This window comes from Dyadobacter sp. CY343, from assembly GCF_021390335.1.
In the GTDB taxonomy this organism is placed as follows: domain Bacteria; phylum Bacteroidota; class Bacteroidia; order Cytophagales; family Spirosomataceae; genus Dyadobacter.
This window is the reverse complement of the sequence record NZ_JAJUXK010000003.1, coordinates 403,700-847,273: the sequence shown is the minus strand read 5'-3', so window position 1 is coordinate 847,273 and position 443,574 is coordinate 403,700. Positions and strand designations below refer to the sequence as shown.

Annotated in this window: 370 protein-coding genes and 1 tRNA gene; 198 read left to right on the top strand and 173 right to left on the bottom strand. The window is 47.2% G+C overall.

Features of this window, described 5'->3' with window-relative positions; translation table 11 throughout:
* The first annotated feature begins 1,031 nt into the window (after positions 1-1,031).
* Entirely contained in the window at positions 1,032-1,415 is a 384-nt protein-coding gene (locus LZG94_RS11820) for a hypothetical protein (protein WP_233792089.1), read from the top strand.
* 69 nt (positions 1,416-1,484) lie between these two features.
* Here the strand turns inward: LZG94_RS11820 and LZG94_RS11815 are convergent, their stop codons facing one another.
* Complete coding sequence (locus LZG94_RS11815) at positions 1,485-2,507, bottom strand: S41 family peptidase (protein WP_233792088.1); 1,023 nt, start codon at positions 2,505-2,507, stop codon at positions 1,485-1,487.
* Positions 2,508-2,539: 32 nt separating this feature from the next.
* The gene (locus LZG94_RS11810; RefSeq protein WP_233792087.1) at positions 2,540-2,737 is read right to left on the bottom strand and encodes a hypothetical protein; all 198 of its coding nucleotides are present in this window, start codon (positions 2,735-2,737) and stop codon (positions 2,540-2,542) included.
* 254 nt (positions 2,738-2,991) lie between these two features.
* Between LZG94_RS11810 and LZG94_RS11805 the strand changes: the two genes are divergently transcribed.
* Entirely contained in the window at positions 2,992-3,210 is a 219-nt protein-coding gene (locus LZG94_RS11805) for a hypothetical protein (protein ID WP_233792086.1), read from the top strand.
* A 94-nt stretch (positions 3,211-3,304) separates the two neighbouring features.
* Here LZG94_RS11805 and LZG94_RS11800 read toward each other — a convergent pair.
* From LZG94_RS11800 to LZG94_RS11780, 5 genes are all read right to left on the bottom strand, one after another.
* Positions 3,305-3,376, bottom strand: a tRNA-Arg gene (locus LZG94_RS11800).
* Positions 3,377-3,458: 82 nt separating this feature from the next.
* Positions 3,459-4,130, bottom strand: a complete 672-nt coding sequence (locus LZG94_RS11795; protein WP_233792085.1) for an NUDIX hydrolase — start codon at positions 4,128-4,130, stop codon at positions 3,459-3,461.
* Positions 4,131-4,143: 13 nt separating this feature from the next.
* A complete protein-coding gene (locus LZG94_RS11790; RefSeq protein WP_233792084.1) occupies positions 4,144-4,797 on the bottom strand; it encodes a hypothetical protein in 654 nt (217 codons plus the stop codon).
* Positions 4,798-4,938: 141 nt separating this feature from the next.
* Complete coding sequence (glgB, locus tag LZG94_RS11785; RefSeq protein WP_233792083.1) at positions 4,939-6,945, bottom strand: 1,4-alpha-glucan branching protein GlgB; 2,007 nt, start codon at positions 6,943-6,945, stop codon at positions 4,939-4,941.
* Between the two features lie 123 nt (positions 6,946-7,068).
* Complete coding sequence (locus LZG94_RS11780; protein WP_233792082.1) at positions 7,069-8,277, bottom strand: dipeptidase; 1,209 nt, start codon at positions 8,275-8,277, stop codon at positions 7,069-7,071.
* Between the two features lie 164 nt (positions 8,278-8,441).
* Here LZG94_RS11780 and budA point away from each other — a divergent pair, with 164 nt between their 5' ends.
* The 4 genes from budA (at position 8,442) to LZG94_RS11760 (ending at position 12,175) form a co-directional block, all read left to right on the top strand.
* Positions 8,442-9,266 carry an acetolactate decarboxylase gene (gene budA, locus LZG94_RS11775; RefSeq protein ID WP_233792081.1) on the top strand — a complete coding sequence of 275 codons (825 nt, stop codon included), beginning with the start codon at positions 8,442-8,444 and terminating at the stop codon, positions 9,264-9,266.
* A gap of 94 nt (positions 9,267-9,360) precedes the next feature.
* Complete coding sequence (locus LZG94_RS11770) at positions 9,361-10,371, top strand: alpha/beta hydrolase (protein ID WP_233792080.1); 1,011 nt, start codon at positions 9,361-9,363, stop codon at positions 10,369-10,371.
* A gap of 102 nt (positions 10,372-10,473) precedes the next feature.
* The gene (locus LZG94_RS11765; RefSeq protein WP_233792079.1) at positions 10,474-11,961 is read left to right on the top strand and encodes an alpha-amylase; all 1,488 of its coding nucleotides are present in this window, start codon (positions 10,474-10,476) and stop codon (positions 11,959-11,961) included.
* 28 nt (positions 11,962-11,989) lie between these two features.
* On the top strand, positions 11,990-12,175 hold the full coding sequence (locus LZG94_RS11760; RefSeq protein ID WP_233792078.1) for a hypothetical protein: 186 nt from the start codon (positions 11,990-11,992) through the stop codon (positions 12,173-12,175).
* Between the two features lie 21 nt (positions 12,176-12,196).
* On the opposite strand, the gene LZG94_RS11755 is transcribed toward LZG94_RS11760, so the two are convergent.
* On the bottom strand, positions 12,197-13,474 hold the full coding sequence (locus LZG94_RS11755) for a HAMP domain-containing sensor histidine kinase (RefSeq protein WP_233792077.1): 1,278 nt from the start codon (positions 13,472-13,474) through the stop codon (positions 12,197-12,199).
* Between the two features lie 165 nt (positions 13,475-13,639).
* On the opposite strand from LZG94_RS11755, the gene LZG94_RS11750 reads away from it, so the two are divergent.
* The 5 genes from LZG94_RS11750 to LZG94_RS11730 all read left to right on the top strand — a co-directional run bounded on the left by LZG94_RS11750 (position 13,640) and on the right by LZG94_RS11730 (position 22,009).
* The gene (locus tag LZG94_RS11750; RefSeq protein WP_233792076.1) at positions 13,640-14,878 is read left to right on the top strand and encodes a sorbosone dehydrogenase family protein; all 1,239 of its coding nucleotides are present in this window, start codon (positions 13,640-13,642) and stop codon (positions 14,876-14,878) included.
* A gap of 152 nt (positions 14,879-15,030) precedes the next feature.
* Complete coding sequence (locus LZG94_RS11745; protein ID WP_233792075.1) at positions 15,031-15,720, top strand: hypothetical protein; 690 nt, start codon at positions 15,031-15,033, stop codon at positions 15,718-15,720.
* A 494-nt stretch (positions 15,721-16,214) separates the two neighbouring features.
* Positions 16,215-19,448, top strand: a complete 3,234-nt coding sequence (locus LZG94_RS11740; RefSeq protein ID WP_233792074.1) for a TonB-dependent receptor — start codon at positions 16,215-16,217, stop codon at positions 19,446-19,448.
* Between the two features lie 12 nt (positions 19,449-19,460).
* On the top strand, positions 19,461-21,308 hold the full coding sequence (locus tag LZG94_RS11735; protein ID WP_233792073.1) for a RagB/SusD family nutrient uptake outer membrane protein: 1,848 nt from the start codon (positions 19,461-19,463) through the stop codon (positions 21,306-21,308).
* Positions 21,309-21,316: 8 nt separating this feature from the next.
* Positions 21,317-22,009: a DUF3823 domain-containing protein gene (locus LZG94_RS11730; RefSeq protein ID WP_233792072.1), complete on the top strand. Its 693-nt coding sequence runs from the start codon at positions 21,317-21,319 to the stop codon at positions 22,007-22,009.
* Between the two features lie 87 nt (positions 22,010-22,096).
* Here the strand turns inward: LZG94_RS11730 and LZG94_RS11725 are convergent, their stop codons facing one another.
* The 7 genes from LZG94_RS11725 to LZG94_RS11695 all read right to left on the bottom strand — a co-directional run bounded on the left by LZG94_RS11725 (position 22,097) and on the right by LZG94_RS11695 (position 30,512).
* Positions 22,097-23,518 (bottom strand): efflux transporter outer membrane subunit, encoded by a 1,422-nt coding sequence (locus LZG94_RS11725; RefSeq protein ID WP_233792071.1) that lies wholly within the window; start codon positions 23,516-23,518, stop codon positions 22,097-22,099.
* Between the two features lie 45 nt (positions 23,519-23,563).
* Positions 23,564-26,719, bottom strand: a complete 3,156-nt coding sequence (locus LZG94_RS11720; protein WP_233792070.1) for an efflux RND transporter permease subunit — start codon at positions 26,717-26,719, stop codon at positions 23,564-23,566.
* A gap of 279 nt (positions 26,720-26,998) precedes the next feature.
* Complete coding sequence (locus LZG94_RS11715; protein ID WP_233792069.1) at positions 26,999-28,180, bottom strand: efflux RND transporter periplasmic adaptor subunit; 1,182 nt, start codon at positions 28,178-28,180, stop codon at positions 26,999-27,001.
* 91 nt (positions 28,181-28,271) lie between these two features.
* On the bottom strand, positions 28,272-28,871 hold the full coding sequence (locus LZG94_RS11710) for a TetR/AcrR family transcriptional regulator (protein WP_233792068.1): 600 nt from the start codon (positions 28,869-28,871) through the stop codon (positions 28,272-28,274).
* A 72-nt stretch (positions 28,872-28,943) separates the two neighbouring features.
* A complete protein-coding gene (locus tag LZG94_RS11705; protein ID WP_233792067.1) occupies positions 28,944-29,258 on the bottom strand; it encodes a helix-turn-helix transcriptional regulator in 315 nt (104 codons plus the stop codon).
* Positions 29,255-29,593 carry a type II toxin-antitoxin system RelE/ParE family toxin gene (locus tag LZG94_RS11700; RefSeq protein ID WP_233792066.1) on the bottom strand — a complete coding sequence of 113 codons (339 nt, stop codon included), beginning with the start codon at positions 29,591-29,593 and terminating at the stop codon, positions 29,255-29,257. The genes LZG94_RS11705 and LZG94_RS11700 overlap by 4 nt, the downstream gene beginning before the upstream one ends.
* 193 nt (positions 29,594-29,786) lie before the next feature.
* Positions 29,787-30,512: an NrtR DNA-binding winged helix domain-containing protein gene (locus tag LZG94_RS11695; RefSeq protein ID WP_233792065.1), complete on the bottom strand. Its 726-nt coding sequence runs from the start codon at positions 30,510-30,512 to the stop codon at positions 29,787-29,789.
* Positions 30,513-30,641: 129 nt separating this feature from the next.
* On the opposite strand from LZG94_RS11695, the gene LZG94_RS11690 reads away from it, so the two are divergent.
* From LZG94_RS11690 to LZG94_RS11675, 4 genes are all read left to right on the top strand, one after another.
* The gene (locus LZG94_RS11690; RefSeq protein ID WP_233792064.1) at positions 30,642-31,499 is read left to right on the top strand and encodes a sugar phosphate isomerase/epimerase; all 858 of its coding nucleotides are present in this window, start codon (positions 30,642-30,644) and stop codon (positions 31,497-31,499) included.
* 108 nt (positions 31,500-31,607) lie between these two features.
* Positions 31,608-32,291, top strand: a complete 684-nt coding sequence (locus LZG94_RS11685) for a GNAT family N-acetyltransferase (protein WP_233792063.1) — start codon at positions 31,608-31,610, stop codon at positions 32,289-32,291.
* 132 nt (positions 32,292-32,423) lie between these two features.
* Positions 32,424-35,699 carry a DUF1553 domain-containing protein gene (locus tag LZG94_RS11680; protein ID WP_409013266.1) on the top strand — a complete coding sequence of 1,092 codons (3,276 nt, stop codon included), beginning with the start codon at positions 32,424-32,426 and terminating at the stop codon, positions 35,697-35,699.
* 7 nt (positions 35,700-35,706) lie between these two features.
* A complete protein-coding gene (locus tag LZG94_RS11675) occupies positions 35,707-37,176 on the top strand; it encodes a DUF1501 domain-containing protein (protein ID WP_233792061.1) in 1,470 nt (489 codons plus the stop codon).
* A 26-nt stretch (positions 37,177-37,202) separates the two neighbouring features.
* On the opposite strand, the gene selD is transcribed toward LZG94_RS11675, so the two are convergent.
* From selD to LZG94_RS11660, 3 genes are read right to left on the bottom strand one after another with little or no spacing between them, the layout of a single operon-like run.
* Positions 37,203-38,240, bottom strand: coding sequence for a selenide, water dikinase SelD (selD, locus tag LZG94_RS11670; RefSeq protein ID WP_233792060.1), 1,038 nt, complete (start codon positions 38,238-38,240; stop codon positions 37,203-37,205).
* 4 nt (positions 38,241-38,244) lie between these two features.
* The gene (gene mnmH, locus LZG94_RS11665) at positions 38,245-39,285 is read right to left on the bottom strand and encodes a tRNA 2-selenouridine(34) synthase MnmH (RefSeq protein ID WP_233792059.1); all 1,041 of its coding nucleotides are present in this window, start codon (positions 39,283-39,285) and stop codon (positions 38,245-38,247) included.
* A gap of 7 nt (positions 39,286-39,292) precedes the next feature.
* The gene (locus LZG94_RS11660) at positions 39,293-39,730 is read right to left on the bottom strand and encodes a rhodanese-like domain-containing protein (protein WP_233792058.1); all 438 of its coding nucleotides are present in this window, start codon (positions 39,728-39,730) and stop codon (positions 39,293-39,295) included.
* A 244-nt stretch (positions 39,731-39,974) separates the two neighbouring features.
* Between LZG94_RS11660 and LZG94_RS11655 the strand changes: the two genes are divergently transcribed.
* The 13 genes from LZG94_RS11655 to LZG94_RS11595 all read left to right on the top strand — a co-directional run bounded on the left by LZG94_RS11655 (position 39,975) and on the right by LZG94_RS11595 (position 63,114).
* The gene (locus LZG94_RS11655; RefSeq protein ID WP_233792057.1) at positions 39,975-40,583 is read left to right on the top strand and encodes an RNA polymerase sigma factor; all 609 of its coding nucleotides are present in this window, start codon (positions 39,975-39,977) and stop codon (positions 40,581-40,583) included.
* A gap of 118 nt (positions 40,584-40,701) precedes the next feature.
* Positions 40,702-41,829 carry a FecR family protein gene (locus LZG94_RS11650; RefSeq protein WP_233792056.1) on the top strand — a complete coding sequence of 376 codons (1,128 nt, stop codon included), beginning with the start codon at positions 40,702-40,704 and terminating at the stop codon, positions 41,827-41,829.
* A gap of 193 nt (positions 41,830-42,022) precedes the next feature.
* Positions 42,023-45,352: a TonB-dependent receptor gene (locus tag LZG94_RS11645; protein ID WP_233792055.1), complete on the top strand. Its 3,330-nt coding sequence runs from the start codon at positions 42,023-42,025 to the stop codon at positions 45,350-45,352.
* A gap of 20 nt (positions 45,353-45,372) precedes the next feature.
* Entirely contained in the window at positions 45,373-47,046 is a 1,674-nt protein-coding gene (locus tag LZG94_RS11640) for a RagB/SusD family nutrient uptake outer membrane protein (protein WP_233792054.1), read from the top strand.
* A 67-nt stretch (positions 47,047-47,113) separates the two neighbouring features.
* Positions 47,114-49,144: an FAD-dependent oxidoreductase gene (locus LZG94_RS11635; protein WP_409013262.1), complete on the top strand. Its 2,031-nt coding sequence runs from the start codon at positions 47,114-47,116 to the stop codon at positions 49,142-49,144.
* A gap of 24 nt (positions 49,145-49,168) precedes the next feature.
* The gene (locus LZG94_RS11630; protein ID WP_233792053.1) at positions 49,169-50,830 is read left to right on the top strand and encodes an FAD-dependent oxidoreductase; all 1,662 of its coding nucleotides are present in this window, start codon (positions 49,169-49,171) and stop codon (positions 50,828-50,830) included.
* Between the two features lie 111 nt (positions 50,831-50,941).
* On the top strand, positions 50,942-52,651 hold the full coding sequence (locus LZG94_RS11625; RefSeq protein WP_233792052.1) for a PQQ-dependent sugar dehydrogenase: 1,710 nt from the start codon (positions 50,942-50,944) through the stop codon (positions 52,649-52,651).
* Between the two features lie 38 nt (positions 52,652-52,689).
* Complete coding sequence (gene dgoD, locus LZG94_RS11620) at positions 52,690-53,838, top strand: galactonate dehydratase (protein WP_233792051.1); 1,149 nt, start codon at positions 52,690-52,692, stop codon at positions 53,836-53,838.
* A gap of 310 nt (positions 53,839-54,148) precedes the next feature.
* Entirely contained in the window at positions 54,149-57,292 is a 3,144-nt protein-coding gene (locus LZG94_RS11615; protein WP_233792050.1) for a TonB-dependent receptor, read from the top strand.
* Between the two features lie 11 nt (positions 57,293-57,303).
* A complete protein-coding gene (locus LZG94_RS11610; RefSeq protein ID WP_233792049.1) occupies positions 57,304-59,199 on the top strand; it encodes a RagB/SusD family nutrient uptake outer membrane protein in 1,896 nt (631 codons plus the stop codon).
* A gap of 277 nt (positions 59,200-59,476) precedes the next feature.
* On the top strand, positions 59,477-60,160 hold the full coding sequence (locus LZG94_RS11605) for a DUF3823 domain-containing protein (RefSeq protein ID WP_233792048.1): 684 nt from the start codon (positions 59,477-59,479) through the stop codon (positions 60,158-60,160).
* Positions 60,161-60,170: 10 nt separating this feature from the next.
* The gene (locus LZG94_RS11600) at positions 60,171-61,481 is read left to right on the top strand and encodes a glycoside hydrolase family 71/99-like protein (protein WP_233792047.1); all 1,311 of its coding nucleotides are present in this window, start codon (positions 60,171-60,173) and stop codon (positions 61,479-61,481) included.
* A 58-nt stretch (positions 61,482-61,539) separates the two neighbouring features.
* Positions 61,540-63,114 carry a glycoside hydrolase family 43 protein gene (locus LZG94_RS11595; protein ID WP_233792046.1) on the top strand — a complete coding sequence of 525 codons (1,575 nt, stop codon included), beginning with the start codon at positions 61,540-61,542 and terminating at the stop codon, positions 63,112-63,114.
* Here the strand turns inward: LZG94_RS11595 and LZG94_RS11590 are convergent, their stop codons facing one another.
* Together LZG94_RS11590 and LZG94_RS11585 are read right to left on the bottom strand one after the other, a co-directional pair.
* On the bottom strand, positions 63,115-65,664 hold the full coding sequence (locus LZG94_RS11590; protein ID WP_233792045.1) for a galactose oxidase: 2,550 nt from the start codon (positions 65,662-65,664) through the stop codon (positions 63,115-63,117).
* 227 nt (positions 65,665-65,891) lie between these two features.
* On the bottom strand, positions 65,892-66,212 hold the full coding sequence (locus LZG94_RS11585; protein ID WP_233792044.1) for a hypothetical protein: 321 nt from the start codon (positions 66,210-66,212) through the stop codon (positions 65,892-65,894).
* Between the two features lie 243 nt (positions 66,213-66,455).
* Between LZG94_RS11585 and LZG94_RS11580 the strand changes: the two genes are divergently transcribed.
* From LZG94_RS11580 to LZG94_RS11565, 4 genes are read left to right on the top strand one after another with little or no spacing between them, the layout of a single operon-like run.
* The gene (locus LZG94_RS11580; protein ID WP_233792043.1) at positions 66,456-67,145 is read left to right on the top strand and encodes an RNA polymerase sigma-70 factor; all 690 of its coding nucleotides are present in this window, start codon (positions 66,456-66,458) and stop codon (positions 67,143-67,145) included.
* Positions 67,146-67,161: 16 nt separating this feature from the next.
* A complete protein-coding gene (locus LZG94_RS11575; protein ID WP_233792042.1) occupies positions 67,162-68,160 on the top strand; it encodes a FecR family protein in 999 nt (332 codons plus the stop codon).
* Between the two features lie 35 nt (positions 68,161-68,195).
* Positions 68,196-71,525: a TonB-dependent receptor gene (locus tag LZG94_RS11570; RefSeq protein WP_233792041.1), complete on the top strand. Its 3,330-nt coding sequence runs from the start codon at positions 68,196-68,198 to the stop codon at positions 71,523-71,525.
* Between the two features lie 11 nt (positions 71,526-71,536).
* Positions 71,537-73,156: a RagB/SusD family nutrient uptake outer membrane protein gene (locus LZG94_RS11565; RefSeq protein ID WP_233792040.1), complete on the top strand. Its 1,620-nt coding sequence runs from the start codon at positions 71,537-71,539 to the stop codon at positions 73,154-73,156.
* Positions 73,157-73,213: 57 nt separating this feature from the next.
* Here LZG94_RS11565 and LZG94_RS11560 read toward each other — a convergent pair whose 3' ends face one another.
* The gene (locus LZG94_RS11560; RefSeq protein WP_233792039.1) at positions 73,214-73,684 is read right to left on the bottom strand and encodes a hypothetical protein; all 471 of its coding nucleotides are present in this window, start codon (positions 73,682-73,684) and stop codon (positions 73,214-73,216) included.
* Between the two features lie 189 nt (positions 73,685-73,873).
* Here LZG94_RS11560 and LZG94_RS11555 point away from each other — a divergent pair, with 189 nt between their 5' ends.
* Complete coding sequence (locus tag LZG94_RS11555; protein WP_233792038.1) at positions 73,874-74,983, top strand: acyl-CoA desaturase; 1,110 nt, start codon at positions 73,874-73,876, stop codon at positions 74,981-74,983.
* Between the two features lie 21 nt (positions 74,984-75,004).
* Here LZG94_RS11555 and LZG94_RS11550 read toward each other — a convergent pair whose 3' ends face one another.
* Entirely contained in the window at positions 75,005-77,740 is a 2,736-nt protein-coding gene (locus LZG94_RS11550; RefSeq protein WP_233792037.1) for a VWA domain-containing protein, read from the bottom strand.
* Between the two features lie 214 nt (positions 77,741-77,954).
* Here LZG94_RS11550 and LZG94_RS11545 point away from each other — a divergent pair, with 214 nt between their 5' ends.
* From LZG94_RS11545 to LZG94_RS11530, 4 genes are all read left to right on the top strand, one after another.
* Positions 77,955-78,677, top strand: coding sequence for a DUF1080 domain-containing protein (locus LZG94_RS11545; protein ID WP_233792036.1), 723 nt, complete (start codon positions 77,955-77,957; stop codon positions 78,675-78,677).
* Between the two features lie 322 nt (positions 78,678-78,999).
* A complete protein-coding gene (locus LZG94_RS11540; RefSeq protein WP_233792035.1) occupies positions 79,000-79,794 on the top strand; it encodes a hypothetical protein in 795 nt (264 codons plus the stop codon).
* A 44-nt stretch (positions 79,795-79,838) separates the two neighbouring features.
* On the top strand, positions 79,839-80,423 hold the full coding sequence (locus LZG94_RS11535; protein WP_233792034.1) for an RNA polymerase sigma factor: 585 nt from the start codon (positions 79,839-79,841) through the stop codon (positions 80,421-80,423).
* Entirely contained in the window at positions 80,410-81,690 is a 1,281-nt protein-coding gene (locus LZG94_RS11530; RefSeq protein ID WP_233792033.1) for a hypothetical protein, read from the top strand. Before LZG94_RS11535 ends, LZG94_RS11530 begins: the two co-directional genes overlap by 14 nt.
* Positions 81,691-81,709: 19 nt before the next feature.
* Here the strand turns inward: LZG94_RS11530 and LZG94_RS11525 are convergent, their stop codons facing one another.
* From LZG94_RS11525 to LZG94_RS11515, 3 genes are read right to left on the bottom strand one after another with little or no spacing between them, the layout of a single operon-like run.
* Positions 81,710-83,278 (bottom strand): RagB/SusD family nutrient uptake outer membrane protein, encoded by a 1,569-nt coding sequence (locus tag LZG94_RS11525; protein ID WP_233792032.1) that lies wholly within the window; start codon positions 83,276-83,278, stop codon positions 81,710-81,712.
* 34 nt (positions 83,279-83,312) lie between these two features.
* Positions 83,313-86,372 (bottom strand): TonB-dependent receptor, encoded by a 3,060-nt coding sequence (locus tag LZG94_RS11520; protein ID WP_233792031.1) that lies wholly within the window; start codon positions 86,370-86,372, stop codon positions 83,313-83,315.
* Positions 86,373-86,414: 42 nt separating this feature from the next.
* Positions 86,415-87,482, bottom strand: a complete 1,068-nt coding sequence (locus LZG94_RS11515) for a sterol desaturase family protein (RefSeq protein WP_233792030.1) — start codon at positions 87,480-87,482, stop codon at positions 86,415-86,417.
* 701 nt (positions 87,483-88,183) lie between these two features.
* Between LZG94_RS11515 and LZG94_RS11510 the strand changes: the two genes are divergently transcribed.
* A complete protein-coding gene (locus LZG94_RS11510; RefSeq protein WP_233792029.1) occupies positions 88,184-88,894 on the top strand; it encodes a hypothetical protein in 711 nt (236 codons plus the stop codon).
* Between the two features lie 63 nt (positions 88,895-88,957).
* On the opposite strand, the gene LZG94_RS11505 is transcribed toward LZG94_RS11510, so the two are convergent.
* The 5 genes from LZG94_RS11505 to LZG94_RS11485 all read right to left on the bottom strand — a co-directional run bounded on the left by LZG94_RS11505 (position 88,958) and on the right by LZG94_RS11485 (position 96,886).
* Positions 88,958-89,380 (bottom strand): SRPBCC family protein, encoded by a 423-nt coding sequence (locus tag LZG94_RS11505; RefSeq protein WP_233792028.1) that lies wholly within the window; start codon positions 89,378-89,380, stop codon positions 88,958-88,960.
* A 134-nt stretch (positions 89,381-89,514) separates the two neighbouring features.
* Positions 89,515-91,965, bottom strand: a complete 2,451-nt coding sequence (locus tag LZG94_RS11500) for an outer membrane beta-barrel family protein (RefSeq protein ID WP_233792027.1) — start codon at positions 91,963-91,965, stop codon at positions 89,515-89,517.
* A 39-nt stretch (positions 91,966-92,004) separates the two neighbouring features.
* A complete protein-coding gene (locus tag LZG94_RS11495) occupies positions 92,005-93,135 on the bottom strand; it encodes a PepSY domain-containing protein (protein ID WP_233792026.1) in 1,131 nt (376 codons plus the stop codon).
* Between the two features lie 115 nt (positions 93,136-93,250).
* Complete coding sequence (locus LZG94_RS11490; protein WP_233792025.1) at positions 93,251-94,453, bottom strand: DUF4374 domain-containing protein; 1,203 nt, start codon at positions 94,451-94,453, stop codon at positions 93,251-93,253.
* Positions 94,454-94,492: 39 nt separating this feature from the next.
* A complete protein-coding gene (locus LZG94_RS11485; RefSeq protein ID WP_233792024.1) occupies positions 94,493-96,886 on the bottom strand; it encodes a TonB-dependent receptor in 2,394 nt (797 codons plus the stop codon).
* A 148-nt stretch (positions 96,887-97,034) separates the two neighbouring features.
* On the opposite strand from LZG94_RS11485, the gene LZG94_RS11480 reads away from it, so the two are divergent.
* Both LZG94_RS11480 and LZG94_RS11475 read left to right on the top strand, forming a co-directional pair.
* Positions 97,035-97,715, top strand: coding sequence for an Rpn family recombination-promoting nuclease/putative transposase (locus LZG94_RS11480; protein WP_233792023.1), 681 nt, complete (start codon positions 97,035-97,037; stop codon positions 97,713-97,715).
* Positions 97,694-97,924 (top strand): hypothetical protein, encoded by a 231-nt coding sequence (locus LZG94_RS11475; protein ID WP_233792022.1) that lies wholly within the window; start codon positions 97,694-97,696, stop codon positions 97,922-97,924. Before LZG94_RS11480 ends, LZG94_RS11475 begins: the two co-directional genes overlap by 22 nt.
* Here the strand turns inward: LZG94_RS11475 and LZG94_RS11470 are convergent, their stop codons facing one another.
* The 4 genes from LZG94_RS11470 to LZG94_RS11455 all read right to left on the bottom strand — a co-directional run bounded on the left by LZG94_RS11470 (position 97,925) and on the right by LZG94_RS11455 (position 101,250).
* Entirely contained in the window at positions 97,925-99,145 is a 1,221-nt protein-coding gene (locus LZG94_RS11470; protein WP_233792021.1) for a DUF4374 domain-containing protein, read from the bottom strand.
* A 14-nt stretch (positions 99,146-99,159) separates the two neighbouring features.
* Complete coding sequence (locus tag LZG94_RS11465; RefSeq protein WP_233792020.1) at positions 99,160-99,846, bottom strand: hypothetical protein; 687 nt, start codon at positions 99,844-99,846, stop codon at positions 99,160-99,162.
* Positions 99,847-99,903: 57 nt separating this feature from the next.
* Positions 99,904-100,443 (bottom strand): RNA polymerase sigma-70 factor, encoded by a 540-nt coding sequence (locus tag LZG94_RS11460; protein ID WP_233792019.1) that lies wholly within the window; start codon positions 100,441-100,443, stop codon positions 99,904-99,906.
* A 102-nt stretch (positions 100,444-100,545) separates the two neighbouring features.
* Positions 100,546-101,250 (bottom strand): SGNH/GDSL hydrolase family protein, encoded by a 705-nt coding sequence (locus tag LZG94_RS11455; RefSeq protein WP_233792018.1) that lies wholly within the window; start codon positions 101,248-101,250, stop codon positions 100,546-100,548.
* 373 nt (positions 101,251-101,623) lie between these two features.
* Between LZG94_RS11455 and LZG94_RS11450 the strand changes: the two genes are divergently transcribed.
* The 10 genes from LZG94_RS11450 (at position 101,624) to LZG94_RS11405 (ending at position 112,407) form a co-directional block, all read left to right on the top strand.
* Positions 101,624-102,352 carry a porin family protein gene (locus tag LZG94_RS11450; RefSeq protein WP_233792017.1) on the top strand — a complete coding sequence of 243 codons (729 nt, stop codon included), beginning with the start codon at positions 101,624-101,626 and terminating at the stop codon, positions 102,350-102,352.
* A 20-nt stretch (positions 102,353-102,372) separates the two neighbouring features.
* Positions 102,373-102,651: a hypothetical protein gene (locus tag LZG94_RS11445; RefSeq protein ID WP_233792016.1), complete on the top strand. Its 279-nt coding sequence runs from the start codon at positions 102,373-102,375 to the stop codon at positions 102,649-102,651.
* 27 nt (positions 102,652-102,678) lie between these two features.
* Entirely contained in the window at positions 102,679-103,542 is an 864-nt protein-coding gene (locus LZG94_RS11440) for a hypothetical protein (protein ID WP_233792015.1), read from the top strand.
* A 66-nt stretch (positions 103,543-103,608) separates the two neighbouring features.
* Complete coding sequence (locus LZG94_RS11435) at positions 103,609-104,367, top strand: MotA/TolQ/ExbB proton channel family protein (RefSeq protein ID WP_233792014.1); 759 nt, start codon at positions 103,609-103,611, stop codon at positions 104,365-104,367.
* A 33-nt stretch (positions 104,368-104,400) separates the two neighbouring features.
* Entirely contained in the window at positions 104,401-105,816 is a 1,416-nt protein-coding gene (locus LZG94_RS11430; RefSeq protein WP_233792013.1) for a S41 family peptidase, read from the top strand.
* 12 nt (positions 105,817-105,828) lie between these two features.
* Positions 105,829-107,805 carry a sensor histidine kinase gene (locus LZG94_RS11425; protein WP_233792012.1) on the top strand — a complete coding sequence of 659 codons (1,977 nt, stop codon included), beginning with the start codon at positions 105,829-105,831 and terminating at the stop codon, positions 107,803-107,805.
* A 2-nt stretch (positions 107,806-107,807) separates the two neighbouring features.
* Positions 107,808-108,434 carry a response regulator transcription factor gene (locus tag LZG94_RS11420; RefSeq protein WP_233792011.1) on the top strand — a complete coding sequence of 209 codons (627 nt, stop codon included), beginning with the start codon at positions 107,808-107,810 and terminating at the stop codon, positions 108,432-108,434.
* A gap of 248 nt (positions 108,435-108,682) precedes the next feature.
* Positions 108,683-111,241, top strand: a complete 2,559-nt coding sequence (locus LZG94_RS11415; protein WP_233792010.1) for a T9SS type A sorting domain-containing protein — start codon at positions 108,683-108,685, stop codon at positions 111,239-111,241.
* Between the two features lie 84 nt (positions 111,242-111,325).
* Positions 111,326-111,829: an RNA polymerase sigma factor gene (locus LZG94_RS11410; protein ID WP_215231503.1), complete on the top strand. Its 504-nt coding sequence runs from the start codon at positions 111,326-111,328 to the stop codon at positions 111,827-111,829.
* A gap of 2 nt (positions 111,830-111,831) precedes the next feature.
* The gene (locus tag LZG94_RS11405; protein WP_233792009.1) at positions 111,832-112,407 is read left to right on the top strand and encodes a hypothetical protein; all 576 of its coding nucleotides are present in this window, start codon (positions 111,832-111,834) and stop codon (positions 112,405-112,407) included.
* A 25-nt stretch (positions 112,408-112,432) separates the two neighbouring features.
* Here the strand turns inward: LZG94_RS11405 and LZG94_RS11400 are convergent, their stop codons facing one another.
* The gene (locus LZG94_RS11400) at positions 112,433-113,128 is read right to left on the bottom strand and encodes a DUF2461 domain-containing protein (protein WP_233792008.1); all 696 of its coding nucleotides are present in this window, start codon (positions 113,126-113,128) and stop codon (positions 112,433-112,435) included.
* A gap of 187 nt (positions 113,129-113,315) precedes the next feature.
* Here LZG94_RS11400 and LZG94_RS11395 point away from each other — a divergent pair, with 187 nt between their 5' ends.
* The 12 genes from LZG94_RS11395 (at position 113,316) to LZG94_RS11340 (ending at position 124,923) form a co-directional block, all read left to right on the top strand.
* Complete coding sequence (locus LZG94_RS11395) at positions 113,316-116,480, top strand: hypothetical protein (protein ID WP_233792007.1); 3,165 nt, start codon at positions 113,316-113,318, stop codon at positions 116,478-116,480.
* 19 nt (positions 116,481-116,499) lie between these two features.
* The gene (locus LZG94_RS11390; RefSeq protein ID WP_233792006.1) at positions 116,500-117,018 is read left to right on the top strand and encodes a T9SS type A sorting domain-containing protein; all 519 of its coding nucleotides are present in this window, start codon (positions 116,500-116,502) and stop codon (positions 117,016-117,018) included.
* Between the two features lie 49 nt (positions 117,019-117,067).
* Positions 117,068-120,298 carry a DUF6443 domain-containing protein gene (locus LZG94_RS11385; protein WP_233792005.1) on the top strand — a complete coding sequence of 1,077 codons (3,231 nt, stop codon included), beginning with the start codon at positions 117,068-117,070 and terminating at the stop codon, positions 120,296-120,298.
* Positions 120,299-120,308: 10 nt separating this feature from the next.
* Positions 120,309-120,740, top strand: a complete 432-nt coding sequence (locus LZG94_RS11380) for a DUF5958 family protein (protein ID WP_233792004.1) — start codon at positions 120,309-120,311, stop codon at positions 120,738-120,740.
* Between the two features lie 16 nt (positions 120,741-120,756).
* Positions 120,757-121,476 (top strand): polymorphic toxin type 44 domain-containing protein, encoded by a 720-nt coding sequence (locus LZG94_RS11375; RefSeq protein WP_233792003.1) that lies wholly within the window; start codon positions 120,757-120,759, stop codon positions 121,474-121,476.
* A 6-nt stretch (positions 121,477-121,482) separates the two neighbouring features.
* A complete protein-coding gene (locus LZG94_RS11370; protein WP_233792002.1) occupies positions 121,483-121,851 on the top strand; it encodes a hypothetical protein in 369 nt (122 codons plus the stop codon).
* Between the two features lie 94 nt (positions 121,852-121,945).
* Positions 121,946-122,497, top strand: a complete 552-nt coding sequence (locus LZG94_RS11365) for a hypothetical protein (protein ID WP_233792001.1) — start codon at positions 121,946-121,948, stop codon at positions 122,495-122,497.
* An 8-nt stretch (positions 122,498-122,505) separates the two neighbouring features.
* Positions 122,506-122,934 carry a hypothetical protein gene (locus tag LZG94_RS11360; protein ID WP_233792000.1) on the top strand — a complete coding sequence of 143 codons (429 nt, stop codon included), beginning with the start codon at positions 122,506-122,508 and terminating at the stop codon, positions 122,932-122,934.
* An 81-nt stretch (positions 122,935-123,015) separates the two neighbouring features.
* Positions 123,016-123,483 (top strand): hypothetical protein, encoded by a 468-nt coding sequence (locus tag LZG94_RS11355; protein WP_233791999.1) that lies wholly within the window; start codon positions 123,016-123,018, stop codon positions 123,481-123,483.
* Positions 123,484-123,600: 117 nt separating this feature from the next.
* Positions 123,601-123,915 carry a hypothetical protein gene (locus LZG94_RS11350; RefSeq protein ID WP_233791998.1) on the top strand — a complete coding sequence of 105 codons (315 nt, stop codon included), beginning with the start codon at positions 123,601-123,603 and terminating at the stop codon, positions 123,913-123,915.
* Positions 123,916-124,182: 267 nt separating this feature from the next.
* On the top strand, positions 124,183-124,515 hold the full coding sequence (locus LZG94_RS11345) for a hypothetical protein (protein ID WP_233791997.1): 333 nt from the start codon (positions 124,183-124,185) through the stop codon (positions 124,513-124,515).
* Positions 124,516-124,674: 159 nt separating this feature from the next.
* Positions 124,675-124,923: a hypothetical protein gene (locus LZG94_RS11340; RefSeq protein ID WP_233791996.1), complete on the top strand. Its 249-nt coding sequence runs from the start codon at positions 124,675-124,677 to the stop codon at positions 124,921-124,923.
* Between the two features lie 1,031 nt (positions 124,924-125,954).
* Here the strand turns inward: LZG94_RS11340 and LZG94_RS11335 are convergent.
* The gene (locus LZG94_RS11335; RefSeq protein ID WP_233791995.1) at positions 125,955-126,470 is read right to left on the bottom strand and encodes an O-acetyl-ADP-ribose deacetylase; all 516 of its coding nucleotides are present in this window, start codon (positions 126,468-126,470) and stop codon (positions 125,955-125,957) included.
* 145 nt (positions 126,471-126,615) lie between these two features.
* Between LZG94_RS11335 and LZG94_RS11330 the strand changes: the two genes are divergently transcribed.
* Complete coding sequence (locus LZG94_RS11330; protein ID WP_233791994.1) at positions 126,616-128,079, top strand: Gfo/Idh/MocA family protein; 1,464 nt, start codon at positions 126,616-126,618, stop codon at positions 128,077-128,079.
* A gap of 96 nt (positions 128,080-128,175) precedes the next feature.
* On the opposite strand, the gene LZG94_RS11325 is transcribed toward LZG94_RS11330, so the two are convergent.
* Both LZG94_RS11325 and LZG94_RS11320 read right to left on the bottom strand, forming a co-directional pair.
* Entirely contained in the window at positions 128,176-128,580 is a 405-nt protein-coding gene (locus LZG94_RS11325) for a type II toxin-antitoxin system VapC family toxin (protein ID WP_233791993.1), read from the bottom strand.
* Positions 128,577-128,813: a hypothetical protein gene (locus tag LZG94_RS11320; RefSeq protein WP_233791992.1), complete on the bottom strand. Its 237-nt coding sequence runs from the start codon at positions 128,811-128,813 to the stop codon at positions 128,577-128,579. The genes LZG94_RS11325 and LZG94_RS11320 overlap by 4 nt, the downstream gene beginning before the upstream one ends.
* 191 nt (positions 128,814-129,004) lie before the next feature.
* Here LZG94_RS11320 and LZG94_RS11315 point away from each other — a divergent pair, with 191 nt between their 5' ends.
* Complete coding sequence (locus LZG94_RS11315) at positions 129,005-129,484, top strand: hypothetical protein (protein ID WP_233791991.1); 480 nt, start codon at positions 129,005-129,007, stop codon at positions 129,482-129,484.
* Positions 129,485-129,555: 71 nt separating this feature from the next.
* On the opposite strand, the gene LZG94_RS11310 is transcribed toward LZG94_RS11315, so the two are convergent.
* On the bottom strand, positions 129,556-133,482 hold the full coding sequence (locus LZG94_RS11310) for a PVC-type heme-binding CxxCH protein (protein ID WP_233791990.1): 3,927 nt from the start codon (positions 133,480-133,482) through the stop codon (positions 129,556-129,558).
* Between the two features lie 190 nt (positions 133,483-133,672).
* Here LZG94_RS11310 and LZG94_RS11305 point away from each other — a divergent pair, with 190 nt between their 5' ends.
* The 3 genes from LZG94_RS11305 to LZG94_RS11295 all read left to right on the top strand — a co-directional run bounded on the left by LZG94_RS11305 (position 133,673) and on the right by LZG94_RS11295 (position 139,800).
* Complete coding sequence (locus LZG94_RS11305) at positions 133,673-134,956, top strand: MFS transporter (RefSeq protein ID WP_233791989.1); 1,284 nt, start codon at positions 133,673-133,675, stop codon at positions 134,954-134,956.
* A 91-nt stretch (positions 134,957-135,047) separates the two neighbouring features.
* Positions 135,048-136,286, top strand: a complete 1,239-nt coding sequence (locus LZG94_RS11300; RefSeq protein ID WP_233791988.1) for a GDSL-type esterase/lipase family protein — start codon at positions 135,048-135,050, stop codon at positions 136,284-136,286.
* 76 nt (positions 136,287-136,362) lie between these two features.
* Complete coding sequence (locus LZG94_RS11295; protein WP_233791987.1) at positions 136,363-139,800, top strand: PVC-type heme-binding CxxCH protein; 3,438 nt, start codon at positions 136,363-136,365, stop codon at positions 139,798-139,800.
* A 1-nt stretch (position 139,801) separates the two neighbouring features.
* Here the strand turns inward: LZG94_RS11295 and LZG94_RS11290 are convergent, their stop codons facing one another.
* The 3 genes from LZG94_RS11290 to LZG94_RS11280 all read right to left on the bottom strand — a co-directional run bounded on the left by LZG94_RS11290 (position 139,802) and on the right by LZG94_RS11280 (position 142,410).
* Positions 139,802-140,308 carry a hypothetical protein gene (locus LZG94_RS11290; RefSeq protein WP_233791986.1) on the bottom strand — a complete coding sequence of 169 codons (507 nt, stop codon included), beginning with the start codon at positions 140,306-140,308 and terminating at the stop codon, positions 139,802-139,804.
* The gene (locus LZG94_RS11285; RefSeq protein WP_233791985.1) at positions 140,305-141,363 is read right to left on the bottom strand and encodes a helix-turn-helix domain-containing protein; all 1,059 of its coding nucleotides are present in this window, start codon (positions 141,361-141,363) and stop codon (positions 140,305-140,307) included. The genes LZG94_RS11290 and LZG94_RS11285 overlap by 4 nt, the downstream gene beginning before the upstream one ends.
* A gap of 156 nt (positions 141,364-141,519) precedes the next feature.
* On the bottom strand, positions 141,520-142,410 hold the full coding sequence (locus LZG94_RS11280) for an NmrA family NAD(P)-binding protein (protein ID WP_233791984.1): 891 nt from the start codon (positions 142,408-142,410) through the stop codon (positions 141,520-141,522).
* Positions 142,411-142,489: 79 nt separating this feature from the next.
* On the opposite strand from LZG94_RS11280, the gene LZG94_RS11275 reads away from it, so the two are divergent.
* From LZG94_RS11275 to LZG94_RS11245, 7 genes are all read left to right on the top strand, one after another.
* Positions 142,490-142,867, top strand: a complete 378-nt coding sequence (locus tag LZG94_RS11275; protein ID WP_233791983.1) for a helix-turn-helix domain-containing protein — start codon at positions 142,490-142,492, stop codon at positions 142,865-142,867.
* A gap of 30 nt (positions 142,868-142,897) precedes the next feature.
* On the top strand, positions 142,898-144,202 hold the full coding sequence (locus LZG94_RS11270; protein WP_233791982.1) for a BNR-4 repeat-containing protein: 1,305 nt from the start codon (positions 142,898-142,900) through the stop codon (positions 144,200-144,202).
* Positions 144,203-144,264: 62 nt separating this feature from the next.
* Positions 144,265-144,474 (top strand): hypothetical protein, encoded by a 210-nt coding sequence (locus tag LZG94_RS11265; protein ID WP_233791981.1) that lies wholly within the window; start codon positions 144,265-144,267, stop codon positions 144,472-144,474.
* Between the two features lie 253 nt (positions 144,475-144,727).
* Complete coding sequence (locus LZG94_RS11260) at positions 144,728-145,474, top strand: ThuA domain-containing protein (protein ID WP_233791980.1); 747 nt, start codon at positions 144,728-144,730, stop codon at positions 145,472-145,474.
* A 171-nt stretch (positions 145,475-145,645) separates the two neighbouring features.
* Complete coding sequence (locus tag LZG94_RS11255; protein ID WP_233791979.1) at positions 145,646-146,011, top strand: DUF1304 domain-containing protein; 366 nt, start codon at positions 145,646-145,648, stop codon at positions 146,009-146,011.
* 48 nt (positions 146,012-146,059) lie between these two features.
* Positions 146,060-146,482, top strand: a complete 423-nt coding sequence (locus tag LZG94_RS11250) for a nucleotidyltransferase substrate binding protein (protein WP_233791978.1) — start codon at positions 146,060-146,062, stop codon at positions 146,480-146,482.
* Between the two features lies 1 nt (position 146,483).
* The gene (locus LZG94_RS11245) at positions 146,484-146,810 is read left to right on the top strand and encodes a nucleotidyltransferase family protein (protein ID WP_233791977.1); all 327 of its coding nucleotides are present in this window, start codon (positions 146,484-146,486) and stop codon (positions 146,808-146,810) included.
* Between the two features lie 212 nt (positions 146,811-147,022).
* On the opposite strand, the gene LZG94_RS11240 is transcribed toward LZG94_RS11245, so the two are convergent.
* A complete protein-coding gene (locus tag LZG94_RS11240) occupies positions 147,023-147,394 on the bottom strand; it encodes a hypothetical protein (protein ID WP_233791976.1) in 372 nt (123 codons plus the stop codon).
* A 438-nt stretch (positions 147,395-147,832) separates the two neighbouring features.
* On the opposite strand from LZG94_RS11240, the gene LZG94_RS11235 reads away from it, so the two are divergent.
* The 3 genes from LZG94_RS11235 to LZG94_RS11225 are packed head-to-tail and all read left to right on the top strand — an operon-like array spanning position 147,833 to position 151,089.
* Positions 147,833-149,059 carry a DUF262 domain-containing protein gene (locus LZG94_RS11235; RefSeq protein WP_233791975.1) on the top strand — a complete coding sequence of 409 codons (1,227 nt, stop codon included), beginning with the start codon at positions 147,833-147,835 and terminating at the stop codon, positions 149,057-149,059.
* A complete protein-coding gene (locus tag LZG94_RS11230; protein WP_233791974.1) occupies positions 149,043-150,164 on the top strand; it encodes a DUF3696 domain-containing protein in 1,122 nt (373 codons plus the stop codon). Before LZG94_RS11235 ends, LZG94_RS11230 begins: the two co-directional genes overlap by 17 nt.
* A 13-nt stretch (positions 150,165-150,177) precedes the next feature.
* Positions 150,178-151,089 carry a hypothetical protein gene (locus LZG94_RS11225; RefSeq protein ID WP_233791973.1) on the top strand — a complete coding sequence of 304 codons (912 nt, stop codon included), beginning with the start codon at positions 150,178-150,180 and terminating at the stop codon, positions 151,087-151,089.
* A 435-nt stretch (positions 151,090-151,524) separates the two neighbouring features.
* Here LZG94_RS11225 and LZG94_RS26370 read toward each other — a convergent pair whose 3' ends face one another.
* Positions 151,525-151,647 (bottom strand): hypothetical protein, encoded by a 123-nt coding sequence (locus LZG94_RS26370; protein ID WP_255700631.1) that lies wholly within the window; start codon positions 151,645-151,647, stop codon positions 151,525-151,527.
* 202 nt (positions 151,648-151,849) lie between these two features.
* Between LZG94_RS26370 and LZG94_RS11220 the strand changes: the two genes are divergently transcribed.
* The 4 genes from LZG94_RS11220 (at position 151,850) to LZG94_RS11205 (ending at position 154,266) form a co-directional block, all read left to right on the top strand.
* Positions 151,850-152,194, top strand: a complete 345-nt coding sequence (locus tag LZG94_RS11220; RefSeq protein ID WP_233791972.1) for a DUF6970 domain-containing protein — start codon at positions 151,850-151,852, stop codon at positions 152,192-152,194.
* Between the two features lie 301 nt (positions 152,195-152,495).
* Complete coding sequence (locus LZG94_RS11215) at positions 152,496-152,762, top strand: SymE family type I addiction module toxin (protein ID WP_233791971.1); 267 nt, start codon at positions 152,496-152,498, stop codon at positions 152,760-152,762.
* Positions 152,763-153,180: 418 nt separating this feature from the next.
* Positions 153,181-153,537 carry a SnoaL-like domain-containing protein gene (locus LZG94_RS11210; protein WP_233791970.1) on the top strand — a complete coding sequence of 119 codons (357 nt, stop codon included), beginning with the start codon at positions 153,181-153,183 and terminating at the stop codon, positions 153,535-153,537.
* Between the two features lie 126 nt (positions 153,538-153,663).
* The gene (locus tag LZG94_RS11205; RefSeq protein WP_233791969.1) at positions 153,664-154,266 is read left to right on the top strand and encodes a dihydrofolate reductase family protein; all 603 of its coding nucleotides are present in this window, start codon (positions 153,664-153,666) and stop codon (positions 154,264-154,266) included.
* A gap of 76 nt (positions 154,267-154,342) precedes the next feature.
* Here the strand turns inward: LZG94_RS11205 and LZG94_RS11200 are convergent, their stop codons facing one another.
* The gene (locus tag LZG94_RS11200) at positions 154,343-154,942 is read right to left on the bottom strand and encodes a helix-turn-helix domain-containing protein (RefSeq protein ID WP_233791968.1); all 600 of its coding nucleotides are present in this window, start codon (positions 154,940-154,942) and stop codon (positions 154,343-154,345) included.
* 169 nt (positions 154,943-155,111) lie between these two features.
* On the opposite strand from LZG94_RS11200, the gene LZG94_RS11195 reads away from it, so the two are divergent.
* Positions 155,112-156,344 carry an alpha/beta hydrolase gene (locus LZG94_RS11195; protein WP_233791967.1) on the top strand — a complete coding sequence of 411 codons (1,233 nt, stop codon included), beginning with the start codon at positions 155,112-155,114 and terminating at the stop codon, positions 156,342-156,344.
* Positions 156,345-156,455: 111 nt separating this feature from the next.
* On the top strand, positions 156,456-157,883 hold the full coding sequence (locus LZG94_RS11190; protein WP_233791966.1) for an ATP-binding protein: 1,428 nt from the start codon (positions 156,456-156,458) through the stop codon (positions 157,881-157,883).
* A gap of 11 nt (positions 157,884-157,894) precedes the next feature.
* On the opposite strand, the gene LZG94_RS11185 is transcribed toward LZG94_RS11190, so the two are convergent.
* Positions 157,895-158,629 carry a hypothetical protein gene (locus LZG94_RS11185; protein WP_233791965.1) on the bottom strand — a complete coding sequence of 245 codons (735 nt, stop codon included), beginning with the start codon at positions 158,627-158,629 and terminating at the stop codon, positions 157,895-157,897.
* Positions 158,630-158,904: 275 nt separating this feature from the next.
* On the opposite strand from LZG94_RS11185, the gene LZG94_RS11180 reads away from it, so the two are divergent.
* From LZG94_RS11180 to LZG94_RS11140, 9 genes are all read left to right on the top strand, one after another.
* A complete protein-coding gene (locus LZG94_RS11180; RefSeq protein WP_233791964.1) occupies positions 158,905-159,342 on the top strand; it encodes a YMGG-like glycine zipper-containing protein in 438 nt (145 codons plus the stop codon).
* 3 nt (positions 159,343-159,345) lie between these two features.
* A complete protein-coding gene (locus tag LZG94_RS11175; protein WP_233791963.1) occupies positions 159,346-160,110 on the top strand; it encodes a methyltransferase domain-containing protein in 765 nt (254 codons plus the stop codon).
* Between the two features lie 70 nt (positions 160,111-160,180).
* A complete protein-coding gene (locus LZG94_RS11170; RefSeq protein WP_233791962.1) occupies positions 160,181-160,687 on the top strand; it encodes a hypothetical protein in 507 nt (168 codons plus the stop codon).
* A 54-nt stretch (positions 160,688-160,741) separates the two neighbouring features.
* The gene (locus tag LZG94_RS11165) at positions 160,742-161,170 is read left to right on the top strand and encodes a DUF1801 domain-containing protein (protein WP_233791961.1); all 429 of its coding nucleotides are present in this window, start codon (positions 160,742-160,744) and stop codon (positions 161,168-161,170) included.
* 35 nt (positions 161,171-161,205) lie between these two features.
* Positions 161,206-162,525 (top strand): serine hydrolase, encoded by a 1,320-nt coding sequence (locus tag LZG94_RS11160; protein ID WP_233791960.1) that lies wholly within the window; start codon positions 161,206-161,208, stop codon positions 162,523-162,525.
* 92 nt (positions 162,526-162,617) lie between these two features.
* Complete coding sequence (locus tag LZG94_RS11155) at positions 162,618-163,031, top strand: DUF6157 family protein (protein WP_233791959.1); 414 nt, start codon at positions 162,618-162,620, stop codon at positions 163,029-163,031.
* A gap of 91 nt (positions 163,032-163,122) precedes the next feature.
* The gene (locus LZG94_RS11150; protein ID WP_233791958.1) at positions 163,123-163,701 is read left to right on the top strand and encodes a hypothetical protein; all 579 of its coding nucleotides are present in this window, start codon (positions 163,123-163,125) and stop codon (positions 163,699-163,701) included.
* A 119-nt stretch (positions 163,702-163,820) separates the two neighbouring features.
* Positions 163,821-165,095 (top strand): S8 family serine peptidase, encoded by a 1,275-nt coding sequence (locus tag LZG94_RS11145; protein ID WP_233791957.1) that lies wholly within the window; start codon positions 163,821-163,823, stop codon positions 165,093-165,095.
* Positions 165,092-165,322, top strand: coding sequence for a hypothetical protein (locus LZG94_RS11140; protein ID WP_233791956.1), 231 nt, complete (start codon positions 165,092-165,094; stop codon positions 165,320-165,322). The genes LZG94_RS11145 and LZG94_RS11140 overlap by 4 nt, the downstream gene beginning before the upstream one ends.
* Before the next feature lie 5 nt (positions 165,323-165,327).
* Here the strand turns inward: LZG94_RS11140 and LZG94_RS11135 are convergent, their stop codons facing one another.
* Positions 165,328-166,932, bottom strand: a complete 1,605-nt coding sequence (locus LZG94_RS11135; protein ID WP_233791955.1) for a M81 family metallopeptidase — start codon at positions 166,930-166,932, stop codon at positions 165,328-165,330.
* A 122-nt stretch (positions 166,933-167,054) separates the two neighbouring features.
* Between LZG94_RS11135 and LZG94_RS11130 the strand changes: the two genes are divergently transcribed.
* The 8 genes from LZG94_RS11130 (at position 167,055) to LZG94_RS11095 (ending at position 181,202) form a co-directional block, all read left to right on the top strand.
* Positions 167,055-167,489, top strand: a complete 435-nt coding sequence (locus LZG94_RS11130) for a hypothetical protein (RefSeq protein ID WP_233791954.1) — start codon at positions 167,055-167,057, stop codon at positions 167,487-167,489.
* A 79-nt stretch (positions 167,490-167,568) separates the two neighbouring features.
* A complete protein-coding gene (locus tag LZG94_RS11125; RefSeq protein WP_233791953.1) occupies positions 167,569-168,936 on the top strand; it encodes a glycoside hydrolase family 140 protein in 1,368 nt (455 codons plus the stop codon).
* A gap of 98 nt (positions 168,937-169,034) precedes the next feature.
* A complete protein-coding gene (locus LZG94_RS11120) occupies positions 169,035-169,625 on the top strand; it encodes an RNA polymerase sigma factor (RefSeq protein WP_233791952.1) in 591 nt (196 codons plus the stop codon).
* A 119-nt stretch (positions 169,626-169,744) separates the two neighbouring features.
* Entirely contained in the window at positions 169,745-170,830 is a 1,086-nt protein-coding gene (locus LZG94_RS11115) for a FecR family protein (RefSeq protein ID WP_233791951.1), read from the top strand.
* A 133-nt stretch (positions 170,831-170,963) separates the two neighbouring features.
* On the top strand, positions 170,964-174,578 hold the full coding sequence (locus LZG94_RS11110; RefSeq protein WP_233791950.1) for a TonB-dependent receptor: 3,615 nt from the start codon (positions 170,964-170,966) through the stop codon (positions 174,576-174,578).
* A 12-nt stretch (positions 174,579-174,590) separates the two neighbouring features.
* Complete coding sequence (locus tag LZG94_RS11105; protein WP_233791949.1) at positions 174,591-176,309, top strand: RagB/SusD family nutrient uptake outer membrane protein; 1,719 nt, start codon at positions 174,591-174,593, stop codon at positions 176,307-176,309.
* 139 nt (positions 176,310-176,448) lie between these two features.
* Positions 176,449-179,712, top strand: coding sequence for a DUF1553 domain-containing protein (locus LZG94_RS11100; protein WP_233791948.1), 3,264 nt, complete (start codon positions 176,449-176,451; stop codon positions 179,710-179,712).
* A gap of 11 nt (positions 179,713-179,723) precedes the next feature.
* Positions 179,724-181,202 (top strand): DUF1501 domain-containing protein, encoded by a 1,479-nt coding sequence (locus tag LZG94_RS11095; RefSeq protein WP_215233454.1) that lies wholly within the window; start codon positions 179,724-179,726, stop codon positions 181,200-181,202.
* A 54-nt stretch (positions 181,203-181,256) separates the two neighbouring features.
* On the opposite strand, the gene LZG94_RS11090 is transcribed toward LZG94_RS11095, so the two are convergent.
* Positions 181,257-181,760 carry a DUF4468 domain-containing protein gene (locus LZG94_RS11090; protein ID WP_215233453.1) on the bottom strand — a complete coding sequence of 168 codons (504 nt, stop codon included), beginning with the start codon at positions 181,758-181,760 and terminating at the stop codon, positions 181,257-181,259.
* Between the two features lie 195 nt (positions 181,761-181,955).
* Between LZG94_RS11090 and LZG94_RS11085 the strand changes: the two genes are divergently transcribed.
* Positions 181,956-182,744, top strand: a complete 789-nt coding sequence (locus LZG94_RS11085; protein WP_233791947.1) for an alpha/beta fold hydrolase — start codon at positions 181,956-181,958, stop codon at positions 182,742-182,744.
* Positions 182,745-182,841: 97 nt separating this feature from the next.
* Entirely contained in the window at positions 182,842-184,644 is a 1,803-nt protein-coding gene (locus LZG94_RS11080; RefSeq protein ID WP_233791946.1) for a hypothetical protein, read from the top strand.
* On the opposite strand, the gene LZG94_RS11075 is transcribed toward LZG94_RS11080, so the two are convergent.
* From LZG94_RS11075 to LZG94_RS11030, 10 genes are all read right to left on the bottom strand, one after another.
* Positions 184,601-185,665, bottom strand: a complete 1,065-nt coding sequence (locus LZG94_RS11075) for a response regulator (RefSeq protein ID WP_215233450.1) — start codon at positions 185,663-185,665, stop codon at positions 184,601-184,603. The genes LZG94_RS11080 and LZG94_RS11075 overlap by 44 nt on opposite strands.
* An 11-nt stretch (positions 185,666-185,676) precedes the next feature.
* On the bottom strand, positions 185,677-186,921 hold the full coding sequence (locus tag LZG94_RS11070; RefSeq protein WP_233791945.1) for a PAS domain-containing sensor histidine kinase: 1,245 nt from the start codon (positions 186,919-186,921) through the stop codon (positions 185,677-185,679).
* A gap of 76 nt (positions 186,922-186,997) precedes the next feature.
* Positions 186,998-188,362, bottom strand: coding sequence for an oxygen-independent coproporphyrinogen III oxidase (gene hemN, locus LZG94_RS11065; RefSeq protein WP_233792097.1), 1,365 nt, complete (start codon positions 188,360-188,362; stop codon positions 186,998-187,000).
* A 107-nt stretch (positions 188,363-188,469) separates the two neighbouring features.
* On the bottom strand, positions 188,470-189,171 hold the full coding sequence (locus LZG94_RS11060; RefSeq protein WP_233791944.1) for a sulfite exporter TauE/SafE family protein: 702 nt from the start codon (positions 189,169-189,171) through the stop codon (positions 188,470-188,472).
* Positions 189,168-189,641 (bottom strand): FixH family protein, encoded by a 474-nt coding sequence (locus LZG94_RS11055; RefSeq protein ID WP_233791943.1) that lies wholly within the window; start codon positions 189,639-189,641, stop codon positions 189,168-189,170. The genes LZG94_RS11060 and LZG94_RS11055 overlap by 4 nt, the downstream gene beginning before the upstream one ends.
* A 12-nt stretch (positions 189,642-189,653) precedes the next feature.
* Positions 189,654-191,072 (bottom strand): cytochrome c oxidase accessory protein CcoG, encoded by a 1,419-nt coding sequence (gene ccoG / locus LZG94_RS11050; RefSeq protein WP_233791942.1) that lies wholly within the window; start codon positions 191,070-191,072, stop codon positions 189,654-189,656.
* A 73-nt stretch (positions 191,073-191,145) separates the two neighbouring features.
* Positions 191,146-192,159 (bottom strand): cbb3-type cytochrome c oxidase N-terminal domain-containing protein, encoded by a 1,014-nt coding sequence (locus LZG94_RS11045; protein WP_233791941.1) that lies wholly within the window; start codon positions 192,157-192,159, stop codon positions 191,146-191,148.
* Positions 192,160-192,381: 222 nt separating this feature from the next.
* Positions 192,382-194,529: a cytochrome-c oxidase, cbb3-type subunit I gene (ccoN, locus tag LZG94_RS11040; protein WP_233791940.1), complete on the bottom strand. Its 2,148-nt coding sequence runs from the start codon at positions 194,527-194,529 to the stop codon at positions 192,382-192,384.
* 47 nt (positions 194,530-194,576) lie between these two features.
* Complete coding sequence (gene ccoS / locus LZG94_RS11035; RefSeq protein WP_233791939.1) at positions 194,577-194,732, bottom strand: cbb3-type cytochrome oxidase assembly protein CcoS; 156 nt, start codon at positions 194,730-194,732, stop codon at positions 194,577-194,579.
* A gap of 65 nt (positions 194,733-194,797) precedes the next feature.
* A complete protein-coding gene (locus LZG94_RS11030) occupies positions 194,798-197,269 on the bottom strand; it encodes a heavy metal translocating P-type ATPase metal-binding domain-containing protein (protein WP_233791938.1) in 2,472 nt (823 codons plus the stop codon).
* Between the two features lie 176 nt (positions 197,270-197,445).
* Between LZG94_RS11030 and LZG94_RS11025 the strand changes: the two genes are divergently transcribed.
* Positions 197,446-198,201, top strand: coding sequence for an MBL fold metallo-hydrolase (locus LZG94_RS11025; RefSeq protein ID WP_233791937.1), 756 nt, complete (start codon positions 197,446-197,448; stop codon positions 198,199-198,201).
* Positions 198,202-198,267: 66 nt separating this feature from the next.
* Positions 198,268-199,596 carry a Gfo/Idh/MocA family protein gene (locus LZG94_RS11020; protein WP_233791936.1) on the top strand — a complete coding sequence of 443 codons (1,329 nt, stop codon included), beginning with the start codon at positions 198,268-198,270 and terminating at the stop codon, positions 199,594-199,596.
* Positions 199,597-199,613: 17 nt separating this feature from the next.
* On the opposite strand, the gene LZG94_RS26550 is transcribed toward LZG94_RS11020, so the two are convergent.
* From LZG94_RS26550 to LZG94_RS11010, 3 genes are all read right to left on the bottom strand, one after another.
* Entirely contained in the window at positions 199,614-200,009 is a 396-nt protein-coding gene (locus LZG94_RS26550; RefSeq protein WP_409013258.1) for a type II toxin-antitoxin system VapC family toxin, read from the bottom strand.
* Positions 200,000-200,227 (bottom strand): hypothetical protein, encoded by a 228-nt coding sequence (locus LZG94_RS11015; RefSeq protein WP_233791935.1) that lies wholly within the window; start codon positions 200,225-200,227, stop codon positions 200,000-200,002. The genes LZG94_RS26550 and LZG94_RS11015 overlap by 10 nt, the downstream gene beginning before the upstream one ends.
* Before the next feature lie 148 nt (positions 200,228-200,375).
* Positions 200,376-200,972 (bottom strand): OmpH family outer membrane protein, encoded by a 597-nt coding sequence (locus LZG94_RS11010; RefSeq protein WP_233791934.1) that lies wholly within the window; start codon positions 200,970-200,972, stop codon positions 200,376-200,378.
* Positions 200,973-201,082: 110 nt separating this feature from the next.
* On the opposite strand from LZG94_RS11010, the gene LZG94_RS11005 reads away from it, so the two are divergent.
* Both LZG94_RS11005 and LZG94_RS11000 read left to right on the top strand, forming a co-directional pair.
* Entirely contained in the window at positions 201,083-203,824 is a 2,742-nt protein-coding gene (locus tag LZG94_RS11005; protein WP_233791933.1) for a PQQ-dependent sugar dehydrogenase, read from the top strand.
* A 65-nt stretch (positions 203,825-203,889) separates the two neighbouring features.
* Positions 203,890-205,020: a metallophosphoesterase gene (locus tag LZG94_RS11000; protein WP_233791932.1), complete on the top strand. Its 1,131-nt coding sequence runs from the start codon at positions 203,890-203,892 to the stop codon at positions 205,018-205,020.
* 9 nt (positions 205,021-205,029) lie between these two features.
* Here LZG94_RS11000 and LZG94_RS10995 read toward each other — a convergent pair whose 3' ends face one another.
* From LZG94_RS10995 to LZG94_RS10980, 4 genes are all read right to left on the bottom strand, one after another.
* Positions 205,030-207,864 (bottom strand): PQQ-dependent sugar dehydrogenase, encoded by a 2,835-nt coding sequence (locus tag LZG94_RS10995; protein WP_233791931.1) that lies wholly within the window; start codon positions 207,862-207,864, stop codon positions 205,030-205,032.
* A 61-nt stretch (positions 207,865-207,925) separates the two neighbouring features.
* Positions 207,926-208,708 (bottom strand): LytTR family DNA-binding domain-containing protein, encoded by a 783-nt coding sequence (locus LZG94_RS10990; protein ID WP_233791930.1) that lies wholly within the window; start codon positions 208,706-208,708, stop codon positions 207,926-207,928.
* 9 nt (positions 208,709-208,717) lie between these two features.
* Positions 208,718-209,824, bottom strand: coding sequence for a sensor histidine kinase (locus LZG94_RS10985; RefSeq protein ID WP_233791929.1), 1,107 nt, complete (start codon positions 209,822-209,824; stop codon positions 208,718-208,720).
* A 132-nt stretch (positions 209,825-209,956) separates the two neighbouring features.
* Complete coding sequence (locus LZG94_RS10980; RefSeq protein ID WP_233791928.1) at positions 209,957-211,003, bottom strand: sensor histidine kinase; 1,047 nt, start codon at positions 211,001-211,003, stop codon at positions 209,957-209,959.
* A 97-nt stretch (positions 211,004-211,100) separates the two neighbouring features.
* On the opposite strand from LZG94_RS10980, the gene LZG94_RS10975 reads away from it, so the two are divergent.
* From LZG94_RS10975 to LZG94_RS10950, 6 genes are all read left to right on the top strand, one after another.
* On the top strand, positions 211,101-211,565 hold the full coding sequence (locus tag LZG94_RS10975; protein WP_233791927.1) for an NUDIX domain-containing protein: 465 nt from the start codon (positions 211,101-211,103) through the stop codon (positions 211,563-211,565).
* A gap of 206 nt (positions 211,566-211,771) precedes the next feature.
* Positions 211,772-212,242, top strand: coding sequence for a hypothetical protein (locus tag LZG94_RS10970; RefSeq protein ID WP_215233436.1), 471 nt, complete (start codon positions 211,772-211,774; stop codon positions 212,240-212,242).
* A gap of 91 nt (positions 212,243-212,333) precedes the next feature.
* Positions 212,334-212,843: a (2Fe-2S)-binding protein gene (locus LZG94_RS10965; protein WP_233791926.1), complete on the top strand. Its 510-nt coding sequence runs from the start codon at positions 212,334-212,336 to the stop codon at positions 212,841-212,843.
* Positions 212,836-213,855, top strand: a complete 1,020-nt coding sequence (locus LZG94_RS10960) for a xanthine dehydrogenase family protein subunit M (protein WP_233791925.1) — start codon at positions 212,836-212,838, stop codon at positions 213,853-213,855. Before LZG94_RS10965 ends, LZG94_RS10960 begins: the two co-directional genes overlap by 8 nt.
* 15 nt (positions 213,856-213,870) lie before the next feature.
* Positions 213,871-216,111, top strand: coding sequence for a xanthine dehydrogenase family protein molybdopterin-binding subunit (locus LZG94_RS10955; RefSeq protein WP_233791924.1), 2,241 nt, complete (start codon positions 213,871-213,873; stop codon positions 216,109-216,111).
* A gap of 179 nt (positions 216,112-216,290) precedes the next feature.
* Positions 216,291-217,331, top strand: a complete 1,041-nt coding sequence (locus LZG94_RS10950; RefSeq protein ID WP_215233432.1) for an AI-2E family transporter — start codon at positions 216,291-216,293, stop codon at positions 217,329-217,331.
* 29 nt (positions 217,332-217,360) lie between these two features.
* Here LZG94_RS10950 and LZG94_RS10945 read toward each other — a convergent pair whose 3' ends face one another.
* On the bottom strand, positions 217,361-217,966 hold the full coding sequence (locus tag LZG94_RS10945; RefSeq protein WP_233791923.1) for a hypothetical protein: 606 nt from the start codon (positions 217,964-217,966) through the stop codon (positions 217,361-217,363).
* Positions 217,967-218,206: 240 nt separating this feature from the next.
* Between LZG94_RS10945 and LZG94_RS10940 the strand changes: the two genes are divergently transcribed.
* Positions 218,207-218,995 carry a mechanosensitive ion channel family protein gene (locus tag LZG94_RS10940; protein WP_215233430.1) on the top strand — a complete coding sequence of 263 codons (789 nt, stop codon included), beginning with the start codon at positions 218,207-218,209 and terminating at the stop codon, positions 218,993-218,995.
* 52 nt (positions 218,996-219,047) lie between these two features.
* Here LZG94_RS10940 and LZG94_RS10935 read toward each other — a convergent pair whose 3' ends face one another.
* The 5 genes from LZG94_RS10935 to LZG94_RS10915 form a co-directional block, all read right to left on the bottom strand.
* On the bottom strand, positions 219,048-221,006 hold the full coding sequence (locus LZG94_RS10935) for a M56 family metallopeptidase (RefSeq protein ID WP_233791922.1): 1,959 nt from the start codon (positions 221,004-221,006) through the stop codon (positions 219,048-219,050).
* A gap of 20 nt (positions 221,007-221,026) precedes the next feature.
* Positions 221,027-221,386 (bottom strand): BlaI/MecI/CopY family transcriptional regulator, encoded by a 360-nt coding sequence (locus tag LZG94_RS10930; RefSeq protein ID WP_215233428.1) that lies wholly within the window; start codon positions 221,384-221,386, stop codon positions 221,027-221,029.
* A gap of 75 nt (positions 221,387-221,461) precedes the next feature.
* Positions 221,462-222,106 (bottom strand): response regulator transcription factor, encoded by a 645-nt coding sequence (locus tag LZG94_RS10925; RefSeq protein ID WP_233791921.1) that lies wholly within the window; start codon positions 222,104-222,106, stop codon positions 221,462-221,464.
* Positions 222,107-222,291: 185 nt separating this feature from the next.
* Positions 222,292-223,008, bottom strand: a complete 717-nt coding sequence (locus tag LZG94_RS10920) for an outer membrane lipoprotein-sorting protein (RefSeq protein ID WP_215233426.1) — start codon at positions 223,006-223,008, stop codon at positions 222,292-222,294.
* A gap of 48 nt (positions 223,009-223,056) precedes the next feature.
* Positions 223,057-225,624: a TonB-dependent receptor domain-containing protein gene (locus LZG94_RS10915; RefSeq protein WP_233791920.1), complete on the bottom strand. Its 2,568-nt coding sequence runs from the start codon at positions 225,622-225,624 to the stop codon at positions 223,057-223,059.
* Positions 225,625-225,928: 304 nt separating this feature from the next.
* Here LZG94_RS10915 and LZG94_RS10910 point away from each other — a divergent pair, with 304 nt between their 5' ends.
* Together LZG94_RS10910 and LZG94_RS10905 are read left to right on the top strand one after the other, a co-directional pair.
* Positions 225,929-226,621 (top strand): DUF3800 domain-containing protein, encoded by a 693-nt coding sequence (locus LZG94_RS10910; RefSeq protein ID WP_233791919.1) that lies wholly within the window; start codon positions 225,929-225,931, stop codon positions 226,619-226,621.
* A 65-nt stretch (positions 226,622-226,686) separates the two neighbouring features.
* Positions 226,687-228,096 (top strand): enolase C-terminal domain-like protein, encoded by a 1,410-nt coding sequence (locus tag LZG94_RS10905; protein WP_233791918.1) that lies wholly within the window; start codon positions 226,687-226,689, stop codon positions 228,094-228,096.
* Positions 228,097-228,120: 24 nt separating this feature from the next.
* Here LZG94_RS10905 and LZG94_RS10900 read toward each other — a convergent pair whose 3' ends face one another.
* From LZG94_RS10900 to LZG94_RS10890, 3 genes are read right to left on the bottom strand one after another with little or no spacing between them, the layout of a single operon-like run.
* Positions 228,121-228,603: a thioredoxin fold domain-containing protein gene (locus tag LZG94_RS10900; RefSeq protein ID WP_233791917.1), complete on the bottom strand. Its 483-nt coding sequence runs from the start codon at positions 228,601-228,603 to the stop codon at positions 228,121-228,123.
* 50 nt (positions 228,604-228,653) lie between these two features.
* On the bottom strand, positions 228,654-229,175 hold the full coding sequence (locus tag LZG94_RS10895) for a DinB family protein (protein WP_233791916.1): 522 nt from the start codon (positions 229,173-229,175) through the stop codon (positions 228,654-228,656).
* Between the two features lie 19 nt (positions 229,176-229,194).
* Positions 229,195-229,638, bottom strand: coding sequence for an SRPBCC domain-containing protein (locus LZG94_RS10890; protein ID WP_233791915.1), 444 nt, complete (start codon positions 229,636-229,638; stop codon positions 229,195-229,197).
* A gap of 120 nt (positions 229,639-229,758) precedes the next feature.
* Here LZG94_RS10890 and LZG94_RS10885 point away from each other — a divergent pair, with 120 nt between their 5' ends.
* Entirely contained in the window at positions 229,759-230,742 is a 984-nt protein-coding gene (locus tag LZG94_RS10885; RefSeq protein WP_233791914.1) for a GlxA family transcriptional regulator, read from the top strand.
* A 38-nt stretch (positions 230,743-230,780) separates the two neighbouring features.
* Here the strand turns inward: LZG94_RS10885 and LZG94_RS10880 are convergent, their stop codons facing one another.
* From LZG94_RS10880 to LZG94_RS10860, 5 genes are all read right to left on the bottom strand, one after another.
* Positions 230,781-231,062, bottom strand: a complete 282-nt coding sequence (locus LZG94_RS10880) for a hypothetical protein (protein ID WP_233791913.1) — start codon at positions 231,060-231,062, stop codon at positions 230,781-230,783.
* Between the two features lie 16 nt (positions 231,063-231,078).
* Complete coding sequence (locus tag LZG94_RS10875) at positions 231,079-231,561, bottom strand: DUF1579 family protein (RefSeq protein WP_233791912.1); 483 nt, start codon at positions 231,559-231,561, stop codon at positions 231,079-231,081.
* 113 nt (positions 231,562-231,674) lie between these two features.
* On the bottom strand, positions 231,675-232,097 hold the full coding sequence (locus tag LZG94_RS10870) for a secondary thiamine-phosphate synthase enzyme YjbQ (RefSeq protein ID WP_233791911.1): 423 nt from the start codon (positions 232,095-232,097) through the stop codon (positions 231,675-231,677).
* Positions 232,098-232,147: 50 nt separating this feature from the next.
* Complete coding sequence (locus tag LZG94_RS10865; protein WP_233791910.1) at positions 232,148-232,528, bottom strand: VOC family protein; 381 nt, start codon at positions 232,526-232,528, stop codon at positions 232,148-232,150.
* 38 nt (positions 232,529-232,566) lie between these two features.
* A complete protein-coding gene (locus LZG94_RS10860) occupies positions 232,567-233,895 on the bottom strand; it encodes an MFS transporter (RefSeq protein WP_233791909.1) in 1,329 nt (442 codons plus the stop codon).
* A gap of 198 nt (positions 233,896-234,093) precedes the next feature.
* Here LZG94_RS10860 and LZG94_RS10855 point away from each other — a divergent pair, with 198 nt between their 5' ends.
* Complete coding sequence (locus LZG94_RS10855) at positions 234,094-235,461, top strand: peroxiredoxin (protein WP_233791908.1); 1,368 nt, start codon at positions 234,094-234,096, stop codon at positions 235,459-235,461.
* A gap of 16 nt (positions 235,462-235,477) precedes the next feature.
* Here LZG94_RS10855 and LZG94_RS10850 read toward each other — a convergent pair whose 3' ends face one another.
* The 15 genes from LZG94_RS10850 to LZG94_RS10780 all read right to left on the bottom strand — a co-directional run bounded on the left by LZG94_RS10850 (position 235,478) and on the right by LZG94_RS10780 (position 249,388).
* Positions 235,478-236,137 carry a hypothetical protein gene (locus LZG94_RS10850; protein ID WP_233791907.1) on the bottom strand — a complete coding sequence of 220 codons (660 nt, stop codon included), beginning with the start codon at positions 236,135-236,137 and terminating at the stop codon, positions 235,478-235,480.
* A gap of 165 nt (positions 236,138-236,302) precedes the next feature.
* Positions 236,303-236,824, bottom strand: a complete 522-nt coding sequence (locus tag LZG94_RS10845) for a DinB family protein (protein ID WP_233791906.1) — start codon at positions 236,822-236,824, stop codon at positions 236,303-236,305.
* Positions 236,825-236,951: 127 nt separating this feature from the next.
* Positions 236,952-237,893, bottom strand: a complete 942-nt coding sequence (locus LZG94_RS10840; protein WP_233791905.1) for an L-histidine N(alpha)-methyltransferase — start codon at positions 237,891-237,893, stop codon at positions 236,952-236,954.
* Between the two features lie 17 nt (positions 237,894-237,910).
* A complete protein-coding gene (gene egtB / locus LZG94_RS10835; RefSeq protein ID WP_233791904.1) occupies positions 237,911-239,068 on the bottom strand; it encodes an ergothioneine biosynthesis protein EgtB in 1,158 nt (385 codons plus the stop codon).
* The gene (locus LZG94_RS10830; RefSeq protein ID WP_233791903.1) at positions 239,049-240,626 is read right to left on the bottom strand and encodes an ABC transporter permease/substrate-binding protein; all 1,578 of its coding nucleotides are present in this window, start codon (positions 240,624-240,626) and stop codon (positions 239,049-239,051) included. Before LZG94_RS10830 ends, egtB begins: the two co-directional genes overlap by 20 nt.
* Positions 240,623-241,570 carry an ATP-binding cassette domain-containing protein gene (locus LZG94_RS10825; RefSeq protein ID WP_310589861.1) on the bottom strand — a complete coding sequence of 316 codons (948 nt, stop codon included), beginning with the start codon at positions 241,568-241,570 and terminating at the stop codon, positions 240,623-240,625. Before LZG94_RS10825 ends, LZG94_RS10830 begins: the two co-directional genes overlap by 4 nt.
* An 89-nt stretch (positions 241,571-241,659) precedes the next feature.
* Entirely contained in the window at positions 241,660-243,042 is a 1,383-nt protein-coding gene (locus LZG94_RS10820) for a mercuric reductase (protein ID WP_233791902.1), read from the bottom strand.
* Between the two features lie 82 nt (positions 243,043-243,124).
* Positions 243,125-244,054, bottom strand: a complete 930-nt coding sequence (locus LZG94_RS10815) for a bifunctional riboflavin kinase/FAD synthetase (protein ID WP_233791901.1) — start codon at positions 244,052-244,054, stop codon at positions 243,125-243,127.
* Positions 244,051-244,752: a tRNA pseudouridine(55) synthase TruB gene (truB, locus tag LZG94_RS10810; protein ID WP_233791900.1), complete on the bottom strand. Its 702-nt coding sequence runs from the start codon at positions 244,750-244,752 to the stop codon at positions 244,051-244,053. Before truB ends, LZG94_RS10815 begins: the two co-directional genes overlap by 4 nt.
* Positions 244,753-244,787: 35 nt before the next feature.
* Positions 244,788-245,564, bottom strand: a complete 777-nt coding sequence (locus tag LZG94_RS10805) for an undecaprenyl-diphosphate phosphatase (RefSeq protein WP_233791899.1) — start codon at positions 245,562-245,564, stop codon at positions 244,788-244,790.
* A complete protein-coding gene (locus LZG94_RS10800) occupies positions 245,561-245,776 on the bottom strand; it encodes a DUF3098 domain-containing protein (protein WP_215233401.1) in 216 nt (71 codons plus the stop codon). The genes LZG94_RS10805 and LZG94_RS10800 overlap by 4 nt, the downstream gene beginning before the upstream one ends.
* 27 nt (positions 245,777-245,803) lie before the next feature.
* The gene (locus LZG94_RS10795; RefSeq protein WP_233791898.1) at positions 245,804-246,682 is read right to left on the bottom strand and encodes an ABC transporter permease; all 879 of its coding nucleotides are present in this window, start codon (positions 246,680-246,682) and stop codon (positions 245,804-245,806) included.
* A gap of 133 nt (positions 246,683-246,815) precedes the next feature.
* Positions 246,816-247,409, bottom strand: coding sequence for a bifunctional nuclease family protein (locus tag LZG94_RS10790; RefSeq protein WP_233791897.1), 594 nt, complete (start codon positions 247,407-247,409; stop codon positions 246,816-246,818).
* A 228-nt stretch (positions 247,410-247,637) separates the two neighbouring features.
* Positions 247,638-248,612 carry an electron transfer flavoprotein subunit alpha/FixB family protein gene (locus LZG94_RS10785; RefSeq protein ID WP_233791896.1) on the bottom strand — a complete coding sequence of 325 codons (975 nt, stop codon included), beginning with the start codon at positions 248,610-248,612 and terminating at the stop codon, positions 247,638-247,640.
* 38 nt (positions 248,613-248,650) lie between these two features.
* On the bottom strand, positions 248,651-249,388 hold the full coding sequence (locus LZG94_RS10780) for an electron transfer flavoprotein subunit beta/FixA family protein (protein WP_233791895.1): 738 nt from the start codon (positions 249,386-249,388) through the stop codon (positions 248,651-248,653).
* 92 nt (positions 249,389-249,480) lie between these two features.
* Here LZG94_RS10780 and LZG94_RS10775 point away from each other — a divergent pair, with 92 nt between their 5' ends.
* The gene (locus LZG94_RS10775) at positions 249,481-249,807 is read left to right on the top strand and encodes a tetratricopeptide repeat protein (protein ID WP_233791894.1); all 327 of its coding nucleotides are present in this window, start codon (positions 249,481-249,483) and stop codon (positions 249,805-249,807) included.
* Positions 249,808-249,985: 178 nt separating this feature from the next.
* The gene (locus LZG94_RS10770; protein ID WP_215233395.1) at positions 249,986-250,342 is read left to right on the top strand and encodes a hypothetical protein; all 357 of its coding nucleotides are present in this window, start codon (positions 249,986-249,988) and stop codon (positions 250,340-250,342) included.
* 211 nt (positions 250,343-250,553) lie between these two features.
* Here the strand turns inward: LZG94_RS10770 and LZG94_RS10765 are convergent, their stop codons facing one another.
* A complete protein-coding gene (locus tag LZG94_RS10765) occupies positions 250,554-251,855 on the bottom strand; it encodes a Gfo/Idh/MocA family protein (RefSeq protein ID WP_233791893.1) in 1,302 nt (433 codons plus the stop codon).
* A gap of 115 nt (positions 251,856-251,970) precedes the next feature.
* Positions 251,971-253,269 carry an acetylxylan esterase gene (locus LZG94_RS10760; protein WP_233791892.1) on the bottom strand — a complete coding sequence of 433 codons (1,299 nt, stop codon included), beginning with the start codon at positions 253,267-253,269 and terminating at the stop codon, positions 251,971-251,973.
* A 160-nt stretch (positions 253,270-253,429) separates the two neighbouring features.
* Between LZG94_RS10760 and rluF the strand changes: the two genes are divergently transcribed.
* Together rluF and LZG94_RS10750 are read left to right on the top strand one after the other, a co-directional pair.
* Positions 253,430-254,176 (top strand): 23S rRNA pseudouridine(2604) synthase RluF, encoded by a 747-nt coding sequence (gene rluF, locus LZG94_RS10755; RefSeq protein ID WP_233791891.1) that lies wholly within the window; start codon positions 253,430-253,432, stop codon positions 254,174-254,176.
* A gap of 109 nt (positions 254,177-254,285) precedes the next feature.
* Positions 254,286-254,999, top strand: coding sequence for a hypothetical protein (locus LZG94_RS10750; protein WP_233791890.1), 714 nt, complete (start codon positions 254,286-254,288; stop codon positions 254,997-254,999).
* A 43-nt stretch (positions 255,000-255,042) separates the two neighbouring features.
* Here the strand turns inward: LZG94_RS10750 and LZG94_RS10745 are convergent, their stop codons facing one another.
* The 4 genes from LZG94_RS10745 to LZG94_RS10730 all read right to left on the bottom strand — a co-directional run bounded on the left by LZG94_RS10745 (position 255,043) and on the right by LZG94_RS10730 (position 258,933).
* Positions 255,043-256,032: a bestrophin family protein gene (locus LZG94_RS10745; protein WP_233791889.1), complete on the bottom strand. Its 990-nt coding sequence runs from the start codon at positions 256,030-256,032 to the stop codon at positions 255,043-255,045.
* Between the two features lie 122 nt (positions 256,033-256,154).
* The gene (locus LZG94_RS10740) at positions 256,155-256,928 is read right to left on the bottom strand and encodes a LytTR family DNA-binding domain-containing protein (RefSeq protein ID WP_215233389.1); all 774 of its coding nucleotides are present in this window, start codon (positions 256,926-256,928) and stop codon (positions 256,155-256,157) included.
* Entirely contained in the window at positions 256,925-257,971 is a 1,047-nt protein-coding gene (locus tag LZG94_RS10735) for a sensor histidine kinase (RefSeq protein ID WP_233791888.1), read from the bottom strand. The genes LZG94_RS10740 and LZG94_RS10735 overlap by 4 nt, the downstream gene beginning before the upstream one ends.
* Entirely contained in the window at positions 257,968-258,933 is a 966-nt protein-coding gene (locus tag LZG94_RS10730; protein ID WP_233791887.1) for a GAF domain-containing protein, read from the bottom strand. Before LZG94_RS10730 ends, LZG94_RS10735 begins: the two co-directional genes overlap by 4 nt.
* 538 nt (positions 258,934-259,471) lie before the next feature.
* Between LZG94_RS10730 and LZG94_RS10725 the strand changes: the two genes are divergently transcribed.
* The 21 genes from LZG94_RS10725 (at position 259,472) to LZG94_RS10625 (ending at position 287,084) form a co-directional block, all read left to right on the top strand.
* Complete coding sequence (locus LZG94_RS10725; protein ID WP_233791886.1) at positions 259,472-260,299, top strand: type 1 glutamine amidotransferase domain-containing protein; 828 nt, start codon at positions 259,472-259,474, stop codon at positions 260,297-260,299.
* Complete coding sequence (locus LZG94_RS10720) at positions 260,289-261,998, top strand: thiamine pyrophosphate-binding protein (RefSeq protein ID WP_233791885.1); 1,710 nt, start codon at positions 260,289-260,291, stop codon at positions 261,996-261,998. The genes LZG94_RS10725 and LZG94_RS10720 overlap by 11 nt, the downstream gene beginning before the upstream one ends.
* Positions 261,999-262,022: 24 nt before the next feature.
* On the top strand, positions 262,023-263,579 hold the full coding sequence (locus LZG94_RS10715) for a GMC family oxidoreductase (protein WP_233791884.1): 1,557 nt from the start codon (positions 262,023-262,025) through the stop codon (positions 263,577-263,579).
* Positions 263,580-263,608: 29 nt separating this feature from the next.
* The gene (locus LZG94_RS10710) at positions 263,609-264,034 is read left to right on the top strand and encodes a hypothetical protein (RefSeq protein WP_233791883.1); all 426 of its coding nucleotides are present in this window, start codon (positions 263,609-263,611) and stop codon (positions 264,032-264,034) included.
* A 38-nt stretch (positions 264,035-264,072) separates the two neighbouring features.
* Positions 264,073-264,465: a nuclear transport factor 2 family protein gene (locus LZG94_RS10705; protein WP_233791882.1), complete on the top strand. Its 393-nt coding sequence runs from the start codon at positions 264,073-264,075 to the stop codon at positions 264,463-264,465.
* A 45-nt stretch (positions 264,466-264,510) separates the two neighbouring features.
* Positions 264,511-264,843, top strand: a complete 333-nt coding sequence (locus LZG94_RS10700) for a nuclear transport factor 2 family protein (protein WP_233791881.1) — start codon at positions 264,511-264,513, stop codon at positions 264,841-264,843.
* A 36-nt stretch (positions 264,844-264,879) separates the two neighbouring features.
* On the top strand, positions 264,880-265,449 hold the full coding sequence (locus LZG94_RS10695) for a DJ-1/PfpI family protein (protein ID WP_233791880.1): 570 nt from the start codon (positions 264,880-264,882) through the stop codon (positions 265,447-265,449).
* A gap of 8 nt (positions 265,450-265,457) precedes the next feature.
* Positions 265,458-265,889: a VOC family protein gene (locus LZG94_RS10690; protein ID WP_233791879.1), complete on the top strand. Its 432-nt coding sequence runs from the start codon at positions 265,458-265,460 to the stop codon at positions 265,887-265,889.
* Between the two features lie 116 nt (positions 265,890-266,005).
* On the top strand, positions 266,006-267,829 hold the full coding sequence (locus LZG94_RS10685) for an AGE family epimerase/isomerase (RefSeq protein ID WP_233791878.1): 1,824 nt from the start codon (positions 266,006-266,008) through the stop codon (positions 267,827-267,829).
* A gap of 27 nt (positions 267,830-267,856) precedes the next feature.
* Positions 267,857-268,195, top strand: a complete 339-nt coding sequence (locus tag LZG94_RS10680; protein ID WP_215233377.1) for an STAS domain-containing protein — start codon at positions 267,857-267,859, stop codon at positions 268,193-268,195.
* 3 nt (positions 268,196-268,198) lie between these two features.
* Entirely contained in the window at positions 268,199-270,319 is a 2,121-nt protein-coding gene (glgX, locus tag LZG94_RS10675) for a glycogen debranching protein GlgX (protein ID WP_233791877.1), read from the top strand.
* Between the two features lie 163 nt (positions 270,320-270,482).
* Complete coding sequence (locus tag LZG94_RS10670; RefSeq protein ID WP_215233375.1) at positions 270,483-270,803, top strand: anti-sigma factor antagonist; 321 nt, start codon at positions 270,483-270,485, stop codon at positions 270,801-270,803.
* A gap of 8 nt (positions 270,804-270,811) precedes the next feature.
* The gene (locus LZG94_RS10665; protein ID WP_233791876.1) at positions 270,812-271,240 is read left to right on the top strand and encodes an ATP-binding protein; all 429 of its coding nucleotides are present in this window, start codon (positions 270,812-270,814) and stop codon (positions 271,238-271,240) included.
* Between the two features lie 2 nt (positions 271,241-271,242).
* Positions 271,243-274,407, top strand: a complete 3,165-nt coding sequence (locus tag LZG94_RS10660; RefSeq protein WP_233791875.1) for a WD40 repeat domain-containing protein — start codon at positions 271,243-271,245, stop codon at positions 274,405-274,407.
* 6 nt (positions 274,408-274,413) lie between these two features.
* A complete protein-coding gene (locus LZG94_RS10655) occupies positions 274,414-277,038 on the top strand; it encodes a TonB-dependent siderophore receptor (RefSeq protein ID WP_233791874.1) in 2,625 nt (874 codons plus the stop codon).
* Between the two features lie 37 nt (positions 277,039-277,075).
* Entirely contained in the window at positions 277,076-277,627 is a 552-nt protein-coding gene (locus LZG94_RS10650) for a GNAT family N-acetyltransferase (protein ID WP_233791873.1), read from the top strand.
* A 30-nt stretch (positions 277,628-277,657) separates the two neighbouring features.
* The gene (locus tag LZG94_RS10645) at positions 277,658-280,486 is read left to right on the top strand and encodes an MFS transporter (RefSeq protein ID WP_233791872.1); all 2,829 of its coding nucleotides are present in this window, start codon (positions 277,658-277,660) and stop codon (positions 280,484-280,486) included.
* A 4-nt stretch (positions 280,487-280,490) separates the two neighbouring features.
* Positions 280,491-284,186 (top strand): ATP-binding protein, encoded by a 3,696-nt coding sequence (locus tag LZG94_RS10640; RefSeq protein WP_233791871.1) that lies wholly within the window; start codon positions 280,491-280,493, stop codon positions 284,184-284,186.
* 34 nt (positions 284,187-284,220) lie between these two features.
* A complete protein-coding gene (locus LZG94_RS10635) occupies positions 284,221-285,051 on the top strand; it encodes a sensor histidine kinase (protein WP_233791870.1) in 831 nt (276 codons plus the stop codon).
* A 30-nt stretch (positions 285,052-285,081) separates the two neighbouring features.
* A complete protein-coding gene (locus LZG94_RS10630) occupies positions 285,082-286,263 on the top strand; it encodes a PP2C family protein-serine/threonine phosphatase (RefSeq protein ID WP_233791869.1) in 1,182 nt (393 codons plus the stop codon).
* Positions 286,264-286,355: 92 nt separating this feature from the next.
* Positions 286,356-287,084, top strand: a complete 729-nt coding sequence (locus LZG94_RS10625; protein ID WP_233791868.1) for a DUF3800 domain-containing protein — start codon at positions 286,356-286,358, stop codon at positions 287,082-287,084.
* A 115-nt stretch (positions 287,085-287,199) separates the two neighbouring features.
* On the opposite strand, the gene LZG94_RS10620 is transcribed toward LZG94_RS10625, so the two are convergent.
* Positions 287,200-289,014 carry a glycosyltransferase gene (locus tag LZG94_RS10620; protein WP_233791867.1) on the bottom strand — a complete coding sequence of 605 codons (1,815 nt, stop codon included), beginning with the start codon at positions 289,012-289,014 and terminating at the stop codon, positions 287,200-287,202.
* A gap of 223 nt (positions 289,015-289,237) precedes the next feature.
* Here LZG94_RS10620 and LZG94_RS10615 point away from each other — a divergent pair, with 223 nt between their 5' ends.
* The 3 genes from LZG94_RS10615 (at position 289,238) to pgi (ending at position 293,065) form a co-directional block, all read left to right on the top strand.
* A complete protein-coding gene (locus tag LZG94_RS10615) occupies positions 289,238-290,431 on the top strand; it encodes a DUF5009 domain-containing protein (RefSeq protein WP_233791866.1) in 1,194 nt (397 codons plus the stop codon).
* Between the two features lie 65 nt (positions 290,432-290,496).
* On the top strand, positions 290,497-291,333 hold the full coding sequence (locus LZG94_RS10610) for a sugar phosphate isomerase/epimerase (RefSeq protein ID WP_233791865.1): 837 nt from the start codon (positions 290,497-290,499) through the stop codon (positions 291,331-291,333).
* Positions 291,334-291,415: 82 nt separating this feature from the next.
* Complete coding sequence (pgi, locus tag LZG94_RS10605; RefSeq protein ID WP_233791864.1) at positions 291,416-293,065, top strand: glucose-6-phosphate isomerase; 1,650 nt, start codon at positions 291,416-291,418, stop codon at positions 293,063-293,065.
* On the opposite strand, the gene LZG94_RS10600 is transcribed toward pgi, so the two are convergent.
* The 17 genes from LZG94_RS10600 to menB all read right to left on the bottom strand — a co-directional run bounded on the left by LZG94_RS10600 (position 293,044) and on the right by menB (position 310,936).
* Positions 293,044-293,412 carry a VanZ family protein gene (locus tag LZG94_RS10600; protein ID WP_233791863.1) on the bottom strand — a complete coding sequence of 123 codons (369 nt, stop codon included), beginning with the start codon at positions 293,410-293,412 and terminating at the stop codon, positions 293,044-293,046. The genes pgi and LZG94_RS10600 overlap by 22 nt on opposite strands.
* 61 nt (positions 293,413-293,473) lie before the next feature.
* Entirely contained in the window at positions 293,474-293,995 is a 522-nt protein-coding gene (locus LZG94_RS10595) for a hypothetical protein (protein ID WP_233791862.1), read from the bottom strand.
* Positions 293,996-294,041: 46 nt separating this feature from the next.
* On the bottom strand, positions 294,042-294,566 hold the full coding sequence (locus LZG94_RS10590) for a hypothetical protein (protein ID WP_233791861.1): 525 nt from the start codon (positions 294,564-294,566) through the stop codon (positions 294,042-294,044).
* 11 nt (positions 294,567-294,577) lie between these two features.
* Positions 294,578-295,918, bottom strand: coding sequence for a C10 family peptidase (locus LZG94_RS10585; RefSeq protein ID WP_233791860.1), 1,341 nt, complete (start codon positions 295,916-295,918; stop codon positions 294,578-294,580).
* A gap of 256 nt (positions 295,919-296,174) precedes the next feature.
* The gene (locus LZG94_RS10580; protein ID WP_233791859.1) at positions 296,175-296,999 is read right to left on the bottom strand and encodes an SDR family oxidoreductase; all 825 of its coding nucleotides are present in this window, start codon (positions 296,997-296,999) and stop codon (positions 296,175-296,177) included.
* On the bottom strand, positions 296,996-297,211 hold the full coding sequence (locus tag LZG94_RS10575) for a hypothetical protein (RefSeq protein ID WP_215233356.1): 216 nt from the start codon (positions 297,209-297,211) through the stop codon (positions 296,996-296,998). Before LZG94_RS10575 ends, LZG94_RS10580 begins: the two co-directional genes overlap by 4 nt.
* 183 nt (positions 297,212-297,394) lie before the next feature.
* On the bottom strand, positions 297,395-299,329 hold the full coding sequence (dnaK, locus tag LZG94_RS10570) for a molecular chaperone DnaK (protein ID WP_233791858.1): 1,935 nt from the start codon (positions 299,327-299,329) through the stop codon (positions 297,395-297,397).
* A 162-nt stretch (positions 299,330-299,491) separates the two neighbouring features.
* On the bottom strand, positions 299,492-302,032 hold the full coding sequence (locus LZG94_RS10565) for a phosphocholine-specific phospholipase C (RefSeq protein WP_233791857.1): 2,541 nt from the start codon (positions 302,030-302,032) through the stop codon (positions 299,492-299,494).
* A 148-nt stretch (positions 302,033-302,180) separates the two neighbouring features.
* Positions 302,181-302,525 carry a 50S ribosomal protein L20 gene (rplT, locus tag LZG94_RS10560; protein WP_215233353.1) on the bottom strand — a complete coding sequence of 115 codons (345 nt, stop codon included), beginning with the start codon at positions 302,523-302,525 and terminating at the stop codon, positions 302,181-302,183.
* A gap of 104 nt (positions 302,526-302,629) precedes the next feature.
* Entirely contained in the window at positions 302,630-302,821 is a 192-nt protein-coding gene (gene rpmI / locus LZG94_RS10555) for a 50S ribosomal protein L35 (protein ID WP_215233352.1), read from the bottom strand.
* A gap of 118 nt (positions 302,822-302,939) precedes the next feature.
* Positions 302,940-303,491: a translation initiation factor IF-3 gene (infC, locus tag LZG94_RS10550; protein WP_215233351.1), complete on the bottom strand. Its 552-nt coding sequence runs from the start codon at positions 303,489-303,491 to the stop codon at positions 302,940-302,942.
* 111 nt (positions 303,492-303,602) lie between these two features.
* Positions 303,603-305,546, bottom strand: a complete 1,944-nt coding sequence (gene thrS / locus LZG94_RS10545) for a threonine--tRNA ligase (protein ID WP_233791856.1) — start codon at positions 305,544-305,546, stop codon at positions 303,603-303,605.
* A gap of 61 nt (positions 305,547-305,607) precedes the next feature.
* A complete protein-coding gene (locus LZG94_RS10540; protein WP_233791855.1) occupies positions 305,608-306,810 on the bottom strand; it encodes a lipopolysaccharide assembly protein LapB in 1,203 nt (400 codons plus the stop codon).
* Between the two features lie 23 nt (positions 306,811-306,833).
* Positions 306,834-307,721 carry a class I SAM-dependent methyltransferase gene (locus LZG94_RS10535; protein WP_233791854.1) on the bottom strand — a complete coding sequence of 296 codons (888 nt, stop codon included), beginning with the start codon at positions 307,719-307,721 and terminating at the stop codon, positions 306,834-306,836.
* 371 nt (positions 307,722-308,092) lie between these two features.
* Positions 308,093-309,670: a hypothetical protein gene (locus LZG94_RS10530; RefSeq protein WP_233791853.1), complete on the bottom strand. Its 1,578-nt coding sequence runs from the start codon at positions 309,668-309,670 to the stop codon at positions 308,093-308,095.
* On the bottom strand, positions 309,663-310,070 hold the full coding sequence (locus LZG94_RS10525) for an EVE domain-containing protein (protein WP_233791852.1): 408 nt from the start codon (positions 310,068-310,070) through the stop codon (positions 309,663-309,665). Before LZG94_RS10525 ends, LZG94_RS10530 begins: the two co-directional genes overlap by 8 nt.
* Before the next feature lie 41 nt (positions 310,071-310,111).
* Positions 310,112-310,936, bottom strand: a complete 825-nt coding sequence (gene menB, locus LZG94_RS10520; RefSeq protein ID WP_233791851.1) for a 1,4-dihydroxy-2-naphthoyl-CoA synthase — start codon at positions 310,934-310,936, stop codon at positions 310,112-310,114.
* Between the two features lie 105 nt (positions 310,937-311,041).
* Here menB and LZG94_RS10515 point away from each other — a divergent pair, with 105 nt between their 5' ends.
* Together LZG94_RS10515 and LZG94_RS10510 are read left to right on the top strand one after the other, a co-directional pair.
* The gene (locus LZG94_RS10515) at positions 311,042-312,103 is read left to right on the top strand and encodes an AMP-binding protein (RefSeq protein WP_233791850.1); all 1,062 of its coding nucleotides are present in this window, start codon (positions 311,042-311,044) and stop codon (positions 312,101-312,103) included.
* Positions 312,104-312,883: a hypothetical protein gene (locus LZG94_RS10510; RefSeq protein WP_233791849.1), complete on the top strand. Its 780-nt coding sequence runs from the start codon at positions 312,104-312,106 to the stop codon at positions 312,881-312,883.
* A gap of 7 nt (positions 312,884-312,890) precedes the next feature.
* On the opposite strand, the gene LZG94_RS10505 is transcribed toward LZG94_RS10510, so the two are convergent.
* From LZG94_RS10505 to topA, 4 genes are all read right to left on the bottom strand, one after another.
* Positions 312,891-313,952 carry a helix-turn-helix transcriptional regulator gene (locus tag LZG94_RS10505; RefSeq protein WP_233791848.1) on the bottom strand — a complete coding sequence of 354 codons (1,062 nt, stop codon included), beginning with the start codon at positions 313,950-313,952 and terminating at the stop codon, positions 312,891-312,893.
* A 147-nt stretch (positions 313,953-314,099) separates the two neighbouring features.
* Positions 314,100-314,981 (bottom strand): bifunctional 5,10-methylenetetrahydrofolate dehydrogenase/5,10-methenyltetrahydrofolate cyclohydrolase, encoded by an 882-nt coding sequence (locus tag LZG94_RS10500; RefSeq protein WP_233791847.1) that lies wholly within the window; start codon positions 314,979-314,981, stop codon positions 314,100-314,102.
* Between the two features lie 3 nt (positions 314,982-314,984).
* The gene (locus LZG94_RS10495; protein WP_233791846.1) at positions 314,985-315,677 is read right to left on the bottom strand and encodes an NAD-dependent deacylase; all 693 of its coding nucleotides are present in this window, start codon (positions 315,675-315,677) and stop codon (positions 314,985-314,987) included.
* A 72-nt stretch (positions 315,678-315,749) separates the two neighbouring features.
* Complete coding sequence (gene topA, locus LZG94_RS10490) at positions 315,750-318,194, bottom strand: type I DNA topoisomerase (RefSeq protein WP_233791845.1); 2,445 nt, start codon at positions 318,192-318,194, stop codon at positions 315,750-315,752.
* Positions 318,195-318,532: 338 nt separating this feature from the next.
* Here topA and LZG94_RS10485 point away from each other — a divergent pair, with 338 nt between their 5' ends.
* Both LZG94_RS10485 and LZG94_RS10480 read left to right on the top strand, forming a co-directional pair.
* Positions 318,533-321,304 (top strand): bifunctional aconitate hydratase 2/2-methylisocitrate dehydratase, encoded by a 2,772-nt coding sequence (locus tag LZG94_RS10485; RefSeq protein WP_233791844.1) that lies wholly within the window; start codon positions 318,533-318,535, stop codon positions 321,302-321,304.
* 54 nt (positions 321,305-321,358) lie between these two features.
* On the top strand, positions 321,359-323,626 hold the full coding sequence (locus LZG94_RS10480; protein WP_233791843.1) for an aconitate hydratase: 2,268 nt from the start codon (positions 321,359-321,361) through the stop codon (positions 323,624-323,626).
* Between the two features lie 82 nt (positions 323,627-323,708).
* Here LZG94_RS10480 and lspA read toward each other — a convergent pair whose 3' ends face one another.
* Both lspA and LZG94_RS10470 read right to left on the bottom strand, forming a co-directional pair.
* Positions 323,709-324,221: a signal peptidase II gene (gene lspA / locus LZG94_RS10475; protein ID WP_233791842.1), complete on the bottom strand. Its 513-nt coding sequence runs from the start codon at positions 324,219-324,221 to the stop codon at positions 323,709-323,711.
* Entirely contained in the window at positions 324,221-324,907 is a 687-nt protein-coding gene (locus LZG94_RS10470) for a DUF1080 domain-containing protein (RefSeq protein ID WP_233791841.1), read from the bottom strand. Before LZG94_RS10470 ends, lspA begins: the two co-directional genes overlap by 1 nt.
* Positions 324,908-324,983: 76 nt before the next feature.
* Between LZG94_RS10470 and LZG94_RS10465 the strand changes: the two genes are divergently transcribed.
* A complete protein-coding gene (locus LZG94_RS10465; RefSeq protein ID WP_233791840.1) occupies positions 324,984-326,804 on the top strand; it encodes a M61 family metallopeptidase in 1,821 nt (606 codons plus the stop codon).
* A gap of 2 nt (positions 326,805-326,806) precedes the next feature.
* Here the strand turns inward: LZG94_RS10465 and LZG94_RS10460 are convergent, their stop codons facing one another.
* Positions 326,807-327,577 (bottom strand): TIGR03915 family putative DNA repair protein, encoded by a 771-nt coding sequence (locus tag LZG94_RS10460; protein ID WP_233791839.1) that lies wholly within the window; start codon positions 327,575-327,577, stop codon positions 326,807-326,809.
* Positions 327,577-328,833 (bottom strand): putative DNA modification/repair radical SAM protein, encoded by a 1,257-nt coding sequence (locus tag LZG94_RS10455; protein ID WP_233791838.1) that lies wholly within the window; start codon positions 328,831-328,833, stop codon positions 327,577-327,579. The genes LZG94_RS10460 and LZG94_RS10455 overlap by 1 nt, the downstream gene beginning before the upstream one ends.
* A gap of 136 nt (positions 328,834-328,969) precedes the next feature.
* Here LZG94_RS10455 and LZG94_RS10450 point away from each other — a divergent pair, with 136 nt between their 5' ends.
* A complete protein-coding gene (locus tag LZG94_RS10450) occupies positions 328,970-329,716 on the top strand; it encodes a thioredoxin family protein (RefSeq protein WP_233791837.1) in 747 nt (248 codons plus the stop codon).
* Here the strand turns inward: LZG94_RS10450 and LZG94_RS10445 are convergent, their stop codons facing one another.
* Positions 329,717-330,517: a GNAT family N-acetyltransferase gene (locus LZG94_RS10445; RefSeq protein WP_233791836.1), complete on the bottom strand. Its 801-nt coding sequence runs from the start codon at positions 330,515-330,517 to the stop codon at positions 329,717-329,719.
* A 161-nt stretch (positions 330,518-330,678) separates the two neighbouring features.
* On the opposite strand from LZG94_RS10445, the gene LZG94_RS10440 reads away from it, so the two are divergent.
* The 3 genes from LZG94_RS10440 (at position 330,679) to LZG94_RS10430 (ending at position 332,463) form a co-directional block, all read left to right on the top strand.
* Positions 330,679-331,518, top strand: a complete 840-nt coding sequence (locus tag LZG94_RS10440; RefSeq protein ID WP_233791835.1) for a sulfurtransferase — start codon at positions 330,679-330,681, stop codon at positions 331,516-331,518.
* A gap of 92 nt (positions 331,519-331,610) precedes the next feature.
* Positions 331,611-332,132 (top strand): YceI family protein, encoded by a 522-nt coding sequence (locus LZG94_RS10435; RefSeq protein WP_233791834.1) that lies wholly within the window; start codon positions 331,611-331,613, stop codon positions 332,130-332,132.
* Between the two features lie 55 nt (positions 332,133-332,187).
* The gene (locus LZG94_RS10430) at positions 332,188-332,463 is read left to right on the top strand and encodes a hypothetical protein (RefSeq protein ID WP_233791833.1); all 276 of its coding nucleotides are present in this window, start codon (positions 332,188-332,190) and stop codon (positions 332,461-332,463) included.
* Here the strand turns inward: LZG94_RS10430 and LZG94_RS10425 are convergent.
* The gene (locus LZG94_RS10425) at positions 332,460-332,726 is read right to left on the bottom strand and encodes a hypothetical protein (protein WP_233791832.1); all 267 of its coding nucleotides are present in this window, start codon (positions 332,724-332,726) and stop codon (positions 332,460-332,462) included. The two genes, LZG94_RS10430 and LZG94_RS10425, sit on opposite strands and share 4 nt — an antisense overlap.
* Positions 332,727-332,924: 198 nt before the next feature.
* Here LZG94_RS10425 and LZG94_RS10420 point away from each other — a divergent pair, with 198 nt between their 5' ends.
* Positions 332,925-336,959 carry an FG-GAP-like repeat-containing protein gene (locus LZG94_RS10420; RefSeq protein WP_233791831.1) on the top strand — a complete coding sequence of 1,345 codons (4,035 nt, stop codon included), beginning with the start codon at positions 332,925-332,927 and terminating at the stop codon, positions 336,957-336,959.
* A 55-nt stretch (positions 336,960-337,014) separates the two neighbouring features.
* Here LZG94_RS10420 and LZG94_RS10415 read toward each other — a convergent pair whose 3' ends face one another.
* Both LZG94_RS10415 and LZG94_RS10410 read right to left on the bottom strand, forming a co-directional pair.
* Positions 337,015-337,248, bottom strand: coding sequence for a hypothetical protein (locus LZG94_RS10415; RefSeq protein ID WP_233791830.1), 234 nt, complete (start codon positions 337,246-337,248; stop codon positions 337,015-337,017).
* Between the two features lie 78 nt (positions 337,249-337,326).
* Complete coding sequence (locus LZG94_RS10410) at positions 337,327-337,956, bottom strand: pyridoxamine 5'-phosphate oxidase family protein (protein ID WP_233791829.1); 630 nt, start codon at positions 337,954-337,956, stop codon at positions 337,327-337,329.
* Positions 337,957-338,120: 164 nt separating this feature from the next.
* Here LZG94_RS10410 and LZG94_RS10405 point away from each other — a divergent pair, with 164 nt between their 5' ends.
* Together LZG94_RS10405 and LZG94_RS10400 are read left to right on the top strand one after the other, a co-directional pair.
* Complete coding sequence (locus LZG94_RS10405; protein ID WP_310589863.1) at positions 338,121-339,494, top strand: PLP-dependent aminotransferase family protein; 1,374 nt, start codon at positions 338,121-338,123, stop codon at positions 339,492-339,494.
* A gap of 25 nt (positions 339,495-339,519) precedes the next feature.
* A complete protein-coding gene (locus LZG94_RS10400) occupies positions 339,520-340,734 on the top strand; it encodes an MFS transporter (protein ID WP_233791828.1) in 1,215 nt (404 codons plus the stop codon).
* Here the strand turns inward: LZG94_RS10400 and LZG94_RS10395 are convergent.
* Complete coding sequence (locus tag LZG94_RS10395) at positions 340,705-341,088, bottom strand: helix-turn-helix transcriptional regulator (RefSeq protein ID WP_255700630.1); 384 nt, start codon at positions 341,086-341,088, stop codon at positions 340,705-340,707. The two genes, LZG94_RS10400 and LZG94_RS10395, sit on opposite strands and share 30 nt — an antisense overlap.
* A gap of 115 nt (positions 341,089-341,203) precedes the next feature.
* Here LZG94_RS10395 and LZG94_RS10390 point away from each other — a divergent pair, with 115 nt between their 5' ends.
* Entirely contained in the window at positions 341,204-341,482 is a 279-nt protein-coding gene (locus tag LZG94_RS10390) for a hypothetical protein (protein WP_233791826.1), read from the top strand.
* A 22-nt stretch (positions 341,483-341,504) separates the two neighbouring features.
* On the opposite strand, the gene LZG94_RS10385 is transcribed toward LZG94_RS10390, so the two are convergent.
* A complete protein-coding gene (locus tag LZG94_RS10385; protein WP_233791825.1) occupies positions 341,505-343,493 on the bottom strand; it encodes a heavy metal translocating P-type ATPase in 1,989 nt (662 codons plus the stop codon).
* A 248-nt stretch (positions 343,494-343,741) separates the two neighbouring features.
* Between LZG94_RS10385 and LZG94_RS10380 the strand changes: the two genes are divergently transcribed.
* Both LZG94_RS10380 and LZG94_RS10375 read left to right on the top strand, forming a co-directional pair.
* Positions 343,742-344,245 carry a hypothetical protein gene (locus tag LZG94_RS10380; RefSeq protein WP_233791824.1) on the top strand — a complete coding sequence of 168 codons (504 nt, stop codon included), beginning with the start codon at positions 343,742-343,744 and terminating at the stop codon, positions 344,243-344,245.
* Positions 344,242-346,041: a M64 family metallopeptidase gene (locus tag LZG94_RS10375; RefSeq protein ID WP_233791823.1), complete on the top strand. Its 1,800-nt coding sequence runs from the start codon at positions 344,242-344,244 to the stop codon at positions 346,039-346,041. The genes LZG94_RS10380 and LZG94_RS10375 overlap by 4 nt, the downstream gene beginning before the upstream one ends.
* A gap of 59 nt (positions 346,042-346,100) precedes the next feature.
* On the opposite strand, the gene LZG94_RS10370 is transcribed toward LZG94_RS10375, so the two are convergent.
* The 10 genes from LZG94_RS10370 to LZG94_RS10325 form a co-directional block, all read right to left on the bottom strand.
* A complete protein-coding gene (locus LZG94_RS10370) occupies positions 346,101-346,397 on the bottom strand; it encodes a hypothetical protein (protein ID WP_215233317.1) in 297 nt (98 codons plus the stop codon).
* Positions 346,398-346,402: 5 nt separating this feature from the next.
* On the bottom strand, positions 346,403-347,167 hold the full coding sequence (locus tag LZG94_RS10365) for a ParA family protein (protein WP_233791822.1): 765 nt from the start codon (positions 347,165-347,167) through the stop codon (positions 346,403-346,405).
* Between the two features lie 322 nt (positions 347,168-347,489).
* On the bottom strand, positions 347,490-348,743 hold the full coding sequence (locus LZG94_RS10360; RefSeq protein ID WP_233791821.1) for an MFS transporter: 1,254 nt from the start codon (positions 348,741-348,743) through the stop codon (positions 347,490-347,492).
* A 10-nt stretch (positions 348,744-348,753) separates the two neighbouring features.
* Complete coding sequence (locus tag LZG94_RS10355; protein WP_233791820.1) at positions 348,754-348,993, bottom strand: hypothetical protein; 240 nt, start codon at positions 348,991-348,993, stop codon at positions 348,754-348,756.
* A gap of 35 nt (positions 348,994-349,028) precedes the next feature.
* Positions 349,029-350,543, bottom strand: coding sequence for a class I SAM-dependent DNA methyltransferase (locus LZG94_RS10350; RefSeq protein WP_233791819.1), 1,515 nt, complete (start codon positions 350,541-350,543; stop codon positions 349,029-349,031).
* A 62-nt stretch (positions 350,544-350,605) separates the two neighbouring features.
* A complete protein-coding gene (locus LZG94_RS10345) occupies positions 350,606-351,298 on the bottom strand; it encodes a hypothetical protein (protein ID WP_233791818.1) in 693 nt (230 codons plus the stop codon).
* On the bottom strand, positions 351,280-351,576 hold the full coding sequence (locus LZG94_RS10340) for a hypothetical protein (protein WP_233791817.1): 297 nt from the start codon (positions 351,574-351,576) through the stop codon (positions 351,280-351,282). The genes LZG94_RS10345 and LZG94_RS10340 overlap by 19 nt, the downstream gene beginning before the upstream one ends.
* Before the next feature lie 338 nt (positions 351,577-351,914).
* Complete coding sequence (locus LZG94_RS10335) at positions 351,915-352,937, bottom strand: hypothetical protein (RefSeq protein WP_233791816.1); 1,023 nt, start codon at positions 352,935-352,937, stop codon at positions 351,915-351,917.
* A gap of 49 nt (positions 352,938-352,986) precedes the next feature.
* Complete coding sequence (locus LZG94_RS10330) at positions 352,987-354,000, bottom strand: hypothetical protein (RefSeq protein ID WP_233791815.1); 1,014 nt, start codon at positions 353,998-354,000, stop codon at positions 352,987-352,989.
* A 17-nt stretch (positions 354,001-354,017) separates the two neighbouring features.
* Positions 354,018-354,695 (bottom strand): hypothetical protein, encoded by a 678-nt coding sequence (locus LZG94_RS10325; RefSeq protein ID WP_233791814.1) that lies wholly within the window; start codon positions 354,693-354,695, stop codon positions 354,018-354,020.
* Between the two features lie 192 nt (positions 354,696-354,887).
* Here LZG94_RS10325 and LZG94_RS10320 point away from each other — a divergent pair, with 192 nt between their 5' ends.
* Positions 354,888-355,808: a sugar phosphate isomerase/epimerase gene (locus LZG94_RS10320; protein WP_233791813.1), complete on the top strand. Its 921-nt coding sequence runs from the start codon at positions 354,888-354,890 to the stop codon at positions 355,806-355,808.
* 30 nt (positions 355,809-355,838) lie between these two features.
* Here the strand turns inward: LZG94_RS10320 and LZG94_RS10315 are convergent, their stop codons facing one another.
* Together LZG94_RS10315 and LZG94_RS10310 are read right to left on the bottom strand one after the other, a co-directional pair.
* Entirely contained in the window at positions 355,839-356,846 is a 1,008-nt protein-coding gene (locus tag LZG94_RS10315) for an alpha/beta fold hydrolase (RefSeq protein WP_233791812.1), read from the bottom strand.
* Between the two features lie 73 nt (positions 356,847-356,919).
* Positions 356,920-358,083: an MFS transporter gene (locus LZG94_RS10310; protein ID WP_233791811.1), complete on the bottom strand. Its 1,164-nt coding sequence runs from the start codon at positions 358,081-358,083 to the stop codon at positions 356,920-356,922.
* Positions 358,084-358,388: 305 nt separating this feature from the next.
* Between LZG94_RS10310 and LZG94_RS10305 the strand changes: the two genes are divergently transcribed.
* From LZG94_RS10305 to LZG94_RS10295, 3 genes are all read left to right on the top strand, one after another.
* Positions 358,389-359,894, top strand: a complete 1,506-nt coding sequence (locus tag LZG94_RS10305) for a serine hydrolase (protein WP_233791810.1) — start codon at positions 358,389-358,391, stop codon at positions 359,892-359,894.
* A 75-nt stretch (positions 359,895-359,969) separates the two neighbouring features.
* Positions 359,970-360,614 carry a hypothetical protein gene (locus LZG94_RS10300; RefSeq protein WP_233791809.1) on the top strand — a complete coding sequence of 215 codons (645 nt, stop codon included), beginning with the start codon at positions 359,970-359,972 and terminating at the stop codon, positions 360,612-360,614.
* Between the two features lie 111 nt (positions 360,615-360,725).
* On the top strand, positions 360,726-361,334 hold the full coding sequence (locus LZG94_RS10295; protein WP_215233302.1) for a DUF6134 family protein: 609 nt from the start codon (positions 360,726-360,728) through the stop codon (positions 361,332-361,334).
* Between the two features lie 141 nt (positions 361,335-361,475).
* Here LZG94_RS10295 and LZG94_RS10290 read toward each other — a convergent pair whose 3' ends face one another.
* The 3 genes from LZG94_RS10290 to LZG94_RS10280 all read right to left on the bottom strand — a co-directional run bounded on the left by LZG94_RS10290 (position 361,476) and on the right by LZG94_RS10280 (position 363,689).
* A complete protein-coding gene (locus tag LZG94_RS10290) occupies positions 361,476-361,895 on the bottom strand; it encodes a hypothetical protein (protein WP_233791808.1) in 420 nt (139 codons plus the stop codon).
* A gap of 328 nt (positions 361,896-362,223) precedes the next feature.
* Positions 362,224-363,105 (bottom strand): bestrophin family protein, encoded by an 882-nt coding sequence (locus LZG94_RS10285; RefSeq protein WP_233791807.1) that lies wholly within the window; start codon positions 363,103-363,105, stop codon positions 362,224-362,226.
* Positions 363,102-363,689: a 3'-5' exonuclease gene (locus tag LZG94_RS10280; RefSeq protein WP_215233299.1), complete on the bottom strand. Its 588-nt coding sequence runs from the start codon at positions 363,687-363,689 to the stop codon at positions 363,102-363,104. The genes LZG94_RS10285 and LZG94_RS10280 overlap by 4 nt, the downstream gene beginning before the upstream one ends.
* A 122-nt stretch (positions 363,690-363,811) precedes the next feature.
* Between LZG94_RS10280 and nspC the strand changes: the two genes are divergently transcribed.
* A complete protein-coding gene (gene nspC / locus LZG94_RS10275) occupies positions 363,812-364,969 on the top strand; it encodes a carboxynorspermidine decarboxylase (protein ID WP_233791806.1) in 1,158 nt (385 codons plus the stop codon).
* Between the two features lie 115 nt (positions 364,970-365,084).
* Here the strand turns inward: nspC and LZG94_RS10270 are convergent, their stop codons facing one another.
* Positions 365,085-365,978: a PIG-L deacetylase family protein gene (locus LZG94_RS10270; protein WP_233791805.1), complete on the bottom strand. Its 894-nt coding sequence runs from the start codon at positions 365,976-365,978 to the stop codon at positions 365,085-365,087.
* A 287-nt stretch (positions 365,979-366,265) separates the two neighbouring features.
* Between LZG94_RS10270 and LZG94_RS10265 the strand changes: the two genes are divergently transcribed.
* The 5 genes from LZG94_RS10265 (at position 366,266) to LZG94_RS10245 (ending at position 374,015) form a co-directional block, all read left to right on the top strand.
* Positions 366,266-367,930, top strand: coding sequence for a CTP synthase (locus tag LZG94_RS10265; RefSeq protein ID WP_233791804.1), 1,665 nt, complete (start codon positions 366,266-366,268; stop codon positions 367,928-367,930).
* Between the two features lie 78 nt (positions 367,931-368,008).
* A complete protein-coding gene (gene yidC, locus LZG94_RS10260; protein WP_233791803.1) occupies positions 368,009-369,832 on the top strand; it encodes a membrane protein insertase YidC in 1,824 nt (607 codons plus the stop codon).
* A gap of 120 nt (positions 369,833-369,952) precedes the next feature.
* Complete coding sequence (locus LZG94_RS10255) at positions 369,953-371,671, top strand: ABC transporter substrate-binding protein (protein ID WP_233791802.1); 1,719 nt, start codon at positions 369,953-369,955, stop codon at positions 371,669-371,671.
* Between the two features lie 15 nt (positions 371,672-371,686).
* Entirely contained in the window at positions 371,687-372,985 is a 1,299-nt protein-coding gene (gene hemL, locus LZG94_RS10250; protein WP_233791801.1) for a glutamate-1-semialdehyde 2,1-aminomutase, read from the top strand.
* Between the two features lie 19 nt (positions 372,986-373,004).
* Entirely contained in the window at positions 373,005-374,015 is a 1,011-nt protein-coding gene (locus tag LZG94_RS10245) for a glycosyltransferase family 2 protein (RefSeq protein WP_233791800.1), read from the top strand.
* 11 nt (positions 374,016-374,026) lie between these two features.
* Here the strand turns inward: LZG94_RS10245 and LZG94_RS10240 are convergent, their stop codons facing one another.
* A complete protein-coding gene (locus LZG94_RS10240) occupies positions 374,027-374,803 on the bottom strand; it encodes a class I SAM-dependent methyltransferase (RefSeq protein ID WP_233791799.1) in 777 nt (258 codons plus the stop codon).
* Between the two features lie 58 nt (positions 374,804-374,861).
* Here LZG94_RS10240 and LZG94_RS10235 point away from each other — a divergent pair, with 58 nt between their 5' ends.
* Positions 374,862-375,236: a hypothetical protein gene (locus LZG94_RS10235; RefSeq protein ID WP_233791798.1), complete on the top strand. Its 375-nt coding sequence runs from the start codon at positions 374,862-374,864 to the stop codon at positions 375,234-375,236.
* 35 nt (positions 375,237-375,271) lie between these two features.
* Here the strand turns inward: LZG94_RS10235 and LZG94_RS10230 are convergent, their stop codons facing one another.
* A complete protein-coding gene (locus tag LZG94_RS10230; RefSeq protein WP_166444435.1) occupies positions 375,272-375,424 on the bottom strand; it encodes a hypothetical protein in 153 nt (50 codons plus the stop codon).
* Positions 375,425-375,570: 146 nt separating this feature from the next.
* Here LZG94_RS10230 and hisS point away from each other — a divergent pair, with 146 nt between their 5' ends.
* From hisS to LZG94_RS10165, 13 genes are all read left to right on the top strand, one after another.
* Positions 375,571-376,938, top strand: coding sequence for a histidine--tRNA ligase (hisS, locus tag LZG94_RS10225; RefSeq protein WP_233791797.1), 1,368 nt, complete (start codon positions 375,571-375,573; stop codon positions 376,936-376,938).
* A gap of 12 nt (positions 376,939-376,950) precedes the next feature.
* Entirely contained in the window at positions 376,951-377,814 is an 864-nt protein-coding gene (hisG, locus tag LZG94_RS10220) for an ATP phosphoribosyltransferase (RefSeq protein ID WP_233791796.1), read from the top strand.
* 34 nt (positions 377,815-377,848) lie between these two features.
* Positions 377,849-379,117 carry a histidinol dehydrogenase gene (hisD, locus tag LZG94_RS10215; protein ID WP_233791795.1) on the top strand — a complete coding sequence of 423 codons (1,269 nt, stop codon included), beginning with the start codon at positions 377,849-377,851 and terminating at the stop codon, positions 379,115-379,117.
* Positions 379,118-379,171: 54 nt separating this feature from the next.
* The gene (gene hisC / locus LZG94_RS10210; protein WP_233791794.1) at positions 379,172-380,245 is read left to right on the top strand and encodes a histidinol-phosphate transaminase; all 1,074 of its coding nucleotides are present in this window, start codon (positions 379,172-379,174) and stop codon (positions 380,243-380,245) included.
* Positions 380,246-380,285: 40 nt separating this feature from the next.
* Positions 380,286-380,807: a hypothetical protein gene (locus LZG94_RS10205; protein ID WP_233791793.1), complete on the top strand. Its 522-nt coding sequence runs from the start codon at positions 380,286-380,288 to the stop codon at positions 380,805-380,807.
* A 99-nt stretch (positions 380,808-380,906) separates the two neighbouring features.
* Entirely contained in the window at positions 380,907-384,236 is a 3,330-nt protein-coding gene (locus tag LZG94_RS10200; protein WP_233791792.1) for a UvrD-helicase domain-containing protein, read from the top strand.
* A 187-nt stretch (positions 384,237-384,423) separates the two neighbouring features.
* On the top strand, positions 384,424-387,831 hold the full coding sequence (locus LZG94_RS10195) for a response regulator (protein ID WP_233791791.1): 3,408 nt from the start codon (positions 384,424-384,426) through the stop codon (positions 387,829-387,831).
* Positions 387,832-387,833: 2 nt separating this feature from the next.
* Positions 387,834-388,649, top strand: a complete 816-nt coding sequence (locus LZG94_RS10190) for a protein-glutamate O-methyltransferase CheR (RefSeq protein ID WP_233791790.1) — start codon at positions 387,834-387,836, stop codon at positions 388,647-388,649.
* Positions 388,646-389,242: a chemotaxis protein CheB gene (locus tag LZG94_RS10185; RefSeq protein WP_233791789.1), complete on the top strand. Its 597-nt coding sequence runs from the start codon at positions 388,646-388,648 to the stop codon at positions 389,240-389,242. The genes LZG94_RS10190 and LZG94_RS10185 overlap by 4 nt, the downstream gene beginning before the upstream one ends.
* Positions 389,243-389,244: 2 nt before the next feature.
* Entirely contained in the window at positions 389,245-391,167 is a 1,923-nt protein-coding gene (locus LZG94_RS10180; RefSeq protein WP_233791788.1) for a response regulator, read from the top strand.
* A gap of 94 nt (positions 391,168-391,261) precedes the next feature.
* Complete coding sequence (locus LZG94_RS10175; RefSeq protein ID WP_233791787.1) at positions 391,262-392,026, top strand: hypothetical protein; 765 nt, start codon at positions 391,262-391,264, stop codon at positions 392,024-392,026.
* Between the two features lie 276 nt (positions 392,027-392,302).
* Positions 392,303-394,150, top strand: coding sequence for a chloride channel protein (locus tag LZG94_RS10170; protein WP_233791786.1), 1,848 nt, complete (start codon positions 392,303-392,305; stop codon positions 394,148-394,150).
* Positions 394,151-394,288: 138 nt separating this feature from the next.
* Complete coding sequence (locus LZG94_RS10165; RefSeq protein ID WP_233791785.1) at positions 394,289-394,723, top strand: MarR family winged helix-turn-helix transcriptional regulator; 435 nt, start codon at positions 394,289-394,291, stop codon at positions 394,721-394,723.
* Between the two features lie 49 nt (positions 394,724-394,772).
* Here the strand turns inward: LZG94_RS10165 and LZG94_RS10160 are convergent, their stop codons facing one another.
* The 4 genes from LZG94_RS10160 to LZG94_RS10145 are packed head-to-tail and all read right to left on the bottom strand — an operon-like array spanning position 394,773 to position 397,847.
* Positions 394,773-395,606, bottom strand: a complete 834-nt coding sequence (locus tag LZG94_RS10160) for a hypothetical protein (RefSeq protein WP_233791784.1) — start codon at positions 395,604-395,606, stop codon at positions 394,773-394,775.
* Positions 395,607-395,611: 5 nt separating this feature from the next.
* Positions 395,612-396,472, bottom strand: a complete 861-nt coding sequence (locus LZG94_RS10155; protein WP_233791783.1) for a DUF4097 family beta strand repeat-containing protein — start codon at positions 396,470-396,472, stop codon at positions 395,612-395,614.
* 24 nt (positions 396,473-396,496) lie between these two features.
* Complete coding sequence (locus LZG94_RS10150; RefSeq protein WP_233791782.1) at positions 396,497-397,336, bottom strand: HEAT repeat domain-containing protein; 840 nt, start codon at positions 397,334-397,336, stop codon at positions 396,497-396,499.
* Positions 397,323-397,847, bottom strand: a complete 525-nt coding sequence (locus LZG94_RS10145) for an RNA polymerase sigma factor (protein ID WP_233792096.1) — start codon at positions 397,845-397,847, stop codon at positions 397,323-397,325. The genes LZG94_RS10150 and LZG94_RS10145 overlap by 14 nt, the downstream gene beginning before the upstream one ends.
* 154 nt (positions 397,848-398,001) lie before the next feature.
* On the opposite strand from LZG94_RS10145, the gene LZG94_RS10140 reads away from it, so the two are divergent.
* Together LZG94_RS10140 and LZG94_RS10135 are read left to right on the top strand one after the other, a co-directional pair.
* On the top strand, positions 398,002-398,280 hold the full coding sequence (locus LZG94_RS10140) for a type II toxin-antitoxin system RelE/ParE family toxin (protein ID WP_233791781.1): 279 nt from the start codon (positions 398,002-398,004) through the stop codon (positions 398,278-398,280).
* 9 nt (positions 398,281-398,289) lie between these two features.
* Positions 398,290-398,622 carry a HigA family addiction module antitoxin gene (locus LZG94_RS10135; protein WP_215233270.1) on the top strand — a complete coding sequence of 111 codons (333 nt, stop codon included), beginning with the start codon at positions 398,290-398,292 and terminating at the stop codon, positions 398,620-398,622.
* Between the two features lie 26 nt (positions 398,623-398,648).
* Here LZG94_RS10135 and LZG94_RS10130 read toward each other — a convergent pair whose 3' ends face one another.
* Complete coding sequence (locus LZG94_RS10130) at positions 398,649-399,131, bottom strand: PA2169 family four-helix-bundle protein (RefSeq protein WP_233791780.1); 483 nt, start codon at positions 399,129-399,131, stop codon at positions 398,649-398,651.
* Between the two features lie 80 nt (positions 399,132-399,211).
* On the bottom strand, positions 399,212-401,644 hold the full coding sequence (locus tag LZG94_RS10125) for an ABC transporter permease (protein ID WP_233791779.1): 2,433 nt from the start codon (positions 401,642-401,644) through the stop codon (positions 399,212-399,214).
* Positions 401,645-401,918: 274 nt separating this feature from the next.
* On the opposite strand from LZG94_RS10125, the gene LZG94_RS10120 reads away from it, so the two are divergent.
* The 6 genes from LZG94_RS10120 to LZG94_RS10095 all read left to right on the top strand — a co-directional run bounded on the left by LZG94_RS10120 (position 401,919) and on the right by LZG94_RS10095 (position 406,109).
* On the top strand, positions 401,919-402,095 hold the full coding sequence (locus LZG94_RS10120; protein WP_233791778.1) for a hypothetical protein: 177 nt from the start codon (positions 401,919-401,921) through the stop codon (positions 402,093-402,095).
* Between the two features lie 6 nt (positions 402,096-402,101).
* Positions 402,102-402,530 carry a hypothetical protein gene (locus tag LZG94_RS10115; RefSeq protein WP_233791777.1) on the top strand — a complete coding sequence of 143 codons (429 nt, stop codon included), beginning with the start codon at positions 402,102-402,104 and terminating at the stop codon, positions 402,528-402,530.
* 166 nt (positions 402,531-402,696) lie between these two features.
* Entirely contained in the window at positions 402,697-404,076 is a 1,380-nt protein-coding gene (locus LZG94_RS10110; RefSeq protein ID WP_233791776.1) for a sensor histidine kinase, read from the top strand.
* Between the two features lie 29 nt (positions 404,077-404,105).
* Positions 404,106-404,480, top strand: coding sequence for a response regulator (locus LZG94_RS10105; RefSeq protein WP_215233264.1), 375 nt, complete (start codon positions 404,106-404,108; stop codon positions 404,478-404,480).
* Positions 404,477-405,523: an adenylate/guanylate cyclase domain-containing response regulator gene (locus tag LZG94_RS10100; RefSeq protein WP_215233263.1), complete on the top strand. Its 1,047-nt coding sequence runs from the start codon at positions 404,477-404,479 to the stop codon at positions 405,521-405,523. Before LZG94_RS10105 ends, LZG94_RS10100 begins: the two co-directional genes overlap by 4 nt.
* A 1-nt stretch (position 405,524) precedes the next feature.
* On the top strand, positions 405,525-406,109 hold the full coding sequence (locus LZG94_RS10095; RefSeq protein WP_233791775.1) for an HD domain-containing protein: 585 nt from the start codon (positions 405,525-405,527) through the stop codon (positions 406,107-406,109).
* 10 nt (positions 406,110-406,119) lie between these two features.
* On the opposite strand, the gene LZG94_RS26545 is transcribed toward LZG94_RS10095, so the two are convergent.
* From LZG94_RS26545 to LZG94_RS10040, 11 genes are all read right to left on the bottom strand, one after another.
* Positions 406,120-406,458 (bottom strand): cyclic nucleotide-binding domain-containing protein, encoded by a 339-nt coding sequence (locus tag LZG94_RS26545; RefSeq protein ID WP_409013265.1) that lies wholly within the window; start codon positions 406,456-406,458, stop codon positions 406,120-406,122.
* A 3,054-nt stretch (positions 406,459-409,512) separates the two neighbouring features.
* Complete coding sequence (locus LZG94_RS10085) at positions 409,513-410,997, bottom strand: mandelate racemase/muconate lactonizing enzyme family protein (RefSeq protein ID WP_233791773.1); 1,485 nt, start codon at positions 410,995-410,997, stop codon at positions 409,513-409,515.
* A 351-nt stretch (positions 410,998-411,348) separates the two neighbouring features.
* A complete protein-coding gene (locus tag LZG94_RS10080) occupies positions 411,349-412,281 on the bottom strand; it encodes an RraA family protein (protein WP_233791772.1) in 933 nt (310 codons plus the stop codon).
* Between the two features lie 27 nt (positions 412,282-412,308).
* Positions 412,309-413,841, bottom strand: a complete 1,533-nt coding sequence (locus LZG94_RS10075) for a SusD/RagB family nutrient-binding outer membrane lipoprotein (protein WP_233791771.1) — start codon at positions 413,839-413,841, stop codon at positions 412,309-412,311.
* A gap of 180 nt (positions 413,842-414,021) precedes the next feature.
* On the bottom strand, positions 414,022-417,477 hold the full coding sequence (locus tag LZG94_RS10070) for a SusC/RagA family TonB-linked outer membrane protein (protein WP_233791770.1): 3,456 nt from the start codon (positions 417,475-417,477) through the stop codon (positions 414,022-414,024).
* 128 nt (positions 417,478-417,605) lie between these two features.
* The gene (locus LZG94_RS10065; RefSeq protein ID WP_233791769.1) at positions 417,606-418,694 is read right to left on the bottom strand and encodes a FecR family protein; all 1,089 of its coding nucleotides are present in this window, start codon (positions 418,692-418,694) and stop codon (positions 417,606-417,608) included.
* Positions 418,695-418,825: 131 nt separating this feature from the next.
* On the bottom strand, positions 418,826-419,452 hold the full coding sequence (locus tag LZG94_RS10060; protein WP_233791768.1) for an RNA polymerase sigma factor: 627 nt from the start codon (positions 419,450-419,452) through the stop codon (positions 418,826-418,828).
* Between the two features lie 169 nt (positions 419,453-419,621).
* Positions 419,622-421,622 (bottom strand): plastocyanin/azurin family copper-binding protein, encoded by a 2,001-nt coding sequence (locus tag LZG94_RS10055; protein WP_233791767.1) that lies wholly within the window; start codon positions 421,620-421,622, stop codon positions 419,622-419,624.
* 26 nt (positions 421,623-421,648) lie between these two features.
* Positions 421,649-423,376: a family 16 glycoside hydrolase gene (locus LZG94_RS10050; protein ID WP_233791766.1), complete on the bottom strand. Its 1,728-nt coding sequence runs from the start codon at positions 423,374-423,376 to the stop codon at positions 421,649-421,651.
* A 159-nt stretch (positions 423,377-423,535) separates the two neighbouring features.
* On the bottom strand, positions 423,536-424,183 hold the full coding sequence (locus tag LZG94_RS10045) for a hypothetical protein (protein WP_233791765.1): 648 nt from the start codon (positions 424,181-424,183) through the stop codon (positions 423,536-423,538).
* An 82-nt stretch (positions 424,184-424,265) separates the two neighbouring features.
* Entirely contained in the window at positions 424,266-424,475 is a 210-nt protein-coding gene (locus LZG94_RS10040) for a response regulator transcription factor (protein WP_233791764.1), read from the bottom strand.
* A 351-nt stretch (positions 424,476-424,826) separates the two neighbouring features.
* On the opposite strand from LZG94_RS10040, the gene LZG94_RS10035 reads away from it, so the two are divergent.
* Both LZG94_RS10035 and LZG94_RS10030 read left to right on the top strand, forming a co-directional pair.
* Positions 424,827-428,084: a SusC/RagA family TonB-linked outer membrane protein gene (locus LZG94_RS10035; RefSeq protein WP_233791763.1), complete on the top strand. Its 3,258-nt coding sequence runs from the start codon at positions 424,827-424,829 to the stop codon at positions 428,082-428,084.
* 42 nt (positions 428,085-428,126) lie between these two features.
* Complete coding sequence (locus LZG94_RS10030) at positions 428,127-429,722, top strand: SusD/RagB family nutrient-binding outer membrane lipoprotein (RefSeq protein ID WP_233791762.1); 1,596 nt, start codon at positions 428,127-428,129, stop codon at positions 429,720-429,722.
* 67 nt (positions 429,723-429,789) lie between these two features.
* Here LZG94_RS10030 and polA read toward each other — a convergent pair whose 3' ends face one another.
* On the bottom strand, positions 429,790-432,663 hold the full coding sequence (gene polA, locus LZG94_RS10025) for a DNA polymerase I (RefSeq protein ID WP_233791761.1): 2,874 nt from the start codon (positions 432,661-432,663) through the stop codon (positions 429,790-429,792).
* Between the two features lie 399 nt (positions 432,664-433,062).
* Here polA and LZG94_RS10020 point away from each other — a divergent pair, with 399 nt between their 5' ends.
* Entirely contained in the window at positions 433,063-435,210 is a 2,148-nt protein-coding gene (locus LZG94_RS10020) for a S9 family peptidase (protein WP_255700628.1), read from the top strand.
* Positions 435,211-435,268: 58 nt separating this feature from the next.
* On the opposite strand, the gene LZG94_RS10015 is transcribed toward LZG94_RS10020, so the two are convergent.
* From LZG94_RS10015 to LZG94_RS09995, 5 genes are all read right to left on the bottom strand, one after another.
* Positions 435,269-436,555 carry an O-acetylhomoserine aminocarboxypropyltransferase/cysteine synthase family protein gene (locus LZG94_RS10015; RefSeq protein WP_233791760.1) on the bottom strand — a complete coding sequence of 429 codons (1,287 nt, stop codon included), beginning with the start codon at positions 436,553-436,555 and terminating at the stop codon, positions 435,269-435,271.
* 117 nt (positions 436,556-436,672) lie between these two features.
* Positions 436,673-437,209: an NADPH-dependent FMN reductase gene (locus LZG94_RS10010; RefSeq protein WP_233791759.1), complete on the bottom strand. Its 537-nt coding sequence runs from the start codon at positions 437,207-437,209 to the stop codon at positions 436,673-436,675.
* A 174-nt stretch (positions 437,210-437,383) separates the two neighbouring features.
* Positions 437,384-438,343, bottom strand: coding sequence for a YafY family protein (locus LZG94_RS10005; protein ID WP_233791758.1), 960 nt, complete (start codon positions 438,341-438,343; stop codon positions 437,384-437,386).
* A gap of 33 nt (positions 438,344-438,376) precedes the next feature.
* The gene (locus LZG94_RS10000; protein WP_233791757.1) at positions 438,377-439,390 is read right to left on the bottom strand and encodes an LLM class flavin-dependent oxidoreductase; all 1,014 of its coding nucleotides are present in this window, start codon (positions 439,388-439,390) and stop codon (positions 438,377-438,379) included.
* 93 nt (positions 439,391-439,483) lie between these two features.
* On the bottom strand, positions 439,484-439,930 hold the full coding sequence (locus tag LZG94_RS09995; RefSeq protein ID WP_233791756.1) for a DUF2147 domain-containing protein: 447 nt from the start codon (positions 439,928-439,930) through the stop codon (positions 439,484-439,486).
* A 398-nt stretch (positions 439,931-440,328) separates the two neighbouring features.
* Here LZG94_RS09995 and LZG94_RS09990 point away from each other — a divergent pair, with 398 nt between their 5' ends.
* The 3 genes from LZG94_RS09990 (at position 440,329) to LZG94_RS09980 (ending at position 443,526) form a co-directional block, all read left to right on the top strand.
* Positions 440,329-441,576 carry a GAF domain-containing sensor histidine kinase gene (locus LZG94_RS09990; protein ID WP_233791755.1) on the top strand — a complete coding sequence of 416 codons (1,248 nt, stop codon included), beginning with the start codon at positions 440,329-440,331 and terminating at the stop codon, positions 441,574-441,576.
* Between the two features lie 139 nt (positions 441,577-441,715).
* Complete coding sequence (locus tag LZG94_RS09985) at positions 441,716-442,942, top strand: RsmB/NOP family class I SAM-dependent RNA methyltransferase (protein ID WP_233791754.1); 1,227 nt, start codon at positions 441,716-441,718, stop codon at positions 442,940-442,942.
* Positions 442,943-443,292: 350 nt separating this feature from the next.
* Positions 443,293-443,526: a hypothetical protein gene (locus tag LZG94_RS09980; protein WP_233791753.1), complete on the top strand. Its 234-nt coding sequence runs from the start codon at positions 443,293-443,295 to the stop codon at positions 443,524-443,526.
* The last annotated feature ends 48 nt before the right edge of the window (positions 443,527-443,574 follow it).

The following is a 443,574-nucleotide window of genomic DNA, read 5'->3' as shown; positions in this document are numbered from 1 at the left end:
CGGTTATTACTCAGCTCAATGCTCATCAGTTTGAACTCCTTATCAAATACTCTTCTTTCTCCTGACATATGTATTAAGTTATAAAAGTTTCACTTAACTCAATGTCCGCTTAAAGGTAGCAGGTCCAGGACACGGCGTGTTGAGCCATCACACCCGCAATCTTCATCATCATCCTTCGAGCACGATAAAAAGAACAGAGACAGTGATAAGATGTAGAATGGAGCCTTGACGATGAAACGCATATAAATCTCTGCTTGGATACTACAGCAAAGACTCCACTAACAAAAATATGGTTGGAAGTACTTAACAAGAGTGCGCTCTCCTTGTGCTATCCCAAAAACTTTCACAGATCGGCCGCCAAGCCCTTGTTCTGTATTTTCTCACTTAACATAAATTGGTAATTCAAACTCCTTGTTAGTCAGTCTCACAAATCCCTCGAACCCGAGACACTCGCTCCCTAATTATCTGGGTTAAAGCAGTCGCACGGATAGGACGTTATTGGCAACAGCAGAGCTTTGACTATCCCAAAATTTCCATTTGATTGTACCTAATGTATAACTTCTTACATTATACTGAAATTGAATGTCTGATCTAATTGTCTCCATGTTTTCCAGCAGTCTTATAAAGCACTTGTTAACCAACGTCCTATCCGGGGCAATCATAACATTATTATTCTGTTGCGACTCAAAAACAGTATCCCCGGATCCTATAGACTGCACACCATATAAAGCTCCATCAGATGCATGGACATATCCTATACAGCCTGGAAGCAAGGAATGGATAGATCTTCCAGATACTGAGGCAAGATTTAATTCATGTCAGATTCCTTCCGAAAGGCTGAAAGCGATGTCAACTGAAGCTTTATTAGATGCATGGTTGAGTTTTCCCTTTAATTACGATATCTACTTGGTTAACAATCTGTTAAAACATATGAATAACTTAGTACCCAGATTTTCCGGTTTAGCGGAATTATCTACGAGAGAGGACAGGTTATCTACGGTATTGCGGGAGTATGCCAGTCGAAATCCATTATGCATTCAACAAATACCGGATTCATTAAAAAAAGGTCAGTATTCCTTAGATTTGGCCTGTTCGAAGCATTGTTGGCGACAGATGGTTTCCTTAGTCAGTCTTCGCTTGGTGATAAAAAGGAACTCGTTCGAGAATCAATCAAAAACTATGATCGCAAATGTGAAGCTGGAACAGAGAATTATACTGACAAGAGTCTTCCCTTGCTAGTTTGTATGAAGGCAATGTATCAAGCCAATTATAAGCCATTTATTAATGAGTTAAAAGATTCAAAGCAAACTTTACTCATAGGTTTCTTCCAAACAGGTATTTTATATTCAAGTTCGGAACCTGACCAACCAATTGTACAGACGATTTTGCGGCATTCGAAGAAATTTTCTGCTTAAATCCGTAACGAAATCGGCAAACTACATCTTCCTTACACAACCAAGAACGTTTCGCATTTAAGATAAAGCTTATAGTTTTCCTAAATCCGTCTTAATGTAATCAATCCATTTGTGCCGTGGAATATGTGTTAGGTCATGCTCGGGCACAAAACCTGTCTTATTGGTAGGCTTATTATCTGTCCAGGCGGCCTTACGGTCAGGAATCAAAAGATAATAATCTTCGAACGGCAATTTGGTTTGCTGCGATACCCCCATATAATCCATCATACCCAAAGTCCGCTCTCCATATCTTCTTATTTTCTTGCTTTGCATTGAAATATAAAAAAAGTACTCAGTCGAGCTTCCTCCCAGGTCATCAAAGACCAAAGCTATTTTTTCAGGGGTTTTCAGGATAGAATCTGAATACAAAGTAAGGGACGGCAACGAATAGAATTGGTCCTTTGAAAGGGGAATCTCTTCATAAGCCTTTTTGTACTGGTCAAGAACTTCGGGTGTATAAGATCGAACCCATCTCGGATCTTTTGTGGGCTTTTCATAGGTCGATTTAATGTCGGCTAAATTTGATTTTATATTTTCAGGGGATAACCTTAAATAGGTGTTACCCTGCACAATCGGCTCCGTGTAAAAGTATGGAAGCAGATAGGTCCAGCCTGAATTTCCACCGCCATTCCCTCTCAAATCAACAATCAGGTTTTTTGTAGACCTGATGAGTGAGTCATTCTTTTGAATCATCGCTTTGATCTTATCATCACGATTAAATGAGCCAATTGACAGCAGAACATGATTGTTATCCAGCTTTTTGCAATCGAGCCCATAATTATAGTTGCGCCAAGTCGAGAATTCAGATCTTTCATAATCAGTGATTGTCGATGGATAGGTTTTTGCCCATACCTCAAAGTTCCAGACAAATAAAAGACCACCACGCTGCCTAACAGGAAAATCGGGAGTCATCCAATCATAGCGGTTGAAAACAAACCCATTTTTATCTCTGGTAAAAGTATAATATACAAGACCAGGTTTTGTCTTTGGATCTTTACTCTGCAAAACGACAGCTTGATAAGTTATAGGGCTAATCTTTTGGACTGCCAGCATCAGAGTTGAGTCGGGGTTAATCCAAATACCCTCTATCGAATCCCTTTTTTGAGTGGTGAAATTCTAAAAGCATCCTCATTCAGGTTACTGTATTGAAATCTGGTGGTATCAGTAATGCTGTATTCAATGTCGAAATGCTTATCATTAAAAAACGAAACGTAAGCGTTCAGAATGGGAAAGCATTTGACGGGATCAGATTCTTTTGCCGCCTCTTTTCTGAGTTTTGCCACCTGCCTTGTATATTGAGGCAACAATTTCCTGGCGATCATGTCAGGGTACCCTACATAATTCAGTTCCGTTTTTTTTATCGTCGTATCCAGATTTGCAAGACAATTGCACTGTTGCTGGGCAGAAACAGCGTGGCATGTGTACAGTAAAAGGGAAACGCAAAAATATATAGATAGTGCTTTAACTTTCATGTATGTTAGACATTCATTGAGGTCTCTAATATAAATGAAAACGATAATAAATAGTGAAGCCTGTGATGAATAGGATGTTCGTATATAACTGGCCCGTTGGGCTCGGAATCAATGGAAGTTCGTTTAAAGCGTGGCATATTGCATGGCACTCCCCCGTACAACGAATGAAGGTTTTCTATCCGTTTATGGTTGATGCAGTTTCTAGAAAACTGCTGGAAAAGAAGGATCTCCGTATTTATGAAAAGGAAATGTACAAATATGATCGCAAACAGACGTTGAAATGAATATTATCGCCATCTTTCGGCAGTAATTTCTGAAACAAAAACCCCGCAAACACTTGGTTTGCAGGGTTTTGATGAAGTTAAGTATGTCTGCTTGTGCACCCGAAGGGATTCGAACCCCTATCGGTGGTACCGGAAACCACAATTCTATCCATTGAACTACGGGTGCTTCTCTCGGTAATGGGGTGCAAATATAGCCCCTATTTTGATTTTTGGCCATTTTGAACGAGAAATTTTCTGGCCGGCAGTATTTATAATTGTTTCAGCAAATCCCAGTCACCTACATCTTTCAGGTACAAATAGTCCAGCAGTACGCCGTTTACGTTGGTAATCAGCTTGTGACCTTCGGCAAACTGTACGACGTAAGTGCTGATAAACTCGTGTTCCGAGATAATTCCCTGCGTCTTGTTATGGTACGATTGTATTTCGTCGGTGCTCAGTTCCAGCTCGCAATAGAACATGTACATCGCTTCGTCGCTCGTGCCGGTAGAGGGGTAAAACGGCTCTTTGTTAACGCTGATCAGCTTGTCTGCGCTCACAGGTATGCCCGTTTCTTCAAACACTTCCCTGGCTGCCACAGCCGCCGCGTCGCTTTCACTATCCAGCATTCCTGCGGGATGCTCAAAAGTCATGGAACCATCGCAGATCCTCCTTTGCTGGACCAGCAGGAGGTATTTTTCGCGGGAAACAGAATCAATAAAACAGATCAGCACACTTACCACTTCACCTTTCAAAAAGCAGAGTGGCGGTATCTTGTTTCCTTCCGGCGTCGTTGCATCGGTATATAGTAGCGAGAAAAGTACCTCACCGTGCCCGTTCCGGCGGGTGTAGAGTTCATCTACCCGGTGAATGTTCAGTCCGTTCTTTTCAAGCTTATTTTTCCAGAGATTGTATTTGTGCGATTCTACCAGCAGCTCAGCCATTCCAGTTCAAAAATCAATTATATAATGGGAAAGAAATCGCTACGGAAGGAACTCCGAAAGATTTAGAGAACCGTTTCTGCCCATTGTCAAGCTTTTCGGCCGTCGCATAGGTCAGTCTGCCATGCACGTAAGCCAGCTTCACACCGATCCTGTCAGTGATCCAGTAACGGACGTAAACTTCCGACTGGCCATTTTGCTTGTCCAAAAGGAGCGGGAATGCATTCAGTGTAGCCGGGTTGCTGTCGATATAAGCATTGTAATAGTCGCGGCCTTCGCCTTCATAGAATGTGGATTTGCTGTAAAGTCCGCTTCTCCTTGTTCCGAATGCGATACCGATAACATCCGTATTCACGCCGATATCCAGTCTCCATAACCGCACATTAAGACCAAACAAAACGCTTGCTCCATTGGCGGTAACCCGACCAAATTTGAGCGTATCGTCGGAAAATGCATTGCTTTTTGGTACAAGATTCGTTTTGCCCGCATAATAACCCCACGTCCGCACGCCCCAGCCGATCCTGAACCACGAGAAATTACTAAGACTTAATTCCTGATGGTAGGTGATAGCAGGTACCCAGGCTTCGTCCTTGTAACCGAGTCCCATATCAATACCAGAAGTAACGCGCGACAGACTTTGACCAAACCCGGACACTGTTCCCAAAAACACAAAAAGTACTATTAACCGAAAACGCTTCATCTGTTTCTTAATGATGTGATGGGCAAAGGTAAAAAAATGTGCAAAAAAATAAGGCAGAGATCAGAATCTCTGCCCTGAGAAAAATAACCCGGTCGGTTACAGGCAATACAACTACTTTAAGGCTTTGGAAACCTTTTTCAAAACAATTGCGCCCATCGGCGGCAGGTCAAGAATAAGCGATTGTGCCCGGCCGTGCCACCGGTGCTCCTCAGACGGAACCGGATGGTAATTAATGATTCCGCTGCCTCCGAATGCCTCCGCATCAGAATTGAATATCTCCTGCCAGTCGCCTCCTGTCAGCACACCTACCCGGTAACCTTTGCGGGGAACCGGCGTGAGATTCAATATAATGATCAGGTTCTGCGACGGGTCAAATGCTTTCCGGGCATATATCAGTACCGAATTCTCGCGGTCTTGCGTATCAATCCACTCGAAACCTTCGGCCGAGAATGAGAAATCAAATAATGCAGATTCTTCTTTATAAAGCGCGTTCAGGCTTTTAAAACATTCCTTCGCTCCGTGATGCGGCGCCAGTTCCAGTAAATGCCAGTCCAGGCTCTGCTGGAAATTCCATTCGGAAGTCTGGCCGAATTCGCCACCCATAAATACCAGCTTGGTGCCCGGGTGCGTGAACATGTAGCTGAACATCAGCCTCAGATTCGCAAATTTCTGCCACTCGTCGCCGGGCATTTTATTGATCAGCGACTTTTTACCATAAACCACTTCATCGTGCGAAAGCGGCAGCATGAAGTTTTCAGAAAATGAATATACCAGACTGAATGTCAGCTGGTCCTGATGCCACTTCCTGAAATTCGGGTCTTTTTGAAAGTACTTTAAAGTATCGTTCATCCAGCCCATCATCCATTTCATTCCAAAACCCAAACCGCCTACAAATACCGGGCGGGAAACGCCGGGGAATGCGGTGGATTCTTCGGCTATCGTCTGAATGTCAGGGAATGCAGTATATGCGGCGACGTTCATATCGCGCAGCAGCGAAATCGCTTCCAGGTTTTCCCTTCCGCCAAATTCATTCGGGATCCATTCTCCGTGCTTTCTGGAATAATCAAGGTAAAGCATCGAAGCAACTGCATCCACCCGTAACCCGTCGGTATGATATCTGTCAAGCCAGAACAGCGCATTGCTGATCAGGAACGAGCGTACTTCGTTTCTTCCGTAATTGAATATGTAGCTTTTCCAATCGGGGTGGTAGCCTTTTCTCGGATCCTCGTGCTCGTAAAGCGCAGTACCGTCGAAACGGAAAAGTCCGTGCTGGTCGCCTGGAAAGTGGGAGGGGACCCAGTCTATGTAAACGCCGATACCCGCCTGGTGCAGCTGGTCGATCAGGTACATCAGCTCCTGCGGGGTACCCATTCGCGACGCGCACGAAAAGTAGCCGGTGATCTGATAACCCCACGAAGGCGCATAAGGATGCTCCATAACCGGCATCAGCTCCACGTGCGTAAAGCCCATTTCCTTTACATAAGGTACCAGTCCCGCAGCTATTTCCTTGTAGGTCATGTAGCGTTCCGGGTCGGAAGGATCGCGCTGCCACGAGCCCAGGTGAACTTCGTACACCGAAATAGGCGCATTCAGCTTGTTTTTGTCCTTGCGGACTTTCATCCATTCCGAGTCTTCCCATTCGTACCAGGTATCCCAGACAATAGAAGCCGTTTTAGGCGCCAGCTCGCACCACAATGCAAACGGATCCGACTTTTCAAGGTGATCACCGTTTTGGGAAATAATAAAGTATTTGTAAACTTCTCCGACACCAATATTGGGGATCCAGCCTTCCCAGATGCCCGAGCTGTCCCAGCGGGCGGCAAGCGGATGCGACGAGTGGTTCCAGCCATTGAAGTTCCCTGTAACGGAAACCGCAGTTGCATTGGGGGCCCAAACGGCGAAGTACGTACCAGTAACGCCTTTGAACTCCATCACGTGGGAACCCAGCTTATCGTACAGTTTAAAGTGTTTTCCCTGCCGAAAAAGATGAATATCAAAATCTGTAAAACGGCTAATGGTTTCGACCGCATTCAGCTCCTGCACTTCGCCCTTCTGAATTCCGTTGTCGGGGAGATCGCTCGCTGATTCTGTTTTTTTCTTATCCGCTGACTTAGCCATTTGTTTGAACGCAATTAATGATAATCCTTATGTGGATGTAAGATTTGCAATTTTATTAAACTATTTCTTAAAATGTATATATTTTTTGCTGGTTTTCCTGCAAATAACCTCATTCTGTTTGGTTTACAATTTGCCCGCTGCTCTCTCCGCCTGATCCAAAACACGCATGATATTTCCTCCCCAGATCTTCTCAATATCTTCCGCTGAATAGGCCCTTTTCACTAGTTCCTCCGTGATCGCGCCGATCTGGCTTACATCTCTCACTCCGATCACCTCGCCGCCGCCGTCCAGGTCCATTCCTATCCCTACATGGTCGGCGCTGGTGAGCTTGATCACGTGCTCAATGTGATTCACAGCGTCTTGCACCGTCGGTTTGTCCGCTTTGTATTTCTCATCCACCGCTTTCATTTCGTCCCTCAACGCTTTCTTGTCAGCGTCGGAAAGGTCGGTCTGCCGGATTTTCAAGCGCAATGCTTTGAGCGACATTTCATGCGGCTGGGAAGGTTTTTTTACAAAATTTGGTACAAAATTGATCTGTATAACCCCGCCGTTTTTGGCCAGCGCCCTGATCATATCGTCGGTCATATTCCGGGGCACGTCGCACAATGCGCGGCACGATGAATGCGATGCGATTACCGGCGCTTTGGTCAATCGGATCACATCATAAAAAGTCGAATCTGACACGTGGGAAACGTCGACCATCATGCCGAGGCGGTTCATTTCTTTCACCACATCTTCACCAAATTTGCTCAAACCGTTGTGCTCGGGCCCGTCGCCGTCGGTCGAAGAGTCGCAGATATCGTTGTTCAGCGAATGCGAGAGCGTAATATAGCGCAGCCCCAGGTCATAGAACATTTTCAGATTGGCAATGTCTTTCCCGATCGGCCAACCGTTTTCCATGCCAATGAACATCGCGCGTTTTCCCTCTTTCTGTAATCTGTACGCATCTTTCGAGGTGGTCGCGATAGCCGCAATATCTGGATGCAGGCGGGCGGCTTCGTGGATTTTGTCGAATATCGCGAGTGCTTTCTTCTTGGCCTCTGCATTGGCTTCCTCCGTCCGCTTTCCCTGGCCGAGGTATACCGCAAAAAACATCCCGTCCATACCGCCTCTGATCATCCTCGGAAAATCGATCTGCGATCCGTCTTTATCGTAATCGTATTCTTTCGAAATGTCGAAACCCTCCTTCATCATATTGATAGGCACATCGGCGTGGGTATCGATGGTCAGTGCATTCGCGTGAATCTTTGCAGCTTTGGGCGAAAGTGTAACTTGTTGTGCCTGTGCGAATGTGAGTACAGGAAACGTGGCCAGAAATAAAAATTTTCTCATTGAAGATCGGTATTGGGTGACTTCGGGATGGTCAATGTTTCTTTAAGATGTCTTCTTTTTACTTAAAAACCAATTTTTAAAGTGTTGCAAGTGAAATATGGAAATCGTGGAAGAGTAGAGAAATCTAAAAACTGCATTAGTAATTATCACCTCAACCTCCAATTATGTCCAGTGTATTTTCACGTTATGTAAAAAATCTTCTACTTATCATTATAGTAACCGGCCTTCTAACCAACTGTAAATCCAGCCAGAACCCACAAAAACATATCGGTACTTCCCTTGTAGACCAGGATTTCATGTACCAGTATTCTATTATCGACGCATTAATGGCGGGCGTATTTGACGGTGACCTGAACATAGCCAGCCTGAAAACCAAAGGCGATTTTGGAGTCGGTACATTCAATAAGGTCGACGGCGAACTCATCATCAATAACGGGAAGGTGTATAAAGTTTCACACGATGGTTCGGTTAAAGTGGCGCGCGACATGGACAGTACCTCCGCCGCGTTTGTGAAATTTTTTAAAGCTGACACGGTCATCACGATCGCTGGCGAAAACCTGAGCTATGAAAAAGTCCAGGAGCATTTAGTAAGTATTCTGAATCCAAACGGCATTTATGCATTGCGGATCACCGGAAAGTTTTCGGAAATGACCACCCGTGCAGCCAGTCCTGCAAAGCCTCCCTACAAAACGCTGAGTGAGCATTTAAAAACAAACCAGGCCGTTTTTGAGCTGAAAAATACGCAAGGTATCTGCAACGGATTCCTGCTTCCCCCGTACCTCGCACGGACCAATGTGCCCGGCTTCCATTTGCATTACGTGGCCGACGATCTCAAATCCGGCGGACATATTTTTAAATTCAAAACCAATTCTATCCGTGTCGAAATTGATCTGGCAAAAGGTTTTATCATCGAAAACAACACAAATCCCGAGTTCAAAGCTGTCAACCTGAAACCCGATAGAGGCGAGGAGTTGAAGAAGATAGAGTAGGGTTTATCTGCCGGCGGCTAAAAATTTGACGGCCCGGAATTGTAAATGAGGAAGTGAAGCTATATTTATACCTTCATTTCCAATTTACCCTGCATTGAAAACAATAGTCAGTCACCTGCTCCTGGTTTGGATCACCGCCTGTTCCGCCTTTGCCCAGGCCACTTACTTCACCGATATCCTTGGGAAGGAATTCAAACAGGCTACTATTGTGCAGCCCGGCGATTATGAGGGGAGTGTTACTTGTACTGTAATCAGAAAAACAACGGCTGAAAAGAGTACGAAGGCGGTGTTATATGTGCACGGCTTCAACGATTACTTTTTTCAGGAAGAAATGGGCGAGCGGTTTTTGAAGGAAGGGTATAACTTCTACGCTGTCGACCTGCGCAAGTATGGCCGCTCGTGGCTGGCTCATCAGAAATTCAACAATGTCCGTGACCTTTCCGAATATTTCGCCGACATCGATACCGCATTAAGTATCATTCACAACGAAGGAAATACGAAGGTACTGCTGATGGGGCACTCGCTCGGTGGGCTGGTCGTTTCCATGTACGCGGATGCAAATAGCGGGAAAGAGCGTTTTGACGCAGTGTTGCTGAACAGTCCGTTGTTCGCGCTCGAATTCAAGTCCGGCCTGAAAAAAACGGCATTGCCTTTGATGATCAAGCGCGCCGAAAAACGCCCGGAAACGCTTATCGATCTGGGTTTGAACCCGCTTTATGGCGAAAGTTTGCATAAAGATTTTCGTGGGGAATGGTCTTATAGTCTTGGTTTCAAGCCACTTATAGCGCCTCCTGTCAACTTCGGCTGGCTCCGTGCTGTGAATATCGGGCAGGAAAAACTCGCCCAGGGTTTGCAGATCAATAAACCCGTTCTGGTCCTGCACGCAGCCAAATCTATCGATGAGAAGAAATGGAGCGACGTGATGTTTAGCGGCGATGCAATTCTGAATGTGAGTGAAGTAGCTCGGCAGGCACAGAATATCGTAGGTCAATACAGCATTCAGTCGGTTCCCGGCGGGATGCACGATCTGGTACTTTCCAGAAAACCGGTGCGGGAAGAAGTGTATTCCACGATCTTCAACTGGGCAAAACGCGCGATCAAGTAAGCGGTTTGATTCAGGATAACTTGCAGCCCGGATTTTGGGTCGGTATGGTTATTTAATGTAGTTAATCTGCTGCATTCAACCCCGCAGCCCTTTGTCATTTTTATGGAAAATTTTACAATGCTGCAATTCTTCGAATGGTACTATCCGGCCGATGGCAGTCTTTGGCAACACTTCAAAAACGAATCTCAACGTCTCAAAAGTATCGGTATCGACTCGGTTTGGATACCGCCCGCACACAAAGGCATGGAAGGCGCCGATTCTTCCGGCTATGATTCCTACGATCTTTACGATTTGGGGGAATTCGATCAAAAAGGCTCGGTCAGAACCAAATACGGTACCAAAGAAGAGCTGATCGACGCTATTGCTACCGCGAAAGGAGCCGGTTTGCAGGTTTACTGCGACGTAGTGCTCAACCACATGGGCGGCGCGGATGAAACCGAAATGGTGCCGGTAAAGGAAGTTACGCCGGAAAACCGGAACGAGTTCGTGAGTGATACCTTTGAAATCGAAGCGTATACTAAGTTCACGTTCCCCGGCAGAGGTGGCAAATATTCCCAGTTTGTCTGGGATTTTCAGTGCTTTTCGGGTGTGGATTATAATGCTTCAAGTGAGCAAAATGCAATTTACAGTATCCAAAATCAGTACGGCGGCGGCTGGCAGGATGTGCTCGACCTGGAAAATGGCAACTATGATTACCTTATGTTGTCGGACATCGACTTCCGTAACCCGCACGTGCGGCAGGAGCTGAAAAACTGGGGGGAATGGTTTATAGAAACCGTGAATTGCGACGGTTTCAGGCTGGACGCGATCAAGCACATGGACCCCGCGTTCTTCAACGAGTGGCTGGACCATTTACGCGGCAAGTTCCAGAAAGAATTTTACACGGTAGGAGAGTACTGGGCGCCTTACGACCTGGGTTCTATGCTGGCTTATATTGAAGCGACCGAAAAACGCGTTTCGCTTTTCGACGCGCCTTTGCAGGCTAATTTTTTCCGGGCTTCGAAAGAAAATGAACACTATGATCTCCGGACCATTCTGGACGATACGCTCGTACAGACAATGCCCGAGCTGGCGGTTACATTGGTTGAAAATCACGATACCCAGCCGCTGCAATCGCTCGAACAAACCGTAGAAGGCTGGTTCAGGCCGATCGCTTATGCGGTCATTTTGCTGCGCGAAGCAGGTTATCCGTGCATTTTCTACACCGATTTGTATGGATCAAAATACAAAGATATCGGCCCCGACGAACAGGAGCACGAGATCACACTCGAAAAGCTCGACCGTCTGGAAACCCTGCTGTACGTGAGAAAAAACATCGCCTACGGGGCGCAACACGAATATTTTGACGAGATCAATTGTATCGGATGGACGCTCGAAGGCGACGAAAGCCGCGACATTTCAGGTTGTGCGGTGCTGATATCGAACCATGAAAATGCATCGAAAAAGATGTATGTCGGCCAGCAGCATGCGGGTAAAACTTTTGTTGATTATATGGGAAATATCGGCGAGGCGGTGGTGATAGGGGAGGATGGAAATGCTGAGTTCAGCGTGAACGGTCGCTCGGTCAGTGTGTGGGCGGTGCAACAGTAACAGATTCAATTTTAGTCAATAGCAGTATATGGAACCTGTAATATTTAAAGCCAAAGATGATGGTAGCGACGTCTTAATATCCGCCGCTGAGGTCGCTGAAATAATCCCCGATGCTGATATGCGATTTTGCCTGGTAATACTTAAAAATGAGGAGAAGCTTTTCATTCAGGGTACCAGGGCGGATATTCGTGAGCAGTTGAATATTGAAAATTAGAAAACCCAGGCGTAGCATTTGCTACGCCTGTCTGTTTTGCTCCTGGTTACATTGAAACTTGATCCTGACGAGCGTACCGAATCCAGGCTTGCTTTCAATGTCCATACTGGCCTTCATCAATTCGCAGATTTTCTTTACAATGAACAACCCGAGTCCCTCACTCTCTTTCAGATCCACCTTTTCTTTCTTATTAGATACCGTCGGCGCCGGTTTTTGCAGCATTTCCTGATAGATAGCTGGCGAATGTATCGGTGGTCTCAGTTGATCGGCGAGTAAGCTCACCGGGGAGTTTTCCGCAAATCCGGGTCCTGTGTCCTGAACGCTCAAAATCCATCTTGCTTCGCTTTCAGGTGCCCAGGTGACATTGATGCTACCCGTTTGTGTGTACTTGATCGCGTTGTAAAGCAGGTTCTGGAGTACACGCTGAATCTGTACGCGGTCGCTGTCGATCATCAGCTTTTCGGGTCCTTCTGCCATGAGCGTCAATTTTTTGGCTTCTGCCGCCGGCCTGATCAGATCGGTTGTTTCGCGGATCATCGCAGCTACATCAAATTTTTTGGTCACAAGTGTCTCTTGCCCCGCCTCGATCCGGGCGAAGTCGGTCAGTTGCAGCAACATATCCCGGATAGAATTCAGGTTTCTGTTCAACATGCCGATAAGCTCCGTTTTGTCAAGGTCGCTCGTGTCAAGCTGCCAGAGGTGGGACGACATCAGCAGCACGCTGAAACTCGATCGCAAATCGTGTGAACTATGGCGCAAATGCTCGCTCCGCATTTTCGCAAGTTCCTGAAGCTGGTCCAATGCCTGTTGTAAACGGGCTGCCTGTTCAGCCGCAGTGGTCTGCCTGAGCTCGTGGTAGTAAACAATGCTGCCCCGGCAGGATTCGGAGTATATCTGGTATATTTCCCGGTATATCTTCGAAAGTGCGGTTGGGCTCATATGCTCCTGTGCCTGCTCAAAGGAATGGACTTCTTCATGCAGGATAGCGAACAAATGTTCCATCTCGATAATCAGATCGGGAAGCTCGTAACCGGATTGCCACCGGTGGAGGCCATGTTCATTGGCTGCCAGCAGCGGATCATAAACGGGCGGCTCGTCATTTAATCTTTGGTGTAAAATATCGAGCAGTACCGGCATCTGGTCATTGAATTCTTCCCTCGAAAAGGTGCTTTTACTGGTAAGGTGCTGATCCAGGGCGCATCGCTGGCGCCAGTTGTTGAGCATAGTTTCCCTGCGAATAAGCAGGAAGTTGCTACATGCCGCAACCTGCGTTTTATCAATTGTTTTTTTTGCTGCCATTATTGATTGTGGATTATCCCCGTTGGCAAAGAATCGTTCCAAGATGCGTCCAGGAAGGGATTACTGCTTTGGGAATGCTTTGGTACATCTTTTTTAACAGGTTGTCAATTCTAATTCAGACTTGCATTTTAATCAATTTCATCATCATCAAATTATAAAAACCAAATGAAAAGAAAATATCCTTTAATATCTTTTTTGCGGCTGGGTTTCGCTGCCGCAACCATCCTGCCGCTTGCACTGACAAGTTGCAAAGAAGCCAGCGATCTGTGGGAAACTGTTATTCCTGAAACCGATAAGGAGCCTACTTCGAGTGAAATAAAGGGGTATGTTTTCTATCCCGCCTTGCAGCAGGCTACCGACGCCAATATTGCTCAGCTGAAAGTACCGGCTGGGTTCAAGATCAGCAAATTTGCTGAAAAACTGGGTAAGCCGAGGATACTGGTGACCGGTACGGACGGGCAGATTTACGCGTCGGACAGGGAAGCAGGCATTGTGCTGATGTTGCAGGATACTAATAATGACGGCGCAGCCGAGGTGATCAAAACAGTGGCAAATATTAAGCAGGTGCATGGTTTGAGCATTCATAACAACAAAATGTACATGGTGGCCGTGAATGAAGTGTACGTGGCCGATATGAATGCAGACGGTACGCTAGGCCAGCCGCGTATGTTGATCAGCGACCTGCCCGACGGTGGACAGCATCCCAACCGGACCATCGGATTTGGCCCGGATGGAAAAATGTACCTAACGGTGGGAAGTACCTGCAACTCCTGCCCGGAGCCTAATCCCGAAAATGCGACGATCCTGCGCGCGGAAGAAGACGGGTCGAACAGAAAGATATTTGCGAAAGGTTTGAGGAATACGATCGGCTTTGGCTGGCATCCTGAAACGAAAGAATTGTGGGGAATGGATCACGGGATAGACTGGCTCGGCGACGATGAGCAGAAAGAGGAGGTTAATATGATCAAGCAAGGCGCGGACTACGGCTGGCCTTACATTTACGGAGAGGGGAAATATAACCCCGGCGACAGGCCCAAAGGCGACACTAGTTACAGTCAATACCTTCAAAAAACGACTTTGCCGACGCTTACCTACCAAGCGCACTCAGCCCCGATGGGAATGGCGTTTTACAATGGCGCAATGTTCCCGGCTGAATATATAAACGACGCATTTGTAGCTATGCGTGGTTCCTGGAACAGAAGCACGCCTGTGGGTTACAAGATCGTGCGCATGCATTTCGAGAGCGGAAAACCAGTCCGCTTTGAAGATTTTGTGACCGGGTTCGTAGTCAACGATAACCGGGCGCATTTTGGCAGGCTGGTGGGCGTAACGGTACACACAGACGGTTCGCTGCTGTTTTCCGACGATACCAACGGCGTTATTTACAGGGTTTCGCGTCAATAAATAAGGCAGTCGGCCAGTCAGTAAAGATTGGCCGACTGAACTGATTTCGGCCAATCGGCAATGCAAGCGGCTTAATAAAAGTCGCTTTACGGTTACAACCAAAATCGAGGACGGTGCGTCTGTTGAGTATTGATTTACCGAAACTCTTACTGATGAAAAAATTCCTGCTACCCTCGTTTTTCGCCTTTGCATTTCTGCTAGGTGGTTGTATGAATACAGAAATTGCTGAACCTAAGCCCATTGTAGAGCCGCGATGGCCGATTCTGATCAGCCGCGACAGTATTTCCTCGGGCGGACATCTCGGACTAGCAATCGATGAGGAAGCGGCGAGCGCCTACACAAAATTGCAGCAGCTGAGGCCGAAAGGAATCGAATACGCCAACATCGTTGGAAATATATTTTCGGACCTGAGTCAGCTCAACGGCCGGCTGAAACTGTACACTTACCTATTGCTTGACGAGCAGATCGGCACCGACACAGGTGTGCAGATCACGTTACAATCAGGATCAGTCAGCAGCATTTACCTGAATAGCGGAAGGTATCTCGACCAGTGGCCTCTGAAAAAGAATGCCTCTTCGTCTGTCCGGCTGGGCGACAATGCCGATGTGGTTTACCAGAAGCTCACAAAGATCAGCGGCGACAAGTCTTACGCTAATAAGTTTGAGCGGATCAGCCTATTGACAAAAGACCTCGCGACAGGTTTTGATCCGGTAATGGCCGCCTCGCCTCAGTGGTATTTCCGCTACCAGTTAGAACCCGGTATTTCGGAAGATGTTCAGATCAATCTGGAAAAAGGAAAAGTTAAATACCTGATCATTTCGCGGTATAAAGATTTAATGTAACCAGCCTCTATTGCAATAGTCTGAACGGGTGGGAAGCTGAGCTTCGTGCCCGTTTTTTTTGTGTCCGGTGTTCATTTTCATAATAAGCGTTAACGAAGCGTTCTAGCCGTATTTTTCAGCAATCTTATGCATTGTATGTAAAAATGGATCAAAATACAGTCAGTACTAATCAAAACAAGAAATGTTTTTAGCATTATTTTGCTTTAAAATTGTATTGTGAAAATCGAATAAGTTTGAGCCGCAGCTGTACACTAAGTACTATGGCGGAGGGTTTGATCTTGCGTTTAGTGCTGTGGGTTAGGATATGTGCTGAGTGAATTCCGCGATCCGGCAGCAGAATCAGGTGCTTTTTTAACAGGGTCGGCAGATGACCGTAATCTGCCGGACGCTACACTTATGTCGGATTTTTCATGGCATTTTATCAATAAATTATATAAATAAACAATCCAGTATGCAAATCTTTATTTCTCACCTGTAATCCAAAACTAAAATTTATGAACCTAATCAGACGAAATTCCCGCCCGGGATTTTGCAGGATCCTTTGTGCCTTGTCGGTAACAGGAATATTGCAATTCCAGGCTGTGGCCGGAACAGCGCCAGCGGCCGGCGTCCCAGCGACCGGCGTTCCAGCGACCGGCGCACGTGCTGCGCTTGTATATCAGCGTTTTGACAAAACCCTGACAGGCAAGGTAGTAGACGAAAAGAACAGCCCGTTGCCGGGCGTGAGTGTGATCGTAAAAGGAACGAGCAAAGGAACCACTACCGGTACCGACGGTCAGTTTAGTTTATTGGTTGAGGACGCGGCGCAAACGCTTACTTTTTCATTCATCGGCTATACTTCCCAGGACGTGACGATCGGCAGTCAATCTGCATTTACGATCACTTTGTTGCCTAGCAGTGAGGAGCTTACGGAAGTGGTAGTAGTTGGTTATGGTACGCAGTCTTCAGCCGCAGTGACGGGCGCGGTAAGCAATATCCAGGCGCGCGACCTGATCCGCACACCATCGATCGGTACTTCCGATGCGCTGGTGGGCCGGGTGCAGGGGATCACCGCACGGAAAGCCGACGCTCGTCCAGGTGCGGCCACTACGATCCAGATCCGTAACCTGGGCGCTCCGTTGTATGTGATCGACGGCGTTCCTTCCGACGCGGCCAACTTCAATAACCTCGGCCAGAATGACATTGAAAGTATCTCCATTCTGAAAGATGCTTCCGCCGCTATTTATGGTTTAAGAGCTGCAAATGGTGTTGTATTGGTCACCACTAAAAGAGGTAAGGCGGGTGACGGGCCGGCTAAGATCAATATCAATGCCTACTACGGTTTACAGAATTTTACCCGGTATCCAAAACCGGCGAGCGCCTACCAGCACATGCGCGGATTGGTGGAATCGGATGTAAATCAGGGACGTACACCTTCTATCACGCGAGAGGAACTGGAAAAATGGCGGGTAGGGACCGAAAAGGGTTACCAGAGTTTTGATTATTACAAAATGGTCATGCGGCCGAACGTACCCCAGTACTCGCTGAATGCGAACGTTTCCGGCGGCACCGAAAAGGTCAGCTATTTCCTTTCCGTTGGTCACCTGAACCAGGATGCATTGATCCGCGATTTCAATTTCAAGCGTACCAATGTGCAGGCCAACATAGAATCTTATGTGACCAAAAAACTGAAAGTAGGCGCGCAGATCAGTGGCCGCATTGAAAACCGTTCTCAGGCGGGAGTCCCGGGGCTGGACGATTATTTCAACCCATTCCTCAGCATTTTCACGATGTGGCCGACAGAGCGCCCCTATGCAAACGATAACCCGAAATATATCAATCAGACGCACAATGTGAACGTAAATCCTGCTACCTATAAGAAAGAAATAACAGGTTATGTCGACGAGCTGACGCGGGTTGTGAAGGGTAACTTTTATGCTGAATACGATTTTGCATTTGGCCTGAAAGCAAAAGGTACCTATTCCTATCAGTACCACAATTTCGATTTCGACGGTTTTGAATACACGTACGATGCCTACAATTACGATGCAGCGACTGATACCTACAATATAGCAGCCGGCGGCGGGAACCAGAATCCCTGGCGCGAGCGCCGCAAACGCAATATCGTCGACCGTTTTGCGCAGTTTCAATTGAATTACAACAAAACTTTCGGCGACCATGAACTGTCGGCGGTTGCAGCTTACGAGCAGTCGGATAATGTGAATACTTACCTGGTGGTGCACACCGTGCCGCCTAATAATTACATTCCGCTCATGTCGTTTGCAAATCAGGATCTGCTGATCGACGAGTGGAGCACCGAAGCGCGGGCGGGTTACATCGGCCGGATCAACTACAACTATAAACAAAAATACCTCGTGGAAGCGGTAGGACGTTACGACGGATCGTTCCTGTACGCGCCGGGCAAACGTTTCGGTTTCTTCCCGGGCGTTTCCGCGGGCTGGCGGATTTCGGAGGAGGAGTTTTTCAAAGGAAAGCTTGAAAATGTATTCAGCAGCCTCAAAATCAGGGCTTCTTACGGTCGCACCGGTAGCGACAGGAATGCGACGGTTGCGAATGAGCCTTTCATTGTAGCGCCTTTCAGCTACTTGCCGGGCTACAACTTCTTGCAGGGCAGCGCCATTTTCAACGGGCAATATAATATCGGTGTAAGACCGCGCGGACTTCCAATTACCACGCTGTCCTGGATCACGAATATATCTTCCAATGTTGGTATTGATTTCGGTTTGCTGGGTGGAAAGCTGAGCGGACAGTTTGATATTTTTGAGCGGAAAAGAGAAGGTTTACCAGCGGCGCGCTACGACGTTCTGCTGCCTTCGGAAGTAGGTTACAGCCTGCCCAACGAAAACCTGAACAGCGATACGCACAGAGGTATGGAAGGGGTATTGACCTATAAAAGTTCAGTCGGGCAGGTGGATTATACTTTGAGTGCGAACGCGACATTATCACGCCGCCGGGACCTCGATTTCTACAAGCCGCGTTTTGGTAATTCCTACAATGAATACCGCGACTCGTACGTAGACCGCTGGGGCAATATCAACTGGGGTTATCAGGTAGAAGGTCAGTTTCAGTCGCAGGAACAAATTGAAAGTCACCCTATTAATAATGACGAACAGGGTAACCGCACGCAGCTTCCGGGTGATTTTATTTACAAAGACATCAACGGGGACGGAATCATCAATACCCTTGACGAGCGCCCGATCGGGTATGCCGAGGGAGCGAATCCGTATGTGAGTTTTGCATTGAACGGAAGCGTGGCTTACAAAGGATTTTCACTGTTTTTCGATTTCGCGGGTGCTTCGCTGCAAAGCTTCCAGCGCGCGTGGGAATTGAAAATACCGTATCAGAACAATGGTACCTCGCCGCACTTCATGCTCGAAGACCGCTGGCACCGCGCTGATCCGTTTGATGCGACAAGTGAATGGATTCCAGGTACTTATCCTGCAATCCGTAAAGACAATTCAAGTCATGTGAATTTCCGTAAAAGCGATTTCTGGATCACGAATGTGCGCTACATCCGCCTGCGGAACATAGAGCTGGGTTACAGTTTTGACCAGAAGATATTCAAAAAACTGGGCAGCAACGGATTCCGGGTTTACGTCAATGCGAGCAATTTGTTCTCGATCGACAATGTGAAGAAATACGAGATTGACCCTGAAATATCGTCGGGGAATGCGCTTGTGTACCCGCAGCAGCGCCTGTTCAATGCTGGTTTCACCATTAATTTTTAATCTGATTTCCTTATGCAACGATTTACAAAATATATCCTGGCCTGCCTCATCCTGATCCTTTCGGGCTGTGCAGAGCAGTGGCTCGACAGGAAGCCGCAGAATATTATCCTCGAAGAACAGGTCTGGAACGACACCAAAATGATCACCGGCCTGCTCGCCAACTATTACGATCGCCTGCCCGCGCACACTTCACTCACCACCGGCTGGGCGGAATTTGCGGCTTACGACGAAGCAATGTGGTCCAATAATGACGACGGTCGCAACAATATCGTTTCCTATCCTTTCGACCGCTGGCGGCTTTGGGATTACGGTCTGATCCGGGATATTAACCTCGCGATCGAGAATATCGAGACCTTCGGTACCTCACTTTCAGCCGGACAAAAAGCACAGTTTTCTGCCGAATTCCGGTTCCTGCGTGCATTTGTCTATTTTGAGCTGGTTAAAAGAATGGGCGGCGTGCCGCTGGTAACGAAGCAATTGATCTACGACTTCAATGGCGATCCTTCGTATTTACAGCAGCCGCGGAACAAAGAGGAAGAAGTGTACGATTTCATCGCTTCCGAGCTCGACGCGATTAAAGAACAGTTGGGTAATGATGGAAGCAATACCCGCGCCAATAAGTTTACCGCAATGGCGCTGAAAAGCCGCGCGATGTTATACGCCGGTTCTATTGCCAAATACAATAACCTGATGGCTTCCCCGATCTCGACACCGGGCGGCGAGGTAGGTATTCCGGCGTCGCGGGCAGCGGATTATTATGCCAAATCACTCGCGGCTTCGGAGGAAATAATCAATAGCGGCAAATATTCGCTCTACAAAACCAACCCGAATTTGGGCGAGAATTTTTACGATGCGATCACTAAAAAGTCAGCAAATACAGAGGTGATACTTGCGCAGGATTATCTGGTAAGTAAGGATAAAAGGCACGGGTTTACCTACGATAATATCGCGAGAAATGTGCGGGAAGACAACCTTTCATCTTCATCGATCACGCCTTCGCTGAACCTGGTGGAAGATTACGAATACCTCAACGGTACGCCCGGCACGCTCAAAACCAGGAATGCGGCAAACACAGACTATGTGTATTACGATAAAATGGAGGATGTTTTTGCCAATAAAGATGCGCGCCTCTATGGTACTGTCATTTATCCGGGTACCTCGTTCCGCGGCACGCCCGTGCAGATCCAGGCAGGTGTGAAAGTATGGAACAATGCTTCCGGGAGTTTTCAGAATGTGGAGTCGAATACGCTGGGCGCAACCTACGATGACGGTGGCTTGCTGACCGGCTCCTCCGGCCCGCAACGATCGCAGACGGAGGTTACCAATTCGGGTTTTTACCTGAGAAAATACGTGGACCAGACTGCTATGTCGAGCACGCGCGGTATCCGCAGCGATATGTGGTGGGTACGTTTCAGGTTAGGGGAAATTTACCTGAATGCAGCCGAAGCCGCATTGGAAACTGGTAAAACAGCTAATGCATTGAAATACGTGAATGTGGTTCGTGAAAGAGCTGGTTTTGGAGAAAATAGTCTGAAAACGCTGACGATCGAGCGGCTGCAAAACGAGCGGCGCGTGGAGCTGGCTTTTGAAGATCACCGCGTCTGGGATTTGATCCGCTGGCGCACTGCGCACGAGGTTTGGAATGGGAATGCTTCCAATCCCGATGCTGTGATTTATGCATTGTATCCTTATCGCGTAGTTCGTCCCGGGCATCCTACCCACAACAAATACGTATTTGACAAGCTGGTAGCGCCCCGTTTCCGTGCGCCGCGGTTTTTCCAGATGGGCAACTACTATTCGTCCATTGACCAGGCTATCATCGATAACAATCCAAAAATTGTCCGTAACCCATTTCACTGATATTCACTATGAAAGCGAAAAAAAGATTTGTAAATCAGGTACTTGGGCTGCTCGCACTGGCGACTGTGCTCAGCGCCTGCGAAAAGGATAACCGTGCTGAACCGAAGTCGGTATTGAAGGGCCGCGTGGTTTTCAATGGCGAGCCGGTGGGTGTGCGCTCGAACGGGGTGCAGCTCGAAATCTGGCAGCGGGGGTATCAGTTGTTTACCAAAATCCCGGTTTATGTAAATCAGGACGGCACGTTTTCCGCTTCGCTTTTTGACGGAAACTACAAACTGGTGCGCCTCCGGGGAAACGGTCCGTGGGTGGATAATACCGACACGATCGACGTGCAGCTTCGCGGTACACAGGAGCTGGATGTACCGGTACAGCCCTTTTTTGTGTTTGAAAATGAAACCTATTCCAAAGGCGAAGGTAAAGTGAATGCGACTTTTAACCTCAAACAAATAAATACTTCCCGCAACCTGGAAAGGGTGAACCTGTACATTGGTACCACCACGATCGTCGATCCGAACAACAATGCGGGCAATGCGCAGGAAGTGGCGGCGAATATCACCGACCTGACGAAATCGATTACATTGACTGCAACTTTGCCTGCCGCCCTGGCCGGACGCGATTATGTGTACGCACGGATCGGCGTGAAAACATCCGGGGTAGGGGAAATGCTCTTTGGCGAGCCGCAAAAGATCATGCTGAAATAGCAGTTCTTTTTTGTTTTTACTAATAATACAAAGAATCCCGGGTGCAGCATTTCGCGCCCGGGATTTCTTATTTGCTGATGAAAATTCTTATTGCCAGCCGCCGCCTAGACTCCTGTAAAGTTCTACGCGCGCTACCATCGACTGGCTGCGGATAAATGCGAGGTTCAGTTCAGCCTGCAATGCATTGCCCTGCGCCGTGATCACTTCCAGATAATTGGCCATATCACTTTTATAAAGCAGCTGCGCATTCGTGATCGCCTGCTGCAAAATGGCAACCTGGTGGTTTGCAATCGAATCCTGTTCACTCAGTTTAGCCGTCTGCACGAGTGAGTTTGAAACTTCTCCCACCGCATTCAATATCGACTGTCTGAACTCGATCACAGACTGTTCCCGCTGCGTTCTGGCCACTTCTACGGCGGTTTTTAATTGTCTTCTCGCAAAAATCGGTCGGGCAATCGTACCAGCCGCAATACCAAACAAGGAGCCGGGAATATTAAACCAGTTACTCGCTTTGAAGGATTCGATCCCGCCGCTCGCCGTGATCGCCAGCGTGGGGTACATATTCGCCTGCGCCACGCCCAGCTGCGCATTCGCGATCAAAACAGACATTTCTGCACTCCTTACATCGGGCCTGCGACTCAGTAACGCGGCGGGTACCCCGGTAGCAAGGTTTTCATAGATCTTAATCTCCGATAATTTTACCTTCCGCGCGATCGCCGCCGGCATTTGTCCGGTCAATACCTGCAAAGAGTTTTCCTGAATACTAATATCCTGTTCCAATTGCGGGATCAATAGTGCGATAGACTCACGCTGCGCCTCGGCCTGTTGTACAGAAAGCGAAGTTACCTCGCCGGCATTTTTCAATAATGTGGTCAGCTTCAATGTATTATCACTTAATGCAAGATTGTTTTTAGCTATTTCCAGCTGTTTATCCAGCATTAATAAATTCAGAAAACCTTTTGCAACATCTGAAACAAGCCGGGTCTGTATTGCTTTTTTTGCTTCATAAGTCTGCAAATAAGCCCCCAGAGTTGCTTCCTGCTGTCTGCGGATCCGTCCCCAGATATCTGCTTCCCAGCTCAGATCGGCACTGATAATGTAGTTTTCAATGTGATTTGACTTCAAGAAACTGGTGGCGCTGAGTCCGTTCAAACTGTTGCTCGAAGGCCGGTTGTACTGGCCGGTAGCGCGGAGATCGAGTCTCGGCAATTGTAGAAAACGCGCCTGCTTCACCTGGCTTTGCGCAATCTCAATGCGCTTGACGGCCAGCTGCAAATCCATATTATAGGTAATACCCTGCTCGATCAGTCGCTGCAATGTGGTGTCGGGGAAAAATTCCTTCCAGCTCAAATCGGCAATGGTAGCCGTGTCTGCGAACGTCACTTCCCGGTACTGTTCGGGCAATGTAAGTTCGGGCCGCTGGTAATCTTTCGATACTTTGCAGGAAGCGATGAACGCCGCCAGCAGCAGGAAAACTGCGTACTTTTTATAACTCAATATATATATCATGCTCTTTTGTATTGAAATCGTGGTGTTATTAAGATGGCGGTTTGGTTAATCCTGCAATGCGACCGCTTCCTCTTCTTTCTTCATTGGAACAACCTTTTCCTGCAAATACTGGAAGATCACGTACAGCACGGGGATCACGAAAATCCCGAAAATAACGCCCGTCAACATCCCGCCCACTGCGCCGGTACCGATCGAACGGTTACCCAAAGCCGAGCCGCCGGTTGCGCGCATTAATGGGATTAACCCCACAATGAATGCAAATGAAGTCATCAAGATCGGTCTCAAACGCAGCTTCGAAGCTTCCAGTGCAGACTCGATAATGGTCATTCCGGCACGGCGGCGCTGTACCGCATATTCCATGATCAGGATCGCGTTCTTGGCCAGCAATCCGATCAGCATGATCAGCCCGACCTGTACGTAAATGTTGTTTTCAATACCAAACAGATTGATAAACAGCATTACTCCGAATACCCCCAGCGGGATTGTCAGGATCACAGCGAAAGGAAGAATATAGCTTTCATATTGCGCAGCCAGCAGGAAATACACGAATACCAGACTCAGTACGAAAACGATCAGTATCTGCGAACCCGCATTGATTTCCTCCCGCGTCATACCCGTCCATTCTGTTCTGTAATTATTGGGAAGTACCTCGTCGGCCGTTTCTTTCACCGCCCGGATCGCGTCACCGGTACTGTAACCCGGCTTCGGTGTCCCGTTGATCGCCACTGCATTGTACAGGTTATTCCGCGTCACAGTTTCAGGCCCGAAAACGCGTTTCAGCTTCACCAGCTGGTTGGCCGGTACCATTTCGCCCTGTGTATTTTTTACGTAAATATTATTGAGTGAAGAAGGATCCGTGCGGTACGAAGCGTCAGCCTGCGCCATCACCCTGTAATACTTGCCAAACCGGTTAAAATCCGAAACGAAACTGCTGCCGTAGTAAATCTGCAAAGTTTGAAGCAGCTCATTCACAGGTACATTCAGTTGTTTTGCTTTGGCATTGTCCACTTCCAGCATGTATTGGGGATTCGCTGTTGCGAAGGTGGTAAATGCGTAAGCGATCTCTTTTTTCTTCATCAAGGCAGCCAGAAACTGATTGGTTGTCGCGCTTAATTTTTCCAGAGAACCGTTTCCACGATCCTGTAACATGAATTCAAAACCACTCACATTACCAAAACCATCGACGGTAGGGAAGGTGAAAAAGAACGCATTCGCATCGTTTACAGCCCTCACTTTCTGCGACATCATCGCCACGATCTGGTCGAAATCCTGCACATCACCGCGTTCAGATTTGGGTTTCATCCGGATAAAACCAACCCCGTAAGGAGACGCATTGGAATTTGAAATGATATTCATACCCTCCACAATATACCGCTGGTCGGCGATAGGCGACTGTTTTACGATACTATCAACCTGCGCCATCGCTTTGTGTGTGCGATCCAGGGAGCTGCCCGGAGGGGTATTCAATGCATAAAGCAGGAAACCCTGGTCTTCGGTCGGTATAAATCCGGTAGGCGTTTTTTGGGTAAGCCAAAGTGTTGATCCTGTGATAATTACCAATCCGGCGATCGTTATCCATTTCTGGCGGATCAAAAATTGCAGACTTTTAACATAGCGCCCGGTCATCGTTTGAAAACCCGTATTGAACGCCGCGAAGAACCTGGCCGAAAATCCTTTTTTATGGTTTGGATCGTGCGGATCTGCATGCGGGTTTTTCAGGAATAAAGCGCAGAGGGCGGGGCTCAGCGTCAAGGCATTGAGCGCTGAAATCAGAATTGCGATGGCTAATGTAAATGCAAACTGCCTGTAAAATACCCCCGCCGGACCCTGCATAAATCCTACCGGAACAAACACCGCCGCCATTACCAGCGTGATAGAAATGATAGCGCCAGATATCTCATGCATCGATTCCGTAGTGGCCTTTTTGGCCGGCAAGCCCGTCAGTTCCATCTTGGAGTGCACCGCCTCGACGACCACAATCGCATCATCGACCACAATCCCAATCGCCAGTACCAATGCAAAAAGGGTAAGGAAATTGATCGTGAAGCCAAAAAGCTGCATGAAAAAGAACGTACCGACAATCGCCACCGGAACGGCGATCGCGGGAATCAGCGTAGAACGGAAATCCTGCAAAAAGATGAATACAACGATAAAAACGAGTATAAATGCTTCGAATAATGTAGTAGTTACCTGCCCGATGGATTCGTCCAGAAAGTCCTTGGAGTTGTACATAATGGTCGTTTTCATACCCTTCGGAAGGGTTTTTTCAAAATCGGCCAGCAGCGCCTCCGCCTGGATCAGGATTTCGTTCGCATTGGTACCGGCAGTCTGGAAAACCGCCACACCCGAAGAAGCATCTCCATTCAGTTTTCCATTGGAAGAATAGGTATAGGAACCGAACTCGACCCGCGCCAGATCTTTCAGTCGGATCACCGAACCATCGCTATTCGCTTTGATGATAATGTTCTCGTATTCTGCATTTTGCGTCAGCTTTCCTTTGTATTTCAATACATATTCAAATACCTGCTGACTGCTTTCGCCAAGTCGCCCCGGCGCCGCTTCCAGACTTTGCTCGCGGATCGCCGCAGTTACTTCCTGGGGAGACAGATTATAAGCTGCAAGCCGATCGGGTTTAAGCCAGATCCGCATCGAATAATCGCGCGTTCCAAACGGCTGCGCCTGACCGACCCCCGGTATACGTTGCAGCTGAGGTACCAAATTAATCTTGATATAATTCAGTAAAAACGTCTCATCATAAGTGCTATCCTCGCTCGAAAGCGCCACAAACATGATAATGCTGTTCTGTTGTTTCTGGGTGGAGATACCCGCCTGCACAACTTCCTGCGGGATCTGGCTTATTGCCTTCGAAACCCGGTTCTGCACGTTTACCGCGGCAATATCCGGGTCGGTACCCTGACTGAAATACACATTCAGCGCCATCGTACCGTCATTATTGGATGACGACGTCATGTAAGTCATATTTTCAACGCCATTCACAGCCTCCTCGATCGGGGTGGCCACGGCGCGCGCCACGACTTCAGCATTTGCACCCGGATAAACAGCGGTAACCTGTACGGTTGGCGGGGCAATATCGGGGAATTTGGTAATCGGTAAAGTTGTGAGTGAAATGATCCCAAGCAATAATATAAGGACAGAGATCACCGTCGAAAGGACAGGCCTTTCTATGAATTTCTGGAACATAAAATTTATGATGTGCCCTGTTTAAAGGGACTTGTGGTGTTAATGTTTTTTAAAAAGTAGCAGCCTGCCTGTCATACTGAGCGTAGCCGAAGTAACGTGCATAAAAGCGCCTGGCATGCTTAGTAGCGTCCTTCGGCCGCCGGCGGCCCCGTGCGCTCAGGATGACAATGTCGAGTCCTGTCACACTGAGCGTAGTCGAAGTGACATGCAACACAGCCTATTTAGTAGCGTCCTTCGACTTTGCTCAGGATGACAACAAATGTTGTTATCGTTAATACGTCAAATCGGATTTGCAAGCAGCAGACTATCCATTGACATTTTCTGTGGTGCGATCGCCATTCCGTCGCGGAGCCTGTCCAGTCCGTTGTAAACGATCTTTTCACCCGGTTTCAATCCCTTGGAAATTAGGTAATAATGGCCGCTTCTGTCGGAAACCGTAACTGGTCTGCCTTCTACTTTGTTGCTGTCGAGCACGGTGTAAACGAACACTTTATCCTGTAATTCAAAGGTCGCTTCCTGCGGGATAAGCACCGATTTGGTCAGTTCGCGCGGGATTTTGATCCTACCGGTATTCCCTGAACGTAACAGTCCGTTCACATTCGGGAAGGTCGCACGGAAATTGATCGCGCCCATCGTCTTGTCAAATTGCCCTTCGACCACCTCGACTTTACCTTTTTGCGGATACACACTATTATCGGCCAGCAGCAACTCCACAGCAGGAATATGCTTGATTTTCTGCTCGATCGTATTGCCCGGGAATTGTTGTTTGAATTCCAGAAAGTCCAGCTCGCTCATGGAAAAGTAAACGTGAATATCCTTAGTTTCAGACAAAACGGTCAACGCTTCAATAGTACCTTTCCCCACCAAACTGCCCGTTTTGAAAGGTATGGTACCAATATATCCGTCAGCCGGCGCCTTCACCGAAGTATACCCGACATTAATTTTCGCTGCGTCCACAGCAGCCTGCGCATAAGAAACGTTGGCCTTTGCAGCATCCTGAGCCGCTTTTGCCGATTTGAGCTGCACATCGGAGACTACATTATTGGCCACCAGCGGCGTGAGTTTTTCGACATTGATCGCCGCACTTTCCAGAGCCGCCTTCGCCGATTGCAGGCTTGCATTTGCCGTATTCAGTTGTTCCTGGTAAGGTCTGGCGTCGATGTGGAACAAAGTCTGGCCTTTTTTTACGTACGCGCCTTCGTCAACTGAAATGCGGTCGAGGTAACCTTCCACCTGTGGTCTGATCTCAATATCCCGGCTTCCTTCGATCGAGGCTGTAAATTCGCGGTAGGCTGTCACCTGGTGGTCGCTTACTGTCAAAACCGGTAGAGATTGCGCAGGTGGCTGAGTAGCAGGCGCATTGGCGGTTGTGGAGCCGCAACTGTAAAGAGCTCCGGTCGCAAAAGTGAGCACGAGGCCAACTATTGCTTGTTGCATGAAGTTTGCTTGATTGTTTTTCATGGATATGAAGATTGTGGTGATAAAAGTTTAACTATAAATGGATAGTGGGGTTATTATTGCTAACGGTGTTAGCTGGAAAAGAAAAAAAATTTTAGAGATTTTTAATGAATGCTTCTACGGTATCATCCATTACTTTTTTGTTCATCGTGGAATCGTCAATATCGGAGCAGCGCATCATCATAATAGAGATCAAACCGTGTAGTACCGACCAGAACGCATGAATTTTGAAGCAAGTTTCATCATCTGTCGATTTTTTATCAGTTACTATTTTTTCAATCGCTTCTCCGATGTGGTTTCGGAACACATTCAGTTCAGGTTTTACCTTCCCCGATCCGGAACAAGGCATGCCAAGACCGTACATCAATTGGTAATATTCCGGGTTTTTAAATGCGAAGTTCCAGTAAGACTCTGCGTGCGCTTTCAAGAGCTCCCGCGGGTCGCGGATATTGCGTTTGTTCTTCTCAAGTGTCCGTTCCAAAAGGCGGAAACCGTCGAGGGAGAGTTCGTAGAGGATATCTTCTTTATTGGCAAAATGGTCATAAATAACCGGAACGCTGTATTCAATTGCGTCTGCTATCTTCCTGATAGACAAGGACTGCCAGCCCTCATCCTTTACCAGCCGCAACGCAACTGCCAGGATATTGGTCCGCATATTTTCCTTCTGCCTGATCTTTCTTTCCGTGATGCCCATCAATCAAAATACCTAACGATGTTAGCAAAGGTAGGAGCGTTTGTAATAAATGTCAAGAATTTTGTTTCAAAATCATTTAATCATTTGCACCGAAAATGTAACCCGCGCTCCAAGTGCGGCAAAAACCTTCAAAATCGTCTCGAATCGCGCATTAGTAACGCTGTTTTCGAGTTTAGAAATCTGTGCTTTTTGAACGCCAACCAACTCGCCAAGCTGCTCCTGGGTAAGCTGACGTTCCATTCGCGCAGTTTTGATCGCATTTCCCAGCAGCTCAATCCGCAATTCATTCTCAAATGCATCCCTCCGCTCAGTGCCTACCTTGCCGATATGTTTGTCGATCAAAATTTCTAATGGCACTGTTTGTAGCATTTTGTCTGAAGTTTTCATTGTCTTTGTGTTAGATAGTGTTTCCTGATATTTTCTGCTTTCTCAATTTCTTTTGTGGGAGTTTTGTTTGATTTCTTCAAAATCCCGTGAGTGGCAATAACCATCGTATTCCGGGCGGCAGTTGGATCCCAGAATGCAAATAGCCTGTACGCTAGTCCCTGGTAAATCGTCCTGAATTCCCAAATGTGCCTGTTCAATTTTTTAAACACAGCAGCATCCGCGACGAATTGCGATTTTCGGATATAGTAATAGACTTTTTCCCGCGCCTTATCATCCATTCCATTTAAAAATTCTACCGCTTCCAGCAGTAACTGTACATCAAATTTCTTCTCCATCTCAAAGGTATTAGTTTCCTTATTGGGAAACAATGGTGTTTAAACATTTTCCTTTAGACGCGGGAAGTTTTGTTTGGTAACGGTGGGAGAGCAGAAATACCCTAAATCCCTGAAGGGACTTTACGCCGGTGATAATCCCCACAACAAAAAAAACCCCCCTCCCAGGGGGTTAGGGGGGGGCTGAGGGCCGGGTTCACCCCCTCAACCGATACAAAAACGGCGCTTTATTCGCTGCGCCGGTAAACTTCTTTTCCAGCCGGTCGAGCACGTTCAGGTCGAGGATTTTCTTTTGGAAGTTGTTGCGGGCGAAGGGTTTGTTGAAGACCGTTTCGTATAATTCCTGGATTTCTTTCATCGTGAAAGTTTCCGAAAGGAGCTTGAAAGCGATCAACTTGTCGTCTATATTTATTCTGAGGTGATCGAGGGCCTTGGCGACGATTTCATTGTGGTCCATGATCATCGGCGGGAGTTCGCGGACATCGTACCAGTCTATCGAAGCATCGATTGCAATCTTTTTCGGGATCACCTTATTAATGTCAACCAGCGCGTAGTAGCCTATTGAAACGAACCGTTTCGTGATCCAATCGTATTGTTTTTTATTCATCCCTTTTTCTCCCAATGTATCTTTATTGAGTTCGAGAAGCTTGTCGAGGAAAGTTTCATTGCTTCTTCCTGCTTTTCCAAATACGTGGAACTGATCAATATAAGTGTCCTGAATCCCGGTTCTTCCCCGCAATATCCTGTCCGCAGCGGCGTCAATATCTTCATCCTGGATCACAAATCCGCTCGGCAATGCATAAAAGTCACCGTTGAAATTCAACTTGGGGACGAGCACTTTCAGTTGTTTTTGATGGTATCCAAAAATGACACAATCAATGGAAAGCTGCTCAATATAATTCTGTTCACCGGGGAAATCCATCACGCAGGGTATAGGTTTAGTAGAATGCTAATATAGAGAATATTTAATGTCTGGATTTTAGATAATGTAGGTAAAAATGCAGATGTTACGTATCAGAAATTGATCAGGGAAAACTTAACCGAACCGAATATGAAGCTCAGAAACCTTTTACTAATCGCCCTCACGATCGCCGCAGCCGACCCGCTTTTCGCGCAAAGCGGCCAGCCGCTGTTTCCACAAATGCCTGGAATGGTGTCTTATACCTACCGCGCCAGCTTTGCAAAAGACGTCGCGGCGACGCTGGATACGCTGCAACAACTCGGCATCAAAGACATGGAATTTTCCAACCTTTTTGGCAAAACTGCCGCCGAGCTCAGGAAACTGCTCGACGAGCGTGATATGCAATGTTCCTCTTTCGGAGTGAGTTACGACGAAGCACTCAATAAAACCATGCAGGTAGGGGAGAATGCCAAAACGCTGGGTGCCAAGTTTGTACGGGTTGCCTGGATTCCTCACGTCGGTCCGTTTACACTCGAACTAGCCGATAAAACAATTGCCGATTTCAATACGATCGGGGCCACTTTGAAGGACGAGTTTGGAGTTTCGTTCTGTTACCATAACCACGGCTATGAGTTCGAAAAGTATAAAAGAGGCACTTTAATGGACTATATCATTCAGAAATCGGATCCTAATTATGTCAACTTCGAGCTCGACTTGCTGTGGGCGTTTTTTCCGGGCGGCGATCCGGCTAAATTACTGCGAAAATACCCCACCCGTTTCAAACTGATGCACATGAAAGACCTGCGCAAAGGTGTCGAGGGCAATTTGTCGGGCGGTACGCCGGTGACGAACGATGTGGCGCTGGGTACCGGACAGCTCAATATTCCGGAGATATTGAAAGCGGCCAAAAAGTCGGCGATCGAGCATTATTATATTGAAGATGAAAGTCCGAGCTATGCCACGCAGGTACCGCAAACGATCGCGTATCTGAAAAGTCTGACATACTGATTTGTTCGGCAATGGAATCAGGCCCGGTCAGTTTTGGCCGGGCCTTTTTTTGTTATTTAATGCGAATTCGTTTGTTTTAGCGACATTTAGAATTTAGCTGACACCACCATGAAACACATTCTCGACAATCCGGTCTGGCACGCACTGAATACCGAAAATGCGGATCTGGGACATATTTCAGGGCCGGCAGCCTGTTTTTCACCTGCCGTTTCGCCTTTCGTGGCATTGGTGGAGCCGACCCAGGAAAACCTGCTCGATCTGTATCTCACGGTGCCTTTCGACGATACGGTGATATTTGTTACAGATACAAAACTGGACATTGAGACGCCCTGGGCCAATGTTATCAGTATTCCCGGGTACCAGATGTTATACCACGGAGAAGTGCCGCCTGCGATCGAGGACGAAAAAACGGTTGTTTTGGAAGAGCAGCATATTCCGCAAATGCTCGCCCTCACGAAATTGACAAACCCCGGCCCGTTCCTGCCGGGAACCATCGATTTTGGGCATTACGAAGGTACTTTCAGCGGTAACGAGCTAATTTCAATGGCGGGGCAGCGGCTGCATGTGCCGGGTTTTGCGGAGATCAGCGCAGTGTGTACCGACCCCGGACATTTAGGAAAAGGCTACGCGCGGCAGCTTGTTCTGCGCCAGGTCCGCCGAATTTTGAGTGCGTCGGAAACTCCGTTTCTGCACGTAAAGGCTACGAACCAAAGAGCGATCAAAGTTTACGAATCCCTGGGTTTTAAAACCCGCACCGATATCTTCTTTTACGCACTGACCAAGAAATCATAGGAGTTTTGCCTCCCGGTTAAATCCAAAAAATTAGGGCTTTTGCAAACTTTTTCTCTCTAATTCGCCATTGTGACCATTATATACAATTGATCAGCACCTTAATAAGTAATACGCTCGGGTCCTGATCAAATGATGGCATTCTTTCAAATACATTCACTTCCAAAAACACTTTTTCAAGGCATTTTTACGGGTCTTACCGTAGGAATGCTGGCTTCATGCGGCGTTGAAAAACCTGCCGAAGTGGAGCTCGCTATGGAAGAGTTGCAGGGTGAGCTGGATTTCAATTATGACGTCAAGCCCATCCTTTCCGATAAATGCTTCGCCTGCCACGGGCCCGATCAGAAAAACCGAAAAGGTGGTTTGCGGCTTGATACGGAGGAAGGCGCTTTTGCTGCATTGAAAAAATCCGAGGGTCGCCACGCGATCGTGCCGGGCGACCTGGGAGAAAGTTCGGTGTATGCGAGGCTGATCTCGACGGATCCCGAACTCAAAATGCCGCCTCCAGAATCTAACCTGAAACTGTCGGTAAAAGAAGTCGCGATTTTGACGCGCTGGATTGAGCAGGGCGCAAAGTACAAGCCGCACTGGTCGCTGATCAAACCTGAAAAACCAGCATTACCGAAACCAGAATTAACTGCCTGGGCCAAATCGCCGATTGATCTTTTTGTGGTGGAGAGGCTGGAAAAAGAAGGACTGGAACCTTCGGCGGAGGCGAGTAAGGAAGATCTGATCCGCCGCGCCAGTTTTGACCTAACCGGCCTGCCGCCGACACTCGAAGAGATCGACCGGTTTGTTTCGGATAAATCCCCGGATGCTTACGCAAAGTTGCTGGACCGCCTGCTCCAATCTCCGGCTTACGGCGAAAGAATGGCCAGCGAGTGGATGGACGTTTCCCGTTATGCCGACAGCGACGGTTACCTCGACGATAAACACCGGGATTTTTCTCCGTGGCGTGACTGGGTGATCGGCGCATTTAACCGGAATATACCTTACAACAGGTTCGTAACCATGCAATTAGCCGGCGATTTGATTCCGGGCAAAACCAAGGAGAGTATCCTTGCCACCGCATTTAACCGGCTTCATAAGAAAAGCTCGGAAGCTGGGATCGTTTTTGAGGAATACCGCGTCGAATACAATGCCGATCGCGTGCAGACGGTGAGTCAGGGGATTTTGGGACTTTCGGTTCAATGTGCGCGGTGCCATGATCATAAATATGATCCGATCAGTCAGGAAGCTTACTATAAAATGTTTGGCCTTTTTAATAGTACCAACGAAATAGGCAGCCCGCAATACGGTCCGGATCAGACACCCGGCCCGGCGCTTTTATTGACTAATAACGAAAATGAAAAGCTGCTGAAATTTATCGCAAAGCAGACAGATAATATCCATTCCAGGATTTCGGCAAATGCTGTTTCAGTCGAGAATGATTTTGATACCTGGCTGAAAGTAAACAAACTGAATGCCATGAACATCGAAAAAGAGCTGAATGCAGGCCTGGTAGCCTACTATCCTTTTGATAAAACCACTACCTCCGGCAAAACGGTGACCACACCGAATGCGGTGAACAGCAACCAGCCGGCTCAATGCATTGAAGCGGTTTTTAAGCCGGGGTTAAAGGGAAATGCATATTTCGTGACGGACTATAATTCCATCAAACTCGGACATAAAATAGGCTGGCACGAGCGCACAGAGCCTTTTTCCGTCGATCTGTGGATCAATCCAAATACAGTTTATCCCGACGCAGGCATTTTTTACCATTGTGAAGATATTCGCCTGGGTTACAAGGGTTACTCGCTGCGACTGGCCAATAATAAGCTGCAATTTATCATCGCGCATTCCTACCCGCAGAACGCGATCCAGGTGAGTACTGTCGCGGCTGTTCCAATGAAAAAATGGACGCGGGTTACAGTTACTTACGATGGAACCAGCAGAGCTTCCGGGGCGAAGATTTACGTCGATGGAAAGAGGGCCGATTTTATCACGGATTACGATAACCTGTACAAAGGGATTTTATATGAAAAAGATGCACATACCTATGGGTTTCACGGGTTTATGGTCGGTCAACGCAACCTGTTGATCCCTTTTAAAGATGGTGGACTGGACGAATTGAAGATTTATAACAAAGAGCTGACCGCGCTGGAAGTGTTGTATGGCAGCCAGCCGGAAGAGGCTGTAAAATCCGTTCAAGAGCCTAAAAGTCAGACTGAAAAAGAATTAGCTAAGTCATTTTATCTGGCTCATTTTGACACAAAAAACGAGATTTTAAGAGATAGTTTGAAAACGATATTGGAACAGCAGAATGCATTGATCAATACAGTTCCAGAACTAATGGTAATGGGCGACCTGCCGAAGCCGCGACCAACTTACCTGCTGAACCGGGGCGTTTATAATGCGCCTGGAAAACAGGTCACGCCGGGAGCCCTGGAAAGTGTTTTACCATTTAAAGGAAAATTTCCGGAGAACAGACTCGGACTCGCGCAGTGGCTTTTTGACAAAAATAACCCACTTACTGCACGGGTTTTTGTGAACAGGATCTGGCAAATGCATTTCGGGAACGGGATCGTGAAATCGGCGGCGGACTTTGGTAACCAGGGAAACCTGCCGTCGCACCCGCAGCTGCTCGACTGGCTTGCGCTCGATTTTATGGATTCCGGTTGGAATATCAAGCGGCTGCACAAACAGATCATGCTTTCGGCGACTTACCGGCAAACTTCCAAAACCAATCCGAAACTCATCGCCCATGATCCGGAAAATACTTTGCTGGCAAGAGGCGCGCGGTTCCGGTTTACCGCAGAAATGATCCGGGATAATTCGCTTGCGATCAGTGGTTTACTGGTGAATAAATTGGGTGGGAAAAGTGTATATCCGTACCAGCCGGCCGGAATCTGGGATGAGCTGAGTGATAAGTCCTGGCGTTACAAATATTTGCAGGAACCCGGTGAAGGACTGTACCGCAGAAGCTTGTATACGATCTGGAAAAGGACTTCTCCGCCGCCGTCCATGCTGATCTTCGATGCGCCTGAACGAGGGGAATGTGTAGTGAAACGCCGCTCGACGAGTACGCCGCTGCAAGCGCTTGTTTTACTCAACGATCCGCAACATATTGAGTCGGCCAGGGTATTGGCACAGAAAGTGTTACGTGAAAAAGCGACCGATCCCGCTGAGCCCGTCGATAAAGTTTTCAGGCTGATTACCGGCCGCAAACCGGATGTTACTGAAAAGCGGATATTAGCGAGATTTTATACCGAAGAACTGCAACGTTTCCATGCAAAACCAGCCGACGCGCTGGCTTACCTGAGTACGGGAGAACTGGATTGGGACAAGAAATTAAAACCGGAAGAGATTGCCGCGCTGGCCACGGTATCCAATTCGATCATGAATACAGACGAAGGTTTTACGAGAAAATAGCGGCATTATGGAGGATATAAAAAAGGTATTGAAGCAATTGAACCGCCGGGATTTTCTGACAAAAGCGGGTCTGGGTTTTGGGTCGTTTGCACTTTCGAGCATTCTGCAAGCAGGAATGCCAGCTGGTGAAAAGCGCCGGGAAATGGCCGATGAAGGTATTGACCCGACAAACTTTATCAAAGGCTCCCATTTCGCGCCGAAGGCCAAACGCATTATTTACCTTTTCCAAAGTGGCGGCCCGTCGCAGCTGGAAACATTTGACTACAAGCCGGCGCTGGCCAAATGGCACGGTCAGGAAATACCCGATTCCATACGCGGTACCCAGCGAAATTCGGGCATGGTGGCCGGGCAATCGACATTTCCACTTGTTAAATCAATCTTTGATTTCAAACAATATGGTCAGTCCGGTGCGTGGGTGAGTGAGCTTTTGCCGCACACCGCAAAGATTGTGGATGAGCTTTGTATTGTTAAATCGGTTTATACAGAGGCGATTAACCACGAGCCGGCTGTAATGTTCGTGCAAACAGGCTCTCAGCAGAGCGGCCGCCCATCGATCGGATCGTGGCTGAGTTACGGGCTCGGATCTGATAATGAGAACCTGCCGCATTATATGGTATTGATCTCAAAAGGAGTGAGTGACCAGCCGCTGAGTACTGCGGCCTGGGCAAATGGATTTCTGGCTTCGCACCACCAGGGCGTGCAGTTGCGGGCGGGAAAAGACCCCGTTCTGTATTTGCAAAATCCCTACGGCGTGCATCAAAACGACCGCCGGCGTGCGCTGGACCATATTAAGGAGCTGAATGAGCATCAATATACGCTCTGGGGCGATCCCGAAATCCAGTCCAAGATCAGTCAGTATGAAATGGCTTACAAAATGCAGACTTCGGTTCCCGAGGCGGTGGATGTGACGAAAGAGCCGGACTATATCTACGAAATGTACGGAGAAGACGCGCGCAAGCCGGGTACATTTGCAGCCAACTGTTTGCTCGCCCGCCGCATGGCCGAAAAAGATGTGAAGTTTATCCAGCTCTACCACATGGGCTGGGACCAGCACGGCGATTTACCCAAAAACATTGCGAAACAGGCCAAAGACGTGGATCAGGCTTCGGCCGCATTGGTGAAAGATTTGAAACAGCGCGGTTTATTAGACGATACCCTGGTTGTTTGGGGAGGAGAATTTGGCCGGACGAGCTTTTCTCAGGGCAAACTGACAGCCGATAATTACGGGCGCGACCACCATCCCGGCTGCTTCACCATGTGGATGGCGGGCGGCGGTGTGAAAACGGGCCAGGTGTATGGTGAGACCGACGAGTTTAGTTATAATGTGGTTAAAAACGGTGTTCACGTGCACGATTTCCAGGCGACACTTTTGCACCTTTTTGGGCTGGATCATGAGAAGCTGATCTTTAAACACCAGGGTCGCCGCTATCGGCTGACCGACGTGCACGGCAAAGTGGTGCAGGCACTTATCGCCTGATTCTAATTCTGTCGCATTGGTAAGGATTACGACAAGCGGATCAATGGATCGCCGCTGCTCTTCGCTTTTAGCCAGCCGAAAGAAGTAAACTGGTGGCCCATTCTTGCTGTATTTGCTTCAAAATCAGCTGCTCCTTCTTCCGAAACAGCCACCAGCAAGCCGCCACTGGTTTGTGGGTCGGCCAAAATATATTTCTGTTCGTCCGTTACCGGCCCGATCTTGTGCTTGTAGCTTGCCCAGTTGCGCTGCGTGCCGCCGGGATAGCATTGCTGATCCAGGTATTTTGCTAAGCCTCCGATCACAGGAACATTTTGAAATTCAATCACAGCCGACAAGTTACTGCCTTCACACATTTCCGAAAGGTGGCCCAGCAAGCCGAAACCGGTCACGTCGGTCATCGCGTGCACGCTTTCCATCTGGCCAAAATTTTCACCTAGCTTGTTGAGCATTACCATGCTTTTTAATGCAACTGCCGCATCTTCCGGCGTAAGCAATCCGCGCTTTTGAGCAGTAGACAGGATACCTACGCCAAGTGGCTTGGTGAGGTACAGTCGACACCCCGCCGTCGCAGTGGAGTTTTGTTTCAATTGCGGAATATTGACTATTCCATTGACTGCAAGCCCAAAAACGGGTTCCGGGCAATCGATACTATGTCCGCCTGCCAGGGTGATACCTGCTTCCGCACACACGGCCCGCGAGCCTTCCAGTACTTTCTGTGCCACCTCGGGGGCCAGCTTGTCAATCGGCCAGCCGAGGATCGCGATCGCCAGCACCGGCTTCCCGCCCATTGCATACACATCGCTGATTGCATTGGCAGAGGCAATGCGGCCAAAATCAAAGGCATCGTCGACAATAGGCATAAAAAAATCCGTGGTAGAGATCAGCGCAGTTCCGTTGCCCAGGTCCAGCACCGCCGCGTCGTCGCGCTTGTCATTACCGACCAGCAGTCGCGCATCGGGCTGAAAGGTGATGGGACTATGTAAGATTTTGTCCAGAATAGCGGGGCTGATCTTGCAGCCGCAGCCAGCTCCGTGCGAATATTGCGTGAGTTTAATGTCTTCCATTTATCTATATCTTCGAAAACGGGATTGTTTTTGAAATAGCAAGAATAAGTTCGGTTAGGTGCGCAGCGTCCGCATCCCTGACGTCGAGGTGGAAAAGCTGGTCTTTTGCTTTTCTTGCAAGACTGTTCCAGTAGGTCTTGTCATAGTATACCAGCACCAGCCGGATAAATTCGTCCATCCGGTTTTCACGGATCGCCGCGATCGCATCTTTGGTCTGCACGGGGCCGAGGCGCTTGTGAATACGTTCGGTGCAGTTGATCAGGAAATCTTTGTCGAGTTGTCCATATTCGTCGACCAGCGAGGCAATGCGTGTTTTCAAATCTACTTCCAGGTCAATCACAGGCGCTGAGCTCATTTGTTGCCATAGCGGTGCAGGAATGGTCAGCTTACCAATATTACGGCTTTCGTCTTCGAGCCAAACGGTCTGCTGAGCGTCGATGTCTTTCAGCCGGAAAGCCAGCTCATTCTCAAATTGTTCCTGCGTTGGCTGCACCATTTTGTTCATGGATCCAAATGCAGATCCCTGGTGCCGGGCAAGGTCTTCCAGGTCGATCATTTGTTCGCCGCGCCCAGCGAGTTCATTCAGAATCCGGGTTTTTCCCGAGCCGGTCATTCCGCCGAGCAGGAGCGCCTGGTATTGTTTCTCGAACAAATTCAGGGCCCATCTGCGGTAACTTTTATAGCCGCCCTCGATCAGATAGACTTCAAATCCGTACAGGTCAAGCGCCCAGGCCATCGCCCCGCTCCGCATCCCGCCGCGCCAGCAATGCACACCAACCCGTTTTTCAGGTACCACTTCCAGCGCTTTTTTAATATAGCCCGACCATTTTGGCCCGGTGAGGTCAAAACCCAGCATGATCGCCGCCTCGCGTCCGACCTGCTTGTAGGTAGTGCCCACAACCACCCTCTCTTCCTTGCTGAAAAGCGGCAGGTTAAATGCACCGGGAATATGTCCGTGTGCAAATTCTGCCGGGGTACGTACATCGGCGATTGGTACCGGAATATCGAGTTTTATGAATTCGTCAAAAGTGATGTTCCTGATCATGCCGCTATCAGTTCATCGGGTAACCTTTGTCTATCCAATTCACTTTCAGGTTTGTGGGCAGATTCAGCAACTTGTGATTTTTGAAACCCATATCATTTAATAAACTGAAAGCAGGGCGGATATTAGGGCAGTCTTTAAATGGGCAGCAGCCGCAGTACAACACGATTTGCTTGTCTTTCGGCTCTTTTGACAGTCGCTCGCGGAGCTGGGTCAGGTTTTCCTTGTCCTTTGCAGGATTGGCCTCTATTGCGCCTTTGATCAATCCAGCCGGCCCTATACTGATTACTAATGGCTGTCTTTGAGTTGGATCTGTAATGATATCCACCAGCGCCTTTGGTTCCATCAGCTGGAACACGTTCCAGGGCTCTTCGTGGATTGCTATGAAGCTGGCGCAGCAGATCCCAAAGGCCACGAGAATAAATTGCAGGTTTTTTCTATTTTTCATAATCTCCGGTTTCTAAATTAATGGGTTAAACGATGGAATCGTTGGGCAATAGTCCTGTTTCCAATGGCAAGTTAATTCATTCGGCAGGAATATTCAGACCACGCCGACTAACTCATTCGTCAACCAACAAACGTGCTGCATTCGAAAAGCGCGGGAGTTGGCTTTTATTGAAATGATTTAATAAAAAATATTGTGATTTGCAGGCACGATGTGCTTATTTTGAGTACCTAACTCAGGAATTCCAATGAAATTGCCTTTCCACCGCACCGATGCATCTGACGACAACAGCACCTGGCAGCGATTTATTGCGGGGGATGTTGATGCATTCGAGCAGCTGATGTCCATGCATTTTCAGGGATTGTTCCATTACGGCAGCAAGTTTTCAAGGGATAAGGAATTTGTGAAAGATGCGATTCAGGATCTGTTTCTGATACTTTGGGAAAAGCGGCGGAAACTCAGTCACGAGGTCGTTGTCAGACCTTATTTAATGGCGTCGCTTCGCCGGCTTATGCACCGCAGCCAGCAATCGCGGTTTCCGATTCTGGATATTTCGAAGGATAACCAGGAGGCAAACTTCGAGATCGCTTTTTCGGTGGAACAGGATTACATTGAACACGAATCCACCATTGTACTGGCCAACAAACTGAAACATCTGCTCGACCAGCTGCCGACGCGCCAGAAGGAGGTGATTTACCTCAAATTTTTCCAGGAAATGGACCGGACGCAGATCTCCGAGATCATGGATATTTCCCCCCAAACCGTTTCCAACTTACTTCAGATTGCAATCAAGCAGCTGAAAAACTACTGGGGCGTGACGCTTCCAATCTTCTTTTTAATGCATATCCTTATATAAAATCGCTTCTTTCTTATATTGATTCTCAGCTTTTTATATTTTTCTCAGAAAAAATTTAAAAAAGTTTTGGTATCCCGCGCCTGTTCTTGTCTATAGCCATTCGGACGCAAGTACTGATATGGAACAATACAAAAATTTTGGGGTGGATGATCTTGTCTGGGACCCTTTTTTCAGGCAATGGATTTTGACACCCACCAGGGAATCGAATACGGAGTGGAACAACTGGCTGGCCGCCAATCCCGACTGTGAAGCGACAGTCGCGCAGGCCAGGCAGCTGGTTCTGGCGCTCCGTGTGAATGAAACCAATCTGCCCGAGCGTGAAGTCAGTGACACAATTGCGGCGGCAATGGGCCGCATTGCAAAACCCGCGCAGGAAGAGGAATATACTTTACCCAGCCGTTTTTATCAATCGTGGTGGTTCCGCATTGCGGCTTCGGTGATTCTTCTTATAGTAATAGGCTGGACGATCCGGATTTATCGTACACCCGCGCCCCAATTAGCTGTAACAGAAGTGGTTCCCGATACCGTCAAGCCGATGGAACCGGTGGTAGCGATGCTCGAAAAGGTCAATACCGGCTCTGCACCGATTACGATCAGGCTTTCTGACAAGAGTAAGATCACACTAAAAAAGGGCAGCAGTCTGCGTTATCCGTCCACCTTTGCAGCGTCACAAAGAGAAGTTTACCTGACCGGTGAGGCATTTTTTGATATTTCGAAAGATCCTGAAAGACCGTTTATCGTCTATGCCAACGAGTTGGTTACCAAAGTATTAGGAACAAGTTTTCTGATCAAAGCATACCCGACGAGCCGTGAGGTTACTGTGGAAGTGAAAACCGGCCGCGTGTCAGTATCAACGCGAACTGACCGGCTGAATGCTGCTACACGCCGGGAGACGGAAGGTGTGATCTTGTCGCCGAACCAGAAAGTGATTTTTGAGCGGAATGAGATCAGAATGGTCAAAACGCTGGTAGAGCGGCCCGCGATTATTGTTTCAAAAGCGAATATCCCCCAGTTCCAATTTGAAGATACGCCGGTGAGCGAGGCTTTCGGAGCGATTGCGAAAGCGTACGGAATTGCGATTCTGTTTGACGAAGAACTCCTGAGCGGGTGCCCGATCACCGCGACGCTGGACAACCAGCCGCTGCACGACAAGCTGACGATCATTTGTAAAGCCATTGAAGCTACTTACGAGATCGTTGATGGTCAGATCATTATCAATAGTAAAGGATGCAAAACCGATATTTAACCCAAATATTTAACCTAAAACAAAGCGCGTATACGAGACAGGAAATTTAACTAAATCCCCAAAAAGAAAGAGCCGGCAATGTTCCCGCATCACCGGCTCCGATACTCCCCTGAATGATTTGGCGTCATATCCTCCGCAATGGAGGCAGGGGTCTGTTTTGCCTAATTTCTATCATAACAAAACAATCAAATCTATGAAAAAAACCTTTATGTACCGAAAGGTACTGTTGTGGACGATGAGAATAACAGCTACCCAACTCATTTTTGCCCTGATGTTTATAGGGACCGGCTATGCGCGGGAGGGAAGTGCCCAGTCGCTGCTGGGGCAGAAGATATCTGTGAGCGCGACCGGCAGTGAAGTAAAAAAGGTGCTAAGCCAGATCGAAAAGCAGGCGGAAGTAAGGTTTGTATTTAGTTCAAAGCTGATCAAATCTGCCAGGAAAGTGTCGATCGATATAAAGCAAAAGCCTTTGTATGAAGTACTTGACAATGTTCTTACGCCGCTGAACCTGCAATACGAGGTTTCAGGTAAAATTATCATTTTAAAACGACTAGGAAATTTTCCCGACGAAAAAGCTCCCGACGGCGCACCAAAAAAGAACGTTTCTGGAAAAGTTTTAGATGAAGCCCAGCGCGGACTTCCAGGTGTGAGTGTGGTTTTAAAAGGCTCGCAGATCGGCGCAACGACGGATTCGGAAGGGTTTTTTCAGTTGAATATCCCAGACAATACGCCGTCGGATGCAATGCTGGTATTCAGCTTTGTGGGTTACACGAGCCAGGAGTTGGCGATCAATGGGCAGGCTGCATTTACCGTGAGCCTGGTACCTGAGGATAAAAGTCTGTCGGAAGTGGTGGTAGTGGGTTATGGAACACAGAAAAAGGTAAATCTCACCGGCTCGGTGTCCGTGGTAACGTCGGAGGAACTGACCAGAAGGCCGGTTGGGCAGACTTCGGCTGCCTTGCAGGGCGTCGTGCCAGGCCTTACCGTAACCCAGCGTTCGGGACAGCCGGGCCGCGACGGTGCCGGACTGCGGATCAGGGGAGTGGGTACGACCGGAAATTCGGACCCGCTCGTGATTGTCGACGGCGTTGAATCGGCTATCAACAACATTGACCCAAACGAAATTGAGAATATATCTATCCTGAAAGATGCTTCTTCTGCCGCTATTTACGGTTCGCGTGCTGCCAATGGCGTGATCCTGATCACCACCAAGCGCGGCAGTGAAAAAGGAATGAGCGTGAATTATAATATGTACGCTGGCTGGCAAACCCCGACCGACACGCCCGACAAAGTGAATGGGATCGACCATATTAACCTCATCAACGAAGCTTACACAAACACCGGCAGAAGCCCGTTATATACCGAGCAGTATATTCAGGATTACCTCACAAAGGGACCTGCCGACCGCGACCAGTTTCCGGATACCGACTGGCAGAAAATGACTTTGAAAAACAGCGGGTTTATGCAAAGTCACTACATCGGGGTCAATGGCGGGAATGACAAGGTGAAGGTACTGGGTTCATTCAGCTACCTGGATCAGGACGGAATTATCCCGAATACGAACTTCAAACGCTATAATTTGCGGATCAATACCGACGCCAAGATCGGGAAGAAGCTGAGTACGTCGATGGACATTTTCCTCCGTCGCACGGACCTTACCGAGCCTTCTTCGGGCGCTGGATATGTATTTCACTGGATGCGCCGTATTCCTGCAAACCAGGCCGGGATCCTTTCTTCGGGTAAATATGGAGAAGGCTGGAACGGAGATCACCCGCTTGCCAGAGCGAAGGACGGCGGGTTGACGCAGGAATCTTCGCTGAGCTCAATCCTGAACCTGAACCTGACTTATAAACCTACTTCCTGGCTGACAGCAAACCTGATCTACGCGCCGAAGTTCAACCTTCCTTTTAACAAAACATTCAATAATACGGTGCAGACCTACCGCTGGGACGGTTCGCCAAGTTATGCGGTACCTGCGAGAAATTCGCTTTCGCAGAGTTCGAGCCGGGAATGGTACAATAACCTGCGCGCATTGGTCACGTTCGACAAAACATTCGGCGATCACCACCTGACTGTATTAGGCGGTTTTCAGCGCGAGGACCAGCGCAATGCGTGGATCTCAGTTTATCGCGAAGTGTTTTTATTGCCTGATTATCAGGAGATCAACGCTGGTAACCGGGAAAACGAGCGTACCGGCGGGTCTGCGGAGCACTGGGCTTTGCAATCCTATTTTGGCCGGTTGAACTACAATTACAAAGAGAAATATCTGTTTGAGGCAAATGCGCGTTACGACGGTTCTTCACGCTTTGCGACGGGAAATAAATATGCGGTATTTCCTTCATTCTCTGCGGGTTGGAGAATTATCGAAGAGTCTTTCATGAGTGGTTTGTCAAATGTTGTGACAGACATGAAACTGAGAGCTTCGTGGGGAAAGCTGGGTAACCAGAACATCGGGCTTTATCCATTCGCCGCATTTATCGGTATTGGCAGCAGTAACTACATTTTTGACGGAAAAAACATCACCGGTGCCTCGCTGAACGAAATGGCAAATCCGGCGATTCGCTGGGAATCGACTACCGCGACGAACTTCGGTCTTGACCTGACTTTATGGTCAAAACTGAATGTCACTGCTGAATATTACATGCGCCGCACCGACGATATCCTGCTCCGGCTGGACATTCCGACGATGATCGGCCTCACTGCGCCTTACCAGAATGCGGGCGTGGTGAGTAACAAAGGCTGGGACGTTTCGCTGGGTTACCGCGACCGGATCGAAGACTTTACCTACAATGTTTCTGTCAACTTTTCCGACGTGAAAAACAAGGTCGTTGATATGCGCGGCGTGCAGCGGAGCGGCCTTCAGGTGAGCAACGAAGGCTACCCGATCGGCTCGTTTTACGGCTATGTAGCCGACGGTTTTTTCCAGACAGAAACCGAAGTGAAAGAGCACGCGAAACAGTTTGGCAACGTAGCGCCGGGTGATATCAAATACCGTGATCTGAATGACGATGGTATTATCAATAACCTCGACCAGCAGGTAATAGGCAGCAATATCCCTCGGTACAATTACAGCGCAAACTTCGATTTCGGCTACAAAGGCATCGACCTTTCGGTGTTCCTCCAAGGGGTAGGCAAAGTGGACGGTTACCTGAGCGGCCACGGAATTATGCCGTTTTTTGAGGGAAGTACCATCCAGGAATCGCAGCGCGACAGCTGGCGGCCGGATAATACCGACGCCGAGTTTCCGAGACTTGCTTTTAACGAAACCAACAACATTCAGAATTCTTCGTACTGGCTGAGAAATGCGGCATATCTGCGGATAAAAAACATTCAGCTCGCCTACACCATTCCGCAATCGCTCCTGAAAAACAAGGTGCAAAAGCTTCGGATCTATGCGAGCGGACAGAATATGTTCTCGTTTGACAAGTTCTGGCCAGGATTCGACGTGGAGGCTCCGGTAGGCAATGCAGGCTGGTACCCGCAGATGAAAGTGTATACCGTGGGATTAGATGTTAGGTTTTAGTATTTAAAATTTTTGATACGATGAAATTCACAAAATATATACTGCTCATTTTTTGCTGCATTGCCGGCACTTCCTGCGATGATTACCTCGAAAGGTTTCCGCTCGACAATCCTTCGGACGAGACGTTCCTACGCACCGAAGCCGAGCTCGACCTGGCCGTGACGGGTGTTTACAATACGCTTTGGTTTGGCGGGGCCGGGGATGTGAACGGGCCGTTTTTCCAGATGCTCGACGCTGCTACGGATATTGGCTGGGAGCGGAATACCAGTTCCCTTCAGAATCTTGGGATGGGGAATGCGAATGCGGATAATGCGATGATTTCCAGCTATTGGAGCGGTTTTTACCGCGGTATCGGTCGCTGTAACTACATTCTTTCCAAAGCCGAGCCGCTCGCCGCAATCGTGCCGGAAGCCAAATACAACCGTTTAATGGCGGAGGTGAGATTTTTGAGGGCGTACTTTTATTCTATCATCAATGAGCTTTACGGAGGCGTGCCCTTGCTGACCAAACCTGTGCTGCTCAACGAATCGCAGCTGCCGCGCAATACCAAAGATGAAGTGACCGATTTTATTATTGCTGAGCTCGATGCAATTGCGCCCTCGCTGCTCGCAGAAACCGGTACGGTGAACAAAGGTCGCGCGAATAAGGGTGCTGCGCTTGCATTGAAATCGCGCATTGCACTTTTCAACAAACGCTATGAGGCGGCGGCACAAGCGGCTTCGGAACTGATGAAATTGGGCACTTATAGCCTGCACGGTGACTTTACCCAGCTGTTTCAATACGCGGGCCAGGGTTCGAAAGAGATCATTTTTTCAGTTCAATATTTAAAAGGCACGAAAGTGCACAGCTTGCCAAGGTTCTTCTTTTCCCGCATTGCATTGGGGCATTCTAACAAGATCCCGGTGCAGGCGCTGGTCGATTCCTATGCTTGCATCGACGGACTTCCGATTGATAAATCGCCCCTTTTTGATCCCAAAAAACCATTTGCCAACCGCGATCCGCGACTTACCCAAACCGTCGTTCTGCCGCAAACGCGTTTTATTAATTACCTGTTTGAAACACATCCCGATAGTTTGATGACGCTGGATTACTCGACCACTCCCGCACGCCGCGTGCAGAATGTGGAGGCGACGCATGCCTACGCAACCTTCTCAGGTTATTTGTGGCGCAAATACACCGACGTGGCTGATTTTCCTGATATCGACAACAGCGAGTTGGGTGTGATTTTGTTCCGGTATGCCGAAGTTTTGCTCAATTATGCAGAAGCAAAAATCGAGTTGAACCAGCTGGATGCGTCTGTATATGAAGCTATTAATGCGGTGAGACAACGCCCGGGCGTAAATATGCCGCCGGTCACAGCTGGCAAAACGCAGGCCGAACTGCGATCGATCATCCGCATTGAGCGGAAGTCCGAATTTGCAGGCGAGGGGCTGCGATTGTTTGACATCCGTCGCTGGAATATTGGGGAGGATGTGATGAAAGGCCCGCTGAGAGGCCGGATCCGCAATGCATTTCTGTCGAGCGCGCCTAGGATCGATGAGAACGGAACGCCGCATTACGAGAACGTCGCCAATGCATCGCAAATGCGCGTGATCGAAACCCGGTCGTATAGCAACGAGCGTGACAATCTTTGGCCGATCCCGAGGCTAGAAAGGGAGGTGAATCCAACTTTAACGCAGAATCCAAACTATTAAACAAAAAGCACAGGCAGCGTGAACCCTGTCTGTGCTTTTGCATTTATTCTCATTTAAATTAAAAGAAATGTCAAAACTCAATTTCCGTAAAATCCTTATTCTGCCACTGGCATTGGTAATGCTCACTGTTTTGCCCGCGCAGAAGCAGCCGGTCCGGGAGGCTAAACAAACCGTTGATATCTGTATTTACGGCGGAACTGCTGCCGGCGTGATCGCTGCCTATGCTGCCAAAAAAATGGGTAAGTCGGTGATATTGATCGAACCGACCGCGCATTTAGGGGGAATGACTTCCGGCGGGCTTGGGCAAACGGATATCGGTAACAAGTATGCCATTTCAGGGCTGTCGCTTGATTTTTACCGAAGACTGGGAAAGCATTACGGGGAGTTTGAACAATGGATATTTGAACCGAGCGTGGCTAAAAAATACTTGCAGCAATACCTCGACGAGGCTGGAATTAAGGTAACGTACCAGCACAGGATTGTTTCGGCAAATAAAAATAAGGGTACTATTCAATCCATCATTCTTGAAAACAGCCTGAAACCCGAAGCCGCGACAAACCTGAACGTGGAAGCGAAAATGTTTATCGACTGTTCCTATGAAGGTGATTTAATTGCAAAAGCTGGCGTTTCCTATGCAGTTGGTCGCGAGGCAAATTCCGAATACAATGAGACAATTAATGGTGTACAGTTAATGGACGGCCACCAGCTTCCAAATGGTATTGATCCTTATAAAACGCCAGGTAAGCCGGAAAGCGGGTTACTATGGGGTATTTCAAATGAAAAGCTTGCTCCAACTGGCAGCGGCGACAAGAAAGTACAGGCGTACAATTACCGGATCTGCCTTACTTCCGACCCGGCGAATCAGGTACCTATTACCCGGCCGGCCGGTTACGATTCCACGCATTATGAGCTGCTGGTGCGGCTAATGCAAAAGAACCCGACCAAAAAAGCACTGAACGATTACTTTATATGGAGCCCGATGCCGAACAAAAAAACGGACATCAACAACCGCAACGGATTTTCAACCGATATGATCGGGATGAATTATGACTATCCCGATGGTAGCTACCAGGTGCGGGAACGCATTATCAAAGACCATGAAACCTACACAAAAGGGCTTCTATACTTCGTGGGCCACGATCCGCGCGTGCCCGAGGAGCTGCGTAAGTCGATGTTGAAATGGGGTTATCCCAAAGATGAATATACTGAAAACGGCAACTGGTCGCCGCAGCTTTACATTCGGGAAGCGAGGCGAATGGTCGGCAGTTACGTAATGACGCAGGCGAACTGCGAAGGAAAGGAAAAGGTGAACGATGGGGTAGGAATGGCCGCCTACACGATGGATTCGCACAATATCCAGCGCCTGGTTGTGGACGGAAATACCAAGAACGAGGGTAATGTGGAAGTGGGCGGCTTTGGGCCGTACCCGGTTTCTTACCGCGCTATTATTCCGAAGGAAAGTGAATGTAAAAACCTGTTCGTGCCAGTCTGTCTGTCGGCGACGCATATTGCCTATGGATCTATCCGGATGGAGCCGGTATTTATGGTATTGGCGCAATCATCCGCAGTAGCAGCCGCAATGGCGATCGACGCGAAGGTGAGCGTGCAGCAAGTGGACGCGCAAAAGCTGATTAAAAAACTGGCCGCAGATCCGTTAGCAAATGGTTCGGTGCAGCAGGTATTGGTGGATAATGAAAATGAAAATGCCGTGAAAGTAACGGGCGAATGGAAGAGCGGAAAACGAGGCAGTTACGGTCCTTCGTTGCTATCCTCCAACCCACAGAACAAGGCGCTGCAAACCGTAAGATTTACGCCCGAAGTGCCCAAAAGCGGTAAATACGCGGCCTATTACTACTTTCCTAAGTTAGCCGGCCTGTCGTCGCATTACCCGATCATCGTTTCTGACGGCAAAACGAGTAAGGATGTTACCCTTAAAACTGCTGATATTGAAGTGGTTGGGCAAACTTCCGGTGAGTGGGTTTCCCTGGGTACTTTTGATCTGCCTGCGGGGAAATCGGCATTTGTGGAAGTTTCGAATAAAGATGCAGACGGGCTGGTTTTGGCAGATGCCATTTTACTTGTTCCTGTTTCAAAATAGTTTTTTCTTTTATCCTCAATACCAATGAAACAATTCTTTTCGCTTCTGCTGGTCGGTTTTTTGGTCAGCTACCAGTCAAATGCTCAGAAGTCGGGCACTTATTCTGCTGATGTGATCGTGTACGGAGGCACTTCCGGCGCGGTGACGGCGGCTGTGCAGGTCGTGAAACAAGGTAAAACGGTACTCGTCGTCTCACCGGACAAGCACCTGGGCGGACTTAGTTCGGGAGGTTTGGGCTTCACAGATACCGGCAACAAGTCGGTGATCGGCGGCCTCGCGCGTGAATTTTACCACCGCCTTTATATGCACTACGAAAAGCCCGAAGCCTGGGAATGGCAGAAAAAAGAAGAATATGGCAACAAAGGTCAGGGTACACCCGCCATGGACGGCGCCGACCGTACGATGTGGATCTTCGAACCGAAGGTGGCAGAGAAGGTTTTTGAGGATTTTGTGAAAGAAAACAATGTAAAAATATACCGCGACGAGTGGCTCGACCGCAAGAAAGGCGTGGTTAAAAAAGATGGGAAGATAGTTTCTATCAAAACGCTGAGCGGGAAGACGTTTACAGGTAAAATGTTCATTGACGCTACCTACGAGGGCGATTTAATGGCAGCAGCGGGCGTCAAATATCACGTGGGAAGAGAAGCTAACAGTGTTTATAATGAACAATGGAACGGTATTCAGGCGGGTGTTTTTCAGCACGGACATTATTTCAAAAAGAATATCAGTCCGTACAAGATCGAAGGCGATCCGAAGAGTGGCCTGCTGCCTTACGTGACTGACGAAAAAATTGGCAAAAATGGAGAAGGCGACAACAAAATCCAGGCTTACTGCTTCCGGATGTGCCTTTCAATGAACCCCGACAACCGCATTCCTTTTGTGAAGCCGGCGGGTTATGATCCTGCTAAATACGAACTGCTGGCCCGCGTGTACAAAGCCGGCTGGACGGAAACTTTTGACAAATACGACCCTATTCCTAACAAAAAAACGGATACCAACAACCACGGGCCGTTCAGCACCGATTTTATCGGGCAAAATTACGACTACCCGGAGGCAACTTACGAGCGCAGAAAGGAAATCATCAAAGCGCACGAAATGTATCAAAAAGGTTTGATGTACTATCTCAGCAATGATTCGAACGTGCCCCAGGATGTGCGCACAGAAATGGCGAAATGGGGATTGCCGAAAGATGAATTCAAGGACAATGGCGGCTGGCCGCATCAGCTTTATATCCGCGAGGCGCGCCGCATGATCGGGAAGGAAGTGATGACGGAAAATGAGACGTTGGGTAAAAAAGCTGTAAATGAATCCGTAGGAATGGGATCCTATTCGCTTGATGCACATAATGCGCAACGGTACGTGACGGAAGACGGGTTTGTTCAGAATGAGGGGGATATTGGTGTGCATCCAAAAACGCCTTACGCGATTTCTTACGGTTCGCTGGTTCCGAAGAAGGAGGAATGCCAGAATCTGCTGGTACCTGTGTGCGTTTCCAGCTCGCATATTGCTTACGGATCCATCCGAATGGAGCCCGTGTTTATGATTTTGGGCCAGAGCGCGGCTTCTGCAGCGATATTGGCGATCGACAAGAATATCGCCGTCCAAGATGTAAGTTACGCTAGTCTGCGCGGACAGCTTTTGAAGGACAAGCAAAGACTCGAATACGTAGCGCCAGCCAAAAATTAAGCATTCAGTCAGGTTCGCCGGCACTACGGCGGACCTGATTTTAAAGGGACAGGATCGAAAATAATAGCTAATATAGCGGCACCAAATTCCTAAGGCCTGTTTTCGATCAATATGAAGATTCAGAAGTACCTTGTTGCCTTCGTTCTCGCCACAATTTTCACCAGTTCCTCTTTCAGTCAGGTCAGCCCGGCGACCTCCGTTTCTGCGACGGCCGGCAAGGAACTCTTCACTACCTACTGCGCTTCCTGCCATGCTTTGGAGGCCGAAGAAATGGGGCCGCGCCTAGGCGGCGTTACCCGCATTTTCTCGAATACAGAACTGATCAGTTTTATTAAAAACCCGCATGCGGTCATTGAAAAGGGCGACAAGCGCGCGGTAGCACTTGCGCGACGCTTCAAAATGGTGATGCCGCCTTTTGATTTCCTGAAAGACGAGGAGATCAAATCCATTATCTCTTACCTCGATGCCGAGACCAAATCGCTCGACCTGAAACCGCTCGTCGTGGACACGATCGGCACAGGCGCGAAACCTGCCAGGCTTGCTGCGCCCATTACGAAATCGGGCTTGAAGATTGAGCTGGAAGATTTTGTCACCATTCCTTTTTCAAGCAAAAAAATGCCGCGGACACGCATTGCATTTACCCGGCCGGGACCAGCGGGCGACAGCTCCCTCTTTGTAAGCGACCAGCGTGGGCTTATTTATAAAGTTCAAAACAGGCAGGTTGAAACCTTTCTCGATATTCGTGATCTCGTCGCCGATTTTATCAACGAACCCGGCTTGGGTACAGGTCTGGGCAGCTTTGCATTTCATCCCGATTACCAGCGCAACGGATTGATTTACATTACACATACCGAAGCTTATAAGGGTAAGTCTGCTGATTACGAATTACACGACAGCATTAAAGTCGCCATGCAGTGGGTGGTTTCAGAATGGAAAATGAAGGATGTGAAAAGTCCTGTTTTTGAGGGTTTCCGGCGAGAGTTGCTGCGGGTAAATGTACCGGGAGCAGTGCATGGAGTTCAGGAAATCGCATTTCAACCTGGAATAAGTAAGAAAAACAAAGATTACGGGCTACTGTACATCGGGATTGGCGACGGCTCTTCCACGATCAGCGGCTATCCCGGGCTTTGTCACACCTTGAAATCGCCCCTCGGTACCATTCTCCGCATCGATCCACTTGGGAAAAACAGCCGTAACGGAAATTATGGTATCCCCAAAGACAATCCGTTTTCAGCCAGAAAGGACAAGGATATTTATAAAGAAATTTACGCTTACGGTTTCCGGAATCCGCACAGAATGACGTGGTATGAAGGAAAACTGTTCAGCTCGGAAGTAAGTGAATCAAATTTCGAGGAGATTAATCTGGTTGTGAAAGGGGGAGATTACGGGTGGAACGTCCGGGAAGGCAACTACGGTATTTCAAGCAAAGACCTCAAAAATGTGTTCAAGATTACCGGCGCGGATTCACTGCAATTTATACGCCCTTTTGCATTGTACGACCATTACGACGGTACGGCGATCAGCGGCGGCCATGTGTATGAAGGGGATATTGCTGCGCTAAAAAACAAATACGTTTTCGGGGATATTGCCACGGGAAAGCTCTTCTATATCAATATGGATAAAAAACTGAGCGACCCGACGATTCATGAACTGGTGATTTCAGAAAATGGAAAAGATAGTAATCTGGTCGAGCTGACCGGGTCGAAAAGGGTAGATGTCCGGATCGAATATGACCGGGTTACGAAGGAAATGTATGTGATGACGAAACCCGACGGAAAGATCCGCCGCATTAAAAATGCATTTACAGAGGCAGTTAAGTGATTGATTGTCTTTTAATTACTTTAAAATAATTTATTGAAATGAAAATCAGGAGCTACGAGTTATTCCAGGTGCCGCCGCGGTGGCTATTTCTTAAAATTGAAACCGACGAAGGTATCATCGGCTGGGGCGAGCCGGTGATCGAAGGCAAGGCTGCGACGGTGAAAGCGGCTGTGATCGAACTAATGGACACGCTGATCGGCAAGGATCCGATGGATATTGAAGGCCACTGGAATACGATGTACCGGGGCGGATTTTACCGCGGCGGCCCGATCCTGATGAGCGCGATCGCGGGTATTGACCAGGCACTCTGGGATATTAAGGGTAAGTTTTACAATGCGCCTGTTTATCAGCTGCTTGGCGGTAAATGCCGGGACAAGATCAAGGTATATTCGTGGATCGGCGGCGACCGTCCGGCTGACGTGGCGAATGCGGCGAAGCTGGCGCTCGACAGCGGCTTTCGTGCGATCAAAATGAATGCGACGGACGAAATGCAGTACGTCGATTCCTACGAAAAGATCGATCTGGTTCTCCTGCGCGTGGCCTCGATAAGGGAGGCAGTTGGTTACGGGCTCGATATCGGCGTCGATTTTCACGGCAGGCTGCATAAACCGATGGCAAAAGTACTGGCGAAGGAGCTGGAACAATTCCGTCCGATGTTTATCGAGGAACCCGTTTTGCCCGAAAACAACGAGGCGCTGCGCGAAATTGCGAACCATACCTGCATTCCGATCGCGACGGGCGAGCGGATGTTCAGCCGCTGGGATTTTAAAAATCTGCTGACGCAGGGTTATGCGGATATCATTCAGCCCGATTTGTCGCACGCGGGCGGGATTACTGAATGCAAGAAGATCCTTTCTATGGCCGAGGCTTTCGACGTGGCTGCCGCGCCGCATTGTCCGCTCGGCCCGATCGCGCTGGCGGCCTGTTTGCAAGTCGACGCTACCTGTCACAATGCATTTATCCAGGAGCAAAGTCTGGGTATTCACTACAACCAGGGGAGTGATCTGATGGACTACCTGACGGACAAATCAGTGTTTTCTTATGACGCTGGTTTTGTCAAAATTCCTTCGGGGCCGGGGCTCGGCATTCAGGTGGATGAAGACCAGGTCCGCAAAATGGCCCAGGTGGGTCACAACTGGAAAAACCCGCTTTGGAAACACGAAGACGGCAGCGCCGCGGAATGGTGATCCGCTAGCTTTTATTATACTTTTTCAGCTCCCGCAGTCCGACGTTTTAGTTGGGGCTGCGGGAGTTTTTGCTTGTGCACAAATTTGCCGGCAAGCCTCCCCTTAGCCCGTATTCTTCCAATTTCTCTATTTTTTATCCAGATAATTAAAAAATTAATGCGTTTTCAGGCGCTGTTAATTTTTTATTAACGATTTCTTAATAGTGCCCGCCTTTATTTGGACCCATGGTTCGGCCAACCAAAGTACAGATCAGAAACCACGTGCTCACCTATGGATCAGTCAAAAATGAAACTGGATTTAAACGGATAATATGGAAAATCAACTTTTATTAAAACGGGAAGTTTTAAAGAATTTCCAAAAATTACTCAGGTACGCAGGCATTTGCTGCTGTCTGATTTTAACGATGAATAGTCGCTCGCTGGCGCAAAATGCAAGTGGCGACGTGACGATTTCAGGGGAGGTGAGGGATGAAAAGAACCTGAGCATTCCGGGTGCGAGCATCGTTTTGCAAGGCACTGCGAAAGGTACCACAAGCGACGCGGACGGTAAATTTTCGCTGTCTGTCCCTCGTTCAGGATCGGTATTGATCGTGAGCTTTCTGGGTTACCGGCGCCAGGAGATTACGGTGGGTAGCCAAACCGTTTTCGATATTAAAATGGAGTTGAGCACCGACGAGCTGAACGAGGTAGTAGTGGTGGGTTATGGTACCCAGCGAAAGCAAACTTTGACCGGCGCGATTTCCAATATCGTTACCGAGCAGATCAAAACCACAACCCATACCAGCCTTGCGCAGAGCTTGCAGGGCAAGATCGCCGGGGTTCAGATCCGCCAGAATTCGGGTGAACCAGGCTCTTTCAGTACCAATATCAATATCCGCGGTTTCGGTGAACCCCTGTATGTGGTAGACGGCGTGGCGCGCGACGGCGGGTATGAATTTCAAAAGATCAATCCGGACGATATTGAGAGCATTTCGGTACTGAAAGATGCTTCGGCTGCTATTTTCGGTATCCGTGCAGGAAACGGGGTTGTGATCGTGACTACGAAAAAAGGCAAGAAAGGAAAGCCGCAGTTTAGTTACAATGCAGTTTACGGAAGACAAAGTCCGACCGACGTGCCGACCATGACGAATGCATTGCAATGGGCTGAAATGCGGAATGATGCGGCGAAAAATCTGGGTGAAAATCCGGTGTATTCGCCCGAAGAGATCGAGAAGTTCAGGGCTGGCGCGCCGGGCTATGAAAGTACCGACTGGTACAAGCAAGTACTCAACAAATCATCGGCGCAGCAGCAGCATTTTATTTCAGCTTCGGGCGGTGAAGGTGCGGCGACCTATTTCGCGAGTTTTGGTTATCAGAACGAAGGCGGCCTGCTGAAAAGCAAGGATATGGGGTATCAGAAATACACTTTCCGGACTAATATCGGTATTGATCTGACCAAAAACCTGAAAGCCGATATCATCCTGTCAGGGTTGTTTGATAAGCGGGACCAGCCGGGAGATAACTTTTTCAACATTTACAAAGGTACCCGCATTGCACTTGCCACGGAGCGGCCTTTTGCAAACGATAATCCAAGATATCCTGCACTATTGAGCGGCGGCTATAATCCGGTAGCGCTTGCAAACGGCGACCTGACGGGGTACAGCGAGGATGTGAACAAATTTTTTCAATCCACTTTTGCATTGACCTATACAGTTCCTTTTGTGCCTGGGTTACGGGTGAAAGGGTTGGTCGCTTATGATAGCAATAACTACCGCAACAAGTCGGTTTCGAAGAGTTATAACGTGTATTCCTACGATGCTACGCTGGATAAATATACGGCGCACCAGCAGCGGAACCCTTCGCGTATCGGCAATAATTTTTCCGATAATAACCGCGTCACTTTTCAGGGGCAGCTGTTTTACAATACGGTTATCGCCAAAAACCACAACCTCGGCGCGACGCTTGTTTACGAACAGCAGGAATCCAAAAACCGCTGGGCGGGGCTGGGACGCGAATATGCATTTTACACGAATGATCAGATCGATCAGGCGGGGTTGAATAACCAGACAACAAATGGTTCTGAAAGTGAATATGCGAGCCAATCACTGGTGGGACGTTTGAATTACGATTTCAAGGAAAAATACCTGCTGGAAGTTGCGGCGCGGTACGATGGTTCTTACCGCTATCACCCCGATCGTCGCTGGGGACTTTTCCCGGTGGTTTCGGCTGGCTGGCGGATTTCCGAAGAGGAATTCATGAAGCGCATTCCATTGATCTCGATGCTGAAACTGAGAGGATCTTACGGATTGGTGGGAGCTGATGCAGGCGCGCCGTTCCAATATGTGCCCGGCTTTTCGCTCACCGGCGGCGGCGGTTATGAATTTAACAATGGAAACTATACCACGGGAGCCGCTTCACCGGCGATTGTAAACGAAAAACTAACGTGGTTTAAATCCAATATCCAGGATATCGGAATCGATGTGGGCCTTTTTGACAATAAAGTAGACTTCACCTTTGACATTTACCAGAGAGACAGAAAAGGGCTGCTGGCGCGGAGAAACGTGTCTTTACCTAATACGTTTGGCGGAACTTTACCCGAAGAAAACCTGAATAGCGACCGAGTTCGCGGGATCGAGCTTTCGGCAGGTTACAGCGGCCGGATCCGCGATTTCAAATATGGTATTTCCGGAAATTTCAACTGCGCCCGGACCATGAACCGGTACGTGGAGCGCGGCGACTTTCTGAGCAGTATGGACAAATGGCGCGGCGGGGCAGCCAACCGCTGGAACGACGTGGTGTGGGCCTACCAACTGGAAGGACAGTTTCAGAATGCGGACGAAGTGATTTACGCGCCGATCCAGAACGGCGACCTGGGCAATACCCGCGAGCTTCCGGGGGATTTCCGGTATAAGGATGTGGACGGAAATGGCGTGATCGACGGAAACGACGCAATGCCGCTCTTTTTCGGCGGCGATCCGAAAATGTACTACGGCGTGACTTTGAATGCGGAATGGAAAGGTTTCGATTTCACGGCATTGTTTCAGGGTTCGGGTAAATACAGCGTGCGGTTCCGGGAGGTTTATGCAGAGGTTTTTGCCTTCCGCGGAAACACACCGGAGTATTTCTACGACCGCTGGCATTTGTCGGAAGATAATCAGTGGATTCCGGGTACCTGGCCTGCTTCGCGTTTTAATTACAATGTGGGCGCGATGTATGCGGAGAGCTCGGCGTGGCGGAAAGATGCTTCTTACCTGCGTTTCAAAAGTGCGCAGCTGGGCTACACCTTCAATATTCCGTGGCTGAAAAAGATTGGTATTCAGGATGTTCGCGTGTATGGAAATGCGCACAATATCTTCACCTGGGCCGATCCGTTCGTGAAGCCTTTTGACCCTGAAAAAATCGAGGGACTGTTTGGCGCGGGGCTCACTTACCCGGTGACGAGGAGCTACAACTTTGGTATTAACGTTAAATTTTAACAGCTGTAACAATGAAAATGATTAAAAATACAGCGTTACTGCTCGTTTTCCTTTTCGCATTAGGTTGCGGAAATGTTCTCGACAAGCAGCCGCTCGACAAGTTGCAGGGCGAAAACCTGTTCTCGAATCCCGAGGGTGTCAAATTATATATGGCCAACCTTTACTACCAGCTGCCGATCGAAGACTTTACGTTTTTCAGGCAGGGTTTCAACTGGAATACGGGCGACCCCAACAACGGCGGCTTTGCGCCTGCGATGGTTACCGACGAGGCGGTACATACAGAGTTCGGTGATTTTATCGGAAATGATGATTTCCAGTGGTGGGACCAGGGTTACAAGCTGATCCGCGACACCAATATCCTGATCGACATTATCCCGACGCTGGATGTGACCGACGATGAAAGAAAGGCGCTGATCGGCGAAAGTTCATTCATCCGCGCTTACACCTATTTTGCTTTGGTAAAAAGATATGGCGGTGTTCCCCTGATCACTTCCGTTCAGAAATATGACGGAGATGTAGAGGCTTTGAAAGTGCCGAGAAGTACCGAGAAGGAAACGTGGGATTTTGTACTAAAAGAATGTGATCTGGCTATTGCTAACCTGGCGGAATCGTGGCCGGGCGGCGAAAGACGGGCGACAAAATGGGTAGCTTATGCACTAAAATCGCGCGCTGCGCTGCATGCGGCCTCTTTGGCCAAGTATGGGGATCGCTCGCCGATATCCGGTACTGCTGTCGATCAAAAGCTGGTAGGTTTGGATAAATCCGCTGCTGCCGAATACTACAAGGCTGCCGCCGATGCTTCGGAGGCGATTATGAGTTCGGGGAAATTCGCATTGTTTCGTGCAAATCCGGCCAATCCGGAAGAAGCGGCCAACAACTATCGGCTGCTTTTTGAAGATCCTAACAATGCGCCGGAAGAAGTCATTTTTATCAAAGGATATGCAAGGCCAGGCTCAGGAACGGGTCACAACTACGGGATCTGGTTTCAGCCAAACCAGACTGCAAACGGCTGGCCGCACCCGGGCCGCATGAACCCAACGCTGGAACTGATGGACGCTTATGAAAGCTACGACAAGCCCGGAGCCAGCGCGCCGATCGTCACGACGGAGGCCGGAAATGATCTGAACGATTACAACGGATTCAATGCGTCGAAACAATACAAGCGGTACGAGGGGCCGAATGATATATTTAAAGGCAAAGACGCACGGATGTGGGCGACAATGATATTGCCGGGTACCAACTGGAAAGGACAGAAAATTGTCATTCAAGCCGGTTTTATCAGACCCGACGGCAATGCCCAGATCATGGGCGGCGAACCTTTTACTGTCAACGGGAAAACCTATTATACGTACGGAGCCGCTGACAGGACCCAATATTCTGGTTTCGATACCTGGGGCGGCAACAATACCCGGACAGGTGTGAGTTTCAAGAAATTTTTGAATGAAGGCGTAAATGTAGCGCCGGGCTGGAACCAGTCGATCACCGACTTTGCTGATTTCCGTTACGCCGAAATCCTGCTCAACTATGCCGAAGCGATCGTGGAAAGCGGTACGGGTGATAAAGTGAAGGGAGCAAAAGCGCTCAACGATATCCGCCACCGGGCCGGACATAAAACCGACATTCCGCTTACGATCGACAATGTGATCCGGGAAAGAAGGGTAGAGCTGGCTTTCGAGAACAAACGTTTCTGGGATCTGATCAGAAGGCGCGAGTACCACACTACTTTCAACAACACCATGCGCCACTCGATCCTGCCAGTCCTGGACCTGCGCGTAACCCCCGCCAAATACATTTTCATCCGCACCAACGTAGCCCGAAGCAACCCTTCCACCTTCGACTACAAGCAATACTACCGGTATATTCCGGGAATAGGAGCGAATGGTTTGATACAGAATCCGCAGTATTAGGAGGGAGGAAGGGAGGATGGAGGAAAGGGAGGAAAGGGAGGAAAGGGAGGAAAGGGAGGAAAGGGAGAAAGGGAGAAAGGAGAAGAACTTTATAATTTATTGCATTGAAGATAAATACAACGTTTTAACCGGATTACTATGTTTATATCTCCTTTTTCTTCTTCCTTCTTCCTTTTTCCTCTTTCCTTCTTCCTTCCTCCTTCCTCCGTTCCTCCTTCCTCCGTTCCTCCATCCTCCCTTTCCTCCCTTTCTTCCCCAACCTTATAACTAACCAACTATGAAAACACTAAAACTACATCTCTTCTTCCTGCTCCTCCTTCTTACCGGATGCAGTATTGATAATTATCCGGCGCCGGATGCGCAGTTGTTTGGGACTATTTTGGATGCGGAGACTAATGAGCCGGTCGAGCAGGATATTATCCGGGGCAGCGCGATCGAGTATATTGAGCATGGTTATGAGTCGCAGACGAAGCAGCTGATGATCTTCAAAAATGACGGTTCTTACCGGAATAATCTGGTATTCTCCAACACGTACAGCATTGCGCCGGTGCGGGGGAATTTTGTGCCGGTTACCCCGCAGGATGTGCAGGTTAATGGTGCCACCCAGCTGGATCTCAAGGTGCAGCCTTACATTCGGGTGAAAGATGTGAAGATTGAAAAAGTTGGGACAAAAGTGGTTGCCAGCTTCAAATTGCAGCAAACTGTTATCAATAATGTCCGCAAGATCGGCTTGTATGCGCACCCCGAACCGACCGTGGGCGAACCGATGCGGACTGCGCTGGCCGAGCAGGAAATCAACGCTGCGAGCGACCCTAACAAAACCTACCGCATCGAACTGGATCAGGCTGCGAACAGCAATGTGCTGAAAACCGGAAGCCAATACTTCTTCCGCGTCGGGGCGATCATTGACGCGCCGGAATCGAAATTTAATTACGCGAAGGCGGTAAGGCTGGCTTTATAAAACATAAATCATGAAAATACTAAACTTCCTTTTACTCTTACCTTTTCTTTCTTTAAGCTGCAAGGCGGCTGATGATAATGCGAAACCTGTTGATCCTAAACTAGTTGAAGAAGTAAAATACGACACTACCGGCGTGCTGTTTAAAAGTTACAAGGGGCTGGTGATGGCCGGGTACCAGGGCTGGTTCACGGCCGAGGGCGACGGGGCTGGCCGGGGCTGGCATCATTACCAGAAAGGGGGCAAGTTCGAGCCGGGCTCATCTTCCATCGACTTCTGGCCCGACGTGACCGACTATCCCAAAACCTACAACACTGCATTCAAATACGCGAATGGCGAGACTGCAAAAGTGTACAGTCCCTACGACGAAGAGAGTGTCGATCTGCATTTCAAATGGATGAAAGAGCATGATATCGACGGCGTTTATATGCAGCGGTTTGTGAGCGAGGTGAAGGGCGAGAGTGGCAAAAAGCATTTTAACAAAGTGCTCGCAAACGCATTAAAAGCTTCTAAAAAGTATGGACGCGCGATCAGTATCATGTACGATCTCAGCGGTTCGGTGTCGGCGGATATGGATTTTATAGTTAAAGATTGGGAGGAACTGCAAAAGCTGTTTGCCCTTTTTGACAACAAACAAAACCCGACCTACCTGCGCCACAACGGTCGCCCGCTGGTAGCAATATGGGGTGTAGGTTTCAACGACGGCCGCAAATACACGGTTTCTGATATTCAAAAACTCGTTGAAAAGATCAAAGGCCCGACCAAAAAAGCATCTATCCTGCTTGGGGTGCCATATTACTGGCGCACATTCGGGAACGATACGGAGAACTCGCCACTGCTGCATACCGTGATCAAAAGTGCGGATGTGGTGATGCCATGGGCGGTGGGCAGGTATAATTCGTCCTCCTATACCTCCGTGGCAGGCACGCATTTGCCGGGCGATATTGCCTGGTGCAAAACGAACAATATCGATTACGCGCCGCTGGTATTTCCTGGTTTCAGTTGGGGAAATCTTAAAAATGACAAATCACTTTATAACCAGATCCCACGTGGAAAAGGCGAGTTCCTCTGGAAGCAGATCGCCGGGGCCAAAATGTCGGGCGCGGAGGCTCTGTATGTAGCGATGTTCGACGAAGTGGACGAGGGTACTGCCATTTTTAAAACCAAAAAAGAGGGCGAAACACCGCTGAACGGGGACGGTAAATTTGTCGGCATTGAAGCAGACTTACCTGCCGATTACTACCTCTGGCTCACCGGGCAAGGTGCCAAATGGTTCCATGGGGCCACAGGCTACGGCGCCCAAAAGCCTGATCGCGCGCAATAGTATCCGTGGGTTAACTTCTGATTTCTAAAATAATTCTTTTTCTTAGCTCATCCAATCTATGAAAAAGATGAAAATCAGGTTACTCGCGTTCGCATTATTGTTGCTCTTCAATACCAATCTTTTTGCCCAAAAAGCGCCCCCTACCCGGGTAGTCACGTATCGCAACCCGGTTATTGCCGGTGATTTTGCCGATCCGTCGGTCATCCGGGTGGGGGATACTTATTATGCAGCAGGCACTTCTTCGGAATGGGGGCCGGCTTATCCGATCTATTCTTCCAAAAATCTGGTCGACTGGGAATATGTGGGACCGGTATTTGATGAGCTGCCGAAGTGGACAATGGGCAGCTACTGGGCGCCAGAACTGTTTTTCCGCAATGGGACCTTTTTCGTATACTATACTGCCCGCCGGAAATCGGATCAGAAATCTTTCATCGGCGTGGCGAGCACCAAGGATCTGACCAAAGGTTTTAAGGATCACGGGGTGATTGTCGAATGGACCAATGAAGCGATCGATGCATTTATTGTGGAAGACAAAGACAAGCTTTTCATCACCTGGAAGGCTTACGGGCTTGATAAAGACAAGGTTATCGAGATATTAGGTGCCGAACTTTCGGCCGACGGACTGAAAATGACCGGTAAGGAATTTACGATGATCAAGGCCGATCCGGCTGGTTGGGAAAATGGCGGCGCGGAAGGTCAGGCTATATTCAAGCGAGGCAATTTTTGGTATATGCTCTATTCCGGCAATGCTTGCTGCGGAGAGCAATGCGATTATCAGGTAGGCTTTGCGCGGGCCGAAAATCTGCAAGGGCCGTGGACGAAATATTCGGGCAATCCTGTACTTTTTGGAGATGAGACGTGGAAATGTCCGGGTCACGGAACAGTAGTTGTCACGCCCGACAAACGTTACTTTTACCTGCACCATGCGTACAACGGAACGGAGTTTACTTTTACAGGTCGTCAGGGAGTACTAAGCGAACTGATCTGGGACGAAGCTTCAAAATGGCCCGCTTTCAGGTACGGAAAAACGACGCCAGCCCAGGCAGAAGCGCCTTCCACCGCCACTATACTCACTAATCCAAGTTTTTCACTCGACTACACCCGTGATACCTTGCAGGCTCCATGGGTGTATGACGTGCGTTTTCCAAAGCCTTCCTATGCGATCGAAAAGGGTGCATTGCGTATTGAGAAGACGAATGAGCAGCCGGTGGGCAGCTTCATTGGATTGGTATTGAAAAAGGGTAACTACACTTTTTCAGCCGAAATGAAATTGAATGAACTGATGCAAAATATTGTATTATACGGCGATGCTGATAATGCGCTCGGGCTCGGTGTACGAGAAGAGTTAATCGAGGTTTGGCAAATTAAAGACGGTAAAAGAGAAGTGATCAAATCGCAGGAAGTGCCTGAGAAATTTAATCTGATGAACCTGAAAATCGACAGTCGCTTTGGCCGGTTTTACGAATTTAGCTGGGAGGTGAAAGGCCAGAAGATTGATTCTCTCTCAAATAGCGTCAAAATGGAAGCGCCCTGGCTCCCGCGCTGGGACCGTGCACCCCGCGTAGGTGTGAGTGTTTCGGGGAAAGGTAGCGGCAAAAGTGAGATCAATGCAATCCGCATGAAATACGACTGATCATGAATGCAATACCTCCGGCATATCCTTGCTGAACTCTTCGCCATAAATGCGGCTGTACTCGCGGGCGAAGTTTTCCAGTGTCGCTTTCGCGAGGGAATGTTTGCCCAAATGCGCCAGCGCCTTGCATTTGATGATCATCGCCTCTTCGTTCACGGGATCAAAATAAAAGATGTAATTCGCCAGGCGGATCAGGAATTCAGGATCTTCGGCCATATTCACAGAGGCGGCGTAGCGGAGGTACGCGTCCACAATTTCATTCGAAACCTCGGATTTGAAACTGTCCAGCCACTCGTATTCCTGATTTGACAGAAAGCTTCCGCGTTTGGTAATATTGGCCAGCCGGGTCACTTCCTGTTTGGTCAAAGTGCGTTTTCCATTTACCAGCGACAGATATTCGGCGTAGTCAACGCGCAGAAAATCATAGTCCACATTCAGTTTCCAGTAACCGGTCTCTTTCGAAACCACGCAATGTTTCAGCTGGTCGAGTACGGCTTTCAGCTTCGCGATATTGACCGAACGGTTGTTCCGCGCGCTTTCCGCCGATTTGTCAGACCACAATAACTCTTTCAACTTTTCAGAACTGATCCCTTCCCGGCGGGTGGAGTAAAGCAGCAGGACAAGGAATAACTCTTTCAGCAGTGGCGTAAAGGATTTGGTGATCTCTCGCCCGTTTTCGTCGAATATTTGCAGGTTTCCAAAAAGTAAAATACTGTTTTGAAGCGGAATAGGGCTGAATCCATCGGTAGCTGCCGAAAATATTTCTTCTGGTGCCGACTTCGGTACGCTGGCGCGAACCGGCTCACTGACAGGCGGATATGTTGGTTTCTTTTTGTTGTAAAAATAGATCAACAGCGCAGTTACTATTACACCACCTGCAATCACTGCCCAAAGTCCATAGTTGCGCTCACTGGCCTGGGCCACTGTTGGCGCGGCGCTCGGCAATGGAGGCGAGTAAAGCGAATAGATAGACGCGACTGTCTGGTTATTGTTGTTTTTGTGCAGGGTAACTGCTACGAAGCGGCGGGTATGCAGGTCGTAGAACAGGTCGGCAAATGAACCCGTATCCAGGAATTGGAAAGGTATTTTTGAACCGACAGTCACGTAATCGGGAGATTTAAGCGAGCCACGGATCAGCTGCATTTCGCTTTGAAACTTATCTTTCGGGAAGATCAATGCGTAGTAGCTGGATTCTTTCTCATTGATTACCATTGAGTTGGCAAATACAAAATCCTCCGCCGGAGATTTTAGCTGATATAACCTTTTGAAAGAACCATCAAGCGCATTAAAGTAAAGCAGATCATACCAGTTTCTCGGATTCAGGATCTGCTTGCCCGTGGTACTTCCATAACCTCCGATCAGGTAAGCACCCGTTTTGGTGCGCCCCAATGCAGCGAGATATCTCGGGTTGAAAACGGTATCTTTTCTTGGAATATCAGTCCAGCTATTGTTTCGAAGATCATATTTTTGAACATTCCCTTTATACTCCAGATGTCCGTATCCGCCAAGTATGTAAATAGACGATTCCGTTGGTGAAAAGAACTTATTGGCGTGTAGAAAATGCGATTTCTGGGACGAATCGGGCACATTTCTATTCCAGGTACCCGTTTTAAGGTCAAAGGATGTTACCTGTTTTTCGTTGATAAAAATGTTAAAAATCTTGTCCTGCGACTTGTCATACAGCACCTGATTATCCATAAAAAGCGACTGCGCAGGGTAGCTGAAATAGCGTACGGTATTGGTGGCGACACGGTAATTGATCAGCGAATCCTGGCCGACTATAAACACCGAACCCGATTCCTGATCACAGGCCACACGAGCCGGGCCTTCCAGGGTAAAGGTTTTTAAAGCCTGCCAATCGTGGTGCATTTTTTTGATCCACAATGGATTGGTTGCAAGTCCGTCGCGGTGGCTTTGCAGTTCCGTCGCTTTGTTGCCGAGCATTTCGTCGAGTGGCCAGTGGTATTTCAAGACGCCTTTGTCAAACGCCTGCACATTCCGGATCTTCATCGCCGGTACATCCGTTGTATTGAAATTCTTGTAGCGGGTAGCGCCGAAAAGCACTTTATAGCAACTTTTTCCACTCGTTTCAAAAGGATGGCGAAAGCTTTGCGTACCGGAAATCAGTGTAATCGTTTTTTGTTTTTTGTTGAATATCAGGCGAATGCGATTCCATTTCTGAAAAAGATCCTGAGCGGGGATATTGAATGCGATCGTGGAAAAACGGTCGCCGGTAACGACTTTGAAATGGTGGGTTACGAGGTCAGAATTGTCGTAAAGGATATCAATATTCCGGTTATCATCCTCGATCAGCCGCACGATGTAGCCGAAATAGTTTCTTTTATCCGGCAAAAATGAAAGCTCAAAGGAAAGCTCAAAGTCTTCATTAAAGCACAATGTGCCGTCGGGACTAAGGTCGAGTCCGGTACGTTTGTCCTGAACAGCCTCAAAACTTTCAAACCCCAGCCCGTAAGCTTGCGCAGAAAGCTCGTTTGGCAATCCGGAAAGGAACGTCAGGAAAAATGATAAAATGAGGGCGCGGAAACACATGCGTGGCGTAAAAGAGATTCGGGTTTGCTGGATGAAGTGAATTGGTATTCAAATAAATCTGAAATCGGGCAGATACCAGACCCGTTAAGCAAATATTAAGCTTTTTTTAAGTGTGATTTACTTAATCACCTGGCAGAAATGATGAGCGGGGCGCGCAATCCGGTTCGGCATCGACAAAAGTCGAGCTCGGAATGGATGGGAGAAGGATAAATGGAAAAATTGGGAGGTCAGCCTGCTTCGTTCAGACTATGCCTGAGTTGCCAGCTCATTTTGAGGTTGTAGATCTCTTCCTGTTGCGCCGAACGAAGTGCGGACAGGCTTGCCTCCATGGAATCATTGAGCGCACGCATTTCCCGGATATGTTTCATTTTCAGGAATATGCGTTTCAGCATTCCCAGCCCGCTGCTGGCGGCATTGATCTCTTGATTTTGAAGTACTTTGAGTGCTTTTCGCTGTTCGTGGAGGCTGGCTGATATGGTGCTTATTTCCTGAGCGTGTGTCCGGAGGAGGTTGATATATTCCTGGCGGTAGTAGGCATTTTGATGCATGGTCTGCGGAGGTTAGGTAGCGTAGGCATGAAATTCGAAATAATTTGTGACTGTTAGTAAACCTGTGAGAACTAGTTCAAGGAAAACTTATTTAGCGGTTTTTTCAGAATGAAATAACGCTTTCGGATGTCAGACCAGCAGCATTTACTGCATTTTTGTATAGTGCCAAAATTTTTTTTCAAAACCATTAGGTAATTATTACGTCTCATCTGTCCTACTTTAAGAAAGCAAAACAGGTTACTTATGATCGGATTCGCCAGTCTTGATTCTTCTGAAAACGGGGGAGAGGAGCGCGCAATGAGGGCAGCAGGAGAAGATCCTTCGGGAACCGGGCTGAATGGGTTGGCGGATACGGAGTTTTTTATTCGGAAAACCTTTGAAACCGACGTGCAGAAAGGTTGTGAGCTGCTTTTTCAGCGTTACTACAAGCCTATGTGCAGCCACGCAGTGAGGTTTGTGTATTCAAAGGATATTGCAGAAGATATCGTGTCCGACATTTTCTGCAACTTCTGGGATGCTCAGATTTACCGTTCAGTCAATATTTCCTACGGCGCCTACCTTTTCCGATCGGTTAGAAACCGTTGTTTCAATTATTTACAGAAGGAGCAGAACAAGACTTTCCCCATTGACGCGGCTATTGAAAACGATCCGGTGAACTCACATTTACCCGACAAAATGATGCAGTACGAGGAGCTTTACCAGCAGGTGAATGCCCTCGTGCAGGGACTTCCGCCACAATGCCAGAAGGTATTTGTGATGAATCGTTTTGAAGGAAAAGGTGGCAAAGAAATCGCGTCTGAGCTGAATTTGTCTACCCGCACCGTGGAAGCGCATATTTCAAAAGCGCTGAACGTGATCCGAGACGGGTTGCGGCATTATTGGGTGGAGTCGGTGTTGCTGTTTATTATTCCTTTCTGTCAAAATCTCAAATAAGCTATTAAAGCCGACCATGTCATCGATCAGCAAACTATTACTATTTGAACATTTCTCCGGCCGCACCTCCGTGCTTCAAAAGAAGCTGATCGGGGAGTGGCTGCAAACGGAGGCAAACCGGGAGCAGTTTTATGCCTGGCTGGCCGAGTGGGAGGCGACCTTTCCGGTGTACGATCCTGAGCTGGGCGAGCCGCTGGGGCGTTTCAAACAATATATGCAGGAGCCTGAAAAAATGCTTGCCGATACTTCTCAAAATAACCTTGCAATCAACAAAACGTTTACCTGGTACCGTTACGCAGCTGCCGCTGTTTTCCTGCTACTGGTTTCATTCGCGGGTTTCATGTATAAAGACCATTTGTTATACCAGCGTTACACTTCTGATTTTGGGAAAATGAAGGAAATAACGCTTTCGGATGGCAGCCGGGTTACCCTCAATGCCAATTCTGTACTAAGGGTACCGCGCTGGACTTTCGGCGTTTCCGACCGGAATGTGTATCTGGAAGGCGAAGCGGAATTCGCGATTACACATTTGCCTGATCATCAGTTGTTTCAGGTCCATACTATGGACAATTCACTAATTACAGTACTTGGGACGGAGTTTACCGTTTACACCCGCGAGCAGCTTACCAATGTGGTTTTAAATAAAGGAAAGGTAAGATTGTCGTCGGCCGCTGCCGAGGAGCCGCATACCATGCAGCCGGGTGAGCGCGCGACCATCGTAAAAAGCGGCGCGATCAAAGTTGAAATGCTTTCAGAAAAAGAGCTGGCCGCAGAAATGGCGTGGAAAGAACATCGTTTTTTATTTGACAATACCCCGCTGAGCGCCGTTGCCGAGAAGATCCGTGAAGTATTTGGCGTGGAGGTTCATATCGCAGATAAAGCCCTCGCCGTCAGAACCGCCACAGGTTCTTTTCCTGCCGAAAGTGCGGAAGAATTATTGACCAATATGTCTGTCATGTACGGTTTCGAGATCGTCAAGACCAAAAAGCAATTTCAGATTAATCCTATCCCTTAACTTTTTCTTTTACGTCCTAACCTAACCAACTGATTATGCAGAAACGACTATTATCAGTCCGACGGCTATTCCTATTGCTTGCAATCAGTGCTTTACCCACGCTCGTTTCCGGCCAGCTGCTGGCAAAGCTGAAAAGTCAGCCCGTTCAGCAGCGTGCCGAGCCGCAACGTGCGATGAAGCTCAAAGAAAGTTTGCTTTTGCTGAAAGCGAAATATCAGGTTGACCTTTTATTCGAAGAAAAAATCCTGCCCGAGGTACTTGTGCCGGGCAATGCGATACGGTCGGGGGCGTCATTTGAAACAAACCTGAAAACGTTGCTGGGAACCACGGGTATTCAGTTTAGAAAAGTAAAAAAGGGCACTTATGTATTGCTGGAACAAAAACGGACCCGCGAATTCATGAAGCCCGAGCCGCTCGTTCCCGGCCAGCCGGAAGCGCATAAACATGATTTACCTACCATTCCCTCCGGAGCAGAGGCGGGTAAAGAGCACCTGTCACCAACCCGCATTGCGCCCAACGAAATTACGATCAAAGGAAAAGTATTTGATACGCACGAGCCGCCGCGCGAACTTCCCGGGGTGACGATCGCGATAAAAGGAACCAACGAAGGCGCTTCGACGGACGAAAACGGGTATTTTGCGCTGGATGTACCGCGCGACGCAGTGCTGGTATTCACGATGGTGGGCCACAAGAGTGTGGAATACGTTGCGAAATCAGCGAATTCCAACCTGATCATCGCATTGCAGGAAGAAATCGCCAGCCTGGACGAAGCAATAGTAGTTGGGCAGACGGAGCAGAAGAAAAAACATATTGCCGGTTCTATCGCAACCGTGAATGTCGCTTCGCAGATCAGCGGAAAGCCCATTACAACGCTCTCGCAATCGCTGCAAGGAGGGGTAACCGGCTTACAGGTGCAGCAAAGCTCGGGCATGCCGGGCGGCGACGCGGCGGCGATCAAAATCCGTGGTATCAGTACGCTTGGTAACTCCGATCCACTCATATTAGTCGACGGTATCCCGATGGATATGAACCACATAGATCCTGTGACCGTAGAAAGTGTGACGGTTTTGAAAGATGCGGCTGCGTCTGCCATGTATGGTGCCCGGGCAGCAAATGGTGTGATTCTGGTGACGACAAGACGCGGGACGCCGGGTAAAATTTCGGTGACTTACGATGGTTACGTCGGTTCGCAATCGCCTACCTATTTGCAGAAGCTGGTCGACGCGCCGCAGTACATGCGGATGTACAACGAAGCGCGCGTCAACTCGGGTAACCAGCCTTTTTACACAGATGAAGTGATACAGAAAACTGCGGACGGATCGGACCCGATCTTGTACCCGAATACCGATTGGGTGAACCTGATCGTGCGTGAAAACTCGCCGATCACCAGCCACTCCATTTCACTTGACGGCGGCAATAACCTCGCCAGGTTTGCGGTAACTGCCAACTATATATACCAGGACGGAATGATCCCGCTCAGCAAAATGGACCGTTTTAATATCCGGGCGAATACCTCCATTACCGTCAATAAGAGATTCGTTTTCGACGTCGATCTATTAGCCATAAAAAGAAATACGCGGAACAATACCCGCCCGGATGCCAATCAGGGTAACCGGATGCTCGAAGATGTGTACCGGGTGCCTCCAACCATTTTACCCAAATACCCTGAAAAGAATGGCCGCACAATGTACGGCAGGTACGCGGATATTGTGAACCCGCTCGCTTACGCGGAGAGAGGCGGGTACAGAGATTTTGAAAGTGGGCAGGCATTGATCAATATCCAGCCGAAATGGGAGGTTTTTCCAGATTTCAATGTAAAAGGTCAGTTCAGTTTCCGCCTGAACAGCGACCAGGACCGTACCATTGCAGACGCCTACAATTTCTTTGATTACGGAACTAACCAACTGGTGCAAAGCTGGGGTGTGCAGCGTGGCGCCAGTTTCGCGCGCGGTACCTATATGTACATGGCCGCCAATGCAGACTACACTTTCACCAAAAATGATCACCGGCTTTACGCATTCGGTGGTTTTTCAACGGAAAAGAACAGCTCGGGCTACTGGGATGTGAATACGATGGTGTCGGGCTATACCAAACTGAACTACTCGTTTAAAGACAAATATTTGCTGGAAGCGACAGCGAGAATGGACGGTTCTTCCAAGTTCGGGCCGGGGCATCAATGGGGCTTTTTTCCTTCGGCGGCAATCGGCTGGAATATGCACCAGGAAGAATTTCTGAAAAATGTGCGCGGTATTAATAACCTGAAACTGCGCGCTTCCTATGGTTTGCTGGGAAATGAGAATATCGGACTTTACCGTTTTCAGACACTCGTGCAGGGTACGAACGGGTACGAGAACATTTGGGGTAACCCGGATATTACCTGGGAGACCGTCGGGCTTTTTGATGTGGGGATTGATGTAGGGCTTTTTAACAATAGCCTTGAACTGATATTTGACTATTATGATAAAGTGACCAAAGACATTATCCTGCAACCACAGGTTTCCTTTGTAGGTGGAATGGGAAATGTGCCTATCAATGCAGGAAAGGTAAGAAACCGGGGATGGGAGTTGTCTCTCAATTATTTCAAGGAATTAAGTAAAAATTGGACTTTGTCGGTGAAGCCGGGCGTGTCGTACAACCAGAACCGGATCCTCGAACTGCAAAACGGACCATACCTCACGAGTACCACGATCAATCAGGAGGGCAGACCGATCGGTAGTATTTACGGTTACCGCACGGGCGGACTGTTACAACAAGGCGATTTTAATGAAAGCGGCGCGCCTCAGGTTCCGGCCGTGGTTGGTGCCAAGCCAGGGGATATCCGCTACCTTGATCTGAATGGAAACGGACAGATCGACGCGCAGGACCAGGAGGCAATCGGTAACCCTGTGCCGATGGTTAACTACTTTACCAATGTTCGCCTTGCGCACAAAAAATTTGATATTGAAATGCTGATACAGGGAACGGGCAAAAGCGACCAGCGACTGACTGGAATGCTGGCTTACCCGCTCGATCAGACAGCCGACGGAGGCGTGCCAACCACCTACTATGCAGATCGTTACTGGACGCCAGAGCGTACCGATGCACGGTTTCCAAGGCTTTCCAATACACCTGCAAACAACAAACTTTCATCTGATTTCTGGATGCAGAACGGGGCTTACTGCCGGGTGAAATACATTCAGCTGGGTTATAATCTGCCGGTTAAGGCGGTCAGGAAAGTGGGGGCAATGGGAGCGAGGCTGTATGTGAATGCGCAGAATCCTTTTGTATTTACCCCGATGAAACTAATGGACCCAGAAAGTCTTGGGAACCAGTGGACTTACGGGATCATGAAAGTGTACACAGTTGGTATTAATGTCAAATTTTAGTGGCTGCACCGATGAAAAAGTTATTTCAAATACTACTTACCGTTCTGATGCTGACGGTTTTCACGGGCTGTGAAGATTTTTTAACCCAAAACCATCCGACCGGGATTACGGACGACAAATTCTGGGAAACCGAAACCCACGCCCGCGACGCTTTGCGGATTGTGTACGACGCGCTGCCCGGTGGTACCAATGGACGAGATATGCCGTTGAATACCAGCAATATCATGATCATATCAGGTCTTAGTGACGAGGCGGTGCACCGGGCTGATTACATTGGCGCTTACGAGGAGTTTACACGTGGCGTGCACAACAGCAACTGGAGTACATCGCTTTGGTTCTGGAGTTCCGACTTTTCGGGCACGCGCCGGGCAAGCCGGTTTCTCGAACATGTCGACAAATGCTTTATGGACGAAGCGCTCAAAACTCGCATGAAATATGAGGCCCGTGCATTGCGCGCCTATTATCACATGGAATTGTTTCAGTTTTTTGGAGGGATACCGATTGTGACCAAATCGCTGACACCCAATGAGAATAACCTGAGCCGAAACTCCGAGGAGGAGGTTTATAATTTTATCATTTCCGAGCTGACGGAATGCGCGCAGAATCTGCCGGATACTTATACCAACGACGAGTTCTGGCGGGTAAACAGTTCGGCTTGCTGGACACTGATCGCCCGGCTTGCGCTTTATAAAAAGGACTTCGCCCTCGCCCGCGATGCTTCCAAAAGGGTGATCGACAAGAATATTTATGAACTGTATACCAGCAAAACTGCCGGCGCAAATAGCCTTGCAGAATTGTTTACCTATTCGGGAATGCTTAATAATGAGCGCATTATGATCCGCCCGAGTGGCGCGGCTGTGGCCTGGACACGGTTTGCTCCGTTCGGGATTGGCGGAGAAACCTACACTTCGCCCACGAGCACGGTGGTTGACAATTGGGAAACGAAGCAGGGAAAAACGATCTTCGAGCTGGGCGCAGATTCTGTTGCCGCTTACCGGAAGAACCCGAATCACCGCAACAACCGCGACCCGCGACTGCTAGCCTCTGTTTTGTTTTCGGGTGAAAAATTTGTGGACAATACCTACACCGTCGATCCGTTTAATGCATCGCCCAGTAATCCTGATCGGATCGGCCTGGAAAAATCTACGGCGACTGGCTACTGGATCAAAAAGTACCTGGATCCACGCGACCGCCAGCCCCGAGGCGGCACGCTCGATTTTATGATTATTCGCTACGCGGAAGTACTGCTCAATTATGCGGAGGCGCTGATCGAGTTGGGTGAATTCGGTAACCCGGAGGTTTTGAAAAGCATTAATATGGTACGCAGCCGATCTAAAATGCCGAATGTGGATATGAAAGTTTACAATTCACAGGTAAAACTGCGGGAGCTGATCCGTCGCGAGCGGCAGGCAGAACTTGCATTTGAAGGCCAGCGCTATTACGATATCCGCAGGTGGGGCATTGTAAACCAGGTGATGAACGGACAGGTTTTCGGGGCTACCAATCCGGAAACCGGCGTGGCTGTGCGCGTGGAGGAACGTTCCTATAATCCGACACGCGACTATCTCTGGCCGATCCCGCAGAACGAGCTGCTGGCCAATCCGAATATGAAGCAGAATCCGAATTACTGATAAAATGAAAACGGGGACAAAATTGATATTTTGTCCCCGTTTCTTATTCTTGAATCACTATTGCGCTACCTTTTCCAGGAGCGCCATTACTTTGTTGTAATAGGGTTCAGCCAGCTTGCTGGGCTTTATATCCCAGCCGCGGTCGTAGTTCACAATGCAGGAATCTATGAAGCTATTGGTACTTTCGCGAATGGTCGGATCGAGGATAGACAGTTTGGAAATACGTCCTTTTTCAATGCCGGAACGTGATGGTTCTTTCAATATGAGTGCCGAAAATTCGTAGCGGTCAACAATCCCCGATATCCAGAATGCGCCCCGGTTGGTTGCGTCGCCTACTTTTTCGGTAATCTCGGCGTGGATTTCTTTCTCAGCGGGAATACTGACGTCGGTCTTTTGCTTTTTCAGGTATTCGTCAATAGCGCGGGTTACGTGTTCGAGCGGATCGGAGCCGTCGAAGGCACTCAGATCACCCAGTTTCCTGATCTGCTGATCATTTAATCGAATACTTTTTCGCAACACTTTCCGCATACCGTGGCTAATATCTTGGCTGATATCAAAAATACGCAGCTTCCCAGTTGATATTTCAGCAGATTTGGATTTTGATCGCCTGTGCTTCAAATTTGTAATTGTTCTTAGTATAGATTGACGGAGCTGCGGCGCCCGTTTGGAATGATAATAGTATAGCAAGCTGCCAACCCAATTTGATTTAATTTTTTTATGCAGGCCAAAGACAGGATCAAATTCACTCCCCAGGTAAAAAGCCAATTTTTCCCGACTCTAAAGAGCCGGATTGAAGCGTACTTTGAAACCAACCAGATTTCCCGCCACGCCAACAGCACGATGGTGGTCAAGACGATTTCTTTGCTGGCGCTTTACATCCTTCCTTTTATTGCGATCGTAGTGTTCAATCCGCCGTTCTGGGTGAGTCTGATTGGCTGGTTTTTAATGGGATTTGGAGTTTCCGGGATTGGAATGAGCATTATGCACGATGCGAATCATGGTGCATATTCCTCGAAAGCCTGGGTTAATAAGTGGCTCGGTTATACAATCTATCTCGCGGGTGCCGGCGTTACGAACTGGAAGCTGCAACATAACGTGCTTCACCACACTTACACCAATATCGCTTCACTCGACGAAGATATTCGCGACCGCGGCGTAGTAAAGCTCTCGCCGCACTGCCACACGACGAAGGTGCACGGTTTTCAGTGGCTGTATGCATTTGGTTTTTACGCCATATTAACGCTATACTGGGTTACTTTCAAGGATTTTATCCAGTATTATGAGTTTATAAAATCGGGGGTGAACCGGCAGACGAAAAAGGAAAATAGTGAAATGCTTTTGGGTCTGATCGCATTGAAACTGGTGTATTTCGTCGTGTTGTTTGGGCTGCCAATTTTCGTGGCAGGTATCCCGTTTATGCAGGTACTTGCCGGGTTCTGTGTCATGCACATTACTTCCGGGCTGGTACTGACGATCGTATTCCAGCTTGCGCATTCTGTGGAGGGAACCAGCTATCCGGTAGCCAATGAGCAGGGGAATCTGGAAAAAGACTGGGCGATCCATCAGCTGGAAACGACTGTTAATTTCGCGCCCAGGAATCGCTTTCTCACCTGGTTTTTGGGTGGTTTGAATTTTCAGATCGAGCATCACCTTTTTCCAAAGATCTGCCACGTGCACTATCCGCAAATCGCGGCGATCGTTAAGCAGACTGCGGCGGAATTCGATCTGCCTTATATGGAAAACGAATCTTTTTCGGTTGCATTAAAGTCGCACGTGTCGAGTCTCCGCCGGTTTGGAATGCCTTCTTTGAATGAGGCTATCGGCTGATTTGAAAAACACTTTGGACACTTATCTCGCCGCTTTTTTCCTGGCCTGCGCTTCGATGATCAGTTGCAGGTCGGCACTTTCTTCCGTTACATGCGCATAAGTTCCCTGACCAAGCTGACTAAGTTTTTTTAGCCTCTGACCAGTGTTCGCATTTCTTCCAAAAGTAAAAACAGTAAGATACAGGTCCTGGCTGGCATTTTGTTTGATCATTTCCAGCACTTCGTCGCTTACCGGAAATTCGCCATCGGTTGCCAGCACGATCCGGTTGTTGCCGCCGCGGATGTAGCTTTTGTTGGCTGTTTTGTAGGCTAACTTAATTCCCTCATTCCCATCGGTATCCCCGTCAGATTGCAGCAAATCTATCATTCTTGCAATTTCAGAAGCTTTGGAGCCGGACGTTGGTTTCAGCACTACGCGTGCTTTTCCCGAATATAGTACGATCGTGATCTGGTCTTCCGGACGCAGCAGCGTGAGCAGCGATTTGATGGAACGTTTCAAAAGCGGCATTTTGAAAGGAGAATTCATCGACGAGGAAACATCGAGCAGCAGGATCATATTGTTGGCCGCATAACCTTCCAGCGAACGCTCCACATTTTGCTGTGTGTTTCTATCTAAATAGACGGTGTCCACCCGCACGCGCTCCACATAAACGGTGTCGTGAAAGGTTTCGACCGTTTTTCCAAATGCGATTTCGGTCTGCTTTTTTGCGGGTTGCTCTCGTGGTCGTTGGCTGTCTGCGGTTTTGGGTGTTTCGGCTTGCGCGGCTGGTGTTTCGATTGTTTTTGAAGCTGTTAACCGGCGAAAAGCAAACAGGTCGGGCTGGTTGACAGCTTTTAACAAACCCGCATTGGCTAGCTCCACAAACTTGTTGTACAGGTAAACCAGTTCTCCATTATAGAAGTAGTAAAACGATTCGTAGGGATTGGAATAGCTGTTTTGCGCCGGTTTAAGCTTCTGCACTTTCTCCGAAAACCGGAGCGAATTGCCAGCCAGATCTTCGTATGGCGTATACGGGCAAAGTCCGTTACTGCGTCCGTATCGCTGCAAGCCTTTCATATTCTTGTATTCGTCGGCGATCAGTTGCTTCGCGTGGGCTTCAACCTGCGCAGTTTCAGGAAGTTTATCGGATTTGCCTTCTAAAAAAGCCCGTACCCCAAACAGATTTTCCTTATCCCCGTCCAGAGTTTGCAGCAAAGCATTGCCGGAAACGTACCACGAGCTGGCAGGATTTGCATTGGGAAAACTGTCGTGAATACGCCGGATTTCATTGTACAACTGTTCCTTTTTTTGATCAAAAATCCCGAAAAGCACAGCATACCTGTCAAGTATCTCGTCCGAACGTTTCAGCTGATCTTTTAAATACTGTTTCTCAGCCGTGTAATTGACGAGCTCGATACTCAGTCCATCCATTTCCTTCAATATATTGAGCAACACTTCTGCCTGCGTGCCGATTACCTTCCGATAAGGTGTGGGAATGGAAGCAGCTGAGTTGTTAAGTAGCTGATAATCAGATACCGGGACTTTGAAATCGGCGTGGGAATAGGCGAGATCGGCACGTTTTGCAGCGGTTGCCGGGTCGCGGTAGTACTCGGCGGAAGACTGGTAATTGCGCGTCAGTAACTGCAACAAATGCATTTGCCGGAGCGATTCGTTGATGAAATCAATATAGCCATTGAAGGTACGAATGGAAGCCGGCGTGGCGGGTACAGTTGCTTTTTTTAGTTTAAATGAAGGTGTTGGAATATCTTCGAAAGTTGGAGTTTTTCCGGTTTTTACAATATCCGCATCTGTCGGCTCCTCAGCTGTGACCGGACTGAATGCAGGATAAAACAACAGCCGCTTCCCCGATTTACTGTAATTGACAAATGACATTTGCATCGCGAGCAAATCCTGGTTGAACTGCTTCAAGAGCGAGATATAGACACTATTCCCATGCCCGGCAGACTGTTGTGCTGCGAAATTATGATCGTCCAGTGCCCGCCGCTTAATATCCTGCATGGACGCGATGGCCCTTTTGAAATCACCCGCTGCGCTGGACGCAGGGTAGGGTAGTTGTGTCACCGCTTTTCCGTACGCGGCCAGCCATTTTTCGTCGAGAAGCATACTTTTTTGCACGCGCTCAACCGGCCAGCCGGATTTGGTTGCCTCACGCAGGTAATAAGGTAGCGAGTCGAGCAGCTGCTGCTGGCTGGCTAAGATCTGCTCCATTTCCCGTTCCGTGCTCAAAAAAGGATCAGTCGGATCGTAAGGCTGGTATTTTCGGTAGAGCTGCTGTATTTGTTTGTAAAAAACAGTTTTCTCATTTTTAAACTCAATAAAAACACCTTCGATCTCCGACACGAGCGCGCTGGACTGTTTCAGATCATCTTTATGGTAAGCATTCAATCTGACGTGCGTTTCGAGCGTTTTCGCGGTTTCATCAAGCTTGTTCAATACCTGCCATAACTTTTCTGCGCCAGTGTTCAATTTTACTTTTTCAGCAGGTTGCAGACCGGTTCCTTCCAGGCATTTTTTGTAATAATATTCCTCCAACGGCCCTGAGGATGGCAGGCGCAAAGAGAATCCTGGTTTTTGCTGATACGCGTCCACTTCTGACTGATATTTCCGCAGCGTTTCGAAACGGTCGGTTACGACATTTGCTGATTTATTTATAAACTCAACATATTGATTGAGGGATGGAAACGCCGCTGCATGCTGCGCAAGCGCCCAGTAAGAACTGAATGAAAACATAAGTGTGAAAAGAGCGGAAAGGCGCATAGTGTGACCCGGTGGATACCTGATTAGCAGCTGGTTTTTCCAAAGTTCGTGATTTGCTTTAAATCACAAGCGTTATTTAGCCGGCAGGCAGGCCGGGTTAGTTAACGGTTTAGCTTTTGCTCTGCACGCGTGTATTTCGAAATTTTAAAAACCGGATCAGTATTTTGAACAGCGTCGCCGCTTGTCAATGTGATCACCAAAACCAGGCAAAACCATGTTACGAATATCCCTCGCCTTCGCATTTGCAATATTTTATATAGGAGTACAGGCGCAGTCGCTCAATACACTGTCGGCCGCAGAGAAAAAGGACGGCTGGAAACTGTTATTTGACGGAAAAACCCTGAAAGGCTGGCATGCCTACAATGCCAAAACGCCCGGCTCGGCCTGGATCATCGAGGATGGAGCTGTGAAATTGAATGTGCCTGAAAGAGCGGGGAATAAGGCGAAAAACGGAGGGGATATCGTCACCGACGAAATGGTAAACGGCGATTTCGAATTTAAAGCGGAATGGAAGGTGAGCAAGTTTGCAAATAGCGGGATCTTCTTTTTTGTAGACGAAAATCCGACTAACAAGAATATGCACACTACCGGGCTGGAATTGCAGGTTATTGATGATAAGATCTACGAAGGCGCCAAAGAAAATACCCACCGGGCGAGTGATTTTTTCGGGATCGCGAATGCGCGGCTGCGTGAAGGTAATCCGCAGGGAGAGTGGAATAAAGTGCATTTTATCGTTAAAAACGGCAAGCTTACCGTATATCAAAACGAGTTCATCGTACAGGAGCACGATCTTAACGGCGCGGACTGGAAACAACGTGTAGCCAACAGCGGACTAAAAGCCGCCCCGATCGGCAAAGGGATTTACAAGGGCAGGATCGGTTTACAGGATTGGGGCAGCACGGTTTGGTACCGGAATATCAAGTTGAAGCAGTTTTAGCTGTTAGGTTTTAGCTGTTAGCCTTATATCAATAGCTGACAGCTAATGGCTAACAGCTAACAGCTAACAGCCAACAGCCTTCCCCAATATTTCCAAGCAAAGGCAGCGCTAGTTCATTAACTTGTGTCTTATTATTTACAGACCCAGTAACGTTCCAATGTTCAGATTTTTACCTAGCTCCTTTTTTAAAAAAATTAAACTCTCCTCTAAAAGTTCTTTATTGGCCACGGCCGCTTTACTGTTTTTTTTGGCAGGCTGTAACACAGTAATAGAACCTGCAGAGCCGCCTGTATTGTCGGAAATACCCGAAAAAGTAGTGAAAATGTTCAGTGCCCGTTTTCCTGACGCGACCGAAACAACGATCAAAATCGTTGAAAAGGACAAGTTTTGGGAGGCGAACTACAAGGTGAATAATCAGCGGTTTTATGCCGGGATGGATTCGTTGAAGATTTTGAGGCGGTCGAGGCTGGAAGATGTTGCAGTTCCCGACTCCATCCGGGTGGGTATCGACAATTCGATGCTGGCCGGCGTGGAGATTTCGGACTATCGGGACGAGGTAGAATCATTTCACAGACCCTATCGGTTGCGCACAGCCAGGTATCGGTTTCAGGATAAGGAATATTTGCTCAATTGGGTAGAGAATGAACCGATCTATATGATCCGCAGCGAGCCATTTTACAAATTTGAATATCCAATCAATTCGAAAGCGGATCTGCCAGAGAAAATTAGGTCTGTTATGGACGCGGAGCCTATTTTGCATATCGGCGGGCTGATCTTTATAGACGAAAAAAACGAAAAGCGGTATCAGCTCAACGCTTCAAATGGCGACGGTCTGCCAGGCGGTGATTATGTGTTTGATAACGATCAAAACCTGATTTCGGTAAGTTACAAACCAGCCAAAACATTGTCGGGCGTCGATGAATTGCCGGATCATGTCAAGCAATATCTTGATCAGCTGAATGCACAATATGGATTTACTTTTCAACTCGGCTACCAGATGCGCATTACCAATGGATATTGGTTTTACCTGAGCAACAGTAACCGCGAATCTTTGGAATTGATACTTGACGAAAATGCAAAAGAATTGGAAAGATTCCACACCAAATATGTGAATTGAATACCGGCTTAACGTCTCGATCCTTTAATGTTTAAGATAATTCAATGAGGCTTTTTAAAAGCAAAAAATACAGCTCGCTGGAAGAACTGGTCAAAGCCTGTCAGAGGCAGGACCCCAGTGCGCAGACTGCTTTTTATGACCTCTACAAATCGAAGCTGCTGGGTATTTGTTTCCGTTACGCCAAAACGGGTGCCGAGGCGGAAGATATATTTCAGGAGGCGCTGATCAAGGTTTTCAAGAATCTGGGAGAATTAAAGGATACCAATGTGGTGGCCAGCTGGGTAAAATCGATCGTGATCCGGACTGCTATCAATTACTATAACCGCACTACGAAGCAGGAGCAGCTCAATTCATGCGTCGACGATATTGCCGCCGAATTCAAATCTGAGGAACACGAACGGATCATCAACCAAATGGATATGGAAGTGCTGCTGAATGTGATCAACAGCCTGCCCGACGGTTACAGAATGGTGGTTAACTTATACCTGATCGACGGATTTTCGCACAAAGAAATAGGAGAGTTTCTGCACATTACGGAGAGTACTTCGCGCTCCCAGTTTTTCAAAGGGAGAAATTTATTAATCAAGAAATTAGAACAAAAAGGAATTACGCAATATGAAATCTCCTGAGAACCATACAGATGACGGATTGCGCGACGCCCTGAAACGGAGGTTCGACGACTTCGAAATGAAGCCGGATCCGATGTTGAAGAAGAATATCTTTGCAGCATTGCGGGTATGGCAGAAAGACAAGAATTTTCAAAGAAACTGGATCGTTTTCCTGACCCTGGCAATCCTGTTTACGGGAACGTTATTTCACCGGTCAAGCAGAAATCCGGCTGTGAAAGAAATGCCGCATTCGGCGAAAGTCAATACGAACGGGTTACCCGAAGCGGCAAAACCGGCGCTTGCAGCGGCAGCGGTTGAGACAAAGCATATTGCTGAAAACAGGGTTGCGGCAAAGTCAGTCGGGTTGGTTGAAATAAGTAGTATTGTAAAGCAAACCGGCCCGGTCGAGTCTGTTGAAGTACAAGACAATTTAGAAACTAACAGAAACGTAGCAGTTCCGTCTGAGCGGACTATTGATCCAACCCCGGATCTGCCTGATCGGGAAAATATTAATGCTCTTGAAGCAGTTGACAAAGAAGTAATTAACGAGGATCCAGGTAGCAAAGTCGAAGAGAACCTGGCGCTTCTTGACAACTTGCCGGCGCACTTTGCCAGCCCGCTAATGCAGGTACCCGAGCCCGTTTTACCCGATTCGAGCTACTTCGTAAAACCAAAGACCGCGAACCACGGCTGGACGATCCTGGCCGGGGTTACGCCTGTTAAGACCTTCCAGGTTCTGAATGTCATTTCAAATCCCGGTTTTATCTATCGAAATTTCCAGTTTCCCAGGTCCGCTTCGCTTGAAACTTTGGGATATAAGCTGAATGCAGGAATCGGGAAAAATGGTTTTGAATTCCTGATCAGTTATTCACATTACCGCCAATCTGTACGTTACGAGCGGGCTGGCGATGAGTTTGAGATCTTGCCCGGCGGAACAAATGATGCACAGGTAAGGCGGAAGTTCACTGCCGTGAATTCCGACCGTACATTGCGGTTGGTCGGATTGGGAGTACGAAAACAATTCGTTCCGCGGGCGCCGGCGTTCCGCGATTTTTATGCTACAATAGGCACCGAGCTCAGTACGGAACTGACGCAAGGCTTCACTATGGCGTGGCTGAATGCGGGTATCGGCCGTCAAGTAGTGGTTGGTAAAAGTGGAACATTGCAGGTCGGTCCTTACTTCGAATATGGGTTTACCAAATTGCTAGGTACGGAGGGAGCTTTCCAGGTCAAGCCTTACCAGGTCGGACTATCGATCATATTAAAAAACAGCTTTAAAGGCCGGTGATCGTGCAAAGTGAACGGACTTATTCAAAACCAGGGTTTTGTACGAGTAGCTTGTTGTTGTCTATTTCGGATTGCGGGATCGGATAAAGTCTGTGCTTGTCGGCTGCATTGGTTTTCCCAACCTTGTGCAGGTTCGCCACGAAACTCGGCTTTCCGTTTGCATCCTTCTGGCGGATCAGGTCAAACCAGCGCTGGTATTCGTAAGTGAGTTCGAGGCGGCGGTCCAGATATACCGAGTCGCGGAATTGTTCTTTCGACAAACCGGTCGTCAGATTTGGCAAACCTGCCCGGTTTCTCACGCGATTTAGCGATTTGTAAGCTTTTGCAGTAGGTCCGTTCGCTTCGTTTTCTGCCTCGGCATGGATGAGGAGCAGTTCTGCATATCTTAATATCGGTACATTGGTAGCCGCTTGGTTCGTTACCGTGGAGGAAGCAGGATCAACCCATTTATTCCAAAATGGCGTAGAATCGCCGGATACGGTCGCATTAGCAATAGGCAACGCATATTTTCTCCCATTCGCAGGACTTGTAAAACTTCGCACAAAAGTAACGTCGCGCCGCTTGTCAGTCGGTTTGAAAAGTTTGTAAATGCTGAAAAACTTATCGGAACCCACCGTATAAAACCGCACCATGTGCGCGTAGTTTCCATTCAACCCCGGCACTCCCGAAAGTATAGCGCGTGAATATTCATTGTTTCCCTGGTTCAGCGAATTCGATTTGAACTGCGCCGAAAAGATGTGCTCCCTGTTGTTTTTGAATGCGGGTAAAAATACTTCTGCATAATTGGTCACCAGGTCGTAATTGTAAGTCCCGGTACCGCCGTCCGTTGCTGAAAGTGCTTCCTCTGCCTTGGCGACTGCATCCTTGTAGTGTGCGGCTATATTGAGCGGGTAGGAAGCCTTGGTCAGATACACTTTTGCGAGCAATGCTTTTGCAGCTCCGGCAGTGGCGCGGCCGGCATCGGGAGACGCATAAGTAGCGGGAAGTGCCAATGCGGCCTCTGTCAGGTCTTTTTCAATCTGCGCATACACCTCTGATGAGGGCGATTTGGCAACTTCATATCCGGCTGCATCTACAAACTTCTGGTACTCCGTGATCAGCGGCACGTCGCCGTAAAGTCTTACCAAATTGAAGTAATACAGCGCCCGCAAAAATTTTGACTCGCCTATCAGCCTTGATTTCAGTGTATTGTCAAACTCGATAGCCGGGATTTTTTCCAATGCAACATTCGCCTTTTTGATAGCTGCATAATGCTGCTGCCAAATCTCGTAAATACGCAGGTTACCCGACGAATGCGCGAGCACAGAAAGCGAGCGAACATCTGCATTGGTCGCGCCTGGACCCGGATCTTCATCGTCGCCCGCCATATTCATCCCCGTATTGAAAAGCGTATTATAGGGAGTCTGGATATTGTTACCTCCCGAATTCAGGAAGAAATAAACCGAGTTGACAGCATTGATCGCGTCGTTCTGTGTTTTGTAATATTGATCTTCCGAAAGGAAAGACTCGGGTTCCTCTTTCAAAAATTCCTCGCAGGAAGTCAATGCGAGTGCAAGAGGAAGAAGCAATATATATTTGATATTTTTCATTTGAATATTGATTTCTTGTTGACTACCGGGGCGATTAAAACGACAGCGATAAGCCAACCTGATACGACTTATTATTAGGATACACACCTGAATCGACACCTTTATTAATCAGTGACTGTCCGTTCAAGCTTACTTCCGGATCGTAACCCGTGTATTTCGTCCAGGTAACCGGGTTTTGGGCAGATACATAAACCCGCAGCGTTTCGATCTTGATTTTCGACAACAATGCTTTCGGAATGTTGTAACCGAGTGACAGGTTTTTCAGCCTGTAATAAGTAGCGTCTTCGATAAACCGGTCTGAAATGGTGATCGCCGGATCCTGGAATGCGGCTTTCACGTCTGTATTCGTGTTCGCCGGTGTCCAGCGGTCGAGCAGTACGTCCGATCCGTTTACGTAACCCGTCCCCAGTTCCAGGTTTGCGCGATTTTGGTTATACAACTTCCCACCGATCGACGCCTGGAAAAAGATCATCAGGTCAAATCCTTTGTAGCTGAAAGAGTTGGTCAAACCGGTTGTAAAACCTGGCTGGTTGGAAACGATCACGCGGTCGCCTGTTTGGGTAATGATCCCGTCACCGTTCACGTCCTTATATTTCTGTCCGCCCGGACTCTTGTTTTGCTGGGGCGTCAGCGGCGTTTCGCCTTGCTGAATAACACCGTCGGCCTGGTAGGTAATGAACGACCCGAGCGGGTAACCCACTTTCGCGATCGATGGCATATTGATGTTCGGGATAATCTGGTTCACGCCGCCGCCGAGACTCAGGATCTTATTGGTATTGCGCGCAAAAATGAAGATCGTATTCCATTTCAGAGCGCCGGTTGTGTTTTGAGAATTTACATACAACTCAATACCCTGGTTACTTACTTCGCCAATATTCTGGTAGATCGTGGAAGCCTGGCCGTTGTAAAAGTCAGAAAGTCCTGATGAGCCCGCGACGGTTCTGGTTAGCAGCAGGTCGGAGGTTCTTTTGTAGTAGTAGTCAAAAATGATATTAAGCCTGTTCTTGAAAAGTCCCAGGTCAAAACCTGCATCCACCTGGAAAGTTTTCTCCCAGCCAAGATCGGGGTTTGGTACGGTGTTCGGAGCGTAACCGGATACAGTTGTGTTGGAGAAATTGTATCGGAAATAGGCAAGTTGCGACAAAGACTGGTAAGGCGGAATGCTCTGGTTTCCGGTAGTACCCGCACTCACACGCAGTTTCAGCAGACTGATCTTTTTGAACTGCTGAAAAAACTTTTCATTGTTCAGGTTCCAGCCAAAAGCCGCAGAAGGGAAATAGCCCCATTTGTTACCCTCTCCAAAACGGGAAGAACCGTCGGCGCGAAGTGTAAAAGTAACCAGGTAGCGATCGTCGAATGCGTAGTTGATCCGGCCGAGGTAGGAGGCAAGTGACCAATCGTTTGCAGCGGAGCGGGGCGCAATGCTGGTGATCCCGGTTGCCAGGTTGTTGTAACTAAATGCATCCGTAGCGAATCCCGCCGCCTCTGCAATCGTGGCTTTGGACTCGGAAGTTTGCGCGGTGAAACCTACTACTGCATTCACCCGGTTTTTATCGTCAATATCCTTATCGTAGCTTAAAGTGTTCTCATTGAGCCAGCTGGTAGTAGAAACGGTACCCACGATCGCATTGCCGCTTAGAGCCTGGCCTTCTGCGGTACTGCTTGGGAGGTAGCGGTTTTGCTTGTTTCCCACCACATCCGCGCCGACTAAAATTTTTGCTTTCAATCCGTCGATGATCGTGTATTCACCCGAAATATTACCCAGAAAACGGTTGGTAATAGTCTCGTTAAGCTGGTTGTACAGGGAGTTGATCGGGTTTTGCAATGCAGATTCAAACGGGCTGTTGATCACGAAGGAACCGTCGTTTTGATAAACGGGCAGGGCAGGAGGGGTTTGCAAAAGGTTGGCCACAATATTTGCCGGGGCTACATTCGATTTGATATTGCTCGCATTCAGATTGGCCAGTATCCTGAACCGGTCGTTATACTGATGGTCCACATTCACCCGCGCCGAGTACCTTCTGAAATCCGTATTTTGAAGAATACCATTTTGTTTGAAATAATTACCCGAAACTGCCAGCCGCGTTTTGTCTGAGCCCGAAAGGATCGACAGGTTGTGACTTTGCTGGGAAGCTTTGCGGAATGCCGCCGCCTGCCAGTCAGTACCCGCGCCGGTCGTATCCAGCGAATATCCCTGAACGGACGGGATAGTAGCCGTTTTTCCGGAATTCGCAGCCGCATCTTTCCGCAGCGCCCACCATTCACCCGCATTCAAAAGCGGCAGCGTGCGGATCACTTCCTGGGTACCGTAAAATGCGTCATAGTTGATCGATGACTTGTTCTTTGAGCCCGTTTTTGTAGTAATAATTACAACTCCATTCGCACCGCGGGAACCGTAGATCGCCGTCGCGGACGCATCTTTCAAAACATCAATGTTCTCAATATCAGCGGTATTGAGCGACGAAAGAGGGTTGATCTTCGAACCGTTCGTCACGCCGGCATCGTTGAGCGAATAATCGTTGTTGATCGGAAAACCGTCGATCACGTAAAGCGGGTCGCTGCCTGCGGTGATCGAGTTGTTACCCCGGATCTGCACACTTACCCCGCCGCCCGGCTGGCCGGAAGTTTGCGTTACGACCGCACCCGCCACAGAACCTTGCAGCAAACGCTCCACCGAAGCCACCGGCTGACTTTTGATCTCAGTAGGGACTGAGGATACGGAACCGGTGATATCTTTTCGTTTTTGTTCACCATAACCCACTACCACCACTTCATCGAGCAGGTTGGCCGTTTTCAGTGTCACTTCCACAGCCTCAGCGGTCAATTCGTAAATCTCGATTTCCTGCGTCTGGAAACCGGTCATATTGAGTTGCAGTGTAAACGGGAATTCTTTGGCGGCGGCAATACTAAACTTACCGTCCACATCCGTCAGGGCATATTTGGAACTGCCTTTTTCAACAACAGTCACACCCGGCAGCCCCTGGCCGGAATCATCTTTGACGACGCCGGTGATAGCGTCCTGGGCTTTTGCTTGTGAGAAAATCAACAGGAGTGCACCCAATAACCATAAAGGGTAAATCTTTTTCTTATCCATCAGAATTTTATTTAATAATAAATGCGGCAACAGAGGCGCTTTTCAGCTTGCCGCGCGGGCTTCCAGGTGAATAGGCTCGATGATCGTTTCGCGGACCTCGTCACCTACTACCGGTCCGTTGGCGGCTAGCTCGCTGCCTTCTTTTTTAGACTTGAAAATAGGCCAGAGGAACTGTGCGTACCATTCTTCTTCCTTATAGTGCTTGATCCCGAATGATGAAGGGTACTTCCTGGTAATAATGCCCGTCCCGAATATCAAATCCCACACAAAGAACATATTGCCGAAGTTTCCTTTGTAATAACCGACGCCATCGTCGGTCGTATCGGCATGGTGGGCCTGGTGCGTCGCAGGGGTGGATATCAGCCTTTCCAATACCCAGCCGATCGGGTTAAGCCACTTGATCGTATAAAATGGTTTGTCCCAGGGAATGCTGGAATGCGCGCCCGTCACGATCAGTGACTTGATGACTTTTACAAAAAGGGCCGCATAACCCAACCCTACAAACGTAAGCGCGGCAGTCAGGTATGTTTGTGAAAAGAATATGGTGTAAATGATATTCTGGCGGCTCGCCATCGCCATTCCCATATAAGGCGCACTGTGGTGGGTACGGTGAAAACGCCACAACCAGGGTAGCTGGTGGTGAATACGGTGGTACCAGTATTGGGTCAGATCGTCGGCTACTGCGATGATTACAAACGCCCACCAGAACGGTACCCAGTTGAATATACCTTTTCCTTCGGGCAGGATCTGCGGCAAAAGTTGTAAGCTATAATAGGTCACAACCGGCCTCACCACGATTTTGGGGACGATAAAGCAGATAATATCCAGTGTACTTTCGTTTTTAGTCCATTTATTTTCATACATACCGGCAAGGAATTCAACCACGCCGATCACAAGTACGATTACAGGTAAGCCCCAGGAGCTGAGGTTCTTGAAAACATCTTCCAGAAAACCGGGTACCTTAAATGGCAATGCGCTGCTGCCTGCCCAGGGCTTGTAGCCCGTGAAGTAGAAGGCGGCGAACATCAGAACAATGGGAGCCAGGTAGAGCAACACACTGATACCGGCGTCACGCGCAATTTTTTGCGTAATTTCCTTTTCTGCTTTCATGTCTTAACGATTTATTGTAAAGGATGTAGTGCTAACTGAGCAGCGTATACGCAAGCCAGATTCCGCCTGCGATGAGCAGGAAAGGCACGACCGTCAGGAGTATGCCAACAGCAATTTTCCTGACCAAAAGGAATATGTCAGCCTGTGTCATGGACGCTGAAATTTGAATATGGATTAGAAAGGATATCCGGAAATATCCCGCGGCAGCACGATCGTAGGGTGGAAAATTCCCAACCACCGAAAACCTTCTCCCGACGGTCAGCCGCCAATCGGGATATTTCCGGACATGATATTAAGACGAGATTGAGTCGGAGCTATTACAACAACTGCTGTTAAGCAAGCAGTCTGTTAAGTATACCACCTTGCGGGCCTGCGTTTCCAGGCACGGATTAAGTAAAATAATCGCTTTCATTGGCGAATGTTCTGGCTGTGTTATATGGCGTTCGGGTGGTTCAATCGCCATAGTCTATTAAACTTATAGACAAAGTAAATTTATAGTTTCGGAATAAACAAATGCTATCCGAATATTTTTGTAAAAAAGATTTTACTGTGTTTGATGCATGCGAAATCCGTGCTGTTATATCTGGATTATCCGTTGAATAAATTTAAAATTACCGTTTCCGGACAATTGCTAATTTCAAGGTAATAATCAGATTTTCAGTGTATTTGTATTTTACATTCACCTGTTTTATACCATTATTATGAAAAAGCTCAACTCCTCCGCAATTTTCCTTTCACTTGTTTACGCTCTGCTCGTGATGGCGCTTTCCTGTACCGATCACGAGGTACCGGTCGAGAATTTACCTGAGTCGAAATGTAAGGCTACCGACGGGTCGGACAGACTTTATCCCTGTGAATTTGTAATTGAAAAAATAACCCTGCTCGGTGCCGGCGGTACGGAACTTGGTTCGGTAACAGGTTCGATGCAATCTGCCGTGGTTTCCCGATTTGCTGCGAAAGCTAATAGCAACAATGGTTACGTAGTGGGATCTACCGGCTACGCGACATTTGATTTCAGGATCACTTTGAAGCGCGTAGCCACGCCTTCATTTCCTGTGAATGCAGGATACCTGATCGGGTTTACGCATAATTCTGCGGGTAAAGCGATCCTGCACACGCCCGCTTTCGCAGGGGATACTTATGGAGAAAGAACGAAGCTGGGCGCGCCGGTTGCACTGGATATGGCGGTAGGCGAGACGCGCGACGTGACCGTGGAACTTGGTATTCCTTATACGCTGGTCAATGCCGGGCCGAGTGGCGTGGTGCCTGAAATGCTCTTTTCCTACACTTCTTTTTTCGTCGACAACGATGTCACTACGCTGAAATTCAACCGCTTGGCGATACCTTATTTTTATGTAGGAAGTGTTACGGAAGCTTTTTACGAAAAGTTGCAGATCAGGGTTACGAATTAAGAATTGTCGCCTTACTGAATCAAAAAGCCCTTTTTTACAACGAAAAAGGGCTTTTTGTATATATCAGTTGTTCTCGACGTACTTTTTGAAGTTGTCCAGAATCGCCTGCCAGCCGTCGCGCTGCATTTCTACCGGATTACTTTGCTCAGCATCAAAAACTTCGGTTACTGTGGTATTTCCGCCGTGATCCTCGAAAGTTATCTGCACGGATCTTCCGTCGGCCATATCATATTCAATCGCTTTTTCCGCAACAATATTGGAATAAATACCTCCGAAATCGAAGCTGAAACTTCCGTCTTTCGCCGCCATCGTGGTAGTGAATTTGCCGCCTGGTCGCAGGTCGTTTTCTGCAAATGGCGCGTGCCAGTCTTCCGACGCGGCGCACCATTGGGTAATATGTTCGGGTGCATTAAACTGTTCCCAAACTTTTGCGACAGGCGCATTAACTGTTGTTGCTACGGTGATTTTTTGAGCTGACGTTTCCATTTTTTTGTCTGTTTTTTTTGTGAATTAGTATGCTACAAAGTTGGCAGATGCAGACGAATTAAACCGGTGCTGATCATGACAAACGTGCGGGTAAATTGCGTCACTTAGCGAATAGGATGTTCAAAAAATATCTTTTAACCGTTCGGTTTAGCGTTTTTGAGGTCGTCGTTATTGATCTTCCTGCTTTTGCCGCCGCCCAGCATATTGCCAAACTCCCAGTTGAGCGACAGGCGGACGGAGCGTTGCAGATATTGGTTTCTGAATGTAGAAGTAAAATCAGCTGAACGTACCACTTCCTGCTGCGAAATATAGCTGCTGAAAGGACTCACAGTAGTCAACGTGATCGATAGCTTCTTTGACGGGATCTCTTTTTTTGCCGAAAAGCTATAATAGAACCACGAGCTCTGATATCCTTGCAATGTCACTTCCCTGGCGTCGTAATCGCCGTAAAACTGCACACTATAATTATTGGCGAGCTTCCAGCTGCTGTTTACATTCACGCCCCATGCCATTCCATTGTTGCTAATATTCAATGCGCCGCTCGAAAACCGCGCGTGGCGGACATTCGCATTGCTATTGATCTTCCAGCCTGGTAATAAGGGTATTGCGGTTGAAAAATTAATACCGTATTGCTCATTCGAAGCCAGGTTTTGCTTGGTGGTCGTAGCCGCGCCGGCGTTATCTATGGTCACAATGCTTTCGATTGAATTGTTGGTACGGCGGGCAAAAAGTGATGTATTGAAAAAGAACTCGGCGTCGGTTTGCAATGCATAAGTAAACTCCATCTGGTTCACTTCTTCGGGGCGCAGGTCGGGGTTACCGATGAAAATGTTCTGCGGGTCCTGACTGTCACGGTTCGGGTTCAGGTCCCAGATCGACGGGCGCGAAATGCGTTTGGTGTAACTTAATGTCAGGTTATTGTTTGGATTAAGCCTTTTGAAAACGGTGGCACTCGGCACGAAATTCCAGAATGTATTGGTAAAATTCGTTCCAAGCCGGACCTGGTTTCCTTCCAGAAAAGTGCCTTCCACACGCGCGCCGGCGTGGATTGCCCAGCCGCTGCTCCACTTAAATTTGAGCTGGCTGTACGCGGCGGTCACGTTCTGGCGGTAGTCGAATACATCCGAACGTTCGGCGATCGGTTCGAGTAATTCGGGTTGATATCCGCTGCTAGCCGCCACATCGTAAATACTGCTCACATTCCGCAGAATAGCCTTTGCACCCAGTTCCAATGCATGTTTGGACGAATAGGATAAAGGCATAATATAGTCTGTCTGAAAGGTCCATTCGCGGTTCTTGGTGCGGTTGTAGTTTCTTTCCCGATAGGTCAGTAATTCTTCGTCGCGCCGAAATGCATTGTAGTTATAATCTTCGCTCGCACTGTTATGCTGCGCCATGATATACAGTTCTTCGCCCGGTTTCCGGAATTTTCTTGTATAACCCAGATTAAGATCAATGCCGCGGTTCGGCGCTTTCGTGGTTACACTCTGGTGATAGCTGTTGAGCAAAGTACCGTTTGCATTGAAGCGCTGATTGAACTGCTCGCTGTTTTGCGGCCAGCTGCCAAGCCAGCCATTGACTGAAAAGTTGAAAAGATTGGCAGAATCAGGGGTGTATTCGAGCTGAAAGTCGCCCGAGGTGTGCGGTTTTGCATTGTCTTTGACCACGTGCTGCAAAATCCTGCCCGAAGCTGCACCATTATCATAGGTAACCCGATCGAGATCTGCTATTTCACGTTCGCGGAAGCGGTGCAAATGCAGTGTGGAAGTGATATTACATTTGTCGCGATTCACAGCAATGCGCGGGTTGATCGCCTGTTCCATATTCCCGCCAACGACTTCAATCGTGCCGCTGGTGCTTTGATTTCCTTTTTTTGTAATGATATTAATAACCCCAGAAGCCCCTTCCGCATCATAACGGGCAGACGGACTGGTGATCACTTCAACAGATTTGATTGAGCCGGCAGGCATCATATTCAATGCATCTCCCGGGCTCCGCGCCATTTGTCCGGAATATTTTCCATTAATAAGAATACGCAGGTTCGAATTCCCGCGCATCGTCACTTTTCCCGAAGCATCGACATTCAGAATAGGCGCTTTCCGAAGTACATCCGCCGCTGTTCCGCCCTGGTTACTGATATCTTTTTCTGCATTGTAAATGAGCATACCCGGTTGCTGTTCAACCAATTGTCGGGAGCCGGTAACAGTTACTGCATTCAGCTGATTTACTTCCGAAGCCAGCACAATAGTACCGAATTCGAAGCCTGGTTTATTGGGTTTAATGGTAAAAGGAACCACTTTCTGGCGATAGCCGACAAAAGATAAGTTCAGGAAAAAAGATCCGGTAGTAATGTCGCTTGATTTAAATACCCCGCTTTCGTCGGTGTAAGTCAGCGCGATCACTTTTTTCTCATTGTCCAAAATACTGATGGTGGCAAACTCTATCGCTTTTCGGGAAGTTGAATCAGTCACAATTCCGCGTACCTGGAATGGGGCAGGAGTTTGAGACAGCGAGACGTTGGAAATGAAGAGCAAGTTGATGAAGAACAGCAGCTTATGCAGCTGTCGCGGGTACTGGTATTTCATGTAAAATAAAATTGGCGGCGGGTAAAAATACAGATTATTTCAGGCGGGTTTGAGATTTGCGAAACGTTTTGCCCTGGTTTTGGCAGGTTTGCGTTTCCCCCACCAAATGTAAAAGCCGGTGATCGGCAGGCTCGCGCAAATGAGACTTGCAAGGAAAAAAAGGATCTTGGTCGGCATTCCTCCGATGGCCCCTACGTGCAACGCATAGTTTGTCCGCCGGAGCCAGTCAGCCCATTTCAGGTCATCAATATGCACCTGCGTGGAGGGTAGTTCCGCCAGTGTATTTTGGTCCAGATACACGTAGCGCCACGATCCGTTGTACATATCCACGCACAGGTCGATCGGGTCGGAAGGTTTTTCAGGAAAAGAGATAATGATCGCGTCTTTATTATAAGTACCGATCTGTGTAATACCTTTCTGAAAGGCTAGATCAACATTTTTAAAACCGGCATTCTGATAAATGCGGGTCGTATCCGAGAATGAAGTTACGTACGCAGGCTGCGTCTTTCCGCCGGAATTTAGCCAGTAAAATCCTTCATTAAACCACCTGAAACCCATAACCAGACCGGTTATCGTGAGAATAAGCGCTATACTAAGCGAATAGAAGCCGAGTACATTGTGCAGATCATAATTCACCCGCTTGAACTTCGCTTTCCATTTGATTTTGAAGCTTTTATCGCGCCCCGATCTGTTCCATTTTTTTGGCCACCACAATAAAATTCCGGTGATCAGCAAAATAAAAAATACGAGCGTCGCATAGGAAACGATCGCCTGGCCAACTTCCCCCTCGATCCACAAACCAACGTGCCCATCTAATATGAAGTGAAAAAAATCTTCGGGGTCGGCGATTCCTGTCACTGCCGCAGTATAGGGATTAACGAATATGACAGAATCAGAATGCATGTTCATTTTCGCGGCTTTTCCATGTCCATAGTACCATATACCATGGATTTCTTTGCCCGGGAATTGTTTGGAGACGCGTGCGTGAATTACCGACGGAGGGAGGTAAGCTGCATTGTCCGGCCGCTCGGCGTGCGTCCAGGGCTGGGTAAGTGATTTCAATTCCTGCTCGAAAACAAGAATGCAACCCGTAACAGCCACGATCAAAACGACAATTCCGGAAGCCAGCCCCAGCCACAGGTGCAGCCAGACATTTATTTTTTTAAGCATTTGATTAATATTAGTGTTCACATTGCGCGAACGAGTACCGGCTTCGACTTCGCTCAGCTTGACATAGGAATGCGTTCACCACAAACTGTCACGCTGAGCGCAGCCGAAGCGTGGCTTATTTAACTTTTTCCAAACGAAGGATATAGTCCATTCCGCCCACGAATTCTGCACCGGGCTTCAATGCTTCTGTCGCCGGGTCGTATTCCCAGATATAGTCTTTATCTGCTGCATTTACAGCTATATATGCTTTACCATCTTCCACGATCACCGCTTTCACCATCCGCTCGCCTTTGTCGGCGGGCAGGTCAAGCTTTTTGATAAATGCACCATTTCTAATATCAATCACAGAAAAGGAGTGCTCGGCATCGATATTGATACCTTTTACCCTGGTCCGCACAATCGCCTTTCCGTTGCCGAGGTACCACATCGCAGGTCCCATTCCGTTCTCTACTTTGGAAGAGAAATCGAAGTAATAGGTATTATCCAGCTGCGTAGCGCCCTTCTTTATCCGGTAAATGGAGGATGGGGATTTGTAATCGTAGTTGTAAACCGGGTCACTGATGAAGTAGATATCTCCGTTTTCATCCTGAAAAGAAGCCGGTGCGTACACAACCGGTCCGCCGGGCGTAGTAGTGCGGGTATCGGAAATAATGCTTTCCGTATTCATGCCCGGGTAATTCACAACAGCAACACCAAACTTCTGATAAACAGGCATATTAGCACTGTATGTAGAAGTTGTAAAACTAAATCCGATGAAAAGTTTGCTGTCACGGAATTCTGCAAATCCGATCGCATATTCATCAAATCCTTTCGGATAAGCTTCCAGGTTCAGCTTGCCGGTGGTCAAAGTCATATCAGCTACTTTCACGATCGCATAACGCGCTTCACCTTCGGCCGTTCCGAAAATCACGAGCGTCTGGTCATCGGCCCAAACGTACGAGCTCCAATTGAGGAACGTAAAAGGCACTTCCTTATCGACGATCAACGCGCCATTTTGCACGTGGTATTTGCCAAAACGTCCGCTGCCGAAGTTGGCGTGGTAGTAAAATCCGTCTTTCTGGATCACATCCTGGGCGTACACTTTGCCCGTCATTTCCGCTCCGCTGCCCTTCAAACTGATTTGTCCTTCTTTCAAGGAAGGTACGTCAGCAATATAATACGCCGTATTCGGCCAGCTGCCCACGCATACAACTGCCGAGTATTTTACGTCTTTAACCGGCTCGGAAGACTCGCTCAGTTCGTCGCTGCAACCATTTAAAGCCAATGCCAGCGCACTGATAGCCAGTACTTTGAATGGAAGAATATTCATTATTTTCATTTGATGTATTTGTTATAAAAATGGATAATTGAGTTCGGGTTATTTAATGAAATATCTGAGTTTCAAGGAAAAAGCGCGGCCCGGTTTCTGTAACCTGAAATTGTCGTACGCCAGATCGTCGGTCAGGTTACGGCATTCGGCGGAGATATTATACCTGCCATTTTGAAGGGAATAACTTAAAGATGCATTGTGAATCAGCTGGTTAGGAATAGTAGATTTACCATTTACATTCCCGAAAGCTTCCCAGGTAAGGTAAAACCAATGGACATATTGGGTGTACCAGGAAAATTGCAGCCGGGTATCTTCCCCAAAAACATTGTTTTTTCCGATCGCCAGGTTTGCATTCCCGAAAAGCCAGGGCTGGTTGGGGATTTTGTTCAGATAAGTCGCCTCGTAATTGTTACTTGACGTATTGCCAAACCTGGTGGTATTCACTGCATTCTGATAAGTAGCATTGATGTTGAAGAAAAGCAGATCGCCGTAATCGTATCGCAATTCACCCTCAAAGCCGGTCACCCGGACACTCGCTTTATTCTCGTTTTTCAATGCTTTGGAACGCTGGTCGGGTACCGGATAAATGAAGTCGGTTGCATTCCTGTAAAATCCGGAAGCCTCCACAAAGAACCGGTGCTTATTGAATCGAACCCCATAATAGCCACCCAGGTTGACGTTGTCGCTGCTTTCCGGTTTCAGGTCGGGGTTAGGCTGGACATTCAAACCATCCCCGAAAACCTCTTCTACCTCCTGCAAACGGTACGCATGTTCAAGCGAAATTTTGATACCCAGGTCCGGCAGGATTTTATAGCGCGACGCAATGCCGTAACCGTAATTCCGAAAAGTACTGTCTATTACCTGGTACGACTGATCGATATATTTCTTCCTTTCCAATCCCAGTCCATAGTATTTGGCAAAAAAGGTATTCACCCATTTCTTGTCGATCAGCTCCTGTTGATAAGCGAGACCAATGATCTGCTTGTTCATAATCCCGGGCATATCGTCACTATCGCTGATCAGTTCGTTATAACTCTCGTTTTTGAGGCGATCGGCTGTATAGTTGATATTGAAAGAATGGCGCTCGTTCAGCGTGTAGCTCAGGTTGGCCCGGGCAAAAGTTCTCGGTCGTATTATGTGCCAGATTGTCTTGATTCCGCCCATTTCGGTAGCGCCTTTCGTAGTCCAAGAACCGTCCCAGTAATATTGCCGGAGCAAGGTGTCGGTAGTCACATAAGCATCGCGCGACTGTGAAGCGAACAGGTTCAGGTCCAGTCCTTTGATAAACAAATTAGTCTTTTTATAACGCAAAGTTCCCGTAAAAGCCTTGCTGTCCCGCCTCACATTTCCGTATACGATCGTTTGCTCAAATCCGGTTTGCAGATCCTGTTTTCCTGCTGTGTAACCAAAACCTAAATAGAGTACGTCCGCCCAACTTTTATTGGTAATACCCGCTTCCAGCTGACCCATCGACGAGCGGTACTGATCGTGAAAACGGCGCGTGTCCGTCACCACGAAGTTTGCTCCTGAAAGGTCAGTGATCTGGTCGCCATTTCGCTTGCCGCCTTCCAGAATTTCGACGCCCTTCATTTTATAATTGTTGTCGGAGTAATTGAAAAAGCCCGTTGCTTTCAGCGTAATGCCGGTCGGCTTATGCACATATTGGCCGGTCAGCGCGGAACGGTGGGTGTTAAACGACCCGTAGCTGTGGCTGAGATCGAGATAGTTGGTTTGCTTCTGGCTGGTGATCACATTCACCGCGCCGCCCATCGCATCGGAACCCAGCTGAACCGGCACTACTCCTTTATACACCTCAATGCGCTCAGCAAGGTTGACGGGGATATTGTTGAGTGACATCGCGCTACCCAGAATCTCCATCGGCACGCCGTCGATGAAGTACTTGACAGCTTTCCCTGAAAGTCCGTTGATCGAGAAAACGAAATTGGACCCCAGCCCGCCCTGCTCGCGTATCCGCACGCCGGTGCTCCGGTTCAATACCTGATTCAGGTCGGCCGTGGTATTTGCAAATTGTTTGGTCTCGATCGCATTTACTGAAAATGCCAGCTCTTTGATCTCCTGGGTTTGTGTTTTACCCACCACCTGGACTTCATTCAAATCCGTCTGACTTTCCTGCATCGTAAAGTCGAGGGTAATCTGTTTGCCGCTTCTTACAGAAACCGTTTGGGAAATAGTACTGAATCCGACGCCGGTGACCTCAATTGTATAATTCCCAGGTTTGACGTCGGTCAATTTGTATAGACCGTCGGCGTCAGTGGTGGTTCCGTGGGATGTTTTTTTGAGTAAAACTGAGACTCCCGGAAGCGTCGAACGGTCTTGCGATGTGATTTTCCCGGAAATGGAAGAAGTTTGCGCATTCACCAGAAGAGGCAAAGTGCAGAGGATCATCGAAATCCCGCAACGAAATAATTTGCTGACACGCATTTTTGAAATAGAAGAAAAGCTGGTTTTTCGGGCGGAGGGTTAATGTCCATTTATACCGCCTGATAACCAGTAGCGCAATTCGCAGTTTCCCGAAGGTGTTTGGTAAAAATTTTCCGGATTTTCGCAGAAATCAAAACACATACTATCCATGCATTTAGCAAAGCCAGGCCGCTTTATCGATCCGTTTACGGATTTTGGTTTCAAAAGGATATTCGGATCAGAGCCGAACAAGGATTTGCTCATCGATTTTCTGAATCAGCTTTTCGCAGGCGAGAAGTACATTGTTGACCTGACTTACGATAAAACCGAGCAGAGTGGTCCGCTATCGGCAGACAGAAAAGTGGTCTTTGATCTGCTTTGTACAGGGGCTGACGGAGAGCAGTTTATCATCGAAATGCAGCGGATCCGACAGGAATTCTTCAAAGACCGCTGCTTATATTACGTATCCTCACTCATTAGAGATCAGATACCGGTTACCGTACAGAAATGGAATTACCGCCTGAAACCAGTGTATCTGATCGGTATCATGGATTTCTGTTTTGATGATAAAGCAGATCGTCATTTTATTTCCAGGGTAATGCTTAGAAATGAGAAGGGAGAGGCATTTTACGACAAGCTCGGTTTCATTTATGTAGAAATTCCCAGATTTACCAAAGGAGAGGAAGAGCTTGTCTCTGAACTTGATAACTGGCTATTTTTATTGAAACACATGAATAATATTGATAAATTACCACTGTTTTTGAGAAGACCTATTTTCAAGAAATTGTTTGATATCGCAGAAGTCAGCAACTTAAACAAGCAAGATAAATGGCATACGACGCAGCATTAAAGCAAGCAAGGGATTTGTACGCAACGACAGAAACTGCCTGGAACGATGGTATGGCGGAAGGAATTGCCGAAGGGCGGGTTGAGGGGATAGCCAATGGGATACTTGTTGGCAAGAAAGAAACCGCCAAAAAAATGAAGGAAAAAGGTCTTTCTGACGAACTGATCATGGAGGTTACCGGCTTGTCAGCAGAACAGATAGCGACGCTTTAATTAATTGAGCCGCTCGATCCTTAATATGTAGTCGGTTTGACCGGGAATTTGCAGCCCTTTTTTAAGGCTGTGATTTTCGGGATTATAGATCCAGATGTAACTTCCTGCCGAATCTGAGTTCACAGCAATATAGGCGATCCCATTTTCCACGATCACGCATTGCCTGGCTGTGCCTTTATCCAGCGGAAGATTAAGGCGCGCCGTAGTTTGTTTAATTAGATCGACTTCGTAAAAATCGAAATGGGGTACTTTGTAGTGATCACCCATTCCCGTAAAAAGTGCTTTCCGCTCTGTCCGTACAATTGCTTTTCCTTTCCCAAGATACCAGAAACCATATCCGTTGTTTTGAATAGGAGAAGCTGAAAGGTTGAAAAAGTAGTCCGGGTCGACGCTGCTGTCCGACTTCCTGATCCGCATAATCGCTGTGGGCTTAGCCGGGTTATTTCCCAAAGCAATGCCCGGGCAGGTGATAAAGTAGAAATCCCCATTTTCATCCGTAAAAAAGTGTGATTGCCGCGTATTCACCCCGCCTGGATATGTGGTCCGGCTATCTTTATATTTCTTCAAATTTTTCAGTGCAGGATAGCTCAGCGTCGCCACGTACATCGTGTCACTTGTGGTATAGCCCAGCAGATCGTGGGCGGCATGGTACGTGTAGCCGACCAGCAGTTGCCCATTCATGAAATGCGAAAAGCCGACCGATGTCCAGTTATAGCTTCCCGAAGGAGCGGGCAAGGGGAGTTTACCTTGTACCGCGGTCATATTTTCGAGATGAATTTTGGCATATTTCACCTCTGCACTTTTATCATCGTAGCCGATGATCAGCAGCGAATCGGGCGTGATCCAGTTATAGTTATCGATCGCCGAAAAGCCTTCGAGTTTTACTCTGGATTTGGTAGTAAACTTCTTATTTTCAATACCAATCTTTAAGAATTCCTGCGTTTTCGCATCCAGTCGGTAGTAGTATCCCTTATGTACGATGAGATCGTAAAAAATTCGCTGAGGATCTACTTTCACACCTGATTTCTCCGGTTCAAGGCTCCCGCCGGACAGTGAATCGGTAGTCGTCAAAAATTCCTGACCATCTTCCGCCATTGTATAAATACTGTATTTCTTTTGCGAAGTGTCGCTTTGTCCGGATTCTCTTTCAGCGCATCCAACGGTAAAAGCAATCATCGCTAATAGCAGATACAAGGAGATTTGCCGGGGTTTTTTGATCATTAATGAAGTAGATTTCAAATATCAAACTGGTGCATAAGCTGCCTTTTCATGAGCGGTGGCAGCCCCATTAATGATTTTTCTTCGAGTACCAGCAGTTCTGGATCCTTACCTGGGCCGGCGTAATTGAGGGCAATATAGTTCAGTCCTTTTTTGAGCTTCATTTTGCCGCTTTGTTCCATTTGGTCGGGACAGGTGCCCTGGATGGTATATTCAACATCCATTTTCGGGTTGATCATCATGGCACCGCAAAAATCAATCCGCCCGGTATTGCTGTCAATTTCAATGTTGCTTTTCGGTGCAAGGGATACGTGAAAGTTTCCTGCCTGTAAATCCTTATTGATTGAAGTGGACTCGTTGTTGATGATGATAATATCAGCTGTAACCTGCTTATTATTAACGTTGTACAGTAATACGCCAGTTATTCCTAGTAAAACAACCGCTGCGGCTTGACGCCAGAAGCTGTGAAAGAATATGTGCTGATAACTCTTTTTTTCAGGAAAAACATCTGCTATTTCTTCCCACATTTCAGCACGAAGTCCCCGTTTTTCTTTTCCCTCCGGCAGCACAAATAGCTCGTCGGGCTCGTCGCTCAGGAGCCACTCTTCAACAGCCAGTTGTTCCTCCTGCGTACACAGACCCGCGTGATATCGTTCGATAAGTTCTTTACTGACCCGCATGTAGGAGCTGACTTTATTACGCATTTTACTTTTGGTAAAAGTAGCACAATTTAACTTTTACCGTAAGTCAGGCGGTGAAAACTAAGGGAGGTATTCTGTGAGATTTGCTTTCAGTGTGGAAAGCGCCCGGGTAATATGGTACTCGACAGCCCGCTCGGAAATAAGCAGGCGCGAGGCAATTTCGCGATTAGTCAATCCTTCTTCCCGGCTCATTCTGAACACATTGCGGCATTGGCAGGGAAGTGTATCTACCAGGCATTCCACCTGCGATTTCAGGTTATTATAAAGTACCTCGTTTTCGGTACAATTGGTAAAGTGGCAGTAATTCTGAAAAGCAGATTCTATATGTTCGGCGCGGGACCTGGTATTTCTTAAATATTCAAAAACCTTTAATTTGGCAGCTCTGAGCAAGTATCTTTCAACTGAAACCGTGATTTCAAGCTCGTCTTTCCGTTCCCACAAGGATTTAAAAATGTCCTGCACCATTCCTTTGGCAGGCTCCGTTTCGCGGATGTTGTTGTAGCAAACAGCAAAAACTTTCTCCCAATGCAGCAGATAAATCTGTCGGAAAGTCACCTCATCGATCCGCATTGGAATACTGTCTGCTAAATCCTGATTCATTCGCAAGGAGCTTCATTGGAAAGCTGCAAATATAGTCTGTTATTTAAAACAAGTCCAAATAAAATCGCAGTTTGTCGATCAGGGCAACGCTTCGTTGTTCATTCAAAAATAGGGCAGGATCTCATTTGCGATAACAGAATGCCCCGCTTCGTTCGGGTGGTTCACCGACGACATCACTTCTTTCAATTTACCGGCCTTTACTATTTTTTGAAACTCAATATAAGGATCCGCAAACCCTATCTTGTATTGAATCGCCAGCTCTTTGATCTGCGCTGCATAAGGATCGAGTGGATTTTTGGGATCTGAAATATCGATTCGCTGATCAGGAGAGGGGGTAACCAGTATTACTTTAATATTCCTTTCCTGCGCCGCCCGGATCATCTTTTCCAGTGCTTCCTTGGTTTTTTCAAGAGGTGAAAAACGGTCATTTAGTGCATAATCGATGAAAACTACGTCGGGCTGGTGTGCCAGCACTTCATTCTCAAAACGCGCCGCGCCTTTCAACGAATTTTCCCCGCCAATCGCAGTCACGATCACATTGATCACCGCGTAAGGGTATTTCGCTTTCAATGCTTTCAAAATCAGATTTGGGTACGATTCCAGGGTATGCACTTCCGGGGTTTCCCAATAGCCCGCTGGAACAGAATGCCCGTGAAAAACCAGATTAACGCGCCGGTTCCTCGGCCAGACTGTATTCAGCTCCTTTTTAACCTCGGCCAGATAACTGGTATCCGCAACCTGCGCGGAGGTGGTTAGTGAAAGTTGAATTAGTGAAAAAAAAGCAAGAGCCAGTAATGCTGTTTTCATGAGGTTCAGGAGTTTGTTTTTTGTAAAAGGGGGGCGGTGATGTTTGTTAATGTTGGTTGGTCAAAATTCTCCCCCAAACCCCCTCAATTCCCCCGACCCCCTCAAGGGGGTTATTTGTTGCTGGATTCTCCCCCCGACCCCCTCAAGGGGGCTATTCGTTACTGGATTCTCCCCCCGACCCCCTCAAGGGGGCTATTCGTTACCAATCAAATCAAACGCAAAGCCCCCTTGAGGGGGTAGGGGGGTACTCAAAAATGGCTGAAAACAGGGATGGTTTGCTTTTTCCGTTTGGCTGAAATTTGCAAGACCAGAAAATCACCTCTGCCGGTGGAATTGCTGGTGCGTTTTAAGCTACACTAAAAACATCAAAAACATGAGAAAGCCATTATTGCTAGTGATCGCGTTTTTATTGTCTGCCAACTTCGCTGCGAATGCGCAAGGCAGTTCTTTTTTTATTGGAGGAACGGGCGGAGCTAACCTGTCAATGTATTCATACACATCCGATTACGCGGATCTTTGGACGAGTTCGAAGCCTAAGCCAGGGTTGAACGGCGGCGTTGTTTTTGGAGTGGAAATGAATAAAATGGCGATCGTTTCGGGCGTCAGTTTTATTCAGAAAGGTACCAAGTCGGAGACTGACAATTACAGGATTGAGGGCGACTATGTGGGCTTTGTGAAGCGGCGGGAGAATACTTCTTTCATCCACGTACCCATTCTTTTCAGGTACCGGTTCCTAAGTGAAAAATTCGGATTGACAGCCTCGGCCGGACCTTCTTTGAATGTGGGACTAGCCGGAAATCAGCGGCTGGAACTGGAAGTAGCGGGAGTGGGGTCACGAAGTGAGTCTTCAACGGTGCGTTTCGGGAGCGGGATCAATGATACTTACCGACGTTTTCAGCCGGGATTCATCCTGAGTCCCGGAATGCTGGTGCCAATGGGTGAAAAGGGCAAACTGGCAGTGAATATCATCTGGGATCTGGGATTCAATGCGCTCAATAACAGGAGTAGCACGGCGATCGGCGCCGATGGAAAAGTTGGCAATGTGTCTACGATCCTGAGCGTAAGCTATACACACCACTTCACTTTCGGGGACAAGTACTAACCGCCTAAACGACTTCGATTATGCTGGTTTGCAACAATTGCGGCACGATCAACAATAGCGACGCGAACACATGCGCGCACTGCCGGATCAACGGCCGGTTTTCGCAGGCTCCAGATCCGGAAGCAACTGTGGACGAGATTCCGGAGAAACAATGCCAGAATTGCGGAACGCTGATTGCCGCTCACTTACCCAAATGCCCGGAATGCCGCTTTCCGGTGAGGGAAGCTCAAAATGTGAAGCAGGCAGGAGGCTTTGTAATGGACAAAACCTATGTGCTGGGCAGCCTGAAAGCAGGCTGAAAAATTGAAGGCAAAACTATTTCAAATATGGCAAGAAACCGGGAACCTCAGATTTTCAATATATCATTTCTGGATGTGATTTGCGGCGCACTGGGGGCGGTGATATTTCTGTTCATCGCCGTTCCTAAAGGCGGCTCGTCGCCCGGGAAAAAGCAGCAGGTAAGTATGTCGTATGATACGGTGCACAACCAGTTTTTTGCGACGATCAGCGATAGTTTAAAGAACAAACGACCGGGTGACACGCTGCTCGTAGTTTTGACGGATTACAAGCCAATGCCCGGAATTATCGAATGTCCCGAATGCACCGATTGCCCCGAAAAAGAGACAGTTTCCGATGTGGGCACTTACAAATCGCCTGCGCCTGTTTCCAAGGCCGAATCACCCAAAGATTCGGTAGCAAAACCGGCGATAGCGTCGGAAGCGAAGCCGGACGATTTCAGGAAAAGCAAATACCAGGGCGATCCGCCGGGCGTGCCTTGCAAGGTTTCGTTCGAGATCAGCTGGGCAGATCTGGGTGACAATGTGGATTTGCTGGTTTGCAAAAACAATAAATGCGTCTCCGGTGGTGCCCGGGAAATAAAGGATATCGGCCAGTGGGACAGTGGGAAGTCCAAGACGAAATTCTTCGGCAGTGACCTGCGCACAACCCAGGAGGCAGTGCGGCAATTTGACAAAATACTTCCCGGAGAATACCAGATCTACGCAGTTTTTAAAGAAAGTACCAAAAACAATACCTCCGTTTACGTCCGCGGGCTGGTGTATTCGAAGAGCCCGGAGGGAGAAGAAAAAGGCGAACCGTTCTCCGGCATTTTACAACTCAACACCCCAAAAGTCCTGCTAGCCACCGTAACCATGCTAGAAAACGGCCAATTCAATTTAACAAAAAAATAAACATTCCCGTCTCCTCGGCAGCTCACTAAAATATTCACTCATTCACTCATTCACTCATTCAAAATTATGATCCACAACAAACGCCTATTCCACCTAGCCATCAGCCTCGTCGCTGCTGTCATGCTTTGGTTTGCCCTGATATTGCTCGCGTCGATTACTTCCGGACCGGGATTAAAACGTTTTTTTGAGGCATTTGGCGGTTCTTTCGGAGGTTTTGTCCACGCTATCATTTACATGGCGTTCATATTCGGGGTGCTGGAAATACTGGAATACCAGCGGTTTTTGAAGAAACAGAATGAAGGCTTCAAACTTAACCTGTTGCCGGTTCAGGATCAGCTTATTCTGTCGCCCGACGAGGTGGCGCGTATTAAGCTCAATGTAATTGATCTTGAAAAACACGGTTTCAGCTTTCTCCTGACCGATTTTGTGAAGCGGGCCTGCACGCAGTACCGCAATAACCAGTCTATCGGGGATACCTTACACGTACTCACGGCGCAGATTGATAACAGTAAAACGGAGATGGAAGGTCGGCTGGAAATGGCGCGGTTTCTGATCAATGCAATTGCGTCGCTGGGTTTTATCGGCACAATTCTCCACCTGGCGGGCTCTATCGGACTATTTCACCTGGCGAAAACCGAGGAAGGGATGCCGCTGATTACCCAAAGTTTGAACGTGTCTTTTGACACCACATTTATCGCATTGTTTCTCGGGCTGGTGCTTAGCTATTTTTACCACCGCTACCTCGAAGAACTCGACACTTTTTATTCGAGATCAAAATCCTACATCATCGACAACCTGATCAGTCGCATTTACCACCCTCAATAATCCTGCATTTCATCCACATCAAAACTGGTAATCATGAAAAAATTGAGAAAAAAAAGCGCAATACTATTCACCGCCGTGGTCAGCTTTTGCTGGGCCTGCCAGCCGGAAAGCATTGACACACTCACCGGGAAGCTTGGAGATAAGGGTTCTGTCAACGAATGGGTTTACAGTATGATGGCCGACGCGTACTTCTGGTACGACGAACTGCCTGATCAAAAGCAACTTGATAGCTCTACAAGTCCGGAGGAATATTTCAGCAAACTCGTTTACCAGCCGCAAACCCACGACCGGTTCTCAATGCTCACGGCTGATATTGACGCATTGCAGCAGCAGTTTAACGGCGTAGTTAAAGCATTCGGAGTCAGTTACGTACCTGCTTTTATTGATGAAGGAAAACAAAATGTGGCCCTGTTTGTCAGCCACGTCGCGAAGGATAGTCCGGCGGAAAAGGCTGGATTGACGCGGGGGGATATTATCACCAAAATCGATGGAAGTCAGCTTACAAAAGACAATTATGCCTCGCTGATGAGCGCGAAGGAATCGGCGAAAATGACGCTAGGGGCTATTGAGAATAATACTTTGTATTTGGATAAATCAACGGTGAGCATAACCAAAGCGGCGCTGGCAGCCAATCCGGTGGTTTTTTCGAGTGTAATTTCAAAAGGTGGTAAAAAAATCGGCTACCTGGTTTACACACAGTTCGTGCCGGGAACGGAAGCGGAAAAGCAGAAATATGACAATGAGCTACGTTCGATTTTTGGTCAGTTCAAATCGGCGGGCGTGAATGAGCTGGTGCTTGATCTGCGGTTAAATGGTGGCGGATATATGACTTCTGCGGTTACATTAGGCTCACTGATCGTCAGTAATGCAGGCGCGTCCGATATCTTTTACAAAGAACAATGGAACGACAAGTACATTAAATACTGGAAGGAGAAAAATGGTCAGGATGCATTGAATTACAAATTTTCGCAGGAAAGTAGTAACATTGGAAGCCGCCTCGACCGCGTGTATGTGCTCACTTCCCGGGGTACCGCCTCTGCAAGTGAGCTGATTATAAATGGATTGAAACCTTATATGCAGGTAGTTACGATCGGGGCGAATACGGCGGGAAAGAATCTTTTTGGCAGTTTGATCGGGGACGAAAAAAAGCGCTGGAAATATGGTATATATATGATGCTGGGGCAAACGACGAATGCAGACGGAGAGTCGGATTACGGGACGGTCGACGGGATTACGCCGACGCGGAAAGTAGAAGATTTGTCAATGCCCTTTTTGCCTTTTGGTGACGAGAACGAAACGTTGTTGAATGCCGCATTGCAGGATATGGGTGTATCAGCCGGCCCGAATGCGAGGATCGGCGCTGTGAAACGAATGGGAAGCGCAAGTCCGTCGCCGCTGAAAGATACCCCGGCCGCACTCGACGGAATCATGCTGCGTGACCTGCCCTGACTTTAAAACTCAATGAGAAACTACCTGTTATTAGTGCTTCTGGTCTTGATTTTCAGCCCTGCCCGGTCACAAGGTGGGGCTGGAAGTTATCCCGACAGTCTGAAAAATGTCTTGAAACGAAAGCTGTCTGATACCGAAAGGGTGAGGACTTTACTCATGCTTTCAGACCATTTCAGCGACAAGGATACTGCGGTTTCGCTGCAATACGTGCGGCAAGCTGCGCAGCTCGTTAAGCCGGGTTCGTACGAAGAAGCGATGACGGAATTTTACAGGGCGGGAGCCTATTTCGACACAGATTTTGACAAAAGCAAAGCGGCTTACATGCTCGCTGAGCAACTTTTCAGGAAATTCAAAGGTAAGGAAGCATTGATTTTCAGGTCGCGGGCGTGGCATAATTTCGGGGCGATAGAGCAACGGCTGGACAATGAGAAACGGTACGCGGAAATTCTTATCGAGCACGCCATTCCGCTGGCCAAACAAGCCGGCGACAGTGCGCGGGTGATAAGTAACTACCGGAATCTGGGTATCATTTTTTCAAACCAACTTGATTACAAAAAAGCCGAGGAATATATCAATCTGGCGATCGCGACACTCCAAAGGCTGGATTCGCGGTCACTGGAGCTGGCCGATGCCTATATTTTCGGGGCAAAAAATTACATATACCTCAAAGAATACCCGCCGATCCGGCCGATGCTCGATAGTGCGAAGGTTATTATTGCACGAAATCCGGACCTGCCGCACTACTGCGATTACTACCAGGTTGAAGGTATGTATTATTCGCGTTTGCGACAGTTTCAGCCTGCGTTGCGGAGCTTTGACAAAGGTCTCGCCCAGGCGACGAAACTTAATCGTAATTATGAGTATCAGGGTATTATGCTGCAAAAGTATTTTACCTACAAAGCCATGGAGGATTATCCCCGGGCATTGAAGATCATCAAGGAGCTTGCTTTTCAGGAGAATATTTTTCCAAGAAACAAGAACAGGATACTCTACTTCTACGAGCTGGCGCAAACCACGGCCAAAACGGGTGATATGGCGAATGCTTACAAGTGGCTGAACCAATATGCCGAGCTCGCCGACAGCTCTTTTATGGAAAATTCCAAAACCGAAATCGCGGCGCTGGAAGCCAGGTACCAGTCTTCTGAAAAAGAGAAAAAGATCTACCAGCTCCAATCAAAAAATGAAAAGGCCGCTTTGACCATTAAAAACAACCGTTTGCTCAACTGGCTGCTCGCGGTAGTTTGTCTGTTCCTGATGGCGGTAACAGTTCTCGTGCTGCTTTTTTACCGAAACAATAAGAGACTGTGGACGCAAGAAAAGCAGCTGCACGAGCTGGAAATGCAGAAGATCAAACAGGATTACCGCATTTCAATGCTCTCGGCGATGCTGGAAGGGCAGGAGCAGGAGCGGACGCGGCTGGCACGTGACCTACACGACGGGCTGGGCGGCTTGCTGAGCAGTATCAAGATCGAACTTTCGCAGGCACCTGTGGGGCAGGATGAAAAGCTGAAAACAAGTCTGGGCCGCACACTATCGCATCTGGACGACGCTGTCAATGAGCTGCGCAGGATCGCGCGGAGCCTAATGCCGGAGATTTTGATGAACTACGGACTGGCCGAAGCGACCAGGGAATTTTGCAAAAACCTGAATGAAACGGGTATCAATCTCGTCTGTCAGGTTTTTAATTACAAAGATTCCATGCCGAAGGAAAAGCAGATCGTTCTGTACCGGATTATCCAGGAGCTGGTGAATAATGCATTGAAACACGCGGCCGCTTCGCAGATCCTGGTGATCATTCAGCAGAGCGGCGAGCGGTTATTTGTGACCGTGGAAGACGACGGCAGGGGCTTTGATCCTGAAAAAATCAATGGAAAGGCAGGCGCCGGGCTATCTAATGTGAAGGCCAGGGCGGATTTTTTAAATGCAAAGTTCGAAATGCAGTCGAAGCCCGGAAACGGTACTTCGGTGACTGTTGAATGTGAAATCTAATTATGAAAGTATTCATTGTCGACGACCATCCTATTGTTTTGCAGGGACTGAAAAACCTGCTGGAAGCGCGTGAAGGTATAGAAGTTACCGGCATTTTCGACCAGGGAGAGCCCGCATTGCTGGCGCTCGCCACGTCGTTGCCGGACGTGATCCTGCTCGATGTGAACCTGCCCGATACGAGCGGCATTATCCTTTGCCAAAAGATCAAACAGCGTTATCCTGCGGTGAAGGTGGTTGCATTAAGCGTTCACAATGAAAGGACCGTGATTATGGGGATCCTGCAAAGCGGCGCGAGTGCCTATGTGTTGAAAAATGCATTGGGCGACGATATTATTTCCGCACTCCACGCTGCTATGCAAGGCCAAACATTCCTATGTGCAGGTACGCATAAAGCGCTCAACAGCGGTACAGGCAGCGATTTGAAAGAAGTACCGAGACTTACCCGCCGTGAAAAAGAGATCCTCGAACTCATCGGGCGCGGCTACACTACCCAGCAAATTGCAGCCGATCTCTTCATCAGCACGCACACGGTCGAGAGCCACCGGAAAAACCTGATGGAAAAGTTTGAAGCTCCCAATACCGCGACCGTGATACGGCTCGCCACCGAGTTTGGTTTAATGCAAAACTAAGCCCGCTTTCTCTACAATTTCTGGTTGTGCAATTGCACTTTTCCCATTCTCAAAAATAAACTTTTGAAGAATGTTACCTTTTTTGTACTTGTCATAATTATCTTTTGGTAGAATTTAATTTACATTTAGTGTAAAATTCCTACAAGTAAGATTGGTTTGTGTTAGATTGATTACGACAGAGAAATATCTATTCCCCGCAACGAATCCTCGTTTTATATTCGCGTCTTTACATTTATTTAAAGTTTAGTATGAAAAAACCAATACTTTTAAACAGAAGTATTTTAAGGATTTCTTGTATTTTATCCCTTACTTTTTACGCTTTCAGCGTGTCGGCCCAGCAACGTTACTTCGCGGTTTCGCTGGTGAACGAGAATGACAAACCCGCGCTCGATGTGATCGATGATGCCAAAAGTCTCGGTTGTAATGCCGTCGCTCTGACGGTTCAGTGGGGTGCTGTTCACGGGAAAATTTCCAGGATCCTCAAACAGGAGAATGGTAACGGATACAACGTCTGGAAGCAGTACGACGACCAGATCAAACGCGCCTTGCAACTCAATATGAAGATCGCGCTTAATATCGCCGTGAGTACCGGGGATGATGTAACCAACAGTGCGTCAGACCGTTTCGGGGTCGATACCGGTGACGGCTGGAAGAAGGAAGAGCGGATGGTAGTGGCCAATTACCATGGAGAAGAAGCCGTTTTCCAGAAATGGGGCGGCCCGATCAGGCCGAATATCAGTCTGCAATTTGTGATGACCTCTCTTGCCTCGCAGTCTACCAAAGACCGGATCACCAACTTTTCAAGGGAAGTGATGGAACGTTACAAATATTTACAGGAAAACAACAACCTGCTGTATGTGAACCTCGTATATACCCGTCAGGGAGAAGGTGAGTTTGAAATGGGATCAACCAAATACCATTATGAAAACCCGATGGATTTGGCGAATGCACTGACGGACTATTCCCAGCCGATGGTAGCTGCTTACCGGGTTTGGTTGAGAGGAAAATATGGCGATATCGCTGCATTGAACTCCGCGTGGGGAAGCAACCACTCTTCATTTAACGAAGTAAATCCTAAAAAGCCGTCGAACAGTACTTTTGAACAACCCGACGGGACTGACTGGTTTTTGTTCCGCACCTATACATTGAAAGAAACCAACCGGATTTTCAAGGACGCCGTGAAGGGGGTTAATTCCAATATCAAGGTGATCACGCACCACGGTTCGGTGTACGATAAACTGTCCCGCGCGAGAGGTACTTTGCCATTTAAAGATATTGGAGAAGACCTGGACGGGATCAAGATCAATGATGATATTCACTACGACCACCGCTTTGCGCTGGACTTGCTGCGCTCTAATCTACCGGACAGGATTTACGTAAATGAGGCAGCTTATGTAACTGGGGTAGAGTCTATTGTGAGACTGGCGGAGGAAAGTTACACGCACGGAGCGCAGGTAGTAACGCTGTTTTACCTCGAAAATGCGATGAAGTCGGAGGAAGCAGTTGCTGCGATCAAAAACCTGACCAACAACTGGGTAAAAGGCAAATCGGTGAGCAAACCTTCCCCTTCCAATTCCGATAGCTTTACCTTGTCCGATATGATACGCAGAGACGGCTGCTACACGAACCGCAACGACTATTCAGGCGATTGCGATGCGTATAAGAACTGGCGGAATGCGTACGGGAACTCGGGAAACAAGCCGGTCAATATACTCGTGAATGATGATGTTACGACCAAAGGTTGTTTTTATAAAGATCTGAAACTTTCCCGCAACGGGGAGCAAGTGGCTAGTGTAGTTCCCAACAATGTCGATTACCACCTTACGGGCGACGATTGCCGGGTGATCAGTACTGTAAAAGGTAGCGGCTTATCCTCGGGGAACGAACCTTTGAGGGCGTCCGTGACCGTTGATAATCAGGTGAAAAGCCACGATGGTCAGCCTTATATTCAGCGTCACTGGAAGTTCACACCAGGTTCAAACGATGTCAATGCAACCGTTACTTTATACGTAAGCCAGGATGAATTCAATGCATTCAATGCAGTGAGCTCGCAAAACTTACCTCAAAATTCAGGCGATGCTTCCAACAAATCCAAGCTCCGGATCTGGCAGCGGGAGGAAGGCAGTAACCTGCGGACTGCGGAAAATACGATCGATCCGGCAGACCAGAACATTCGCTGGGACAGCGTATTGGGATTGTGGAAAATCACTTTCAATGCAAATAACCTTTCATCCTATTATATCACGGCCGACAAAGCCGCGCCGCTACCGGTTACGCTTGTGAATTTCACCGCTGAAAAGAGCGAAAATAGTGTTCAGCTCAACTGGCAGACTTCCGAAGAATCGAACAGCGATCACTTCGCAGTTCAGCACAGTCCGGATGGAAAAAGCTGGCTGAATATCGGTCGGGTTAATGCGGCTGTCAATAGCAAAATCACGCAGAATTATACATTTGCGGACGAGAAAGCATTGGCGGGCGATAATCTTTACAGGCTGAAAATGGTAGATGCGGACAGCACTTTTGCCTATTCCAAGATTGTTTCTGTGAAAATGGAGGGTGCAGAAGAGCTGGTACTATATCCTAATCCGGTCACTGCCGGCATCATTCACGTGCAGTTTGCAGGGCAGGAGCCGGTGATCAATCTGACGGACCTGAGTGGCAGGGATGTGCGGGTATTTACTGAAAAAAATGCACCTAACAGACTGGCTGTCAAGGCAGGCTCCAAGCTTAGTCCCGGATTGTATATCCTCACTGCGACTTATGGTTCGCGCCAGGTGCGGCACAAAGTGCTTGTAGCCGCGCAATAGTTTTCCGAAAAAAATGCATTAACTTTTTAACCAATACAACCATTCGGTAACCCTGCGGCCTCTTTGATGTAAATCGGATATTCTATGAACCCGGAGGCGGAGTTGATTTCAGGTTGCCTTTTACATGACAGGATTGCGCAGCGTCAGCTATACGATCGCTACAAAAATGCCATGTACACGCTGGCGTACCGCATCACGGGGGATTTTGACGATGCAAACGACGTTTTACAGGATTCTTTCCTGGACGTATTCCGCCACATCGACCAGTTTCGCGGCGAGTCGACACTTGGCGCGTGGATCAAAAAGATTGTGGTCCGACGTTCGACCAAGAAGAAGCGGATCGTTATCTGGGATAATATTGATGACGCGCCGGTAATGGGGGTAAATTGGGGTGAAGATGAAATCAATGCGTCCCATCTTGAAACGGCAATCCTCTCATTGCCAGACGGTTTTAGAACCATTTTTGTACTGGCGGAAGTGGAAGGTTACACGCACCGGGAGATAGCGGTGATGCTCAATATTTCGGAAGGAACTTCCAAGTCGCAATTGTTTTACGCCAAAAAGAAGCTGCGCGGCATGCTTTCCTGACTATGATGGAAGAAACAAATCACGATACGTTAAAAAAAGCACTCGCCAAACTGCCTGGTTATACGCCGGCGCCGGTAGCGTGGCTGGCGATTTGCGAGCGGCTCGAAGAAGCTCCTCTGCAGCACGCAATCACGCAGCTGCCCGGGCACGAGCCCGACGAAAAGCTATGGGAACTGATCGAGCGGAAAGCGCCGGGCCGGAAGCGGATATTCCACTGGCCGTACGCCGCGGCCGTTTTGCTGGCTGGATTTATTGGGATCTGGATCTGGCGTGTCAACCGGCAGCCTGCCGTTTTTTACTCTCAAATCGAGATCGATCAGCGTTTGCAGGCACATGATGTACTCGATACTGACGTGCAGTACGAAAAGTTAAAAGCCTATTGTGAAACAGAAACTCCGGTTTGCAATACCGGTGAATACAAGCAACTTAGCGCGGAGTTTGAAAACCTTCATGCTGCTTCCGCGCAGTTGCAGGAAGTGATCGGCCAATACAATACCGAGCCTGAGCTGGTCAAACAACTCAATAGTATTGAAAAGCAAAAAGCGGCGATATTGAACGAAATGGCGAAGATGATCTAGAAGTTTAGGGCGTGAAGTCTTGAAACTAAACCACCGAATCACCGTCAGGGTTACTGGTCAAAACCTCGCTCATATAATCGAAAAATGGGCGCATTAGGATAAAGGTCTGATTGGCATTTTTTAGAAAATCCGCTCCTGTCACTTCTTTATCGGTAAAATTTCGTTGCAGCAGAAACTGTTTGTAACGCAGCAAATCAATAGCCTCGTCGTTTGGATCAAAACCTTTTGGCGTCGTTTTCAGCTGTTCTCCAAGCAGCGAGCCGAAGGTTTGAGTGAAAGTTTTGTCTGAAATAATCTTTTTGAGCGGCGCCGGATCGAAGCTGATATCATCGCGGATCAACTTCATGTCCCTCGGTTCAGGCGCCCAGAACCCGCCAGCTATAAAGCTATTCCCGGGTTGTATATTGAAGTAATATCCTCCTCTTCTCAGCGCAGTCGCACGCGTAAAGCCGCCGCTCCAACTCGTTTTGTAAGGTGTTTTGTCCAGTGAAAAGCGGGTATCCCGGTAAATGCGATGCAGACTTTTCTTCCCAGAAACGGTTTCAATCACATCGTGCGCATTCATTTCACCCAACAATGCATCTGCAAAAGCTTCAATATGTGAGAGCTGTTTGAGGTACAGATCCTTATTTGCATTAAACCAGTCGCGGTTATTATTTTCTTTCAGTGTATTTAAAAAATGCAGCGCCGAGGCAGGAATAGTAACGTTTTGTGCAGACATATAAAGAATAGGAAGCCCGTTTGTTCAGCGTTTGCCGAACTGCTTTTAAGGCAACAAAAAATATTTAAGAAAATTCCTTCCGAATTATGTGACCTAATGAATAGTGTTACGTCTAAATGGAAATCTGTCCGGCTTTCGGCCGATCCGAACAGGTTGAGTGACATTCAATCACCAATCCATTTAACAAATGAAACACACATTACTTTCTTTTCTTTTTTTCTGTTTAATATGCTTTTCTCCGATCTGGGCGCAGATACCCAAAGATCCTAACGCGCCCGGGGACACGACCATTAGTAAACCCGAAGTTCCGAATGTAATCCAGGCGCAAAGTGCATTTTCCGCCGTCATCCCGTCGTCACCGAATGTGGCTTCATTTGGCAAATACATGGATATTCCCGTAAGTTACTACACCGGCACACCTTCCATTTCGGTTCCGTTGTACGTGGTCAAAAATGCAGATCTGGAACTGCCGCTCTCACTTTTCTACCACGGATCCGGCCTTCGGGTAGAGGAAGAAGCATCGCAGGTCGGGCTTGGCTGGGCATTGCAGGCAGGCGGCGTGATCCGGAGGCAGATCCGTGGGCGGGATGATCTGAAAAGCGACGGAAATGCTTGGCGGCGGTTGGTTGAACTTTCTTCCAACGCGGGTTTGGGGCTGTGTATCAACCTGTCGCAAGGGAATTACAGGATTTTTACGGCAAATAGTATCGGGGGTACTGCTACCCCCGCGGGCATTGAGCTGGCCGGTATTTTGTCCAATATGTCGGTTATCTCGAATTTTGAACCTTCTCTTGATACAGAACTGGACCTGTTTTCTTACGACGTGGCTGGATACAGCGGAAAGTTCGTGATCGAGCCGATCGCCGCGGGCCAGTTTGCAGCACGAAGTTTGACAAAAGATGCGGTGAAAATAGCGATCACCGGCGCCGTGCCTGCGCAATGGAATTTCCTGCTCACACTTCCCGACGGAACGGAGTATACTTTTGACCAAAAGGAAATTCAAAAGGTCATTGACCCGGGTATCAAGAAAACGATTAAATATCAGAATGCGGTCGAGTATGGCGGGTTGCTGTACACATCGGCGGCGGTGGAACATGTGAACGCGTGGTACCTCACAAAAGTCAGATCTCCTAATCGGGCAGCAAGTGACGTGATCAGCATCTCCTATTTTACGGGAGGCTATATTGGTCAGCTGCCAACTGGCACCGAGACATTTTACAGCACTAATAACGGTGCGGACAGCGATGCAAGTTTTCGCTGGCGGGTTTCGGAAGTGTTAAGTCAGGAAATTTTGCCAGACGAGATCACCTTCACAAATGGTAAGGTTAAATTTTTTCGGAGCGCCCGCGAAGATCGGCCCGCAGGAAGTCTGAAACTGGACAGGATCGAAGTCCAGACTCCCGGCGGCGCGGTGATCAAAACGCTCGCCTTTGCCTACGAATATTTCAATAGTAATTCCAATGCACCTGACATTGTCAGGAAAAGGTTGAAGCTCCTGAATGTTCGTGAAAAAAGTGGCGCGAATCTGCTGCCCGGTTATCGGTTTACCTACAATACAACCACCAACCTGCCCGATAAAAACTCGTATCAGCAGGATTACTGGGGTTATTTCAATGGGGCGACGGTGAACGATACCAGAAATACGATGCTACCATCGGATCAGGTGGTAGCAGGCGCGCAATTCAAATTGCCGGCTGCACTGCTCACCGGCGCCACCCGAAGTGCGAATGCAGCTGTTGTGACGGCCAATTTGCTCACGGACGTCACCTACCCGACAGGCGGAAAAGCGACTTACGCCTGGGAGGCGAACACATTTACCAATGCACATATTCAAAACGTCATCGCTCCCGTGCTGGCGGTGCAGGATTTCATTGGTAACCCCGAAATTATTGGCGGCGGGACGCGGATCAAGAAGATCGAGCATAAGGAAGCAAATGGTAATGTGCAGAAACAGAGCCAGTTTGAATATCAGGATCCGGGTACTTCTCAGAAGACCGGCAAGTTAATGGCGCCGCTCACTTTTATGGAGTGGGTTGATGGCGGCGTGCTCTATTCGTCGGCCTGCCGCCACCCGATGGGCGCAAGCGCGCAGGGGAATCCGGTCGGTTACAATACGGTCACCACTTTTGACGGCGCGACGAGACTGGAAGACGGATACTCGGTTTTTAATTACGAAAATAAGGTCGAACTGACGGATAATACTACTTTCTGTATGACCTGGGGACAGGGTGGTCAGGCGCCGGTGTGCGCGGTGCAGCCCAGTTTGTGGTCGGTGGGTAGTTTCAATTGCAGCGCATACAGCGGGCCGGTGAATCTCAATAAGTCAGTCACCGAGTCGGGAATGCCTAATATGGTGCATTATTTGAATGGGAGTATTCTGGCGGAACTGCATTATAACAGCCAGAATAAACCAGTTAGATCAGTCGCTTTCGCCTACGAATCCACGGTGGATAAGCTGGTGAAAGGTTTCAAAGTGAAAACTACGGACGGATTTACATTCGGTTTGAGTTATCAGATCGAGAGCGTCTGGAACCGGCTCAGGGAGAAGAAGGAGCTTACCTACGACGAAGACGGCGATCCCAGTCATTTCACTGAAACGATTTCTGAATACACCTATCACAATACGTATTTGCAGCCGACCAAAATGGTCACTACGGACAGTAAAGGCGGGACTTCGAAGGTACAGGTTGGCCAGTCGCAGGTTTACCCAAGACAGGTTGAAACGCTTTACAAATATCCCTTCGACCTCGCCGACGGAATTTCCACGGAAATGACGGCGAAAAACATGATTTCCGTTCCGGTAGAGATTTCGAAAAGACTTGCTGTTGTAAATGGAAATGCGCAGGTTTTCACACCCTTGCATTGGACCAAAACGACCTACGCACTCACGCAGGGTATTTTTCACCTCCCCCAGCTGGTTCAAGGCAAGTTAGGCACAGCGCCTTCGCCGGTGACGGATATGCAGTTTCTTTCCTACGACAACCGGGGGAATTTATTGACGTTTCAGGACAATGCAGGTTCGCTCACCAAGCTGGAATACTTCGGCGCAGGTGATTTTGGGAAGACGGATTGGGTTAAAAGCAGTACTACTTCCGAGGGGACATCTTCTGCGCAAACTACTGCATACAATTACAAACCGACGATTGGCGTCGAGCAAATTCAGGATCCAAATTCGAAGGCGATTTTTTACGAGTATGATGGGTATCTGAGGTTAAAAGGAAGCCGTAATAATAATGCAGCAGGCCCGCTTCTAGTCTCATACTGCTATAATTTCGCTGGGCAGGTCGTGGAATGTCCGCCGGTTCCAGTCACCGGAGTTACCTCACCGCCGCCGCTTGCATTGATCGGGTGAGGAAGCCCTGCCGGTTACCTTGCTCACCTTCGATGCGGCGACCGAGGAACGCTCGGTATTACTCAGTTGGACCACCACAAGTGAGACAAACAGCTCGCATTTCGCGATCGAGCGGAGTGCGGATGGAAAACAGTGGCAGGAGCTGGGAACGGTTCCGGCGCAGGTGGAAAGTGATAGCAGCTGGTCGTATCTATTTACGGACAATTATCCATTAACGGGTGAAAATCTCTACCGCCTGCGCATGGTCGATATGGACAGCACGTTCGCATTCAGCCGAATCCGAAGTGTCTTTTTCGATACAAATGGCGAGATCGTACTATTCCCAAATCCGCTCACGCTCGGCTCCGAGCTTCGTATACAAACCTCCGATCCTTCAAATATTCGTCAGGTTGAGATCATTGATACGGCCGGTAAACAGGTGCTGGTTTCTCCCTGGAAAAGTACGATACCGGTAGCGCATATTGCTGCTGGGTTGTATTTGGTAAAAATCATTTACGCGGATGGAAGTGTCAGTCACCACCGAATTGTGAAGCAGTAATCGACTGCGGACTCCACAAATATCACTTACAATCCAAACCATCCGCAAAATGAACTATTCAAAATTATACCTGCTATTGCTGGGCTTTTTAATTGTAAAAAATACCCACGCCCAGCCTACCGGCACGCAGAACTACATCCAGACCCGGACCTACAAACAGACAGGCGCGTTGGCGGGCGATGTGAGCAAAGTATCAACCCAAATCCAGTACTTCGACGGGCTGGGAAGGCCGACCCAGACTGTGGAGGTCGGCCAAAGTCCGTCAGGCGCAGATTTGGTCGGCGCTTCCGGCTACGATGTTTTAGGCCGGTTGTCCAAACAGCATTTACCTTATCCGGCCGCAGGAGGCGGCGCTTTTCAGCCGAATGCGGCAAATTCGGCTGCAAGCTTTTATCAATCGGCACCGGCTGGGCTGGATGCTTCGGATTTGGGCAAACCCTACCAGCAGACCTTCTACGAAAAGTCCCCGCTCGGCAGGGTTACCGGCCAGGAGGCTGCCGGGAATAAAAGCGCGGCTTCGGTCACCAAACACAAGGCCAATGCTGCCAATCAGGTCAAACGCTATGATTTTGACCTAAGTAACAATACTTTATCGCAGGTTGGCCACTATGCGGCAGGGAGTTTGTTCTGGCTCAATGAAACCGACGAGGCTGGAAATGTGACCAATACCTTTACCGATAAGCTGGGCCAAATGGTTTGCAAGCAGATCGTCGCCTCGGCCCAGCAAACCCTTTCGACCTACTATGTTTACGACGATCTGGGGCAATTGCGGACGGTTTTACAGCCTGGTTACCAGGATAACCCTTCACTTTCCGAACAGGCTTTCACTTACAGCTACGACGAGCGCGGCAGGAACATTTCCAAAACCATCCCCGGCGCAGGTACGACCGAGCTGGTTTACGACCGTTTCAACCGACCAGCACTTTCGCGGAATGCGGGCCAGGCCGCGCGCGGCATGTGGGGTTTTACCAAATACGACGGAAGAAACCGACCTATTGCTACTGGAGAGATCGCCTCGAACCTAAGCCGGGCAGACTGGTCAGCGGCGGTGGATGTCAACGCGCTTCACCACGAAGAGCGTATTAATGGGCAAATGGCAGGCTATACCCTGGACAAAACAGCGCCCAAAAATGCGACAGAAGCCAATCTTCTAAATATCACTTTTTACGATGATTACGCTTTTTCCAAAGCAGCCAATCTGGCTTACAGTTCAGTCTACTACCCTACAAATAACGCCAATGTAAAAGGCTACCCAACCGGCAGCCGCGCCCGGGTACTTCCCGGAGCAGGAGGCACTGGCGCCTGGCTGACTTCTGTCAATTACTATGATGCAGAGTACCGCCCGCTGCAAACCAACCGCGAATTATACGGACTAGCCGCAGGCGCAATCGAAAGGGTATCTAGCCAATACTTGTACGATCTGGCGCCGGTAATAGCGGCACAGAAAACCGAGCAAGTAATAAATGCAAACACAGTCAACACGCACGTTGCTACCTACACCTACGATCACGCAGACCGCCTTTTGAGCACGCATGAAACGGTAAGCGCGCCAACTGGTTCACACGAAGCTTACACGACCGCGCAGCGATACAATCCGCTAGGGCAGCTGTACACGAAGTGGCTGCATTCGAAAGACGGCAATTACTTTCTGAGAAAAACCACTTATAGCCACAACATCCGCAGCTGGCAAACCTCAGCAAAAACTGTCTACAAAAAACAAAACGATGGCCCCGAGCTTGCATTCTTTGGCTACGGGCTGGCTTACCAGAAAGAGAACAGCTATACCAATGGCAACATCAGTCAAATGGATTGGCAGGACAAAGCACAAGCCGCAAAAGGACTCAGTTTTACCTACGACGGCGCAAACCGGCTGACCGCCTCGACCGGGATCAATGGTTACACCGACACCGAGCAGTCGATCACCTACGACCCGAACGGCAACCTGAAAACGCTCACCCGCGGCGGGTCAGCCCAGGACCAGCTGGCTTATGCCTACTCGGGCAACAGGCTTACCTCAGTCACCGACAATTCAGCCAGCAACACCGGAATAAAAGCCGGTCTAAGCAGCTACGCCTACGACGCAAACGGCAACATGACCACTGACGGCGGCCGAAATGCCACCATCACCTACAACCAGCTTGACCTTGCCAAAACCGTCAAGATCGGGGCAAAGACTTTTACTTACGACTACGACGCATCAGGAAGGAAGCTGCAATACACCGCCGACACGATCACATTGCAATACGCAGGGATCTTCGAGTACCGGAAGGCAGGCAATGTAAGCAGCTTATACCGGGTTCAGCTTGCGGCTGGGCAAGCAGCAATAGTAGCAGGTAAACCCGTTTTTCATTATGCATTGAAAGACCATTTAGGCAGTACCAGGCTGGTTTTCAATGAAAAGGGCAGCACGTTGCAACGGACGGATTACTATCCTTTCGGGCTAAGCATTAACCGCGACGGGGCGGTACCGAAGGTGCAGGATTGGGCAAATCGTTATCTGTACAATGACAAAGAGCGGCAGGTAGGGACGGGATATGTGGACTATGGGGCACGGATGTACATGCCCGAAATCGGCCGGTGGGGTACCATCGACCCGATGAGCGAGGTAGCAAGACGTTTTAGTCCCTACACCTACGGCAACGATAATCCACTTATCTTCATCGACCCGGACGGCATGCAAAGCTGGCATTTCGAAGGCAAGGCGGCAGAGGAAATGTTCCGGCAGGAGCAGCGCGAACAGGAGGATAGGGAGAAGAAACGGGCCGAGAAGGACAAGCCGTTTGGCCTGCTGGCGCGAATGAAAGCGACTGGCTGGGAGCCGGGGCAGCAGCTGCCGGTTGTGGATGGTATTGAGAGTGATCATACGATTGAGTCGTTTGCGTTGCCGCTTGGTAAGCCGGTTGAGTGGGCTGCGAGGTTGATCCGGGCAAGTTGGTTGGGAAGGGTTGTTGGGAAGGGGGCTGTTGAGCGGGTAACAGGATTAATCGATAATGCAGCAGGCATTATATCCAAGGGAGATTTTTTGAGAATTCAGAATGCTGCAACCCGAATACATAAACCTATCACAGTAGTAGGAAGTAGAGCGAGTGGAAAAGCTGGTGCGTACTCTGACTGGGACTATATAATTGAAGGTGGTCTAAAGAATAGCAAAGAATGGTCTAAAATTAAGAACTCTTTACCAGGTGCTCGGTCAATATTAGATAATACACCAAGAAATATAGATATTCTTCCAGGACCAGTGTGGCAAGGACATCCTCATATAACAGTATTTCCAAAATAGATAAATAGTTATGTTACAAATAAAGGATTCCGTTGCTCTAAATAAATATGGTCAAGATATTTTGAACATTGAAGATTTATTAAAACCATTTTCGGAATGGGACATATTAGAGAGAAAGAACTATTTAAAAGAAGTAGTAGCACTTATTCTTCAATCCAAACCGAAAGAACAGGATATTGAACCTGCTATTATAAACAGTAATTTGAAGGCTACTTACACTCCTTGTGTTTTACTAAAAAAAGGTATCGCAAATCATAATTTGGAAAAACTTATAAACCTGCCTGAAAATGAATTGACAAAAGCGCTCGTGTTACTTCTGAGTTTGTTTAGGATAGCTTATAAAAGAAGGTTTGCAGTAGAAAAAGAGAATTCTGATAAGTGGTGGTACTGGGATTTGTCTGACGAAGCAAACGTTAGTAAGATACTAAAAAATTATAAGTAAGCAAAGCCATATTTTTTTGCGCTCCGCTCGTTTCAATGGAGTTGACCCACCTATCGGTTATTGGATACAAATTGATCCGAAACCGAATCAGTCATTAAGTTCCTATATAGCCATAACCAATAACCCTGTAAGATTTGCGGATCCGCTGGGTGATACGATTATTGTTGATAGAATGGGATATATTTCCCGTAATGACAAAAATGATAACCTCGTTTTTGCGAAAGGCCATAAGAATAACTTAGAAGCGCTTGGTGAATTAGGTAAGAGCATTAATATCTCTAAAATCTATAAAAATTTATTAGAGAATAATACGAGAGTCGCTTCTGAAATCTATAATCCGTTTAGATTTAGAAACCTGGTGAAATCCAAAGGTGAATGGGATTACAAGGTAAACAAAAATACTATTTATGGGCTGGGAAATGACGGCCAAACTCGGTTCCTTTTCAAAGGAAAGGAAATGGAAGCACAAGATATAGGAAATCACCATTTTGGAGCGGTTGCAAATGCATACGGATTTAGTCAGGGGTTTTCATTGAAACAAGCTGGTGCAGCTCAAATTCAAAGTGGAACCTCTAAATCGGAATGGCAAATTTATGGTTCACCACAAGTAACTGGTTGGACTCCCAGTGGGCCTACTCTTTCGAAACCCATGCTAGCCCCTTACGGCGACGATCCAAGAGATCAATCATTCATTAAAGCGGGATATAGATATTATGATGAAAATCAAACTGACTAAGAAGAGATGAAAAAGAGAATAGTAGTATCTACAATAGTAATATTATTCATAATAATTATTTATGTGACATTTAACTTCACCTTATTTAATGATGGTAAGCCCGTAGAAATTACCCGATTTGACTATGGTGGTACACGCAATCAAATAGCGATATCTTACGTGCCATCGAACGCCACCATTCAAGAACAGATTTTACTTCAAAAATTTCATACAAATGGGAGAAATGAGTTCTTAGCGGCTTTCGAGCGTTATCAAGTGCTAGTTAGCTATCAAATGGCCGAAGACAGTCTTATTCTTGTCTTAGCTGATACCTCGTCCTATGCGAAACGCACGGATACGTTGAAGATCAGAATAGCAAATCAAATTAAGCCTTAATCTAAGGTCAGCCCGGATTACCAGCGATGCAGACAAATCTGCTCGCTGGTAAAGCTATCTCTTCTCAAAGCACGAAGCCAAAGCCGCCCAAAAAATGTTCCGGCAGGAGCAGCGCGAACAGGAAGATAGGGAGAAGAAAAAGGCCGAGAAGGACAAGCCTTTTGGGTTGCTGGCGCGAATGAAAGCGACCGGCTGGGAGCCGGGGCAGCAACTGCCGGTGGTGGATGGGATTGAGAGTGATCATACGATTGACTTCACGGTAATCCCGATTGCGAAGCCATTAGAATGGTTATTTAAGCCGCTTGGTGGGTTGGTGCGGGCGCAGTGGTTGGGGAGAGCGGTTGGAAAGGTAAGTGATACCGCTGCAAGCCGTTTGGCCAAGACACCTGTAGGACGGAGTGGAAATATTCTAGAAATTTTGACCAAGAATTCACCCACAACAATAAGCGGAACGAAATTCACCGGTCATGCCCTTGATCAAATGCAAGCGAGGGGATTTCTTTCTCCAAGTGCAGTGTTAGATGTCGTCAAAAAACCAACAAGTATCTCAGCAGGTAATACTCAGGGGACTACTGTATTTATTAAGGACAACTTGAAAGTTATTACGAATAAAGCTGGTCATATTATTACCGTTATTCCTAACTAAACATATATATGATGAGATTACAATCAGCAGAAGCATTATTGCAAGTTGATATACTTCGAAGAAGCTATCCAAATAGTCTAGATTATTGGGATGGTAATTGGCTTAGGTCAGAAATTACAATAAAAACGTCCGGACTTAACTGTTTTTATAGCACAAATCTTCGAGCTGACGACTTTCTCAAGTTTAGCGAAGGCATAAAAAATTTGATTACCAGTTTCATAGGGGAGGTTGAATTTCAAACAATGGAGGAAGGGCTATACTTAAAAGGTCAACGTGAAGCTACAGGTAATATCAAATGGGATGTGCTTGCAAAAACAGAGCCTGGGGGCATCAGTTTGAGCTTCATTATGCTAACTGATAATGCTTCTATTGATGATCTATTGAAGGATATATTGAACACTTTAAGTAATTATCCTGTCATTGGTAGCATCAGTTAAGACTATTATTAGACAACGGGATTATTTCTAATCAATAAGCATAGGACGCAAAGGCACTTCGAAGGCAAAGCCGCCGAGGAAATGTTCCGCCAGGAGCAGCGCGATCAGGAGGACCGCGAAAAGAAACGTGCGGAGACGGACAAGCCTTCTGGCCTGCTGGCGCGAATGAAGGCGACCGGCTGGGAGCCGCGGCAGCAGCTGCCGGTTGTTGATGGGATTGAGAGTGATCATACGATTGACTTCACAATCATTCCGATTGCGAAGCCATTAGAATGGTTATTTAAGCCGCTTGTTGGGTTGGTCAGGGCGCAGTGGTTGGGGAGGGTTGCTGGGAAGGAAGCCGCTAAGACAGTAAATAATAGTGCTAGCTTACCAACAAATGGAGCTAAGTTAAGTCAGCACTTAGGACAGCTTGACAAATACGGGGCGGGAGGATTTAAAGAATTAGCTAATGGAAGATTTAGATATTACGGGCGAGCTACTTTAAATAGAGGGGATGCCAATTCTTTTAGAATGGTCAGAGAATGGAACCCGACGTCAGGAGGGTAAGCGTACTTGGTTTGAAAGACTGAATCCCAATGGTGGTATTATTCAGGTAAGACCTGAGTTCGGGACTGGTGTAAAAACGCATTATTTATTTAACATCACAGGAGATTATTTAGGGAAATGGTAGTTTCGGTAAACATAATTTTAGAAAAATATGCTTCTGTTTTGAATGGAAGCTTATCATATTCTAATGCTGATAGGTGGGCTTGGAAAATGATGCAGTTATTTGATGACGGAAAGGTTGAGTTTGACCCAAAAGAAAACGAAGAACTTATGTGGCAACTAATCCAATATTTGTATGGTATCGATATGACGGATGTAGGGGATAGACTTAAACCGTCAAGAAGTGATTTAGATATAATTGATTTTTTAAAAGAAAAGAATGTTATAATTTATTGTAATACAATCAAAAGTAGCAGTACCTCATATCCATGATGTTGTTTTATAGTAATTAAAAATGCTGCAAGTTGAGATGAGTGAGCAGATTGGCAATTCAATAGAGGATTATTTATAGCTAGGTGCGATACAATTGATCGAATGTTTTAAGCCGCCGGCGCTTCAGCCCCTACACCTACGGCAACGATAATCCGCTTATCTTCATCGGCCCTGACGGCACACAAAGCTGGCATTTCGAAGGCAAAGCCGCAGAGGAAATGTTCCGGCAGGAGCAGCGGGAACAGGAGGACAGAGAGGAAGAAGCGGGTGGAGAAGGACAAGCCTTTTGGTTTGCTGGCTCGGATGAAAGCGACCGGCTGGGAGCCGGGGCAGCAACTGCCGGTGGTGGATGGTATTGAGAGTGATCATACTATTGATTTTACGATCATTCCGATTGCGAAGCCATTAGAATGGTTATTTAAGCCGCTTGTTGGGTTGGTTCGGGCGCAGTGGCTGGGGAGGGTTATTGGAAGGGAAGCCAATAGGGAGGCAAGCCCGCTAGTTAAGTCAGGAATTGAGATTTCCCAACATGCTGCTTCACGAATGACGAGAGAGGAATTACTCCAAAAATGGTTGAAATTGGACTGTCAAAAGGTGTAAGATATTTTGATCCAAAGAATGACACCTTCAATTATGTCCTTAAAAATGGATTTGGTTCAGGGAAAGATCTTCTCATAGGAACCAATAAGATTACGGGCAAAGTAACAACTGTCCTAAGAGGCAACAACTTAATTAAGCAGCGTTTTATATCTCAATAAAATGAAAATACTAGAACAAATATTAAAAGACAAGGAAAATCGTCAAAGCCTCATAAAGCAATTTCAAGAGCTCGTCTGGAATGATGAAAAATCGAGTGAAGTTCTCTCAGAACTCGCTTATGATATGGATTTCTACGAACCGAATGATGCATGGAGGAAAGGAGACCGGAGCTATTACGATGACAAACGATTAGAGGAAGAAATTAAAGATGTAATTAGAAAATTAGAAGGAGCAAAATTTAGAGAGTAAGAGCGGGCTTACGTTAGATATTACGATGAAAATCAAACTGATTAAGAAGAAATGAGGAAGAGAATAGTAGTATGTGCAATATCTATATTATTCATAATAAGTATTTATATGACAATTAATTGATTCAATTGGCAATATATAAAAAGCAATTGGTACCCAAGTAATATACAAGGCTTCACGGACCATCCGCGAGACACGAGTATAATAATAGAGGATTTAACAGATAGATGATGAAAGATTTTAAAATATACGTAGGCCTTATTTAACGAATATTTTGATTAGTTGTGGTCAAAATGAATCCAAAAATAGGAACGTAATTCACTTCAATATCCCAGACACGGATATAGAATATGTATTAAGAAAGACTAATAAATTAATGGATGATATGCAATTAAGTGATAGTATGATTCATAATTACTTCTTTGATGTGCTAGGGAATTTTTATTTGGACAGTAAGCCTAGGGGTCGAATTGAAAATATAATGAAAATGCCCCGCTATAACCTAAATCGATTGAGTCAGAAGGAGTCGCTGGAATTCTTTACTAATGTATTGATCTTAAAGGATAACTATTATCATCTGTGATTCTAGACAAAACTTGTAGATGTTATCTATATAGTTATCATGAGTTAGAAAATCCCTCTTTCAATGCAGATCGGTTTATTTATCTAAGAGAGAATATTAAAAATTACTCGACAATTTTAGTCGAGAGGAGGATATTGGATCGGAAGAACAGTTTGGTGCTTATCGGAAGGCCTTAACGTGTCTTTCTGAGGCGGTGATAATAAACACTCACTAAAGACTATTTTTCACCGAACATTTAATGGAACAAAGAAATGAGATACCTGACATTAAAAGCAACATTTAGTAGCTTTTGTATTCATGACGATCTTGAAGGACAACTGCAAGCTTCTGACTTGGAACTGAAACCTGAATTCGTATCTGCGCTCTTGGATTGGCAAAATTCTTATCAACATATAGTTCGATTCACTCAGGAGGAAAGAATTCAAGTAGCTTAAAAAATAGCTAGCCGTCACCCACCCCCAATCACCGCCTCATAAATCCCATAATTCTCCTCATCAAAACAAACAAAAATAACCTTTTCAACCACATCCGAAACTGCCAGAAAATCTTTGACCGTTCTTACAGCTATCTCGGCGGCTTTTTGTTTTGGAAAATGGTAGATGCCGGTGCTGATGTTTGGGAATGCGATGGTTTTGATCTGATTTTCCGCAGCTAGTTTCAGGCTGTTCTGATAGGCGGAAGTTAAAAATGATTCTTCATTTTTGTTGCCCCCGTTCCAAACTGGTCCTACTGTGTGGATCACGTACCGGGCGGGCAGGTTGCCACCGGTAGTGATCACCGCTTCCCCGGTAGCACAGCCGCCTTGCCGGTTCCTGATCGCCATGCATTCGTCGAGGATCGCTTTTCCTCCTGCGCGGTGGATCGCGCCGTCTACCCCGCCGCCGCCGAGCAGGGAAGAGTTGGCGGCATTGACGATCGCGTCAACTTCCATTTTGGTAATATCCCCTCGTTGTAATTCGATCATAGCCTCATTTTTTGGAATGGCAGTATTGTTATTGTCAGGACTTTCAGCTCCGAGAGTGGACTTTTCTGCGGAATAACTCCATTTACTACATTAAATTAAGGCAGTTCCGCCTTTTACTAATAGGATCAAATTGTCACTAAAAAATATGGACCAATCGAATACACAAAAAGATAAGGCTGCTTCGACGAGAAGGGACTTTATCAAAGCTTCGGCAGCCACTGCGGCCGGATTTATGATCGTGCCGCGCCACGTGCTGGGCAAAGGTTACCGTGCCCCGAGTGATATGCTTACCGTGGCCGGAGTAGGTGTGGGTGGAAAAGGAAGGTCTGATATTGCTAGTTTTTTCAAAAGCGGTAAGGCCAATATCGGTTATTTGTGCGACGTGGATGATCGGCGGGCAGAAGAAACGGTGAAGACTTATCCGAAAGCGAAATACTACAAGGATTGGCGCGAAATGTTTGAAAAAGAAGCGAAAAATTTCGACGCGGTTTCTGTTTCGACACCAGATCACACGCACGCGGTGGTAGCTATGGCGGCTATGCAGCTTGGTAAGCACGTGTATGTGCAAAAACCGATGACGCACGATATCTGGGAAGCAAGAAAGCTGACCGAGGCTGCTGCGAAATATAAAGTTGTGACGCAAATGGGAAACCAGGGCTCTTCGGGAGACGGCGTTCGTCAACTGCACGAATGGTACGATGCGGGTGTGATCGGTGACGTGGACACGGTTTACATCTGGACAAACCGTCCGATCTGGCCACAAGGTATTCCCTGGCCGACCGACAAGCCGGCTGTTCCGAAAGAGTTGAATTGGGATCTGTGGCTTGGTACCGCGCCTCAAAAAGATTATGTTGAAGGCCTGATCCCGGGTAGCTGGCGCGGCTGGTGGGATTATGGTACCGGTGCTTTGGGTGACCTGGGCTGCCATTTGATGGAAGCACCTTTCCGGGTACTTGGGTTGAAATACGCCACAGATATGCAGGCGAGCGTTGGGAGTGTATTTACCGGTTTTGGTAAAAGAGGTATTTTTCCAGACAGCTGTCCGCCATCGAGCCACGCAACTTTGACTTTCCCGAAAACACCGAGAACAAAAGGTCCGGTTACGATGCACTGGATGGACGGCGGTATCAAACCCGAAAGACCGGAAGAACTAGGGCCGAACGAATTGTTTGGAGACGGTAACAGCGGTATTTTGTTTGTCGGATCAAAAGGAAAAATGATGGCGAGCGAATATGCGGCCAACCCGCGCCTTTTGCCGCTGAGCCGAATGGAGGAAGTGAAGGTGAAACAGAAATTTGCCCGTGTGCCTGGAAGCGCAGACGGTCACTACGCGCAGTGGGTGGAAGGTTGCATTGCCGGTTTCGGTAAAATGGAACTAAGCTCGCCGTTCGAACTCGCTGGTCCTTTGACGGAAGCTATCCTTGGCGCTAACCTGGCGATCCGCGGAGCTGATATGCCAAAAGCACGTGAAGACGGAAAAGGCTTTACTTATCCGGGAAGCAACATGAAGATGCTTTGGGACGCTCAAAATATGAAAGTCACGAACTTCGACGAGGTGAACCAGTATGTGAAACGGAACTACCGCGAAGGTTGGACGCTGGGCGTTTAAGATAATTTCAATATAAAAAAGCGGCAGCCGGTTCAACAACTGGCTGCCGCTTTTGCTTTTAAGCTAGCCCACCTGACTGCGTGATAAGGTACATGCTCAAAGTATCGTAATTTCCAGAGTTGTATACTTACTCATTTTTCCAAAATCCGCTTTGTTGAAAGTGCAGATCTGAGAGCAATGTGTCTCCGCAACAGCCAGATGGATGCAGTCATTGATATTCTTGAAACCCATTGATCTTGCCAGTACAACGCCTCGTTGCATATCCCGACTCATATACGGCACGGGCTCAAATTGGAGAAAACCTTTCACTGCATCTTCAATATCATTGGCCTTTTGTCCCAACCTTTGAAGCACGTATGCGGTTTCCTGAATGCAAAGCAGCGATATAAAGAAATCCTGGGTTTCGATAGCTTGTTCGTAATAGGATCTGGCCACCTGATGTTTTCCAAGATCCTGGATCACCAGCATATGGATCAGAACGTCCGTGTCGAAATAAATCATAGATTCACTTCGCTGGCCAGAGCAGACAGGTCGATACTAGGATCAATCTTAGCATCTTTAAACCGGTCAAAGACGGTTTGCGTAATTTTATAGAGCTCCCGCTGATCCGAAAGCTTTCCGTCTTCCGCGTCCTCCACAATAATTCGAAGCGGTTTATTTCCGAAAATGTCTCGGACCGATCTGATAAAGCCCTGATCTAAATTTCCTGATTTGATCTTAAATGTGTGTCGCATAGTTTCTATTTTTTTTAAATATATAGAATACCTTTTTAAGATTCTTCCCCGGTGATCCACCGGCTTCGCCGCAACTCTCAAGAATTTTTTTTCTATAATCAACCGTAAGCTTTTAGGGAAAACAAAGCGATCCCTTCCCTTTTGGCATAATATTTACCATAACCACGGAAAAACATTAAAACTCCGAAGTTATGAATGCAACGAAAAATATGGCAGCAGGATTAGCAGGTGCGATTGTGCTGAACCTCCTGCACGAAGGAGCCAAGAAATTTTACGCAAAAGCCCCCAGAGTCGATAGAGTGGGGGAAGAGGCTATTTCCAAATCACTCAAAAGTATTAATATAGACCCGCCAACCGGTAAAACGCTCTTCGGCATTACCCTGGCAACGGACCTGCTCAGCAATGCAGCGTTTTATAGCATGGTAGGGAGCGGAAAAGAAGAGAACATTTTATGGCGAGGCGCAGGTTTCGGGCTCGCGGCCGGTGTAGGGGCACTTACCCTCACAAAACCGCTCGGCCTGAATGACGAACCCGTCAACAAATCGGTTCAGACCCAAATACTCACAGTAACGTGGTATCTCCTCGGCGGACTTGCTGCCGCGGTAGTTGCAAAAGGAATCAGTGACAAGCCGAAATTTCAAAAACTGGTCAATTCCCTGGCGAGCTTCTAATGCAAATAAACTTACTCATTAAAAATCCCTGCGTACATTATTATACGCAGGGATTTTTGTCAAATAGAATGCTACTTGCCTTTCGGTGAAGACTTTGCAGCCGCATTCGCACCGGTAACTTCAAGAATACCCCGCATTACACGCCAATGTCCCGGAAATGAGCAGATAAACGGATAGCTGCCCGGCTCTGTCGGCGCTTTGAACTCCAGCCGGAAGCTTTTCCCCGAGTTGACCAGCGGCGTCGCGAAAAGCACATCTTTTGTATCCGGAATGAAATTCTTCTCAAATCCATCTTTCAGCGCTGCCATAGCGTCGGCTGCTTCACCGACTTTCTCATCTGTGCCTGGCTTCACGATAACCACATTGTGCGGCATCAAATCGGGGTTATTGAATACCAGCGACACTTTTCTGCCGGCTGGTACGGTCAGTTTTTGTTTGTCAAAAGCCATTTTTGCTTCGATCGCGGTGAGGCTGATCTCGATCGTTCCCAGTTCTTCCAGACTTTGCATTACCTCTTTCCGGCTTCCCTCAGGCAGACTTCCGACTTTCGTTTTCATCAAAACAACCGCTTTACCAAATGCTTCCGAGTCACGCACGGATTCGGGCAACGTGGCGAGTGAAGCGACCAGCGCTTTCGCCGACTGGGTTTTAGCTTCATCCGAAATGGTCATATCCATCAGTAGCGCGTACGCTTTTTCGGGAGACTGCGGCGCGAGTGTTTTTACTTTTTGGTAAAAATCGGTCTGCTTGCTTTTATCCGCAACCAGACTAAGTCCAGCCAGGTAGTCTGATGTTTTAGAAGGTTCAATATCAGTTTCCGGCGTAATATCACCCGAAGTCAGCGCCGCTGCGTAACCGATCGACCTGATCACACTATTCGGATCCGATTGCATTTGCTTTAAATCTCCCGCGTGCTTTTTGAGCTCCGAAGGTTCAGAAATGAGTAGCAGGCGGGTGAGTGCGAGTTGCGACGCGGTATTGGCGTTTTGGGTTTTGCTAAGGTCCCGCAGGGAAGTTAGCAAAACATCGGTTTTACCCTTTTTTTGCATTGCCGCCAATTCGTCCAAGGCGGTCAGCTTGTTTCCTTCGGTTATATCCGGGCGTGTCAGCATGGTTTCCAGTATCAGTTTGCTTTTCGGCAATTCCGCCATTTCCTGACTGCTAACCTGTCCCAGCAAGTAGCGCGTCGCATATTCCGGATAGTTTTTGCCTGCCTTCATTCCCGCCAGCCAGATCGGTTTCAAATGCCTGAATGTTTCCGAAACTGCATATTCCAGGTAATAGTCGGTTGGGTATTTCAATACATCCATAGCGGCTTCTACGCCTTTTTCATTTTCGAAGAAACTCAATGCAACCGAAGCTTCCAGTCGCACTCTCGGCGATTCATCATTTGCGCTTTTCCTTAATAATTCAAGCGAAGCCGGAATCCGCTCGTGCCAGAACCGCAGCACTTTCGTTGCGGCGGTGCGTGCTTTCGGGTCTTTGGCTACCAAAAGCGTTTTAAGTAAATTTTCCTCTACTGTGTCAAAATCCTGAAAAAGCCACAATGCTTCGGCCAGGTGTAATTCGTAGTTTTGATCATTTTTATCAAGACCTTGCTGCCACTTTTTCAGCGCAGGCAGTACCTCTGACGCAGGTTTCTCACGGATTTGCAGCCGCGTGCGATAACGGAATCTGTCTTCCTCCGCTTTCAGGTTTTCGAGTAATTGAGTAATATTTTGTTTAGAAATATCCGTCACTTTTGACAGCGGCCGGCCTTTGTAACTGATCCGCCAAACGCGCCCGTGCGATTTGTCGCGGGCCGGGTCGCGGGGTGGATTTTCGCCGTGTGAAATCAGCGGATTGTACCAGTCGACAATATATAACGCACCGTCCGGACCAAATTCGAGGTCAATCGGTCGGTAGTTGGGGTCGGCAGATTGCAGCAGATCCGTCGCTTCTTTTCCTATAATAGCCGAACCTTCGTGCACGATCTTGTGCTGCTTGGTACCCTGAAATCCGATGTTATTATTTACCAAAAAATCTCCCTGCACTTCATCCGGGAAGTTTTTGCTGGAAACAATCTCAATTCCCGCAGTTGGCCGCACGCGCGTTTCCGTAAACATATTCAGGCGCGGGTGCTTGTCCGGGTAGTCCACTTTTCCCGTCATCGGCGGTGCGAAATAGTTAGATCCATCTGACGCGTCGCCGATCAAATGCGTGCCCCATTTATCAAATACACTTCCCCATGGATTGAAGTAAGGATAGGAAATGTAGTGCTGCAACCGGTGCGTCCGCGGCTCAAAACGGTAGGTCGACCCGGCATAAGACCTGATCGGACCATATGGAGTTTCCACCTGCGAATTCAGGAAAGTACCTTCATTGAAGTACAATGCACCGTCCTGTCCCCACGTAAATGCATGCGTGGCGTGGTGGCTGTCTTCGGAGCCAAAACCGGTCAGTACTACTTCACGCGTATCAGCTTTATCGTCCCCATTTGTGTCTTTAAGGAACAGAATATCAGGTTCTTGTGAAACGTACACGCCGCCATCGCCGAATTCAAAGCCAAGTGGAAGATACAGATCGTCAGCAAAAACGGTATGCTTGTCTGCCTTACCGTCGCCGTCGGAATCTTCGAGGATCACGATCTTATCGTGCACGGGAATGCCCGGAAAATACTGTGGGTAAGTCGGCATTGTCGCGACCCAAAGGCGGCCTTTTGCGTCGAAATTCATGGCTACCGGCTTTTCAATGGGAAAGTCCTTTTCCGAAGCGAAGAGATTGATCTCATAACCCTCGGGCAACTTGAATTTTTCGGTAGTCGCCGGCCACGTTTTCTCGTGATGCGCATGCGCTGCTGCCTTCGCCGCTTCTCCCTGGCGACCGGTCATCGGGATTTCCGTCTGCAAAATCGGGTCAACAGGTTTGCCGCGCCGGTCGATAATGTCCACAGCTTTTTGGTACGATTCAGAACCTTTACTTTTAGCTAACTCCCAGATCACCGAATCGAGTGACGCGGCCATTTGGTTAAGCTTGCGCAGCTCCGGCGGAAATGCGATCACACCGAAAGGTTCGCGTCTCCGGCCATAGATATACTCGCCATTTACAGCCCGCCAGCGGTAGAAAAAGTGCTCGTCCTTCATTTTGATGACAGCAGCCAGCTTTTTGCTATTCTCGGAATTGAGATCAAGACTTTTCCCAAAACCAAGCGACTGCGCCATCCATTCCCCAGCCAACCGGTAACCTGTATTCGTCAGGTGAATACCGTTAATCGTAATCTTCGGCTGATTCTTCGCCTGCATTCTTGCCAGTGAAGGTGTGTAGAGATCGATGAAAGACAGGTTTTTTGCCGCCGCCACCTTCTTCATTGACTGGGTATACAGTTGCAGATTTTTGTTGTGCTCCGCCGGATCGGGGAAATGTGTTCCGAGATTTTCGTGCGCGATCGGGGAGACGAGCACGAGCTTCGGTGCCGCTTTTCCATTGTATTTGTTGCTCTGTAAATTCTGGATAAATGCATTCAGATCTTTCTCAAACTGCGGAATACCAGCGGGACCTTTAAAAGCCTCGTTCATCCCGAAACAAAGAAAAATTATGTCAGCTTTCTGATCGAACAAATCCTGATTTAATCCGGTGAAATTCATTCCGACGGGCATTGTAATAGGCTCGCCTTCGTGGGTAAAACCTTTAAAAGTAACTTCCTTTTGCCCTTCCGTGAGCCGCGAAGTTTTTTCTCCAAAACCAGGAAAATTCAGCGGGCGCGGTTGCAATCCAACTTCATCCGCACTCCAACCCATATTTCGCAGCGTCAGGTTCTGGCCCGGAAAACTCTTTTGGAGGATCGTTTCAAAGTAGCCATAGTGCCGCATCCGGTCTGCAAATGTGTTGCCAAGCAGGATGATACGATCACCCTTTTGGAACTTGAAACCTGGATTGGGGGCTTGTGCAACTGTTTTTTGTATCAAAATAAAAACACATAAAAACAGCGAACTCAGCAGGCGGGATTTAGGAAGCAGCATGAGAATAAGGGAGTAGTTTTAAATTATCAATAAACCAATAATTTTTATCACGAATCAATAATCCCACTTCTATTCAGCAACATTATCCTGTGCTGTCCTGACTTTTGAGAATAGACTGAATTACGGTAGAAATGCACTGCGTCAGGTTTTAATGGTAGATATCGCTTTTCTATAAACCAAAATTCTACCCATGAAGCCGCTGGCCCAAAAGAGATGGTTCCGTATTATACCGGTCGTTTTCATCACTTATAGTCTCGCCTATCTCGACCGGGCTAATTTCGGATTTGCCGTAGCAGGCGGCATGGCCGACGATCTTAATATTACCCCCAATACATCTACTTTACTCAGCTCGCTCTTCTTTCTGGGCTACTTTTTCTTTCAGATACCAGGCGCGCATTATGCCGCGACACGGACTGCCAAGAAGCTCATTTTTATTTCATTAATACTCTGGGGCGGGTTGGCCGCAGCGACCGGGATGGTCAACGATACTACGACGCTGATCATCATCCGGTTTATGCTTGGTGTGGTGGAAAGCGCGGTAATGCCAGCGATGCTGATCCTGCTAAGCCAGTGGTTTACCAAAGAAGAACGCTCGCGCGCCAACACTTTTCTGATCCTCGGAAACCCGGTCACAGTACTCTGGATGTCTGTTTTATCGGGTTATCTCATTGATTCGATGGGCTGGCGGTGGATGTTCATTTTGCAGGGAGCGCCGGGAATTGTCTGGGCATTCATCTGGTGGAGAATGATCGACGAGCGCCCGATGGCTGCTACCTGGCTCACCGATGAGGAAAAAATGGAGGTAGAGGAAAGGCTGAAAGCCGAGCAGGCGGGCATTAAACCTGTAAAAAATTATGCAGAAGCATTCAAGTCGAAGAAAGTGATTCTACTGTGCCTGCAATACCTGCTTTGGAGCGTCGGTGTGTATGGTTTTGTGATGTGGCTGCCTTCTATTATCAAGGCTGCGCCGAATATGAATATGGTCAATACGGGCTGGCTGGCCTCGGTACCCTATCTTTTTGCTGTGATCGGGATGCTTTCAGCTTCTTATTTTTCGGATAAAAGTGGTAACCGCAAGATATTCGTCTGGCCTTTTTTGCTGATCGCCGCAATCTGTTTGTACGGCGCTGTGTGGCTCGGGCCCGACCAGTTCTGGTTTGCTTATGCATTGCTGGTGGCTGCGGGAGCGGCGCTTTATACACCTTATGGACCATTTTTCGCTGCTATCGCCGAGTTACTCCCCAAAAATGTAGCCGGCGGCGCGATCGGTTTGATCAACAGTCTGGGCGCATTGGGCTCATTTGCAGGATCTTATCTTGTCGGATATTTAAATACAGAAACAGGGAATTTCAATGCTTCCTACACGTTAATGTCGGTGGCGCTTGTGCTGGCTACCGTGATCACGATGATCGTGATACCCGGGCCGGTACGTGCATTGGCGAAGCCGGCAGAGATCAGGACTTTCGATCATTGATCCGATTTTCACCCCGACCTTGTTACAGCAGGATAGTTAATTCCCGGCAATGCTTTTCTTTTACATTTTTACATACCTAAATCCAAAATGCATGAGAAGTTTGAAAGTGCTGGTTCTTGCCGGACACGTGGTTTTATTGTTTTTTACTTTGCTATGCGGGACTTCCAATGCCCAGGAAGCCGCTAAAAGTGCAAATGCCTCCAAATTTGAGTTGAAAGACGGCGACCGGGTCGTATTTCTGGGCAGCTCTATCTTCGAAAATGATTTCCAGTACGGTTACCTGGAATTCGCACTTACTACCCGTTTTTCTGACAAAGGCGTTACTTTCCGCAACCTGGGATGGACGGGAGATAATGTCTGGGGAGAAGGTCGCAGTACCTACACCAACCCGCCTACACCTTACGAGCATTTGATGAACGACCTCACGAAAGCGGCGCCTACTGTCGTGTTTTTGGGTTATGGAGGCGTGGAAGCGCAGGACGGACAAGCCGGCGTAGCAAAGTTTAAAGAGGGACTGAATAAGTTACTCGACAAGATCGATCAGCTTGGGGCGCGGGCCGTACTGTTGTCAACCATTCCGGTGGTTTCGAGTGATACAACCCAGCAGATCGGGCGGAGAAATGCGGATCTTGAATTGTATTCCAAAGTCATTTCCGAAGTGGCCACACAGCGCGGGAAGCAGTTTGTCGACATTTATAACCCTATTTTAAATATCACCAAAAAGGAGGATATCGTTGAAAATACGGTCCACCTGAACGAACTTGGGTACTATCATCTGGCGGTAATCCTTGAAAAAGCGTTGGGTCTCGACGCTGCAAAAGCGACTACCGCAATTACGATTTCAAAAGGCAAACCAGAGGCATCGAATGCGCGGATACTGGCTGCTGACGATGAAAAATCACTTGCAAAATTTACAGTGGAAAGTAAATACCTGCCGCTCCCTTCGCCAAAATCAGCGAGTAACATTACGGATAACGCAAGAACGGTACGGATCTCAGGTTTGAAAAAGGGCTATTACGCATTGACCTCCGAAAACAGCCTGGTCGCTGCGGCTTCGGCGCAGGAATGGGAAAAAGGGGTGGATATCAAGCAGGGACCGCAATTTGGGAAATCTGAGGAGATCAGGACGATGATCTTGAAGAAGAACGAACTGCACTTTTTCCAATACCGCCCTTTGAACCAGACTTATATTATCGGATTCCGGAAGTACGAGCAAGGTCGCCACGTGCAGGGTTTGGAGGAACAGAATATCCTGATCAAGTGGCTGGAAGGGCAGATTATCCTGAACAGCGAGCCGAAGGAAGTAGTGTATGAACTGCGCAAGATGTAATCTAATAAAACAAAATCCTTAAACCCAAACGGCGCAATGCATTTGACAGCGATCGCTGAGCGCCGATAGCTAAAACATGAAAGCAACAAGAGTACTATATGGAGCGACGCTCATTGCGGCGGTCCTCCTCACTACCTCTTCCAGCCGGTACCAGAACGTAAAGGAAGATCCCGATCCGGATCCGCAAAAGGAGCTCGCCTCGTTCAAGTTAGCCGAAGGATTTGAAGTAACATTATTTGCCTCCGATCCGATGGTCGCGAAGCCTATTCAGATGAACTGGGACGCAGAAGGCCGCCTTTGGGTGGTGAGCAGCACGGTTTATCCGCATTTGAAAACAGGCGAATCAGCGAATGACAAGATATTTGTTCTCGAAGATACTGACGGAGATGGTAAGGCTGACAAGTCAACTGTTTTCGCAGAAGGCTTGCTCCAACCGACTGGTATTTTACCGGGAGACGGCGGCTGCTACGTGGCCAATTCAACCGAAATCCTGCATTTTTCAGATACAGACGGAGATGGGAAAGCGGACAAGAAACGCCGGATTCTCAGCGGTTTTGGAACCGGCGATACCCACCATTTAATCCACACATTTCGCTGGGGACCAGAGGGAAGAATGTACTTCAACCAGTCCATTTACATTTATAGCCACGTAGAAACACCTTTCGGTATCAAACGTCTGGAAGGCGGTGGTACCTGGGCTTTGAATACGCGCAACCTCGATATGGAGGTTTATTTGAAAGGTTTGGTAAATCCGTGGGGCTTGCAATTTGACCGCTGGGGGCAATCATTCCTGACGGATGGAGCTGGTGGTGAAGGTATTAACTACGGTTTCCCGGGTGCGACTTTCGTGACGGCGCCGGGAGCTGCACGCATTATGCGCGGCTTGAATCCGGGACAGCCGAAACACAGCGGTTTGGATGTGGTTTCTGGAAAGCATTTACCAGACGCGTGGCAGGGAAGAATGATCACAAACGATTTTCGCGCGAATCGGATCAACAGTTTCAAGCTTGAAGAACAGGGTGCTGGTTATGCTTCCAAGCAGACCGACGACTTGATGTGGACGGATAATGTAGCATTCCGTCCTGTGGATATCAACGTCGGTCCAGACGGCGCTATTTACGTAGCCGATTGGTATAACCCTATTATCCAGCACGGAGAAGTAGATTTCCACGATCCGCGCCGCGACCAGCAGCACGGAAGGATCTGGCGTATTGTTGCCAAAAACCGTCCGCTGGTACCAAAACCGCAATTGGCGAAAGCGACTACTACTGAATTACTGGAATCTTTAAAACTGCCCGAAGAGTGGACGAGACTGCAAGCCAAGCAGGTTTTGAAGGCAAAAGGAGCTAAGGAAGTAATTCCTGCATTGCAAAAATGGGTAGCCGCGCTGGACAAGAATGACGCCAACTACGAGCATAATTTGCTGGAAGCTTTGTGGGTGTACCAGACTTTGGAAATCGTAAATGAGCCGATTCTTGTGAGTTTGTTGAATGCAAAAACACATAATGCACGTGCGGCAGCATTGCGCGCGCTTGAATTATGGTCTGGCAAGATCGCGAATGAGCCTGCATTACTGGCCAAAGCCGTAAAAGACGAACATGCGCAGGTGAGGCTGGAAGGGGTGATTGCATTGAGAAAAACCAAAACTGCCGAAGCTGCCAAGAATGCATTAATGGTATTGGATGCGCAAATGGACGAATTCCTCGATTTTGCATTGTGGCAAACGATCCGCGAACTGGAACCGGTTTGGCTGGCGAAGGTGAAGTCACAGCCGGAATTCCTGGGTGACGCGAAGAAAACTGCTTACGCATTGAAATCGGCCACTGGTGCAGATGCGGCCACTTTATTGGTAAAGTTGTATCAAAAAGGGCAGGTACCTGACGAATATCAGAAGGATGTTTTGAGCTCGATCGCGCGTACCGGCCAGCCTGCTGACCTGAGTATGCTGCTTGATCTGGCGCTTCAAAATAAAGATAAAAACCTTGTTGCGCAGCTCGGTGCCTTGGAAGAAGCCGGCCGCCAGCGGAACGTGAAGCCCGATCAGAATGCGGATCGCATTGCTACCCTGATCGATAGTGACGAAGACGCGGTAAGTTTGAGCGCAATGCGCCTGGCTGGTTTGTGGAGGTTGAATTCACTCAATGCAAAGCTGACTGAACTGGTACAAAAAGGTAATCCGGAAACGAAAAAAGCCGCATTAGGTGCTCTCGCAGCTATTGATAAAGAGAAAGCGCAGAAATTGATGACTGACCTGACCGGCCCGAAGAATGCAGCGGAAGTAAGGGTCATCGCGGCGGGTCAGCTCGCGAATGTAGATCCGAAAGCCGCCGCGACTGTGGCTGCAGACCTGATCCGGACACTGCCTGCTGACGTCGATCTGACGGATTTGTTTGTCGCATTTATCTCGACAAATCCTGGCGCTGCTGCATTGGGTGAAGCTATTGCCGCTAAAAAGATCCCAGAACCCGCTGCTAAAAAAGGTCGGTTGCTGGTTCGCCAGCGCGCGGGCTGGACAAGGCAAAGCATTGATGAGATGAAAATTCTGGTGAATGCACTCGAAGCTTCGGGCGGAACATTGCCTACCCAGAAAATGCCGCAGGAGCTGAACGATCAGCAGATTGCAGGTCTGGCTAAACTGGTTCGTGAAAAAGGCGATCCTGCAAAAGGAGAGCAGATATTCCGCAGGGTTGAGTCCAGCTGTACTACCTGCCATGCGATTGGTGGTGCGGGTGGTTTGATCGGGCCTGATTTGAGTAGTTTGGGAACAAGTTCACCAGCCGAGACGATCATCAAATCGCTGCTGTACCCGAGTGAATCTATCAAGGAAGGATATGATTTAAAGCGGGTTGTGAAAAAGGACGGATCGGAATTGCTGGGTTACCTGGCTTCTGATGGAGCAAACGATGTCGTGATCCGCGATGTGACTGGTAAGGAAGTTTCTGTTCCGAAAAGTCAGCTGGAAGTGATGGAAAAAGTACCGGGTTCGCTGATGCCTCCGGGCCTTACTGCTGGTTTGGATCAGACGGAATTCATCAATTTGGTTGGATTTCTGACTAAAATGGGCGAACCGGGCGACTTCCGCGTTTCCAACACAAGGTTTGTAAGACGCTGGGAAACGACTGCCAGCGAGCCAAAAGGTACCAAAGCTGCTGTTGGGAAAAATGCTCCGAAAGTGGCATGGCAGCCTGTTTACAGCAAAGTATCCGGCGAACTTCCGCTAAGTGAAATCCCGGAATTGGGTGCAGCCAGCAAACCGTACAGCATTGTTCGTTTCGAGATTGAAGTATTGACCAAAGGACCGGTTACGCTGGGATTAAGTGCAGCTGACGGAATTTCCGCCACGATCGACAGCAAAAGCCAGAAAATCGCCGATGGAAATCTCACAGCCGACCTCGCACCAGGTATTCATCCCGTAACACTTACGATCGACCGCAATGCCGCAAAGGGTGGCTTGAAGGTTGAACTGAAAGATGTTGCCGGCGCCGCACAAACGCGGTTGAGAATGGGGAAATAGGTTAAAGCCATATTAGCAGGCGCTTTTGGATTTCAGCTGACAGTTTCATGTTGTTTCGATACATGATGTTAGTTTCCAAGAGTGCCTGCAATTTTTTTGCTGCTAGCTTGGGATTGATAATGTCTTTCTCAATTAATGTATCCAGGACCCAAAGCATTCCGTGACATTCCAAGCCGCATTTAACAGCATAATTTCTAACTACCTGATCAGAACTAAGCACCATCGCTTGAAAACGATCTGCCAGATGAAGTACAGTTTTATCATTTTGAGATAAAGCTCGCGGAAAATTCATTTCCGAAATCGCAAGGCGTGCATCTTCATTGATATTGTGGATCTCCAACCTCCCGTTTGCAGCAAGTAAATGCAGCGCTTCCGCCTGTTCGTCGTACAGTTCTCCGATAACATCAGAGGAAGTATGAATCTCTAAATCCAGATCGAAAAGGTGCCGGGTTAGCTGTAAGTCGAATAAGTCGATAAAAATGCATGCGTCAGTGACAGCTACCCTCATTCTCCGAATGAAGCCAAAGTTCGGAACTCGGCCAGCTTCATATTTTTCAAGGCAGCAGCTTTACTAAGCGAAATTTGTTCCTCGGATAAGGCACGAAAAAGCAATTGATCGAACCGGTCAGAAGCCTCGATCCCTTCGTAAGCAATCGGCTCGGTAGTTCTCCATCCTTCCTCCTTTATTCGTTGTAGAAATTGTCTCGCATAATTTTCACTAATGATAGCACACTCCGCAGCCCGTCGAATTATGGCTTGAATAGATATTCCAAACTGCTTTTTTATATTACCCAATTCTAAAACTGAGATCCTGGATCGTTTGGCACCCAGTTTATCTATCAAAGTATTTCTGGGCAAAAGCATTGCGCCTGCAAATTGATGGCAGCGTTTCTCTTTTTCTTTGTCTGCAAAATCTCCAAAATCTAACAGTAAGTGCCCCAGTTCGTGAAGTAAGGTAAATCGAATCCGGTCCGCCTTGCCCGACAGATTCTTGTTAAATGCAAGAACTGGTACCTGGCCATTCACCCAGGTTTGCATTCCATCAAATATTGGCTCCGCATCGACTTCAACTACTTTAATGTGCTTATCTTCCAGTATCTGGGTGATGTTATAAAGCGGATCTTCTTCCAGTTTCCACGATTTTCGAAGCAATTCCGCTGCGGCATTTGCCTGTTCAAAATCAGAAACCACGGCCAGATTTTTAAGAGGATTTTCAAATTCGCTGGATATCCCCAGGATTTCTTCAAGTTCCAAATATCTTGAAAGGTATTCCCGAGTTTGCTCAACAACCTTATGTTCTTCCCTCGAAGGTAAATGCTGCATTTTTCGATACTCGATCGCGCCTATCGCGATTTTGGTATCGCTGAAAAAATAGTCGGGGCGAACTTGTAGAATATCACTTAGCAGCGCGAGCATATCGCTGTTTGGTATCACCTCGCCCTTCTCATATTTATGCAAAGCCTGGCGGGAAATTTTGCTGCCAAGCTTGTCCGACAAGTTTTTTAATGATAAACCAGTCCGTAAGCGAGCTGATTTAAATCGAGCAGCAAATATCTCTCTCATGATTCTAAATAGTATGTTGGTTGACAAACATAATAAAAATATTAAGGTTGTCAACCATTATTGTCTTAATTTTTTGGTCAGTTCGGATCAACAAAATGACCTGACATCAAATTGTGGTGATTTAATGTCAGGTCGATCTTTCGCATTCAACCAATACTAAGCCGTCTTAAAAGCACCCGCAAATTCTTTCGCGAAGTCTTCCAATTTGTAACTTCCCAGCTTGGCCGGGCGGTTTTTCCAGTATTCTTCCTGCATTTTGCCGCTGCGGAGTGCCTGGCCCATCTCTACGTAAGTCGATGCGAAACTTTCGTTTAAACCTGCGCCCAGCATTCCCTGACGTGCATCTTCATCGCTGAATGTGACCCACGGCGTGTTTTCTTTGCCGATAGCTTTCCCAAGGATCGCTGCGATTTCGGTAGGGTGGCGCTCGTCGTTTGCGATATTCACTACTGAATTTCCGGTTGACAGATTTAGCAACTGTTCAGTAGCTACTTCTGCAATGTGGTTTGTGTCGGTTAGTACCAGTTTTTCATCGTTATCGCCGAAATTATTGCCCGCTATTCCTGCGTTTTGGATCAGGCCACCTAATGCAAACAGGTTTGAGAAGAAGTAGGACGGGCGTAGGAAAACGGTGTTTAGTCCGGGGATTTGAAGCAGTTTTTCTTCCAGATAACCAAGCGCATCGATCGGTCCCGCACCTTCGCGCATTTGCGCACCCAGGCTGCTCAATACCACCACGTGTTTGATATTGCTGCCTTTCAATGCTTCCAGATAAATATCTGCCACTTCGATCTGGAATTTTTCGTAGTCTGTTAGCGAGAAACTGCTGGGGATCATTAAATAGGCTACGTCTGCGTTTTTGAATGCGTTTTGGATGAAGTCGGAGTCTGTAACAGATCCGATCTCAGCTTGTGCGCCGAGCGATTCTATTTCCTGTTTTTTGTCTGAGCTGCTGCTGATTACGGTGACGTCTTTTCCACCTTTTACCAGATTTTTTGTTACAGGTAAACTAACATGTCCAAGTGATCCTGTGATGATATATTTCATAGTTGTAAGCTGTTTTTTGTTGGCACAAAGCTATATTTGTACTTACTTTTAGACAAGTACTTACCCCAAAGTATGTATCATGACAAAGATTAAAGAAAGCTCGACTTACAATGCAAATCGCGAGATCGTCATGCAGGAATGTCCGGTTACATATGTGATGAATAAGATTGGCGGACACTGGAAACCGATCATTTTATACCACCTGCTTTCGGGAAGCAAACGGTATTCCGAGATCAAAAGGGCGATGCCGCATATCTCCGAAAAAATGCTGATCCAGCATTTGAAACAGCTTGAAAATGATAACCTGCTCACGCGCGAAGCCAAGCCGGTAGTGCCGCCTTACGTGACTTACACGCTGACAGATTCGGGGAAGGAGTTGGATAGCGTGATCAAGGCAATGTCGATGTGGGCATTTAAGGATATGAAACGGAATAGGGTAGAAGAGCCGGTCTGCTAGTATATTTACCCGATCCTTAAACCACTGAATATGCGTTTTTTTCTTGCCTCAATATTTTTTCTAAGCTCCTTCTTCAATGCATTTGCACAAGAACGGGCTGTATTGACGACGGACGGAGCGTGGTGCTGGTTCAGCGATCCGCGGGCGATTTATACCAAAAACGGAAATATCGTGACCGGTTGGGTGACCAAATCGGGGGATATTGTAGCGGCTTCGCTGAATGTGAAAACTGCTGATATCCAGCAAAAAACGCTGTATAGTAAACTGGAAATCGACGACCACGACAATCCCGCTTTTCTCGAATTGCCCGATCAGCAGATTTTGACCCAATATACCTGGCACGGCGGCAGTAAGAACGGAATGGGCGTGGTCCAGCACACTACGTCGGCACCGGGAGATATCAGCTCATTTTCTGAGCCGCTGGTCTTCAAACCGCAGACGCCCGAGCTGCTGGAAAAATTCAAAAGGGAGACTTACACTTACGCGAATCCGTTTATTCTCAGTTCTGAAGGCAACAAAGTATACAGTTTTGGCCGCTGGGTTGGTTTTAAGCCAAATGTGATTACTTCTATTGATAATGGAAAAACATGGTCGGATCCGAAGGTGGTGATTACTTCAAAAGAGCTGAATACGAACAACCGGCCTTATTTGAAGTATTTTTCTGATGGAAAATCCAAAATCCACCTCATTTTCACCGACGGTCACCCTAATGCGGAGCCGCTCAATTCGGTTTATTATTGCTATTATGAAAACGGTGCATTCTGGCGGGCAGACGGTTCTAAAATAGCCGAAATGAGTCAGTTACCATTTCATCCCTCGGATGCCAGCGTTGTCTATAAGGCAACTCCTGAAACCGGGAAGGCCTGGATTTTTGATATTGTGATCAATAAAAAAGGACAGCCTGTGGTAGCTTATACCCGCTATCCTACGAACGAAAAACACCAATACTATTACGCAGTTTTTGACGGCAAAAAATGGAACAATCATCACATTATCGACTCTGGAAAATGGTTTCCGCAGACTCCCGAAGGTAAAAAGGAGCGGGAAGAAAACTATTCCGGCGGCCTGACCATCGACCCGCTGAATCCATCTATTATCTACTTTTCACACGAAATCGACAACGTTTTTGAAATCTCAAAAGGCGAAACCGGAGATTCCGGAAAAACCTGGAAAATCACGCCGGTTACCCGCAACTCAACCCTCGATAACGTCCGCCCGGTAATCCCTCGCTACAAAAAGAAAAGCGACAAAAACGTGCTGCTTTGGATGCAGAACAAGAAGTATGTGCATTATACGGATTTTGATACGAGTATTTTGTGGAAGATTTTGGAGTGAGGGATTCGTTTTAATACATTTCTGTGATTTTGAAAACCGGGCAATTTTAATATATTTGATATATGAATACAATGCGCATTCACATATTGGACCCGAAGGCTACCAGACTTTTAAAAGATCTGGCCGACAGGAAGCTCATTGAAATACAAGTTCCTCCCAAGAACGGATTTAAAGTAGCTTTGAAAAAGCTCCGTTCAAAGGCAAGCTCAGCACCAACGTTAGAAGAAATTACTTCGGAAGTTGAGTTGGTACGAGCTAAGCGATATGCCTGACAAACCCCTGAAGATTATAATTGACATTGGCCGCGGATAGTGATGCGGATTTTTTGCTCACGGGTGATAAGGATTTACTTGCACTTGGCAGTTTCAATCTGACTAATATTTCAACAATTTCCGATTTCCTCCTGGCTTCAAGGTAGTCGGCTTGGCAGGCTTCGTTCTATGCGATCGGTATATTAGTGTCTATTTCGGTTTTAGTACTTGTCAGAAAATCACTTTCAGATTCATAACTCCAATTCATTTCATTATGTCAAAAAAATTACTAACGCTGCTTTTTGTTGTCCTGGTCGCGGGCACTTCTTACGCGCAGCAGTTCAAAGCTTTGTTATTTACAAAAACAGCCGGATTTCACCACGTTTCCATTCATGAGGGTGTTGCCGGGATCCGAAACCTCGCGTCGCGACATAATTTCGCTGTCGATTGGCAGGAGAATGCGGATGTGTTTAATGATAAAAGTCTGGCTAACTATGCAGTGGTTATCTTCCTTAACACCACCGGCGATGTACTGAATGAGGCGCAGCAGGCTGCGTTGGAAAAATATATCAAAAGTGGAAAGGGCTGGGTTGGTATCCACTCTGCGGCGGATACAGAATATGACTGGCCGTGGTATGGGAAAATGGTAGGAATGTATTTTAAAACCCACCCGGCGCAGCAAACTGCGTTTTTGGATGTAAAAGACAGTAATTTCCCAGGTTTGGAGCGTTTTCCAAAACGCTTGCTCTGGACCGACGAATGGTACGAATACAAAAAACCATACAACGCCGACGATCTGAAAATCCTGATTACACTGGACGAAAAAACATACGATCCGAAGACGAACCAGGGAACCGGAATGGGCGCCGAGCATCCGATGGCGTGGTACCATAACTACGACGGCGGCCGCGCATTTTACACCGGACTGGGCCACATCGGACTGGTTTACTCAGACCAATCGTTTCTAGACCATTTGTACGGAGGTATTTTTTGGGCAGCGACGGGGAAGGGGATTAAGTAGGTTTTAGCTTTTAGCTTTTAGCTATTAGCTATTAGCTTTTGGCTTTTAACTTTAGGAGGAGGCAAGAAAGGAGGAAAGGGCAGCCCGCGTAGGGAGTGAGTTTACTAAATTCATTCCTCCTTCCTCCCTCCTCCCATCCAGATTCACTCATTCACTCATTCACTCATTGCTATGGAACTCCTCGGCAAAATCCTCGTCGGACTCGTGGCCCTCGAACACCTTTACATTATGTACCTCGAAATGTTCGCCTGGGAAACCAAGGGCAAAGAAACCTTCAAAGGCTCCCTCGCACCAGAATTGTTTGGCCCGACGAAAGTACTCGCTGCCAACCAGGGTTTATACAATGGATTTTTAGCAGCCGGCTTGATCTGGACTTTCTTTATCGAAGACCACCATTGGAGATTTCACATCGCCATTTTCTTTCTGACTTGCATAATTGTAGCCGGGCTTTATGGCGCTGCGACTGCCAGTAGGAAGATATTTTTCGTACAGGCGCTGCCGGCGATTGTGGCTTTGGTGGTGTTGCATTTGCGGTGAGGGGTAATTTTTTCTAATTTCACTTACTTTGAGAAAAAGTAAAATTTAATGAAGATAGATACCACATACTATGAACGCTGCATCAGTACTTTGGAAAAGGCTTATGCGTTGCTGCTTAAATCCGATCCTGCTGATATTGACTATGACATGTATCGGTCTGCGAGTGTGAAGGAATTCGAAATTATTTTAGAGCAAAGTGGCAAGCTCTTAAAAAAGGCATTAAAGCATTATTTTCATTCTTCCGCCGCAGTGGATCAGCTATACTTTAAGGACGTTTTTCGCCATACTGTTCTTAGGAATATGATGAAAGATGAGACTTGTGAAAGGTGGCTTGAATACCGCGATAACAGAAACAACACCGCTCACGACTATGGAGTGAATTTTGCAGAGGAAACTTTGCGATTGCTTCCGCAGTTCATAGTAGGCGCCAGTGCGCTCGCGGAGGCGATTAAACGAAGTAACGATTTCTGATATGTTGCTAAGAAAGAAGGACAAACAAACGCTTTCAGAGATTTTTTCATCGGTTACCTTTCCCATTGAGGTTTGGGCTTATGGAAGCCGTGTAAATGGTTCAGCTCATGATGGCAGCGATTTGGATTTGGTGGTGCGAGACCAGACGCTCAAACCGATTTCGGCGGATACGATGATCGACTTGATTGAGAAAATTAGAGAAAGTAATATTCCTATATTGGTAGAACTAAGAGACTGGTCAAGATTGCCGGCCAGTTTTCATAAGAATATAGAGCGACAGTATGAGGTGTTATTTACAAACGCTTCGCTCATGATGAGTGAATCCTAGACTGAATATCGTTCTCCCGCTCTCGGCAAAATGCGCTTCCTCATGTGCACAATGCTATTGAACCCCGACCCCAAAGGGGCTTACTGTCTCTCAAATTGCTATCCACCCCAAACCCCTAAAGGGGCTTACTTTTGCTTGGATGCATAATGTAGAAGTCCCTTCAGGGATTTAGGGTAATCGAGCACAAAAGCTCATAACCAAGCGGTTAAATCTTACGCAAAAAAACTCGCTCTCCCCAGCACCTCAGGGTGCCAGCTTCCGTCTCTTCTTCTCAGCGAACGCGAAACTGTCAGAACCTCGTGCAAACGTTCCTGCTGGGCGCTTATTGGGTCTTGGCTGTGGAAGTATTCGCCGATCATTTCGAACTCAAAAGTGTCGGTTTTAGAATCGTAGATACCGATGGGGATGCGGTTGCCGTCGGTCATTTGGGTGCCCAGCACGTATTGCGCCTCTTCCTGGGACGAACATCCAACGTGTTGGTACTGGCCTTTCAATGTGTAAAGTACGGAGTAACGGTTTCTTGTAAACTCCTGAGACTGGCTTTTCGACTTGTCCTTTTTTGTGTGTTTTTGTATTTGTATCATGGTAATTTCTGTTTTCAATGCCCCATGTTTCTGTGAGGGCCTTTTGTGTGGTATTAAAATAGTTATGAAATGAGGGAAATATTTACTGTTTTTTGAATGCGTTTTATCGCCTTCAATTTGCCTAACGCATATTGGTTGTCAATAGTTTACTTGAATTGGGCGGATAGGGGAAGTTCTTCTGATGGTGAAGGTGTTTATTGGGATAGTGCAATTTAACAATAGCTTAACTTCTACAGGAATAGATCCGCACAGCTAGCATTACGACAAACTTAAAGTCCGGGAGTTTCAGTTCAGAGCAATGTGGCTTCGTGAAAACGAAAAAGATAATTTGAATTGGGTTGTGGAGAATTTATAAAGTAAAAGGTTGTTTAATTAGCTTTGACATCAATATATTTTCAAGTATTATATTGCAGTTAAATGCAAGCATTTCGAACGTACATGGAGGATCAAACATTTGAGGAAAATTTAGGGAAGGACATTGAGCCGGAAGCCGGGAATGAAGAAGTTGTAATCAAGGTTCCATTCAATCCTACTACTATAAAGGTTGATACCCGACCCTATTCCATTGGTCAGATAATATCCGATTTACAAGATGGTGTAATTGATTTTGATACAGAGTTTCAGCGACTTCCAGATTTGTGGGATGCGCAAAAGAAAAGTCGTTTTATTGAGTCTTTACTATTGAACCTTCCAGTACCAGCTTTCTATTTTAACGAAAAAGAGGAAAATGATTGGGAAGTTGTTGACGGATTGCAGCGAGTGAGCACTTTGCGTCAATTTGTCATTTATAACTCTCTCAGATTAGTTAATCTGGAATTTTTGGGCACTTATAATGGGTTGACATTCAGTGATCTACCTGTGACACTACAGAAGAGAATTACCAGATTTCCGATAACTCTTTACCTTGTTGAGAAAGGAACGCCTGATGATGTGAAATACAACATATTCAAGCGTATTAATCAAGGTGGCTTAGTCCTAACTCCGCAAGAAATTAGGCATGCAATAAATCAGGGTAAGCCAGCAGAGATCATCGGCGATATGGTTAGAGGTGAGGATATTCTCAATCCCGACGGAACTGTCCGCGTTCGCAGAAACAGAGATGGCAGTCAGACAATATTGTTAGCAACTTTGGAAGGGAAAATATTCAGAAAGGTAACTGAGAAGAAAATTCCGTCTATTAGAATGGAAGACAGGGATTTTGCAACACGGTTTGTAGCATTTTATTTAATTCCTTACACGTCATACGAGCCTGATTTAGATAGCTTTCTTAATAAGGGCATGGCTAAATTGAGAGATTTAACTGAGAATGATATTCAGAGACTTAAAGCTTCTTTTGTTAGAGCACTGGATTTAGCATTTGACATTTTTGGAAATGATTCATTTAGAAAACGTCTATCAATTTCCGATCATAGAAAACCTATAAATAAGGCGCTGTTTGAAGTATTATCTGTAAGTTTTGCTCAATTGAACGAAGAAGAGATTTCAGTTCTTCGTTTTAAAAAAGATATTTTTAGACGAAAAATTGTTGAACTTCAAAGTGAAAAAGATTCAAAGTTTCTTTCTGCTATAACGCAGGGTACAGCTAGAAAGGAAAATGTTGAACAAAGATTTACTGATATAAAAAACATCATTGCTTATATACTTACAAATGATCAAGTCAATTGAAATTAAAAATTTCAAATCTCATAAGCATACTGATTTGCAATTAGGAAACCTGTCGGTGCTTTGTGGACAAAATGGGGTTGGAAAATCATCATTAATACAGTCATTTTTACTTCTTCGCCAAACCGAGTCCAAGAATCGCCTCGATACGATATTGGATCTCAATTCTCCACTCTGCTTTATAGGAAAGACGAAAGATGCGTTATATCTATATCCTGACAAAGAGGAAAATCTTGCAATTCAATTTCGTCTAAGCGACGGGGATATAGGATATACTTGGACTTTTGATGCTTCTAATGAATCAACATTTTTAAATAGGATCAATCCATTATCTGAAAGTGATGGCTATGAATCCCTGCCTTTATTTGGAAACTTATTTCAGTATATCAGTGCAGCTAGGGCCGCCAATTATCAGACTGACAACTATGCAGTTGAGGTTATGCGACAAATCTCCATTAGTCAAGGCAAAGGTGAATTGACTGCACAATTTTTGGAGCATTACGCTAAGCGTCTTAGAGTAGATTCTGCCTTACTTCATTCAATGGAGAGTGATCCCTATCTATTATCTCAAACTACAGCGTGGGAACGGGAAATAAGTACTGGTGTAAATGTAATTCCAATTTCGATAGGTTCTGGTTATGAGGTAAGGTTCAGCTTCAATGATGCAACCCTGGGAGAGACAGATCACTTTTCATCTGATAATGTTGGATTCGGTCTTTCATATGCACTACCAATTATAGTTGCAATCCTTTCTGCCGAACCAGGGGCCTTGTTGCTCATAGAGAATCCGGAGGCTCACCTTCATCCTTATGGCCAATCAAAGATCGCAGAATTAATTTGTTTGGCTGCTCAACTTGGAATTCAAATATTGGTAGAAACCCATTCAGATCACATCATAAATGGTATCTTAGTTCAATGTAAAAGATTTGAAAGTTACGGAAAAGGGATAGACAAGGATTTATTAAGAATTTATTCGTTTGAAAGAGATGAAGAACACCATGTAACTGTTCCAGTCGAAGTTTCTGTTGGCTCGAAGGGTCGACTAATGAATCGGCCAAATACTTTTTTCGATCAGATCGGCCGAGACATCAAATACATGATAAATTAATGTGATCTACAATATGAATTTCTATCTACATTTCCCAGAGTCTCCAGAAAATATCACAGATACAATTGAACAGTACGAAGAATATTTACGAGAGGTGCAGAATTGTATTGATAGATGTGATTGTCAAATCGATGCAGTTTTGATTGCGGATCGTGACAATGTTCAAACTTTCCAGGAAGGGCTTAACCAGGTAAGTGAAATTCTAGAATATATTGGAGCGTACCAAGCCAGTGAGATATTCGATTTACTTTTAGAGCAATCAGAGGCTAAATATTGGAATGATGATCCATCACATGACACAGACGAGGATTCGACCTTTTACAAGTTGTTTAGTTCAACTAACCGATCGTTTGTAGCTCAGTATCCAGTAATTTTCAAGGAACTTGGTGAAAGATGCAGGCAAAATATTACCTCATTTACTAAATCTAATATTCTTCTTAATTTTGCTAGGGAACAATCTTACGCCCCATTTATATCCCTGTTGATTGGTGGTCAAAATCAGAAGCCTGTCTTATTAAACATTCCATCAATAGACAACTTTTTAGATTTGGATAAATGGATCTGCGCCAATATGCCGATTCGAAGGTATAATAACAGTGATAACCGGCATTGTGAAAATCATCATGACTATCGGCAGGGTAAGTCTCCTTTAATAGGAGGAGTTGGGGGTAAGGCGCATGCTGCGTTATTGCTGAAAACCGCCCTAGGAGATCGGCGACATAGAGAATATCTTGTCAATTGGGATTCCTTAAATAATAGATATATTCGATTTGAATCCGAAAACGACCCACAAAATCAGTATCATGGTTATCATCTTGTAGCAAGGGGGTCTCATCTTGAGGATTCTAAGGCAGTCGAACTAATTCCTGAGAGAATAATAGGCATCCTTCGCTACCGTCTTTTGCTTAAAGAAATGCGGGGATAGCTATAAGTTGTAGAATTATCATTCCCACTAATTGGTACTGCGTTGTTATTGCCTTTTTAACGCAACCAAATTGCAATTTTCGAAATCGAAAATTATACAGAAATCTAACCTTCGAATCCTTCCAAATGCCACAGTGAAATCCACATACCTCCTATTTATCAATTCGCTCTTCACTCCGCTCCATATCTCTATCTCTTGCATGATCTCATTGATGTTGAATTCTGGATTGTTTTATGCAATGAAATCGGTCGTTGAAAGTATTTCAGGAGAAAAGTCTGTGCGGAATCCTTCGATTAATTAAAGTAGTTGTTTGACTTAGTACTTTTGCCTTTGGGCAAGGCTCGTTTCGGATGTAGACATTTGTTTCGTGCCACTTTTCATAGTTTAGCATAAGAGGCTCGTATGGTCTTCAATATGTGACAATAACGTGTTTTATTATTTGCCGAAGAAAAGGTTATAGTGGCTTGGAACCGGAAGCATATCGCATTTCTCAACAATAGTCGTCGTCATATCGAAACCATGTCTGTGATACTTTGCATTGATCTTCGCTTCTGCCATAATTAACTCTCCTTCAACGTCTTCGGCGTTATCTTTAATTTCGGCCGAGACCAGTGACTCGGAATTGTGAGGGCTTACTGCAAGTTCTAAGAATAGAGCTTCTTCAAGAGTTTGCTAATATTGGTATTCGCTACATTGCAACCAAGCAAACCCCAGAACTGTCAATCAACCAATTAGTTACTAGAAACCTAACTCAACTCCAATGCGCTACTCCACGATCCTCTTTTTGCTACTGGTCTTCACAGGCTGCCAAGACAATGACATTGCAAAGGGTACACCTGATTGTATTATGGAAATTATTAAGTCAATCAAAAAAGAAGGTGTCCGAAATCCTCCTGCGAAAGTGTTCAAGTATACATATGAGGGTAAAGCTGTCTATTATGTACCTCCGTACTGCTGTGATGCAACTGGCGACCTTTGGGATGATCAATGCAATTTGATATGTCATCCAGATGGTGGGATTTCAGGTGGAGGTGACGGGAGATGTCCTGATATCTTGTCGAAGCTTTTAAATCGGGAACTTGTTTGGGAGGATGATCGCAAATAGGTTTTTTCGAAGTTTGAATAGAAGTCTACTCTTTCGTCGAAACCAACAACTCCCGAATACTAACCTTCAAAAAGCTAGATCAGATAGAGTTGCTTCCGGCAAAATTCAAGAAAACTTAAAGTTTTTTTACGTACTCAAATATTACATGAAACTATAATTGTTTAGCATTCTATGTAAAATAATTAGCGTATTACATCATACTTTTCATTTTTAAGCAATTGTAAAACAACTACTTACAAATCCTAGCATTTTCATTTTCAATTTTTTCTGTGTTAATATTGCCTAGCAAAAATTACAAACCATGACACACGAAAAAAAATCTCCCCAACTCTCCGAAAGACACCTAACTGTTTACAGCAAATACCTGCCGCGCGCCTGGGATGAATATGTAATAATGCCCGAGATCAGGCTTTGTGGGAAGTGGCTGCTTGATGCCGGGTTTGCTTGTGGGGATGAAGTTACTGTGAGGTGTTTTGGGGATAAATTGGAGATTACTTTAAATGGGGTGGAGGAGCCCGAACTAGTGCCGGTTCGGAAGCGGCGTTCTTCGCAAAAGGCTTTTTCTTAGCTCAATTTGACTTTCAGCTTTGGCTGGCTAGATTTGGCTTTTTGGAATTTGGAGGCGCTTGCCTCCGGCGGTTGTTCTTTTTGTCTTGACACAAAAAGAACCAAAAAGGTCAAGGCGAAAAAAAGCTTCTGCGCGCAATCCTAACGCGCACCCCGCTTTTTCGCCGGGCCTGCGCGCTTTTTGCTTTTTGTTTGAATTGTTCTTTTTTCCCGGGCCTACGTGCGCTTTTGCTTATTGTGCTGTGCTTATTTGTTTTTGTCACCCTGAGCGCACCGGGCCGCCGGGCGGTCGAAGGGCCATACACAAAAGTAAAACCAATATCATTTTCGCTTTCCCTATTCAGCTGTTGAATATGTCACTTACACCTCTGTCAGCGACTTATTGCAGCATTTTAACCTAAACAATCAAACAAAAAACAATGACTACACAGGAAGTTGCGGCGCGTTATCATGAGTTGGCGCAGGAGGAGAAATGGTTTCAGATTCAGGATGAGTTTTTTTCGGATGATGTAAAAAGTACCGATCCGCCGCATTCGCCGTATTTGGGTTATGCCGAGGGGCGGGCAAATGTGCGGAAGAAGGGAGAGGAGTTTATCGCAAAAATTACGGCGGGACACCGGGCTTACACTTCCGCACCGATCGTTTCCGGCAACCATTTCGCGGTAGCCAGGGAGACTGACATTACTTTGCAGGATTTCGGAAGGGTACAGATGAACCAGATCATGATGTACGAAGTTCAGGACGGAAAAATCATTTCCGAGCAGTTCTTTTATTGAGCTGATCACAGTCAGATTTTGTCGCAAAAGCCCCTTGCAAGTGACGGATTTACACCGCTTTCAAAGCGCGTGTATTTCCGTACTTGCATTGGTAATTAAGTTTTTAATCTCTGACCTTGAATCAATATGAGAAGGATCATCATCAATGAATTTATGAGCCTGGACGGAGTGATCCAGGGACCTGGCGGGCCCGACGAAGACACAACCGGCGGCTTTGAGCTCGGTGGCTGGGTCGCCAAAAAATCCGACGATATTACGGATCAGGTTTTGACTGAAATCATGGGACAGTCATACGATCTGCTGCTCGGGCGCTTTACTTATCAGATCTGGGAGCCTTACTGGCCGAATCAGACTGGCCCGATTGCCGAAAAATTCAATCAGGTAAACAAATACGTCGCTACCCGGACTTTGAAAGAAGCGAGCTGGCAGAATACAATCTTATTAAATAGCGACACCATTAAACAGATTAAAGCGCTGAAAGCCAGCGACGGAATTGATCTGCACATGTGGGGCAGCTCTGATTTTATACAGTCCCTGTTACGGGAAGGATTGATTGATCAAATGAATATCTTCATCCACCCGGTTATTTTGGGTAAAGGGAAGAAGCTTTTTCAGGAAGGCGCCGTTCCTGGCAATTTTAAACTAACAAAACATGCTGTTTCGACGACCGGCGTAATCCTTACGAGCTATGTGTCAGATGGAGCGTTACAGCTCGGCGTATCGGGTTAGGCGATATTATATCCCTGAATTTCTACTCAAACTTTGCTGCGTATAGCGTATTACGTAGTGAAGTTTATCGTTGAAATTACGCCGAAACCTGGTGGTTTGCTGTTTCATTTCCATATATATTTTTTTCCTCGCGGCTGATCTTTCTGTGCATGAAGATGACGAAAATAGTATTGGCCACAAAAAGGGTCAACATCACCGGTAGCATCGCAAATGGGTTCATCGTAAAAGTGCCCGTGAATGTAGAGAATATGCTTAGGTAAGCCAGGCCGTAGGTGATTAGCGTCCAGGCGATCTGGAAATTGAGAATGCGTTTGCCCAATTCTCTTACACCCTGGATCTGGTTTTTCTTGTAAATCCACATTGCCAGCGGAATAAATACGTTGCCCAGCGGGATAAACCACAAGGTCAGTGCCGAAAGGTTCATCAGCTTTAAGTAGCCCGAATCTTCCTTAACCGGCACCGTCGCGCTGACAGTCGTGGTAGCAAGCTCTTCAATGGAAACGTCCAGCGCCTGCGCCAGCATTCGCAGCGTTTCGCCACGCGGCTCTACACTTCCTTTTTCAATGCGCTGCAAAGTGCGCAGATTGATCCCGGCATTTGCTGCCAGCGCTTCCTGAGAGAGACCCTTGCTTTTACGAAGGCTCCTGATTTGATCCGAGATATTTGTTTGGCTCATTGTGTTCATGTTTTGGGCAAATCTAGATTTCAGTAAGGCGAATTGATAGCGGCATTCCTGCGGCATATTGGCGCAATGCATAAAGAATCCACTAAGTGCCGCCAGTTTGAATAGTAAATTTTCCAATCACAGACTTATATAAGAATCTGATACATACTCGAACTTTTTCATGAGATCCTTCTTCTTCTTACTTCTATTAATAGCTCCTTATTTCGCTTTCTCACAGGATAAAAATTGGGTTGTCATTGGTAAAATCGACAGCATTCATTCCACTATTTTGGGTGAAAGCCGGAACATCCTGGTGCATGTGCCCAACGGTGGTGATGGTTTGTATTCCAAAAAGCGCTACCCGGTCGCTTATGTACTCGATGGCGAGGCACATTTTAATTCAGTTGTTGGGATGATCCAGCAATTGAGCTCAGTAAATGGAAATACGGCGGTTCCTGAAATGATCATTGTGGGTATCCGAAACACACAGCGCAGACGGGATATGACCCCCACGCGCATTGTCGACGATCTTCCTTTCATGGACAGCGCATATTCCAGGAATACGGGCGGCGGGAATGCTTTTCTGTCTTTTATCGAAAAGGAACTGATCCCGCATATTGACTCACTTTACCCGACTGCACCTTATAAGATGTTGATAGGTCACTCGTTTGGCGGTCTGGTGGTGATGAATGCATTAAATACGCGGCCGAAGCTTTTCAATTCCTATATCTGCATTGATCCGAGTATGTGGTACGATCACATGAATTTTTTGAAAACGACTAAAAAGGCATTCTCCTCGCAGCAATATAGCGGAGTGTCGTTGTATCTGGGCATTGCAAACACGATGAGCGAAACTATGCGATTCGCGACCGTTTCGGCGGACACCAGTTCGGACTCCAAACATATCCGTTCAATCATTTCTCTCGACAAACATATTAAGGCAAATCCGCAAAATGGGCTGCGCTACAAGAGCAAGTTCTATTCTGACGATACCCACAGTTCTGCTCCACTTATCACTGAATACGACGGACTGCGATTTATTTTCAATTCATTTCAAATGAAACTGACCGCGCCCGATCTTGAAAGCAATACCACCAGACTGCCCGACAAAATCGTAAAACACTACGCAAATGTCTCCAAACAAATGGGCTACAAAGTGCTGCCGCCCGAGGAAATGGTGAATTCAATGGGATACGAGGCGATGCAACGGCGTCACTTCATTACTGCGGAGCGATTGTTCAAAATGAATACGGTCAATTACCCGACCAGCTGGAATGTATTCGACTCTTACGGTGATTTTTTATCAGCCCAAAACGACAAAGCTGGCGCAATAGCACAGTTTGAGAAGTCGCTGACTATGGAGGAAAATGAAGAAACGCGGAAGAAGCTGGAAGATTTGCGGGATAAGAACTAGCGAAATGAAATAGGAAAATATGGTTTATTTTTCACTAAAAAATTCTTATATGACGTTTTTTGGTAAAATAAGATTATTTTTGAGAGCTTATTTTACCAATTATAGGAATATATGGCTTTATACCCATTTTCAGAGACTCAAATAATCGCACGCTTGCAGTTTGAAAATCCGTGGTGGACCACAGGAAAGTTGGATGCGTATTATGCTTCCTTCAAACCCCGGCTTTACTTCGACCTGTTTTATCCATTAATCAAAAATACTACCGTTCACCGTGCAGCTGTACTAATGGGCCCCAGGCGGGTTGGTAAAACGGTGATGCTGTATCACACGATTCAGCAACTTATCCGTGATGGAGTTGCGCCAACGAAGATTTTGTATGCTTCCATTGAAACGCCCATATACAATAACATTCCGTTGAGCGACCTTTTTGCGATGGCAAAAAAAGCATCGGGCAATGCAGATGATTCTGGCTGGTACATTATATATGATGAAATTCAGTATCTGAAAGATTGGGAAGTACATCTCAAAACGCTTGTCGATACTTTTCACCAAACCAAATTCATCGCCAGCGGATCTGCGGCGGCTGCCTTGAAATTGAAAAGCAACGAAAGCGGAGCTGGCCGTTTCACTGATTTTATGCTGCCCCCGCTCACTTTCCATGAATACATTCATCTGAAAGATCTGGCTCAGCTGATCCGGCCTGACACGATCAACTGGAAAGGTAATATTGGCGCATTCTCAGCGGCGAGCAATATCACCGAACTGAACCGACATTTCATTGAGTATGTCAACTTCGGAGGTTATCCGGAAGTGATTTTCAATGAGGAGATACAGGGTAACCCGGGCCGGTTTATGCGCGCGGATATTATCGACAAAGTGTTGCTACGCGATTTGCCCGGATTATACGGTATCCAGGATGTGCAGGAGCTTAACTCCCTTTTTACAACCATTGCCTGGAATAGCGGCCAGGAATGCAGTATTGATGAATTGAGTAAAAAAAGTGGTGTGAAAAAAACTATTTTACGACAATACCTGACGTATCTGGAAGCCGCTTTCCTGGTGCATTTGGTCAAGCGCGTGGATCAGAAAGCGGGCCGGTTTCAGAGGGAGAATTTCTTTAAAATTTACCTCACTAATCCTTCCCTGCGTAGTGCACTTTTTGCGCCTTTAACCGCCGAGGCCGATGGTATGGGCGCGATTGTGGAAACTGCAATTTTCAGTCAATGGATGCAGCGGACTTCCTTTATTCCTTATTATGGTCGTTGGAAAAACGGCGAGGTCGATCTGGTAAGTATCAGCAGAAAGAACAACAAGCCGAATTGGGCGGTCGAAATCAAATGGAGCAACCGCTATTTTGAAGCTCCAAACGAACTGAAAAGCCTGACCTCATTTTGTCAGGAAAATGGTCTTAATCAAGCGCTTGCGACTACTATTGATAAAACGGGATTAAAGAAATCAAACGATATCCAGATCCAGTTCATTCCAGCGTCGGTATATGCTTATAATGTAGGCAAGAATACGCTGGAAAGTCAGAAGTAATAATCTATAATTTACTCATAATGATACCGATACGCCACCCCATTACTTTCCACACAAACTGTCGGTAGATCCTTTTCATTGTACTCAAATTTTCTTTCCCATAACAGGTTACCCGCGGCATCGAAGGCTTTGATTGGATTATTTGGACCGCTGAATGCGTAGCCGGAGCCGCTGGCCATATTGCGTTCATGAAGTGGGTTGATCTTGTTGTCATATTCATAGCGGATAATACCGCCATTGACAGGATCGGGCGTTTCTGCTTCTATTAAATTCCCCCTTTCATCGAATTTAAGGTTATGAATCCTGGCGCCGGTGCCCTGGTCGTAGGAAATTTTCTCGATCACTTCCCTTCCTTTGTATTCAAACTCGGTTGTCGATTTGTCGCGCACAACTCTGCTCACGCGCCCCTCGCTATCGTATTCGACTTCACTTTTGTAACTGTCAAAAGTCCCGTTGGGATCACACATAGCGCCGGAATAGGAAGAATATAGTCCGCGCGCCGAAGCTTCCACCGATTTCAACCGGCCCGATTGGTACTTGTAATTGACAATAGAATAAGGCGTTTCGCAGGAGCCAAATCTGTTTTCTTTGACGAGCATTCCATCTGCATATTCAAAACTTTCGTGCAGCTTGTCATCAACAGTAATTTTGGTCAGCGCGTCGGCGGGTACAGACGGATCGACATTATCCTTTTTACAGGAAAATACAAAAAGCGCGAGCGTAAAGATCAGGGAGAAGTTTTTCATAGCTAAGGGTCTAACTGCAAAGGTTTTACGAATGACTTTTTCCCCACTAAAATACTATTTTTTATGATTATGTAAATAGGTATCGTAAAAGGTTGGTCAAATTCATTTAGCTCCGCAGGTGTAGAGATTTTCATCATGTGAGACCGCTCAGAAGCCAATTAGGAGCAGTATAAGCGGATAATCGCTGTTATTTCTGGTGCCGTAAGTGGCAACTCGGGTGGCTATAACCTGGCATAGTTTTAGATCACATCCTCTCAGAACCATCCAATATAAAAATGAAATTACCAGTTTCAATGTTGCTCGCGGCATGTGTATTTACCGCGTGTGACAACAGTTCGAAGAAACACGAAGCTGCATTGAAAGCGCAGCAGGCGACGATCGATTCCATGAAGGTTGCTATGGAAAAAAAGGCAATTGTGGATTCGATGAACACTGTAATGGCGCGGCGCGAGATTGAAGAAACCCGCGAAGAAAAACAGGCAACTCAAACCGTTTACGCATCCGAAGCGACTCCTGCCAAGAAAAAGTCGAAGTGGAATCATAAAGCCAAAGGAGCGGTAGTAGGAGCTGGAACGGGTGCAGTTACCGGTGCAATAATCAATAAAAACCGAGCAGAAGGTGCCCTGGTGGGTAGTTTGATCGGAGCTGGCGTAGGTGTTGGTACCGGCGCAATTGTCGATCAGCAAGTAAAAAAGAAACAAAAACAGCAATAATAAATGGCCTGGAATCCGGAGACTTATAATAAATTCAAGTCGGAGCGATTTGCTCCTTTTTATGATCTGCTTGATTTAGTTAAAGTAAAACCGGGCCTTCAAGTGATCGATCTCGGATGCGGGACAGGGGAGCTGACCAGGAAACTGGCCGATAAGCTACCTGACAGTCAGGTATTCGGGATCGATTCATCTTCTGAAATGCTGATCGAATACGAAGCATATGAAAAAACACACCTTAGTTTTGCACAAAGATCTATTGAAGCGCAAATGGAGATTTCCCAGCAATGGGACCTTGTTTTTTCCAATGCGGCTATTCAATGGGTGAACAATCACCACGAACTTATTCCCACAATCGTTTCCAAAGTGAGAAGCGGTGGCCAGTTAGTAATTCAGCTTCCCGCTCAACATCACAATATTTCCAATCAAATGCTCAATGAGCTCGCTGCCGAAGAACCTTTTCGATCAGCATTAAATGGTTGGACGCGCACTTCGCCGGTGCTGGATATTGAAGACTATGCCCAGCTTTTATTCGAAGGCCGGTGCCGCACGATGACGGTTTTTGAGAAGATTTATCCGCTGGTATTGCAGGATGCGAATGCATTATTCGACTGGGTATCAGGCACGGCAATGATTCCCTACATTGAAAAACTGGAAGGTGACCTGCGCGAAAATTTCACTTCTGAATATAAAAATCGACTAGCCGCCCGGTTTACGAAGTGCCCCGTTTTCTACCCTTTCAAAAGGATAATATTGGAAGCTTCAATATGATGTTGCCAGTGTAACCGATAGCCTCTATATTTGGCAAACACTCATTTACTATATTGTAATTTAGTTGGCCATGAAAAGAATAGGGTTAATCGTAATGCTGCTCTCGTTGTCAGGCTTTACCGCAAAGTCTGATTTTTCAACTAAGAATATCACCTTCAACGGACTCAATTTTCCTGTAAAGAAGGAGGCGGTCATTCGCAAATTTGGTCAGGGCAAAATTGTTCCGACAGATTATGAATGCGGCGCTTATTCTGCGGAACAGGAAAAAGGGCCCTATTACCAGCTTGCGTATAAAAACTTCAATTTTATTGGCAGCGACAAGGAAGACTTTATGCTCGAAAATGTGGTATTTGATGCGGCGGGTAAAACGGCTGTCATTTACCAGAAAGAGATTCTGAATGGATTTACGACGAAAGCGCAGTTCATCACCATTTTCGGCAGCGACGTGGAAGGTTTGTTTGAAAACGGCCCGAACAGGAATACTGTTCTCTTGCAAAGTAAGGATAGCGACGACGGGGTGGTGTTCATTTTTGAGCGGGGCAAGCTTGTAAAAATGGAGTATTGGTCGCCGTGCTGAGTATTTTAATATCACAAAGTGGGCAGCTGTTTATGCAGTTAAAAAATTGACTCAATGAAAAAAGAAAATGGTCTGACAGCCGGCGTGTCCGAGCCCGAAAAAGTAGCGGGGTTCCTGCAAAACCTGCAACATCCGCTTGCGTCAACGGTTCAGTATTTGCGGGAAGTAATCCTGGCAACGAGTGACGCAATAGGGGAAGGCATTTACTGGAATACCCCGACCTTTTATTATACCGGTCCCATGCAGCCTTTTAATCCGAAAGAATATAAGCGTTACCTGGTCAATTTCAACTTGTTCAAGCAGGATTCGGTGCGGCTGATCTTTTTGCGGGGAACCAGCGTGACCAATGCCGGCGGACTGCTGGAAGGTGATTTCAAGGATGGGCGGAAAATGGCGATATTTAATAGCGTCGAAGATGTGAAACAAAAAGAACAATACCTGAAAGCGATCCTGACTGAACTACTGGCCACCGCCGACAACTGACCGGACAGTTTTCCGAATTTAAATACAATAAAAATATGATCGCAAAGATCTACTCCCTGATAATCACAGTATTAGCATTCAATACCGTCCATTCGCAAAACCTGGACAAGGAAAAGCTCGACGCTTATTTCCAGGCCCTCGAAACGAATAATAGGTTTATGGGCAGTGCCGCGATCTCTCAAAACGGCCAACTTATTTACAGTAAAACAGTGGGTTATGCCGACGTGGAAACGCAGAAAAAGGCGAATTCAAATACGAAATACCGTATAGGTTCAATCTCAAAAACCTTCACTGCGGTACTCGTTTTCAAGGCGATTGAGGAGAATAAAATTACATTGACGCAAACGATAGAAAAGTATTTTCCGACGATCAAAAATGCGGGAAAGATCACAGTAGCGCAACTTCTGAACCACCGGAGCGGTATCCACAATTTTACCAATGCGCCCGACTACGAGAAATGGAATACGATCAAAAAGAGCGAACAGGAAATGATAGACCTGATCGCGAAAGCAGGGAGTGACTTTGAACCGGATAGCAAAGCAGCTTACAGCAATTCGAACTACGTATTACTGTCGTTTATTCTCGAAAAGTTGTATAAAAAACCGCTGGGAACGCTGCTCAATGAACACATTATCAAGCCGGTTGGTCTGAAAAACACGGCTATGGGCGGGAAAATCGCATTGGCGGAGAATCAGAGCTACTCGTATAAATACCAGGACAAATGGGTAAAGCAGTCGGAGACCGATATGTCGATTCCAATGGGTGCGGGGGCGGTAATTTCTACGCCGGAAGATCTGACGAAATTTGCGGACGCACTTTTCGGCGGGAAATTGGTTTCCGAAAAGAGTTTGACGCAAATGAAAACGTTGAAAGAAAATTTCGGAATGGGGCTTTTTCTGATCCCTTTCTACGACAAAATGAGCTTCGGCCACACGGGTGGTATTGACGGTTTTCAGTCTGTTTTCGGCTATTTCCCTGAACAGAAAATTGCTTTTGCATTAGTTACAAACGGTAGCGCGATCATACTGAACAGCATCACGATCAATGTATTGAATGCAATTTTCGGCAAGCCCGTTGAGATACCCGATTTCAAAGTTTATAACCCTGCACCAGCCGATTTGGATCAATATGTTGGCACTTATGCCAGTAATCAGATCCCAATTAAGATTACCATCACTAAATCAGGCACCTCACTCACTGCGCAAGCGACCAGCCAGCCTTCATTCACACTGGAAGCTACCGACAAACACAAGTTCAAATTTGACGCAGCCGGGCTGGTAATGGAGTTTAATCCAACCGAAAAGAAAATGATTTTGCGGCAGGGCGGAGGCGTTTTCGATTTTCGGAAAGAGTAAGGTTTGGTGTTGAAGAAATCAGGGAAATTGTAATGCTCCTGACACACCGTTGTCACCCGCACCTTTTAGATTTGAAAAAAACCTTTAACACAATGAAAGAGCATACGACAAACTACGAAAACACATTCATTGAAGTAGCCGATGATTGTCCGGTGCCTGCCGCTGAGAAACCGCCCGTGAAAGGTGATAAGAGAACCGTGGCGAATATTGAGTTTGATCTGATCAGCAAAAATCCTTACAAGTTCACTTCCGACGATGTGCTTTTTCAGGTATATGCGGAAAAAAATGACTTGACAGAAGCTGAATTGGAAGGTGCCCGTAGCCAGTATTTTTCCAAAGGTCAAGCCTGCATGCGCGCCTCACCGCTGACCAAGCGTTATGGCTGGGGAATACACAATGATGAAAAAGGTAAAATCGCGGTCATTGCTAGGGAGTCGCCGGAGTACGAAGAGATGTTGAACGATAGCACACTGAAAAAAGTTAAAGCAATGAAATCTAGCCGCTAAGGATCCTCTCATCACAAAGTTGTTGCGTCAGGGAATTTCAAAGTTTAAGTTGATATGTATTTAAAACGCCAACTTAATCCGAAAAGCCGCTATGAAAACATCTTTGTACAATCACAATAATTTTTCATGGATCGTAAAGTCGGTACTGTTTTTTAAAAATCATTATTTGATCATACTTGCGCTGGGAATGGCCGCCGCTTTGGGCCGCTCTGCGCAATTAAAAGCGTTCGGACCCATTTCGCAATCGCTGCATTTGGTCCTTGAAATTGGTATTCAGTCTGCCCGCATATTGATCTTCATATATGCATTAGGTCTCACAAACGTTAAAATAGGGGCATTGAGAGCAATACAGATCGCATCCAGCAGGCGGGCGTGGAAGCAAAACTGGGTAATTGCGAGGGAGAAAATGAGGCGCGATTGGGCACAGTTGCTGACTAATATGATCATTTACCTGCTCATTGCCTGGGTCACCAATTTGCTGATCGACTACGCAGCTTACCAAACCTGCTTGTTTGCTAAATTAAAAAGCAATGAAATTATCTCAGCACAATCATCAGAATGGGTAATCATTCTTTTCTTCAAAAACCTTTCTGTAATTCCGTTTACGCTGATATTCAATGCATTGTTCCTGCTTTGGATAACCAACAGAATCAGTGAAAACCGTGGCTGACAGTTAACAGTGGTATTTGCTCGCGGAATTTGAGCAGCGTTGGTATAGGATTGTTACTCAATGGTTTTTATAAACCAGTCCGCGTACCAATTGATTGTGGAAACCTTAACGATATAAGCATGAAGAAGCCGATTTTAGGTAAACAAACGTTCCTTACCGACAATACCGAGCGCATTTTGTCTTTTGAAAAGTTTGTAAAAGACGTTTACGACAAGAATAAGGACGAAAAGCCGCTTTACACCGGCCGGTATTTCGTGATTTTTCGAGAGGGCGTTTCGGGATCACCCCGCGCCATGAGCTTTTTCAAATCCGAATGCGGCTTGTCAGTCGCGAATACCCGTGAATTTTCGAGTGCACCTATTGACGAAACGCAGATCGGCGACGCCGATGCATTGATTTACGAAGACCTGGGAATTGCGCTCGTAGGCGGTAATGAGGAGCAGATCAAGATCCTCGAAACGGCCGGGCCGGGCTATATTATTGAACCCGAAAAAATCGTATATGTGCCAGATGAAATGCCGGCTGTTATGAATATCCCTTCCACCTGGGGAATCGACGTGACGCAGGCGATGGTTTCCCGATATACCGGAAATGGAGTGAAAATCGCCGTTTTAGATACCGGTTTCGACGCTACCCACCCGGATTTCTTGTCTAGAAATGTGGTTACCAACTCTTTCGTTCCTGATGAAACTGCGGAGGATATGCACGGTCACGGGACGCACTGCATTGGCAGTGCGGCTGGCAATATAGATGTAAATGGAATGCGGTACGGGGTGGCCACAAATGCTTCCATCTACGCAGGAAAAGTACTGAGTAATGAAGGCAGCGGCGCGCAGGCGTGGATTTTGAACGGAATTACCTGGGCCGCTGACAACGGTTGTCAGGTAATATCGATGTCATTGGGCTCGCGGGTTTTCCCTGGTCAAAGTTACGATGTGGCCTACGAGAGAGCGGCGCAATATGCCAATTCAAAAGGCGCTGTTGTGGTTGCGGCGGCAGGGAACGAGAGCAGGCGGTCTATGAACCAATTCAGCCCGGTCGGTAGTCCAGCCGATTGTCCGTCCATTCTGGCAGTGGCGGCAGTGGATTCTAACTTGAATGTAGCCGATTTTTCTAACCGGGGTATTAATCCGAGCGGCGAAGTGGATATTGCCGGGCCGGGCGTCGAGATCTATTCCAGCTGGCCGATGCCAATGCGCTACCGGACTATTTCAGGCACAAGTATGGCGACGCCGCACGTTGCGGGGCTTACTGCATTGCTTTGGGAGAAATATCCCAACTGGACTCCGCACCAGGTTATGAGCGAGTTACGTAAGCTGGCCAAAAGGCTGGCTGTTTCAAACATGGATGTAGGAGTGGGCTTATCACAGGCACCTGTCGACCAGATCGTATGAAAAGCATTGTCATAACCATTTCAGAAACCTACCTGAGCAACCTACGGACTGTTGCCGACGAGCTGTGTGAAGAGGGGCTTACCATTACCAATCTGTTTGAATTTGGTGTGATAACCGGCCATGCAGATGAAGAAGTTTTAGGCAAACTGCGCGACCACAAGGAGGTAATTTCTGTAACTGAAGAGAAACAGGCGACCATTCCGCCGCCTGATTCTCCGGTTCAATAATTGACTCAAATAGTATCCGAAGACGGGACGAGCCTGGCTTTCAAGTCAGGTTCTTTCATGTCTTTATCCAATGGAAAAATCGGTCTTTTTACTCTCTTGTAATCCAAACCTTCCAGATTCTGATCTACTCCGCCGGGGGTTAATGACAATATCCAGTCAGCGCGCATACTGTACAATTCAGGTTCGAGATAACCGATTTTGACAACTACTACATCCGACTTACGGGGAGTAAGGCCGAGCCTGGTGAAATCCGCTTCCTTGTGATAAGGCTTGCGTTTTTTGGTCACAATTACACTTACATTACCCACTTTCACTACTACCTCCGTTTCTGCATTCCTGTCACCATGCTCGATCGCCGTTACAGTACCCACTAACCTGATCGGCGGGGCGAAACGGGAATCTACTTTGGCACCTGCTAATGCATCAATTTTTCCACCAACACCCACTTCCACCGCCTTTGCAACCAGTTCCGGGCCGGGAATGGAAGCATAAATTAGTGACTTGCCGTTTTCTCCCTGAAATTCTGGCCGTTTCAATATCTCCGTAATGGTCCAGGTCACATCACCCGCGCCTCCGGCAGTCGGGTTATCGCCTGAGTCGCTTATAAAAAATGGCGTTTTGTCGCTGGTAACAGCTTTATCGAGCGCCTCTTTCAATGTGCCGGTCGGTGCTACAAATTCAAATTCCCGCCTGACGTCCCAAAAGCTTTTCGCCAGTTTTTCGGCGGTTGAGGTCACTGCATTTTTATCGTCGCCGGTTACCATTACAACTGCGTGATTTCGCGGTTCATCGGCCCAGGCATAACCAACCCACATTGCCGCGTCAATCACACCTTTTTGCAAAGAAGCCGGCGTTACAGCTGCATAAATGCGTTTGCCGGGTTCTATTCTGGTACTCGTTTTTTCGCCAGGAAGCAGGACAGGAATTGGTATCCAGGCTTTATATGCAGGTTTTCCTTTTCCGCTTTCGAGCCTGGAAAGCAGATTTGTAACTGCTCTTTTCTTGGTTTGCATCGCATCTTCGTGCGGCGCCATTCGGTAGCAGGTAATCAGGTCGGTGTTTTGCGCCAGCCGCCAGGATACGTTTCCATGCAAGTCCATTGAAGTTGAGATCACGGTTTTTTTGCCCACTACTTCCCGGATCCGCACGATGAAATCACCCTCCGGATCGTCCAGCCCGACTACGCTCATCGCGCCGTGAATATCGAAGAACATCCCATCGTACGGACCGTTTTTCTTCAACAATTCCAGCGTCTGTTTCACCAACGATTCGTAAGCTTCGCGGGTCACTGCGCCTCCGGGCAGCGATTTCCCAACCAGCGCAGGCAGCCAGGTCGCTTTCGCACGAATACCAGAATCTGCTGACATAAAAGGGTAGGCGGCATAAACCTGATCTCCGTATCTCGCGTGAAATGCTTCTTCGGTTGTCGACGCAGGCGAAAATGTGCTGGATTCAATGCCAAGTCCCGCAATCGCAATGCGTGGAAGTGCCTTGTTTTTTCCAGGAAGTTCTGTCTCATTTTTCTCAAAATTTTTTTCGTCCAACTTCGAAGAAAGTGGCTGAAATGTCGCTGCGAACAAAGAAACAGCCAGTAAAAAAGTAATTTTCATATATATTATTTTAACAAACCTACTTAATAGTTCTATTTTGTTTAAACATAGTGAAAAAACGACAATCGAAGTCTTTTATCAATTGAAAGACCAATTCGAAAGCATGCTAAAAGTGCCTGACAATGATGGAATTTGTTTACAGATATTACTATACCTGCTTCTATTTGCATCAAAAAACCAAAGGTATGCCGCCCGATTCTGCGTGGGTGAGGGCATTACAACAGCTTACCGCCGGAATTTGGTTTTTTTGTTTCGGATTCATGATATTCATTTCGATTCTGCTCGATAAGGTAGAACTGGTTAAAGGCGGAAGCAGCTTTCTCGTCATTTTAACTATGTTTGTTCCTGCATTTTTTCTGTATTATTTCCTCTTCAATGTATATGAAGTTTCCAAGGAAACGGGCCGTACGCCAAAATCTGATTTCGAAATTACGGCTGGCTGGAAACGTTTTTTTTGGTGCTCCTGGCTTGCTGCGGTCACATTCCCGATCCTAGTGGGTGCTCATGCAAACGGTTACGGCTGGCATAATATCCAGGATATTCCCTGGTCTGTTTAAGCGCCGGGATCAGCAGATATAGTATACCTCGCTTGCTGGGTACTTACTTTCTTATATCCGTCAAATTTTCACTGTCACCATGAGGCTATCCAGGTTCTGCAGTACGCTGCTTTTGGTTCTTTTTTGTGTAAATGCATTCGCGCAAACATTCACTGTCAGCCCCAATAAGCGCTATATATTAAAGGAAGGCAAGCCGTTTTTCTGGCTGGGCGATACAGCGTGGGAGCTATTTCACCGGCTTGATCGCGAGGATGCGGAGTATTATCTGAAAAAGCGCGCCGCCCAGGGTTTTACGGTAATCCAGGCCGTGGCACTTGCCGAGTTCGACGGGCTGGAAGTGCCCAATCCCTACGGAGACAAGCCACTTCTGAAAAACGACCCGACCACTCCGAACGAAGCCTATTTTAAGCATGTCGATTTCATCATCGACAAAGCGGCGGAAGTTGGGCTAAATATAGGTTTCCTGCCGACCTGGGGCGATAAGGTTTTTAAGTCGACCTGGGGAAAAGGGCCGGAAGTTTTCAACGAGGCCAATGCAGAAGCTTACGGAAAATGGCTGGGTAACCGCTACAAAAACCGCAAAAACATCATCTGGGTAATGGGCGGCGACCGTAACCCGCGCGCTGGTACACGAGACGTGGAAATATGGCGCGCCATGGCTGCGGGCATTACCGCAGGTGTCGGCGGGGCCGATAAGGTAATGATGACCTACCACCCACAGCCGAACAAAGAAGGTGCAAGTGAATGGTTTCACAACGACAACTGGTTCGATTTCAATATGTTCCAGAACGGGCATTGCCGGGACGCGGCGGTTTATGATAATATCAAAGGTGCCTACGACCGGCAGCCGATCAAGCCGGTAATCGACGGCGAGCCGATTTATGAGGACCACCCGGTTTGTTTTAATGCCAAAGAACTGGGTACTTCCAATGCATACGACGTCCGCAAAGCCGCCTATCTCGACCTTTTTGCGGGCGCTTTCGGGCATACTTACGGCTGTCACGATATCTGGCAAATGTATGCGCCGAACCGCGAGGCGGTGAACGGGCCGCACGTTTTCTGGCAGCAGGCACTGGACCTGCCCGGCGGATTGGAAATGAAATTTGTGCGCAAACTCATGGAATCGCGGCCAATCCTCGATCGGGTACCAGATCAAACGATTATAGTGGAAAACGACCTGGCTTCCCACGAGCGCATTCAGGCTACCAGAGGTAAGGATTACATTTTCATTTACACTTCAACCGGAAAACCATTTTCTGTAAACCCTGGTAAAATCTCCGGAAATCAGTTAAATGCATTCTGGTTTGACCCCAAAAACGGTAAGACAAAAGGCGCGGGACAGTTTGATAATAAGGTGCTTAACAAATTCACTCCGCCAGATTCGGGCTATGGGAAAGACTGGGTTTTGGTAATTGATGACGCTTCTAAAAATTATCCCAAGCCCTAAATAGCTCATATCAAATGTAAAATTGGTGGAAGATTTTTTGCAGTAATTCAGGGTTATTTTTGACTTAATAAAGAAATACTAAACTCTTTATTAATCACTTGCCCAGTTCCGAAGCAATGCAAGAGGATTTGATACGCTGGAAAAGATTCAAAGGTGGCGATGCGGCTGCGTTTGAGTCGATTATCAGGGACGAATTCCGTGCCTTGTTTGAATACGGTACCCGCTTTATCCACGACCGCGACACGCTCAACGATTGCATTTACGATCTCTTTACTTCACTTTGGGACCGGAGAAGTTTTCTTGCAGATACCGATCAGATCCGGCCTTATTTACTCAAAAGTCTGAGAAACAGGCTGCTGAAAGAAAAGGAGCGCGCCAATCACCTGACCAATTTTGAAGGCTGGCAGGAACAAATGGAGCCAGATGATAATGCCGAATCGCAGATCATTACCTCTGAGATTTCAGCGCAACAAACACGTCGGATCAGCTCTGTGCTTTGCACACTTACGCCTCGCCAGCGCGAAATCATCCATTTAAAATTCTTCGAAAACCTCTCCAACGAGCAAATTTCCGACGTGCTCGCAATTTCCCGACCCGCTGTTTCCAACCTGCTATCACAAGCACTGAAACTCTTCCGCGACAAGTGGCAAGCCACTATTTCCACTTTATTTTTCGTGCTAACATACTGATTTAGCACTTATTGTCTGTCAGCTAGACCCTTAGGAAAAATATTTTTTCAATTTTTCCATGATGTTTTGCCTGTCCGCTGATTATCCCTCTGTGAATCGCGACTCTTTGGTGTTTTATTATGAAAAATTATAAGGATTATAATCTGGAAGACTTTTTACTGGATGACAGTTTCCGGCTCTGGATTACCCGGCGGGACGAATCCACTAGTGAATTGTGGGAAGGAATTGTGAGGGAATATCCTGATAAGAAGGTTGTTATACAACAAGCCGGGGATTTGATACGCACCTGGACGGCGCATTCAGCGGGAGTAAGTGACTTGGAATTGGAAGAGCAGGTGCAGCGCATTTTAGCAAAAACAACGAGCAAAGAAGCTGAACAGCAACCCGTCCAAATGTGGAAATCATGGGTTTCAGCGGCCGCGGCAATGCTCGTGGTCGGCTTCGGAATAGGTTGGTACGCATTGACAGACCGCGCTGAAACAGGTTCCTTAAATTCTTATTCAGGTTACGTTGCCAAAACTTCGCTCCCATTGAAGGAAGTGATCAATGGAGGAAATAAAGTAATGCTGCTCACATTGCCGGAAGGAAGTAGGGTGAAGCTGCATCCCAAAGGCCGGATTAGTTATTCAGCGGCATTTGTACGGGATAAAAAACGGGAAGTGTATTTGTCAGGGGAAGCGTTTTTCGATGTTGTCAAAGATGCGCAAAATCCATTTTTTGTTTATGCAAACGGACTTGCTACCCGAGTTTTGGGAACAAGTTTTCGGGTCAGAACAACCAGCACAAACGTAGAAGTATTGGTGCGAAGCGGGCGGGTTTCGGTGTTGCCAATCAAAGACATAGACCACCCCGGCGACCACAATGCCGAACTTTTACTTACCCCAAATCAGCAGGCGATATTCTCGGTGAAAGACCATGTGATCTCGAAATCAATCACCAATATGCCGCTCGAATTGATCAAAACGGACCCCGAAGAAGGATTTGTGTTCGAAAACCAGCCGGTCAGCAAAATTTTCTCGGCCCTTGAAAAAGTTTACGGAATCCCGATTGTATACGACGCCTCCGTCATGGAAAATTGCTCGCTCCGGGTTGAACTCAGCCACGAGCCTTTTTTCGTCAAACTGGACGTCATCACCCAAACCATAGGCGCTGCTTACCGGGTAAGCGACGGGCAGGTGATCGTGACCAGTGAGGGGTGTCGGTGAGGCTGTCAGCTTTCGGCGATCAGCTCTCGGCTACGATATTTAAACGCTTTAAACTAAGATTAAATCCACCCTGAAAGCCGATGGCCGAAAGCCAAAAGCCGACAGCCTTTTTCACCTAATCCATCTAAACCTTATGAAAAAAAAATCTGTACCATTTAAATATCTGGTAACTGTGATGAAAGTTACGTGCATACCATTTCTTGTGTCCCTGTTTTTCCAAAACCTGGCCATTGCAAACGACGGGATGGCGCAGGAGTTGCTGAACAGGGAGGTTACGTTGCAGGTGCAGCAGCAGGATTTGAAGCAGGTCCTGGCCACGCTCGAAAAAACCACGAAGGTCAAATTTTCCTATATTCCGTCGCTCGTGCGCGACCAGAAAGTTTCTGTCGATGCTTCGAAACAAAAGCTTAGCCGGGTATTGAAAGATCTGCTGGTACCGCTGGAAATCAGCTATTCTGTTTCAGGGAAATATATTATACTGGTAAAAAAGCCCGATGAGGCATTTGTTACACCTAATGCATTGAATCCGATCCCCTTACCTTACCTGCATCCGGTTGATATTACGGTGAAAGGAAAGGTTTTGGGTGGCGATAACAACGAGCCGCTGCCCGGCGTGAGCGTCGTGATCAAAGGCTCGCAACAGGGTGCCATTACGGCTGGCGACGGGAGTTATAGCATTGTAGTACCCGATGAAAAGGCTGTCCTGGTTTTCAGTTTCGTGGGTTATATATCTCAGGAATTTCAAGTGTCAAACCGATCGGTAATTAATGTGACGCTTTCGTCCGATATTAAGGCGCTGAGCGAAGTGGTCGTGACAGGTTATACTGCGCAATCGAGGCGGGATATTACCGGCTCGGTGAGTGTGATCGACGCCCAGAAACTGCTTGAAGTGCCGGCTACCAACCTGGCGCAACAGTTGCAGGGACGCGCGGCGGGTGTGACGGTCGGGGTGGACAATACGCCCGGTGGCGGCGTTTCGGTTCGGGTGCGGGGTTATGGTACTTTGGGTAATAACGATCCACTTTATGTGATCGATGGGGTTCCCACAAAAGGTAATCTCAATACCATCAATCAGAACGATATTGAATCGATTCAAATCCTGAAAGATGCTTCCTCTGCGTCCATCTACGGTTCCAGGGCCGCAAACGGGGTTGTTATTATCACAACAAAAAGAGGAAAATCCGGCGCGCCTAAATTCACTTTCGATGCTTATTATGGCGTTCAAAAGCTTGCTAACAAAATGGATCTGCTCAATACAGCTGAGTACGGTCAATATCTTTGGCAAAGCAAAAAGAATGCGAATGTGGTCAATCCGACTACCGGTAACCCCGAGCACGCACAGTTTGGCAAAGGCGCCGAGCCGGTGATTCCCGACTATATCATTCCCGACGCAGCGGCAGAGGGGGATCCGCGCGTGAATCCGGCTAATTATAGTTTTAACCGATACAACGATCCGCAGTTTGGCAAAACCAAATTTTCCATCACCAAGGCCAACAAGCAGGGTACCGACTGGATGGAAGAAGTTTTCGACGCTGGACCCATTCAAAATTATCAAGTTGGCGTTTCCGGCGGATCAGAGGTTAGCCGCTATTCTTTTTCGGCCAATTACTTTGACCAGACCGGTATCCTGATCCACAATGGTTACAAGCGCTATTCTATTCGTGCAAATACTGAATTTACCATTAAAAAAAGGCTGCGTATTGGCGAAAACTTGCAGGTCGCTTATGGAAAGCGGCAGGGTAACTATGGTAATAATGCAGAAACCAGTCAGGTGTCAAATACGTACCGCGCCCAGCCAATTATTCCGGTTTATGATATTGGTGGAAATTTTGCAGGTACGCTGGGAAGTAATTTAGGGAATGCAAACAACCCGGTGGGCCAACTGGTCAGGAATAAAGACAATGGTTATCAGGATCTCAGGTTATTTGGAAATGCTTACGCGGAAGTCGATATCATCAAAAACCTGACTGCTAAAACCAGCTTCGGGGTGGATTTGACGGCCAATGCAGGAAAGTACTACACGCCGGTTGAGATCGAGCTGGCGCATGGTACCAATGTGAATAGTTTGAGTGAGAATCGCAGTTACAGCTACTCCTGGACGTGGACCAACTCTTTGACTTATGACAAACATTTTGGCGAAAACCACCATTTAAATGTATTCGCCGGAATCGAGTCGATCGATTCTTATGGTAACTTTTTGAATGCATACCGTCAGGGTTATTTTGCTGATAATATTGATCTCAGATACATCGACGCAGGTAACCCGGCGACTTCCACCAACAGCGGCTATGCGTCTTCGATGTGGTCTTTGTTTTCGTACTTCGGTCGGTTGGATTATGCATTTCAGGACAAATATTTGTTGCAGGCAACACTCCGCCGCGACGCTTCCTCTCGTTTCCAGGCGGCTTCCCGCTACGCTACCTTTCCGGCGGCGAGTGTAGGCTGGCGGATCTCAAAAGAGCGTTTCATGGCAGGCGCTGAGTTTATCACCGACCTTAAATTACGGGCAGGCTGGGGACAAACGGGTAACCAGGAGATCGGCGATTTCAATGCCTATTCCACTTACCAGAGCAACCCGGGCAGCAGCGGCTATGGAATTGGCGGCAACCCGATCGGCTACGTGCAGGGTTTTGACCTGGGCAGGTTTGGTAACCCAAAAGCAAAATGGGAAACCACCACTACCTGGAATTTTGGTCTCGATGCCAATTTGTTCAAAGGCAAATTTGATCTAAGCCTGGATATTTTCGACCGTCAGACCAAAGATTTACTTTACACCAAAGCTTACGATCCGCGTCTCGGCGACGCAGCAATTCCCGCCCAAAACATTGCTTCTCTGGAAAACAAGGGACTTGATCTGGGTTTGAATTACAATGATGCGGTCATGAACGGCGAACTTACTTACAGTCTCGGTGTCAATTTCTCGACTTACCGCAATAAGATCATCGCATTGGATCCGCAGAATCCTAATGACTTCCTGCCTGGATTTTCACTGCGTACGCCACCGGTAACCCGCTCCATTGCCGGCCGGCCGATTTCTTCCTTTTACGGATATATCATCGACGGGATTATGCAGAATGAAGAGGAAGTGCAGGCGCACGCGAAGTTTCCGGGTTACTACGATTCCAATATTTATATCAACGGCGTGCGGACACAGGGTGTCGGTAAATTCAAATACCGTGACGTAAATGGTGACGGTGTAATCAATGCGCAGGACCAGACTTACATCGGCAGCCCGCACCCGGATTTCACTTACGGGATTAATGCAAATGTCGGCTACAAAAACTTCGATCTGACCATTTTTGCGCAGGGCGTGCAGGGGAATGATATCTTCAACCACGTGCGGTATTGGACTGATTTTGAGGTATTTCAGGGGAACCGCTCCACTAGAATGCTTTACGAATCCTGGCGGCCGGATAACCCCAATGCAAAGTTGCCGATACTCGATGCAAACGATGCGCAAAGCGGCGAGCCTTCGACGTATTTTGTTGAAGACGGTTCTTACCTGCGTTTCAAAAACATCCAGTTAGGCTATTCTTTGCCAAAATCTGTTTTGAATAAAATTGGCGCTGACCAGCTACGGTTTTACGTGCAGGGGCAAAACCTGTTCACTTTTACCAAATATTCAGGCCTCGATCCCGAAATCAACCTGCGCAATTTTAACAGCGGTTCCGATCGCCAGATTGGTGTGGATGAAGGCGTGTACCCAACCCCGAAAGCAATCATTGTCGGACTTAGTCTAGGTTTTTAAAATCGACCCATCATGAAAAAAATCATCATACTTGCAATTGTGATCCTGGCCTCTTCCTGCGGGGACAGTTTTCTGGAAAAAAGACCTCAGGGACAATACAGCCCTGAAATTATATTAACCACCGCCGGCATTGAGGGTGCTCTGGTAGGCGCCTACGGTTTACTCGACGGTATCGGAACGAGCGGCGTAACTGCCTGGCACGGAGCAGTTTCCAACTGGATTTTCGGGAGTGTGGTTTCTGATGATGCCTACAAAGGTTCCGACGCAGGCGACCAGCCGGAGCAGACTTTCCTCGAACGCTACGTCTGGCTTTCAACCAATACCCACATTTACGGCAAGTGGCGGACACTCTACGATGGCGTAGCGCGTACAAATGACGTTTTGAAATCGCTGCCCAAGGTGACCGGACTCGACGATGCGAGAAAGCTCCAAATCCAGGCGGAGGCGCGTTTCCTGCGTGCACATTATCATTTTGAGGCTAAAAAAATGTGGGGGAATATCTCTTTCATCGACGATGCAACCTGGGATACTGAAAATCCGGAAAGCGTGCAGATACCGAATACGGAAGATGCGTGGCCGAAAATAGAAGCTGATTTTCAATTTGCCGCCGAGAACCTGCCGGTCAACCAGGCACAGCCGGGTCGCCCGACCAAGTGGGCTGCGCTGGCGTACCTGGGGAAATGTCACATGTATCAGGGTTTTCCCAAAGGTCAGCCTAACGTGGCGCATTTAACAGCTGCCAAAGCAGCTCTGATCCAGGTGGTTAATAGTGGAAAATACAAACTCATGGAGCACTTTCACGATAATTTTGCCGCTGAAACCCGTAACAATGCGGAGTCTGTTTTTGAGATCCAGTATAGCGTTACTGCGGCCGACGGATCGGGCGGTAACCAGGGCGATGAGCTTACTTATATGTACCCTAATGGGCCTGGCGGTTGCTGCGGGTTTTACCAGGGTTCCCAAAATCTGGTGAATGCATTCAAGACAGATGCGAAAGGTTTGCCGATGCCAAAAACGTTCAATGATTCGGATGTGAAAAATGATGAAGGTCTGCTTTCCTCGGCGCCATTTGAACCTTACACCGGCGCGCTCGATTCACGCGTGGACTGGACTGTGGGCCGCAGGGGTATTCCGTATATCGACTGGGGCGTGCATCCTGGCCGTTTCTGGATTCGGGATCAATCTTATGCAGGACCTTATTCTTCCAAAAAGCAGATTGTAAGCAAGGCAGAATCGGGCAAAACGGGTAACCCGCGGCAAACCACCAATAATTATCGTTTAATGCGCTACGACCACGTGCTACTCTGGCTCGCCGAATGCGAAGTGGAACTGGGTAATCTCGAAGAGGCGCGCAGATACGTGAACCTGATCCGCGCCCGCGCCGCGCGTCCAGATGGTTTCGTGTTGACCGACGATGGAAAGCCAGCTGCCAATTATGTGGTTGGATTATACACTGCGCCCTGGGCGGACGTAACGAGCGCGCGGGAGGCAGTACGATTTGAAACGCGGCTTGAATTTGCAATGGAAGGTCACCGCTTTTTCGATCTGGTTCGCTGGGGAATTGCGATACCCGTTTTAAATGCATATTTGGACAAAGAAAAAAACAAGCGTACCTACCTGAGCGGGGCGCGATTTGAAGAAAAACACCAGTACTACCCGATCCCGCAACAGGCGATTGTGTACAGTACAAAGGGCGGACAGGCCAGTTTGGTGCAAAACCCTGGTTACTAGCGAACTGAATACCAATCCGCAGGGTTCTTACTTTGCGGATTGGTATTAATCCTTTAATTTAGTATACAATTGTTTTAGTTAAAGTGTCAGTTAACAGGCGCATTCGCGTGCCGGCATTCGCTCACAATATTCATCATTCATGCCTAAATCCTTTTTGAAATACAGTCTGTTCTTTTCTGTTGCGGGGATGTTTTTCTCTTCTTGTGACGAAAAAATCGACCTGCCTGACGACGTGGCGCAGGAAATGTCCATGCTCGTGCAGCCTGTCGACTATACTTATGATGTAAAGCCGATTTTGTCGGACAGATGTTTTGCCTGTCACGGCCCGGACGCGAATCACCAGAAGGGCGACCTTCGGCTCGATGTGGCGGAGGTAGCTTACAAAAAAGAGGCGGAAAGCGGGTTGAAAGCGATTAATCCGGGCAAGCCGGGCAGCAGTGAACTGGTGCAGCGCATTCTTTCCAAAGATCCCGAAATCCTGATGCCGACCCCCGAGTCGCACCTTTCCCTGACAGCACGGGAAAAGGCGATCCTGATCAAATGGGTGGAAGAAGGCGCGGAATACAAGCCGCACTGGGCATTTACCAAAGTTGAAAAACCGAAAGCGCCTGCGGTCAAAAACAAGAAATTCGTCAAAAACGATATTGATAATTTTATTCTTAAAAAGCTGGAAGACAAAGGAATGATCCCGGCACGGGAGGCGGACAAAACTACATTACTGCGTCGCGTGTACCTGGATCTCACCGGCCTGCCACCGACGCCCGAGGAAGTGACAGCTTATATCAACGACAAATCCCCGAATGCTTACGAGAAAGTAGTGGACAAACTCCTGGCCTCGCCGCATTACGGCGAGCACATGGCGGTACCCTGGCTCGATGCGGCGCGCTATGCCGATACCCACGGTTACCAGGACGACGGCCTGCGCACCGCCTGGCCTTTCCGCGACTGGGTGATCAAATCATATAATCAGAACCAGCCCTACGATCAGTTTGTGACCTGGCAGCTGGCCGGAGACATGCTTCCGAATCCAACCCGCGACCAGCTCGTAGCGACCGGTTTCAACCGAATGCACCAGCAAAGTCAGGAAGGCGGCATTGTGCCCGAGGAGTACCGCGTAGCCTATGTAGCCGACCGGACCGATACTTTTGGCAAAACTTTCCTAGGTATTACGGTTGAATGCGCGCGCTGCCACGATCATAAATATGACCCGATCAGTCACAAAGACTACTATTCGCTTTACGCGTTTTTTAACAATAACAATGAAAACGGGCAGATACCTTACAATGGAGAAGCCAGCCCGACGATCACTTTGCCGACTCCGGAAGCCGACGCAAAGCTGAAATTCATCCACCAGAACTTATCCAGAGAGAAAGCAGCACTGAATGCGCATGCAAAAGTGGCCGATCAGAATTTTCAGAAATGGCTGGTAACAGCACGCGCTAAACCGGAAAAAGCTTTGGTTTCTGAAAAAACCGATCTGGTCGGACATTTCACTTTCGACGAACCGCAGGGTAAGGAGTTCCAAAATCTGGCTGACCCGAAACATAAGGCGACAGCGGAAGGCGATGATAGCCTCTCCAATGTGGCTTCCAGAAATGGCAAGCTCGGGAAAGCAAGATATATTTTTGGTGAGAATGCAGTTTCGTTCGGAGACAAGTTTGCTTTTTTTGAAAGAAATCAACCTTTCAGTGTCAGTATCTGGCTGAATCTGCACGATCCGAGCGTGACGGGTTCTTTGTTCCATAAATCCAATGGGGTAATGAATGGGTACCGCGGCTGGAATGTGTTTCGCGAAGCAGACGGCCGCATTAAGCTGACAATGAGTCACGTGTGGCCGGAGAATGCGATTGAAATTCAAACTGTCGATAAATTTCCACTCAATAAATGGACGCAGATCGGTTTTTCTTATGATGGTCTGAGTAAAGCTGCGGGACTGAAATTGTACGTAAATGGCCGCCCTGCGAAAATCACCGTGCACAATGATCAGCTGACGGAAAGTATCCTATACGGAAAGAACAAAACAAACTGGTATGTTGACAGGCTGAATATCGGTCGGCTCTCGGATCAGCGGACGAAGAATTTTGAAGTGGATGAATTTAAGATCTATACCAAAGCACTGACGTCGTTGGAAATGCTGGGGATGTATAGTTTTAAAAATGAGGTGGTAAATGCATTGAAAACACCGGCCGCTCAGCTCAAACCGGAGCAGCTCAATGCATTAAAAGAATATTATCTTGTCAACATCGACGAGGAATACAAAAAGCTAAGAGCTAAAAGCCAACAGCTAATAGCTAACGAAACCGAGATTCTGGATAAGGAAATTGACGTAATGGTAATGCGGGAAAGAAAATATCCGCGTAAAACTTTCATCCTGAACCGGGGCGCCTACGATGCGCCGGGAAAACCAGTGACAAAAGACACGCCGGACAGCTTTTTCAAGATACCGAAGGAATTCCCTAAAAACAGGCTGGGACTGGCAAAATGGTTGCTCCACGAGGATCACCCGCTTTTTACAAGAGTTTCTGTAAACCGGTTCTGGATGATGTATTTCGGTAAAGGATTGGTGATTTCGAGTGACGATTTCGGTAACCAGGGCGAGTTGCCCACGCATCCGGAGCTGCTTGATTATCTGGCGGCTACGTTCCGGGAGTCGGGCTGGAATGTGAAGGCAATGCAAAAACTGATCGTAACATCTGCGACTTACCGCCAGTCTTCCAAAACGAATGCGAAGTCGACCGAGGCTGATCCTGAAAACCGGTTGTATACCCACGGGCCAAGCTACCGGATGAGCGCTGAGCAGATTCGGGATAATGCGTTGGCATCGAGTGGGTTACTTACGCGTGAAGTAGGGGGCAGGAGCGCCTATCCGTACCAGCCGGCCGGACTTTGGGAGGCGCTCGCTACCCGGAACGAGGTTACTTACAAGCAGCAGCACGGCGATAGTTTGTACCGGAGAAGCTTGTACACGATCTGGAAAAGAAGCTCGCCACCTCCTATGATGCTCAATTTCGATGCAGCGGAAAGACATTTCTGTGTCACAAAAAGACAAAAAACGAGTACGCCTTTGCAGGCATTGGTCGTCATGAATGACCCGCAGTTTGTGGAAGCTTCCCGCGTATTAGCGCAGCAAATGCTGAAAAAGGGGAAAACGCTCGACGAACAGATTACCTACGCATTTACTGCATTGACCGGCCGCGCCCCGGATGTAAAGGAAAGGCAGGTTTTGAAAGAATTGTACGAAGAAGAGTACAGCGATTTCAGCAAGCATCCGGCCAAGGTGAAATCGATATTGGCGGCCGGGGAATATCCGGTTGACAAATCGCTGAACCCGGCTGAGGTTGCCGCAAGTACCATCGTGGCGAGCACGGTTATGAACTTTGATGAATTTTTGATAAAGAGATAAAAATCAGCAGCATGAGCTTTTACAACGAACTTGAAAACCATGTCCACGAGCAACTGAGCAGGAGAAATTTCCTCTCGAAAACGAGCCTTGGACTAGGCGCAGCGGCGATGGCTTCCCTGTTGAATGCCGATAATAGTATGGCGAAAAAGCCGGTGCAGGCAGCAGGAGAAGCCGCAGGTTTACCGCTCGGCCACCCGCACTTCGCCCCAAAAGCCAAGCGGGTCATTTACCTGTTTCAAAGCGGAGCTCCCTCGCAGCTGGAACTCTTCGATTATAAGCCGAAACTGGAAGAAATGTGGGGCAAAGACCTCCCCGAATCCGTCAGGAAAGGGCAGCGGCTCACGGGAATGACAGCCGGGCAGAGCAGCTTTCCGCTCGCGGCGTCGAAGTACAAGTTTGCGCAGCACGGTGATCATGATATGATGATCAGCGAGTTAATGCCTTATACTTCGAGCATTGTCAATGATGTGACTTTCATCCGCTCGATGTTTACCGAGGCTATCAACCACGATCCCGCGGTGACGTTTTTCCAGACGGGCAGTCAGCAGGGCGGGCGGCCTTCATGGGGTTCGTGGATCAGTTACGGGCTTGGGTCGGACAATCAGAATATGCCTTCGTTTGTAGTATTGTTGTCCAAAGGCAGGCCGGGTGACCAGCCGCTTTACGCCAAGTTGTGGAGTAACGGATTTCTGCCTTCTGTGCACCAGGGCGTGGTTTTCCGCTCGGGACCTGATCCTGTTTTTTACCTCAATAATCCCGAAGGTATCGACCGTACCAGCCGTCGGCGCATGCTGAATTCACTTGCCAAATTGCAACAGGGGCAGTTTGAAAAAATCCTTGATCCGGAGATCAATTACCGCATGGCGCAATATGAAATGGCTTACCGGATGCAGACGGCCGTGCCGGAAACGATGGATATCTCCAAAGAGCCGGACTATATTTTTAATTTATACGGAGAAGAATCGCGCAAGCCGGGCACATTCGCGGCCAACTGTCTGCTCGCGCGCAAGCTGATCGAAAAGGATGTGAAATTTGTGCAGCTCTATCACCAGGGCTGGGATCAGCACGGAAATTTGCCGAACGATATTAAAACAATGGCGAAAAGCGTCGATCAGGCTTCTGCCGCATTGATCACCGATCTGAAACAGCGCGGGTTACTGGATGAAACGCTGGTAGTGTGGGGAGGGGAATTCGGGCGCGGCGCTTATTCGCAAGGAAAACTCACGCGCGATAACTACGGTCGCGATCACCACCCGCGCAGCTTTACAATCTGGATGGCGGGTGCCGGGGTAAAAAAGGGTTTTGTGTACGGGCAGACCGATGATTTTGGATATAATGTGATCAAAGATCCTGTTCATGTGCATGATTTTCAGGCGACTGTCATGCATTTAATGGGTGTCGATCACGAGCAGCTGATCTTCAAGCACCAGGGCCGCAGGTACCGCCTGACGGACGTGCATGGAAAAGTAGTTAAGCCGATCCTGGCATAAATTTCACTTCAGAACAAAAAAATGGCCGGATTCGCATGAATCCGGCCATTTTCTTTAAAACGCTTCGTAATCTTTTACATGCCCTCGCAGCTCATGAAGTATACTATTGAACTTGACACTGAGATGCGTATTAAATGCCAGTAACTCTTTTTCTGATTTCAAAATGGTGCGGATCGCATTGAATTTGCCGTTTCCGACATCCAGCAGTTCCACATTGTAAATTGTCGCCCGATATTTGCGATTAACACATTCTATTACAAGCGCATATCTGAACTGATACAACCCACCCGAAGTCAATTCGGAGCGGGGGATATTAATGCTAGTCATAGCCTGCACGACAAGATCGCCGGTTTCTTTGTCAGAAACGAGGACTTTTCCATCAGGATGAGCCTGTGCTACCCAAAGTCTTGCGCGGCGAAAAAGATCGATTTCAGCGACTGAGCCGCAATCAACCGTTTCTGAAATAAATATTTTCTCGTTTTGTGGTGGAGAAAGAACCGGACTTGCCTGTGTGATCATAACAGAGAAACAGATAATGAAGAAGGATAGTTTTAACATTTTGAAGGCTTTTAACATGTTTATCAGATTCGCAAAATTGAGACCGTCCGCAGACCGGTGCAATTCGACTTATCCAACGGTACAAAATCAGCCGTGAAAGGTTCTGATGATTGTTAACATAGTTTAGAAGCGATTCAATTATCCTGTGAAAATATAAGGATTATTTTGCTGGGGTGTATTAAAATAGGAATGATTATGCAAAACGAATTTGGATTTCAATCTGGTTACGAGCAGGTTAACGGCATTAAAATGTACTACCAGATCCACGGTGCCGGCGACGTTCCGCTCGTTCTCGTGCACGGAGGCGGCTCTACGATCGAAACGACATTTGGTAACATCTTACCTTTTTTCACACAAACCAGAAAAGTGATCGCTGTTGACCTGCAAGCGCACGGCCGCACCGGTGATCGCGAAGCAGGCGTTAGTTTCGAGCAGGATGCAGACGATGTAGCCGGTCTTCTCAAAAACCTGAACTTCGAAAAGGCTGATTTTCTGGGATTTAGCAACGGTGGCAGTACGGTATTGCAAATTGCGAGCCGCCACCCGCATTTGGTCAGGAAATTGGTAACCGTTGCAGCGACCTGGAAAAGGGCAGGCCTGATCTCCGGATTTTTCGAATTTATGGAAACTGCTACGCTGGACAATATGCCTCTGCCGCTACAAAGTGCCTACCTCGAAGTGGCTGAGAATAAGGAAGGCCTGCAAGTGATGCACGACAAAGACCGCGACAGAATGCGCGCATTTCAAGACTGGCCGGAGGAAATTCTCACCAATCTCGACGTGCCTGCTCTCATTATTTCAGGTAATCAGGATGTGATCACGATCGATCACGCGGTGGAAACGGCGAAGCTTATTCCCCGTGCGGAGCTGCTGATACTGCCGGGTATTCACGGCGCTTGTATCGGGGAAATATGCGCGGCCCGGCCGGGTAGCAGAATGCCGGAATTCACAGCGGCAGCGATCGGGGAGTTTTTGGATAAATGATGACATTTCTCAGTTGTCGCAGCAGATTCTGTCAGTTTTTTTGAATTCGGCCAGCGATACTTTTGGATGCAGATTGTTAAATCTAATCCAATAAAATATGTCGCATACCTTCCATATTCCGGTTCTCGGGCTGGGATATTCCATTGATACGCCCGTAAAAGTTGCTCACTTCGGTATTTCTTCCGTTATCTCAATCGTCGATGATGAGCTGATCGAACGAATGCGCGGATACTATTATAAGCAGCTGGGCGAGCATTTCGAGCCAATTTCAAAATCAACAGAAGATTACCGCGCCCGGCGGATCACAGATTACCTTAACCTGATCAGGCGCATTGCCGACCAGCGTTTTAAAAGCTTGATCCAGTCACCATTCCAAAATAATTCCGAGATCGACCATTACTTTCAGCTGCTTCCGGCGTCGTCGTCTCTGAAAGCTGAATATGAAAAGCTTCGCCGCCTGCCGAGCACTCTGCGGACTGCCGCCGAAGCAAGGTTGCGGGCGCAGCTTACGCAGGGGGAAATTGATGTGAATATCATGTCGAAGGTCGATAAGGTGAATAGGGACGGGGAAGGCGAAAGTCTGGGAGATATGTATACCGACGCCCTGGCTGCTATGCGTGGTTTTGCGGAAAGTAACCTGCAATCTTCGCTCGTTTTGTCAGCCGGGATGAATCCCAGGCTATATAGCTATCTCGAGAATTTCCCAGATTTTTTTCCCGATTCGAAAGGCGAGTTTAAGAAAAAGCTGATCCTCAAAGTGAGTGATTTCAGATCTGCACTTATTCAAGCGAAGTTTTTGGCTAAAAAAGGAATCTGGGTTTCTGAATTCAGGGTTGAATCCGGGCTGAATTGCGGCGGGCATGCATTTGCCACGGAAGGTTACTTGCTGGGACCTGTGCTGGAAGAATTCAAAGTGAAACGAGAAGAAATGCGTTCCGAGCTTTTTGAACTTTACCGCGACGCACTTACTGGTAAAGGATACCAGATTCCGCAGGCTCCCAAGGTAAAAGTGACCGTGCAGGGAGGCATCGGTACAGCTGCTGAAAATGATTTTTTAATACAACATTATCAACTCGACGCTACGGGCTGGGGGAGTCCCTTTCTGCTCGTGCCGGAGGTTACAAACGTAGATCAGGAAACGCTGGATGCGCTGGCTGCATCGGAAAGTGAGGACTATTATGTCAGCGATTCATCCCCCCTCGGAGTACTATTCAACAACTTCAGGAAAAGCAGCGCCGAGCGCCAGCGGCTTGACCGCATTGCAAAAGGCCGGCCGGGAAGTCCATGCCACAAACGTTACCTCGTTTCGGATACGACATTCACAAAAGAGCCTATTTGCACTGCGTCTCGGCAGTTTCAGAATTTAAAGATCAAACAGTTGCGCTCTTTGAATCCGGCGAATTTAGAAGAGCAAATCGAAAAAGTAACGGAAAAGCTGTGCCTTTGTGATGGGCTAACTACGGCCGCATTGCTGAAAAACAACCTGCTCAATCCACGCGAAAATAAAGCGGTAGCAATTTGTCCCGGACCAAATCTCGCCTGGTTTTCGGGTATATTGACACTGGATGAACTGGTAGGTCACATTTATGGAAAAATCGATCTGCTTTCAAGAAAGCCGCGGCCGCACATGTTCATGAACGAACTGCGGCTTTACGTCGATTATCTGAAAAAAGATATGCAGCGCTTTGCAGGTTCCGCAGATGTTAAGAAGGAAAGATATTTTGCAAAATTCAAAGATCAGCTCCTCAACGGAATTGCTTATTACCGAGAGCTGATCCCGCTATTAAACGAACCTGAGGCTATTCAAAAAGAAATGCTGACACAATTGGCCAGCATTGAAAATGAGTTAGTACCGGTTAGTTCCGCATCCGAAGCAGCTTGTCATATTCCAAAACGGTGATCAGGCTGCCTTTCATATCGACCAGCTTTTCATCCTTGAAATCAGAGAGGGTACGGATCACAGTTTCGGTGGCCGTACCCACAATGGAAGCAATATCCTCACGCGTAATCGACATCGAAAACGGCTTGGTACGATCCTCCTGGTAACGTTGGACCAGCATCACCAGCGCCTGTGCCACCCTTTTTCGTACAGAATTGTAAGCGAGTTGCAGCAAACGCTCCTCCCGTTCCTTGATTTCGTTCGAAAGCATTTTGATAAACTTCGAAGCCACTTCACGGTTCCCCTGCAATAGCTGAAAAAAATCGTCTTTGGGAATCATCGCCACTTCCGCTTTTTCCAGCGCGATCGTCGATTCCTGATAAGGCTCGCCCTGTAAAAGATCGAGGTACCCGAAAAAATCGCCTTCCTTATAAAGGTCAGTAATGTATTCCTTTCCGTGATCGTTGGATTTATATGCCTTTACCTTTCCCGTTTGAAGGAAATAAACGTGGGAGGGGTAGCTGCCTTCGGTATATACGGTCTCTTTCTTTTTTAAATGCTTAACCTTCTTGTCCTCAGCAAGTTTTGCGAACAAGTCGAAGGATTTTGCCTCTTCAATGAATCTGTCCAGTCCGTCGGCCGAGCGATCGAATTGTTTTTTGAGGCGGTCACTCTTTTTCAGGCGCATTTCAACTGCATTCAACAGTTCCACGTCATCGTAAGGCTTGGTCAGGTAGTCGTCGGCGCCCATCGTCATCCCTTTCCGGTAATCGTCTTTTTCAGCTTTGGCAGTCAGAAACACGAACGGAACGTGGGCGGTGCGCTCGTCTTTTCCGAGCATGTGCAATACCCCGTAGCCGTCGAGCTCTGGCATCATGATATCGCAAATGATGAGGTCGGGCTCGTAGCTGGTCGCCAGCTGTACACCTTCTTTTCCGTTTTGCGCGGTCACTACCTCGTAATTGGCCAGTTCGAGAATTTCAGCCGTATTCTCCCGCATTTCGGGATTGTCTTCGATCAATAGTATCTTCTTGGTTTCCAATTGAATGCGTTTTAAATGTCTGTTTCTATAACCGGGCCGGCGGGTGCGTGATTGGGTAGGGTAAGATTGAAAATAGTGCCTTTACCGGTGTCGCTTGTAAAATCGACTTTGCCGCCCATCAGGTCCATGTAGTTTTGAACGATATTGAGCCCCAGCCCGGTACCCTGCGTATTTCCCGCATTCTGAGCGCGAAAAAAGCGGTCGAAAATATGAAGCTGGTCTGTTTGCGGAATACCGATTCCCTGGTCTTCTACCTGAATATCAATCGATTGTTCCCCAGTTTTTATTCTTAAATAGATAGATCTGCCTGCCTCTGAATATTTAATCGCATTGGAAAGCAGATTGAAAAGTACGTTGCGCAGAAGTTGCTTGTCCAGCCACACTTCCTCAGCGCCTTTGTAATCAAAATATATAATTTGCCCCTCTTTGCATTGATTTCTGATCTCCTCAATGAGGTTCTGAGAAAATTCGCGCAGGTTCGTCTGCACAGGAATACTTTTCACGCGGCCTTCTTCGAGTTTTCCAATGGACAAAAAATCGTTTAATATCTCAGTCAGGTTTGCGACGGTCGACTTGATACGCTGTACATGTTTCTGGCGTTTTTCCTCATCTTCCGTTTTCGGATATCGCCCGATCAGCGATGCCGAGGACAGGATGGTAGCGAGCGGCGTGCGAAATTCGTGGGAAGCGATGGTCACGAACTGGCTCTTCATATTGTTCAGCTCGCGCTCCTTTTTCAGGGCTCTGATCACTTCCTCCTGCGATTGCTCCACACGCTGAATAGCCAAAGCCAGCTCCCTGGTGCGTTGTTCCACGCGTTCTTCGAGTTCCGCATTCAGTTTCTGTATTTCAAGATTGGCCTCGATAATGCGGTTTTCCTGCTTTTTTCTTTCTGTTATATCAATAACAAAACTCACTACAAACTCTCCGTCGGAGGTTTTAAACGGGCTCAGACTTACTTCAACCGGAAACTCGGAACCATCACGGCGCCGCGCAAATAGGTCCATCATGTGCCCCATACCTCTTGCCCGGGGCATTTCGAGGTAGGTATCGCGGTAGCCGACGTGGTTTTTTGAATAGCGTTGCGGGATGAGCGTTTCGATCTTTTTGCCTATCAATTCCTGATCGTGGTAACCAAAAAGCTCCCTGGCCTTGGGGTTCAACATTACAATACTGGCGCTTTTATCCACCACGACGATTCCTTCCGTCGCGTGTTTAAACAGTGCGTCCAGCATTTCGATGTGCCGTGTAATCACCTGGGTATGGATTAGAATATCTGTATCAAACATACCAAGGTACTTGACTCATGTGAATGGCGCAAGGAAGCGCCGGTTAAATAGTTTGGCTAAAAAGATTAGTTTGCGGCAGATCTGCCCACAATCTGGCATCGAATGCCATGCATATATTACGGACAAATGCCTTCCCTTTTTCAGTAACGCGGAGACCAAAAGGTTCTATTTCGATCAGCTCGTCTGCTTCCAGTTCCGATAGTCTTTCCAGCGCCTGGTACACTTCTTCACTTGTTTCGGACGGAGAATGCCAGGAAGTTTCAAAACGCGTCATCAAGTGTAGTATATGTTTGCGGAGGATCAGGTCTTCGCGGCTGAGCAGGTGGCCTTTGGTAATCGGCAGCTCATTCGCGGCGATCCTTTTATAGTAATCCTCCACCTTCTTTTCATTTTGAACATAACCCCACCAGGAGTCACTGATGGAAGAGGCACCGAGGCCGATCAGCAGCTGCGTGCGGGTGTCGGTGTAGCCCATGAAATTACGGTGGAGACGGCTTTCCTGCTGGGCGATGTACAGTTCGTCTGTTTCCAATGCGAAATGATCCATTCCAATGTCCTGATAACCTGCGAGTTCCAACGCATTTCTGCCTGTTTCGTAAATTGCCATTTTCTTATCGGCATCTGGAAGGTCAAGTTCGGTAAAATTGCGCTGCCCGGGTTTGATCCACGGGATGTGGGCGTAGCTGTAAAACGCAATGCGATCCGGTTTGAGCTGGATCACGCGCATCATCGTCTGCATCATCGAGCACAATCTCTGTTCGGGCAGACCGTAAACAATGTCATAATTCACAGAAGTATAGCCGATCTCCCGCGCTTTTTCGGTGAGGTGACGTACCTGCTCGAAGGTCTGGTGGCGGTTGATCACAGCCAGCACGAGCGGGTTAAAATCCTGGACACCAATACTGATCCGCCTGAAACCTGCATGGAAAAGCGCGACCAGATGTTCGTCGGTCGTATTTCCGGGATGTGCTTCAAAGCTGAAACTGGCTTTCGGGTGCACAACTGCTTTTTTGAGCAAACCTTCAATTAACCGCGTGAGGTTTTTGGGGCTGAAAAAAGTGGGTGTCCCGCCGCCCAGATGCAGTTCGCGGATCACGGGTGTATTTTCACCAAACACGGAAAAATACATTTCCCACTCTTTCAGAACTGCATCGATATATTTGTTTTCTACGCCATGGTTAATCGTAATCCGCGTATTGCAGCCGCAGTAGGTACACAGACTTTCGCAAAAAGGAAGGTGTACATATAAGCTGATACCCTCTGTCAGATTGGAAAATGTAAAGGCGTCGTGAACGAGTTCCTTCCATTTTGCTTCACCGGGAGGCGTTTTTTGCCAGTAAGGTACAGTGGGGTAGCTGGTATATCTGGGGCCGGGTGTATTGTATTTGAATAACAAATCCTTATCCATCGTAGTATTTGAATGTAAATGATCTTGTATCAAAACTAGCCAGGCTGTCATTTTCAAAACATGATGCACGTCATGAAAAAAACATACTTTAATGGGTCTCTGAAATGTTATTTACAAACGGTAACCGACGTGGCATTACCTGACTGAGGCTGCGGCAGCTCTGTCAGAAACCCACGGGCGACCAGCCAGATACCGGCCAGTGCGAGTACGAAAGGAGTGAAATGATTGATCTTCGATCGGATCGCCGGGGTGATCTTTTGCCGCGCGAAACCCACCGCGAGCATAGCCGGAAATGTGCCCAGTCCGAACAGCAGCATATAAATGCCGCTCCCTGCTATCGAGCCCGTTGCGACGGAACTCAGCAGTGCCATATATACCATTCCGCAAGGCAGTAATCCATTCAGAAAACCGAGCAATGCGGATTTTTCCAGATTACCGCTTTGCAATAACAGCGCCATTTTCTTTTTTAATTCACTTACTATTTTTACCCAAAAAACCGGCGGACGAAAGTGGCTATTAAACGAACCGGGCCAGAAAACGTACAAAAGCATTGTGAAACCCACAGCAACTGAAAGGTATTTAAGTAACCCGATCCACGCCAGCGAAGCGCCGATAGATCCGACGAGCAAGCCCAGCAGAACATACCCGCCTGCACGACCAAAATTATAGGTAAGCAACCCCGCCGCCTGCCGCCACCTGCTACCCTTGTGTACGGGCATTGCGAGCGCGATCGGGCCGCACATTCCAATGCAATGCAGGCTGCTCACGAGTCCCATTGTCAAAGCCAGCAGGGGCAGGGCTGTGGTCATTTTTGGGGTTGATTTGTAGTTTGTTCTAATGTCAGCACACCTTCGTTCCAATAGGTTTCCGGGCCGGCTTGCCAGTCAAATTGCAGGATATACCTCCCGGCCGGACTATCTTTTAGCGAGATAAGCTGTTCGTTATGAATCGGTTCGAGCTTGAATGTCCGGTCGTTTTGCTTATTTGAAGGACAATATAAATTCAGTTTGCCTGAGATCGAATGGTTTGTAAAACCTTTGGGAAAATGAATGCGGATCTGGTCGCCTGCCAGTTCCCACGAGAGCGGCTGCGGCAGTAACAATGCACGCTTCGTCTTATCGATCTTCTCCTGAAATTTCAGTTCTGCATCGTAGTATTTATCCGTAGCCAGGTCGATTTTCTGACTTGCGCTCATTCCTACAAGTGTGAGGATCAAGATCACAAATCCGAGATAAACCGCCGCAATTCCTGTTCCCCAATTCATTTTCAACTTTTTCATATCTATTTTCAATTAATCCTGTGGTGCCATAAATGTGGTTTCAAAGTCTTCGAGGAATATATCACCCTGGTAAACAGACATTTTGATCACTGTTTTTCTGTTGGGCAAACTGGTTTTTGGTATCGTGACGAACACAGTTCCCTCTGCCATTCCCGCAGGCTGCATGGTAAGGTCGGGTGAGCCGGCGAAAAGCAACGTACCGTCCGGCGCATTCAGGCGGATCGTCGGTGTGATCGTCCTGTTTGTTTTATTGAATATCTTAAATGTGTATAAGTTGCTGACAGTGTTGTCTTTATTTTCGATATACCGGCTGCCGGGCGTGCGCAGAAACGAAGTTTGCGTGTCGCTCCTCGTGGCGATCATACCCACCAGCCCGCCGCATAGCAGCAGCAACACAGCCGCATATCCCCACACCCGCGGACCAAAAGATTTGCCGCTTTTCCGCTCGATCTCATTCTCGGAAGTGTAGCGGATCAGCCCTTTTTTGAAATCAATCTTTTCCATGATCGCGTCGCAGGCATCAATGCAGGCGGTGCAGTTCACGCATTCCATCTGGTTTCCATTCCGGATATCAATGCCAGTCGGGCAAACTGCCACACACTGGAAACAATCGATGCAATCGCCATTTGTGCGGATTTCATTTTTATGAAGTTTCCCCCGCGTTTCGCCCCTTTCGTGATCGTAGGCGACTGTAATCGTGTTCCTGTCGATCAAAACGCTTTGTAATCTCCCGTACGGGCAAACAACTGTACAAGCCTTTTCGCGCAGCCACGCAAAATTGAAATAAAAGATTGCAGTGAATGCGACGATCCCTGAAAACAGCGGGATATGGTCTTCCAGAGGTTCATGGACGATCCTGGAAAGTTCATCAACCCCCACAATATAGGCCAGCAGCAAATTGGCGATCACAAAGGAAACAGCGAGGAATATGCTGTATTTCAATGCTTTCTTGAATAGTTTGTCAGCAGTCCAGGGTGCTTTGTCCAGCAGCTTCTGTTTTCCCGCATCCCCTTCGATCGCATATTCGATCTTCCTGAAAACCATCTCCATAAAAACCGTTTGCGGACAAGCCCAACCGCACCATAACCTGCCAAAAACGACCGTAAACAGCACGATCATCACCATGAAAGTCAGCATCATTACCCCGAAAAGCCAGTAATCCTGCGGCCCGATGAAGAGTCCGAAAATGATGAATTTCCTTTCCAAAACATTCAAAAGCAGGATAGGCTGACCACCGATATTGATAAATGGGGTAATGAATAAAATGCTGAGCACGGCCACAGAAAATACGACGCGTCGGTTATGCCACTTGCCTTTCGGTTTTTGGGGATAAAGTTTGCTGTCGGCTTTTAGCTGTTGGCTGTTAGCTTTTAGCTGTTGGCCTCTGGCTGCCGGTTTCTGATCTTGTGGAATATAATTGGGGATGCTCATGGGGTTTTGAGTTTTGGCTGTTGCCTGTCAGCTAAAACCTAATAGCTGAAACCTAATAGCTAATAGCTAACACCTAATAGCTAACGGCTAAATCCGTACTCAACAGCTCGCCTTGCGGCTCTTTTGGGCTGGCGGGTTTGGTGCCTTTTAGAGAAATGACGTAGCTGGCCACCTTTTGAATGTCGGTGGGGGAGAGCTGTTTTTCCCAGGAGATCATCCCTTTTTCAGGAACACCATATTTGATCACTTTGAAAATATTCTGAATACCCGCGCCGTGGAGCCAGTAATCGTCGGTCAGGTTGGGGCCGACTGTACCACCACCGTCGGCGCCGTGGCAGGCTGTGCATTTTTCCTGAAAAATCGTTCTTCCTTGTTCCATTACCGCTGCTTCTGTGAGTAAAGTCACCGAGTTTTCGTCCAAACTTGCACCTACTTTGGCCATATAGGCTTTTTTGTCAATTTCCGCCTGCGCGACCTCGTTTTCCAGCTCGGCGAGTTGCAAATCACCAAATCCACCAAAATAATAGGCTGAATAACCGATCGCAATAATGATCGTAGCAATGAAAAGGGATTGCAGCCAGGGCGGCATCCTGTTGTCTAGCTCCTGGATACCGTCGTAATCGTGGCCGTCGATCAGGATCTTCTTTTCATCGCCCAAAGCGACGCCAATACCTCTGAACTTCCGCCACCATTCCGTAAACGAAACGGTAGGTTTACCATTTTGAACTGAAACCCTCTGCATCAGCGACCACGCGTTCACCAGCAGTATCACCAGCTGAATGGAAATGAAAAACAACCCGGCGAGTACGACGTAAAACAGCAGGTCGGTGCCGGTAATGGCCCTCACTTTTTCGGTTTCCTGGGCAAATGCAGACAGCCCCGTGCAGCAAAAGAATGCGACCGACAGTATCGTTTTTTTAACAATACCATCATTCAGCGGCAGGCTACGCATTTTGTTAAGCGATTTTTTGTCAATGCTGAACACATAAATCAGCAGTCCAACAAAGAATACAAAGAATATGATCAGCGAGATAAGCGGGAAAATCCCCACACCAGCGATCGTTTCAAGATAAGTCCGGAATTTCATGTTTCAATTTTGAATGATTGAATGATTGAATGATTGAATGAGGGAGGAGGGAGGAGGGAGGAGGGAGGAGGGAGGAAGGAGGAAAGGGAGGAAGGAGGAAGAACCTAAACTTTAAACTAACGTCAAGCCCGAACTACCCCAAACCACTCCGAACAATATCCAACTACACAGTCCCCCTTCCTCCCTGCGCGGGCCGCCTTTCCTCCATCCTCCCTTACTCCCTTACTCCCTTCTAATATCCGTCCCCAGCCGCTGCATGTATGCGATCAATGCGATGATTTCTTTGTTTTCGCTGGTTTTGATACCACTTTGTTTCAGCCGTTCCTGGATCTGTTTCGATTGCTGGTGCAGGTTTGCATTTGCCTCGTTTTCAAACCCTTTTGCATAAGGTACACCCAGCTGCTGCATCGCTTCGATCTTCGCTTTGGTGTTGCTGGTATCGAGGTCGTTTTCCAGCAGCCAGCCATATCTTGGCATAATAGAACCCGGCGACATGCTGGTAGGATCTTCCATGTGATTGTAATGCCATGAATCAGGATACTTGCCGCCGATCCGGTGCAAATCGGGGCCGGTACGTTTGGAGCCCCATTGGTGCGGATAATCGTAAACGAACTCGCCGGATTTGGAATATTCACCAAACCTTTCAATCTCAGAACGGAAAGGACGGATCATCTGCGTGTGACAAACATAGCATCCTTCGCGGACGTAAATATCCCTTCCCTGCAATTCCAGCGGGGTATAAGGCTTCACGCTGGCGATCGTGGGCACATTGGACTTGATCAGAAACGTCGGTATCATTTCAATCATCCCGCCTATTGCGACGGCGATCAGGGAGAATATTGTCAGTGCCATTGGTTTGCGTTCAAAGATCCGGCGGTGCCAGTATTCGCTTTTCGGCGCGTGCCAGATCGCATTGAGCGGCATGGCTTTGGCAGTTTCAGTTGCAGAAAGATTTCCTTTCAGCGCGGTCATCCACAAATTGTAGATCATCACGATAAACCCGATGATATATAAGGTACCACCCACACTTCTCAGGAAATACAGCGGTGCAAGCTGGGTTACGGTTTCGAGGAAATTAGGGTATTTAAGCAAACCTTCCTGCGTAAATTCCTTCCACATTGCACTCTGTACCCAGCCAGCCCAGTACATAGGAACCGTATAGAAAATGATCCCCAGCGTACCGATCCAGAAGTGGAAATTGGCGGCTTTCTGAGAATATAAAGGTCTGTTGTAAATGCGTGGGAATAGCCAGTAAAGGATACCAAAAGTCAGAAACCCGTTCCAGCCAAGTGCGCCTACGTGCACGTGCGCTACGATCCAGTCGGTATAATGCGCGATGGCGTTGACGTTTTTCAAAGAAAGCATCGGGCCTTCGAAAGTAGCCATTCCATAAGCTGTGATCGCTACGACCATGAATTTCAGCACCACATCTTCCCTCACCTTATCCCATGCGCCGCGCAGCGTCATCAACCCATTCATCATCCCGCCCCAGGAAGGTGCGATCAGCATGATTGAGAATACGGTCCCGAGCGTTTGCGCCCATTCGGGTAATGACGTGTAAAGTAAATGGTGCGGGCCTGCCCAGATGTACAGGAATATCAGCGCCCAGAAGTGAACGATCGATAACCGGTATGAATAAATAGGCCGGTTGGCCGCTTTTGGCAGGAAATAATACATCAAACCCAGGTACGGCGTGGTCAGGAAAAACGCGACTGCATTATGTCCGTACCACCACTGCACCAGCGCATCCTGCACACCAGCGTACACAGAATAACTTTTGAAAAGTGAGATCGGCAATGCAATACTGTTCACCACGTGCAGCATCGCCACGGTTACGAAAGAGGCGAGGTAGAACCACACTGCCGCGTAAATGTGCTCGGTCCGGCGGTTGATCGTAGTCATGATCAGGTTCACCAATGCAGAAACCCACACCACCGCGATCGCGATATCAAAAGGCCATTCAAGTTCAGCGTATTCTTTGGAAGTGGTAATACCCATTGGCAGCGAAATCGCCGCGCCGACGATGATCGCCTGCCAGGCCCAAAAGTGAAAGCGGCTCAGCATCGGGCTCCACATCGGCGTGCGCAGTACCCGGGGTGCGGAGTAGTAAAGTCCTGTGAAAAAGCCGTTTCCGACAAATGCAAAGATCACTGCATTGGTATGCAGCGGGCGAATGCGGCTGAATGTAAGAAATGGCAGGTCCATATTCAGGTTCGGAAATACGAGCTGAAATGCGGCAAGCAGGCCGACCAGCATACCGACCAGACCGAAAAGTATGGTGGCAAAGGCGAAGTCCCGGACGATTTTGTTGTCGTACTGAAACTCATCCAGTTCAACATGGGCCAGGTCCGGGTGGGGAACGTTTGACATAATTGGAAGGAATTGGTAGTAAAATATTGTTCAGGTGAATCGGGTAACTAGTTTGCGTCTTCGGGGTTATCGTCGAGCAGGATCCGGACGGAAGGCGTGTAATCGTCGTCAAAATGTCCCCTGCGGACCGACCAGATAAATGCGCCCAGAAAGCCCAGGGCGACTATTAAACTGGCAAAAATTAAAAGATATAACGCGCTCATCGGTCAGCTGCTTGGTGTATTAATGGGTCAAAACTACGGGCGTGCCGTTTCGTAAACCCTGACTTTCAAACCTGCCTGTTTATGACATTCGTCAGCTTTCCAGTCGCCCTGCTTGCCGCGATATTGCTGGCGGCTGTCGTGAAAGCCACGATGGTAATGGAGCTGAGCGGCATCAGGATTGCGGCGATAACGGGGGATAACGCGCCGGTTACTGCAAAGGAAAGTCCGGCGACATTATACAGCAGCGAAATTGCAAAGCTTTGTTTGATAATGCGTTGGCCGGATTTTGCGAGCCGGATATAAGCGGGCAGGAGCGACAATTGTGCACCTTCCACGATCGCGTCGCAGGCGGGGGAAAAGTTGTTAATATCGTCGGAAACGGCCAGCCCGACTTCGCTTTGCCGCAGTGCGCCTGCGTCATTCAATCCGTCGCCGACCATTAATACGTTACCTCCCTGATTTTGCAGTTTCTGGATGAAATCAAGCTTCTCCTGGGGTTTTTGTTCAAAATGAATAGCACTGGCGTCTCCAAAAATGCCGGTCAGGTATTCCCGGTCGGTTGGTTTATCACCTGAAAGCAGGAAAGTTTGAATACCTGCCTTTTTCAATGCGAGAATCGTTTCGGCCAACTCCGGGCGATACTTGCTTTTAATCGTAAACTGACCGGTTATCTGCCCATTTATCGACACAAAAACTTCTGAATTACGGTTTGCTTCGCCTTCCTCCAAAGTAACGCCAACCCAGCTTGCGGACCCGATCTTAACTTCTGTTTTTCCCCAAAGTGCGCGCATCCCTTTGCCAGCCACTTCGGTAAAGCCCGACAACTCGCGCCGGCTTACAGCAATTCCCGGCAAATGCTTGACAATCAGCCGGCTCAGCGGGTGTGAAGACTGTACAGCCAGCGTTTTAATGATCGTCAGTTCATCAATATCCAGGTCGCGGCCTACGTAATCGATCACGGCGTCGTCGGACAAAGTAATAGTCCCAGTTTTATCAAAGACAACCGTATCGATATGAGATAGTCTTTCAATGGTGTGGGCGTTTTTTGGATAAAAACGATTTTTACCAAAAAGACTCAAAAGGTTACCATTGGTGAAGGTGGAAGACAGCAACAATGCACACGGACAAGCTACCAAAAGGGTAGTAGTGAATGCGAGAAAGGCAGTTTCATGATTATTTAATACAAAAAACCAGACAAGAAAAGTAACGACTGCAATACCGAGCACAGTGAGGGAAAAATAGCGATTGATCCGGCCGGCCAGCGTTTGGTTCGGGTCACCTTTTTCTTTGTTAAATGCCTCATTGTTCCATAGTTGCGTAAGATAACTTTGCGAAACTCTTTGCAAAACTTCCAGCTCAATAGCTGTTCCTTTCTGCTTGCCGCCGGCGTAAATGGTATCTCCTTTGGTTCGTTCCACCGGCTCGGCTTCGCCTGTCACAAAACTGTAATCGATCAGTGCCTTTGCACTTTTCAGAACCGCATCTGCGGGTATCAGTTCCTCGTTCCTGACCAGAATATGGTCGCCTTTTTGGAGCTCTGTGATCGGTTTTCTTGTTTCTGTATCCGCATTCAAAACAGAAACTGCGACTGGGAAATAGGATTTGTAGTCCCGGTCAAAAGCAATTCCTGCGTAAGTTTTATCCTGAAAATACCTGCCGATCAGCATAAAAAAGACTGCGCCTGCGAAGGAATCAAAATAGCCGGGGCCGGTTTGGAAAATGAATTGGTAGAGGCTGAGCAGATAGACGCAAAGTAGTGCCAACGCAATAGGCGCGTCAATGTTCAGGTAACGTCCTTTCAGCGCCGACCAGGCAGATTTGAAAAAGTCGGCCGCGCAATAAAACAGTACCGGCAGGCTCAATGCAAAGTTTAATGCCCCAAAAAGCAGCCGCAGATCCTGGTCGGACGTACTCTGGCCCAGATGAAAATACTCCGGAAAACTGAGCATCATGATATTCCCGAATGCGAAACCCGCGATGCCGATCTTGTATATACGCACGCGGTTCCACTTCTGTTTTTGCTTTCCTTCGAGATCGTCGAGGCTGAGGTAAGGCTCGTAACCAATGCGGGTGAGCAGGGTAGCGAGCGCGCTGAGCCGGATCTGGCTGGCTTCAAATGTGATCCTGACTTTCTTTTCGGGAAAATTTACGACCGAACTCCGCACGGCGGGATTGAGCCGGTACAAATGTTCAAGCAGCCAGATACACGAGCTGCAATGCATTTTGGGCAGGTACCAGTTCACGGCGGTCAGTTTTCCATCTGTAAATTCGATCAGTTTTGAAGCCACTTCCGGTAAGTCCAGATAGTCGAATTTCCCATTGAAAAACCCTGGGTCGGGTGAGATACCCTGCGCGCCGTCGATGGTATAGTATCGGCATAAGTCGCTCTCTTTCAGTAGATCGTAAACCAGTACGCAGCCTTCGCAGCAAAAAGTGTGGTTGTCGGTATGTAAAACTTCATCCTTGCAATCCTCGCCGCAGTGGTAGCAAGTGTGTGAAGTCTGGGTATCGTTTTTGGAATATGAAAAGGTACTCATGGTCAGAATCTGTTAATCCTTCTCCAAAATTGGGGCAATAGGGAAGGTTAAGAGATGAGCCCGGAGGGTTTCAAAAATGACTTTTATCAGATTTCACCCGATTGCCCGATTAGTTTGATGAAAAAATGCCTAATATCATGTTTCTACGGATTTATCAAAACAAAACAAACTAAGGAATGAAAACAAAACTTACACTTTTACTCCTGCTGGCAGTGACTATCTGCCGGGCGCAACTACCCGCTGCCGATGCGGTGCAAACTTCAAAAGGGCCGTTGAGTATTCAGCCACTTAACCACGCGACGCTTTCAATGACCTGGAATGGAAAGACGATCTACGCGGATCCTTACGGTGGTGCGAAAACGTTTCAGGGAATCGCAGCGCCCGATCTGATCCTGATCACAGACATTCACGGCGACCATTTCGACACAACCACGTTGGGTACACTCGACCTGAGCAAAGCGATTATCATAGCTCCGCAGGCAGTAATCGAAAAAATGTCGGAGAAAATGAAAGCGAAAGCTGTGGCGGTAGCGAACGGGCAAACTGTTACAAAACTGGATATTTCGATCACGGGAGTACCGATGTACAACCTGCCCGAATCGGCCGAGTCGCGCCACCCGAAAGGCAGGGGAAATGGTTATGTGCTCAAATTCGGGGATAAAACGGTGTATATCAGCGGCGATACGTCGGGTATCCCGGAAATGCGCGCATTGAAAAATATTGACGTCGCGTTCGTTTGCATGAACCTGCCTTACACGATGGATATCAAGGAAGCTTCCGCGGCGGTTCTGGATTTTAAACCAAAAGTGGTTTATCCCTATCACTACCGCGGCCAGAGTGGATTAAGCGACACCGAGGCGTTTAAAAAACTCGTGAACGAAGGGAATAAGACAATCGACGTGCGTTTGCGGGATTGGTATTCGATTAAGTAAATATGAAGGCATAATAATTGCTCAGCACCTGCTCAACTGTTATCACATCAACAAACTGAGAAGGAAATGCAATCGTCTTCATTTTTTGGAATTCAAAATTTAAATAACATTTCGAGGAAAAATTTTCTGGCGTCGGGCGGCAAAACAATCGCTATCGCGACGCTGGGCGGCTTGATCGGTTCGGTTAAATCGGACCACGCGCAGGCACAAACTCCGGGCAGACCGGGGGACGTGCCGAAAGATGTGGAAGAGCCTATTGTGCTCGAAAAGTGGAAGTCAGAATATGATCAGCAAAGTGGCCCAACACCCACACCGCTTCCTCCCGATCGTCGGGTTGGTTATGCGGTAGTCGGTTTGGGCCATTTGTCTTTGGAGGAGATATTACCTGCATTGGGTTCCTGCAAAAAGTCAAAGTTGGTTTCGCTGGTAAGTGGCAGTCCCGATAAAATGAAAAAAGTCGCTGCGCAATATGGGATTGCTTCCGCCAATTGTTACAGCTACGAAACGTACGATCAGATTAAGAACAACAAGGAAGTGGACGTGATCTATATTGTGCTGCCGAATAGTATGCATAAAGAGTTCACGGTACGAGGCGCGGCGGCCGGGAAGCACATTCTGTGTGAAAAGCCGATGGCAAACTCACAGGCGGAATGCAGGGAAATGATCGACGCCTGTAACAAAGCAAAAGTGAAATTAATGGTTGCGTATCGCATTCAATATCAGCCCCATAACCGGAAATTGCGTGAGCTGGTGCAGAAAAAGGAGTTTGGCGATGTCAAGTTTGTCGATGCACACAACTGCCAAAGCAGCGCAAACCCGGATCATTGGAGACATAAAAAAGCGCTCGCGGGCGGCGGCGCATTGCCGGATATTGGTTTGTATTGTTTGAATACGACGCGCTTTGTATTGGGTGAGGAGCCGGTTGAGGTTTTTGCTTACCAGTATAGTACGCCCGGAAATCCATTGTTCAAGGAAGTGGAAGAAATGGTATCCTGGCAAATGCGCTTTCCTTCGGGTGTGGTCGCGAGCTGCGCGACGCACTACAATGTTCATGAAAGCCGGCGCTACCGGGTTATGTGCGAACGGGGCTGGCTGGATATCGACAAAGCTTATGCGTATAAAGGTCAGGATCTGTCGACTGCCAAAGCCGATGGAAAAATGGAACTGCACCAGAATATCGGTTTAGCCGAAAAGAACCAGTTTGCACTAGAAATGGATCATTTCTCCGATTGCATCATCAAAAACAAACGTCCGTTCACGCCGGGAGAAGAAGGTTTGCAAGATCAAATGCTCATGGAAGCGATCTATCAATCCGCCAGAGAAGGCAAGCCTGTTAAAGTCACTGCACTGGCAGATAACAAGGCACTGCACGGGCCGGAGCCGGAGTTGAATTAGTAATAAAGTAGAGCTGATTAACATCGATTGATCAGCTCTAATGCTTTTATACTTCGAAAATGACCATCCCGTGTAAATAGCGGCATTTCAAACGTAGCGCAGATCGCTGCAATCCAAATGTCATTTTCAGGAATCGGACAGCCCGTATCTTTTAGGCTTTTCTTGAAACTGGCATATTTTAAAGACACGTCAAGGTTTGCGTGTAAAACTTCACAATCTGATATAAAAGACTCGTAACGCGACAGGTTATATCTAACCCGGCTTGAATTTATTGCGCCATATATCAATTCTCCACAAACTACAACCGGCAAATAAATCATGTCGAACGCGTGTAAGCTTTGGATCGTAACCGAATTATTGTTAAGTATTTCGATCGCGATATTAGTGTCGAGCGCAACTTTATTTAATGCCAATCGCTATCTATTTTACCGAATTCGGCATTGATGATCTGTGTCACTTCTTCGGCAGAGCGGTTATCTATTGTTCCTGCGTGTGATAGCACCTGTTCGATATTTCCGGGAGCGCTAAGATTGACTTTGAGTCTTTGCAGAAATGCAAACAGTTGAGATTGCATCAGGTTATTTTCCGAAATCAGTTTGATATCCCGCTGTATTTGTTGTTGTATATTCATAAAGTGACGGTGTATAGATATTGAAATGAAGTACTAAATTAATACTTTTTGCCTTTCTCCAATTTGGTCAACGCACGTTTTGCAGGGCTTACTAATCAAAACGGCCTTCCTGATTTTCAAGAAGGCCGTTTCGCGTATCCAGCGGTTTTTATTTTCGTTGCAGTACTTGAGGTAAGCCCGTTTTGCGTGTTGATGCGGCGGCGGCATTGATGCCCAGATTTTTCATAATGTCGGAGGTGAGGTTGTTGGTGGAATCTTTGGCATATAATACCACCGGCCAGATATCGCCTCCATTCGGGTTCAAATCCATTCTGAGCAGGAATGCGTAGCCTTTTTGCCGCCCGGCGAATATGATCGCTTCGTTCACTTTTTGCTTGATCGGTTCAAACAGGCTGGCGTAATAATTTCGTAGCTCGTTCATGGAGCTGGCTTCGAAATCTTCGTAGGATTTTTTAAGATTTTCAAGCTCGACCGCCTTGTCACGCAGGATAGCCGCGTCGGCTTTGGATGCGGCCAACTTTTCCAAAGCATCCGATTTTAGCCTGAATTCTTCGTATTTACCTTTCAGGATCTTGTCGTACTGTTCACCTTTTACAACGATTTCCTGGTTCAGTTTTTTGAATTCCGGCATGCTTTCAAGAATTCGCTGCTGGTCAACATAACCAATTTTTTGTTCGCTGGTCTGCGCGAAGGCGCCTGTCAGGCAAAGGAGCAGGCAGACGGAAAGTACAGTTAATGCTCTCATTATTATTGAGTTGGTTGGTAAGAGATGGAACGGAAAGCAATAACGGTATTTTTAGTTATTGCGTCAGGTTAAAAAATGTTAAATTGGCACCTATTCCTAATCACCTTGAATTGAAAAATACTTACTCCTTCGCCGGCCTCGTTTTGACCGGCCTGTGCTGCATAAGCTCAGTTTCCAGCCCGGAAAGGGCATTATTCCGTGGGATCGACAATCCCGCCACCTTTGTAATCAGGCCGGATAGTATCGCAAAAGCCGCACCGGATTCGAGCAGGTTCAGCTATAATACGCTGATTTCGGGACTGGATGAGCCGATGGAAATGGCGATTCTGCCGAACTATGATATCGTAGTGGCCGAGAGAAAAGGGGCTGTGCGCTATTTTAACAATGCAACCAAAGAGCTTTCGACCATTGCTCAGTTCAACGTTTTCAGCGGGATTGAAGATGGACTGCTGGGCGTGGCGGCTGATCCCGGTTTCGCGCGCAATAACTGGCTGTATTTCTACTACGGCGTGGCCGGCGACAAGCATGTAAGTCAGCTGGTACGCTTTGAATTGAAGGATAAAAAGCTAGTGGAAGCTTCCAGAAAAGTGCTGCTGGAAATTCCGACCCAGCGGAAATATTGCTGCCATTCAGCAGGTTACATCACATTCGACGTGGACGGACTGCTGTACCTGACCATTGGCGATAACACGAATGCAGAAGAAATTGAAGGCCACAATCCAACGGACGAACGCCCTGGTCGCGAGCTCGCCGACGGACAGGCTTCCACTGCAAACAGTCAGGATTTCAGAGGGAAGATCCTGCGGATTAAACCAACCTCAGACGATACGCCGGGAGCTGCACCTTATAGTATTCCGGACGGAAATCTGTTCCCCAAAGACGGATCAAAAGGAAAGCCGGAGATTTTTGCGATGGGACTTCGCAATCCTTTCCGCGTTTCCATTGACCCAAAAACGAAATATTTGTACTGGGGCGACGTAGGGCCGGATACAGAAGTGCCGGCCAGCGAAGGAAAATTGAGTTATGACGAGATCAACCAGGCGCGGAAACCCGGCTTTTTTGGGTATCCCTATTTCCTGGGAGCCAATGAAGGTTTCCCGGATTATGATTTTGAAACTAAAAAAGAAGGGCCGGGAAAAGATCCGAAGAAACCGATCAACGATTCGCCAAACAATACAGGTATTCAGGAGCTGCCACCCGCACAGCCTGCGTTTATCTGGTACGGAAAGGGCCCGTCGAAAAAATGGCCGTTGGTAGGTAAAGGTGGCGCCAGCGCGATGGCAGGGCCAGTATTTTACAGTGATCAATTCCCGAACGCTCCTTATAAACTGCCGGATTATTACAACGGAAAGCTCTTTATTTTCGACTGGATCAGAAAATGGATCATGGCGGTGACGATGAATCCTGCCGGTGACTATTTGGGTATGGAGCCGTTTTTACCGCAGCTCAAAGTGGTAGCGCCGATCGATATGCAGTTTGCACCAGACGGTTCCATTTATGTGTTGGCTTATGGTACCAACTGGTTTGCGCGCAATACGAATTCCGGCATTATCCGGGTGGAATATTCCGAGGGAAACCGTAAACCGGTGGCTGTGGTAAGTGGCAGCCAGCGGATCGGTGCGGCTCCGTTCGCAGTTTCGTTATCTGCCGAGGGATCAAAGGATTACGACCCTGGCGATCAACTGAGGTTTGAATGGAAAGTAGGAGCGAAAAAAGTATCAGGGCAGGAATTGAAGCACACTTTTACCAAACCGGGCATTTATAATGTAGTTCTAACAGTGACAGATTCGCAGGGCGCACAGGGAACGGCGACTACGGAAATCAAAGTCGGCAATACCCCGCCCTCGGTGCAGGTGATGACAACAGCGAACCGAAGCTTTTATTGGGATAATACCACATTGGATTATCAGGTAAAAGTGGCCGACAAGGAAGACGGAAAGATCAACTCACCCAAAGTGGACGTTTCGTTCAGTTATCTGCCATTCGGGAAAGATCTCGCAGGTGCATTGAGTGCTCCCGCCGGAGGTCCCGCCGGGAATATGCAGTTTGCTGCGACCGAAAAACTGTATGCGTCGCTCGATTGTAAAGCCTGTCACACGATGAATACCAAATCGATCGGCCCGGCTTTGACGGAGATCTCAAAAAAATATGCGACAGACGAAACTGCGGAAGCAATGCTCGCCGGAAAGATTATCAAAGGCGGGAGCGGCAACTGGGGCTCGTACCCGATGCCGCCGCACGCTGATCTTCCGAAAGAAGATGCGAAACAACTCGCTGCGTATATTTTATCTTTAACCAAAACACAGAAAACGAGGCCTCTAACCGGGAATATCAAACTGGAAGAGCACAAAGGAAAGGGTAACGAGGGCGCGTACGTCTTGCTGGCGAGCTACACCGACAGAGGTGCAAATGGCATCGAGCCGCTTAAATCCTCCGACTATATTGTGCTTAAAAATCCGCTTATTCAAATGGAGGATTATTTCGAGGGGAACGCAGGAGTAGTCGTAGCGACGTTGAATACCGGTTTTAATTCCTATATCTCCAATATTACAAACGGGAAATTTGTGCGCTTTAAGGACATTGATCTGAAAAATGTGCGCACGATCCGGCTTCGGGTTCAGGAACATGGAGCTGGTGGAACGATTGAGTTCAGGCAAGACTCAAAAACGGGGCCGCTGGTAGGGAAAACAAAGCTGAACGGGGGCTTTCTGGACGATTTAAAAACGGGTTGGAAAGAAATTGTGGTGCCTGTCGAAGGTACCGGCGGACCGCACGATCTGTTCCTGATATTTAAAAATGAATCAGCCAAATCGCCCTTATTTCATATTGACTGGATGTATTTTGAGCAATAGAAACGGAGCACTGCCAACTAAAACCAAATAATTGGTGTTGAAATTGGCAGTGAACTACGTTACTTATGATGAAATCTTACTGGCCTCAAAAGCACACCACACCGGTTTTAAAGAAAAACCAATCCGACGATTCTTACAAATTTCAGCCGCTTCCAGCCCCTTCCGGCGAATATCCCTACCACCTTCCGCTTGAAAATGTATTGGCAGAAGTCGATACCGACAAGCTGGTTTTTCACATGCTGGGAGATACCGGCAGCGTCCATAACCCTGAATTTCAGAAGCTGGTTGTAGCCGAAATGGTGAAGCAGTACGAGGCGCAGGATGATACCGAGGATAAACCGCGCTTTTTATATCATCTGGGAGATATTGTTTACAACTTCGGCGAGGCGAGCCAGTATTCAAGGCAGTTTTTTGAGCCTTTTCAAAAGTATCCCGGCCCTATTTTCGCCATTCCCGGTAACCACGACAGCGACGTAAATCCTTACGGAAATGTGCGTTACAAGAGTCTGGAACCGTTTTCTGCCGTTTTCTGCACGCCCAGATCCCAGACAGTTGCATTCAGTAACAATGCCGCGCGGAAGAGTATGGTGCAGCCAAATGTATACTGGACCCTCGAAACGCCGCTCGCAAATATCATCGGGATGTATGGAAATGTGACCAAATTCGGCCTGATCACACCGGATCAGCGCGCGTGGCTGATCGAAGAACTGAAAACAGCCGGCAAACAGCGGCCGGAGAAAGCGGTTATCCTATGCGTGCATCATGCGCCTTATTCAGCGGATGTAAATCACGGATCAAGTTTGTATATGATTGATTTCCTGGACAAGGCTTTTGTGGAAGCAGGTGTGCGCCCCGATCTCGTTTTCAGCGGGCATGTGCATAACTACCAGCGATTTAACAAAAAATATTCCGACGGGAAAAACGTCCCGTTTGTCGTGGCAGGCGGTGGAGGATATGACGAGCTGCACCCGGTGGCTACGAATTACGACACGCGCTTTACGAGCGAAAACAAGCTATTTGCGGGAGTGACCCTGGAAAATCACTGCGATACCAAGCACGGTTTCCTGAAAGTCACCATCGAGAGAAAGGCGAAAGGATTGGAAATCAGGGTCAATTTTTATACCCTCCCGCACGAAAAGCGCAGCAGGCCGGGGATAAATGCCGACCTGGCTGACCACTTTTCTTTGATGGTATGAGTTTACGGTTTATTGCAGGAATTTGATTTTTGTGACCGACATTAATGGTTCGATCGGCTTTGCATTATCATTTTTAAACACAAAATACAGATCGTGCTTGCCTTTGGTAGGTTCAACTTTGATCACGATTGGCTTACGAACGGGGCGGGTGAAAGTCTTCGGTTTTTCACCAGGTTGCAGGTTTTTGTTCTGAGTTTCCAGATCTGCCATAATTTTCGCCATATCCAGTTCCGGCGCTACTTCCACTTCCTGTTTTCCGATCAAAGTGCCTGTCGGACTATCGAGGTGTACTTCGATGGTACCGCCTACTGCGCCTTCCCGTTTCTGTGCAGCTCCCGCGATTTCCAGTTTTTCAATGCTCGTCAGGTCAATTTCGTTGAATGTCAGGAAGCTGTTTGCAAAGGGCATTGCCAGGAAACCGGCGCCCTGCGAACCGATCGCTTTCATTTCAGCGCCTTTCACCACAGCCGCATCCGACACAGTCAGTTCCGGACTTCTCAAAATGATCAATTCTTCGCTCGTTTGCGCAGGAACCGCCTTGGTGCCGCTCACAGCGCGATCGGTGAATGCGGCGCGGATCAGCAATGTGCCTTTTCCGTTGTCACGCGCGGGAATCTTTGGCGTGTATTCGCCTTTTACCGGTAATGTACTCAGCGTTTTATCGGTACTGTTCAAAATGTATTTCACGATCACTTCGGCGTCTGCCACGGGCAGGGCGGGGTGGGCCGCCATCGCTACTTCTCCCCAAACGCCCGAGCCGCCTTCGAGTACCTTTTTTACAAGCATTTCAGTTACGCCCGGTTTTCCTTTGTATTTGTTTGAAATATCCGCAAATGAAGGGCCAACCGATTTGGTATTAGGCTGGTGGCAGACTTTGCAATCACTTTTGCCAATTAAGACTTGTGCAACTGCAAACTGCGTGGAAGCATCCACACTGCGCTGACCCTGGATCACTTCTGCATAATCAAACCCTTCCGAAGCGTAATCAATACTTACCGCAACCTGATCGGGGCTTATTTTTCCATCTGCAAGACTGCCGTCTTCCTTGTCAGTTACATCGATATTGTATTCAATAGGTTTATCTGCGAAAAAGAAAGTTTGATTTCCGCCTATATTCACTGCAACCTTCGGTGGCTCGTTACCTGCGATGATTTTCAGCGACTGGCTGTTACTCGCGCCTTTTGAATCAGTGACTAAAAGGTTTGCAGTATATATGCCGGGTTTATCGAAGCTGGCCGTCGCATTCTCGGTATTGTAAGTTTTGATCGTGCCACCCGGGCCCATGACTTTCCAGCTGTATTTCAATGCATCACCATCATAATCTTTGGTGCCCGCGGCGGATAATTTTGCCTGAAAAGGTACGGTACCTCCCTTTTTGTCAACTGCAACCTGAACAACCGGCTTCCTGTTTCCGCCGTTATATTCAAGCCGGATCAGTCGGGAATTTTCACTCTTTTTGAACCAGTTACTGCCGTATTCCAGCACATAAAGGTCGCCGTTCGGGCCGAATTTAATATCGATCGGCTGCACCGGGTGATAGTTAGGCGCAACGCGTTCCATGGACTGATAATCACCATCGGCATTCATTGAAATCGCCATGATCCAGCCACGTGAGAAATCGGCCGCGATCCATTTCCCCTCATAATAAGCAGGCCACGGACGTTTCGGAGCTTTGAAATCAGACCGGTGAAAAACAGGTCCGCCCGTGGCGCTGCGCGAGCCGGAACCTACCAGCGGAAATTTCTCGGAAATACCATAAGGGTAATAGATGAAACTTGGCGCAGTCGGCATCAGATCGGTCAAACCCGTATTGTTCGGCGAGTTATTGACCAGATTTTTGGGGTCTTTCTTCGCAAGCGGCTTGTTCGTTGCGTAGTCGTAAACGGGGAACGCCTGATCATTTCCTACAAACCACGGCCAGCCAAAATTGCCCGGCTCCCGCGACTGGTTCAGCTCGTCGTAACCCATCGGCCCGATCTCCGAATCTTCGGCCGCATCGGGGCCCACTTCGCCCCAATATAAGTAGCCTGTTTTACTGTCTACCGAAATCCGCCACGGGTTCCGGTGACCCATTGAATAGATTTCCGGCCGCGTTTTAGCAGTTCCTTTCGGGTAAAGATTGCCTTCCGGAATTGTATACGTGCCGTCCGGTTCAGGGTGTATTTTCAGGATTTTCCCGCGGAGATCGTTGGTGTTGCCAGCGTGGCCCTGGTCGTCCCAGCTGCTTCTTCCCGGGCGCTCGTCGGTTTGCGCGGCTTTCTGGTTCCCGGTGTTGTTACCTACTGTCAGGTACAGGTTACCGGCTTTGTCCCAGGTCATCCCGCCGCCGGTGTGGCAGCAAACTTCGCGTTGCGTTTCCACTTCCAGCACCACTTTTTTAGAACTTTCAACCAACTGATCTTCCTTCATTTCCCAGCGTGCCAGGATATGTTTCTTCTCGGTAGGATGTGCGTAGTAAAGGTATATCCAGTGATTTTTGGCATAATTCGGATCCATTGTCAGTCCCATTAAACCTTCCTCCGCCTCGCGGCTCACCCCTTCCGCACTGGTGTATTTGGTATTGACCGGAATGGTCGCGATCAGGTCAGTAGCTTTCGTTGCGGGATTGTATTTTTTCAGTGCACCCTTTCTTTCGGCGATGAAAACGGATCCGTCGGCAAGTACCTCAAAAACCATTGGCTCGTCGAGGTTATCGGAAACCACGATCGGCGTGAAGCGGCTGTCGTCAGGTTTTTTGGGACCGTCTTCCTGTGTAAAGGCAGCTAGTCCGAGCAGGGTAATTACTTTAAAAGTATTCTTGAAAAGCCGTGTTGAGCCGGCATTGAACAGGAGAAATTTTGTCATATTCCAGTATAAAAGAGTATACTGGAAATATAGCAATATTTTGATAAAAAATGACACGATCCTATTTCCCCATCCAGTACTTAAAATCGCCCACTTTCTCCCTGCTCACTAACGCTTCTTTGTTGTGTGCCGGCCGCAATGTGAGCGCAAGCCGGTTGCCGAAATATGGATCTATTTTGTCAACTGCCCTGTGGCTCACCATCATACTCCGGTTAATTCTGAAAAACCGGGCCGGGTCGAGCGCCTCGGCCAACTCGTCGAGGGTGTAGTCAACCAGTAATTTCTGATTGGTGTCGGTCATGAAAAAGGTGTACCGGTCGTCGGTGAAGAAATACGCGATTTCGCCCACTTCGATCGATAGCATTTTCTGTCCTTGTTTGACCAAAAACCGCTGCCTGTATTCCACAGCCGTCGTCTGTCGGAAATCTTCCAGCAACTTTTTAATACCTGCAAGCGGATCGACCTCCGGCTGTGCCTTCAATCTCTCAAATTTTTGAAGACTCCGTAGCAGATCTTCCCGGTGCACGGGTTTGAGCAGATAGTCGATACTATTGAGCCTGAATGCCTGCAAAGCATATTCGTCGTAAGAAGTCGTGAAAATGATCGTACTGGTCACGTCGGTTTGGTTAAAAATCTCAAAGCTTTGACCATCAGATAATTCTATATCTAAAAAGATCAGATCCGGGTCGGGGTTGTTTGCTTTTCGGTTATTTTGAAGCCACTCCACTGTTTCCTGAATGCTATCCGTCACACCGGTTATGGAAAGCTGCGGCGCAGTTTCGGTCAGCAACTTTCTCAGTCTTCTCACGGATAGATCTTCGTCTTCTACGATTAATGCGTTCATTGATGGATTTTAGGATATTAATGGCAAGGTTACTGTAAAAAATTCGTGGTTGCTTTCTATCTCCGGCTCGGACAGACCGGGTTTGTATGTGTTCAAGAGTTTGTATTTGGTAATGATATTGGTCAGTCCAACGCGGGTCGATTCGAGGTTTTCGGTGCCGGCTGTGAAGGTCTTTTTCTGCAAATTATTTCGGACCATCAGCTGGCCCTCCTGCGTGCTGAGGATGAATATGGTCAGCGGCTTACTCGCACGGATCACATTATGCTTCACCGCATTCTCAACCAGCAGCTGCAAGGTCATAGGCGGAATTCGGTAGCTCAGATGATCCGGCTCTACATGAATATATAGCTTCATTCCTTCGCCATAACGCGTTTTGAGCAAATGCCCGTAGGATTCTATAAAGGAAAGCTCGCGCTGCAATGTAGTAAGTTGCCCGAATGCTTCCTCGTCGAGCGAAGCGTGGTTTGTTTGCAGCAGATACCGGTAAACCCGCGCCATTTCGTCCACAAATTGTTCGGCTTTTTCAGGATCTTCGGCAATTAGTGTCGACAGCGAATTTAATGTATTGAATAAAAAATGCGGACTGATCTGCGCCTTCAAACTTTCCAGCTGTCCGTTAACATTTTCTTTCATCAACCGCTCTTTATTTATCTCCTGCTGTTTCCAGCGGCTGAATGCATAAAAGGATTCCTGAATACCGATTACCAGGATGATCGCGCCCAGATTAAAAAAGTACACCAGCAAAATCGTACTGATTTTGAGCGTAGAACCAAAGAGTTGGTATTGAATGTAAAGTGCGGCAATAAGTGAAAGAAAGATAGCAGAGAGAACCGCGTGGCCACAGATCAAAATGAAGATCCGCCGAACGGTATGTTCCAGACCGGAATATCGGGCTGCGATGCGTGCATGTACTTTTTGCTGGATCGAAAAAGTCACGGACAAGAGCGCGAGGTTCAGGAGCGTAGCGGCGGCAAATGTTTTCCAGTCGGCGAATACAGCCCGGCCAATCATCAGATAATTGAAAAACAGCAGGAATACCGGCATGGTCAGCGCGAATGACCAGCGGCTCGGCGAGCTCAACGCTCCTGTTATTTTTTCAAAAAGCGATTTTTTCATGGCTGCCTGGCCGGGTTCCGGTTCGGGGAAAACTAACTTGTACGTATTTCAAAAATAGGAGAAAGTAAAACAATACATAGATACGCGCTGCGCCAATTGTCATTTTGAATGCATGAATTGTATCCGCACAACTTACGCATTCACGCGGTAAGGCGCAGTAAGTAAGGGAAGGGAAACTGCATAGTGGTTGACATCTTGTTCGATACTGATCTGCCGGTCGCTGACAGGCGCATATTTCGCTTTCAATTCGGTTAGTCCACCCTGACTGGTGCCCATCGGGCGTATTTTGGCCTGGATATTATTTTGTATACTAATCCGGTGATGGGAGATATGGATACTGATTTTGAGCGGTTTTAATGCGGACATTATATTGTATTTAATCGAATTGTCGATCAGAATTTGCAGGGAAAGCGGCGGAATATGTAGTTCGGCGGGCACATTTTCCGGTAGCTGCAATTGCAAACTTTCGCCGTACCTTACTGACAGCAAGCGATGGTACGTTCTCATAAATCCTATTTCTGCTTGTAATGTTACGAGCTCCGTTTTTGCAGCCTGCAAGGTATATCGGTAAATTTTTGCGAGATCTTCTACAAAGTTTTCAGCCTTGTCCTGATCTTCGCCAATCAGTGATGAAAGGGTATTGAGGCTATTAAATAGAAAGTGCGGATTTACCTGCCCTTTAAGTGAATCAAACTGATGCTGCAATGCGAGTCTTTCCAGCTTTTCACTCTCCGCCTGGTTCTTTTTCCATTGTTCCAATGAATAAAACAGCCCCAGCATTGCTACCAGGAAAACGTCAAAGAAACCTCCCAAAATCATAATTGGCCAGATATTTTCCCAGGCAAATGCAACCTGAATTCCGGGCATGATACTGTAAATCCAAACGTCGAAAACCGCCAGCGTCATTGTAACACTTCCGACGATCAGGAGCATGACGGACAGGCGCCGGACAGTCTGATCAAAATGCGGGTAACGTGCAATCACCCAGCGTACTATGATCGTGAGCGTGATGATAGAAATCCAGTAAAGTATAGAAACGATCAGCGTTCCTATCAGAAATGAATTCAAATCCGTAAAATACGAGGGGCCAATAAAATAATAGTTACCTACCGCAAAAAGGACCGGCATCATTGCCAGGTGGTACCACCATTCGTATTTGGAAAAAAACTGCGGTTTCATGAAGTTTAGGTCCGAGTAGGAGATTTATTCAAAAATAATAAACCTGAATAATTTACTTCAAGTAATATTAAATCTGGTTCAACAAAAGCGATATAAAATGGGGAGTCAAAGTGCAGGGATATTAATGTACCGGAAAACGCCGGAAACAGAAGTGCTACTGGTTCATCCGGGAGGCCCGTTCTTTGCTAAAAAGGACTTGGGAAGCTGGTCAATACCGAAAGGGGAATATGCGGCGGGTGAAGATGCGCTCGCGGCTGCAAGGCGGGAATTTCTGGAAGAAACGGGCAGTGACGTCAGCGGTGAATTTTTGGTCTTAACAGCGATCAGGCAGAAAGGAGGAAAAGAAGTAAAAGCCTGGGCGATTGAAGGAGATATTGATCACTCGCAAATTGTCAGTAATACTTTCGAAATAGAATGGCCGCCCCGCTCGGGGAGGAAGCAGGTTTTTCCCGAAGTAGATAAAGCAGGCTGGTTCTCACTTGACGAAGCGAGGGAGAAAATCAATGAGAAACAGGCAGCTTTTCTCGACGAACTTGAATTGATATTGCAGTCAGGTTCGTGAATTAAATAACATTTAATACCGGTAAAAAAATGAGCCCGGTTGTACAGTAAATGAATGTCATATTTAAATAGATTTTTAATTTAATTAGTATATACAAGTATATCTATCAACCGCATTTTGTAGAAATTCTGCGAAAGATTTTAATAAGACGATATCCTTTCTATTTTTGTAATTATACAATCAAAAAAGTAACCCATAATTTGAAGATGAAAGCAAACACTATCAAGTTCTTTTCTCCCGAAGAGAATGTTCAGGTAACGAAAAAAGCAAAGGCGGAGAACAAACCTACGGGCTATATTTCCGGTACAGGTAAATTGGTACTGCCTCCAAAAACGCTGGAAGAGCTGGATATCGAGCCGCTCACCAGCCGTTTTAAAATTGGAACCCAGGAAGGAAAGAGAAACTTGAAATATCTTTATTTAATTCCAAGTTCTGACACCGAAGGCACTTTCGCAATGACCAAAAGCGGCCGCGGATTCTCAATTCCACTTGACGTAATTTTGAGAAAAGGCGGAGTGGATTTTGAAAAAACGAAATACACATTTGAGATCACTCTTTTTAATTACGAAGAAGGCGTAGTAGGCTACGAACTGGCACTCGGAAGCTCCGAGCCGAAGCCGGAATACACCGGCAAGCCGCGGGGACGGAAGCCCAAAAAAGATGTGATAGAAGGATAAGCAAAAGGAGTTTCGGAAACGAAACTCCTTTTTTGTTAAAGTGGCATAGTTCTTATGTCTGCATGCGCAAGTATCAATTTACTTCATCACCATGCTAACAGAATTAACCGAACCTACTACTTTAAAGGCGAGCCAACCGGTAAACCTCGTGGTCAACGGAACTCCTCTTCAACTCAACCTGCTACCTTGGGTGAGCCTCCTGGACGCACTGCGCGATTATTCCGGGCTAACCGGCACGAAAAAAGGCTGCGACCACGGACAATGCGGCGCCTGTACCGTGATCTGTGACGGAAAACGTGTACTGAGCTGCCTGAGCCTGGCAATTTCCAAAGATGGATCTGAAATTACTACCATCGAAGGAATTGCCCCGGAAGGCGATCTTCACCCACTCCAAAAAGCATTTATCGAACACGATGCATTTCAATGCGGGTATTGTACACCCGGTCAGATATGCAGCGCGATTGGTATGATGAAGGAGGGAAAGGCCAAAACACGGGCCGAGGTGAAAGAGCTGATGAGCGGCAACCTCTGTCGTTGCGGGGCCAACACCAATATCATTGACGCGATCATGGAAGTTCAAAACCAGTCGGTCCATGAATAACTTCACCTACAAAAGAGCGGAGAGTATCGAGGATGCACTTGCTCAAAATAGCTCAGGCGGCAACAGCAGCTACCTGGCCGGCGGGACAAATTTGGTCGATTTGATGAAATATGATCTCACGCGCCCGGATACGCTTGTTGACTTAAACAGAGTCGACGGTCACCACGAAATTTACGAAACGCCGGAGGGCGGGCTTCTGCTCGGCGCTTTTGTCACCAATGCAGACACCGCCTGGCATCCGAGCGTGGAAGAGCGTTACCCGCTGCTCTCGAAAGCAATACTTGCCGGGGCTTCTGCACAAATCCGCAATATGGCGACGAATGGAGGGAATTTGCTGCAACGTACGCGCTGCTATTATTTCTACGATGCCAATGTGCCGTGCAACAAACGCGAGCCTGGTTCGGGTTGTTCAGCAATACCGGGGTACAACCGGATTATGGCCATTTTGGGTACAAGCGAGAGTTGCATTGCAGTTTTTCCTTCGGATATGTGCGTAGGGTTGGCGGCTTTGGATGCCACCGTACACGTGGAAGGCCCAACTGGTAGCCGAAGTATTCCATTTGCCGATTTCCACCGGTTGCCCGGAGATACGCCTGAGATTGACAATACATTGCTGCCGGGCGAGATCATCACCGGCATCGAGCTCCCTGCGAACGGTTTTTCAAAGAATTATTCTTATCTCAAATTGCGTGATCGCAATTCCTACGCTTTCGCACTTGTATCTGTTGCCACCGGGCTTGAATTGGACGGTAATGTGATCCGGGAGGCGCGCATTGCATTGGGTGGCGTTGCGCACAAGCCCTGGCGCGTGCGGGAGGCTGAGGAATTCCTTGCAGGCAAAACTGCTGACTCGGTTCATTTCGGTCAGGCAGCCGAGATTATATTAAGAGGTGCAGTAGGCTTTCCGCACAATGCTTTTAAAATAGAACTGGCGAAAAGAGCGATCGTTCGTAACTGTATGATGGCACTCAACCCCGAATCGCAATTGCCTGGTGCACAGCCTTCTGTTTAACACTTCATCAACATTATGGAACCATATAAATCACAAATAGGCCAGCCGGTCAGCCGGCTGGAAGGTCATTTGAAAGTGACTGGTACGGCCAGATATGCAGGCGATTACAGTGTGCCGGGGTTGCTTTACGGTTATGTGATCAATAGCACGATCACCAAGGGAAAGATCATCAGTTTTGATACCTCCCGCGCAAAAGCGCTGCCGGGCGTGCTGGAAGTTTTTACCCACGAAAACCGCCCGTCGCTTGCCTGGTTCGATTTGCAATATGCCGATATGGACGCTCCTCCGGGTTCGCCCTTCCGACCATTGCAGGACGCCGATATTCTGTATAACGGACAGCCGATCGGGCTGGTCGTGGCTGAAACGTTTGAGCTGGCACGTTATGCGGCCACGCTGATGGATATTGAATACGAAGAAGAAGCATTTGATACCGATCTGCGCAGCCAGCAGCATCTTGCCCGCTCGCCGAAAATAGGTATGGCGACTATGCTGAAACCGCTTCCGCCGAAGCCGAAAGGTAATTTTGAGAAAGCATTCAATGCATCACCTAACCAGGTAAGTGCAGAGTTTTTTCACGGAACCGAGCACCACAACCCGCTCGAACTCTTCGCAACAACTACCGTTTACGAAGGAAAAGGAAAGCTCACGATTTATGACAAAACGCAGGGGACTATCAATAGTCAAATGTATGTGGCTAATATATTTGGCTTAAAATTCAAGAACGTGCGCGTGATTTCTCCGTACGTTGGCGGCGCTTTTGGCTCGGCGCTGCGGCCACAATATCAGCTGTTTCTGTCAGTTATGGCGGCATTGAAATTGGAACGATCAGTACTTGTGACGCTGGACCGTCACCAGATGTTTACCTTCGGACACCGGCCGCCTACCGTTCAGCGCACGCGTTTCAGTGCGGATAACAATGGTATTATAACAGCATTGAATCACCTGGCAATAGGAGAAACCTCGCGGTTTGAGGATTACACCGAGGTAGTGGTAAACTGGTCGCACATGTTATACCCGGCTGCCAATACTTTGATGCAATATAAGCTTGTGGAACTGGACGTTTACAGTCCACTTGATATGCGTGCACCGGGCGGTGTCACAGGAATGCACGCCATAGAAAGTACGATCGACGAGCTGGCCCATAAATCCAAAATTGATCCTTTACAGCTTCGCTTAACCAATTATACTGAAATTGATGTGAGCCTGAACCGCCCTTACAGTAGTAAAGAGCTGCGTGAATGCTATTTACAGGGTGCGGAAAAGTTTGGCTGGGACAAGCGTAATCCCGAGCCGCGCAGCATGCGGCGCGGAAACAAGCTGGTGGGTTATGGTATGGCCACTGGGATCTGGGAGGCGAATCAGCTGCCGGCCAAAGCCGAGGCGATCCTGACAGGCGACGGGAAATTGAAGATCAATAGCGCCGTAACCGATATTGGAACGGGTACTTTGACCGTCATGACGCAGATCGCCGCCGACGAGCTTGGGTTGCCTGTGGAGGATGTAGAGTTTGCTTATGGAGATAGTAAAAAGCCTTTTGCGCCTATTCAGGGAGGTTCATTTACTGTTTCTACGGTAGGCTCTGCGGTAAAGGCAGTGGGCGCGGCAATGCGCAAGAAATTGTTTTCCATTGCTAAAAAGATGAAAGGCGGCGTATTCGACGGCACGGATCTGAGAGATGTAAGCTTTGAAGGCGGAAGAATTTTCATTACAAACAATCGCTCCCGATCGGTTTCATTCCAGGAAATTATAGTCGCTAATGACAACAAGCCGGTCAAGCTTTCGAAGTTTTCAGTTCCGTCTATACTGAAGTTGAAAAAGTACTCCCGGGCGGCGCACAGCGCTGTATTTGTGGAGGTAGAAGTGGACGAAGAGCTGGGAGTCATTAACGTGACTAGGGCTGTGACTGCTGTCGCGGCGGGCAAAATCATCAATCCGAAAACGGCCCGCAGCCAGATTCTCGGCGGCATGATCTGGGGTATTAGTAAAGCTTTGCGCGAAGAAACGATCCAGGATGATGGATTGGGGAAGTATATGAACCAGAATTTGTCTGAATATCATATTCCCGTTCACGCGGATATTCACGAGCTGGACGTAATTTTTGTGGACGAAAAAGATACGGTAGTGAATGAGCTGGGAACCAAAGGAGTAGGGGAGATCGGTATCGTGGGAATGCCCCCGGCGATTACCAATGCGATTTTTAATGCGACCGGCAAACGCATTAATCAACTACCAATTCATTTCGATATGCTGCTGTAAAAAGGGTGGAATTAATTAAAAACGAGGATAGCTGAGAAGTTTTGTGAGCCATCAATGGTCGCTAACTTCTCAGTTACATTTCCTGCGTTCTTGTTATTTTTCGAATAATATTTGTAAATCGAATGGCAGTGGGTATAGGGTGAGGCGTTAGCTGCAATTCATCTGATAATTTACCGTCTATGCAAACAGATTTCAATTTTCGCCTCCGACAAGTATTCTTCCTGATTGTAGTAATTGCTTTTGCTATAACTATTTTTCATCAGCTCTATGTTTTCTTCCCCGGCTTTCTTGGTGCACTGACACTTTACATTCTTTGCCGGAAATATTACGTCATACTCACCCAGAAAAAGAACTGGAATAAAAGCCTGACCGCGCTGTTATTCATGGTATTGTTCATGGCATGTATTGTAGCGCCCATATATGTTTCACTGCAAATGATCTTTTCAAAGGTCGAAATGATCCTGAAAGATCCGGACCAGATCAATCACGCAATCGACGCGGTTTCAAAACAATTAAGAGAATGGACCGGTCAGGATTTGCTTACCAAAGAGGCTACATCCAATATTGGTAAAAAAGCAGGAGGCTTCATTCCCGGTGTCCTTAATAGCTCGGCTATGATGTTGGGGAATTTATTGATGATCCTTTTCCTGGCTTATTTTATGTTTCTGAACGGACAGACGATTGAGCGGGTATTGCACCGGTTAATCCCGCTTAATTCCCGGAATATAGATCTTCTGGCCGACGAAACGGTAAGTATGGTGCGTGCAAATGCAATTGGTATTCCGCTGGTTTCGCTGATCCAGGGACTTGTTGCTGTGATAGGTTACTGGATTTTTGGAGTGAAGGATTTTATATTACTGGGATTAATTACCGGCTTTTTCGCCTTCTTTCCGGTAGTGGGAACTGCGGTGATCTGGTTGCCGATCGTGATATTTATGTTTTCAAAAGGCGATAGCGGCAAGGCGATCGGTTTGGCTATTTATTGTTTGGTTGCGGTAGGTAATATTGATTATCTCGCCAGGGTTACTTTACTTAAGAAGGTAGGTAATGTGCATCCGGTCACCACGATCCTTGGATTAATAGTCGGCCTCAGGTTGTTTGGTTTCTGGGGATTTATTTTCGGACCGCTGATGATCAGCCTTTTATTACTTTTTATCAAAATATATAAAACTGAATTTGGAGATCCTCCTGCGGAAAAAAAAGTCGGCACCGCTGGTTAGCGCGTGCCGACTTTGTCAATTCAATATCTTTAAATTTCCGCGTCCTGCTTCGAATCAATTTCGTAATCCGCAAAATCTTTCTGGTTATCTGACCATTTGTAAACGATCTTTTTAAATCGAAGATCATATACGATTTCGTGAATATTCTTCATAAAATCCTTCTGCATTTTTTTAGGTTCAAACATCTGGCCGCTGAAAGTGAGTACATCCTGTTTCTCACCGGAAAGCGAAATGTCGATATGTTCCTGTCCTAATACTTCTTTTTTAGACTCTACATAAGCGCCTCGTAAAGCCGGAAATTCTTTGGTCTGCACTTTTACGATCTTTTGTTCCAGCTCTTTACGCTGCGCTTCAATCGTTTTATCTGGACTATTTTTTACCTCGTTGTATAGTGCGGTATTCGATTTGTGCCAGGAAAGCCGGGTTGCAATATCCGTTTCATCTTCGCCTTTGTTCAGCTTTTGGTCAATATCAATGATCTTGTTCTCGATAAACAAAGCCATATTATCGTGCGAAGCAGTGTCAACCGGTTTGGGTTTTAAAAAATGCCAGGCAATACCTGCTGCTGCACCAATCAGCAAAACATAAACAATGTATTTTCCAATTTTTCTATTCTTATAGTTTTCGGGTTCCATTTTAATTTTGGTTTGAAGTAAAGTTCGTTTTCAGGAAAGGTTTGTGCCCGATCATGTCGGTGCAGTTTGTACTGCATTTCAAAAAATATGCCATTCGCATAAGTAAAGCCACTTGCTGCGCGCAGGTATATTGATTTTAGCATAAATACTTAAGCTATGCGCAGCCCGACCTGCGCGGCCCGACTGGAACGGATTTTTCGGGCTGTCGGATATTTTCCAATCAATACCCCATTTAAAATAATGAAACTGCAGCAATTCTATAACCAGGTTTACGCCTGGCTTCTCAGGACCGGACCATCGTTTTTGCTGGGTATCGGTGTGCTCATTGTCGGGTTCTGGCTCATCAGAATACTGTCCCGCTGGCTTACCAATCATTTATATAAAAGGAAAATTGACCCGTCGCTCACACCATTTCTGCTTAGCCTGAGTATCACAACTTTACGCGTGCTGCTGATCATTTCGGTCATGCAGATCATCGGTATACAGATGACCGTTTTTGCGGCGATCATCGGGGCGATCGGTGTAGCTGCGGGCCTGGCGCTGTCGGGGACTTTACAGAATTTTACAAGTGGGATCCTGATATTGCTATTGAAACCATTTGAAGTAGGCGATAATATCCTCGCGCAGGGACAGGAAGGCACTGTGACCGCGATCAAGATTTTTTATACGATCGTGCAGACATTTGACAACCGCACAGTCGTGATCCCGAACAGTAAGTTGTCTAATGAAGTGATTATCAATATCAGCCGATCTGGTACGAGAAGGCTTGATGTGGAGATGAAATTCAGTAACAGTATCGACTATCAGACTGTTAAAAGTACGATTGAAAATGTGCTCGATGGTGCCCAAAATGCCCTTAAAATCCCCGAAAGGCGCATTGGTATCTCATCGATCGAGGCCGACGGCTACAAAGTAATGGTAAATGTGTGGCTCGATGCGCACGGATTCATTGATACAAAAATGGAGATTCAGGAGAAGATGATGGAGGCGCTCCGCGGTTCGGGCTTGAAATTGCCCGGACTAGGTTAGTAGCTGGCTCCTGATATGATCAATTGTCGCATCGGGAGCCAGTTTGGCAATATCATCTTACAAGTGCCAGGTCGGGCCGCTCGAATACTTCATTCTCGGGGCGGGTCTCCACCCACCAGATCTTCTCACATTTGGGATCGTAATAGCGGGCGAGCCGACCTTTGAACAGTGCAACCCTAAGAATATCTTTTTTTGCAGGCATCAGATTACTGCCGGCGGCGGAAGTTTGTCGGAACCCGTCAAGGAAATAAGGGGTCTCAGTCAGCTTTGCAAGATCAAATTCGGAAATGTCAACCCATTCTACATTTCCAGAAAGTATCGCAGCCGGCGGAGGCGACTTGTACAGGTCGAAAGTGAGGTAAGAAATTTCTTTGCAAACGCCGAGCCTTGCCCAGTTTTTTCGCACCTTATCCTCGCTGAGCTCGTATGGATAATTAGCAAACGCATCATTGATTTCCTGATGTGTAGCCGGCTTCCCGTCCAGGAGCAGTTTCGTTTCTCCCTCGTACCCCATCAGCTCCTTTTTACGGTCGAAATACCCGTTTTTGAATTTGTTAATCACATTTTTTGGAAATCTTACCTGCGCCAGAAAATCCATTTTGAGTTTATGCTCGGCTAAAAGTGGCGGTAAATGGGTGAGCAGATATTCTTTTACAGCAGCTTTTTCATCATTATCAGAACCTTCATAATTAATGAAAAATTCACGTTTATCTACACCATACATATCCGTTTTCCCCAACGCATCTTTCGCATTGGGTTTCTGAAAAGTCACACCAAATCCACCAAAAAACAGGCTGTCAAAAACGGGTGTTTCCGTACGGATAAAAGGGTTATAATCGTCGCCGTCATAGCTAAGCGAATAGTTGTAACTTGGATAAATGTGCTTTTTATGATCTATTTTGCCCGTCGGTTTTCGTACGGGAAGTGATTCATAATAATAACCGTCCGCGTCTGTTCTGATTGTCTTGACTATTTCATCTTCAAAGGAAATGTTGAGCGGCACATTAGCGAGCGGCTTACCGGTTTTTTGTTCCAATAACAGGCCTGCAATGTAAATATTCTTCTGATAGATCTGAGGTCCGCCGTTTTCCCAAAACATAAGGAAGGGATCCTGTTCCTTTTCCTTCGCAATATCATTCCTGAAAAACAGCAGTAACACGACCAGCAGTGGCATTGCGAACAAGAAACTGACCAGGAAAAATCTGGGCGTCCGCTTTTTATTCATCATGATAATTCGTTCTTTCAGCGACGAGAAGTTGAAGCGGTTGGCGATCCGGAACTCAGGAACGCCGGCAACTTTTAACAACAAATACTGATAATCGCGCGGGTCTACCTCATTTTGCAGCACCTGATCATCGGCAATATATTCCAGGTTCTGACGGATCGCGTGGCGGATCATCCAGGCAAACGGATTGTACCAGTTGAGCACGCAGAGGATTTCCGCCCAGATCACATCGAGCGTATGCCGCTGCCGGACATGGATATACTCATGTAAAATAATGTCCTTCAATTCATCTTCCCCATGCATTTCCGGGTTATAGAAAATCGAGCGGCCAAATGAAAACGGGCTGATATTCCGCTTCACGTGGTAAATCTTAATATCATCCTCCGAAACCAGCTCCGCCTTGCGCACGATCCTGCGGAACGAGTACCAGTGAAACAGCATTCTCAACAGCATTATCCCCGAACCGATTGCCAGCACAGCCAGTATCCAGCTTTCCATCCCGAACTGCGCCTGAGGTGTACTCGCCTGACTGACAGTAACCTGCGGATGGATCTGCGAGATAGTGGGCACTGCGCTGAACATAGCGGTGCTATCTGCATGTGAGATCGTTTCAATTGTGTGATTGATATCAATAAACGGTACCAGAAAACTGAGCGCCGAAAATTTGAGCAAATACAGCCGGTTCCAGTTATAAAACGTCAGGCGACGGAGGAACAGCTGGTAGAACAGGCTGGTAAATGCCAGACTGACAGATAGTTTGATGAGATAGTCGAGTACGGGAGACATGGCGGAAAACGTTAGATGCGTTATTTTTTACCCTCAATCAATCCGATGATTTCTTTAAGCTCGTCAGCCGAAATCTTGTTCTTTTGTACGAAAAAGCTGACCAGTTCTTTATATGAATTTTCGAAATAGTCTTTCACCACATTTCCCATAAACTTCTGTTTATAAGCTTCTTCGCTGATAGCCGGTGCGTACAGGTATGCATTTCCGATCAGCCGGCTGGCTACGAATCCTTTCTTTTCGAGGTTTTTTACCGTAGAGGCCACGGTGGTGTAGGGTGGAAGTGGCTCGCTCATTACTGCCATGAAAGACTTAATGCTGCCTTCTCCGGATTTCCAGATTGCCTGCATTGCGTCTTCTTCTTGCTGGGTTAACTTTTCCATTGTTACGATGTTTTCGTAAATCTACGAATGTTTCGTAATAGTGGAAGCTTTTCAGGAAAAAATTTAATTAAATCACTAATCCGCGTGCTCGCCTTTATAATACTGTACTTTCTTGAACATCTCGATCAGCGTACTTACTTGCAGTTTTTCAAAGATCCTTGCCTTATAGGTGCTCACAGAGCTTTCAGTAAGGCCGAGATAGATCGCGATTTCCTTGGTCCAATATCCCTCAATGAGCATATCCATTACTTCCAGTTCCCGCTGGGAAAGGTTTTCAAGGGGATTTTCGCTGATTGTTTTGCTTTCCAGGGTGTTTTTGAGCAGTTGCTGCTGTACTGCGGCGCTCAGGTAGTGGCCGGTGTCCAGCATGGAAAGAATCGCTTTTTTGATCTCGTTTTGCGACGAGCTCTTGGAAAGAAACCCGTTTGCGCCTGATTTAATATAGTGCAGCGCATATATCTGCTCTTCGAGGCTCGAAAATACGAGGATCAGGAGCTTAGGATTCGCATCCCGCAGTTTAGGCATCATATTAAAACCCTCCCCATCGGGAATACTGATATCCAGTAAAACGAGGTCGATCGGGTGGGCTCCTGCCTGGATCATCGCCTCACGGAACGAGGCGGCTTCATGCACTACCACAGGCTGCAACAAGTCGGTGACCAGGTACTTCGTAGCCAACCTCACTATCGCATGGTCTTCAACAAGTAAAATATGCTTCATCTGCTAGAAAAAAAGGCAAGCCGGAAGAGAATCAGAGTAGCTTTACTAAAAGCAGAAGCTACGTAGTATTTCTTCATAAACTACGTAATAATTAGTCAATATTTTCGCAAGTATACAAATTATTTACTACCCTAAACACAAAAAAAGCGCTGCCGAGACAACGCTTTTCAATGCAGCAGCCCGGACTACTTCACGGGCTTTTTGAATATCGCCTGATCTACCGGCGGGTTCACAGCTATTTTGTTGGTGATGAATGACATCGTGCCCATTTGTGCATTCGAAACGTCCATGGTATTTGGAAATTTAACACCATCTACTTCCTTATAATCGGAAAGATCGATTTCTCCTTCCTGACCATTCATCGAAGTTTTGATCTTGGTGATCAGGTACGTATTTGCGTCAACGTATTCGTCCATAGTCTGTCCTTCTGCGGTGGTCATTTTTAAATGGAAAACATCCTTTTTATCAATCTGCTCTTTTCCTACCAACTCAACCTTGTTGCCTTTTTCTTTGTAATTAACCAATCCTCCGAAAGGATCCAGTGAGCTAAGTTGCTGTTTCACAACATCTGCCGGCATATCCTCAGGTTCGCCGGTGCCGCCCATCATAGTCGGCCGGATCATCCAGCCTTTGGAATCGTCGACCACTTGTACCATCGAATTGCCCATTACCGTAGATTCGTTCCGGAAAGATTTCCCAACAACCAGGATGGTCTTATTCGGGATTTCCATGCCCTGAACTGCCAGGGAACGCTCTACTACCAATGTATTGATCGACTTGATTTTGTCAAGTCCACCAAGGGCAGCGACGTGCTTGTCTACGATCTCATCGACAGTCTGGGCGAAGGTTCCTGCCGAGATCAGCGTTGCGGCAAAAGCCAGTATTAGTTTGTTCGTTTTCATATTGAAGCTTTATAGTTGGTTAATTAGGTGAAAAAGTTCGAATATAGGTTACCTCGGAGTACCGCCTCCGCCTGCCGGTGCGCCGCCGCCTGATTGTCCGCCGCCACTTCCATCACTCTTCACATCGTCGTTGTTCACCGACTTGGCTTTTCGTTTCGGCGCATCCATCGTCATTTTGCCGATCTTGTAGGTGAAAGTCAGGCGCACGCCGCGGTTGTACATATATATGTCACTTACCTGATTGAATTGAATCGAATTCAGCTCTGTGTGCATTTTGAAACGTTTGCTCAGGAAGTTTTCAGCCGCAAGACCTACACTTCCTTTCTTATTGTTAAACTCTTTTTTCACACCCACAGTGTAAAATCCGAAACCGCCCTGCATTCCCTGCAATTGTACCTGGTTACCCTGCATGAAACCGAAAGCCTGTGCTCCCCAGCCGTTTTTGAAAGTAGCCTGAGAAAAAACACCCCCGCTCACATTAAACCCGGTATTGGTCAGTTCGATTGTCTTTCTGTCCTGTCCGAGGGTTTGTCCGGCCAGTTTAGTATAAAATGCATTCAGGAATACCCCGAAGTTGATCTTGGAAGTAGCTGCAATATTGGCAAAAATGTTTGTACCGTAAGCGTGCTGCTTGCCTATGTTCTCGTACGTAGTGACGATCGCGCCGGCGAGGGTATCGGAAGGTGCCCGGACCTGCGAGATTGCATTATTAGTTACCCGGCCAAAGAAAGTAGCATTCACAAACGTTTTTTTGATGTTTTTGGACAAACCTACCTCAAAATTGTTCGTCAGTTCAGGGCGCAGCTCGGGGTTACCGATCGTGATATTCTGCGGGTTGGCCGAGTTGAAGTTGGGGTTCAGCTGCTGCAAGCCCGGCCGCTGGATCCTGCGGTTGTAGGCAAGTTTCACCGTAGTTCCCTTAAAGGTTTTGGATGCATTAAAGCTCGGAACAAGCACGCCGTAATTTCCCACACCAACCGAACCTTCATTCGTACTCGCATCTATAAATGTATGCTCATAACGGGCACCTCCTTTAAATGTATAGCGACTTTTCGTTGTATAAGTATAGGAAGTATATCCGGCCGCAATGTTCTGGTGGTACGTTAACTCACCTGCCGGCTGATCAGTTTCAGGACGGAAGTCGCCGACTGCCTCTGCAACCAGGAAGCTATAATCACTGTTTACCTCGCGGAAAATGCCTTTTGCGCCAAATTCGAGCAATTGGTTCTTTTTAATAGGGGTCTGATAATCGCTCTGAAAAGTAAACTCCTGGTTCAGGTTCTTGTTCAAATTCCGCTGGCGGGAAGTCAGTTCGCTGTTTCCGTTTAGAATGTTTGCGTCGAAATCATTGGTCAGGTCGTTCCGGCTGTAAAGTGTCGAAACGCTCCATTCCTGCTGCGGTTTGAATGTGTGCAGGTAGTCCAGGTTCACGTCGACGGTTCCCGACAAATTCCTCGCATCCACGTCGCGGCTCGTAGTAATGTCACTTGATCCCGTTTTCGACAGCCGCGTCATCAGGTCCTGCTGGTTACTGAAATTCCGGACACCATATTTAACACCCGCTGTCAGGCTCTGGTTTTTAGCAATATCATAATCAAAGCCCAGATTATAGTTCCCGAACAAACCGCGGCTGCTTCCGTCGCCGGTCTGGCGGGTAACGGTCGACACATTTTCAACGGTACTGGTTTGCTCTAAAGAGGTTTTTGTGATCGTGTTATACATTCCGCGACCAAATCCGCCGATCGTAAATCCAGCCTTTCCCTTGCGGTAGCCGCCATTCAGCGAAAGCATCGAGCCCCTGTTACCTACACCCGCGTCCACATTCAGGTTGAGTCCCTGCAAACTGTTCTTTTTGGTGATGATATTGATGATACCTCCTGATCCTTCTGCATCGTATTTTGCTGATGGACTGGTGATTACCTCCACGCTCTTGATCTGATCTGCGGGAATCTGCTTCAATGCATCCGCCACGCTATTCGCGATGATCGTACTCGGTTTGTTGTTGATCAATACCCGGATATTCTGACTTCCGCGAAGTGAAACGTTTCCATCCAGGTCGACCGTCAACAAAGGTACTTTACGTAAAATATCAGTCGCGTCGCCGCCTTTCGCAGTAATGTCTTTTTCTGCATTATAAACCAGCCTGTCCACCTTTTCCTCGATCAATGCGGCTTGTCCTGTAACTGTAACTTCATTCAGCGTTTTCGTAGTTGAACTCAGTTTAATGGTACCCAGATCCAACTCCTGACCTTTGGTAAGCTTGATATTGCTGATCGTTTTTTCGCCATATCCGATAAATGAAACCAGGATCTTGTATTCACCTTCCATAATTTTGGTCAGGCTAAACTTACCCTTTTCGTCTGCGACGGTTCCGTCCACAGCCTGGTTGGTCGTTTTGTTGTAAAGCGCAATGCTCACAAATTCAATAGGTTGCGAAGAAGTGGAATCCGCAACAGAGCCGCTGATTTTGGCTGATCCTTTTGGGGTCTGATCTCCGGCCGTGCCCGGAAGTGCTTTCGGCGCCGCTGCGCCCCCGACGGGAAATTGTGCAAAAGCTGGTGATTGAAGTGTAGCCAGTAGAATGGCAAATGCTAGGAGAAATTTCGTCATTTTCATGATATTGTTTTTAACAGCATAAAAATGCGACACAATTTACTGGGCGGAGTATAAATTATGATAAAGGCTAAAATAAGCGGGATAGATGCAGGATATCCGCAGATGAAAGAGAACCGGAAATTTGCTCCGGCCTGCGCTTTTAGTAATCTGGGAAATCGACCAACTGACAGAGATGAATAAGGTTCGCGACGCCGGTGGAAATATATTTTTGGAAGTGAATTCCTAATTAGATACATTGCCTATGCAGTTGAGAGGTCCTGCCCGATGGACCGCGAGAACATGGTTTCTCCTTAACTGTTTTTTTATGCACCTGCTATACTGCGACGAATCCGGAAGCGCGCCCGATCCCAATCAAAATCATTTCGTACTCAGTGGAATATCGCTCTTCGAAAGGCAGGTATTCTGGCTTTCTAATGAACTAGACAGGATCGCGGAGAGGTTTGACCCCGCCGAAATACCAGATGTTGAGTTACATGGCAGCCCAATGATGGGCGGCCGCGGAATCTGGCAGCCCTTTTCCAAAGCCGAACGTATTAAGGCAATTGAGGATGCTCTGCATGCATTGGCTAAATCACATCCATCTAATCGTATTTTCGCATGCGTGGTAAACAAGGCCAAAGTAAGCCCCTTCGACCCGGTAGAGGTTGCGTTCGAGCAGGTATCAAGCAGATTTGACCATTACTTGGCCCGCTTACACAAGAATGCAGACCCGCAGAGAGGTATAATCATTTTTGACAAATCAACCTATGAGACTGCATTACAGGGCTTGACTACGAACTTCCGGACATTAGGACATCGGTGGGGCTTGCTGCGCAATCTCTCAGAAGTTCCGTTATTTCTTAATTCCAAAGCGTCGCGACTTATACAACTCGCTGATCTGGTTGCGTATGCGATTTTCCGGCATTATGAACGTGGTGATGATCAGTTTTTCAGGATCATTGCAGATAGATTTGACCATGAGGCAGGCGTTCGTCACGGGCTTTGCGAACGCTTGTGATTTCACGCACGAGGGTAACAATGCACTGAAATCGTCTTTTGTTTTAGAAATCAGCCAGCTTAATAATGCTCGAAAACGATAAACAGTTACTAAACCGGCGCGACTTTGTGAAAAGTTCGGCTGCGCTGGCGGTGGCCGGTGCGGTGCCGGGTTCCATTCACTCAATGCCTTCGCAATCACAAAAAATGAAGAAGATCAAGATCACGCGCGTGGATTCCAATTTTGAAAGGGAGCCTCTGAATCCTTACAGGTTCAAAGGAAGCGCGATCACCGACAGCTGGCAGGCGATTTCCATGCTGGAATCGGAGTCGGGTATTCGCAAAGTCGGGCTGGGGACGCAGGGAGTTTTGTGGTCAGATTCCAAAGTTTTCGCCGGGCATTCCGAAAGTGCTGGCAATGCATTAATGTATGCGATGAGCGAGAGAGCACTGCAAATGCTGAGAGGCACCACCTTCACCGACCCTGTCAGTTTACTGGATGATATCTTACCGGAGGTTTTGGAATACGGCAAGAAAATCACCGGCAATCCAGACCTCCGTAAAACCTTCGCTTTGAATGCATTGGTTAGCGTCGATAACGCCGCGTGGCTGCTGTACGCGCAGGAAAACGGTTTGAAGCAATTTGACGAATTAGTGCCGGACGCCTACAAGCCTGGCCTGTCATACAGACATGAGAAGGTGGCGAGTATCCCGTCGTTTAGCGTAGGTACCACCGCAGAAAGAATCAAGCAGGCTGCGGGAGAGGGTTATTTTATCATGAAATTAAAAACAGGAGCCGCCGGAACCCAGCAGGAAATGATCGAAAAGGATATTGCATTCCTTACCGCTGTTCACAAGGCAGTCGGGCATTTTGAAACACCTTATACCAAGAACGGGAAGATACCTTACTATTTCGACGCAAATGGCAGGTATGAAAAGAAAGAAACGCTGCTCAAATTTCTCGACCATGCGAAAAAGATAGGCGCATTCGACCAGATCGCGGTGATCGAAGAGCCTTTCGAAGAGAGCAACGAGGCTTTTGTGGGTGATATGGGCGTGCGCGTGGCGGCCGACGAAAGTGCGCATACCGTGGAAGATGCAGCGAAAAGGATCGAACTCGGCTATACTGCAATCGCCGTGAAAGCGATCGCTAAAACACTGAGTATGACCATGAAAATTACCCAGCTGGCTTATGAAAAGAAGGTGCCCTGCTTTTGCGCAGACCTCACTGTAAGTCCGATATTGGTAGACTGGAACAAGAATGTTGCTGCCCGGTTGCAGCCGTTTCCGGGAATGACGGTCGGTTTGCAGGAAACCAACGGGCATCAATATTATAAAAATTGGGAGAGATTGATGAGCTACCACCCGAAAGCAAATAGCAGCTGGACGCGAACCAATAAGGGAGTATACCTGACCGACGCTTCTTTTTATGCGGAAAGCGGTGGCATTCTTGCACCCTCGGCGCATTATGAGGCGTTATTCGCAGCGAACGGATAATACCCGTTCGCTGCGTTTTTCGGCTTATAAAGTTTGTTTCAAAGTTTTGAATATCTCTGAATGCGGCTGCTCGCCTTCGTACGTTTTCACCAGGTTGCCCGATTTATCATAAATGGCAATATATGGGAATGAACGGATCTGGTAGTAGCGCTGCACGAGATAGGAGGTACCTTCCGTGCCGACTTTGAAATTCGGATAATTCGTCAGATTGTACTGTTTCACAAACGGTTTAAGCATATCCATCGCCTGGAAAGTGACCATTACGACCTGCTTGTTGGCCACGACAGTGTAGTTTTTGATCAGGTCTTTTGTGAAATCCTGGCAATGGTCGCAGTCCGGTGAAAAATAGATCAGTACGGTCGGGCCTTTCGCGAGCTGGCTCGAAGTATATTGCTGACCGTTGGTAAGCCGGATCTGGAACGGGGCTATTTTGTTGGGAATTGATTGTGCATGAACTGCCGTCGCAGCTACGAGCATTAGTAAACTAAAAGTCAATTTTTGGATCATTGTCTGGATTCTTTTCGTAAGAATCTGCAAGATATTAATCTTTTGATCTTCTAGCCTGCAACTTTTTCCGTTACTTTTTCAAGAATGTTACGTAGCTGGTGCTCGTGCCTTTTGGAATGACAAATCACGAAGTAAATCCACTCGTACCGCGTCAGTTCGCCAACTTGTGGAAAAGGAAATTCCATACAGGTAACTGATAAATCTTCCGAAATTGCAATCGCCTTAATGGCAGCCCTTTCAGTTTCAAAATCTCTCGTAATTTCTTCCAGATTGTGCGGACCGTTCGATGGGATATTGAACTCAGGTGCTTGTAGTTTGGTGGAAAAATCCAGGAAAATATCTTCTATCACCGGCACCATCTGCTGCGGCGAACGCGAAGTAGGAGCGGTTTTGCCCATCAGAACACCCGGCAGGCCTCTTTCAGACTTTAACAAATGCTCGGTCACCTGCCCTGCCGTCCAGCTGCCGGTAAATGGAACATCGTTCACCTGATCGGGCGCGAACGAGGCAAGTACAGACAAATAATCGGCCGTCGCTTTTTCCAGCTCAGCTGCAAGTTGTTGATTGTTCATAATACGCGCGGTTAATGCATTAATTTTCAGCCAGTTCCTTTATTTTCTCCAAAGCCTTCTCCCAGGCTGCCGCCATATCGTCGTAGTAGTCCACACCCATCGAACAGGTGATACGCATTCTCACACCACCTTCTTCTTCTTTCAGGATGTAAGTCTCCTGGTAACCAATCATTTCTTTGGCTATCTCGCTATCGTTATCTTCCTCGCCGTCGGTAACGATTCCCGTATATTCAATTGTGATTTGTTCAAACGGGCGGCTTACCTCGATCATACCTACCAGCCCGCTTTTGGACCCATCTGTAAAAATTGCCTTACTGCCTTCCCGCCAGTCCGTATCGGCGATATTGCCCGCACCAAACTCGGCCAGCCAAATTCGGTTGAGCCGGTCTTCCGTGATCACTTCCCAGATTTTTGCAGCAGGTGCCTGAATCAATATTGATTTTTCAATGAGCTTGGTTTCCATATAAATTGCGTTTGTTATAAGTTATATTGCAAACTTAGACGAATTAATAGGAATAAAAGGGGGGTGAAACTGTCAAATTTAGGGTTGAACGCGACAGGTTTTTTTTCTAAAATTTGAAATATGAAGCACATATCTGTACTTGTTCCAAGAGGCGACGTTGCGCTCGGAACGATCGAAGGTCCGTTTAAATTTTTCTCTTTTGTAAATGATTTCCTGACCGCAATGGGCAGGGAGCCTGCTTTTCTCGTGCAAACGGTGGGCATTAATAATGATGTGCAAAAATACGGCGGGGTATTTTCAGTAAGCCCGGAGGCAACTATTAAAAGCCTTAGCCAGACTGACCTGATCGTTATTCCCGCCGTGAATGGCGATCGGGAAAGTGTGATTGAATTGAACCAGGAGTTTTTCCCCTGGATAGCCGCTCAGCACAAGCAGGGAGCGGAAGTGGCCAGCTTGTGCGTGGGTGCATTTCTGCTGGCAGCAACCGGTTTGCTTGCCGGCCGGAGTTGTACGACGCACTGGATGTCGGCGCCGGATTTCAGAAGGATGTTCCCGGATGTAAATCTGATGGACAATCGCGTGATCACCGACGAAAACCGCGTTTACACAAGCGGCGGAGCAAATACATTCTGGAATCTGCTGGTTTATCTGATCGAGAAATACATTGACCGTGAAATGGCGATCTACACAACTAAATTTTTCATGATCGAGATCGACCGCAATACGCAATCGTCATTTATGATGTTTACCGGCCAGAAAGAACACGAGGATGAGGTGATCAGAAAAGCGCAGGAATTCATTGAAAAGAGCTTTCAGGAGAAGATAACGGTTGACCAGCTTTCTGAAATGTTTGCGATCGGACGCAGGAGTTTTGAGAGGCGGTTTAAAAAAGCGACTTCCAACTCTGTGATGGAATATATTCAGCGCGTGAAAATTGAAGCGGTGAAAAAGAGCTTTGAGGTAACGCGCAAAAATGTGACCGAACTGATGTACGAAGTGGGTTATACAGATACCAAAGCATTTCGCAGCACATTCAAGAAAATCACAGGTTTGTCGCCGATCGAGTACCGCAATAAATACAACAAAAGCGCAATGTCCGCCTAGGATTGCGCTTTGAAGAGTAATATATATGTTGAAAAATGCTAGCCCTCGTGTGTTTGGAAGGGCTGGAAACCCAGTTCCATGATGGAGGGCAGGTAGTATACCTCGTCTTTTAGCACCTCAGCACTATAACCGAAATCCTGCATAAGTCTGATCATACTCGTGGCGCAGATAACGCAGTCTTTCGATGTGATCCGCATGATCCTGTCGCAATCTTCCAGATCAAACGTGGCGCGATAGTCGGGAAAAGAGCGGGCGATCAGCGTCACAAGGAGGTTTGCCTGGTGACGTTTTGATACATTGGTTTTGAAGACTTCTACCATATTCAAGTTCGTTAAGTTAATGTGTGGCCCTGATCAGTCGAATGTCCATCAGTTTCCGCCAGCTACCTTCGCTATACTGCTCCCAGCTGCCGGTTAAAGTGTTGTTGTTATCGCTAAAAGCGCCTTTGAACCGAAGTTCGGAGGAAGTTATTAACCAATTATCTTCATCAAAACCACCGTGCATGACGCCGGATTCGCCTGCGTCATCATAAAAATGCATTGGGTAAGTCCCTGAAAGCGTATCAAATCCGATGATCTCAACACTCTGCTTGCGATCTTCGCCCATCATCACATCCACGGTATGCATAAGAAAATGCCCGCCGGGGAGCCACGCATAACGATCTGTTCCTGCAATATTTACGGTGCCTGACTTTGTAATTAAGGTACCGGTTGTATCCCAGTTTCCTGCAAATCTGTCTAGTAATGACAACTCAGCCGCATTGGTACCATTTTCCATCGCATTATCCAATTTTGAACTTCCGAAAATCGCTTTGATCATTAATACAAACTAAACAGGAAACACCCTGAATTAAAGATGTGTTTTGCGACATAAAAAGGGGGTAATTGTGACAATTGGCCGCAAAAAGCGACTTTTCGGCTTTGGCAAAAATATTATTCACCCCATGCAGTAATTACCAGACTTCGCGATCCGCCGGAATCGCGGTGCTCGCAAAGGTATATTCCCTGCCAGGTACCGAGCGCCAGCTTACCACGACGAATAGGGATCGTCACCGAGCTGCCAAGGAGCGCAGCTTTCAAATGGGCGGGCATATCATCCGACCCCTCATAATCATGTTCGTAATCCGGGTCATTTTCTGGTACAGATTTATTGAAATACATCTCAAAATCAATTCTGACGGTCGGATCGGCGTTTTCATTGATAGTCAACGAGGCGGAAGTGTGCTGGATAAAGACCTGGCAAATACCCGTATTGAGCTGCGCGATCTCTGGAAAAGCGTGAAGAATCTCATTGGTGATCAGGTGAAATCCCCGGCGCTTTTCCCGCAAGCGGATCTCGGTTTGAAATATCTTCATGCTTTTTTAAAAGTCGGTTTGCGGCAAATTACATTTAATTCAGCGCAGGATTAAGACTCTTGAATGACAGAAAGGATATTTCCGGCAGGGTCCGTAAACCACGCGACGACTGGCCCTTCTCCCCGGGAGATATTATCTGCGTCCGTTTTGAGCCCCGGAAAATCATAGCTTTCGAATTTCGCACCCTTGCTCTTCAAATCTTCCACCGCTGCTTCAATATCTGGAACCAGGAAATTAAGTACCGTATAAGTTGCAGGAGTATGGTTTGGCTTTTCGTAGATCATAAAATGATTAGCCCCCGGCGCTGCAATGTCCAGCGTGCCCATTTCTGATTCTTGCACCTGCAAGCCAAGAACGTTTTCGTAAAATACCTTTGCCTCTTGCAGATTATTCACCGAAAATCCGCCGAATGCTTTTGTTGGTTGAAACATGATCCTGTTTTTTAGTTATTGATAAAATGAAATACATTTCAGGAACCCGGCACCGCCACTTTCTCGGCATCGGGCTCTGGTTTTACGTACACTTTTGAAAGTTCGTGGTAAGCGGCGGACTGCATTGCAAACAGCGTGACGATCAGCCCGATAATTCCTGTTACTATAAATAAAAGTCCCAGCCCGCGGTCCTGCCCGGTTCCAAACCACGGCCCGATCAGTTTTGCGCCGGCGCCAGTTGTCATAAAGGGTATAAATACAAATTTTGCAATCGGACCGATCATGAATGCAGTGACCGGAGAGGCGGCTTGCTCAATACTCTGCGCAAAACCAAAAACGCGACCCTGCCTTTCCGGCGGTATTACTTTTTGGAGTATCGTCTGCTCGGTCGCTTCCACGACTGGAATGAGACAGAGATAAACGAACATTCCGACAGTCAGCAACTCGATCGAAGCTTGTACAGGAAATATGATCGTGACAACCCACATGACGATATTGGCCAGGAAAAGGGTTTTTAGCGGCTTTTTACCCAAACCTTTTTTCGCAACCACCAGCCCGCCGACAATAAAGCCGAGGCTAAGCACCCCCCAGAGAATGCCCCACGTTTGCACGGATACCAGCGCCAGACCGTAAGCGTCCATCAGCGACATAAATACGCCGCCGAGGAAGTTGTTGAAGGTATTGAAAAATATCAGCCCAAACAGTCCTGGAACAAGCCCGACTACACGGATAGTACCTTTAATATCAACACTTTGCGTATGAGGTTCTGCATGTACGATCCCAGGTTCGTGAATATGGATGGTAAGCAAATGCAGGATTACAAGTATTGTCAATCCGATTGCGATGGCCAGCATCCAGAAAATTCCTAGAAAGCCGATCACAAGTCCGCTGAAAATGGAAGCGACCAGAAATGAAACGCCGTTTGCCGTACCTACCATCCCGTTCGCTTTGTCGCGCCCGTCTTCCGGAATCAGGATCGTTACTACCGTCGACAATGCGATGGAGCGGATATTGCCGGTGATCGCGCCAAAAAGTGTCAGGATAATAAACGCCCATAAATTAACGCTGGTGTCACTTTTAAAAACCTCGTCGGGTGTGCTGGCATAAATGATCATGGCCAGCACATACAGGATCAATGTCAAAACGCCGGACAGCATCATCGATGTTTTTTTCTTGTAGCGATCAACCACAGAGCCCAAAAAAAATCCTGAGAAAGCAACCGTTGCCAGGTAAACGCCCGCCATCACCGAAGTGGCGATGACAGATTTTGTTTCGAGATAAACCCAGAAAGTAACCGCGAACCACACGAAAGTATTGGTCAGGGAAGCGGCGAGAGAATTAACCAGAACAGCGTAAAACGTCTTCATATTACTTTATTTCAGTTATTTCTTGCTGATAATACAAAAGTAGTGCTTGACAGCTTGCGTGCGGGAGGCGGTACGGGACAAATTCAGGGGCAGACGTGACAGTTTTAAAGCGTCCACCCGGTTACATTCAAAAAAACAATCAGATTTTTTCTTAAATTTATTCAAATAGTTCTGTTTTAAATTAAACAAAACGTCTCCATGGATAAAATCCTGCTCCTGCTGATTTTACCAATTCTGCTTTGCTGTAAAAAGACCGCGGAAGAGGTAGGCTCGGTCATTGAAGTTCCTATCGAAATTGAAGATGGTTTCGGACCGTTTAGTGCTAATTTTTCCATATTCAACGCAGAATATACCGCTGATAATCCGGATGGAGCGGGCTGGATACCTACGTATCGCCCTGTGCGCGGCGTACCGAAGAAATGGGAAGGTGTGGTGAAAAGTATGATCTGGCTGGACGGTTATCAGCTTGTTTACCAAAATTTCCACGAGGGAAAGATAAATAAGGAAATGTATGAAAGCCTGCAAAAATCGTGGAACTGGGTTCCGGATGAAACCGCGTTATCGAAAAAGCCTCTCAAATGCTTTGTATATACGGTTAGAGGGAGGGATGAAACCGGCAAGATCGCCGTGATGGTCGACACGAACAATAATCTCGATTTTAGCGATGAAACCGCATTTTATCCCGAAAAAATTTATCTCAACGAAGGCAAATATGAGTGGGACTCGGTCCGGGTCTATAAAAAGGTCTTCATGGTGCAGCGGGAGCATGTATTGAGAGGAGAAGTAGTGAAAGACAGTATTCCAATGATTATTAAATATGCGCCAGACGATGAGAAATGGAAGCGTTTCTGGTATGCATTTCCCCGCTACGGAAAAGCCAGGTTCGACTGGAAAGGCAAGGAACACGAGATGGTGGTAAACAATTTTTTCACCCATGCAGGATTTGAAGAATCAAACATTTTTGTAGAAAAGGGCCTTGACCCAAAGAAAAGGCTGGCTGTTATGGACGGCGTTGAGAAGGGCGAACTGATCGAGGTAGGCGGCTTACTTGACAAAAGTAAATTCAGGAACCTGGGCGTCGATCCCCGCACAGGCTCCCTGCTATTGCAGGCAGAATCGGCGGACCTGGATGAATATTCCCTGCAAAAGGGCTACGCAATGCGGCCCTTCAAGGCGAAAGAATTTAAAACCGGCAAGGATATTGCCCTGGCTGATTTTCGGGGTAAATATGTATTCATTGATTTTTGGGGAACCTGGTGCGGGCCGTGCGTACAACAGCTGCCTGCGCTTCGCGAGATCTATAAGGAAACGAACAAAAACCAGGTACAGTTTATCGGGATAGTAAAGGATACAGAAGAGCGGCTTGATAAATATTTGACCAAAAACAACCTTGAATGGCCGCAAATCCTTTCTGACAGTGTCAACAAACTGATTGAAACTTATAAGATAACCGGTTATCCAACAACTATATTACTCGGCCCCGACGGTCGGGTTGTCGATAGGAACATTCACGGAGAAGCATTAAAAACCCGACTGAAAGCGATTTCAGCCGGGCCGGTACTATAATGCAAATATTGCCAGATCAGGGATCCATTCTTTTCGGGGCGCCCGGGGCCGCTGCTGGTGCAGCCGGAGTTGCCGATTGCGGCTGGGTTGATAGCTGCGAAGGGGATTTTTGCTGAGGCTGACCATTCATAGGAACCTGCTGCCCGGTTTGAGCAGGCTGCCGGTTTGGTGCTTGTTGTGTGTTAGTCTGAGCTCCGGGTACCGTAGTCGTATTCGTCTGAGTGGTCACGCTGGTCTCTGTGGTCTGCACGGGATAAGTGCCCGGCTGGCCGTTTTGAGCAGGTAACACTTGTCCGCCCTGTACTGTGATAGTCTGTTCCACCGGTGTAGTGGTCGTTGACTGATATCTTTCCGGAAATGTTCTTGGATCCTGGTTGGAATTTACCTTTGGAACTTGTCCCTCCGCGGTAATGTCTCCTCTGGAAGGTTCGAACCCTAAGTTTTGAACCTGAGGAGCTCCTGCCTGCCTCGGCAAATTCGCGGGAGATTGTCCTGCCGCCGCCGGCGCGATCTGGCCTGTCGGCTTGGGTTGATAGCCTGTATGTGCGCTACCTTGCTGGCCGCTGTACGCTTTCGGTACCTGGCCGGTAGGAGCGGGCCTGTTCTGGGCAAATCCTTGTGTTGTTACGGCGCCCAGCGCAATGCAAGTGACCGCAGCAATGTGTGTGAATTTCATTTTTTCTGGATTTAAATTGAAATGTGTCAGACTGTTACTGTCTGCGAAGTTACCTACTAAAATTATTCCAGAAAAATATCTGATCCTTAATATACCGGTATTGGCCGGAGAAATCAGATTTGCGCTTATCACAAACTGATTCCCCGGCCAATACCAGATGCCCTATTAGTAACGGTCCCAGAATGCCGGCGGCTCAATGCCCAGTGCACGCAGGTACACATATCCCTGTCCCCGGTGGTGAATCTCGTTATCGACCAGATACAAAAAAAGCGAATAGATGGGGCCCTCGTACATCCCGTAGGCGGTGTCGTGCTCGTGAAATCTTGCATCCGGAATTTGTGGCCAAACGTGGTCAATGTATTCCGTTACGAGGTCCCAAAGATCCAAAAGCTCCTTTTTAGTTGCTGGCGGGGGCGTTTGCGAATCCAGCTGCGGCTCTCCGAAAGCCCAGTCTCCAAATGCAACTCCCCGTATACCCGGCGCCGCTAGGCCGATCATTTCCATCGCCAGCTGAGCAAAAGGACGCATACCACCAATCGAAAAAGCATAGAGCTGTTCCTCAGGAAATGCTTCAATAACCTTGCGGCTGAGTTTACGATGGCCCTGCCAATGTTCCAATAATTCCGCGGGACTGATAACAGTTGCGCTAACTTCGGTGTCGGTGGCTTGAATGCTGTTCGTTTCCATGTCAAAGGTTGTTTTAGTTTTGATTACCTCACAAACTAAATGCAGCCTTATGACAGCAGTATGTCAGCAGGTTTTTGGAGTATTGAAAAAAAGAGAAAATACTTTCAAAACGCCTGAAATTCGTCGATTAAAATGTCCAGAGGCTGTCGGTAAAATAGTGTTTGCAATCCAGGAAATGCTCTACCACAGTAAAGCCATTTTTGGCAGCCACGTTTTCTATCTCCTTTAAAGTATATTTTTTGGAAAGCTCAGTCCAGATCAGTTCATTTCTCTCAAATGCATACGTACCAGCCGTTTCCTGAATAAAAACCTGCTGTGGCACAAGACTGACAAGGTAACTCCGGACCTCCCCATTCAGCGGATTATAATGGGAGTAGAAATCAAATTGATTCGCCTTAAAAGTACCGCCCAGCTCGCGGTTGATCCTGCTTAATAGGTTCATATTAAATGCTTTGGTGATCCCAGCCGGATCGTCGTAAGCGCAGCGTATTGTTGCAGGATTTTTTTGTAGATCAAAACCTGTCAGCAACTTATCTCCCGGCTTCATATTTTTCCGGAAGTCTGCCAGCAGTTTGTCAACATCTGCTGGCTCGTAGTTTCCTATATTTCCACCCAAAAATAAAAACAGGCAGGGAATGCCCGACCCAGACAGTTCCTCCATCATCGAAAAGTAGTTTCCGATTTTCGGTTCAATATGAAGTCCGGGCAAATGGAGCTGCATATTAACAACCAGCTCGTCAATCGCTTTTTTAGAAATATCAATCGGCACGTAGGAAAACTCAGCGCCTTTCTCGATCAGTGTTTTGAGCAGCTGTCTGGTTTTTACACCATCGCCCGCGCCAAATTCGACGACACTGAAAGGCTTATCAAAATCCAGCATTTTAAAAATCCCTTCTCCCTGCAAAGACAAAATCTCAAATTCGCAGGCAGTAGGGTAATATTCAGGCATTTTCATAATATCCTGAAAAATCCCGCTGCCAATATCGTCGTAAAAATATTTGGAAGAAATGTGCTTTAATGGGGCAGTTAGGCCAATATGTATATCTGTTGCAAATGAAGTGTCTGACATAAAATGGGTAAAGACGATTATTTAGCCAGCCTGATTCCGGTATACTGCCAGCGTTCAGGGGCGTGAAAAAAGTTGCGGTAGGTCCTGCGCGCGTGGTTTGGTGATGTGGCTACGGAAGCGCCGCGCAATACCATTTGGTTGATCATAAACTTCCCGTTATACTCACCGACAGCGCCGGGTGCCTTGGAAAATCCGGGGTAGGGAAGGTAGGCGCTATTGGTCCATTCCCACCGCTGGCCCCAGTCGAGATTGACAGAAGCGATCTCCCACTCGAATTCTGTCGGCAGCCGCATTTGTTTCCATTGTGCGAATGCAGCGGCTTCGTAATAGCTTACGTGACCTAGTATTGCATCAGGATCTACTTTTTGCAGCCCGGCCAGCGTATAATAATGCCACTCACCTTTGACCTTGTGCCAGTACATGGGGGACTGAATACCATTTTCATTTACCCACGACCAGCCTTCATCCAGCCAAAGGTTGAAATCCGAGTATCCGCCGGCATTCATAAATTCAATATATTCCCCGTTTGTGACCAGGGATTTGCTGATCTCGAATTCGTGCAGAAAAACCTTGTGTCTGCCCAGTTCATTGTCAAAACAGAATCCGTCGCCTGCAAAACCGATATCATAAACCCCCTCACTGATTTTCAAAAAGCCAGTGTCCGTGTTTTTGCCCGAAAGCAAATTGTGGTTCTCTTTGTAAACGGGGAAAAGCGGATTGTGGCCAAGAATGTATTTAATATCCGTAACCAGTAATTCCTGATGCTGCTGCTCGTGGTGCAAGCCTAGCGTCACCAGCAACAAAGTGTGTTCGTCCTGCTCCGATTCGAGTAACTCAACCATACAACGGTCCACATGCTGGCGGTAGGCGTAAACAGCCTTGGTAGTCGGTCGGGTCACATTTCCCCGGTCGGTGCGCAGTGTTCGCTCGCCGATATTGTTGTAATAGCTGTTAAAAAGGTAGTTGAAATCGGGATCGTATTCCTGGTAGCCGGGTTTGAATTGCTTCAATATAAATGTCTCAAAAAACCAGGTTGAATGCGCCAGGTGCCATTTCGGGGGACTTACGAACGGGACGGGCTGGGGAATGTAATCTTCTGTTTCGAGCGGGGCGCAGAGGTCTTCGCTGTATTTTCTGACACTTTGGTAATCGTCCCTAATGCGGTGGTTGGTCATTAGCCAGATAATTTTTTAAATCGGTAATGGTATTGATATGCAATGATTGTGCCTGCTCTTTCCGCATCATCAGCGCGTACGCATTATTGAAGCCGATCGGTTTCAGCCATTGCATCCGGTATTCTTTTTCAAACTCTTTTTGTACAAAAGCAAAAGCTTTTTCCGGGTCGCTGCTCACTTCCTGAATTTGCCTTGGCGTAGGTTTCAGGATCACCAGCAGGCCGGTACCGGTATATTCTGGGTACATATCAATTTCATTATTAGCCAATGCATCAAAGCAGATTTTTGTTCCGCCAAGTCCTGTCCGGCTCACGGTTTTAAGCTCCGTATTTCCCTCGATCAATATTTTATACATACTGATCAGGATATATTGTTCTGCAAAAATCTTCGATCCCAGCCTGACCTGACCCTTATTTCCATTTCGCGGCTCTTTGAAAAGTCCCCTGGAACGCAGAAAATCCGTAGCCACTTTTTCCGGCGACGCTTTCAGATAGTCAACTTTGTAGTTCAATTCTGTCATCACCGAATCGGTGATCTGTCCTGCCAGCTGGTCAATGGCCGGTTGCAGTTCGAGATATTTTTCCAGTATTTCCTTGCGGATCAACGGAGAAGCGTAATAGGGTGGGAAAATGTGCTGATCGTCTTCGAGCGTGATGAGGTCGTACGCTTTCAGCCGGCCGTCGGTACTGTACCCGCTGATCACGTCGAGTTTTTTCTCAAATGCAGCCTTGTACATGACCGCATCGCTGATCACCACGGTCGGGATATTCAGCTTATACTTTGATTTTAAACCCAGGTAACCGTCTTCACGCCCCATAAACTCCGGTGTAAAGCCGCCGAGGAGCTTAACCTCGGCAATTGGAATGAGATAAAATCCTGAAAGTGTGAGCATTAATACCGGCATTACCACCAGTACCAGCCTGGCTTTGCGCGTGTTTATTTTTTGAACTAATGCGAGCAGCTGATCGATCAGAATGGCCAGTAATGCAGCCGGAATAGCGCCCGCGAGTATCATATTGGTATTGTTGAGAGCAATTCCACCGAAGATAAATTCCCCCAGTCCGCCCGCTGCAATGTAGGCAGCCAAGGTAGCTACACCCACATTGATCACAGCCGCCGTTCGAACCCCGGCAAGGATCACCGGCAATGCGAGCGGCAATTCTACGCCAAAAAGTACCTGCCAGTAGTTCATTCCCAATGCACGCGCTGCCTCGGTAACAGCCGGATCGACCTGGCGAATCCCTGTATACGTATTTCGGATAATAGGCAAAAGTGCGTAAAGGAACAAAGCTGTGATCGCAGGGAGCGAGCCAATGCCCAAAGCGGGAATTAAAAAACCCAGCAGCGCAATGCTGGGGATCGTTTGCAATACACCCGCAATGCCGAGTACAGCCCAGGCAAGTCTGTCTTTCCGGGCGATCCATATGCCCAGCGGCAGCCCGATCATGACCGCGATTACAAGCGAAACGCAGGTCAGCCCGACGTGCGCCACCGTCTGGCTCCACAGCTTGTCAGACTGCTGCACCACGAATTCCCAGAGACTTTGCTGCCCGGTCATCTAATGTTTTTATAGTTATTAAATGACTGAAATATAATTGATTGGCTCACTGATCGTATCTCGTTTTCTCTCTTTACCGACAATTCATTTCGGCCCGCACCAAGTTGCTGCATTCCTTCCCACAAACTCAGATTTGCCGAAACCGCGCCGCTGCCAGTCACTTCCCCCGCAGGCAAACTGTCCCAGATATCATGAAATGTAAATGCATTGAGTTCGAGAAACAGGCGCTGGTGATCGAAAAACGAACTGACGAAGCTGTTGGCGGGATTAAAAAGCAACTGTCGGGCAGTACCGGATTGGACTATCTTACCTTTATCCATTACCGCAATATGGTCGCCCAGCTCAAATGCTTCCTGCACATCGTGCGTCACGAGCACGATCGTTTTGCGCTTTAACTCGGGTAATTCGCGGAATTCCTGACGCAGATTGGCACGGGTTACCGGATCGAGCGCGCCAAAAGGTTCGTCCATTAATAGCACCGGTGGGTTGGCAATCAACGCCCTAGCCACTGCAACTCGCTGTTTTTGTCCGCCGCTTAATTCATCGGGATATTTGGAAGCGAATTCACGGACCGGCAACCGCAACTGTTCGAGCAGCCTGTCGGTGTGCCGGGTAATTTCGGATTGTTCCCATTTCAGCAGTTTGGGCACAATACCTATATTTTCACGTACTGTAAAATGCGGAAAAAGTCCGTTGTTCTGAGAAACGTAGCCGATTGTCCGCCGGAGTTGTTCGGGATTTTCAGTGAATATATTCTTACCGTCGATTTCAATAGTCCCCGAACTCGCCTCGATCAGGCGGTTGACCATTTTCAAGGTCGTCGTTTTTCCGCAGCCGCTGGTACCAAGCAGTACCAGTGTTTCTCCTTCTTTTACCTCAAAAGAAATATCCCTGACCGCCTCAACATCTCCATACTGCTTGCTAATGTGGCTTGCCCGGATCATATTTTTTGTAAAAACGGTTCTCTTAAAAATGGTAAAATTGGTTATTCAAGAAGCGAAAAAATGCTCGTTTTTACCATTACATGAGCGTTTTATTGGGGCTTCGACATGAACAGGTTATTCAAAGACTCGGCATAAGTTGGGTGGGCGAATATACCGTCACGCAGCTTGTCGAAAGTAATCCCGCCCATCATTGCGAGTTCCAAAATCGTCACCACTTCGCCGCCCTGTTCGGCCAGTACGGCCGCACCAAGTATTTTACCTGATTTTTTGTCGACGACCGCTTTCATCATTCCCCGGGTGTCACCCGTCTCGATCGATCGCGCGACGCTGTCGTTCTTGATTCTGTAAACGTCGATTTCCAACCCTTCTTCGCGTGCGTCCTGTTCGGTCATGCCGATACGTCCCAGCTGCGGGTCGATAAACATACAGTAAGGTTGCTGGCGACCTGTTATTGTACTTTGCTTCTTGTCAATCACATTAGCGGCAACTATGCGGTAATCGTCATAGGAAATATGTGTGAAGGCCATTCCGCCTTTTACATCGCCCAATGCGTAGATTCCATTGGCGGAAGTTTCAAGCGAATCATTTACCACAATGAAACCTTTATCATCCAATTCGACGCCGGCTACATCCAGGGATAATCTATCGGTGTTAGGTTTTCTTCCTGTCGCAATTAAAACATGCGAATACTCGAAAGAATGCTCCTGAGCTTGTTTTTTAATTGTTGCCTCAATTTTCTCTCCTTTTCGTGAAAAGGCAGTTACCTCCGAATTTGTGAGGGCTTCAATACTCTCCTCAGCTAAAATCTTGGTGATCTGTGCTGCGATATCTTCATCTTCATGCTTCATAATTCGCCCGGAAGGTTCTATAATAGTTACCTTCGAGCCAAAACGACTAAACATTTGCCCGAATTCCAAACCGATATAGCCGCTGCCCAAAATCAGTAAATGTTCGGGAATATGGTCAATATCCAGAATGCTGGTTGAGGTCAGATAATCGATTTCTTGTATCCCGGGGATATCCGGAATAGCCGGACTCAGGCCGGTATTGATGAATATAAGCTCGCCGCTGATTACTTCGCTGCCTCCGTCGTTGAGGGAAATCGTGATCTCTTTTTCACCCGAAAAATGTGCGTCACCATATATCACTTCCAAATTTTCCGTTCCCTCAAAACCTTTTTCTAAACTTCCCCGCATGCTTTTGACAATCTCATCTTTCCGATCGCGGATGGTTTTGAAGTCAATCTTGATATCACTTGCAGAAACCCCCAGCTTGCTGCTATTGCGCGCTACCCAGGCCGCTTTGGCGGATGATATCATCGCTTTGGTCGGGGAACAGCCGTCGTTTACGCAGGTACCACCTGCAAATCGTCTTTCAATAAGTGCCGTTTTCTTACCCGATTGTGCCAATTTTCTAGATAGGGGAGTTCCTGCCTGGCCGGAGCCGATCACAACTGCGTCGTAGTGCTTCATAGATCTGGGTTTTCTTTTACACTAAAAACAATAAAAGCGTGCCGTTACGACGCGCTTTCATGCAATCTAATATAAATAACGACTAGCTGGCGAAATAGGCCGCTGTACTTTCCCTGTCTATTTTAATCTGCTTCACCAGTAAATCCAGCCCGTCGAATTTCTGTTCGGGTCGAAGGTAATGCAACAGTTCCAGCGTCAGGTCTTCGCCGTAGATCTCTTTGTCAAAATCAAATAAATGTGCTTCAATGGTTCGTATGGTACCATCTACTGTGGGGCGCACGCCAATATTGAGCATTCCTTTGTAGCGGCTGCCCTGGTGCGTCGCGTAAATCACATATACGCCATTCATCGGTACCAGCTTGTAAGATTCGTGCAGAAACAGATTGGCAGTAGGAAAGCCGATCGTGCGGCCCAACTGTTTTCCTTTTACAACAGTTCCTGATAAAGTATAAGGGCGGCCCAGCAGGCCATTTGCCTCTTCAATATGCCCGGTCACCAATGCTTTCCGAATGCGGGAGGAGCTGATCGCGGTGTCTTCAATATCTTCCCGGGGAATCTCTTCGACCTCAAAACCGTAGTTTGCGCAGTTCTTTTGCAAAAATTCGAAACTGCCTTCGCGGTTCCTTCCAAACCGGTGGTCATAACCGATTACCAGCTTTTTTGTACCAATCCTGTCCACGAGTATTTGTTGAATAAATTCGTCGGAAGACAGTTCGGAAAAGGCTCGGGTAAAAGGGATTATCAATAAGTGGTGAATGCCCAGCTTTGCAAACAACTCGATTTTCTCATCGATCGTCGACAGCATTTGGAGTCCCTGACTATCTTCGGAAACTACGGTCCGGGGGTGTGGCCAGAAGGTCAGTACCACCGATTCGCCACCGGATTGCCTGCTGATTTCCAGCAATCGTGAAAGTATTTTATGATGTCCAAGGTGCACGCCATCGAAGGTGCCGCTTGTTACTACGCCATATTCCAGTTTGGAAAAGGAATCCAGGCTGTGATAAATTTTCATTCGTCCACTTCTAAGTTCAGTGCGACCCGTTTCTGATGAATGAAATCGGTGAGGCTCCATGCATTTTTAAGTTCGAATGCGCCTATTCTCGTTCTGCACAATGCACTCAGATAGGCGCCGCTTCCGGCCAGTTCACCGAAATCACGAACCATACTGCGAATATAAGTTCCTTTTGAACAAATGATTCTAAAATCGATTTCAGGAAAGCGGGCTGCGTCGATTTTGAAAAGTGAGACTTCAACATTGCGCTTTTTGATCTCAGCCACCTCACCGCGACGCGCTTTTTTGTAAAGCCGCTCGCCATCTACACGAACTGCGGAGTAAATAGGAGGTACCTGCTCAATATGCCCTGTCAATTGAATGCGGGCACTTTCAAGAACTTCCGGTGTAATATGGTCGGTTGGATATTCGGCGTCAAATTCAGTTTCCCGGTCTACGGAAGGGGTGGTTTTTCCCAGGACAAAAGTGCCGGTATATTCTTTTTCCTGCGCCTGGTAAGTGTCAATCTGCTTCGTTTTTTTGCCGGTGCACAAGATCAGCAAACCTGTGGCAAGTGGGTCAAGTGTGCCTGCGTGACCTATTTTTTTGAATTTACAGGCTCTTTTCAGTTTGTTGGCAACGTCAAACGAAGTCCAGGTCAAAGGTTTGTCAATCAAAATGACTTCTCCTTCGTCCGGAATATTGGGATCACTTTGCAAAGTAAAATGGAGTGTTAATGAGATGAAAGGCGAGGCTAAACTACATCAAGCTTATAACCAGACGCCAGCAGGCCCAGCAATATCAGGCCCAGAATAATGCGGTAGTAGCCGAAAACTTTGAAACCATATTTTGTTAAAAAGCTGATAAAGAACTTGATCGCAAGCATTGCCACCACAAACGCGACCAGGTTACCGATCAATAGCGTTTGAATATCCTCTGCTTTGATGGTATCGTAGGTTTTCAACAGCTTATATCCGCCCGCCGCAGCCATAGTAGGAACAGCGAGGAAGAATGAAAACTCGGCCGCCTGCTTTCTCGAAAGCCCCTGCAACATACCTCCGATAATGGTGGAAGCGGAGCGGGAAACGCCCGGGATCATCGCTATACACTGGAAAAAACCGATTTTTAGTGCAGTCCAGTAAGTGACCGGTTTCTCGCGCGTATCATTTGCGATCCGGTCAATGAATATCAGGATAATACCACCTACGAGTAGGGAGACTGCAACTACGACCACGTTTTCGAGGAGCGCGTCGATAAAATCGTTTACCAGGAAACCGATCACGGCAGCCGGAAGAAAGGCTACGAATAGTTTGAAATAAAAATCAGCAGTTTGGAAAAAGCGTTTCCAGTAGAGTACAAGCACTGATAGAATTGCGCCGAACTGGATATTGACCGTGAACATTTTGGTGAATTCCAGGTGACTGATCCCCATGAAAGAGGAGGCGATGATCATGTGCCCGGTGGAGGAAACGGGTAGAAATTCTGTTATTCCTTCAACAATAGCTAAAATAATGGCCTGCCAAATACTCATGAATCAGATGGTTTACGTAAGATCGCCCAGAACTCTATAACAAAGCCGATGATCGTCACGATCGGGCCCAATGTCAGTCCCAGGAAGCCGAAACCAAATTCCGTCGAGTCAAAACTCATGATCAGGAAGCCTGCAAGTATTACGGCAATTCCTGTGAGCATCATCACATAATTGGAAGAAGCGAAAGGCAATTCACTTTTTTTGCTGTTCATAACGGTATCTTTTTGTCTTTGTTATTATCAATATAAATCGTCCAGCGCCATGCGAAGGTAGCGTGCAAGTGACTGGTAAGTACTTGACACCCCAATCAATACGCCGAGTGAAAGTACCACTGCTACCAGAATAACGATTTTGTCGTATTCTTGCAACATCGCCAGTCCCTCCACATTTCTCACTGCAACCTGCTGCAATCCAATCAGCATCAAACCTGCTAAAACACCGCCAACCAGCCCCTGCACAGCGCCGCGAACTACGTAAGGCCGCTGGATAAATCCGTTGGTGGCGCCTACCAGCTGCATACTGCGGATCAGGAAACGTTGGGAATAAATGGCGAGCTTAATGGTATTGTTGACGAGCAACACAATGATTATCAACATGATCAGTGCAAAGCTGGCCAGCACCACATATATTTTCGTGACGTTCCGGTTGATATTGTCTGCCAGATCTTCCTGGTAAACAACCTCGTACACGCCGCCGATTTTTTCAAGGTCTTTTTTGATCTGCGATAATTTCGCTTCTTCAAAATAATCCTCGTGGATCTTCACGCGTAAGCTGTTTCGAAGCGGATTTTCACCCAAAAAAGTAGCAAAATCTTCCTTGGTACCTTCTATAAATTCCTTCGCGGCTTCTTCTTTGGATACGTAAACGATCGGTTTTACATCAGGCGCATTCAGCACGAAAGGTTTTACTTTCACTACATTCAAAATCGAATCTTCTCCCGCTTTGGTCAGCTCTTTGTCAAGGAAAATGCGGACTTCGATGTTCTGACGGATAATGGAAACCAGTTTTTTAGATTGGATAACAAGAAGTCCGCAAAATCCGATGAGGAAAAGGGCAGCCGTGAGGCTCATCACGATCATCGCATTCGGGTAACTTCCAATCTTCTTCTTTTTAGGCATATCGGCTCTGGATTTCGCTTATTTTAGATGGGATCTATCAGAAACGGACAGTGGCAAAAGTAAGGATTTAATATTCAAAAGAGCCTGATCCGACTGTACGCTTAACTATTTTTAACTTTCTGCTGTGGGAGGCTCAGTTCCTCCGGCCCATTTCGTCGCGGATTTTCGCAGCTTTTTCGTAGTCTTCTTTGGAAAGTGCCTCGTCGAGCATTCGCTGCAACTCGTCGAGCGACAAATCGCGGATTACGTCTCTCGATCCGGTTGCCTTTATGGTCTCTTTTATAGCATCTTCATCCTCGTCTTCCTCATCTGTCAGCGAGCTTGAAACAATGCCGGCTTCGGATAGAATCGCTTCGTAAGTGAAGATAGGAATGTCGAAACGGAGGCCGATCGCAATGGCGTCAGAAGGCCTGGCGTCGATTTCAACTTCCCGTAAGCTGTCTGTACAGATGATCTTGGCGTAGAAAATGCCTTCTTTCAGATCAGAAATGACGATTTCTTTGAGCGTATAATTCATCCCATCGGCAAATGACTTGAACAAGTCGTGCGTCATCGGGCGGTTTGGGACTATATTTTCTATCTGCACAGCGATCGCCTGGGCCTCGAAAACTCCAATGATAATAGGCAGGCGACGGTTGCCCAATTCCTCTCCAAGTACGAGAGCGAAAGAGCCGGCCTGTGATTGGCTCGGGGAAAGACCCAGAATTTCTAACTTGATTTTTTTCACGTTAAAACTAAATGCGCAAGAATGATAAACAGTTGGTGAATTACTTCTGGGCGGAAATTTCATGCAAAAATAAATAACCCGTGCTGCATAAAAAAATCATGCACGGGTTAAGAACGGGTTACAAACGGCCTCGCCGGAAATATCAGCGGGTAATGGTCTGATTTCTAACGTATTTTAAATGTTTTATTTCATCAAATATTCCATTTCGTTTGAAAATCAATAGAAATGCTACTTAATAGCCTTCGCCGCTTCCGTCAGCTTCGGCAGAATTTCAAAAACGTCGCCCACTATTCCATAGTCCGCCGCTTTGAAAAACGGAGCTTCCGGATCTTTGTTGATCACCACAATACATTTGGAACCGTTGACCCCGGCCAGGTGCTGAATAGCGCCGGAGATACCGCAGGCGATATAAAGGTTTGGCGCTACTTTGATGCCCGTTTGGCCAATGTGCTCGTGGTGAGGCCGCCAGTCAAGATCAGAAACGGGCTTGGAGCAGCCCGTGGCCGCGCCAAGTGCATTCGCCAGATCGACCAGCGGCTGCCAGTTTTCCGGTCCCTTCATGCCGCGACCACCTGAAACGATCACCTGCGCCTCGGTAAGTGAAACTTCGCCGCTCGCTTTCTCGACTTCTACCACAGTGGCCTGAAAATCAGCGTCCCGGAGTTGGGGACTAAACGTCTCAACCGTCGCTTTTACAGTACCTACCGACGATTCATCCAGTTCAATTGCGTTCTTTTTTACAACCAGGATTTTGATATCTGATTTAATCTCAACCGTCGAAAATGCTTTCCCGGTGAAAATACTTCTCGTAACCTGGAATCCGCCTTCTGTTTCCGGCAATGCAGTTACACCCGACACAATCCCTGCTTTCAACTTAGCCGCTGCGCGCGCCGCCATCGCATCGCCCAGGCCCGACTTTGGCAATATGATGATCTTGCTTTGGGTAGATTCGGCGGCCTGCACGAGAATATCAGCATACGCCATACTATTTTCGTGAGAAAGCTTTTCGTCAGACGCGTGCAACACCTTTTCTGCTCCGAAATCGCCTGCTTTTTCCAGCTCGTCACTATGGGATTTTCCAATAGCCAGCACAATAGCCTGTCCGCCCGTTTGGGCAGCGACTTTGGCTCCATAAGCGACTGTTTCCAGTGATGTTTTTTTGATCGAACCGTTGTCCAGTTCTATATATATCAATACTGACATGATTTCTAAATTTAATGGTCAATGGTTTGAAAGGAAGGTTAAAGCACTTTCGCCTCCGTTTGCAAAAGCCGGATCAGCGTTCCCGCTTCGCTGGCAGGGATCATCTTGCAGGCGCCTTTCGGGGCCGGCAGTGAATAGTGCTGAGGCTCCGTCATTTCTTCCACCGAGACCGGTTCTACTACTTTTAGCGGTTTGGTTCTTGCTGTCATAATACCCCGCATATTCGGGATCTTCCATTCAGCGATCGGCTCCTGACAACCCAGAACAAGTGGCAAATTCGCTGTAAGTATCTCTTTTCCACCGTCGATTTCCCGCGCGATCGTTACAGTGTTTCCTGAAGTGTCCAGTTTCATAACAGGCGAATACGAGCTGATTCCCAGCATTTCGGCCACCAATCCGTGAACCACGCCGCTGTTATAATCGATCGATTCCCGGCCCATTAATATCAGGTCGTAGTTTTCCTGCCTGGCGATATTCGCGATCTGAACTGCCGTAAAGTAAGAATCCAGCGGCTCTGCATTAACCCTAATTGCGTCATCTGCTCCGATGGCCAATGCTTTACGAATCTGCGGCTCAGCGTCGGCTTCCCCGACGTGCAGTACGGTGAGCGTGCCACCGGTTTGCTCTTTCAGCTCAACGCCGCGCGCCAGTGCGTAATCGTCGTAAGGCCCGATGATAAACTGCACACCGTTTTTGTTCAGCCTTGTATCGTTATCTGTGAATGTTATTTTAGAAGTAGTATCCGGTACATTCGTAATACAAACGAGAATTTTCATGAGTATTTGGTTACCTGTATTAAGTTTGTGACAAAAGCTTCGGCGGGCAAATTAAAAGAAATCAAAATAGTATGCAAGCATAATACTTTACAATGAGCGACACCTTACTAGCCAATTTACTGACGTTTTACGAAGAAGATCCGAACGATCCCTTCAATATATATGCACTTGCGATCGAGTACTCGAAATCGGATAGCACGCAGGCTTCCCGATTTTTCGATATTTTGTTATCGGAGCATCCTGAGTACCTTCCGACCTATTACCACGCAGGCGCATTTTTTGCTGAAATGGAACAGTCCGAAAAAGCTGAGGAAATTTATCAAAAGGGTGTGGAACTGGCGCGTAAGCAGGGGAATATAAAAGCCCTGTCTGAGCTGCAGAGAGCCTATAATAATTTTCTGGACGAGTTGGACGACTGACTTTATTTGCAGTGAAATTTGGATCAGAGGGCCAAAAATCCGTATATTAGCACCTAGTTCTATATTTTGCCAGCTATCTTACGGCATTTATAAAATCTTCCTCATCACAATTTAGCCCGATTTTTTACAAACCTTTCCTTGTTACAGCTCGGAAAGACATTTATTCATGCACAGCATTATGGAAAAGGAGTTATTCATACCACAAGTGGTAAAGTGGGCCAAGGCTCACGGGTTTAAGGAAATCCAGGCAAACATGGAAGGATACGAAACCCCGAAATCGTACGAAAGAGCAGCCGACAACGCAAAGTTTACGCCTGACGTTACAGGAGTGAACATGTTCAACCGCCATTATTTGGAAGTTTCGATGAAAACAGATCAGCTGCGGGGAAGTATCTCCAAGTGGAAACTGTTGAGCGAGCTTGCAGGTATGAAAGGAGCGAAGCTATATCTCATGGCCCCAAGAGGCCACGTCCGCTTCACCCGCGAGATCATCGAACAGTACAATATCCCCGCTGAGGTGGTGAAGATTGACTGACATTTTGCAGAAATGCAACTTGGTGTTGATTGTCACTAGTTGTCATTAATTGTCACTGGTAGGCGTTGGTCATTAATTGTCATTCGTAGTCATTTGTTGCTTTATTATTCAGTAACCACAAATGACGAAAAATGACAATCAATGACAACAAATGACCACTAAAACTGACAACTAATGACCACGAACAATGACAAATATCAACGTCCAGCTCTCAACCCGGATACTTCCACTCCCCGCGATAATCCCTGCTGAGCAACTTATTTGCCTCCGCGTCTCCCTGGATTACCTCTTTTTCTCCGTCCCAGACAATACTTCTTCCTAGCTTATAAGAAAGCATTCCTAGCAATGCAACGTTTGTCGAGCGCTGGCCTATTTCAATTTCACATACCGGCGGTTTGTTGGTTTTAATGGAATCCAAAAAATTCGCCCACAACTCCTGAATATTCTGATCGTCGGGCTTATTTAACTTTGCGTCTTCATGTATAATTGGTTTGTTTGGATTGGTTGGGTAAAATGTCCAGCCGTCGAGCCAGCCCATGTGGAATGTACCTTCCGTTCCATAAAAGTAAACGCCTACTGCCTGCTGGGGGTGCGTTTTCTCCGCATTGTTAGCCGCAAAATTCCGGTGTTCCCATTCTAACGTAAATCCGTCGAAATCGTAAACTGCTACTTGGTGGTCAGGCGCGTCGGTACTGTCCTGGCGGATCGCGCGGCCGCCTGTGGAGTATATTTTCTTAGGATACTTTTGCTCCGACCACCATAATACCTGATCAAGCCAGTGAATACCCCAGTCGCCCAGGGTACCGTTTGCAAAATTCAGGTAATTGCGAAAACCTCTGGGCGTGATCGTCTTGTTATAAGGTACCAGCGGCGCTGGCCCGCAGTAGAAATCCCAATCCAAACCTTTCGGCGGTTCCTGATCTGGCGTTTTCTGGCCTGGTCCGCCACCATAATGCACAAATGCACGCGCCATTCCGATCTTGCCAGCTTTACCGGATTTCAGAAATTCCATTCCCGAAACATTGTGAGGCGAAACGCGCCGGTGCGTACCCACTTGTACGATCTTTCCGTGCTTCCGTGTCGCATTCACCATCGCGCGACCTTCTTTAATGGTATGCGAAATAGGTTTTTCGACATAAACATGCGCGCCCGATTCGATCGCGGCAATACAACAGAGCGCGTGCCAGTGATCCGGCGTGGCGACGATCACGATCTCCGGCTTTTCTTTCAGGAGCATTTCGCGGTAGTCTCCGTATAGTTTCGGTTTGTCAGGAGTTAATTTCGAAAAAACTTCTGCGCAGGTTTTCAGCTGGTTCTGGTCTACATCACAAAGCGCGACGAGTTTGGATTCTCCCGCCTGAATAGCACAGCGGAGGATGTTGGTACCCCACCAGCCGGCGCCGATCAGGGCGGTTTTATAAGGTGCGGCTCGTCGCAAAGCCGTCAATAGAGGCAGCGCAGAAAAAGCAGCCCCCGCCAAGGTCGATTGTTCTATAAATGTTCTACGATCCATATTTTTGACGTTCATTGTCAGGTATTGTCAAGTATAGTTCCGTGTTGACGGTATAGCCCGCATTCACTCATTCAATCATTCACTCATTCAATCATTCAATCATTCAATCATTCAATCATTTCCCTTTCAACTTCTCGACCAACCAGTTATTCATCACATCTTTTTCTTCCTGGTAAGTCCAGTGGCCGGTGTCTTGATACAGTTTAAGCTCTTTTGGGGCTGTGGTTACATTGTAAGCCGAGTACATGGAGGTAGGAGGGCAGGTTTCGTCGTTGAAACCCCAGATGTAAAGTCCGGGTACTTTCACTCTTCTTGCGAAATTTACCACATCATAATAGCCAACCGTCGCCAGTTTTTCTTTTGTATTATTTGTTTTGATCCCGTTTTTGTCAAAATAATGCGGCCAGCCGCCGGCCCGTCCGTGCAGGTAGCCAGTCACGTCACTTAGTGCGGGATAGAACGCGCCCAGCCATTTTACACGTGAGTCCAACCCTGCTGTGATAATCGATAATGCACCGCCCTGACTACCGCCGGTGACAGCCAGATTGGTACCGTCAAATTGAGGCAGGCTTACTAAAAAATCATTCGCCCGCACGCAGCCGAGGTAAACTCTTTTGTAGAAAAATTTATCCTTATCATCCATATTATAGGCAGGATAACCATTCAAAATGCCTTGTCCGAGATCTGTATAAACCGACGGGTCCATCGTTACGGGAATGCCGTGAATACCAATTTCAAGTGTAATAATATCTTTGTCCGCAGTGGATACATCGCCATAATAGGCCCGCACTCCCGCACCTGGCACGCGAAGTAACGCCGGATATTTTCCTTCTTTTTTAGGTATGCTCAAAATACCGTAAACGCGCGTACCCGGTCTGCTGTTTTGCAGATTCAGATGGTAAACGTTCGTCTTTTCAGTACAACGTTCGGGGATGAGGGTCATTTTCGCATCCATTGGCACGGCCGCCAGTTCCTTTTTTGCGTTAGCCCAAAACGCGTCGAAATCTTCCGGATTTGAAACGGTAGGTTGTATTTTTAATGGATCAAAAGCAGCTGTTGCGAGGCCGCGGTATTCGCCTCCGTCTACATTTGCCCAGACAACACATCTGAGAAATCCAGGCGTTTTCAATGTCCCACCGTCGATTGTGAGTTTTCCATCGGCGGCAGTTTTGGTTTCCTTAATTGTTGGTTCCAGCTTTTCCAGCCCAATTTCATATCGTAACTGCGCATTTTTGACGGGATACCCATTTCTGAGCACTTGTACGGAGAACTGTACTTTTTCGCCCGTTTTATAAGTCCAGTCTTCCCGGTCAGCAGTGACGATCACTTCGACGGGCCGGCGAACAGGCTGTGCGTGTACGGATATGATCGTGATCCAAAGCAAAAATTGGAGGAGCAGCAAGCGATTTCTCATAGGGCAGGAATTGATCTGTCTTGTTTTATAGATAAATTTAACGTTGACAGGTAAAGTGACCAAACCGCCAAATCTTTGTCCGGTGGCCGATAATTTTTCCAAAACAGAGTAATTTGCTTCCTTGAACTGGAATTGTTTTGCCTCAAAAAATAAGAATACATTGGAATTAACAAGAATCAACAAGTTCATCAGCGAAACGGGTTTCTGTTCCCGCCGTGAAGCGGACAGGCTGGTGGAGCAGGGAAAAGTGACATTGAACGGAAAAGTGGCGGTCTTAGGTGATAAGGCTTCCACAGAAGACGATGTGCGCGTGAATGGGAAACCATTGAAATCGAAGAGGCCGGCAGTGTACATTGCGTTCAACAAACCAGTGGGAATTACCTGTACTACGGAGCGGAACATAAAAGGTAACATCATCGACTATATCAGGCACAAAGAACGGATCTTCCCGATCGGCCGGCTGGACAAGCCTTCGGAGGGACTGATCTTTCTGACCAGCGACGGGGATATCGTCAACAAGATCCTGCGCGCGGGCAATAATCATGAGAAGGAATATGTGGTGATGGTAAATAAACCTGTTACCGAAGAATTTATCAGGAAAATGAGCTCCGGCGTCCCGATCCTGGGAACAGTTACAAGAAAATGCGCTGTGCGAAAAGACGGTACCCACGTTTTTACGATCGTACTAACCCAGGGACTCAACCGCCAGATCCGTCGGATGTGCGAATTTCTGGGTTATCAGGTGACCAAACTGAGAAGAGTGCGTATTATGAATGTGACGCTTGAAAACCTGCCGATCGGAAAGTGGCGCGATCTGACAGAAACGGAGATGGCGGAGATCAATGCGGCGATTGCGGATTCGGTCAAAACAGAAGAAGGTTCTGCGATTGAAACCTGGGAAGAGTAGATAGTACTTCGAGAGCTATCAATATGAGCTAACAAGAAAAAAGGAATTTGTGCCGGAATTGTCTAAATTTAAAATGGAATATTGATAGCTACTATAAATCGCCCGCCCGATGAAAATATTACTGATTTTTGTGCTATTCTTCTTTTTACCGCAAGTTTTGTCGGCGCAAAAAGGCAGAGAATCGTATCAGGTAGGCTCCGCGACTGATGTGAATAAGGTAATTCCGTATGCCGGGCGCTATCAATATCCTGCATTTACCGATGGGCAGGTGCATTTCAGGAACGGGAAGACTTCTAATGCAAAAATGAACTACAATCTGGTGCATGGCGAGGTGATGTTCATCAGTTTACTCAGGGACACTCTGCTATTCGCTGACAACAATTTTGTCGACCGCGTGCAAATCGGAAACAGCGTGTATTATTACAATCCCGGCCACGGGCACATTGAGATCGCAGGAGATTACGGCGATCTTAAGCTGGGTAAAAAGCAATTTCTTGCGCAACTGGGACACGAGAAATATGCTGCTTATGGACAGTATTCGAGTACTGCTGCCATTTCCAGCTATTCCACTTTTATGAATAAGCAGGGAGAATTCAGGTATCTGGATGCAAATGAGAAAGTGTTGATGAAAAGAAGGGCTGTGTATTTTCTGATAGATAAAAACCAGCGGTTCTATCTGGCTAACCGGGCCAATCTATTGAAAATATTTCCCTCGCAGAAAAGCGCGATCAGCAGGTTTTTGAGGGATAACGAGATCAATCTGGAAGTTGAGCCGGATCTTGAAAAAACACTTGAATTTTGCAGTACGCTCTCACTGCGATAGTTGGTTCCGGGCCGCTGCTCAGGACCTTTTCCAGCATAAGGGTTTACATTAAAATGTTATTGACTGGCGTAATAGGAGCGGGGATATTGGTTTCTTTCAGCATTTCACGCAGGTCTATCTCAATCGTGCGGCAGATGGACGTCATCGGAACATCATTTAGCGCATTTTCAAACGGATTTTCGCTGGTATCGCCTACAATTTCCATCGTATAAAAAACCCAGGAAATAACCATATAACTGGGAATAGCGAGCCAGATAAATATGTTTCCCAGCTTGGCAAATTCGTTGATCAATCCAAAAGGCAATGCAATAATGAACAGCCACACGAAAACCTTACTGAAGTAGGCATATTGCCGCGGAAAAGGAAAGTTCTTGATTCGTTCGGCTGCACCCTGCTGGTTATAAAATTCCTGCAGCACATTCATCATATGGAAAAAGAATCGCTCTCTGATCCTCCCGGCCTTGAATTCTACATTCAGTTCGCTAGCCTGCGCCTTCATGATATGGGTCGCGGGGTTCTTGCGTTGCAGGTAATAGGCAGCTTCGTTTTCGGGCAAAAACCGGGCAAGCATGTCCTGCATGGATTGGTCCGGATCAATATGTTGCGCTTCCACCACGTGATGCTCCACCGTATTCAGATCATTCCACACACTTTTCGAGCGAAGCTGAATGCGGACTGCGTTGATATAGGCAATATGCCGGTGGATCAACCTGGCTTTCACCGAGCCTTCGCCCGTTTCCTCCGATTGAATGTAGGTACATGTGAACGCACCCCAGGTTCGGCTCGCGTTCACGATCGCTCCCCACACTTTCCGGGCTTCCCATAACCTTTCGTAGGAAGAATTATTTTTAAAGCCGACATAAAAAGCAACCGCTGTACCAATTAACCCGATAGGGACAAATGAAAAACCAAGTGGTACTCCGGTCCAAACGCTGATCCAGCAAAGGACAGCCGAATAGAAGAAGAAAAATAAGAGCATTTTCCAGGAGAAGGAAAGAACGATCCGGAGCTTTATCTCACGTGCGGTATACATAATAGGTATGGTAAAAAACGAATAGGAATGTAATCTGTCAGAATATAGGGCATGCGGCGCCAACTATTTCCGTGAACCGGAAAATAATGCGGATAAAACTGAAAAATCGGGCTGCTATTTCGCTATGCCAGTTCTTCAAACCACTTCTTGAAAACCGGCACTCTTTCCTTGCTGATCAGGATCTGATTGGCAGAAGCTGGCGATGTGCGGATCAGCAACCTGCCGTTGAAGTACAGTTCTATCTCCGTAATACATTGCCGTGAAATAATGAACTGGCGGTTGGCGCGGAAGAAATTGTTTGTGTCAAGCTGATTTTCGAGCTCTTCCAGAGACTTATCTATCACGAAATTCCGGTCGTCGTGCAGCGTTGCGACTACGAGCCCATTTCGAATTGTCAGCCACGCAAAGTCCAGGTCACGCAGCGGGATCAGCTTGTCGCGATAAGGGACCAGAAAGCTGCGCCGCGGACTCCGTTGGTTCAAAATCTGCGTGTGCATCAGCTCTTCGAGGTATTTCACTTTCGTGATCGCATTTTCTTCATTAAGCTGGTAATACTTGTCCAGACCGAATTTCAGAGCTTCGGGGCGGATCGGTTTCAACAGATAATCGATACTATTAAGCTTGAAAGCGCGCAATGCATATTCGTCGTGGGCAGTCGTGAAAATGACGGGACAACCGATCGAGATTTGTTCAAATATCTGAAAACAGGTACCGTCGCCAAGCTGCACATCGAGAAAGATCAGGTCGGGTACTACATTGTTTTCAAGCCAGGCTACCGCCGTCTCCACACTTTCAATAACGTCCAGTATTTCAGTTTTCGGGTCGATCTTCTGGATAAGCTGCGTCAAATATTGCCCTGCCGGCTGTTCGTCTTCTACGATCAGGATTCTAGTCATGGAGCTTCAATCAAGGGTACTTTTACTGTAAATTGTTGTTCGTCTTCCGTGAGGGAAGGTTTTTGCCCGGTCTGGATCTTGTAACGTTTGTCGAGGTTTTGCAACCCGATTCCCGTCCCGCCCGAGTTGGCTTTCTTGTTGAGTGTGTTCATTACGATCACCTGTTTGGTCTGCTCATTAAGTCTGACCTCAATAAACAGGATCTGGGAAGAAGTGATCACGTTGTGTTTGATCGCATTCTCGATCAGGATCTGCAACGAAAGTGGGATCACGTACCACTGTTTGGTGGTTTCGGTACCCACAAATTCGAAGGCCAGTTTTTCGCCAAAACGCGCCTTGTGAAGGTCCAGATAAGCTTTCGCTGCGGCCAGCTCATCACTTAAAAGGATCAGACTCTGGTTTTGTACTTTCAGGTTGTACCTCAAAATATCAGAAAGATCGAGCACAATGCGCTGCGCGAGGTCAGGATTCGTCGCGATCGAGATATTAAGGATATTTAACGCATTGAATAAAAAATGCGGATTAAGCTGATTACGAAGGGCTTCCAGTTGCGCTTTGAGCTGCTCCCGCTTCAATTGCTCGTTTTCCAGTCCGATCCTGTGATTTTCCTGGGTGGTCAATAAAAAATTGCGAAATGCAAGGATCGCGAGCAGTAAGAGCAGATGGTACAGATAATAAACGACCCGAAAAATGAGGATATCCGAGTTATTATCATCCAGTGCGAGTTTAAGCTGAAAAAGGATTTCATTAATCGAAAAATATAGGAAAACCATACTCAGGATCTGCACCCAGGTAGGCTGCCTGTTGAACCAGCTCGGAACCCGGTAAGTGTAATGCAGGCAGATATAGATAAATATCCAGGAAAACTCGAAACTGATAACGAACTGAATGCAAATGTCCAGGAGTCCCGACCAGATACGGGCGCTATCGACCAGGTTGGGCCAGGTGAAGATCAGCCTGGGAATGGTGGCAAAGAGACTTAAGATAAAACAGAGACGCCAACCTAATGACATCCCGTTTTTGTAATTCAAATCCTGGTTCATACCGGACTGGCGAAGAGTTCAGTTTCTATCCGGGATGATTTCGAAGTGAGGAAATAATGTTGGGGAAGGAGATTGGCTACGGCCACGATGAGTTCAGTCTCGGCAGGAGTCCATTCTCTGATGTTCAGATTGTCTTCAATAGCCATATAGCCCAGCCATTTCGTGCCTCTTCCGATCGGTGCCGCCATTAAAGACTGGATTCCGTGACGCCCCAGCCACTGTCGCTCGGTTGCTGGAAAAGCGTCCAGCCGTTCAGAAACTGTATGGCCTTGTTCAAATGATTTTGTCCAGTGATCGAAAAAGGGTATCTCTTTGGGATTTTCGGTGAAAAGCATTTTCGCAGCCACACCCGCTGCGGATACCTCGATCATTTGACGGATCACAAAGGTATTGTCGGGCGCATGCAGGGCGGAGCACAGGTAGATCCTGCTCAGGTCCATTACTTCCAGCAGCATTTCAAATGCTTCGGTCGTGAGCGCGTCCGCTTCTTTCTGGGTACTTGCCCCCGAAAGCAACTCAACACAGCGGTTCAGGGATTTTTTATATAAACTATCGTGATTTCTAAGATGTGCATTGATATCCTGGCGCGCATTACTCTGCCACTTTTCGATCGTATTTTCCAATGCAGGTATCCAGTCGAGCCGGCTGTAACAATTAATGTAGTAGTTGCTGTCCTGAATAGCGAGCACTTTTTCAGAGCTTACCGGGCATTGTCCTTCCGAAACCACCATGCAGGGAAGCTGGCTGCCCAGCACAGTCGCCAGGTCGCTGATCGCGCCGTCGGGCAATGCATAATTTGAAATGAGCAGGTCGTATTTCGACTCGCGGAATGCCTTGATGGCAGCTTGTTTGGAATTGACCTGCCTGATTTGAAAATGATAGCCCGCGTTCGTGAGGGATTCTTCCAGAAGATTGAGCCATTGTTCATTCATCGCTACAATCAGAAGCTTCAACGGTTTCATTTAGAAGGGGTTTTTGGGTGGAAATGGGTAAGGGAAAGACTTAGCTGGTGCAATTACAATAATACTGATAATAGTAGAAATAATACTAAGAGAAATCTGCAAAAATGGGCAAAAAAGTGAAAATACACTTTACAGGAATATAATGTGAATTGACTACGGATTCAACATCGTACGTAGCAGCCTGTTCTACAATGCTTTATTGCCAAAAAGCCGGTTTTGCCACATTTGTGGAAGCTTCGGCCGCTGAATGTGAAATTTCATAATGCGTTTTGGCAGCTTCACAGAAACATCGTCGGTTTGAGGTCAGGAATCAACCGGTTCAACCTAAGTTTTTTCAGTTTCAATAACTATTTGGAACCCTGCGGCGCTTCTTGTAGAGATATTTATGAAACGAAACGCAAACAAAGTGCTGAAAAGGGCGATAGGCGCCGCTCATTCCCGGTCCGGCCAGACGATATTCTTACTCAACGTTAATTTAAAATTTAAACCTTACCCTTAATCATTTCCACTCTTTATTCCATTAAAAACCGCTCTCATTATGTCTAAAAAAATACTGGCTGTTCTTTCTGAGTATGGATACTGGGGCATTGAGCTCGTAGGTCCCCTCGAAAAGCTTGAAGAAGCAGGCTACACGGTTGAATTCATTACCCCAAACGGCAAAAAAGCCGAAGCTCTGCCCCCCAGTTACGATACTACTTATGTAGATCCTCCTCTCGGTGTTTGTGTTACCACCCCGCTCGCAGCGGAAAAAGTGAAAGCGTTTGAAGCGTCTAACAGACTGGAAACGAGGCGCAATTTGTCGGAAGTGATTCCGCAACGCCCGTATTTCTCGACGCCCGACTTCCTGCGCGCATTTGAAAAGTATTACAGCGACCTCAAAATCTCCCAGGAAAGTGTAACAGAAGAATATGCTGCATTACTCCTCGTAGGCGGCAGCGGCCCGATCATTGATATGGTCAACAACCAGCGCGTTCACGATCTGATCCTTGCGTTTTACAACAAACAAATGCCCGTTGCCGGAATCTGTTACGGCGTTGCGCCCCTTGTTTTTGCAAGAGATTTCAATGAAAGAAATTCTATTATCAAGGGAAAACACGTGACCGGCCACTGTATCGAGTACGATTACCAGGACGGTACCGGCTTCCTGCACACAGATCTGAATATGGGCCCTCCTCCATATGTGTTGGAATACTTGCTTGCCGATGCAGTTGGCCCCGAAGGTCAGTACCACGGCAATTTTGGAAAAGAAACCTCTGTTATTGTTGACTACCCGTTCATTACGGCGCGTTCGCTTCAATGTTCATTTGAGTTTGGTGAACAGTTTGTGAATGTGCTGGACAAAGGTCTCACGCGTTATGGCTGGTAAAACCGGGAATCAGAAGATCGTCGAACAGTTTCTGGCCGACGGAATGGACTTCATGTTTGGCAATCCCGGCACCGTGGAACAGGGTTTCCTTGACGCGCTGGCTGAGTACCCGGACATGAAATACATATTGACCTTGCAGGAAACCATTGCGGTAATGATGGGCGATGGTTATGCGCGGGCCACTCAGAAACCAACCTTGGTACAGCTGCACAGCTCGCCGGGAATCGGTAATGCGGTGGGTGCCGTGTACCAGGCCAAGCGCGGACACGCGCCGCTGGTGATCATCGGCTCCGACGCAGGGGTGCAGTACATGAATATGGATGCCCAAATGGCGAACGATCTGGTAGCGATGATGGCGCCGGTAACCAAGTATGCGACCATGGCCACTTCGTCGAAATCGCTTTTGCGGACTTTGCGCCGCGCGGTGAAAATAGCCACTACTGCGCCAATGGGGCCGGTTTATGTATGTTTGCCCATGGACGTGCTCGACGAGATCAACGACGAGCCGGTATTTCCAAGCTGCATTCCTTCCACCCGCGTAATACCTTCTTCTGATTTGATCAGACAGTCGGCAGAAATGCTATTGAGCGCTGAAAAGCCGATGATATTCGTCGGTGACGGCGTGGCTTATTCTGATGCAATACCCGAACTGACCAAGGTAGCTGAGCTGCTGGGTGCCGAAGTGTACGGGGTTGAATTTGGTGATGTGGTGATGGACAATACCCACCCACTTTACCAGGGAACGACGGGCCACATGTTTGGCTCATACAGTCACCCGATCACGACAAAAGGCGATGTAAACCTGATCGTCGGGACCTATATGGTACCCGAAGTTTTTCCTGAGCTGGGAGATATTTACGCGCCTGGTGCCAAAGTGATCCACTACGATCTGAATGCGTACGAAATCGCCAAGAACCACCGGGTAGACCTGGGCATTGTGTGCGACCCTAAACTTTCGCTGATTGAACTTGCAGAAGTGATCGAAGCAATGATCTCGCCTGAGCAAATGGCGGATGTGATCCAACGTATAGAGGACATCGGTAATGCGAAGACCGAGCGGATCAGGAAGGAAAAAGAAGCCGATGAACAACGGAAAGGAAAGTCGCCGCTGACTATGGCGCAGTTTTCCAAAGTACTTGCTGAAAAGCTTAATCTGGACGAAACGATCATATTTGACGAAGCATTGACAAGCTCCCCGGCTGTGAGCAGGTATATTCCACCGAAAAAAGCAGGACAATACTTCACGACCCGTGGCGGTTCGCTGGGTGTAGGGTTTCCGGGGGCAATAGGAGCGAAGCTGGCGAATCCTGAAAAGACCGTGATCGGTTTCTCGGGCGACGGCGGCAGTATGTATACGATACAAACCTTGTGGTCGGCTGTGAGGCACAATGCGGGGGCGAAATTTGTAGTTTGTAACAACGGTTCCTACAAATTGTTGCAGCTCAATATCGACCAGTATTGGAAAGAACGCGAGATTGAAAAACACAATTTCCCGCTTCCTTTTGACCTTTCTTATCCTGCTATCCGCTTTGATATCATGGCCCAGTCGATGGGTGTAGAGGCGGTGAGGGTGGAAAAAGAGGAAGATATATTGCCTGCGATCGAGCGAATGCTGGCTGATGACAAGCCATTTCTGATTGATCTCGTACTCGAAGGCGACCACCATTCCGAATGGATCAAAGTGAATTGTTCACAGTAGTGAATACCAACCTCCACCATTGAAATGTTGAATAATCAGATTTACGATTACATTATAGTAGGCGCTGGTGCAGCAGGCAGCGTGCTGGCCAACCGGCTGAGCGCCAATGCAATGAACCGAGTCCTTTTGATAGAAGCTGGGTGTAAAGATCATATTCCGGCTATCCACGATCCGGGTGGATTTGTGAGCCTCTGGGGATCGGAGATGGACTGGAAATTGGAAACCACCCCGCAGGAAGGCCTAGGCGGACGGAGTATCACGATGAACCAGGGTAAGGTCCTGGGCGGAAGTACCTCCATTAATGCCATGATGTACGTGCGCGGCAACCCAAAGAATTTTGACCGGTGGGCCGAAATGGGCGCCAAAGGCTGGGCATACAAGGATATATTAACCTATTTTAAAAGATCAGAAAAATTCGAGAACGGCGCTTCCGAATTCCATTCGACGGAAGGGGAGCTTAGTATTCGTGATTGTCCCGATGAAGTAATGCGTTCGGAGCATTTTCTGGAAGGTGCAGTGCAGCTTGGCTACGACGGTCCAAACTGGGACTATAATGGTGAACGTCAGGAGAATGGGGCGGGATTGCTTCAATTTCATATTGACAAAAACAATCAACGTGACAGCGGCGTATCTGCCTTTTTAGACCCTATTAAAAAAAGAAACAACCTCACCGTCCTCACCGACGCGCGGGTTGCCAAAATCCTGATCCAGGAGGGAAAGGCGTTTGGAGTGGAATTTGTGGCTAATGAGCTGGAATGGCACGCATTAGCTGAAAAAGAAGTAATTATTTCCGCAGGCGCGCTGGCTTCCCCGAAGTTATTAATGCTTTCGGGCATTGGTCCGGCAGCAGATTTACAGGCGCTGGATATTCCGGTGGTGGCCGATTTACCAGGCGTAGGTAAGAATTTGCAGGACCATTTACAGCTTCCGATGATTTTCCGGTCTAAAATCGCAATGCCGGAAACGACTTTGCTGACAGGTAACGCATTGTTTGTAAGTACAAAAGGAAACGGAGAAACGGTTGATTTACAGATCAACTTTACCCCGAGTATGCCGCGACCACTCGCGCCCCTATTACCGGATATGGGCGGGCCGATCTGCATATTTCTTCCTATTCTGGTACAGGGGGAAAGCAGGGGAGAGGTGAAGTTAAGGTCGAAAAATTCTGTTGATCCGCCTTTGATAAACCCCGAATATCTAGCCGCCCCGGCAGACCTGGAAGTGTTTTTCAAAGCGATCGAACTGGTCAGAAAACTGGCAAATACCTCAAAATTCCTGGAATTGAATGGTGGAGAAATGATGCCGGGAGAAGGCGCTGACCTGGAAGCTTTTATCCGTAGTCAATGCTCCACGCTCTGGCATCCGGCAGGTACCTGCAAAATGGGAATGGACGAAATGTCCGTCGTGGATCCGCAGTTGCGGGTTCATGGAATCGCGAACCTCCGGGTGGCCGACGCTTCTGTGATGCCAACGGTCACCAGCGGAAATACAGTTGCAGCCTGTTTTATGATCGGTGAAAAAGCAGCGGATATGATTTTGAACTCAATACCAAATACAAATGGCCAGGTTGTGGCCGGCTAAATTTTCAATACCCTTAATCTCAAAAAAGCATGTTAACACAAGAAGCAATAAAAGAACTGGCGATCGACTGGTACAAGAAACTGGACGTCCACGTACCGATGGTTGAAGTTTTGCCGCTCCTGGCCGATGCCGAGCTGGAAATGGTGTTTCCGGAGGCGACTATATATGGTTATGCAGGTTTCGAAGGCTGGTTCCAGCGCGTGATCCGTATTTTCTTTGACGAAGTACATACTGTGAAACTGGTTGAATCTCAGATCGATGGTAACAAGGCAAGTGTAAAAGTGGTGGTACAATGGGAAGCGAGTGTCTGGAATGCGCCGGAGCCTTTCAGCAAACGCATTAAGTGCGACGCTTTCCAGACCTGGGAGGTTAAATTGAATGAAGCAGGTAAAGTGATCATTACCAAATACATAGTAGACGGGCTGGAATACCACGAAGGTTCTGCGACGCTTTAAATTCGGATTTTCTCAACCCCCTTATCTCTTAAAAAATTATGAAAAACGTACCCGATACCAAGCTCGGTAAAATGTACAAAGAGCATATTCAGCATATTCTGGACAAGAATATCGATGCGCTTCTGGATCAATATACTGACGATGCGACGCTGATCAGCAGCTTTTCCAAATCGCCGGTTATCTACAAAGGGCGCGACCAGGTGAATGAGCACATGCAGGGAATCCTGGGGATCGACGGACTAGAAACCGAGATCGTTTTCTGGGCTGAAACAGAGAATCCTGAAACACTGATGATCACTGAGCAGATCACGATGACCGTTGGTGGTGAAAAAAGTGAAATGCGCTTTGCAGATAGCTGGGTGCTGGAAAATGGCAGGATCGCGATCCATTTCGCTGGAATGGTGCAGCATCCTGACGGAACCCTGGCCTGATCCGACCTTTATTGAAATTAATATTCTCAACTAAATCCTTCAAAAATGAAAGCTTTTTATGACGAGCAGGTCGCCCTGCTGGCAGCCAGGAACGCAGACGACCTGGTTGACAAACATTATGCAAAAGATGCTGAAATGGTCGTGCTCAGCGGCGAAGAGCCTATTATACTGAAAGGAAGCGAAGCTTTAAAAAACCTGTTTTCCGGCTACCTCGAACATGTATACCGAGGCTATATATCTACCGAAAAATTCGCTTCAACTGAGGATAGCCTGATGTTTGAGGCGACGATCGATACCGTTAACGGGCCGGTCAGGATCTATGACGCGATGTTGCTGAGAGACGGAAAGATCGTCAAACACTATTCGGGCGTCAAATAGCAGCTAAATAAGTAAACCCTCCTAATGTATTTGCCCATGAAACTTGCCGGAAAGAAGATCGGAGTCTTGTTTGAAGCCGATTTCTTCGAGAATGAAATTTTTTACTACAAATTCCGATTTCCCGAAGAAGGAGCGGAAGTCCACTTTCTGTCAAGGCTCTGGGGGCAGGACAAGCTGACTTTTCTTGGTCATGAATACCGCGCTCCGATGGACTGCTGGGAAACTTTCGAGAACATGAGCGACGAGGAGCTCCGGAGTTATGATGCGATCATCGTTCCCTCAGGAATGGTTTCCGACCGGCTTCGTTACACCGAGGATGTTGAAAAAATACCGCCTGCCACTGAATTTCTGAAACGCGTTTTTGCCGAGCCGGGCATTATCAAAGGCATTATCTGTCACGGATTATGGCTTGTCGCGCCTGCTACCGAGCTGGTAAGAGGCAGAAAATTGGTTTGTCACAACAACCTGATCGGCGACGCGAAGGCTTACGGTGCTATTTACACCAATGAGGACGTGGTAGTTGACGGCGACCTGATTACCGGGCGTTCAGGCGGGCACGCACATCTATTTGCCAAAAAGATCATCGAAACGCTCTCCGTAAACTAACTACCACTATGGAACCCTCATTTTTTCACCTTGCCCTTACTGTGAAAAACCTCCCTGCGTTCGAGGCTTTTTATGCCAAGCATTTTGGCTTTTTTCGCGCCAGAACGATCAGTCTCGGCGACGACGCAGAGCTTGTTTTTCTCAAAAATGACAAGAATATCTATCTCGAAATTTTCCCGCCGGAAGAAGATCGTCCCTATGCGATGTCGGAGGCAGACGGGCCGCATTATCCAGGCTTGCGCCACATTGCTTTTTCGGTCGACGATATTGATGAGAAACTGAAATCTATGGGTGAGGACGCCGTGATCACGCTCGGTCCGCTGCATTTCGACGACGTAATTGAAGGCTGGAAAACGGTCTGGCTGAAAGACCCGGAAGGCAATATCATCGAGATCACGCAGGGCTACCGGGACCAGGAAGACTTGGTTGCCCAGGCATAGTGCACGCCCTTCGGCTGCGCTCAGGGTGACAAGCTGCGACGCCTTTGTCACCCTGAGCGCAGTCGAAGGGAAAACCAGAACCAGTACCAATCATCGAACACCTTAACGTTTAAAGCATGAATATAGATTTCACTTTCTCAGATACCATCGCAGGTTATATCACTGGATATGACGCGGAAGAGCGCTGGTTCACTTTGGAAACTTCCGACAAAAGACCCTTCAAGCTCAATCTGATCCCCTCCACTTACGCCCGCAGTGTGCAGAATCTGACAGAAGGCTGGCAGGACCCGGGTGATATGGCTCCGTTTTTGTCTACCAATGGGCAATACGTTTTTGCGTACGGAACATTCTACCCGAATGCAGGCGAGGACGAAGTTGCATTTGAAGCGCAGCAGCTGATTTTTCCAGGTAAAGAACCGAAAGTATACCGCCACGAAGAGCAAAACTGGTGGATCACGCAGATAAGCTCGATCGCTTCCAGCTATTTGAAATGGCAGTTTGATTATCCCAAAGAGGAGATCAATTATAAGAATTACCGCACAATGCTGCATTTGGGAGGCTCTAAAAAGGGCGACTATCTGCAGGAGACTGACACGATCTCGCGGATGGTGTATGGATTTGCATCGGCTTACCTTTTGACCGGAAAAGACGAATACCTCGAAGGCGCCGAGCTGGGTACCGAATACCTACGCGACCATATGCGCTTTTTTGATACCGACGACGATCTGGTTTACTGGTACCACGGACTAAAAGTGGAAGGTCAGAAAGAAACTAAATTGCTTACTTCTGAATTTGGGGATGACCTCGATTCGCTTCCCATGTACGAGCAGATCTACGCGTTGGCTGGCCCGACACAAACCTACCGCATTACAGGTGATCAGCGGATTCGTGACGATATTGACAAGACCATCGACCTTTTTGAAAAATACTTCAAAGACCCGAACGGGGTAGGGTACTACTCTCACTTACACCCCATTACGCTGGATGCGCACGAAGAATCGCTGGCGCATAACAAGGCGCGTAAAAACTGGAACTCTGTGGGTGACCACGCTCCCGCTTACCTGATCAATTTGTACCTGGCCACGGGTGAAAAGGCTCATGCGGACTTTCTGGAATATACTTTTGATACTATTACAAAGTATTTCCCAGATTACGAAAACAGCCCGTTCGTTCAGGAGAAATTTTTCGAAGATTGGAGCAAAGATCAAACCTGGGGCTGGCAGCAAAACCGCGCGGTAGTAGGTCACAACCTAAAAATCGCCTGGAATTTGATGCGTCAGCAATCTCTGACACCGAAAGACGAATACCTTGATTTTGCCAAAAAAATTGCATCCCTGATGCCCGAAGCTGGCTCTGATCAGCAGCGAGGAGGTTGGTACGATGTGGTGGAAAGGGTTAAGAAAACAGGTGGAAAGCACCAATTTGTGTGGCACGATCGCAAGGCGTGGTGGCAACAGGAGCAGGCTATTCTGGCTTACCTGATTATGTACGGTGTTTTGGGTGATAAAGAATACGAAAAACAAGCCCGCGAAGCTGCTGCATTCTACAATGCATTCTTCCTGGATAACGACGATGGCGGTGTTTACTTCAATGTGCTTTCAAATGGAATGCCTTACCTGCTGGGTACCGAGCGTTTCAAGGGAAGTCACTCGATGAGCGCCTATCACAGTACCGAATTGTGCTATTTGTCAGCGGTTTATATCAATTTGCTGATCACAAAACAGCCTACCTGGTTTTACTTCAAACCTTATCCAAACGGCTGGAAAGACAATATCCTGCGCGTATCGCCGGATATCCTTCCGCCGGGCAGCATTTACATCAGTGAAGTATTTATCGACGAGCAGCCTCACTACGATTTCGACGCACAGGGACTTACTGTGAAACTACCTGAAACAGAGGAGCGGATCAAAGTGAGAGTGTTGATAAGTCCGAGCAAGTAAACAGGCCGATCTAAACCCATACAAACTATGAAAGTTACCATTACGGATCAGGACGAAATTACTGTTGTTGAGGTTTCCGGCGATATTGACAGCAAAACAGCGCCCGAATTTGAACGGAATGCCAAGGTGGCGATGGACAAGAGCAAGCACATTGTCATTGACCTGACGGACGTGGGTTTCATGTCCAGCGCCGGGCTGCGCGTATTGCTGATGGTGTACCGGAATATCCGGTCGCAGGAAGGCAAAGTAGTACTTGTGGGTGTTTCGGAAGAGATTCAGGACGTGATGTCGACCACCGGTTTCATCAACTTTTTTACGATTGTTGAAAAGCCGGAAGATGGAGTTGCATTTTTAAAACAAGACTAATCCATGGCGACAGATATCAGGATCGACTATTACCCGACCCACGAGCAGCAGGGCATCAAGTTCCGGCGAGGGCACGTTTTGCCTTTTGGAGCTACGATGGTGCCAAACGGAATCAATTTCAGCATTTATTCCAGCGAAGCGATCGATTGTACATTGGTTTTGTTTGAAAGAGGCGAAGCTGAACCCTTTGCAGAGATCCGTTTTCCAGAAGAGTTCAGAACAGGTAACGTGTATTCCATGATCGTTTTCGAACTCGATTACGAGCGGCTGGAATATGGTTACAGAATGGACGGGCCTTTCAAACCGGAAGAAGGGCATCGTTTTGACAAAAGCATCATACTCAGCGATCCTTACGCCAAAGCAATAGGAGGTCGCGACAGCTGGCTGGCCAAACCGAACTGGGACAACATTTATCCTTATCGTTCGCGACTTGTGTTCGAGGATTTCGATTGGGAAAATGATCACCCGCTGGAAACGCCGATCGAGGATCTGGTGATCTATGAAATGCACGTACGCGGCTTTACGCAGCACCCTTCTTCGAACGTCAAAAACCCGGGTACATTCGCAGCGATCCGCAGCAAGATTGCCTATTTGAAAGAACTGGGCATTAATTGCGTGGAGCTGATGCCGATCTATGAATTCGATGAATGGGAAAACAGTAAGGAAAACCCAGTTACAGGTGGGCTGATCGTCAATTTCTGGGGTTACAGTACCGTCAATTTCTTTTCGCCAAAAGCGGGTTATGCCGCTACCGGCAAGTTTGGAATGCAGGTCGACGAGCTAAAAACCCTGGTAAAAGAGCTGCACAAAAACGGGATCGAAGTCATGCTCGACGTAGTATTTAACCATACTGCCGAAGGCGATCACCGCGGCCACACGATTTCTTTCCGGGGCATTGACAATAAAACCTATTACATGCTCACGCCTGAGGGTTATTATTTCAATTTTTCAGGGACTGGAAATACGCTGAACTGTAACAATCCGGTAGTCAGGAACATGGTACTGGACTGTCTGCGCTATTGGGCAGCCGATTACCACATCGACGGTTTCCGTTTTGACCTTGCCGCCATTCTCGGCCGCGACCAGAACGGTGCACCACTGAGCAACCCGCCATTGCTCGAATCGCTAGCTTACGATCCGATCCTCGCGAAATGCAAGCTCGTGGCCGAAGCCTGGGATGCGGGCGGATTATACCAGGTAGGTTCTTTTCCCGCTTACGGTCGCTGGGCCGAGTGGAATGGAAAGTACCGCGACGGGGTCCGCAAGTTTCTCAAAGGCGACGAAGGTCTGGTCGGTGATATTGCCCAGAGCATTCAGGGCTGGCCCGATTTGTACTATTACCGCGGCCCTACCGCGAGTATCAATTTCATTTCCTGTCACGATGGTTTCACCCTTTATGACCTTTTCGCTTATAATGAAAAGCACAACGAAGCGAACGGAGAAAATAACAACGATGGCGGTAATGACAATCATTCATGGAATTGTGGGGTGGAAGGCGAAACGGATGATCCATTCATTAATCAGCTCAGACACAAGCAAATAAAAAATGCATTGTCTATTTTGTTTGTTAGCCAGGGTGTTCCGATGATCCTTTCGGGTGATGAAATGGGTGTGACCAAAAACGGGAACAACAATACCTATTGCCACGATAACGAGCTCAATTGGGTGGATTGGGGCTTGCTGGAAAAGAATGCGGATCTGTTTAATTTCTCAAAACACATTACGCATTTCCGCCGCGCCCACCCTGTACTGCGCAGCCGCACGCATTTCCAGCACCGCGACTATGTAGGAAGCGGCTACCCGGATATCAGTTTCCACGGTACACAAGCCTGGCAGCCCGACTTTTCTGAATCCAGCCGCTGCCTCGCATTCATGCTCGACGGCGCCCACGCAAAAGGTGGTACCATCTTGGACGATACCATTTACGTAGCACTAAACTCCTATTGGGACGCACTGTACTACGAACTGCCTGCATTACCCAACGGCCGCAGCTGGCACCTGTCAGTCAATACCGACATGCCCGCCGGTCAGGACTTCTTCGAAATCGGAAAAGAGCCGAGACTGGAAGATCAGGGAAGGTTTTTGGTGGGGGGCCGCGCTACGGTGATTTTGGTAGGGAAGTAGGGAACATTGTCTGTCTCTTGTCACCCTGAGCGCAGTCGAAGGGGCGTGCAGGATGCCTCAGTACATGCCCTTCGACTCCGCTCAGGGTGACAAAGTCAATAGACGAGCTAATAGACAAAGAAGAGTTGTTAAATATTAAAAACATCAAAAACATTAGAATATCATGGCATTTCAAATAGAATCAGTTGTAGGAGAGCAGGTTGCGCGGTTGACTTTGCATGGAGAGCTGGATTCGCTTTCGGCGCGGGTATTTCAGACCGAGATTGAAAAAATTGCGAACCAGCCGATCGAGGCATTGGTATTGGATATGGAAGACCTTAGTTTTATGTCTTCCGCAGGCCTTCGCGTTCTTATTTATTCAAAGCAAAAAATCGGCCCGAAACTGGCCATTTACATTGTCAAACCACAGGAACTGATCGTAGATACCCTGACAAAAACAGGTCTGCAACACAGCGTTACGATTGTTGATCAATATCCTGTTTAACCTCCGTCATGATGGAATCGAAAAGTTTTCCCGGCAATGTGGATTCCCTGGATTCGCTGCGGGAATACGTTGGTGAGCGTGCGCAGCAGGCCGGGCTGGCTAAAAAACCGACCTATGCCCTCAAACTGGCTGTTGATGAAATAGCCACGAATATCATTTTATACGGATATCAGGAGGCTGGGTTGGAGGCGGACTTTACGGTTTTGAGCGAGATAACAGAACAGGCACTCATCGTGATCCTGGAAGATATCGCCGCGCCATTTGACCCGCTCGCCAGAGAACTGCCCGATTCCGGCGATCTTACAAAATCACTGGAAGACAGGGAGATTGGCGGATTGGGCATCTATCTGACGATCAATGGGGTAGATGAATTTTCCTATGAGTATTTGAATGGGAAAAACCGAAATAAGTTTGTAATGAAAATCGCATCAACCTGAGTATGATGGTTGAAAAATCTACGCTATCCAATCCTTTTCCCGGCCTGCGCAGTTATGACCGGGAAGATCATGCCCTGTTTTTTGGCCGCGACTCGCATATACGGCAGCTGAAAAGCAAGTTATTGGATGGTCGTTTTTTGGCATTAATCGGATCTTCCGGAAGCGGAAAATCTTCCTTGATCAAAGCGGGGCTTGTTCCTTCCCTGGAAAAAGATGAAGACAATAACTCCTGGAAAGTGATCATGTTCCGGCCGGGTGGAAATCCCGTCCGGAACTTTGCTATTGCATTGAAAGCTGCTTTGCGACCTGACAATCCTGCCTGGGAAAGCCGCGATCCGACGGTGCTGGAAGAAGAATTCTCGGCCAATCCGCAGCGCGCTTTCGACCTGCTTTCTGAGATCCGAGACCGGAATATCCTGCTCGTGATCGATCAGTTTGAAGAACTTTTCCGGTACGAACTTGCCGAGGATTTTTCGGGTAAAAACAATACAAACAAATTTGTGCATTTACTGCTGGCGTTGATCAACCAGCGGCAGTTTCCAATTCACGCGGTGATCACGATGCGTTCCGATTACCTCGATCACTGCACGGAATTCAATGGGCTCACGGAGGTGATCAACAGGGGTTATTATCTTTTGCCAAAAATGAATCCGGCGGAAGTAAGGCAGGTGATCGAGGGCCCGGTAGCAGCTTCGGGGGCGAATATCGAGCCTGAACTGGTCGATGGACTTTTGAAAGAGCTTGCTGAAAATCCGGATTATCTGCCGATCCTGCAACACGCGCTGATGCGGACCTGGGATCGCTGGAAAGCCACTAAAACATTCGCTGTGCCCGTTTCACGCGCCGATTACGAGGCGATAGGTACCATGCAGCAGTCGATTTCCCAGCACGCAGAGGAAATTTTCACCCAGCGGCTTGACGATAAGAGGAGGAATGCAGCGGCGAAACTTTTCAAGGCGCTGATCGTGCTGGGCCCGAGTGACACTTCTTCGCTGCATCCGACAGCTTTACGCGAAATTATTCAGATAACGGGCATTCCCGACTATTTGCTGATTGATGTAGTGCTTGTTTTTCGTGAGCACGGGGTTTCATTTTTAACTCCAAAACCAGGTGTAAAAATTGATCACGATTCTATTATTGATGTTTCGGTTGAAAAAATACTTCTGTTTTGGGACCGATGCAGGAAGTGGATAGAGGAGGAACTGGAATCGGCTAAATTGTACAAACAGATCAGCTACTCGGCCCTCCTTTACCAGGAAGGTCGCAGCGGTTTGTGGGTAAATCCTGAACTCGCTTTGGGGTTGAAGTGGCTGAGAGAATGCGAGCCCACACTCGAATGGGCGCAGCGGTACGATCCGTTTTTCGAGCGTGCGATCAATTTTCTGGATTATAGTAAAAAACAATTTGAACTTGATGTAAGGCAGAAGGAAGACCGCCAGAAGAGAGAGCTGCGCAAGGCCAGGGTATTCGCTTCGGTGCTCGGTATCAGTTCGTTAGTGTCATTATTATTCCTGATCGTCGCGCTGGTTTTAAGGACGCAGGCGCAGCAAAGCGAGAAAACGGCTCTGGAAAAGGAAAGTCTCGCACTGGAAGAGAGAAAACGCGCAGAGGACCAGACGCGCGAGGCAGTTTCCCAAAAGAAAATAGCAGAGCAGCAGGGTACTTTTGCCGAGCTGCAAAAAGAATTAACCGAAGAACAAAAGTCGATCGCGGTAAGGGAGCAGGAAAAAGCGGTGAATGAAAGTATTGCTGCGAAATTGGCACGGGAAGTAGCCGAGGACCAGAGAGTGCAGGCGGAAAATGCAAGAAAGGCCGCTGTGCAATCACAGAGAGAGACGGAGGTGCAGAAGGAGTTTGCGGTAAGCGCGCAAAAAGAATCCGAAAGACAAAAACTATACGCACAAAGCGCACAAAAAGAAGCGGAAAGTTCTCGGAACGATGCATTGAAACAACGCTCAAAAGCAGTCGCGCGGTTTATTGCGATCCAATCTTTTCAAATGCCGGCAGGCGACGATCTCGCTGCATTGCTGGCTTTGAAAGCGTACGATTTTAACCTCAAAAACGGCGGAGAAAAAGAGAATCCCGACATATTCAATGCACTGTCCAAAGCTGCCGGGGCGAAAGCTACTTTGTTGGGACACAATGATATAGTGCGCGTAGTGGCCGAGCCGCAGGCAGGCAATGCCATATTTGCAAGTGCGGGCGACGATGGGGTAGTGAATTTGTGGAACTACCTCGTGCCGGCAACCAGGCCGGTCGCATTCAGAAATCCGAAACAGACATTCAAAAGTATCCGTTCGCTGGCATTTACACCCGACGGAAAAGCGGCGTTTACAGGTTCTTCAAACGGACAGATCGTTCGCTGGGACAACTTTTCGGCAGGAAGTACGCCTACGAAAACACTGGTCGCGCACGACGGGATCATTTTGTCGATGGAGATCCGGGACAACAAGCAGCAGCTGATTTCGGTGAGTTCGCCGGGGCAGGTGAGGGTTTGGGATATTAGTGACAAAAAGCTGGACGTGCGCAAAAACCTGGATCTCGGAACCGAAATATCCTGCGTGGAGGCAATGGCGGGCACCTCCTATCTTTTCTTCGGAACCGGAACCGGTAAAATGCTGCGCGCAGACCTGGACAAGCCGGAAGCAAAACCGACCGAATATAATCTTGGAAATATCCGCGGGAGGGTGATTTCAATGACGCTGTCGCCCGACCAGAAGCAGCTTTATTTCGGTACAAGCTCAGGAATGCTGTATTCAGTAAAGATGCAGCGCGGTGAGCCGGTGCCTAATTCTCTGACCGGCACACAGGGGACACATACTTCCGGCATTACCAAAATTGCATTCACGCCCGACGGAAGCCGCATTGCCACAGCCTGTTACGACTGGAAGATCAGAATATGGAGCACGCAGGACGATCTGTCTAAACAGCAGCCGGTTGTATTGAGCGATTTTGATTACTGGGTAATGGATATCCGGTTTACAAACGACGGGAATAAGCTTTTGGCGACCGGCGCAGATAAAACGGTGCGGTTGTGGGACATTAACTCTGCTGCACTTTTCGCAGAAGTTGCCAAAAAAGTTTCAAGGGATTTGACAGAAGAAGAATGGGACCAGTACATCGGAAAGGACATTCCTTACGAAAAGCTTTCCCGAGATATCCGATAGCGCGAAATGAGAAGATTTGTATTCCTGTTTTTATTGACAATTCCGGCATTGGGCCAATACACTTTTGCCCAAGATGATTGCGACGCGTCCGTGATCGTGCCGGAAGCGGATCGCAAATACCGTACTGGTAATTTTGATGAGGTATTTCAGATATTAAATCCCTGCCTGAAAACTAAATTTTCTCCGAATGCGCAGGTACAGGGTTACAAGATTATCGCATTGACCTACCTCGCCCTCGACTCACTTCCCGAGGCAGCGCAGGCGGTACGTAACCTGCTGATCGCCAATCAGAACTACGAACCGGAATTCTCTGCTTTGCCCCAATTCAAAGAACTGGTTGCGCAGCAAAAGAATATGATGGACCGGATCGTCCAGATCACTTCGGTTTCCAAAAAAGCGGAAAACCTGTTGCAGGTACCAGCTACGGTGACTGTGCTGACGAGTGATGATATTTTGAAAAGAGGGTACAAAGACCTGACCCAGATGCTGAGCGACATTCCGGGTTTTGATGTGATCCGCGGGAACGGACCTTCCTATGTGACATTCTACCAGCGCGGCTACCGCTCCACTTCCAATGACCGCACGATATTACTTGTGGACGGAGTAGAAGAAAACGACCTTAACTCTGACAATATTCCTATTTCGCGCCAATACGCATTGTCGGATATCGAGCGCGTGGAAGTGATCTACGGGCCGGCTTCCACCATGTACGGGGCGAACGCATTTATGGGTGTGATCAACCTGATAACCAGGCGACATCTGGACAAGGAAATGCCCGAAGGCAAGAAAGTCGACGTTTCGGGGAACGGGCAGATCAAGTACGGATCAATGAATACCAAGATGATTGACGGTACAGTTACATTACGTTCGAAAGATGTGGCTGTGTCGGTAACTTCCCGCTATTTTTTCTCTAATGAACTGGATTACAGCAAGTATGGTGAATGGGATTACTCTCCAAGAAATGCGGATAGTTATGCCACACAGCAGAATCTGAGCGGCAATGCGGCGCAGCAATATCTGACCAATAATAAACTCACTACGCTTTTCCCGAACAGCAACCTGTACCAGATTGGCTACGACGGTGCCGGAACTGTAAATGCATTGAGCCTCACAGCAGCCGGAAAAGCAAAGGCGGCGGAGCTGGATAATCAGCATTTATTCCAGACCAACATCAATGGTAACCCGGTGGAATTTAATGACGATTCCAGGAATTTTTATATCCGTGCCAAAGTAGAGTTCAAAGATTTTATGATCTCGCTGATGAGCTGGAAAACCGACGAAGGCGCTACACCCTGGTATACCAACCGCTCGCGGATCGTGACGCAGGATCTCTCACGCTGGGTAGCGAATAACAAGGCATTTTCACTGACTTACAACAAATATCTGACCGATAAGGTACAGATTATGAATCTCACCTCGTACCGGCTCCACGAGCTGAGCGGGGAGACGAATCTTCCGACTTACAGGGGATATTTCAACGGCAGCTACGGTATTGTCGACCTTTTGAACCAGAGAAAACCAAGCGTTTCCGTCCCATACTGGTACCGCGTTTCCAATCAGCTGCGAAATGAATTCCGGGTACTCTGGACACCGCTTCCCAAGCTGGATATCAACAGCGGGATCGAGATCCGGAACAGTATCATTCAGGCCAACTACATTACCTCGCCATTTGAAGGTGCAGACGAAACCGGGCGACCAGATTCGACTTTGGCGGGCGGGGATAATTTCCGCGTTTTTGATATTGGCATATTCAGTCAGGGTACTTACAACTGGACGGACGATCTGAAAATGGTGCTGGCTTCCCGCCTGGATTACAACCAGATACGTTCAAAAGGAGGCTACGGTTTTGTATTTAATCCACGCCTGAGCCTGATCTATACTAAAGGTATGTTTGTGTTTAAAGGCATTTACGCAGAAGCATTTAAAGACGCTTCCTACCTCCAAAAGTACGCGACGACCCGCGAGCGCCTACTCAATAACCCGACTTTGCAGCCCGAGCGTGTGAAAAATGTAGAAGGCAGCGTTTCGGTGCGGTTCAGCAAAGCGCTTTCCCTGAATGTGGCGGCTTATGTGGCTAATTACAGCAATGCAGTAGGACTCGCGACGGCGACTTTGCCCGCAGGCGGAAACACGACGCAGTTTCAGGCGCTCGGAAAGCAGCGCATTATCGGCCTGCAATCGGAGGCGCGTTATGATATGAAGAAATTGAATGTCTGGGGAAATTTCACTTACAGTAACCCGCGCGACCTGAGCCGGATCGAGGGCCAGAAGGTCCCGGTGAGTGACGTTGCACCCTGGTCTGCAAACCTGGGCGCGGTTTATGAGCCGGTTAAAAATCTCAGCATCAGCATTACCAACAATTATATAAGTGCCAGGAGATCGGGCGCAGGTACCTCGGGCAGCAGCAATCCGATCACGCATTTCAAACCCATTTACCTGCTCGGTTCGGCGATCACCTACCAGAATATCCTTCGTAAGGTCAGCTTGCAGTTACAGATTTCCAACATTTTGAACAACGAATACTTCGTCCCCGGTATCCGGGCTGCGGAAGGTATTACCTCCGCTTCCAGATATCCCCAGGAAAGACGCGTATTCTCGGTCGGCTTGCTCATTGATACAAATCGAAAATGACACAAAAATGAATGCGACGCTAAACACTCCTCTATTCATGAAATCAAAATTTGAAATCGAAAACTCGGAATTCCTGCTCACCAAGCTGGATTACCCCGAGCGTCTCGACGAAATGGGCGCGCTGCGCGTAGCGGCCTGGAAGGAGGAGCAGGGTATCAGCAAAGATTTTTTCTCACATAAACTCTGGCTCGACGACGAGGATCTGCTCGCTCACCATTGGGTGATCACGCACAACAAAGTGATCGTAGCAGCGGCCAGAATGAGTTTTCATCAAGAATACAGCTCCGTACCTCACGCCGATCTGTTCGATGAAACGCTGCTGGGCCAGTTTGCAGAGGGGCCTTTCGCTTCGCTGAATCGCCTGGTGGTATTACCGGGATTTCGTGGAAAAGGCTTTTCAGGAGTTCTGGATCAGGCGAGAATTCAGTTTGCCCAATCGCAGGGTGCGAGGTCTATTATCGCCCAGCCGATCGAGTCACGGATCAGGCCGCTGGAAGATCTGGGGTTTGTGTATTTAGGAAAAATCAAGCCTCTATACCAAATGCCCGAGCGTCAGATCTACTTCATGATCAAGGATTTAGGTAAATAAAAATTGAAAATAGCCGGTAACATATCGCGAATGCTCAATATCAGGAAAGGCGAGGAAAAGCTCGTGTCTTTGCTGATGGCCTACTCGTTCTTTATGGGTGGGGCAACCGCATTATTTTACACGGTAGTCGCCTCTTCTTTCCTCGTCAGTTTCGACCGGCTGATTCTTCCGCAGGTTTACATCGTGGGCGGGGTATTCATTTATATGGTCGGGCTGGGCGTGACGCGACTGCAAAAAAGAATGGCATTCAACAAGCTTGCGGAGCGGATGCTACTGTTTCTGATCGTGTCCATTTCGGCGTTTCTGGTTACCTATCACCTCACCGGCAGTAAGTGGGTTTTCTTTGTTCTCTTTATCTGGAACCGGGTTTTTGTGCTGGTAAATGGCGTTACGTTCTGGGCTGTTGTGGTCAAGCTATTTAATTTTCAGCAGTCGAAAAGATTGTCATCGCTGATCAATACCGGGGAAGTATTTTCGTCGGTGATCATGTACCTGGCGGTTCCTGCATTGGTGAAGATCGTGCCTACCGACTCGCTATTGGTCGTCGCTGTCGTGTTTCTGATCATTTGCGGAGTATTCCTGAAAAAGATCCACCAAAATTTCGTCACGCCGGAAGCATTTAAAACAGAGACGAAGAACGACACAATTGATAAGCAGGCGGCGCCGCAGGTTGATCCTACTTACTATCGGAATATCTTCCTGCTGGCGCTGCTGCCGGTGTTTGCATTGTTTTATGTCGAGTACATTTTCTTCGCCGAATCCCGCCTTATTTTTCCCGATAAAGAATCACTTGCAACTTTTCTAGGCTTCTTTTTTGGGATATCGGCCATTCTTGAATTTTTCATTAAAACATTCCTTTACAATAAGCTGATCGCGAAGTTTGGTGTGCGATTCGGGATACTGATCCTTCCGCTCAGCCTGGTTTTTAGTTTTTCCGTGTCCGTCATTTATGGACTGGGCTACGATACTGCGGCGATATTCTTCGCCTGCGTGGCGCTTTCGCGGTTTTTTATGAGTGCGATCCGGAAAGCAATCAGTGAGCCAGCTTACCAGACTTTATACCAGCCCATACCAGCCCGCTTCCGGCTGAACGTCCAGGGCAGGATCGAGGGGCGCGCGAAGGCAATGGGCGGGCTGATCGCGGGCGCGTTGCTACTAGTGCTCGTTAATGTATTGGACTTGCATGCATTGCCGCTCTCGGCACTGTTTCTGGGAGTCGCATTGATCTGGACGTTGGTTTCGATTCTCAGCCAGCGTTCCTATAAGAAGATAGTGCGTGAAAAGGAGTTTCACTTTCCTGTCAGGAAGAAGAAATCGGATGAAGGGATCCGTTCGCACGTCGCGTCAGACAAGCCTTTTGATACGCTGGTCAATCAGGTATTTTCAAATAACGAAACGGAACGCGTCGAGGCGGCTTACGGGCTGGGCGGTTCCAGCCGGTTTTTGTCTTATAAATACCTGATCCCACTGTTGCAGGATGAAAGTCCGGTTGTCAGAAAAGCAGCTATTTACACGGCAGGCGAATTGAAGCGGCCTGAACTATGGCCGTTTTTAATGGAGCAAATGGAGATCGACCGGTACTTTTCGGTATCGTTTCGGGCGCTGGTGAAGTCGGGTGCTCCTTTGTTGAAGTACATTGAAAAGTCGTTTCTGAGTAACAATGAGAACCGAGATCGACAGCTGCATTTGCTGAAAATCGTGGAAGAGATTGGCAATGCAGACGCGATCCGTTTCTTGCGGCGAAATATTGAAAACCCCAACCGGTTTGTAAAAGAAAAGGTACTTGATGCGCTGCGGAACCTGCAATATACCTGCAACAGTACCGAGCGCAGCTATTTGCTCAACGAGCTGGAAGAACATTTGAAAACGTTTGCCTGGCTGCTTGCCGCGCAATCCGATCTCAGTGCGGACTACGAGCCTGAAACGCCGCTCATGCAAAATCTGGAAAAAGAAAAGCAGCGGATTATATTCAAAGCATTTACAGTACTGGAAATCGTTTTTGGCAACCGGTTCCACGCGGTGACCTTATTGCGTGGCGAGCAGGCGACCGATGCGCGCGATTATCTCACCGAAATCACAGACCTGCTTTTGCCCGAAAATGTGAAAACAAAGGTGCTGCCTTATCTTGACAGCGATTCGCCGGAAGAAATGTTCCGGCGCTACAATGACATTTTCCCCCAGGTAAAACTTCCGGTAGACGAGCGGCTGAAAGATATCGTGAACAAAGATTACACGCGTATTTCCAGGTGGACAAAGGCGGTTGCGATCAAGGAATTGAAGCATTTTCCTGCTGAAAGCGTCACGCCGATACTAGTTTCGAATGGGGTATCGCGTTCCAAAGTAATATCGGAAACTGCGTTTTATGTACTGCGAATTGTCAATCCGGCGCGGTTCAGGTCTGTTCTGGAAGTAATGACGAAGGAAAAGGACGTATTTCATTTGCAGATAATGCAACCGCTGGAAAGGCTGGCGACCGAAGAAGATCTGATGGTATGCAAGCTCCGGCGACTGCGCGCAACAGCCGGCCTGGCCAGACTGCTGAATGGGGAATTGCAAAAGATCTTGCTCAATTCCGAGTATTTCAAAGCCGGGGAAGGTGATGTGCTCGACCTTCGGAAAGCGACCGGCCGCACTGATATCTCTATTCTTGTTACTTATGGAAAGCTGCTTTTTTCAAAAGCGGGTATTGTGAGTGCGGGCGAGATCAGGAGTGTGAATGAGCTTAAAGAACTGGGCGTAGCAATGATCCCGAATGTGCTGGAAGAGACCGAGTTCTATATTGTAGAAGACTATCTGCTGCGGGATCTGAGAGTGTTAAAAGAAGAAAGTCAGGAAGTTAATGAATCGAAACCCGATTGAAAATATGAATGCATTACGCCTCTTTATCTGGACTTTTTACATCGGACTTGTGCCCGCCGTGGCGCAAATGTCCAATGTTGCCCATCGCCAAACAGGCAGGCCGATGTCCGGCTTCTATCAATCTTCCGAGTACCACGCGCACGACCAGAACTTTGCGATCGCACAGGACAGTTCCGGCGTGATGTATTTTGCAAATTTTGCAGGCATACTTGAATTCGACGGCGTTTCCTGGAAGACGATACAGACTGCGAATGTAACGCGCGTATCTGCATTGGCGACAGACCGGAAAGGCAGGATACTGGCCGGGGCGAATGGAGAATTTGGCTATCTCGCCTACGATTCGGCGGGCGTGCACCGGTTTGTAAGTCTCTCCGCAAAACTGAAAGAAAAACCGGCACAGATCGTGCAGATCGTTCCCGTTAAAAATGGTGCGTGGTTTGTCGGCGACGGTCTGAATTTCTTTTGGAATGGGAAAACAGTCAGTGCGGTCAAACACCAGCTTTCGATTCAGTCTGCATTTCCTTTGGATGAGAATATCCTCGTTTACGCAAGAGCGAAGGGTATTATGCTGCTGGAAAATGGGGAAACGTCGGCCATTACGCGCGGCGATAATGTTCCGGTCCTGCTTGATCTTGTGGCAGTAATACCGCTTCCGGATCAATCAGCAATGCTGGTAACAAGTGGTCAGGGAATATTTTTTCTTAAAAATAACCGGATTGAAAACAGGGGCGGGGATGCAAATGCGACGCTGATCAGACAGAAAGCTACGGCGGCAGTCAGACTTCCCGGCGGGCAGATTGCAGTTAGTACGAGCACGCAGGGACTGGTCGTTATCAATGCCGAGGGAAATGTTGCGTTTCCGGTGTACCCTGCCCAAGATCTGCGAGACAGCCAGGTTTCAGCAATGTTCTTTGACCGCGACAACCACCTCTGGCTCGCCCTGAATGACGGACTCGCGAGGCTGGACCTGCCCTCGCCGATTTCGGTATTTGATAGTGAGTCAGGCCTAAAAGGTTCTGTCACCTCCATTACCCGGTTCGCGGGAAAACTGTATGTAGGGACCCTTTACGGCCTTTTTTATATTGATAATAACCGGGTAATGCGGGTAAATGCATTCCCCGGAAGCTGCCTGGGTTTTGATGTAGCCGGTGAAAATCTATATATCGCTTCTAATAAAGGTTTGTTCCAATTGACAAAAAGTGGGGCGTTGACCGCAATAGGAAGCGAATTCTCACTCACTGTAACCGCTTCGGCTTCTGGTAACCGGCTTTTTGTAGGTTTGCAGGATGGATTGGCTATTTACACTAATAATAATGGCTGGAAAAAAGAGCGGGTGAAGTCGGTGACTGAGCAGATTACCGGGATCACAGAATATCCGGCGGGCACATTCTGGCTTGAAACGCTGTCAAATGGTATTGCAAAACTAGATCCGGCCACTGGCGCTTTGAAGAAATTTTCAGCCACGCAGGGTATCAGCAGTCCGCTGTATAACAAGCTGGCTGTGTTTGGTGAAAAACTGATTGTTTCGAACAAAGACGGACTATTTGAATACCAGCAAAGTAGCGACCGGTTTGTAACCGCCGACTGGCTCAAAGGCCGCAAAGCCTGGTTCGATCGCGTGCAGGGAGATCGTCAGGGCAATATCTGGACTACCCGCGGAGACAAGAAATCGGTTACTTATTTCAGGAAAATCAAATCGGCAGTTGGTTACGAGCAACTTGAAACGCCTTTCGCACCTATTTCCAAAATTCCTTTTCAGGTTATATATCCGGATCAGAATGGTGTGGCCTGGCTAGGCGGAGATCAGGGGCTTTTCCGCCTGGATATGAATGTGAGCGGGCGGTATGCGCACAGTTACCCGGTGCTGCTCCGGCACGTGGCAACCCGGGAGGGAAAGTTGCCCGTTGCCAGTAAAAGCAGCTCGCCGGTCAGGCTGAGTCACAGGCAAAATACCCTGATGATCGAATTCGCATTGCCGAGCTTTCATAGTAACGAGGAAGTTGAGTACCAGCATATTCTGGAAAATTATGATAAGAACTGGTCGGACTGGACTACTTTGACCCGAAAAGAATACAGCGGGCTGCCGCCGGGAAAATATACTTTTAAAGTAAAGGCGAGGGATATTTACGGTAACATTTCGAAGGAAGCCACGTTTGCCGTTTCGATCCTGACACCGTGGTTCAGGCAGTGGTATATGATCGTTTTGTACGTGCTCGCATTTGCTGTTATGATCTACTATGTGGTTCGCTGGCGGCTTCGGCGGATCATCCGTGAGAAGCAGGCGCTGGAAAATCTGATCAGGGAACGGACCGAAGAAGTGGTTAATCAAAAAGAAGAACTCGAACAGCAGTCAGACGAACTTTCGGCGACGAACGATCAGCTGGAGCGTATTGACGAGTTTGTAAAATCCATCAATGGAGAAGTGAATACGGGGAAGCTGTTTCAGCTCGTGCTGGACCGGTTATGCGGTTTCCAGAATGTGGACGGGGCTTCCGCATTGATTTATAACAAATCAGCCGACAATTATCAGTTCATCGCGGTGGCCGGCTCGGCTGGAAATGCCAATGTAGATGATCTGAGAATGAGCGCCGCGGAAGCGGACGAGCGTTATGTGGAAAATGCGGAGGAGGTTTACGAAGATGTGTTCCTGAAAAACGATTTCAAAAACCAGAATACCAACAATTCCATTGGCGAAAGCTACTCTCCCAAATCACTGATCAGTATCCTAATACGGGTTGACGGTGAGGTGAAAAGCTATATTATGCTCGAAAATATGGAACGCGAGCACGCATTTCAGGAGCGGGATTTTAATATGGTCAAGAACCTGAAAGAGCATTTGATCGGCGCTTATATCAAAACCAATATCCTTGAAAACCTCGAAAATACGCTCTCTAACCTGAAATCGACCCAGGAAGAGTTGATCCGGCAGGAGCGGCTGGCGTCGGTAGGAAGTCTTACTAAAGGGATCGTCGACCGCATTCTAAACCCGTTGAATTACATCAATAATTTCTCGCAATCGTCTGGCAAACTGCTGAAAGAGATCACGGAAGTGACTGACAAGCACCAGGACGGATTGTCGGAAGATGAAAAGGACGATCTGGAAAGCGGATTTGAAATGCTTCAAAAAAACCTTGAAAAAATATACGAGCACGGCAACAGTACCACGCGGATTGTGAAGGATATGCAGAAGTTGCTCAAAGGGAAGTCAACCGAATTTTTGGTAACCGACCTGAATACTTTCCTCGAACCGAAAGCGAAATCGGCTATTCAGGAGGTTTTGAATGAATACAAAGGGGCGCAGGTGAAGCTGACTTTCGCGCTCGATACGCAGCCGGTGCGGGTTAGTGTGCTGCCTTATGAATTTGCGCAGGTGCTCACAAACCTGATCAGCAATGCTTGTTATGCGGTTATTGAGAAGACAAAACTGGACAAGACGTTTGAACCGGAGATCAGCATTTCTTCGAAAGTAACGGGCGCGGGCGTTTCTATATTCCTGCGGGACAATGGGAAAGGTATTCCGCTGAAAGAAACGGAGCAGCTTTTTAATCCGTTTTTCACCACCAAACCTACATCAAAAGGTACGGGGCTCGGACTGTATATGAGCAAGGATATTATTGAATACCATAAGGGCAGCATGTCGGTAACTTCGAAGGAGGGTGAGTTTACTGAAATTGAAATTTTCCTTCCGATTGTCAAATAGTCTGAGTCAGTACACTACCCCAAAAGCCAGTTTTATGGAGCCCGCTATTACCGATAAGGAAGTTGAAAAATATCAGCAAAAGATCATTGAGCTGAACCGGCTGGCTGAACTTGGCCAGTTGAGCGCGGGTATTTTGCATGAAATAAAAAACCCGGTCAGCTTTGTCAACAACTTTTCCCGATTATCGAACGAGCTGGTTGAAGAGATCCGTGAAATTGCAGCAAAACCGCTGGCGGAGCTTAATGAGGCAGATATGGAAGGCGAGAAGGAGATTCTGAATACGCTATCGCAAAACCTGTTGAAAATCAGCGAGAACGGAAAGCGTATTGAGCGGATTATCCAGGGAATGCTCGCGCAGGCGCGCTCGGACGGTGCCGTTTTCGAGCCTACTGACCTGAACCAGCTGCTGGAAGAGTACAGCAAGCTGGCCTACCATAGCGTGCGGGCCGAGGACAGGGAATTTAATGTAACGTTTAGTTATGAGCTGGATCCGGAAGTGGGACAGGTGAATTTGTCGCGGGGCGAATTCGGTCGTGTGGTCGTGAACCTGGTGAACAACGGTTGCTATGCGATCAATGAAAAGCGGAAAACGGCCCCGGCGGACTTTGAGCCGATCATCGAAATCACGACGAAACGGCTGGCGGACACCATTCAAATCACGATCTGCGACAACGGGATCGGTATTCCCGAAGATATTGTGGCGAAATTGTTCCAGCCGTTTTTCACGACCAAACCGATTGGAAAAGGGACCGGACTAGGACTTTCGCTTACTTATACAAGTGTGGTCGACACGCACAAAGGGGAAATCAGTGTGACTTCGATTCCCGGAGAAAGAACAGAATTTAAGATACTTATTCCTGCTTAATCAGGACTTTTACCAAAACATCAAATAAAAATGGCGATCAGGATATTAAGCGTAGACGATGAGCAGGATATGGAAATGCTCATTCTTCAATTGTTCCGCAAGCAGATCAGAGATAAAAAATACGAATTTGTGTTCGCGAATAATGGGGTGGAGGCTTTGCAGAAGCTGGAAGAAACGGACGATATTACGCTCATTCTATCGGATATTAATATGCCGGGAATGGACGGACTTACCTTTCTTTCCAAGATCAATGAGAAACAAAATCCGCTTTTAAAGGCGATCATGGTTTCTGCTTATGGGGATATGGACAATATCCGTACGGCGATGAACCGCGGCGCTTTCGATTTTGTGACCAAGCCTGTAAATTTTGAAGATCTGGAAATCACGATCTCGAAAACGGTCGAGCATATTGAAATGCTGACGAGCCTGGAAAGGGGGAGAGAACAGCTGATCGCGATTCAAAATGACCTGAGTGTGGCGCGCGAGATCCAGATGTCGATGCTGCCGAAAACGGTACCTGCCAATATCGGAAAAGCTGGGGTGGATCTGCATGCATTCATACATCCGGCAAAAGCAGTTGGCGGGGATCTTTATGATTATTTCATGATGGACTCCGAGCATTTGTTTTTCATGATCGGCGACGTTTCGGACAAAGGTGTTCCGGCTGCGCTGTTTATGGCGATCTGTAAAGCGATTTTTAAAAGTCAGTTTTCAAACCGGAATGGCGATAGTATCTGTGAAAAAGTGAAGATCGTGAATCAGTTTCTGAGTGAAGATAATTCCACTTATATGTTCGTTACAGCGTTTGTTTGTATTATGAATGTAAAAACGGGGATGATCGAATATGTCGATGCAGGTCACGAGCCACCGATCGTTATCAGAGCCGACGGAAGCACGGAGCTGATCCCGAAGCTGGGCGGAATGGCGCTTTGTTTCGATCCCTCTTTTGAATATGAATCGCATTCCTTTACACTGAATAAGGGTGATAAATTTGTACTCTACACAGACGGCGTAACCGATGCAAACAACCTGGCCGGCTCCCGCTACGGGCTGCACTTTTTGCAGGATTTCTTCACAACCGGCGAAGGATCCACAAAAGAAACCGCAAAAGAAATGAACGAATCGACGCTCGAAAGTCTGATCGAATTCATTGGCGCCGCCAACCAGTTTGACGATATTACGATGTTATCGTTGCGGTATTTGGGGAGTTGAAACAAAATTGTGACCTGAAAGCAGTTTGTCCGTCTAAGTGTAATATCTGAATTGTAATTAAACGTAGCCGGTTTCGGCTACTTTTTTGTTTAATGGATTTTACATTATATCTGGACGAAAGTGGAGATCACGGTCTAAACAGGATTGATCCCAGTTTTCCGGTCTTTGTTTTATGCGGTGTTTTGTTTCATGAAAAAGGCTATGCTTTATTCAATGAGCAATTCAATACCCTGAAATTGCATTTTTTTAGCTCCAATGACTTAATCTTTCATTCCAGAGAAATCAGGAAATGTGAGAAGGAGTTTCGGATTCTGTCTGACGAGATAAGTAAACGCAGTTTTTACGAAAGTTTAAATTCAATTATCCGGGAATCATCTTTTCGGGTGATTGCGGCTGCTATCGATAAGAGGGAGTATGCTGCCAGGTATCAGGAAAAAGCGAAGAATCCGTATGAAATTTCGCTTTCTTTTATTTTAGAGAGATTAATACTGATGCTCAATCAGTACAAATGTCCCGGTAGTCGGGTTCGGATAATCGTCGAAAAGCGCGGTAAAAAGGAGGACGGCGAATTAGAGCTGCACTTTGAAGAGCTCTGCAAAAAAGGCACTTATTACATTAGCGCAAGAAAAATAGCTAATTGTGAAATTGAATTCAGAGACAAGAAGGAGAATATCAATGGACTTCAATTATCGGATCTCGTAGCGTATCCGATTGCGCGCAAATGCATTAATCCGTTGGCAGCTAATCCTGCATTTGAAACTTTCGAGGGCAAGATATATCAGCGAAATGGCAGACTGTACGGGCTAAAATTATTCCCTTAAAAAACAAAAGAGTTTAACAGATTAACTGCTAAACTCTTTTGCCGACCGGGTAACCCCAATCCCGGAACGAATATAAGGTATCTCTTGGATTTTGCAAAACACAGGCAAATCAAATTCAATACAAATTAGCGATCGGCTGGTGGCGGATGAGCGCGAGGCGATATACGTCGCGATAGTAGCGCATCAGCTCGGTCCAGCAGAGCGTGTCGGAAATGCTTTTTGGCAGATTCACACGCGGGACGTAGTGTTCCTTTTCGAAAGTGTCTACAAATTGGGACAGTAAATAGGTCAAATTATTCACTGCTTCTTCGTCTGAGTGGTAGCGGCGGTGCAGCATTTGAATACCTTCCTCATTTTCAGGCAGGATTACAGATTGAATATACCTTCCAAAACCCGATAAATCGCTGGTAATTACAGGGGTACCGTGCATCGCAGCTTCCATGGGCGCATATCCCCAGGGTTCGTAAAGCGACGGGAAGATCCCGAGATGGCAACCTCTTACAAATTCCAGATAGTCCATTGCAAGCGGCGAGGTGGTCTGGTCGATGAAATCGGGATGATAGACGATTTTTACTTTGCTGCTTTCACTATTATCCAGTCCGGAATCGTGAATGAAATCGACAATATGGTCTGGTTCTTCCAACAAATGTGTCACAGCGGGCGGCAGCCCTTCGCGCTGAAACTGTGCTTTGGCTTGCCGCCAAGTCAGGTAAAGTTCTTCGTCAATGAGGTTGTTGAGATCTGGTAACGCATTGCTTTTCAATCCGATTACATTGGAATACAGCTGTGGGCCGAGACTTTTGCTGATTTCCTTGCATATCTTCTGTAAATCCTGGAACCGCTTTTTGGATTCCAGAATTTCCGGTTTAATATGAATGAACGGACGTTTTGAAATAATAAAAAACACGACCGAGATGTCGGAGCCCGAGGCGATCAGCTGTTCGTTCAGCTTCGCAATTGCCCGAAGTGTAATGTCAAAACCTTTGTTATAGTACTCATATCTGCCCGAAGTGAAGAAATACAGGATCTTATCTGTTTGAAATGAATAGCTCGGCGTAATCAGAGATTTAACGAATGCGTCGATCTTCTGGCGGTAGAGCAGATGTTTCTCAAAAACCTCGTGGCCCGCGCCTGGCTTCTTGTGAATCCCGTTCCGTATAATATAGTCCGGTACCCTCTGGAAGAAAAATTCGCACTCCTGTGATGTTACATCGCTGTTAGTTACCAGTACGTTAGCCTCCCGCGCAGCCGCCCGCTCTATCCCAACGCGACCTTCAATGCCATATTCATAGGCTTTTTGCTGCCAGTCGTATTCGGGAATATGCTGGAAATAGTTGTCTTCATTCGCAGCGAGATACCTGCCCAGCAAAGTGGCGTGCGCATTGAAAATAGTAGCTATCCTCACTTTTTCATAATGCAGATCTGGCAGCGCGCCGGCGGAAACCCACTCGTGAAAGTGCGTGATCAGATCCTGCTCGATGGTCATGGAACTAACCGTTTTCTCCAAAATTTTCCTTGTGATCTCCCCAAAAGCGATCACTTCGTCCCTGAACGAGTCTGCCCGCAGCGACGAAATCCCGTAACGTGACCACAACCTGGCTTTTACTTCGTGAGAGCGCTCTTTTTGCAAAACCGGCTCGATTAGCAGCACTTTCGGACGCGCGTCTTCCAGCATCCAGTAACCGTAGTGAACCTGAAACCCGAGCTCCCTGACAGACCGCACAGCCTCGGCAAGCGCAGGATTTTCAATATCCCGTAACGGACGAAAATGCGTTTTAGACTTGTCCGGGAAATAGGGGCCAATGAGCAGGTACCGGTCGCCATAGGTGTCCAGCATGGTCGGGATCTTCGACCTGATGTAAGTGAAAAGTCCGCCGATCTGGTTACAAACTTCCCACGAAATCTCAAAGAGATAGGTGTCCGGTTTCAAAATTGTAAAGGGGGGTAGTTGAGTAAAATTTCCCACAGCTGGCAGGATAATTCAAACAAAAATAGTGACTATACAAAGTCGATACCAGACATACATTTTTAAGCAGAAAAAACCGGGAGTGAAGCCGATAAAACTGATAGTGAGCCGATAATTACGTCCTGGAAGCGAAGTTTTGTTCAAATAAATCTATATTCGGAACCATAACTCCTTTTCCTTTTTATAAATGAGCAAGAAATCTGCTTCGTTTCGTGTCGAGTCCATTGATATATTTCGGGCCCTGACCATGTTTCTGATGATTTTTGTAAACGATTTCTGGACATTAAAGGGCGTGCCGCAATGGATGCAGCATAGTAAAGGAAGTGACGATGCAATGGGGCTTTCGGATGTCGTATTTCCCTGTTTTCTCTTCATCGTCGGACTTTCGATCCCTTTTGCGATTTCTAACCGACGCATGAAAGGGGACGGAAACGGTATTATAGTATTCCACATTCTGGAACGAACATTCGCCCTGTTATTAATGGGTATTTATATTGTCAATCTGGAAAGTGCGGTCAGAGAGGGAATGGTGGTGAGCAAATATGTGTGGCAGATCGCGATGGTGGTGGCTTTCTTCCTGATCTGGAATGTGTATAAGGGAAACGATGTGAGGTTCACGAGCATGAAAATCCTGGGCTATTTAATCCTGGCCGCGCTCGCGGTGATCTACAAAGGCGGCGACCCGGCAAATCCTTCTTCAATGGAAACGCATTGGTACGGGATATTAGGTTTAATTGGCTGGGCGTACCTGATCTGTGCGCTGATTTATTTTTTTATGAAAGACAACCTCGGGCTTATCATCGGCGGGTGGGCATTCCTTGTACTATTTAATCTCGCAGATTTCGCAGGTATGCTGGATTTTCTGGATCCTGTCAGAGCGAAGGTATGGATTGTGGGAAGCGGCTCGATGCCTGCATTCACCATGGCGGGCGTGACGGCCTCGGTGATCTACCGCAATATGACCAGCAAGTCGGGCGCGAGTCAAAACTACCTTTGGATCCTCCTGATACTGGGGATTTTAGCATTTGCCTACGGTTTCGGCACGCGGCCGTTTTGGGGTATTTCCAAGATCCGCGCCACTCCGGCCTGGGTAGGGATTTGCAGTGGTATCAGCTTTTTTGCATTTGCATTTATGTACTGGCTTGTTGATTTGAGAAGATCGAAAAGCTGGGCGGATATATTGAAGCCCGCCGGAACTTCCACGCTGACTTGTTATCTCGTTCCGTATTTGTGGTATGCTATTATCACACTGGTGGGTTTCAGTCTGCCGCTGTTCCTGCGAACAGGAATTGTCGGGCTGGTCAAATCGCTTTGCTTTTCCCTGCTGGTCATCGTCGTGACGGGGCTACTGAATAGGGTAGGTATCCGGCTTAAAATATGACGTCAGTGGTATATTGGCGCGGTTTCGTCTTTATACAATAGCGAAAATTTTAAACAGGAATCTCAATGACTTCAAGAAGATCTTTTGTAAAGAAAGGGTTTGCAGGACTGGTGGGCGGAAGAGTGCTATCTATGCAGGAAACGAATGCGAATGCAGTTTTCGAAAAGAAAGAAGATAATTTCAAACTCGGAATAGCCGGATTCAGCTTCGTCAATTTTAAGCTCGACGAGGCACTCGCGATGATGAAGCGGACCGACGTACATTACCTTTGCATCAAAGATTTTCACCTTCCTTATAACAGCACCGCCGAGCAGATCACTGCATTCCACGAAAAACTGAAAGAATCCGGCGTAACTGGTTACGCAGTCGGGCCGATTTACACCAAAACGCACAAGGATATTGACAATGCATTTGAATATGCAAAACGGGTAGGCGTAAAGCTGATCGTCGGTATTCCGAACAAAGAAGATCTTGCTTATGTGGATCAGAAAGTGAAGGAATATGATATAAAATACGCGATTCACAACCACGGGCCGGAAGATAAACTGTACCCGAATGCGGCGTCGATCCATGAACTTGTGAAAAACCTTGATCCCCGGGTCGGGATCTGCTTTGATATGGGGCACAACAAAAGGGATAACCAGGATTCGGTTGCGGATTTGGGTAAGTATGCCAAACGGATCTTCGACCTTCACCTCAAAAATGTGACTGCGGCTTCTAAAGATGGAAAAGCGTGTGAGCTTGGCAGGGGCGTGATCGATATTCCTGCTTTTGTTAAAATGCTGCGTAAAAGCAAGTACAATGGCGTGTGCAGTCTTGAATATGAGAAAGATATGAAGGATCCGCTGGCAGGAATCGCCGAGTCGGTGGGCTATTTCAAAGGAGTATGCGATGCAGTTTAGCTGCTGAAAATCGCTTAAAGTGGTTCAAAACCCTATTTTTGCGTACCAAGTAGATTATTTCCATCATATAAATAAGATAGTGATGCTTCAAAACGTGCCCTTTGATAAACTTCCTGCGTATAAAAAATTAAAAACGCACCATAAATCGATCTCGCAGAAACATCTCAAATCGCTTTTCGAGGAAGATGCGGACCGCGGTAAAAAATTTACGATCCGCTTTGGTGATATCCTGGTGGATTATTCCAAAAACCGCATTACAACACGTACGAGATCTTATCTTACGCAACTTGCGGAGGAAGCCGGCCTGGCTGATGCCATTGAGCAAATGTTTACTGGCGAAAAGATCAATGCGACCGAAGATCGGGCGGTACTACATACTGCACTGCGCAACCGGTCCAACGAGCCGGTTTTGGTCGACGGGAAGGATGTAATGCCTGACGTGAATGAGGTACTGGATAAAATGAAGGAATTTTCGGGCAAAGTCCGCTCGGGTTCGTGGAAGGGATATTCGGGAAAAGAAATTACGGATGTGGTGAATATCGGCATAGGAGGAAGTGACCTGGGGCCGGTAATGGTAACAGAGGCGCTGAAAGCTTATAGCAAGCCCGGCCTCGAAGTGCATTTCGTATCGAATGTGGACGGTACCCACATTGCCGAAACCCTGAAAAAGCTGGATCCGGAAACGACATTGTTTATGATCGCTTCCAAAACTTTTACCACTCAGGAAACGATGGCGAATGCGCACAGCGCCCGGAAATGGTTTTTGGACAAAGCGAAAGACGAAAAATTTGTTAAAAAGCACTTCGTTGCCATTTCGACCAACCGCGGTGAAGTTGAAAAATTCGGTATTGATCCTGACAATATGTTTGGATTCTGGGATTGGGTAGGCGGCAGGTATTCCCTATGGTCAGCTATCGGGCTTTCGATCGCGGTCTATATCGGATTCCAGAACTTCGAGCAGCTGCTGGCCGGCGCGCACGAAATGGACAAACACTTCAGGACTGCGAAATTTGAGCGGAATATCCCAGTGATCCTCGGTCTGCTAGGTGTTTGGTACAACGATTTCTTCGATGCTCAGACGCAGGCGATCTTACCTTATGATCAATATCTCCACCGTTTTGCGGCATATTTCCAGCAAGGTGATATGGAAAGCAATGGAAAAAGTACCGGTCGCGACGGCCAGCCTGTGGGTTACCAAACCGGGCCGGTGATCTGGGGCGAACCGGGTACCAATGGTCAGCATGCATTTTATCAGCTGATCCACCAGGGTACCAAGCTGATCCCTTGCGATTTTATTGCTCCTGCAATCAGTCACAATCCGCTTGGAGATCATCACAAAATGCTGCTATCCAACTTCTTCGCGCAAACCGAGGCTTTGATGAATGGGAAAACGGACGAAGAAGTGCGTGCAGAACTAAGTGGCTCGGGTAAATCCAGAGAAGAAATCGACGCGATTGCACCTTTTAAAGTATTCTCCGGAAACCGCCCTACAAATTCTATTTTGGTGAAAAAAATAACACCGAAAGTACTGGGAAGCCTGATCGCGATGTACGAACACAAGATATTCGTTCAGGGAATTATTTGGAACATTTACAGCTTCGACCAATGGGGCGTGGAGCTCGGCAAGCAACTTGCAAATAAAATCTATCCCGAATTACAAAACGATTGGCCGGTGAGCAACCACGACAGCTCGACGAACGGTTTGATCAATCAATACAAACGTTGGAGGTAACGGTTCAGGATTAGCGATGTGATCACGTAACCGATCAAAACACCAGTAGCATCTGCAACTGCGTCCCACCAGTCAAAGGTGCGGTCGAAGGGCAGAAGCTGCTGGTAAACTTCCAGCGCCAAACCGTAAGCCATTCCCAGAAAAACAAGCAGCTTTCCTTTCCGCGGATATGCGACCAGCCACAGAAATATCCAAACTATAAATAGCCCCGCGTGTACGATTTTGTCAAAACCAGCTACGGGTGCTGACGGAATATCTTTTCCGGGCCACGTGCAGGCGATCAATATCAAAATTGACCATATTACAGCCAGCCAGGGTGTTTTAAAAATGTTAATTAAAGGTTTCATTGAGCAACTGTAAAGATAGAAGCTCAAATTTAGGCCGAAATCAACATTATCAGAATCCAACTCACCGAAACTTTGCAGTCGGCTCATAGATATACCGCAAAGAATCGAGCTCCGGCTTGTAAGTCGCGCTTTTCATGACATTGCTGAGTTCGATTCTGTATGTTTCCCCGTCTCCATCGGGAATTGCATCAAGGAATGCGGCGAAGCCCGATTCTGCATTGATCTGATACCAGTATTGGCTTGTTTTATATTTTCTGTCATATCTATGATCTCTTCTTACAGCTTGTATCGAGTCCTTCTTATTGAGCAAGCTGTCATAGAAGGAAAATTTCTGATAGGGTACTCCCTTACTATATACAGGCCCAAGCAGGCTGTCCTTTTCGGAAAGAAATTCTTCTACTTCCAGCAATGTTTTTTCTGGTATCCCACCATTTTCCAGTTTGCCTTTTCTCTGATATTCAACCAACCTCCAATACCCCGGCTCCCCGTGATTGGTAAGACTACCTACAAGTGCTTTGGTGAATCTTTCGGGAAAACATCCTACTAGGCAAGCTGCCAAAAAGAATAATAATAGAGCTTTCATATCTGAATTAAGATTAGGGCTGACTTATAACAATTTTACTATCAAGCTATTTAAACTTTGCAGTCTGCTCATAGATATACCGCAAAGAATCCAGCTCCGGCTTGTAAGTGGCGCTTTTCATGACGTTGCTGAGTTCGACTTTATGAATGATGGTTTCCTTCCCGAGCTCGACATCCAGGTAAGCCGCGAAGCCTGAGTCTTTGTTAATTTGATACCAATACTCACTTCTCTTGTATTTCCTGTCGAATCTTGCATCCGACAAAACCGCTTTTGCCGAATCAGTCTTTTGCATTGAAACATTAAAAAATGAAAATAGGTAATGCGGGAAACCTTCCTGATAAAGCGGCTCTTCCACGCTATCTCTTTTTGTAATGATATATCGAACTTCTAGCAGTGCTTTGCCTGATGCTTTTTCCGGATCCACCAACTTGCCTTTCTTTCGATAACTGGCTAATTTCCAATATCCCGGATTCTCACCACGGACTACGTCGCCCGTGGGTCCCGGAGAGTATCGTTCTGGAAAACATCCGGTCATCACCGCAGCAATCAAGACAACTATAATAGTTTTCATATAAAGCTGCATTAGGGATGAACAATGTAAGCTCTCATATTCGAACTGTTATATAATGTTCCACCGCCGACAATGCCGTTGTAGGCAAACCATGTATTATTTTCATTGATCGCCCCCCAACCCCAGTTCATCTGGTAGTATATGGCGTGATTTTCATAACAGAATCCGTTCTGGTCATTAAAAATCGCATACAAGTCTCTGATTCCGTCCATGATCCAAATGTGCTGTTTGGCAGCGCAAGCCGCGCAATTTGATCCAAAAACGATGACGGGACGATTCGCTCGAAGCTCGCTACTTACTATGCCTTCATTCGAGAAAAACTCTTTATCAAAAGAGGTATATCCGCGATTAGAAAAGAAATTATCAATGTGGCCGGGAATATTCCAGGTTTGGCAACCAGACCCGGATAGAGGTATACCAAGCGCGGGAACCAGCGTGTTATAAACTGCGTCCAAATCTTTTCCTGTGTCACGAATAAGCTGTGCAAGGTTAGTATGGTTTACGTTGACGGGAACACAATTGTCAGGAGCAGTAATAGGCATCGCATTAAACATCGCGGCAGAGTAAGCGTGAGCGTTGGCCGTGATGGGTTTTCGATGAAACCTAAGAACCTGCGCTACTGCGACAGGGCCGCATCCTGTCGGGGCATTGTCACAAGGATAACTTGCTTTACAATTCAAAGTTTTGATCCCGACGGGGCAAAATGCATTATAACCTCGGCCTTGACTCCATGTGGAGATGCTAGCAGTCAAATGCGCAATCGTCGAGTTAGCCGGAATCGGGTGGTTTACAAACCATTCGCAACTTGCTTCGGGAGAATGCACTGGTTGGTCGCTGGTTCGGCCGCCGTGCGGGGTTTGTCTTAACTGCTGCCACATATTCACGATATCAATGTGCGCTTCCTTCTGGGTTTGGGCGCCTTCGAAGTTTTCCCTGATGATATCAAACCATAATTGAATTCCGGGATTATCTGTCTTTTCGTTGAACGAGCCGGTTTCCGAAAAGGCAAGAATAGGCTTCATTCGTTTGTCGGCAGACAGGATAGTAAAACCCTCATCATTTACATATTCGATAATGTAAAACAGTAGCTCGCCCCGTTCGCCGTAAAACTTCCTGGCTTCCTTTACAACACGCACTTTGTTTTCACCGATTCGCGCATTAGAAGTGATCTTCTCAACAGGCTCGCCGGACATTAACTCAATAGCCTCCTCCTGATCGAGGAAGAATTGATTTTTTTCTGATTTATGCTCATTGGAGGAAGGCTCTGACAGATCATCTTTTGAGCATCCATTGAATAAAATTAATGCAGCCGAAAATGCGAATAGGGAGGGAAGAAGAATTTTCAATTTCATCGTATAGCATGTTTGATCTCACCCTCCCGGCATACTTTGGTGTACAACTTCGTGGTGCGGTGCAAAGTGCCGCATTAAATTTTTACAATCCAACAAGCTACACTTATAAGTCTATTGGTCACACTAATAAGTTGATAATCCTCACTTATAATGGGAGTTTACGAGCTAAAATTGGCGATAAACGGCAAAACAAAACGTCCGGCACATGCCGGACGTTTTGTTTTGCTATTGATGAAGTAATTGTAATCTGACCTTGTTAACCGTTGTCTGAAAATTCAGGATACAGCGTCATTCCGCCGTCTATATATAATGTTTCTCCATTCACGTAATCAGAATCGTCCGACGAAAGCCAAGCTACTGCCTTGGCAACATCCTGCGGGGTACCGATTCTTTTGTATGGAATCAGGTTCATTAGACCCTCATATTTATCAGGATCCGACCATACCTCTTTGTTAATAGGTGTTTTGATTGCGCCCGGACTTACCGAATTCACTCTGATCTTATGCGGCGCCAGCTCCTGGGCAATTGATTTCATGAACATCATAATACCACCCTTTGAAGCAGCATAGTTCACGTGACCGGCCCATGGAATAATATCGTGGACAGAGCTCATTAATACGATCTTACCAATGGAAAGTTCGCTGTGATTAGGATCTTCCGCATTATTAGCCTGAGCTAAAAACTGTCTCGAAGCAGCGCGGCAGCAGAGAAACATGCCAGTCAGGTTCACATCGATCACTTTCTGCCATTCCTGCAAAGTCATTTCCAGGAATGGGGCATCTTTCTGTAACCCGGCGTTGCTCACCAGCACATCCAGCCTTCCGAATTTATCGACCGTTTCGCGGAACATCGCCAGCACATCTTCTTCCTTACTTACATCAGCTTGAATCAGAATAGCCTCACCGCCTCTTTCCTTAATCTCATTCACCGTTTTCTTGCCTTCCTCTTCATTAGAGCTGTAATTAACGACGACTTTCGCGCCCTGGCCGGCGAAATGAATTGCGCAGGCTTTACCGATCCCGGAACTAGATCCCGTCACGATAACAACCTGATCTTTAAATTTCTGTTCAGGACTTATCATATGATTTCTTTTTCGATTGATTTCAATTTTTGCCAAACACTGCGGTTAACCTTTTTGACAGCCCAGTTTTTGGCGATCAAAATGGCTTTTGCGACAGCCTCGCGCGGAGAAATGTTATTGGAGCGAAGAAGCTCTTGTGCAATCGCAACCGCCTTTTCACGGGTGGTAGGAGATAAATACATCAATTCAGGCAGTGGGATTCTTGCGTCCATAGATTAACGTGAATTTTAGTAACAGGTTTTAGTTTGATGATTCGTGTAACTGACTTGATAAAATTCGGTGCCAGTTGGCAGCCGCATTAATTAGTTAATTTTCGGGTTTCATGTACCCCAGTTTTGGGTCTTGCGTGTAAAAAAAATCCCCATCTTTTCAGACGGGGATTTTCAAAGCGAGTCTTATTTAACTTCTTCAAAATTGACATCCGTCACATCGTCGGTCGCGTTTCCGCCTTCCGCCGCGCCCGGATTTCCAGGATTCGCGCCGCCTGTAAAACCTGCACCCGGATTAGCACCACCCGGCTGGCCTTCGCCACCCTGTGCGTACATTTCCTGTGAAGCAGCCTGCCACGCAGCGTTCAATTTCTCCATTGCAGAGTCGATACCTGACAGATCCTGGCTTTGGTGAGCTGTTCTCAATTCAGCTAATGCCCCTTCGATATTAGACTTGTTGCCCTCGGAAAGTTTATCTCCAAATTCTTTCAACTGTTTGTCAGTCGAGAAGATCAGGCTGTCTGCGGCATTGATTTTTTCGATTTTCTCACGTTCTGCTTTATCGGCAGCTTCGTTGGCTTTCGCTTCTTCACGCATTCTGTTGATTTCAGCGTCGGTAAGGCCACTGGAAGCTTCAATGCGGATTTTCTGCTCTTTACCGGTTCCCTTATCTTTCGCCGAAACGTGCAGGATACCATTCGCATCCACATCGAAAGTCACCTCGATTTGAGGGGTACCGCGTTGTGCCGGTGGAATATCCGACAAGTGGAAACGGCCCAGTGTACGGTTCTGAGTCGCCATTGGGCGCTCTCCCTGCAATACGTGGATCTCAACAGAAGGCTGGTTGTCAGCAGCAGTCGAGAATGTCTCCGTTTTTTTAGAAGGAATAGTTGTATTTGCGTCGATCAGTTTTGTAAATACACCGCCCAGGGTTTCAATACCCAATGAAAGTGGAATCACGTCAAGAAGCAATACATCTTTTACTTCGCCTGTCAAAACACCACCCTGAATCGCTGCACCAACTGCAACTGCTTCGTCCGGGTTAACGTTTTTAGAAGGTTTTCTGCCAAAGAATTTCTCAACTTCCTCCTGTACGCGTGGAATACGTGTTGAACCACCCACAAGGATTACTTCACTGATATCGCTGTTTGAATACCCTGCATTTTTCATCGCTCTCTTGCAAGGCTCCATCATTCTCTGGAACAATGAATCAGCAAGCTGCTCGAATTTCGCGCGGGTCAATGTGCGAACCAAGTGTTTTGGAATTCCGTCAACCGGGAATATATAGGGTAGGTTAATCTCAGTCTGCGTTCCGCTTGACAATTCAACTTTCGCTTTTTCAGCCGCTTCTTTCAACCGTTGAAGCGCCATTGGATCCTTGCGAAGGTCAACGGCTTCGTCTTTCTGGAATTCGTCTGCAAGCCAATTGATGATCACCTGGTCAAAATCGTCACCACCTAAGTGGGTATCACCGTCAGTAGATTTTACTTCGAAAACACCGTCGCCCAATTCAAGAATTGAAACGTCGAAAGTACCGCCGCCTAAGTCAAAAACAGCAATTTTCATGTCCATGTGCTGCTTGTCAAGACCGTAAGCAAGCGCAGCAGCAGTAGGTTCGTTGATGATACGTTTCACATCCAAACCTGCAATCTGACCAGCTTCTTTCGTAGCCTGACGTTCCGCATCATTAAAGTAAGCAGGAACAGTAATAACCGCCTCTGTCACTTCCTGACCCAGATAATCTTCTGCTGTTTGTCTCATTTTTTGCAAAATGAATGCAGAAACCTCCTGTGGTGTATATAACCTGTCACCGATAGGTATACGCGGCGTGTTATTCGGACCTTTGTCTACGGTGTATGCAACAGTTTTTTGCTCACTGGTTACATCATCATATTTTTTGCCCATAAATCTTTTTATGGAGCTGATAGTATGCTTGGGATTGGTGATCGCCTGACGTTTGGCCGGTGCTCCGATTTTGCGTTCACCATTGTCCATGAATGCAACCACGGATGGAGTAGTGCGGGCTCCTTCGCTGTTTGCAATTACAACCGGCTCGTTACCCTCCATGACAGCCACGCAGGAGTTCGTAGTTCCTAAGTCTATGCCAATAATTTTTCCCATTGTTCTATATTAAAAGTTAAGTATAATTTGATTCTGTGCGTTTTGAGCGTTAACCAGTATTTCGGTCGCTCCAAGACTTTCTAAAAAGCCCGTACCAAATTATACATGCAAGGTGGGAAGTGACAAACTGTCAGGCCGGGATCCCAGCCTGACGAGAAGATGCTACGCGAGTACTTGTCCCATATAAGGGTCGCTCTGGCTCAATTGACCGGTTTCTATATGACCAGCGTAGCGTTGCAGAAACTCAGGGTCGTTTTCGATGGTAACCGAGAAATCATACCAGTTCGCACTGTTTTTCAGATCAAACGGAATACATAGTCCATTTTCAGAAGTGATCTCCCTGGTATTAACGTGCTTACTTCCAGCACCGTAAGTGTTGTCGGTAATGGTTACAACTGCGTTATTATCAGCATTCAGGTCAGTTAGTGTAAATACGGCGAAAGCTTGCGATTTTCTGCTTTTATCGAGCCTGTACTGTAATCCTACCTTTACAGAACCAGAATCTTTCGTGCCGGTGTATTCTCTGTAAAATCCATTAGGACCATATACCCGCAAATGATATTTACCACCTTCAAAATCGCCTATTTTCCATGATCCTTTCAATGCGTCTCCCGCTTTTACGGCATAGTTCCAGACCTTGAAAGCTTCGTTTTTATATTTTGTGGGCGCATAAATCATAAACGGTGAACCGGCAGCCCTGTCCTTGAACATGTCATTTCTGGCTTCCAGCGTTATTTCGAATGCACTTTTGTCAGATTTCAGAGCACCTTCCGCCGATAGTTCGTAGGGAATAGGGCAGGCTGAGCGGGTTCCCTTCTCCTGATTCGGTAAAATGGATGAAGTCAGAGGATCTTTATTCACTTCGTCAATTTCTGACTTGGTCAATGCTTTGTAACCGTTTGGCAGCCTTTTGAACTTTGCATTGAATATGCCTTCCATGAATTCATCCCTTTCCAAAAATGTCGGCATTTTCAACTGCTCTCCCTCGTACGGTAAGAATGTAGAAGTAAGATCGCCGCAGATAGTCCGCCTCCACTCGCTGATATTCGTTTCTTTAATCTCTTTTCCGGACTTGTGACTCACAAACTTTTCAAGGAATTGAAGTATAGAAGTGTGGTCAAAAACTTCGGAACAAACGTTTCCGCCGCGGTTCCAGGGAGAAGCGACCACAAGAGGTACCCGGTAACCCAATCCAATGGGACTTTCCCGACTCTCTTTTTCAGGTTTTTTGGTCATATCCTCTTTTAATGTCACATATTCAGTTTTACAGTCAATGCCTTTTGAAACTGCACCGGTATCTTCTTTATAAGGATTTGGAACAGAAAATGGCGGTACGTGATCGAAATACCCGTCATTTTCATCATAACAAAGAATGAAAATCGTCTTCTTCCAAACTTCCGGGTCAGCGGTCAGAATATCCATTACTTCCGACACATACCAGGCGCCGTACCACGGCGAGGTAGGGTGGTCCGAAAAATTCTCAGGGGCCACCAGCCACGAAACCGTCGGAAGCTTGCCCGTCTTCACATCAGACCGGAATTGGTGAAGAATATCTCCCAGCGGCGCCTTCGCCTCGTGTTCAATATCCCCGTCGAGGTATTTTACAGTGGTTATCTTCCTGTATTCAGGATCATTTTTATTGATTGTAAATGCTTTCTGATGAATATTCTTCGCACGCTGAGAAAGCTTTTCGAAATTTTCAGCGCTCCATCTTACTATTTCTTCTTTGGCAATTGCGAGACTTGCTTTCTTTTCGCTGAGTTTCTTCGCGAGCAGATCCGCGTCTTTTCCCGGCTGCATTGCTTTTAATTTTGTCTGTCCTTCCTCAATCTCTCCCGGCAGTTTTTTGATCTGATTTTTCAAATATTCCTGATAGCCAGTGTGAAAGCGGACCTGGTATTGAGAAAACCATTCAATAGGATTGTCCGTAAAATTCGCCAGCCACGATTCTTCTTCTCCTGTCAAACCAGTTGAGATACTCAGTTCATTCTGATATATTTTCCACGATACGCCGTGGTCTTCCAGTCTCTCCGGAAAAGTCGTCCACGAAGCTTCCGCATCATCCGACACATTTTCGTTTCTGACATTCGCGTAATTTTTCGGGTCAGGATTTTCGCGGATCGTGCCTGTCCATAAATAGAGTCGGTTGGGAGTAGTACCTGTGAGGGCAGAGCAGAAATTTTGATCGCAAACGGTAAATGCGTCCGCCATTGCGTAGTAAAACGGAATATCCTCGCGGTTGTAGAATCCCTGCGTCAGGGGCATTTTAGTATAATCTTTGTGGCTCGGCTGCTTGGCAATCAGCCATTTATCATACTTACCCTCGTTTCGCGCATCCACTTGATTGGTCCAGGAGTGCGGTAGCGAGCCCATCCAGGTCGCATTTGTTTCCCGCATATTCAGCCGGAACGGAACGTGCGTTTCGCCGAATGCATTCGTTTGCAGCCACACCAGATTTTGATTGGGAAGCGTAATGGCGCGAGGGTCATTAAAACCCCTGACACCTCTCAATGTTCCGTAAGCGTGATCAAATGAGCGATTTTCCTGCATCAGGATCACCACATGTTCAGCATCAAGGTAAGTACTCCCTTTCTGCGGATCTATGGCCAATGCCTTCTGAATAGAAGCGGGTAGGGTACTGAATAGTCCGGCTGCGCCAGTGAGCATGCCGGCCTTTTTTATAAACTCTCTTCTTGATTCCATTTACAGGGTAATAGCGTTTGACACTTTTTTGTAATACCTGACAAGGCTACTAAAGTACCAAGCTTTCCCAATTATGGCGCATTATTTAATTGTAAAGAAGAATTTATGGGGGCAAAAAAAATCCCGCCGGAGAGGCGGGATTGCTGTTTTATTTTACTTGATCAACGATCGCTTTGAAAGCTTCCGGATGATTCATCGCTAAGTCAGCGAGAACTTTTCTGTTCAGCTCGATGCCTTTTGCATTCATTTTGCCGATGAAAGCAGAATAAGACAATCCGTGCTCGCGGGTACCAGCGTTGATACGTTGGATCCACAAAGCGCGGAAATTACGCTTTTTCTGTTTACGACCTGTATATGCGTAAGCCAAACCGCGTTCTACTGCGTTTTTAGCTACGGTCCACACATTCTTACGACGGCCGAAATAGCCTTTCGCAAGCTTCATTACTTTTTTACGTCTTGCACGTGACGCAACGTGATTTACTGAACGTGGCATGTTTTAACTGTTTTTGATAACGGGCGCTCTGTTGAGTCTTAAATGCCTTTTACCGGGTTGAACTAAGAAACCGAAATGGTATTGTAATTAAATGGCTTTGCTTATTAACCAAGCATTGCCAACACTTGCTTGTGGTTAGACACGTCGATAAGACCCGTCTTCACCAATCCACGCTTGCGTTTTTTAGATTTTTTAGTCAGAATGTGACTGTGGAAAGCGTGTTTACGCTTAATTTTTCCAGTGCCGGTCAGCGAGAATCGCTTTTTAGCTCCTGAAATACTTTTCATTTTAGGCATGATTCAAAAAATAATAGTTGATAAAATATAAAACAGCGCGCAAAATTAGCCAAAATGTTTATAAAATGAAAATCGTGGCCCCGGAATACCGAAGCCACGATTTCTATATATGTAAAGATCACTTACTTTTGACGATAGGCGCAAGGATAATTGTCATCCGTTTTCCTTCGAGTTTCGGTTCCATTTCCAGCTTTCCGAATTCACTCAGTGCCTCAGAAAATTTATTCAAAAGATTGACACCTCTTTCTTTAAATACAATCGTCCGACCAACAAAATGGACATAAGCCTTCACCTTTGAACCTTCTTTCAAAAAGTTGATCGCATGTTTCAGTTTGAAATCGAAATCGTGATCATCGGTATTTGGACCGAAACGGATCTCCTTGATCACAACTTTCATGGCCTTCGCCTTGATCTCCTTTTGTTTTTTCTTCTGCTCGTACTTGAACTTGGAGTAATCGACTACTTTGCAAACCGGAGGTACTGCTGTTGGTGCAATCTCAACCAAATCAAGACTTTGCGCCTTCGCAAGTGCTCGGGCAGTGATGATATCCACTATGCCTGGCTCAATATTCTCTCCAACCAGACGTACTTCTTTCGCTGTAATTCGTTCGTTAATTTTATAAGGTTCTTCGGGAACTCTTAACCGTCCACTAGGGGGTCTTAATGCCATATAACTTGGTTTGGTGTTGTTTTATTTTTCGGTGAAAATCAAAATTGCTAACAGTGAGGTAACAAAAATAGTGCCTTCCTGATTGAATTATAACAAAAAGTTAGGAAAACATCAAATTACCGCAGATTCTTTCTTGAAGAAAGCGGCAAATTCCGCCACGGTCATGCTACCCAGGTCACCTTCTCCTTTACGTCGAATAGACAATTTACCCTCAGCCATTTCTTTTTCACCGACGATCAGCATAAACGGAACCTTTGAAACTTCCGCGTCACGGATCTTCCGGCCAATTTTTTCGTCCCGGTGATCCACGAAGCCCCTGATATCATCGTCCTGCAACTGGAAAAATACCTCTTCCGCGTAATCCGCAAACTTTTCGGAAATAGGCAGGATCGCAATCTGGTCAGGTGAAAGCCACAATGGGAACTGTCCGGCAGTGTTTTCAATCAATATCGCGATAAATCTTTCCATCGAACCGAAAGGTGCGCGGTGGATCATCACTGGCTGGTGTTTCTGGTTATCAGAGCCGGTATATTCCAGTCCGAATCGTTTCGGCATTTGGTAATCCACCTGTATTGTACCCAGCTGCCACTTCCTGCCCAATGCGTCTCTTACCATAAAGTCAAGCTTCGGACCGTAGAATGCAGCTTCGCCCAATTCAGTTACGGTATTCAAGCCACGCTCGGAAGCAGCTTCAATGATCGCATTTTCAGCGCGCTCCCAATCCTCATCCTTACCGATATACTTAACCTTGTCATTCGGATCACGTAATGATATTTGCGCGCTGTAATCGTCAAATCCAAGGGTTTTGAATACATATAATACCAGGTCGATCACGCGTACAAACTCTTCTTTCACCTGATCGGGGCGGCAGAATATGTGCGCATCATCTTGCGTAAAACCACGCACACGAGTTAATCCGTGCAGCTCGCCGCTTTGTTCGTACCTGTAAACCGTTCCAAACTCCGAAAACCGCAAAGGCAAGTCTTTGTAGGAGCGGGGAGAAGTTTTATAGATCTCGCAGTGGTGCGGGCAGTTCATCGGTTTCAGCAAATATTCTTCACCCGGATTCGGCGTTTTGATAGGCTGAAACGAATCTTTACCATACTTATCCCAGTGCCCGGAAGTAACATATAGTTCCTTGCTGCCGATATTGGGAGTTACTACTGGTGTATAACCTGCGCGGGCCTGCGCTTTGCTCAAAAATGCCTGCAAACGTTCCCGTAGCATCGCGCCTTTTGGAAGCCACAGAGGAAGTCCCTGACCCACTTTTTCAGAAAAAGCAAACAGTTCCAGCTCTTTGCCGAGCTTTCTGTGGTCGCGTTTTTTTGCTTCCTCTATCAGGGTTACATACTCTTCCAGCTCTTTTTGTTTTGGAAAAGTGATCCCGTAAATGCGGGTTAGCATCTTGTTTTCCTGCTTATTTCGCCAATATGCGCCGGCAATATTAGTCAGTTTGACAGCCTTGATAATCCCTGTGTTAGGAATATGCGGGCCGCGGCAAAGGTCAGTAAAACCGCCTTGCTCATATAATGTAATCGAACCGTCTTCAAGACCGTCGATCAGTTCCAGTTTATATTCGTCTCCTTTTTGTGTAAATAGATCTATTGCCTCGGCTTTGCTGATTGGCTTGCGGACATACTCATTTTTCTGTCGCGCCAGTTCAAGCATTTTCGCTTCGATCTTAGGGAAATCCTCCTGAGAAAGTGTTTTGTCACCTAAATCGACGTCGTAGTAAAAACCCTTTTCAATAGAAGGCCCCGTACCGAATTTAACACCCGGATACAATGCTTCCAGCGCCTCCGCCAGTAAGTGGGCCGATGAATGCCAGAATGTGGATTTACCATCTTCGTCATTCCACGTCAGTAACTTCACAAGTGAATCCTGCGTGATCTGACGCGTGGGATCCCAAACTTCATTGTTGACCTTCGCAGCGATCACATTGCGTGCAAGTCCTTCGCTGATACTGAGTGCAATTTCGAGGGCAGTAACTCCTTTTGGGTAAAAGCGTTCGCTACCGTCGGGCAGGGTAATTTTTACTTGAGACTCGTCTTTCATTCAAAAATCTATTCTGTGGATTTAATTCAAAGGTTTTCTCAAAAACCGGCAAAGTACAAAGCTATTCAATTTTAGCTTTTCGCGTTGAGTCGACGCGGATATTTGTAGTACCCCGCGGTTTCAATACATTGATTTTAACACGCGCCGTATCCAGCAGTTTGTAGCTGGCTGCCGGATTTTCGTCCGGGTAATACGATTGATAGCTGTTCTCTTCATTTTCCCTCAACCTGATCCTGTACAACCCGTACCTGGCATCCTGGTCACCCGGAGCAAGGGCCAATGCGGTGCTGTAATAGGTTTTCGCGTTCTCGTAATCGTAGTTTTTCTCGTAACAAAGGCCGAGCATATTGTTAATTTCTTTCGACTGCGGCTTCTTCTTTACTAGTTTTAAAAGAGCGGGAATAGCCTTTTGATATGCTTTTAATTGTATTCCAATGTTCGCAATCTGTAAAAGCGCATCTTCGTAGTCAGGACTTAGCGAAACGGCTTTCTGAAAACTAAATAGCGCAGTATCTGGTCTGGCCATTGCAACGAAGATCTGGCCCTGCTCATAATGCAGGTTAGGGTCGTTTGGAAAGCTTTCTATCGCCTTTTGGTTCACCTGCAGAGCCTTTTCGATATTTTTGAGTCTTCGTAATAACAAAATACTCTGTTGATATGCGCGGAGCATTCTGGGGTTAACATTAATAGCGTAGTCGAGGCTCGCCAAAGCAGAAAGCGAATCGCCTTGCCGGGCTTGCAACATTCCCTTTACATAGTAAGCAGGCCCATCGTAAGGAGCCATTTTCAGCGCCTGGTTGAGGTAGCCAACCGACTCACCAAAGCGGTTTTTAGCCTGTAAAATATCAGCGAGCAGCACATATAATTCCGGACTGCTTTGCTGCAAAGCTTCGGCCCGTTGTGCATCTTCGAGTGCATTGTCGATCTTGCCAAGCTCCCTATTAATCCTTCCGCGAAGCAAAAAGTAGTCGCTTACATTATCCTGCTCGTAAATCGACTCGTTGATATCATCCAGTGCCTCATTATATTGTTCTCTTTCAAAATAGATCCTTGCTCTCTTGAAGTAATTGATATCGGAATCAATGCCTCTGTTAATGAGCTCTGTCAGTGAAAGTACAGCATCATTCTGCCACTGCGCCCGCGACTTTTTCACAACCGGCGGGATACGCGTAGCATTTCTCGCATCGCTCTGGCAGGACTGAAGTAATCCGCCCAGAGCGATGGTTATCAGAAAAATAAGGTAGCCCGAAACAGCTGATTTCATTAATTGAATAGGCTTGCTATATTTCAATCGTTTTGATCTGAAAACCGTGAAAAGACACCCAGCGGCAACTTTTTGCCATAAGAATCGGCAACATACAATTCGCCAAATTCATGATTGGTTGCGCTTTCGAAATGTGCTTTGATCAAATTTTCGACGATCAGCGCCGAGAACCCCAGTGAATACAAGTTGATTATGAAAAAATTATTTTCCTTCTTCAACAACAGCGCACAGAGCCGTAAAATCTCGTTCAAGCTTTCTTCCAAAAGCCACTTTTCACCATCTGGGCCACGTCCATAGGCTGGCGGATCGAGTATAATACCATTGTATTGATTCCCGCGACGCACTTCCCTTTGAACAAATTTTAATGCATCTTCCACAACCCAGCGGATATTGTCAAGCCCGCTCAGCTGCATATTCTCGCGCGACCAGCTGATCACCTGTTTGATAGAATCAACGTGCGTAACATCAGCGCCCGCAGCTTTCGCCGCAAGCGAAGCAATGCCCGTATAGGCAAATAAGTTCAGTACATTCGGCTTCTCCTCAGGTATTTTTTTAACCTTTTTGTAAATGTAATCCCAGTTCGTCGCTTGCTCCGGAAACACGCCTACGTGCTTGAATGAGGATAATATGAGTTTGCTCCGCAAATGCAGGGAGTTGGTTCGATACTGAAAGACCCATTTTTCAGGCATATCCGCCTTAGATACCCACTGTCCTTTTTCCTGAGAGTTCTTATCCTTTTTGAAAACTGCATTGGACCGCTCTTCCCATTCACTTTCAGGAAGCGACTTATCCCAGATCGCCTGCGGCTCCGGCCGCGTCAGAATGTAGGGGCCGAATCGTTCAAGTTTTTCAAAGCCACCCGAATCGATCAATTGGTAGTCAGTATGTTGGTCTGGAGTCAGTAAGATCACGTTTTGTTTTTTTTCTATTTATGGTACCATCCGTCGGCTTCAGCCGACGGGCATTGATTTTAATTGCCGTTGGCTTCAGCCAACGGTTTCAGGGCTGATGCTGATTGGTATTTAATTCATCCTCCGTCCGTTTCGGCCAGCCGGCCCTATTCTTCTTGTCGGCTGAAGCCGACGGGCATTGATTTTAATTTCCGTTGGCTGAAGCCAACGGTTTCAGGGCTGATGCTGATTGGTATGTAATTCATCCTCCGTCCGTTTTGGCCAGCCGGCCGTATTTTTCTTGTCGGCTGAAGCCGACGGGCATTGATTTTAATTTCCGTTGGCTTCAGCCAACGGCCCACGGGCTGATGCTGTTCGCCATTGAGATACGCTCAATATGCAATTTTATTCAAATAAAACACATTTCTCCTTCCCCTCGTCTGCGGGTCGCCGGCTGCGTTTACGATGCGTTGCTCGCCCCATGCGAGGTAAAAGTTACCGTACCAATAGTCAATATCATCAGTACTCGTCTTTCTCACCTTGTCGCCTTCTACATTGGTTTCGTTGGGGATTACCCGGTCGCTGTCTACTACCTGGTTGCCTTTGATAATCTTGCTGCGGATCGCGCCGTTATGGCTGTAAACCAATCTAGAATTTCCATTCGCGAAAGTCTGAACGCGGATTTTTTCCCGCAGCTCCATACTCTTTACATTATCAAAGTTAATGCTGTTGTCCCAAACAAGATTTCCATTCTGATCCACATCGGTCACGATGGCGTGGGTGTATGTAAATCCATCGAAAACCTGCTGGTTGTAGCCGCGGCCGCCGTACATCGGATTCCATAAGTAAGGGTTATAAAGTCCCATTCCAAACGGATAGCCGCCAAATCCACCATAACCCATTCCACCCATCATCGCATTGTTATTGTAGCGATATTCCGGGTAAAAAGCCTCAGCCACAAGAAGATAGTGGTTGTCCTTTGGTACGATATCGTGTACTAAAAGCCTGTAATTCAGTTTTAAATCGTCGCCGCTTTCTTTTTTCTTCTTAATGCGCCTTTCGATCTTTTCCTGCTGGCGCTCATTCATGAAATTGAAAAAATTTTTGAAATCAGTAAAACTGTGGTATTTCGTAAAAACAGTCTCTTCACCCACTATTTTACTAATATACAAACCCTGCGAAGCCGCCGTGCTGCTGCTCTGCATATTGCGGTACCCATAAGTCCCGATCACAATCCTGACCGAATCGTTCAATACCTGCAACCTGCCACTCAGCAATGAAAAATCATCCTCCGGGTCTACTGAAACCTGCGTGTAAAGCTCGCCCGTTTCTTCATAGGAACGCGCTACTATCTTGGTTTGTCTTCCTTTTTTTACCGCAAAACAAACATTTACCAAATGATGCGCCGTATCCACTTCCACCGTCTGAATCGCATTCGAGCCTTTAATAGCGGAAGGCAGCACTCTCGTTTGAGCAGTTGTAAGCTGCGTAAAAATCAGTACCGGCTCATTCCGTACCATTCCTGCCATAAAAACAGAATAGCCCAGCGTTTTAAAATCGGTAATCTCAAAACGGTCGACAGTATTGATAGTGAAAGTCTCCACAAAGCCGGGGCCCACATTCACTTTTACGATCTGATAAAGTGAGCTGCGGTATTTGCTGAATAACAAAAAAACAGCCTGCCCGTCGTAAGAAGAGGTTATATAGTCCAGATTAGATTCAATAGGACCATCAATGGACCAGACGCGATCGAGATTACTGTCAAACTTCTGAACATTAAATGTACCGCGGTCGGGTTTTGAGATCAGTAATACTCCTTGCTCGCCGAGCGGAACGGTCTGGTAAGCCGTGTTGCCCGAAAGCGGAAGCTCCACGCGCTTGACACTCTGCGCCCCGGCCTGTACCGGAATGCAAAGCAGCAAAACTGCAAAAAACGCCAGCCTGAGCCTTGGGAGAATACGCTTAATCATGCGCCAGTCCAACAATAATGTCAAATTCTTCGCGCCGCACAGGTGATACCGACAATCTTGACAATTTCACCAAAGCCATTTCTTTTAACCGGGAATCGCCCTTAATCTGCGCCAGCGTTACTGTTTTTGGAAATTTTTCAACAGGAATTACATTCACCACTACCCAGTCACCTTCTTTGGCAGTAGGATCAGGATAATGTTCTTTGGAAACTTCCGCCAGGCCCACTACTTCTTTTCCCTCATTGCTATGGTAAAAAAGTACCTGATCGCCTTTTTTCATGGCCATTAAATTGTTGCGTGCTGCGTAATTACGCACACCGTCCCACATTCCTTCTTTTTCCTTAACAAGCTGGTCCCAGGGATATGTGCTGGGTTCGGATTTGACGAGCCAATAGTTCATGATTTTCAGTTAGGCTTTTGTATTGAATGTGTTGTGTAAAATCAGGGGAATTTCGGGTATTTACTAAAATCAGGCTTTCTCTTTTCAAGAAACGATTTCTGACCTTCTTTCGCTTCCTCGCTCAGATAATAAAGCAAAGTCGCGTTCCCGGCCAATTCCTGAATTCCCGCCTGCCCGTCCAGCTCCGCATTGAAGGAGCTTTTGAGCATTCTGATTGAAAGCGGGCTTTTCTCCTGAATCTTTTTGCACCACGCCACCGTCGTTTCTTCGAGTTTTTCCAGCGGTACAACCTTATTCACCAAACCCATATCAAGCGCTTCTTTCGCATCGTATTGATCGCACAGGAACCAGATCTCACGCGCTTTTTTCTGCCCTACAACGCGCGCCAGGTAAGACGCTCCGAAGCCGCCGTCAAAACTGCCGACTTTCGGGCCGGTTTGTCCGAACCGGGCATTTTCAGCCGCAATAGATAAGTCGCATATCACGTGCAGAACGTGCCCGCCGCCGATCGCCCAGCCGGCCACCATCGCAATAACTGCCTTTGGGATCGACCTGATCATCCTTTGCAGATCGAGCACATTCAAACGCGGCACGTGGTCGTCGCCAATATAGCCGCCGTGGCCGCGCACCGACTGGTCGCCTCCGGAGCAGAACGCTTTTCCGCCTTCGCCGGTTAAAATGATCACGTCAATTCTCGTGTCTTCGCGGCAAATATGCATTGCGTCGATCATCTCGGTGACGGTCAGCGGCGTGAATGCATTGTGTTTATGCGGGCGGTTAATGCTTATTTTTGCAATTCCTTCGTGTAGTGTGAAAAGGATTTCCTCGTATTCCTTAATGGTTTTCCATTGAATTGAACTAGACATAATCTGAATGATATTTGAAATAATAGGGCAGGGGAATCCCAAGAAGCAGGTCCGTGCGCCGAATATGCGAAATTACTGATTGTTTGGGTATCCTTCAAAAAGCAAATGAATAAGATGTTTTTAGCAAATGATTTCTGGGAAAAACTTCGGCCGGAAGATCCATATCTCGCCAAAGTGCACGATTTTATGCGCGCCTGGAAAACCGGTCAGCAGGAATTTGTGCTCCATACTTCCGGGTCCACAGGTGCTCCTAAACCGATCCGATTGTCTCGTAATCAGTTGGTGAGCAGCGCAGTAGCTACCGGAAAAGCGCTGAATCTGGGCAGTGGAACGCGCGCGTTGGTGTGCCTTAATGTCAATTATATTGCCGGGTTAATGATGCTGGTGCGCGGAATGGAGCTGGATTGGCAACTTGCGGTTATCGAGCCTTCATCTAATCCCCTGCTTGACATTGATGCAAGTGATGAATTCGATTTTGCTGCGCTGGTACCCATGCAGTTAGCCAGTATTCTGGAAAATTCTTCGACAAGAAACCGGGCTAACAGCCTCGGAAAGATCCTGTTAGGCGGCGCGCCGGTGAGTTCGCATTTACAAAACGAAATATCGCAAATGTACCCGCCCGTATTTCAAAGCTATGGAATGACAGAAACGGTATCGCATGTTGCATTGCGCAAGTTAAATGGCCCACTGCCCGAAGACTATTATACATTTCTGCCGGGCATTCAGTTTGGTACTGATCCGAGAAGCTGTTTGTTTGTTTCAGGAGCGGTGACGAATGGAGAAACTGTGCAGACGAACGATCTCGTGGAAATTAGCGGCAATACTTTTAAATGGATAGGAAGAGCGGATCATGTAATTAATTCGGGAGGCGTTAAAATCGTACTCGATCAGGTCGACGAGATAGTCGCTCAGACTTTCTTTCATCTTGGTATAGCCAACTCCTTTTTTTCATGGTATTTGCCCGACGAGAAATTGGGACAAAAACTGGTGCTGATTGTCGAAGGACAGCCTCTCTCATTTGGAGAGGATTTGATTTTAGATGAAATTAGGAAGCGGAGTTCGGCTTATGAAACTCCGAAACATATTTACTTTGTAGCGCAGTTCACAAAAACGCCGACAGGCAAAGTGGATAAACGCAGCTCATTTCAACAGTTTTCCCAATTTTAAATGGATAAGAATCTTCAAATACCAGGTCTATACATCATCAGGTTCGAAACCGCTCCTGTTGTCCCTGCGCCCTTTGCACACTACTATGCGCTGAAACTTAATCTCCTCGCTGAAAAGGAGTTAGAGGTAGATTTCGAGATTAAATACAAAGACCGGGACGAACTCTCGGAAGATGAAATTTACGACGAGGGTTTCACGACCGAAGACGATTATAAATGGAAAGGTCCAGTTCCTGAAAAGTGGATCAGCGAATTTGAGCAAATATTTTCATCCTCTAAAACGATCAGAAAAAGGGAGGAAAATGAATATGAGGATTTTGTTGAGATCGAGTTGGAAGAAAATGAAAAGCGGGTGACCATATACCCTGTTGATAAGGAACGCTGGTCGTATTTTTTGCAGGAATTCATGCAGGCGATCTTCGAAACTAGTGGCCGGGAAAATCCTTTTGAACTATCATTTGTCGAAATAGATCACGATAAAACCACCCGCCTGGACCTGAAAGCTTCGTTTGCTAACAAATCGTTTACCATTAGCAAGAACAACGGAGCTCCGCAGCAGCTTGAATGGACGCAGCTGCAACAAATTATGGATACAGTGTACCGGGCAGAGTTCGTATCGGACAATGCATCAGAAGTAAAACCCTCAAAACAAGGTAAGTACCTTACTGCCGGTGATGGTTTATGGTACCAAATGGGCGTCGCAGTTTTAGAAACGACATCTAAAAGTAAAGACCTTTCTAAAATAGAGAACTTGTTTAGTACACTGGGGAAAAAAGTTTAGCGCATTACTAAATGTCCTGCTGCCGGTATTGACTCAACTCCATTTGCAATTCATCCACAAGCTGAATAATGCGATCGAGCGAAGGTTGCGGCGCGGGCATTTGCAGGCTGATAAAAGCTTTGATCTCCCATACTTCCAATACGTCCTGCAAAGGGATTTCCAGCTCAGCTACCTCAGGATTATCAGAGATTAGTAACAGAAATCCCGATGTTTTGACTTGGTTGAATGCAGTTCTGCAAATAATGCCTTGACTTTTTAGCACAAAAACATATTGCATTCCGTCGTGGATATCGTACCAGTTGCGCACGAAAGTACCGACCAGCAGCGAGCCCGGGTAGGTATAATCTTCGCCGGCTTCAAATGCACGGTAATAGCCCGTGGCCAGATTTGGAAGCTGGAATGAGGGCAGGTTAGTTAAATAAGCGGGATTCTGGAAGTTAGCCAGATAGTGGCTTTGCGTATTAAATGCAACCCACTGGACAGTCTGGTAAATATTCGGCCGCTCTTCGGCAGCTGCATTAAATTGGTTAGTTTGAAACTGATTATTGAATACAGGCAGCTGGTTGGGCGCGTAATTAGCCGGCTGTGGCGGCTCAGGATTAGCATAATTCATCGCCCGCGGCGGTTGCTGTACGGCTGGTGCCGGTGCTTCACCACTGACCGGTTTGAGGTTAACCTGCCTTGAAACCATTCTGAGCGGCTGTTCTGGCTGCTGATACTTCTCCATGATCTTTGCCAGCGGCTGGGGCTCGGCGTAAGTCGGTACTCTTGAAGGAGCAGCCGGAGGGACATTTCCTGAATGCGAAACTGTCATTGGCTTGGCGGGCGACAGAGGAAGTGACATATCGGGCGTTTCCCTTAGTTTTCTGAGATCATTTTTTAGCAAATTGTCCACCGTAATGCCAAACGCAGACGCCATATTTTTGAGGTTGGTCAAGTTCGGATTGGCGCGTGCCTCTTCGTAAGCACCTAACAGAGAGCGTTTGATCGCTATTTTTCTGGCAAACTGTTCCTGCGTCAGCCCATTCAGCCTGCGCAGGTATTTGATATTATTACTTACAATACTCATAAACCGATAGATTTGAAATCTGCTACTAATTGACAAATCTTTTAGCAAATATCAAACAGGGCAACAAAAAACCAGCTGAACCGCATATTGAATGCAGCTCAGCTGGCCAGTGTTTTGAGCAAGCAGCTCAGTTATAAAAAATGTCTTTTATTGATAAATTTCTTTCTTGGCAGCCTTAAAAGTATTGGTAAGTAAACCACAGATCGTCATCAAACCCACACCTCCGGGAACGGGCGTGATGTAGCTCGTTTTGGGGGCAACATCATTAAAGTCAACGTCACCTTTGATAGAATAGCCACTCTTTTTCGTGGCGTCCACTACGCGGGTAATGCCCACGTCAATCACCACCGCGCCTTCTTTTACGTAATCAGCTTTGATGAAATCAGCCCGGCCCAATGCTGCGATTAGGATGTCGGCACTTTGGCAGATCTTTTTCAGGTTTTGCGTTTTACTGTGCGTAATAGTTACGGTGCAATTGCCCGGATAGTCGTTTCGCTGCATCAGAATACTCATCGGCAACCCAACGATCTGGCTGCGACCTACTACCACGCAGTGTTTACCGCTGGTATCAATTTTCGCGCGGATCAGCATTTCAAGAATACCGAAAGGCGTCGCAGAAATATATGCCGGAAGCCCCTTGCACATTTTACCTACATTCACCGGGTGGAAACCGTCCACATCTTTCGCAGGGTTCACGGCCTCCATGATCGTATTTTCAGAAATATGCGCAGGAAGGGGAAGTTGTACGATAAATCCATCCACGTCGGGATCGTTATTTAGCTGTTCCACAGCTTTCAGCACTTCGGCCTCGGAAACCGTCGGCTCGAACCGGAGCAGGGTAGAAGAGAACCCGATCTCTTCGCAGCTTCTGATCTTGGAAGCCACATACGTTTCGCTCGCGCCGTCGCTGCCAACCAGTATAGCCGCCAAATGCGGTTTCTTGCCACCGCCAGCGACCCATTTTTCAACTTCTTCCTTTATTTCAGATTTGATTTGAGAAGAAATAGCCTTCCCGTCTAGTAGTTGCATTCTCTATTTTTCTGATAGTAAATATTTGTTGGTCAAAATTTCCATTCCCGTGGAAGCTTTTTCCTGAATAAAGGTCATATTAGGTTTCAGGCGAATATCGGGTTGGGCGGGGTCAATCAGGTAAATGGGCCTTCCTGCCGGAACATAGTGCACGAGCCCAGCGGCCGGGTATACTGCGAGGGAAGTACCGATTACAAGAAAAATATCCGCTTGCTCAGTCACATCCATCGCCACCTCCATCATCGGAACTTCTTCCCCAAACCAGACAATATGCGGGCGCAGCTGACTGCCTTCCTCACACAAATCACCCTTTTTAAGCTCCCAGGAATCCATTTCATAAACGAGCGCGGGATTTTTGGTGCTGCGCGATTTGAAAAGCTCGCCATGCAAGTGAAGTACTTTGGAAGAACCGGCTACTTCATGCAGATTATCAACGTTTTGCGTAATGATCGTCACGTCGAAATGCTTTTCCAAATCTGCCAGCGCATAGTGTGCGGCATTCGGTTTCACTTCGTAAGCCTGCTTTCTCCGCTGGTTATAGAAATCCAGTACCAGCTCCTGATTTCGGGCCCAGGCTTCCGGCGTTGCCACATCTTCAATGCGATAATTGTCCCACAAGCCGCCGTTGTCGCGAAATGTACTGATGCCACTTTCGGCGCTGATTCCCGCTCCTGAGAGTACTACTAGTTTTTTCATTTTAATGTGTGTTTATTTTTGCCACGACTGATACACAAATAGTTGCCATTATCGGCCGTGCTTGCTATCACTTCAAGCCTTCTTCGCAGCCGGTTTCTTTGCCGCCGGTTTCTTTGCTGCAACTGTTTTCTTGGCCGCCGCCGGTTTCTTCGCTGCCGGAGCTTTCGCTGCGGGCGCTTTTGCTGCCGGTGCCTTTGCCGCTGGCTTCTTCGCGCCTCTGCCCGCGGGCCTGTCAGGCGTTTCTGCTGCCAGTTTTACAACCTCCTCGTAAGTCAGATCTGCCGGATTGGTACCTTTCGGGATCTTTACATTCTTTTTACCAAAAGCAATATACGGCCCGTACTTTCCATTTAAAACCTTTGCGTCAGCGTCCTCAGCGAATTCTTTGATCGTTCTGTTACTGTCCTGCAAGCGCTTGTCAGCAATGATCTCAACCAGTCTTTCCTCGGTAACTGCCATCGGATCGTCGGTGCGTGCCAGCGAGAAATATTTCCCGTCGTGTTTCACATAAGGTCCGAATTTTCCAATATTAACGACCATTTCTTTTTCTTCAAACAAACCCACTGTCCGCGGTAATTTGAACAATTCAAATGCTTCTTCAATAGTGATCGTTTCCATCAGCTGGCCCTTCTGCAAGCTCGCGAATTTCGGTTTTTCTTCATCCTCAACATCACCGATCTGCACGTAAGGGCCGTATTTTCCAATGCGTACAGACATTTTCTTGCCGGTAGACGGATCTTCTCCCAAATCCCTGGAAGTCAGACTTCTATCAATTGCTTCTTCCTTCGCCTCAGCTACTTTCTTTTGAAATGGAGTATAAAAATCCTTGATCATAGTCCGCCAGGCAAGTTGCCCGTCAGCAATATTGTCAAAATCTTTCTCTACACTCGCAGTAAAGGAATAGTCGATGATATCCTGAAAATGACTGACCAAAAAATCATTGACAACCATTCCGGTACTCGTAGGGAATAATTTCGCCTTTTCAGTACCGTATATTTCTTTATTAACCTTGGCTTTGATCTCGTCGTTGGAGAGCGTAAACTCTTTAAACTCTCTTTCCGTTCCAAGGCGGTCTTCTTTTACAATATATTCTCTTTTCAGGATCGTAGAAATGGTCGGTGCATAAGTGGATGGTCGGCCGATGCCCATTTCTTCCAGCTTTTTAACCAAACTCGCTTCCGTATATCTGGGCGGATTTCGGGTAAAACGCTCGGTGGCTTTCATATCCGACAAATTCAGAATCTGCCCGATATTTAGTGGCGGCAGCATTCCTTTTTGCTCTTCATCGCCTTCCTCATCACTGGATTCCAGATATACCTTCAAAAATCCTTCGAATTTGATGACTTCACCTTGCGCTACCAGTTCTTCCGACGCGGTGGATATTCCAATCGTCGCGGTTGTTCTTTCAAGCTGTGCGTCAGACATTTGAGATGCGATCGCACGTTTCCAGATCAGCTCGTACAAACGCTGTTCATTGCGGTCGCTGCTGGCTGATAAGGTCGAGAAATCAGTCGGGCGAATGGCTTCGTGAGCTTCCTGCGCCGATTCTGATTTTGTTTTGAATACCCTCTTATTATAATATTCCTGACCGTATTCCTTCGTAATCTGCTGCCGTGCTTTCTCCAATGCTTCTTCCGACAAATTGGTAGAGTCGGTACGCATGTAGGAAATTTTACCAGCTTCATACAATCGTTGCGCGACTGTCATGGTCTGGGCCACTGAAAAGCTAAGCTTGCGGGAAGCTTCCTGTTGTAATGTAGAAGTTGTAAATGGCGGTGCAGGTGTTTTTTTAGCAGGTTTTACTTCGAGATTTTTAATAGAGAACTCTGCTCCAATGCATTTTTCAAGAAAACGAACTGCGTCTTCTTCGGTCGCAAAGTTCTTTGCAAGTTCAGCATTCAATATCTTACCGTTTCCAAGGTTGAACTGTGCAGTTACCTTGAAACTGTTTTTGGTTCTGAAAGCATCTATTTCTCTTTCCCTTTCGACGATGATCCGCACTGCCACAGACTGCACGCGACCGGCTGAAAGGTTTGATTTTCCAATCCTGATTTTCTTCCAAAGTACCGGAGATAGCTCGTATCCAACCAGACGGTCCAAGATTCTTCTGGCTTGCTGTGCGTCAACCAGGTCGGTGTCGATAACGCGCGGTTTGGTGATTGCATTTTGAAGGGCGGTTTTCGTGATTTCCCTGAATACGATCCTTTTGGTATCATCAGGAAGCCCGAGAGCCTCTTTCAGGTGCCACGAAATAGCTTCTCCTTCGCGGTCATCATCCGTTGCGAGCCAGACTTCTGCTCCTTTTGCCAGTTTTTTAAGTTCAGAAATGACTTTGACCTTGTCCGACGAGATTTCATAAGAAGGTTGAAAATCATGTTCAACATCCACGCCCATATCATGTTCCGGCAGGTCTCGGACGTGTCCGAAACTTGACTTAACGGTGAAGTCCTGCCCTAAATAACTTTCAATGGTTTTGGCCTTCGCCGGTGACTCTACGATCACCAGATTTTTCGACATAATTTTGGATTTAAGGAATCTGGTAGCACTTTGAATGTCCAAATATAGGGCACAATCGAACAAAAAATCAAAGTTGCTGCAAAAGGAGCGGGAAATATAGGGGTAGAACGCCGCCAGATCTGTCTGAGGATTTAAATAACGAATTAAATCAACCTGCAACGAGAACAAAAAGAAATGGGGGTGGGTTATCTATATGTACCATTAGAATATAATGATGCTAAATAGCGCTGAAAATAGGCTTCAAACCCTGCGTATATTGGCTAAATTCGTAATTTCGCGCGTTTCAAACAGCTTATAAAATCGTAGGCTACCCTTTAAAAAATTGAAAAAATTCAAACATGAACATTTATAAGGATTACATCCGGGAGATCGAAGAAAGAGCAACCCAGGGGCTTCACCCAAAACCAATTGACGGTGCCGAGTTATTAGGAGAAATCATCGCACAGATCAAGGATACGCAAAATGAGTACCGCGAAGACTCTCTTAAATTTTTCATTTACAATACATTACCAGGTACCACAAGTGCTGCCGGCGTGAAGGCCAGGTTTCTGAAAGAGATCATTCTCGGGGAATCCGTATTGGAAGAAATACCACCCGCTTTTGCATTTGAATTGCTGTCGCACATGAAAGGCGGCCCATCGATCGGCGTATTGCTGGATCTTGCTTTGGGTGAGGATTACTCAATTGCGAAACAAGCTGCGGAGGTTCTCAAAACACAGGTTTACCTGTATGATGCGGACACAGATCGTTTGAAAGAAGCATTCAAAAACGGTAACGAAATTGCGAGGGAAATCCTTGAAAGTTACGCCCGCGGTGAATTCTTTACATTGTTGCCCGAAATACCGGAAGAAATCAAGATCGTAACATTTATCGCCGGTGAGGGTGATATCTCAACGGATTTACTATCTCCGGGTAATCAGGCGCACTCGCGCTCAGACCGTGAATTGCATGGTCAGTGCATGATCACCACCACGGCGCAGAAGCAGATCAAAGCATTGCAGGAGGAACATCCTGACAAGAGCGTCATGCTGATTGCGGAAAAAGGGACGATGGGAGTAGGTTCGTCAAGAATGTCAGGTGTGAACAATGTGGCGCTTTGGACCGGTAAACAGGCGAGTCCGTATATTCCTTACGTTAATATTGCGCCGATCGTAGGCGGAACAAATGGTATTTCACCGATTTTCCTTACAACTGTTGACGTAACAGGCGGTATCGGTATTGACCTGAAAAACTGGGTGAAGAAAGTAGACGAAACCGGAAACGTTGTCCGCAATGAAAGTGGCGACCCGGTTTTAGAAGAGGTGTATTCCGTTGCTACGGGCACCGTTTTGACCATTAATACCCAAACAAAGAAGCTATATAATGGCGACCGGGAACTGATTGACATTTCCAAGGCGCTTACTCCGCAGAAAAAGGAATTTATCAGAGCAGGCGGGTCTTATGCAATTGTTTTTGGTAAAAAGATCCAGACAGTTGCTGCGAAAATTTTAGGTATTGAGCCGACCCTGGTATTCGCTCCATCCAAAGAGATTTCAAATGAAGGACAAGGTCTGACAGCAGTTGAGAAGATATTCAACAGGAATGCGGTCGGTGTCACACCGGGTAAAGTTTTACACGCAGGTTCAGATGTTCGTGTGGAAGTTAATATTGTCGGCTCGCAGGATACGACTGGTTTAATGACCGCTCAGGAACTGGAATCAATGGCAGCTACTACGATTTCGCCTATTGTTGACGGTGCGTATCAGTCGGGTTGTCACACAGCCTCGGTTTGGGATAAAAAAGCGCAGGCTAATATTCCGAAACTGATGAAGTTCATGAACGATTTCGGTCTGATTACCGCGCGTGACCCGAAAGGCGAATATCACGCCATGACCGATGTAATTCATAAAGTATTGAATGACATTACGATTGACGAGTGGGCGATCATTATCGGCGGTGATTCTCACACAAGAATGTCGAAAGGTGTTGCTTTCGGTGCTGATTCCGGAACTGTTGCCATTGCATTGGCGACGGGCGAAGTATCGATGCCAATTCCCGAATCGGTGAAAGTGACGTTTAAAGGCGACATGAAAGACCACATGGATTTCCGTGATGTGGTTCATGCTACGCAAGCTCAGATGTTGCAGAAATTTGGCGGAGAAAATGTATTTCAGGGCAGAATTATCGAGGTTCACCTGGGCACGCTGCCTGCCGACCAGGCATTTACATTTACTGACTGGACTGCGGAAATGAAGGCAAAAGCCTCTATCTGTATTTCTGAAGATGATACGCTGATCGAATCACTGGAAATTGCGAAAAAGCGGATCCAGATCATGATCGATAAGGGAATGGAGAACCACAAGCAGGTTTTGCAGGGGTTGATCAACAAAGCAGATAAGCGGATCGCCGAAATAAAATCAGGTGAGAAGCCAGCTTTGGTGCCTGATGCCAATGCGAAGTATTATGCCGAGGTTGTGATCGACCTTGATGTGATTGTAGAGCCAATGATTGCGGATCCGGATGTAAACAACAAGGAAGTTTCCAAACGTTACACCCACGATACCATTCGCCCGCTTTCTTATTATGGGGAAGATAAAAAGGTAGATCTTGGTTTTGTAGGTTCCTGCATGGTTCACAAAGGGGATTTGAAAATTGTTTCTCAAATGCTCCGTAACCTGGAAGATCAGCAAGGCAAGGTTCAGTTCCACGCCCCGCTGGTTGTGGCAGCACCTACCTATAATATTATTGAAGAATTGAAAGTAGAAGGTGACTGGGATGTTTTGCAGAAATACTCAGGTTTTGAATTCGACGATAACGCTCCAAAAGTGGCGGCACGTACCGAATACGAGAATATGATGTACCTGGAACGTCCCGGCTGTAATCTTTGCATGGGGAACCAGGAAAAAGCAGCGAAAGGAGATACGGTTCTGGCCACCTCAACCCGACTATTCCAGGGAAGAGTTGTGGAAGATTCGGAGCGTAAAAAAGGAGAGTCTTTGCTCGCGTCCACGCCTGTTGTTGTATTGTCTGCGATCCTGGGCCGCATTCCTAATATGGCGGAATACAAAGCCGCAGTGGTGGGTATTGACCTCACCAAATTCGCACCTCCAGTGAAGCAGTTAGCTAAATAGCATTTGTGGTACAATTGTTGAGAACTGTGATGTATAAGCAATAATCAAAGAGATATGGCATTTGACTTAGATATGATAAAGGGCGTTTACGCCCGCATGGAAGAGAGGGTAGAAGCTGCCCGCAAGGTAGAAGGGCGCCCTTTGACCCTGGCTGAGAAGATTTTATATTCTCATTTGTGGGAAGGCTCACCTTCGCAACGTTACGAAAGGGGTAAATCATATGTAGATTTTGCTCCCGACCGCGTGGCCATGCAGGACGCAACTGCCCAAATGGCATTGTTGCAATTTATGCAGGCGGGGAGACCACAGGTTGCGGTTCCTTCCACGGTGCACTGCGATCACCTGATCCAGGCGGAAGTAGGCGCAACACAGGATTTGAAAAATGCAGTTGATAAGAATAAAGAGGTTTACGATTTTCTTTCATCTGTTTCCAATAAATATGGTCTGGGATTTTGGCGCGCCGGTGCGGGTATTATCCACCAGGTCGTGCTTGAAAATTATGCATTTCCAGGCGGAATGATGATCGGTACCGATTCACACACGCCAAATGCGGGTGGTTTGGGTATGATCGCGATCGGTGTCGGTGGTGCTGATGCCAGTGATGTAATGTCGGGACTTGCGTGGGAATTGAAAATGCCACGTTTGATCGGTGTGAAGCTGACTGGTAAGCTGAGCGGCTGGACTGCTGCAAAAGATGTTATCCTCTGGGTAGCGGGCCAGTTGACAGTAAAAGGCGGAACAGGTTACATCGTTGAGTATTTTGGAGAAGGTGCTGAAAGCATCTCCGCAACCGGAAAAGCGACGATCTGTAATATGGGTGCGGAAGTAGGAGCTACTACTTCCATTTTCGCATATGATCATAGAAGTGCTGCCTACCTGAGAGCGACGGAAAGAGCAGATGTTGCCGATGCTGCTGACGCGGTAAAACACTTATTGCGCTCAGATGACGAGGTTTATGCTGATCCTGCAAAATATTATGACCAGCTGGTAGAACTTGACCTTTCGTTATTAGAACCACATATTAACGGACCATTTACGCCGGATCTGGCGTGGCCACTTTCAAAGTTCGCTACTGCGGTACGAGAAAATGGCTGGCCGGAAGTACTTTCGGTTGGTTTGATCGGATCTTGTACCAACTCTTCTTATGAAGACGTAAGCCGTGCGGCTTCTCTGGCGCAGCAGGCTGTTGATAAAAAATTGAAAGTGAGTTCGGAATATACGATTACACCTGGTTCTGAACTGGTTAGATATACCGTTGACCGTGACGGTTACCTGGATACTTTTGCACAGATTGGCGGGGTAGTACTGGCGAATGCTTGCGGACCTTGTATTGGTCAGTGGGCGCGTCACGGAGCTGAGAAAGGGGAGAAAAACTCTATTATCACTTCCTTCAACCGTAACTTTTCAAAACGTGCCGACGGTAACCCCAACACGCACTCGTTTGTAGCTTCGCCCGAGATTGTAACTGCGTTGGCAATCGCCGGTCGCCTTACTTTTGACCCTCGGACCGATAAATTGGTGAATATAGATGGTGACGAAGTAATGCTCGACGAACCTAGCGGCATTGAACTGCCGATACACGGTTTTGCTGTTGAAGATGCAGGTTACCAGGCTCCGGCGGAAGACCCGAGTCAGGTTCAGGTGCTTGTCAGCCCAACTTCTGATCGCCTTCAATTGCTCGAACCATTTGCACCCTGGGAAGGAACAGACCTGATAGGTTTGAAATTACTTATTAAGGCAAAAGGCAAGTGTACAACGGATCATATTTCAATGGCCGGCCCCTGGTTGAAATACCGTGGTCACCTTGACAATATTTCCAATAATATGCTGATTGGCGCGGTTAACTATTACAATGAGAAAACCAACACTGTCAAAAATCAGCTGAACAATCAATATAGCGAAGTGCCTGCCGTTCAACGCGATTACAAAGCGCACGGCATCGGAACGATCGTGGTAGGGGATGAAAATTACGGAGAAGGATCATCCCGCGAGCACGCTGCTATGGAGCCGCGGTTCCTGGGTGTACGCGCGATTTTGACGAAATCCTTTGCCCGTATCCACGAAACCAACCTGAAAAAGCAGGGTATGCTGGCGTTGACTTTCGCTAATACTGCCGATTATGATAAAATCCAGGAAGATGATACAATTGATATCGTTGGGCTTCAAACTTTCGCAGAAGGACAGCCCCTGATAATCGTTTTGCATCACAACGACGGTGTAACCGAAGAATTCCCGGTTAACCACACTTATAATGAGCAGCAGATTGAGTGGTTCAAAGCCGGTTCGGCACTGAATATCATCCGCCGTTCGGTAGGAGCTTAGAGAGCCGTTAGCAATTAGCCGTTAGCCGTTAGCTGGAAATTTTTCCCTAACAGCTAACGGCTAATTGCTAAAAGCTAAAAAGCTATCTCAACAACCTCCCTATCTGCCTCTGATACGATTGATACAGAAAAATGAACATACCCGTCATGATCGAGACGTCGGCCATATTAAAGATACCGGTTTGGAAGAAACCGAAATTGATATGCATAAAATCGGTCACTGAACCGTGCACGAGCCGGTCGTAAATGTTACCTATCCCGCCGCCAATAGCGAAACTCAATGCAAGTGAGCTGAGGAGTGTAAGATTTCTCTTGACCAGAATATAAAACACCCCGAAAATGAGTGCGATGAGCGGAATTACGGATAGTATTAATATTTTTAAAGTGTCCGGCAAATTGCTGCCAATACTAAGAAATGCGCCTGTATTTTCTACATAAATGATTGTGAAGTAATCCTTTACAACGCTTATCGATTCGTAAAATCCAACATGTTTTCGCACAATCTGTTTAGATATCTGGTCGCAGCCGATATTCGCGACCAGAATGGACAATACCACTGCATTTCTGAAAACCCTGCTGGATTTTAGTTTAGACATTACTTTGACAACGTTTTAATAGGAGTAACCATCACTTCCTTGAATTCCACTTCAGAGCCTTCCGACTGCAAGGCGATCTGTCCTTTCTGCGCCGTAGCGTTGTAGCCGTAATTGACTAGTACCCCATTCAGCCAGACTTTGATCGAATTTTTAACACATTCAATATGCATTGAATTCCATTCGCCCAGCGGTTTTTCAGTCGCGTCCGTCAGGTTCGGAATGCGGCGCAGCTTATCTCCGTTAACTCCCCATTTTTCCTTTGGGCCGCGTCTTTTTTCCATATCAGGTACTGTAATATCCTCCTGAATACACCAGAAGTCGCCCGCATTTTGGTGCATCATCTGGACTTCGATCGATTTCGGGAACATATCGTACAAGTCGCGCGGAGTAGAAACGAATACCAGCGCGCCGCAGTTACCCGGCTTACCAGCAAAACGATACTGAAAGGTTAAACGAAAGTTTTCATATTGATCGTCTGTGATTAAATGGCCACCCGGCGTCCCCAGACTGGTCAACATTCCGTTCCGGATAATAAAAGGCGACTTTACGTTTGGATCTTTGTCCATCTCCGGCACGTCCACATGCCAGCCTTTCAGGTCTTTCCCGTTCAACAATGCTTTCGACTGACTGAAAGAAGCTTGCGCAAAAAGCAATACCGAAACGATCGGTAGTAATAATTTTTTCATGGGGTCAAGGTATAAATTGGATTTCGACGGAAAAATTAGGTAATATGGTTCAATATCCGCTATTTCTCTCATTTTCATGACTAAAAAAATACTATCCCTCATCGCTTTGCAGGCGATCGCGTTCCATGCACTCGCGCAAAAGATCAGCTATGATGTTTCCTTCCCGAATCTGGTTCACCACGAAGCAAATATCAAGGTAAATGTCTCGGATGTACCTCAAAAAGAACTGACTTTCCGAATGAGCCGGTCGTCCCCGGGGCGTTACGCGACGCATGAATATGGGAAGAACGTTTACGAAGTCTTCGCTTCTGATAAATCCGGAAAAAAGCTTGATATTCAGCGCATTGAGGGTGATATGTACAAGGTTTCAGGTATAAATGGTTTCGTAAAAGTCGAATATACACTGTACGCCAATCACGCTGACGGCACCTACGCGGGCATCGATCCGTCGAGCATCCAGCTTAATATGCCCGCAACTTTTATGTGGGTGAAAGAATTGCAGAATGCACCCATGGAAGTGAAATTTGACTTACCAAAAGACTCGAAATGGACAATTGCCACGCAGCTTCTTAAAGGCAAAGAAGCGAATACCTTCACTGCGCCGGGACTGCAGTACTTCATGGATTCTCCCACTAAAATAGGTAAGCTCATCTGGAAGGAATGGACTTTGGAGAATGTCGATGGAAAACAATCGAAGTTCAAACTAGCGCTCGAAGCGAATGCAAGTGATTCACTAGCAAGTAGTTTTGCCGACAAAGTGAAAAAGGTCACGCAGGAAGCAAAGATGATTTTCGGTGAATATCCTGTGTTTGATTCTCCTGAATATACCTTTCTCGCAAGTATCAATCCCTACGTCAAAGGTGACGGAATGGAACACCGGAATAGCACGATGATCAGTATTCCCGTCGCATTTAATGGTTCGGATAATTTGCTTGGTGTATTTTCACACGAATTTTTCCATACCTGGAATGTGGAACGGATCCGGCCGAAATCGCTCGAACCTTTCAATTTTGAAAAAAGCAATATGAGCTTCGAGCTTTGGTTTGTAGAAGGTTTTACACAATATTACGGCGATCTGATCCTGGAAAGAGCAGGGTTCGATGCGCTGGCTGATTACTGTCAGACACTCACATTTTTGATTAATACCAAAGAAAACACACCAGGCGCAAAACGCGTTTCCCCAGTCCAGGCAAGCAATATGGCTGTTTTTGTGGATGCAGGCGTGGCAGTTGATAAAACCAACTATCCCAATTTCTACACATCCTATTATCCCTACGGAGCTTCAATCGCCCTCGCGCTCGATCTGGAACTCAGATCCAAAGGTTTAAATCTGGATGATTTTATGAAAATGGTTTGGCTGAAACACGGAAAGCCGGAGATTCCATATTCGGTTTCTGATTTGCAAACGGTACTTGCGGGTTATTCTAAGGATGCGAATTTCGCAACCAGCTTTTTTACTAAGTATGTAAACGGACACGAATCTTTCGATTACAAGCCACTTTTGGCAAAAGCCGGACTTACTTTAAAAAGGCAATCGGAAGGTCAGGCCTGGATTGGCGATGTAAGGTTTAAAGAAGGTACTGAACTGACGATTTTAAATAACACATTGATCGGCTCTCCTTTATATGCGGCGGGCCTTGATGTCGATGATCAAATCTTAAAAGTTGAGGGAAAGGCTATTGGCTCTCAGAATGAACTGAACACAGTTTTGAAATCACATAAACCCGGCGACAAAATAACTATTGAATACAAACACCGTGAAGAAACTAAACTGGCAACGCTCGCATTGATTGAAAACCCTAGACTGCTCGTCGTTCCGAGTGAAACTTTGGGACAAACACTTACTCCTGAAATGCAGAAATTCCGCGCAGCCTGGCTGGAAAGCAAGATTAAATAGTTTCAGCCCTGCTTCTCCGATAAATACTTCCAATATCGTTTCGGCACGTGGCGAATATGCAGCTTCATATTCTTCCGTGCTGGAATATTGACATTTTTGAAATAGTCTTTCCAAAGAATCGTATACAGCTCCTCTTTTTCATCCAGTAGTTTTGCAGGCAATGCATTCAGGCTGGGCGACATTTCCTCTGTAAAGTCAAACACAATTTCCTCCACTTTTTCCAGATCATAAAACAGCCCGTATTTTCTTTTCAGATCATAAATAATCCATTTCTGATCGGCATACCTGTTTTTGAAATGCTTGATCAACAGCGGCAACACATTGAAGTCCGGTTCAATATGCGCGTAAAATATATCATCCGCCGTTTTCTGGAACCGTATAAATGCTTCCATTCTATGCTTTTCGCGATGAACTTTCTGGCCTAGCTGAGAAATCGCGAGCACATCTGGATTCCCGAAATTCGTCTCCGCTCCTTGCTCGTGATCAATAATATATCTTGCGAAATCCAGCAAATGCTGAAAAGCTTGCGGCTGCTCGGAGAGGAAGGCTTTATAAATATTGAGCATCCAGCCCGGATCCAGCTTTTTCTGCAACCCGGACCAGACCCGTTTCGCCTTGTCGTCCTCACTTACCACCGTGAAATGCTGCTGAAATACATCCGGATGAAAGTGTGCAGTGCTCACAACTTTCACCTTTCCGCTCTTCTTCTGGTAACAATAGAATACGGCCGTAAGTAAACCTTCCAGCGTCCCATCGAATACAAAGGTTTCCATCAGAAAAGGGAAAGCTGGTTGTGCGGGTTCTTTTGGTATTTGCTATGGCTCTCGGCCAAAATAATACCCTTAATATGTCCTGCTTCATATTCTTTCAACTGCATCGGACTATCTCCGTACCGAATAAAATGGCGCGCCTTATTAAAGGAAATTCCAATTTTTTTCAAATGATCTTTATATAACCTGCCGAATTTCCGCGCCTGCACGATCTTCAATGCAGAAGTCACACCAATTCCAGGCACCCGCAGGATCATCCGATAATCGGCTGTATTCACATCGACTGGAAATTGCTCCAAATGCCGCAACGCCCAGCTTAATTTCGGGTCTACATCTACGTCCAGATTAGGATGAGCATCGTTTAATATTTCCTGCACATTGAATCCATAAAAACGCATAAGCCAGTCGGCCTGATAAAGCCGGTTTTCGCGGATTAATGGTGGCTGTGAGCCGATTACGGGCAGGCGACTATCATTGCTGATCGGGATATAGCCCGAATAATAGACCCGTTTCAGCGAGAAATTCTTATAAAATGCATTGGCGGTGTGCATAATTTCCTTATCTGTATCCGGTGTCGCGCCGATCACGATTTGCGTGCTCTGACCAGCAGGTACAAACTTGGGAACATGTTTGATCAGCGCTTTTTCGTCAGAAAACTGGGTAATACTTTTTTGAATATACCCAAGCGGCTTTTTTACTTCTTCGTGCGATTTTTCAGGCGCCAGAATTTTTAGTCCCGCCTCGGTCGGCATTTCCAGATTGATGCTCATCCGGTCGGCGTACATGCCAGCCTCTTTCAATAATTCTTCACTCGCGCCGGGGATCGTTTTTAAGTGAATATATCCATTAAAGCGCTCTTCGGTACGCAACTTTTTCACGATTCGGACCAGCCTTTCCATCGTATAATCTGCATTCTTAAAAATGCCTGAACTCAGAAAAAGTCCCTCAATATAGTTGCGTCGATAAAAATTGATCGTCAGTTCGACCACTTCTTCGACAGTGAACGCGGCTCGCTTAATATCGTTGCTGCGTCTCGAAACGCAAAACGCACAATCGAAAATGCAGTGATTGGTCAGGAGCACTTTCAGAAGCGAAACGCAGCGCCCGTCCTCGGTATAAGTGTGGCAAATCCCGGTTCCTTCGGCATCCCCCAAGCCTTTATTTTCATTTTTCCTGTTACTTCCGCTCGACGAACACGAAACATCATATTTCGCCGCGTCTGCCAATATTCCCAATTTCTCACGGATCCTCTCGTACATAAAATCTCCAATAAATTATTTTTGCCTGAAATATTGTGGCGGGTTCGGCAGTTATAGAAGTATAAATTTCGGTAATGATCCTGACAATATCAAACTTTTGATATTTTTAAAATCAGAAAAATTTCATTTTATTTGCATGTGCAGTAAGCAAGTCAGTTTCCATCTTCTTCTTTTTCTAATATTAAGCAGTGCGATTTGTTCGGCGCAGGAGGAGCCGAAGGTTACTCGTTATAATGGTAAGGTGAGCCAGCAATTCGTGATGAACCGGGAGTCGGTTATTATTGATCGCGCGACAGGTAAAAAGCTGAGTTATGCCGAGTATGATGAGAAATTGAAGCGGAATCCGGGACTGTACAAAACGTTGCCGGTATTCGATAAATATGGAAAAGCGTCTTCTTTTGAAGTGATTAAAAGAAATCAGGTTGACGTACAGGCAGACGGTTCTGTGATGAATAATCCGGATCTTATGCCGGAAGTAGGGGAGCCGCTTTCTTCATTTGTAATGGAAGGTTTGGACGGAAAAGAATACAATTCGGACAAACTGCGCGGCAAGTATATCCTGCTAGGTTTTTGGGTTAAATATGAAAAACCGCTTTATACGCTGGCCAGTACCAAGGTCATTTCTAATTTTATCGAAGAGAATAAAAAGAGAGGCGTCGAGATCGTTTCGCTCGGGACCACCTTAAATACCCGGGAAGAATGCATAGAAGCGATTCCAAAGCGCAATTGCGGGTTTATCCCGGTTCCTGAATCCTACGGTTTTAATCATAGGTACAAGATCAGCGAAACGCCGTTTTTTATATTGGTTGACAAAAAGGGTATTGTAAAAGCGATGGCACCGCACACCGAATTTTCCAGGATCAGCGAGTTGGTATTGAGATAGTTAACCCAGCGACCCGCTAACCCGGTTGAATATTTTTTCCGGCATCCATTCTTTTTTCAAGCCCAGGAACATTCTTCTTGAAAAGCGGTATTCGACGAAATTATTTTGAATTAAAAACTGGATTGCCAGCGCGTTTTCCTGCGGTAATATCGCTTTATCTTGAGTCTGAAATCTCAATTTCATCAGCTCAATACCCGCCTCATCATCTATTGCGATAACCGGCGCGTCGCCCCAATCGGGAATATAGTAGCCAAGTACAACATTATCGGTAACATATAGCATCGAAGAATGCAGGAAATCGTCGAGGATACCCGCCCTGTTTTCTCCACTGATCTCGCTGTCAATCTTGTAAATCTGTGTTCGGAATTGCGCTTCGAAAGGTACGATTTGCGGTGAGATAACGTGGGGCGGTAAGGCTTCTTCGCGGGTAAAATGCGAATAACAGTTTTCTATCTCAAATCCCAATTTTTTATAAACCGGGTAGCCAAACTCAGTGGCATCGAGGTAGATAGAAGGAAACCTCCGACGGTCAACCTGACTAATCAGTTCCTCGGTGATGATTTTTCCCAAACCCTTATTCCGGTGCGCAGGGTGTACAACAATGCAGGCGAGCCACACCGAATTAGTGTGGTACATATTCGTTCCAATCGCCATTAATTGCCCATTTTCAGAAATCTTAATGGGAGAGCAAAGGTCTGATTTGATAAAATACCGGAACCTGGGAATCAGATCGCCCCAGTCGGGAGGTTGTAATGCCGGCAGCTGGACAAGATCAGCTTCCTGAAAAGTGCTTATAGTCATTTGTATTAATAGAAATAATTGCCGGAAATAATTGCCGATTTCCTCAGCGCGTCCCCGAATCCAAACATAATGATAAAAAGTATTCGTTTGGATACCGCTCGCGAATTCTCACTTTTCCCGAAAAGTCACTTTCTTTACTAAATCTAAAACCAGACTTCTATATGAATATCATTTTAGCCGAAGATCTTAAAACGTTGCTTTCCCAGGGCGAATTGGTGCTGATTGACGCGAGAGGCGGGCCGGATGCATTTCAGCGATATCAGGCTGGCCATCTTGAAAATGCGCTTTTTCTGGATCTGGAAACGCAACTGTCTGACAAAACGGATAATGCGGCAAATGGTGGAAGACATCCTCTGCCCGAGCCTCAGGATTTCGGGCAGCTTTTGGGCAGCGCAGGCATTTCGCCAGAAAGCACGGTTGTGGTTTATGATGATAAAAACGGAGCAAATGCGGCCTCCCGGTTTTGGTGGATGCTCAAAGCGATCGGACACGAAAAAGTGTACGTGGTAAGCGGCGGACTTGACGCTATTATAAAGGCTGGCATTTCGATTACATCGGAGATTCCTGCAAAACCACAGTTAAAGCAGTATCCCGCAAATGGCTGGCACTGGCCGCTGGCCGACATTTCCCATGTTTCAGAAATTTCCACAGATCCGGAATTAATGGTGATCGATGTGCGGGAGCATTACCGCTATGCAGGTGAAAGTGAGCCAATTGACTTAGTAGCTGGTCACATTCCCGGTGCGGTCAATATACCTTATACTTCTAATTTGAACGAAAACGGTGAGTTTTTGTCGAAAGAAGAACTTACCTCCAAATACCAGGCTGCATTAGCCGGCCGCACGCCTGAACAGGTGGTGGTGCATTGCGGATCGGGCGTAACTGCCTGTCACACATTGCTTGCGCTCAACGAAGCAGGTTTCGAGGGGGCCGCACTTTACGTAGGATCGTGGAGCGAATGGTCACGAAATGATAAACCGATTGCGATTGGAAACAATTAAGTCCGCTTACTAACTTGTCCTCGACCGGCGGATAAAATTCTGATATTTTTAACCAACAATTAATCATAAACACTTCCTCAAATGAAGCTGATATGAAGAAATGGGTTATTGTATCGTTAGCATTGTTGCTCGCTTCCTTCACACTTGTACTGTTAAATTCCTGGAAAATTGCGCCGGGCTTTACTATCAAATTCGAAGGTAAATATGCACAGGGGACTTTTGGGAAAATGAATGGCACAATCGAATTTGACCCTAAGGAACCTGAAAAAGCGGTTTTCGATGTTGCTGTGGAGGTTGCATCGATCGAGACTGGGAATGATCTCAAAAACAAGCACGCACGGAGCGAAAAATGGTTTGCTGCGGAGAAATTTCCGCTTATCAGATTTAAATCTTCGACAGTTATGAGAGCGGATAGCGGGTATTTAGTAACCGGCGATCTGGAAGTGCGCGGAATTAAAAAGGAGGTTTCTATCCCATTCATTTTCAACGAAAAAGGTGCAGCTTTTCACGGCCATTTCAAAGTGAACCGAGGTGATTTCGGGATCGGAAAAGTGACCGGAAAAGCTTCCGATTCTACCGCTGTGGAAATTTATGTCCCGGTCTTTCAGCAGTAAGCCGGTTGTGGTACGATATTTTGTCACTGGCTTTAACCCAATTTTAATATTAGCTATGAAAAATATCGAGTGCCACTATAAAGACGGATCATTGGTCTTTTGCACCACAAACTCTTACACATACGCCACAGCACACAAGATATTGGATGTCTTTAATTTCATGGGACTGGTTTCAAGGATCAGGCTCAAGTCAGGCCAGTCATTTAATGTAATCGGGCGCCTGCCGGTCAATTACGACCCGTTTATTCCCGATCAGGGGAATTGGAATGAAGTGGTATCTCAGTTGGTTGAAACCAAGCAGGCCCTGGAAAAGGAAGTCTGTTCTATTTAGTTCTTGCCGAGATCTTCCAGTTGTTTCAAGAGATCTTCTAACTCGTTTTCCGCCGACTTCAATGCCTTTAAATCGGCGGTATCTACTACATTCTCAGTAGAATCGTCAAAATTCTTTGCCTCTTCCGCCACGTCAGGAGTTTCCCGGTTGTCTGGTGATAATTCCTGTTCGGCCTCCAAATTATTTCTGTCAAATTCTATTTGCTGACGCTTAGACAGTATTTGCTCTCTAAGTTCTTTCTCCTTCTGATTGTCTGCTGCCATCTTATTGAAATTAGATTTCCTTAATTTCCCAAAAAACCAGGCCAGTGCATTTTGTTGTGACGCTGGATAACTGAGCCCCGCAGTTTGCACATTTCGCTGCCTTTAAATAACCCATTCGTCCTTGTTTGACGGTAATAAATAAGATTTGTCTGAAAGAATAGTGACAAACCTCTTTATAATCACATAACCGTCCGGCCGATGAAACACGCCTACTACCTCAGTTTTGTATTGATCCTAACCCTGACTTTTGCAGGTTTAGGGTATGTTTTTAAAGATGGCGAAAGCCAGCCAGCCGCTACTGTCGTTCGGGGCAATGCCCGGGCCACTTCCGTGGATAAGCCAGTACTTCCCGATATTGAAAAAAGCATCGGCCAGCGTGAATACCATATTACCTTTGACACGCAAAACCGCCGGTACCAAAGCCCCAACCGGCAGCATAACCTGCGTGCATTCTACGAGCCCGGCGTATTGACAGTCCGCAACCGCAAGGATTCAGCGGGGCATATCTTCGAATTCAAGCTGGTCAACCAGGGGGTTTATGCCGATAAAAAACGGATCGACCTGATTGATTTAAAAAGCATTGTCGAGAACAAAGACAACACCGCTGAAATCAGGCACAGTACATTCACTGAACAATACATCAATAGTTCCGAAGGTATCCGCCAGAACTTTATTGTTGAAAAAGCCCCGGTCGGGACAGAGGAATTGTCTGTCAAGCTTCAACTGAAAGGTTTAAAAGCGAGGGATATTGGTACCAATACACTTGCATTCTATAATGAAAAAGAAACAGCTACTGAACTAATATATAGCGACTTGAAATGCTGGGATGCTGCCGGCGCGCCACTCGAAGCAAGTCTGGAATTGAATGAAGGTAATATCCAGATCAGCGTCGATGTCCGCGGCGCAGCTTACCCTGTCACGATCGATCCTATTATTTCAAACGGAAATCCGGGCAATGCGATCAAGGTACCGGAAGCGGACCAGAACCAGGCCTGGATGGGAGGGGTAGTGTCCAGCGCGGGTGATGTGAATGGGGACGGTTACAGCGATGTGCTCGTGGGGGCGTCGAAATTTGATAACGGGCAAATTGACGAGGGTGCAGTATTTGTCTATTATGGTAGCGCAACCGGCATCACTATGGCTGGCGGGGTGATGCTCGAATCAGACCAAAAAGAAGCCCGGTTTGGCTGCTTTGCATCTTCGGCGGGGGATATCAACAAGGATGGTTTCAGCGATATCATCGTCGGGGCGCACATGTACGACAAAGGCCAGACCAATGAGGGTGCTGCATTTGTCTATTACGGATCTGCGCAGGGGATCAACAAAGTTGCTTCGCTGGTACTGGAAAGCAATCAGGCTGAGGCCAATATGGGGAATACAGTCGGTTTGGCCGGCGATGTGAACGGGGACGGTTACAGTGATGTGCTGGTTTGTGCGCGCGCTTACGACAAAGGGCAGACCAACGAAGGGGTTGTGTTCCTCTACCACGGTTCGGCAGCTGGGTTAAATACGAATAACCCAGTGATCATCGAAGCCAACCAGGCCGAGGCGATGATGGGTTTTTGTGCCTCAGGCGCCGGCGATGTGAACGGGGATGGTTACAGTGATATCCTGGTCGGGGCCCGGCTTTACGACAAAGGCCAGACGGACGAAGGTGCAGTCTTCGTTTATCACGGCTCGGCGCTGGGCATCAACCCTGCCAATGCAGCTACTGTCCTGGAAAGCAACCAGGCCAATGCATACCTGGGCCATACGGCAGCAACTGCCGGGGATGTAAACGGCGACGGTTACAGCGATATCATCATCGGTGCCAACATGTACGACAAAGGTCAAACCAACGAAGGGGCCGCCTTTATGCACTACGGTTCAGCGCAGGGAATCAACATGGTAGCTGCGGCGACACTGGAATCCAACCAGGCGGAAGCGCAGTTCGGCTACTCGGTAGCAAGTGCCGGCGATGTGAATGGCGATGGGTACGCGGATGTGATCGTCGGGGCGATGTATTATGATAACGGGCAGAGCAACGAAGGGGCGGCATTTGTGTATCAAGGGTCACAGATCGGCATTTCAGCAACTCCGGTTTCGACACTGGAAAGTAATCAGGCCGGGGCGCAATTTGGCAGCAATGTAGCCAGTGCAGGTGATGTGAACGGGGATGGATACAGTGATGTGATCGTGGGGGCGGTTACTTACGATAATGGGAATGCTGATGAGGGTGGCGCGTTTGTTTGGCTGGGAGAGGCTAAGGGAATTGATATGGTGACTTCTTCTAAGCTTGAAACAAGTCAAGCCGGTTCTTCCATGGGTAATTCAGTTGCAAATGCTGGTGATGTAAATGGCGACGGCTTTGAAGATATCCTGGTCGGAGCTCCATTCTATGATAACGGTCAAGTTGATGAGGGCGTAGTATTTTTGTACCATGGATCGCCAGATGGAGTTTTAGATAATCAGATAGTTGTCAGCTATGGCAATCAAAGTAATGCATTTTTTGGTCATTCTGTTTCAACCGCCGGAGACATAAATGGCGATGGTTATGATGACATAGTCATCGGAGCACCAGGTTTCACGGAGGGTCAGAACCTCGAGGGGGGAGTTTTTGTTTATTTCGGTTCACAAACCGGGATTGATGAGAATTCGGTTTTCATAATCGAAAGCGACCAGGTTCTCGCTAGACTTGGAAAATCCGTGTCCGCGGCAGGAGATGTCAATGGTGACGGCTTTGCAGATATAGTCTTAGGCGCCTATTTATACGATAATGGTCAGGACGATGAAGGAGTAGCGTTTGTCCACTATGGTTCGAAAAATGGCATTGATATTTCACAAGCCACTATGTTAGAAAGTAATCAAAGCAATTCGCAATTTGGCGTTTCTGTTGCAGGCGCAGGCGATATTAATGGAGATGGCTTTGGTGATGTTATGGTCGGTGCCTATTTATATGATAACGGCCAAGTAAATGAAGGCGCTGCATTTATATTCCATGGTTCTTCGACAGGTATGGTTAGTATGCCAGCAAAGATTCTTGAGGTAAACCAGCAGAACGCGAAGATGGGAATATCAGTTTCGTCTGCTGGTGATGTTAACGGGGATGGGTTCTTTGATGTGATCGTAGGAGTGCCGCACTATGCAAATGGTCAGCTAGACGAGGGACTTGCAACGGTATTTTACGGATCGACCTCAGGAAAATTCGAAGATCCACCTTTAAAATTGGAATTGAACTACGCCGCTGCGAGACTTGGTTGGAGTGTGTCAACTGCTGGTGATATCAACGGAGATGGTTACGGAGATGTATTGGTAGGTGCACCTTATTATTCCAAAAATCAAGTCACTAAAGGCAGTGCATTTGTATTTCACGGCTCTCCAACTGGACTAAAGGCGATTCCAGTTGAGTCGCTTGAAGTTCTTGAACAAGGTGCGCAAATGGGTTACTCAGTTTCCAAAGGTGGAGATGTAAATGGCGATGGGTACAGCGACGTTATAATTGGCGCTCCCTTCTTTGAAGGCGGATCTGTTTTCATATGTTACGGCAATACCGGCGCAAACCTCAAAAACAACCTCCGCCTCTATAACACCAACCTTACCACCCCCATCAACCAAACCCAATTCGCGCAAAATAACTTCGGAGCGGGCTTGTATTCCAAATCCTTTCTAGGCGGAAATAAGGGCAAGTTGGTTTGGGAGACGAAGGCGGCTGGGCAAGGGTTTTCGAAGGGGGCGAATAATGTGATTACTAATAGTACGCAATCCTCGGGGTCGCAAAATCTTTATGCAAGTTTGGGCTTGATAGGTGTGGAATTGAAGAACGTAATTCCTAAACAAGGACCGGCGACGAAAGTGCGCGTTAGGGTGAAATATGATCCTGCATTGGCGCTGACTGGACAGACGTATGGTCCGTGGCGTTACCTGCCTTCTTACTTAACTGGCAATGGTACTGCGCCTGTGCCTGACGAGGGAATGCAGGAAACAATTTCAAGAAAAGCATTGTCGGCCGAAGGAGCTGGGGCGAAGGTTAACATTTATCCTAATCCAGTGTCAGATAAATTGTTTATTGGTGACCTCGATAGAAGTAAAGTGGTGAACGTTCAAATTGTTTCGAACTTAGGACGCTCGCTGTACAAGTCAAATAATGCGGAAAGTGAAATTGACGTGAGCGGATTCAGTCCTGGGGTTTACGTGCTGATCCTAAAATATACCGACGGCTCGCAGAGTACGCACCGGATTGCGGTGAAAAGATAAGGCGGTTTGAAGAATGAAGAAATGCTGCATTCAACACGAAATGCAGCATTTTCAGTTATACCAAAACAGCACTATCACGTTCGTATTGATTGTCGTCGGGCAACGCGGAATAGGACAGTGAAATTCGTTTGCCGGTATTCTCAGCCAATTCGAGCAGTGCAAAAAGTCTTTCTTCTCCTTCTATCCGTAGCGCCTGGTACAATATGTTGCCATAGTGAAACTCCTGGGAACCAAGTCCTTTTGCCAATGCAATCAGTTGATAATGGTCAAAAATTTCCTTTCCTGTCATGGCGTGCAACATTTGAATTAAATCCGGCATCTCATTTTTGTCGAATAGATGTTAGGTTCACCCAGAAGGTTGCATGGACTATTGCAAATGTGCCGGAAGCGGGATTCCTTTACTTGTGTCGTCAGGAATAGCTTGCAGCCGCTGCACAGGAATCGGTATTAGCCCCGACCAGATCGGAAGTTCCAGATCTTCTTCTTCATCCTTTGGCATTCCGCTTCTGACCTTTGCCGAAGCTTCTTCAATAGGGAATGCGAGCGCGGTTGTTTTCAATACTTCACTTTTCTTCATTGGTCGCAAATATGACCAGCTATTCGGAACAATTTTGTTTGTAAGCCACTCGAAGGCAGCAGCTTTCGTTTCAAAGTCTTCGATTTTTTCTGCATTCGAGAAAATCGTGACGGATCTGTAATTTACTGAGTGACTAAATGCAGATTTCGCTACGACCAAAGCGTCGGTCAGCATGACGGAAATACAAACCGGAATGCCCTTTTCGATTTCCCGGATAAAATGGCTCCCGACGGATCCGTGAATGTAAATTTTGTCCTCGTACCGAACAAAAGCCGTCGGAATTGCGAACGGACGCTCGTCCACGATGAAGCTGATTGTACAAAAAAGTGCTTCGTCAAGGATGGAATAGATCGTTTCCTGATCGTAATGCGCTCTTTTAGGCAACCGGCTCGGAATAAGATGGGAAGGTATATTTTTCATGACATTTTTTTTCTCCAAAAATCTCTCTTAATTGGATGGTATAAATGATCCATTTCATAAAATTTTAATAGTCCAATTATAGGCGTGTTATCTTCCCTGATCACCATTGAGAAATCTGGAAAAGGAGCGGTCTATTTGCAAATTGCAATCAGTTGGTTGCATTGGTGAGGGCAGGTACATTACAGCCGGGGCATAAGCTGCTCAGCACCAGGCAACTTGCGACAAATTTAAAAGTGCATCGTCGGACAGTTGTGCAGGCTTATGATGAACTCCTCGCGCAGGGCTGGCTTGAAAGTCACACCGGTCGTGGTACATTTGTCACAAAGCATTTACCTGATATGCGGCCTGCGTCCGGCGGAACGCGTTCAACAGTTTTACCACAATCCAAAAAAGAAGCCGGATTCAGATTCGAAAAGTTTTCCCATTTAAATCGGCCCGTTTTAAAACCAGTTAACCGACTACACCTCGATGATGGATTTCCCGATCCCAGACTCGCGCCGAGAGCCGATTTGGCGAGGGCTTACCGAAGCCAATTGTTGCAGGGCAACGCATATTTGCGGCTGGGATATGGTGAAGCGAAGGGTTCTGCCTGGCTGCGGCAGGAGCTTTCTTCCCATTTGAATGAGACCCGTGGATTGACGACGACTGCGGATAATATCCTGATCACGAGGGGCGTAATTATGGGATTGCATTTGGTGAGTACACTGCTTCTTAAACCCGGCGATCATGTTGCGGTCGATTCACCGGGCTGGTTTAGCGCAACAATGAATTTTGTGCATGCAGGTGCAACTGTAAGTGAAATTCCGGTCGATGAATATGGACTGGATGTTTCGGCATTGGAAAAAGTGTGCGAGCAGAAGGCCGTACGAATGGTTTATGTGACTTCCCACCACCATTATCCGACCACAGTTGCACTCCGTGCCGACAGGCGGATTGCCTTATTACAGCTGGCGGCCAGATATAAATTCGCTGTTTTTGAAGACGATTATGACTACGATTTTCACTACCTAAGCAAGCCGCTGCTCCCGCTTGCAGGGGCGGATCCGCATCAGATGGTGCTCTATTGCGGATCTTTTACCAAAACGATATCCCCTGCGTTCCGAGTGGGGTACCTGGTTGGACCGGAAGATGTGATCGCCGAGTTGGCACTTTTGCGCAGGATCATCGACCGGCAGGGAGACCAGATGCTCGAAAACGCAATTGCCGAGTTACTGCAAACCGGTGTCATTCAGCGGCATTTGCGAAAGTCAGTGCGGGTTTACAAGCAGCGACGTGATCGCTTTTGCGATCTTTTAAAATCTCAGCTAAGAGATTCGGTGAGTTTTGAGGTGCCTGATGGAGGTATGGCAGTTTGGACTCGATTTGACCCGACTATTAATCTGACACAGCTCGCCTCGCGTGCGATTCGGGAAGATCTATACTTTTCTGATGCGACCAGTGAGATAGAAATGCGGAATAATGCGATCAGACTTGGATTTGCTTCATCGAATTTGGATGAACTGGAAGAAAGTGTTGCGATCATCAAAAAATTGTTGTGAGATTTGCAGCCTTAATTCATCACTAATGCCCAACGGGATTTTACAGAGCTATCGTATTGCATTCACCGGGCTGAGCAGGGAAACCTGGCTACTCAGCATTGTGATTCTCGTGAACCGCTGCGGTTATATGGCCGTACCTTTTATGAGTATGTATGTCACCCAAAATCTTCACCGAAGTGTCGCCGATGCGGGATTGATCATCACACTGTTCGGAGTGGGTTCGGTGGCGGGCGCAATGGCGGGTGGATATTTCACGGATAAATGGGGTTTTCGTCAAGTCCAGGTTATCAGCCTGATTATGAGTGGCGTATTTTTTATTCTGTTCAGTTTGGTGACTGACTTTACAGCTCTTTGCGGACTCGTAATCGTATTAAGTTTTTTTGTAGAAGCATTCAAACCGGCCAACAGCACAGCTATCGCCGCCTATTCGACGACTGCAAATCTTACCCGATCCTATGCCTTGAACCGGCTCGCTACAAACATTGGATTTGGTTTCGGAACGTCGGTTGGAGGAATACTGGCCGCGATCAATTATCACCTGCTGTTCTGGGTTGACGGTGTTGTGTATATGATAGCTGGGATACTGATCGTCATTCTTTTACCCAAGGCGAAGGTCAACCGGGAACGACAGAAGGATCAGGTTGACGAATTCCTGGGGAAATCGCCATGGAAAGACGGATTTTTTCTGAGGTTCCTTACTATGGTCACACTTTATATGGTATGCTTCTCAATCCTGTTCCGGCTGGTTCCTGTATATTGGAAGGAGCAAATGCATATTGGCGAGGCAACTATCGGTATGTTACTGGGAATGAATGGCTTGATCATTGCACTATTTGAAATGGTGCTCATCCAGAACTTGCGGGACCGGTGGCCCGATTCCGTGTATATTGTAGCGGGCGTGATTTTCAGTGCCCTTTCTTTCCTTGCGCTTGTAGTCCCGTTTGTATTGCCGATCGTACTCGCCGGTTTTGCGGTACTGCTTTTCACAATCGGCGAAATGCTCGCAATTCCCTACATAACTACTTTTGTAATGAATAGGGCAATGGATAGCAATCGGGGCAAGTATTCTGCTGCTTACTCTGTGGCTCAGGCGGTTGCGCAAATCGTAGGTCCTGCAACCGGTGGTATTGTGGCGGCGCACTGGGGCTATCAGCCGCTGTGGGCGGGGCTGATAGTCGTGAGTGTGTTTTGTGCTTTCGGTTTCCGAGTTTTATTCCTCAGGGAAACCAGGGTCGGTTGATTCACCGGATTCGGCCTGGCCTAGCGCCTTGTCGAGCTGCTCTTTCAGATCTTTAATCCGCTCTTCTTCCATTTCAAGCGCCTTTCTTTGCAGTTCGATGAGATCATCTTTCTTGACCATCACATAATTCTCTCTCGGTTCTTCAAACATCGGCGCTTCTCCCACGAGCTGGGCCACAGTCGCGTTTAAAACCTCTGCGAGCTTAATCGTCTCTTTCAGGGACGGGTCACTCTTGCCGGTCTCCCAGTGGGAGATGGTCTGCTTATCGCGCCTATCAATTTTTTTGGCCAGTTCATCCTGGTTCCATCCCATCAATTCCCGATATTTCCTAATTCTATCGCCTGTTACCGACATTATTTTGATAAACTTATATGAATTCTTGACTTTGTATTGATAATTATATACTTTTGTATATAGCAATTATCGTATTACGCAAAATACAAAATTAACACACACAACATCACATCAAATGGAGGAGCTGCAAGCACGAGTTTCCGAACAGGGTGGATTGTCCATCAAAGAGCGTCTTTTAGTGAGGTTCGTAAGATCCAGAAACATTGTCGGGAAGAACTGGCGGGGCGTACTCGCTGCCCAGGATCCGTTTTTTAACACCAAGTTGGGCGGGGATTACCTTACTTCCGTTGCGCAAGCTGTATCAGACAGCAGTCGTGGAAATGTGGACCGTATTGAGCGGGTTACTATCGCGCTCGAAAAGGTTGCGGGTATCCGATCAGTACCAATTGTTTAGCAGGTGGTAAATGAGTTTGGTTTCAGATTTTCTTTCCCTGAATCCTGAATGCATTGAGGATCGCTAGCAAAGCGACACCTACGTCGGCGAAAACCGCTTCCCAGAGTGTGGCGATTCCGCCTGCGCCCAGTAGCATTACTGCCATTTTCACACCCATTGCCAGGGAAATATTCTGGTACACCACGCTTCTGGTTACTTTGCCGGCGCGGATCGCAGATACGATTTTTGAGGGTTGGTCATTCTGGATCACAATATCGGCCGTTTCAATAGCCGCATCGGAACCGAGTGCACCCATTGCAATACCCGCATCCGCCAGTGCGATCACAGGCGCGTCGTTTACACCGTCGCCAACAAATGCAATTCGTTTGCCCTGGTCTTTCAGTTTTTGCACGATAGCGACCTTGTCTTCGGGGAGTAAGTCGCCATAACTTTGTGCAATTTGGAGTGTTTGGGCAATGTGCGACACCACCGCGGTTTTGTCTCCTGAAAGCATTATCGTCTCGATACCAAGCGATTTCAGGTCAGCCACAGTTTGTGCGGCGTCTTCTTTAATCTGATCGGCGATCATGAAATAGCCTGCATAAGCGCCGTCAATAGCAACTGCGACGATCGTCTCCAGGATATCTGCGAGGTTTGCGGGATATTGGATCAGGTATTTATCGAGCAGTTTTAAATTTCCTGCCAAAACCTTTTTCGTTCCTACGATCCCGGCCAATCCATGCCCGGCTATTTCCCTGACTTCCAGTGGTTTTTGAAGCTCCGCCGCATTTGCATAACTGACAACAGCTTTGGCGACCGGGTGGGTAGAATAGTTTTCGAGAGAAGCCGCCAGCTGAATAAATTCCTGTTTATCAAGCGTTGTTTCAACGTGCTGAACTGCAAAAACTCCTTTTGTAAGTGTACCCGTTTTGTCGGAAACGACCGTATCGATTTTTGTGATAACATCCAGAAAATTAGCGCCTTTCACCAAAATACCGTTTCGCGAAGCCAGGCCAATTCCGCCGAAATAACCTAGCGGAATGGAGATTGTAAGCGCGCAGGGACAAGCGATAACAAGGAAAACCATACCCCGGTAAAGCCATTGATCGAAATCATAATTGTTTACGAAGAAGTAGGGCAGGAGTATGATCAGTACGGAAAGCAAAAAAACGATCGGGGTATATATTTTTGCTAACCTGCTGATAAGCAATTGTGTAGGTGCTTTTCTGGCAGTCGCTTCCTGTACCATTTCCAGGATGCGGGACAGTTTTGAATCTTTAAACAAAGTAGTCACTGTAACTTCCACAGCCTGCTCTGTATTGATCATCCCCGCCAGCACTGTGTTACCTTTTGAAATCACATCCGGTCGTGGCTCGCCGGTTAATGCGGCTGTATTGAATGTGCCTGATTCTGAACTGAGCTTTCCGTCGAGCGCAACTTTTTCACCCGCTTTTACCAAGATTATTTCGCCAATTGCCACATTATCAGGACTAACCAGGCTATTTTGATGATCGCGGATTACAGTAACAGTGTCCGGACGAATATCGAGCAATGCTTTGATCGAGTTTTTGGATCTGCTTACCGCTATGTCCTGGAACAATTCGCCAATTTCATAAAATATCATGACCGCAACGCCCTCGCTGAATTCGCCGATATAGAATGCGCCCAGCGTCGCAATCGTCATTAATGTAAATTCATTGAAAAAATCGCCGCGTGCTATCCGACGAAAGGCGATTGCAATCGTTTTGTTACCGGCTAATAAATAGGCAGCGAGCATCAACGCGATCTCGACTGTCCGGTCTATTTTGATCTTAAAAATAAACGTAATCGCAAGTGTGGTCAGCAGGATCAGCAGGCTGAGCCAGAGCATCCACCGGGTTTTCAAAATGCTTGCTTCCCCACTATCCCCGTGATCATGGTCGTGATCGTGGTCGTGGTTATGATCGTTTGTTGCCTTCTGCTTGTGATCATCGTGGCCAGAACAGCAGTGGTCGGTATCGTGGTGAGTGGGGCTGGTTTCCTGAACTTTCATTGTCGTTGAATTACATTGCAAAGATAGGGCTGATAACCGTGCAACAGGGTTTCAGGTGCTGTAAATCAATCAATTGCACTATTGTTGCAACGCTTTTGGTCTGAATTCCAACCAAATACGCGGCAAAATTTTCCGGTTTCTGCGTGAGTTATTTAACGGTACCGAAATCTGGCACCACCGGCAGTAGTAACTATTCGTTTTTACTACTTAAAGATTTAATTTTACCAATGCCCCATTTTACTGGTTTCATGAATTTTAAACTGCTCTTTTACATTACTTTTTGTTTACTGTTCATGCATTTAGCCGCCTGCACGCCGCGCCAGTCCGCACTCGACTTAAATGACGTATTGCGCTTCGATGCCACCGTGGCTGACCAGATTCTGTTCCTGCAATTCAGGGTGAGTTTTGGTAAAAAGGGTGGGCAGGAGGAAGTCGGGCTCGTAAGTGCAGTCGCGGGAAACGGGAAATTGAAACCGTTTCGCGCGCCGGTGGAGTCGCCTTATAAAATTGAAGTTGTGCCGAGGTATAGCGTGAGTGCGCTTGAAACGGCGATGGTTTATCAGCACCCGCTGTTCCAGGAGGTTGAAGTTCACGATCCGTCGGGGGTTATTACCCGGAAAAAGAACTATGAAAAGGAGGGAGCATTCACGATGCGGATGCAGGCGGATCACAATATTGAGAAACTGGATATTTACAGCGTTACACCGGAAAGAGGAAAGATTAAGATATACACCCTTAAATTAAAACGATGAAAAAAACCTTTACCGCACTATTTTTCATTCTATGCGCAGCCCGGGCATTTGCTCAGGAGTTTCCGGTTGACACTTTATATAAAACCGGTCCGCTGGACAGCAGGATTAATGTGGTCATTCTCGGCGACGGATTTACAGAAGCTGAGATGCCAAAATTCAGAACGGAAGCGAAGAAGTTCGCCGATTTTTTACTGGAATATCAGCCTTACAACAGGTATAAGTCCTATTTCAATTTCTTCGCTATCCCGACTCCTTCCGAAGAAAGCGGCGTGAGCAACCCTGGAACCGCGCCGGATGCTTATCCTGATCAGCCTGTTGGCACGAAGAAAACGTATTATAGCGGCACTTTTGGCTCGACGATCCACCGACTGGTCACGATCAATTTTACTGCTGCCTATAATGTGCTCGCAGCCAATCTCCCGACCTACGATCTGATTGTCGTACTTATCAATACAACCTATTACGGTGGTTCGGGCGGCTCCATTGCGGTGCATACCCTGAACGAAAGCGCCAATACGATCGGCGCACACGAGATCGGGCACACATTTACTTCTTTGAACGATGAATACTGGGCTGGCCCGCAGTACGGCTGGGAGGCCGCTAATATGACGGAGGTTTCGAACCCGGCAGAAGTGAAATGGAAAAACTGGCTCGACTCGGAAGGAATAGGCGTTTACAAACATGGAAGCGACAGCGAGGCAGCCAGGTGGCACAAACCTGCAAATGGAAAGTGTCTGATGGAATATCTGAATCAGGAATTTTGTGTTGTGTGCAGGGAAGCGACTACGGAAAGGATACTCTCTATTGTGGATCCGGTGGGGAAGATCGAACCTGATACCAGCTCAGCCTTTCTGGTCAAAGAGGCAGCTTCTTTTAAGTTTGACTTACTAAGACCTGAGCCGAATTCGATGCAAATCGAATGGCAGCTCGACGGGCAGCCGCTGGCAAACGGGGTAGACGAAGTCATATTAAAGCCGGAAGATATTGCAGGTTCGGGCAAACTAACCGCGACAGTTTTCGACTCGACGCATTTGAGCCGTGCCGAAACAATGCAAATGGGACGAATCCGAACGCTCGAATGGAGGGTGCAATCTAATTCGCCGGCGGTATTCAAAATAATATCAGTAACTGATAGCTTATGTGCAGGCGGCTCCACGACATTAACAGCCTCGGGTTGCAGCGGCCCGGTAAGCTGGTCTACCGGGGTAAATGGAAATGCGATTATAGTTACGCCGGGCGCCACCACAACCTACACGGGCACTTGTCCGGCAAGCGAGAAAACCGCCACTGCGACTATCACCGTTTTACCGCTTCCCGAGGTGGTGGCATCGAATACCGGACCTTATTTTGAAGGCGCTGCGATTGAACTGAATGCAAGTGGCGAGGGTAAATTCTTTTGGGTAGGACCTGATAATTTCACTTCCACAGATCAGAAAGCGAATATACGAATTGCGAAAATCGCACACAGCGGGACTTATACAGTGAAGGTAACCAACCAATTCGGATGCAGCGATACTGCAAGTACGGTGGTGATCGTTGAGCCAATTTTGGGTACAAATAGCGATCCTGCACAGTGGGTGCGTGTTTCTCCTAATCCGGCAAGCGATTTCATTAATGTTACCACTAGCCTGAGCGGCGAGTCGGAGCTGACTATTTACAACATAGCCGGCAAAAAAATCAGGACAAAGGTTTTTACAAAAGAGACCGAAATGAAGCTGAATGTAACCGCGGGAATGTACGTGTATCGCCTCAGCAATGGCGGAAAGGAGATTTCAGGGAAGTTGCTCATCAAATAAGCTTAATTCCGAATTGATTAAAACAAAGAAAGTCTCCGATTATGGAGACTTTCTTTGTTTTAATCTGCAAGTGATTTAGGTTTTCTTCCGACTTTCGTCCGGTTGCGGATCTTGTCGGGGCGGGGACGGATCTCTTTATCCTGGAAATACAGCTTCAAAGATTCAAGGATGATATCTTTTTGGGTAAGCCCTTCCCAGTATCCATAATCTTTCATGTTTTCCATTAAAATGTAATCACAATCAAAGGTTACTTTGGTTGGCGCGCCCGCAATCACCTCTTCGGGTTGGTTTGGCTCTTCCTGGATATCATTTACCAATGGAAGTGGCGCAAACTCAAATTTCCTATCTTTTGCCATAAGTGTCAGTTATTAATTCGTTCCAGTATTTCTTTAGTTAGCTTGTAATAATCCTCGGCTCCGTTGCTGGCAGGAGCGTAATCGAATATGGTCATGCCGTTTGCCTGAGCTTCCGACAGTGCGATGTTATCGCGAATGTACGAATCCATAAATACTTCACCAAGTTGGTCCCTCGTTGCGTTGATCAGTTCGTGGCTGATCTTTTTCCTGATCTTAGGATTATAGCGTGTCGCAAACACGCCGCCCAGGTTGGTGCTCGGACTGATTTTCTTGATCTCTGCCGAGTAAACCAGAAAGTTTCTCAAACCTTCATAACTTAAAAACTCAGCCTGCAACGGAACATAATATTGGTGGCACGAAACCAGCGCAAGTCTTGTATTCCCGTATAGCGCGGGCGGGCAGTCGATGATCACAAAATCGTACAGGTCTTTCACTTTTTCCAGTGCAATTTTCAGGTTGAAAGGAAAAACGGGAGCCGATCTGATCGTGTCTTCCCTGTGTATCATTTCGGCTGATCCCGGCAAAACATCAATATCCCCAACACGCTTTACAATCTCGTCAAATTCATATTCTCCGGTGATGAACGAGCCACTGTCTTTCTTCAAGCCTGCGTGTGTGATTCCGAAGCTTTTGGTCAAACTGGCTTGCGCGTCCAGATCAATGACGAGCACTCTCGCATTTGCAAATTTGCTGAGACCCGCAGCAATGCTTTGAGCGGAAGTAGTTTTTCCTACACCACCTTTGTTGTTGACAATACTGATGATTTTCATTTAAAAGTATTATTAGTATAAAATGTTATCTGTATATTCCAAGTCTGATATGTAAATAAACAGAAAATATTTTTACCACTATTCCTTCCAAATAAAAAGTCTCATAAGTTTTTATCTGCCGTAAATGTATAAATCTTTTTAAAAGAATAATTAGTATAAAAAGATTTATTTTCGAAATATTTCACTCGGTTGCTCTTAACTATCTGAATTCAAGTCATTTGTTGTCTTGTATTGCGAAATAAAAAAGCCCGCCATTTTGGATGAGCGGGCTGATTTAATATTTGTGTTCTGAATTTTCGAACCGTAGATCTGGTCAGAAATTCTAGATCACCGCTTTCGATTCAATTACCGGAGCTGTTTTCTGAATTACGTACCTGTGAATACGATACATTAATAATCCAGTTATTATAATAGCGACCACGACCACATTTCCGAGCATTGGATAGTTTTCGAGGTAACCTGTCGCAGTTTCGGAAACAATATAGCCGGCGATCAAAGAAGCGATTCCGCCGGATATCTGCTGTACCGAAGAGTTAATCCCCATGAATGCGCCGCGGTCGTGCGGCTCGGGAACGGCGCTCATTAATGCAGAAGCTGAGATCATCCTGGCCGTAATGCCTACGAAAAGCAAAATGTTCAATATGATAATAATCCAAAGTGGGGTTACGCTGAGATTGCAATAGATCAGCGTCATTACACACGCAATTACCGAGCCCCAAAGGAACACCTGATACTTGCCAACCTTGTCGCTGAGCTTTCCGATGAGCGGACTGAATGCAAGCATACAAAGTCCGGTTACCATATATAAAGTTGGTAATTGTGCTTCCTGGATTCCCAGATTATTCACACCATATGCAGTTCCAAAAGGCATTAACATAAAGCCTCCTGTCGCGAGCATTGTCGTCGCCGCGAATCCTTGCAGATATTGCGGCTTTGAAATTGTCCTTCCCAAATGCTGGAATGCATTGCCCTGCGACTGGAATTTCAAATGGGCATTGATCGGCTTCATATAAGCGACGATCAGAATACCGACTATAATGCTCACACCGACGATCATCAGAAACGGAGCGTGCCAGCTGAATTCTTTGGCAAGGTAAAGTCCGATCGGAATGCCAAGTACCTGACTGCTCGCAAACGCCATTTGAACAAATCCCATCACGCGGCCGCGGACCTGGATCGGAAAAAGATCAGTGATAATCGCGAAACCAATAGAACCGATCACGCCTCCGAATAGCCCGGTGAAGATCCGCGCAAATAGTAGAAAGTGGTAGGTAGGCGCGATGCCGCACAAAAATGTACCAATTACAAAGCCGGTATAAAAGAAGAGTAGCAACTTTTTGCGGTCAAATTTGTCGGCAAAACCCGCTGTGAGCAGCCCGGCCGCTCCCGCACTGAATGCGTAAGCTGAAACAACCAGCCCAAACTGGCTCGTACTGATCGAAAGCTTGTCGAGTAAAATGTAGCCCAGCGGGGAGAGCACCATGAAATCCAGCACGACTGTGAATTGCAGGATCGCCAGCAGCGTAATAATAAATTTTTCGTAACCGGTGAATGCACCCGTCTTCTGTTCTGACATATATCTTGGTTTAGTCTGTTAATTCCTCGCACGCATAACCCGCCTGCTGCACAAGTGAAATCACCGGCCTGCAATCGGGCTGCCGGGCCTCTATGCGCAATACTTTGTCGATATCCGACAGGTCAATATTCCATTTTAATATTTCGGTCTGGCCGTCGAGCAAGTGTGCAATGGATTTTACGTGCCTCTTGCTGTTGATGTTAGTCCTGAAAATCAAGACAAATTCTTGTGTAAACTTTTCTTCATTCATAGCTATCGAGTTGACAATTGTGCGTTCGCATTGACTTAGGAAAGCGGCTTGTCTGTGATCAGCTGCGGAGTTGCTTCGGGCATACTGGTTATAATATAATTTTCGATCACTTTCTTGTTATAACCCTTATAGCCTCCCTGAAAATCCCGACCGGCGACAGAGATGAAATCTGCCATTCTTGCCGAGTTGAGCTGCTCCAGAAGCGCCGAGGTATCACCATCATATTTGATAAAATAACCGGAATACACCGTCACTTCCGGGTTTTCATACAACACGAAATTCGGCTCCCGGTTCATCGGTGAAAAGATGATTTTTTTACCAAAAGAACTATCCAGCCCCTGCGACCGCCCGAATGCGTACCACGCGACAGGATTAGCCTTCCCATTATCACGACGATCGAGCGCCGGTTTTACTTTAAGAAAATACGAATATGTTTTCGGATACCTGCATTCCAGCTCATTTTCCGGGATTATCTGGTGCTTTCCAGCCTCATTTTTCTGGTATGGAAAAAGGATATATTCGGTCACCGGATCTGTCGAAGATTTAAGTTTGGAACCCTTTATGACCGGTTTCAGCAGCTCAGTTTCCAGATAAACGAGATCACCGTTTTTATTTTTAGCAAAGCTGGTCCCGTCGGTTTCTTCCAGAATATGGAAGAGATAATACTTGTCGGCAAGCGTTGTGATGCCAACTGAAATCCTGCAAATATCTCCCAATTTCCTCCCTTCAATCATTTGTGATTCGGGGACCGAAAGCTTCCAGGGGCTGCTCAGCTCCGTAAAATAAAAGTCTCTCGACTGGCAGTTGAATTGCTTATCAATGCATTGTTCAAATGTAAAATGTGGCTCCTTTTTGTTTCCAAAAACCGTGACAGCAGAGTAGGTGGAAGCATTTTCAAATACCGGAATTTTACCGTAATTGGTAATGTGTCTGAGATTTTGATTTTGCTCGAAATAGGAGCGGAGTAGTTTTCCCGTTTCAGAAATGAAGAAGGAATTGGGTGTTATAAATCCGCAAACGCCATTTTTAGTCAATAAAACACTGGCGAGCTCAAAAAATGCCACGTAAGCGTCGGTAGAACCCGACCGGCAAAATGTGTATTCCTGACGAATGAATAGCCGCTGTTTCTCGGGTAAATGCTGGATCCGGATATAGGGCGGATTTCCAACTATCAGGTCATATTTGGTCGCATTGTTCCGCTGAAAGAGCGCGTCGCATTTACGCAATTTCCACTTCACGGTCAGTCCAAGCGGCGCCACAAGCTGATCCAGGTTTGCGCGGCACTTCGCGATAGCCAGCGGGTCAATATCCCAGCCATGCACATTTTGAAGTATCCCCGGCAATTGCCCGGAAGGAACATTTTTGATCAAAAATTCAACGACCGGAACCAGAAAACGCCCGTCACCGCAAGCGGGATCGAGTATTTTTTTGTTGGAAAAGTCGGTATCGTAAAAACCGGAGAGGCGCAGGATTTTTTCGACTAGATGAAGCGGCGTATAAATTTGCCCAAGTAGCTTTTTCTTTTCGTAAGAGCGTGTTTGTGATGCCATTCTGCGATAGTAGCCCGGTTTTCAATGCGTGAAAGCACAACCTGCAACTGCCGCTAAAATAGTCATTTCAGCTCGCAAATGCGAAAGCCCGCCCGCTTTCTGAGTGAATCTGTCAATACCGGCGGCGCAATGTCTTTGAAATCGATTTCGTAAGTGCTTTCATGGAAAGTGAATGTGCTTCCGTCTGTTCTTGTCCGCCGCGTGCCCGACTTGTACAGTTGTCCGATTGAGCCACTTTCAAGCGCGAATTTGTCGATAAAACCTAGTAATGAGGCGATTGTTCCGTCCGTGTCGGACTGGTGGAAAGAGATGCAAAAGTAATGCGTGGTCTTAGATCCTTTTTTATGCAGCTGCGAGGCGGGAATATTCAAAACATAATCGCCCGCCAATGTGCCCGACTTGCGTTTCATGGATTTAATATCGACGGAAAAGTTTTCACTTTCAGATTGGATCAAAAAATCCTGTCCCCAATCCTGTCCGTCGGTTGCGCCGAAAGATTTGGTGGGTCTGGGAAGGTGGTAGCAATCCGCAAATACGATCTCGCCGAGCGTTCCCGTAAATCGCAGCATCCTCGTGCTCGCCAGCGTACCAGGCGATCCGACGCCCGGCGCACCGGCGCCCGGCGCACCGTCCCAGATATTCGACACATGATGGTGACGCAAAGAATATTCCACCAATTCCCGCGCTTCCAGCCTCTGCTCGTCGCCCACGGAGATTTGAATATATGTACCGGATTTCAAAACAGTTTGCTCCATGCAAATCTAATAGCAAGCAAAGTGAGTACAAAACCTATTAAAATAACAGAAAATGGGACGTAAGTCCATGCTACTAAGTTGATTCGGTCCATAAACCACATCACCCCGATCAATGCGGTAATGAGAGTCAGGAAACCGGAAATCTTGCCAAAACCAGGAATTAGTGAGAAAGGTATCTTGCTTTTAATAAGCATCAACGTCAAAGCAAGTGAAATGACCGGAAGAAATTGCAAAACGATATTAGCCTGCCAGATGCTCTGCCTTTCGAAGAGAAACAAATAGATATTTAATGTAACTGCAAAAATACCAGGAATGCAAGTCGCATAAACAAGGACTGCATAAATGTAACTCTACAATTTAACATCCCGACTTCCATGCGCAACCTCTCCAATACCCCACGCAAGAACAGGAAGTATACAAAAGTAAATAGCCGCCGGCCAGGGATTAGCGGAAATGTAGGCGAATAGTTGTGATAGTGTCATGGGAAGGGGGAGGAAAGGGAGGAAGGGGAGGAAAGGGAGCAAGGGAGGAAGGGAGGAAGGAGGAAGGGGAGAAAGGAGGAAGGGAGAACAAACACTTCCTCCCTTTCCTCCCTCCTCCCTTTCCTCCCTTCAAATTACAACCCCAATAAAAACCCGATCGTGAAATTCGCGTCCCAGTCGAATACGAACTGGTCGCAGCCGGTGGCGTCTTTTACTGCTTTGTAGATGTTGACGCCGGCTTTGGATTTGGCGTTTGTCAGTTTTGAATAGGCTAGTGGCTCGCTCAGCGTTGTGAAGCGCTCTTTGCCTTTCCGTACTTCCTTAGCCATTTCGAAGGGTACGCCGCCGATGATGAAGCAGGTTTTACGCTTGTCTGCAGGGACTTGCTTGGCTTTCGACGATACTTCTTCGTATACTTTCGAATCGTCTGAGCCTTCCTGATAATACTTCGCGCCGTAAGATTCCAGGGCCGACACTTTGGTGCCTTCCATCCACGACATTTTTGTATTTCCAGAACCAATATCCACTACAAAAGCCTTGTTCGCATATTCAGCCGGCAAAACTGATCTCAATGCAAGCTGACCTTCCTGCTCGGCCGTAACCTGGTTCACCACGTATCCGATCGACTTCAAAACTTTGGTAATCTTTTGTGTAACATCAGCCTTCGCAGCTCCTGAACTTACTACAAAGTGAATATCCTTGCTGCTAACCCCGAAATCGAGCATGCCGCCGATATACTTTTTTAGACCGATGCGAATATCCTCGTCGGTGGCCATATTCTCTGTCACAAGGCTATTCCCAAACTCCGACTTTTCAAGCGCCCAGCGTTTTTGATCGTCTACTTTGATAATAAATGAGTTGAAACCGCTAGCACCGAGTTCTACAACTCCTTTCAATTTCCCATCGACCGGGGCTGGCGGGGTATAAGTGAATGCAGAGTTGTCAGAAGTCGTGGCTTCCGAATTCTCAGGTGTATTTTCGGAAGGTGCTGCCTCCGTTTCACTTGCATTGGATGCCTCGGTTTCCGGGTTCTGCGCCCGGTCTTCGGCCATTTGGTTCAGCGCTTTTTCGCCTCCAAAGTATTTATACCCTACAAATAATGCTCCTATAATAAGTGCCGTGATAATCAGGCGGCCTGCGACAGTAAGTCTTTTCATTGTTTTGTGCGGTAAATTGAACGATGTTAAATAAGTGAACGAAAATAGTTTAGTCTAAAAGTCCTTTATAGCTGGAATCCTTGGGCGCTTCCAGAGGTCGGGTTGTCTGAGGCTGCGCGTCAAGCTGGATGAATTTGAACTGGCCGGAGTTGTAAGCTTCCAGCATCGCCTGACCTTTGTCGGAAAGCAACCCGTTCTGCACGTCCACGCCATTGATAAAGTCAAGCGACAAATCCATCGCGCGTTTCATTTCACCCAGTTTCTGGCTCATATCATCCTGGATATATTCCATCGACTCGTCGAAATAGAACTTTTTGTCAGGGTTACCTTTGAAAATGCTGACTGCTGTACGCAATGCATTAGAGCTTTCCTTCACAATTCTGTACTCAGCCTCTTTCAATTTAACCTTGATCTCGGTTTCCTTGATAATGTAATCAGCACTTTTGTTCACTTTTTCCATGAATTCCAGCACCGTTTTCATATTACGCTGCAAGGGGAAAAGCTTCTCATTCATTTCCTGCAATCCAGCGCCTTCAATCGTTGCCAGTGAAGCAGTTTCTTTCATTCCGGGCCTGTCAAGCATGGTACTGGCTTTGTTAGCCTCCGCGAATTTCTGTTTGATCTGCTCGTTATTCTGATTGATATTCTTGTTCAGCTTCACAAGCTGACCCGCCAGCGTATTGATCTGGCCCTGCATTTTCTCTCTTTTCTCTTTCAGATCGTCGATATAGATCTTCATAATGGCAATAGGATCGAGCTTGATAACAAGTCCCGTTATCTTACGCATTAATGTTTTGAAAAGAAAAAATACGGCTGTGCGCACATCCCTGCTGGTAAAAAGGAATATAACGAGCGCCAAAATCGCCAGCAAAAAGCCGAGATACAAAGTGTTTTGCGTCACTTCTATCAGGAAACCGGCGATTTTGTTCCAATAGTATAATGCAGCGGCACCGAGTCCGCCAAGGAAAAGGAGCGAAGCAATGCCCTCCGGCTTACTCCAGTACGACCGCTTGGAAATGTCTTCCTGCGATCCGCCTATCTGTGAGAAATCTGGTGTTGCCATTTGTATAATAAGTCAGGTTATTTGAGATATTGGTTTATTTTATTCAAGTCGGATTTAATTTGTTCAACAAAGCTCACGTGAGTTGCCTCAAAACTGTCTTTGTTCGCATTGATTTTCGCGCTCTGCTCGGTTACCTCTCCGGAAATCTGTCCAAGCCTGTTTTTATTGTCCTCTATTTTCTTTTGTAAATTGAGGATCTGCTGTGAAATGGCGGTATTTGACTCTTCCAACTTTTTCTGTTCCTCCTGCAATGCACCAACTCTGTCTTTGATCGCTTTTTCTACATCTTTTAAAAACGAAGACCGGTCTTTGTCAAGGATATTCAGGTACTGATCTGCGGAAGACTTCAAAATAGCCGGCTCTTTCGGGCCGCCCATTGCCTTAAAACTCGCCCAGGCCGCCTGGAACTGTTTTTCTTCTCCCAGCCCAAGCCCTTCCATGCTTTGGAGTGCCTGCTTGTATTCGAAATAATCGGGTCCGGGCAGATTGGCCTTTTCAAGAAGGCTCACAAAGTGATCGACAAATTTTCTGTCGATCTGCATCGTCCCGGCTACATTAGACACTGTCGGCGCCGGTTGTGGCTCCGGCTGGCCAACCGCAGGTTTAGTGACCGCAGCAGTTTTAGCTGGTTCTTCGCTCTCTTTGATAAAAAAGCTGAGTATTTTCTTTCCTATACCCGGTTCAGAGTCTGCCATAAGTGTATAAAGTGTTAGAATTCATTGGTTTTACCAGGTCAATATTACTAAAAAGAAAAGGATTTAAGGTGTGGGGATAGTTACCAGTGGTGCCCTGAATTGATGAAGCCTCGGAATTTTTGGATGGGATTGTGATGTAAATCTTGAACCGGGCTGCTTTTTTACTGAAGTTTACCTCAAAAACTCTGTATTATGCTCCAATTAGGTTTTAATAGCGCGATTTTAGCCGATTTCGGATTTGAACATGTTGTTCAGTTTGCTTCAAATCACGGGTTTTCCTGCGTCGAAATGATGTGCTGGCCGAGCGACAATGCGGACAGCAGGCGGTATGCGGGCGTGACACACATAGATGTACTGGATCTCACGCCAGCTAGGGTGTCGCAGATCAGACATACGTTAAAGGAGGCAAACGTTTTTATCTCCGCACTGGGTTACTATCCCAATCCCCTGGACCCGGACCCAAACCGTTCCGAATACTTTATTGAACACATAAAGGAAGTGATCAGGGGAGCTGCGAAGCTGGGCATACCTGTGGTTACCACCTTCATCGGCCGCGATCCGTCAAAAAGTATCAAGGATAACTTGGCCCGCTTTGCGGACGTTTGGCCTGCCATTGTGAAGGTAGCAGAAGAAAATAATATTAAGATCGCAATCGAGAACTGTCCGATGTTCTTTACTGATGATGAATGGCCGGGCGGAAAAAACCTCGCGATCAGTCCTGCGGTGTGGGACAGGATGTTCGAGATCATTCCCAGCCCGACATTGGGACTGAACTACGATCCGTCGCACATGATCTGGCAGATGATGGATGAAACTTATCCAATTTACAATTATCAATCACGATTGCATCATGTGCATTTGAAGGATGCGAAAGTTTACAAAAATAAATTAGATCGCGTTGGTATTATGGCAAACCCGCTTGAATACCATTCTCCCAAACTGCCGGGGCTTGGTGATGTAAATTGGAGAGCATTTTTCGCTGCATTAACTGATGTTCGCTATCGCGGGCCGGTTGTGATCGAAGTGGAAGACAAAGCTTATGAACGCAGTATCAAGGATGTACAAAGTGCAATTCTGACCAGCCGAAATTACGTGAGACAATTCTTTGGCTGATTTACATTCATAATAAATGTTTGTCTGTGATTAAGGTTTGTCAATGAATTTCATCAGAGGTTGAATAAACCTGTCAAAGTTTTCAATATGAGGTGAGTGGCCGATATCGTTTAATTCGGCTAGCTCACTTTGTTTTATCAAAGCTTTCGTCTGCCGGCCTAGTGCAGGATAATTTCCCAGTGTCTTTTTGACATCCTCAGAAGCCAGGTTTTTGCCAACTGCACTACGGTCACGCTGACCGATGATCAGCAGCGTAGGAACCTTGATCTGGTTAAACTCGTAGCAAACCGGCTGGGAATAGATCATATCATAAGTAAGGGCCGAGTTCCAGGCGATACGCGGATAATCCTTGTTAAGTGTCCAGCCAGCGAGCAGATTGACCCATTTATCATAGGCAGGCTTCCATTTTCCGTCGTAGTAACTGTTGAGCTGGTAGTTTTTAATGCTGTTAAAATCGGCTTTCAATTCGCTCATGTACCATTTGTCAATGGATTGATAAGGCACTTTCACCTTGTAATCTTCCAGTCCGAGCGGATTTTCCAGTACCAGTTTCTCTACCAGTTCCGGGTACATTAATGTAAATCTCGTAGCTAACATTCCGCCCATTGAATGGCCCAAAACGGTCGTTTTAGTTACATTCAGCTTGTCAAGTATCCGCTTTGTGCCAGCAGCGAGTTCCTGGAAAGAGTATTGGAAATGCAGCGGTTTGGTTGATTTTCCGAAACCAATCTGATCAGGAATGATAACCTGGTAACCTTTTTCCGATAGTGCTTTGGCTGTTTGCTCCCAGTAAGCTCCGTTGAAATTTTTCCCGTGCAGCAGCATAATGCTTTTTCCATTGCTTTTCGAAGGCTTGACAACCATATATGCCATTTTTAGTTTCTCAGCCTGCGAATCGAATTCAATGAAGGATACCGGAAAGGGATATTCATAGTTTTCGAGGTTCATATCAAGACTCCGGAGTGTGTCTTTCTGGGCGGTGGCAGCCTGGCTGAATAGGGCAAAAGCAGCGACGAAAAGCAGGGATTTGATTTTCATTGAAGTATATTAAAATGGAAAAAGGGATACCGAACCGATATCCCTTTCACTGAAAATTTTATACCAACCGAACCTAGCTGATTAATTTGGCTTTGGTCGACAAATAGGCTGTCATAGAAGCAAGTACGCCAACGATCGCAAAAGACCAGCGAAGGTCCGCAAATTGTGCTACGATACCGATCAACGGAGGGCCGATCAGGAAGCCGATGAAACTAATGGAAGAAACCGCCGCAAGCGCCATTCCCGGCGACATGGTTGTAGATTTTCCCGCTGCGCTATACACCAAAGGAACCACGGATGAAACTCCAAAACCGACCAACAGGAAACCGAAAGTAGCTGGAACCAGGAAAGGGAAAAGCACCGAAATAGCCAGTCCTGCACCCATTAACATACCGCTGATCTGCAACATTTTTCTTCTTCCGAGTTTGTTAGCAAGCCAGTCTCCGGCAAAACGGCCGCCGGTCATTGTGCCCATAAACGCTACATAACCCAGTGTGGTCATGGAAGCCGGCACGTGTACTGCCTCCTGGAAATATACGCCGCTCCAATCGAACATCGCGCCTTCGCATACCATCGCACAAAATCCAATGAGTCCCAGAGTAAGCAGGTCGCGGTCGGGCTTTACAAATAGCGGCTGAGCTTGCCCTTCGTTTTTGTCACTTTCTGGCATCGTGTGTTTATACGCCATTAAAATGATCGCAAATGCAGCGATCGCAATGAAAATGAAATGAATATGCGGAGGAATATTTACCGAAATAAATAGGGAGCCGATCATCGCGCTCACGAATCCGGCAAGGCTCCAAAGTCCGTGGAAGGATGCCATAATAGATTTTCCCCAAAGCTGCTCCACTGCAACTGCCTGCGTATTAATAGCAATATTGGTGAGGTTACCCCATAGTCCGAATGCGAATAAAACGATAACCAGCTGCTCTGTGCGACTTACAAAACCAATAAATGCGAGTGTCGTCGCGTATAGGACAGCGCCGATCAATACCATTTTGCGGCTTCCGTAATGTGTTACCATCCAGCCGGAAATGGGCAAACTTGCCATTAAACCGATCGGTAATGCGAGCAATACGGTACCCAGGCCACCTTCTGTCAGGTGAAGCATATTTTTGATATCAGGAATGCGGCTGGCCCAGGCTGCAAAACTTAATCCCTGAACAAAGAAAAAGGCTGCCACCGCAAGGCGCAGGTATTTTCTGGAATCGGAGGGGGCGAATATTGATAAATTCATGACTTGCTTTTTGTTCTTTTCGGAGTGTGAAGTTGTGTACTTTTAAATTGCCTGCTATATAATTATTTCAAGTATTCTGTGAGGGTCCAAATGATCTAAAATTGCACTGTACCAATTCGATACTTTTTAATCACTGCAAAATTAACGTATATGCAACAATTTAGATTCAGTATGATGGTATTATTTAAATAATATTAAAAAGTAACTGTTGTACAAAAGAAAGATTTAGTGATTTACCTTTAAATTGTTGCAGTCCGCCTGCTGATTTCTTAAATTGGCCATTCTACCAAACTCTCCGGCGGCTTATGAAAAGGTGCATTTTTACCTCTTTATTTATCATATTACTATTGACAGGAAAAATCCAGGCACAACCCGATCGGATCGCTAGGATCAAGGCGACTATGCCTGTGATCGAGCAACTGTACCGAAATCAGGCTGCCAAACATCACTTACCTGGGCTGGCATTTGGTGTAGTAGTGGACGGACAGCTGGTAATGGCTGGTGGCCAGGGATTTACCGAGATCGCGACTAAAACGAAAGCGTCTGAAAAATCGCTGTTTCGCATTGCCTCGATGTCCAAAAGTGTAACGGCAATGGGCATACTGGCGCTGCGGAAGGAAAGTAAACTGAAACTCGATGACCCGGCCTACCTCTATATTCCCGAACTGAAAGATATGCCGGCGACCACCACCGACTCGCCCCCGATCACGATCAGGCACTTACTGACACACGCGGCGGGGTTTCCGGAAGACAACCCCTGGGGCGACCGGCAGCTCAATGATAAGGATGAAGACCTGATCGCGCTGATCAAAAGCGGCATTTCGTTTTCCAATGCGCCTGGTATTTCTTATGAATACAGCAATCTGGGATTCGCTTTGCTCGGCCGGATTATCAGTGTGGTTTCGGGAAAACCTTATCAGCAATATATTGATGAAAAGATATTTAAGCCACTGGGCATGAGCAGTACGATTTGGGAATACACAAAATCTCCCAAAAACCTGCTCGCGCACGGATACCGTTATGAAGATGATGTGTGGAAGGAAGAAGAGCTTTTGCACGACGGCGCTTACGGCGCAATGGGAGGGCTGATCACTTCGATTGAGGATTTCAGTAAATATGTTGCCTTCCATTTGTCTGCCTGGCCTGCAAGCTCAGGCCCGGAGAAGGGCCCGGTTTCCCGGAGCGATGTGCGTGAAATGCAAATGCCGTGGAGTTTCAGCGGTTTGGTAGCAGACTATAAATATCCCAGCGGCCGGCCCTATGCGCTCACGTCGGGTTATGGTTATGGGCTGCGGTGGAGCCGGGATTGTGAAGGAAGGACGGGAGTGGGGCACACGGGCGGTTTACCCGGCTTCGGTAGCCAGTGGCAGATCTTGCCTCAGTACGGGATCGGGATCATTGCACATGCCAATCGTACTTATGCAGGTTTGTCCTCGGTTAATACCGCTGTGTTGGATACGATTATTAAGTTAGCTGGCTTGAAGCCGCTTCCATTGCCCGTTTCGGCTATATTAAAACAACGGAAAGAACAGATTACCAAGCTTCTGCCTGATTGGAAAAATGCCGAGCAGAGCGGGATTTTTGCAGAGAATTTCTTTCCTGATCATTCTTTGCCGCACCGTAAGAAAGCGCTGGACGTACTGCTCGCCAAAGTAGGCGCAATCAAAGAAACTTCCGAAATGCGCGCTGAAAATCAGTTGAGGGGCACATTTTTGCTGAAAGGGGAGAAAGGGGATATTGAAGTATATTTTACGCTTACTCCCGAAAATCCGGCGCTGATCCAGTACCTCGACTTTTCATTAAAGGAATAAAATCAAATGAAAATTTAAAAAAGGAATAGGGGGGACGTTTTTTTCGATTGTCTGGTAATAAAACATCCAGCAATTATGAAAAAGCGACTACTACTATTTACACTTCTGCTATCTGCCGCGGCAATGAATGTTGTGCAGGCGCAGGCAAATGAGACGATCTTTCGGAATACGGGAATCCGCAAATCGGGGGGATATGCCGCATTATCGAGCAAGTTTACCAAGATCAACGGGAGCTATGCGAATATGTCGGAGCTTTATGGTGGCTGGTTTATAAACCGCCGGCTGATGATCGGGGTGGAAGGTGCAGCTACAACCAATTTCATTCCTGTCCCGCTTGCGAACCAGACTTACCCGGGCAATAAAATGACCTATATGTATGGCCAGTTTGGTTTAATGACTGAATATGTGGTTGCTTCTACCAAAAAGGTACACTTCAATGTAAACCTGCTCACCGGCTCCGGATTTACATTGCAATATGATCGACGCGAGTTCGACGATTGGGATTTTGATGATTGGGACGAATATGACGACGATGAAAACGCGAACTTCTTCTTTGTTATGGAACCTGGGGTGCAAGTTGAATTTAACCTTTTGAAATGGATGCGTTTCAGCCCGGGTGTATCGTACAGGCAGACTTTTAATGCGAAGGGAAATGGGCTCAGTGACAAAGATCTCAGTAATATCTCCTACAACCTGACCCTGAAATTCGGTTTCTTTTAATGCAATAGGCAAAGTAAGGTCGACCTGATTTATTCATCGGCAAGCAATAGGAACAAAATTTATACAGTTATATATAAGTTGCATGCAATTTCAGGTCTAAATCACAGAGGGATGAAAGTTTTGAGTATTACGGTTTTCGGGATTTTGTTCCTTTCAGGATTGTCAGCAAAGGCGCAGAATGTATATGATGTGATCGTGGCAGGAAGAACGATCGGCTCTTTGAAGGTTTTTGATGATAAGGGAATTGATAACAAGGAAACGCACCGGATCGAATCTGATTTCAAGGTGATGTTCTACAAAGGTAAATATGCGACGCAGACCGATTACGTGCAGGGTAAGCTGGTTTCCGCTACTTGTTCGCACCATGTGAATGGCGATCTGAAAGAGAAAACGCTCACCAAAAGCAGCACTAAATCGCTTTATGAGATTATGTTTTCGGGAGAAGATGCAGAGGATAAACCTAAAATGGTGTTCAACTCGCCGATCAGCAGCACGATCACCGGACTTTACTATAAAGAGCCTGTTAACGTGAGCGAAGTTTATTCAGAGCGTTACGGCAAAATGTGCAGCGTTAAAAAGCTGTCTGACGGAAAATACGGCGTCTCGCTGCCCGACGGGAAACAGGGAATTTATTCCTATAAAAATGGGCTTTGTCAGGAAGTAAAAACGGATCTTGCAGGCTTTAAGTTGCGCATTGTCCTGAATGAGAAAAGATTATAATATCAGAAGCTAACTATATTTCGAAGCTAATAGGCACAAAAAATCCAGCTGGGTATCCGGCTGGATTTTTTGTGGGCTAAGAAATAGGTTTCTAGTAAATGCCGGTCCCAAAGGACCGGCTCGCGAGTCCGGATATTGCGGCTAATCCGTCGTCGGATACACTGAATCTTTTGATTGGTCCACGTAATCCGCCACCTGATCGGCATTGCGGTTATTTTCCGTATTCAAATTTGGAGTTTTGTAGTTACGTGGGGACAAAAGCGGATTAATCTCAATTCCCTCTACTTTGTAATCCCTAACTACCACCAGCGTCGCGGGCCTTGGCGCGTACTTGGGTGTAGTGCTCATGTATTTTCCACGTTGGAATTTACCGTTTCGCTCAACTGTGTTGATTGTTGCAACCTGTACTTTGGGTTGCTTGGTCTTGGCCTGCGCTGCCTTGTTGGGATGTTTGTAATTATGAACCGAAACGCCCGGATCAACGATAGATTGGGCATTGGATTCGACTGTAAATATGGCGGTCGCAGCCAGGGCGGCGATTATTAATTTATATTTTTTCATTTTACAAATACATTTAAAGGGTAACTATTAATACCTCGTTTTAAGAGATACTTCTAATATAGTACCGTTTAATGATGTTTGTAAATGCCTCTAATAGTATCAAAAATGCAGTATTTCAAAATCCAGCATTCAAAATTCGTCGATTTTTATCGGATTATTGAAAATTTTTAAAAAGCTCGTTTTGATCAAACCTTTGATTTAAGATAAAAATTGAAATTTGAGAAAAACGGGTGTTAATCGCGCGTTTCAGTTTTTTTGAAAAAAAGTTAAATTTTAACAAGTTTCTAACAAACTTCTAATAAGTTACTGACAGCTTTGTGGAAATCTGTCACGAGAGCAGTGCCTTTGCGGAAGTTTTGACACTATTACAAATGCGCTCGATCGGCAGGTCATTGCTATCTACGCCGAAAGGATCTTCAATCTCCTCTGCTATCACTTCCAAACTCGCAAGAATGTAAAAGACGAACATCACGAAAGGAATAACAAGAAAATGCAGACTAAATGCGTAGCCGATTGGCAGCGTAAGGCAGTAAGTGAAAATGAACTTTTTAATAAAAGAACTGTAAGACAGTGGAATAGGCGTATTCCTGATCCGCTCGCAGGCGCCGCAGATATCGGTGAAAGATTCGAGCTGCGTATTCAGTAATATCGTATGCTCCGGCAATATGATACCCGCCCGCTGTAATTCGATCACCTTATGAAACATCGCTGAGGCAATCTGATTGGGAATATGCTCGTCCGCTTTGAGGTCGGATCTTGTAAAAAAGGCTGTGTCTTCAAACTCCTCGATAATGAATTGATTGCGGAGGTGGTTTTTTAATGAAAAAGCATAGTTCGTGATCATTTTTTCGAAAAACGCCCTTTCATCTTTCATTTGCCTGTCGAGCAGACCATTCATTTTCAATGCAAGGTTCCGACTATCATTCAATAAGGAACCCCACTTTTTTCGTCCTTCCCACCACCGATCGTAGGCGGTATTGGTTCGGAAAACCAGTAACATGGAAATCACAAAGCCGAGCAGGGAATGCATCAACGAGATATTTTTCAGATCATTATTCTCGCCGAGTCTGAAATGGATCAGGAGGAGATAAGCGACGATGGCGGAATAAACACCGATCGTCAGAATCAGCGGAGTCAGCTTGCGAACAGTATCCGCTTTCTGGAAATAGAAGATATAGCGAAACCACTCCTTGGGATTGTAATCGATCATATAAACTTAACTCGGTCGATGAGTTTGAAAAATTCTTTAAAGCATTTCGCCGTGAGCCGCGCATCTTCCAGGGCATTGTGGGTATCTTCTTCCCGTTCAAAACCAAAATATCCTGCCACCGAACCCAGGCTCAGCGAGCGCGGGACGGTCTTTCCATTTTTTTCCATGATCTGAAAGAAGAGATAGGAGACAGTGTGGAGGTCCAACATTTTGTTAGAGAACGACCACTTCATTTTTTCGTTCCTGTACGCAAACCTCAGGAAGTTGATATCGTTGATCACGCTTTGCCCGCAAATGATCACATTGGATAATCCCGGCTTACCCGCATTCATTTTCTTGATCCACTTTTCAAATTCCGGCAGCACATCATAAATCATCGGGGCATCTGCAAGATCGGAGAGGGAAAGCCCGTGTACTTCCTCCGATTTTACCGAAAAAGCCTCCTCATTTTCAGGATATACGTTTTGAAGGTAAGTCCCGCGGGCGTTCCAGTTGTCGTCGAAGAACTCGGCTCCGATCTGGATGATTTCGTTCCAACCGGGCTCAGGGCCGGTCATTTCAATATCAAGTACGAGAAAAGACATAGTATTGAGGAGAGCTTAATATTAAATTGATTGCGGTCGCGGAAACTCAAACCTGTTAATTTGCGTACAAAATTATGTAAACATTACATTTTACCGGTTTCGATACCTCATTCATTTACAAAATGCCAATAGATTATCAACAAATACCTTCGCCGTGCTTTGTCCTGGAAGAAGAATTGCTGCGAAAAAACCTTGAACTGATCGATTCTGTGCAGAAAGCGGCGGGCTGCAAGATCATTCTCGCACTCAAAGGATTTTCGATGTACAGCGCATTTCCGATCGTAAAGGAATATCTGAGCGGCGCTACGGCAAGTTCGCTGAACGAGGTAAAGCTGATCAACGATTTCATGGGCGTGCAGTCGCATACCTATATGCCGGCTTACCTGGATAGCGAGTTTTCGGAGATCCTGGAACGCAGCAGCCACATTACATTCAACTCGCTAAGCCAGTGGGAACGGTTTAAGGATAGGGTAGAGGCATTTAAAAGTGCGAATCCTGAACATTCACTTTCCTGCGGCATCCGCGTAAATCCGCAGTATTCAGAAGTGGCTACCGAAATGTATAATCCGTGCGTACCAGGCTCCCGGCTGGGCGTGACGCGTGATAAGCTGCCTGATATTTTACCAGAGGGAGTCGATGGAATTCACTTTCATACATTATGCGAGAACGGATCCGATACTTTGGAGCGAACACTGGCCGCTTTGGAAGAAAAGTTTGGTGATTTGCTGCATCAAGCGAAGTGGCTGAACATGGGCGGCGGGCATTTGGTGACTAGAAAAGGGTACGATATTGAGAAGCTAATCAAGTTAGTTAGTAATATCAGAGCTAAATATGACCTGGAAGTTATTCTCGAACCGGGTTCAGCAATAGCCTGGCGGACCGGAGTTTTGGTTACAACGGTACTTGATGTAATGGACAGCCAGGGTATCGATGTAGCGATACTGGATACGTCGTTCGCAGCGCACATGCCCGACACTTTGGAGATGCCCTACAAGCCAGCAATTATTAATGCGCACCAGGAACCGGTGGCAGGTAAACCTACCTATCGAATGGGCGGTATGACTTGTCTGGCCGGCGACTTTATGGGAGATTACTCATTCGATGCGCTGCTGGCTATTGGAGATAAAATTATATTTGAGGACATGATCCACTACACCATGGTCAAAACGACAACATTTAACGGCGTTAATTTACCTTCCATTGGTTTATGGAATTCTAAGGGAGAATTTAAGTTGATTCGAAGCTTTGGTTATGAGAGTTTCAAGGATAGGCTATCGTAGTGAACCTCGTACTCGAGCAGATATTTGAATGAAAATGTAAAGTCCCGTTTCGGAAAATCATGCAATTTTGATTTTCCGAAACGGGACTTTTTCTATTGCGTCCATTTATAATTTCTTATCTCGGAAGCATTGGAAACAAGCGTTTAATTTCGGCTTCGTCCGGCTGCTTACCGTATTCACAAATTTCAAAGACTTCGACATATTTAATATCTTTTGCCTTCTGTGCACCGTACCATTTTTCGAGTGAAACTTTGATTTCAGGGTTCACCGCCGACCGTTTTTCCATCGCATTAAGCAGCCATTTTTTCCGCTCCACTACATCTTTTGGAACGTTAGCAAGATCCTGATTTGTCCAGGGCAGCCACTCATAAAATTGGGAAACATGCGCATCAAGTCCCTCTACCTTTTTAGCAAGAATATTGGTGATATCAATAGCAATATCCGGGCGAAATGGATTTGGTCTTTGAAACCTGTCACGGAAATAGAGGAAAACCGGGTTCTTGGTCAATGGAGGCACACTGCTAAGGATATTTGGCACGATTACCAAATAAGCTGCATCCTGAACAACCACACCGGTATTGCGGTGATCAGGATGATAATCGTTCGTGCGCGGCGCAATCACCACATCTGCATTCCATTCGCGGATCTTGCGGATCACAGCTAGTCTGTTTTCCAGCGTCGGCATCAGTTCCCCGTCGTGGTTGTCCAGTACGTCGTAAGAAATGCCCAGGCGCTTCGCAACTTCTTTTGTTTCGGCCAGCCGCCTTCTCGCGAGCTCGCCGCCGCCGATATCCTGGTGCCCGGCGTCTCCATTCGTGAGCGAAACAAATTTGACTTTGTGGCCCATAGATGAATAAATGGAAGCAATACCTCCTGCCCCGAGGTCACAGTCGTCGGGGTGGGCGCCGAAGACGATAATGTTAAGCGGCGTTTGACTGTCAGTCGCATTCTGAGCGAATGTGAAGGGACCAGCGAGGAGCAAGGCGGCGAGTAATATCTTTTTTTTCATAATAAATTAGTGAAAGGTTTGAGGAAAATGGCCGGAAATGCAGATCCGGAAGTTTTTCAATTTAGTTTATAAAGACTCATTTTGAAGTCTGTTTTGAAAAAATTATAAACGAGAGTGCGCCTCCGTTCAGCTATCGCTATGTCGAAGTAAAATATTTATATTTCGTAACCCATCAGACTGACAAACGATTAGTCCCTGCCGTCCAACTAATTAACTACCTCCACTAAGATTCTTCCCGTAATCGTGTATCTTTGTATCCCGTAATCATAGAAAAACAGCAACGTCTTATGGCTGCTAAAGCACAAAAGACCGCGAAGTACATTTTCGTTACGGGCGGTGTTACATCTTCACTAGGCAAAGGAATAATTGCCTCTTCATTAGCAAAATTACTGCAAGCCCGCGGGCTCTCAGTCACGATCCAAAAGTTCGATCCTTATCTCAATATTGATCCCGGAACTATGAATCCCTACGAACACGGTGAGTGTTACGTAACGGACGATGGTGCCGAAACTGACCTCGATCTGGGCCATTATGAGCGTTTCTTGAACGTTCGTACTTCCCAGGCCAATAATGTCACGACCGGACGTGTTTACCACAACGTAATCACAGCCGAGCGCCGTGGCGATTTTCTGGGTAAAACCGTTCAGGTTGTTCCGCACATTACCGACGAGCTCAAGCGCAATATGATGCTGCTCGGCCAAACCGGCGATTACGATATCGTAATTACTGAGATTGGTGGCTGCGTCGGAGATATTGAGTCACTTCCATTCCTGGAAGCAGTGCGTCAGGTAAAGTTTGAAATGAACGAGCACGACACGCTGGTGATCCATCTTACCCTCATTCCATACCTCAATTCGGCCGGCGAGCTGAAAACGAAACCTACCCAGCACTCGGTAAGAATGTTGCAGGAATCGGGTATTCAGCCGGACATTCTGGTTTGCCGCAGCGAACATCCGCTTCCTTACGATATCCGTAAAAAGATCGCATTGTTCTGTAACGTGCAGGTCAATTCGGTGATCGAGGCGATGGATGCGGATACCATTTATGCGGTTCCGCTATTAATGCTCAAAGAGCGCCTGGATCAGCGCGCGCTTTATATGTTGGATATTTATAATGATAAAGACGTGGATCTGGACTCCTGGAAAACGTTTTTGTCGAGACTGAAAAATCCGGTCGATTCGGTTCGTATCGGGTTGGTAGGTAAGTATGTCGAGCTGCACGATGCGTACAAGTCGATCGTGGAATCCTTTATTCACGCCGGTGCGACGAATGAATGCAAAGTACATATTGAGTGGATCCACTCCGAAAGTCTGTCTGCGGATAATATCGCTGAGAAACTGGAAAATCTGGACGGAGTATTGGTAGCACCGGGATTTGGTGAAAGGGGTATTGAGGGCAAAATCGCTGCGATCCAGTTCGTTCGGGAAAATAACATTCCATTCTTCGGGATTTGTCTGGGCATGCAAATGGCGGTAATTGAGTACGCCCGCAATGTGATCGGCTGGGAAGGTGCGCATTCGGTAGAAATGGACAATACCACCGACCACCCGGTGATCCACTTAATGGAAGATCAGAAAGATATTTCCAATAAAGGGGGAACAATGCGTTTGGGAGCTTATTCCTGCCGCATTAAGAAAGACACTCTTGCTTCCCGCATTTATGGTAAAACCAATATCAGCGAGCGCCATCGTCACCGGTATGAGTTCAATAGCAAATACCTGAAAGATTTTGAAGGCAATGGACTTATGGCGACGGGTATCAATCCCGAAAACGATTTGGTTGAAATGGTAGAGCTTCCAAGCCACCCATTTTATATAGGCGTACAATTCCACCCTGAGTTGAAAAGTACAGTAATGAACCCGCATCCGCTTTTTGTTCACTTTGTGAAGGCTGCGCTTTCTTACTCGCTTCAAAAAAGGTCTGTGGAAACGCTAAATCCGTCGATGAACTAGTCGGGAAATCCTTTAAAGGAAAATCTTATTACCTTTGCCGTCCCCTAGGGACGTGTCTTTTAACAATTTAAGTAAATAATGGATAAAAATTTTATCATCGGCTTAGTACTTATCATGCTAATGCTGATTGGCTACCAGATCCTGGTTCCGAAGACTGTGGAACCAACGCCTGTGGAGCAAACAACTACAACAAATACCCCCAGAGCGACAGCTACTCTATCGGCAGCGACAGATTCCAGTGAAATTGCATCCCAAATCAGTGATACCGTTGCCCGCGTAACCCCGCAGGACCTGGTAATTGAAACGCAGGATACACGTGTTGTTTTTACCAATAAAGGAGGTGTATTAAAGGAGGTATTGCTGAAAAAATATAAAACCTACGACCAGAAGCCGCTTTACCTGATCGCTGAAAACCACAACAAATTTCAGATCGATTTCCCTACACAAACCGGCGATGTAAGGCTGACAAATGCTTATTTTTCAACAGATTCGAAAGATCAGCAGTTGAGTGCGAAGGATTCGGCGGTGATTACTTACCGGACCAACCTGAAAAACAACCAGTTTGTAGAGCAAACTTATGTAGTACATGGTTCTGGTTATGTGATCGATTACAGCATTAAATCCAACGGAGCAGCGCTAGGCGATAAGTCGGCGATCATCAACTGGAAAAATGACCTGTTGCAGCTTGAAAATGATATGGCTAAGAACCGTGAAGTAGTGACTATCAACTACTACACGGACGAACTCCTAAGCCTGCCAACGAGCGCAACTTCACCGGAAGCCGACAAGACAGCTGACCCGGTAAAATGGTTTACAATCAAACACAAATACTTCCTTGCCGGACTTATTTCAGAAAAACATCCCTTCAATAATGTAGCACTTTCCGCGGATGTGAATCCAAATGATTCTGTGATCGTGAAAACGATGGGTGTTACTGCCGGAATACCAATGGCGGCTATTCAAAAAGGAGAGGCTAATTTTCAGTTTTTCCTTGGGCCAAATGATTATCACCTGGTAGACAAAGTGCAGGCAGAAAATTTTGATCAGAATGTTTATCTCGGATATGCATTTCTGAAACCGATCAACAAATTTTTCCTGGTTCCTTTATTTAATTTCCTCGAGAAATTTGTGAGCAATTATGGCTTGCTGATCATTCTGTTGGTATTATTTGTAAAAACACTGCTTACGCCGCTGACCTACAAATCGTACATCAGTATGGCGAAAATGAAGCTCCTCGCACCGGAACTGGAACAGATCAGAAACCAGAACCCCGACGATATGGCGAAGCAGCAGCAGGACCAGATGAAGCTTTACCAACAGGTAGGGGTAAGTCCGCTGAGTGGCTGTATTCCCGTACTCGCCACCATGCCGATCCTGTTCTCGCTTTTCTTCTTGTTCCCGAATTTGATAGAATTGAGGCAGCAATCGTTCCTGTGGGCACCCGATCTTTCGACCTATGATTCTTTCCTGAAACTCCCTTTTACAGTTCCTTTTGGTGTAGGAAATCACATTAGTCTTTTCACAGTGCTGATGACCGCTTCGAGTATCGGTTATGCATATTATAACAATCAGATCACTCCTACGCAGCCAGGCCCGGTGAATATGAAGGTGTTAGGATACATTATGCCGCTGATGTTCATGTTCGTACTGAACTCTTTCCCGGCTGGTTTGACATTCTACTACTTCGTTTCCAACATTGTTACCATCGCGCAGCAGTTGCTGATCAAACGTTTTGTAAATGAAGACAAGATCCGCGCGATCCTGGATGAAAACAGACGAAAAAACGCGAACGGCGAGAAGAAACAGACAAAATTCCAGAAGTATCTTGAGAAGTCTCTTCAAGCTGCGGACGAAGCGAAGAAAAAGCAAGCCGAACTAGAGAAACGCGCTAAAAAGAAATAAAAGCTTTTTTGAATCGTAATATATGGGCAATATTTCCAAAAGGGAATGTTGCCCGTTTTTTTCTCTTCATACAAGTTTCCTAACTTGTTCGCTCTCAACACCACCTGACCACTAATTCCGATGAGAATTTTGATATTATTGATTTTGGCGGCTCTTTTCACCTCACCACAATCAACCTTAGCGCAGGTAACCCCACAATCTGAGGGGGTTTACAGGTCTGCCGTCAACGATTACAAGCAGGGTAAATATGCGGCAGCAATGCAAAAGCTGGCACCGATCACCAAATCGACCGTTAAGGCATCTTATACTCCTTACGCACAATACTATTATGCATTATCGGCTTACCAGCAGAAACGGTATCGCGAAAGCCGGCAAATGCTCGTGCAGCTTCAAAGTAGCTACCCTGGCTGGAACAGGATCAATGATGTATATTACCTCTTAGGCGCGATCGGGCTGGAATCCGGACAGATTAACGAAGGTTTGGAGAGCTTACTTAAAATCAAGGACAGCTCTTTCGCGAAAGATGTACAGGGTTTGAAGCAGCATCATCTCGCAACTGTTGGCGACCTGCCTACGCTGGTTAGTCTGCAAAAACAATATCCAACTGACCGCGATCTTGCATTGATCCTGATTCAATTCATAGAAAAAGCCCCGTCTGCCTCCCAGATTGACAAATCGTACGCTGCTTCGCTTCAAAAGCAATTTAAATTCAGCAATAAAGAAAAAGTAGCGGCAGCCGCGGCCGAAACTCCCAAGCGCAGCGCGCCAAGAAGTGAAGGACAATGGACAAAGGGATACCTGGATGTGGCCGTTTTGCTGCCGTTCAGACTGGATGAATTTAGCAGCACGAGACGCAGATCGAATCAGTTTGCTTACGATTACTATCTTGGGCTCACGATGGCGAAAGAGCAACTGGCTACTGAGGGAATTCAGGTGAATTTGTGGGCTTATGATGTCAATAATGAAGCCGGACCGATGGAAAACATTGTGAGTAACAAGAATTTTCAGCAGTCAGATATTGTGATCGGGCCACTTTATGCTAATACATTTGATGTAACCGCCGACTATGTTTCGCAAAGCGGCACATTGATGGTGAATCCGCTTTCTACCGACGCTACCTTATTAAAATCAGCTTCGAACATTTATCTCGGACACCCATCGATCAATTACCAGACGCAGCAAGCTGCGCAATATATGAAAACGCAGTCCCCGGGACTTTCTGCCATTATTTATTACGGAAATACCTCCAAAGACTCTGCCATGGCGGCTTCCTATTCCAACGAGTGGAAGAGCAATGGCGGGCGGGTTACTGCAATGGTCAGGATCCAACCGGATCGCGAGTGGCTCGAAAATAACATTCCTTCATTCGAAACAGCAAAACCAGCACATATTGCATTGTTTTCATCCGATGGATCGTCGGGACCGAACCTGATCGAAGTGTTGAATAACCGCAAACTGACGGTAACCCCGGTAGTGGCGACTTCAACAAGCTTTAATCCACAACAGTCGAGGATTTCACGATACGGTTCCAGACTAGCTTTGATAGACCCGGATTATGTGGACCGTGAAAAGGAAAGTATCCGACAGTTTCAGCGGAATTATTGGAACAAAACCAGCACATTCCCGTCGGTATATTCGTACCTGGGCTACGACCAGCTCACGTTTTTTGCCAGAATGCTCAACCAGCACAAGGATAAGCTGGCGTCGGGTATCCAGGCTAAAAGGCATGGTGACAGCGAATATCTGCTGGCTGGATTCGATTACACCAAGTCCAACGAAAATCAGATTACACCCATTTTAAAATACAACGGGTCCAAGTGGGTTCCCGTCGACAGATAATTCAACGATTCGATAATGAATACTTCAACCAGTCAGGCACTTTTTGAAAAGGCGCAGCAATACATTCCCGGCGGCGTAAATTCTCCGGTAAGAGCATTTCGGGCAGTAGGAGGTACCCCGATTTTTATTAAGTCCGCAAAGGGACCGTACGTTTACGACGAGGATGGAAACGAATATATTGAACTGATCAATTCCTGGGGGCCGATGATCCTCGGACACGCGCACGAACTGATCCAAAAGGCAGTATCCGACGCGATTCAGCATTCTTTTTCATTTGGGGCGCCTACGCGGCGCGAGGTGGAAGTGGCAGAGCTCATCGTGGAAATGGTACCTTCCATAGAAAAGGTAAGGATGGTGAACTCGGGTACCGAGGCAACGATGTCGGCGATTCGTGTTGCACGCGGATTTACAGGAAGGGATAAGATCATTAAGTTTGAGGGCTGCTACCACGGCCACGGCGACAGTTTTCTGATCGCTGCCGGAAGCGGGGCTGCTACTTTTGGTACGCCGGATAGTCCGGGCGTGACCAAAGGCGTCGCAAATGATACGCTGACCGCGCCTTTCAACGATCTGGAAGCGGTAAGGCAGTTGATTGACTCCAATAAAAACAAAGTTGCCGCATTGATCCTGGAACCAGTTGTAGGGAATATGGGCTGCGTTTTGCCGGCTGAGGGATTTCTGGAAGGACTGCGGAAGATTTGTAATGAGGAAGGTATTGTATTGATTCTAGACGAAGTAATGACCGGTTTCCGTCTCGCGAAAGGCGGCGCACAGGAAAGGTTCGGCATTAAGCCCGACCTGACTACACTAGGGAAAATAATAGGCGGCGGCATGCCCGTGGGCGCTTATGGCGGTCGCGCTGATATTATGAACTGGGTGTCTCCGGCAGGACCTGTTTACCAGGCAGGAACGCTGTCGGGTAACCCGATCGCGACGGCGGCAGGCTTGACGATGCTGAACTATCTCAACGACCACCCCGGGGTTTACACGCAATTGGAAGAATCGGGTAAAAAGCTCGCAGACGGTTTTAGAGCTTCTTTACAGAAACTGAGCCTGAACTATACATTGAATCAGATCGGTTCGATGTATACCCTGTTTTTTACCAACCAGCAGGTAACAGATTTCCCTTCTGCGAAATCTTCGGATCTGGTTCTTTTTGGCAAATATTTCCACGCAATGCTCAATAAAGGCATTTACCTCGGACCTTCACAGTTTGAGAGTATGTTCCTCTCGACTGCATTGACAGACAAGCATTTGGATATGGTAATTCAGGCAAATGAGGAGTCTTTAAAAGAGGTATTAAACCTTCATTAACAACCATTCAATCGACAAAATGCGCTTCTATTCCTTCATAATTCCTGTTTACAATCGTCCCGACGAGTTGCAGGAATTATTGGAATGCCTCGCCCGCCAGACTTTGCAGCATTTTGAGGTTGTAGTCGTGGAAGACGGTTCAAAAGTGAAAGCTGATCAGGTAGTTGCGGCGTTTGCGGGGCGGCTCGATATCAAATATTTCTTCAAGGAAAATGGTGGTCAGGGTTTTGCAAGAAACCACGGTTTTGAGAGAGCTTCCGGCGATTATTTTATCCTGCTGGATTCCGACGCGCTCGTCGAACCCGACTATCTTGCTATCGTTGAAGACAAATTAAATACGGCTTACGTCGATATTTACGGCGGCCCCGACACTGATCACCCCTCATTTACACCGATCCAGAAAGCAATCAGTTACTCGATGACTTCCCTGTTTACAACCGGCGGAATCAGGGGAAAAAAGAACAATATGGGTGGCACATTCCATCCCAGAAGCTTCAATATGGGGCTTTCGAGACAGGTTTGGGAAAAAACCGGCGGGTTTCTGACCAGTAGAATGGGGGAGGATATCCTATTCAGTATCGCGGCGATCAGGCTGGGATTTAAGTCGGCTTTGATCCCGGAAGCATTCATTTACCACAAGCGAAGGACCAAATTTTTACCGTTTTTCCGCCAGCTTAAATTCTTCGGCCGCGCACGCATCAATATCGCGCGGTTTTATCCCGACGAACTAAAACTGGTTCACGCATTCCCGTTGCTTTTCACACTTGCGGTTTGCAGCATTCCAGTCTGGTTTTTAGTATTCAAACCTTTCTTCTACCTGGGAGCCGGCTTCCTGGTACTCTATATTCTGATCTTATTCGGTGACGCGCTGGCGAAAACCAAGCAACTCAATGTCGCTTTCCTGGCAGTTGCGGCCGCTTTTGTGCAGCTTTTTGGCTATGGTACCGGCTTTTTACAGGAAGGCTGGAAACGGATCTGGGAGAAAAAATCGCACCGCGAAACCGGGGCGGCTATCGAATATCCTTCCTGAATTCTGGTTGGTTAAGCGAGTTTCTGGCAGAAGTAAACGATCTCTTCTTCGGGCAAAGCGTACCGTTTCACTTCTGCTTTTGATAATTCGTCCATCACGAAACGGTCTTCCTTCACGGTAAACCCGCCTTTTTCCAACTCTCTTCCGTAGTTCCTTCCAAACAGCCGCAAATGGTCATTTTGAAGGAAATGCTTTTCTCTTTCTTTGGGGTCGGTAATTGTAGCGTCTTCGTAGGTAGTTGCGTATTTCAGGTCCTGCGGCGATTGGATCAAAGCCCAGCCGCCCGGCTTTAATACGCGGTACAACTCGCTCATTGCCAGTATATAATCATCTACGTGCTCCATTACGTGATTACAAAAAGCAACGTCGAATGTATTCTCCGGAAAAGGGATCTGGTGAATATCCATTTTCACCTTTGCAAGCGGCGATTCGATGTCGGCGGTAATATAATCGAGGTTTTTCATCTTCTCAAAACGGTCGATAAAGCAGTATTCCGGCGCTACGTGCAGCACTTTCAGATCGGCCGTGAAGAAGTTGGTTTTTTGTTTTAAATACAATCCCATTAACCTGTGGCGTTCCAGTGAAAGACAGCCCGGGCACAATGCGTTTTCGCGGCTCGAAGTATTGCGTCCGTAAGGGAGGAATTTTCTGTATTTGCTTTCGCAGACAGGGCATTGCACGTTGTTACCAATGTAAAATATGCTCAAAAAACGCGCTGCCCAGTGTCCGACCAGTTGAAGATAGGGGCGGGGGATATATCTTAAGACTAAACTAATGATCGATTTCATTAAGTCAATTAACTAAAAATTAATAATTTTAGGATTATAAGTATTGAAAAACCTACGAATGATTCCTTCCATTGATCCAAAGCCGCCGGGTAAGAGGCTGATAAAGCAGATGTCGACACGTACCAAGTGGATGATCCTTGCTCCATGCGGCCTGTTGCTGTTCAGCTTTGGTCTTACCGTACTCAGCCAGGCGGCCCACGAGCGGCGCATTGGAGAGCCTACTCAGGTGTGGGTGGTGCTGGGTTTGTACAGCCTGGCGCTGATCAACGGCGGACTGATCATGTTTGGCGAGGCGATTCGTTTCAGGATATTACTTCACGTTCGCCGCGAAACGCGCCGGAGTATGCGTCAGCTGGTTCGCAAGGTCAATACCAAATCTTCGGGTAAATCCAAATCGGCTAAAAAAGCAAAAAGCCCTATCAAAGCAGATTGACAGGACTAGTTGAATCATTTTTCGGAGAGGCCAATTTATTTTTTGTTAGCTTCAAACTGCGCCTTTATAGCCTCCACATCGACATTGCGAACCTCTGGTTTACGTAAAAGATCTTTGATCTTAGCAGTGCGGTTGTTTGCTACCGCTTTGTTTCTGCGTCCTTTACGTTTCAATTCCGTAACTCCCATTGTAAAATATTGTTTTGTGAAAGAGCCGCAAAATTAATCATTTTATATGAAATAATGTAGTTCATAATCACAATTATTGCATAAGCTGGCTAACTTTGCCCCTCAGCAAGCTGAATAAGGCGCATTTTTTTGACCCAATCCATATAATGAGTAAACCATCCCTAGCCCGCGGAACCCGTGACTTTGGTCCCGAACAAATGGTGAAGCGGACTTTTATTTTTGATACCATTCGTCGTTCCTTTCAACGATACGGTTTCCTTCCGCTGGAAACGCCTGCTTTTGAGAATCTTTCGGTTTTAATGGGAAAGTACGGCGACGAAGGGGATCAGCTGCTTTTCAAGATATTGAATTCCGGTGATTTCAGCGGCAAGCTTTCGGACCAGGATTGGCAGGAAGGTTACAAGCCACTAACCAGCAAGATTTCTGAAAAGGGGCTCAGGTACGATCTCACAGTGCCTTTTGCAAGATACGTGGTCATGAACCGCGGAACGCTGGCAATGCCTTTTAAAAGATACCAGATCCAGCCTGTCTGGCGCGCCGATCGACCTCAGAAAGGCCGGTACCGCGAGTTTTACCAGTGCGATGCAGATGTAGTAGGGACGGATTCGCTGCTTTGTGAAGCGGAAATTGTGATGTTACTGCATGATATTCTGCCTGCATTGGGAATCAAGGATTTTGTAGTAAAAATCAATAACAGAAAAATACTCACGGGAATAGCCGAAATGGTGGGCGCTTCGGGCATGGAAGGTCCGCTTTGCGTGGCGATTGATAAGCTTGATAAAATTGGGAAAGATAAGGTAGTTGAAGAACTGCTCGAACGCGGATTCTCTGAACTTAGCGTTCAGAAACTCGAACCTATATTTGTTCTTTCCAATGAAAAAGAACCATTTGCAGAACTGAAAACGTGGCTAGCCGATTCGGAGATTGCTTTAAAAGGTATTCAGGAACTGGAAGAAGTGTGGGCGATGGTGAAAGTGCTGGGCATTGAAAACCCGCAGATAGAGTTTGACGTTACCCTGGCACGCGGCCTTTCCTATTATACCGGCGCGATTTTCGAAGTGAAAGCAAAAAATGTGCAGATCGGCAGTATTTCAGGCGGCGGCCGCTACGATAATCTGACCGGTACATTCGGCGTTCCGGGAATTTCGGGTGTAGGAATTTCCCTCGGTGTCGACCGGATTTATGATGTAATGGAAGAATTAGATCTTTTTCCCGAAAGTCAGAATGCGAGTACGCAGGTGATGATATCCAATTTTGATGCAGAAGCATTTACTTTTGGTCTGGCCATTTTACCAAAACTCAGAAAAGCAGGAATAAACGCCGAGATATATCCCGATTCAGTAAAATTGAAAAAGCAGCTGGATTACGCAGATCGTAAAAGTATACCGTACGTGATATTGATCGGCTCCGATGAAATGCAGTCGGGAATGCTAACCTTGAAGAATATGAAATCCGGCGAACAGCAGAAATTGAGCGCCGACGAGATCATTAATGCATTAACCAAAGAAATTTAATAGGGAAATACGATGAATGACGATATACTTAGAATTGCAATCCAGAAATCGGGAAGATTAAGTGAAGATTCTTTAAAACTGATCAAAGAATGCGGAATCCGTTTTGACAACGGGGCCGGAAAGCTCAAAACCGACGCGACTAATTTCCCTGCGCAGATCCTGTTTTTGCGGGACGACGATATTCCGGGATATGTGGAAGACGGCGTCGCGCACCTCGGGATTGTAGGTGGAAATGTTTCGGAAGAGTCTGACAAAAACGTAGATACAGTTCATAAACTGGGTTTTTCCAAATGCAGATTGTCAATAGGCGTTTTGCGCGAGCATCAATATGACGGTGTGCACGATCTGGAAGGCAAAAGCATTGCGACAACTTATCCGCGATTGTTAGGTAAATATCTGGAAGCAAATGGCGTAAAAGCGCAGATCCACGAGATCAGCGGTTCTGTCGAAATAGCACCGAGTATCGGGCTGGCCGACGCGGTTTGTGATATTGTCAGCTCGGGTAGCACGTTATTGAGCAACGGACTGAAAGAAGTCGAAACGATTTTCCGGTCGGAAGCTGTGATGATCGCCAGTAAACAACTTTCTCAAACGCAGCAGGGGTTACTGGATCAGCTTTTGTTCCGCATTAAATCGGTTCAGGAAGCGAAAAATAACAAGTACATTCTGCTGAACTGCCCTACGGACGCAGTAGAAAACATTTCAAGATTCTTGCCGGGAATGCGTTCTCCTACCATTTTGCCACTTGCTACCGAAGGCTGGTGTTCGCTGCATTCGGTGATCAATGAAAATGAGTTCTGGGAAAATATTGAAAAGATCCGCCAGGCAGGCGCAGAGGGTATTCTGGTAATACCTATTGAAAAAATGATCCAATAAATAGCCGCCTCGAAACCGGCATTCGTTTAGCGATATGAATATTATTCCATTTCCCGACAGGTCTCAGTGGAGCGCGCTGCTTACCCGGCCTGTTCAGGAAACCAAGGATATTGAACAAAGAGTGCTCCCGATTCTGGAACAGGTCAGGAATGAAGGAGATAAGGCGGTGCGGGAACTCGCTTTGAAGTTTGATAAAGTGCATTTGGGCGAGATCGCATTCTCTGAGGATGCTATTTCCGCTGCGGGCGACCTGCTGGATGAAGAATTGAAAGCTGCGATCGGGCAGGCTTACAAGAATATTTACAAATTTCATAAGGGCCAGCTGCAATCGCCCGAGAAGATCGAGACGATGCCCGGCGTAACCTGCTGGCGCAAAAGTGTGGGTATTGAAAAAGTCGGAATATACATTCCCGGCGGCTCGGCACCCTTATTCAGCACGGTTTTAATGCTCGGAATCCCGGCGCAGATCGCAGGTTGTAAGGAAATAATTCTTTGCACCCCGTCCGACCATCCTGCTATATTGTATGCAGCCGGGCTGGTTGGCGTGACCAAAGCTTTCCGGGTAGGAGGTGCGCAGGCGATTGCTGCACTGGCTTACGGAACTGAGTCAATCCCAAAAGTTTACAAGATATTCGGACCTGGAAACCAATACGTTACTGCTGCCAAAATGCTGGTAAGCAGCGAAGGTATTGCGATTGATATGCCGGCTGGACCGTCGGAAGTAGCTGTTTATGCTGATGATACTGCAGTACCTGCATTCGTTGCTGCCGATTTGCTTTCACAGGCTGAGCACGGGCCTGATAGTCAGGTATTGTTGGTTTCGACGAGTAAAAAATTGCTTTCTACCGTTAATCTGGCACTTCCCTCGCAACTTGAAAGACTGCCCAGAAAAGATGTGGCGGCTCAGGCGATTGCGAACAGTAAAGCTATTCTGTTGGAATCAGAGGCTGATGCGATTGATCTGCTAAACCAATATGCAGCCGAGCATTTGATATTAAGTGTAGCAAATGCAGAAGCGGTTTCAGAGAAGATAATTAATGCAGGTTCCATTTTTTTAGGAAACTATACCCCCGAATCCTGCGGCGATTATGCATCGGGAACGAACCATACCTTGCCTACAAACGGTTACGCAAGAGCTTATAGTGGTGTTTCGGTAGATAGTTTTGTCAAAAAGATCACAGTACAGCATATCAGCGAAGAAGGAATACGAAATCTGGGGCCAACTGTGGAGGCGATGGCCGAAGCCGAGTCGCTGGAAGCGCACCGGAAAGCGGTAAGTTTGAGATTGAAGAGCCTGGAATAAGTATTTTGTGTTTTTATCAAGAAAAAATAAGTGGCGCTAAGCTGCAAAAATGGAATGAACAATACTTTTGACCTGAAAAAAATACTTCGGCCGCACATCCTGACGCTGGCGCCTTATTCATCTGCAAGAGACGAATACACAGGTCACGTCGGCATTTTTTTGGACGCAAATGAAAATCCTTACGGATCTGTTACCGAGGCGGATTATAACCGGTACCCGGATCCTTACCAGGCTGAGATCAAACAAAAACTTACTGTAATTAAGCAAGTAAATGCTGACCGGATCTTTTTAGGAAACGGGAGCGACGAGCCGATTGATCTGCTCACGCGCGCAACCTGTACCCCCGGAAGCGACCACGTGATCATCATGCCGCCAACTTATGGTATGTACGAAGTGAGCGCCTCCATTCATGATGTTCGTATTGATAAAGCGTCCCTGACAACCGATTTTCAGATCGACGTGGATGCGGTTTTGAATGCGGTAAAAGAAAATACTAAAATCATCTGGATCTGCTCGCCGAATAATCCGACGGGGAATAATATGCAGGACAGCGCGATTGAGACGATCTTGAATAGTTTCAACGGTCTGGTCGTGGTGGATGAAGCTTATATTGATTTCACCGACAAACCTTCGTGGGTGAGCCGCCTGGACGAATTTCCAAACCTGGTCGTGCTGCAAACCTTCTCCAAAGCGTGGGGACTGGCTGGTCTCAGAGTGGGAATGTGCTTCGCGTCGGTTGAGCTGGTACGGATTTTAAACAAAATAAAACCACCTTATAATATTAATTTGCCGGCCCAGCAGGCACTTCTGGCGGGTTTGGAGCATATTGCCGCGAAAGACAATATGGTCGCTGATATTCTGGAAGAAAGAGAAGTGCTTGAGACCAGCCTGCTTGACCTGCCGATCGTTGTAAAAATTAACCCTTCTGATGCGAATTTCTTACTGGTACAGTTTGAAGATGCAAAAGCTGTCATGGATTATCTGATCAACGAAACGATTATTGTGAGAGACAGGTCCCGGGTGCACCTTTGCCAAGGTTGCTTGAGAATTACAGTTGGTACAAATAAAGAAAATGAAGTTTTGATCGATTCTTTAAAGAAATACCAACAGAAAAACGTTACAGTATAGCATAATCAGCACATCAAACTTCCCCGATCCAACTAAAATTATGAAGAAATTAGCCTTAACGTTTATCTGCATTCTATCTTTTGGAATTGCCCAGGCCCAATATGATAACTGGGCAGTAGGTTTCAAGCTTGGTGAACCTACCGGCGTGAATATCCGGAAATACTTCAATAATATACACGCACTGGACGTGACGATCGGGACTTACGGTGGGATTCTGTCCAAGGACCGCAAGTACAGAGGCGACGAAGGTATTTATAAAAATACGGGCGTTTCAGTTCAGGTGCATTATCTGTGGCACACGCCGCTGTTCAACTCGGAGGCAGTTCACGTTTACTACGGTTTGGGCGGTCAGATCAATAGCCGCAGATCCTATCCAAAAAGGTTGAATGGAAATCATGAGAAGGATATTTCATTGGGCGGTTCAGCGCTGGCGGGGTTTGAATATTACATCCCCGACAACCGAATGTCAGTATTTCTGGAAGGTGGTACCTACCTTGAATTGCTGCCAAGGCCATTTTACCTCAGCCCGAACCTTTCGGCAGGTATCCGTTTCAATTTGTAAGAACTCCCGATTTACTGGTTCAGGAAGGCAGGTGTAAGCCTGCTTTTTTTGTGTAAATTGTTCAGCGCTCAGTTCTGTTTTCTACTAAAATTTCCCAAAGTGTTTAAAGTTTATAGTTCGTCTGCTGGATCGGGTAAGACTTATACGCTTACCAAAGAATACCTGAAACTGGCCCTCAGCGCTACTTCTGAAAGCTATTTCAAGCATATACTGGCAGTCACATTCACCAATGCGGCGGCGAACGAAATGAAGGATCGAATCCTGCTGATGTTGCGGATTTTCTCCGAACAGCAGTCTGCCGGGGACGCTGTTCATCCGATGATGAAGGATATCATTACCGAGCTATTTCCCGATACCGAAACTGACCGGGAGCTATTCGAGGCGGCCGTGCAACTGCTGGGTGAGCGCGCGCAGAACGTTTTTGCCCAGATCATGCACCGCTATTCTGATTTTTCGGTGATGACGATCGACAAATTTACGCAACGGCTGATCAGCAGTTTTACCGACGAACTGGGAATTCCTTTCGTATTCGAAACGCAGCTTGATGCGGACCTCCTCGACGATGCTGTAAACAGGCTGCTATCCAGGATCGGGCAGGATGGGGAAGAGGTTTTGACTGATATTGTTGAGAAATTTTATCGGGAAAGTGCGGAAGAAGGCAAAAGCTGGGGTACGCTTCCCATGCAAATCCGTGATACTTCCGGCACGTTGCTGAATGAGCAGAGCTACCTCCAGATGAAGCGGGTGGAAGATCTGAAAATGGAGGATTGGATCAGCATTCGCAACAGAATGCGGACTTATGTGCGTGATCAGGAAGCTGCGATGCTGAAACTTTCACGCAATGCATTTGATCGGATCCAATCGGTTCATTTAACAGAAAAGGATTTCCATCAGAGCGGAAGGGGGATTTTTGGGTATTTTAAAGACAGATCAGAAAATAAAAAACTGTGGGGTGAGCCCAATTCCTACGTTTACAAGACAATCGGTGAGGGAGTTTGGTATGGAGGGAAAACCGCGCTTCTGATCCGGGATGAGATCGACGGGATCAGGACAGACCTGGAAAATTACTTTCACCAGATCGAAAATACGCGGCTGGCCGAGTCAGGGAAAGTGCTGCTTTACAACCAGCTAGACCGCCATATTTATCAGTTATCGCTTCTGGGAGAGATAAGGAAGGAATTTGATGCATTGCTGAGGCAGAATAATCAGGTCCATATCTCGGACTTCAACCGCAAGATCGTCGAGATCGTCGCCAGGGAACCGGTGCCTTTTATTTTTGAAAGACTGGGTGAAAAATACAATCATATTCTGGTCGACGAGTTTCAGGATACCTCTAAGTTACAGTTCGCCAACCTGCTGCCGCTGATTGAAAATGCATTGTCCGGCGGGTTTTTCAACCTCGTGGTCGGCGACGCGAAACAATCCATTTACCGGTTTCGCGGCGGAGATATGGATTTGATCCTCAATCTGGCGCAAAATCAAATGGAGAGGATGGCGACGGTCTTCGGTTCCGATTCGTTTCATGCCGAGCGGTTGAATACGGTAAGTAATTATTTGCATGTCAATCATTTAAAAGTAAACAGGCGCAGTTTTCGGGAAGTCACTGCATTCAATAATGAGTTTTTCGGTTTTGTTGCCGACCTGCTGGGTAACGAATATCCGTTGATCAGGGAAGTTTACGACCAGAATTTCCAGCAGGAAATACCAGATAATGCGGCTACCGGCGGCCACGTGGAAGTGGAATTTCTGGAAATGAAAGATCCTTATGACGAAGGAGCGGAGATAGAGCATGCAGCTGACGGAATGGTAAGAAGGTCGATCGAGCTCGTCGCGGACTTGCGCACGCAGGGTTTTGACTGGCGCGATATTGCGGTACTGTGCCGGCGCAAGAAAGAGGCGGCGGCGCTGGCCAATTATATGAAGGAAGCTGGTTATCCGCTGATTTCTGACGATGCATTGTCGATGAGCTACTCGCGATCGGTGCATTTTATCGTCTCTTTTATGAAGGTATTGCACAGTTCGGATCACCGGCTGGCGCGTTATGAAGCGGCTTATCTGTTTCATCATGTTGTTAAAAAGGAAAGTCCGGCGCCGGCTGATTATGAAGAAATCCGCCTTTTATGCGAAGAGCGGGGACTTGATTCTTTTTTGACCTACTTCAAAAAATGGAACATAAATCTTACCTCGTTCCGGCTGCGCCAGCTTTCGGTTTTCGAACTGAGCGAGCAGCTGATGAAGCAGTTCGGCTTGCTGGAAAGCAAATTTGAGACAGAATACCTGTTCCGTTTTCTGGACGTGGTGCACGAGTTTGGCAACAGGAAAACAAATCACCTGGGCGATTTCCTGACTTATTGGGACACTGCCAGGCACAAGCTTTCGATCACGATCCCGGAAGGCACCGACGCGATCAGGATCACGACGATACACAAGTCGAAAGGTCTGGAATATCCGGTGGTGATCATTCCTTATGCCAACTGGAAAGTGACTCCCAATGCAAGACTTGATAAGCTTTGGGTGGATTTGGAAGGTATTGATTATGAAGAATTTAAAGTACCTGACAGCGCGACTTATGCCGGTAAAAGTCTGAAAACTTCGCTCGTTTCGGTGGTGAAAGAACTTGAAAATACCGTTGCGGCCCAGCAGTATCAGGATGAAAAGACGAGGGTACTGGTCGAAAATCTGAATCTGCTTTATGTCGCATTAACCCGGCCGGTGCAGCGTTTGTATATCCTCGCGAAACGGGAGCGAAACTGGAATACGGGCCAGCAGGTGAATAATTGGTTGAAAGAATTTTTCTGCAGGCAGGATTTTACGCCGGAATGGGACGAAAGCATATCAGTATATACCATTGCGGAAGGCAATGCGCCGCCTAGCCACGCGCATACAAAGTCGGACGCGCGGCCGTTCGTAATGCAGCAAATATTGAGTAACGACCGGTCGGACTCCATGCGGCTCCGCAGAATGGCCGACCGTATTTTCGACGTCAATACATTCGAAGCCAAGCGCGACCGGATCCAGAAAATGAAGTACCTGTTCACGAGGATGAAGACCGCGGCTGATTTGGATATTACGCTCGAAAAGCTGGTGCGCGAAGGCATTTTAACGCAAAAAGAAACACCAGAAATGCGTGCTGCGGCCAGTCGGTTGATGGAAGGCACAGAGATTAAGTCCCTGTATAGCAATGAAAACCGGGTACAATTTGGCAAAGAAATGCTGATCCCGGGAGGAACCTTATTGCATATTGACCGCGCCGTTCAAATGCCCGACGGTACCTTTGTGTTCATGCTCTTTTCGGGTGCAAAAGACCTGAGCGAGCCTGGGCGGAATCTTCGGAAAGTAATGAATGCATTCAAAACATTAGGCAAAAAATCGCGGGGCGTGATCGTAGATCCGGATATGGAGTTGGTAGAATGGGTAGACGTTCTATGATATTATTGTTAATTTTTTAACACCAGAATATCTGTTAACCCAAGTCGAAATACTTTTGGCGTATATTGTAGTTAAATCTGGGACAAATTCCCGATTAGGTGCGGCCAATAGGCTGGAAATGAATATTTTTTGCTGATATTCACAAAAATATTACAGCTCTGGCTCAATTCTACGACCTCAGATTTCTATGAGATTATCCTTTCAGCGACAAGTTTTCCTCGGGACAGCTTTCTCCATAATTCTTGTGCTGGTTGTCGGCGTTACCTCTTATAATGCGATTAAAATTCAGCTTGAAAACACTCGCTGGGTGTACCATACCAGGGAGGTAATGCGCATTTCCAGTTCACTTAAAAATCAGCTGCTGACGTCCGAAGCCAATGTTCGCGGCTTTGCACTCACGCGCCACGGTTCCTTCGAAACTAGTTATGTACAATCCGTGACGAAAGTTTGGACGGAGCTGGATGTTTTGCGAAAACTGGTGCGGGACAATAAGACACAGGCAACGCGCGTAGATTCGCTTTCAATATTGCTGCATACCCGGATGGATCTGATGGGGAGGCAATACGACATTTTAAAGGGCGGAAATTTTGACCAGGATACAATCCGAAAACTGGTACTGGCTGGGAAGAACGTTTCGTCACTACTGGATTTCAACTTCCGCCGGATCGAGAATATGGAGGAAGGATTATTGGCAGAGCGGGAGCAGAATGCAGCCGTAAGTTCCTCAGATGCAAAGCAATACATTCTGATCGGATCGTCCATATTCCTCTTTGTGGTCGTACTCCTCTATTATTTTATCCGGCGCACCTACAATGCGCAAATAGCTTCGGAAAAGCTTACCCTGGAAGCGAACAGGCAGCTGGAATTGTTATCTCTGGAAGATCAGGAAAAGAACTGGATACTCGATGCGGCCGTAAAGTCGGCGGAAACTGTGCGCGGCGAGCCAACTCTGGAGGCGCTTTCCCGGAAACTGGTCGCCAGGCTAGCCGAGCTGACCGGCGCACATGTGGGCATGATGTACCTGCAAACCCGCGCCGGAAATACCATGGAACTGGCTGCGACTTACGGCATTTCCGAGCAGGATTCGCTTATTAAATCATTCAAAATAGGGGAAGGATTCCTCGGTCAGCTGGTAGCAGATAAGGTTGATCTTAAAAAACTGGACGTTGCGCCGGAATATTTTGCACTAAAAACTTCGTCGGGAAGGGTAGGACCGGGCGCGGTTCTCATCAAAACGATCTCGTTCCAGGGCCAGGTGAAAGCGGTATTGGAGATCGGGTATGTGCAGGATCCAGGGCACAAGGTTGTGAGGATACTGGAAATGATCTCTGACAGCGTTGCTGTTGCTATTATGGCGGCGCGCGCGCGCGAAGTGGCCAATGAATTGCTAGAAAAAACGCAGTTGCAGGCCGAGGAGCTGGAAAGTCAGCAGGAGGAACTGCGGGTGACCAACGAAGAACTCACGCGGCAAACGTCGCTTTTGCAGGTTTCGGAGGAGGAACTTCGGGTACAGCAGGAGGAATTAAAACAGATCAATACAGAACTGGAAGAAAAAGCCTTTTTGCTTGAAGAACAGAAAGGAACGATCGAAGCCGCGCGCGACCAGATACAGATCAAAGCCGACGAACTCGAAAAAAGCGGCAGATTCAAGAGTGAATTCCTGGCCAATATGAGCCACGAGTTGCGCACACCGCTGAACAGTATTCTGATCTTATCGAGGATTTTAGGTGAAAATAAAGGACTGCGATTGAATGACGAAGAGCAGCGTTACGCTTCCGTGATCTATAACTCGGGCAACGATCTGCTGACGTTGATCAACGATATTCTGGATCTTGCCAAAGTGGAGTCGGGCAAAATTGAACTGTATAATGAGGAAGTGAATACCGGCCTGATTCTTGCGGAACTAACCAATACTTTTCACAAAGTTGCTGAAAACAAGGGACTTACTTTAAAGATAGAGAAAAATGCTTCCTGCCCCGACGTTCTATTCGTAGATCAGGTGCGCCTGTTGCAGATCGTGCGAAACCTGTTGTCGAATGCGATCAAATTCACATCCGCGCCGGGTACTGTGTCGCTTGCGATCGGAATGGATTCCACCCATTATGTGTTTGAAGTGGCTGATTCGGGCATTGGTATCCCCTACGAAAAACAGAAAGCAATTTTCGAAGCATTTCAGCAGGCCGACGGTTCAACCAGCCGGAAGTACGGCGGTACCGGGCTGGGACTTTCAATAAGCCGCGAGCTGGCAAACCTGTTTAAGGGATCGATCTCTTTGAAAAGCGAGCCGGGCGAGGGTTCCGTGTTCACGCTCAGAATTCCGGTCCAATCTGCGCAGGAAGAAGTTCTGGCAGTTACGGCAGCTCCAATCGCAGCAGTGCCTGAGGCTGTTCCTCAGCTGAAAGAAAACAGGTTGCTATTGATCGAGGACGACGAGGTTTTCGCGGCAGATATGTCGGCAAAAGCAATTGACGCAGGTTTTGAAGTAAAACTGGCCATCGACGGAAAAAGCGCGCTGGAACTGGTGAAAACATTTAACCCGACCGCGATCATTCTTGATATGAACCTGCCGGATGTGTCGGGCGATGAAGTGTTGAAAGTATTGAAAGCAGATTCCCGCGCGCGGCTTATTCCAGTCCATACGATCTCTTCCGGCGATTATTTTGACACAGATATGCTGAAAGGCGGCGCGATTGGTTTTATGCAAAAACCGGTTGACCAGAAGTCGGCCGTGAATATATTTAACCTCCTCAAACTGGAAGGCAAGGATCTTGAAAAGCAAAGAATTCTGCTGATTGAAGACGATGCGTATCAAAGCAAGTACCTGGGCGATTTCTTGACGAGTAATAACATTTTTGTTCTGTATGCCTATTCAGCTGAAGAGGCGCTCGGTATACTGAGCAGGGAATCTGTCGACGGGATCATCCTGGATGTGAGGTTGTCGGATATGAACGGCCTTGACCTGCTCGACGAGATCAAGCAAAACCCGGACCTGAGTAACCTGCCGGTGGTTGTGAATACAGCCGAAGACCTTTCACAGGCCGATCTGAGCCGGGTAATGAAGTATTCGCATCCTGTTGTAATTAAAACTAAAAAATCCAACGAGCGGCTGCTGGATGAGGTGAAGCTGTTTCTGAAAAAGTTCCAGCCACGTGTGCCTGCTGCGCCCGACAAGAAAAGGGGAGATCTGGGAGCCAATGCGGTATATTCGGAACATGCTTTTGTAGGCCGGAAAATACTGGTTGCCGACGATGATATGCGGAATATATTTGCATTGAGCGCAGTATTGGAGGATTCTGGTTTCAAAATTGAAATTGCTACGAACGGCAGGGAAGCGATTGAAAAGCTGGAAGAAAATGCGGATATCGAGCTGGTACTTATGGACGTGATGATGCCGGAAATGGACGGGATCGAGGCGACAAAGATTATCCGGACACACAGTCGCTGGGCCTCGCTTCCGATTATTGCAGTAACTGCCAAGGCGATGCAGGGCGACCGGGAACAGTGCCTGGCCGCGGGTGCCAATGATTATATTTCGAAGCCAGTCGATATTGACAAGCTGCTTTCGCTCATCAAAGTCTGGCTACATTCCGCCTGATTATGAATTTACTTGAATATCCGGATCTGGAAGTATTGATCATGCAAATCAGAAATGCTTCCGGATTTGATTTCTCGGGTTATGCCAGACCGTCGCTGCTGCGGCGTGCAAGCCGCTATCTGACAAAGAACAAACTGACATTGCCGCAATTGATCTCGCATTTGGAACCCGAAAGCGATATAGTATTTGATCTGATGCAGGAAATGACGGTCAATTACTCTGAAATGTTCCGCGATCCCGATTTCTTTATTGGGGTTAAAAGTGAAGTTTTTACCTATCTGGAATCGTATCCGGGGCTGCGCTTTTGGGTAGCCGGCTGCGCTTCGGGAGAGGAAGCCTTTTCGCTGGCCATTTTGCTCAAAGAATGCGGGTATCTCAACAGGTCTCTGATCTACGCCACGGACTTGAACAACAAAGTGCTTACAGCAGCGCGTGAGGGTGTTTTTACACTCAGCAATGTCCGGACCTTCTCGGAAAACTACCTGCTTGCCCACGGACAAAATTCGCTCTCTGACTACTACCACGTTTCCTACAATAAGGCGGTTATCTCCCGGGAAATACGCAAAAACATAGTCTTTTCACTACACGACCTGACTGGTGACGGGGTATTTAATGAATTCCAATTTATCAGTTGCCGGAATGTAATGATCTATTTTACACTCGAATTGAGGCAGCGCGTATTCAGGTTATTGTACGAAAGTCTGAGCATGCTGGGGTTTCTTTGTCTGGGAAAAAGGGAAACGCTGCGTTATTCAGGTATTGAACAGAATTTCAGGGTGGTAGATACCGTGCTTAATATTTACCAGAAAATAAAATGAGGACATTTTCAAAATCACAACCGCTCAGTCTGGTGCTTCTCGGAGGTTCCCTTGGGAGTATGGTGATTTTCGAGGAGGTTTTGAAGCTATTGACAAGTCCGCCCGACTGTGCGCTCATATTTATATTGCATCGCGGCAAGTCCAGTACAGCCTTGCTTCCTGACCTGTTCAGGCGTAAAACGGGAGTGGTAATGATCGAACCGGACCATCTTGAAGAGATCAGATCGGCGCACGTTTACTTTGCATTGCCCGATTGCCATTTGCTGATTGGGCCCGATCGCCGCTTCTATTACGATCTTTCTGATAAAGATTTTTTTTCCAGACCCTCTATTGACGCTGCGTTTGTGTCTGCCGCAGTCTCAGGTATTCCGGTAAAGGCTGCTTTCCTTTTCTCCGGTTCCAGTCCCGACGGTGCATTCGGAATGCGGGTCTTGGCTGAAAAAGGGTTTGCAACCTACGTACTGGATCCTGCCGAAGCCGAATCCCCGCGTATGCCTGAAGAAGCGATCAAGCTGTATCATGGCCACCGTCTTATCAACAGGGCGAATTTTACAAGAATAATCAACGATATTATATATTCAAACGGAGTGTAGCCATGGAAAATACCAAATTACTACTGCTTGACGACCGGGAGGAAAATCTGATCTCACTCAAAGCGATCCTGAACAGGACTGATATTGAGGTTTTCGCGACTACCTCGCCGAACGAAGCTTTACGGATTGTTTGGGAAAATGATATTGCGGTAGCACTGGTGGACGTACAAATGCCGGGAATGGACGGATTTGAATTTGCCGAAACCCTGCTCTCCAACCCGAAGACGAAAGAAATTCTGATCGTATTCGTCACTGCTATTTCAAAAGAGACTACTTATGCTGTGCGCGGATTGAAAACCGGCGCAATTGATTACCTCTACAAGCCGCTCGATCCGTTTATTACCAATGCAAAAGTCGACTCGCTGATCAGGCTGGCGCGGAGCCAGAAGGAGATCAGGGACAAGAACAAACTACTCGAAAATTACGCGACGATTGTTACTAATTCCCCTGATATCATCGCCACTGTGGAGGCGGACAGTGGCAAGATCTTCTCGATTAATCCGTCTGTTGAAACCATTCTCGGCATTTCGCCAACTGGCCTGGTGGGCGTGTCCATCCTGGATCTGCTCGTCGACCCGCTCAATTCTTCCCTGCGGGATGTGCTCGTGAAGAAGACTTACATTGGCGGGCAAACCATGGTAATCGAAGATCAGTTTTATGGACTGCTGCGTCAACCGGTTTGGCTCGAATTGCGCATTATGTTCAAAAACAGACTCCTGTTTGTTAATCTGCATGATATTGAAAAGCGAAAGGCGCATGAACGTGCCCTTATAAACGCCCAGCAACAAGCCGACAAGGCGAGAAAGGGCAAAGAAGCGTTTCTGGCCAATATGAGCCACGAGATACGCACACCGCTAAACGGCATTATCGGTTTGGGGAATTTGCTTGCAGCCACCGAAATGACCGTCGGGCAGAAGGAATTGATTGATATGTTGCAACAATCGTCAGGTTCGTTGCTGAATATATTGAATGATATTCTTGACATTTCTAAAATTGATGAAGGCAAGTTTTCGGTCATACCAACCTCAACCGACCTGCGCGATAGCGCCAAAGCAATTGTTGATCTGATGAAATTTAAGGCAGACGAGAAGAAGCTGAGTCTCACATTTCAGATTGACAACGCTGTGCCTGAATGTGTGCTGGTAGATGGAATGCGGCTTAACCAGATCTTGCTGAACCTTGTCGGAAACGCATTGAAATTTACCGAAAAAGGCGAGGTAAGACTAAAAATCGACTATCTGGCGACGGTTAGCTCCGGTCATAAGATCAGGTTTATGGTGGAAGATACGGGCATTGGCATGTCCGGCGAGCAACTCGCCAATATCTTTTCTGAATACGGGCAGGCTTCCGAAAACATCTCGCATCAATACGGGGGTACCGGTCTGGGCCTGACTATCTCGCAGAAACTCGCGCGTTTAATGGGTAGCGAGCTCGAAGTCAATAGCCGCACGGGCAGCGGCAGCCAGTTTTTTTTCACGATGATCCTCAATGATGCCAAGCCGAAAACTAAGGAGGTAAAAACGCAGATCTCGTTTCAAAATCTACCTCCATTTACTGGCAGGAAAGTGCTCGTAGCAGAAGATAACCCTATTAATGCACTGCTTTTAAAGAAATACCTGAGAGCCTGGATGCTTGAAACGACTGTGGTAGTAAATGGCCGGGAAGCAGTGGAGACGCTGCGAAAACAGATTTTTGACCTCATTATTATGGATACAAGAATGCCGGAAATGGACGGTTTTCAGGCAGCTCGCCTCGCAAGGAATGAATTGAAGATTACTACCCCGATATTATCGCTTTCAGCCACAGTATTGCCGGAGGAAATTCAGCAGGCCTACGAAGCAGGAATGAACGATACACTTTCCAAGCCATTTGAACCTGAAAAGCTGCACCAGAAAATAAGCATGCTGTTACCACAGCTGGTCTGACAACCTTTTTGCAACGATTTGTTTCCTGTAATCGTAATGATTATTTGCAGGAATTCGTTTATCAGGTATATTAAAAATCGTTTCAACCAACAAAATGAGAAATATAAAAAACAGTGCAATTATCCTGCTGTTAGTGGCCCTTTTCGGATGCAGTTCATCCAAAACAATGACTTATGAATCCAAGTGGAATGCACCTTTTTCGTACGCGGATGGGGTGAAGCCCGACCAGCAAGACCAGCGGTCGAGGCTACGTTACGGGATTATCAATGACGATCAGTTTGTTTATATCACATTAAAGACAAAAGACCCGTCCACGATCCAAAACATCCTGAGCAGCGGATTGAAGATCGCATTCAGCCCGGAAGGACAGAAAAAAGAAGCCTATTCCTTGTTGTTTCCGGTGGTAATGAAGGAGGACAGGAAGGCGCTGAAAAGGATCGATACCGATCTTCCAAATAGCCTGGGACTGGGGTTGCTTCTGGATTCTTATAACAAAGAAGCAGTATGGAAAGATAAAAGCGGGCAGCATTTCATCAATCTCGTCGCTCCCGACGGCAGTATCAAATCTACCATTACCATGGACCGTGACGGAGAGTTGACCGAGCAAATTGTGATTCCTTTCGCTTTAATGGCAGTGAATGCGCGGGAAACTTCCATGCTGGGTGTAAGCATTAAGGTCGATGGTCAATCTTCACAATCAGGATTCAGCCCGCGGATCGGCATTGGTCTTGGCGGCGGTATCGGAATGGGTGGAGGAATGGGCGTCGGAATTGGTAACGGTGGCTACGGTTCCAGGTATAACAACAACGAAAAGAACGTCGATATCAGACTGGAAGTGCAGCTTGCAAGAGCTAACTGAGGCCAAATCCTTTGAACACAGAAAAGCCTGCCTTGAAAATGGTGGGCTTTTCTGTTTTGTTACGATCTAAAATATTACTGATATTCAGATAATTGAACATCGTTAGATTTTCTTTCTTAAACAGATATTTCATTTCTTCTTGATATTTGTCTTGAATCACCCTATTTCGCCTCGCCTGGGAACATGTTTTGCAGCCACTTAGGACGAGCTGTTACTTTTCCCAATCCTGAATACGACGCTACAAATCGTGCGCACTGACCCCAAAACATTGAGCTGGTGAATAAGATCAATATCAAGAAATTCTATAACTTTTTACGATACAGAAGAGACTTCACCAGGTACAGCCTGAAAAAAGCGAGGAGTTACGAGATCCTGTTGTTCTGGCTGAAAAGTGTGATGAACCGTACGCAGTTCCTGATCCTTTCGGGTATGCTTGTGGGGATAACCTGTGGGTTGGCCGGGGTATTATTGAAAGAGCTGGTCCATTACATTCACTATATCATCACGTACAAGGTCCATTTTGAGCGCCAGATTCTCTTCTATTTGCTGTTTCCTTTCCTTGGTATCGTAATCACCACACTCGTCGTCATCTTCGTATTTAAGGGGCAGGACAGGAAAGGCATTGCGGCGATACTTTATGAGATCGCGCAAAATTCAAGTATTGTTTCTTCTGTAAAAATGTATTCCCAGATCGTGCAGAGTGCGATCACGGTGGGGCTCGGCGGATCGGCCGGGTTAGAGAGTCCGATTGCGGTTACCGGCGCCGCCATTGGTTCTAACTTCGCGCGCACCTACAAGCTCGATTACCGGGAGCGTACGTTGCTGTTGGCGGCAGGTGCCACGGCCGGAATTGCGTCCGCATTCAATGCACCGATTGCGGGTATGATGTTCGCTTTTGAGATACTGCTGACCGGCGTTGTTTTCTCCGATTTTATCCCGCTCGTCGTAGCGGCAGTGTGCGGAAGCTTGGTTTCGAAAATACTGTTAGAGGAAGAAGTTTTGTTTCAGTTCAAGACGCGAAATGCATTCGATTACCACAACATTCCATACTACCTGGCACTCGGGATTCTGTGTGGATTGTACGCACGGTATTACGTGTTGATCGCAAAAGCAATGGACCATTTTTTCCAGAATCTGAAAATGTCGCGCATCAAAAAAGCGATGCTCGGCGGGGCAATTCTCTCGGTACTTTGTGTGCTCTATCCGCCGCTCTTTGGCGAGGGTTACGACACCATCAAAGCGATCACGAACGGGCAGATGCACGACGTAATGCAGAATAGTCTTTTCCGGTTTATCGGGTACCGCGAGTGGGTGGTTCTGGTGTTCGTAGCGGTGATCTGTCTGCTCAAAGCATTCTCTGCTTCCATCACGATTTTCAGTGGCGGAAACGGGGGGAACTTTGCGCCCTCGCTCTTCGCCGGCGGCTCGCTGGGGTATGTGTTTGCGCTACTCTGTGTACAGCTCGGCATGACCGAAGTGCCCACCAATAACCTCGTGATAGTAGGAATGGCAGGTGTGATGAGCGGGGTATTGTACGCGCCGCTGACAGCCATATTCCTGATCGCAGAATCAACCTCCGGCTACGACCTTTTTATCCCGCTCATGGTCGTGTCTGTGATCTCCTTTTCTATGGCAAAATGGTTCTCATCCGTTTCGCCCGACCTTGAAAAACTGGCCGACCAGGGAAAGATATTTACGCGCGAACACGACCGGAACCTGCTGTCGCTCCTCCAAATCCTCGACCTCATCGACAAGGATGTGCAGGTGATCCGGCGCGACGCTTCCCCGGAGGAACTGGCGGAAGTAGTTCGGACAGGGCATCGCAATATGATCTCCGTGATCGACTCGGGCAAGCGGTTGGCCGGCATCATTTCCCTTGATGATATCCGTCCGCTTTTCTTCAATCCCGAAGCCGCCGATTTGCTGGAAGTCGAGAGCCTAATGAAGGTGCCGGCAGCTGTGATCAGTGACTTCGACAGTGTGGTGAGCGTGGTGAAAAAGTTTGATGAAACCGGTGCCTGGAACCTTCCGGTAGTCAAGGCAAACGGCGAATTTTTAGGGTTTATTTCCAAGTCCAGCGTCCTAAACAGCTACCGCCAGCTGCTCCGTGCACATTCAGGCTAGAAGTGCCACGTGAAACATTCTTTTTATTTCTCCAAATCGTAAATAATTGTTTAATAAGAAGATAACGATTCTATTTATTTGATATATATTTGAGTTGTCAAGTATATATCAACCTTTTATCAAGTACATTTCAAATATATGGCAGCTATATCTCAATCATTAAAATTCTTTCTAAACCTCACTACCGCGCAGACGTTGACTATCAAGAAGTTCGATTCAAAACTGAGTTCGCTGGGTATTAGTCTGAACGAATTTATGATCCTGTACCACCTAGGAGAAGCGCCCGACGAGAAGCTGAGACGCACCAATCTGGCCGAAAAAGTGGGGCTAACTGCCTCCGGAATTACCCGGCTTTTGTCGCCTTTGGAAAAGCTTGGTATGGTAAAAAGAGAGGCGAATAGCCGCGACGCGCGGGTGAGTTATGTGAAGCTGGCCAATGCAGGAAAGAAGATTTTGACCGAAGCTATTGCTTCCGCCGAGGCGACCTCAGAGCAGATTCTGGCTTCCGTTAAAACAAAAAAACTCGAAGAGCTGTCTAAAATGCTCTTCGAGTTGGGCGCTACGATTGAATAGCGTTGGGCGCAGGGAAAGGCCCGTTCTTCTGGCAAAATCTCAGCCGCTGTTATTTGGCTTTTCTGACGTAAATATTGCCATTCATATTCTTTATCATGATCTCACTGCCGCCGCCATTTACCTTGCCCTTCACCCAGTCTTCGACCGACACTTGGAACATTCCGTCTTGCTTGGAGCGCGTAGCCTGGGGCTGGCTTTTGTCTATGCTGATATCAAAGTCGCTGTAAATTTCCCCGCGGTCAGATTTGATCTTCACATCAAATTTGGCCGCGGCCGGCAGGGTTACATCGACGTTTCCATTAAGGGTTGAAAAGGCCATCGGCGAGTTTGAATCTATCGTCTTGAAGGTAGCTTTGAGGGCACCGTTTATGGTGTTGGCAACGGCTGATCCCGCCACGTTGGTGAGCGTAATATCTCCGTTTACATTCGCAATTTCAAGCTCGCCCGAAACGTTCTCCACGATGATATTTCCGTCGTTGACCGTCGTCGCCTTCAGGCCAAATTTCTGTGGTACTTTGATGTGCAGGTTCATCGTTTTGTTGACAAATTTGGTGCTCACGGTGATCGCATTATTTTCCTCCGTCGCGGTCAGTTGGATACCGTTGCTCGCTACGATCCGCCGCATTCCGGAAGCTTGTTCGTCCTTCGGTTTATCTGAATTATCCGAGCCTTTGGAAGTCGCTTCGATCACCACATCTTTCCCCGCATACCCGCTGATCCGGATCGATCCGTTCAGCAGATTTACTTTCAGCGAGCCGGCTTTGGAAGGATCGGAAAGAGGGACTGTGATCGTCTCTTTGGGATCGTTTTGCGCCAGTAGTGCAGTGCTTCCAAGTGACAGGGAAATCGATAGTGCGAGGGCTAAAATTTGCTTGGTTTTCATTTTATTTATGATTGCTTTTTGAGATAAATATTGCCGTTAAATGTTTCAAACTTGTAGGTCGGGCCGCCCTTACCAATGCGGATATACGTTTCCGTATTGAGTTTGTAAACGGTCTTGCTGTTGCTCGTTTCAAGGTTCTTCACCACGCGGGCAGGCAGCGGTTCAGCTGGAAAATCTGTATAAAACTTCCCGTTAAAACTTTTAAACTGGCAATCGGCCGAAAGTGCCGAGGGATAAGTAATCTTAATATCCCCGTTTAAAGTTTTAAAATCTGATTCGCCGGGAGGCAAAGTCACGAAGTTGGCTTCTACATTTCCATTTACCGTACTCACCTTCGCCGCCCCCTTTGCATTCGCAACTTTAATCGCCCCGTTCACATTGTTCACGCCCAGTGCGCCCGTCACATTATAGATGGTCACGTCGCCGCCGTTAACAGTTGAAACCTGCAGGTTGAGCGAATAGGGGACTTTGACGGTGAAATTCAGCTCGAAATGGTACTCGATCTTCGGACCATTCCAGTTCTTGCGGCCTCTGGTTGGACGAGAATCGAAAGGATCGGCAATATAGGCGATGATACTGTCCGCCTTTTGATCAAATTCTACTTTAAACTGGTTCTTACCCTCTTCCAGCACTTCTTTGGATTTCGCGGTAATCTTTTTGTCGATTTCCAGGATCACCTTATCGCCATCGTAACCTTCTACTTTGATAGAACCATTGATATTGTAAATGGCCAGCGTACTGCCGGCGGCATTCTGGGAAAGGGTAAACTCTTTCTTCACGTGGTCGCTGAATTCCAGCTTTTGGGCCGGGGATTGGGTACAGCAAAGTACCGCTCCCGCCAGCAGGGGGATTGCAAGAATTTTCATGGCTAACAGATTGATTATGGTTATTTAAGATAAATCCCTGATCGACTGCTCGATTTTGTTCTTGACCAGATTATCCAGCCCTTCTTTTTTCAAAAGGGTCTTCAAAGCCTTGATAGAGCGTTTTTCCTGCAACTTCACCATCACATCAGCCAGCGCGGCCTGTACCATCGGCGAATCCTGTTTCGAAAGTGACTTCACCAGCCCGCTCCTCACCAGCGGATTGTCGGCATATTGGGTCAGTGCTTCCAGCGTTACCAGCCGCACATTCACGTTGTCGTCGTTATTGAGTGTGGCAAAAAGCGCATCTATCACGCGTTCGTCGGCTTGCGCAATATCACTGGTATAACCAACCGCCCGCAATCGCTCAGTAGCAGAAGGGTTCTCGATCAGCGACAACATCATCGTACTTTTCATATCCTGAACCTGCGCCGCCAGCGTTTCTATTTGCTGTTGATAAGCCGCTGATTGATTTTTCTTCTGCGTGGTTTTGTACCCGATCGCCCAGCCGAGACCAACCAATAGTAAGCTAAATGCCAGCTGGACAGTCCATTGCGGTAATACCCAGTTCCGTATCCTATCTACCAAATCTTGCCACGAAAAACCGGCTTCGCTTTTTTCTGCTTCTTTAAATTCATCCAGCATCGTGTAAAAGTTGGCCCGCATCGACTCGCGTGGCTCGGGAACATTGATTTTCCCCAAACTATTCCAAAGCTGCTTGTCAGCCGCGAACTCTTCCTGGCAGCTCACGCATTCGGCCAGGTGGCTGTTGATTTCCATCTGTTCCGGTTTGCTGAGCCGGTTATGAAGCCAGTCCGTTAATCGCTCCTTAGATTGCTCGCAATGCATTTTTTTATCTGCTTTCATTAGTGAAAAACCTTTTTTTTAATTCTCCCAAAGCCCTGTGTACCCGCACTTTCACTGTACCTTCATTGATATTCAGCACTTTGGCTATTTCATCGTATTTCAATTCCTGGAACCTGCTCAAAACGAGTACTTCGCGGTGCTCAGCAGAAAGGCCGCCCATAGCCTGGTGCAGTAAATCCTTGTCCTGCTGTTTTTCAAACCCTTCATCGGCCAATATCCCGCCGCCCAGGCTGTCAGCGAAATCGCTGATATCCGCGTGGTTCAACCCTTTGTTCTGCTTAACCGAATCATTCAGCACGTTTCTCGCCAGATAATACATCCACGACCTGAATTCACCTTCGCCTGTGAACGTATGCTTGTATTTCAGCATTCGGTAAAACACATTCTGAACCAGGTCTTCGCTCGCGTCGGCTTTATGTGTCATGTGATAAAAAAACGCGAACAGAGGCCGGTTGTACCGCTCAAACAGCAAGCCCATCTTATCCAGATCGCCGGCCTTTACCCGTAACATCAGTGAATTATCGGTGAGCGTATTCAAGCAGTCGGTTCTTTTTGTGGTGATTCTGACGTGATAACTGAGGGAACTGGGAAAGGTTACAGGAAATTAAAAATTTATTTTTGAAATGTTTACTGTAACTTGGAACGTTACATGTTATACAGCGTTTATGATTGTTACTTTCAAACATAAAGGGCTGGAACTATACGCACAAAAAGGAGACAGATCGAAACTACCAAATCAGCAAATCGCCAGGATCAGGCTCATTTTGACGCGTTTAGACAGCGCCAGAAGTCCCGTTGAAATGAATCAGCCGGGCTATCATTTTCATCAGCTGAGCGGCAACCTGCGAGGCTTTTATTCCGTACGCGTTACGGGAAACTACCGGATTATCTTCCGGTTTGATGGTGAAAACGTCTTTGACGTAGATTATGTAGACTATCATTAATTAGAAATCATGGCACTATTTGACCCTGCTCACCCGGGCGAATTGATACGGGAAACAATTGAAGGACTCAGGGAGGAGACTAATCAGAAACTGACCATCGGGGAAGTTGCAGACGGACTTGGCGTGACCCGCAAAACGTTATCGGCCATTATCAACGGAAAGCAAAGCGTCACCCCGGAAATGGCGCTCCGGCTCTCTACTGCATTTGCCAATACCAGTGCTGAATTCTGGCTTACCGTTCAGGAACAATACGACCTGGCTATTGCGAGAAGAAAAATCGATACGAGTAAAGTCCGCAGATTTTGGGAACCAGGCAAGATTATCAATCAACTCAAAGCCTAAAAAAAAAGCCGGACGAACCGGCTTTTCTACGTTGTCAATGGATATTTCGGAATATCCCGCTGGCGATCCCTTTCTTTCATGATGGTGTCGTGCGTGGAGGTGATCGCATTTTGCTGCCTTAAAAGCATTTGGTTGATGTCAGCAGGAAATTCCATGGATCTGAGCGCCTCTTCATAAGCTTTTCGTGCGGCATCCTCAATTCCTTCGGCATTTTCAAGTACAGCCCGTCGGTTATCGAACGTGAAAACAGCGCGAATATCCATCCAGACCCGATATAACTTGCCCGAGGTCATCGTTCCCGTCTCCGGCTCGCCTCCCAGGCTTACTACCTCGTCGCTCAGCTCGATCACGTGCACGCGGCTCTGGTCTCCCAGTGTATTGAAGAGCGCCCGCAGGTCATTCTCTATTTCGTTGGTCTCGTCATAGGCTTTTTCATATCCCGCAAGTCGGTCATTATTGATCACGATCAGATCGTTGAGCGCTTCGATTATCTCCGCATTTTGTGCCATTTCAGTTGTTGATTTTGTGATGAGAAAAAGCGTTTAAATAATTATTCCACACCGAAATACAACTTTCACATCAGCGCCGGTTACTCAGCCCGTAGTGATTTGACGGGGTTCATCAGCGCCGCTTTTACAGATTGGAAAGAAACGGTAAGTAAAGCCACTGCCAGGGATAAAATGCCAGCCAGGCCAAACATCCACCACGTAATCTCAATTTTGTAAGCGAAATCCTGCAACCATTTATTCATAACCCACCACGCGACCGGTGCGGCGATTAGCATGGCGATGCAAACCAACTTCATAAAGTCACGCGATAGCAATACCACAATGCCCGGTACCGAGGCGCCCAGTACTTTGCGGACACCGATCTCCTTGGTACGCTGCTCTGCGGTGAAAGTAGCCAGGCCGAAAAGTCCCAGACAAGCCACGAAAATGGTCAGACCAGTAAATATTCCCAGGATCTTGCCCGTTTTCTGCTCCGCTTTGTAAGTTTCGTTAAAACGGTCGTCGAGGAATGAATAGGTAAACGGGAGATCAGGCTTGAATGCATTCCATTTTTTTTCAAGGCTGGAAACGAGGCTGGGGATATCGTCAGTCTTTACCTTGGCGATCATTGTGCCGGAGCCTTTGCCCAATACCATTACCAGCGGCGCAATCGGCTCGTGGAATGATCGGAAGTGGAAATCTTCAACAACCCCGATTACCACATAAGTCAGATTTTTCCCTCCATTGAGCGTGTTATGGATAATGTGGTTTACCGCATTGTCTTTCCAGCCCATGGTCCGGGCGGCAGTTTGGTTGATAATGATCGCCGAAGAATCAGTCCCAAATTCCCTCGAAAAATTCCGCCCTTCCACCAGCTTCATTCCCAGCGTCGGTATATAATCATAGTCAATATCATAACGCAGCGATTTAACCAATTCAGTTGACCGCGATTCGGGGTAAATGGAGAAGTTGTTGTTGTAGGAAGGGCCGGCCGGCAGGTAACCCGACAAGCTTACCTTTGCTATGCGGCTGTCGGAGAGCAGCTCATTTTTGAAAGCCTCCTGATTTTTGCCCAATGCCCAGGTCTCGGGCAGTACCAGTACCTGTTCCTTATCGTAGCCGAGCTTTTTGTTTTGTATAAATCTCAATTGATTGTAAACCACTAATGTACCGATGATCAGCACAATAGAGATACCAAACTGAAACACAACGAGCCCGCTGCGCATACTAAACCCTTTCGACCCGTTTGAAAGGCTGCCGGCGATATTGCCTTTTAAAACAGATATTGGTTTGAATGAGGAAAGAAAAAACGCCGGGTAACTTCCTGCAAAAAAGCCGACGAATAAACCGAACAGAATGAAGTAAGCAACAATTGCAGGAATGGTTTCCATATTGATTGCCAGTTCTTTATCCGCCAGTGTATTAAATAATGGAAGTGTTGCAACTCCTATTAAGATCGCGATCGTCATCGCCAGGAACGTGATCAGAACCGACTCGGTAAGGAATTGCAAAACCAGTTCGCGTTTTGCCGAACCCATTACTTTACGGACGCCGATTTCCTTGGCTCGCTTGGAAGAGCTGGCTGTCGAAAGGTTCATGAAATTGATGCAGGCGATCAGCAGCATGATCGTCGCCACCGCCCCGAATATATACACGTAGCGGATATCCCCGTTATCGCCCAGATCGTACTGAAAATCCGACTTCAAATGAATATCGGTAAGCGGCTGCAAGTACAGTCCGATCACGTTTCCTTTTTTACGGAACTCGTTGAAACTCATTCCAAACGCAACCTGAACCTGCGGCCCCATGTATTTTTCCACTGTCGCAGGCAGTTTGGCTTCCAGCTTTTTGTAATCATAATCTTTTGGCAAAACCAGGTAAGTGAAGAACTCGGATTGCATCCACGAAGTTGATTTCGCATCTGCCGAGTTGACGAGTGAGGCAAAAATATCGAACCGGAAATGTGAATTGCGGGGTATATCCTTGAAAACGCCTGCGATCCTGGCTTTGTCGCTCGATCCCTTGAATGTCAGCAACTTGCCTACGGCATCCGCATTTCCAAAAAACTTCCGCGCCAGCGATTCGCTGATCACGATCGCATTCGGGTCTGACAGGGCAGCTTCGCTGTTTCCGGATAAAAAGGGCAGCGTGAAAACCTGAAAGAAATTGAGGTCGACGTATGCTAACCTGTTGTCAGTGTACAGTTTATCGTGCATGGAAATGACCGGTGAGCCTCCCTGCCGGAGGCGTGTAGATTCCAGTACTTCGGGGTAATCCGCTTTTAATGCAGCTGCGGTCGGCGGCATGACGTGCGCTTCATTGAATTTTCCACCCATCATCGAGCCTTTGAAAACAACGCGAACGATCTGGTCTGCCTTTTCATTGAAACGGTCGTAACTAAGTTCGTCGATCACGTACAGGCTGATCAGCATGCAGGAGGAGAGCCCGATCGCCAGTCCTACGATATTGATAGCAGAAAACGCGCGGTTGCGGAGCAGGTTGCGCCAGGCGATCTTGAAATAATTTTGGAACATAGGGCAGACGTTTGAATCGGTAGGATTGAAATTTTATGGCTAACTGATAGTACAATGCATTACATAGTTCTAGGTATAAAATATATGCCAGTTTTGTAAGATCTTGTTTATTAGCTGATTAAATGTAGTGAGCTGCTGATTTTCGTTCGTATTCGGACACGTTTGTGCGAAAGTGCGCATTGTGCATGTAGCGCGACAATGTAAAGTTTGTATACAGTAATTATTGTATATAAACTTTACAGTCTTTATGTTTGAGGATAATTACACACTATATATGGCAAAAAAGTCCAGGCAAGAGGAATTAATTGAAATCATCACTACCAGATTAGCCGAGCTAGAAATCGATTTATTGATCCCGCTGGAAGATTTGCCTGATGAAGAGTTTAATGACTTGATAAAAGAAGCGATCAGACTGAGAGAAATGTTACGGTCATTGAGTGATTTTGAATAGGAAATTATGAGAGAAGATTTCAAAACTAAGGTAGACCAATATGTGGCTGCGCTGAAAAGTGCCGGGAAAGAAGATATTCCGGTCATCAGATCTGAATTTGCTGATTGGTATCATGCATTGACAGATTCTGAGAAGAGTGAGTTGAAACCATTCTGGCAAGACATTAAGGACAGCGCCAGGCAAAAAATCGCAGAAATCAGAGAGGCTCTGAATGAATTACAGCAACTGCAAAACGTGAAAATAGTTGTTGAAGGAGCAGAATACGATCTTCACGAATGGATCACCATTTCCGAATATTCCCGAATCCATCATCTCAAAGTAAGCAGGGTGCAAAACTGGATCACCCGCGGAGTTGTGCCAAGGAGTAAGGTATTGGCGATCCCTCAGCTGAACAATATGAAACTGATAAAGAACGAAGTCTACGCCAAAGCGTGACCCCACCCCAAACCCCTGGGAGGGGCTTTTGCTTCTGTCATGTATATCGCAGAAGTCCCTTTAGGGATTTAGGGTAATTGCAGCTGAATGGGTTATTTAACGGAAAATATTTACTTTGCTGCACAATCATTTTATTCCGAAAGAATAAACAGTCACCCTGCCTTGCATGGATTATTTCCTCGTTTCCTTTTTCCTGATCCAATACATCCGGACTTCTTTACAAACCGCCACGCAACATCCTGAATGGGACAAGCGACTGGTGATCGGCAGGTACACCAGCATCGCTTTGGTGGCAGTTTTCTACGCTACCGAGACACCGCACTGGTTCAACTGGATCTGGAACGCGTTCCTGGTATTGATCATAGTCGTCATATTCACCGACGATTTTTTCAAAACGCTTCGCGCAACTGCGCAGACCATATTGCCATTTATAGGGCTATGCATGATCCGGGATGCTACCCGCGCATTATCTCCTGATTTCTATAAAAAATATGACAGCGGTTTCGATATAGCCGTCGCATTCGCCTTCGTGCTGTGTTTTTTTATCTGGTTTTATGCCAGGAAGCAAATGAAGGTACTCCAAAAGGAACGTGAAGACAGGCTGCGGGAGGAGCAGGCGAGCAAGGCGCAGAAAGAGTCGCTCGAATACCTGGTGAGCGAGCGCACCTATGAGCTGACTTTACAAAAGGAGGAGCTTCAAAAAACGATCGAAGAACTTAAATCCACCCAGAACCAGCTGATACAGAGCGAAAAAATGGCATCCCTGGGAGAGCTGACAGCTGGAATTGCGCACGAAATACAGAACCCGCTCAACTTTGTCAATAACTTTTCGGAGGTCTCGGTGGAGCTTTGTCAGGAGTTGGAAGAGGAAATTGATAAGTCTGCGCTGGGCGACTCGGACAAGGAATATATCAAAGAAATTATCGCCGATCTGAGCCAGAACCAGCAGAAGATTACGCACCACGGAAAGCGCGCAGATTCGATCGTAAAAGGGATGTTACAGCATTCAAGGGCATCTTCGGGGCAGAAGGAGCCGGTGGAGATCAACTCGCTGGCTGACGAATATATGCGCCTGGCTTACCACGGACTGCGGGCGAAGGACAAGGAGTTCAATGCCGCGCTCGTCACTGATTTTGACCCGACAATAGGAAAGATAAATGTGCTGCCGCAGGATCTGGGCCGGGTTTTCCTTAATCTTTTCACCAATGCATTTTACGCAGTGGCGGATAAGAAAAGGAAGTTGATCGAGGAAGGAAATCTAGGTGATTACCGGCCGGAAGTGAAGATCAGTACCAAAAAATTTGCCAACAAACTATATATCCGCGTAACCGACAATGGTACGGGAATGCCCGAGCACGTCAAAGCCAAGATATTCCAGCCTTTTTTTACTACCAAACCTACGGGCCAGGGCACCGGACTTGGGCTATCCATGAGCTACGATATTATCACAAATGGCCACGGCGGCGTGCTCGATGTAGAATCTGTGCCGGGTGAAAGGACGGAATTTCGCATCACGATCCCTATTAACGAAACGCAGGAGGCATAATTTGCACTTGCAGTTTAAAACTGAATACTATGAAAATCCTGGTTGTAGACGATGAAGAAGACGTGAAGTCACTTTTTGAACAAAAATTCAGGAAGGAAATACGCAGCGGTCAATTCCAGTTTTCGTTCTCTTTTTCGGGCGAAGAAGCGCTTTCCTATCTGCAAGCGCATCCTTCCGAAGTGGTCATGATCCTTTCGGATATCAATATGCCCGGCATGAGCGGGATTGAGTTGCTCAGAAAGATACGGACGGACCATCCTGCGGCCCCGCCCCAGGTGATGATGATCACAGCCTACGGAGATAGCGCAAACCACGATCAGGCGATGCAGCTCGGCGCGGACGATTTCCTGACGAAACCCGTCAATTTTGTTGAATTAAAAGAGAAATTGCTCAGCATTTTATGAAAGCCAAAATACTGGTAGTGGACGATGAGGCGGATTTACAGCTGCTGATCAAGCAAAAGTTCAGGAGGCAGATCCGGGAACAGGAATACGAGTTTTTGTTTGCCGAAAATGGATTCAGGGCCCTCGAAGTACTCGCCGTAAATCCGGATATCGATATGGTTCTCAGCGATATCAATATGCCAGAAATGGACGGTTTGACGCTCCTAATCCGACTTGGAGAGATCAGTCCGATCCTCAAATCGGTGATCGTTTCGGCTTACGGGGATATGGATAATATCCGCACGGCGATGAACCGCGGCGCATTCGATTTCCTGACCAAGCCTATCGATTTCAAAGACCTGGAAGTGACGATGGAGAAAACGCTCCATTATGTGGCCCAGTTGAAAGAAACGCTAAAAGCAGTACGTGAAAATGACATTCTGCGCATGTACGTCGATTCTTCTGTGCTGCAATTTATGACCCAGGATACCTTTGAAAAGTCGCTGATGACGAGCGAGACTATCAACGGTACGGTGGTATTTATGGATATGTGCGGATTCACTTCGATCTCTGAAAAAGAGCCGCCCGACAGGGTGGTGAAGTTGATCAATAAGTACTTCGATGTGATGGTAAAAGAGATCATCGCGCAGGGTGGGTTGGTCGATAAATTCATGGGAGACGCCGTAATGGCCGTGTTTCGGGGCGATTATCACCTGGACAGAGCGGTTGAATCGTCACTCGCTGTGCGGAATCATATTAATGGTTTCAAGGAAGAATTATCGGATCAGTCGGGGTACCTGCCGAAAGTTTCTATCGGTATCAATTCGGGTGAAATGGTTTCGGGCAATATTGGTTCGGCTGCATTAAAAAGGCTGGATTATACGGTGATCGGCGATGTGGTGAATGTGGCGCAGCGGCTGCAATCTATCGCAAAACCAGGCCAGGTTGTGGTTGCAGAAGCGGCTTATCAGCTGATTAAAGAGGCATTTCAATGTAATCCGGTTGGAGAAATGAACCTCAAAAACAAGGAAAATCCGGTTATGATCTACGAAGTTCTGGAATAATATGGATGTTGAAAAAGCCAGAGAATTTATCATTGAAGAAATGCGGACCGGGTTGCCGCTGGAGCTTTACTACCACGGTCTGCACCATACGCTCGACGTGGTGAATGCTGCATTGGAAATCGCAGAGCTGGAAGGGGTTGCCGATCAGGAAAGTTTACAAATACTCGAAACCGCCGCGCTCTACCATGATAGCGGTTTTATGAATGTGTATAAAGGGCACGAAGAGAAAAGTTGCGTGATCGCTCGGAAAGTGCTTCCGGATTTTGACTATTCAAATGCGGAGATAGATAAGATCTGCGGTCTGATCCTTGCTACGAAAGTTCCGCAAATCCCTCAAAATCAGCTGGAATGCATACTATGTGACGCGGACCTTGACTATCTCGGTCGGGCGGATTTTGAGCCTGTTTCCGCCAGTCTTTTCGAAGAACTGAAAGCGCGCGAAATGGTGAGCAGCGTAACGGAATGGAATCAAACCCAGGTACGGTTTTTCGAATCCCATTCCTATTGGACCACCTCCCAGGGGGAAAGACGAGATCAGCAAAAAGCGGCGCACCTTAATTCGATCAGAAGGATTTTGGAGGCTTGAAATTAGAATATCAGCCCTGCAACCGCATTTTCTCATTCTGAACCCGGATCCGCTGGCACAAAATCCGCAGAACGTTCCTCAGTATCTCGTCGCGTTCTTCCATTAATTCAAAGAAATCTTCCTGATCAATGCGGAAGATCAAAACATCGGTTTCCGCGATCGTAGTTGCCGATCTTGGCTCGGTATCCAGCAATGCCAGCTCCCCGAATATCTCTCCCTTATCGAACAAGGCGAGCTGCTTTTTACCATCGTAAATCCCGACCGTACCGGTGTAAATGATATACATGGAATCGCCCAGATCGCCTTTTGCGAAGATTTGCTGGCCTTCGCTGTACGTCACCTCTTTCATAATCGGTGCGATCGAGCTCAGCACATTCTCGGGAGTTTGGGAAAATAGCTGCGTGCTTTTTAGTACGATCACGCGCTCCATTTCGGAGATAGTCTGCGTGCTTTCTGTATGTTTCATAGGAATGTTAGTGCTGAATTTCAGGTTCGGATCAAGTGCCAGCTGCGCAAATTTTTCACTGACTGCATCCCTGATCAGGCGAGACGGGTGGTTGGCTAGAAGCTGCAAACTCACCGGATCGTGTTGTTGCGGATCAAACTGCCGGATCGCCAATGCGACTGTCCAGCTTGTAAAAGTGTGATCAGCGTGGGTTAATATGTAGGGGATGATCGAAACGACAGCTTCCTGATTTCCGACGTATTGCCGCAGCGCGTCGCGTTTTTTCTGAACAGGTATATTTTCAAATATCGCGTGCAAAGCCGGGTACAGTGTTCGTGGTAGTAAGCTCTCGATCATTTCGAGCGAATTAGCCCTTTTTTCCTTACTCGCATGCCGGATCCCGCGCCACGCATTCTGCACCGAATCCTTATCATATTGCATCATGAAAAGGTAAAACAGCCGCTGCCCGGTCAGTTCCAGTTCATATTCCAGCGACTCATTCCAGGATTTGTCAGCATTGGTATCATCGATGCCAGATAGAAGCAGTGACGCATGTACCAGGTCCTGCTCAACGAAAGTGGCTACAACTTCTTTATAATCAGCGACCAACAAATAGTTTGTCAGCACTTTCAATGCGTCTAGCTTTATAAAAGTATCGATCTTATACCGTGTATCTATACTTATTTTATTATTTGAACTTTTATTCAGGTAGATATTTTTAATTAGGTCAAAAAGTATTTGAAGTATAAATTCGTGTTTGGTGCGTTCAGCCACTTTAATGAGTATGCTGATATGCTCGCCTGACTCGTCATTACGCAACCATTCTTCCACAATTCTTATCCCGGAATCGCCCGATTTGATCAGGGCGATAACGGTTGGGCGCGACAGTGAGCTGCTCAGCATCGGTTTCAATTCGCGTAATAATTGGGCAGATCCCGAGCCTGCTGCAACTTCCAAAGCCAGATTACGTACCTGCGGACTACCGTTTTTTGTGCAGTTCTTAATGTGCTCTTCGTGGGAATGAATACCGATTATTCTCACACATTCGAGCGCCGCTAGCTGCTGTGCGTCCAATGCTGAAAGGAACATTTTACGTAGGGTACCATGGACGAGCGGCAATGCTTTTCCAGCTTCCCAGCAGCCGATGATGCAGCCTTTGACGATATCAAGATCCGGGTGAGCGAGGAATCCGGCGAGCTGTTCGTCGGAAATGCGGGAGGTAGAACAGGCAATGCGAACAGCCAGCGTCTGGCAGGCCGTGTCCGGTTCGGCTTCGATGTAATGAACAAAAGAGGCAGATAACTCCGGCTTTTCAAGTGTGGCCAGCGTCTGCAAGGTTTTCAGCCGAACTTGTACCGCAGGATTTTGAAGTAGCAGATCCACATTCTTGCGAAACAGTGAAACCTTGTTTTTAGCCAGCCACTCAATCGCATTCAATACCTCTTCTTTACGCTCGCTTTTAAGGTTTTCGGTAATGATAGGCAATGCTTCGGCGGGTGAGGGCATTTCACCACTTCTGATAAATCGCTTCCCGATCGCCGATTTCAACTCCTGAATGTAGTGTCCGTAGGCTTTGCGGAATATGAAAAGGGCAACGATCGCGAACAAAAGCGAAAGGTCGAAGGTCAGGCTGATATTGCTCAGGTGCTGAGAATACACGATCCAAAGCAGCAGACCGGCGATCAGCATTCCCATTGGCTCAAATAATCCTTTGGCCAAAGTATGCCCTTTCAAGCGGGTCTTGGTAGAAAGCGGCTGGAAAAGCACAAGGAAAACCGGGTCAAAAATGGTTCTCCTGACGAGCTCGAATAGTAAGTAAGCAGCGCAGTAGTAGAAAAGTAACGAAGGTTCATCTTTGCGGAAATAGGAAGAAATCAGCAGTCCGAGTGAGATGAAAATAGTAGTGAGAGGCAGCAGATATAGCGTCAGCTTCACGCCAAAACGCTCGACGGTTTTACCCGAAAACAGCAATTTAACAATCGTCGAAATACCGTAAGTAGCCGCCAGCAATGTGCCCACGAACACGATCACATCGTGCTGGCTGTGAAATTTGTATTTGACATTCACAAAAAAATGGTACTCGATCCACGTCGCAGCCGCTGCGATCGCTACCATTCCCAGGCAGAGCGAAGTCAGCAATTTGTTGCCGCCGAAATATTTCTGAATGATCTTGGAATCGGACTCGGAAACCTGCCGCGGACGTGCGTGATGCGGATTCGGAATATCAGTAAATCTGAATGTAAGTAACTGTGTGTAAAAAGCTAACGCAAAGAAAATCAGCGAGATCACAAGCAGGATCATGAGCACGGAAGGGGAGTGGATCAGCACTGCTAAAACAGCACCCAGCGCTTTTGCAGGCATATCCCCCGAACCGATCACGCTGAACAGCCTCTTACTTTGGCGTACATCAAAAACAAGCGCCGAAAGTCCCCAGAATTCAAGATTGATCAGCAGATAAATGATCCGGTAACCGACCATGACAGCAATAGCAGTCGCGATTCCGTGGCCCAGCCAGAGCAATACCATGACCACCAAAACCATGAACAGGGACGAAACCATCGTGCCCAGGCTCAGTCGTTTGAGCAGCAGGTGATGTTCAAAATATTCATATATTTTCCCGGCCGCCATCACCGCCAGCGCAGCCGCTATATATGCAATCGGAAGTGAGTATTCGGGGTGATTTTCAAGCAGCAGGACATTGGCAGAAACGTAAACCAGTGTAGTGCCGACGTTGATGAAAAAATTATGAAAGAAGAAAAGTATCGTCTGCGGATTGAAAGAATTGGGAAAGGTTTTCTTTAAATAAGAGATCATAAGTCGAAAAAGCTAACATCGCTTATGTAAAGTAAACACTAATTCTTCTTTAAAAAACAGGTTGGTATTGTTGAATACAGCGAACAGCTGTCAGAAATGAGGAATATGATATAGCCGGACCTGAATGTCCGGCTACCATATTGATTAGCTCCAAAGCCGGTCGTGCGAGCGTTTATCGTTCCAGTCGGGAGTGGGGGCGAAGAAGCTTTTGTCTTTCGGGTTCAAATGCTTTTTGACCTCTTCGTCAACGAGTTCAATGCCCAGTCCCGGCGCTTCCAGCGGCACGGGCGCATAACCTTTGTCGATCAGCTTGCGTCCGTCGGTCGTTTTCACCAGGCTTTCCCACCATGGAACATCCACAGAATGGTGTTCCAATGCAAGAAAATTCTGGGTCGCCGCTGCGCAATGTACATTAGCCATAAAACTTACCGGCGTTCCCGCAAAGTGCATCGCCATCGCGATTCCGTGCTCTTCCGCGTAGTCGCCAATGCGTTTGGTTTCCAGCAAACCGCCCGACGAAGCCAGGTCCGGATGCACAATATCTACCGCACGCTTTTCGATCAGGGCTTTGAAACCTTCCCGGAGATAAATATCCTCGCCGGTCAGCGTGGGCGTTTCCAGCGCGTCCGAAATCGTTTTCCACTGATCGGTATATTCCCAGGGTACCATATCTTCCAGCCACGCGAGGCGGTATTTATCCAGCGCCTTTCCGAGCCGAATGCCGTTATTGATATCAAAATGCCCGTAATGGTCGGTGGAAAGTGGAATTTCGTAACCGATCACACTACGCACATCTTCCACAACCCTCGCCATTTCATCCAGTCCTTTTTGAGTGATCTGAATGGCGGTGAAAGGGTGTTTGGTATTGGCGTAAGAATGGTAATCCCCCGCCCACTGCGAGAAGCCGCCGCCCCAGAATTTATTGTTGACGACCGCATTTTCACTGTTGCGCAGCATACCGATCGAAACGTCCATTTTCAGCCAGGTGTAGCCCTGGTCCTGCGTGCGGAATTTGATCTTCTCTTTAAACTCATTCAGATCGTTCGACTCGGGGGTATCTGCGTACAGCCTTACTTTGTCACGATACCTGCCGCCCAGCAACTGCCAGCAGGGAACGCCGTAAGCTTTTCCGCAGAGGTCCCAAAGTGCCATTTCAACAGCGCAAACGCCACCGGCCTGTCTCCCGTGGAAGCCGAATTGCTTGATCGATTTAAATAATTGCTCGACGTTACAGGGATTGTGGCCGAGCAAATGTGCTTTCAAACTCAATGCATAACGCTCGTCGGCGCCGTCGCGCACTTCTCCGAGACCATATATTCCCTGGTTGGTATCAATGCGGATAATGGGCGTGCGGCCCACATTCTGAACAATGCAATACCTGAGATCGGTTATTTTCAGATCCGAAGGTTTCGAAGCCCGGCTCACTTTCGAGGTCGCTTGTGCAATGGTATCCTCGGTCGACATGGACATAAAGCCACCCAGCGCAATCCCGCCGAGGGCAGAGTTTCGTAAAAAGTTACGTCTGCTTGGTTTTGTTGCGGGGTTGTTGATTTCCGCAATGGCCGCCTGTTTCTCAGCCTGTTCCACTTTTTTGTTACCCGCAATGATTTCGTTTAAAATGCTTTTCATATCGTTCGTTTTTGTATGATTTAAGATGTATTTCGTCTTGTCACCCTGCGTTTTTTTGTCACCTTAGTTTTTCTGTCAGCCTGAGCGCAGTCGAAGGCACATGTTAGATGCTTCTGTACACGTCCCTTCGGCTTCGCTCAGGGTGACAAGGCATGTTAGCCGCTTCTCACACGCCCCTTCGACCTCCCGGCGGCCCGGTACGCTCAGGGTGACAAACGGAGGAGTTCCGGGTGACAAGGGCATGTTAGCCGCTTTTGTACACGCCCCTTCGACCTCCCGGCGGCCCGGTACGCTCAGGGTGCCAAACGGAGGAGTTCTGGGCGACAAATGAGCCACTAATCCCCGCCGACCTCAATAATTCCGTTCCTTCAAATAATCATCTAATTCCTTCTTCGTCATCGGCAGCTTGCCGGGGTAGTTGTTTACCCAGTTAAGGAAATCTTTTTGAATCGCATCCGACCATTTGGTATCGATTTCTCCCGGCGTGTATTTGCCTTCACGCAGGCGCAGGTGACCAAATTCGTCACGCAATGCGGTTACTTCCGAGGTCAGTACGAGTTCTTCAACCAAATGGGCTGGGATGAAAATGGTACCATACTTCTTGGCCAGTACTACATCACCCGGCAGCACGATCGCCCGGCCGATGCGGATCGGAGTATTGATATTGACGAGCATCATTTGCTGGATATAAGAAGGGTCCTGGCCTTTCATCCACGCATTGAAACCCTTGATTTCACTTAACCCTTCCACATCGCGTACAGACCCGTAAAACACAACCCCACGCTTGGATTTGGCGTAAATAGAGTTGCCCAGATTGTCTCCTATCAGGGTACCATCGGCGACTTTCCCGTAACCGTCGGCTACGTACACGTCGCCTTCTTTCAATACATCGATCGGCCAGGAGTTGGTACCGCCGGTTTGCACGCGGCCCTCTTTTTTACCCGTTTCTTTGACCAGATCCTGTAAATCGGGGCGGGAGGGCACATACTGGGCGGTTACTACCCGGCCGGTCATGGTACTGTCGGTGTGGATCAGCTGCCAGTCGCCCTCGAATTGGTTGTGGTAGCCTTTGTTCCGCAACACACCCCAGGCTTCTTCCATGGAAATGTCTTTCAATCGGGCGAGGATCGCGTCGGAAACTTTCGGGCGACCGTCGGGCATTCGTTCGCCTTTCCATGCGGCGGTGTAGGCTTTGATCTGATCGGGTGTGGGAGAGATCGATTGTGCTGTGGCGGTGAATCCCAGCAGCACAAGCGCTCCCGCCAGCAGATTCTGTTTTAGCATAAATGAAAAATTAAGGGTTAGTAATGTTTATTTGTCCCAAAAAATAGGCGTTCCGAGTTCATCGGGGCCCATTCTTGCTATTGCTTCTTTATAGTTGGCTTCGTTCACAGATCTTTCACGTACCGGGTAAACCAGCCTTTTGATAAAATCTTTAACAGAAGGATCTTTCCCCGGATAATTGTTGACAGGCAGCACAGGGAACCCGCTTCTGCGGAAGTTCGCCCAGGCTTCGGAACCGTTCAGGAAGGAGGATACCCAGTACTGGTTATTGATCTGTTCCAGCGCTTTTGCAGCAACAAACGGGTTTGCAGCCAGGTAGGCAGTCTGAGTTGCCTCGGAAATGGTGGCAGATACATCGTAAGTGGTCATTTGCGCCATATTTGCTTTCACACCGGCTTCATACAATGCTTTTACATCGCCGGTTGCCCAGCCGCGTTGCACAGCCTCTGCCAGGAGCAGAGAAGTTTGGGAATAAGTGATAAAAAATTCCGGCGCATCGATCTTCCCAACTGTTCTGCGATTGATCTGCGAATACTTGAAAGCAGAACCGATTTTGCCCGGAAATCCAGGGATAGCAGTAATGGTCGATTCGTTATACCCATAAGGCATTCCCTCCTGATTGGCTGGGTTTGTATCCTCGGCACCCACTGTGGCGAGCGGATTTCCCGGAGCTTCATACTTCACAGCAATTACTTTCAGGCGCGGATCAGCAGTGGTTTTCAGATAATCGATAAACGCCTTGCCCATATAAACGTTGCCGCGTTCTGTTCCCTGGAAATAACCGGCAAGCGGATGGTTGAATGTGCTGTTAAATGCGATAAATGCATTGTCGGTATTGGAGCTTTGCAAACCACCGTTGGCTGGGTCTACTGCAACTGCAACATATTGTTTTGCTTTCGCCTGGTCAATTTTTGAGTAACGCATGGCGGCGCGCAGCAAGAGTGAATTGCCCAGCTTTTTCCATTGCGCGATATTACCTTTGAAAAACAGATCGCCGCTCTCTATCGCTTTGGAAGCGTCCAATCCTTTGGTTCCTTCAACCAGTTCTTTGAGGATATCATCGTAAATCAGCTTCTGGTCATCGTATTTTGGCAAATAGATACCTTCCAAAAACGCTTTTCCAGCGTCGAAATAAGGCACATCGCCATAGGTGTCTACCAAAACCATAAATACATACGCCTTCCAGATCCGCGACATGTTATACAGATTAGACCGGTCTACATTGTCTTTGGTCTGTGCAATCACAGTGGTCAGTAAATTCACCGGGCCGTTTTGCAGGTACAATGAATTGAAATTCGCATTGGAATTAGGATCCGTCACAACATTGTGGTTTCCACCTTCAACCACACCCGTAAAAGGCGTATTGATCTGCTGGACGATCTGCATCTGGTAATGCTGTGTCGCAATGGCCGAAGAGAACTCCGCATTGGAGAAAAGATAGATCGGATCAATGCTGGTGGCCTGTACCGGATTTTTATTAACATCTTCAAAACCCTCGTCGCAGGAACTAGCCCCCGCCAAAAGCAAAACCGCCGAAATGTATATAAGTGTTCTTTTCATATCTAATGTTGAATGACCGGGTCGCCGGTGCGATGAATGATTGAATGATTGAATCCGCCGTGGAACGGGAGTGAATGAGTGAATGAGTGAGTGAGTGAGTGAATGAGTGATTTACTGAATGAATGATCCCTTTCCTCCTTCCTCCTTCCTCCCTTTCCTCCCTACGCGGGCCCCCCTTTATTATAGCTTCAAATTCAAATTCACCCCATAACTCCTTGTCGTCGGGAGCGTGTGGGTTTCGATTCCCTGTAAATTATCGGACGCGGATACCTGTGCTTCGGGATCAAGGTTGTCAATGTATTTTTTGATCAGCCAAACATTGTTGCACATTGCAGAAATCGTCAACCCCTTGATGAAGGATCTGTCGCGGACGAAGCGGGAAAGATCGTACCCGAGTGAGATCGATCTGAAACGAACAAATGCACCATTGTATACAAAAGGGGAAGCCAGGTTGGTACTGCGGTATGCGGTATAGAATTGCTCTGCTTCCACCCTCGTGTCATTCGGTGAACCGTCTGCTTTCACGCCTTCCAGCAACACGCCACCTTCGCGACCCACCAGAGAAGGTTTGGACAACCCTTCCCGAAGGAAGTTCAGGTTAGAATTGGAAAGGATTTTGTTTCCAGCCTTGAAATCGATCTGCGTGCCGATGCGTATTCCTTTCACATTGAATGTGTTCACCCACGCACCGACCCATTTTGGAATGGCGCTTCCGAAGGTGGTCAGGTTTCCCTGCTGAGGCAAGCCGCCAGATGTGATAATGCGGCCCTGATCATCTCTTTTGTAGTCGAATCCACGCAGCGAAGCGAGCGGTTTCCCAACCTCATGCGAAACGATTCCAAAAAACTCCCCGCTGCCTACATCAAATCTTGGCTGTCCAGCCGCCAGTTCGATTACCTTGCTGATGTTATAACTTCCATTGAAACTCGTTTCCCATGTAAATCCGTCTGTTCTGGCAGGTACGATGGTCAGTAAGAATTCAACTCCCTGGTTGCGCAGCTTACCAACGTTCACTTTGGTCTGGCTGAAACCGGAAGCATTAGAAATATCTACGTTGAGGATTTCATCTACGGTATTTTTCCGGTACAAGGAAAGGTCAAGGTTCAGGCGGTTGTCAAAGGTTTTTATTTCAAGACCGACTTCTATTTCCTTTACTTTCAGTGGTCTCAGGTTCGCGTTCGGGCTGACGGTCGAAGGCAGGTTACCCAACGCAGTTCCGTTAAATGGATTTGCATTGATACCGTAATAGAGATTGTTGGAATAGGGATCCGTATCACCACCCACTTCGGCGTAAGCTGCGCGAAGTTTACCATAGTTGAGCCAATTGGGTGCATTTGCAAATGCCTGACTGAATACAAAGCTACCGCTCACAGATGGATACAAATAGCTGTTGGATTGTGGGTTTAAGGTCGAGAACCAATCATTTCTACCGGTCACGTTCACAAACAGAAAGCCTTTGTAGGAGATTTCGGCTGCACCGTAAATCGAGTTCACTTTCTTTTTGCTGTACCCGTAATTCGGGGTCTTCACCTGTCCGTTTGCAATGGTATAGAGATCGCGAACATAGAAGTTTGTAACAGCTGTGGACACGTTGTCACTTACCTGCAGCATCTGGTTGCCACCCAATGTAATATCTATTCCAAAATCACCAAAACTGCGGTTGGCACCAATCAGAACATCCAGGTTGCGTTCGCGGAAAGTGGATACATCCTGGTAGTAATATCCGTTGAAACCCGTTGTCACAGCGCTGATAGAGCGTGTTCCGGTTGGACGGTTGTAGTTATACGGCCTGGTATAATAATCCTGACCAACGCGGCCCTGAACGAAAAGCCAGTCTGTAAAATCATAACGTACCGATGTATTTCCGAAAATCCGGTCGCGGCGCACATTCTCGAAACGGTCATAGGCAACCCAGTAGGGATTATTTCGGTTGGTAAATCGCGCCAGCGGCATTTCGTTGCCGTTTGCGTCTTTCCGGTTTTTAAGCCAATCGGTATCGATACTCGTTGCCAACGTGTAGATCGTCGTATTGGCGTTCATGTCCTGGATACCGATCTGCGGCGGGTTTTTGTTGTATTCGTTTGAGTAATTGGCGTTTACCTGCGCTGAAAGCTTTTTAGAGAATTTGTAATTCAGACCGAGGTTAAAGATTCTTTTGTGGTAATCCGAATTAGGCATGATCGCATTCGCGTCGGTATTCGCGAAAGACAAACGGAAGTTTCCCTTGTCATTTCCACCCGAAAGCGCAACAGAATTGGTGAAGCTGGTACCTGTGCGGTAAAACTTTTTAATGCGGTCTTTGTGCGGAGAATAAGGCTGCGTGCTGCCGTCAAACTGCGGGGTAGGGGCATTATCGAATTTTTCACCAAAAGCAAAAACACCCGAGCTTTGCGCTTCCGCAACGTTGGTTGGCCGTTTTCCAAATTCGCCCTGACCATATTCGTATTGAAAATCGGTAAAATCGAGCGCTTCCTGCGCCTGGAAATTCGAATTGATCTCCACACCGATACCGGTAGTCCGGCTTCCGCTTTTGGTAGTGATGATAATCGCCCCGTCTTTCGCCCGAAAACCATATAATGCCGCCGCAGCCGCACCTTTCAGGACTGTCATCGACTCAATATCATCCTGATTGATACTTTGCAACCCGTCCCCTGCATCCGAAGAGCCGCCTGTCGGGTTACCCGTCCCATTCCCATTCGAGCCCCCGGCTGAAACGCTGCTGTTATTGATCGGAACGCCATTTACAATGATCAAAGGCGAGTTGTTGCCGCCAAATGAAGACTGGCCGCGGATACGGATTTTGGTCGATCCGCCTGGGCCGCTGGCTGGTGGAGTAACGTTCAAACCTGCTACTTTTCCCTGCAAACTGTTTCCTAGATTAGTCGTTCTGTTCGTGGTAAGTTCCTCTGTATCAATAGTCGCGGTGGAATAGCCCAGCTTTTTGGCATCCTTTTTAATACCCAGGGCAGTGACGACTACCATTTCCAGGTTCCGCACGTCCGGCTGCATCGTCACCTCGTAAGCAGACTGGCTGCTGAGCGCGACTTCCTGCACCGTGTAACCGACATAAGATAAAACGAGCGCGCCGCCTGCATCCGGAACGCTGATCTCGAAATTACCCTCCGTATTCGTTGCAGTGCCCGTTTTTAAGCCTTTTACCACAATACTCACCCCCGGCAGCGGCTGGCCTTTTTCGTCCATAACCTTACCTGTGATCGTCCGATCGATATAGGATGGATTTCGGATATCTATCAGATTAATAGCCGGCTCAGGTCCGTTTTTAATCAGCACAACCTGCTTTCCATCAATCTTATAAGTGATATTAGTTGGCTTGAATAGCTCGTTCAGTACATGCGCAAGTGGTTTCTCGAATGCGTTGATCGTGACCTTCGGCTGCGTCCTGATCAGCGATGAATTGTAGGTGAACTTTACTTGTGTCAGCTTATTCAGTTTGGTTAGTACAGACTTCATATCCTGGTTTGCGACCTGGATCGTAACGCGCTGATTCAGAATATCCTGTGCGCCAACCGGGCCGGCCAGTGAAATGTTGGCGAAGATGAAGGCAATTATTAATTGGTAAAATGACATTCTGAAAGCGCTGTAAAGCAGCCTTATCTGGTATCGGTGTTTTTTCATGCTTTTTTTAAGTTTTGTTCTGGATTGAAAAAATGAGATGGCATAGCTATATTCTCATAGGCACAGGCGGACTATTGTTAAAAAATAATCTTGTAGAAAAAACCGGGGGTATTGAATCTGGGTATTGCTTAATTACAACCTCTCGAACTGATCACAACCTCTCCATCCATCATTTCGTAGGTAGCTCCGATCGCCTGGCATATGGCGTTCATCCGCTGTTTCAGGGTCTCATCGTCAAACTGCGCGCTGATCCTGCATTGCGCCAGCAAGTCTGCATTGTATTGGATCTGGATTCCGTATTCTTTTTGAAGCAGAATAAAAACTTCCGCGACCGGTTTATCATCAAAAACCTGGGTTCGCCGCACGATCGACTCCACCAAAATTTCGGGACGCTGTACACTGCCTCTTTCCAGCCGGTTTTCTTTCCTGTTAAAAATGGCCTGCTCGTTGGGACTGAGGATTACGCCGGCATGCCCGCGTTTCTCCTCCGTATGCTCATATTCGGTCTTGGGAAACACCGAAACCCGCCCCGTTTTCACAGCCACCAGCACCGTATTATCTTCGTCAAAAGCCTTTATCCGAAAGCTTGTCCCAAGCACTTTCGTAACAGTTTCATTGGTGTACACCAGAAATGGCTGGTTTTCATTTTTACTCACATCAAAAAAGGCCTCGCCTTTGAGGTAAACCCGCCTTTCATTTTGAGCGAAATTTTTCGGGTAGCTTATACTGCTTCCTTTTGCCAATGTGGCCACGCTATTGTCACTGAGCAAGACCGTTACTTCGTGCGTTGTGGCATTCGTCCGCACTTCGAGGGCGGGTATTTCAATAGTGGGAATACTGGTAACCTGCTTTTTTTCAATTTGTTTTGAGGTAAAATAAAGAACACCCAGCCCTGCAATCAGTACGATCACCGCAGCCGCTTTCCAGATTGCCGGCAGGTACGCATTCAGGCGACGATGGTGTTTTCTTTCTTCTGCCATGCGGGTGATCTCCTCGATTTCCCGCCGCAGCATTTCGTCGGTCAGGTCGTCGCTGTAAATGCTCTGCACCGAGAGCACCAGTTCCCTTGCGAGATTAACGGTCACGACCTTGTCCGGGTTTTCATCTGTCCACCGGTTCCAGAAAAACGCTATCTCCGGCGTAGGATCCATGATCCAGCGGCGGAACATTTCGTCCGTGGCAAGTTCCTCCACCGAAAATGACCGGTAATTAATCATCGTGAAGAAATTGATTTCATAGTGGCTGACGGGAAAATGCCTTTTATATAGGTATGTCAGCTTTTCGTCGGTTTATAACCAAAAAAATCAAAAAAAATTTGAAATAATGATAGAAAAGGCGGTGAAGGCGATCAGAGACCGATACTAAAAAACCATGAACCTAATGTAACCAGCCAGAAAAACGCTGCTGGAGTCCAGATTTCCTTGATTTCTTTGAGTGTACGATAGAGCAGATTGGCCACGCTTCGCCGGCCAAGCCCCATTACATTCGAAATATCTTCGTGGTCGAGGTTTTGATAAAAGCGCAGGTAAATGATTTCCTGCTGCCTTTTTGAGAGAAGTGAAATGATCTGTTTTAACCGTCCCTGCTGGTGGCGGTTATTTTCATCTTCGATAATGTGTACTTCCACGGACGGATCGGATTCATTTCCATCGAAGAATGCAGATTCCGGTTGCTGAAACCGTTTCAGGCGGATACTTTCCTTGATTAGCCTGTGCCTTAATGCTTTAAGCAAATAGGATTTCACAAAAGCAGTTTCGTTCAGAAACGTTCTGCGTTCCCACAAATCCATATAAAGCTCCTGAATCGCATCCCGTATGAAATCGGGGTCTGAAGAGAACTTGGTAGCGTAGTTGTAAAGTGAGCGGTAGTGGATCTGAGCAAGTTTCCCCATAGCATCCGAATCGCCGGCCTTGAATTTTTGCCAGAGCCGGATGCTTACATCGGAAGGATAGTATTTGCTTTCTTCTTTGTTCAAATCTTTGACTTTTGTCGGGTTTGTATAATTTATTCAAAGAATTATGCTACTCAAAGCAGGCCAAACTTTTATTCTCCTTGCATTCAGCCTATTTATTCGTCGGGAAAGAGAATAGGTAATTACTTCCGCAGAACCGATTGATTACCAGGCCCTGCGGAAGATTTTTGAGTTATTTAACAACCTTCATTTTGCCCTGCATCATCGTGTAATGCCCGGGGAAGGTGCAAACGTATTGGTAGGTGCCGGCCTGTTTCGGCGCGACAAAAAAGATGGATTCTGACTTCTCCGGCTCCACGATATTACTGTGAAAAAGGACATCGTTTGTCTTCGGAACATAACTCATTTCCGAACCTTTCAAACCAAGGTTAAGGCCTGCTTCGCCGACTGCATTCGCAGTTCCTGGCTTGGTAATCACCAGATTATGAAGCATATCATCATTGTTGTTAAAAACAATGCGCACGCGCGAACCTGCCTTCACCTGTATTTCGGAAATGTCGAATTTAAGGCCGGGCACAGTTCCGATCGTGATCGTCTGGTCTGGTCCTTTTGTCCAGCTAGCGGGCATTTCAGTTACTCTTTTTGCCGAAGCAGCAGTGTTAGTCGCATTGGTTTCGGTCGCTGACATGTTGTGTGCACTGTGGTCAACCGGAGTAGCTTTTACAGTAGTTGTAAACTGCGCGCTGCTGGCAGGATTTCCGGCCGGGATCTCGTTAAGCGTGTAATATCCGGTGGTATGCAGCAATGCATTTCCGTCCGCACCTTTCACACCATCCGCCTTGATCTCATGAATATACCCTTTCCGAAGTGTGGCAGGATCAACGACCAGCCTCACGCGCATTCCGTCCTCAGACACGATAATACCTTTCAGCGGCACTTCCTGCGTGTTGATAATCGGGCTTCCGTAGGTTGAATGGTATTTGTAAGTAAAACTGTTGAGCTTATACGCATCCTGGCTCGCCGCGGCCGCCTTGTCGATCGGGCTGGTGAATGTGATTTCGAAACCGTCGGGCGTAGAACGTACCGTTTTCATCTCAAAAGGCATTTTTCCGGTCCAGACGAGTCGCTGAATTCCGAACTCCGATTTACCGGTCGCAGACCAGCCGCGGCTCGTTTGACCTACGAACATGGAACCGTCCAGTCCCCATTCCATTCTCAGGATACCTGACATAAATCCTTCACGGAACGGAAAAACGGTTCCCTGCCAAACACCATTCACTTTTTCCAGATCAACACGGGTGATAATACTATGACCCTGATCGCCGACGAACATTTGTCCGGTAAAAGGTCCAAAAGCGCCATTGGTAACATCTTCTTTGAAATCGGAAGTCGAAATACCGACCAGTGTGTGGGGAAACCAAACCGCCGGCGGCTTGATCCCTGGCACTTTTTTGGCAACATCATAAAGCGGCTCGCCGGTATTAGGAACTTCGGCAGCTGTGATCTTAACCGGTGAACCTTCTTCCTTGCCCCATTTCAATCCCGCCGGGTTACCTGCGAAATCGCCTTTTTCAAGGTGTGTCATGCGGCCTGAGCCAACCCAGTCGCCCTGGTTTTCAGTATAAAAAATATCACCTTTATAAGAACCGAATCCAGAAGGCGAGCGAAGTCCCGTCGCATAAGGCGTCAGTTTTCCGTCTTCACCCAGTTTTAGCATCCAGCCCCTCCATTTGGAACCGCTGGCTCCGCGACCTACCCAGTCGAGGTTAAGGGTTACCAAAAGTTCTCCGTTCGGCATCGCGACCGGTCCGTAGGAATACTGGTGATAATTACCTGATAATGGCCATTTTGCGAAAGAATCGTACACATCGGCTATTCCATCATTGTCGGTATCGGCCAGTCGGGTTACTTCTCCGCGTTGGGAAATCAGAAAATCTTTGCCCCGATACAGCAATCCAAGCGGCTCGTGAAGACCGGTCGCAAACTTATGGAATGAAGGTTTTCCATCGCCTTTCAAATAGGGATTTCCGATCATCCAGACTTCCCCGCGGCGGGTAGAAGTCGCCAGTCGACCGTCGGGGAGCACCTGCATTCCGCCCACTTCCATCTTAATGTTTTCGGGAATGGGTATTGTCACAATGCGGTAAAAATCGTCTTCCTTATTTGGCTTTGATTGCGAATACGCGCTCAGACAGCCCAAGGAAATCAGTGTTGTTAAAAGTATATTTTTCATTTAAAAAGAATGCGGTTGGATTGATTTTACCAAAACATGGAATAGCTGGTGGTCGCTGATACAGGTAATATCAGCTCCTGTACCTCGCCAGCCGGTCGGATCAGCGGCTTTGATTTCTTGTCTGTCTGCACATAGTACTTATCGTCGATCTGGTAAAGTCCTTTTTCGATCTCCACGACCTGCTTACCACTTGCCAGCAATGCAAAAAGCGGCTTCTCGGATTTTCCCTGCACCTCAAACGTACGCGACAATGTATTGCCGCCGGAAACCAGCTGGTCAGTTACAGTAGCTGCGCCCAATGCGTAGCGAAAAACCGGGTAGCCCTGTGGATTGATATTGTAGCCAAGGAAATTGATATTCGATGAATCCGGCCAGGCAGTGGCGTTTGTTTCCAGGGCTGCAAGGCTGCTTCTGCCCGAAACGTGCACTTTCAATCCAGCGGGGAACAATAGTTGCGGCTCGCCGCGCTCGTACCACATTTCGGTTACGTCAGCAAATTGTCCTTTCCAGGCTTGGATCAGCGCGCCGCGGTTGAGGTCGATCGTATAGTTCCATCCGTCAGCGCTTCCTACCGATATACAATGTGTGCGTTTGGATTTTTCACCGTCGATCAAAACGAAAGAGCGTACCATTTCCGGGCGCATATCAGGATTTACGCTGATGTATGGTTTCGGTTCCGGTTCCGGAAGCGATGAAAGCGTATGCAGATCGTACGGACGAATGCCTGCTTTTTCAACACGCAATCCCAAAGCAGGCTGCCGCCACGGAAACCGTGAATAATGTATTTTAAACTTATGTTTTCCTTGCGTCAGGTTGGCCGTGCCCTGGTGGGTTTCCTGCGAAGTAGCTTCACCGGTAGCGAGTATGCTTTTACCATCAATGTCGAGGTCAAACATGGGACCTGAGTAGATCGTCGTAAAAATGTAGTCGCCAGGTTCTGCTACGTCCATTTCGCCTTCGTAAACCAGGTGAAATTCGCGCATTCCGTTGGTTACTTCCTGTGTGAGGGTAGTGCCCGTGCCTTCGTGGTCCAGTTTGCTGTACTCTTTGCTATCCCATTTGTCGGAATAAACTTTATAATTCAGCCCCGTCAATGTCAGCGGTTTGCGGCTTGCAAGTAACTGGTAACCGATATTGCGGAATGCGATCGTTCCTTTTGTTACTTCCAGCGCAAGCGGCTGGCCGTCGGCGGCCGGTTTGGAGCTTGGTAGGTAAATGGTTTCCAATACCGTCACACCGTTGAGCGACAAGGTATTCAACCGTGCTGAACCGGGCAGTGTCGGAATGGATGCATCGTAAGACAGCTCGATGGTCTGCCAGAGGCCCGGCGCTTTTGCTGCGTTCTGGGTCGGGAACTGACCTACGTAGCCCGAAGTGAGTGTGCTTTCACCTTTCAGCTTGCTGCTGTCGGAGATTCGTACTTTCTGGCCGCCCGGTAATATCAAAAAACCTTCCGCGCCGGGGGATAAGTTGAATTCTGCATAGAAGCGCAGGTCGCTGGCTTTTAGTTTTGTGGCGATAGCTGCGCCGGGATTTCCAACCAAAACTCCCTCTCCAGACTGCGTTTTTACTTTGGTGAGTCCGGCAGGATGAATTGCAATATTTCCCTGGATGGTCCAGTTAGGGGTACTTTTCTCGAAGGAAGAGAGGTCTTTTAGGGGTAGGGGCGAGTAATTTCCCTTGCCTGATTGGCCCCAGACTATTGCCGGACAAGCGAGCAATAGGAGGGACACTTTCCGGAAAAAATGGTGCATCGGCTTTATTAAGTGTATTGTTTACAATTAAAAAGCGAAGTTCGCAAATTTTTTTTCTAATATACCCGGAAATATTAGGATTTATTTTTTCAGATTCTAATAGCCTTTTATCACGAGGGCGTGATCAATGATCAGGCCCTCGTGCGTTCACTTTTGGAATTATAGGCCTTTTGGAGTCTTGGAGCAATTGCAGGTTGTACCGCAAGTTGCATAGTAGCCCGATAGGCAGGTAATGCTGCAACAATCATTACTGCACGATTGCGTACCAGTGCCGCCGGAAGTACTACAACCACCGCCAACGGGCACGAGGTCGTCGTCAGTTTTATGGCTATTATGATCTCCGTACACAGCTATCCCAATAGCGGATATAGCAGAATTTTCAAGAAAACCTTTTGGCAAAGATCCTTTTAATGCAGGGAAATCCTGATTCTCAACATTGAAGGTATGTTGCTTATTCGTTAAAGGATCGCGCATGATCAGCGCGTGTTTCATGAAGAGCAGCTCATACGAGCCTGACTGTAAATCAACATCCTGCCAGTCCTGATCTTTTAGAAAAACGTTGATCGTGTAGGCTTTTAAATTCCGGGAATTCAAAACAAGATGAAGTCTTTTCTGATCATTTTCAGAATCTTTACTAACAGTTACATCAGCGGCTTTCGTGTAAAACCCTTTTGTGTCATGAGCGATCTGGTGCGCATCTTTTAAAAATACTGGGCTGTTCGGCGGGTCACTGGTTTTGTCACAGGCAACGAAGAGGGCGGCCAATAAAAGTGTGGCTAGTGCGGTACGCAGGGCTTGTGTTTTCATGATTGTGTATAGATTAGTTAGAATTTGCCTCAAAGCTAGGTGGCTTCTAGTCCTCGTACAATACCCCAAAAAGGAGTATTTTTTAGGGGGTATCTTCTGCCGCGATCGCGTACCGAATGGCGAAAACGTTGAGTTTCAGATCTCCCGTTTCCAGCCGCCTGATTTTCTTGCTAATGTTTGTGCGGTGTTTCCTGATCGTTTCAGTGCTGATGAACAGTTTCTCTCCGATCACTGATGAATTGTACCCTTTTGCAATGAGCAACAGGATCTGGTGTTCCCTTTTCGTGAACATATTTTTTGGTTTTAGGTGATCTCAATAACCATTGAGACGTCGCACTACACAAAAAGTAACGGATCGTTGAATATTTGACGAATTAGTTCCTGCTGAAAGTTTAACTGCATTGAATATTTGGCTGCAAGCAGCGCCTCTCATTGAACTTTTGTAATAGTCTGATGCTGGTCAATGAACTGACTGGGGAGCGGTTTAGTCTGGACGGGGCTTGTGCTGCTATACCTGATTTGTTGATGGTATGTTAATAAATACTTAACACAAATCAGTCGTCAAAGCCGGAAGTTTGTATTTGGAAACATCGGTCTCAGCACCACCATCTTTTCTAAATAAAACAACTAAACGATTGCTCAGATGATTAAACAACTCTACTCTCACTTGCGGCTTGGGCTCCTTGGGCGGAGCAGGCAAGCCATTTTTCTGCTGGCTTTCTCGCTGCTGTCCCAGGTAGTTAGCGCCCAGACAGAAGTTACCGGAAAGGTAACCGCCAAAGAGGATAATACGCCCGTACCCGGAGTCAGCATTGTGCTGAAAGGAACTACGACCGGTACCATTACCGACTCGGAAGGGAACTACAAAATTGAAGTGCGCGGCGATGCGCCAAAGCTTTCATTCTCTTTCTTAGGATTTGCGTCTCAGGAAATTAGCGTTGATGGACGTAGTAACATTGACATTGCAATGGCGGCTGACCAGCGTCAGCTTACCGAGGTGGTAATCACTGCTTTGGGTATCAAAAAGGACGTCAGGAGAATCGGTGTGGCTATTCAGACCGTAGACGGAACATCGGTGGTAAAAGCCCGCGAGCCCAATGCGATCAATGCTTTGGCAGGTAAGGTAGCCGGTTTGACGGTTGGTATTCAGGCTGAATTGCTGCGCAAGCCGAACATTCAGCTGAGAGGAAACTCAGACGTTCTTTTCGTCGTGGACGGCGTGCCGGTGAATTCAGACACCTGGAATGTGAGCCCTGATGATATTGATACTTATTCAGTTCTGAAAGGTGCGTCTGCTTCTGCATTATACGGTTTTCGCGGGAAAAATGGTGCGATCCTCATCACTACAAAACGAGGTACCAAGGATAAGAGGGGCTTTTCTGTGGATTTCAATTCTTCCACAATGGTCGATAACGGATTTTATGCTATTCCAAAAGTACAGGATCTGTACGGCCCGGGCGACCACGGCCGCTATGCATTTGGTGACGGAAAAGGCGGTGGATTGAACGACGGAGATTATGACGGTGGCTGGGGGCCGAAATTTGAAGGACAGCTTATCCCGCAATACGACAGTCCGGTGGATCCGGTTACAGGTCAGCGCCAGGGAACTCCCTGGGTGGCGCGCGGAAAGGACAACCTATCGCGGTTCCTGCGCCCGGGCTTGCTTTCGACAAACAACATTTCCGTGTCAGCGTCGGGCGATAAATACAATCTTCGCTTTTCAACCTCGCATACGCATCAGAAGGGAATTGTGCCGAATACCAAGCTGAATATCACGAACTTCAATATGGTAGCGGACTATAATTTCTCGAAAAAACTGAAATTCAACTCCTCGCTGCAATACAACCGTCAGTATACGCCGAATATCCCGGATGTCAATTACGGACCTAACTCGATCATTTACAACATCGTACTGTGGGCCGGAGCCGACTGGGATGTGGATCAGATGCGCAATTACTGGCAGCCGGGCAAAGAAGGTCTGCAACAGATCTACGCCGAATACCAGCGTTACAATAACCCGTATTTCATGAGCTACGAGTGGCTGAGAGGTCACCAGAAATCCGATATCATCGGCCAGGTGGGGATGACCTATCAATTTACCGACTTCCTGGAAGCTACGTTGCGCTCACAGATCACGACATGGAGCTTGTTCAGGAATGAAAAAATGCCTTACTCGGCCGGCGCTTATGGTCGTGACGAGAGGCGAGGCGATTACCGGGAAGACCGCCGGAATTTGTTTGAAAATAATACAGATGTGCTCGTTAAGTTTGATAAAGACGTTTTGCCGGGGTTGAATGCGAAGATCTGGGCAGGAGGGAATATCAGAAGTTTCGAATACAATGCTGCGTACGGATCAACCGACTATTTGAACGTACCGGGATTGTACAACTTCAATAACTCGGCAAACCCGGTGAAGAGTGCCAATTTCAATTCAGCAATGCGCGTTGCTTCGGCTTATTATTCTGCGGATTTTACTTACAAAGACTATTTCACAGTTTCGACGACGGGCCGGATGGACAAGCTTTCCACGCTTCCAAAAGGAAACAATGCATTCTTCTATCCCTCAGTGGCTTTATCGACTGTCATTTCGGACTACGTAGCACTGCCGGAAGTGATTTCCTTTCTGAAACTGCGTGGTTCTTATGCCAATGTGAAGGATGGTTTGACAATGTCGACGATCGGTACCAACCCAACAGGTTCCAATCCGCTTGAATATGGTGATCAGTATTTTTCGCCTTATGACGGGCCTTCCTACCAGAATGCGGCGGTTTATTCAACGCCATTTGCCTACAACAATACACCCGCGGCCTACTTTACCAACCAGCTGAACAACCCGGCGCTTGTTCCCAACACTTCGTCTCAAACGGAAGTTGGTTTGGACCTCCGCGTAATGAAAAACAGACTAGGACTTGACGTAGCCTATTTCGTATCGAACGACGGTCCCCGCATTTTTGCGCTTCCGGTATCAAGCACAAGCGGATATAGCTCGGCGCTGGTAAATGGTATTGAAACTAAGAAAACAGGCTGGGAAGCGTCAGTTACCGGTTCTCCGATCAAAACAGAAAATGGTTTCAACTGGGAAGTAATAGCAAATTACTCAACTTTCAAGGAGGTTTTGACAGAGATTTACCCTGGTCAGGATGCATTGAATACCTTCTTCCGAGTGGGCGACAGAATGGATAAATACTACGGTCGCGCATTTGCTAAAACTGCTGACGGACAAATCATTAATGACGATTCCGGCCGGCCTGTATATTCACCTGTCAACCAATTTCTGGGCTATGTGAATCCCAAGTTTGTACTGGGTATCAATAATAAATTCAACTACAAAAACGTCAATTTCAGCTTCCAGTTTGATGGCCGTTTCGGTGGTGTGATCTCTAATTACATTCAAAAGCAGACTTTCCGCGGCGGTCGCCACATTGAGCTGGTACAAGGCCAGCTGGGCGCTTCGAGAGAAACGGATTACCAGGCTTTCAAGAACAATACAGAAAACAAAACGTACGTAGGTCCTGGTGTTCAGGTAGAAGGCGGAACTGCATTGAATTTCGACGCTGACGGCAAGATCACAAACCTTTCCGAGCTGCGTTTCAAACCAAATGCGACCGCTCAGAACGTACAGGATTGGGTAAGCCGCTATTACAACAGTGACGAAGGCAACCTGATGAGCCGCTCTTTCGGAACGCTTCGCGAGGTAGTTATCGGTTATACTTTGCCACAAAGCTGGCTGACAAGAAGCAAGTTCATCCGCAATGCGTCAGTGTCCCTGGTGGGCCGTAACCTGCTGTATTTCGCTGAGAAAAAAGATATCGACCTCAACCAGTTCGTATCAGGCGGCAGCTCCGACCTGCAAACTCCTTCGGTGCGCCGCTACGGGGTAAATGTTAGCCTTACTTTCTGATCAGCCGCTTAGTTTAATCTGTCATCAAAAATCTTGAAAACAATGAAATTCAATTATAAACTCATAGGATTCAGCACTGTTTTTGCCCTGATGCTCTCAGGTTGCGAGCGGAGCTTTGAGGATCTGGAAAGAGATCCAAACCGTCCGGTTACTGCCCCTGCTTCGCTTGTTTTGAAGGGTATAGAAATGGATATGTACAGTAAAACGGGTACGCCTTTCAGTGACGAAATGCGCTGGAACCAGTTTTATGCGATCAATTACAATTACTACGGAAATAACGAATACCAGTGGTCAGCCTTTGAAGACCATTATCCTACGTTGAAAAACGTGATCAAGATGGAAGAAGAGGCTATACGGGCCGGCGCAGCTGATGTGAATGTATATTCAGCGTTAGGCAAGTTTTTCCGTGCCTTTTTCTTTGATCAGATGTCGGTAAGGGCCGGTGACCTACCGATGAGCGAGGCACTGCTCGGCCTGGAAGAGGTAGCTCCCAAATACGATTCGCAAAAGGATGTGTACATGCAGATCCTGACGTGGCTTGATCAATCGAATGCAGATATGACCGCGCTGATCGCAGCGGGCGACACGAAGGTAACGGGTGATTTTTACCTGGGAGAAGACCTGAAAAAGTGGCAAAAAGTGGTAAACGGTCTCAAACTCCGCATATTGATCCGATTGAGCAAAAAGGAAAATGAAGCGGGAATGAATGTAAAAGCCCGGTTTTCAGAAATGCTCGCTAATCCGACCAAATACCCTTTAATGGAAGGAATGGCCGATAATCTCGAATTCAAGTTTAATAATTTTAACAAATATCCCTCCAATCCCGACAACTTCGGCTTCGACGCAACGAGACAGAATATGGCTCAGACTTACGTGGGTTTGCTCACTGCCCGCAAAGATCCGCGGGTAATGGTCACGACGGAGCCGGCGGGTTCTCAGCTGAAAGCAGGCAAGCAGCCTTCGGATTTTACAGCATTTGTAGCAGCCAGTTCGGGAGAGGACCTTTCGGATATGTCAAACAAAGCCGGGAAGAACAATGGGGCAGGGTTTGCGCCGGGAGAGTATTCTTTCCAAAGCCGGTCGCGGTACTATTCCAACTATACCGGTGAAAATACATTCATCGTCGGCTATCCCGAAATGTGCTTTAATATCGCCGAGGGCATCAACCGCGGCTGGGCAACCGGCAGTGCTGAAGATTGGTACAAAAAAGGTATCAAAGCTTCGCAGGAATTTTATGGTGTAAAAACGGGCGCGCTGACGATGACCTATTCCAAAACGGGCGGCAGGGCAGCGACAGACTTCGTCAACTATACCATTAATTTCGATTTCGACGCGTATTACACGCAGCCGCTTGTTAAATATGCCGGTAATTCGGTAGTTGGTCTGGAACAGATCGTTACGCAGAAATACCTGGCGTTTTTCATGAATTCGGGAATGGAAGCGTATTTCAATTACCGCAGGACGGGATTTCCTAAGTTCATGACCGGCGTCGGAACGGGAAATTCAGGCAGGATCGCTGTAAGGTGGCAATATCCGCTGACAGAAAGGACTACGAACGAAACGAATTACAAAGCAGCAATTCAAAGTCAGTTCTCAGGAAAAGATGATATCAATGATCTGATCTGGCTTTCGAAGTAAGTCGGGGTTAGAAGTCATAAAACAAGAACGGAGCGAGAATATCGCTCCGTTCTTGTTTTAATGCAGATCAATGCGCTTCCAGCCAGTTCGCCCCAACGCCAATGCCCGTTTCCATGCGAACGGCCATCGGGATCGCATTCCGCATCAGATCATCCACCCGCTCTTTCAGGAAGTCGATCTCGTCCCTGTGTACGTCGAATACCAATTCATCATGCACTTGCAGGATCATGCGCGATTTCAGCTTTTCCTTTTGCATAAAATCGTGAATGTTGATCATCGCCACTTTGATCATATCTGCTGCCGAGCCCTGGATCGGCGCATTGATTGCGTTTCGTTCTGCATATCCCCGGTTGGTCTGGTTTCCTGAGGTAATATCAGGCAGGTACCGTCTTCTGCCCAGAATCGTCTCCACATATTTCTTTTCGCGTGCATCGTTTACAACGCGGTCCATGTAACCTTTCACAGCAGGAAATTCTTCAAAATAAGCCCTGATAATCTCACTTGCCTCGCCGCGTGGAATACCGAGCCGCTGCGCAAGCCCGAATGCGGAAATGCCGTAGATGATACCAAAATTCACCATTTTAGATTTCCTCCGCATATCGGAAGTAACTTCTTCAAGCGGCACGCTGAATACCTTGCTGGCTGTGGTGGCGTGAATATCCCTTCCCTGGTTAAATGCTTCGGTCATACTTGCATCCTGGCTGAATGCGGCCATTATTCGCAGCTCGATCTGCGAATAATCGGCGGAAAGGATCTGGAAATCGTCGTTATCGGGCACAAATGCTTTCCGGATCTCGCGCCCCCGGGGTGTGCGAATCGGAATATTTTGCAGGTTAGGATTCGTTGAACTAAGTCTTCCCGTTGCCGCAACTGCTTGATTGTAAGAAGTATGGATGCGGCCGCTCTTTTTGCTGACCAGCAGCGGCAATGCATCTACATAAGTCGATTTCAGTTTTTGCAGTTCACGGAAATCGAGAATTTTCCGTGCTATTAAGTGGTTGCTTTCCAAATCTGACAGAATATCTTCGCCTGTCGCATATTGCCCTGTCTTCGTCTTTTTAGGCTTTTCGATCAGTTTCATTTTCTCAAATAAAACCTCTCCAAGTTGCTTCGGTGAGCTGATATTGAATGACTGACCGGCCGCTTCATAAATTTCAGACTCGGTAATGCGCAGGTCCGTTTCCAGTACGGCAGACATTTCCTTCAAAGCATGAATATCCAGCCGCACACCCGTATTCTCCATGGAAGCAAGTACTTTCAAAAGTGGCATTTCCACATCATAATACAGTTTCGCCGCGCCTACCTTGGGTAATTCCCTGGCGAAGATCGTATTAAGTTGTAAAGTAATATCGGCATCCTCACCCGCATATTGTGTGATCTCCGGAATCGCGACATCGCGCATAGTACCCTGCTTTACGCCCTTCTTGCCGATCAGCGAAGTAATCGAAACCGGGTCGTAGTTGAGGTAGGAAGCTGCCAGGATATCCATTCCGTGCCTTTTATCTGGTTCCAGGATGTAGTGGGCGAGCATGGTGTCGCTCAGTTTTCCTTTTACTTCTATACCATAATTTTTCAGGATCAGCAGATCATATTTAATGTTCTGCCCGATCTTTTCAATGGATTCATTTTCAAAAACTTCCCTGAAATACTCCACAACTTTCTGCGCCTGCTCGCGATCGGCAGGGACAGGAATATAAAAGGCTTCACCAGCCAGGTAAGAGAAAGAAAGTCCCACCAGTTCAGCGTCGATCGCGTCGAGGGAAGTGGTTTCTGTATCAAAGCAAAAAGCGTCCTGCAAACCCAGGTAATAGGCCAGACTCGTCATGAGTTCCGGCGTATCCACGGTGTGGTACCGGTGAAATGTATTGTCGATCGTTCGTCGCGTGGTCGGAATTCGCAGGTCTTCGTAAGCTTGTTCCGGCGCGTCGTCGTCGGCGATGCTTTCGCTCAGGATCGCGGGCTGCTTGCCTACTTCTTCCGTCGGGTTGCCAAACAGGTCGAGCTGGGCTTTTTGTGGCTTGGCGGCCAGCCGGGATACCTGCGTTGTTTGTATTGGCTGACCAACACCGAGTACACGCTGTTTTAATGTCTTAAATTCAAGTTCGTCAAACAGCTCGACGATCTGATCCGCATTCGCCGGGCAAATGGTCAGGTCCTCGGCGTCGAACGGTACGGGCACTTTAATGTCGATCGTAGCCAGTTGTTTGCTGAGGATCGCTTTATCAAAATTATCCCTGATCTTTTCGCCGAGCTTGCCTTTGATTTCGTCGGCGTGGGTGATCAGGTTTTCAATCGTGCCATATTCTTCAATGAGTTTCTGCGCTGTTTTTTCACCTACACCCGGAACGCCCGGGATATTGTCGACCGCGTCGCCCATGAGTCCGAGGATATCAATCACCTGGTCGATCCGCTTGATCTGCCAGCGGGCCAGGATCTCATCTACGCCGAGTACCTCGGCACCTTTTCCCAAAAACGCGGGTTTGTAAATATGTACATGCTGCTCTACGAGCTGGCCGTAATCCTTATCAGGCGTCATCATGTATACCTCGAATCCGGCATTGGAAGCTTCCTTGGCAATGGTACCAATAATGTCATCGGCCTCGTAACCGTCAAGTTCGAGTATGGGAATGCACATAGCGCGCAGCAACCTTTTGACGAGCGGAATTGCGACGGTAATATCTTCGGGCTGTTCCTGGCGCTGCGCTTTGTACGCTTCAAACTGTACGTGGCGAAAGGTAGGAGCAGCAGTATCGAAGGCAACGCCGATGTGTGTTGGCTTTTCTTTTTGCAAAACTTCCAGCAGCGTATTTGTAAAACCAAACACGGCGCTGGTATTCAAGCCTCTCGAAGTTATCCTCGGCGCCTTGATAAAAGCGAAGTGTGCGCGGTAGATCAACGCCATCGCGTCGAGGAGGAAAAGCTTGTGAACGGGTTTATCCATGAGGTAAGACTGGTTACAGAATTCAAATATAATGTATGTAAAAAGACTGAGACCGATTACCGGCGGATTTTTGTAGATTGCTCAGCACGAAGCAAGTAGCATTTTAATTCTTTCAATAAGTAGCAAACATTATGTATTGTAGATTAATATTTCAAATAATTATCTTACAATACTTTTTATATGTTTTAATTTTATTTAATGTATACCAAGCATGATATTTATCGGTCTTGTTTGATTAAATATTAGTTTAGTACTTATGATACTTAATATACTTTTATAGCTTAATTTTAGATTAAAAAGAAATATATATTTTATACTAATAAATTTACCATAATATACTGCTAGGTAAATACATTATAAAAGTATTATACATTGAAACCATTTAATATTATTACTCCTATGAGAATTTTTTTACCGATTTTAGCTGTTATCGTTTTTTCATGTAATCAGAATCAAAAGTTGGAAAGAGAAGCATATCAATGGCCGGAAGCAACGCCTCCCGTAGCAGAGAAAAAAGACCATGAAACCGGAATGCATGGCGACAAAAGGAATGACGAGTATTATTGGATGGCCGACTTTTTCAGCAAAGGCCCGGACAGCAACAAGGTAGTCGAATACCTCAAAGCTGAGAACGAATATACCGCCAAACTCCTCGGCGGAACTGAACAGTTACAGAAGGATCTGTTTGCAGAAATGAAGGGACGCATTAAAGAAAAGGACGAGTCGGTTCCTGTGTTCAATAACGGATATTGGTACTACACCCGGAGCGAGGAAGGCAAACAGTACTTCAAGTACTGCCGGAAAAAAGCGACGCTGGAAGCGAAAGAAGAAATTCTGCTCGACGTAGACCAAATGGCTGAGGGGCATTCTTATTATTCGGCAGACGGATTTAGTATAAGTCCGGACAACAAGCTGCTGGCTTACGGCGTCGACACTGTTTCCCGCAGAGAATATATTATGAAAATAAAGGATCTGGAAAGCGGCGAGCTATTGAGTGACGCGGTGTACCGTACTGATCCGGGCTATGAATGGGGCAACGACAACAAAACGCTGTTTTATACTTCCAAGAATGCAAAGACGCTGCTCAGCGAGAAAATCAAGCGGCATACGATCGGAACGGATTCGAAAAAAGATCCGGTTGTGTACGCGGAAAACGATAAGAGCAATTATATAGGTGTCGGCAAGACCAAATCGGAAAAATACATTGTGATCGCATCTTCCGCGACGATGTCGTCGGAATACAGGATATTGGACGCAGACAAGCCGGAGGGCGAATTTGCCGTATTTCAGCCGCGCATGAAGGACGTGATCTACGATATCGACCACCACGAAGACAAATTCCTGATCGTTACCAACAAGGATGCGCTGAACTTCAAACTCATGGAAACGCCGGTAAATAAAACGGGCGTTGAGAACTGGAAAGAGGTGATAGCGACAAGAAAAGACGTTTTGCTAGAAGGAATCGAGGTTTTTAAGGACTTCCTGGTAGTGAGTGAGCGGAAGAAAGGTTTGTTGCAAATCCGGATCCGGAACACAAAGACCAATGCGGAACATTATGTGGATTTCGGCGAGGCGGCTTACATGGCGCATCCTTCGGGCAATCCTGAATATGATACCGATAACCTTCGCTACAACTATACTTCGCTGACGACGCCAAATTCTGTGTACGATTACAACATGGAATCGAAGAAAAAGGAACTGAAAAAGCGGCAGGAAGTTGTAGGCGGCTACGATCCCACGGAGTACGTAACAGAGCGGCTTTATGCGACTGCGCGGGACGGAGTACAGGTGCCTATTTCGCTTGTTTACAAAAAAACAACCGGCCGGAGCCCAGAGTCACCGCTTTTATTGTATGCGTATGGTTCTTACGGTTACAGCACGGACCCGAGTTTCAGCAGTACCAGACTCAGTTTGCTTAACCGCGGTTTTGTGTTTGCGATCGCACATATTCGCGGCGGACAGGAAATGGGCAGGCAGTGGTATGAAGATGGAAAAATGTTCAAGAAGAAAAATACGTTCAACGATTTTATCGATTGCGCAGAACATCTGGTCAAAGAAAATTATACTTCAACGTCGCATTTATACGCGATGGGCGGCAGTGCGGGCGGTTTGCTGATGGGCGCTGTTGCTAACTTGCGCCCCGACCTTTGGAATGGAATCGTCGCAGTCGTGCCGTTTGTGGATGTGGTTACAACCATGCTGGACGAGAGTATCCCGCTGACTACCAATGAATTTGATGAGTGGGGAAATCCAAAAAATAAGGAATCTTACAACTATATGAAATCGTATTCACCTTACGATAATGTTGCTAAAAAAGCGTATCCGAATATGCTCGTGATGACGGGATTACACGACAGCCAGGTGCAATATTTCGAGCCGGCCAAGTGGGTAGCACGGTTGAGAACGCATAAAACGGATAAGAATGTATTGCTTTTGAAGACGAATATGGAAGCCGGTCACGGCGGGGCTTCCGGCAGGTTCGATTACCTGAAAGAAATCGCGACCGAATATGCATTTATGTTTGCGCTGGAAGGGATCAATAAGTAAAACCTCCCGACCGGTAAGAAAAAACCCAGAGCGGAATGTTCGCTCTGGGTTTTCGTTTTTATAACTGACTGATAGACTGCTCGATATCACCTATAATGTCGTCGATATGTTCGATACCAACGGAAATGCGGAGCATCGTGGGCAGTACGCCCGCCGATGTTTGTTCCAATTCAGAAAGCTGAGAGTGCGTAGTAGAAGCGGGGTGAATGATCAGCGTTTTCACGTCACCTACGTTTGCTACGTTACTGATCAGTTTGAGATTGTCTACGAATTTTTCAGCAGTTTTCTTTTCTCCTTTCAAGGCAAAAGATAAAACGCCGCCGAAGCCCCTGGTCAGGTACTTTTTCGCGAGCGTGTGGTATCTGTTACCTTCCAAACCAATATAGTTTACGCTTTCAACAGCCGGATGATTTTCCAGCCACTGCGCCAGTTTAAGCGCATTTTCAGCGATGCGTTCTACCCGGAGTGTCAGCGTTTCCAAACCTTGCAGGAACAGGAACGAGTTGAAGGGAGATAGGGAAGGGCCCCAGTCACGCAGTCCTTCCACGCGCGCGCGGATGATAAACTGAATGTTGCCAAATGGGCCGCCAATGCCGAAAACGTCGTTCATTACCAGTCCGTGATAGCTTGGCGACGGTTCTGTAAATTGTGGAAATTTTCCATTGCCCCAGTTGTAAGTACCTGCATCTACAATTACCCCGCCTATCGAAGTCCCGTGGCCGCCAATCCACTTCGTAGCCGATTGCACAACAATGTGCGCACCGTATTTGATAGGCTGGCAAATTGCCCCGGCTGCACCAAAAGTATTGTCTACGATCAACGGGAGATCATATTTATTGGCAAGTGCCGCGAAAGCTTCAAAGTCGGGCACACTGTAACTCGGGTTACCGATCGTTTCGAGGTAGATGAACTTCGTTTTATCATCGATCAGCGCCTCAAAGCTGGCGACATTGTCTCCATCTGCAAAGCGCGCCTCGACGCCGATATTCTTAAACGAATTTTTGAACTGGTTGTAAGACCCGCCGTACAAAAAGGAAGTGGTCACAAAATTGTCGCCGACGGTCGTGATATTATTGATCGCAATGAACTGGGCAGAGTGTCCGGAAGCAGTAGCCAATGCCGCCACGCCGCCTTCCAGCGCAGCGACGCGCTTTTCGAAAACGTCGCTGGTCGGATTCATGATCCTGGTATAAATATTTCCAAACTCCTTCAATGCGAACAGGTTAGACGCATGTTCGGCATTATTGAATACGTACGAAGTGGTTTGATAAAGGGGAACTGCGCGGGAATTGGTAACCGGGTCGGGCTCCTGGCCGGCATGGAGTTGCAAGGTTTCGAACTTCATATTGCTTAACTAGTTAATGTGGACAAAGTCCAAATGTATCAAAATAACGATAGATAGTATAGTAAGTTGGTAGTCTTTTGTTTGCCAAATAATAACTTGCACAATTCCGATAGCATTTCAGGAACGTATATGTATCAAGTAGAGTAAATTAGCAATCAGAATTTTAAGCAGCTCAATTGTATTTTGGTCCGCAATTTTACCTTCAACAATCTTGGATTTTACATTTGGAATGGAGAGGTACGAATTTTCATTACGCACTGTTCCTAACGCAGTAAGTGTAAGGAGAAGGGAAGCCAGCGCCTTGTCGCCGCCGGTGTTCAACGGAGAGGCGCTGATCGCAGCAACCGGCTTTTCGTTGAACTCCCCGGTAGCGACGGTCCAGTCCAATGCATTTTTCAATGTGCCGGGCACTCCGAATGCGTATTCCGGGGTGGAGATAATCACGGCGTCTGCAAGTTGAAGAGCTCGTTTGAATTTCATCACAGCATCACGCTCTTCCAGGCCCGGACTGAAATGCGGCATTTCGCCGAGTCCGTTGAAAATCTGAAATGTGACGTTTTCGGGAAGGAGTGATTCGATTACCCGAAGAATAATTACGTTGGTTGAATCGCTGCGAAGGCTGCCGGAGATCCCGAGGATATTGATTATTTTCATAGGTCAATATAAACAGTCGGCAGGAGTGAATCAAGGTTTATCACCTACTGCAACCGCAATGACAGCGATTTTGGGACTGCGACTGCCCCTGAGATTGCTCTCTGAGCTGCGAAAAAAATCTTTCCGACGTGTACTGAAATCTAGCGGTACTATAATTGCCTGCGAAATCAAATTTCAGGAGCCCGTATCAAGATCCAGATTTTCTGAAATTTGCGTCAAAAGCCTCTTAATGATAGTTTTAAGTGAAACCGGTTCAAGAATTTGTGCATTTGGCGCGATCATCAGGAACCACCGCGCAAAACCTTCCAGACTAACAGTCAGAAAACTCATTTCCACGTGGTCTTCGCGAACGATCTCGGACACAAATCCATAGTAAATGCGCTGCTCGCCCACATATCGGGCAATCCTTTTGTCCATTTTGATCCTGACCAGACGGAGATTCTGTCCTTCGTGACCATTTTCAAGGAACTCTTTCAGCGGAGCATGCTTATGTTCAAAAGACCGGTCGGTCATTTCGGAATGCAGGATCCGGTCGGAACGGAAGTTCCGGTAATCGCTTCGGAGGTGGCAATAAGCGATCGCGTACCAGTAATTATTTTCGTGGTAAAGACCTACCGGCTCAATAACCCTTTCCAACTGTTCGTCACTATTGATCGCGGTGTAGCGGATCTTTGCGATTTTCTTTTCAGAAATGCTTTTGAGTAAAATATCGAAGGTATTGCTGGTTGGTTTGTAAAATGCATTATTCATTCTCCGCACCGCGATATGGTCTTCCAGGCTTTCGACCACCGACTTTTCGCTGCTTCTCAATACCGCCTTGACCTTAAACATAGCCGACTGGTACTGTGACTGCGTTGAGAAATCCGTGAATTTCTCCATCAGCTTTTCCGCCGTAATGAAAGTCCGCGCTTCTTCCTTCGTAAACATAACGGGAGGCAGACGGTAACCATCCATGATCGAATAGCCAACGCCTGCCTCGCCTATAATAGGTACGCCCGCCTCCGCGAGTGAGCTGATATCTCTGTAAACCGTTCGCAAACTGATTTCAAAGCGCTCTGCCAGATCCTGAGCCTTCACAATTTTTCGGGATTGCAGCTGGATCAGAATGGCAGTTATGCGGTCAAAACGGTTCATTCGCGTCGGTTAAATTGGTCGACGCAAATATGCTTAAACTACTGCTTCCCTCAAATTAAAAGCTTCTGAAATCAACGCGAAAGATTTGAGCCTGGTTTCGACCGTATCCGCCATAGTAGAAATGATGATTTCATCCACTTCAAAATCGTTGGCCAGCTTAGTCAGTTGCTCTTTTACTGACTCTTTTGTCCCCGAAATCACCCTGCCGCTGTTGTATTGAAGGCGTTCCAACTCACCTGGTGTAAAGCGATATTTCCGGACAGTTTCGGGGTCCGGGAAAGGGCCGAACTTTCCTTTTTCAAACTCGATCAATACATAATCCATCATTTTCCGCAGTTCAGCAGCTTTTTCCTCCGTTTCTCCGCACAAAACGAAGATGGAGAGAATGGCGTGAGGCTCGGGGTATTGATCCGACGGGCGGAAATTCTTCCGGTAGGTTTCCACTACATCCGGCCTGACAAATCCGTTAATAAACTTTGCAACTGCCAATCCCAGGCCAAAACGTGCCGCAATATTGCTGCTTCCGCCGCTGGAACTTAGAATCCATTGCTGCGGAATGGTTTCAGACTGAGGTGTCGCGTAGATAAAACCACGGTCTGTGCCCGCGGTATCACGGAAAAAATGCTGTAAATGTTCGAGCTGGCGCAAATAGCTGCTCTCGCTGAAATCGTTGGAGGGATTCAATAGGGAAGAAGTGAGCCTGTCCGTGCCTGGTGCGCGCCCCATTCCCAGGTCAATGCGGCCCGGGAAAAGTGTTTCCAGCATCCGAAAGTTCTCCGCAACTTTCAATGCACTGTGATTCGGGAGCATTATCCCGCCGGAACCAATGCGGATATGTTGGGTCGCATCAGCCAGTTTGACCATTAAAACTTCGGGCGTCGAGCCGGCGATAAACGTAGAATTATGATGTTCGGAAACCCAAAAACGGCTGTATCCCAGCTCCTCGGCAACTTTTGCAGTATGTATTGTTTCCTGAATTGCTTCCTGCACCGTGGTACCCGCGCGAACCACAGACTGATCCAGAACTCCCAATTTTATATTATTCATCACGTAATGCTGTTTATTGGACAACAAACGCCGACTCCATTATATTCCAGTAACAGGCAAATCAGGACTTTCCTTGAAGATAGTAGGGTAGATTTAAAGCGGGTTTTCGGTCCGCTTCCAGTAGGTAGACTTTCCCAAAAGTGGGAATCCGATATAGCTGCGTATTTCGAGCAGCTCACTTCTTAATTTCATGAGGCAATTGTAAGTTTTGCCGCTCTGGGGGTCGTACATTTTCCCGTTATCCCACATTCCTGAGTCGTAGATAAAGTTCGATAGCACATTTATATTTTGCAGATTTCTGTCACGGAGCTTCTCATCATTATTACGAATATCTTTTCTAGAAGTTTTACCGTCCGATTCAAATAATTCTGTCGACCAGATCAGTCGTCCGAAATATTCAGACCCTGATTTATAGATCTCTATTCTCCGGTCTTTTTCCTCACTCAGCCACTCCCCGATAACTTTGTCAGCGACGGCGGTTTGCGCATTTACCGCAATTGAAGCGCAAAGTAAAAATGTTGTAAAAATGATTCGATACATTAATAGAATACCTAAGAATTGGAATTGATGTCGATGAATTAACTTAAAAATATTCAAAAATCAGAGATGCTCATCATTAAGTAACCGAGATTGCTATTTTGGTTAAAACCATCCTGACTGTTTTTAAATCGTGTAATCTTCCGCTGTTAGTTAAATTAACTAGATTCAATTTAATATCTAACACTGTAAGTTTTAGAATATGCTCGGACGAGCTCGGTGATTAATACTAAATCTTCAATGAATGTAAAACTAATATACAACAGTTTCTTAAAGATACAATCCAGTACTATTCTAAGATGGGGGTTTCATAATCTCCTACCTGGAAACGGAAAGTTTGTAGTACACATTGTGAACATTCGAATTACTTCTAATTTTGTTATCCGTATACCCGATCATTGATGCACTCAAATTCTGTACCATCGAATATTTTTAAAGCGCCTGTCCCAGCCAATGAGCTGGAACGCCTTATTGGCCTGTCGGATCTTGATATCGACTATGCCGACCATAAAAATACATTCAGTGACCTCGCCCGGCTCGCGGCTAAGGTCGCCGGGACCAGTATCTCCCTTGTCAACCTCATAGACTCACTTACGCAGTGGACAATTTCAAATTATGGTTTGGATATTGACCAGATGCTGCGGGAAGATTCTGTTTGCCAGTACACCATTATGAACGTAGAATCTTTCGAGGTCACCGATCTTTCTGCCGACGACCGTTTCAAGGACAAAGACTATGTGACAGGCAAGCCAAATGTGCGCTATTACTACGGAGTTCCGCTGAAAACGAGCGCCGGCGTTCCGATAGGTGCGCTTTGTGTATTGGATCAGGAACGCGTTTATCTCGATCCTGAGAAAATAGAGCTTTTGAAGATCATTGCGGACGAGATCGTAAGTCGCCTGAAAACGATTAAGGTCATGGAAGCGTTGAAATCAAGGTTACTGGAAGCCAAACAAACGCAAAGAAAAGTCGCGCACGATATCCGCGGGCCCCTTGGCGGAATAGTTGGATTGGCCCAGATCATTAAGGATCAGGGAGATACCAACCAAATGGACGAGGTTCTCGAATTTATCAACCTGATTTATAAAAGCGGAAACTCGATACTTGATCTCGCGGAGGAAATTCTTGACTCTAACAAAGACAAACGTGTGGCGGTGGCAACAACTGGAGCCGAGAACACGCGATTTGACCTCACAGTTTTTAAAGATAAGCTTGAAAAATTATACGGTCCCCAGGCGCGGCACAAGCAGATCGTATTTACAGTGAATACAACTCCGCTGACCTCAAATATCTCATTCCCAAAGAATAAACTGCTGCAAATTACCGGTAACCTTATCTCTAATGCGATCAAATTTACACCTGCTTTAAAGCACGTGACCGTGGATCTGGGGCTGCTGCTGCATATTGACAAACCCACACTTCAGATTGTTGTAAAAGACGAAGGCGTGGGAATGGATGCGGCGGGAGTCGACGCGATTCTGGCAGGTACTTCCACTTCTACCGATGGAACCGCGGGTGAGCAGGGTTATGGATTTGGACTTGCTTTGGTAAAACACCTTGTTACAAGCCTCGACGGGCAGTTAAATGTTGTTTCGGAACCGGGAGTAGGGACGAGCTTTGTGGTTGAGCTGCCGCAAAAGATCTATTAGAGGAACCAGCAGTTTCCATTTCATTTGCTTTTAAAGTAGGGATAGTTGGTAAAACCCGCGCCTTACAGGTAATTTGCATTTGCTCTGCCGGTGCTTACATGCACCTTCGCCAGCAATAAATACCTTAACATATTACATTTTGAAAATTCACCGTGGTTTAATATTCGCTGTCGTTGAAGGTCTGCAACACATTTTTGTCAGAAACAGGCAGGCTGATCAGGTTGTCGAGCAGCTGCTGAAATCTAATAAAAAATGGGGCGCGCGGGACCGCTCTTTCATCGCCGAGAATATATATGAGATTGTACGCTGGTGGCGACTTGTCAAATACGTTTCGCAGGTTGAAAAGGCGAAAGAAGAAGCTGACTTCGTTAAACTGGCTGGCGTGTGGCAGCTGATCAAACCGCTGCATTTGCACTCAGGAGAAGTAATTGCGCTGCCTGAATGGCCGGAATTTGGAGAGATCAATCCGGAACATGTTGCTGTACGGTATGCAGAGGCGATGGAAATACGGAAAATCGGTCAATCTATTCCGGACTGGATAGACGAGCTCGGAGAAAATGAGCTCAAAAAATCCTGGGATAAGGAGCTGAAAGCCTTAAATGAGCAGGCGCAGCTGATTTTGCGTGTTAATACTTTAAAAAGTAATGTTACGGCGGTACTGGAATTGTTTGGCGAGGACAATGCAGCACCGATTGAAAACGTGCCCGACGCAATTCTGCTCAAAAAAAGACAGAACATTAATAATACCGAGGCTTTCAAAAACGGATACATAGAAGTTCAGGATGCTGGCTCTCAGCTTATTGCGCCTTACCTGGATATCCAGCCCGGACTATCGGTGATAGATGCATGTGCCGGTGCGGGTGGAAAAAGTTTACACCTGGCGGCGTTGCTGCAGAATACCGGATCGATACTAGCGATGGACATTGCAGGACTCAAATTGAACGAATTGAAAAAGCGTGCCGAACGCAACGGCGTGACGAATCTGGACACAATGACGATCCAGTTTGACTCGGACATTGAGAAGCTTTCCGAAACCGCGGACCGACTCTTGCTGGATGTTCCTTGCTCGGGTTTAGGGGTTTTAAGGAGAAATCCGGATTCCAAATGGAAATTGAAGCCCGAATTTCTGGATCAGATCAGGAATGTGCAGTGGCATATTCTCAGCACTTATTCGCAAATGGTCAAAAAAGGAGGGAAAATGGTGTATGCGACTTGCAGCATTCTGCCTTCTGAATCAGAGGATCAGGTGAAACGCTTTATGAAAACGAACCGCAAGGAATGGGAGTTGATTTCTCAGCAGCGTACCTCACCTGCCAAGGATGGTTTCGATGGATTTTATATGGCCCTTTTGCAGCGCAAGTTGTGACTTGCCGTTGACTGAAGTCAACGGGTATTGATTTTTATGATTTTGTATGCTTTTGCAGCGCAAGTGATGTCTTGTCGTTGACTGAAGTCAATGGGTATTGATTTTTAGAGTTTGTATGCTTTTGCAGCGTTGACTGAAGTCAACGGGTATTGATTTTTATGAATTTGTATAGTGCTTTTGCAGCGCAAGTGATGTCTTGCCGTTGACTGAAGTCAACGGGTATTGATGTTGACAAATTTGTATAGTGCTTTTGCAGCGCAAGCAATTAATTGCCGTTGACTTCAGTCAACGGACAATGATTGTGGGCATGGTTTTTTGTTTTGTTTTGATTACATCAAAATGTTAGAATCATGGATTTTATGACAGGATATTCATACGCGAATTTTACTAATGAAATGCCCGACGAGCAGCCGCCCGCAACGAGTTACCCGGAACCGGGCCAGACAGCTCCGATGAATCCGCAGCCAGATGTGCCAGGAACGGATGCTCCGGAAGTGTACACAGGTAACAAGACCGAGGAAAATGCATCCACGCAGGATATCGATGAAAATGATGTAGGCGTAATTGAATCTGAAAATCCTTGATAGCCGGCAATTAGTCTACTATCACTATGTTTAAAAGGAGATTTTTTC

Coding starts and splice junctions, on each gene's coding strand:
- LZG94_RS11015 (WP_233791935.1), bottom strand. CDS start 200,227: ATGAATATACAACAACAAATACAGCGGGATATCAAACTGATTTCGGAA.
- LZG94_RS10780 (WP_233791895.1), bottom strand. CDS start 249,388: ATGAAAATTCTCGTTTGTATTACGAATGTACCGGATACTACTTCTAAA.
- nspC (WP_233791806.1), top strand. CDS start 363,812: ATGCCAATAGATTATCAACAAATACCTTCGCCGTGCTTTGTCCTGGAA.
- LZG94_RS11500 (WP_233792027.1), bottom strand. CDS start 91,965: ATGAAATACCAGTACCCGCGACAGCTGCATAAGCTGCTGTTCTTCATC.
- LZG94_RS10320 (WP_233791813.1), top strand. CDS start 354,888: ATGCTCCAATTAGGTTTTAATAGCGCGATTTTAGCCGATTTCGGATTT.
- LZG94_RS11365 (WP_233792001.1), top strand. CDS start 121,946: ATGTTCCGGCAGGAGCAGCGCGAACAGGAAGATAGGGAGAAGAAAAAG.
- LZG94_RS10095 (WP_233791775.1), top strand. CDS start 405,525: ATGGATGTTGAAAAAGCCAGAGAATTTATCATTGAAGAAATGCGGACC.
- LZG94_RS10465 (WP_233791840.1), top strand. CDS start 324,984: ATGACTAAAAAAATACTATCCCTCATCGCTTTGCAGGCGATCGCGTTC.
- LZG94_RS10235 (WP_233791798.1), top strand. CDS start 374,862: ATGATTCCTTCCATTGATCCAAAGCCGCCGGGTAAGAGGCTGATAAAG.
- LZG94_RS10290 (WP_233791808.1), bottom strand. CDS start 361,895: ATGAAAAAATATAAATTAATAATCGCCGCCCTGGCTGCGACCGCCATA.
- LZG94_RS10850 (WP_233791907.1), bottom strand. CDS start 236,137: ATGAAATTCACACACATTGCTGCGGTCACTTGCATTGCGCTGGGCGCC.
- LZG94_RS10935 (WP_233791922.1), bottom strand. CDS start 221,006: ATGTCTCCCGTACTCGACTATCTCATCAAACTATCTGTCAGTCTGGCA.
- LZG94_RS11025 (WP_233791937.1), top strand. CDS start 197,446: ATGAAAACAAAACTTACACTTTTACTCCTGCTGGCAGTGACTATCTGC.
- LZG94_RS10345 (WP_233791818.1), bottom strand. CDS start 351,298: ATGGAGCAAACTGTTTTGAAATCCGGTACATATATTCAAATCTCCGTG.
- LZG94_RS10195 (WP_233791791.1), top strand. CDS start 384,424: ATGAGATTATCCTTTCAGCGACAAGTTTTCCTCGGGACAGCTTTCTCC.
- LZG94_RS10500 (WP_233791847.1), bottom strand. CDS start 314,981: ATGCAACTACTAGACGGGAAGGCTATTTCTTCTCAAATCAAATCTGAA.
- LZG94_RS11230 (WP_233791974.1), top strand. CDS start 149,043: ATGATCAAGTCAATTGAAATTAAAAATTTCAAATCTCATAAGCATACT.
- LZG94_RS10230 (WP_166444435.1), bottom strand. CDS start 375,424: ATGGGAGTTACGGAATTGAAACGTAAAGGACGCAGAAACAAAGCGGTA.
- hisS (WP_233791797.1), top strand. CDS start 375,571: ATGAGTAAACCATCCCTAGCCCGCGGAACCCGTGACTTTGGTCCCGAA.
- LZG94_RS11720 (WP_233792070.1), bottom strand. CDS start 26,719: ATGTTCCAGAAATTCATAGAAAGGCCTGTCCTTTCGACGGTGATCTCT.
- LZG94_RS11815 (WP_233792088.1), bottom strand. CDS start 2,507: ATGCTGGCAGTCCAAAAGATTAGCCCTATAACTTATCAAGCTGTCGTT.
- LZG94_RS11220 (WP_233791972.1), top strand. CDS start 151,850: ATGCGCTACTCCACGATCCTCTTTTTGCTACTGGTCTTCACAGGCTGC.
- LZG94_RS11420 (WP_233792011.1), top strand. CDS start 107,808: ATGAAAGTATTCATTGTCGACGACCATCCTATTGTTTTGCAGGGACTG.
- LZG94_RS10460 (WP_233791839.1), bottom strand. CDS start 327,577: ATGGAAACCTTTGTATTCGATGGGACGCTGGAAGGTTTACTTACGGCC.
- LZG94_RS11655 (WP_233792057.1), top strand. CDS start 39,975: ATGAAATTGCCTTTCCACCGCACCGATGCATCTGACGACAACAGCACC.
- hemL (WP_233791801.1), top strand. CDS start 371,687: ATGAATACTTCAACCAGTCAGGCACTTTTTGAAAAGGCGCAGCAATAC.
- LZG94_RS11555 (WP_233792038.1), top strand. CDS start 73,874: ATGCAGGCCAAAGACAGGATCAAATTCACTCCCCAGGTAAAAAGCCAA.
- LZG94_RS11740 (WP_233792074.1), top strand. CDS start 16,215: ATGAACCTAATCAGACGAAATTCCCGCCCGGGATTTTGCAGGATCCTT.
- LZG94_RS10670 (WP_215233375.1), top strand. CDS start 270,483: ATGGCATTTCAAATAGAATCAGTTGTAGGAGAGCAGGTTGCGCGGTTG.
- LZG94_RS11705 (WP_233792067.1), bottom strand. CDS start 29,258: ATGAAAACTTCAGACAAAATGCTACAAACAGTGCCATTAGAAATTTTG.
- LZG94_RS10910 (WP_233791919.1), top strand. CDS start 225,929: ATGCACCTGCTATACTGCGACGAATCCGGAAGCGCGCCCGATCCCAAT.
- LZG94_RS11155 (WP_233791959.1), top strand. CDS start 162,618: ATGAAAGAGCATACGACAAACTACGAAAACACATTCATTGAAGTAGCC.
- LZG94_RS11690 (WP_233792064.1), top strand. CDS start 30,642: ATGAAGCTCAGAAACCTTTTACTAATCGCCCTCACGATCGCCGCAGCC.
- LZG94_RS10305 (WP_233791810.1), top strand. CDS start 358,389: ATGAAAAGGTGCATTTTTACCTCTTTATTTATCATATTACTATTGACA.
- LZG94_RS11360 (WP_233792000.1), top strand. CDS start 122,506: ATGATGAGATTACAATCAGCAGAAGCATTATTGCAAGTTGATATACTT.
- LZG94_RS11350 (WP_233791998.1), top strand. CDS start 123,601: ATGGTAGTTTCGGTAAACATAATTTTAGAAAAATATGCTTCTGTTTTG.
- LZG94_RS10145 (WP_233792096.1), bottom strand. CDS start 397,847: ATGTTACGGGTAAAGGCCGGCGATCTGGATAAGATGGGCTTGCTGTTT.
- LZG94_RS11315 (WP_233791991.1), top strand. CDS start 129,005: ATGAATGCAACGAAAAATATGGCAGCAGGATTAGCAGGTGCGATTGTG.
- LZG94_RS11760 (WP_233792078.1), top strand. CDS start 11,990: ATGGAACCTGTAATATTTAAAGCCAAAGATGATGGTAGCGACGTCTTA.
- LZG94_RS10065 (WP_233791769.1), bottom strand. CDS start 418,694: ATGATTAATTACCGGTCATTTTCGGTGGAGGAACTTGCCACGGACGAA.
- LZG94_RS10860 (WP_233791909.1), bottom strand. CDS start 233,895: ATGAAGACGTTTTACGCTGTTCTGGTTAATTCTCTCGCCGCTTCCCTG.
- LZG94_RS11200 (WP_233791968.1), bottom strand. CDS start 154,942: ATGAGCCAAACAAATATCTCGGATCAAATCAGGAGCCTTCGTAAAAGC.
- LZG94_RS11540 (WP_233792035.1), top strand. CDS start 79,000: ATGTTCAGTGCCCGTTTTCCTGACGCGACCGAAACAACGATCAAAATC.
- LZG94_RS10470 (WP_233791841.1), bottom strand. CDS start 324,907: ATGAAAAAATTATTACTACCGATCGTTTCGGTATTGCTTTTTGCGCAA.
- LZG94_RS11115 (WP_233791951.1), top strand. CDS start 169,745: ATGAAAAATTATAAGGATTATAATCTGGAAGACTTTTTACTGGATGAC.
- LZG94_RS11045 (WP_233791941.1), bottom strand. CDS start 192,159: ATGAAATTCCGGACTTATCTTGAAACGATCGCTGGTGTGGGGATTTTC.
- LZG94_RS11150 (WP_233791958.1), top strand. CDS start 163,123: ATGAAAACATCTTTGTACAATCACAATAATTTTTCATGGATCGTAAAG.
- LZG94_RS11370 (WP_233792002.1), top strand. CDS start 121,483: ATGAAAAAGAGAATAGTAGTATCTACAATAGTAATATTATTCATAATA.
- LZG94_RS10930 (WP_215233428.1), bottom strand. CDS start 221,386: ATGGAAAAGTTAACCCAGCAAGAAGAAGACGCAATGCAGGCAATCTGG.
- LZG94_RS10165 (WP_233791785.1), top strand. CDS start 394,289: ATGGCAGCTATATCTCAATCATTAAAATTCTTTCTAAACCTCACTACC.
- LZG94_RS11660 (WP_233792058.1), bottom strand. CDS start 39,730: ATGAAAAATAGAAAAAACCTGCAATTTATTCTCGTGGCCTTTGGGATC.
- LZG94_RS10630 (WP_233791869.1), top strand. CDS start 285,082: ATGGCGATCAGGATATTAAGCGTAGACGATGAGCAGGATATGGAAATG.
- LZG94_RS11565 (WP_233792040.1), top strand. CDS start 71,537: ATGAAAAAGTTATTTCAAATACTACTTACCGTTCTGATGCTGACGGTT.
- LZG94_RS11750 (WP_233792076.1), top strand. CDS start 13,640: ATGAAAAGAAAATATCCTTTAATATCTTTTTTGCGGCTGGGTTTCGCT.
- LZG94_RS10480 (WP_233791843.1), top strand. CDS start 321,359: ATGGCATTTGACTTAGATATGATAAAGGGCGTTTACGCCCGCATGGAA.
- LZG94_RS10980 (WP_233791928.1), bottom strand. CDS start 211,003: ATGAAACCGCAGTTTTTTTCCAAATACGAATGGTGGTACCACCTGGCA.
- LZG94_RS10160 (WP_233791784.1), bottom strand. CDS start 395,606: ATGAAAACCAAGCAAATTTTAGCCCTCGCACTATCGATTTCCCTGTCA.
- LZG94_RS10760 (WP_233791892.1), bottom strand. CDS start 253,269: ATGAGAAATCGCTTGCTGCTCCTCCAATTTTTGCTTTGGATCACGATC.
- LZG94_RS10100 (WP_215233263.1), top strand. CDS start 404,477: ATGAAAGCCAAAATACTGGTAGTGGACGATGAGGCGGATTTACAGCTG.
- LZG94_RS11080 (WP_233791946.1), top strand. CDS start 182,842: ATGTCGCATACCTTCCATATTCCGGTTCTCGGGCTGGGATATTCCATT.
- LZG94_RS10000 (WP_233791757.1), bottom strand. CDS start 439,390: ATGAATAATATAAAATTGGGAGTTCTGGATCAGTCTGTGGTTCGCGCG.
- LZG94_RS11195 (WP_233791967.1), top strand. CDS start 155,112: ATGAGATCCTTCTTCTTCTTACTTCTATTAATAGCTCCTTATTTCGCT.
- LZG94_RS11160 (WP_233791960.1), top strand. CDS start 161,206: ATGATCGCAAAGATCTACTCCCTGATAATCACAGTATTAGCATTCAAT.
- LZG94_RS11180 (WP_233791964.1), top strand. CDS start 158,905: ATGAAATTACCAGTTTCAATGTTGCTCGCGGCATGTGTATTTACCGCG.
- LZG94_RS10105 (WP_215233264.1), top strand. CDS start 404,106: ATGAAAATCCTGGTTGTAGACGATGAAGAAGACGTGAAGTCACTTTTT.
- LZG94_RS11320 (WP_233791992.1), bottom strand. CDS start 128,813: ATGCGACACACATTTAAGATCAAATCAGGAAATTTAGATCAGGGCTTT.
- LZG94_RS10360 (WP_233791821.1), bottom strand. CDS start 348,743: ATGTCAGAACAGAAGACGGGTGCATTCACCGGTTACGAAAAATTTATT.
- LZG94_RS11490 (WP_233792025.1), bottom strand. CDS start 94,453: ATGAAAATAATGAATATTCTTCCATTCAAAGTACTGGCTATCAGTGCG.
- LZG94_RS11485 (WP_233792024.1), bottom strand. CDS start 96,886: ATGCGTGTCAGCAAATTATTTCGTTGCGGGATTTCGATGATCCTCTGC.
- LZG94_RS10485 (WP_233791844.1), top strand. CDS start 318,533: ATGAACATTTATAAGGATTACATCCGGGAGATCGAAGAAAGAGCAACC.
- LZG94_RS10410 (WP_233791829.1), bottom strand. CDS start 337,956: ATGAAAAATATACCTTCCCATCTTATTCCGAGCCGGTTGCCTAAAAGA.
- LZG94_RS11715 (WP_233792069.1), bottom strand. CDS start 28,180: ATGAAAAACAATCAAGCAAACTTCATGCAACAAGCAATAGTTGGCCTC.
- LZG94_RS11395 (WP_233792007.1), top strand. CDS start 113,316: ATGAAACACACATTACTTTCTTTTCTTTTTTTCTGTTTAATATGCTTT.
- LZG94_RS10740 (WP_215233389.1), bottom strand. CDS start 256,928: ATGACTAGAATCCTGATCGTAGAAGACGAACAGCCGGCAGGGCAATAT.
- LZG94_RS10435 (WP_233791834.1), top strand. CDS start 331,611: ATGAAGAAATGGGTTATTGTATCGTTAGCATTGTTGCTCGCTTCCTTC.
- LZG94_RS11480 (WP_233792023.1), top strand. CDS start 97,035: ATGCATTTAGCAAAGCCAGGCCGCTTTATCGATCCGTTTACGGATTTT.
- LZG94_RS10690 (WP_233791879.1), top strand. CDS start 265,458: ATGGAACCCTCATTTTTTCACCTTGCCCTTACTGTGAAAAACCTCCCT.
- LZG94_RS11110 (WP_233791950.1), top strand. CDS start 170,964: ATGAAAAAAAAATCTGTACCATTTAAATATCTGGTAACTGTGATGAAA.
- topA (WP_233791845.1), bottom strand. CDS start 318,194: ATGTCGAAAAATCTGGTGATCGTAGAGTCACCGGCGAAGGCCAAAACC.
- LZG94_RS10730 (WP_233791887.1), bottom strand. CDS start 258,933: ATGAAACCGTTGAAGCTTCTGATTGTAGCGATGAATGAACAATGGCTC.
- LZG94_RS10390 (WP_233791826.1), top strand. CDS start 341,204: ATGGAGGAGCTGCAAGCACGAGTTTCCGAACAGGGTGGATTGTCCATC.
- LZG94_RS11085 (WP_233791947.1), top strand. CDS start 181,956: ATGCAAAACGAATTTGGATTTCAATCTGGTTACGAGCAGGTTAACGGC.
- LZG94_RS11435 (WP_233792014.1), top strand. CDS start 103,609: ATGATCCACAACAAACGCCTATTCCACCTAGCCATCAGCCTCGTCGCT.
- LZG94_RS11130 (WP_233791954.1), top strand. CDS start 167,055: ATGATGGAATTTGTTTACAGATATTACTATACCTGCTTCTATTTGCAT.
- LZG94_RS10960 (WP_233791925.1), top strand. CDS start 212,836: ATGAATAACTTCACCTACAAAAGAGCGGAGAGTATCGAGGATGCACTT.
- LZG94_RS11405 (WP_233792009.1), top strand. CDS start 111,832: ATGATGGAAGAAACAAATCACGATACGTTAAAAAAAGCACTCGCCAAA.
- LZG94_RS10945 (WP_233791923.1), bottom strand. CDS start 217,966: ATGGAACCCGAAAACTATAAGAATAGAAAAATTGGAAAATACATTGTT.
- LZG94_RS10370 (WP_215233317.1), bottom strand. CDS start 346,397: ATGGCAAAAGATAGGAAATTTGAGTTTGCGCCACTTCCATTGGTAAAT.
- LZG94_RS11550 (WP_233792037.1), bottom strand. CDS start 77,740: ATGCGCCTTTCCGCTCTTTTCACACTTATGTTTTCATTCAGTTCTTAC.
- LZG94_RS11250 (WP_233791978.1), top strand. CDS start 146,060: ATGAAGATAGATACCACATACTATGAACGCTGCATCAGTACTTTGGAA.
- LZG94_RS11355 (WP_233791999.1), top strand. CDS start 123,016: ATGTTCCGCCAGGAGCAGCGCGATCAGGAGGACCGCGAAAAGAAACGT.
- LZG94_RS10660 (WP_233791875.1), top strand. CDS start 271,243: ATGATGGTTGAAAAATCTACGCTATCCAATCCTTTTCCCGGCCTGCGC.
- LZG94_RS11530 (WP_233792033.1), top strand. CDS start 80,410: ATGAAATCTCCTGAGAACCATACAGATGACGGATTGCGCGACGCCCTG.
- LZG94_RS10855 (WP_233791908.1), top strand. CDS start 234,094: ATGGATAAAATCCTGCTCCTGCTGATTTTACCAATTCTGCTTTGCTGT.
- LZG94_RS11635 (WP_409013262.1), top strand. CDS start 47,114: ATGTCAAAACTCAATTTCCGTAAAATCCTTATTCTGCCACTGGCATTG.
- LZG94_RS11575 (WP_233792042.1), top strand. CDS start 67,162: ATGTCATCGATCAGCAAACTATTACTATTTGAACATTTCTCCGGCCGC.
- LZG94_RS11105 (WP_233791949.1), top strand. CDS start 174,591: ATGAAAAAAATCATCATACTTGCAATTGTGATCCTGGCCTCTTCCTGC.
- LZG94_RS10295 (WP_215233302.1), top strand. CDS start 360,726: ATGAAAGTTTTGAGTATTACGGTTTTCGGGATTTTGTTCCTTTCAGGA.
- selD (WP_233792060.1), bottom strand. CDS start 38,240: ATGGAAGACATTAAACTCACGCAATATTCGCACGGAGCTGGCTGCGGC.
- LZG94_RS10125 (WP_233791779.1), bottom strand. CDS start 401,644: ATGTTCCAAAATTATTTCAAGATCGCCTGGCGCAACCTGCTCCGCAAC.
- LZG94_RS10425 (WP_233791832.1), bottom strand. CDS start 332,726: ATGGCAGCAGACAATCAGAAGGAGAAAGAACTTAGAGAGCAAATACTG.
- LZG94_RS11755 (WP_233792077.1), bottom strand. CDS start 13,474: ATGGCAGCAAAAAAAACAATTGATAAAACGCAGGTTGCGGCATGTAGC.
- LZG94_RS11010 (WP_233791934.1), bottom strand. CDS start 200,972: ATGAGAGCATTAACTGTACTTTCCGTCTGCCTGCTCCTTTGCCTGACA.
- LZG94_RS10775 (WP_233791894.1), top strand. CDS start 249,481: ATGAGCGACACCTTACTAGCCAATTTACTGACGTTTTACGAAGAAGAT.
- ccoG (WP_233791942.1), bottom strand. CDS start 191,072: ATGAGCATCCCCAATTATATTCCACAAGATCAGAAACCGGCAGCCAGA.
- LZG94_RS10130 (WP_233791780.1), bottom strand. CDS start 399,131: ATGGCACAAAATGCGGAGATAATCGAAGCGCTCAACGATCTGATCGTG.
- LZG94_RS10525 (WP_233791852.1), bottom strand. CDS start 310,070: ATGAACTATTGGCTCGTCAAATCCGAACCCAGCACATATCCCTGGGAC.
- LZG94_RS11560 (WP_233792039.1), bottom strand. CDS start 73,684: ATGCGGAAAGTGTTGCGAAAAAGTATTCGATTAAATGATCAGCAGATC.
- LZG94_RS10450 (WP_233791837.1), top strand. CDS start 328,970: ATGTGCAGTAAGCAAGTCAGTTTCCATCTTCTTCTTTTTCTAATATTA.
- LZG94_RS10995 (WP_233791931.1), bottom strand. CDS start 207,864: ATGACAAAATTTCTCCTGTTCAATGCCGGCTCAACACGGCTTTTCAAG.
- LZG94_RS11175 (WP_233791963.1), top strand. CDS start 159,346: ATGGCCTGGAATCCGGAGACTTATAATAAATTCAAGTCGGAGCGATTT.
- LZG94_RS11170 (WP_233791962.1), top strand. CDS start 160,181: ATGAAAAGAATAGGGTTAATCGTAATGCTGCTCTCGTTGTCAGGCTTT.
- LZG94_RS11640 (WP_233792054.1), top strand. CDS start 45,373: ATGAAATTCACAAAATATATACTGCTCATTTTTTGCTGCATTGCCGGC.
- LZG94_RS11570 (WP_233792041.1), top strand. CDS start 68,196: ATGCAGAAACGACTATTATCAGTCCGACGGCTATTCCTATTGCTTGCA.
- LZG94_RS10940 (WP_215233430.1), top strand. CDS start 218,207: ATGAAACTGCAGCAATTCTATAACCAGGTTTACGCCTGGCTTCTCAGG.
- LZG94_RS11630 (WP_233792053.1), top strand. CDS start 49,169: ATGAAACAATTCTTTTCGCTTCTGCTGGTCGGTTTTTTGGTCAGCTAC.
- LZG94_RS10515 (WP_233791850.1), top strand. CDS start 311,042: ATGAATAAGATGTTTTTAGCAAATGATTTCTGGGAAAAACTTCGGCCG.
- LZG94_RS11240 (WP_233791976.1), bottom strand. CDS start 147,394: ATGATACAAATACAAAAACACACAAAAAAGGACAAGTCGAAAAGCCAG.
- budA (WP_233792081.1), top strand. CDS start 8,442: ATGTCCAGTGTATTTTCACGTTATGTAAAAAATCTTCTACTTATCATT.
- LZG94_RS11245 (WP_233791977.1), top strand. CDS start 146,484: ATGTTGCTAAGAAAGAAGGACAAACAAACGCTTTCAGAGATTTTTTCA.
- LZG94_RS11650 (WP_233792056.1), top strand. CDS start 40,702: ATGGAACAATACAAAAATTTTGGGGTGGATGATCTTGTCTGGGACCCT.
- LZG94_RS11275 (WP_233791983.1), top strand. CDS start 142,490: ATGACAAAGATTAAAGAAAGCTCGACTTACAATGCAAATCGCGAGATC.
- LZG94_RS10325 (WP_233791814.1), bottom strand. CDS start 354,695: ATGGCAGACTCTGAACCGGGTATAGGAAAGAAAATACTCAGCTTTTTT.
- LZG94_RS11475 (WP_233792022.1), top strand. CDS start 97,694: ATGGCATACGACGCAGCATTAAAGCAAGCAAGGGATTTGTACGCAACG.
- LZG94_RS10900 (WP_233791917.1), bottom strand. CDS start 228,603: ATGATCCAAAAATTGACTTTTAGTTTACTAATGCTCGTAGCTGCGACG.
- LZG94_RS10035 (WP_233791763.1), top strand. CDS start 424,827: ATGATTAAACAACTCTACTCTCACTTGCGGCTTGGGCTCCTTGGGCGG.
- LZG94_RS10770 (WP_215233395.1), top strand. CDS start 249,986: ATGGAAAAGGAGTTATTCATACCACAAGTGGTAAAGTGGGCCAAGGCT.
- LZG94_RS10575 (WP_215233356.1), bottom strand. CDS start 297,211: ATGGACGCAAGAATCCCACTGCCTGAATTGATGTATTTATCTCCTACC.
- LZG94_RS11225 (WP_233791973.1), top strand. CDS start 150,178: ATGAATTTCTATCTACATTTCCCAGAGTCTCCAGAAAATATCACAGAT.
- LZG94_RS10120 (WP_233791778.1), top strand. CDS start 401,919: ATGGCAAAAAAGTCCAGGCAAGAGGAATTAATTGAAATCATCACTACC.
- LZG94_RS11525 (WP_233792032.1), bottom strand. CDS start 83,278: ATGAAAAATATCAAATATATATTGCTTCTTCCTCTTGCACTCGCATTG.
- yidC (WP_233791803.1), top strand. CDS start 368,009: ATGGATAAAAATTTTATCATCGGCTTAGTACTTATCATGCTAATGCTG.
- LZG94_RS10080 (WP_233791772.1), bottom strand. CDS start 412,281: ATGCTAAAACAGAATCTGCTGGCGGGAGCGCTTGTGCTGCTGGGATTC.
- ccoN (WP_233791940.1), bottom strand. CDS start 194,529: ATGTCAAACGTTCCCCACCCGGACCTGGCCCATGTTGAACTGGATGAG.
- LZG94_RS10075 (WP_233791771.1), bottom strand. CDS start 413,841: ATGAAAAGAACACTTATATACATTTCGGCGGTTTTGCTTTTGGCGGGG.
- LZG94_RS11765 (WP_233792079.1), top strand. CDS start 10,474: ATGGAAAATTTTACAATGCTGCAATTCTTCGAATGGTACTATCCGGCC.
- LZG94_RS11430 (WP_233792013.1), top strand. CDS start 104,401: ATGAAAAAATTGAGAAAAAAAAGCGCAATACTATTCACCGCCGTGGTC.
- LZG94_RS10805 (WP_233791899.1), bottom strand. CDS start 245,564: ATGAGTATTTGGCAGGCCATTATTTTAGCTATTGTTGAAGGAATAACA.
- LZG94_RS11020 (WP_233791936.1), top strand. CDS start 198,268: ATGCAATCGTCTTCATTTTTTGGAATTCAAAATTTAAATAACATTTCG.
- LZG94_RS11470 (WP_233792021.1), bottom strand. CDS start 99,145: ATGATCAAAAAACCCCGGCAAATCTCCTTGTATCTGCTATTAGCGATG.
- LZG94_RS26545 (WP_409013265.1), bottom strand. CDS start 406,458: ATGAAAGAGGTGACGTACAGCGAAGGCCAGCAAATCTTCGCAAAAGGC.
- LZG94_RS11595 (WP_233792046.1), top strand. CDS start 61,540: ATGAAAAAGATGAAAATCAGGTTACTCGCGTTCGCATTATTGTTGCTC.
- LZG94_RS10650 (WP_233791873.1), top strand. CDS start 277,076: ATGAAATCAAAATTTGAAATCGAAAACTCGGAATTCCTGCTCACCAAG.
- thrS (WP_233791856.1), bottom strand. CDS start 305,546: ATGAAAGACGAGTCTCAAGTAAAAATTACCCTGCCCGACGGTAGCGAA.
- LZG94_RS10385 (WP_233791825.1), bottom strand. CDS start 343,493: ATGAAAGTTCAGGAAACCAGCCCCACTCACCACGATACCGACCACTGC.
- LZG94_RS10350 (WP_233791819.1), bottom strand. CDS start 350,543: ATGGCATCACAAACACGCTCTTACGAAAAGAAAAAGCTACTTGGGCAA.
- LZG94_RS11300 (WP_233791988.1), top strand. CDS start 135,048: ATGAGAAGTTTGAAAGTGCTGGTTCTTGCCGGACACGTGGTTTTATTG.
- LZG94_RS10990 (WP_233791930.1), bottom strand. CDS start 208,708: ATGAACGCATTAATCGTAGAAGACGAAGATCTATCCGTGAGAAGACTG.
- LZG94_RS11310 (WP_233791990.1), bottom strand. CDS start 133,482: ATGCTGCTTCCTAAATCCCGCCTGCTGAGTTCGCTGTTTTTATGTGTT.
- menB (WP_233791851.1), bottom strand. CDS start 310,936: ATGTCTAGTTCAATTCAATGGAAAACCATTAAGGAATACGAGGAAATC.
- LZG94_RS10415 (WP_233791830.1), bottom strand. CDS start 337,248: ATGACAGGAAAGGAAATTTTTGACCATTATCAACTGATTGCATTGGCA.
- hisC (WP_233791794.1), top strand. CDS start 379,172: ATGAACAATACTTTTGACCTGAAAAAAATACTTCGGCCGCACATCCTG.
- LZG94_RS11205 (WP_233791969.1), top strand. CDS start 153,664: ATGAGAAGGATCATCATCAATGAATTTATGAGCCTGGACGGAGTGATC.
- LZG94_RS10240 (WP_233791799.1), bottom strand. CDS start 374,803: ATGAAATCGATCATTAGTTTAGTCTTAAGATATATCCCCCGCCCCTAT.
- glgX (WP_233791877.1), top strand. CDS start 268,199: ATGGCGACAGATATCAGGATCGACTATTACCCGACCCACGAGCAGCAG.
- LZG94_RS26370 (WP_255700631.1), bottom strand. CDS start 151,647: ATGGCAGAAGCGAAGATCAATGCAAAGTATCACAGACATGGTTTCGAT.
- LZG94_RS11305 (WP_233791989.1), top strand. CDS start 133,673: ATGAAGCCGCTGGCCCAAAAGAGATGGTTCCGTATTATACCGGTCGTT.
- LZG94_RS10255 (WP_233791802.1), top strand. CDS start 369,953: ATGAGAATTTTGATATTATTGATTTTGGCGGCTCTTTTCACCTCACCA.
- hisD (WP_233791795.1), top strand. CDS start 377,849: ATGAATATTATTCCATTTCCCGACAGGTCTCAGTGGAGCGCGCTGCTT.
- LZG94_RS10395 (WP_255700630.1), bottom strand. CDS start 341,088: ATGTCGGTAACAGGCGATAGAATTAGGAAATATCGGGAATTGATGGGA.
- LZG94_RS10140 (WP_233791781.1), top strand. CDS start 398,002: ATGATTGTTACTTTCAAACATAAAGGGCTGGAACTATACGCACAAAAA.
- LZG94_RS10905 (WP_233791918.1), top strand. CDS start 226,687: ATGCTCGAAAACGATAAACAGTTACTAAACCGGCGCGACTTTGTGAAA.
- LZG94_RS10180 (WP_233791788.1), top strand. CDS start 389,245: ATGGAAAATACCAAATTACTACTGCTTGACGACCGGGAGGAAAATCTG.
- LZG94_RS11095 (WP_215233454.1), top strand. CDS start 179,724: ATGAGCTTTTACAACGAACTTGAAAACCATGTCCACGAGCAACTGAGC.
- LZG94_RS10965 (WP_233791926.1), top strand. CDS start 212,334: ATGCTAACAGAATTAACCGAACCTACTACTTTAAAGGCGAGCCAACCG.
- LZG94_RS11255 (WP_233791979.1), top strand. CDS start 145,646: ATGGAACTCCTCGGCAAAATCCTCGTCGGACTCGTGGCCCTCGAACAC.
- LZG94_RS10190 (WP_233791790.1), top strand. CDS start 387,834: ATGAATTTACTTGAATATCCGGATCTGGAAGTATTGATCATGCAAATC.
- LZG94_RS11505 (WP_233792028.1), bottom strand. CDS start 89,380: ATGGAAACGTCAGCTCAAAAAATCACCGTAGCAACAACAGTTAATGCG.
- LZG94_RS10565 (WP_233791857.1), bottom strand. CDS start 302,032: ATGGAATCAAGAAGAGAGTTTATAAAAAAGGCCGGCATGCTCACTGGC.
- LZG94_RS10150 (WP_233791782.1), bottom strand. CDS start 397,336: ATGAAAGCAGATAAAAAAATGCATTGCGAGCAATCTAAGGAGCGATTA.
- LZG94_RS10615 (WP_233791866.1), top strand. CDS start 289,238: ATGAGCAAGAAATCTGCTTCGTTTCGTGTCGAGTCCATTGATATATTT.
- LZG94_RS11700 (WP_233792066.1), bottom strand. CDS start 29,593: ATGGAGAAGAAATTTGATGTACAGTTACTGCTGGAAGCGGTAGAATTT.
- LZG94_RS11260 (WP_233791980.1), top strand. CDS start 144,728: ATGTCAAAAAAATTACTAACGCTGCTTTTTGTTGTCCTGGTCGCGGGC.
- LZG94_RS11235 (WP_233791975.1), top strand. CDS start 147,833: ATGGAGGATCAAACATTTGAGGAAAATTTAGGGAAGGACATTGAGCCG.
- LZG94_RS10985 (WP_233791929.1), bottom strand. CDS start 209,824: ATGAAAAAATCGCTTTTTGAAAAAATAACAGGAGCGTTGAGCTCGCCG.
- LZG94_RS11685 (WP_233792063.1), top strand. CDS start 31,608: ATGAAACACATTCTCGACAATCCGGTCTGGCACGCACTGAATACCGAA.
- LZG94_RS10865 (WP_233791910.1), bottom strand. CDS start 232,528: ATGTTTCAACCAACAAAAGCATTCGGCGGATTTTCGGTGAATAATCTG.
- LZG94_RS10135 (WP_215233270.1), top strand. CDS start 398,290: ATGGCACTATTTGACCCTGCTCACCCGGGCGAATTGATACGGGAAACA.
- hisG (WP_233791796.1), top strand. CDS start 376,951: ATGAATGACGATATACTTAGAATTGCAATCCAGAAATCGGGAAGATTA.
- rplT (WP_215233353.1), bottom strand. CDS start 302,525: ATGCCACGTTCAGTAAATCACGTTGCGTCACGTGCAAGACGTAAAAAA.
- LZG94_RS11590 (WP_233792045.1), bottom strand. CDS start 65,664: ATGTGTTTCCGCGCCCTCATTTTATCATTTTTCCTGACGTTCCTTTCC.
- LZG94_RS11215 (WP_233791971.1), top strand. CDS start 152,496: ATGACACACGAAAAAAAATCTCCCCAACTCTCCGAAAGACACCTAACT.
- LZG94_RS10700 (WP_233791881.1), top strand. CDS start 264,511: ATGAAAGCTTTTTATGACGAGCAGGTCGCCCTGCTGGCAGCCAGGAAC.
- LZG94_RS10825 (WP_310589861.1), bottom strand. CDS start 241,570: ATGATCCGGGCAAGCCACATTAGCAAGCAGTATGGAGATGTTGAGGCG.
- LZG94_RS10625 (WP_233791868.1), top strand. CDS start 286,356: ATGGATTTTACATTATATCTGGACGAAAGTGGAGATCACGGTCTAAAC.
- LZG94_RS11265 (WP_233791981.1), top strand. CDS start 144,265: ATGAATACAATGCGCATTCACATATTGGACCCGAAGGCTACCAGACTT.
- LZG94_RS10895 (WP_233791916.1), bottom strand. CDS start 229,175: ATGAACAATCAACAACTTGCAGCTGAGCTGGAAAAAGCGACGGCCGAT.
- LZG94_RS10280 (WP_215233299.1), bottom strand. CDS start 363,689: ATGTCTTTTCTCGTACTTGATATTGAAATGACCGGCCCTGAGCCCGGT.
- LZG94_RS11270 (WP_233791982.1), top strand. CDS start 142,898: ATGCGTTTTTTTCTTGCCTCAATATTTTTTCTAAGCTCCTTCTTCAAT.
- LZG94_RS11805 (WP_233792086.1), top strand. CDS start 2,992: ATGAATAGGATGTTCGTATATAACTGGCCCGTTGGGCTCGGAATCAAT.
- LZG94_RS10845 (WP_233791906.1), bottom strand. CDS start 236,824: ATGGAAACGAACAGCATTCAAGCCACCGACACCGAAGTTAGCGCAACT.
- LZG94_RS11090 (WP_215233453.1), bottom strand. CDS start 181,760: ATGTTAAAACTATCCTTCTTCATTATCTGTTTCTCTGTTATGATCACA.
- LZG94_RS10680 (WP_215233377.1), top strand. CDS start 267,857: ATGAAAGTTACCATTACGGATCAGGACGAAATTACTGTTGTTGAGGTT.
- LZG94_RS11580 (WP_233792043.1), top strand. CDS start 66,456: ATGATCGGATTCGCCAGTCTTGATTCTTCTGAAAACGGGGGAGAGGAG.
- LZG94_RS11185 (WP_233791965.1), bottom strand. CDS start 158,629: ATGAAAAACTTCTCCCTGATCTTTACGCTCGCGCTTTTTGTATTTTCC.
- LZG94_RS11610 (WP_233792049.1), top strand. CDS start 57,304: ATGAAAATGATTAAAAATACAGCGTTACTGCTCGTTTTCCTTTTCGCA.
- LZG94_RS10055 (WP_233791767.1), bottom strand. CDS start 421,622: ATGAAAAATATACTTTTAACAACACTGATTTCCTTGGGCTGTCTGAGC.
- LZG94_RS11730 (WP_233792072.1), top strand. CDS start 21,317: ATGAAAGCGAAAAAAAGATTTGTAAATCAGGTACTTGGGCTGCTCGCA.
- LZG94_RS11295 (WP_233791987.1), top strand. CDS start 136,363: ATGAAAGCAACAAGAGTACTATATGGAGCGACGCTCATTGCGGCGGTC.
- LZG94_RS11165 (WP_233791961.1), top strand. CDS start 160,742: ATGAAAAAAGAAAATGGTCTGACAGCCGGCGTGTCCGAGCCCGAAAAA.
- LZG94_RS10420 (WP_233791831.1), top strand. CDS start 332,925: ATGAAACACGCCTACTACCTCAGTTTTGTATTGATCCTAACCCTGACT.
- LZG94_RS10455 (WP_233791838.1), bottom strand. CDS start 328,833: ATGTACGAGAGGATCCGTGAGAAATTGGGAATATTGGCAGACGCGGCG.
- LZG94_RS10800 (WP_215233401.1), bottom strand. CDS start 245,776: ATGAACAGCAAAAAAAGTGAATTGCCTTTCGCTTCTTCCAATTATGTG.
- LZG94_RS11445 (WP_233792016.1), top strand. CDS start 102,373: ATGCTGGTTTGCAACAATTGCGGCACGATCAACAATAGCGACGCGAAC.
- LZG94_RS11680 (WP_409013266.1), top strand. CDS start 32,424: ATGGCATTCTTTCAAATACATTCACTTCCAAAAACACTTTTTCAAGGC.
- LZG94_RS10205 (WP_233791793.1), top strand. CDS start 380,286: ATGAAGAAATTAGCCTTAACGTTTATCTGCATTCTATCTTTTGGAATT.
- LZG94_RS10285 (WP_233791807.1), bottom strand. CDS start 363,105: ATGATCGATTACAATCCCAAGGAGTGGTTTCGCTATATCTTCTATTTC.
- LZG94_RS10745 (WP_233791889.1), bottom strand. CDS start 256,032: ATGTATACCGCACGTGAGATAAAGCTCCGGATCGTTCTTTCCTTCTCC.
- LZG94_RS10975 (WP_233791927.1), top strand. CDS start 211,101: ATGGGGAGTCAAAGTGCAGGGATATTAATGTACCGGAAAACGCCGGAA.
- LZG94_RS11495 (WP_233792026.1), bottom strand. CDS start 93,135: ATGCTTAAAAAAATAAATGTCTGGCTGCACCTGTGGCTGGGGCTGGCT.
- LZG94_RS10885 (WP_233791914.1), top strand. CDS start 229,759: ATGAAGCACATATCTGTACTTGTTCCAAGAGGCGACGTTGCGCTCGGA.
- mnmH (WP_233792059.1), bottom strand. CDS start 39,285: ATGATCAGGAACATCACTTTTGACGAATTCATAAAACTCGATATTCCG.
- LZG94_RS10735 (WP_233791888.1), bottom strand. CDS start 257,971: ATGAACCAGGATTTGAATTACAAAAACGGGATGTCATTAGGTTGGCGT.
- LZG94_RS09980 (WP_233791753.1), top strand. CDS start 443,293: ATGGATTTTATGACAGGATATTCATACGCGAATTTTACTAATGAAATG.
- LZG94_RS11190 (WP_233791966.1), top strand. CDS start 156,456: ATGGCTTTATACCCATTTTCAGAGACTCAAATAATCGCACGCTTGCAG.
- polA (WP_233791761.1), bottom strand. CDS start 432,663: ATGGATAAACCCGTTCACAAGCTTTTCCTCCTCGACGCGATGGCGTTG.
- LZG94_RS11210 (WP_233791970.1), top strand. CDS start 153,181: ATGACTACACAGGAAGTTGCGGCGCGTTATCATGAGTTGGCGCAGGAG.
- LZG94_RS10375 (WP_233791823.1), top strand. CDS start 344,242: ATGAAAAAAACCTTTACCGCACTATTTTTCATTCTATGCGCAGCCCGG.
- LZG94_RS10430 (WP_233791833.1), top strand. CDS start 332,188: ATGAAAAATATCGAGTGCCACTATAAAGACGGATCATTGGTCTTTTGC.
- LZG94_RS10310 (WP_233791811.1), bottom strand. CDS start 358,083: ATGAATTTATCAATATTCGCCCCCTCCGATTCCAGAAAATACCTGCGC.
- LZG94_RS10015 (WP_233791760.1), bottom strand. CDS start 436,555: ATGAAGTTCGAAACCTTGCAACTCCATGCCGGCCAGGAGCCCGACCCG.
- LZG94_RS11675 (WP_233792061.1), top strand. CDS start 35,707: ATGGAGGATATAAAAAAGGTATTGAAGCAATTGAACCGCCGGGATTTT.
- LZG94_RS09990 (WP_233791755.1), top strand. CDS start 440,329: ATGCACTCAAATTCTGTACCATCGAATATTTTTAAAGCGCCTGTCCCA.
- LZG94_RS10330 (WP_233791815.1), bottom strand. CDS start 354,000: ATGGCAACACCAGATTTCTCACAGATAGGCGGATCGCAGGAAGACATT.
- LZG94_RS11645 (WP_233792055.1), top strand. CDS start 42,023: ATGAAAAAAACCTTTATGTACCGAAAGGTACTGTTGTGGACGATGAGA.
- LZG94_RS11455 (WP_233792018.1), bottom strand. CDS start 101,250: ATGAAAACAGCATTACTGGCTCTTGCTTTTTTTTCACTAATTCAACTT.
- LZG94_RS10005 (WP_233791758.1), bottom strand. CDS start 438,343: ATGAACCGTTTTGACCGCATAACTGCCATTCTGATCCAGCTGCAATCC.
- LZG94_RS11330 (WP_233791994.1), top strand. CDS start 126,616: ATGGACCAATCGAATACACAAAAAGATAAGGCTGCTTCGACGAGAAGG.
- LZG94_RS11325 (WP_233791993.1), bottom strand. CDS start 128,580: ATGATTTATTTCGACACGGACGTTCTGATCCATATGCTGGTGATCCAG.
- LZG94_RS10870 (WP_233791911.1), bottom strand. CDS start 232,097: ATGAAGATATTTCAAACCGAGATCCGCTTGCGGGAAAAGCGCCGGGGA.
- LZG94_RS10315 (WP_233791812.1), bottom strand. CDS start 356,846: ATGAAAATCAAATCCCTGCTTTTCGTCGCTGCTTTTGCCCTATTCAGC.
- LZG94_RS10265 (WP_233791804.1), top strand. CDS start 366,266: ATGGCTGCTAAAGCACAAAAGACCGCGAAGTACATTTTCGTTACGGGC.
- LZG94_RS11465 (WP_233792020.1), bottom strand. CDS start 99,846: ATGCGTAATAAAGTCAGCTCCTACATGCGGGTCAGTAAAGAACTTATC.
- LZG94_RS11140 (WP_233791956.1), top strand. CDS start 165,092: ATGAAAAGCATTGTCATAACCATTTCAGAAACCTACCTGAGCAACCTA.
- LZG94_RS10875 (WP_233791912.1), bottom strand. CDS start 231,561: ATGATCAAAGCGATTTTCGGAAGTTCAAAATTGGATAATGCGATGGAA.
- LZG94_RS10720 (WP_233791885.1), top strand. CDS start 260,289: ATGGCTGGTAAAACCGGGAATCAGAAGATCGTCGAACAGTTTCTGGCC.
- dnaK (WP_233791858.1), bottom strand. CDS start 299,329: ATGGGAAAAATTATTGGCATAGACTTAGGAACTACGAACTCCTGCGTG.
- LZG94_RS11125 (WP_233791953.1), top strand. CDS start 167,569: ATGAGGCTATCCAGGTTCTGCAGTACGCTGCTTTTGGTTCTTTTTTGT.
- LZG94_RS11735 (WP_233792073.1), top strand. CDS start 19,461: ATGCAACGATTTACAAAATATATCCTGGCCTGCCTCATCCTGATCCTT.
- LZG94_RS10610 (WP_233791865.1), top strand. CDS start 290,497: ATGACTTCAAGAAGATCTTTTGTAAAGAAAGGGTTTGCAGGACTGGTG.
- LZG94_RS10830 (WP_233791903.1), bottom strand. CDS start 240,626: ATGACCGGGCAGCAAAGTCTCTGGGAATTCGTGGTGCAGCAGTCTGAC.
- LZG94_RS10765 (WP_233791893.1), bottom strand. CDS start 251,855: ATGGATCGTAGAACATTTATAGAACAATCGACCTTGGCGGGGGCTGCT.
- LZG94_RS11290 (WP_233791986.1), bottom strand. CDS start 140,308: ATGAGGGTAGCTGTCACTGACGCATGCATTTTTATCGACTTATTCGAC.
- LZG94_RS10600 (WP_233791863.1), bottom strand. CDS start 293,412: ATGAAACCTTTAATTAACATTTTTAAAACACCCTGGCTGGCTGTAATA.
- LZG94_RS10970 (WP_215233436.1), top strand. CDS start 211,772: ATGAAAGCAAACACTATCAAGTTCTTTTCTCCCGAAGAGAATGTTCAG.
- LZG94_RS10840 (WP_233791905.1), bottom strand. CDS start 237,893: ATGTCAGACACTTCATTTGCAACAGATATACATATTGGCCTAACTGCC.
- LZG94_RS11055 (WP_233791943.1), bottom strand. CDS start 189,641: ATGAAAAAGTTGAAAATGAATTGGGGAACAGGAATTGCGGCGGTTTAT.
- hemN (WP_233792097.1), bottom strand. CDS start 188,362: ATGGATAAGGATTTGTTATTCAAATACAATACACCCGGCCCCAGATAT.
- LZG94_RS10175 (WP_233791787.1), top strand. CDS start 391,262: ATGAGAAATATAAAAAACAGTGCAATTATCCTGCTGTTAGTGGCCCTT.
- LZG94_RS10685 (WP_233791878.1), top strand. CDS start 266,006: ATGAATATAGATTTCACTTTCTCAGATACCATCGCAGGTTATATCACT.
- LZG94_RS10920 (WP_215233426.1), bottom strand. CDS start 223,008: ATGAAAACGAACAAACTAATACTGGCTTTTGCCGCAACGCTGATCTCG.
- LZG94_RS11425 (WP_233792012.1), top strand. CDS start 105,829: ATGAGAAACTACCTGTTATTAGTGCTTCTGGTCTTGATTTTCAGCCCT.
- LZG94_RS11695 (WP_233792065.1), bottom strand. CDS start 30,512: ATGGATTTCCCCGGTGAACAGAATTATATTGAGCAGCTTTCCATTGAT.
- LZG94_RS10635 (WP_233791870.1), top strand. CDS start 284,221: ATGGAGCCCGCTATTACCGATAAGGAAGTTGAAAAATATCAGCAAAAG.
- LZG94_RS11780 (WP_233792082.1), bottom strand. CDS start 8,277: ATGAGAAAATTTTTATTTCTGGCCACGTTTCCTGTACTCACATTCGCA.
- LZG94_RS10955 (WP_233791924.1), top strand. CDS start 213,871: ATGGAACCATATAAATCACAAATAGGCCAGCCGGTCAGCCGGCTGGAA.
- LZG94_RS10645 (WP_233791872.1), top strand. CDS start 277,658: ATGCTCAATATCAGGAAAGGCGAGGAAAAGCTCGTGTCTTTGCTGATG.
- LZG94_RS10335 (WP_233791816.1), bottom strand. CDS start 352,937: ATGAAAAGACTTACTGTCGCAGGCCGCCTGATTATCACGGCACTTATT.
- LZG94_RS10665 (WP_233791876.1), top strand. CDS start 270,812: ATGATGGAATCGAAAAGTTTTCCCGGCAATGTGGATTCCCTGGATTCG.
- LZG94_RS11135 (WP_233791955.1), bottom strand. CDS start 166,932: ATGAAAATTACTTTTTTACTGGCTGTTTCTTTGTTCGCAGCGACATTT.
- LZG94_RS10300 (WP_233791809.1), top strand. CDS start 359,970: ATGAAAAAGCGACTACTACTATTTACACTTCTGCTATCTGCCGCGGCA.
- LZG94_RS11060 (WP_233791944.1), bottom strand. CDS start 189,171: ATGACCACAGCCCTGCCCCTGCTGGCTTTGACAATGGGACTCGTGAGC.
- LZG94_RS11385 (WP_233792005.1), top strand. CDS start 117,068: ATGAACTATTCAAAATTATACCTGCTATTGCTGGGCTTTTTAATTGTA.
- LZG94_RS09995 (WP_233791756.1), bottom strand. CDS start 439,930: ATGTATCGAATCATTTTTACAACATTTTTACTTTGCGCTTCAATTGCG.
- LZG94_RS10820 (WP_233791902.1), bottom strand. CDS start 243,042: ATGAAGCACTACGACGCAGTTGTGATCGGCTCCGGCCAGGCAGGAACT.
- egtB (WP_233791904.1), bottom strand. CDS start 239,068: ATGACCAACCACCGCATTAGGGACGATTACCAAAGTGTCAGAAAATAC.
- LZG94_RS10795 (WP_233791898.1), bottom strand. CDS start 246,682: ATGCCTAAAAAGAAGAAGATTGGAAGTTACCCGAATGCGATGATCGTG.
- pgi (WP_233791864.1), top strand. CDS start 291,416: ATGCTTCAAAACGTGCCCTTTGATAAACTTCCTGCGTATAAAAAATTA.
- LZG94_RS10510 (WP_233791849.1), top strand. CDS start 312,104: ATGGATAAGAATCTTCAAATACCAGGTCTATACATCATCAGGTTCGAA.
- LZG94_RS10580 (WP_233791859.1), bottom strand. CDS start 296,999: ATGATAAGTCCTGAACAGAAATTTAAAGATCAGGTTGTTATCGTGACG.
- LZG94_RS10030 (WP_233791762.1), top strand. CDS start 428,127: ATGAAATTCAATTATAAACTCATAGGATTCAGCACTGTTTTTGCCCTG.
- LZG94_RS11450 (WP_233792017.1), top strand. CDS start 101,624: ATGAGAAAGCCATTATTGCTAGTGATCGCGTTTTTATTGTCTGCCAAC.
- lspA (WP_233791842.1), bottom strand. CDS start 324,221: ATGTCTAAACTAAAATCCAGCAGGGTTTTCAGAAATGCAGTGGTATTG.
- LZG94_RS10365 (WP_233791822.1), bottom strand. CDS start 347,167: ATGAAAATCATCAGTATTGTCAACAACAAAGGTGGTGTAGGAAAAACT.
- LZG94_RS10695 (WP_233791880.1), top strand. CDS start 264,880: ATGAAACTTGCCGGAAAGAAGATCGGAGTCTTGTTTGAAGCCGATTTC.
- LZG94_RS11585 (WP_233792044.1), bottom strand. CDS start 66,212: ATGCATCAAAATGCCTACTACCGCCAGGAATATATCAACCTCCTCCGG.
- LZG94_RS11625 (WP_233792052.1), top strand. CDS start 50,942: ATGAAGATTCAGAAGTACCTTGTTGCCTTCGTTCTCGCCACAATTTTC.
- LZG94_RS11410 (WP_215231503.1), top strand. CDS start 111,326: ATGAACCCGGAGGCGGAGTTGATTTCAGGTTGCCTTTTACATGACAGG.
- LZG94_RS11285 (WP_233791985.1), bottom strand. CDS start 141,363: ATGAGAGAGATATTTGCTGCTCGATTTAAATCAGCTCGCTTACGGACT.
- LZG94_RS10750 (WP_233791890.1), top strand. CDS start 254,286: ATGAAAATATTACTGATTTTTGTGCTATTCTTCTTTTTACCGCAAGTT.
- LZG94_RS11145 (WP_233791957.1), top strand. CDS start 163,821: ATGAAGAAGCCGATTTTAGGTAAACAAACGTTCCTTACCGACAATACC.
- LZG94_RS10085 (WP_233791773.1), bottom strand. CDS start 410,997: ATGAAAAGCATTTTAAACGAAATCATTGCGGGTAACAAAAAAGTGGAA.
- LZG94_RS10880 (WP_233791913.1), bottom strand. CDS start 231,062: ATGGTAGAAGTCTTCAAAACCAATGTATCAAAACGTCACCAGGCAAAC.
- LZG94_RS10715 (WP_233791884.1), top strand. CDS start 262,023: ATGTTGAATAATCAGATTTACGATTACATTATAGTAGGCGCTGGTGCA.
- LZG94_RS10505 (WP_233791848.1), bottom strand. CDS start 313,952: ATGAGTATTGTAAGTAATAATATCAAATACCTGCGCAGGCTGAATGGG.
- LZG94_RS10890 (WP_233791915.1), bottom strand. CDS start 229,638: ATGGAAACCAAGCTCATTGAAAAATCAATATTGATTCAGGCACCTGCT.
- LZG94_RS10440 (WP_233791835.1), top strand. CDS start 330,679: ATGAATATCATTTTAGCCGAAGATCTTAAAACGTTGCTTTCCCAGGGC.
- LZG94_RS11440 (WP_233792015.1), top strand. CDS start 102,679: ATGGCAAGAAACCGGGAACCTCAGATTTTCAATATATCATTTCTGGAT.
- LZG94_RS11535 (WP_233792034.1), top strand. CDS start 79,839: ATGAGGCTTTTTAAAAGCAAAAAATACAGCTCGCTGGAAGAACTGGTC.
- LZG94_RS10925 (WP_233791921.1), bottom strand. CDS start 222,106: ATGAAGCATATTTTACTTGTTGAAGACCATGCGATAGTGAGGTTGGCT.
- LZG94_RS11000 (WP_233791932.1), top strand. CDS start 203,890: ATGATGAAATCTTACTGGCCTCAAAAGCACACCACACCGGTTTTAAAG.
- LZG94_RS11520 (WP_233792031.1), bottom strand. CDS start 86,372: ATGGATAAGAAAAAGATTTACCCTTTATGGTTATTGGGTGCACTCCTG.
- LZG94_RS10270 (WP_233791805.1), bottom strand. CDS start 365,978: ATGAAAAAAAAGATATTACTCGCCGCCTTGCTCCTCGCTGGTCCCTTC.
- LZG94_RS11335 (WP_233791995.1), bottom strand. CDS start 126,470: ATGATCGAATTACAACGAGGGGATATTACCAAAATGGAAGTTGACGCG.
- LZG94_RS10915 (WP_233791920.1), bottom strand. CDS start 225,624: ATGAAAATGACGAAATTTCTCCTAGCATTTGCCATTCTACTGGCTACA.
- LZG94_RS11615 (WP_233792050.1), top strand. CDS start 54,149: ATGGAAAATCAACTTTTATTAAAACGGGAAGTTTTAAAGAATTTCCAA.
- LZG94_RS11605 (WP_233792048.1), top strand. CDS start 59,477: ATGAAAACACTAAAACTACATCTCTTCTTCCTGCTCCTCCTTCTTACC.
- LZG94_RS11415 (WP_233792010.1), top strand. CDS start 108,683: ATGAAAAAACCAATACTTTTAAACAGAAGTATTTTAAGGATTTCTTGT.
- LZG94_RS11515 (WP_233792030.1), bottom strand. CDS start 87,482: ATGAAAGCAGAAAAGGAAATTACGCAAAAAATTGCGCGTGACGCCGGT.
- LZG94_RS11820 (WP_233792089.1), top strand. CDS start 1,032: ATGCATTCAACAAATACCGGATTCATTAAAAAAAGGTCAGTATTCCTT.
- LZG94_RS10115 (WP_233791777.1), top strand. CDS start 402,102: ATGAGAGAAGATTTCAAAACTAAGGTAGACCAATATGTGGCTGCGCTG.
- ccoS (WP_233791939.1), bottom strand. CDS start 194,732: ATGAGCGCGTTATATCTTTTAATTTTTGCCAGTTTAATAGTCGCCCTG.
- LZG94_RS10355 (WP_233791820.1), bottom strand. CDS start 348,993: ATGAATGAAGAAAAGTTTACACAAGAATTTGTCTTGATTTTCAGGACT.
- LZG94_RS11600 (WP_233792047.1), top strand. CDS start 60,171: ATGAAAATACTAAACTTCCTTTTACTCTTACCTTTTCTTTCTTTAAGC.
- LZG94_RS10815 (WP_233791901.1), bottom strand. CDS start 244,054: ATGAAAATTTATCACAGCCTGGATTCCTTTTCCAAACTGGAATATGGC.
- LZG94_RS10155 (WP_233791783.1), bottom strand. CDS start 396,472: ATGAAAATTCTTGCAATCCCCCTGCTGGCGGGAGCGGTACTTTGCTGT.
- LZG94_RS10020 (WP_255700628.1), top strand. CDS start 433,063: ATGAGAATTTTTTTACCGATTTTAGCTGTTATCGTTTTTTCATGTAAT.
- LZG94_RS11795 (WP_233792085.1), bottom strand. CDS start 4,130: ATGGCTGAGCTGCTGGTAGAATCGCACAAATACAATCTCTGGAAAAAT.
- LZG94_RS10710 (WP_233791883.1), top strand. CDS start 263,609: ATGTTAACACAAGAAGCAATAAAAGAACTGGCGATCGACTGGTACAAG.
- LZG94_RS11280 (WP_233791984.1), bottom strand. CDS start 142,410: ATGAAATATATCATCACAGGATCACTTGGACATGTTAGTTTACCTGTA.
- LZG94_RS10725 (WP_233791886.1), top strand. CDS start 259,472: ATGTCTAAAAAAATACTGGCTGTTCTTTCTGAGTATGGATACTGGGGC.
- LZG94_RS11100 (WP_233791948.1), top strand. CDS start 176,449: ATGCCTAAATCCTTTTTGAAATACAGTCTGTTCTTTTCTGTTGCGGGG.
- LZG94_RS10070 (WP_233791770.1), bottom strand. CDS start 417,477: ATGAAAAAACACCGATACCAGATAAGGCTGCTTTACAGCGCTTTCAGA.
- LZG94_RS10495 (WP_233791846.1), bottom strand. CDS start 315,677: ATGAAAAAACTAGTAGTACTCTCAGGAGCGGGAATCAGCGCCGAAAGT.
- rpmI (WP_215233352.1), bottom strand. CDS start 302,821: ATGCCTAAAATGAAAAGTATTTCAGGAGCTAAAAAGCGATTCTCGCTG.
- LZG94_RS10400 (WP_233791828.1), top strand. CDS start 339,520: ATGCCCAACGGGATTTTACAGAGCTATCGTATTGCATTCACCGGGCTG.
- LZG94_RS11340 (WP_233791996.1), top strand. CDS start 124,675: ATGAAAATACTAGAACAAATATTAAAAGACAAGGAAAATCGTCAAAGC.
- glgB (WP_233792083.1), bottom strand. CDS start 6,945: ATGGCTAAGTCAGCGGATAAGAAAAAAACAGAATCAGCGAGCGATCTC.
- LZG94_RS10950 (WP_215233432.1), top strand. CDS start 216,291: ATGCAAACAGATTTCAATTTTCGCCTCCGACAAGTATTCTTCCTGATT.
- LZG94_RS10045 (WP_233791765.1), bottom strand. CDS start 424,183: ATGAAAACACAAGCCCTGCGTACCGCACTAGCCACACTTTTATTGGCC.
- LZG94_RS10040 (WP_233791764.1), bottom strand. CDS start 424,475: ATGTTCACGAAAAGGGAACACCAGATCCTGTTGCTCATTGCAAAAGGG.
- LZG94_RS11745 (WP_233792075.1), top strand. CDS start 15,031: ATGAAAAAATTCCTGCTACCCTCGTTTTTCGCCTTTGCATTTCTGCTA.
- LZG94_RS11030 (WP_233791938.1), bottom strand. CDS start 197,269: ATGAGTACCTTTTCATATTCCAAAAACGATACCCAGACTTCACACACT.
- LZG94_RS10050 (WP_233791766.1), bottom strand. CDS start 423,376: ATGCACCATTTTTTCCGGAAAGTGTCCCTCCTATTGCTCGCTTGTCCG.
- infC (WP_215233351.1), bottom strand. CDS start 303,491: ATGGCATTAAGACCCCCTAGTGGACGGTTAAGAGTTCCCGAAGAACCT.
- LZG94_RS10785 (WP_233791896.1), bottom strand. CDS start 248,612: ATGTCAGTATTGATATATATAGAACTGGACAACGGTTCGATCAAAAAA.
- LZG94_RS11710 (WP_233792068.1), bottom strand. CDS start 28,871: ATGGGCATCACGGAAAGAAAGATCAGGCAGAAGGAAAATATGCGGACC.
- LZG94_RS10540 (WP_233791855.1), bottom strand. CDS start 306,810: ATGAAATCAGCTGTTTCGGGCTACCTTATTTTTCTGATAACCATCGCT.
- LZG94_RS10530 (WP_233791853.1), bottom strand. CDS start 309,670: ATGATTAAGCGTATTCTCCCAAGGCTCAGGCTGGCGTTTTTTGCAGTT.
- LZG94_RS10595 (WP_233791862.1), bottom strand. CDS start 293,995: ATGAAAGCTCTATTATTATTCTTTTTGGCAGCTTGCCTAGTAGGATGT.
- LZG94_RS10110 (WP_233791776.1), top strand. CDS start 402,697: ATGGATTATTTCCTCGTTTCCTTTTTCCTGATCCAATACATCCGGACT.
- LZG94_RS10380 (WP_233791824.1), top strand. CDS start 343,742: ATGAATTTTAAACTGCTCTTTTACATTACTTTTTGTTTACTGTTCATG.
- LZG94_RS10245 (WP_233791800.1), top strand. CDS start 373,005: ATGCGCTTCTATTCCTTCATAATTCCTGTTTACAATCGTCCCGACGAG.
- LZG94_RS10585 (WP_233791860.1), bottom strand. CDS start 295,918: ATGAAATTGAAAATTCTTCTTCCCTCCCTATTCGCATTTTCGGCTGCA.
- LZG94_RS10445 (WP_233791836.1), bottom strand. CDS start 330,517: ATGACTATAAGCACTTTTCAGGAAGCTGATCTTGTCCAGCTGCCGGCA.
- LZG94_RS11380 (WP_233792004.1), top strand. CDS start 120,309: ATGTTACAAATAAAGGATTCCGTTGCTCTAAATAAATATGGTCAAGAT.
- LZG94_RS11400 (WP_233792008.1), bottom strand. CDS start 113,128: ATGTCTGCACAAAACGTTACTATTCCTGCCTCGGCGCTGCATTTTTTA.
- LZG94_RS11460 (WP_233792019.1), bottom strand. CDS start 100,443: ATGAATCAGGATTTAGCAGACAGTATTCCAATGCGGATCGATGAGGTG.
- LZG94_RS10655 (WP_233791874.1), top strand. CDS start 274,414: ATGAGAAGATTTGTATTCCTGTTTTTATTGACAATTCCGGCATTGGGC.
- LZG94_RS11510 (WP_233792029.1), top strand. CDS start 88,184: ATGAAAAAGCTCAACTCCTCCGCAATTTTCCTTTCACTTGTTTACGCT.
- dgoD (WP_233792051.1), top strand. CDS start 52,690: ATGAAAATCAGGAGCTACGAGTTATTCCAGGTGCCGCCGCGGTGGCTA.
- LZG94_RS10185 (WP_233791789.1), top strand. CDS start 388,646: ATGAGGACATTTTCAAAATCACAACCGCTCAGTCTGGTGCTTCTCGGA.
- LZG94_RS11545 (WP_233792036.1), top strand. CDS start 77,955: ATGTTACGAATATCCCTCGCCTTCGCATTTGCAATATTTTATATAGGA.
- LZG94_RS10640 (WP_233791871.1), top strand. CDS start 280,491: ATGAATGCATTACGCCTCTTTATCTGGACTTTTTACATCGGACTTGTG.
- LZG94_RS10705 (WP_233791882.1), top strand. CDS start 264,073: ATGAAAAACGTACCCGATACCAAGCTCGGTAAAATGTACAAAGAGCAT.
- LZG94_RS11725 (WP_233792071.1), bottom strand. CDS start 23,518: ATGATATATATATTGAGTTATAAAAAGTACGCAGTTTTCCTGCTGCTG.
- LZG94_RS10010 (WP_233791759.1), bottom strand. CDS start 437,209: ATGAAAATAATCAATATCCTCGGGATCTCCGGCAGCCTTCGCAGCGAT.
- LZG94_RS10590 (WP_233791861.1), bottom strand. CDS start 294,566: ATGAAAACTATTATAGTTGTCTTGATTGCTGCGGTGATGACCGGATGT.